We start from the raw sequence: 442,059 nt of genomic DNA, 5'->3' as shown, positions 1-442,059 counted from the left end.
CTCGTTGGCGGCGGAACCCACGCGAAGCCCGGCGAAATTTCGCTTGCCCACAATGGCGTGCTCTTCCTCGACGAATTGCCGGAGTTCCAGCCGCAGGTTCTCGACAGTCTGCGCCAGCCGCTCGAAACTGGCGAGGTCGCCATCGCGCGCGCCAATCATCGGGCGGTTTATCCCGCGCGTTTCCAGCTTGTCGCGGCGATGAACCCCTGCCGTTGCGGCCACGCGCTCGATCCCGGCTTCGCCTGCCGCCGGCAGCCCAATGAACGGTGCGTGGCGCAATATCAGGCGCGTCTGTCCGGGCCGCTGCTCGACCGTTTCGATCTCCAGATCGAGGCGCCCGCTGTCAGCGCCGCCGATCTTGTCCTGCCGCCGCCGGCCGAAGGCTCGCGCGAGGTTGCAGCGCGCGTCGCCCGCGCCCGCGCCTTGCAGCGGGAGCGTTACGAGGCGTTGGGACTGCCGGGCGTCCTCGCCAACGCCGCTGCGCCTGCGTCGGTCATCGAGCGGGTGGCGCAGCTCGACGGCCCGGGGACTGCGCTGATCCGGGACGCGTCGGATCGTTTCGCCCTGAGCGCGCGCGGCTTCCATCGCGTGTTGAAACTCGCCCGCACCATCGCCGATCTCGATGGCGCCGAACGGATTGCGCGCGCGCATCTTGCCGAGGCGCTCTCCTATCGTGCGGGTCTGGCGGCGCGGCGGGTCGCGGCATGAGCGCTGTGGAGCTTCTGGCGATCATCGCCGCTTTGGCGCTGTTCGGGGGCGCGGTTTTCGTCGCCTTGCGCAGGAGCCAGCGCGGCGCGCGCGAGGCGGAGCTCGAAAAGCTGCGGGATGAAATCTGGGAGCTGCGCGCCGCGGCGGCCGAGCGCGACAAGGCCGAGGCCGCGAGTCTGGCCAAATCCCGCTTTCTTGCGACCGTCAGTCACGAAATTCGCACGCCCCTCAATGGGGTGATGGGGCTCGCGCAGCTTCTTGCGATGACGCGGCTCGACGCGGAGCAGGCGAGCTACGTCGAGGCGATCGGCGATTCCAGCCGGTCGCTTGCTCAGCTCATCGACGACATCCTCGACTTCTCCAAGATCGAAGCCGGCAAATTGGACTTGCGCCGCGAGACCTTTGCATTGGCGCCGCTCGTCGAGGGCGTCGTCGAGCTGCTGGCGCCGCGCGCTTTCGCCAAAGGGTTGGAGATCGCAAGCGTTGTCGAGCAGGATGCGCCGCGAATGATCGCGGGCGATCCCTCGCGGCTGCGGCAGGTTCTGGTCAATCTTATCGGCAACGCCATCAACTTCACCGCGCGCGGCGGCGTCGGCGTGCGGGTTGCGCGTGACGGCGCCTTATTGCGAATCGACGTGCGCGATACGGGGCCGGGAGTTCCCGAGTCCGCGCGCGAGGCGATCTTCGAGGAATTCGAGCAGGGCGACGCCTCCGCGACGCGCCGCCAGGGCGGGACGGGATTGGGGCTCGCCATTTCTCGTCGTCTCGTAAGCCTGATGGGCGGCGCGCTGTCGCTCGCGCAGACGTCGAGCGATGGGTCGACCTTCGCCTTCACGCTGCCGGTCTCTACAAGCGCTCCGGAAACATCGTCGAAGCCGCTTGCCGGTCTGCGGGTCCTGATCGTCGACGACAGCTCGTTCGAGGCGCCGTTTCTCGCCGAGAGCCTGACGTCGGCGGGCGGCATTGCCGAGGTTGCCGCAAATCTGCAGGCGGGGCTGACACTTATCTCAACGGCTGCGCCATATGAGGCGATCATCGTCGATTGCGCGCTGGGATCGGAGGATGTCGCGCAACTTGCGGCGGCGGCGCGCGCGGCAGGCGTCCGGCGCCGCTTTCTCCTCTTCTCGCCCTTGGAGCGGCGGGCCTTCGGCGAAGCGGCGCTACGCGATTTCGACGGCTGGCTCGTCAAGCCGGTGCGCAGCGCCTCTCTCGTCGCGCGGCTGTCCAAAGAGCGGGCCGATGCGCCAGCGCCTGCCGCCGCGCAGCCGATCCGCGCGCTCGAGGGCGCGAGGGCGCTCATTGCCGAGGACAATGACGTCAACGCCCTGATTCTCTCGCGGCATCTCGCGAAGCTCGGCGCGGCGGCGACCCGCGCCCATAATGGCGCCGAGGCGGTCGCGCTTGTGACGGCGGCGATCGAAGCAGGTTCGGCTGGCCGCTATGACGTCGTCATTATGGATCTCTTCATGCCCGAACTCGACGGGCGCGAAGCGACGCGGCGAATCCGTGAGGCCGAAGCGCGCGCCCGGGCGCCGCGCACGCCGATCCTCGCCTTGACGGCGAGCGCGCAGGCGGAGGACGAGCGCGCGGCTCGCGCCGCCGGAGTCGACGGCTTTCTTACCAAACCGGTCGATTTCGCCGTGCTCGCCGCAACGATCGAGGAGCTGCGGCTTACGCCATGCGGCGTCGAACGCCGCGGCGGGTAGACCGGTGGAGACGCGCCCCGCTCACGCGCCTTACGGCGCCGCCGCTCCAAAACGCCCCGCGCGATAATCCGCGATCGCTTGCTCGATCTCCGCCCGCGTGTTCATCACGAAAGGCCCCTCCTGCACGACCGGCTCGTGGATCGGTTCGCCGCTGAGCAGCAGGAGTTTCGTATCCGCTTGCGCGGAGAAGATGACGTCGCCGCCCGCGCGCTCGAAGATGATCGTCTCTCCGGCGCGCACATGCGCCTGGCCATCGACGACAACCGGCCCGTCGAGCGCGACGACGACAAGATTATGCCCCTCGGGCAAGGAAAAGGCGGCGGTCCCGCCTTCCTTGATGCGGACGTCCCAAATGTTCATCGGCGTCGCCGTGCGCGCGGGCCCGGTCGCGCCCTGAAGCTCCCCGGCGATGACGCGCGCGACGCCGGCGCCCTTGTGCAGCGCCACATTCGGAATATCGCCGGCGGATAGCGCCTGGTAACGCGGGGCCGTCATCTTCAGGCGCGCCGGAAGATTGACCCATAGCTGAACGATTTCGAAGCGCCCGCCTGTCCGGGCGAAATCATCGGAATGATATTCCTCATGCAGGACGCCCGCGCCGGCTGTCATCCACTGCACGTCGCCAGGCCCGATAAGCCCGCCCGCGCCGGTCGAGTCGCGATGCGCGACTGCGCCGTCATAGACGATCGTCACCGTCTCGAAGCCGCGATGCGGATGCAGGCCGACGCCGAGACGCCGCTTGGTCGGCTCAAAATGAACGGGACCGGCGTAATCCAGCAGGAGGAAAGGGCTCACCAGCGCCTCGCGCCGTTGATGCGAGAAAAGCGTGCGCACCGCAAAGCCGTCGCCCACCCAATGCATGGTTTCGGGTGCGGCAAGGACGCCGATGATCTTGCGCATAACGGACCTCCCTGCCGACTCGTCCGGCAAATTCCTTTCCAACTTATGTTGGGGCTCGCGCGCGTAATTCAAACAAGCGGGCTCGGCGCGCGCCGCCCGCTTGACGCCGCCGCCTCGAGCGCCAACAAGGCAATCGCATTCTGTGTTGGAAGGAATTGTAGATGGCCTGGATCGTCCTCTTGATCGGAAGCCTTTGCGAGGTGGGCTGGCTCGTCGGCATGAAATACGCCGACGGCTTCACGCGCCTGTGGCCGACGGTGATCATGCTGTTTTTCATGGTCGCGAGCGTTGGCTGTTTGGGCGTCGCGATAAAGACGATACCGGCGGGGACAGCCTATGCCGTGTGGACCGGCGGCAGCATCGCGGCCGTGGCGGTCGTCGGCGTGTTTTTCTTAGGGGAGCCCGCCACCCCGATGCGCCTGGCCTCCTTCGCCTTGATCGTCATCGGCATGGTCGGGCTCAGATTGAGCGGCGTGAACTAAAAATAGCTCTCCAGCGTTCCACGCCGGCGCACGTCGAGCGTCGCGCAATGGTAGGCCCCGCCGAACGCCGCATAATGCAGGAAGGGGACGGGGATCGGCTCGAAGCCCCACTTCTCGACCTGTCGCATCATATTGACGTGATGCGGATCGACGATCATGCGCTTCTCGTCGATCATCAGAATATTCATGCTCAGCCATTTGCCGCACATGGAGGTGATGGCGAGAATGCGGTCGTCGATCGGCGTCGGGTCCGGCGCGACGAGTATGTCCCATTTCTTGAGAATGTCCGGCAGCTCGTCGGGGTGAATATATTCCGGATTGATGAGGAGCTTGCCGGGGCCGAGCGGCAAGATGGTCGTGTCGATATGCATCGGGTTGGGGCAGCGGCTCTTGATCTCGTGGATGCGATAGCCCTCGCCCAAATGCCGGCGCAGCCAGTCGACGCCCATTTTGTTCGTCACATTGGAGCGCGTGACGAAAATATCCCGCCCGCAGCGGAAGAAATCGGCGGCGTCGAACACCGGCTCGAATTCGGTGAGAATATAGCGGATCGGCTCGCCCTTTTTCGGCAATTCGAAATTCGGATCGAACAGCGCGTCGGTGAGTTGCGGCTTCGGGGCCGACGTCCAACGCGCGCCGCGGCGGAAATAGTCCTTGAGGATGGGGCGGTAAGAGTGCGTTTCGAAATAACGGCAGGGCCAGGCCATGGGCGTTTCGAGAATCTCGTCGCCAATGACCAGCATCGAATCGCGCGGGCAGGAATTGCAGAAGCCGCGCGAGGACCAATAGGGCGTCGAGAATTTGGCGTGGTGATCGAAGGGCTCGGGGCGCGTGATGGTGACGCCGAGCGATTCCAGCACCTTGATGAAATTATCGAGCTCCTCCTGGGCGGGCTCGACCATGAATTTGGGAAAGCGGAGGCCCGCCGCCAGGGACTGGGCGCGCGCCGCCATGCCGGGGATGTTGCAAGTGACGACCGGGTGGTTGGAGGGGATGGTCGACCCTTCTAGGCGTCCGACGATGATTTCCTCCAGCGGGTCCCATTCATTGTGGGAACTCACAGGGCAGGCGGCGGCGGACGATTCGGACGAAGGCGCGTGAAAGTTCATGCTGAAAATCCCGGTGTTTCCTCGCTATTATTTTTGGCCGACGCGGGAGAGACGGCCATCGCTCAATATGTCGCAGGAACGGCTCCGGTCCAACGCTCTTGCAAGTCCGGCTGGTTTCGCTTTATAAGCCGCGCTTCCGAACCGCCCGGCCAGTGATGGGCTGCCGTGGCGGTTCTTTCGCTCGCGCGAAGCGCGTTGGCTCAGCCGGCGCGAAAAACAACAGGGCCAAGGCCCAGGAGAGCAAAATGCCCAAGCTGAAGACGAAATCCGGCGCCAAGAAGCGCTTCAAGGTCACCGGGACCGGCAAGGTGGTCTATGCCCAGCAGGGCAAGCGCCACGGCATGATCAAGCGCACGAATAAGCAGATCAGAAATCTGCGCGGGACGAATGTTCTGTTCAAGACCGACGGCGACAACGTCAAGAAATACTTCCTGCCGAACGCCTAATCGTCCCCTATACACGCAGAATTCTGAAGGAGTTTCGTCATGGCTCGCGTCAAACGGGGCGTTACGTCCCACGCCAAGCACAAGAAAACGCTGAAGGCCGCCAAGGGCTTCTACGGCCGCCGCAAGAATACGATCCGCACCGCCAAGGCGGCCGTCGATCGCTCGATGCAATACGCCACGCGCGACCGCAAGGCCAAGAAGCGCACCTTCCGCGCCCTGTGGATCCAGCGCCTCAACGCCGCCGTGCGTGAGCATGGCCTGACCTATTCGCGCTTCATCGACGGCCTCGCCAAGGCTGGCGTGATCGTCGACCGCAAGGTTCTGTCGCAGCTCGCCATCGAGAAGCCCGAGGCTTTCGCGGCCATCGTGGCGCAGGCCAAGGCGGCGCTGCCGCAGGCTGCCTAACCTTCTGATCATACAAGATTTATTGAAGCGCTCGCCGTTCGACGGCGGGCGCTTTTTTGATTTATTCCAAATTTACCTGGATCAATCCGGCTTCTTCGGGTGTTGCTCCTCCCTGGAAAGGAGAACAGGAGTCACACTCATGAAAGGCAAGCAGAAAGACGGAGTCGCGGCGACTTTGGCCAAATTGGTGGACGCCGTGCGCGGCGCCTTCGCCGGCCCGGCGGCGCCCGTATTGCGGCCGATCCCCGTTCGGCGGCCGGTTGCTCCCCAACGCCATGACTAGCGCGTTGGACAAGACACTCCCGCCTGCGTCGGCGAGTCCTATCTTTTGCTACAGCAGCGAAAGACTCAGATAGAGGCCAAATGCCGGCGCAGGCGCTTTTGAGATCGACGAAATTCCTCGGAGAGGCGGTGAGGGAGACGCCGAGACTGGCGGTCGATCTCGCCGCGCGGTTGCAGGATCATCGGCGGATTGCCGATATGCCTTATGGCGAGGGTCCGCGCCGACGGCTCGACGTCTATCTTCCGGCGAGCCTCGCGGCGCCCCGCGCTATCATCCTTTATCTCTACGGCGGGAGCTGGTCCTCGGGCGCCAAGGAGATTTACCGCTTTCTCGGCGCGTCGCTGGCCGCGCGGGGCTATCTTGCCGTCGTCCCCGACTATAGCGTCTATCCGGCCGCCCGCTTTCCGGCGTTTGTCGAGGACGCCGCCGAGGCGCTTTGCTGGATCCATAACCATGCGGCGCGCTTCGGCGCCGACCGAAGGCGGCTCTTTGTCATGGGCCATTCGGCGGGAGCGCATATCGCCTCCATGCTCGCATTCGAAAAACGCTGGCTTGCCGCCGTCGGCCTCGATAGCCGCGCCGACCTTGCCGGCGTGATCGGCCTTGCCGGTCCCTATCATTTCGAGATCGACACGGATTTGCTCCGCGGCGTCTTCGGCCCGCCGGAGAACAAGGGACGGACCCAGCCCATGGCCTATGTGACGCGCGACGCGCCGCCGCTGCTGCTGGCGACGGGAGAGGTCGACAAGACCGTCTTGCCGCGCAACACGCATGATCTCGCGGCCGCTGTGCGGGCGGCGGGCGGCGAGGTCGAGACGAGATTCTATCCGCGGCTGGGGCATCGCGAGATCATCGGCGCCTTTTCTCCGATCTTTTCCTTCCTGGCGCCCGTCGCCGCCGACGTAACGGCCTTCATCTCGACTAAAACCGCGCGCGCCGCTAACACTGGGCGAAGCGGCGGAAGCGAGCGGGGCCCGCATGAGCCAGTCATATGATGTCATCGTCATCGGCGGCGGACCGGGCGGCTATGTCGCCGCCATACGCGCGGCGCAGCTCGGGCTGAAGACGGCGGTCGTCGAGCGCGAGCATCTCGGCGGCATCTGCCTCAATTGGGGCTGCATCCCGACCAAGGCGCTGCTGCGTTCGGCCGAGGTCTACCGGCTGGCGCAGGAGGGCGCGCGCTATGGCGTGACGGTCACGGAACCGGGCTTCGATGCGGCCCGTATCGTGGCGCGTTCGCGCGAGGCGGCGGGGCGGCTCAACGCCGGCGTCGGCTTTCTGCTGAAGAAAAACAAGGTCGACGTCATTTGGGGCGAGGCGCGGCTCGGGTCCAAGGGCGAAGTGCAGGTCGGCGCGCCGACGAAGCCGGCCGTGACGCCGCAGCTCCCGGCGCCGAAGACGCCTCTGGGGGAGGGCGCCTATCAGGCCAAGCATATCATCGTCGCGACCGGGGCGCGTCCGCGCGTCCTTCCGGGGCTGGAGCCCGACGGGCGGCTGGTATGGACTTACTTCGACGCGCTGAAGCCCGAACGGTTCCCGAAGTCGTTGCTCGTCGTCGGCGCTGGCGCCATCGGCGTTGAATTTGCCTCCTTTTATCGGACCTTCGGCGTCGAGGTGACGCTGGTCGAGGCGCTGCCGCAAATTCTCGCCGCGGAAGACGCCGAGATCGCCGCTTTCGCGCGCAAGAGCTTCGAGAAGCAAGGGATTGTCATAGAGACGGCGACAACTGTCGTTGGTCTGGAGAAGAAGGCCGAGAGCGTCGTCGTCACGCTGAAGGGCGCCGACGGCGGGACACGCACGCTGGAGGTCGAGCGCGCGCTCTCGGCGGCGGGCGTGGTCGCCAATGTCGAAAACCTCGGGCTCGAGGCGCTGGGCGTCGCGCTGGAGCGCGGCGTCATCAAGACGGACGGGCTCGGGCGCACCAATGTTCCGGGCGTCTACGCCATCGGCGACGTCGCGGGTGGGCCGATGCTGGCGCATAAGGCGGAGCACGAGGGCGTCTTATGCGTCGAGGCGATTGCGGGGCTGCCGGCGCATCCGCTGGATAAATCGCTTGTTCCGGGCTGCACCTATTGCCATCCGCAGGTGGCGTCGGTCGGCCTCACCGAGGAGAAGGCGAAGGCTGCGGGCTATGAGGTCCGGATCGGACGCTTCCCCTATCTCGGCAATGGCAAGGCCATCGCGCTCGGCGAGCCCGAAGGTCTCGTGAAGACGATCTTCGACGCCAAGACCGGCCGCTTGCTCGGCGCGCATCTCGTGGGCGCCGAGGCGACGGAGCTGATTCAGGGCTTTGTCATCGCCATGAATCTGGAGACGACGGAAGAAGAGCTGATCCAGACGATCTTCCCGCATCCGACGCTCTCCGAGACGATGCATGAGAGCGTGCTGAACGCTTTTGGGCGGGCGATTCATATTTGACCCCCTCCCCAACCCTCCTAAAGGAGCCACGCACCTTGGGGGCCGTCATGGCCGGGCTTGTCCCGGCCACCCACGCCGAGGTGCACAGCCGGACAAGACGCGTTACCACTGGATAAAGCCCCAGTAGCGCTCGCCTCTCATGGCGCCAGCAATTCGACTGGCATCGCGACAAGCGAGTGGAGCGAAATCATGCTCGCCGCACCCATAAATTGTAGTGTTTTATAACCACCTTCTTTAGACAGAACCTCTATTTGAAGGGCATCCAAGCACCCACCTTGGTTCCTCATCGCCCATATAAAGACGATAACCCCAAAATAATTTTGAAGCCCAGTCGTCGTTTTCTCGATCTGACCGTCGTCTTGAGGGAAAATATTGCCTTTCTTCCAATACAAAGAGTCATCGTCATGATTTATAGCAATCGAAACAGATGAATCTTGGAGTTCTAGGAGGACACCGTCAGCGCTTGGTGAATCGACCGCGCCGTATAAGCGTATGCCGGAGATCTCCTGATGAGCCAGTTGCCTTATATCTAAGTCGCTATCGCGGTTCCTTTCAAATCGCTCGCTGTTCATCGAGACTCAACTCCGTCCGCATATCTCTGTAAGATAAATACTCACCATTGATGTCATAATGTCGAATCTACACATTAGTGGAATCGGACGGTAAAGTGTTGTTCCGCTAAACACTCTCGGTCACTCTATTGAATAGAGTTGAGAGGATGCGCATGTGTGCATGCATGGCCATGGTAGACGCATTTTCTTGGATTACGCCGAGCAGACACTCAATTCACGGCAAATTACCGCTATCGATCCTGCGTACGAGCAGCTCAATAAAACTAGAAACAATTCACCATGCATTTTCCTTCGTTTTTCTGCTATCTTGATGACGTCTTTAGGATCATATCGTGCAGAAAAAAGTATATTCCAGGCGCTATCCGGTATGTCAAAAGCATCAGGGGCATCGCCTATTTTCCAGGCAAAAAGGTCGGAAACAATAGACTCGTTACATATATCCGAAAAGTTGTAGTCATAAACCTCGTTCATGACCACGGAAACGAAAGTTCCCGATTCGCTTCTTAGCTTAAGACCAAAGGCGCCATCGTCACCGACGGAAAGTGCTACCAATAAACTATCGTGGATTCCTTTATGAAGCACTCGACCGTCGGCATCAAATGCTAGCATCAAATTGCCTCCGTCTTTCTATCTGGACCATCGCATTGAAGAGAAAATTGGATGCATTTCCATGGATTACAAGCCGGGGAACTTGAGAGTCAGCGTTACCCCCCAGGAGGAACGTTTGGTCCCCTTGGTCCCGGCCATGACGAGGGTCGCGCCATGGAGATGTGTGCATAAGCTGACCTACTCTCTCCCGCGAGGCGCTATCGGATTCACACATCGCAGAGGGTCAGCGCGGCTCCGAACTTTATTCGTCGAAAGTCGTCGAGGCCCTGGCGCATTACTTTGGGGCCGGGCTTTCCGTAATAGGCGGTCCAGCCGCCGAGCCTGGCGACGACCCAGGCGGCGAAGGCGAGGCTGCCTTTGCGGTGGGGGTTCTTCTGGCGGGCCGTCGCGCCCTCGAGCTTCGCCGAGACGGCCTCGAGCAGCGCTTCGTCCTCGGGTTCGAAAGCGTCCGTCAGCAACTGGTCGGTCGCGCCGTCGCGCGCCTTGACCAGTTGCATGACCGTCACCGCGGCGACCGCCGTCGCCGCCACCAGCTTGATCATCACTTTCGGATCGCAGATGTCGGCCTGCTCGATCTCGAAGCCCGCCGTCTTCAGCGTGCGGAAGAATTCCTCGATGGTCCAGCGCATTCGATAGAGGTCGATCACCCGGCGCGCCTCGGCCAGGCTCGTCGCCGCATGGGTCGTGAGAAGCCGCCAATGAATGGGCGCGACGCCCTCCGCGGCCCCGACCTCGCGCACGTCGACCAAAGTCACGCCGACCGCGTCCGGCAAGTCGCGCGCGCCGTGGCGCGGCTTGCGCAAAGTGACCGGCGAGACGCGGACCACGAGCTCCGCCTTGCGCGCCTTGCGTCCCGGAGCCGCCGGGATCTCGGCGACGAAGCGGCCCGCCTCGGCCAATCCGTCGGCGAAGGGGAACAAAAGCTCGATCGCATCCTCGCCGTCTGCGGCGATCGTCCGGTTCTGGCAGGCGCGCACAATCAGCTCGACGCCGCCCGGACGCTGCGCGAGATGCGCGTAGATGTCGCTCTCCCGATCCGAGACGACAGTGATCCGCTTCGCCGCCGCGAAATCCTCGCGCGCATGCGCCGCCACATCGAGCCAGCGCTGCGATTCCTTGTCCGCGAGCGCGCGCGAGCGCCGCGCCGCGACCTTGGCCCCCGTGTCGCGGTTCCAGACCTCGGCATGAGCGAGGCCGAGCAGCGCGCCCGTGCCGGCGTCGAGCGCCAGGGCCGCGTGCAGCAAAAGGCCGCGCGTCCCGCCGCCCTTGCCGACCGGCCCATAGCCGTTCGCCTGCGCGCGCTTGCCGCCGAGCGCCAGCTCGCTGGTGTCCTGCGCCACCACTATGTCGCGACCCGCCGCCCGCGCCGCTGTGAGCCCGGCGGCGTGCCGCGCCATCTCCTCGGCGGTCACCGCAGGATTGCGCAGGAAGCGCGTGAGCCGCACCTCCTGCGCCCGCCGCCCGCCGGCGATCCGACGGATGCGCGCGCACGGCCGCGCGACGAGGCCCCGATGCAACGAGACCCCCCTTTTTCCAGGCGGCGGTCGCCGAACCGCCCCAGTCCATACGAAATCGCCATGCCCCACCCCGCGAATCAATACGCGACCCACGGAATCAAACAGACCCCACCGAGGCAATCACGATGTGTGCATTCGATAGCCCGCGAGGCGGGGGAGGGACAGGGAGGGGGCGTTTCAGAGATAAACGCTCTTGCAAGCAGGCGCGCGCGACTGTTTTTATTGTGAAGGCGAAGCGGGAAAGGGAAGACATATGGCCAGCGATCGCGCTCCCGAGTCCAGCGAAGCGATGCGGCGCATGCGCGGCTTCGCGCATCCCGTCGGGCATTTTCTCTCGGAGAGCTTTCACTTCCTGGGGCTTTTCGCCATTGGCGGCGCCACGGTCTGGGCGGCGGCGAAGGCCTTTATCGAAATGACCGGGAAGGGCCACGCCTCGATCGAGGATCTCCTTCTGCTCTTCATCTACCTCGAGATCGGGTCGATGGTGGGAATTTATTTCAAGACAAATCATATGCCGGTGCGTTTTCTGCTTTACGTCGGCATTACTGCGCTCACGCGCCATATGATCGGCTATGTCCAGAAGGATGCGCCGCCGGACTTTGGCATTTTGATCCTCGCCGGCGGCACGTTGATCCTGGCGCTCGCGGTCTTCATCATCCGCTATGCGTCGTTCCACTACCCCTCTTCGGAGGCGAGCGAGCCGGGACGCGAGACGGCGTAGAGGGGGCCTTACGCCCCCTTCTCCGCCGGCAGATTCAGCCTGATGTGCAGCTCGCGGAGCTGCTTCATCGTCGCTTCGCCCGGCGCGCCCATCAGCAAATCCTCGGCGCGCTGGTTCAACGGGAAGAGCGTCACCTCGCGCAGATTTTCTTCCTCGGCGAGCAGCATCACGATGCGATCGACGCCCGGCGCAATGCCGCCATGGGGCGGGGCCCCATATTGGAAGGCGCGATACATGCCGCCGAATTTCTCGAGCAGCACATCCTCGCCATAGCCGGCGATCTCGAAGGCCTTCTTCATGATCTCGGGGCGATGGTTTCGGATGGCGCCCGAGGAGAGCTCCACGCCGTTGCAGACGATGTCGTATTGATAGGCGAGGATGTCGAGCGGGTCCTTCGTCTCCAGCGCCTCCATGCCGCCTTGCGGCATGGAGAAGGGATTGTGCGAGAAGTCGATCTTCTTGTCCTCGTCGTTCCACTCGTACATCGGGAAGTCGACGATCCAGCAGAATTCGAAGACGTCGGCCTTCGACAGGCCCAACTCATTGCCGATGCGCAGACGCGCCGCGCCGGCGAGCTTCGCCGCCGGGGTCTCTTCGCCCGCCGAGAAGAAGACGGCGTCGCCCGCCTTCACGCCGGCCTTGGCGGCGATAACCGCCTGCACGTCGGCGGGGATGAATTTCGCGATCGGACCCTTGCCGGTCAGCGCGCCGTTTTCTTCCTCGAAGATGATGTAGCCCAGCCCCGGCGCGCCTTCGCCGCGCGCCCAGTCGTTGAGCTTATCGAAGAAGCTGCGCGGCTGGCTCGCGGCGCCGGGCGCCGGAATGGCGCGCACCGTCTTGCCTCGGAAAGCCTTGAAGCTGACGTTCTCGCCTTCGAACTCGGCCGAGAGATCGACGATGACGAGCGGATTGCGCAGGTCCGGCTTGTCCGAGCCGTATTTCAGCATGGCTTCGCGGAAGGGGATGCGCGGGAATTTCTGCGTGACCGGCTTGCCCTTCGAGAATTCCTCGAAGACGCCGCGCAGCACCGGCTCCATCGCCTCGAACACGTCTTCCTGGGTGACGAAGCTCATCTCTACGTCGAGCTGGTAGAATTCGCCGGGCGAGCGGTCGGCGCGCGCGTCCTCGTCGCGGAAGCAGGGCGCGATCTGGAAATAGCGATCGAAGCCAGCGACCATGAGGAGCTGCTTGAACTGCTGCGGCGCCTGCGGCAGCGCATAGAACTTGCCGGGATGCAGGCGCGAGGGCACCAAAAAGTCGCGCGCGCCCTCGGGCGAGGAGGCGGTGAGAATCGGCGTCTGGAACTCGAAGAAATTGCCGGCCTTCATGCGCGAGCGGATCGAGTCGATGATGCGCCCACGCAGCATGATGTTGGCGTGGAGCTTCTCGCGGCGCAGGTCGAGGAAGCGATATTTGAGGCGGATGTCTTCCGGATAATTCTGATCGCCGAAGACCGGGAGCGGCAGCTCGCCCGCGGGGCCGAGCACCTCGATCTCAGTCACATAGATCTCGACGTGGCCCGTCGGCATGTCGGGGTTCTCGGTGCCGGCCGGGCGCTTGCGCACCTCGCCGTCGAGCCTCACGACCCATTCCGAGCGCAGCTTTTCAGCCTGCGCGAAGGCAGGCGAATCGGGGTCGACCACGCATTGGGTGAGGCCGTAATGGTCGCGCAGGTCGATGAACAGCACGCCGCCATGGTCGCGGATGCGGTGGCACCAGCCGGAGAGGCGGATTTTCTGACCCGCGAGCGCTTCGGTGGGCTCTCCGCAGGTATGCGAACGGTAGCGATGCATGGGCCGCTTTCGGTTGGAAATGTAAAGGATGCCGGAAAGGCCCGGCGATTGCGCGCCAAGAAGCGCAATGGGATTGTCCCTGTCAAGCCGGGGAGGGAGGGGTTCTGGCTCGGATGTCGGGCGCCGAACTGTCCCCTCCCCAACCCTCCCCGGTTTTGCGTCGCAAAGCGGGAGAAGGAGGAACCATGATGCCCAGCCGCTACACCGAAGACGAACTCATCGCCCGCGTCTTCGCCCCCATCGCCGGGCCGGCGGCCTTGGGGTTGAAGGACGACGCCGCGCTCATTGAGCCTTCGCCCGAGGCCACCGTCGCCACCGTCGATATGCTCGTCGCGGGGGTGCATTTCTTTCCCGACGATCCGCCGGGCGCCATCGCCCGCAAGGCGCTGCGGGTCAATCTTTCAGATCTGGCCGCCAAGGGCGCCGCCCCGATCGGTTTTCTCCTCTCGCTTGCCCTGCCGACCGACTGGACGAATGATTGGCTCTCGGCCTTCGCGGCGGGCCTTGCGGAAGACGCCGCAACCTACGCCGCGCCGCTCATCGGCGGCGACACGACGGCGACCCCGGGCCCGTTGACGATTTCGATCACCGCGCTCGGCCGCACGGCGCGTTTCGCGCCGCGCACCGGCGCCAGGGCCGGCGACGCCATCTATGTGTCCGGGACGATCGGCGACGCCGCGCTCGGCCTCGCGCTGCGCCGCGATGCAAAACTAGCGGCGCGACTTTCGCCTCTTGCCCGCGCGTATCTCCTCGACCGCTATCTGCTTCCGCGTCCGCGTCTCGATCTCGTTTCGCTGCTGCGCGACCACGCCAGCGCTGCAATGGACGTCTCGGATGGGCTCGCCGGCGATCTCGCCAAGCTTTGCGCGGCCTCGGGCGTGGGCGCGGTGGTGGAGGCGCCGATGGTCCCGCTGTCGGACGCCGCGCGCGAGGCGATTGCGCTTGCGCCAAGCCTTTTCGAGACCGCGCTGACGGGCGGCGACGACTACGAGATTCTCTTCACGGCCGGCCCCGGTTTCGCTCCGCCAGACGCGGTGACGCGAATTGGAGAAATCCTCGCCGGCCCGGCCGCGCCACAGTTCCGCAGCGCAGCAAAAAAGCCGCTGATTTTCAAGAAATTATCCTTCAGCCACTTTTGAGGGCGCCCGGTGGCGCCATTGCCGGAAGCCCCGGAGTCTGGCACAAATCGCCCCCGGAAAACTTTCGCGCGCCCGGACGATTCCAGCGGCCGGGACGCGTTTCCTTTTTCCATTTGCGCGACAGCCCTTTGTGGCGCGAACCGCTCGACCGCTGGTCGAAGAAAGAAAAGGCGAACCCAAATGGTCCTTTTTCTCACCATCGTCTTCGGACTTATGTCCATCGCATATGGCGTAAAAACTTCCCAAGAGTTGATCGCGGCCGATCCCGGCTCGCAGCGCATGCAGGAAATCTCCGGCGCCGTGGCGGAGGGCGCGCAGGCCTATCTCAACCGCCAATATAAGACCATCGGTTACGTCGGCGCCGTGATCTTCGTGCTGCTCGTCATTCTTCTGGGCTGGTCCGTGGGCTTCGGCTTCGCGATCGGGGCGGCGCTCTCCGGCGCGGCCGGCTATATCGGCATGAATGTCTCGGTGCGCGCCAATGTCCGCACCGCGCAGGCGGCGACTAAGTCGCTCGCCGGGGGCCTCGACATCGCCTTCAAGGCGGGCGCCGTCACCGGCCTGTTGGTTGCGGGCCTCGCGCTGCTCGGCGTCGCGATCTATTTCGCCATCCTCACCTGGTTCGTCGGCTATTCGGTCTCCGACCGCGCGGTTGTCGACGCGCTTGTCGCGCTGGGCTTCGGCGCCTCGCTCATCTCGATCTTCGCGCGCCTTGGCGGCGGCATCTTCACCAAGGGCGCCGATGTGGGCGCCGATCTCGTCGGCAAGGTCGAAGCGGGCATTCCCGAAGATGATCCACGCAACCCGGCCACCATCGCTGACAACGTCGGCGACAATGTCGGCGACTGCGCGGGCATGGCGGCCGATCTCTTCGAGACCTATGCGGTCACCGTCGTCGCGACCATGGTTCTGGCCTCGATCTTCTTTGCCGGCCAGGAAGGCCTCTATGGCGCGGTGATCTACCCGCTCGCCATCGGCGGCCTCTCCATCCTCACCTCCATCGCTGGCACTTATTTCGTGAAGCTCGGCCAGGACGACACGGAATGGGGCAAGTTCGCCGCCCCTTACTTCGCGAAGATCGGCCTCAAGGACGACTCGATCATGGACGCCCTCTACAAGGGCCTCATTGCGACGGGCGTTCTTTCCATCGTGGGCCTGTTCATCGCGACGCTCTTCACCGTGGGCCTCGGCGAGGTCGGCAAGGTCAACGGCCAGTCGGTCTATGGCGTGGGCCTGTTCTTCTGCGGCATTGTCGGCCTGATCGTGACGGGCGCGATCGTCTATATCACCGAATATTACACCGGCACGGGCAAACGCCCGGTGGTGTCGATCGCGCAGGCCTCGGTGACGGGCCATGGCACCAACGTCATCCAGGGTCTCGCCGTGTCGCTCGAGGCGACCGCCGGGCCGGCGCTGGTGATCGTGCTCGGCATCATCCTGACCTATAATTTCGGCGGCCTCTATGGCACGGCGATCGCGGTGACCACCATGCTCGGCCTCGCCGGCATGATCGTCGCGCTCGACGCCTTCGGTCCCGTGACCGACAACGCCGGCGGCATCGCCGAAATGTCGGGCCTGCCGAAGGAGGTGCGTCAATCCACCGACGCGCTCGACGCCGTTGGCAACACCACCAAGGCCGTGACCAAGGGCTACGCCATCGGCTCGGCCGGCCTTGGCGCGCTGGTGCTGTTCGCCGCCTATACGAACGACATCAAGCATTTCGCCGCGACGGGCGTGTCCTTCTTCAAGGGAATGGAGAATATCGACTTCAGCCTCTCCAACCCCTTCGTGGTCGCGGGCCTGATCTTCGGCGGCCTGATTCCCTACCTCTTCGGCGGCATCGCCATGACGGCGGTGGGCCGCGCGGCTGGCTCGGTCGTGGAGGAAGTGCGCCGTCAGTTCAAGGAGAAGCCCGGCATTATGGACGGCTCGGCGCGCCCGGATTACGGCCGCGCGGTCGACATGCTGACCCAGGCGGCGATCCAGGAGATGATCGTGCCGTCGCTCCTGCCGGTCGCGGCGCCGGTGGTGATGTTCATCCTCGTGCTGATCCTCGGCGGCGGCAAGGCCAATGCGCTGGCGGCGGTCGGCGCGCTGCTCCTGGGCGTCATCGTCAATGGCGTCTTCGTCGCCATCTCGATGACTTCGGGCGGCGGCGCCTGGGACAACGCCAAGAAGTCCTTCGAGGATGGCTTCATCGACAAGGACGGCGTGAAGCACCTCAAGGGCTCCGAGGCGCATAAGGCCTCGGTGACGGGCGACACCGTCGGCGACCCCTATAAGGACACGGCCGGCCCCGCCGTGAACCCGGCGATCAAGATCACCAATATCGTCGCGCTGCTGCTGCTCGCCATATTGGCGCACTGGGGCTGAGCGGGCGCAATCAGATGTGATAGGAAGGGCGGGGGAGACCCCGCCCTCAGTTTGTTGACAAACCTCGGAGGCGGCCTCGTCCTTCGAGACGCGAGCGTTGTTCGCTCCTCAGGATGAGGCCTAAGTGTTTGACGAAGTTGCAGAAGCTCCTCATGCTGAGGAGCCTGCGCAGCAGGCGTCTCGAAGCAGGAGGGGCGTCATTGCCACTTTGTCAGCAGTCTGAGGGCGGGGGAGACCCCGCCCTTTTCTTTTGAGACTATGAAGGATCACTCCGTGCTGACGCTCGTCATCGGCAATAAGCGCTATTCGACCTGGTCGCTGCGGCCGTGGATTTTGCTCAAGGAATTTGGCATCCCCTTCGAGGAGATCGTCATCCCGCTGTATCGGGAGGACTCCAAAAGCGCTCTGCTGACGCATTCTCCCGCCGGCAAGGTTCCGATCCTTCACGACGGCGAGACAAGCGTTTGGGATTCGCTGGCGATCATCGAATATGTCGCCGAACTTTACCCCGATCTTGCGATCTGGCCGCGCGAACGGGAAACGCGCGCTCATGCGCGGGCGCTCGCCTGCGAGATGCACTCGGGTTTCGCCGCATTGCGCAGCGAATGCAGCATGAATTTCGGCCGCGCGCCGCGCCCGATGTCGCTGACGGAGACGGCCCGCGCCGACGCCGCCCGCATCGACGCAGCGTGGCGCGACGCATTGGCGCGATACGGCGGGCCGTTTCTGTTCGGACAATTCAGCGCCGCCGACGCCATGTTCGCGCCGGTCGTCCAGCGGTTCGACGCCTATATGATTCCCGTGTCGAAGGAATCGCAGCGTTATATGGATGCGATCGAATCCCTGGCGTCCTGGAAGGAGTGGAGCGTGTCGGCGAAGAGCGAGGAATGGCGGCTGCCTCAATATGAGCGCGACTGACGGCCTCGCCGCCGCCAGTTTGTTGGCAAATCTCCGAGGCGGCCTCGTCCTTCGAGACGCGAGCTTCGCTCGCTCCTCAGGATGAGGCCGAAGTGTTTGACGAAGTTGCAGAAGCTCCTCACGCTGAGGAGCCTGCCTAGCAGGCGTCTCGAAGCGCGAGGGGCGTTATCGGCCACTTTATCAGCAGTCTGACGGCCTCGCGGCTGTCTTGCTTTCAGGGCTCTGACCCACTCCAAAAAGGATAGGTTTCCAGTTCCAGTGCACGAGGAGATTTCACATCAGGTGGCGTTGAAGCGGCAAAAGAGCCTGCGCGCGGTCCTCTCCGGCGCGCTCCTTGCCGCCGCCGTCGCGCTCTCCGCCTGCCTCCCGACCAATATTTCCGCCTTGGGGCCGAATATGATCCGGCTCGATTTCCGGGGCGCCGATACGCTCTCGGATGAGACGGCCCTCAAGGAAGCATTGGCGCGCGCCGCCAAGGAGACGCTCGCGCGCGGCTACACGCTTTTCCGCTTCACGGACTGGGCCGCCGGACCGCCGCAAACCATCACGCCGGGCCAGCCCGCCACGGCCAATTTCGCGGTGACCGTCGTCATGTTTCGCGAGGGCGAGCAGGGCGCGAACCCGTTTTTCGACGCGCGCCAGATCGTGAAGGTTCAGTAGCGTTATCGGGGACTGCCAATCCGCGCGGCTTTGAGGCATTATCCCGCCGTCTCTCCACTGCGCTTCGGTCGCTGACGCGGGCTGATATGACCCATCCTTTCTTCTCGCTGCATACGCATGGTTTCATCCGCGCCGCCGTCGCCTGTCCCTCCGGTCGCGTCGCCGATCCGGCCTTCAATGTCGCCCGCACGATCGAGATGGCGCGCGACGCAGATGAACGCGGGGCTTCGCTCGTGCTTTTCCCCGAGCTTGGCCTCTCCGCCTATGCGATCGACGATCTTTTGCAACAGGAGGCGCTGCTCGCCGCCGTCGAGGCTGCCCTTGGCGTGCTGATAGACGCCTCCCGCGCGCTGCAGCCCGTCATCGTCGTTGGCGCGCCGCTGCGCTATCGAGGCCGCCTGTATAATTGCGCGGTCGCCATCTTGCGTGGGCGCGTGCTGGCGGTGACGCCCAAGATCTATCTGCCGAACTACCGCGAGTTTTACGAGAAGCGTCACTTCGCTTCGGGCGCCTTCATCGCCGGCGAGGAGATAACGCTTGCCGGGCAGGTCGCGCCTTTTGGCTCCGACGTGCTGCTCGAAGCCTCCGATTTCGACGGCCTCGTGATCCATCTGGAAGTCTGCGAAGATGTCTGGGTTCCGATCCCGCCGTCGTCGCGCGCGGCGCTTGCCGGGGCGACGGTGCTGCTCAATCTCTCCGCCTCCAACGCCATTGTCGGCAAGTCGGATTACCGGCAGACATTGTGCGCCGCGCATTCCGCGCGCTGCCTTGCCGCCTATCTTTATTCCGCGGCGGGGCAGGGCGAATCCACGACCGATCTCGCCTGGGACGGCGAGGCATTGATCTTTGAGAAAGGCGATCTCCTCGCCAAGGCGCCGCGTTTCTCCGACGAACCGCAGATGGTCGTCGCCGACATCGATCTCGGACGGCTTCTCGCCGAGCGCGCGCGGCAGGGGACCTTCGGCGATTGCGCCGATGTGGAGGCGGGCGCGACGCAATATCATCGCGTGGAATTCGAGCTGGCGGCGCCGCGCGACATGGACCTCGGCCTCCTGCGCGACGTGCCGCGTTTCCCCTTCGTGCCGAATGACGAGGCGAGGCTGGCCGAGCTTTGCTTCGAGGCCTTCAACATACAATCGCACGGGCTCGAGCAACGCCTGCGCGCCGCGCGCATCGAGAAGGTCGTCATCGGCGTCTCGGGCGGTCTCGACTCGACGCAGGCTCTGCTCGTGGCGGTGACGGCGATGGAGCGTCTCGGACTGCCGCGCGCGAATATCCTCGCCTATACGCTGCCCGCTTTCGCGACGACGGATCGCACCAAGAACAACGCCTGGCGGCTGATGCGCGCCTTGGGAGTCACGGCGCAGGAGATCGACGTCTCAGCGGCCTGCAAGCAGATGTTGGAAGACATCGGCCATCCGGCGGCGCGCGGCGCGCCCGTTTACGACGCGACCTATGAGAATGTGCAAGCGGGGGCGCGAACGTCGCTCCTCTTCCGGCTCGCCAATCTTCACGACGCCATCGTCATCGGCACGGGCGATCTCTCTGAGCTTGCGCTCGGCTGGTGCACCTATGGCGTGGGCGATCAGATGTCGCATTACAACGTCAACGCATCCGTGCCCAAGACGCTGATCCAGCATCTCATCCGCTGGTGCGCGCGCGACGCGCGTTTCGGGGTGGAGACGGTGTCGGTGCTGACCGACATCCTCGCGACCGAGATTTCACCCGAGCTGATCCCAGGCGAGGAAGCGCAGCGCACCGAGGCCTTCGTCGGGCCCTATGCGCTGCAGGATTTCAACCTCTATTACACGACGCGCTATGGCTTCGATCCGGCGAAGACGGCTTTTCTTTCCTGGCATGCCTGGCGCGACGCGCGCGCCGGCCAATGGCCGTCGGTGATCGCGGATGAGGACCGCGTCGCCTACGACCTCCCAGAGATCAAGCATTGGCTCGCGGTCTTTTTGCGCCGCTTCTTCGCGACGAGCCAGTTCAAGCGCACGGCCGTGCCTAATGGGCCAAAGGTCAGCTCCGGCGGATCGCTCTCGCCGCGCGGCGACTGGCGGGCGCCGAGCGATTCCTCGCCCGACGCCTGGCTCGCCGCGCTTTCGTCGATTCCTTAAAAAAGGGCCGGCTAACGCCGGTCCAGTTGGGAGCACCGAAGAGAATAACGGCCGCGTCAGGCTCGTCGGACGAAGCTGATGACGGCGGAGATGACGAAGAGAACCAGCGCCACCCAGAATAGAATCCTTGCGCCTTCCATCGCCGTGCCCGCGACGCCGCCGAAACCGAAGAAGGCGGCGATGATGGCGACGACGAGAAACAAGATCGCATAGTGCAGCAGGCTGCCCATGTTGGCCTCCGTAGGAAATTTCACTCGGAGGCAGAACGCACGCTTGCGAGCGCTGTTCCAGCGCAAGCGCGGCAGAGGGCGCTGCGAGAACGTCGTACAAGCCTAGAATTTATGAGGTGAGCTTGGGCGGTGAGGCGCTAGGACATTGGGTAACGCGCGGCGTGATCCCATCCCTCCCCTTTACGGGGAGGGTGGCCCCGCGCAAGCGGGGTCGGGTGGGGTTAAGCCCGACCACTACCGTTGCGGCGCGAGCCCCACCCGGCGGCCTTTGGCCGCCGACCTCCCCGTAAAGGGGAGGTATGGGGCTCGTCACGCCGAGTTGCCATTCAACTATTGCCCGGCGTCGCCTCGCATCGTCGCTTTTCCCATCGCCGCGTCTACGTAATAGAGGGAGGGACGGAGGCGGCGTCGTGGGCCAGGAAATCAAGGCGGCGGGCTTTACGGAAGCGGACAAGGCGCGCTTTGCCGCCCGGGTGGCGGAAGAGACCGCAATCGCCCGCGCGCTTTTTGACTCGGGCCGTTTTTCGGCGGCCGGCCATATGCTCGGCTTCGAGATCGAGATTTGGATACTCGATCACAATTACTTCCCTGCCTCGATCAATCAGCAGCTCCTCGAAGCGCTCGACAATCCGCTCGTCGTGCCGGAGCTGTCGCGCTTCAATCTCGAACTCAACTGCGATCCGCTTTCCCTCGAAGGCGACGCGCTGGGGCGCGCCTTTGATGCGCTGACCAGCGTCTGGGCGCAGTGCAACAGTGTGGCCCACCGCCTCGACGCCAACCTTGTCACGATCGGCACGCTTCCGACGATCCGCGACGAGGATTTGACGCTCGCCAATATGTCGCCGCTCAATCGCTTTTACGCCCTGAACAGCGAAGTGCTGCGATCACGCGGCGGCCGGCCTCTGCGCGTCGATATATTGGGCCGCGAGCACCTCGTGTCGGAGCACAGCGACGTGATGCTGGAGGCGGCGACGACCTCCTTTCAGGTGCATCTCAAGGCGCCGGCCGATCTCGCGCATCTTTATTACAACGCCTCCATCGCCGCCTCGGGGCCGATCCTCGCCGCCTGCGGCAATGCGCCTTTCCTCTTCGGCAAGACGCTCTGGGAAGAGACGCGCATTCCGCTCTTCGAGCAGTCGGTGGTTGCGCCGGGGCCGGCGCGCGTCTGCATGGGGTCGGGCTTCGCCGCGCGCTCGCTGATGGAAATTTTCGAAGAGAACGCGCGAGACTATGAAGCGCTGCTGCCCGTCGCCTTTGAGGAAGCCCCGGAGGCGCTGCGTCACCTTCGCCTGCACAATGGCGTAATCTGGCGCTGGAACCGGCCGCTCATCGGCTTCGACGAAGACGGCGCGCCGCATTTGCGCGTCGAGAATCGCATTCTGCCGGCGGGACCGAGCTTTGTCGATATGATGGCGAACGCTGCGCTCTTTCTCGGCCTTGCGCGCGCGATTGCCCTCGCCGGCGAGACCGGAACGGGCGGGTTGTCCTTCGAGGACGCGAAGCAGAATTTTTACACGGCGGCGCGTCTGGGGCTCGACGCCGTGCTTTACTGGCCGGGGCAGGGGGAGATCGGCGCGGACCGGTTGCTGCTCGAACGGCTTCTTCCTGCGGCGCGCGCGGGTCTTGCCGATCTTGGCGTCGATGATCCGCGCGGCTTCCTCGATGTGATAGAAGCGCGTGTGCGCTCCCGCCAAACCGGCGCGGCCTGGCAGCGTCAGGCGCTCGAAGCCCGCGGCGGCGATCTTTTCGCGCTCATGGCCGCCTATTGCGAAGGGCAGCGCAGCGGCGCGCCCGTACATGAATGGGACTTGTGAGAATGGATGCAATCGACGCGCCCTGCGCCGTGATGGACAGACTGCCGGCGGGATTTCTCGACTGCCCGCCGGAAAAGCTCATCGACATATTGCCCGGGCCGACGCTCTTCGACTTCCCGGGCCACGACCCGCGTCCCTTATTCGTCTCGACGCTGCTGCATGGCAATGAATATAGCGGCCTTGCCGCCATGCAGTCCGTGCTGCGCCGGCACATTGAACGGGGCCTGCCGCGTTCGCTTTTGTTTTTCGTCGGCAATATTCGCGCCGCCGCGGCCAATGTGCGGACGCTTCCCGACCAGCTCGATTATAATCGCGTCTGGCCCGGCACGCTTTATCCGGACGATCCGCAGGCGCTTCAGGCGCGCTGGATTTACGACTATGCGGCGCGGCGCGGCATTTTCGCCAGCATAGACATTCACAACAACACGGGCTTCAATCCGCACTACGCCTGCATCAAAAAGCTCGATCCGCGATTCATCGCATTGGCGCGTCTTTTCTCGCGCATCGTCGTGCACTCGCAGCGACCGGTGGGGACGCATGCGGCGGCCTTCGCGGATCTCTGTCCGGCGATGACGGTCGAATGCGGTAAGGCTGGCGCGGGCTCGGCCACGCAACATGCGATCGAGCTTGTCGAGGCGGCGCTGTCCATATCGCATCTGCCCGACCACCCGCCCACGCCGCACGACGTCGATCTGCTGCGCACCTATGCGATCGTTAAGCCCCCGAAGGGAACGAGCTTCTCCTTCGACGGGACGCCGGCGGACTTCATGTTCCGCGCGGACATCGACCACTTAAATTTCAGCGAGTTGGCGCCCGGCGCTTCTTTCGGCAAGGCGCGCGCGGGGGTGAAGCTGGATATTTTGCCGGGCGAAGGCGAGGAGACGGCGCCGGGCGAATATTTCGATTACGCGGATGGCGAGATCAGGCTGTCGCGTCCGGCGATCCCGGCGATGCTGACGGTCGATCCGCGCGCGGTGGAGCTGGATTGTCTGTGTTATTTGATGCATCGGATCGGGATGGATGGGGAGCGGGTTTGAGCGCGCCCTCATCCGACCCCTGCTGACGCAGGGGCCACCTTCTCCCGCAGGCGGGAGAAGGGAGAGCCGTCCCGGTTTTGGATCACAAATCTTTCAGCGCGATTCCTTCTCCCGTTTACGGGAGAAGGTGGCCCTCGCGTCAGCGAGGGTCGGATGAGGGCCTACCCAAGCGCAAACGCCGCAACAATCGGCGCATGCAGCGATCCCAGGACCGGCTCCGGCGCAAACACCTCGTCCTGCAGCCCCTCATTGAGAATGCGCGTCTCCCGCCACGCAGCAGCTAGCGTCGGCGACGCAAGAATATGGTCGATCAGCTTCGGCCTTCCCGCGTGCAGCACCGTATAGCGCCGCGCAGCCTCGACACGCTCCTCCAACGGCGCAAGCGCGCGCGCGCCTTGCTGCAGCTCATTGTCGCCGCCGCGCAACAACCGGGTCGGCGCGTCATATTCGTCGGCGTTGACATCGCCGCAAATGGCGATGTGGGCCTCGGGCTCGGCGTCGAAAAGCGTCTCGACGAAGAGCCGCGCCTCCAGCGCCTGGCCCTCGCGCTTTTGCGCGGCGACAAACTGCCCTTCGATTTGCGATTTGCTGGAGCCTTCGCCGCGCGCGGTCGGGACCGGCGCGGGCCGCGGCGCGCGCAAATGCAAATCGATCACATGCAGAACGGCGCCGGTCGGCAAGTCGATCGCGGCGTAAAGCAGCGGCCGGTCCCATTCGATGACGATCGGCGCCGGCTCGACGTCGCCCTCGCGCGGCGGCGGCCATGACCAGCGCGCGACGATGTTGTGGTGAATCTGGCGCGTCGCCCGGATGGGCCAGCGGCTGAGAATCGCCAGGTTATGCACGTCCGCCGGCGCGCTTGTTCCCGGCCGCACGCTCGTCGCGCGGAAATAGTCCCGGTAAGGCGTGTCCGCCAGCAGCCGGTCCAGCGCAAGATATTCGCGGGCGCTATGCTTATGCGGCTTTTGCGCGCCGACTTCCTGAAGGCAAAGAACATCGGCGTCGAGCGCCGCCAGCGCGGGCAGCAGCGCCGCGCGGCGCCGCGCGAAAGCGGCCTCGTGGGCCGCCGACCAGTCGAGATTCTCCAGATTGAAGGTCGCGAGCCGCAAATCCATTATCGAATTCTCGCTTGTCTCGCCGTTTCATGCCCGGCCTGTTCGGCCAAGTTGACGCTCGCCCGAATTCTCTCCAGCGCAAGCCAAGATAGCGCGCGTTGCCCCTCGACGGCGGGCTATTTCGGCGTCTACTATTCAAACATTCCTTGTCACAACGGAGCTTAAATCCTTGTCGGTTTTTGATGGAATCCCTTTTTTCGCCGGTCTCGATCCCTCACGCGGCGAGACCTTCGGGCGGCAATGCATACGTAAGCGCTTTTCCGAGAGTGAGCTGGTTCTCGACTTCGACGACCCCTCGACGGACGTCTACTTCATCGTGAGCGGCGACGTGCGCGTCCTCATCCGCACGGCCGCGGGCAAGGAGATGATTCTCGGCGATTTCGGGCCCGGCAACTTCTTCGGGGAGATGGCGGCAATCGACGGCGCCAAGCGCTCGGCCAATGTCACGGCGCTGACCAACGCCGAGCTTTTGCTCGTGCCGCCGACGGCCTTTCGCGAGATCGTCCTGCATTCGCCGGAGATCGCGGAGCGGCTTATGCGGCTTCTCACCTCGCGCGTGCGCGAGCTCAATGTGCGCCTCTTCGAGCGCTCGGTGCTCGATCTGCGCCATCGCCTCTATGCGGAGCTGCTGCGCATGGCGTCGCCACGCAAGGGGCACGACGGCCAATCCATCGTCTCGCCGCCGCCCTTCCAGCACGATCTCGCCGCCCGCATCGGCTGCCGCCGCGAGCAGGTCAGCCGCGAGCTCGGCGCCATGACGGAGGAGGGGCTCGCCGAGAAAGTCCGCGGCGGCCTCGTCCTGCTGCGTCCGAACGTGCTCGAAAAGCGCGTGCGCGACGCAATGAACGCCGCCGAATGAGCCATGTGCGGCGGCGCACAGCGTTAAATCCGGGTCTCTCTCACATTCGGGGAGCGGTAGAGAGGACGAGGAAACGCCGATGACTCCCCGGTTGACGCCGATCGAACGCTGCGTGGACGTCGCGGGCTTGGCGCCGCATGAGATTGTGCTCGGCGTCAGCCCCAGCAAAAAGCACGAGCGGATGCTCGCGCATTATCGCCGCTCCAGGCGTTCGAGCGCCGTCGCGCGGGTGAAGATCGTCGCCGACCTGCGCGCCGCGGTCAGCCGGGGCGCGGCGGCGGATGCAGCGGATTTGCTGCTCGTGCTGCGACGGCTCCTCGCCGTGAAACCCGCGCGCCGGGCCGTTCGGCGCCCGGCGCCGGCGACGCGGCGTCGATGCAACCCGCCCAGGAATCGAGCGAGCTGGGCCACGCCGAGCGCGTGTATAGGAGGCGGCGCGTCCGAGATGGCTGCGCTACCCGCTGTGCTTCATCTGCAACACTGCCAGACTGTTTCTCTTCTCCTTTCGGAGAAAACGCGGGGCGAAACGAGCCGATCGAGCTGAAAATAACCTTTTAACAAAATGTTACTTCGAGTCGGGGCGGATAATCTCAATGTTTTCGGGCGCTTGCCGCAAGGCGGCGTTTGAGTCAGCTTCGACGCCGCTGGAAAAGGCTCGTCCATCCGGGGGGTAGGCGTTTGTTTTTTAAAAGTAGATACGTATCCGAGAAGCTTTTGGGCGGCCTTTGCGCCCTCGTCGCGCTTTGCGCATCCGCTTCGGCGCAGGACGTTCGAGCCGAGCGCGACCGTCTCGCAAGCCACATCCAGGCGCGTCCCGAGGATTACGAAGCGACCTATCGCTTCGTGATTTTGGCGACGGAGCTGCGCGATTACGAGGCCGCTATCGGCGCGCTCGAGCGGGTTCTCATGTTCAATCCGAACCTGACGCGCGCCCGCAAGGAGCTGGGTTTCCTCTACGCGCGCCTCGGCGCGTGGGAGGTGGCGGCCGGGCATTTGCGCGCCGCCAAGGCCGCCGGGGATCTCGATCCGGTTCAAAGCGCGCAGATCGACGCGCAGCTTCCCGACATCGAGAAGCATATGCAGTCGAGCCGCCTGTCGGTGCGCATCCATACGGGTTTGCGCGCCCAGTCGAACGCCAATTATTTCCCCGCTGGCAATCTCTTCCAGATCGGCGGAATCGCGCTCGCGTCGGCGGGGCCGCGCAAGGGCGACATGAACGCCTTCCAGCTCGTGCTCGCCGCGCATGACTGGGAATTTGGCGGCCAGCGCGGCGACCAGCTCGAGACGCGCGTCACGGCCTATGCGACCGAACAGTTCAGCCTGCCGCAATATAGCGTGGCGCTCTTCGCCGCCGCGATCGGGCCGCGCTTCTTCGTGCCGCAGACGCTGGTCAGCAATTTGTCGGTGCGGCCCTATTTGACCGGCGCCGTCTCCATGCTCGGCTCCAACAATTACCTCAACGCCGGCGGGGCGGGCGCAAGCATCCGGGCGGACCTCGGCCCCGATTTTTGGTTGGAGCCCGGCGCCGAATGGCGCGGCCTGTGGGTCGATCCCATCCGAGGCGTTTTCGGGCCGTCGCCCTATCGGACGCTGTCGACGCTGGCCACGGGCGACGTGGTTACGGGTTATCTGAGCGGCTCCTATCGCCTGCTCGATACCGTGCGGCTCGACGGCCGCGTCGCTTATTCGCGCGCCACGGCGGGCTATGCCGCGCAAAGCTCGGATCAGGTCGACGTGCAAGCGATGTTGCGGCTCGAAGTGGAGCCGCCCCATCCGATGATCGCGCGCCGCTGGACGATCGCCCCCTATGCGCGCTTCACCAATCTGGCGTTCGATACAGCGAACCTTCTCGTGAACCCTTTCGTCGCGCGCCACGACTCCGCCTGGAACTATGGGCTGATGCTGGACGCGCCGATCACCGAGACCTTCGGTTTTGCCGGCAATCTCGAATTCATGCGCAATGATTCCAATTTGCCGAATTTCAAGACGCAGAATGTCTCCGTCTCCTTCGGTCCGACGGCGAAATTCTAAGGGAGCCGCGCTATGAGGAATGTTTCTGTTCTTGCGCTTGCGACCATCGGCCTCTTCGCCTGCTTCCCCGCCAGCGCGGAGAAAGTGGGCAATATCGGCGCCGTCAATGTCGCCGCGCATGGCACGCCGCCCGGCGCGGCGAAACATCCGCTCTCCGTCGGCCTCGGCGTCGAGAAGCGCGAGCGGATAGAGACCGCCAGCGAAGGCAGCGCGCAGATCGTTTTCAACGACACCTCGACGATGACTGTTGGCCGCAGCAGCTCGGTCATCATCGACGATTTCGTTTACAACGGCGCGAGTGGCAGCCAGGGCGTCAGTCTCGCCAAGGGCGTGATGCGTTTTGTGGGCGGAGGCGTCAGTCATGAATCCGGCGCCACATTCAAAACGCCGACAGCGTCGATCGGCCTTCGCGGCGGGTCGATCATGGTGCGCCTCGGCGGCGAATGCGAGGCGCTCGTCTATCATCAGAACGGCGTGACCGAGGTTGTGGGGGCTCAGGGGGACTCTCAGATTCTCAACCGTCCGGGCTTCGGCGTATGCGCCCGGAGCGGCGGCGTCTCGGAGCCTTTCCGCGTGCCGCCTGAAATCGTCGCCGCCATGAACGCGCAATTGGCGAGCCTCAACGGCCAGTCCGGCGGCGCCAGGAAGAAGCCGCGCGAGGAGGAGGCCGAGCTTCTGCTCGGGCACGATCGCGCGCCTTCCGTCGAGCCGCCGCCCGGCCTCGATGCATTGGGGCCTGTTTGGGCCGGAAACGCCCTCGTTCAGAGCAGCGCCAACGTCGAAAACCAGCCGTTCCCGCCGCCGGCCCCGCCGCCGCCTGAGCACTGCCGAGGCGAGCTCTGCGGCCGCCCGCGCCTTTGATGGTTGTGACGGCTGGGCCAGGCGTCTGGCCCGGCCGTTTAAAGAGATGCTCACACGCAAGCAGGCATTTCTCGCTGCATCGCTCGTCGCCGGCGCGCTTCTCCTGCCATGGGGCGCGCTGCAGCCGCGGGCGCTCGACGACATGCGTAATGTCGTCTTCGACAATTTTCAGCGCGCCGCGCCGCGCGTCTATGATCCCGAGACGCCCGTGCGGGTGGTGGGCGTCGACGAGGAGAGCCTGAAAGCTTACGGCCAGTGGCCCTGGCCGCGAACGCGGCTCGCCGAATTGGTCGAGCGGCTGCGCGCGCTGGGGGCCGGCGCCATCGCCTTCGACTTCATCTTTTCCGAGCCCGACCGCGCCAGCCCGCATATGCTCGTCGATGCGCTCGAGGACGCCAGGCTGCGGGCGGACGTCTCGAAGCTCCTCGCCAAGGCGCCCGACGGCGACATCGCCTTCGCAAATGCGTTGAAGGGCGCGCCAGTCGTGCTCGGCGCGACGCTCGCACCGACGGGAGCGAACGATTTTTCCGCCAAAGCCGGTTTCGTGACGGCGGGCGACGATCCGGCGCCTTTCCTTTACGCCTTCCCGGCGATCGTTGCGCCGCTGCCGGGCCTCGCCGCCAATGCGCAGGGCCTCGGCGCAACGAACTGGCTGCCGGACCGCGATCTGGTCGTGCGCCGGGTGCCCTTGCTGTCTCGCCTCGGCGCGGCGCTCGCGCCGTCTCTCGCGCTCGAAGCCTTGCGCGTTGCGCAGGGCGAGCCGAGCATCGTCATCCGATCCTCCAACGCCAGCGGCCAGACAGCTTTTGGCGCGCAGACGGGCGTCAATGCGGTGAAGGTCGGCGCCTTTCAGATTGCGACCGGCCCCAACGCCGAGGTGCGTCCGCGTTACAGCCACAGCGCGCCGGCCCGCGACATCTCGGCCAAGGCGGTGCTGCAAAATCAGGTTGCGCGGGGCGAGATCGAGGGACGCATCGTTTTCGTCGGAGCCCTCGCCGTGGGGCTCGGCGACGTGCGGGCGACGCCGCTGGACCCCGTGACGCCCGGGGTCGACGTGCATGCGCAGATCGTCGAGTCGCTCGCGAGCGGCGCGCTTCTGTCGCGACCCGACTGGGCGCCGGGGCTGGAGTATGTCGTCGCCATCGTCGCCTTTGCGCTGACCATGCCGCTGCTCTTCGCCGCGCCGCAGCTTTTGTCGGCGGCTTTCGCTTTTGCTGCGATCGGCGCGTTCTTCGGCGGCTCTTTCTATCTTTTCGAAAAGCAGGGCCTTCTGCTCGATCCAGCCTATCCGAGCCTCGTTGTCATCGGCGCTTATGTCGTCGGCGCGGTGACGCTGTGGCGCACGGAAATTCTCGCGCGTCGACAGGTCCGGCGCGCCTTTGGCAAATTCGTCGCGCCCGCAGTCGTCGACCGCATCGCCGAACATCCGGAGCGTCTCGTTCTCGGCGGCGAGACGCGTGAATTGACCGTGCTTTTCTCGGACCTGCGCAACTTTTCCGGAATTTCGGAAGGCATGAGCGCGCGCGAGCTCACGCAATTCATGAACGACTATCTGACGCCCATGACCGACGCCATTCTCGAATGCGAAGGCACGGTCGATAAATATATGGGCGACGCCATCCTCGCCTTCTGGAATGCGCCGCTCGACGTCACGGATCATCCGCGCAAAGCCGTCGAGGCGGCGCTGCGCATGCGGGCCGAAATGGCGCGGTTCAACGCGCAACGGGCGCAAGCGGCGCAGGCGGCCGGGCGTTTGCATGTCGAGGCGGCGATGGGCCTGGGGCTCAACATCGGCCCTTGCAGCGTCGGGAATATGGGCTCGATACGGCGCTTCGATTATTCGATCCTGGGCGACAATGTGAATCTCGCCTCGCGGTTAGAGGGCGCGAGCAAGGCTTTCTCGACCGACATCATCGCCTCTGGCGTCGTCCGGGAGGCGGTTCCCGATATGGCCTGGCTCGATCTCGGGCGCATCGTCGTCGCCGGGCGGAGCGAGCCGACGCAGGTCTTCGCGCTGGCGGGGGACGCTGATGTCGCGAAAACGGATGCGTATGTGCGCTGGCGCACAACGCATGACGCCATGCGCGCCCATTATGAAGCGGGCCGATTCGACGCCGCCGCCGAGTGCGCGGCCGAGCTGGCCCTGAAGGCTCCCGGCGCCTGGCCTGCGCTCTATCTGGCGATGGGAAAACGATATTCAGCGCTCGCTCAGCAGGGCTTGCATGAAGGTTGGTCTTCGGTATGGAATCTCCTGAGCAAGTGATCGCCGCCTCTCCTGCGCCACGCGCGTCTCAACCCTCCGCACCGAAAGATCGCCGCCAGCGCATGACAGAAACAATCGTCGAAAAATACTGGTCGCTTATCGCGGCGCGGCATGATGCGCAGGCTTTCTCGACGATCGACCTCGCCTATAACGAGCCGCAGCGCGCCTATCACGCATGGGGACATATCGTCGATCTGCTCACCAAGCTCGATGCGCTGGCGCATCTGGCGACGCGCGTCGACCTCGTGGCGGCGGCGATCTTCTGGCACGATTCCGTCTATCTCACGCGCGACGGCGACGGACGCCCGCGCACCGACCCGGAGAATGTGCGCGCGAGCGCGGTGCTGTTCGAATTTCATTCTCGCTTCGACGAGGTCGAAGGGCAGGCGATTCACGACCTCATCATGGCGACGGCGCAGCATATGAAGGCGAAGGCCGCGACTGAACATTACCCGGGATTTTCGCGCGACCTCGATTTTTTCCTCGATCTCGACCTCTCGTCGCTCGCCGCGCCCTGGCCGTTGTTCGAGAGCAATCTCGACGATATTCACTTCGAATATGGCTGGGTTCCCGAGCGCGCCTTTTATCTCGGCCGCATGCAGATGCTCGAAAGCTTTCTTGCTTCTGGCGAGGGGCTGTACCGCCTGCCGGAGACGCGCGCTTTGTGGCTCGCGCAGGCGCGCGCAAATCTGCTGCGCGCAGAAGTGGCGCTACGAGACAGGCTGGCGGGGCCCGCCTCTGCGTGAGGGGCTGGGACGACGAGTATTAGTCCCTTTCGAGGCTGTAACGATCTGACGTTGTGAGCCCTGATGCCTCCCCTTTACGGGGAGGTCGGCGGCCAAAGGCCGCCGTGTGGGGTTCACGCAGCGCCATCATTGCGAGGAGGCGGAGCCGACGAAGCAATCCAGGGCCGCATCGCTGCCCTGGATTGCTTCGCTTCGCTCGCAATGACGGTCTGAGTAAAACCAGCGCTTTTGCTGCTCTGGATTCCCGGTCGGGCTTTCAGCCCACCGGGAATGACAAGCCCCCAAGCGAGCGGTTCAAACGGCAATAATATTACTTGATGATCAGACGCCCATCCACCACAGGCGCAATCGTCCCCGCCTTCTCGATCGCCTCCATCACCACCGTCGACAGCAGCGGCGCCTCGTCTTCGGTGACGAGCGGCTTGCCATGCGTAAAGGCCTCATAGCCGTCCTTGCCGGCGGCGAGATAGTCGTTGGTCGCGACCTTATAGAGGCGCGCGTCGTCGAGCGGCGCGCCGCCGATGTCGACCGTGGCAATGCGCGATCCGGGGACAGCGTCGCGCCGTGCGACGATGCGTGCGCCCGACAGTTGCGGGAATCGGCCCGCGTCCTTGCCGAGCTTCCAGAGGCCGCTTTCGAGGGCCGCGCGCAGATCGGCGCCGCGCAGTTCCAGCGTGATGAGCTTATTGTTGAAGGGAAGCGCCGCCACGACCATTTTGCGCGCGAGCTTCGTTCCGGGCGAAACGACCGTATCGCTGCGAATACCGCCGCCATTGATCAGCGCGACGTCCGCGCCGGTCTTGGCGCGCATGGCGTCGGCGATGAAATCGCCGATCGCCGTCTCCTGGCTGCGCACGGACGATTTGCGCGCATCGAGCTCGGTCTGCGTGGCGCCGATGATCTGATCGAGATCTTTGTCCATGCTCGCGCGATATTCGGCGACGCGGGCGGCGACGGTCGGGTCCGGCGTGGCGTCGGCGGTGTCGATGATGCGGAACTTCGGCGTCCAGCGCACCTTGCGAGCGCCGGCGTCGGACGCCGAGATGGTCAGATCGACCGCGACGATTTGCGCGCCGTCGGCCTGCGTTTCGGCAATCGCCGCGCGGCCGTCATAAGCGACAAAGAGATTATGGTCGTGGCCGGAGAGCACAATGTCGATCGCGCCCGTCTTGGCGAGGCGCAAATCGTCCCGCCACTCAGAATGAGTGACGACGACGACAAGATCGGCGCCTTGATCGCGCAGCCGCTGCGCCTGTTGCTGCGCGGCGTCTATGGCCGGCGAGATTTGCAGCGAGCCGGTGTTGGAGCGCTTGGCGGATTCATCTTCTGTCAGTCCGAAGACGCCGATTTTGACGCCGTCGATGTCGAAGATTCTGCTATCCGCGAAGCCGGGCAGGGGCTTGCCGGCGGCGTCGCGCAGATTGGCGGCGAGACGCACAGCCTGCAATTCCGACATGCGCTTGCGGAACACGTCCTCGCCGAAATCGAATTCGTGATTGCCCGGGGTGAAGACGTCGATCTTCGTGCGATTGATGAGATCGATGATATGCGCGCCCTTGTCGAGGCTCGACATCAGCGAGGGCGAGATGGTGTCGCCGGCAAGCGCGACGAGGACGTTCTTGGTCTTCGCGCGCTCGGCGCTAACAACGCCGGCGACGCGCGCAAAGCCGCCGCGCCCGTTCGTCTCCGCCATTTCGTAAATGTCGCTGAAAACGAGGAGCGTGGCGTTGATCGTGCGTTCGGCGGCTTGCGCCGGACAGGCGGCGAGGAAAAGGGCAAAGGGGAGAGCGTGACGAATCTTCATGCCCCGCATGTTTGCGCGCTTCCAATGACACGGGCAATACGCGCCTGATACCATTTCCGATTGATAGCTCGCGAAAGGCTCGATCGGGAATCCAGAGCCGCAAGAGCGCTGGTTTCGCTCAGGGCCGTCATTGCGAGCGAAGCGAAGCAATCCAGGGCAGCGATGCGACGCTGGATTGCTTCGTCGGCTCCGCCTCCTCGCAATGACGGCGGTAAATCCGATCGCACGAGCGTCGGGATCAACACCGAACCAATCAAGCGGAACCCGTATGAGAACGATAAAAAAGAAACGGCGCCCGTGGGCGCCGCTCCGTCTTTTGCTTGGGGACAGATCAGCAATCGTCAGTAATTGTAAGCGCGTTCGCCGTGATCCGTGATGTCCAGGCCCTCGCGCTCCTGATCGGGCGCCGGACGCAGGCCGACCACGAGGTCGACGACCTTGTAGAGGATCGCAGAGCCAATGCCCGAGAAGAGCAGCGTCGCGACGACCGCCGTGCCCTGCGCCTTCATCTGGGCCACCATGTCATACGTGCCGGCGTAGCTCTCGAGATTGGTGTAGTCGGTGATGCCGACGCCGCCGAAGTCGGGGTTGACCAGCAGGCCGGTCGCCAGAGCGCCGGTGATGCCGCCGATGCAGTGGACGCCGAAGACGTCGAGCGCGTCGTCATAGCCGACCTTCTTCTTGATCACATCGACGAAGAAGAGGCAGATCGGGGAGACGGCGAGGCCGAGCACGATCGAGCCCATCGGGCCGGCGAAGCCGGAGGCCGGCGTCACCGCGACGAGGCCGGCGACCGCGCCGGTGATGAGGCCGAGCAGCGAGGGCTTGCCCTTGATCAGCCATTCCACGATCATCCACGACAGCGCCGCGGCGGCGGTCGCAACCATGGTGTTGACGAAAGCGAGCGCCGTCGTGCCATTGGCTTCGAGGTTGGAGCCGGCGTTGAAGCCGAACCAGCCGACCCACAGCAGCGAGGCGCCGACCATCGACAGCGTCAGCGAATGCGGCGCGAGCGCTTCCTTGCCATAGCCGATGCGCTTGCCCACGATGATGGCGCCGACGAGGCCCGCGATGCCCGCGTTGATATGGACGACCGTGCCGCCCGCAAAGTCCAGCGCGCCCTTGCCGGCGAGCCAGCCCACATTGCCGGCGATCTCGTCGATCTTCGCCTGAGCGGCCGCCTTGGCGGCTTCGTCCGGCGCGGCGGCGAGCTGCGTCGCGGCGTCGACCAGAGCGTTCGGATCGGCGACGCCCCACACCCAATGCGCGACCGGGAAGTAGATGAAGGTGACCCACAGCGCCGTGAAGAGCAGCACCGCCGAGAACTTCATGCGCTCGGCGAAGGCGCCGATGATGAGGGCCGGGGTGATCATGGCGAAGGTCATCTGGAAGACGAAGAAGGCGAATTCCGGAATGACATGGCCGGGGGTGAAGGTCGGCGCATTGGCGGCGCCGGTCACGCCCTTCAGGAAGAGCTTGTTGAAGCCGCCGACATAATGGTTGAGCGATCCGCCGTCGCCGAAGGCGAAGGAATAGCCATAGACCGCCCAGATCACGCCGACGAGCGACACGATCGCGAAGGTCTGCGAGAGCACGGCCGCCATGTTCTTCGTGCGCACGAGGCCGCCGTAGAACAAAGCGAGGCCCGGGATCGACATCATCAGCACGAGCAGCGAGGAGGTCAGCATCCAGGCGGTGTCGCCGGGGTTGGGCGTGGGATCATTGCCCGCGAAGGCCGATCCCGCCATCGCAACGAGCGCCGCTCCCGCGAGGGTCGAAGCCGCGAACGCGCTCCGAGACGAAGGAAGTTTCATGTAGAAAAGCTCCTGGTTTTCGGGAGGATGGCGATCAGAGCGCGTCGGCGTCGGACTCGCCGGTGCGGATGCGGATGGCGCGTTCGAGCGGGCTGACGAAGATTTTGCCGTCGCCGATCTGGCCGGTGCGCGCCGTGGAGGTGATCGCGTCGACGACCTTTTCGACGAGGTTTGCGGGGACGGCGACCTCGACCTTGAGCTTCGGCAAGAAACTGATGGCGTATTCGGCCCCGCGATAGATTTCCGTGTGCCCCTTCTGCCGTCCATAGCCCTTGACTTCCGTCACGGTGAGGCCGTGCACGCCGATATTCGTCAGCGCGTCCCGGACCTCATCGAGCTTGAACGGCTTGATGATCGCTGTCACGATTTTCATCTGCCAATCCTGTTTGTTATCGACCCCTTGGACGGGCGCCGCTCACTCTAAGCGGAACGCCGCAGCGGCGCGGTCGTTTGGAGAGAGCGCTGGCGCGCCCGCCGCCATTGCTATCAAAAGCCGTGCCAGCGAGCGCCATCCTTGAAATCACGGGGGGTTGTACGAAATAGGCGCGACTCTCACCTGGGCCGCGACGCCGGCCTCGATCGCTTGCGCCAACGGAAAAGCTTGGAGTTTGCGGGAACTGCGGGCGAAGAGCCGGATAGAAGGGCAAATGCGACAGGCGCCCGAGAAATAAGCAGGCGCCTAAATATTGGTGCGCAGGCGGATGAGGCCTTCCTGTGCCGCGGATGCGAGCAGCCGGCCGTCGCGCGCATAAATGCGGCCGAAGGTCAGGCCGCGCGCATGCGAGGCCGCAGGGCTCTCCTGGACATAGAGCAGCCAGTCGTCGACGCGCGGCGGCTCGTGAAACCACAGCGCATGATCGAGGCTCGCGACCTGGATCTTCGGATCGAAAATATTGCGGCCGTGCACGACGAGCGCCGTGTTGAGCAGCGTCATATCCGAGAGATAGGCGAGGACTGCCGTGTGGATCGCCTCGTCGTCGGGAAGCGGGCTTTGCACCCGGAACCAGATCTTTTGGCCGGCGGCGTTGGGCGCAACGAGCGTTTCCGGAGCGACGATGCGCATGTCGAGCGCACAGGCGCGCGCCATCCAATTCGCCGCCGGTTGCGGCAGAAAGGCGCGGAATCGGTCGACGAGATCGTGGATGGGCTCCAGGCTCTCGGGGGCCGGCGTCTGCGGCATGGCGAGCGCGTGTGAAAACCCTTCCTCGCGGCGCTGATAGGAGGCGGCGAGCGAAAAAATCGGGCGCCCGCGCTGCGTCGCGACGCAGCGGCGCGTGGCGAAGCTCTTGCCGTCGCGGATGCGCTCCACGAAAAAGTCGATGGGAATCTGCGGATCGCCCGCCAGGATAAAATAGGCGTGCAGCGAATGCACCGGGCGGTCAGGCTCGACGGTTCGCGTCGCGGCGACGAGCGACTGCGCCACGACCTGTCCGCCATAGAGGTGTCTGCCCGCGGAGGCCGGACTATGCCCCCGAAAGCGGTCTTCTCCTAGCGTCTCCAGATCGAGGAGCGTGACGATTTCGCGGGCGGGCGCGTCATCCATCGCGGATGCGCCGCCTCAGTCGATCGGCCGCGCCTCCTCCGGCAGCATGATCGGTATGCCGTCGCGGATCGGATAGGCGAGTCGCGCCGAGCGGGAAATCAGCTCCTGGCGCGTGCGGTCATATTCGAGCGTCGTCTTCGTCAGCGGGCAGACGAGAATCTCCAAAAGGCGCGGATCGACTTTCGTCGCCTCGGGCGCGCTGGTTTCCTGGCTCTCGGCGCCGGCCTCGATATTCTCGCTCATCTCGCGTTTTCCCGTGTTCGAGCGACTGCGCTCAGTGCCATTGTTGTCCTTCGCCGTCGCCAAGCGCCATGTCGAGCTTCGCGAGGGTGACGAGCGTTTCCGCCCGGGTCTTGAGGTCGATGGCCTCGATGAGCGCCTGTTTCTCATTGGCGCCGAACGGGGACATCATCGCCAGCGCGTTGACCAGCGTTTCGGTGGGCGCGGCGTCTATGCTCGCCCAGTCGATCTCAAGTTTCGAATAATCGGCGAAATTACGCAACATCCCCACCATGGCCTCGCGATCCACGGCGCTTTCGCCGGCCCCGGGCAGAAGATCGGCCTCGAAGCCGTCATAGCTCACGTGGAATTGGCGGTAGGGGGTCGTGGACGGCAGCTCGTCGCCGAGACGAAAGCGCGAGATGCCGGAGAGGGTGACGAGATAGCGCCCATCCCCCGTCTCGGAGAAACGGGTCAGACGTCCGGCGCAGCCGACCTGGAAAAGGCGCGGCGTCACGGTGGCGCCGTCGCCTCCCGGGAGAGGCTGGATCATGCCGATCAGACGATTGCTCGCGATCGCCGCGTCCACCATGGCCACATAACGCGGCTCGAAAATATTGAGCGGCAGCTCTCCACGCGGCAGCAACACAGCGCCCGTCAACGGAAAAACAGGAAGGCTTCCCGGCAGTTGGGCGATGTCCGAGTAGGGGCTGTTGATGCTCATGGCGGATGCGCGGCGGATTTGGGTTACCGCCTCTCCTATTTAAGAATAAAGCAGGGTCGAGAGTCGGCGGCGCGCGGCGACGGCCGCTTTGTCCATCGGTCCCCAGGCTTCGAAGAACTGGACGAGCTGCTTCCTGGCCCCATCGTCGTTCCAACTACGGTCGCGCCGGATGATTTCAAGAAGCGCATTGGCCGCTTCTTCGCGCCGGTCTTTGGCGTTGAGCGCGAGAGCGAGGTCGAAATAGGCCTGAAGATCGTTGGGATCGAAGTTGATGCGGCTCTTGAGGTCGTCGGTCTCGCCCAGATCCTGCGCGGCGACCGCGTTTTCGATCGCGGCGGCGGCGGCGGCGACGTCCGAATCCTTACGGGCGGATTCCGGCAAACGCTCCAACACTGCGCGCGCCTCGTCCAACTGCCCGGCGGCAACATAAAGCCGCGCCAGCAAAGCGAAGGCCTTCGGATTGACAGGCTCCTGGCTGGTGAGCTCGGAGAGCAGCGCGTGGGCCGAGGCGACGTCGCCCGCCTCGATCAGCTCCTGAACGGCTTCCATCGCGTCCGCCGCGTCCTCGATCGGCCCCACCAGCCGCTCGAGGAACCCCTTGATCTGGCTTTCAGGCAGGGCGCCGGCGAAGCCGTCCACCGGGCGACCGCGCTGGAAGGCGACGACGGCGGGGATCGACTTGATGCCGAGCTGATCGGCGATTTCGAATTCGGCGTCGATGTTCATTTTGACGAGCTGGACCTTGCCGCCCGTCGCGGCGACGAGCCGCTCGAGGACGGGCGCGAGCTGCTTGCAAGGGCCGCACCAGGGCGCCCAAAAATCCACGAGAACGACCTTGCGCAAGGAAGCTTCGAGGACGTCCATGCGAAAACGCGCCACCGTCGTCTCGATCGGCCCCGTCGCTTCCGCCGCCTTGTTTGCGAACTCCACCATGCGCCGCTCCCCTCTCGCTCTTCTTATTCCGCCTGTCTGACGAAGGTCAGATAGACCGGACGGCGTCCCGCCGCCATCGCTTTCGCCTCATATTTGGTTTGCGTCCAGCCCTCCCAAGGCGCCCGCCAATCCTGCGCCGTTTCCGCCAGCCAGCGGAAAGCGTCGCAGACGCGCAGACGCGCCAGCGTCCAGGCCGCGTAATCGTCGATGTCGGTCGCAAAGCGCAGCTCGGCCCCCGGTTGCATGACGCGGGCCAGCCGGGCGAGATTCTCGGGCGAGACGAAGCGGCGCTTGCGATGGCGGCGTTTCGGCCAGGGGTCGGGATAGAAGAGATAGACTCGGGAAAGGCTCGCGTCGGGCAACCGGTCGAGCACTTCGGCGGCGTCGCCCCGATAGAGGCGGACATTGGTCAAGCCGCGCGCCTCTATGCCGGCGAGCAGCTTCGCCATGCCGTTGATGAAAGGCTCGCAGCCGAAGAAATCCACCTCGGGTTCGCGCGCGGCGGCCTCGATGAGATGCTCGCCGCCGCCGAAGCCGATTTCGAGCCGGGTGCCACGGCCGGGCCGCAGGGGCAGGGGGGCGGAAAGATCGAGCGCGAGCTTTGGCAGGAGGTCGGCGATGAGCTCCGATTGATGCTGGCGCAGGGCCTTGCCCTTGGAGCGGCCGTAAAGGCGACGGTGTGGCGGGTTTTCGGTCATTGCGCCGAGATAGCCGTGGCGGGCTTGGAATGGAAGAGCCCGGAAGAAGGCGCGAGAGCTGGGGCCGCTAGGATCTATCGAAAAAGAGCGGCGGAGCCGCGTCTATTTTGCGAACTTCATCGCGGCGAAAAGGAACCCTGCGAGCGCGATCTGCGTGACGATGAGCCATCTGACGATGTCGACCTTGAGATCGGCGATCGCTTCTTTGAGATCGCTTTTTGTCACGAGCTGAGAAGCGTCTATCTCGCGTAACGCTTCGACCACGCCTGTGGCTTGCTCCTCGGTGAAGCCGCGTTTTCGCAAAAGCTGCGCGACAGCCAGAGTGTCGATCGTGAAGGCGCTCATAGACAAAGAATAGGTCCAAGGCTCAAAGCAAGCAATTCTTCTCCGATGGAGAAAGGGCCTCTCGCCGATGCGAAAGGCCCCTCGTTTCCGGTCAGGCGAAATGCGACTTCAGCGCATCCACGAGGTCCGTCTTCTCCCAGGAGAAGCCGCCGTCGGTCTCCGGCGCGCGGCCGAAATGGCCGTAGGAGGAGGTGCGGGCGTAGATCGGACGGTTGAGCTGGAGATGCTCGCGAATGCCGCGCGGGGTCAGGCGCATGATCTGCGGCAGAACCGCCTCCAGCTTGTCCTCCGCGACATTGCCCGTGCCATGCAGGTCGACATAGATCGACAGCGGCTCGGCGACGCCGATGGCGTAGGCGAGCTGCAGCGTGCAGCGGTCGGCAAGGCCGGCTGCGACGATGTTCTTGGCGAGATAGCGCGCGGCGTAAGCGGCCGAACGGTCGACCTTGGTCGGATCCTTGCCCGAGAAGGCGCCGCCGCCGTGCGGGGCCGCGCCGCCGTAGGTGTCCACGATGATCTTGCGGCCGGTGAGGCCGGCGTCGCCATCCGGGCCGCCGATGAAGAACTTGCCGGTCGGATTGACGTGCCAGACGGTGTTGTCGGTGATCCAGCCCTGAGGCAGCGCATCGCGGATATAGGGCTCGGCCAAAGCGCGAACGTCGGCGGGCGAGAGGCTCTCGTCGACATGCTGATGCGAAAGCACGATCTGCGTCGCCTCGACCGGTTTGCCGTCGACATAGCGCACGGTCACCTGGCTCTTGGCGTCGGGGCCGAGGCCCTTCTCCTTGCCGCTGTGACGCGCATGCGCCAGCTTCTCGAGGATCTTGTGCGAATAATAGAGCGGAGCAGGCATCAGATCGGGCGTCTCGCGCACGGCGTAGCCGAACATGATGCCCTGGTCGCCCGCGCCTTCGTCCTTATTGCCGCTGGCGTCGACGCCCTGGGCGATGTCGACGGATTGCTCGTGCAGCAGGACCTCGACCTTCGCGGTGTTCCAATGAAAACCGTGCTGTTCGTAGCCGATCGTGCGGATGGCGTTGCGGGCGATTTCGATGATCCGATCGAAGGGAATATGCGGGCCGCGCACTTCGCCGGCGATCACGACGCGGTTCGTGGTGGCGAGCGTCTCGGCGGCGACGCGAATGGCGTAAGGGTCGATGCCCGCCTTGGGGCCTTCCCGAAAAAATTCATCGACGATTTCGTCGGAGATGCGGTCACAGACTTTGTCCGGGTGGCCTTCGGAAACGGACTCGCTGGTGAAAAGATAATTCTTCCGGGTCACTTCAGAATCTCCCAATGGCCGCCAGCGCCCGATCCCTCGACGCGAAATGATCCGACGGTCTGGCCTTGGTCTGCCAGTCTGCGTTCGTTAGGTCAAGCCAAGTAAGCGGAAATCGTTCGATATAGAGAACTCGCCGGGCGCTCAGCCTTCGTCCGCGCTATTGCTATCGGCGAGCGTCGCCACAAGATCGAGCACCCGCTTGCGGATTTTGGGATCCTTGATTCGGGCGAAAGCCCGATTGAGGTGCAGCCCCTCGGCGGTGGACAGGAAGTCGACGACATATTGGGAGGAGGATTCGGCGAAACCGCCATTCCCCTCGGCTGCCCCGAGTGTGGGCGCGCCTTCGAAAAAAAACGACGGGGGAACATTGAGAGTTTTGGAAATTTGTTGTAACCGGCTTGCGCCGATACGATTTAATCCCTTCTCGTATTTTTGGACCTGCTGAAAGGTTAGGCCCAAGGCTTCGCCCAGCTTTTCCTGACTCATCTTCATCAGGATCCGTTGCATGCGCACCCGGCTGCCGACGTGACGGTCGATGGGATCTGGCGTCTTCTTCACTTCAACGACCTCCTGCCGCGTTTTAGCCGAACGGCGATCAATTGCAAACAGGCGATCGATTGGGTGCCGAATCCGAACAAATAATTCATTTTCTGACGCGTTTTCGTCAGTCCTTCCCGCGCGCCAAGTGCAACATCCGGGCGGACGAATATTTGTAGGCAAACTATTCTAAATGACAACAGGGGAGCAAAAACGCCCTTTTAACGCCGCCAGCGTCCGGTCATAGCGGCGGCCAGCACGAGCGCCCATAGTAACGGGAAGGCGATTGTCCCATGCCGCGCAAACAACGGCTCGGCTATCGCCTTCGGCAGACCTCCGTCAATCAGCCCTTCTTCGCCCAGCGGGAGCGAATCGACTGTCCGGCCGTATGGGTCGACGATCGCCGAAATGCCGGTGTTGGCGACGCGAACCAGAGGAAGCCCTTCCTCTATGGCGCGCAGGCGGGCTTGGGCGAAATGTTGATAAGGCCCGGGCGTCTTGCCGAACCAGCCGTCATTGGTGACGTTGAGAAGCAATTGCGGGCGTTTGCCCTCCTTGTCTCTGGCCGTCGCCTCGCCGGGGAAGACCGCCTCGTAGCAGACAAGCGGCGCCATCGTCGGCAGGCCAGGGGCTGCGAGCGTGCGTGGGCCCTGTCCCTGGTCCCATGTGCCGGGAACCAGATGCGAGACGCCGAGCGGCCGCAGCAATGCTTCGAGCGGCAAATATTCGCCAAAGGGGACGAGATGCATCTTGTCGTAGAAAGCGAGTATCCGGCCGCCCTGCAAGACCTCGATGGAATTGAAAATCTTCCCGCGTTTGCCGCCGCCGTCGCTCTCGATGCGCGCCGCGCCCGTGATCAGCACCTTGCCCTGCAGGGCGTGGGCGATGGCCGAGAGCGCCTGCGGCTCGCGCGATAGAATGTAGGGGAAGGCCGACTCGGGCCAGATGAGATGGGTGACGTCGGAAACGCCCGTGCGCTCGGGGCCGGTCGCGCGGTCGGAAAGCGCGAGATAATGTCTCAGGATGTCCTGTCCGTTCTCGGGGCGGAATTTGGCGTCCTGCGGCAGATTGGGCTGCATGAGCCGCAGCTTGACGCCCTCGACATATTCCGTCTCGCTCCTTGCGAGCCTTAACGCGCCATAGGCCGAGAGTCCGAAAAGCAGGAGGGCGGCCGACCAGGCGGCGGCGTTGGAGAGAAAGCGCTCGCCGGGGCGCCGGTCGACGATGGTGGCCGGCGCCGCGAAGATCACAATCGCGACAAGGTCGAGACCGTTGAGCCCGACGAGCGCGGCCGCCTGTCCGATCGGTCCGGCCTGCGCGAGCGCCATGCCGACGTCGTTCCAGGGAAAGCCCGTCAGAATATGGCCGCGCAGCCACTCCGAAGCGCTCAGCCCTGCGGCCAGCGCGAAAATCCTCAGGCTTCCCGACGACCATAAGAGACGCGATAGCGCGAAACCGAAAGCCGGGAAGAAGGCGAGCGCCGCCGGCAAGCCGATGACGGCAAGCGGGATCGCCCAGGCGAATTGGTCGGCCTCGACCAGCATGGCCGCGCCGAGCCACCAGAGGCTCGCGAGGAAATAGCCGAAGCCGAGCCACCATCCCGCCGCCGCGGCGGTCCGGATCGGGGCGAAGCCGAAGCGCCCGCCTTGCGCGGCGGCGCCGTCGATCAGCCACACGGCCGTCGTCAGCGGAATCGCCATGGCGGGCGCAAAATCGAAGGGCGGCAGAGCCAGCGCGCCGGCGGCGCCCGCGACGAAGGCGATCGCCCGTCGGGTCCAGCCGTCGGCGAGAATGATACGCTGCGGGAGAGACGACAACCCAGCCCGAGCGCTCATCAAATCAGCAATTTGCGCCATCGGTTTGGAGTCTCCCGCGAATCGGCGGTTCGACTCTAGCGGCTTTCGAGGCAAGGCAAAGGCCGAGACGCCGGGCGATTGATTTTATTGGCTATCGCCAGAAACGGACCGCGCGCCTTCAGGCGCGCTCTGTTACTGCGCGCCTGAAGGCGCACGGTCCCTCTGTTCTTATGGATGGCGCGCGCGCACCCGGAGCTTTCCGACTCTCCGCGGGTAAGCCTCCACAATCTCGAATTCGTGACTCTCGACCGGGGTCGCGATGACCTCGCCGCGCATGGGCACGCGCCCCGCGAGCCAGGCGACCAGTCCACCGATGGTCGTCACTTCCGCGGGCGTGTCCTCCAGGCGGAAGTCGACTCCGAGGCGATCGGTGACCTCGTCGAGATCGGCGCGCGCGTCGACGAGGAAATCGCCATTGTCGAGCTCCTCGATTTCCGGCGGCTCGGCGACGTCGTGTTCATCCTCGATGTCGCCGACGATCATTTCCATAATGTCTTCGATGGTGACGAGACCGTCGGTTCCGCCATATTCGTCGATGACCAGCGCGAGATGGGTGTGCGAGGCCTGCATGCGAACGAGCAGATCGAGCGCCGGCATGGAGCGAGGCACAAACAGCACGGGCTTGAGCAGATTGGCCTGAGACAGCGGCGTGTCGAAGTCGACCTTGGGTGTCGCCGCGCTATCGGCGCTTGCGTGTTTCTCGGCGCAAACCGCAAAGTAATTCACGAAGTCGCGGATGTGGATCATGCCGCGTGGATCGTCGAGCGTCTCGATATAAACAGGCAGGCGCGAATGGCCCGCGTCGCGGAAAATATGCAGCGCCTCGCGCAGCGTCGAATCCTGCGAGATGGCGACAATGTCGGCGCGCGGGATCATGGCGTCCTCGACGCGCAGATCGTGCAGGCCCAGCACATTTTTCAGCAGCGCGCGCTCGTGCGGCGTGACGTCGCCGGCGGTCTCCTCCAGCGCGTCCTCGATGTCCTCGCGCACGGAGGCGGGCGCGAGGCCCAGCAATCCGCGCAGGCGGTCCAGGAGCGTGAAGCGCGGCTCGTGCCGGCGACTTAAAGGCTCCTCGCCATTTTCAGATCGTGTCGACATGACCTTCGTTCAGTTCGCCCGCTTCATCCTCTTCGCCGGCCGCCTCGCCGGCGTAGGGGTCGCGCAAGCCCAACCGCGACGCGATCCGTCTTTCGAGGCTCTCCATTTCGTCGGCCTCGGCGGCAGTCTCGTGATCATAACCGATCAGATGCAGAAATCCATGGATGACCATATGGGCCGTATGTTCACGCAATGTTTTTTCCTGCTCCTCGGCCTCCCGCGCCACGGTTTCGAAGGCGATCACAATGTCGCCGAGGAGCGGACGTGCGGAGAGGGGCCCCGGCGTCGGGAAGGAGAGCACGTTGGTCGGCTTGTCCTTGCCGCGCCACTCGGCGTTGAGCTCATGGATCTCAGCATCGTCGCAGAATGTGACGCTGATTTCACAGCCCTCGACCAGCCGCGCGCCGCTCTCGGAGAGGCTCGCCTCGACGCAGTCGCGGGTGAGCGTCTCGATATCGTCGAAGCCCTCCCATGCGTCGGCGGAGACGTTGACGTCGATCTCTATATTCATAGGTCTCGCGGCTTGTTCTTGGCGCGGGCGGCGCGGTCATAGGCGCCGACAATCTGGCGCACGAGATCGTGGCGCACCACGTCGCCTTCGGAGAAGCGCACGCGGCCGACGCTGTCGATATCGGAGAGCAGCGAAATCGCCTCCGACAATCCGGAGACCTGGCCGGGCGGCAGGTCGGTCTGCGACGGATCGCCCGTCACGATCATGCGCGAGCCCTCGCCGAGGCGGGTGAGGAACATTTTCATCTGCATGGAGGTCGCGTTCTGCGCCTCGTCGAGGAGGATGCAGGCGCGCGCCAGCGTGCGGCCGCGCATGAAGGCGAGCGGCGCCACCTCGATGATGCCGGTCTGCATGCCGCGCTCGACCATGCGCGAATCCATGAAGTCGTGCAGCGCGTCGTAGATCGGGCGCAGATAAGGATCGACCTTCTCGCGCATGTCGCCGGGGAGGAACCCCAGCCGCTCGCCGGCTTCGACCGCCGGCCGCGAGAGGATGAGCCGCTCGACCGCGCCTTGCTCCATGAGCTGCACGGCGTGGCCGACCGCGAGCCAGGTTTTGCCGGTGCCCGCCGGGCCTTCGCCGAAGACCAGCTCGTAGCGCTTCATGGCGCGCAAATATTGGTCCTGCGCCGCGTTGCGGGCGCGCACCAGACCGCGTTTGCGGGTTATGAGCTGCTCGAAAGCGCCGCGCGCCGGCTCCGCGTCAGGGAAGAGGTTGCGCTGGCGCGCCGTTTCTTCGATCGCGCCGTCGACGTCGCCGAGCGCAATGGTCTGTCCCTTGGCGATGCGCTCGTAGAGCGCCTCGAGGACGCGTCGCCCATGTTCGCAGGCCTCGGCCTTGCCCTTGAGCGTGACGTGATTGCCATTGGCGAAAGAGGCGATCTTCAGCCGGCGCTCGATCTTGGCGAGATTCTGGTCGTAATGGCCGAAGACGAGAGAAGCATATTTATTGTTTTCGAAGGCCAGCGTGATTTCCGCATCGGGCTCGGCCGGTTCGTCCCGGCGAAGCCGCACATCGCCAATCGTTGTCAAGCCTTCGCCTCCTCGCCCTCGCTTATAAGCCTGCCCGCCAGCGAATTGGAGCCCGCCGCGACGATCGCGACTCGAGCCACTTCGCCGATCATGTCAGCGGGGCCGTTGACATGCACAGCTTGCATATAGGGACTTTTGCCACCGATTTGACCCTCGTGGCGGCCGGGTTTTTCGAACAAGACGTCGATCGTTTTGCCGACCGTCGCAGCGTTGAAAGCCTGGCGCTGTTCTTCCAGCAGCGCCTGAAGCGCGGCGAGACGCGCGCGCTTGACCTCTTCGTCGATTTGGTCCGCGCGCTCCGCGCCGGGCGTGCCGGGGCGGGGGGAGTATTTGAACGAGAAGCTCGATGCGAAGCCGGCTTCCCGCACGAGCGCCATGGTGGCCTCGAAATCTTCGTCCGTCTCGCCAGGGAAGCCCACGATGAAATCGGACGACATCGCCACATCCGGCCGCGCCTTGCGCAGTCGGGCGATGATGTCGAGATAGCCGGCAACCGTATGCTTGCGGTTCATGGCTTTGAGCACGCGGTCCGAGCCGGACTGCACGGGCAGATGGACAAAGGGCATGAGCTTTGGAATCGCCTCATGCGCGTCAATCAAATCCTGCGCCATGTCGACAGGATGACTGGTGGTGTAGCGCAGGCGCTTTATCCCCGGCATTTCTGCAAGGCGCCCCAGTAGGCTGGCGAGGCTCCACTCCGCGCCCTTTTCATCCACGCCGCAATAGGCGTTGACGTTCTGCCCGATGAGCGTGATCTCGCGCACCCCGGCGTCGACGAGGCGTCTGGTCTCGGCGACGATGTCGGCCACGGGCCGGGAGACTTCCGCGCCGCGCGTGTAGGGAACCACGCAGAAGGAACAGAATTTGTCGCAACCCTCCTGCACCGTGACGAAGGTGGAGACGCCGCGGGCGCGGATTTGCGCGCGGCTCGGCTGGGGCAGGGCGTCGAATTTATCTTCGACGGCGAATTCGGTGTCGGTGAGGCGTTGGCCGCCCTTTGCCTGTTTCAACAGATCGGGTAGGCGGTGGTAGCTCTGCGGGCCGACGACGAGATCGACCGCGCGCTGGCGCCTCAAGACCTCCTCGCCTTCGGCCTGCGCCACGCAGCCAGCGACGACGATCTTCATCTCGCGGCCGGAGGCCTCGCGTTCGCGCTTTTCGAGGGCGAGCTTGCCGAGCTCGGAGTAGATTTTCTCGGCCGCTTTCTCGCGGATATGGCAGGTATTGAGGATGACGAGATCGGCTTCGGCTTCGTCCGCGGTCTCGGCATAGCCCTCGCGGCCCAGCAAATCCGCCATGCGCGTCGCGTCATAGACGTTCATCTGGCAGCCGTAGGACTTGACCAGAACCTTGCCGCCCTCCGAAGGCGCCGACTCGGGCGCGGGCGACGGTAGCTCGGACGCGTTCTGAACCCGGGTGGAAATCTTGTCTGCTCCTTTGAGAGAGATCGTGCGACTCTCGGCTAGCCCCATTATAGGCGTTTTTCCAGGGCGCGCCGACTCGAATTATTTGGTCCGGCTCGAGAGGCGACGTCTCACTCTTCGCCTGCAAACATGCCCTCGATCTCCGAGGCGCCCATAGTATCGAAGTCGTCGGGGACTGAAATTCTCCCGGCGAGAAAACCAAGCCGCCGATCCTTTTTCTTCTCGGGCGCGCCGAGCGCGGTCACTTTGACCATCGGCTTTCCGGCCTTGGCGATGACGAAGGGCTCTCCTTTCGCGGCTTCCGCGACAAGGCGCGAAAGCTGTTTTTTGGCCTCTTGGATGTCGACAATACGCATGGGGGTCGAGCCTAGCCGGCTTGGTTGAGTTAGACTACGTCGGGCAATCAAGGTGAGCCATCTGGCGTTATTAGCCCCCATACCTCCCCTTTACGGGGAGGTCGGCGGCCGAAGGCCGCCGGGTGGGGTCCGCGCCGCTACGACAGTCGTTGGGGCTTTACCCCACCCGACGCCGCCATAGCCCGTCCTTTAAGACGGGCGTCTTAAAAGACGCCCTATGGCGGAGCCACCCTCCCCGTAAAGGGGAGGGATAAGCTCACCCCCGGCGCCCTCTTACATCTCCAGTCTCAAATTCACCGCCGCGCGCTTTGTCCCGTCGGCGCGCTGGTAATAGTTCTGTCGCCGTCCGATCTCCTTGAAGCCGAAGCGATAATAGAGCTTCACCGCCGCCTCGTTGTCGTCCGCGACTTCGAGAAACACCAGCCGCGCGCCGCCGCGCTCCAGGTTTTCAAGATGCCGATCGAGAATCATGCGGCCGAGCCCGACGCCGCGCCGCGCCGGGTCGACGGCGAAGGTCAGCACTTCGGCGTCCGGCGGCAGCAGGCGCGACAGGATGAAGCCGCCGAGCCTGCTTCTGGCGCCCTCGGTCACGGCGCCGTCGGCGATGATGTTGGGGTCGGTGAGATAGCTCTCGAAGTCGATCTTGGACCAGCCGAAGGCGAAGGAGGCGCCGTGGAGGACCTCGCATTCTTCCGCACGTTCGGCGCCGATGGGCCGAACGACAAAGGTCGGCTTGGCGAAAAAAGAAGCGATCAGGCTCATGGGTGGATTCTAGGCCTGCGCGGGCGCGGAGGCGAGCTTTTCGGAGGGAGTGATTGTTTGTGCGCTGCTTTCGGGCGCGGTCCCGGCGAGGGCGGTGGGCGGCGCGGCGTCGGCCTCGGCCGGCGCAGCCTCGGTCGTCTGCGCGGCCCCCGGCGGTTTGCCGGCGATCGTTACATCCGGCTCCTTGAGATAGAGCGGCTTGGCGGGCGCCGTCTCCGGCTTGGCGGCGAGGCCCAACCGAGCGACGAATTCGATGTCGGGCGCCGCCTGTTCGCTCACGATCTTCACGGCCATGCCGCACGAGCGGGCTTCCTTGGCGAGAAGCTCAGCGCCGGAGCCGATGAGAAGCAGCGGCCCGTCGCCCAGCGCCCGAAGCGCCTCATGCGCGCCGGCGCGGCGGGGCGTCAGCAAAGGGCGGCCGTCCGGGCCGAAGGCCGCGACAAACACCTTGCCGTGACGCGCGTCGATCGCCGCCGCGACCACGCTGTCGGCGGCGTCCAGAATAAGCGGCGCGGCCAGCGCCGCCAGCGTCGAGACGCCAACGACCTCGGCCTTGCAGGCGAGCGCAATGGCCTGGCCGGCGGCAAGACCGATCCGAATGCCGGTGAAGGAGCCGGGCCCCACGGCGATGGCGACGCGGTCGATGGTCGAGAAGCCGCCGTCAACCTTGCTCATGACCCGCTCGATGAGCGGCATGATCGCCTCCGCGTGACCGCGCTCCATGGCGATGGTCTCGGAAGCGATGGGCTGCTCCGCGTCGTGGTCGAGCACGCAGGCCGATACGGCGGGCAGGGCGGTGTCGATCGCAAGGATTCGCATGCGGGGAGCATATGACCCTTTGGGGCGCTCGATCAACAAAGGGCGAAGCTCCAATGTCACAGATTTTGAGAGGCGGCGGCTCGCCAACCTGGAGACGACATCATATGTGATATGATAGTGAGACGCCATGCGTCTTGTGCTGGACACCAATGTCGTGGTCGCTGCGCTGAGAAGCCCTCGCGGCGCCTCGGCGGAGCTGCTCCGGCTGGCGCGGGCGGGAGAGATTCGGTTGCTGGCGTCCGTTGCGCTGGTTGTCGAATATGAATCTGTCTGTCAGCGGAGCGAACACAAAAAGGCGGCGCAGCTCTCCACACGGGAGGTCCGCCAGTTTTTGAACGCGGTCGTCGAGTTGGTCGAGCCCGTCGATATCTGGTTCTTATGGCGGCCGCAGTTACGGGATCCAGGCGATGAGTTGGTTCTCGAGGCCGCCGTGAACGGTCGCGCCGCGGGGATCGCGACATTCAATAAGAAGGACTTCTCGCCCGCGTCTGATCGCTTTTGCGTCAACGTATTGACGCCGGGTGAATGGCTTGTGAGGCTAAGGCCATGAAGACAAAAGTGTCCGCCTATGCGCTCCGGCTTCCCGCTTCTTTGAAGGCGGAGGCCGAGAGGCTCGCAGCCGAAGACGGGGCGAGCCTCAATCAGTTCGTTTCCACAGCAGTGGCCGAAAAGGTTTCGGCCTTGCGGACCGCGCGATACTTCGCGGACCGCAAAGGCCGGGCGGATTGGGCCGCATTCGACAGGCTCATGTCGCGCGATACGGGAGAATCGCCTCGCGCAGGAGACGAGATCCCCGTGGAATACGCGCGCTCGAAGAAGAAGCCTTAAGCCGGCTCCACCGCCTTCACCTGCGGCACGAAATGGCGCAGCAGGTTTTCGATGCCGTTTCGCAGCGTCGCGGTCGAGGAGGGGCAGCCGGAGCAGGCGCCTTTCATGCCGAGATAGACGACGCCGTCGCGAAAGCCGCGGAAGACGATGTCGCCGCCGTCGCCGGCCACCGCCGGGCGCACGCGGGTCTCGATCAGCTCCTTGATGGTCGCGACCGTCTCGGCGTCGGCCGGATCGTAGAATTCGCCGCCATGGTCGGCCACTGTCGAGCCGCCGTCGGTGAAGAGCGGCGCGCCGGAAGCGAAATGCTCCATGATCGTGCCGAGGATCGCGGGCTTCAGATGCGCCCAGTCGGTCTCGTTCTTGGTCACGGAGACGAAGTCGCCGCCGTACATCACCGCCTCGACGCCGTCGATGGCGAGCAGCGCATGGGCCAGCGGGGCGTTGGCGGCGGCCTCGCGCGAGCGAAACTCCATCGCGCCCTGGCCGAGGACATTCTGGCCGGGGAGGAACTTCAGCGTGGCGGGGTTCGGGGTGGCTTCGGTCTGGATGAACATTGAGGGCCTCCTGCACCCGGTTCAAGGCCGGGGCTCTGGCGCGGGCTTTAGCACAGTTCGGGCTTGGCGCGATACGCTCGGCTTTTACGTGGGGTTTCAGTCCGCTGGCCGGGAGTCCCCGCGCCGCGCGCGCCAGCGATTGAGGGCGACGACCGACCACACGCCCTCGACGAGACCGAACGGCCAGGCGCCCTGCAGGAAGCCATAAATCGAGCCGAGCGCGCAGGAGGCGGAAAAGCCCAGCACGAACCAGTGACTGCGCTCCTCCAGCGCGTAAGTGAGCAGCATGGCGCTCACCGCGAAAAGGCCGAACAGGCTCAGAGCGTCCATAGGCCTCCTTTGGTCATGCGCCGCTCGCGCTTTGGCCAAGCATATTGCGTCCGGCCCATAAATCCACCACTCTGCAAACATGGACGAAGACGCCCTTCTCGCCGGGAACGCCTCCTATTACCGCGCTTTCGCCGCCCGCGACCTTCCCGCCATGGAGGCGATCTGGGCGGAAGAGGGGGTGAGCTGCGTGCATCCCGGCTGGCCGGCGCTCATCGGCCGGACGCCGGTCATCGCCTCCTATCGCGATATTTTCAGAAATCCCACGCAGGACGCCGTGGCCGCGCGCGATGAGAAGGTCTTGATCGAGGGCGTCGACGGTAGGGTGTTCTGCATCGAGGAAGTCGGCGGCGGATTGCTGCTCGCGACCAACTGGTTTCGCTCGGTCGAGGGAAAATGGCGGCTCCTGCATCATCAGGCGAGCCCGCTTGCCGTGGCGCCGACCGCGCCGTCGCGAGGGCCGAAGCCCTCGTTTCACTGATACCGTTTCCGGTTGAACAGCCCAGATCGGGGCCGCCTCGCCGTCATTGCGAGGAGCAAAGCGACGAAGCAATCCAGAGCCACGCGATGGACTTCGCTTCGCTCGCAATGACGGCGAGGCGGGGCCGGGGGCGGATCAGGTCTTTTCCCCCTCTGTCTCTTCGACCTTCTTCCGCCGCCACACCTTCTTCGGGTCGCGTCGCGGGCCTTCGACCAGCCGCACCACCAGGCCCCAGAGCGTGCGCACGTCCTGCTGGGTGAGGCCCATGCGGTGGAACATATTGCGCAGGTTTCGCGACATCACCGGCTTCTTGTCCAGGGGGCGGAAGAAGCCGCGCTTGTCGAGCTCCTCTTCGAGGAAGTCGAAAAACGCCAGCGTCATCTCGCGCGTCGCCGGCGGCGAGCGCTCCTCCTGCTCATAGGGCAAAGCGTCGCCATGGGCGGCGCGGAACCATTCGTAGCCGACGAGCAGCACGGATTGCGCGAGATTGAGCGAGGCGTAGGCGGGATTGACCGGGAAGGTCAGTATGGCGTCGGCAAGCGCCACATCGTCATTGTCGAGGCCGGTGCGCTCGGGGCCGAAGAGCATGCCATGTTTCTCTCCGCCCGCGACGCGCGCGGCCGTGTCGGCGAGCGCCTTGGCGGGGGGGAGCACCGGCTTCATCTGCCCGCGTCCGCGCGCAGTGGCGGCATAGACGAAATTGAGGTCGGCGATCGCCTCGCGCGTCGAGTCGTAGAGCTTGGCGCTTTCGAGCAGGTGGGTGGCGCCGGCGGCGGCGGCGTAGGCGCCCTTGCGGTAGGCGCCGGTGCGCGGCCAGCCCTCGCGGGGCGACACCAGGCGCAGATCCGAGAGGCCGAAATTGGCCATGGCGCGGGCGCACATGCCAATGTTCACGGCAAGCTGCGGGCGTACCAATATGATGGCTGGCCCGCCCGTGAGCGCCTGCTTGGTGTGATCCGTTCCCGCTCCGACCAACTTTTAGCTTCCTCTTGCAGAGAGATCGCTAATTAGGCTGAAGCGGCGCGCGGGGAAAGGGGGCCGCGGCTTTTCCGCAAACCAGGTCGCTTCCGCTAATTCGTCAGCCGCAGCTTGGACGCCGCCAGCGCCTTGTTGAAGAGCTGTTGCATGCCCTTTTGGATGTCGCCGGGAGTGGACGCCGTGAAGAAATAGTCGGGCGTCGCGCATTCCTGGAGATTGGGCGCAATATCGCTCGCGAAGGGGCCGATGAGCTTGTCATATTGCTCGGTTCCGACGAAAGGCACATAGGTCGTATAGACCACGGCGACGATGGCGTTCTTCTGTTTCAGCGCCGTGCAAGCGCCGCGCGGAAAAGCGCCGGTGTTCGCCTTGGTCATGTATTTTGGCCACCAGGAGAGCGGCTTTCCATATGGCGCGGACATTCCCTGCCAACCCGTATAAATGCCGTCGTCCACGCCATCGGTCACGATGAAGATAATCTCCTGGGGCGTTGTCGCCTTTTGTCCGTTCCCATTTCCGGAAACTTTGGTGTTGATCCATTTGATGGCGTCGCTTGTCTGCGTGCCGTCGTCGCTCGTGGGCAAATCGAGCGCCTTGACGGCCGAGGCGACTTTGTTGAGGTCCGTCGTCAGATCGACGAGCGTTGTGACCTGATGGTTGAAGGCGTGGGCGGCCATCTGGATATGGGTGCGGGCGTTGGACGCGGTCACCGTCTTGGCCGTGGCGATCAGAGCCGTGGTCGCGTCCCGCAATTCATCGATGCGGAAGCGAATGCCCTGCGCCTTGGGCTTGTCGTAATAGGTCGAAGACGAGCCATTTGTGTGACAGCCGAAAGCGCAGCCTGTCAGGTCCTCCATTCGGGAAATGTCGTCCGCAGTGGCGCCGATGCCCATCGACATGGAGCGGTCGAGCAGAAGGCGAATGTTGAGATAGATCTGGCTTCCGAGCGAAATATTCGAGGTGACGGTTCGGCCCACAGGGATCGACGAGAAGCCGATGAGCCCGGTCATGGCGGCGGGCGATTGCGCCGAATAGGTCACTGTCGCCGACCAGGAGCCGTCATTATTGGTCAGCGCGACGCTGCTGGACTGACTGGAGCGCGCGAAGGCCGTATCCGCGGCAAGGAAGTTGAGGCCGGCGCCCTCGCCGAGCTTCTTGATGTTGTCCGGCGTGCAAGGGCCGGTCGTGGAGCTCTTTGCGAGGCAATCGGCTTCCTGGAGCGCCGCCGCCCTCACGGCTGCGAGCGCGGCCGTATCCGCGAGCCGGGTAAAGCGCGTCCGCATCGTCGCGGCGCGGGTGTAGTCGATCGTCGCGCCGACGATCATGACGAGGGGAATCAGAGACAGGGCGAAGAGAATGGCGATCGAGCCGCGCTCGTCCGCCTGAAATCCGGCGCTCGTCCAAGGGAAACCTTTGTTTTTCACGCCTTCCAACTCCGCCGAATAAAAACTACGGGCAAAGTGAAAGGGAGACGTTGAGCTTTCCTTTACAGAATAGGCGTGTGGCGCAGTTGATGCTTGTCGGATGTGGTGCAAAGTCGGCGAAAAGGGAAGGATTTTCAAGGTATTGGAGGCTGGAGACGCCTCGGCGCGTCTCTTTCAGCCATAGTTTACAGCCTATTCCTGAAAATCCACACATCCCAGGCGCCGCTTTCCCTGGCGTCGAGCCGGGGATATAAGGCGCGCGCAGCTTGAGGATCGATCAAACATGCAGAAGATCAAGGTGGCCAATCCTGTCGTCGAGCTCGACGGCGACGAAATGACTCGCATTATTTGGGCCTTTATCAAGGACAAGCTGATCCGGCCCTATCTCGACATCGACCTTCTCTATTACGATCTCTCGATCCAAAGTCGCGACGCCACCAACGATCAGATCACGATCGACGCCGCCAACGCCATCAAGCAGCATGGCGTCGGCGTGAAATGCGCGACAATCACGCCCGACGAAGCGCGCGTGAAAGAATTCGGCCTCAAGGAAATGTGGAAATCGCCGAATGGCACGATCCGCAACATCCTCGGCGGCGTCATCTTCCGCGAGCCGATCATCTGCAACAACGTGCCGCGGCTTGTGCCGCATTGGACGCAGCCGATCGTCGTCGGCCGTCATGCCTTCGGCGATCAATATCGCGCCACGGATTTCAAAGTGCCGGGCAAGGGCCGTCTCACCATCAAATTCGAGGGCGAGGACGGGCAGGTCATCGAGAAGGAAGTCTTCAAATACCCGGGCGCCGGCGTCGCCTTGTCGATGTACAATCTCGACGAGTCGATCCTCGAATTCGCCCGCGCGACCTTCAACTACGGCCTCCAGCGCAAATTCCCGGTCTATCTCTCGACCAAGAACACGATCCTCAAGGCCTATGACGGCCGCTTCAAGGACATTTTCCAGGACGTCTATGAGAGCGAGTTCAAGTCGCAATTCGAGACGCTGGGGCTTTGGTACGAGCATCGCCTGATCGACGACATGGTGGCTTCGGCGCTCAAATGGGCGGGCGGCTATATTTGGGCCTGCAAGAACTACGATGGCGACGTGCAGTCCGACATTGTCGCGCAGGGTTTCGGCTCGCTCGGCCTCATGACCAGCGTGCTGATGTCGCCCGACGGCAAGACGGTCGAGGCCGAAGCCGCTCATGGCACGGTGACGCGCCATTACCGCGAGCATCAGAAGGGCCACGAGACCTCGACGAATTCCATCGCCTCGATTTTCGCCTGGACGCGCGGCCTCGCTCACCGCGCCAAGCTCGACGGCAATGAGGAGCTCGCGCGCTTTTCGCAAACGCTCGAGGAGGTTTGCGTGAAGACGGTCGAAGCCGGCTTCATGACGAAGGATCTGGCGCTCCTCGTCGGCCATCATCAAAGCTGGCTGTCGACGACGGGATTCCTCGACAAGGTGGACGAAAATCTCCGCAAGGCGATGGAATAACTTCTCATCGTCGCCGCGGCGCGTCTCGCCGCAATCCGGCGACGCATGAATATAAGTGAGATTGTAAGTGTCACGCGCCGCGTCTATATAGGCGCGCCAATGGTCCAACGAGGGGATTCTCGGCCATGTCGGTGGAGCTGGACGAAGCCTATAAACCTTCCGACGACGAGCCTTTCATGTGCGATCGGCAGCGCGAATATTTTCGTCGCAAGCTGCTGGCGTGGAAAGAAGACATTCTCCAGGAAAGCCGCGAGACATTGGCGGCGCTTCAAAACGAGAATGAAAACCATCCCGACCTCGCCGATCGCGCCTCATCCGAGACCGATCGCGCGATCGAGCTGCGCGCCCGCGACCGGCAGAGAAAGCTCATCGCCAAGATCGACGCGGCGCTCGGGCGTCTCGACGACGGCACATATGGCTATTGCGAGGAGACGGGCGATCCGATCTCCTTGAAGCGGCTCGATGCGCGGCCGATCGCGACGCTCTCCATCGAGGCGCAGGAGCGCCACGAAAGGCGCGAAAAGGTCTATCGGGACGACTGACGCCATTTCCGTTTGAACAGCTCGCATTGAAGGTTGTCATTCCCGGCGGGCTGAAAAGCCCGACCGGGAATCCAGAGCCAAAATCGCAGTAGCTGCCCTGGATTCCCGATCACTCGCTGCGCGAGCGTCGGGAATGACACTGAACCAATCAAGCGGATCACCAACAATTAGAAAGGGCGTCGCCGGTTGGCGACGCCCTTCTTTTTTATTCCTTCTCGGGCCGGCCGAGCAGGCGGGCCATTTCGGCTTCCAGCGACTCCAGCGGATCGACCTCTGCGGGCGCCGGCGGGGCTGGCGGGGGCGCCGATGGTCGCGCCGGGCCCGGCGGCGGCGCTGGCGGAGGAGCCGGAGGCCGGGCCTGGGCCGGCGCCGGCGGGGCGGCTGGCGGTTCGGCGACTGGAGCCGGCGCAGCAGGGGGCTGCGGAGGCGCCGGCGGGGCGGCTGGTTTCGGGCCGGGCGGCGGAGCCTCGGTTTTCGGCTGGATCAGCCGCTGGGTGCGCGCCAGGAAGGGCGGCGTCGCAGGTCGCGACGGGGCGCCAGGGCGTGGCGGCGGCGCCGGCGGCGGCGCAGCAGGACGGGGCGGCGGCGGGGCGGCCGTCGGTCCGGCGGGCGGCGGCGCGGGAGCGGGCTCCGGCGCTGTGGGCTTCGAGGGGGCGGGCGCGAACAGGTCCGGCGGCAGGTTGAGCGGCCCTGGAACGGCAGGTTTGGGAACGGGCCCCGGCGCGGGCTCGGCGGGAGGGCCGGGCGGCCAGGCGGTCGCCGGCGCCGCGCCGCGCGCCTCGGCAGGCGCACGAACGGGCGCTTCGGCGCGTGCGAACGATCCCTCGACGAGGAGGTCGTTCGGCCCGCCGATCAGCAGCAAATGTTCGATGTTATCGCGACGGACGATGACGAGCTGACGCTCACGATCGAGGTCGAAGACGTCGACAACATCCAGGCGACGCGGTCCTTTTTTCGCTGCATCCGAGCGAATCTTTCGTCCAAACAGTAGACGGAAGATATAAAGAACCAGAAGCGCGGCGATGAGGAACGCCACGATTGCTCCGAGAACCGGTAGCAGTTGTGAGAATCTGTCTTGCATGAACCGCAGGTCTCTCTTCGAACGCGCTGAACCTTGCCAAATTATCAGCTTTTCTGGCAAGCGGGCCCAAAAGGTTAATCAATGGTTAACGCTTATGGGGCGGAAACCGAAATTGCCCGGCGCGCGGTTGCTATCTTGCGCGTGCGCAGCCATTCTTGCACACGAATCTGAAAGAGTTCTCAAACTTAGCAATTTTGCCGGCGTCGCTTCGATGCGCGGCTCATTAACCATATTCTGGCATGCAGACCGAATCGTCCGCGAGCAGGCTTCGCGGGCGCGATGGGCGGGGCGTAGGGGATGAGCGAGAGGGCAGCGTCGTCTGCATTTGACCGAAGCGAGCGACCGGGAAGCGCCGGGCTCGTGCTGACGTTCGCCATCGCGATTCTGACGGTTTCGGTCGGCTATTTCCTCGCGCCGACCGCCATGGCGCCGCGGCTCGTCATGCTGGCCCTCGCGCTCTTCGGCGTCGCCGGCGTGTTCTCGCTTTTCGCCTATGCCGTCGGGCTCATACAATTTTCGTCCCGCATTCCGCGCAACGACGTCACCAAGCTCATTGCCGACACGACCACCGAAGGCCTGGTCGTCACTAAGGGCGATATGCAGATTGTCTACGCCAATGAAGCTTACATGGAGCTCTGCGGCGCCCGCGACCCCTCCGGCCTGCAAGCCGTCGAACGGCTCTTTTCGGGCCCTCCGGAAGTCTCCGAAGCAATCTATCGGCTGGCGCAGGCCGCGCGCTCGGGAAGAGCCCATGTCGAAGATCTGCGCTTGTCGCCGCCGCTCACCGGCGCCGGCGCGGTCGGCTGGTATCGCATCAAGGTGCGGCCCTTGCCGGAGGCCGGCCAGCGCGCGACGCTGTGGGGCGTCGCCGACGTCACGAGCGAGCGGCAGCGGCAGGAGGGCGTGTTTCAGGAGCTCCAGCACGCCATCGACTTTCTCGACCATGCGCCGGCAGGCTTTTTCTCGTCCACGCCCGACGGCGCCGTTTCTTATATGAATAAGACGCTCGCCGGCTGGCTCGGCTACGATCTCACCCAGGTGGGCTCGGGGGGCGCAAGTCTCGCCGCCATCGTCGCCAATAATGGCGCGGCGTTGCTGGCCGCCGTCTCCGGCTCGCCGGGAGAGGTCCGCACGGAGCAGATCGACCTCGATCTGCGCTGCAAGAACGGCCGCTCCTTGCCGGTGCGGCTCCTCCACCAGGTGGCTTTCGGCCAGGACGGCGTCGCCGGCGCCTCGCGGACGCTCGTCCTCAACCGCACCGCCGGTGAGAAACCGGAAGAAGGGCTGCGCGCCGCCGAGGTGCGTTTCGCGCGCTTCTTCAATTCGACGCCCATGGCCATTGCGACGCTCGACGCGCAGGGCCGCGTGCTCGACTCCAACGCCGCCTTCGCCAAGCTGCTCCCCAAGGCGGCGCTTCACGGCAAGGAGGGCTGGTCGCTGCTCGCGGGCCTCTCGGAGAGCGACGCGCAGGCTTTGCGCAAGGCGATCGAGGAGGCGGTCGAAGGCAAGAGCGACGTCAAGCCGGTCAATGTGTCCTTCGAGGAAGGGGCGGGACCGCGCTCGGCCCGCTTCTTCGCGTCTGCGGCGGAGGATTCCGGCCAGAAGGGCGCGACCCTCTATGCGCTCGACACCACCGAGCAGCGTAAGCTGCAGGAGGAATTCGCCCAGTCGCAGAAGATGAACGCCGTCGGCCAGCTCGCCGGCGGCATCGCCCATGACTTCAACAATATGCTGACGGCGATCATCGGCTATTCCGATCTTCTGCTCTCGAACCACCGGCCAACCGACCCAGCGTTCCGCGACATCCGCCAGATCAAGGAGACCGCGAATCGCGCGGCCGGCCTGACCCGCCAGCTCCTCGCCTTCTCGCGTCGCCAAACGCTGCGGCCGCAAGTCCTTCAGCTCGGCGACGCTCTTTCCGAGCTGCAAAATCTGCTGCGCCGGATCGTCGGCGAGAAGAACGAGCTCGATCTGCGGCAGGGGCGCGATCTGTGGTTCGTGAAGGCCGATCTCACGCAATTCGAGCAGGTCATCATCAATCTCGTCGTCAACGCGCGCGACGCCATGGCGGACACGGGCGGCCGCGTGCAGATCCGCACGCGCAACGTCACAAAGGACGACTGCGCCGGCTTCAACGAGATTCATCTCGTTCCGGCGGATTATGTGCTGGTCGAGGTCGAAGATTCCGGCAGCGGCATTCCGCCTGAGGTGATGGAGAAGATTTTCGAGCCCTTCTTCACCACCAAAGAGGTCGGCAAAGGCACAGGCCTCGGTCTCTCGACCGTCTTCGGCATCGTCAAACAGTCCGGCGGCTTCATCTTCGCGCAGAGCGAAGTCGGCAAGGGCACGGTCTTCCGCATCTTCATGCCGCGCTTCATCCCCGAAGAGAAGGAAGCGCCGAAGCCGGAGGCCGAGGCGCCGAAAGCCGCGGCCGATTATACGGGGCAGGGCGTCATCCTCCTCGTCGAGGACGAGGACGCGGTGCGCTCCATCGGCGCGCGCTCGCTCAAGTCGCGCGGTTTCACGGTGCTGGAGGCTTCCACCGGCCTCGAAGCGCTGGAGGTTGTCGAGGAGGTCGGCGGCAAGATCGACCTCATCGTCTCGGACGTGGTCATGCCCGAGATGGACGGGCCGGCCATGTTCGCCGAATTGCGCAAGCGCGGCGTCACGGCCAAGGTAATTTTCGTGTCGGGCTACGCTGAGGAGGCTTTCGCGAAGAATTTGCCCGAAGGCGATTTTGGTTTCCTGCCCAAACCATTCTCGATCAAGCAGCTCATCGAGACGGTGAAATCGCATATGGCGGCGCAGAGCGGGTAGCCACCGCCGTCATTGCGAGGAGCAAAGCGACGAAGCAATCCAGAGCCGCGTCACGGCCCTGGATTGCTTCGCTTCGCTCGCAATGACGGCGCTTACATTCATTTTATTGGCCTGTAGTCATGACAAAGATCGATTTTAAAAAAGCTTCTCCAGCGCTTTATCGCGCCCCGACAAATCGCTTCGCGCTCGTCGAGGTTCCGGCGATGCATTTCGTCATGGTCGACGGCGCCGGCGATCCCAATACCGCGCCGGCCTACAAGCAGGCGGTCGAATGGCTCTTCTCTGTGAGCTACGCGATGAAATTCGCCGCGAAGGCGTCGCTCGGCAATGACTATGTCGTGCCGCCGCTCGAAGGCTTGTGGGAGGCGGATGATCCGGCTGATTTTGTCACGCGCCGCAAGGACCGCTGGCGCTGGACGATGATGATCCGGGCGCCGGATTTCCTGGACGACGCCATGTTTGGCGCCGCGGTTGAAAGGTCAAAAAAGAAGCTCGGGACGCCTCCTGATAGCCTGCGCATGGAAATCTACGACGAAGGTCCGTCGCTCCAAATATTGCACATCGGCGCCTATGACCACGAAGGACCGGCGCTCGCGCGGCTGCATCACGAGGAAATGCCGTCGCGGGGGTATGTCTTCGCTGGCAGGCATCACGAAATCTATCTGAGCGATCCGCGCAAGCCCGAGCCCGCGAAATTGAGGACCATTCTCCGGCAGCCTGTCAGGCGCGGCGCATAGGGGGCGCTGGACCGCGAGCCTTTAGGCTCGCTCGAAGGATGCGAGCCTAAAGGCTCGCGCAGGGTGCTGACAAAGTGGCGATGACGCCCCTCGTGCTTCGAGACGCCTGCTACGCAGGCTCCTCAGCATGAGGAGCTTCTGAAACCTCATCAAACACTTAGGCCTCACCCTGAGGAGCGAGCGACGATCGCGTCTCGAAGGGCGAGGCGCCTCGGAGGTTTGTCAACAATCTGAGCGAGCCTGAAGGCTCGCGGTCCAAGGGGCTTGCTACAACGTCGGCGCCACCACGCGGACCCGGCGCTTCACGCCATCGGGACCGACGACGTCGCGGAAAACCTCCGGCCCGCCGGTCGTCACGCTTCCCTCAGCGCCGCGCAGGCCGGCGTTGGCCGCGGCGGGCGTGGGCGGCAGGGAAAGCGCTGGCTTCTTCGCGCGCGGATCGCCGGGCAGAATCGGGCGCGATAATTGCTCCGCCTGTTCGGCCGTGACCATCTGGTCTTTCTTGTTGCGCTCGGCGAGGATGCGTTCGGCCTCGGCCAGCGCTTCAGTCCAACTCTGCCCCTTGGGCTTGCAGCCGCAGGAGGCGTCGTAGCTCTTCTCGAATTTGTGCGCGTTCGGGAGATCCCCATAGGCCTCGCCGTCGATCGAAATCGCCGATTCGAGCCCCTTCGATTGCGATTGCGTGTAGAGCTTGGCCTCCGTTCCCGGACACATCGACTTGCAGAGCGTGTTGAGATCGTCGAGCTGCCCGCTTCTGGCCGAATAGGTGATCGGGAAGAAACCGCCGTCGCACGTCCGCACGCAGATCGCCATGGGGCCGCCCTGCGGGCGTCCATCGACGAATTGACCGTCTCCTTCGTAATCCGGGTCGAGCGTCTGATAGCCTGGATCGTCGGGCGCCTCCCGATAACCTGGCGCCGGCTCTGGCTGCCGGACCCCGAAAAGCTCCTCGAAGAAGCTCTTGGGCTCGGGCTCGCGCGCCGACGCGCGCTGGTTGCGGCAATCGACCTCATAGCGCGCCATGAGCGCCTGTCTTTGGCTGTCGTCGGCGGCCCCCTGCTCATAGGCGGCGATGCTGCCCTGCAAGGAGCTTAGCCGCGCGCTGATCGGCGCGCATTGCGCCGGCGGCGGGTTGCCGAAGAACAGGAATTGCTCGCGGTCGCAGCCCATGGCCCGGCCTTTGGCGGCGAGGCGGCCATATTCGCCCCGCTGCTTGGCTGCGGCGGCGCGGTAGCGCGCGGCCATGCCCTCGGCGCCCGCCTTGGCGATCTGGCCGCGTAGATCTGTGCAATAGGCGCTTTCGGCCCGCGCGCTCCCGCCAGGAAGGAAGACGAGGGCGCAGAGCGCCAACGCCAGGAATATGCGGGTCGTCGTCGGCCCCAAGGTCGGCCTCATCTCGTGCTCCGGCTGCCGGCCCGGCGCGACTACGGTCATCAAGCGCCCAAGCTCAAGAATCGCTGGGCGGCTCGAGCATATCCGCTTTTTCGCGCCGCCGATCAATCTTACGGGGCGTTCCCCCGTTGGTCGAAGGATCTTTCGTCCTTCGCGCCGCCGCCTGTGGCGGCTCTTTCAGGATGCGTGCGTCCGACATCCGATCGCCTTGGATTCTCTCCTGTATCATGTCGGCAGCAAGGCGATTACGAGGCCCGCGCCGCGCCATTTTTTTGCACGGGCGCAGCCTCCGGCACTTCCCATGCGCCAAGTCCTCGCCCATATCCGGCGCGACGGCATTGGAGACCGGCTTATGAAGACGAACCGTTTTGGCGCGATATTCTCGATTGCTTTCGCAGCCGCGCTCGGCGCGAGCGCGGCCTGCGCGCAGGAAGGGCCGGACCTGATCTTCCGCAAGTCGACCGACTTCAAGCTGCTGACGCCCAACGACAAGCTCGCGACCTATGTCGTCGACGATCCGCTCATCGACGGCGTCGCCTGCGCTTTTACGGCGCATGAAAAGGGCGGCGTCGCCGGCATGTTCGGCGTGGCTGAGCAGACCTCGGAGGTTTCGCTCGCCTGCAGCCAATTCGGGCCGATCAAGCTGCGCGCCGGCAAGGAGAACGAGAAATTCACGCAAGGCGATCTCGCCATCAGCGAGCGGCGGTCGCTGTTCTTCAAGCAGATGCACATCGCGCGCGGCTGCGACACGCGGCGCAACGTGCTCGTCTACATGGTCTATTCGGACAAGCTGGTCGAGGGCTCGCCGGAGAATTCGACGTCGACCGTGGCCATCCAGCCCTGGGGCGGGGGCGAGCCCGCCAAATGCGCGAATTGGGTGAGATAGGGTTTATTCCGAGCAGGAGACCACCGCCGCGCCCGGCTTGACCGGCTCGCGCGGCGCGTCGGCTCCGATAGAGGCCGTGATGTCCTCGGCGCGGCCATAGGCCTTCGCCGGACCATGGCCGTGAGATTCACACCAGGCGTCGGCCACGATTTTTCCGCACTCGGATTTCTGGGTGAGGCAATCCAGCACGCCATAGCCGTCGTCATCGACGACAATATAGGAGGCCGGAGCCGCCTGGGCGCTAGAGAAATAAGCCGCCGAGACGAGAAGCCCCGCGACGAGGCGCGGCAGAAAAGACTTTTCGTATTTCGACGAGAGTTTGAACATGCCAGCGCCCGCTCCAGGGCCGCCAAAGACATCGGGCGGCGTATGGTTAAAACTATCGGAACGCGGTTAATCATGCGTTAAGGCGCCACGATCCTGCCGCAAATGCAGCGGGAGCGCGGCAGGGGTTTTGCGCGAGCCCGGAGCGGCGTGACGCGCTCTTGCGCGCTGCGAAAGCGCGCTTGACGCGGCGGCGGTTTCGGGCGCATGGTCGCCGCCATGACGCTTCCCATGCCGCTCTCCTGCCGAATTTGTGGCCGGATCATTATCAGCTAGCAACCCAGGCTGGCCGGAGCCGTCACGTCCTCGAACTGACATGAAACGCGCCGGCTCAAGCTGGCGACAGAGGTTTTCATGTCGACGCCCGCGCTCAAAATCTACAATACGCTGACGCGAACGAAGGAGGCTTTCGAGCCCATCGATCGCAACAATGTGCGCATGTATGTCTGCGGGCCGACGGTCTATGATTACGCCCATATCGGCAATGCAAGGCCGCTGATCGTCTTCGACGTGCTCTACCGCCTGCTGCGGCATCTCTACGGCGAGAGCCATGTCAAATACGTCCGCAACATCACCGACGTCGACGACAAGATCAACGCGCGCGCGGCGCAGCGCGGCATTACGATCCGCGAGCTGACCGAAGAGACCAACAAGGTCTTTCAGGAAGACGTGCGGGCGTTGGGCTGCCTCGAGCCCGACGTGCAGCCGCGCGCGACGGAACATATCGCGCAGATGATCGCGATCATCGAACGGCTGATCGCATCCGGCCACGCCTATGCGGCCGATGGACATGTGCTGTTCGACGTGCCGTCGATGCCGGCCTATGGGCGCCTGTCACGCCGCTCGCTCGATGAAATGCTCGCCGGCGCGCGCGTGGACGTCGCGCCCTATAAGCGCGGCGACATGGATTTCGTGCTGTGGAAGCCCTCGAAAGAGGGCGAGCCGGGCTGGGAGTCGCCATGGGGCAGGGGGCGCCCGGGCTGGCATATCGAGTGCTCGGCGATGTCCTGGAAACATCTCGGCGAGACCTTCGACATCCACGGCGGCGGCATCGATCTCGTCTTCCCGCATCACGAGAACGAGATCGCGCAATCATGTTGCGCTTTTGGGCAAGACGTGATGGCGAATTACTGGATGCATAATGGGTTCCTGCAGGTCGAGGGCGAGAAGATGTCCAAGAGCCTGGGGAATTTTATCACAATCCGGGAGTTGCTACGAAGCTACCACGGAAACGTAGTGCGCTTGACAATGTTGAAGACCCATTATCGTCAGCCGATCGACTGGACGCGCACGGAAATGGAGGCGTCAGAGCGCGAATTGGCCGCCTGGACTCATGCGATCGAGTATCAGGGGATCAATCCTAATCTTGTTAGTGGGCTTGGCGAACTTACAGACGAAGCGTGTATCGTAGCACTTTCTGACGATCTGAATACACCCGAAACTGTTACGAGGTTGCGTGAACTCGGGAAAGCGGCCGAACAACATCATTCTGCAGCAATGAAACTATTTGCAACCCTCAATTTTATGGGATTCCGGGATCTCCACAAAAGCGGTTTCTATACGAGAGCGTTAGCGTCTTATTCTGACTTCGTAGCCACGAACGAGGGCTACTTCGATATGATTTTATTCCGTAATTTGACGGCCAATAACGTCATTGCCGAGCTTTCAGGGCTAACCTCAAAACTCAAGTCGCAAGGAGTTACGTTGACAGTGGACCAGACGGGGCGCCCCGAGGTCGTTTCGTTTTCATCCGAAAAGTCACGCATTGAATCTCTGATCGCCTCCCGCCTCGCCGCCCGCGCCGCCAAGAACTGGGCCGAGTCCGATCGCATCCGCGACGAGCTCGCGGCGATGGGCATTGCGCTCAAGGACAATAAGGACGGTACGACGAGTTGGGAGGTGAAGCGGTGAGCGGACTCCCCCCCACCCGGCCCGCTGCGCGGGCCACCCTCCCCGTAAAGGGGAGGGATTGGAGCCCCGAGTCTTGGGTTCCTTCTGAAGCGCTGATGCAGTCGCAAGCCAGCGTCGTTATTGGCGGCGCCGATGCAGTCCCATCCCTCCCCTTTACGGGGAGGGTGGCGCGCGAAGCGCGACGGGTGGGGCCCGACCCCGACGGCCGGGTTGGCTGAACCATGTCCGTCGCCCGCGCCCGCGCTCTGCGCAAGACCATGACGCCGCAGGAGGTGAAGCTCTGGGTGCAGCTACGCAAGCTGCGGCCTGAGGGCTTCCACTTCCGCCGTCAGGCGCCGCTCGACGGCTATGTGCTCGACTTCGTCTGCTTCAAATACAAAATGATCATCGAAGTGGATGGCTCTCAGCATGGCGAGGACGTGGGGTTGCGCAACGATACAAGGCGTGACGCGCATTTTGCCTCGCAGGGCTTTCGCACGCTGCGGTTTTGGAATCCCGAGGTGGATTCCAATCTGCATGGAGTCGTCGAGACGATTTTGGCGCGGGCGCGTGAGCCTATGCCGGAGGCGCCGTGATCCTCCCCCCCACCCGGCCCGCTTCGCGCGCCACCCTCCCCGCGAGGGGGAGGGATTGGAGGCCTACGATTTGCGCTCTTTCTGACGCGTCGGGGCGATCGCCAGCCGGCGGCATGAGCGGCGCTGCCGCCGCAATCCCATCCCTCCCCTTTACGGGGAGGGTGGCCCGCGCAGCGGGCCGGGTGGGGTCCGAGGGCGCCCCTCCCACCGAAACGCCAACGCAATGTCTGGCGCGTAGCGTGATCCACGGCCGGGCTACAATGCGCCGTCCCGCGCGAGGCAACAGGAGCAACGCCATGTCCAACAACGACTGGAAAAACACGCTGCCGTTCAAGCGCCATTGGGCGGTTTACCTCCTCTTCAAAATCCTCGTTCTCGCCGGCGCCGCCTTCGCCGCCTGGCAGATCTTGCGCAGCTTCGAGGTCGTGTAATGGCGCAGCCCGGTCTTCGGCCATATCTCGCAAGCGACGCGGCGGCGCTCGCCGCGCTCTTTCGCGCGAGCATTGAGGCGCTCGCGGCTGAGGATTACGACGCGGATCAGCGCGAGGCCTGGGCCTCGGCGGCGGATGACGAAGCCGCTTTCGCCGCCCGACTCGCCGGCGCCCTCACCATTGTCGCGCTGGCCGACGGCGAGATCGCGGGCTTCGCCTCGCTCAAGGACAATAAGCTCCTCGACATGCTCTATGTGCGCCCGGATTTCGCGGGGCAGGGCGTGGGCGCCGCGCTTGCGGACGCGATCGAGAAGCTCGCCGGCGCGCGGGGGACCAAGACGCTCACCGTCGAAGCCTCCGATACGGCGCGCGATTTCTTTGCCGCGCGCGGATACGTCGCGCAGAGCCGCAATACGGTGACGATCGCCGGCGAATGGCTCGGCAACACCACCATGACCAAGCAACTGGCGGCCCCGCCGGCCGCTGGGGGAACGCATTGATGACCAGGGAACGCGTGACGCTTTACGACACCACGCTGCGCGACGGCGCGCAGACGACGGGGGTCGATTTCTCGCTCGACGACAAGCGGCAGATCGCCGCCATGCTCGACGATCTCGGGATCGACTATGTCGAAGGCGGCTATCCGGGAGCCAACCCGCTCGACACGGAATTCTTCGCGCAGCGGCCGAAGCTGCGGGCGCGCTTCTGCGCCTTCGGCATGACGCGCCGGCAAGGCCGTTCGGTGGAGAACGATCCGGGCGTCGCGGCGCTCTTGGGCAGCTCGGCGGACACAGTGACCTTCGTCGCCAAAAGCTGGGACTATCAGGTCAAGGTCGCCTTACGCTCCACGGAAGAGGACAATCTCGCCGCGATTACGCAGTCCGTAAAAGCGGCCGGCGCGCGGGAGAAGGAAGCGGCCGTCGATTGCGAGCATTTCTTCGACGGCTTCAAGGATAATCCGCAATATGCGCTCGCCTGCGCCGTGGCCGCTTACGAGGCCGGCGCGCGCTGGGTGGTGCTGTGCGACACCAATGGCGGCACGCTGCCGCATGAGGTCGAGCGCATCATCGCGGAGGTCGCCAAGGTCATTCCGGGCGATCATATCGGCGTGCATTGCCACGACGACACGGGGCAAGCGGTGGCGAACTCATTGGCCGCCCTGCGCGCCGGCGCGCGGCAGATTCAAGGCACGCTCAACGGGCTCGGCGAGCGCTGCGGCAACGCCAATCTCACGACTATCATCCCGACGCTGCTGCTCAAGGATGAATACGCCGCGCGCTTCGAGATAAGCGTCACGCGCGAGAAGCTGTCACATCTCACGCGCATCAGCCATGCGCTCGACGAGCTGCTCAATCGCGCCCCGAATCGCCACGCGCCATATGTGGGCGCCAGCGCCTTTGCGACCAAGGCCGGCATTCACGCCTCCGCCGTGCTGACCGATCCACGCACCTATGAGCATGTGGCGCCGGAAACCGTCGGCAATCAGCGCCGCGTGCTGGTCTCCGACCAGGCCGGACGGTCCAATATCATTTCCGAGCTGACGCGCCTCGGCGTGACGCTGGACAAGGATGATCCGCGCCTGACGCGCCTGCTCGACGAGGTGAAGGAGAAAGAGTCGCAGGGCTACGCCTATGAGGGCGCCGACGCCTCCTTCTTCCTGCTCGCCAAGCGCGTGCTCGGCGACGCCCCGCATTATTTCGACATCGAGCGCTATAGCGTCGCGGTGGACCGCCGCTTCGCGCGCAATGGCTTTGAGGACAAGGGCGCCGAGGCGATCGTCAAGATCAATGTTCACGGCGAGACGCGCATCTCGGCGGCTGAGGGCAACGGCCCGGTCAATGCGCTCGACGTCGCGCTGCGAAAGGATCTCGGCGCCTATCAGAAATTCGTCGACGACGTCCGGCTTGTCGATTACCGCGTGCGCGTCTTCCAGGGCGGCACGGACGCGGTGACGCGCGTGCTGGTGGAATGCGCGGACGGGGAGGGGAATCGTTGGTCGACGGTGGGCGTCTCGGCCAATGTGATAGACGCCTCTTTCGAAGCGATTGTCGACGCGATCAACTACAAGCTGCTGGTGTCGGGCGCGCGGTGACGCGCTGGCGCGCCATGCGCCGAGAGTGGGGCGGACAGGGCGGAAAAAGCTTTCCGCCCCGTTCGAGCGTGCGTCAGTGGCGTGTTTCGCTGATCGCCAATTTGGCGAGTTCGTCCTTGATTTGCAGCTTCTTGCGTTTCAGCTCGATGATTTTGGCTTTGTCGGCATTGCGGTGAAGCTGCTCTCTCTCGATTTCCTTCTTGAGCGCCTCGTGGCGACGTTGGAGTTCGACGATATGGCCTTGTAAGGACATGCGAAACCTCCTTTGTGACTTTCCCCTCGCGAGGGGCGCACGGCCAAGCATGCCACATTGGGCGAGGCCCGCAAGATAAGAATTGTTGCGGCGTCATAAATCTTTCGTCCCCGCGACATCTGGCCTCAATAAATTATTAACGGCCGCTCCCGCCAAGCCGCCGCCGGGCGGATTTTGCGCTGTCGCGGGACCAGGAAATTTTTCTGCACAAAGGCGCTTGCGCGTCGCCGCGTCCGCCACTATACACACGCCACCCGAGCCGCCGCCATGGCGGAACCCCGGAAGGGGGCGCGTAGCTCAGCGGGAGAGCACTACGTTGACATCGTAGGGGTCACAGGTTCAATCCCTGTCGCGCCCACCATTCAAATCCAAGTAATGCTGCAATGCCGCTGACCGAGCGGGGACTTTCGAATTCACGGCGATGCGGCCCTGCTACAGCCGCCGCGTCTCCACATGAAACTCGATTTTCATCGCGCCGCCGCTGTCGAAGCGAAGCGAGCCGTCGATCGTCTGCCCGAGCTTCAACGACGATTTCAGATCGAGCAGCATGAGATGGTAACCGCGCGTTTGAAAGTCGATCGACGTTCCGGCGGGAATTTCCACGCCCTCAGAGACAGGCCGCATTTTCATGATCCCGTCTGCAACGCCCGTTTCATGCAGCTCGGTATGGTCCGATACGGCAATATCAACGCCGATGATTCTGACCGTCTCCGTCCCTCGATTACGAACCGTCATATAGCAGGCGCCCGTGGTGACGCCCTTTGGAGACGCCGCACACCACGGATGCTCGATCTCGATGTCGAGAGGGACAGTCGCGCCCGCGGCGGCCCCGAGCGCGCCGAGACCGCAACAAAGAATGCTTCCTGCAACAGGCGCAACGATGGAGTAGCGTCGTCTCGAGGGGGCATTGCTCGTCGTGTTCATGGCCGACCGCTGGGCAACATCGGCGCCAAAACGCGCGCCAGCCGCCTCGCGTTCGGAACCGGCGATATTCGTTGGGATCGCGGGGCGCTCGCTGAGTGCATGCAGTAAAATGCGGGTCGCGGTTATGAATAGTGTTGATACATATGCGGCCGCCTCAGTCCAATTCACGAACAGTGAACTATTCGTCGGGCGCGTCGGCATCTTTCTGCAGCGAAAGCGACGACTCCAAAGCGGAGAGAAACTGTTCATTTATTGAACGCGACGTCCTGTCGCAGGATTATTTGCGCAACGACGATTGACGCAACAGCTCCACGATTCCTATCGTCAAGCTGGTTTTTCCGTTCGCGGTTCTCGGTATCGATGTAGGCGCTTCGACGCTTTGCCGTCTCGCCTTCTTTCGTATGTTCCGAGCGCGGGCTTTCGACCCATTTCAACGCATTGGTGAATGTTCGTGCTCATTCGACCGCGCTCGACCGTCCTGATCGATCCGGCAACCGACGCCAGCGAGATTCTCGCCGAAGCGTCGACAAGACGGCGTGAGATGAGAAGGACGGCCTGCAAGCGCGTTCTGGCGCTCGCGCTCGCTTACGCCGCGTTCGAGAGCCTGTCCGCTATCCTCGCCATCAGGCCGGATGCAAAGATCATCGGCGTTTTTTCCATACTCGGCCTCTCCTGGGCCTGCTCGTCGCTGTTTGCGAAGCGGCGCTTCACGGAGCGGGTGACCATCGAGCGAAACATCGTCTGCGTTTCGCACTATGTCGACGATGAACTCGTCGGTCGGCGCAGAGTGAAGGCGATCGGAGTCGTTCGGCACGTCGACGACGCCGGCGACTGCCAGCGTGTCGAGGTCGAAGGCGTTGCGCGACGACTCGAAATCGCGCGCGATGTCTTGCCGGCCGAACGCGAAGCGATCGCCGAGCGGCTGGCGGCTGCGCTGCGCGAGGCCGGCGTCGAGGCGCCGGTGCGAACCGTCCGCAAAACGCCGTTCTGCGCGGCGTCGGCGGCGTCCGCCGCGCCATCAGGGCGCGGAGCCGAAGACGCGCCGGCGAAACGAAAACAGAGCCCCTGGATCGCCTGCGCCGCCGCATCGGCGTTGATGGTTCTTCCAATGCTGCAGGCGACGCCGCGGCCCCGCGACGCGATCGCGGCGCCGGGCAAGACCGCGCCGGCGTTTCGTCTGACGTCCTCCAAGGGCGAAACAGTCGATGATCGCACGATGCTCGGACGCCCCTACGCCATATTCTTCGGTTTCACGAAATGTCCTGAAGCCTGCCCAACAACGCTGCTCGAGCTGACGACGGTCGTGAAAGAGGCGGGGACGGATACGTCCGATTTCGAAATTCTCTTCGTCAGCCTCGACGCCGAACGAGACACGCCCGACGTCCTCTCGGATTTTGTCGGGTCCTTCGGCGGGCGCGTTACTGGATTGAGGGGATCGACGGACGAAGTTGCGCGAGCGGCGCAGGCGTTTCGAGTCTACCACCGCAAGGTTCCTCTCAAAGGCGGCGGCTATACCATCGACCACACGACGCTCGTCTATCTTGTCGACCATCGCGGCCAGCTCGTCGATACGCTCTCCTTCATGGAGCAAGCCGATATCGCCTCCAAGAGGTTGAAAGCCTTCCTCCTCGAGGCGGCCGCGCATGGCGCCGGTCGAAGCGGGCGACGCAAGTCGCGCATACACGCCCGGGCAGGCGCGGCGGTGAAGCCAGCGCGCCGCTCTCGCTGGACGCCAGCGCGACAACCTGCCGCATTGCATGCGACAAGCGGTCGCTGGACCCTGTATCGCTGCTACAGCGCGTCTCGATCCGACACGCGGGGTGAGTGATCTTGAAAGCGTCAGGCCGGTCATATCGGAGCGTCGAACGAGCGGCCATGGCCCGTGCGGTCGTCGCCCGCGCGGCCGTGAGCGCGGCGGTCGCGATACTCTTGCTGTTGCAAGCGGCGTCGATCGGCTTCGCCGCTGGCGCGACCGCCAATGGCGCCGCGGGCCTGCTGTTCGGAACAATCTGCCAAAACGCCGACGCGGCGAATAGGGACTCCTCCGGGCCGATCGAGCAGCAACATGTCGGTCCCTGCTGCGTTCTGCATTGCAGCTCTTTCATAGAGGCCGACGCGGGCCGCGCTCCCGTCGAAATCCTGCCTCTGGAAAGTGTTTCCGCTTCTCCGGCGTGCGACCACCAGATCGACGCCGTCATCGTCGCGCCAGAGCTGCGCGCCCTCTGTCCTCGCGCGCCCCCGCCGCGCGGCGTCTGATCCCCTCAACAGTCATCTTCAACTGACGGGCGGCTTTGTTCGATTGAACAGGCAACCCAAGGGATTCATTCGCACGCGCCGATCGTCGATCGTGCGCGGGACAAGAGGAATTTGATCATGAGCATCTCGACCTATCGCGCCGTGAGCATTGGCGCGCTCGCCGGCGTCGCCGCTTTTCTCGCGGAGGGACCTGCCGCCCACTATGGCGCGCAGCTCTTTCCCATCCTGATCGGCTGGGCCGGCTACTACCACTTCGGCGGAAAGATCGAGGGCGTGAAGAAAGCGCTTCTTCATCTTCTGGCGGGCGTCGTTCTCGCGGGCGTCGCCCTCGCTCTTATCTCGCGCCTCCCCTATGGCGCGACTCTGGGCGCTCCGGCGTGGACGGCGATCGCCGTGGCGATCACGCTGGCCATCCTCGTCTTCGCGTCGCGACTGTCGGCGCTGAGCGACTTCGCCGTCGCGATCCTCGGCTATGCGACGCTTTTCTCGCTCGTGGGCGTCTCGGACCGCGGCGAGCGCATCATCGCGCTGTCGCAGGACAATCCGCTCGCCATCGCTGTTCTGTCGCTCCTGGCGGGCGTGATATTCGCGCTCTTGTCGGATTATCTGACGGAAGCGCTGCAAAGATATGTCCCGCTTCGCGGACGCCGGCCGCAATCGGCCACGAGCGCCTGATCCACGGACCGACGCCTCTCACTCGACCAGAAGCGCTCGCCATTTCTGAAAGAAATGGCGAGCGAAAGCCGTCACCGCGCGGCATGCCCCCGCGCGCCACGACGACATTCATCATCGGGAGGATCGCCGTTGAGCGACTTCATAGTGAGACAGCCCTGCCTCGAACGCGAGGGGACTTTCGCCGGCGCGCTGTGTTCCGCCGAAGCGACAGGCCTCTATGGGGTGGACCGCCCGGGCGTCGCCTGGGATTGGATGAAGCAGACGGGACAAGCCCCTTGCGGCGTCGACTGGGTGCGGCCGCTGGTGGCGGACGCCTGGATGCGCTGCGTCGAAGACCACGCGCTGCCGACCGGCTTGGATTTTCCGCCGCGCCAACGCCAAAGCGACGGCTTCGTCCCCGAGATCGACGCGACGTCCCGCGCCGCCAGCGGCGCCGTTGCGTCGCATCTCTCGGCGATGATCTACGACCTCGGCTCGTTGCTCGACGACGCGGACGTCACGCTCCTGCTGGCCGACGCGGCCGGCCGCGTGATCCATCTGCTCGACTCCGGTCGCCGGATTTGGGCGGGCGGCATGCAGATGGCGCGCATCGGCGCGGATTGGCGTGAAGCGAGTCTCGGCGCCAATGGCGTGGGGACGGCGGCGCTGCTGCGCGAGCCTGTCGCTTTTGCTGGCAAGGAGCATTTCAACGCCGCGCTGCATCGCTGCGCGACGGCCGGATGTCCCATTTCCGGGCCGGACGGCGGAATCGTCGCGATCGTCGGCGTGATCTGTGATCGCCCCGACGCCGCCAGATTGCTGCTCGGGTTCTTGAAGGTCGCGCGCCGCCTCCTCGAAGCTTCGCTTTTCGAACGCATGTCTTGCGACGGCTTTTTGCTGCGGCTGCGTTGCGGCGACGAGGCCGGTGGCGGCCCGTTGAGCGCCGGGCGCTTGTTCATCGCCCAAAACGGCCGCGTGTGCGGCGCCGATCGAGACGCGCTGGACATTCTCGGCGCGGGCGACGGGGTGGCGATATTGGGGAAAGATGCGGCGGCGACGATCGGCGTCGATCTGCCGGCGCTGAACGCCGCCAGCGACGCCGCGGACATCGTTACGCTCGTCGCGCGCGCCGGCGGACGCTCTGTCGCGGCGGAAGTCCATCGCACGGCGAAACGCAGGAGCGCGCCGACGGTTTCGTCGGGCGCCTCGCCCGCCGGCGAGGGCGCGCCCCGCCATCCTGCGAACGCCTTCGACGGCGCGTGGAGCGATAGCGTGCTCGACTCGGCGCTGCGCAAAGCGACGGGACTGCAGGAGCGCAATATTTCCATCCTGATCACGGGGGAATCTGGCGTCGGAAAGGATCACCTCGTACGGCGGCTGCACGCATCCGGACCTCGCAAGGATCGCCCGCTCGTTGCGATCAACTGCGCGGCTATCCCCCGCGAGCTCATCGAAAGCGAGTTGTTCGGCTATGAGGGCGGCAGCTTCACCGGCGCGCGCTCGAAGGGCAAAGCGGGGAAATTCGTCGAAGCGGACAAGGGCATTCTGTTCCTCGATGAAATCGGCGACATGGCGCTCGATCTGCAAGCGACGCTGCTGCGCGTGCTCGATTCGAGCGAGGTCACGCCGATCGGCTCGAGCAAGCCCATTCGCGTCGACGTGCGCGTCGTCGCTGCGACCAATCGCAGCCTTCAGGAGATGGTGCAAAAAGGCGCGTTCCGCCGTGACCTCTATTACCGATTGAACGGCGTGCAGCTTCGATTGCCGTCGCTACGCGAGCGTCCGGATCGATTGCGACTGCTCGCGCATCTGTTCCGGCTGGAGCAGGAGGCGCTCGGCGTCACAGAGACGATGTGTTTCGAAGACGAAGTGTGGCGCATTTTCGACCGACACCCCTGGCCCGGAAACATCCGCGAGGCGCGCAACGTGCTGAGATCGTCGATCGCCGTCGCGAGAGGAAAACTCATCGCGATCGACGATCTCCCCGTCGATTTCCTGCAGGAGCTGAACGCCGATTGCCCCGGCGCCGCCGAGGCGTGCCAGAGCGCCTCACGAGACGCGCAATGTGCGCAACAGGGCGATGAAACCTCCTTCGATCTCGCGGACTGGGAGGCGAGGGCGGTGCGCTTCGCGCTTGCGTCGAGCAACGGCAACATCGCCAAGGCGGCCCGCAATCTCGGCATCACCCGCGCGACGCTCTACCACAAAATGGCGCGCTTCGGCCTGCGTAGCGACAAGCGGATCGTTTCGAAGAGGTGACGCATGGACCCCGACGACCGCGCGTTTCTGGAAGAGATGGCGCGCACGCTCGACGCATCGATGCGCGAGCTCGAGCAAGAGGCAGAACGTCTGACGGCGGTCATCGGCGATGATCGCGTCGCCGAGCTCGCGGCCTATCTGCGCAAGGAGTTCGAGCCCGTCGATCTCGAAGAGATGCGGCGCGGTCTCGATTATGACGACCGACGGCTGTTGTCGATCTGGATACGCCTCGAACGAAATCGCAGCCATCGCGTCGCGGCTGGACGTCGAACGATGATCCTCGAGGCCGGGCGCGACGACATCGACATCACATCTTTCGACAAGTCGAAAAAGAAGTGAGGAAACGTCGCGCCGTCACTTCCGGCGCGCGACAATTGGAGAAAAAATCGTGGCGAGACATATTGGTTTTGGCGATCCCGTACGCATGAAATTGCTCGACGGCGTAAATACTCTTGCGGACGCGGTGGGCGTCACGCTCGGCCCGCGCGGCCGTAACGTCGTCATCGAGCATCGAGCCGCGGGCCTGCCGCCGGTCGCGACGAAGGACGGCGTGACGGTCGCGCAGGCGATCGAATTATCAGGCAGGACGGAGAGCGTCGGCGTGTCGCTCGTGCGGCAGATGGCGACGACGGTGGCGAAAGAGGCGGGCGACGGCACGACCACCTCCGTCGTGCTGACGCGGCGCATCGCCGTCGAGACGCGAAAGGCGCTCGCCGCCGGATTCAATCCGCGTGATCTCGCGATCGGCATGGAGCGCGCCGCGCGCGCCGTCGACTCAGAGCTCACGCGACGCGCACGGCCCTGCGTCGACGTGCGGTCGCTCGCACATGTCGCGACGCTCGCGGCGGCGGGCGAGGAATCGATCGGCGCGATCGTCGCCGAGGCGCTCGGGCAGGCCGGCGAAGGCGGACTCGTGGACGTCGAGTTGGGGAGCGCGCTCCAAGACGAGATCGAGGCGGTCGAAGGCATGCGATGGGCGCAGGGTTATCGCTCGCCCTATTTCATGACCGACAGCACGCGCAAGCTCGCCGAGCTCGAAGACGCTTATGTCCTCGTCTATGATCGCGTGATAAATGATTTCGCCGAACTCCTGCCAGCGCTCGAGTTGGTGCGCCGGCGCAAGGGCAGCCTGCTCGTCGTCGCGGAAAACATTGCCGAAGAGGCGCTCCCGGGCCTGCTGCTCAATCATATTCGCAAGAACCTCTGCTCCATCGCGGTCAAAGGTCCGGGCTACGGCGACAATCGTTACGAATATCTGCTCGATCTTGCCGCTTTGACGGGCGGGCGAGCGATCATGGAGGCGTTCGGCGAAGAACTCTCCAGCGTCACGATGGAGCATCTGGGCCGCGCGCGGCGTGTCGTTGTCAGCGAGGACGAAACAGTCGTGATCGGCGCCGGAGGAGACCCGGCTTTGATTGCCGACCGTCTCGCCTCCGCGCGACGGCAAGCGGACCGGATTACCGGCGGCGACGCATCCAAAGGCTCGCCTAGCGGGAAGCGACACGACCTGGAGAATTTACACGCCAGAATCCAGGCGCTCACCGGCAAGGTCGTCACGATCAAAGCCGGCGGCTTCTCTGATATTCTCATCAAGGAGCGGATGCAGCGGATCGAGAATGCGTTGAACTCGGCGCGCGCGGCGCGCGACGAAGGCGTCGTCGCTGGGGGTGGCGTCGCGCTGTATCGCGCCCGCGCGGCGCTCGCCAATCTTCAAGGCGACACTCTCGATGAGAGCCACGGCATCGCCATCATACGCGAAGCGCTCGACGAGCCCATACGCCGTATCGCCGGCAACGCCGGCGTCGACGTCAATGAATTGCTGTTCGAACTCAAACGAACCGATGACGACTTCTGGGGAATGGACATGCGCAGCGGCGCCTATGGCGACCTTTATGCTGCGGGCGTGATCGATCCTGCGCGCGTCTCACGTCTCGCGCTCCGCAACGCCATCGCAACGGCGTCATCCTTGATGACAGTCGAATGCGCGGTCACGCATGTCTCCCCAAGTGATCCGACGTTCGGCTTCGATCCGCATCTCGCGGCGCAGACGAGAGAAGATCCGCGGTCCTGACATCCACAGTCGCAAAAGCGCAGGTTTTGCTTTTGGATCCGATCCAATCGAGCGGATCCTCGTGTCTCAGGTAAGCGGCGCGCCTGGCTCCTCCGCAATGTTTGTTGCGGGGCTGCAGCCATGCGCGCCGCTTTTTTTGCGCATTCATTTGACGACGATAGAGCCTCGACGAAATGCGTCCGCAGATCGTGCGTATGGTTCCTTTACACATGTATCGCTGATCATCTTTCTGCATCGACGCCGTCGCTCATGAAACATTTCGACCTCATCTCGAATCCTTTGCAATAGCTTCGATTCATGAATCTCGCGACGAGTGGCATGCGCCTTGCCAAACAAGTCAGGTCGCCGCTTGCAGAAGAAACGCAGCGGTGACGTCGAAAGGTTTCCTTATTCGAAATTTGTAAGCGAGGCGCCCGAGCCGAAATTGCGGGGCGTCACGAAAAGCAAAGCCCACGAAGCTGGAAACGATAAGTCAGGTAGGAGGAACAAGCATGGCGATCAGTCTCGCAACCAAGGCGGCGACCGACGCTCTGAAAGTCAACCGCGCTCCGGTCGGCGTCGAGCCGCAGGAGGTGCACAAGTGGCTGCAGAGCTTCAATTGGGACTTCAAAGAAAACCGCACCAAATACGCCACCAAATATCATATGGCGAACCAGACCAAGGAGCAGTTCAAGGTCATCGCCAAGGAATACGCCCGCATGGAGGCGGCCAAGGACGAGCGCCAGTTCGGCACTCTGCTTGACGGCCTTACGCGTCTCGGCGCCGGCAACAAAGTGCATCCGCGCTGGGGCGAGACCATGAAAGTGATCTCGAACTTCCTCGAGGTCGGCGAGTATAACGCCATCGCCGCTTCGGCCATGCTGTGGGACTCCGCCACCGCCGCCGAGCAGAAGAACGGCTATCTCGCTCAGGTGCTCGACGAAATTCGTCACACGCATCAGTGCGCTTTCATCAATCACTATTATTCCAAGCACTATCACGATCCCGCCGGCCACAATGACGCCCGTCGCACTCGTGCGATCGGCCCGCTGTGGAAGGGCATGAAGCGCGTCTTCGCCGACGGCTTCATCTCCGGCGACGCCGTGGAGTGCTCGGTCAATCTACAGTTGGTCGGCGAAGCCTGCTTCACCAATCCGCTGATTGTCGCCGTCACCGAATGGGCTTCGGCCAATGGCGACGAGATCACGCCGACCGTGTTCCTGTCGGTGGAGACCGACGAGCTGCGCCATATGGCGAATGGCTATCAGACGGTGGTGTCGATCGCCAATGATCCGGCGGCGGCGAAGTTCCTCAACACCGATCTGAACAACGCCTTCTGGACGCAGCAGAAATATTTCACGCCGGCCCTCGGCTATCTGTTCGAGTATGGCTCCAAGTTCAAGGTCGAGCCGTGGGTGAAGACCTGGAACCGCTGGGTCTACGAGGATTGGGGTGGAATCTGGATCGGTCGTCTCGGCAAATATGGCGTGGAGAGCCCCCGCTCGCTGCGCGACGCCAAGACGGACGCCTATTGGGCCCATCACGATCTCGCCCTCGCGGCCTATGCGCTGTGGCCGCTCGGCTTCGCGCGTCTGGCTCTGCCGGACGAGGAGGACCAGGAGTGGTTCGAGGCGAACTATCCGGGTTGGGCCGATCATTACGGCAAGATCTACAACGAGTGGAAGAAGCTCGGCTACGAGGATCCCAAGAGCGGATTCATCCCCTACGCCTGGCTGCTGCAGAACGGTCACGATGTTTACATCGACCGCGTCTCGCAGGTGCCGTTCATCCCGTCTCTCGCCAAGGGCTCCGGCTCGCTGCGCGTGCACGAGTTCAACGGCAAGAAGCATTCGCTCACGGATGAGTGGGGTGAGCGCATGTGGCTGTCGGAGCCGGAGCGCTACGAGTGCCACAATCTCTTCGAGCAATATGAGGGACGCGAATTGTCCGAGGTGATCGCCGAGGGCCATGGCGTTCGCTCCGACGGCAAGACGCTGATCGCCCAGCCTCACGTGCGCGGCGACAACCTCTGGACGCTCGAGGACATCAAGCGCGCGGGCTGCGTCTTCCCCGATCCGCTCGCGAAATTCAACTGATCTCCGGTCGGCGGCGCAGGCTGTCGAAAGAACAAGAATTCCCGGCGCGTCTCGCACGCGCCGGGATCTTGGCGGGCGATGTGCGCCCGCCCACTGTGAAGCACGAACAAATCCTTAGTGGAGGACATCTAAAATGTCACAGCCTCAAAGCTCTCAAGTTACGAAGCGAGGTCTCACTGATCCGGAACGCGCTGCGATCATCGCCGCGGCTGTTCCGGATCACGCGCTGGATACGCAGCGCAAATATCATTATTTCATCCAGCCGCGCTGGAAGCGCCTGTCGGAATATGAGCAACTGTCCTGCTACGCGCAGCCCAACCCCGACTGGATCGCCGGCGGCCTCGATTGGGGCGATTGGACTCAGAAATTCCACGGCGGCCGTCCGTCCTGGGGCAATGAGAGCACCGAGCTGCGCACGACCGACTGGTATCGCCATCGCGATCCGGCCCGTCGCTGGCACGCGCCTTATGTGAAGGACAAATCGGAAGAGGCGCGCTACACGCAGCGCTTTCTCGCCGCCTATTCTTCCGAGGGCTCGATCCGCACCATCGACGCCTATTGGCGCGATGAAATCCTCAACAAATATTATGGCGCGCTGCTGTACAACGAATATGGCCTGTTCAACGCCCATTCGTCGGTCGGCCGCGACTGTCTGTCGGACACGATTCGTCAGTCGGCGACCTTCGCCGGTCTCGACAAGGTCGACAATGCGCAGATGATCCAGATGGAGCGTTTGTTCATCGCCAAGCTCGTGCCGGGCTTCGACGCGTCGACCGACGTTCCGAAGAAGATCTGGACCACCGATCCGATCTACGCCGGCGCGCGCAGCGCGGTGGAAGAGATCTGGCAGGGCATTCAGGATTGGAACGAGATCCTCTGGGCGGGTCACGCCGTCTATGACGCGACCTTCGGCCAGTTCGCCCGCCGCGAGTTCTTCCAGCGTCTGGCGACGGTCTATGGCGACACGCTCACGCCCTTCTTCACGGCGCAATCGCAGACCTATTTCCAGACCACGCGCGGCGCGATCGAAGATCTCTTCGTCTACTGCCTCGCCAATGACCCCGAATTCGGCGCGCACAACCGCACCTTCCTCAACGCCTGGACCGAGCATTATCTCGCGCGTTCGGTCAATGCGCTGAAGGATTTCGTCGGCATCTACGCCAAGGTCGAGAAAGTCGCGGGCGCGACCGATCGCGCTGGCGTCTCGGAAGCGCTCCAGCGCGTTTTCGGCGATTGGAAGGTCGATTACGCCGACAAGATCGGGTTCAAGATCGACGTCGACCAGAAGGTCGACGCCGTTCTCTCCGGCTACAAGAATTGAGAAGGACGCTCATATGTCTAGCGCACATAACGCTTATAACGCCGGCATCATGCAGAAAACCGGCAAGGCCTTCGCGGATGAATTTTTCGCCGAGGAGAACCAAGTCGTCCACGAGTCCAACGCGGTCGTTCTCGTTCTGATGAAGAGCGACGAAATCGACGCGATTATCGAGGACATCGTGCTCAAGGGCGGCAAAGCGAAGAATCCGTCGATCGTCGTCGAGGACAAGGCGGGCTTCTGGTGGATCAAGGCCGATGGCGCGATCGAGATCGACGCCGCCGAAGCCTCCGACCTGCTCGGCAAGCCGTTCTCGGTCTACGACCTTCTCGTGAATGTGTCGTCGACCGTCGGTCGCGCCTATACGCTCGGCACGAAATTCACCATCACCTCGGAACTCATGGGCCTCGATCGCGCCCTGACCGACATCTGATCGGTCCGACGACAAGGAATGCCACAATGGCGAAAAGAGAACCGATCCACGACAATTCCACTCGCGCAGAGTGGGAAGGCAAGATCAAAAAGCTGAACAGCGTAGACCAGGCGACGAAGTTCATTCAGGACTTCCGCGTCAGTTACAGCTCGCCGTTCCGCAAGAGCTACGACCTCGATGTCGATTATCAATATATCGAACGCAAGATCGAGGAGCGTTTGTCGGTGCTCAAGACCGAGAAGCTCCCTGTAGCGGATCTCATCACCAAGGCGACGACCGGAGAGGACGCCGCCGCGGTGGAGGCCGCATGGATCGCCAAGATGCAAGCGGCCAAGAGCAAATATGAGGCGGAGCGCATTCACATCGAGTTCCGCCAGCTCTACAAGCCGCCGGTTCTGCCAGTGAATGTGTTCCTACGCACCGATGCGGCGCTCGGCACCATTCTGATGGAGCTGCGCAACACGGATTATTACGCAACGCCGCTCGAGGGCTTGCGCAAGGAGCGCGGCGTCAAGGTCCTGCATCTGCAGGCGTGACGACTTTATCCGCTTCGTAAAGATAGAGCGTTCGGGCGGTCGTCCGCCCGAACGCCCCCTCTAGAGAGGAGGAAACGCCATGACGCTTTCGGCGGAACATGCGACGGCCGAGCAAGGGATTCTGATTCACGCGGATTCACGCTACGCCGCCTATACGATGGACCTCGATTATATGTGGCGCTGGGAAATCCTGCGCGATGGCGAGTTTATCCAGGAAGGATGCTCGCTGTCGCAGGATTCGGCGCGCGAGGCGGTCGCTCATGTGTTGAGCTACTTCCGACGGCAGGACGATGCCGCCGCAACGCCCGGCGACAACAGCATAGAGATCAGACGGCTATTGCGCGCGATCGGCACGCCGGAGCCGATCAACGACAAAAACGACACGACGAAAAACGAACTGGCGCAGCCAGAGTAGCATAGGGCGGGAGACGTATGTATCAGATCGTCATTGAGACAGAGGATGGAGAAACCTGTTCATTCGAATGCGGACCGAGCGAGGACGTCATCTCTGCGGGCCTTCGTCAGAGCGTGATTCTTCTCGCGTCCTGCCGGGCCGGCGGCTGCGCGACCTGCAAGGCCGATTGCACGGACGGCGATTACGAGCTCATCGACGTCAAGGTCCAGGCGCTGCCGCCGGACGAGGAGGAGGACGGGAAGGTTCTGCTGTGCCGCACCTTTCCGCGCAGCGATCTCCACATCGTTGTGCCTTACACCTATGATCGCATCTCCTTCCAGGCGATCCAGACGAATTGGCTTGCCGAGATCGCCGAGTGCGACAGGGTGTCGTCGAATGTCGTGCGGCTGGTTCTGCAGCCGCTGACGGCCGATGGCGCGGCGCCCATTTCGCTGAACTTCCTGCCGGGACAATTCGTCGACATCGAAATTCCCGGCACACATACGCGCCGCTCTTATTCGATGGCCTCGGTCGCCGAGGACGGTCGCCTGGAGTTTTTCATTCGTCTGCTGCCGGATGGCGCCTTCTCCAACTATCTGCGCTCGCAGGCGCACGTCGGCCAACGCGTCGCGCTGCGGGGGCCGGCGGGCTCCTTCTCGCTGCACAAGAGCGAGCGGCCGCGCTTTTTCGTCGCCGGCGGAACCGGATTATCGCCGGTCCTGTCGATGATCCGGCAGTTGCACAAGGAAAGCGATCCACAGCCCGCGACTTTGTTCTTCGGCGTGACCAATTATGAAGAGCTTTTCTATGTCGATGAGCTCAAGGCGCTGCAGCATTCGATGCCGAGCCTCGACGTGCAGATTGCTGTCGTGAATGTTTCCGAGGGCAATGGCGTCGCCAAGGGCACGGTGATCGATTTGCTGCAGGACGAGCTCGGCAGGCGCGCGGAGAAACCGGACATCTATCTCTGCGGCCCGCCGGGAATGATCGATGCGGCGTTCGCGGCCGCTTCTTCGGCCGGCGTTCCCAAGGAGCAAGTGTATCTCGAGAAATTCCTGGCGAGCGGCTGATCGGCTCTCTCGGCAAAGAATTCCTGTCCGGCTGGCGCTTGCCGGGCAGGGCTCCCCAACTACTGCCCGGGCTACGTCCTGGGCAGGCTTTTTATTCTGAGCTTCCACGTTCTTTCGCCGCCAACCCATTTACAGCCGACGGACGGGCGTCACGCATGGATGCAACGCCTTCGGCTGGGCATCTTTAATTTCCCTTCCGGCCATATTCCCCGCTACAGCCTTGCACGTAAGCCGTGTCTTTGGCTGTGTCGCTATCTGCCTAGCTAGCCAATCCATCTCGTGCGGCGGCAGGCGAAGGCGTCATTTAGCTTCCCCGTTCATCCGGCCGCCTTCAAGCTGAGCCACTCCGGCAGGCTTATCCGTTGACAACGCTAGAGGCCGACCTAGCTAGCCATCTCACCGCTATGGCGGCCTTTGTCGATGTCCGGATCGACCTCGAACATGCAGCTCGAAACGCAGACCCAGAATGACCGAGCCGTCCTCATCGTGAAGGAGGAGCGTCTGGACGCGCACAATTCGAGCGAGCTCAAGGAACGCATTTTAAGGACTCTCGAAGAAGGCGGGCGCCGCCTGGTGGTCGATCTGGCGGACGTGAAATTCATCGACAGCTCCGGACTAGGCGCATTGCTGTCCGGCTACAAAAACGCAAGTCAGCGCTCTGGGACATTCGTGCTCTCTGGCCTACAGCCCCGCGTGCGCTCGATGTTCGAGCTGACGCGGCTCAACCGCGTCTTTGAGATCTACCCGCGCCTGCAGGAGGCGATCAGCAGCCAAGGCGTCAGCTAGCGATGCAGGCATGTCCAAGACAAGCATGAGCGTCGACATCGTCGTGCCGAACCAGACCCGCTATCTGCGTGTGATCGGCAATATCGCCGAGCAGATCGCAAAAGAGCTCGAGACGGATGCGGTCGACCAGGACATGCTCGCCTATCACCTCAATCTCGTTCTCACCGAAGCCGTCGCCAATGCGATGGAATATGCCGATGAGAGGCGCGCGGATCATACCGTGAAAATCTGTCTTTCGATCGAGGAGAACGATCTGCGTATCCGGGTTTACGACCATGGTCAGGGTTTCGACATCAGCGCCGTGCCGATGCCGGATATCGATGAACTCCAGGAACGGGGGCGGGGCATATTCCTCATTCGCAATCTGATGGACTCGGTCACCTATCAGAAGAGCGAAAGCGGGAATGTTCTCGAAATGCACAAGAGCTTGAAGTAACGCGCGCCGGCGGCAGCGGGAGAGAAAGAGAAAGCGCTCGCCATGGACGGGGACATTCACCTCCGCAACATTGTGGAAGGAGCGGCGCAGACATCACGCCGCGCGGTGAACGGCGCCGCCGCGGAGTTTCCCGCAGATTATCGCGATCTCGTCGCGCCCCGGCAGCGCATGCGCGATCTGTTGAAGCTCGGCGAGGTCTTCGACCCGCGCCGCCACGCGATCGATCTTCGCCGGCTTCGCGACGGGCGTGAGTATGATCTGCGAATCTACGGCGCACAGCCGCGCCCGCTCGACGATCTTATTCCGATCTTGCACAATCTCGGCCTTTCCGCCGTCGATCAGATCCTCTTTCCCGTGACGCTTTCGGGAGACAGGCGCTTCATTCGCAGTTTCCGCGTGAGGCCGGTGGACGCCGGGAAGGTTCAGCAATCACGGGCGCAGCTTCTTGCGGCGTTGAACGCATTGCTATCAGGGGAGGCGGAGGACGATCCTCTCAACAAGCTTGTCCTGCTCGCGGGGTTGAGCGCGAAGGAGATTGGCGTCCTGCGCGCGTACTGCTGCTATTATCTGCAACTTGGCGTGCGCGTGGACCGCTCGCGTTTGTATGAGGCGCTCATCGGCGGAGTCGAGGTCACGCGCCTGCTTTTCTCCTATTTCGAGACCAGGTTTTGTCCCGATCATGCAGGCCAAGGCTCGCTCGACGCGCTCGCCGAGGTCAGGCAACGTCTGATCGCCGCCTTCGACGAAATCTCCAATCTCACGGACGATCGCATTTTTCGCGATCTCTTCAACCTCATCGATGCGACGCTGCGCACGAATTTCTATCTGAACGACGAGGGCCAACCGAAAGCGCTGGCGCTCAAGATCAACAGCCTCGGCGTGATCGGCGCGCCGCCTCCCAAGCCGATGTTCGAAATCTTCGTCCACGCGCGCGCGATGACGGGCATACATCTGCGCGGCGCCAAGGTCGCGCGAGGCGGCATACGCTGGTCGGACCGCGCACACGATTTGCGAAGCGAGATTCTAGATCTCATGCAGACGCAGATGATCAAGAACGCCTTGATCGTTCCGCAGGGCGCCAAGGGCGGTTTCGTTTTGAAAACCCCGAGTTCCGACCCGTCCGGACGCGAAGCGGCGGGGAAGTCCGCCTATCGCGCATTTATCGGCGCGCTGCTGGAATTGACGGATAATCTCGATCCCGAGAAGCCTGGGCCAGCAGAGCGCATCTGCTACGACGAACCTGATCCCTATCTTGTCGTCGCGGCCGACAAGGGCACAGGCGCTTGGTCGGATATTGCCAATGAGATGTCACAGGCGCGCGGATTCTGGCTCGACGACGCCTTCGCCACCGGCGGATCGAACGGCTACAGCCACAAGCGCCTCGGCATAACCTCGCGGGGCGCCTGGGTCTGCGTGCGGCGTCATTTTCGCGAGATCGGTCGAAACATCGACGACCAGGGATTTTCCGTCGTCGGCGTCGGTTCGATGGATGGCGACGTCTTCGGGAACGGGATGTTGGAGGCGCACACCATCAGGCTGTTGGGGGCGTTCAGCGGCGAACATATCTTCATCGACCCCAACCCCGATCCGCTGATCTCTTACGATGAACGCCGGCGGCTTTTCGAGAAGCCGCGATCCTCCTGGGCGGATTACGACCCGGCCAAGATTTCGCGCGGCGGCGGCGTCTATCGCCGCGACGCCAAGGACATCGAGCTGAGCCCCGAGGCGCGGTCGTGGCTGCAAGCCAGAAACCGCTTGGTCGACGGCGAGGGGCTGATCCGTCTCCTGCTGGCGGCGCCTGTGGATTTGCTTTGGATGGGCGGCGTCGGCTCCTATGTGAAGGCGAGCGCGGAGACGGACGAAAGCGTTGGCGATCGCGCCAATGACGGCGCGCGGATCGACGCCGCTCAGCTCCGCGCCAAAGTCGTCGGCGAAGGCGCCAATCTTGGTTTCACCCAAAGAGCGCGCGTCGAATATGCTTTGAATGGCGGCCGGATCAATACGGACGCCGTCGACAACTCGGCGGGCGTCGATCTGTCGGATCACGAGGTGAATCTGAAGATTTTGTTGCGTGGCGCGCGTGGGGCGCAATTCGCTGCATCGAGCGAGATTCATCGTCTTTTGGAGAGCTTGACCGACGAAGTCTGCGCCGCGGTCCTGGACGACAATTACAATCAGAGCCTTTGCATCTCTCTCGAGCGGGAACGCGCCCGCGCCGATCTCGAACCATATATGGACGTCGCCGACCGGCTCGAGGCGGCGGCGCAGCTCGATCGTGAAAATAACGCTTTTCCAAGTCGGCGGGAGCTTTTGGCGCGCGCGGAAGGGGGGCTGACGCGGCCGGAGCTGAGCATCCTCATGGCCGAGTCGAAATTGGCGTTGAAGCGGGCGCTTCTCGACGCGCCGGGATTTCTCGATTCCAAATGGAGCGAGACGTTTCTCGCCGCCTATTTCCCATCGTCGCTGCGATCGGAAGACGCTTCCAGGATCGACGCGCATCCGCTTGCGCGCGAGATTGCCGCGACTGTCATCTGCAACAGGATCATCGATCAGGCCGGCGCGAGATTTCTTCTTTTCGGAGACCCGCTCGCGCCGACTCTGCTGACCGACGCCGTCGGCCTCTATCTTGCCTTCGACGAGATACTCGGAGGCGAGCGTTGGCGTAGCGCGGTCCGGAGCCTGGACGGCAGAATGAGCGCCGGGCGGCAATATGAATATCTGCTGCAACTCGAAGACGCTTTGGCCTATTTGTGCCGCTGGGCGCTGCAGGGCGGCCGCCGGCTCCAGCCGCAGACGCGCGAGGTCGCCGAATGGCGCGCCTATCTCGAAAAATATCTCGCCTATTTTTCGCAAAGCGCGGAAGCGTCGATCCTCGACGCCAATGCGCCGGAGGCGTCTCGCGAGATGTTCCTCAACAGGCTGAGGGATTTTCCGTTTCTCGTGGCGCTTGCCGAGCAGGGCGGCAAGGACATCGCGGTGGCGGCGCGGTTTTTCGACGAGGTTGGAGGAAGCCTCGGCGTGCGCCAGATCGCTGCATTGGCCGGCGAGCTTACGGCGCGCGACGCGTGGGAGGGGAAGCTGCAGACGGCGGTCGAGGAACGACTGCGCGCCGCGACCGCGCGCATTGCAGGGGTCGCCTTGAGGGCTGGCGTCGAGGAGCCCGCCGCCATTTTCCGGCTCGCCGATCTCGCGCCGAAGCTGACGGAACTGCGCAAGCTACGCGCCGAGATCGTCGAAAGCGCGCCGAATACCGTTGCGCCCTTTGCGCTCTTTGCCTCCGAGCTCGACGCCTTGGTCGAAGCCTGTAATTCCGCCCGGCGCGCGGCGTGATGCGAGGAGGACGAGCCCGTGGAAGAAGAGCCGCTCACGCATCTGCTTCTTGAAGCCAGCAACGAGGCTGCGTGCTTGCTGGACTCGTCCGGTCTCGTGCTGGCGTTGAACAGCCGCGCCCGGCAACTCATCGGATACAAGGAAAGCGAGCTGGTCGGACGCCCATTCCCGGGCAGGCCGAAGATTGCGATGGCGGGGGCCAAAGACGGGCCGCTTTCATGGTTGATGGCGCCCGCCCGGCAGTGGATCGACGTGCGGATCAAGCGGAAGGACGAAAAGGAGATCGACGCGAGTTGCGAGGTTTATCGGCTCGGAACGAAAGGTCTCGCTGGGCTACTACTGAAACTGAAGGCCGAAGAAACCTCGACGGCGGCGCTCGAGGATATGAAAATCAAGCTCGATGCGATCTTCGGAGGAATGGCCGACGGCCTGGTCGTCATCGACGAGTTCGGAAAGATCCTGTTCTTCAGCGCAGGCGCCGAGAAGCTCTTTGGCTATCGCGCCGAAGAAGTAATGGGCGCAAATGTGAAATTGCTGATGCCGTCACCCTACAAGGAGGAGCACGACAGTTATCTTGCCGCCTATCGCGACACTGGAATACGCAAGATCATCGGAATCGGACGCGATGTTTCGGGACGGCGCAGGGACGGCGCGATTTTCCCGATGTATCTTTCCATCGGCGAAATATGGCTTGAGGGTCGTCGCTACTTCGTCGGCGTCACCCATGATCTGACGAAGACGAAACGCGCCGAAAGCCGCCTGTGGATGCTGACGGCGGCCATCGAGCAAAGTCCTGTCGCGGTGATGATCTCCGATAGAAACGGCCTCATCGAATATGTGAACGACTATTTCACGAAGCTGACCGGATACAGCGAAGCGGAGGTCATCGGCCAAAACCCTCGAATCCTTCATTCCCCGCACACGCCGAGAGACCAGCATCTGCGCTTGTGGCGCACGATCGAAAGCGGCGCGGAGTGGCGCGGGGAAATCCAGGACCGGCGAAAAGACGGCGCGCTTTATTGGGCCTATGAGATCATCGCGCCCTTGCGCGACGAGGATGGGCAGGTCAGGCACTATCTCGCCATTCAGCAGGACGTCACCGAGCAAAGGCGCGACAAAGAGGCGCTGGCGGAAAGCGAGGAGCGCTTTCGCAAGGTCGCCGAGATGGTCGGCGAGTGGCTTTGGGAGCAGGATGCAGAGGGCCGCTACACTTATAGCAGCGACGCCGTAAGGGAAATTCTCGGGCTCGAGCCTTCCGATCTATTGGGTAAGAGTTATCTCAGCATTCTCCAGCCCGAAGGCGACGGTTCGCCGCTTGCTGGTAAACTGCCGACTCCCAAACCATTCCGTCGCATCGTCAATTGCTACTTGCGCGGCGATGGGCGGCGGGTTTTCACCGAGTCCAGCGGCGCCCCGATATTCGACGAGAACGGACGTTTGGCGAAGTGGCGCGGCGTCGATCGTGATATTACCGAGCGAAAGGAATATGAGGACGCCTTGCGCGTGCGTAATCGCGCGATGGAGGCGGTGCATGTCGGCATTGTGATTTGCGACGCGCGCGCGCGCGGAAATCCGAATATCTACGTCAATCCCGCGCTCGCCCAAATGACCGGCTATTCGCAAGAGGAGCTGCTGCGGGGCGGCATGCATATACTGCAGGGGCCGGGGACCGATCCGGCGGCTGTCGCCAAGATTCGGCATGCCCTGCAAACGGGCGAGGGCTGCGAAGTCACCTTGCAAAACTACCGCAAGAATGGCGAAGCCTTCTGGAACGAATTGCTTATTTCTCCCGTCCCTGACGAAACGGGGACGATCACGCATTACATCGGCATTCAGACCGACGTCACCGAAAAGCGGCGCGCCGAGGAAAGCCGCCGCGACCTCGAGATCGCCAAGCAGATTCAATTGTCGCTGCTGCCCGACAAGCCGTTACGCTTGCCGCATGCCGAGATCGCGGGCGTGTGTTTGCCGGCGACCCATGTCGGCGGGGATTATTTCGATTATTTCGAGAATGGCGAGAATCTGGATTTCGTCGTCGCCGACGTGTCGGGTCATAGCGTCGGCGCCGCGCTGATCATGACGGAAGTCAGAAGCATGGTCCGCGCTCAATCCCGGCCAGCGGCGGCCGCCCATCCCGCTCAAATGCTGCGCGAGCTCAACGAGCTGCTCTACGAGGATCTCGATCGGTCGGAACTGTTCATCACCATGTTTTTCTGCCGATATGAATCCGCCACGGGACGGCTGACATATGCAAATGCAGGCCATAACCCCGGGCTGCTGTTGCGATCGGGACGCCAAGACTGCATGGAGCTCGATAGCGACGGGCTCGTGCTGGGCGCCATGCGCGTGGTCGATTTCCAGGAACGCAGCGTGCTTTTATCGCAGGGCGACAAGCTTCTCTTTTACACCGATGGCGTCGTCGAAGCCCAGGACGCCTCCGGCGCATTCTTCGGGCTGGAGCGCCTGTGCCGGCGCTTTGCCGCCAATCGAGAATTTGCGCCCGAGGTCATCGTCCGGAAACTTTTGCGCGAGGTGCGGGATTTTTGCGCGCCGGCGATGATGGGCGACGATGCGGCTTTGGTTGTTTTGGAAGTGAGCTAGCGCGGGGAAGGCGACGGGCCTCTCGCTCCATCTCTCTTTCTTGGAGAAAAGCCTGAATGGCCGCGGCGATCGGCAACCCCTTCGGGCGACGCAAGATCGGCCTTGCGCTGAGCAGCGGCGTCGCGAGGGGATGGGCGCATATCGGCGCAATCAACGCGCTGACGAAGCTCGGCGTTCCGTTCGACATCGTCGCTGGATCATCCGCAGGCGCATTGGTCGGCGCCTGCTATCTCGCCAAGGAATTAGATGAGCTGGAGCGGTGGGCTTTGTCGCTCACCAAGCGACGGATTCTCGGCTACATCGACTTGCATTTCGGGCGCGGAAGCCTGCTCAGCGGCAATCGGATCATCGACGAGGTAAGCCGGCTGCTGGGCGCGCGCCGGGTCGAAGATTTGCAAAACCCGTTCGTCGCTGTCGCGACGGATCTGACGACCGGCCACGAGATTTGGCTTCAACATGGGGGGCTCGTCGAGGCCGTCCGGGCTTCCATAGCGCTTCCCGGCCTTCTGCCGCCGATCGAATCGGGCAATCGCGTTCTGGCGGACGGCGCGCTCGTCGACCCTTTGCCGGTCGCGCCCTGCCGCGCCTTGGGAGCGGACCTTGTGATCGCGATCAACCTCAACACCGACGTCATCGGGAAGATGCGGCGTAGCGAAACGTCGCCGCGCACGTCTATCGGCTTCGATCCGCTGGTGCTCGGCGTCCATGACGTTGCGTCGGCGCGCCAGGCGAGCGCGACCCGCGCCTTCGTCCAGCAGCGAGGCGATCTCCCGAGCCTCTTCGGCGTGTTGACCACTTCGCTCGGCATTATGCAGGACCGGCTGACGCGGTCTCGCCTCGCCGGCGATCCGCCCGACGTGCACATCACGCCGCGCGTGGGACACATCGGATTGCTCGAGTTCGAGCGCGCCAAGGAGGCGATCTGGGAGGGCGAGCAATCGGTCGAGCGCAAGCGCGGGGAGGTGATAGATTTGCTGCGCGCAGCCGGAATTGATTTCCCCGTTTGAGGTCTTAGCGGTTCTGCCCCTCGCGCTTCATTTGTCCGACTCGCGTTGCAATATCCACAAACGACAGGCTCGGCTCCTCGGAGGTCGCATGAATGGCTTGCCGCAGGAAGCGCGCCGGGAAACAGATCGCTTCGACGTTGGAGCCGCGCATGTCTTCCGACCTGTTTGGATCCTCGCTCAACGCCGCCTCGACTTTGGCGAGCAGCCCGTCGATTTCCTCTCGCTTGAAAACGCCTTTCTCGCACAATGCGCCGAGAAGGGCTGCGAGGATGACATAAATGCCTTCGAGCTGGAGATTGGCGGTATTCATGGCGCACCTCTGCCTGGAAACATCGGCCCCTACGCCTGGTTGCGTCTGGCGCGCGTCATAAAGCCTGCGCGTTTCGAGCCCTCTGCGGCGTAGGCGCCGAAGGGTCATGTAGGGCGGCGCCGGGTCAGAACCGAGTGGGCTAAGGTAGCGCGGGAACTCTGAGCAAGGGGCCCCGCCGCCGATCGGGCGGCGGGGCGCTTCGTTGAGGTCTCTGCTCAGCACACCCATTTCCAAAGGAGTTCAGAGTCGCTCCACTGCCAACAGACGCCGGGATTGAGAGGACGCCCTGGCGCGCTCCAATCGCGGTGCTGGTAGCGCCAGTGGCCGCCGTAAGACTGGATGTTGCCGTCAGAAGGAAAGGGTCCGGCGCTCTGCGCATGGGCCGAGCCCGCGGCCGTCAGAAGCGCGGCGATCGTCAGAAGCGTGAGTTTCCGCATTGCTGCCTCCCGCAGTGAGGGAGGAACATTTAGGGCGCTTTGTCGGCGCCTCAACTCTTCAAAGGAATCACCGCGGTGGCAGGAGTGCGCCTGGTCGCCAGTCCACTTTAGGTTCGGTTGGGCGTCATGGCTGCTGTGGGGAACCGATTCCGGGCCAGCCAGGAACATGGTTTGTCATTTGCTGCGGGTCACAACTCCACCGAGCCGCCGGTGTTGAGAGGAGGAACCCCGCCCACTTCTTCGTAATATGCGAGAAGCTGCTTCGCGAGCATTCCGCTCAGCAAGCCCTCCATATTGCTCAGGTCGATCCGTCCCTCTTTGTAAGCGTCATCTGCAGCATCAAGCGCCGCAAAGTAGCCGCTCCGGTCAGCCTGGATCTGGTCGGGAATCGTCGGCTTACCAGGCAGAACAGCGCCTGATTTGGCGAGCAGGACCAGATAAGAGGCTATGCGAGATGTTCTCCCATTGCCATCGGCAAAAGGGTGAATCCAGTTTAGGCGCCACATGACGTAGGCCGCCAAGTGAAGCGCGCTTGCCGTGTTCCAAGCGCCATTCACGTAGTCGCATAGATCTTCCACTAACTCCGGGACTAAATGAGCGTCCGGCGGAACGTGTCGGCTTTTTCTGATTTCGACTGGACCGGGGCGGAAGTTTCCTGCGTACATGCTGATATTGCGCAGCGCCTCGCGGTGTAACGCGAGAATTGTGGAGGGTCGAAGCCGAAACGCACAGCGGTCTATCGCTTCTTGAGCAAGGGCAATGCCAGCGTCGTACTGGCGGAAGCCGTTCCTAACTTCCGCTTCTGCCCTTTCCTTTGGGTCTTTAATTAGCTCCGGGTCTTGCGCGAGGCTATCCCGGCGAGCATCAGCCTCGTTGGTCATGGCGCTCCTGTGCGACGACCACTGCTTGCTGCTCGACCATCTCGCGAGTGATAAGCTCGTTCTCAAAAGCGGTGTTGCCGTAAACGAACGACTTGCGCTGTTCCTCGCGGTGTTCCGAGGAGGGCGCCGCCCGTTTTGCAGCCTCTATCAGAATCTCTAGATCGCGCGGCATAGCTTCTCTCCTCTGGCCCTGGGAGCCTTATTTGTTATCTTTGAAGCTGGTTTACAGCTGGTGTGCGTCGAGTGGAAATCATCGTGCCTATCGCTGACCTTTTTATGCCCCCCAAATATGGCTCAGGAAAAGCGAACAACAAAGCTTCAAACCCTGCGTCATCTCGACCATTCGGCCGCCCGGCAAAGCGGTCACAGCATCGGCGCACGGGATGCTGAGGCGAGGGGCTAGTGCAGGGGCGGAAGCAGCCGTGTTAGGAATGGCGTTATGAGGGCGCATGACCATGCGAGCGAACGCTCGCTAAATCAGTTGGTTCAGCAGTGTGATTGGCTCCCCGAGTAGGACTCGAACCTACGACCTAGCGATTAACAGTCGCGTGCTCTACCAGCTGAGCTATCGGGGAACGACGTGGTGGAGGGCGTATACAAGGCCCCGTCGGGTTTGCCAAGCCCTTTCGCGCAGCCTGTTGATAACTCCCTCAGACCTGGGCTTCCGCAGCCGCGGTCTCGCTGAATTCTGCGAGCGCTCTCGCGACGTCCTCGCGGCCCGGCAGGCCGGCTTCATTGCCGAGGTGCTGGACCTTATGCGCCGAAGCCGCGCGCGCGAATTCGAAATGCGCGCGCCAGCCCGCCTCGGGCCGTTCGAGAAAAGAGGCGCAATAGGCGCCGTGGAAGACGTCGCCGGCCCCCGAGGTGTCGATGACCCGCTCGGAGGGCACGTGCAGAGAGGGCAAATGCTGCGCAACGCCGTCCTCGCCACACCAGAAGGTGCCTTTCTCGCCCACCGTGACGGCGGCGATTCGGCAGCCCTTGGATTTCAGCCAGGCGAGCATCTCCGATTCGGAGAAGGACATCTGCTTGCAGAGCTGCTTCGAGACAACGGCGACGTCGACAAAGTCGATCAGCTCCTCGAGGCGGGGACGCATTGCGCCGCCGTCGAGCGAGACCAGCACGCCGCGCTCGCGCGCCGCCTTGGCGTAATGGATGGCGGCGTCGGCCATATGGCCGTCGAGATGCAGCACCCGCGCGCTCGAAATGTCGAGGCGCAGGAAGGGCTGCAGATAGTGATCGTCGCGCGCGCGCAGAATGGCGCGCTTGCCGTCGTTGGGCAGCACGAAGGAGAGCGAGGAGCGCGCCACCTTGCGCGGATGCAGGCGGATTCCATAAGCGTCGGCCATTTCCGCAAACATATGGCCTAGCCAGTCGCGCGCCTGCGTCGTCAGCAAATGCACGTCGTGACCGAGCTTGGCGCAGGCGAAGCCCGCGGTGACGGCGTTGCCGCCGAAGCTCACGGCATAGTCGCGGGCGACCATCTTCTCGTCGCCCGCCGGCATTTCGTCGGTGAGCATGGTGACGTCGATATAGGCGTGGCCGAGGAAAAGCGCTTCCAAGAATCAGGCTCCGCAATGGTGGGGCGGCTTGTCACCGTCGCCGGTTTCGATGGCGCCCGAGTGTCACTGGACCGCGCGCCTTCAGGCTCGCACTTTTCTAAGCGAGCCTGAAGGCTCGCGGTCCTTTAAAGCGCGAAGCTCGTGCCGCAGCCGCAGGAGGAGACGGCGTTCGGGTTTTCGATTCGGAACGACTGTCCCATCAGATCGTCCACGAAGTCGACCTTCGCCCCGGTAAGAAAGCCCAGCGACGCTGGATCGATCGCCACGCGGGCGCCGTCCTGCTCCAAAAGCGCGTCGTCGGCGGCGGGCGCGGGGTCCACGACGAATTTATATTGGAAACCCGAGCAGCCGCCGCCCTCGACGGCGACGCGGAAGACCGCGCCCGGGGCTTCATTGGCGAGAATCGCCGCAATACGCTTCGCCGCCTGTTCTGTGAGCGCCACGTCGCGCGACAGGGTCGCTGTCATGCCTCTCCCCTTTGGATTCTTGCTTATGCCGTCGATTGCGGGCTATGGCGGCAACATAGGTCCGAACTTCCGGCCTTTCAATGACTGGAGCCCGACCGTGGCGCTGCGCCAGCCCCTCGCGCCTTATGCCTGCGACGCCACAAATTCGCGTGGGCGCCTCTATGCCGTCGCGCCATCGCCGACGCGCAGCGAGTTTCAGCGCGACCGCGACCGCATCATCCATTCCACCGCCTTCCGGCGCCTCGCGCATAAGACTCAGGTTTTCGTGCCACTCGACGGCGACCATTTCCGCACGCGGCTGACCCATACGATCGAAGTGGGGCAGATCGCCCGCGCGATCGCTCGGGCGCTCAGGGTCGACGAGGACCTCGCCGAGGCGGTGGCGCTGGCGCATGATCTCGGCCACACGCCCTTCGGCCATGCCGGGGAGGAGGCGCTCGAAGCCTGCATGAAGCCCTATGGAGGCTTCGACCACAACTCTCAGGCGCTGCGCGTCGTGACGCTGCTGGAGCGCCGCTACGCCGATTACGACGGGCTCGATCTCACCTGGGAGGCGCTCGAGGGCATTGTGAAGCACAATGGGCCGCTTGCGGGGCCCAAGGCGTTGAGACCCCCGTCGCGCTATATTTGCGAATTCGACGCTAGCTGTCCGCTGGAGCTCGCCTCCTTCGCGGGCGTGGAGGCGCAGGCGGCGGCGCTCGCCGACGACATCGCCTATATCGGCCACGACATGGACGACGGCCTACGCGCCAATCTCTTCACGCTGGAGGACATTGCAGGAGCCGTGTCCTTCGTCGCCGGATTGCTGGAGGAAATCGCGCGCAAGCATCCCGGCCTCGAACGCGGCCGCGTCATCCATGAGCTGGTGCGCCGGGTGATCACGCGCTTCGTCGAGGATGCGATCGGGACGGCGCAGGCGCGTCTCGAGCAGCATTCTCCTCGCTCGGCCGAAGAGGTCCGCGGGGCAGGGGAGGCGATGGTCGCGCTCTCCGCCGATATGCGCGAGGCCGAGCGCGACATCAAGCGCTTCCTCTTCGCCAATATGTATCGGCACGAGCGGGTGATGGGCGTCTGGACCCGCGCCGAGGACGCGATCTCGCGCCTTTTCCCGGCGTTTTTCGAGCAGCCGTCGCTCATGCCGGCCGAATGGGCGACGCTGGCGGCGGCGCGCGACGGCGCCGCGAGAGCGGTGGTGGTGGCGGATTACATCGCCGGGATGACCGACAGATATGCGCTGGGCGAGGTAAAACGGCTTTTCGGGTAAACTATTGCAGGTGAAATACGCTTGCGCTACGCAGGGTTAGGCGCTCGAAGGCAATTAGCCAAAGGGGGCGTGCGTCGCCGCACATTTTCTTCCCCTGGTGTCGGGGATGCTTTTCGAGGGCTGATTTTTCAGGAGGGACTTAATGATGGCTCTGAATTTCGAAAACCATTTGCCGCTGGGAGCGCTCGACATCGTTACCACGGGGCAGACGAGCGTATGGGGCTGCCTCACATTCACCGTCGAAGCGCGTAACGTGAAGTTCATCGACGCGGTCGATCCCAACAACCCGCCCGACCCGAAGAATCCGAACGCGTGGTGCTATATTCGGAGCGGCTCGCCGCAGGAGCGGGCGGCGACGCTGGAAAATTATCTTGGGCCCGTGATCAACGTCCAGCGCGGCCAGCCGCTGAAGACGATCTGGATCAATAAGCTGCCCTCCATGGGCGCGGCGAAAGCAGGCGAAGCGCGCCCGCTCGCCATGCCGCCGATCAATCCTGCCGATATGGAGATGGGCAAGGACATTCCCCAGTTCCGCTCCATGAATTACGCGCTCGGCGTCGTCACCCATCTGCATGGCGGCAAAGTATTGCCGACCTCGGACGGCTGGCCGCTGCATCCGGCGAGCTATGAAGGCAATCCCTTCCACATGCCCTCGCACCGGACCTATTTCTATCCCAATGACCAGCGGGCCACGATGCTGTGGTTCCACGACCATTCGATGGATAATACGGCGCAGCAGGTTCACGCTGGCCTCGCCGGCCTTTATTTCATCCGCGACCATTCCGACGCCGAGATTTTCCATCTGATCGGCGGCGAAGCGCAGGAAATCCCGCTCGTCATCCAGGACCGCTGCTTCGGGTCGAAGGGCCAAGATGGCCTCGAAGTGGATTCCACGCGCATCGACTATAAGAAGGGCGTGCCCCTCCTTAAGACCTTGGACCGCACCGCCCGGCCGGAGTTTCTCGGCGACACTATTTTCGTGAATGGGCGGCCGTGGCCGCATGTTCACGCCGATCGGAAGGTTTATCGGCTGCGCGTGCTCAATGGCTCGAACGCCCGCACTTATGCGCTCACCTTGGCCGATCCCGCAGGAACGGACAACGGCAAGGTTTGGTACGGGGAGCGGCTGACGGCGATCGGCAACGAGGCGGGCTTGCTCGGCAAAAGCGTCACGCTGCAGGACAAGCAATATCTGCTGCTGGCGCCGGGCGAACGTCTCGACCTTTTGGTCGATTTCACGAAGGTGAAGCCCGAGGTCAACGCGCTTATCCTCGTCAATTTGGCGCTCGCGGGGTACAAGCCCGGCGCCCCGGACGACGAACCGATTTTCCAGTTCGATGGAAACTCGGTGATGCTGCCGGACAGCAACAAGGCGCTCGCCGCCATTGGCGCCGCCAATCAACCTAATCCGGACCCTTTTCTCCCGCTCGCCAATTTGCTCCAGTTCCGCTTCGCTGCGGCCGGGCACGTCCACGGCGGCGGGGGCCACAGCGAGCCCTCGGCGCTCGACGTCTGCACATTGGACAAAATTCTGCGCCGCCACGCTGATGACGAGAGCTTCCATTGGGTCCCGGGCGCATCGCCAGAGCTCGCGCCGAGCCCGGCAAATGCGCCGATTGCTCACAATCGTTTCGTCGTCCTGATGAACGATACGCGCAAGCTGGCGCAAAATGGCGAAAACTCACCTTACACGGGCGACACGCCGTGGCGCGATACGCAAATCTGGGAGCTTCGCCCGGCGACCGCGCCGTCAGGCGATCCTACCGTTTTCCCCGTGCCTTTCGACGCGAAGCTCAACGATCCGACGCAACAAGGCGCGCCGGCTGCGGCCGTGTCCTATCAGGTGGCGCGGGCCTTCTTCTTCGAGCCGGAGGAGCCGATGCCGCCGCACGCGCCCACCCATAAGGATCAGCTCTGGGGGCTTGCGACGCAGAACAGCAATCCGGCGGGATTTCCCCCGATCTACCGCTACCCCCACCTCTATCGGACCAATCCGTCGAAGGGCCGTCAGGTGATCCAGCCGGTGGAAGGGACCTATGAGCGGTGGTATGTCGCCAATATCGGCAATGATCCAACGAACCTCGCCGGGGGCGCGCCGGATATGCACCCCTTCCATCTGCATCTGGTGAATTTCGTGGTCACCCGGCGTTGGGCGCTGAACAGCGCGAACCAATTCGTGGAGACGACGGGCAACCGCCCGCTCGATTTCGACAAGGTCGCGCGCCACGACACCGTGCGCATCCCGTCGAATGAGCTTGTGGAGCTGCTGGTGCATTTCCCGAAGGGTTACACCGGCCACTACCCCTATCACTGCCACCTCGTCGAGCACGAGGACATGGGGATGATGCTGCATTTCGACGTCCAGGCCCGGCAAGGCGCCTGAGGGGCCGGTCCGCCGGAGATGCATTCGCGCGCTGGGTCTGCTAGACCCGCGCGCGAAATCCTTCGACCCGGACCGCCATGAACATTTTCGACATCTTCCACGCCCGCATCGCTTCGATCCTCGACCGGCTCCAGGCAGATGGCCGCCTGCCGACGCTCGATCACGCGCGCTTCGTCGTCGAGCCGCCGAAGGATGCGGCGCTGGGCGATCTCGCCTGCAACGCCGCCATGGTCTTCGCCAAGGAGGCCAAGCCCAGTTTCGCCAATCCGCGCGAGTTGGCCGTGGCGATCTGTTACGCTTTGGCCGAATCCGAGGGAGTCGCGACGGCCGAGGTGGCCGGGCCGGGCTTCATCAACATCCGTCTCAAGCCTGAAATCTTCTCGCAGGTGCTGCGCGCCGCCTTGAGCGATCCCGAAAATTTCGGCCGCGTCGAGAAGGGCCGGGCAGGGGCGCTGCAGGGCAAAGTCAACGTCGAGTATGTCTCCGCCAACCCCACTGGCCCGATGCATGTCGGCCATGGCCGCGGCGCGGTCTTCGGCGATGCGCTCGCTAATCTCCTGGCATTCTCCGGCTGTGAGGTAACGCGCGAATATTACATAAATGACGCCGGCGCCCAGGTCGATGTGCTCGCCCGCTCCGCCTTCATGCGCTACCGCGAGGCGCTGGGCGAAACCATCACGATCCCAGAGGGGCTTTACCCCGGCGACTATCTCGTGCCTGTGGGCCAGGCGCTGGCCAAGGCGCATGGCAAGGCGCTTTTGGACAAGTCCGAGCGCGAATGGCTGCCGATCGTCAAGAACGCGGCCATTGACGCCATGATGGACATGATCCGCGACGATCTCGCCGCGCTCAACATCCGCCATGAGGTCTTCTTCTCCGAGCGCACGCTGCACGACAGCTCGAACGGCCCGTCGAAGATCGACGCGGCGATCGAGTGGCTGCGTGAGAAGGGGCTGGTCTATGAGGGCCGCCTGCCGCCGCCCAAGGGGCAGCTTCCCGACGATTGGGAGGATCGCGAGCAGACCCTCTTCCGTTCGACGGACTTCGGCGATGACGTCGATCGCGCGCTTAAAAAATCGGACGGCTCGCCGACCTATTTCGCCGCCGACATTGCCTATCACAAGGACAAGATCGACCGCGGCTTCGATACGCTGGTCGACGTCTGGGGCGCCGATCACGGCGGCTATGTGAAGCGCATGGGCGCCGCCGTCGCCGCGCTCTCTGACAGGAAGGCAACGCTCGACGTGAAGCTTTGCCAGCTCGTCAAGCTGATGCGCAACGGCGAGCCGGTGAAGATGTCGAAGCGCGCCGGCGATTTCGTCACTCTGCGCGAGGTGGTCGATGAAGTCGGCTTGGACGCCGTGCGCTTCATGATGCTCTATCGCAAGAATGACGCGCCGCTCGACTTCGACCTCGCCAAGGTCATCGAGCAATCGAAGGACAATGCCGTCTTCTATGTGCAATACGCCCATGCGCGGGCCAAATCGGCGGTGCGCCAGGCGCTCGCGGCCTTCCCGGATCTCGACGTCTCTTTGTCCGCGCTGGCGGGGGCGAAGCTCGAGCTTCTCACGGATGAAGGCGAATTGCAGCTTGCCCGCGTGATCGCCCAATATCCGCGCGCGATAGAGGCGGCGGCCGCCGCCCATGAGCCGCACCGGGTGGCGTTTTACCTCTATGAGATCGCCAGCGTGTTCCATGCGCATTGGAACCGCGGCAAAGATCAGCCACAATTACGCTTTGTTAATGCCAAGGAGAGAGATTTAACGAGCGCCCGGGTCGCGTTGGTTTTATCCTTAACAATCGTCCTGGGGTCGGGCTTGAGGCTTCTCGGCGTGAGCGCCCCCGACGAAATGCGTTGACGCGCGACCTTCGGCCTTAGCCCGCGCGACGCCTGACGATAAGCTCCGCGAGTGGGAAGAGGATCGAGGTAGATCATGCGTGAATCGTCCGTTAGAGGCCCAGCGATCGACCTCTCGGAATTCGAGCGGCGCATGCGGGCGGCGGAGACGCCGCAGGTCGCCCCGCCGAAGACCAACCCTCTGAGCGAGCTCGCCCGGCTGATGCAGGGCGAGACGGCGCAGGCCGACGCCCTCAACAAGATCCTGCCCGATCCGCGCGCGGCGCGCGCCGCTCCCCCGCCGCCGCCGCAACAGCCGCAGTGGGACGCGCCGCTACGCGGCTCCCTGGACGCCGCGCCGCCGGTGCAGCCCGAGCCGCGCCATTACGAAGAGGCGCATCCGCATTACGCGCAGCACCAGGGCCATGAACATCAGGGCCATGAAACTCAGGGCCATGAACATCAGGGCTATGAGCAGCATCAGAGCTATGACGCGCACGCCTATGCCCATGGCCAGCAGGCTGACCAGCATTACGACGCGGCCTATCACGGCGGGGCCGAGGGCGGCTGGCCGGATGACGCGGAATATCTCGACTATGGGGCCGAGGAGTCGCCCGAGACGGCGCGCGGCGGCGTCGGCAAATATCTGCGTCCCTGGCATGCGGTCGCGGCGATCTCCGTCATCGCCGTCGCCAGCATTGGCTGGGGCTTCCTGCATCGCGGCGGAGTTGGCGGCTCCAAGGAGATCGCCGTCATCAACGCGCCGGAAGGCCCGGTGAAGGTGAAGCCCTCGGCCGAGACGGAGCAGGAGACCGCGAGCGACAACGGGGCGGCTGTGCTCGACCGCAAGGATTCGACGCCCGTCAAGCAGGTCGTGACGCATCAGGAGCAGGCGATCGACCCGACGGTCGCCCCGAAAGCGGTGACGTTAGGCAACGGTCCCGTCGACGCGCCGCATGAGCCGGCGCTCGGCTCGCAGCCCCATAAGGTGAAGACCGTCACCGTGCGCCCCGACGGCAGCCGTGTCGATGAGGCCAGCGTGCCGCCGGCCGTCGCCAAGAGCGCCAATCCCGTCGTCGTGCCGCTGGACCCGTTCCAGGCGAAGGGCGCGACGCCGAAGCCCGAGACCAAGACCGCGACGACGCCGGCTCCGAAGCCCAAGCCGGCCCCCAAGCCGGCCCCCAAGGTCGCCGCTGTGGAGCCCCCAGCCGACGCCGGGGAGACCGCCGCCGCCGCGCCCGCGACGACGAGCGGCGGCTACGCCGTGCAGTTCGGCGCCGCCAATACGGAGGAGGAGGCCCGCACGCTTCTCAAGACCGTTTCGGCCAAGTATGGCGTGCGGCCGACGTTCAAACCCGCCAAGGTCGGCGACAAGACGGTCTATCGCGTCCGCGTCGCCGGCGTGAGCAAGGAGTCCGCCAACGCCATCTGCAACAAGGTCAAGGCGTCGGGCGGCAACTGCTTCGTCGCGGGGAACTGACAAACCGTCATGGCCGGGCTTGTCCCGGCCATCCACGCCTTGCCGAATCGCGTGGATGCCCGCGACAAGCGCGGGCATGACGTGCGGTTGTGATTCCGGAACTTTCCCATGCGCGCTTTCATCTGCGGCCTCAAAGGCCTCTCCCTCGACGCCGATGAGCGCGCCTTTCTGCGTGACGCCAGCCCCTGGGGCGTCATCCTCTTTCGCCGCAACGTCGAGAGCCGCGAGCAGGTCGCGCGCCTGACGGCGGAACTGCGTGACGCGCTCGGCCGTCACGCGCCGGTGCTGGTCGATCAGGAAGGCGGCCGGGTGCAGCGACTCAATGCGCCGAACTGGCGCGCCTATCCGAGCGCCGCGCGCTTCGAGCAAGCCGGCGCCGACGCCCTGCAGGCCGAGCGGCTTGCCTGGCTCGGGGCGCGGTTGATGGCGCATGATTTGCGCGAAGTCGGCATCGACGTCGACTGCTTGCCGGTGCTGGACGTTCCAGCCGAAAGCTCTCACGCCATCATCAGCGACCGCGCCTACAGCCGCGACCCTGCGCGCGCCGCGAAGCTCGGCCGCGCCGCCGCCGAGGGGCTGATGGCGGGCGGCGTCGCGCCGGTAATGAAACATATCCCAGGCCACGGCCGCGCCAAGGCCGATAGCCATTTGGAACTGCCGATGGTCGAGGCGAGCCGCGCCGAGCTGGAGGCGGTGGACTTTGAGCCCTTCAAGGCCAACGCCGACCTGCCCATGGCGATGAGCGCCCATGTGGTCTACACGGCGATCGACCCGAGCGCGCCGGGCACCCAGTCGAAGATCGTGGTGAGCGACATCATTCGCGGCCTGATCGGCTTCGACGGCCTGCTGATGACCGACGATCTCTCCATGAAGGCGCTGACAGGAAATTTCCGCGAACGCGCCGAGCGCGCCAATGCCGCGGGGTGCGACATGGTTCTGCATTGTAATGGCGACCTTGCCGAGGCTCTCCCGGTGGCCGAAGGCGCGTCGGCGTTGGCGGGCAGGGCGCTGGAGCGGGCGGAGAAGGCGCTTGCGTGCGTGCGTGCGGTCGAGGCCTTCGACGTCGCCGCTGGCGTCGCTGAGTTTGAAGCGGCGACAGGGGCGGGGGCGCGAGTCTAAAGGCGGCTTCGGCTAGCTTCCCATTCAGCCGCGGCCTGCACAAACAAACGCCCCGACCATCGATGTCACGGTCGGGGCGTTTTTGTCTCATGCCTATTATCGCGAGCCTAGTGACACTTGCCCGTCCAGTGGCGGATGCCTTTGGTGACTTCTGCCGGGGAATAGGAAACGAAGCAGTCGGGCCGAGCATTCGTCTGAGGCGCGCCGGTCATGAGATCGTCGGAGGTCTCCGCAGCGCGCGCATAGAAATCCTGAGGATGCGCGCGTTTGTGCTTCTCGGCCGCGAGCGCTCCCGAGGCCAGGCTGGCTCCCACTAACAGCAGGGTCAAAAAAAGCCGATTACGGATCATGGATATTTCCCCCTTAAGTCGATGCATTCTTGCATCTTGTGCCTATTAACAAGGCAAATAATCGTCCATAGATTAGGCATTATGACGACTATCTAGTCATATGGACTACATTTCAATCACCTGTTCACAAAGAGCCACGCGGGACGATTTTCGTTGGTCCACTCCCGGTGGAAGGGAGGAAGGAAGGCCGGTGAAAGCGTGTTTTCTTTTGATAAGTTATTGAATATATTTATAGTAATCTGTGTTCTCGATTGGCCTGCTCGAGAAGCTGCACGCGTGGCTTAGACCTTTAGAGCGTCACACAGGGAGCGATGGGCGGCAGCGCAGGCGTCTTCGCTCGCGCCTGATTCGCGGGGCTCACGCTCGTTCGGCGAGACGGCCAGGGCGTGGAGCCGATTCGACGAGTGGCGCGGGCGGCCCGGCCGCGCTATCCTCGCTTCATGTCCGCCGCCGCCGTTCCGAAAGAGCGCATGAGCGCCGAAGAATTCATCGCCTGGTCGCAGACTCAGGCGGGGCGCTACGAACTCGCCGGCGGCGAGGTTTTCGCCCAGGCGTCGGAGCGCGTCGCGCATGCGAAGATCAAAGGCCGGGTCTATATGGCCCTGCACAACGCCCTCCGCGCCAAGGGCCTGCCTTGCCATTCTTTGCCCGACGGCATGGCCATCCGTATTGCCGCCGATACGGTCTTCGAGCTCGATGCGCAGGTCTATTGCGGGCCGGAGCTGCCGCCCGATACGATCGTCGTCGAAAACCCCATCATCGTGGTCGAGGTTCTGTCGCCGTCGACCGGGAAGAACGATTCTCTTGGCAAGCTCGCGGCCTATTTCCGGCTGCCGAGCGTCGCGCATTACTTGATTGTCTCGCCGGATGCGCGGCTCATCTTCCACCACGCGCGCGGGGAGGGGGAGACGATCCTGACGCGGATCATCCGCGAGGGCTCTGTCACGCTCGACCCGCCGGGGCTGGAAATCGCGCTTACGGACATCTACGGGGAGTAGCGCCTGTTTGCGCCCCGTCTAGTCGTCACGGAACTTCGCTGGCGTCGCTGCGAAAGAGCCGGCGGCGCGTGCGCCGCCGGCGGCCGGGATCAGCGGCCGATCTTGTAGAACTCGTAGACCTGGTTCAAGCCGTGCTGCTGGGTAAAGAAGCCGCGCGCGTGCTCGAGGCTTCCTTCCATGCCGACCATCTCGCCCTTGGCGGGGCTGCCGTTGGAAATGACGACGCCGGTCGGTTCATTGTCATCCTTGCCGACGGGCGCGGCCAGCGTGTCGGCGCCCAAAGCGACGAAGCGCGCCGCCCGGCCGGTGCGCACATTATACGCCCAGATCGAGTCGTATTTTTGCAGTTGGTCATGCAGCTTGTCGCCCCGGTCTTCGGCCGCGAGCAACTGTTCGCGGTTGGCGAAGAAGATATTGTCGAAGGCGGCATGATCCTGGTCGCCGAGAACGAAGACAGAGACGCTGCCATCTCCGCTGGCGCGAGCGCCGTGATGCTCCTCGTGCACTTCGTGCTCCACGTGCTCTTCGTTCTCGCGGAGGTCGACACGGATGATGGCGCCCCAGGCGCCGCGGGCCGCAAGCTGCGGGACCTGACCCGTGGGGGCGTCGGTGTCGCCGGTCGCGGTGAAGTAGAACGTGCGGAAATGCGAGTCGGGCAGCCAGGTCATGTTTTCCGGACGCTTGAACGGCGTCGCGCCCGCGGCTTTCGCCGCTTCGGTGGCGCTGAACGGCGTCGTGTCATCCTTGTGCGACTCGTGGATGGTCACCCACTTGAACGGCAAACGCAGGCCCGGCGTGTAGAGCTGCTTTTGCGCCGGCGAGATGATGTCGCCGATCACGTCGTTCGCATGGAAGGTGACCGGCGCGCCATCGACATAAACCTGGAGCGACTGCAGTTTGCCGCCGTCCTGCAGGCGCTTCGGGTTGTTCGGCACGAAGCGGTAGACGAAGGAGTTGGGCTGACGCGCCGACTTCAGCGGCACATTCGCCACCCCGTCGACAGTGGCGGTCGTGCCGGAAGGCGCGGTTTTTCCGCCGATGTCCTCAACCAGATAGATGTTGCCCTTGCCGTCGGGATGAATACCCTCGAAGCCGCCCGTGCCGATGAACGCCTCGAGAGAGACGCGCTGCGCCGGCCAGTCGAGGCTGACCTCGTGGACATTGCCCGTGCCGTTGAGCGTGGCGGAATTGTCGTTCTCTTCCGCAAAGAGCAGCTTCTGGGTGAAGGGGTTGTAGCTCGAGCCGTCGATGCGGTTGAGGCCCGTTTTGCCGCTCGCCGAATCGACGGGGGTCAGCAGGGTGATGCGGTGCGCCGGGTCGGCAACGTCGAGGTTGATGCGGGTGATATAGGCCATATCCCCGCCGTTCTCATGGCCCTGATAAAGGAAGCGGCGGCCATAATCATAGCCTTGCGTCGGGCCGCCGGGATTTCTGGGCAGCACGAGATAGGTGTGGATGTCCGGCACCGTATCGGCGCCCGTCGCCAGCTTGCCGAAGGTGGTGATGTCTCCGCTCGGATTTTCCACCAGGTCGGGCGTCGACGCGAGCAGGCGGAGGCTGAAATTGTCGCTCACCAGCGTCGCCTGCGGATTGCCGGTCGGAGACACGGCGTTGGGAACGCTGAAGGTGATCGGCCCGACGCCCTTCGGGGAATCGGCCAGCGCCGTTGTCGCCGCGGCGAGCGCCGCGAGGGCGACCGTGTATTTGAGCTTGAGATACATCGACTGATTTCCCCATCCGTTGAAACGCTTGCGCGGAACCAAGCTCGGCTGCGCAATCGGCGGGACATATCGCAGCGCCGCTTGAAACATTTGAGACAGGAATGTGTCGGGCCGTTCCCGCCAGGCGGGCGGTCATTTCATGTGGATGGCGGTTCCGGACAACGCGCCGCGCTTGCGGGCGCGCCGTGAAGTTGCCAATCTCCGGCCTGAAAGTCGCGAAACTGTCGCATAGCTGGAAAGTCGATTGGCCCAGGATCTCTCATTCGATCTGTCCGATGAACCGCGCGCGGAAGGCGAGGCCTTTCTCGTCGACGTCGACGGATTCGAGGGGCCGCTCGATCTGCTGCTGGAGCTTGCCCGGCGCCAGAAGGTCGACCTCGCCCGCATCTCCATTCTGGCGCTCGCCGAGCAATATCTCGCCTTCATCGAGGCGGCGCGGCGGGTGCGGCTGGAGCTGGCGGCCGATTATCTGGTCATGGCCGCTTGGCTCGCCTTCTTGAAGTCGCGCCTGCTGCTTCCCGAGCCCCCCAAGAACAGCGACGAGCCCTCGGCGGCGGAGCTTGCCGCCGCGCTCGCCGAACGCCTCAAGCGGCTGGAGCTGATCCGGCTCGCCGCCGACAAGCTGACCCAGCGGGGGCGGCTCGGACGCGACATGTTCCTGCGCGGCGGGCCGGAGGGGCTGGAGACCATCTCGCAGCCGAATTATCGGGCGAGCCTCTTCGATCTCCTATCCGCCTACGCCCGCCAGCGGCAGAAGACCGCCGCCGTCCATGTGGTGCTGAAACAGCGCACGGTCTGGTCGCTCGCCGAGGCGCGCGAGGCGCTGGAGCGGCTCGCCGGCGTCTCCGCGGAATGGACCGTGCTGGACGATTATCTGCTGCAATATTGCGCCGACCTGCAGACAGCGCGCACCGTCCGCGCCTCGTCCTTTTCGGCGTCGCTCGAAATGGTCCGCGAAGGGCTGTTCGACATCCGGCAGGACCGGCCCTTCGCGCCGCTCTGGCTGCGCCGCCGCGCGCCGCAGCCATTATTGGACCGCGAGCCTTCGGGCTCGCTCTAGTCCTGCGAGCCAGAAAGCTCGCTTTGATTCTGCGAGCCTGAAGGCTCGCGGTCCAGCATTTGGAGGAGCGCATTGGCGCAGCCCGCGGAAAAAATCGAACTCTTCGACGTCAACAGCGACGAGGCGCTGGCCCGCCACGAGGTCGCCTTGCGCGAGGCGGAGCGCATCGTCGAAGCGATGCTGTTCGCCTCGGCCGAGCCGCTGGATGAAAGAGAGATGGCGCGGCGTATCGACGACAAGGTCGAGTTCGCCCAGGTGCTGGAGCGGCTGCGCAACCATTACGCCAATCGCGGCGTGAACCTCACCCGCGTCGGCAAAAGGTGGTTCTTCCGCACGGCGGGGGATTTGAACTGGATTCTCGCCCGCGAGCAGGTGGAGGAAAAGAAGCTCTCCCGCGCCGCGCTCGAGACGCTCGCCATCATCGCCTATCACCAGCCGGCGACCCGCGCCGAGATCGAGGAGATTCGCGGCGTCGCCATCTCAAAGGGCACGCTCGACACGCTGATGGAAACCGGCTGGGTCCGCCTGCGCGGCCGCCGCAAGGCGCCGGGGCGCCCAATCACCTATGGCACGACCGACGCTTTCCTGATGCATTTCGGCCTGGAGCAGATCAGCGATCTGCCGGGCCTCGACGAGCTCAAGGCGGCGGGCCTCTTCGACGGCCGTCTCCCAAAGGGCTTCGGCGTGCCGCAGCCCTCCGACGACTCGGCGCTGCGCGACGACGAGGAGCCGCTGGAGGACGACGCGCCACAGGCGCTGGAGATGGACTTTCCCGAGGAGCCGGAGCCGATCGACGCGCCGGACGCGCTCACCGACGATTGACGCCGTTCTGCCCTCATTGCGAGCTAAGCGCCCGTTAAAAACCTATCATTTCGCTAGCCTGTCGCCTTGTTTTTGAGCCGCGGGCCGCATAGGTTCCCGTGAGTTTGGTCGGCGATCCCGGCCTGTTTCCCACTGGAGGTTTCCGCCATGGGCGGTTTCTCGATCTGGCACTGGATCATCGTCGGCGGCGTGGCGTTCATTTTGTTCGGCGGAAAATTCAAAATTTCCGACGTGATGGGCGATGTCGCCAAGGGCATCAAAGCCTTCAAGAAGGGCATGGCCGAGGATGAGACCGCCGAGGCGGCGAAGCCGGTGGGCGAACGCGTCGAGCCACGGGCCATCGAGGCGAATAAGTCAGCGAGCGGCGATAAGGTTTGATGGCGTAGGGGCGGTAAGCCCCCTCCCCAACCCTCCCCCGCTTCGCGGGAGAGGGGGGCAGACTGCGGCTTGAATCCGCGATGCTGATCGCGAGCGTCCCCTCTCCCGCGGAGCGGGGGAGGGACAGGGAGGGGGCGCCTCCCATACTCTTCTCGGACTGGAAATGTTCGATCTCGATCCCGGAAAGCTCCTCGTCATCGGCATTGTCGCGCTCATCGCGATTCCGTCGAAGGATTTGCCGCGCGTGCTGCGCACTTTGGGCCAGGCGACGGGCCGCATGCGGCGCATGGCCAATGAGTTTCAGGACCAGTTCATGGCGGCCATGCGCGAGGCCGAGCTCGACGATCTGAAAAAGCAGATCGAGGAGACGAACAGCGCCATCATGGCCGGCGCGAATCTCAACAGCGCCTTCGATCCGATGGCCGAGGCGCGCAAGCAGATCGTGAGCGCAATCGAGGACGGCGACAAAAAGCCCCCGCCGGAACGCCCGCTTGAGGAGCGGCAAAGCGACGTCTCGACGGAGGGGCGGCCTCCCACGGACGCAGCTCCTCAGGACGAGGTCAACGGCGACGTCGAGGCCGGCGCTGCGCAAAAGGCGGATAAATGACCGAGGCCGACGAAGCTGAAATCGAGGCCAGCAAGGCGCCGCTGATCGAACATCTGATGGAATTGCGCGAGCGGCTTATCAAGGCGCTGCTCGCCTTTCTGGCGATGTTCTTCCTGGCCTTCTTCTTCGCCAAGGACATCTACAACATTCTCGTCATCCCCTACACGCAAGTGGCGGGGCCCGAGGCGCGGCTGATCTACACGGCGCCGCAGGAATATTTCTTCACCCAGATCAAGGTCGCGCTCTTTATGGCGGCCTTCCTGTCCTGCCCGATCGTGCTCTCGCAGCTTTACGCCTTCGTTGCGCCCGGGCTCTACCGGAACGAACGCGCGGCCTTCCGGCCCTATCTTTTCGCGACCCCCGTCTTCTTCGCCGTCGGCGCGCTGGTCGTCTATTTTCTCGTGATGCCCAATCTGCTGCGCTTCTTCATCGGCATGCAGCAGGCGAACGAGCCGGGCAAGGCGCAGATCGAACTGCTGCCGCGCGTCTCGGAATATCTCTCGCTCATCATGACGCTGGTGCTCGCTTTCGGCGTCGTCTTCCAGATGCCGGTGATTCTCACGCTTCTGGGGCAGGTGGGCATCGTCTCTTCCGACTTCCTGAAAGAGAAGCGCCGCTACGCCATCGTCATCGTCTTCGTGATCGCCGCGGTTCTAACGCCGCCGGACGTCTTCTCCCAGCTTGCGCTCGCGGTGCCGGGGATGCTGCTTTACGAGGCGTCGATCTATTCGGTTCGCATGGTCGAGAAGAAGCGGGCGGAGCAGGAAGCGGCGGCGCAGGAATAGCGGCAGCGCGCCGCTTGACCGCATTACGCGCCTGCGGGAGAAGGCCCCAAGTTTTTCCAGCGTCATGGCCGGGCTTGTCCCGGCCATCCACGCCGAGACGTCGCGGCCTTGCTGGGAGCACTGCCGCAGCGGCGCGGCGTGGATGCCCGGCACAAGGCCGGGCATGACGCGGTTACATTCTCATCTGACGCCAAACGCCCGGTAGCCCGACATGTATGACATCAAATGGATTCGCGAGAACGCTGAAGTCTTCGATAAAGGCCGCGCGCGGCGCGGGCTTGCGCCCATGTCGGCCGAGCTTTTCGCTCTCGACGACGCGCGCCGCTCGGCCATCGCCGAATTGCAGAAGGCGCAGGAGCGCCGCAATGCGGCGTCGAAGGAAATCGGCGCCGCGATGAAGGCGGGCGACAGCGCCAAGGCGGAAGCGCTCAAGGCGGAAGTCGCGCAGATCAAGGACAATTGGCCGACGCTGGAGCAGGCGGAGCGCGACGCAATCGCGGCGCTCGATAATGCGCTGTCGAGCATCCCCAACACGCCGCTCGAGTCCGTGCCCGAGGGCAAGGACGAGAATGAGAATGTCGAAGTCTTCCGTTGGGGGACGCCGCGCACGTTCGACTTCACGGCCAAGGAGCACTTCGAGATCGGCGAAGGTCTCGGCTTCATGGATTTCGAGACGGCCGCCAAGCTGTCGGGCGCTCGGTTTGTTGTGAACAAAGGTCCGCTGGCGCGCCTGGAGCGCGCGCTCGCGCAATTCATGCTCGATCTGCACACGGGCGAGCATGGCTATATGGAGGTGAACCCGCCGCTGCTGGTGCGCGACGACGCCATGTTCGGCACGGCGCAATTGCCGAAGTTCCGAGAGGATCAGTTCTCCGTGACCGCCGGTCGGCAGTCGTCCGATGAGCAGACGTCCGAATATTGGCTCATCCCCACCGCCGAAGTCCCGCTCACCAACCTCGTCCGCGAATCCATCCTCGACGAGGCGCAACTCCCGATCCGCATGACCGCCGGCACCTATTGCTTCCGCGCCGAGGCGGGCGCTGCCGGCAAGGATACGCGCGGCATGATCCGCCAGCACCAGTTCTACAAGGTGGAGCTCGTCTCGATCACCGCGCCCGAGCAATCGCTCGAAGAACACGAGCGCATGACCGGTTGCGCCGAGAAAGTGCTGCAGGCGTTGGAATTACCCTATCGCAAGGTCGTGCTCTGCACGGGCGATATGGGCTTTGCGTCGCAGAAGACCTACGACCTCGAAGTCTGGCTGCCGGGGCAGGGGAAATATCGCGAGATTTCCTCCTGCTCGGTCTGCGGCGATTTCCAAGCGCGGCGCATGAACGCGCGCTCGCGCGGGTCGGACGGCAAGCCGCGCTTCGTGCATACGCTCAACGGCTCGGGCGTCGCGGTCGGGCGCGCCATGGTGGCGGTGCTGGAGAATTATCAGGAGGCCGACGGCTCGGTGACGGTTCCGGCGGCGTTGCGGCCCTATATGGGCGGCCTCACGCGCATTGCGCGAAGCGTGTAAGCGACAGCGACGGCGCCAATACCTCCCCTTTACGGGGAGGTCGGCGGCCAAAGGCCGCCGGGTGGGGCTCGCGCCGTTACGACTCGGGTTGGGGCGGACCCCACCCGACCCCGCTTGCGCGGGGCCACCCTCCCCGTAAAGGGGAGGGATTCGCTCACGATCAGCGCAGAACGCTGACGCCGGCGTCGACGATTTGCCCGGCGGCCATCACCGGCGCGGAGACGATGGCGACGCCCAGCTCCGCCGGGCCGCCATCCTGATAGCCGGCGACGCCGCCGCGCGGGCCGTATACCGTCCCGTCGAGGACGCGCGGCATGTAGATGAAGCCGGCGTGCGGGCCGTGACTCACGGCGCACCAGCTATGGTTGCACTGGTCGATGTTGACGACGTCGCCGGCGGCGAGCGTCATCAGATGCGGGCCATTGGGGTGCGCGTGAAGCATGAAGTTTCCGCCGAGCATGGCCTCGAAGGCTGAAGCGCCCGAAACCGAGCCGACGAGAGCGACAGCAGCGATCAGTGAATAGCAAAGCGTACGCATGATTGCCTCCCCACTTAAGATGCAGGCAAGCAAAAATATGGCGCGCCGAAGCGGGAGGGCTATTCCCGAGGCCGCGTTTTTCTCGGGCTTCGCTAAAAACGGGTCAAAAGTCTGCGAAGGATTCGACGAAGCCATCCGGGGGAGAAAAAGCTCCTCCGGATTGCTTCGCTCACTGCTTCAATAGCCGGCGACGACCGGCGGTTGCATCGGCGCCGCCTGCCCATATACATCCGGCCCGCCCGCGCCGAAGATGTCGCCAGCGGCTTCGAACGGGGCGCCCAACAAGCCGAACGGGCCGGCGTCGGCATAGCCGGCCGAACCGTAATAGCCGGGCGCGCCCGCGCTGGCGGTCAGAAGCGGCGATGGGACGAAGCCCACGGCCGGGCCATATTGAACGCGGCACCAGGCGCGGCAGGGGCCGGCCTGGACCGCCGCTCCGGCGGGTATAGTGGCGACGATGGCGCTGCGCATGCCGGGGCGGGCGCGTAAGGCGGTGTCCGCCGACACAATGGCGGGGACGGCGGCCGCCGAGGCTGCCGAAGCGGCGAGCCCCATGGCGACAAACAGAGGCGTAAGTTTCGAACGCATGGCGCACTCCCTGCGCTTTACCCAGACCCCCGAACCATGTAGGGCGTGCGTGGGCGCGAGCCGTCGAATTGCGCTCAAAAACATCCCCCACTTCCTCACGGTCACGCCCGAGCGATGCGAATTCTCATCACCAATGACGACGGCGTTCACGCGCCCGGCCTCGAAGTTGCGGAAAAGATCGCGCGGGCGATCTCCGACGATATTTTCATCGTTGCGCCGGAAACCGAGCAGTCGGGCGTCGCCCATTCGCTCTCGCTCAATGATCCTTTGCGGTTGCGCGAAATCTCGCCGCGTCATTTCGCGCTGAAGGGCACGCCGACCGATTGCGTCATCATGGCCGTTCGCAAGCTGATGCTCGATAACCCGCCCGATCTCGTGATCTCCGGCGTCAACAGCGGACAGAACCTCGCCGAGGATGTGACGTACTCGGGCACGATCGCGGGCGCGATGGAGGCGACAATTCTCGGGATTCCGGCGATCGCGCTTTCGCAGTGCTATGATTTCTTCGCCGGCCGGCGCACGATCCATTGGGAATGCGCCGAGACCCACGGCGCGGCGATCGTGCGCAAGCTGCTGGCGACGGGCATCCCCGGCAATGTGCTGATGAACGTCAACTTCCCGGCTTGCGCCCCCGGCGCGGTCGCGGGCGTCGCCGTCACCATGCAGGGCCGGCGCAGCAATGATCTCATGCGCATCGAGGACCGTCAGGACGGGCGCGGCAATCCCTATCATTGGATTTCCTTCCAGCGCGGCAGCTTCACGCCGGGGCAGGGAACCGATCTGCTGGCGGTCGACGAAAACAGAATTTCCGTGACGCCGCTTCAGCTCGATCTCACCGACCATCCGACAGTGACGCGACTCGCGCGCGCTTTCGAGGAAGGCCCGAAGGCGACCATATGAGCGAGCCCGCCGCCAAGGCTGCCGTCGAGGAGCGCGCGGCCTTGCTCCTCGCCGTGCGTCGGGCGGGGGTGCGGGATATTTCGGTCATGCGCGCCATCGAGACCGTCCCGCGCGAGGCTTTCGCGCCTTACAAGTTCCGCGATCTCGCCAATCGCAATCTGGCGCTGCCGCTCGGCTGCGGGCAAACCATGTCGCGCCCCGCCGATGTCGGCCGGCGCATCGAGGCGTTGCGCATCGGCAAGGGGCATCGCGTGCTGGAGGTCGGGACCGGCTCCGGCTATGGGACCGCGATCCTCGCGCGCCTCGCCTGGGAGGTGGTGTCGCTGGAGCGTTTCGAGACGCTCGCCATCGAAGCCGCGCCGCGGCTCGCCGCCTTGGAGATCGCGAACGCCGCTGTGCTGCATGCGGACGGCCTCGCACCGGAGGCGACGCTCGGCGAATTCGACCGCATCCTCGTTGAAGCCGCGCTCGACGCGCCGCCCACCGCGTTGATCTCCATGCTGTCGCCGGGCGGCACGCTCGTTTACGCGCGCCGCGAGCCGCAAGCGGGCGAGAAGCGCGCCCGTCAACGATTGATTAAGGTTGATCGCACGGAAAGCGGCGAGCCGCACGAGACCGATCTCGGGCCCCACAGCCTCGGCCCGGCGGCCAGCGGCCTTGCAAAAGCCTTGTGAATTGAGACTTTGCTTATGATGAAGATTTTCATGAACCCGCTCATCGGAGATTCATCTTAAACGCCTCCTTAACCGACATACGCATACAACTAACGCGTTGTTGGTGCGTGCGAGTGGGTCGGCGTCATGGCTAAAGAGCGTCAAATTTCCAATTCGCGGGCCGCGCTGCGGCTCATGATGGCCGTCGGGGCGGCCGCTCTGATGTCGGGTTGCTCCGACGCCACGCGTTTTTCCGACCCCTTCTCCGATCCTTTCAGCGGCTCGGGCGCCGCCGCCCAGCGTAGCGCGTCGGTCCGCGGCGTCGACCGGTCGCCGACCGGCGCGATCGCCAATCCGGCGCCCGCCCGCGTCGAATCGCGCCCGCTGGCGCCGCCGACCGCCGCGCCGGCTCCCAGCGCCGCCGCTGCTGCGCCCCGCACGCCAATCGCCGCCGCCGCGCCAACCTCGGCCGGCCCCGCCGCCGCCCATTGGACCGCCGACGGCGGCACGCCCGTCACTGTCGCGCCGGGCGAGAGCGCGGCCATGCTGGCCACCCGCTACGGCGTCCCGCCGGATGCGCTGCTGCATGCCAATGGCTATAGCACCGCCGCGCAGGTGCAGCCGGGCTCTCGTCTGATCATCCCGGTCTATCGCGCCGGCGCGGTCGCCCGTTCTGCGGCGCCCGCAGCGGCGCCTGCGCCGGCCCCTGCGCCCGCAAAGGTCGCCGCCGCCGAGCCGAAGCCCGATCCGAAAGCCGAGGCCGCCGCCGCCCGCGCGGAGCAGCGCAAGGCGGAAGCCGCCGCCAAGGCCGCCCGCGAGGAGCAGGCGAAAGCCGAGCGCGCCGCCAAGGTCGCCCGCGAGGAAGAGGCCAAGGCCAGAAAGGCCGAAGCCGCCGCCCATGAGCAGGACGCCAAGCGTCTGAAGAAGGCCGAGGCCGATAAGGCTGCGGAGACGGCGCGCCTCGCCAAGATCGAGGCCGAGAAGGCGGCCGCCGATAAGGCGGCCGAGGCCAAGAAGCTCGCCGAGGCGAAGAAGCTCGAAGCCAAGAAGCTGGCGGAGGCCAAGGCCGCCGACGCCAAAGTTGCGGCCGAGAAGGCCAAGCTCGCCAAGGCCGAGGCTTTGAAGTCCAAGGCCGACGCCTCGAAGTCCAAGGCCGACGCCCTGGCCAAGGCCGAGGCCGCGAAGGCGGCGGCGGAGGCGAAGCTCGCGAAGCTCGAGGCGGACAAGGCGGCCAAGGCCGAGCGTCTCGCCAAGGCGACCGCCGAGCCGGCGGCCGAAAAACAGGCCAAGGTCGCGAGCGCCGAGACCGCTCCCGCCGCCCGGCAGGTCGATCGGGGAACGCCGACCGCCTCCATCCCGGCGGCCGAGGAGACAACCAAGGTCTCAGCGACGGAAAGCGATCGTCCGGAGTTCCGCTGGCCGGCGCGCGGCCGCATCATTCAGGGCTTCTCGTCCGGCGGCAATGACGGGATCAACATCGCGGTGCCGGAGGGCACCCCGGTGAAGGCCGCCGAAGGCGGGCAGGTGGCTTACGCCGGCAGCGAGCTGAAGGGCTATGGCAATCTGGTGCTGATCCGTCACCCCAACGGCTTCGTGACCGCCTACGCCCACAATGGCGAACTCGACGTCAAGCGCGGCGACACGGTGAAGCGCGGCCAGACCATCGCCCGCTCCGGGCAGTCCGGCAATGTCGGCTCCCCGCAGCTCCACTTCGAGCTGCGCAAGGGCTCGACGCCGGTCGATCCGACGAATTACCTCGCGGGTCTCTGACAAGCGGAAAGAATTCTCCGGCGTCCGCGAGACACTGGCGGCGGAGATAGCGAGGCGGCGGGTCCCAAGAAAGGCCCGCCGCCTGTATTCGTTTCTATATCGATAATTCAGCCAGCCCGTACGCCGCCCGCGCCTGCAGGCATTTATCGTCCCCGGGCTCGACCGATCGGCAAGGGGAGGGGCGCGCGTCATAGACGGCGCAGCGCGTCTCCCCGCCGATCTCGCCGCTCAGCGCCGCGCAGCGCGGATGTCGGCAATTCGTCCCGATCATATGGGCCATGGTCGCGTTGAGCGGCGCGTAGACCGCCTCCGGCAATCCGCGCTCGGGCGCCTCCGCCCAATAGAAGGACACCCGAAAATTGGCGCAGCAGGCGCCGCAGGCTGTGCAGGGATTGGTTCGTTCCATGAGCGGCAGGTGGGGCGGGGCTATCCTTTTGCGAACGAATCCCAATTACCGTAAGGCCCCCTCCCTGTCCCTCCCCCGCATAGGGCGTCTGCAAGACGCCCGTCTCTCGACGGGCTATGGCGGGAGAGGGGACGCTCACGAGCAGCACTCTCGATGAAGGCTACAATCTAACTCCCTCTCCCGCTTGCGGGGGAGGGTTGGGGAGGGGGTAAATGCAGGGCACGTCAGGCGGCGCTTGCGGCTTTCTCGGATCGAATCCCTTGCGCTTCAAGCCCACAGTCCTCTCGCGCGGCAAACCATCTCTCGAACTCAGCGGCCGGCATCGGCCGCGCGAAGAGAAACCCCTGCATCATGTCGCAACCGGCGAGGCGCAGGAAGGCGGCTTGTTCGTCGGTCTCTATGCCTTCGGCGATCGTCGCGTGACCCAGCGCATGGGCCATATTGATCGTCGCGCGGACGATCGCCTGCGCCTTGGGATCGAAGCTCACCGCCTCGGTGAGCGAGCGGTCGATTTTCAGGAAATTGACCGGAAGTTTCGCGAGCTGCGAGAGGTTCGAAAAACCGACGCCGAAATCGTCGACGGAAATCCTCAAGCCGGCGTCGCGCAGGGCGGCGACGCGCGCCGCGGCGGCGTCGAAATCGGTCATCACCATGGTCTCGGTGATTTCGATCTCGATCAGGCTGGGATCGACGCCGTGCTGTGTCAGCAGCGCGATGAGATTTGGCGCGAAAAGCGGGTCGTCGAATTGCGCCGGAGAGACATTGACCGCGATCGGAATTTGCTTCCCTTGATCCACCCATGCCCGGCATTGCCGCAGCGCCAGAGTCAGAACGGCGGCGCCGAGCTCCGGCATCAGTCCGGCGTGCTCGGCGATCGGGATGAATTTGCCGGGCGGCACCATGCCACGAATTGGATGGCTCCAGCGCAGCAGGGCCTCGACGCCCGAAAGCGAGAGGCCCGCCGACTCGACTTTCGGCTGGAAATGCAGGGACAAGGCGTCCGAGTGAATGGCTTTGCGAAGCTCGTATTCGAGCTCGTTTCGCTCGACCGCGGTCGCGCGCAGCCCCGGCTCGAAAAGAACGAAATTATTCTTGCCCCTTTGCTTTGCGGCGTACATCGCAATATCGGCGAGGCGGAGAAGCTCATGCGGGTTCGTCGCATCCTGCGGCGCCCGGGCGACGCCCACGCTGGCCCCGACCTGAATCCTCTGTCCCTTGATCTCGAAAGGCTCCTCGAGCGAGGCCACGATCGCCCGCGCGATCTCCTCGATCCGAGACGGTTCGTTCACCTCTGGAACGAGCGCGACAAATTCGTCTCCGGCGAAACGCGCAAAAACGATGTCCTCGGGGCAGGCGTCGCAAAGCTCTCCAAAGGCCGTCGTGCAGGTGGCGAGCTCCTCGAAGCGCCGTTGGAACGCCTCGGCGGCGACGCGCCGGCTGACCGCCTTCAAGAGCGCGTCGCCGATCTGATGGCCGAAGGCGTCATTGATCGACTTGAAGCCGTCGAGGTCGATGAAGAACAGGGCACCAAAGCAGTCACCCGGCGCGTCGCTCCGCTTCGCCCCGAGGGACAAGACGTGGTTGATGGCGGCGCGGTTGGGCAAGCCGGTGACGGCGTCGCTATGCGCCAGCGCATTCATCCGCCGGATATTGGCGTTGAGGCGCTCGACCATCTTGTGGAAGCTCTTGGCCAGGCCCCCCACCTCGCAGGCGCATTCGACGTCTATCGGGCTGTTGACGTCGCCGGCCGCGATAGCGTCGGCGCTCTTGCGAAGCGCGACAATGGATCCGGCCAGCCGATGCGCCGCCGCATAGGTGACCATCGCGGGCAAAGCGGCGGTGAAAAGAACGGCCAAGCCTATGATCCGCCAATCCGGCCCCCCCTCCATGGCGTAGAGCAGGAGATAGGTCAGGCCCAAGGCGCAGGCGCCCGAGAGGGTCATGCTCATCAGACAGAAACGGACCGGAATGCTGTTCAACCCCCGTCCGAAGGCGGCGTCTCTGTCCTGGTCGATCATGCGGCTTTCGGTTGTTACGCGCCCGGCTGAGGGCGCTCGAGGTTGCGTTTGCAGCTTCGACGCCTTGCGTATCACCTAAGTTAAACTGGGAGTTGTGTTTTTAGAAAAGCTCTGTGGACGGTATGCGCTTTATTGAGCGCGGCCTCGGGCGTTAACCTTCGCTGAAGCACGTTTCGGTTTCTGGCAAAGCGCGCTAAGGCAGATGGCAGGGACGCGCTTGGCGGGAAGCGCCCGCGGAACCGCAACTCGTAAAGGAGCCTCGATCTGTGAAATATCGTCTTGCCTGCCTGTTCGTTTTCGCCGTCACGCCCGCGCTCGCCGTCGATCCCACCGGCATCCCTGAATGCGACGCCTTGCTGAAGCGTTACGAGGCTTGCTCGTCGCAGCTCTCGCGCAAGCAGGTGCATGCCGCGCAGAAGGAGCTGCTCGACGGCGCCCTGGGGATGCGGGCGGTCGCCAATGATCCGGCGAAGCGCGCCGATCTCGCGCGCTATTGCACGGATACGTTCGAGCAGATGAAGAAGGCGAGCGACATCAAGGACTGCATGTCGAAGCCCTAAGGCTTCGTCCGCCGCCCGACGCTCTGGCCGCCAGCGCCTTCCCGGCGACGCAACGATCGAGATAGGCGCTTGCGCGCATTTCGGCGAGGCGGGAGACGGCGCGCTGAAATTCGCGCGCCTCGTTCCCATGCGGGGCGTCGTAAAGCAGCTCGGGCGCGGCGGCGGCGGAGATCGCCAGCAGCACATGCGCCTCGTAGAGCACGTCGACCAGCGTGATGAGGCGTCGCGCCTCGTTGCGTTGCTCCGGCGCGAGAATGGGCGCGTCATCCAGAAGGATGGCGTCGAAGCGCCGCGCGATTTCCATATAGTCCGAGGCCGCGAGCGGCCGTCCGCAAAGATCCGCAAAGCTCAGCCTGGCGACGCGCCCCGCCGTCTGCGGAATGAAAATCGTGCGCCGTTTCACTTCTAAGGTCGCCGGGGCGCCGCGCCGCACACCGGCAAGGGCGAGAAAAAGCGCGTCCATGGCGGCGTGGGCGCTGTCGTCGACTGGCGCGAAATACACCTCCCCGGTGCAGTCGTGCCGCGCCCGATAGTCGATCGGCGCGGCTAGGCGCAGCACGTCCATGCGCGATTGCAGGAGCGCGATGAAGGGCAGGAACAAGTCGCGGTTGCGCCCGCCGTCATAGAGGCGCGACGGCTCGACATTGGAGGTCGCGACGACCACGACGCCTTGCGCAAAGAGCGTCACGAAGAGCCGCGCGAGAATCGTGGCGTCGGCGATGTCGGTCACTGCGAATTCGTCGAAGCACAGCAGCCGCGTCTCGGCGGCGATCTCCTGTGCGACGAGCGTCACCGGATCGGCGACGCCGCTCGCCGCGTCGCGGCGAAGCCGGTGCAGCCGATCATGCACGTCGAACATGAAGCCATGGAAATGGACCCGGCGCTTCTTCTCGACCGGCGCCATGTCGCAGAAGAGATCCATCAACATGGTTTTGCCGCGCCCGACCGGCCCCCAAAGATAGAGGCCGCGCGGCTGCTCTTCCGGTTTGAGCAGGCGCCAGGCGCGCGCGAGCGGCCCGGCCGGCTTCTTTCTGGGTTTGGCCAGCGTGTCGATCAGCGCCTGCAGCCGCTTCACCGCCTCGCGCTGCGAAACATCGGGATGAAGCCCGCGCTCGACGACGAGCGCGTCATAGCGTTCGACCAGGGGACGTTTCATCAGGCGCGCCGCATCCGGCCGCTGGCGGCCTCGAAAGCGCCGGGACGCAATTCGCAATAGAGCACGCGGTCCGGGTCGACGGGACCGGGCATGACGAACTTGCCGCGCGGCGCGCGCGCGAAGCCGACCCGGGAATAGTAATCGAGATCGCCGACGAGCAGCACAAGCCCATGGCCCGCGGCGCGCGCGGCGTCGAGGGAGTGCTTCATCAGCTTCTCCCCGACGCCCTGCGAGCGGAACGCCGGTTCGACGGTGAGCGGGCCCAAGAGAAGGGCGGGGGTCTCGCCGACGAGAATATGCGTCATGCGATTGGCGCCGACGAGCAGCGTGCCGACGCGCGCGACAAAGGAGAGCGACAGATCGGGCGCGACGCCTTCGCGCAGGCGATAGGCCGTGCGGGCGTAGCGGCCAGGGCCGAAGGCGCGCTCGTCGAGTTTCTCGATCTGCGCCTCATCGGCGGCCGTCATGGGGAAGAATTGGATGACAAGGTCGATCATGAGCCGGAGCGAGGCCATAGCACGCGGCGCGCGCCGGAGGCAAAACCGCCGCTAGAGACTATGCAACAATTGCCGCACGAAAGGGGCGCGTTTGAAGGCGGCGAGGTCGATCTTCATGTCTTCCCCATCCTTCGGCTTGCCGCCAACGGCCTTTCGCGCGTCGCCGAGCACACCGGCGCGATATTCGTCGAGCGAGAGCGCGCCGGATTTGCTTTTGTTCCAACGCTTGAAGATCTTGTATTTCGCAAGGTCGTAGGCGTCCGAGCGGCCCTCCTCTGCAGCGAGGTCGGCGAGGCCGAAGCTGAAGCGCATCCAGGCGTCGCGGGAGATGGCGCCCGTATGCTTCATGTCCATCTCGGCGAAGGTCTTGTCGATGAAGTGGTTGGCCTCGGTCGTCGTGATGACGCCGTCGCGGTTCTCGTCGAATGTCTGGAACATCGCATCGAGCATATGCACGGCGTCGCTTTGCGCGCGGGCGGGCAGGGGGCTGATCGCGACGAGGAGGGTGAGCGCGGTAAGAAAGCGGTTCATCTATAATCCCGAAAAGACGACAGCAGGCCCCAATTCTGGGCATGCGCGCAATTATGAGGGCCTCGGCATGCTACAATCAGCCTGCCTGCTGTTTGCGGTAGTCGGTGGTGAGCATTCCGGCGAAGCCCCAATTGTCCTCGTCGATTTCGTCGATAACGATGTGAATGTGCTCCGGCCGCTTGTGCAGAACGTCGACGAGCAGTTGGTTGATGCCTGCGACGAGAGCAGCTTTTTTCTCACGGGTCACTTCGGGGCCTCGGGTGATTTTGACGTTCACATAGGGCACTGCCGAACTCCTTGGATTTGGCGGCGACTGCGCCGTCGCCGGTCAAATCACCAATAGGGCGAGACCGGCTCTCCCGCCACGACTTCGGCGATCCGCGCCCGGGTGGCGGGCGTCGCGTCCGGGGGCAGGGCGCCGAGCGGGAAAAAACCGGCCTCCGCGATTTCGTGGTTTGGCGCGCGCGGGCCGTCGAAATGGAAGTGCCGCACCACGTAAAGCGCCACATGATCGCGGGCCGAGACGCGGCGGTTGAGGTAAACGCCATGCAGCGCCGGCGCGCCCAGAATATGCACGCCGCCCTCTTCCTCCAGCTCGCGGGTCAGCGCCTGCAGCATGGTCTCGCCGCTCTCGACGCCGCCGCCCGGCAGATAGAAGCCCGGAACATAGGTGTGGCGCACGAGCAGCACGCGATCGTCGGCGTCGATGACGAGGCCGCGCACGCCGAGCGTCATGGGCCGTTGGAACAGTGCGCCAAAGGTGATGATCCGCGAGACGAGCCGCGCTTGAAACGTCGGCTGCGGCGACGCCTCGACCGGCGCAGTTTTCGTGGGCGGCTGGTGTCTCATGTTTCGACTATGGCAAATGGCGCGGGAAGGCTCTAGGACTATTCTTGTTGACGGTGCGGACCGCGAGCCTTCAGGCTCGCTCTTAAAAATGCGCGCCTGAAGGCGCGCGGTCCCAAAGGCGCCCGACACCGTCTCTCCGAATAAAGGTCGCGAATAAAGGTTGAATGTGAGCTTCCTACTCGCCCATCTCTCCGACGCCCATATCGGGCCGATCCCGCGCCCCAATCTTGCCGAGCTCCTCGGGAAACGCGTCACCGGCTATGTGAACTGGCTCTATAAGCGCGCCGGCCAACACGATATGGGCGTGCTCGCGCGGCTGGTTGCGGATATGCGCGCGCAGTCGCCCGACCATGTGCTGATGACGGGCGACATTGTGAACATCGGCCTGCCGGCCGAGATCGCGCTCGCCAAGGACTGGCTCGCCACGCTCGGCGGCGCCGCAGAGGTGAGCTTCACGCCCGGCAATCATGACGCCTATATGCCCGATGTGACGAAGCTCGTGCACGAGGTCTTCGAACCTTGGACCACCAGCGAATTGCCGGCGCCGGGCTTTCCCTATTTGCGCCGCCGCGCCGGCGTGGCGCTGATCGGGCTCGATTCCGGCGTGCCGACCGCGCCATTCGTCGCCTCGGGGCGGCTCGGCGAGAAACAGCTCGCCGCGCTCGGCGCGCTTCTGGACGAGACGCGGTCGGAGGGCCTCACCCGCGTCGTATTCCTGCATCATCCGCCCCATGTCGGCGGCGCGCGCCTGCTGCGCGGGCTCGATGACGCGGCGGCGTTCGAGGCGGTGATCGCCAAGCATGGCGCAGAGCTCGTCCTGCACGGCCATAACCACAAGCCGAGCGTTGCTTATATTGCGAACCCCGATGGCCGGACGCCGGTCGTCGGCGTCGCCTCCGCCTCGGCCCGGCCGGGCGGCCATTATCCGGCGGCGGCCTATAATCTCTACGCCATAGAGCGGGCGGGCGACGCCTTGCGCATCAAGCTGCGCCGCCGCGAATTGAACGAAGCGGGGGAAGTCGTCGAGGCGGGCGCCGAGGAGCTGGTTCAGCCGGCGACATAGGTTTTGTAGGCCCAGACGGCGATGACCGCGAGAAGGCCGAAGAAGGCCGCGGAGCCAAGAAACTCGACCAGATAGAGGAAGAGACGGAAAGCCTTGCCGTCGAGGGCGCCGACTTTCTCTTTCTCTTGCTCTTTCACGGCAGCCGGCGGTCCGCTGCGCAGCGCGCGGGCGGCGCCGCCGCTGGCGTAATCGACCGCCAGCGCTTTTTCGCGCTCGATCAGCCGATGGGCGATGTAATCGGTCACCGCGTCGACAGCTTCGTCGATGTCGGCGGTCTCGCGCAGCGTGATGCGGCCGTGGCGCGTGTCCTGTAGAAAACGATAGGTCCGCCGGTCGCGGTCCATCTCGACGAAGCCGATCTGGTCGATGAACAGGCGCGGGCGCTCTCCGGGCGCGACGGCGATGTCGAAAATATCGCAGTCGGGCGGGACTTGCGCCAGCACGGGGGCGAGCGCGTCGCAGAGGAGTTCGAGCCGCGCTGCTTCGGCGGCGCGAAGATCGGCGAGGGCGGCCGAATGCTCTGCATTTTCTATGCGCGCGCGGCGCAGGGCGGCTGCGAGACTGGCCATGCGCTGTTCGAGCGGCGCCTGGGCCTGCTTATCCGCGTCGCCAGCCTTTCCGACGCCGCTTTCGCCGCCGACGATGGACGAAATCCGTTCGGCGGGGGCGGGCGCGGGCTTTTTGAGGGCTGTGGGGCGGCCGTTGTCGGGTCTTGCAGGCAAAGGATCTTCCATGTCGCTCACTCGCTTCGCCCTCGGCCGGCGTGTGCAACTTAAGAGTTCTTTTACTATAGCGGCTTGGGCGGGAGTTGCGAAGCGCCGCAAGGGCGTAGCTGAGGCGGGGAGTCGACTTTTCCCCCATGCTCCGGCTAGGGAATCGTCAGGCTGCCGGTGATTCCGGCAATTAACCAGCAAACGCGGCGAAATACGCGCGGAGGACCCCCATGGCGAACGCCCATGGCGAATCGGAAACTGGCGTGGCTCTGGTCGAGCGGGTTCTTTTCGGACTCGTCTTCGCCGCCGTTGCGGCGCTGGAGGCTTCCGGCGGGCCGACGCATCTGCTGATCGCCGGCTTTTTTGCCGCCGCTGCTCTCTATCTCCTGCGCCCGGCGAGCGACACGAACCGTCAGGCGGCCAATTTCGCGATCGATTTCATCGCCGTGGGCGTTTTCGCGGCGCTCTGCGACCGTTCCGGCGTGCTTTGGCGGGCGCCCGAGACGCTGGAGCAGCTCTTCCGCTTCTCGCCTGTGGGCGCCGGCGTCGCGACGGTCGCTTACATTGGCGGCGCGGTTGCGCTGACGGCGCGCTCGCGCATGCGGCTGCGCGGCGCGCTGTTTCTTCTGCCCTTCCTGTTCAGCCTGTTCATCGCCTTTGGCGCGCCGCCCATGACGCAAATCGGCGCGGCTTTGTTCCTGGGCCTCGACGTTCCTGAGCCGGTGGCGAAAATCGCGGCGCGGACCCTGGCGCTATTTCTCCTCAACGAGGCCGTTGTCATCGGCGTGCCGCTGGCGCTGGGCCGTTTCCTGCCGCGGCAATGGCGCCCGCATGGCATTCTCTTCGCTTCCGCCTTCATCGCGTCGCTGACGCCCTTCATGGCGACGGCGGTTTCCCAATTCGTCACCCCTTATGTGCCGGCCCCGATCGCCGCCATTGCAGCGGCCGTCGCCGAGGGGCTGGCGCAGGCCGGTCTCTGGGGCGAGACCTATCTCGTCACCCAGGCGATCGCCGGCCTGCTGCGGGCGACGCCGTCGCTCTCCGTCGTCGTCTATCAGGATTGGAAGACCGGAGCGGAGAAGGGCGCGGTCTACGGTTTCACCTTCATGGGCTTGCTGTTGATCGCCGGGCTCGTCGTCTCTTTCCCGCCGGCGGCGGCCGCCATCGCCTATTCCGGCCCCTTCGGCGGCGCCATCATCGGCGCGGCGCTTTATCCGCTCGCGCGCACGATCGTGGAGAGCACGGATTCGACGCCGCCCTTTTTCGGGCGCCTGCAAGAGGCCTATCGGCGTCGGGCGAATTTCGCGCGAGGGGCCGTCGCGGGCGCAGCCGTGGCGATCGGACTGATGATCGATCTCCCCTCGCAGAGCGGAAGCAACCGGTTCCTCTTCGGCGCCGCCGCCGGCGTTCTTATTTATGCCGGCGTCGACCTGGCGTTCGACCTCGCCGCGCTCATGCGCGATCGCCGCCAGCATTTCAGAAGCTGGCGCGTCTATATGCTGGCCGCGCTGCTCGGCGCATCGGTCGCGGGCGCCATTGCCTGGTATTTCGACGCGGACCAGCTCGGCACGGTCGTGCGGAAGTTCTTCGATTATGTTTCGCTCGACTACGCCGCCGATGGGCGGCCGCTGAACGCCTATATTGTCCGGCCGCTGTTCTCGAAATGGGGCGCGACCAATCTCGGCGTCGTCGACGGCGGCGTGCGGCTTCTCTACGACGAGTCGCTTTCCGGCGTCATTCAGTGGGTTTTCGCGGCTCCGCTCTTCTCGATCAATCTCTTCTTCCTGACCGCGCTGGTGAGGCGCAGCCTCCAGCCGCTCAAGCAGCTCGCGAGCTGGGAAGGTCTCGACATGCTGGTCGAGAACGCCGTGCGCGTGCTGCGCTGGGGCCTATGGATGGCGCCGGTCATCTACTCCTTCCTGAAGGCCACGCCCGATCCGACCTGGTACAATCAGGACGGCCTTGTCCGCACCGGCGTCGCGACCTGGATGAGCTACGTCCTGCCGGACAATGAGTTCCGCTCCTGGAGCCTCGACATTTTCACGGCGCTCCTCGCCTATGACGTCATCCGCGTGCTGATCTGGTTCGATCACATGGGCCTGCGCGTCGCGACGCTCGTGAACCTCTCCTTCGTCGGCGGCGACGCTTTGGACGAGCGGGCGGCGCGTTTCGTCGGCAAGCAGCAGGTGAGCCGCGCCATTCCCGAAGGCATCCGGCGCTTTGGCACCTGGGCGCCGCTGTTGTTGCCGTTCTACATTCCGCGCGGCGCCGAATGGGACAAAGCCTGGAGCGCCGCCGAGCAGATGGCCGGCTCGCGTCCGCCGTCCTACACCTATCTCGTGGGCGGCTATCTCGCCTATGCGGGCTTCATTGCTCTGGGGCTGGTGCTCTTCCTGCTCGGGCGGCTGGCGCAGGCGCAGAAGATACCGCTCGAGGGGATCACCGGCGCCGGCGGCGCGCCCGGCTCGCGGCCCTTGAAGCTCACCAACGGCCTGATGACCAGCGAATGGTTCCAGGACGGGCAGGGCGCGATCCGCATCGAGGGCGTCGCGCGCGGCGGCCCGGCGATCGATCTCACCCGGCGCCCCGACGATCACGCCCATCCGCGCGGGCGGTTCCTGTTCCTGCGCGAGGACGGCGGCGAACTCTGGTCGGTGGGCGAGGCGCCGACGCGCTGCCCGGGCGCCTGCGCGCAACTGACCGACGCGGGCGAAAACTGCCTCTTCTTCATCGCCGAGCAGAATGGCTTCGCCGTCGAGGCGCGCGTCTCGCTCGCCCCCGACGAGGCGGTGGAGATCCAGCATATCAAGGTCGTCAATCTCGAGCAGCGGCCCCGCAAGCTCACGCTCGCCTCGCTACGCGAATGGGTGCTGAACGAGACCGCGGTCGAGCTGCGCGACGCGGCCTATAACGCCATCCATGTCGGCACGTGGTACGTGCAGTCGCTGAACGCCATTTTCGCGCAGAACCGCCTGCTGAAGGGCGGCGCGCGGCGTCAGGCCGACCGCCGTCTCTCGCCTGAGATCGGCTTCCACGCCATCGCCGCCGGTCCGGACACGAAGATGACGATCCTCGGCTATGAGGACGTCAAATCGCGCTTTTACGGCATGGGCCCCACCAACGCGCCGGACAGCCTCAATGGCCTGGGGGAAGCGCCGCGCAGCCCCGAGGACGAAGGGCTTCTCTATGGTTTCGAGCCCTGCGCGAGCCTGCGCGTCGAGATCGACATCGCGCCTGCCGGCACGGCCGAGCTTATCGTCGTCGACGGCTGGGCGAAGGACATGGGCCGCGCGACGGCCTCGGTCACGCGCCACCTCGGCCTTGCGCCGATTGCGCCCGACGTTCTGGATAAGGCGCTGACGCGCCGCCGCGCGCTCGTCATGCCGCCGACGCCGGCGCAGCATCGCTACGCCTTCTCGGAAGACGGCCGCAGCCTCACGCTTGCGCCCGGCACGCCGCGTCCCTTCGCCCATGTCATCGCCAACGCCGTGGGCCAGGGCTGCGTGCTGACGAACGACGGCGACATCTTCTCCTTCTCCAGCAACTCGCGGCTCAACAGCTTCACGCCCTTCCGCATGGGCGAAGGCCGCGCGGCGCCGCCCGGACAGACGATCTATGTCTATGATCTCGCCCGGACGGACCCGCACAGCCCGACCTTCGTGCCGCTACGCCAGCGCGACGCGCGCTATGAGGTGACATTCGCGCCGGGCTCGGCGGTTTTCCGCTCCGAGCGCGACAATCTCGAGCTGGAGATGACGGTCTTCGTCAGCCCTACGGAGCCGATCGAATTCCGCCTGCTCAAAATCCGCAACAAGGCGGATCACGAGCGGCTGCTGCAGATCGTGCCGGCGATGGAGGTCATTCTCGCCGAGATTCCCAACGAGAGCCTCGGGGTCGTGGAATCCGTCATCGACGACGACGTGCGCTCGATCTACTTCCGCAATCCTCAGAATAATTTCGTCAAGGGCTGGGCCTTCGTCACGACCTCGATCCCGGCGGAATTCGCCGAGACGTCACGCCGCCGCTTCCTCGGCCACGAGAGCCGCAATCCCTATCTTCCCTACATGGTCGAGCACGGCCATCCCGACGCCGGCGCGCCCGAGCATGAGCGCAAGGTGGCGGCTTTCTCCGGCTCGATCGACGTGGCGGCGGGCGGGGAGGCGACCGTCGTCGTCGCGCTCGGCCAGACGACCACGCTGGACGAGGCGAAGCGTCTCGCCTCTCTCGCCCACGATCCGGTTTACGCGCAGGCGCAGCTCGCGGCGAGCGACGCGGCCTGGAACGCACAGCTCTCGGTGCTGCGCATCAAGACCAACCGCCCGGACGTCGATCGTCTCGTCAACGACTGGCTGCCCTATCAGCTTTTGGCCTCGCGCCTGTGGGGCCGCACCGGACCGGCGCAACGTTCCGGCGCAACGGGCTATCGCGATCAGCTCCAGGACGTGATTCCGCTCGTGCATCTCGCGCCCGAGCGCGCCCGCGCGCAGATCTTGCTGCACGCCAGGCATCAGTATCTCGAAGGCGACGCCTGCAAATGGTGGCATCGCGCCCCCAATGGCGGAACGGGCCTCGCCGACCGCACCCATTCCTCCGATCCGCATCTTTGGCTGCCCTATGTCATGATCCGCTATGTGAAGGGCACGGGCGATGCGGCGATCCTCGACGCGGTGGAGAGCTTCCTCGAAGCCAATCCGGTGCCGATGGATCAGGAGGGCGAAGCGACCGTCCCGCTCAACTCGCGCGACAAGGACACGCTGCTGGGCCATTGCGCCCGCGCCATCGACTACACGCTCGACCGTTTCGGCGCCCATGGCCTGCCGCTCGTCGGCTCGGGCGATTGGGACGACGGCATGCATCTCGTCGGCGCGCAGGGGCGCGGCGAGAGCGTGTGGCTCGGCTTCTTCCTGCATGGCATCTTGGTCGATATCGCGCCGTTATTCGAGGCGAAGGGCGACGGCGCCCGCGCGGCGCGCTATCTCGCGCGCGCCGAGAAGCTGCGCGCAGCCTTGGCGGAATGCTGGCGCGGCGATCGCTATGTGCGCGACTTCGCCGACGACGGCCGCGAGCTTTCTCCGATGAGCGCCATGACCGCCCATTGGCCGACGCTCACCCATGCCGTGGATGCGGCGCGCGGCCGCGAGGCGATCGAGAAGGCGCTCGCCGTACTCGGCCGCTCGAACCGCATCCTGCTCGTCACGCCGCCCTTCGACGAACATTCCGACCCCCATCCCGGCCGCAGCGCCGAATATCCGCCGGGCGTGCGCGAGAATGGTGGGCAATATTCGCATGGCGTCTCGTGGTTCGTCGACGCGCTGGCCAAGCTCGGCGGAGAGGCGAAAACCGCCGGCGACGAGAAAGCCGCGCAGGAACTCTTCGCCCTGGCGTTCGAGAGCTGGATCGCCATCTCGCCGATCTCCAAGCTGCGCACGCCGGCGGAGGCGGATATTTACGGCTTGCCGCCGCATCAGCAGCCGGCCGACGTCTATGAGGGCGAGGGATATGCGGGCCGCGGCGGATGGAGCTGGTACACGGGAGCGGCGGCGCGCATGATTTCCGCCGCCTACGCCATGCTCGGCGTGGAATTCGAGAATGGCGAGCTGCGCCTGCGCGCCGACGCCTTCGATCGCAAGGGCGGGCTGCAGTTGGAAGAGGTCTTCTACAAAGGCAAAGCGTTTACGAAAGAGAACAATCGAGGGGTATAAGTAGAACGGCCCAGCCCGTTTAAATTCCAATTGTCACGCGCGCAGCGTTTACTGTAGCGTCAATGTCAACAGGCGTCGTTTGGGCGCCTGTATTGGCGTGCTCTCATGCGTGCGTCGGCGTTATTTTTTATTTTTATTTATCTACTTAGCCCTGCTACCGCACGGGCGGGCGCTTGGCTTTACCCGGAAGGTCACGGGCAGCTTATCCTCACAACCGCCTTCGCCGACGCGCGAGGCGCCTTCGACGCCAGCGGCCGGCTGGCGCAAACGCCCTCCTATCGAAAATTCGAAGACCGCTTCTACCTCGAACATGGCGTGACCGATTGGCTGACCTTCGTCGCCGAGGGAAGCGCGATGAGCTTTCACGGCGGCGGCGAGTCGGCGCGGCTCACGCAACTCGAAGCGCTGATCGCGCAAGCGAAGGGCGGCTTGCCGCTCATTCTGCCGGCGGAAAAGGGCATAAAATTTCAGGGGCTCGGCCTCGGCGCCGCGGGCGTGCGCCTGCAGCTTTACGCTGACGCCGACCATGTGGTTTCGGCCGAAACGAGTCTGCGCGCGGCGTCGAGCGCGGCGCGTTGCTTCCTCGATATGCGCGGTTCGACGCAATTCGACGCGCGCCTCCTGATGGGGCGCTCTGTGAGCCTGTTCGGCTTCACGGGCTTTCTCGATGCGCAGATCGGCTATCGGACGCGCGGCCAGAATGGCGATGAAATCCGCCTGGATCTCACCGCGGGGCTTCGGCCGACCGACCGCCTCATGGTGATGGCGCAAAGCTTCTCGGCGCTCGCGCCGCGCGGGGGAATAGCGACCCTCGTCGCGGCGCAGAAATTCCAGTTGAGCGCGGTCTATGACCTTACCTCCGCGTTCTCCCTGCAACTGGGAGCCGTCAGCGCGCTCGGCGGCGTGAATTCCCCGGCGGAGCGCGGTTTGATCGGCGCGGTTTGGTGGCGTTATTGAGGGATTAGCTGGACGCGGGTCGAAAACAGGGAAGGCGAAGACCGCGCAATCTCGTAATTGATGTACTGTCACCGATATTCGTAATTCCTGTCACCGTAATTCCGCGGAATCAAAGGCCACGAGGCCGATCAACCAATTTTCGGTCGGGCTCTAAGAAACCGGCCCGAGCGCTCCGGCTATGCGGGTCCATTTCAATGCGCGCCGAAACAGGGCTGGGTAATTACAGTTGGAGAGCAAAGCGATATGGTCTGCTGGATTCATTTTGGCGGCTTGATTTCTATGCCAAAGCATCGCCTACCCTTTGGCAGGACTGAGGTGACCGTATTCTTAAATGGGCTACCGGGCGGGAGAGACAGCCATGTGCTTTAGATCTTCTATTACATCGATCCTTCTTTGGGCATGGCTGACGCCGACAACACTCGCTGCCGATCGCGATCCGGTTGAATGCAAAGAGGGAAAGGACAAGAATCAAATAATCGACGCATGCACGCGTCTGATTAGGAAGGGGGACGATCTTGAGAGCGCTTATTTCCACCGCGGATTAGCCTACTCCCGAAGTCACTATGACCGCGCCATCGCGGACGTTACGGAGGCGATCCGGATCAATCCAGCAAACGGGCCTCTATATTCGGCTCGAGGTAACGTCTACAAGTGGAAGGGCGACTACGCCCGCGCCATTGCCGATTTCAGCGAGGCTATTAGGGTAGCCCCCGAAGAAGCTAAAGACGGTAGCTACCAAAACCCACGAGAGGCTTTACACTTCTTGCTTGGTTATAATCTATATGAAAGGGGTATTGTTTATTTCGCCGACGCCCAACTCGACCGAGCGATAGGCGACTTCACCGCCGCGCTCAGACACAGAATGCGCCCATTTCTTGAAGCGATGGTTTTTGAGGCTCGCAGCAAAACATATTCGGCAAAGGGCGAGGTTCACAATGCCATTGCAGACCACACCGAAGCGATGCGACTAGATCCAAGGGTGGCAACGAAAGATGTGTTCCGAATAAGGCCTCCTGGGGACCAGTAGTTCTCAATAATTCCCTTGATACACGATCTTACAAATCTGAAACCGTATCCATCCTGCGCTTGAGCTTCGGATGAAGTTGGGATGGTGCTTGACAATCCCGCGCGGGCGGGGCTTGCCCCAGCGCCGGCGGACTGGCCGCACGCCAGCGTGCGCGCGCGTCTTGCGGGGCGCGACGACGCGCTTGTCAGCGTCGCGCCGACGCTGGAACAGGTCGGCCGTTTCGCCGAGCTTCTAGTCTAATCGGCCTCGGCGATGGCCGAAACGGGTTCGACCTTCACATGGGCGACGCCGGCCGAGCGGAACCCCAGCGCGTCTGCGGCCGTCGCGGAGACGTCGATCACGCGGCCGCCTCTAAAGGGTCCGCGGTCGTTGATGGTGACGACGACGGATCGATTGTTCACCAGATTGGTGACCCGCACCCTCGATCCAAAGGGCAATGTGCGGTGGGCCGCCGTATAGGCGCCGACATGACCGCCACTCGCGGTGCGTCCGCCGAGTTTGTAATAGGAAGCCTTACCGACCCAATCTGCTTGGGCGCCGCCGGGAAACGCAACCAGCGCGACGGCTCCAATCAATATTTTCCTCAATAGCAGTCTCCTCCTCGCACATGCGTGCTCGCGGCGGTTTGCGCCGGCGATCATCGCGCCAGCGTGGCTGCTGTCAGTAGAGAGGCGTTTAGGCAAAATAAAGGTAGGAACAAGACGCACTAGAGATAGGAACGTCTAGAAGTGTGGTGATTCACTATAAATTGTGCGGCGCAAACAACGCGCGGACAGTCTCTCATAATAGAAATAAAATAGTCGGTTATACGATCCATATCAGATATTGCGGAGCATGCGTCGTTGCATAATAGCAACACGGCGAAAAAATCATCCGGGCGCTAGCCTGGCGGCAGGGCAGGCGCGTGTTGCTTGATTTGCCTATTGGCGGCCGCATCTAGCGGCTTCTGGCGGCGTTGCGGCAGAAGACGCGCGCCCACGCTTTTTTCGCCGCGCGCCGCCTTTCGGCAAGGAGGCGGAGATGGTTACCCGGAAATTCTACGCCGCTCTGGCAGGCGCGGCGTTGGCGGCCGCTCTGTTCGCGCAGACCGGAGCGGCCGACGCACAAATGCGCGTAGGCGGCGGCGGCGGCGGCGCGCCGGCCGGCGGCGGCTTCGCCCATGGCGGGGTCGGCGGCCTCGGCGGCGGCGGCCTTGGCGGCGGCGGGCTCGGGGGCGGCGGCCTCGGCGCAGGCATGGGCGGCGGGGCATTTGCTCACGGACCGGTTGGAGGGCTCGGCGGGGGCGGATTTGGCCACGGCGGATTCGCGGGCGGCGGAATGGCGCGCCCCTTCGGCGGATTTGGGGGCGGCGGCCTCGGCGCAGGCATGGGCGGCGGGGCATTTGCTCACGGACCGGTTGGAGGGCTCGGCGGGGGCGGATTTGGCCACGGCGGATTCGCGGGCGGCGGAATGGCGCGCCCCTTCGGCGGATTTGGGGGCGGCGGCGCGATGTTCGGACCGGGACGCCTTGGCGGGGCCCCTGTCGCGGGCGTTTTCGGCGGCGGTCACCGCTGGGGCGCGTTCGGCGGCGGTTGGGCCGGGCGCCCATACGGCATGTGGGGCGGGCGCCACCTCGGCTGGGGCGGGCGTAACCTCGCCTGGGGCGGGCATTGGGCGCGCCCATGGGGTGGCTTCGGCTACCGTCGCGCGGCGCTTGGCTGGGGAGGCTGGGGCTGGCGGCGGCCTTGGTGGCGCCACCGGGGTTATTATGCGGGCGGCTGGCCGCTGTATGGCGCAGGCCTCCTTGGCGCCGGTTGGGGGTGGGGCGGCTATGGCTGGCCCTATTGGGACGATTATGGAAGCTGCTGGCGGCCCCGAGTCATTCGCACTTACTGGGGTTGGCGGCGCCGCTGGGTGAATGTCTGCAGCACCTGGGGTTATCCCTCCGGGGGCTATCCCTCCTGGGGCTATGGCGGCTGGGGCGGGCCCGGGGTCTTGAGCGTCGGCTGGGGACCAGGCTGGCTCTGGTGATGAAACATCCCTCCCTCGCCGATGCGCGGGGGAGGGTTTTTTTCAGGCGGCGGCCGAGCGGGCATGAACGTCGTGCCCGCCGTTTTTCTGCATGACGTCGATGGCGATCTTCTCCTTCGCCTCGTCCCAGGCGCGCGCCCAGAGCAGCATGCCGCCATGGGCCATCTGCGCCTTCACCCAGGTCGCCTCCGCTGAGCCCAGGAGCTGGGCGAGAGTCGCGCCGATGATGCCGCCGCCCCCGCCGAGCGCCAGCGCCGCCGCGATCGCCGCGCCCAGCGTTCCGCCTGCGGCCAGCGCCATGCCGGCGCCGCCGACCGCGCCGATATAAAAGAGCGCGCCGATCAGGCCCGCCTTGGCCTCGTTGCGGGCCTCCGGGTCGATATAAGCGCCGTGCGGCGCCGCCGCGCTGCCGCCGAGCTTTTCCGCCGAAAGGCTAGAGTCGCCGAGCGCTTCGCGCACGACAGCCTGCGGCGCCAGAACGCTGATCGTCGCCTGGTCGAAGCCATCGACGAGGAGATCGTCGATCGCCGATTGCATCTGGTCGAGATTGTCGAACACGCCGACGACCTCGCGCAGCTCGCCACGTTGCTCGGGCGTAAGAGCTTTTTGCGTTTCCATTCCGGTGCTCCCCGAGCGCGGCGCGACGAAGCCGCCTGAACCAACCGCGCTCTCGCTTTGTTAAAGGGAGCGGAAGGGGCACGGCGGCAAGGTTCGGGCGGGGGATTTTGGGGTGGGTGCGAAAGGGGCGCATGCACGTTTCCACGTGAGCCTCAAACCTCTCCGCGTCATGCCCGCGCTTGTCGCGGGCATCCACGCCGCGCCGCTGTGCGCGCCTTGGAGCGTTTGTGCAGCCCCTCGGCGTGGATGGCCGGGACTGAGCCCGGCCATGACGGTTAATGGGCTGTCGCGCTGCTTCTCCCCGACCATGAAACAGCACGCGGGGCTTGAGCGGCATAGCCTTGGCGATATCATCGCAAGATGCGCGGCGGCTGGGTTTACATCGTGACCAATCGACCAAACGGGACGCTTTATCTGGGCGCGACGAGCAATCTTGCGCGCCGGGGTTGGGAGCACCGAGAAGGCGTCATCGATGGCTTTACCAAGCGGTACGGCCTGAAGCGGCTGGTTTGGTACGAGCCGTTCGAGGACATTCGCACGGCTATTCAGCGCGAGAAGACAATGAAACACTGGCCGCGCGCCTGGAAGGTGCGGCTTATTCTGGACATGAACCCAGAGTGGCGTGATTTGTACGAAGACTTGGCGAACTGAGTGTGTGAGCGGCAACTTCTCGGCCGTCATGCCCGCGCTTGTCGCGGGCATCCACGCCGCGCCTGTGCGCGCCTTGTTGCGTTTGCGGAGCCTCTCGGCGTGGATGGCCGGGACGAGCCCGGCCATGACGGCTGAGAGGGCTCTTGAAGCCTTTGAAAAGAGCCTACCCAACGTCATGCCCGCGCTTGTCGCGGGCATCCACGCCGCGCCGCTGTGCGGGCCTTGGAGCGTTTGTGCAGCCTCTCGGCGTGGATGGCCGGCACAAGGCCGGCCATGACGGTTGAGAGGTTACGCACGCACACACGCACGCGTTCAGCTGCGGTCAGCTACACCCCGTCGTACTTCCGCACGTCTCGCACTTCAAGCACGTCCCATTGCGCACCAGTGTAAAATTCGCGCACTCCGGGCAGGCTTCGCCGACATAGCCCTTCATCCGCGCTTCGGCGCGTTTCTCCGCCATGCCTTGCACCGATTTCGTCGGCTCCGTCCAGCCGAGCTGCGAGAGCGGCTCGCTGGTTTCCTCGCGCGTTACTTCCGGCGTTTCGCGTAGCGCCACGGCGCCGCCGTGGACCACCATCAGCTTGTCGGTCTTGGAGCGCAACAGGCCGCGCGAGACGATGGCGCTCGTCTCGGTCGCCTTGCCTTCGTGCTCGCCCTTGCCCAGCACGTCGTGGCCGATGTCGTCGGGCGAGACATGGGCGAGATCGCTGCGGCCGAGATAAGACACGGCAAGCTCGCGGAACACATAGTCGAGGATCGACGTCGCGTTCTTGATCGCGTCATTGCCCTGCACCGGGCCCGCGGGCTCGAAGCGGGTGAAGGTGAAGGCGTCGACATATTCTTCGAGCGGCACGCCATATTGCAGGCCGAGCGAGATGGCGATGGCGAAGTTATTCATCAAGCTGCGGAAGGCCGCGCCTTCCTTGTGCATGTCGATGAAGATTTCGCCCAGACGCCCATCGGCATATTCGCCGGTGCGCAGATAGACCTTGTGGCCGCCGACCGCGGCCTTTTGCGTATAGCCCTTGCGGCGATCGGGCAGCTTCTCGCGCTCGCGCACCAACTGGTGAATGACGCGCTCGACGATGCGCTCGGCGACATTGGCGGCGCGCGCCGGCATGTTTTGCGCGATGAGCTCCTCGACCTTGTCGTCTTCTTCGTCCTCGCCCTGGATGAGCTGGGCCGACAAGGGCTGCGAGAGCTTGGAGCCGTCGCGATACAGCGCATTGGCTTTGAGGCCGAGGCGCCAGGAGAGCAAATAAGCCTGCTCGCAATCCTCGATCGTCGCGTCATTCGGCATGTTGATGGTTTTGGAGATCGCGCCCGAGATGAAGGGCTGCGCCGCCGCCATCATGCGGATATGCGAGTCGACCGAAAGATAGCGCTTGCCCGTGCGGCCGCAGGGATTGGCGCAATCGAAGACGGCGTAGTGCTCGCCCTTCAGGAAGGGCGCGCCCTCCAATGTCATGGCGCCGCAGGCGTGAATATTCGCCGCTTCGATCTCTTGGCGAGAGAAGCCGAGATGCGTCAGCAGATCGAAGTTCTTGTCCTCGAGCTGCTCAGGGGTCACCTTCAGCACGCCGGTGAGGAAGTCGGGCCCGAGCGTCCATTTGTTGAAGACGAATTTGATGTCGAAGGCGCTCGGCAGGGCGGCGTCGATCGCCGCGATCTTCTCGTCGGTGAAGCCGCGCGCGCGCAGCGACGCCGTGTTGATCGCCGGTGCATTGGCGAGCGAGGCGTGGCCGACGGCATAGGCCTCGATCTCGGCGATCTCGCTTTCGCGATAGCCGAGCGCGCGCAGGCCTTCCGGCACGGCGCGGTTGACGATCTTGAGATAGCCGCCGCCGGCGAGCTTCTTGAATTTCACCAGCGCGAAGTCGGGTTCGATGCCGGTCGTGTCGCAATCCATCACGAGGCCGATCGTGCCCGTGGGCGCGACGACGCTGACTTGCGCATTGCGATAGCCATAGAGTTCGCCCTGCGCGAGCGCCTTGTCCCAGGCGGCCGCCGCATGTTCGGCGAGCCGCGCGTCGGCGCAGGCGGCGATGTCGAGCGGCACGGGATTGACGGAGAGGCCCTCATAGCCCGCGCGCTCGCCACACGCGGCGCGGCGATGATTGCGGATGACGCGCAGCATCGCCTCGCGGTTTTCCATGAAGCGCACGAAGGGGCCACGCTCCTTCGCCATTTCGGCGGAGGTGGCGTAGCAGACGCCGGTCATGATCGCCGAAAGCGCGCCGGTGATCGCGCGGCCGGCCTCGCTGTCGTAGGCGACGCCGGAGGACATCAGCAGGCCGCCGATATTGGCGAAGCCGAGGCCCAGCGTGCGATATTCGTAGGAAAGCTGCGCGATCTCCTTGGACGGAAACTGCGCCATCAGCACAGAGATTTCGAGCACCACGGTCCACAGGCGCACCGCGTGCTCGTAAGATTCGACGTCGATGCGCTTGGTCGTCGGATCGCGGAACTGCAACAGGTTCAGCGAGGCGAGGTTACAGGCCGTGTCGTCGAGGAACATATATTCCGAGCACGGATTGGAGGCGCGGATGTCGCCGCCGGCCGGGCAGGTGTGCCAGTCGTTGATCGTGGTGTGGAACTGAATGCCCGGATCGGCCGACGCCCAGGCGGCGTAGCCGATCTTCTCCCACAGATCGCGGGCGCGCAGCGTCTTCGCCACCTTGCCGTCGAGGCGCTTGATGAGTGACCACTCGCCGTCGTTCTCGACCGCGTGCAGGAACTCATCCGTCACCCGCACGGAGTTGTTGGAGTTCTGGCCGGAGACGGTCAGATAGGCCTCGCTGTCCCAATCCGTGTCATAGGTGTCGAAGGAAATATCCTTGTAGCCCTGCTTGGCGAATTGGATGACGCGCTTGATGTAATTGTCCGCCACGTCGTTCTTGCGCGCGAGCTTGATCTCGCGCTTCAACGCCGGGTTCTTCTCCGGATTGAAGCAATCGTCGCCCGAGCCTTCGCAATTCACGCAGGCGCGCAGAATGGCTTTGAGATGCTTCTTGACGATCTTGGAGCCGGTGACGAGCGAGGCGACCTTCTCCTCCTCCTTCACCTTCCAATCGACGAAGGCCTCGATGTCGGGATGGTCGACATCGACGACGACCATCTTTGCCGCGCGGCGCGTGGTGCCGCCCGACTTGATGGCGCCCGCCGCGCGGTCGCCGATCTTGAGGAAGGACATCAGGCCGGAGGAGGAGCCGCCGCCCGAAAGCTTTTCCTTCTCGCCGCGCAGCTTGGAGAAATTCGTGCCCGTGCCGGAGCCATATTTGAACAGGCGCGCCTCGCGCACCCAAAGATCCATGATGCCGCCGTCGTTGACGAGATCGTCCTCGATCGACTGGATGAAGCAGGCGTGCGGCTGCGGATGCTCATAGGCGGATTTCGACTTCACCATCTTGCCATTGGCGAAGTCGACGTAGAAATGCCCCTGGCTCGGCCCGTCGATGCCATAGGCCCAGTGCAGGCCGGTGTTGAACCATTGCGGCGAATTAGGCGCCGCCATCTGCATGGCGAGCATGTAGCGCAGCTCGTCCATGAACGCCTGGGCGTCTTCCTCGGCGTCGAAATAGCCGCCCTTCCAGCCCCAATAGGCCCAGGCGCCCGCGAGCCGGTCGAAGACCTGCTTGGCGGAGATTTCGGAGACGTAGCGCTGATCCTTGGGGAGCGCGGCGAGGGCTTCCGTGTCGGCGACGCAGCGCCACAGGAAGGAGGGGATGGAGGTCTCCTCGATCTTCTTCAAGCGCGCGGGAACGCCCGCCTTGCGGAAATATTTCTGCGCGAGCACGTCCGAGGCGACCTGGCTCCATTGGGCCGGGACCTCGATGCCGTCGAGCGAAAACACCACGGACCCGTCGGGATTGCGGATCTCGCTCTTGGCCGTGCGGAACTCGATAGACGCGTAAGGAGACTCGCCCGCCGTGGTGTAACGCCGCTCGATTTTCATGCCCTTCAATCTCCTTCAGGCGCGAGGCCGCGCTCGCGCGCAGCCGTTCGCCGGCCCGCGACGTAAATGTCCGCCAATACGAACTCAGAGGCGCGCCGTCGCCCGCGGTCGAATCGGCCCGCGAGGTTGGAACGCCGGATACGAGGATTACGCTCAAGCTTAATGACGACATCCGGCGGGAGCCGGACACAGCCAGACGTTGGGAGGAACGCTTGCCGTGGCGCCATGATCTTGTGTCTCCACACTGCGCGAGTCTGAAGATGTCGTCAAGATATTGTGGCAGATATTAACAGGGAGACAACATGTGGAGAAATTTGTGAATTCTGGGGATAAATCCAGAGGCAAGGCCTCAAAAACGGGCTTTACCCCGTCGTTGCGAGCGAAGCGAAGCAATCCAGGGCCGGGACGACTGCTCTGGTTTGCTTCGTCGCTTTGCTCCTCGCAATGACGGGAGCGACTGAGCTTACAGGCTATTTACAACGCTCCGCAGGCGCGGACTTCAGCAGAAAAGCGTGGTTCTCGGCGTTGGCGGGGCTGAGGTAGAGGTAGCTTCCGCGCGCCTCGGGGCCCGGAAGCTCCAACCGCTCGCGGATCGTCAGCATTAGTCCTTCCGGCTTTTGCTCCAAAACAAAAGAGCCCGAGTCGTTGAACGAGACCCGGCAGGCGCGCACGCCGTCTTCCTTGCTCTTGCACCGCTCCGCTTCCTGCGCGGAGAGCGCGGCGTTGCAGACGAGGCCGGTCCGCTCCCAAAAACAGGCGCCGATCGTGCTGAAGGCGGTCTTGCCCGACCACATCGCGAGCATGGCGTCGGCGCGGATGCGCTGCTTTTCGCCGGGCGTCTCGGGGACGGACGTCTTGGCGACCGAGAGGGCGATCTTGCGCACGATCTGCCCGCGATGGGCCGCGAGCCAGGCCGCGTCGTAGACGCGTTCGTAGCAGCCCGCGAGCGGGACGATCTCCTCCGCGCAGGCCGGCGCCGCGAGCGCGATCGACGCCGTCAGGAGAAGCGCCTGCCGCCCAAAAATCATGCTTTGCCTCCGGAAGTTCGCGCGCGAAACTAGAGCCTGGCGGGGCTTGTGTCACCGGTCGGCGCGTCACAAAAGCTTTGTGGAATCGTGATGAAAAAATTTCCGTAATCGCGGGGGAATTATCGCGGATGTGGACCAGCCACGCGGATATTGGGCGGACGATCGCCGCTCTGACAAATCTTCAGCCGCCGTCGCCGCAGAAAAAGACCATTGTTGAAACGCTTGGCCGCATGGGCTCGCTCGAGGCGCGGCTCGCGTGTCGCAAGGGCGAGATCCGCAAGGCGCAGCGCCTGCGGTATGACGTCTTCTACAAGGAAGGCGGCGCGATCCCGGACGCCAAGACCGCCTTTACCCGTCGCGACGCCGACAAGTTTGACAAATATTGCGACCATCTGATCGTCATCGACCATGCGTGGACGAATAAGCGGGGCAAGGTGAAGCCGAAGATCGTCGGCGCCTATCGTCTGCTGCGTGGCGATATGGCTCAGAAGGCCGGCGGCTTTTACTCGGCCGGTGAATATGACATTGCGCCCTTGCTCGCGCGCCACGCCGGCAAGCGGATTCTCGAGCTCGGGCGCTCTTGCGTGCTGGAGTCGCATCGCAGCAAGCGCACGATCGAGCTGCTCTGGCGCGGCCTGCTGGCTTACATCCGCGCCCATCAGATCGACGTGATGATCGGCTGCGCCAGCTTTCCGGGCGTGAGCCCGCTCGCCCACGCCCAGGCGCTGAGCTATCTCGCCCATTACGCTGGCGCGCAGGGCGAGTGGCGGGTGAAGGCGAAGACCGATCTTTATGTGCCCATGGCCATGGCGCCGAAGGACAGCCTCGACGCCAAGGCGGCGCGCGAGGCGCTCTCGCCGCTCATCAAGGGCTATCTACGCCTCGGCGCGCGCTTCGGCGACGGCGCGGTGGTGGATTTGAAGTTCAACACGACGGATGTCTTCGTGGTGATGCCGGTCGCGGAGATCGGCGCGCGCTACATCGAATATTTCAGCGGCGTCGAGCGCCGCGCCGCTTAATCCTCTCGGCCAGCGGCCGCCCGTCATTGCGAGGAGCGTAAGCGACGAAGCAATCCAGAGCCACGACTCGGCTCTGGATTGCTTCGTCGCTTACGCTCCTCGCAATGACGGCGGTGGCCGGAGATTAGACTAGCGCCCTTACCCTCGCATCTCCTGCAACATTTCCCGCACCTGCGCTTCTGCCTCCGTCGCCAGCGCTTTGCGATCCTTGCCCTCGAAGGCGATAGCCTCGCCAAAGGCGATGCGGCAATGGACGCCGCCGCGTTTCATGAGGCTCCACAGATGCGGCAGGAAGGTCATGTCGCCATACCAGCCGACATCGACCGGCCGCGCCCCGTCCGTGTAAAGGATGGCCGCCGGCGCAACGGCCGCCGCGCCGTCATACCCCTGAATGGCGTCGAAATGCGCCGGCTTGAACGGCAGAACGTCGCCGCCCGCGCTCGACGTGCCTTCCGGAAAGACGACGAGATCGCGGTTCTCCCGCAACACCCCGCAGAGCGCGGCGTTGACCAACGGAATGTCCTTGCGCGAGCCGCGCGGCACGAAAACCGTGCCCTGCAGCCGCGCCAGAAAGCCGAGAACCGGCCAGCCCGCCACTTCGCTCTTGGCCAGAAAGACCAGCGGATAAAGGCTCGCGAGCGCGATGATGTCGGTCCAGGAGACATGGTTCGAGACCACGAAGCGTGGGCGCGAGGCGGGCAGGGCGCCCGCGGGCGCAACCTTGATGCCGATCACGCCGCACATCAGCCGGCAGAAGCCGGTTTGGATCGAGTGCTGGACCGCCCAGCCGCGCCGCCGCGCGATGGTTTGGATCGGAACGAGAAAGACGAAGGCGGCCGCCATGGCGGCGGCGAAGGCGAAAGCGCGGATATAGGGCATCGCCGCGCTGATCGCGCGGGCGTGAGACAGGCGTGTGACAAGGAGCAGGACGAATTCACCCGTAGCTGTCTCAGGAACGGGACGGATGCCCCCGCCGAGCGCCAGCGTCTTGCTGCGCCGCCCTTGACGTCGCCGCTTGCGGCGCCCTTATGTGCTCAGCCGCCGCGCTGGCGGTGGAGGAAGGTTCCCCAGGAGAAATTCCCATGTCCTTTGTGATTGCGCGCCGCGCTGTCGTCGTTGCGGCCCTCTCGCTCGTTTCCGCCGGGCTGGCGACGGCCCCCGCCTTCGCGCATGGCCCTTCGCGCCAGAAAGTGGTCGAGAAGATCGAGATCAATGCGCCGGCCGACAAGGTCTGGGCCATCGTCGGCAATTTCCAGGACATGAGCTGGCTGCCCCCGGTCGCCAAGACCGAAGGCACGGGCGGCAATGACGTCGGCGCCAAGCGCAAGCTGACGCTCAAGGACGGCGGCGTGATCGAGGAGTCGGTCACGAAATACGACGCGGCCGGCAAGTCGATCGCCTATAAGATCGACAATGTCGACGTGAAGGTTCTGCCGGTGAACAACTATTCCTCGACGATCACCGTCAAGGACGCGGGCGGCAAGACGGAAGTCGAATGGAAGGGCGCCTTCTATCGCGGCTTCATGAACAACGACCCGCCGCCGGAGCTCTCCGACGAAGCGGCGATCAAGGCCGTCACGGGCGTCTACACCGCCGGCCTCGCCGGGCTGAAGGCCAAGGCCGAAGGCAAGTAACCGGTAACCCAGCGCGAGAGGGGCGCCGGGAGGATTGTAAAATGTCCAACCTGTCCCGCCGCGCCGCGCTTCTCGCGCTGGCGGCGTTTGCGTCGCTGGCGTCGGCGGCCGTCGCCGGCGCCGAGCCCCCCACGCCGGGGCCCAATTCCTGGGCCGCGCATGGCGCGGCCCCACTCAAATCGGTCGAGACCATCGTCATCGACGCACCGCCCGAAAAGGTTTGGGCGGTGGTGGCCGATTTCGCCCATTATGACTGGCTCCCCGGCGTGAAAAGCGTCGAGGCCAGCGGCGGCAATGAGCCGGAGAAGGCCAAGCGAAAGCTCCTTATGGCCGATGGCGGCGCGGTGGAGGAAACGCTCGTGCGATGGGAGGCCGAGCGTATGACGATCGCCTGGCATCGCGACCATGACGATGTGAAGCGCCTGCCGGCCATCAATTACATGACGCATGTGACGGTGAAGCCCGCGGGCGAAGGCAAGTCGCTCGCCGAATGGAAGGGCCGCTTCTATCGCGGCCATCCGTTCAACGACCCGCCGCTGGGCCTCGACGACGACACAGCGCTCGTCGCCGTCACGGCGCTGCACCGCGCCAATCTCGCGGCTCTGAAGGCGCGGGTGGAGGGGAGATGATTTCTCGGATCGCGAGCCTTCAGGCTCGCTTTTGCAAATGCGCGCCTGAAGGCGCGCGGTCCAAAGCTTTTGCGATTTTGCTCGCGCTCGTCTGTTTCCCTGCCCAAGCCGACGAAGCATTTATCACATCACAAGGGGCCGATGTGCTCGATATTATCGACGTCGCAACCATGACGCCGCTCGCGCGCCTTCCCATCGGCGGCAAGCCGGCGGGGATTGCGGTCAGCCGCGATGGCGCGCGCGCCTATGTGACGAGCCCGGAAGGCAAGTTTCTCACGATCATCGACGCCAAAGCGCATAAGGTCGAACGACGCATCGCGATCGCAGGCGGGCCGCTCGGCGTCGCCGCCGCCCCGGATGGCAAGCGCGTCTATGTCGCCGACCTCTATGGCCGCCGGCTCGTCGAGATCGACCCGGAGCAGGGCGAGCTGCGCGCTGTCGGCGTCGGGGCGATGGCTTCGGGGGTCGCCGTGACGCCCGACGGCAAGACCATCATCGTCGCAGATCGCGACGACAACGCAGTCTCCTTCATCGACGCGGAAAGCTTCACGCGCGTCGCAACGCTGGCGGTCGGCAAGCATCCATTCGGCGTGACGATCGACGCCGCAGGCGCCCGCGCCTATACGGCCAATGTCGAATCGGACGATGTCAGCGTGATCGACATCGCCGCCCGCAAGGTCGTCGGGACGCTGAAGACGCAAAGCCGGCCCTATACGGCGGCGCTGGCGAGCGGGCGGATTTTTGTCGCCAACCAGCACGCCGATAGCGTGAGCGTCTTCAACGCGGCGACATTCGCGCCTTTGGGCGTCGTGAAAGTCGGCGAATATCCCGAAGGAATTGCCGCGGGCGGCGATGGTTCGCGGGTGTACGTGACGAGCTGGTTTTCAAACGAACTCTGGTCCATCGACGCCAAAACCCTGAAAGTCGAGGGCAAGGTCGAGACGGGGGACGGACCGAGGGCTTTTGGGGCGTTCGTCAAGACGATGGAGTGAACTTTGGAAATTCATTTCCCTTTGGAATTTATTGTTGAAGGCGCGCCGGTTTCCCTACAGACGAAAAGAGCGGCTTCTAAGCGTGATTGGCAGGACAGGGTGCGGGCGGCAAGCCGCTTCGCCTTACCCTCCGATTACTTCGCGAGCGACGACCGGATCGCCGTCACGCTCTATTATTTCCCCGACAGCGCCATGGACGGCGACATAGACAATATCGTCAAGCCGATCCTGGACGCGCTGAGCCAGCAGGTTTACCTTGACGATGGACAAGTTGAGCGGGTCGTCGTGCAGAAATTCGAACCTGACGGCATATTCCGTTTCGCCGCGCCGAGCTCCACGCTGGAAAAAGCTCTCACGCAGACGAAGCCGCTTCTCTATGTAAAGCTTTCCGATGATCCGTTCGAGGAACTGGCATGAGAGAGCCCGAGCATTCGAGACGGCTCATTATCGACCAGCTTGCGCCCCGGCTGGAGGCGGAGGGTTATTCGGTCGTCTATGAACCGCCCCGGCAACTGCTGCCTCCGTTCATGGGGAGCTACGTGCCCGACGCAATCGCGCTAGGGCAGGACAAAAAAATCGCAATCGAGGTCATTGTCGAAGGCCAGTCAAGTGAGGCCAAGGAGCGCGATTTGCGGCGGCTCTTCAGAGATGCGCGCGACTGGGAGCTCAATGTCTATTTCGTGCGGCCGGGCGAAGCAGAAGAGCTTTCTCCGGTCTCCCTCCACGCGATCGAGGACGCCATAGAATCGCTCGAGAGCTTGGCGCAGGCAGGCGCTCTGGCGGCGGCCTTGATAATGGGCTGGGGGATTTTCGAGGCGTTGGCGAGGTATCTGGCGCCCGATAAATACCGGAAGCCGCAAACGCCGGCGCGGCTGGTCGAATCTCTCGCGAACAGCGGCTATGTCACGCCCTCGGAAGCGGATTTCCTCCGTGAGGCAGGCCGGCTTCGCAATAGCTTGGCGCACGGCGATTTGGAGCGGGGCGTCAAGGAAGGCGATGTTCGGCGGCTTATCGCCGTGCTGCGTGAGCTGCGCACCTTGGCCGTCGATGGGGTGCACTGAATAAGCTTGGCCCGGCGCCCCTAGACACCGCCGCGTCGCAACGCCATAAGGAGCGCAATGACGCCGACTGGCCGGCGCAAGGCGCGCCGCAAAGAAGAGGCCGAACGCATTATGTCCATCTTCACCCGTTTCTTCACCTGGTGGGATCGCGCGACCCTCAACACGAGCCTGTGGACCGCGCTCTATGGCGAACGCGTGGGGACGGATGAGTTCGGCAATGTCTATTACCGCCGCCGCGGCGGAAAGAAGGACAAGGCGCTGGGCATCGAGCGCCGCTGGGTGATCTTCAACGGCTATTGCGAAGGCTCCGCGATTCCGCAGGGCTGGCACGGCTGGCTGCATCACACGGTCGATACGCCGCCCACCAAGGAAAACTACGCCCGCAAGGAGTGGGAGTTGCCGCATCAGCCGAATTTGACCGGCACGCCGCTCGCCTACCGTCCGCCGGGATCGCAGCTTTCGACCGGCGAGCGCACGCCGAGCGGCGGCGACTATGTCGCCTGGCGGCCGGAGGGCTGATTCCCCTTCCGTCCACGGAAACGCCTTTCTTGCCTGTTTATGTCGGTCCAGCGTTTTCCTCTGGCCGCTGCGCGCGGCGCGGTGACATGATGATCTCATCCCTTCGTTACGGCTTGGCGCTCGGCGCCTTCACGGCCGCGCTCTTTGGCGTGGCCGCCGCCGAGCCCATCCGCCATCCCACCGCCATCTTCGCCGGTCTCGACAAGACGACCGGCCGCATCATCAATTTCGACGTGGCGATCGACGAGACCGTCCAATTCGGTTCGCTGAATGTGACGCCGCGCGTCTGCAATACGCGGCCGCAGACCGAAGCGCCGCAGACGACGAGCTTCGTCGAGGTCGATGAGGTCGCGAGCCGGCTGGAGCGGCAGGCAAAGGCCGAGTTGAAGGACGCGCGCGCGGACGCCAAGCCCGAGACGCGGCAGGAGGCCAAGCGCATCTTCTCCGGCTGGATGTTCGCGGCGAGCCCCGGCCTCCATGGCGTGGAGCATCCAGTCTACGACGTCTGGCTCGTCGATTGTAAGGGCGGCAAGGAGAACGCGCCTGCGCCGGTCGCCGCCGAGGAGCCGTCCGTAGACGGCGCCGCCGCGCCTGCACCGGAAACGGGCCGCAAGAAGCGCTCACGCAAGGTGGAGCCCAAGGCTCCGGCGCCGGTGGAGAACGCGCCGATCGGCCCGTCTGATTCGGTTCCGCCGCAGCCGGCCATGGACGGCGCCCCCGCGCCCGACGCCGGCGCGGCCGAAGCCCCGGCGCAGCCTCAGCCACAGAAGAAAAAGAAGAGGCGGTCGTCGCCCGCCGTGACGCCTGTGGAGCCGCAGCCGGGCGGGCTTCTGCCGTTCTGATCAATCCTCGAGCGCGGCGAGCGCCTGTTGGCCGGAGACCTTCTCCTCCGGCTTCCAGACGTGGAAGTTCGCCACGACGCAGAGCGCCTCTTCCAGCGCGCGATGATAGGAGTCCCGCGAGATCTCGATCGCGCCCAGCGAGGCGAGATGCGTGGTCATGAATTGCGTGTCGAGCAATTGAAAGCCGCCGGCGCGCAGCCGCGCCACGAGATGGGCAAGCGCCACTTTGGAAGCGTCGCGCTCACGATGGAACATGCTCTCGCCGAAAAAGGCGCCGCGTAACGCCACGCCATAGAGACCGCCGACGAGCTGACCGTCGCGCCAGCATTCCACCGTATGGGCGAAGCCCATGTCGAAAAGCTGGCGATAGAGGCGGCGGATTTCGTCGTTGATCCAGGTCTTCTCGCGATCCGGCGCGGGTGCGGCGCAAGCTTCGATCACAGCGTCGAAGTCGCGGTCGACGACGACCTCGAAACGATCCGAGCGCACGGTCTTGGCGAGCGAGCGCGAGACGACGAAGGTCTCCAGCGGAAAGATCGCGCGCTTTTCGGGGTCGACCCAGAAGAGCTGGTCGTCCTCGGCGCTCTCCGCCATGGGAAAGAGACCGATGGAATAGGCGCGCAGCAAAAGCTGCGGCGTGATGGCGTAGGAGGCGCCGGGTTTCGACATAGGTAAAAGGATAGCGCCTTATCTGGAAAAATGCAGCGGTCGCTATTCGGCAAACTTTATCAGGCCGTCGCCGCGGACGCCACTTATGCGGAGACGGCGGGTGGGGGGAGAGTTCGGTCCTTCCGGCGGTCTCCGTCATTGCGAGGAGCGCAGCGACGAAGCAATCCAGAGCCGCGATGACGCTCTGGATTGCTTCGCTCCGCTCGCAATGACGGACTTCCCTTCGCTTACTCGGGCGTCCGCAACTCGATGAGGATAATCAAACCTCCGGCTCGATCCCGCCTGTCGCCAGGAAATGCTCGAGCCAATGGATGTCGTAGATCCCGTTCTGCACGTCGGCGTTGCGCACCAACGTGCGGAACAGCGGCAGCGTCGTGTCGATGCCGTCGACGATGAATTCGTCGAGCGAGCGGCGCAGGCGCATGAGCGCCTCTGTGCGGTTGCGGCCGTGGACGATCAGCTTGCCGATCAGCGAGTCGTAGTTGGGCGGGATCGAATAGCCCTGATAAACAGCCGAATCGACCCGCACGCCGACGCCGCCCGGCGGATGGTAGTAGGCGATGCGGCCCGGCGAGGGGCGGAAGGTCAACGGATGTTCGGCGTTCACGCGGCACTCGATCGCATGGCCATAGAACTGCACGTCTTCTTGTTTCATCGAGAGCGGCGAGCCGGCCGCAACCCTGATCTGTTCGCAGACAAGATCGACTCCCGTAATCGATTCGGTGACAGGGTGCTCGACCTGAATGCGCGTGTTCATCTCGATGAAATAGAACTCGCCATTCTCGTAAAGGAACTCGACCGTGCCCGCGCCGGCATATTGCAATTCGCGCATGGCCTTGGCGCAGACTTCGCCGATCTCGCGGCGCTGCGTGTCGTTGAGCGCGGGGGAGGGGGTTTCCTCGAACACCTTCTGGTGACGGCGCTGCAAAGAGCAGTCGCGCTCGCCCAGATGAATGGCCTGGCCCTTGCCGTCACCGAAAACCTGGATTTCGATATGGCGCGGCTTTTCGAGATATTTCTCGATGTAGACCGTGTCGTCGCCAAAGGCGGCCTTGGCTTCCGTGCGCGCCGTCGCCATGGCGACGCCGAGGTCATGCGCGTCGCGCGCGACCTTCATGCCGCGTCCGCCGCCGCCGGAAGCCGCTTTCACCAGCACGGGGAAGCCGATCTTCTGCGCGACCTTCAGCGCCTCCTTCTCGGAGAGCACGGGACCATCCGAGCCCGGCACGCAGGGAATGCCGAGGCGCTTGGCGGTGGCCTTCGCCTCGATCTTGTCGCCCATCAGCCGGATATGTTCGGACTTGGGGCCGATGAAGGTGATGTTGTGCTCTTCGAGGATTTCGGCGAAGCGGGCGTTCTCGGAGAGAAAGCCATAGCCCGGATGCACGGCGTCGGCGCCGGTGATCTCGCAGGCCGACAGCAGCGCCGGGATGTTGAGATAGGAATCGCGCGCCGCCGGCGGGCCGATGCAGACGGATTCGTCGGCGAGCTTCACATGCATGGCGTCGGCGTCGGCGGTCGAATGCACCGCCACGGTGGCGACGCCGAGCTCCTTCGCCGCGCGCAAGACGCGCAGCGCGATTTCGCCGCGATTGGCGATGAGGATTTTGTCGAACATCCGCGCGCCTTATTCGATCACGAGGAGAGGTTCGCCATATTCGACCGGCTGGCCGTCCTCGACGATGATCGCGGTGACGACGCCCGATTTCGGCGCGACGATGTCGTTGAAGGTCTTCATCGCTTCGATCAGCAGCAGCTTGTCGCCGGCCGAAACGCGCGAGCCGATCTCGATGAAGGGCTTGGCGTCGGGGTTGGGGCGCAGATAGGCTGTGCCGACCATCGGCGATTTGACCGCGCCAGGATGTTCGGCGAGGGATTCCTCGGTCGGCGGCGCAGCGGGCGCTGGCGCTGCGATGGGGGCGGGCGCAGCGACAGGCGCGGGCGCATAAGCCGTCTGCGCCGGGGCGGCGATGGTGACGGTCGCGGGCGCGGCGAGCGGGGCCGGCGTGCGGGCGGCGCGAATGCGCAGATCGCCCTTCTCGACCTCGAACTCGGTGAGATCGCTCTGCGCGACGAGCTCTGCGATGGTGCGCAGCAGCGCAGGGTCGATCAAAGGCGCGGGCGCGACGGCGGCGCGAGGCGCGGCCGTACGGGTCGGGGCGGGCGTGCGAACGGGGGCGGCGGCGGCCGAGGAGCGGCGGCCGCGCGTGGTCTTGGTGGGCTGTGCTTTGCGCGCCATGGTTTTTCCCAGGTCTTTCTCAGATGTTTTGGAGAATGGCCTCGAGGGCCAGCAAATATGAAAGCGGGCCGAAGCCCGCGATGACTCCCCGCGCCGCCGGGGAAATATAGGAGTGATGGCGGAAGCTCTCCCGCGCATGCACATTGGAAAGATGGACTTCGATGACGGACGCCTGCGCGCCTTTGATCGCGTCGTAAAGCGCGATCGAGGTATGGGTCAGGGCGCCGGCGTTGAGGATGACCGGCGCGCCCGCGGCGCCCGCCTCCTGAATCCAAGTGACGAGATCGCCCTCGAAATTCGATTGCTTGAAGACGAGCGAGACGCCCTTCGCGCTGCAGCGTTCGTCGAGCTGGGCGCGGATGTCGTCCAAGGTCGCCGATCCGTAGATCCCGGGTTCGCGCTTGCCGAGAAGGTTGAGATTTGGACCGTTGAGCACGTGTACGGCTGACATTGCCTTCCCGAACGATCGATTTTCTTCAAAGAGCGAAGCGCGTCTCTCTTAGCCGCATTGGCCCCGCAAAGGAAGCCCGGCAGGAAAGGGCGCACCGGACCGCGCGCCTTCAGGCGCTCTTTAATGCGAGCCCGAAGGCGCGCGGTCCGGTCAATGCGAGCCTGAAGGCTCGCGGTCCTCGCGTCCTCAGCAGGTCGCCTTGCCGCATTTGCGTATGTTGTCGACCTTCGCCTTGAGCTGCGCAAAGGGCAGGCCGCCCACGACGGCCTCCTTGCCGATGACCCATGACGGCGTGCCGTCGAATTTGAGCTGTTCGGCGAGAGCGGCGACTTCTTTCAGCGCGGCCTGCGTCTCGGCGCTGTCGGCGTCTTTCTCGAGCCGGTCGATATCCGCGCCGACTTCCTTCGCCGCCGCGATGGCCTGCTGCTTGCCGATGTGACCGCGCGTCGAGAGCAGCTTCTTGTGGAATTCCCAGAATTTCGCGGGCGAGAGCTGCATGCGGGCGGCGGTCGCGATATGCGCGACATCGACCGAGTCCGCCCCAAGAATCGGGAAATCCTTGAGAACGACGCGCAGCTTCGGATCGGTTTCGATGAGCTTCGCGACCGAGGCGAGCGATTGCTTGCAGTAGCCGCAGTTGTAGTCGAAGAATTCGACCAGCGTGACGTCGCCGTCCGGATTGCCGACGACGGCCTGATTTGCCGAATGGACGATCTTCTCGCCGTGTTCCACGACGGCTTTCTCGCGCGACGCCAGCTCCGCCGCTTCCTCGCGTTTCTTGAGCGCCTCGATCGCCTCGCGGATCACTTCCGGATTCGAAACGAGATAGTCGTGGATGATTTTCTGGATGCCGGCCTTTTGCTGGTCGGAAAAGGCGTCGGCCGCCCGCGACGGCGTCGCGCCGGCGAAAATGACCCCTGCAAGGGCGCCGGCGACGGCAAGAACGCGCCAGGACGCAGCGAGGGACGGGGAAAGGCGCATCGATTTCTCCTTCATGCGCGGGGCGATAAAGCGCCTTCCGCAATTCGGGGCGTGTTCTGGAGTGAGGCCGCTTTTAACAGACGGCCTCGCCCCTGTCATTCAGGGGGCCGAGGCCGTCGTTTGATCAGCGCATGTAGCTTCCGCCGTAGCCGCTCGAATAGGAGCTGCCCGACGTGGCGTTGCGCACGCCGTCGTTCACGAGCACCGAGCCGAGGCCGTAATTGAAGCGCGCCTCGCCCAGCGTGCGGAACTGCAGGGACACCATGACGGCCTGGTTGCGCGCCGGCAGGCCGGTGTTCGCCTGCGGCTGATAGATTTGGGAGTAATTGATCGACAGCGTCGTGCATTCGTCGTGATAGCCGACGCCCGCGCCCAGCGCCGCGACCGAGAAGAGCGGCGCCGTGCCGTTGAGATTGGCGCCCGTATAGGCGGTGTACAGATACGGGTTTTGAGTGAGATTATTGTAGAGATAACGGCTCATGTCGAAAGTGACGGTGCCGTTCAGGAAATAATTCTTGGTGATATCGTAGCGGCCAGTGGCCGAAAGACCCTGCCGGCGGACGTCGAAGCCGATCGCCGGCTGGGACGCGTAATTGGCGTATTGCAACTGCAGGGACAGCGGATCGAAGTTGAATGTCGCGAACAGATCGATGCGCTTCGCGATCAGGCTTTCCTTGTCGAAGCGACCCTTCGCGACAAAGCTCATGAAGGAGGCGGGCGCAAAGGCGAAACGGCCGACGATGTCGGACGTGCGCCTGTTGAGTCCCGAGTTCAGGCCGACATTGGCGGCGTCGGCGGTGGCGTAGCCATTGGCGCCGGCGAGCTGCGTCGACTGGCCGACCATGGCGTTGACGAAGCCGCCATTGCCGAGTGTCAGAGTGGCCTGCCCGCCGTAGTTCAGGCGCGTGCCGGTCTCGAAGCGGTCGTAGCCCGAGAATTTGTTCCATTCGAACAAGGTCGAGTCGTCGAAGACGAGGCTCTGCGCGTCCATATTGACGAGCGAGGGAATCGACGTCTGGTTCGGGCGCGCGACAATTTGTGCGATGGGCTCGACGACAAAATTGCCGATGGGGCTGCGCGCGAGGATGGGATAGCGCCATTCGGCGCCGAAGCCCGGCGTCGCCTGACCGCGAAAGCGCTGATCCAGGCCGTCCAGAAACAGGCCCTGATTGGCGTTGGGGATCGGTTGCCAGGAACTATTGTAGATCGGGTAGAGGCCCTGCCGGTCGTAATCGAGGTAGCTGCCGGTGAAACGCGCGAAGGCGAAGGCCGTCCAGACCCCGCCGACGGGGTCGATGACCTTGCGTTTCCAGTCGCCCATGACCGTGGCGTGCTGGTAGGCGCCGCCGATGCCGCGCAACAGGCACGTGCTGCGCTGTGGAACGACGTCGCGATTGTAGGACTGACAGACGTTGTAAAGGCCGTAGATCCTGTCCAGCGTGCGCGGGTTGATCGACTCGTAATTGGCGACGTCCGCCGAGGTGCTCGTGAAATTGGCGTCGATTTCGATCTGGCCGCCGACGCCGGCGGTCTTGGCCGGATCGACGTCGAAGACACGATTATAGTCGATCACCGGATGCACGAGCGGCTGCTGGGCCTGCACGTCGCTGGGCGAGAGACCCTGGAAGTAATAGCCGCGCATGTCGAAATAGCTGCGCGGACCCTGGCCGTTCAGATAGATCGTCGAGGACGATTCGCGGAAGTAATAGTTCTGCAGGAGATAGTTGAACTGCTTGTAGTCCTGCAGAAAATAGCGATCCGAGAGCGCCGTTATGTCCCAGCCGGCGCGCCAGCGATCGTTGAGCCAGAAGTCGCCCTGAGTCTGGAGCGCGCCGCGCCATTCCCGATTGCGGGCGCCATAGGGAGCGATGGCGAAGGCGCTCGGATCGCCGACATGCGTGCCTTCGGCGCGGATCGAGAATCCGCCGTTCTCGAAGCGCTTTCGGAACTCGCCCGTCAGGAAGGGCCCTTGGCGGGAGAAGATGGTGGGCGTGATGGTGAGGTCGGAGTCGGGCGAAATCGCCCAGAAATAGGGAACCCCGACGCCCGCGCCGAGCTGTGAGCGATAGGTGAAGACGGGCGTCAGCAAGCCGGACTTGCGCTTCACCGTCGGATCGGCGGAGGACCAGAAGGGCACATAGGCGATCGGCGTTCCGAGGAACTCGAAGGTCGCGTCCTCGTAATAGATCGTCTTCTCGGCGTTGTCGTGGATGATCCGCTTGGCCTTCAATTGCCAGGTGCGCGGCTTCGACGGGTCGTCCTTGCAGGCCTCGCAGGCCGTATAGGCGCCCATGTCGAAGGTCGTGACGCCATCCGTGCGTTCGGCGCGCGGCGCGCTGAAATGGGTGTCGTCGGCCGTGTCGACCTGGAGGCTCTCGATGAAGCCGGCCTTGAAGTCGTCGGTCAGGTCGAAGCGCTCTGCGCGGGCGATCGTGCCATTGGTCTCGGTGAGCTTGGCGTGGCCCTCCGCATAGACCCGTGACGTGTTGCGGTCATAGACCACGCGGTCCGCCTCGAGCAGGCGGCCCTTATAGAGAAGCTGCACCTGGCCACGCGCCGTGACGGTGTTGGCTTTCTCGTTATAAATCATCTCCTTGGCCTCGACGACCATGCGCGCGCCGGCGCCTTCCGGCGCGGCCGAGGCAGGCAAAGCAAAGACCGCCGCGCCGCCCGTTAAGGCGGCGACGCTGGAGAGGAGAGCCGAGAGGCGGCGAAGGCGGCGAGACATCAGCCGTCCTCCGAATAGAGCAAAGTAAGCGTGCCCAACATGCTCCCGACGAGTGCAGGCGACCATGCGGCGACGAGTGGAGAGATCATCCCGGCGCCCCCGAGGTCGGAGAAGATTTTAGTGGCGATGTAAAGCACGAAGCCAGCCACAACGCCACCGGAAAGCGTCTTGGCCACGCCGCCGAACCGAAAGAACCTTAACGAAAAGCTCGCGGCGACCAGGACCATGGCGACGAGAAGCAGGGGGCGCGCCAGAAGGGTCTGGAACTGCAGCTTATATTCTGTCGCGTCGAGTCCAGCCTCGGTCGTGCGGGCCGTCATTTCCGGCAGATCCCAAAAGGGCGTGCCCTGCGCCGGCGTCGTGGCGGCGGCGGCTTGCTCGGGAGTGATGTCGGTCGCGAGCATATAAGAATCGACCTGGCGGGCGGGTTCGCCGGGCGCGCTGACCGTCGCCCCTTGCAGCACCCACACGCCCGGCTCGAGATGCGCCTTGCCGGCCTCCACGCGCTCGACGAAGCCGCCGTCGGCAGAATAGATATTGACGCTCACGCCCTCGAGATCGACGCCGCTGTTGGCCGTCAGATTTGCGTGAATGACGGCAAGGCCGTCGACGCCATGCTGACGCAGCCACACGCCGCGATCGACGCGAACGCTCCCCTCCCGCCCGAACAGCTCGAGCTCCATCTGATCCGAGCGCTGTTTCATTTTGGCGGAGAGCGGGTTGTAGATCGTCACCGAGACGATCCCGATGAGCAGCGCGGCGAGCGCCGGCGCGGCGACGAATTGCCAGACCGACATGCCGGCGGCGCGCGCCACGATCAGCTCAAGCTTGCGGGTCAGGTCGACGAAGGTCGCCATGGAGCCGAAGAGAACGGCGAAGGGGAGAATCATCTCCGCCGCGGCCGGCACCTTCATGACCGTCATCAGCGCGATCATTCCCGCGCCGGCCGCCGGATTGTCGCTGGCGCGGCGCAGCGTCTCGACGAAGACGACGACGAACATAAGGCAGAAGATGGCGAAAAAAATCGCCAGGATGGCGCGCGTGAAGCGCATGCCGAAATAGCGGGTGATGGTCACGCCGATCATGACCGCGCTCCGGCGCGGCGGAGCGAGGCATAGGCCGGGGCGCGGCATCGCGTCATCGTCGCCATCGGCCTCGGTTCGCTCCTTCTCAAGTGACTCAAAACGCAGCGTTAAACGCTCATTAACGATCGCTAGACGCTCCCGCGCGTCCAGGCAAGCGCCGCTCCGGATACGGTCGAGGTTCAGACTAATTCATTTCTCGAGCGTTGCTTTTGCGCAACGTCGGCATTTTCTGGCCCGATCGCGGCGATTTGGGGGCGCGACCCGGCGAGGCTATTTGACCGGGGCCCTTGGCCGCGATATTGCGCGACCAATGTTTTCTTCAGCGCGGCCAATTCTAGCGCCGCGCGACCCTCCAGCGAGGCGGCAATGTCTCTCAATGCGAAATTCGAGGTCCTTTCCTTCGATGAGGCGGAGGCCGCTCTGCGCGCGCCCGAGGACGCCGCCCGCCCGCGAACCCTCGTCGTTTTCGCCGGAAACGAGCTTGCGATGTCGGAGCGCGTCAAGGCGCTGTTGAAGGAGGCGCAGGCGCAGATCGAGCGGGCTGCGGGCGCGACGAAGTTCAAGGGCAAGGCCGGTTCGGCGCTGGAGATCCTCGCGCCTGTCGGCGTGGCGGCGAGCCGGCTCCTTGTTATCGGCGTGGGGGCCGGCAATTCGGACGATTCCGACAAGCCCGCCAAATTCGAGGACTATCTGTCGCTCGGCGGCCAGACGGCTGGGAAGCTGGCTGTGGGCGCGGCGGCCGTGGTCCTGTTCGACCTGCCGGAAGCGCCGTCCGAGCCAGCCGCTGCGGCGGCGCAATTCGCGCTCGGCGGCTGGCTGCGCGCCTATAAATTCGATCAATACAAGACGAAGAAGAAAGACGAGGACAAGGACGGTCCGATCGAGATCCAGCTCGGCGTCGCCGACGCGGAGAGCGCGAAAGCGCATGTGCTCGAGGCTACGCACACCGCCGAGGCGGTGGTTCTGGCCCGCACGCTGGTCAATGAGCCCGCCAATGTGTTGTCGCCGGCCGAATTCGCCCGCCGCGCCTCGGAGCTGATGAAGCTCGGCGTCGAGGTCGAAATCCTCGACGAGAAGGCCATGGCGGAGCTCGGCATGCGGGCGCTGCTCGGCGTCGGGCAGGGCTCCGAGAATGAGAGCCGCCTTGTCGTGCTGCGCTGGAACGGCGGCGCGGCCGGCGCCGCGCCCGTCGCCTTCGTCGGCAAGGGCGTCGTCTTCGACACCGGCGGCATTTCGATCAAGCCCGCCGCCTCCATGGAGGATATGAAGGGCGACATGGCCGGCGCGGCGGCCGTCACCGGCGCGCTCTACGCCATCGCCGCGCGCAAGGCGAAGGCCAATGTCGTCGGCGTGCTCGGCCTCGTCGAGAACATGCCCGACGGCAAGGCGCAGCGGCCCGGCGACATTGTCAAATCCATGTCCGGCCAGACCATCGAGGTCATCAATACCGATGCGGAAGGCCGCCTGGTGCTCGCCGACGCGCTCACTTATGTGATCGAGAAGCACAAGCCGGCCGCGGTCGTCGATCTGGCGACGCTGACCGGCGCAATTCTCGTGGCGCTGGGCCAGGAATATGCAGGCCTGTTCTCGAACAACGACGACCTCTCCGAGCGCCTTACCAAGGCGGGCACGGCGACGGGGGAGAAGCTGTGGCGCTTCCCGATGGGTCCGTACTACGACAAGCTCATCGACTCGAAATTCGCCGATATGAAAAACACCGGCGGGCGTCACGGCGGCTCCATCACGGCGGCGCAGTTCCTCCATCGTTTCGTCGGCAAGACGCCCTGGGCGCATCTCGACATCGCCGGCACGGGCATGGGCTCGCCTTCGAGCGACGTGAACCAGAGCTGGGGTTCCGGCTTCGGCGTGCGGCTGCTCGATCGGCTGGTGAAGGATCATTACGAGGGGTAAGAACCGGACCGCGAGCCTTCAGGCTCGCTCGGAATGCGCCCGCGGTCCGGCCGGCCGCGCCCAAGCACATGATTTTTATTTGAAAACCTTTGGCTCCGTCCCACCTATCGGCCCTGAGGGAATGCGCGCATTCCCGGTCGATCGGCGCATCCGTTGGATGCGGCAGAGCGAAAGGAACATGAAATGCAACGCAGCATTGCCGGCCAGAACGTGAACGCCGACACGCTGGCCAAGATCATCGGCGGCATCTTCCTCATCGTGGGCATTCTGGGATTCTTTCCCAATCCGCTCGTGTCCTGGCGCGGCCTTTTCGACGTCAACACCGTCCACAATGTCGTCCATCTGGTGAGCGGCGGCATTCTGCTGGCGGCGCCCTCGTACAACTCTTCCGGCATGGCGCTGCGCGTCATCGGCATCGTCTACGGCATCATTACAGTCATCGGCTTCATCTCCACCGACGCGCTGAGCTGGATGGCCGTCAACGGGCCGGACAACTGGCTGCATCTCGCGATCTCGGCGCTGATGATCTGGGGCGGCTACATGCTGCCGTCGGAGGGAGCCGACCGCGTGACCACCGCTCATATGTGAGCGTTTCGGCGCAATCACGTCGCGCCGCGGCTTGGCTGCGGCGCGCCATCGGTCTGGAGTCGAGAACATGACGGCGGCGCTGCCGAACGATGTGAAGACCGCGATATTGGAGGCGATGCGGGAGAACGCGGTCGATGTGTCGCGCATCCGCGTCGACGTCCATGGCGACGAGGTCGTGGTGAAGGGCGCCGTGAACACGCAGGAGGAAAAGCAGGCGGCGGAAGAGGCGATCGAGCGCCTCTCGCGCCGCGCCAAGATGCGCTGTGAACTCGACGTCGCTCTGATTTACGAGGGGGAGGAGGACACGGTTTACGAAGCGGGCGTCGAATCTTTCCCCGCTAGCGATCCGCCCTCCTGGACCCCAGGCTCCGGGCGGGCGTGATCGCTCAGAGGCGTCTCAGGACCACGACTTCGCCGGCCACTGGGGCGCCGGCCTCCAGCCTTAGCGTCGTCGCGACGCGGGTGAGCGTTTCGAAACGCGTTCCTGCGACGGCGGCGACATAATCCGGCGCATGCGCAAACCGGCCGCAGGGGCGCAGGCGGTAGTCCGCGCCTTCGCCGGTTTCGAAGCTCGCGACGAAGAGACCGCCCGGCGTCAGACGCTGCGCCGTTTGTTCGAAGAGGGCCGACAAATCGCCGAAATAGACGAGGACGTCGAGCGCCGTGACGAGGTCGAAACGCGCGTCATCCGCCGCGAGAAAGGCGATGGCTTCGCTCTCGACAAGCCGGTGATAGAGACCGCGTTCCTCAGCTTTTTCCAGCATGCCGGCAGAGATGTCGACGCCGGTGAGTTCGTCCCCGAGCCGCGCCAGGAAGGGCGCCGCAAGCCCGGTCCCGCAGCCGAGGTCCAAGACTTTACCGAAGCGCCGCCCGGTTTCGGACAGGAGCTTCTCGCAGGTGGCGGGGAGACTGTAGCCCAGCACGTCGATGAGCTGCGTCTCGAAATTGGGGGCGAATTTATCGAAGCAGGCGGTCAGATAGGCGTCGGGCGCGCGCGCATGGGCCGTCCCCTGGAGCGCGTCGAGATGATAGCGGATGACGCGATCTTCCGGCGCGAGATCGAGCAGCGCCTCGGCCAGCCGGATGGCGCCGGGCTCGTGACCGAAGCCGCAGAGCATCTGAAAGGCGTCGCGCAAGACAGTTTCGACGTCTTCCGCATGGTCGCCTGCGGCCGTTTCATAGACTCTTAACGCCGCGTCGACCGGTTCGTCGATCGCCGCGGCGACGAGCGCAACGCGCGCGTATTTGCGCTGGATCCCGGCCTCTAGGGGAAATCCGGCGGCGGCTTTTTGGAACGACTCGCGCGCCTGCGAGAATTGCCCGAGCATGCGCTGCGCCTCGCCGAGACAGGCATAGATCGCCGGCCCGGTGGCGGCTTGGTCCGATGCGACGGCGGAGAGCAGGCGTTCGGCGCTCTCGAAGCGACGCAGCTCGAAATGGAGCAGCCCCAGGCCCGTCACGGCGCCCGGCAGATTCGGCGCAATGTCGAGCGCGGCGAGAAAGGCCTGTTCCGCGACATTCATGTCGCCGAGCGCGTGAGCGGCGTTGGCGAGCATCAACCAGGTTTGCGGATGGGCGGGGTCGATCCTCAGAGACGTCGAGAGGTAATGGACGGCCTCCGCCGGCCGGCCGGTCGCGTAGAGCAGGCTGCCAAAGTCGCTCAGAATGCGCGCATCGGCCGGCGCGAGACGCGCCGCGCTTTCGAGGAGTTCGGTCGCTTCGACGAGCGCGCCCGCCGCCCATAGGGTGAGACCCTGGCGCCTGAGGTTCGCGGCCTCCCATGCGGCGGGATCGATCGGGCTCGCGGCCGGAAGACCGGCGTTCTGGACGTTCGTTGCAGGCGCGGCGGGGCGTTCGAAAGCCATCTCGATCAATCCCTCTTCAGGAAAAACTGAGGAGGAAGATTGCGCGCCGGTCTGGCGCGGGGCTGGCCATCCGCTCGGCTCTTGCGCGCGGCCGCCGAAACGGCCATCAAAGGTCCCGCCGCCGGTCGCGAGGGGCCAATGGTCGATATCTCCTTCTACCACCACCAGACCCGCAAGATCGAAGACACGCTGCCGACCCTACTGGAGCGCTCGCTGGCGCGCGGCTGGCGCGTCGTCGTGCAGGCGACGAGCGACGCGCGGGTGAATGCGCTGGATCAGCGGCTTTGGGCCTATCGGCCCGAGAGTTTTTTGCCGCATGGGACGAAGCGGGACGCCTCGCCCGAGACGCAGCCGATCTACCTCACCTGCGGCGACGATAATCCCAACAACGCCGACGTGCGCTTCTTCGTCGAAGGCGCGCATATCGCGCCGATTCTGACGGGCGACGCGGCACCGACCGAGCGCGCCGTGCTGCTCTTCGACGGCGAAAACCCGGACGAGCTCGCCAATGCGCGCGCCCAATGGAAAGAGTTGCGCGACGCCGGGCAAACGCTCGTCTATCAGCAACAGGACGACAGCGGCCGCTGGGTGGAGAAGGCGCGCGAACCAAAGGCAAAAGCATGAGAGACGCTGAATTCGGCGACAGACGCGCGCGCGCCAGAGAACGGCTCGACGCCATCGATCCCCACATGCGCGAGGGCGGCGCCGAGGCCGATCCGCAGCGCAAGCGTTGGTTCGAGGCGGTCTATGAGCTTGCCGCCGACGATCCGGCGGGCGTGCCCTGGGCCAATCTCATCCCGCATCCCTTGCTGACGCAATGGCTGGAGCGGCGTTCGCTCGAGGGGCTGCGCGCGCTCGACGCCGGCTGCGGGCTCGGCGACAATGCCGAGGCGCTCGCCGCAGCGGGGGCGAAGGTCACGGCTTTCGATCTCGTGCCGCGCGCCGTGGAATGGGCGCAGCGCCGCTTTCCGCAAAGCGCGGTTCGCTACCGAGCCGCAGATCTCTTTGACGCGCCGGCTGAATGGCGCGGCGCTTTCGATCTCGTCCACGAGCTCTACACATTGCAGGCGCTGCCGGCGGCGCTCTTGCCGCAGGCCGCGCGGGCGCTCGCGTCCTTTGTCGCGCCGGGCGGCAAGTTGCTTGTGATCGCCCGCGCGCGCGACGAAGGGCAGCAGAGTGCGCGCCCGCCATGGCCGCTGACGCAAGCGCAGATCGAGGCGCTCGCGGTCGACGGGCTGCGTCTTGTCTCGCTGGAGGATGTTCCCGCCACTGACAGCCTTGTGCGGCATTGGCGCGCTGAATTCGCCAAGGAGGAGCCCGCGAAGTGAGCGCGCCGCTCCTCTCGGTCGAGGGCGTATCGAAGCGATACGGGGCCGTCGTTGCGCTGGATGAAATCACGCTCGACGTCGGCGCCGGCGAATTCTTCGCGCTGCTCGGCCCGTCGGGCTGCGGCAAGACCACGCTGATGCGCTGCATCGCCGGCTTCGAGGCGCCCGACGCCGGCCGTCTGACGCTGCGCGGCGAAAATCTTGCCGGCGTGCCGCCCTATCGGCGGCCCGTGAATATGATGTTCCAATCCTACGCGCTGTTTCCGCATCTCGATGTCTTCGAGAACATCGCCTTTGGCCTGCGTCGCAAGGGCGAGCGTGAAGAGGCGATCCGCGCGCGGGTCGGCGAGCTTTTGGAGATGACGCAGCTCACGCCCTTCGGTGCGCGGCGGATCAACGAGCTTTCGGGCGGCCAGCGCCAGCGCGTCGCGCTCGCCCGCGCGCTCGCGCCGCGTCCGGCGCTGCTGCTTCTCGACGAGCCGCTCGGCGCGCTCGATCGCAAACTGCGCGAGGAGACGCAGTTTCAGCTCAAGGAAATCCAGCGCAAAACTCAGACGAGCTTCGTCATCGTGACGCACGACCAGGATGAGGCGCTGGCGATCGCCGACCGCATCGCCGTGATGCGCGCCGGCAGGCTGGAGCAGATCGCGTCGCCAATCGACATTTACGAGAAGCCTGCGACGCGTTTCGTCGCGGGCTTTGTGGGCGAGACCAATTTCATCGAGGGCGTTGTGGCGCGGGACGGCGGCGCGGCCTTCGTGACCTCCTTCGCGCGGCTGCCGCGCGCCGAATGCGCGCTTTCCGAAGGCGCGCGCGCGACGCTCTCGATCAGGCCGGAACGCATCGAGATTTCGCGGGAAGGGCAGGGCATAGCCGGCCGCGTCGAGGATTATGTCTTTCGCGGCGAATATACGCTGCTGCGCGTCCGGGTGGCGCCCGACGCCGTGCTGCGCGTCGGCGCCTATGACGGGCGTTTCGCCATTGGCGACGAGGTGAGGCTGACGATCGCGGCCGAGGCGGGCGTTCTGTTTGCGGAGGCGGCATGAGCGTCGGGAATGACACGCGCCTCGCTCCCCAAAATGGGCGCCGTCATTGCGAGGAGCGTAAGCGACGAAGCAATCTAGAGCCACATCGCTGCTCTGGATTGCTTCGCTTCGCTCGCAATGACGGCGAGACGTACGGGCGGCCTTCGTGAAATCGCGCCGCCTCTCCATCGGCCAGCGGGTCACGCTCGCGATTCCCTATCTCTGGATCGCCGCCTTCTTCCTTGCGCCGATGCTGCTCATTGCGAAAATCTCGCTCTCGAACTCGGTGCTGGCGCGCCCGCCCTATGAGCCGCGCTTTCTGCCGTCCGATACGCTCGGCGACATCTGGGCAAAAATCCAGACGCTCACATTCGCCAATTATCGCGCGCTCGTCGGCGACAGCCTATATTTCGACGCCTATGTCTCGTCGCTTCTCATCGCCGGCGTCTCGACGCTGGCGACGCTGCTCGTCGCCTATCCCTTCGCGCTCGCCATGGCGCGCAGCCCGCGCAAGTGGCGCCCGTTCCTCATCGGCATGGCGGCCGCGCCGTTCTGGACGAGCTTTCTCATCCGGGTCTACGCCTGGATCGCGCTCTTGCGCGACGAGGGCCTCATCAACAATGCGCTGATGGCGCTCGGGCTCATCCCCGCGCCGCTCGAAATGTTCGCGACCACCGGCGCGGTCGTGGTCGGCATCGTCTATTCCTATCTGCCCTTCATGCTGCTCCCCATCTACGCCGCGCTCGAAGGTCAGGATGCGAGCCTGCGCGAGGCGGCGGAAGATCTCGGCGCTTCGCCTTGGCAGGTCTTCCTGCGCATCACTTTGCCGCTCTCGCGTGACGGCGTGATCGCCGGCGCCTTGCTGGTTTTCATTCCGGCGGTCGGCGAATTCGTCATCCCCGAGCTGCTCGGCGGCTCCGATACGCTGATGATCGGCCGCACGCTGTGGAACGACTTCTTCGCCAACCACGATTGGCCCGCAGCCTCGGCAGCGGCAATCGCACTGGTGAGCATCCTTCTCGCGCCCTTGCTTTTGTGGGAGCGCGCGCGGTTGCGCGAAGAGGAGCGGCGCGGATGAGCAACATCTTTCGCGTCGCCGTTCTGACTGCCGGCTTCATCTTCCTCTACGCGCCCATCGCCATTCTCGCGGCGATGAGCTTCAACGCCTCGCGCCTCGTCTCCGTCTGGGGCGGCTTCTCGACCAAATGGTATGCGGCGCTGCTGGAAAACGAGCCGCTCATCGAATCGACGAAGATCAGCCTCGCCGCAGCCGTCCTCTCCGCAGCCATTGCGACCTTTCTCGGCCTGCTGGCGGCGGTGTCGCTCGCGCGTTTCGGGGCCTTCCGCTCGCGCATGCTGTTCTTTGGCGCGGTGCATGCGCCGCTCGTTCTGCCCGAGGTGGTGCTGGGGCTTGCCTTGCTGTCGTGTTTCGTGGCGCTCGGAATCGGACGCGGCTTTGCGACGCTGGTCATCGGCCATGTCACGCTGACCATGTGCTTCACGACCGTGGCGCTGCTCTCGGCGCTGCGTAGCTGCGACCTCGCATTGGAAGAGGCGGCGATGGACCTCGGCGCGACGCCGCTTCAGGCTTTTGCTCTGGTCGCGCTCCCGCAAATCGCGCCGGCCTTGATGAGCGCCTTTCTGCTCGCCTTCACCTTATCGCTTGATGACCTCGTGATCGCGAGCTTCGCAACCGGGCCGGGCGCGACGACGCTGCCGATGCGTATTTTCTCCCAGGTCAGGCTCGGCGTCTCGCCGCAGATCAACGCCATTTCGACTTTGCTTCTCGGCATGGTCGCCCTTGCGCTCGGCGGCTCCGCGCTTGTCATGCAGGCGGGCAAGCGCCGGGGATTGTGAAAGCCCTGTAACGCGCCACATAGGGCTCATGGCCTCTCGTTGGTTTGCGTCCCTGCCCAATCTCATCACCATTGGCAGGCTGGTCCTCACGCCGGCCATCATCGGCTTTGTGATCGACGAGAAATGGGGCATGGCCTTCGCGCTCTTCGTGGTCGCTGGCGTCTCCGACGCGCTCGACGGCTGGCTGGCGAAGACCTTCCATCTCCAGTCCGATCTCGGCGCCGTTCTCGATCCGCTGGCCGACAAGACGCTCATCATCTCCATCTATGTGTCGCTTGCGGTTGGCGGTAATCTGCCGGCGTGGCTCGCCATTCTCATCGTTTCGCGCGACGCGCTGATTCTGGGCGGCGTCCTCGTGGCCTGGTTTCTTGCTCGCCCCTTCAAGATCAAGCCGCATTTCTCCTCGAAAATAACGACCGCCGTCCAAATCGTGCTTGCCGCCGTGATATTGGCGGGCCAAGCTTTTGGCGTCCGGATAGGGGCGCTGGAAGACGCGCTGATCGCGAGCGTCGCTGCATTGACCATTGCTTCCGCCAGCGTCTATCTGTGGCTCTGGGTCCAGCATATGAGGCCTTGAGAATGGCGAAGCAGACGCGGCCGGCGGCCCCTCGCGCGCAAGGCGCGCGCGCGCCCCGGAATTTGTCCTCGGCGGCAACCGCCGTCGAGGCCCCACCGACGGAGCCCGTGCAGCTTGTCGCCGTGAAATGGGCGGGCTTGAGCCTCGAACGCCAGCTCGGCCTGTGGGCGGCGACGCTTCTCGTCTTGTCCGGCGTTCTCTATGTGCTGAGCCCCGTGCTTGCGCCCTTCGTGGCGGGCACGGCGCTCGGCTATCTGTTCGATCCGATCGCCGATCGCCTGCAGCGGCTGGGGTGCTCGCGCCTGGGCGCCGCGTTGTTGCTGCTCGCAATCTTCATCGCCTTTGTGGTGACGGCGCTTGTGGTGCTGCTGCCGATTTTCACCCATCAGCTCACCGGCTTGCTTGCGGCGCTGCCCGGCTATCTGCAAACGCTGCACGGCCTCGCCACCGATTGGGGCGGACGTTTCTCCAACGAATATCTGAAGGAGTTCCTGGAGAAATACGGGCTCGCAGGCACGAGCGTCAGTCTCGACGTCGAGAAATATTTCAACGATCTCGCCGGCCAGAGCGCCGCCTATGCCGCCGATTTTCTCAAATCGCTGCTGTGGCGCGGCTACGCGCTCATCAACGTGATTTCGCTCGTGGTCATCACGCCGGTCGTCGCCTTCTACATGCTGCTCGACTGGGACAATATGGTGAAGATCATCGACGATCTCGTCCCGCCGCGGCATCGCGAGGATGTGCGGATGCTGGCGCGCGACATCGACCGCGCGCTCGCGGGCTTCGTGCGCGGGCAGTCGCTCGTCTGCGTCTTTCTGGGCCTTTGGTACGCCCTGGGCCTCTCGCTGATCGGGCTGAATTTCGGCTTTCTGATCGGCGTCATCGCGGGCTTTCTGAGCTTTGTCCCTTACGTGGGCACGCTGACGGCGCTCGTTTTCTCCATCATCATCGGCGTCGTGCAGGCCTGGCCGCAGATCGATCTGCCGCTGGAGGCCATTGTCGTCGTTTCCATCGGCCTGGTCCTGGACGGCTATGTGTTGTCGCCACGGCTTGTCGGCGCCTCGGTCGGATTGCATCCGGTGTGGATCATGTTCGCGTTGCTGGCGTTCGGCGCGCTCTTCGGCTTCACGGGCCTTATCGTCGCGGTGCCGACCGCGGCGGCGATCGGCGCGCTGATGCGCTTCCTCGCGCGCCGCTATCGCGCCAGCGCGCTCTACCGCGATTCCGCCTACGCGCAGGACCGGGCGTAAAGACCCATGGGCGACGGGGGACCGGCGCAACTGCCTCTGGAGCTTCCGCTCGCGCCGCGCCTCGGGCGCGAAGACTTCCTTGCTGCGCCGTCGAATGAGGCGGCGCTCGCCATGGTCGAGCGCTGGCCCGATTGGCCGGATCGCATTCTGACGCTCATCGGGCCTCCCGGCAGCGGCAAGAGCCACCTCCTTGCGATTTGGGCCGAGCGCGCCTCGGCGTTGCGCGCGCAAGGCGGGGCGCTGCCCTCTCTGGAGGCGCTCGTCGCCGCCGCCCCGCAGGCGATCGCCATCGACGAGATCGACCGCATCACCGACGAGACGGCGCTTTTTCATTTGCTGAATTTCGCCGTGGAGCACCGGGTTTTCGTGCTGATGGCGGCGCGGCGCGCGCCGACGGCCGCCGAGGTGCGGCTGCCGGATCTCCTGTCGCGGCTGCGCCGTGCGCCGATGGCGCAGATCGGCGCGCCGGACGACGATCTGATGCGCGCGGTGCTGGAAAAGCTGTTCCGCGACCGCCAGCTTCTCGTCGAGCCGCCAGCGTTGGCCTACGCCGCGCTTCGTCTCGAACGCTCGCTCGATTCGGCCCGCGCCTTCGTCGCCGCGCTGGATCGCGAAGCGCTGGCCCAGCGCCGGCCTGTCACACGCGCGCTTGCTGCTCAGGTTATGGAGGCATTCGCAGCGTCCGCCAATGGGGATGAGTGAGCGGTCGATCGCCAAGAAGCGCGCCTGAAGGCGCGCGGTCCAGGGGGACGCATCTCGGACCGCGCGCCTTCAGGCGCGCAGGCGGCGACGAGCGCAGTCCTTCCCCATGCGGCGCTTTCGCCCTGCCGCCGGCGGCGCGATTGTGGCATAAGACAGAAAAGATCAGGAAAGCGGCATGACAGCCAATATGCGAGAGACGAGCGAGCGGGCCTCCACGGCCATCGAGGCCGCGACCATCGAGGTGATGGACAGGGCCGACGAGATTCTGGAACGCCCGGAAGAACTCGCCCTCTCGCCGCGACGCTTCATCAATCGCGAGCTGTCCTGGCTGGAATTCAACCGCCGCGTTCTGGAAGAAGCCTCCAACAAGAGTCATCCGCTGCTCGAGCAGGTGCGCTTCCTGTCCATCTCCGCAAATAATCTCGACGAATTCTTCATGGTCCGCGTCGCGGGTCTGCGCAGCCAGATTCGCTCCGGCCTTACCGCCGTCTCGCAGGACGGGCTGAGCCCTTCCGAGCAGCTCGCCAAGATCAACGAGCGCGCGGTGCTGCTGACGAATGAGCAACTGCGGCGCTGGCGCGAGCTGCGTCGCGAGATCGAGGAAGTCGGCATCGTCATCGTCGAGCCCGCCGACGTTTCCAAAGCCGACCGTGAATGGCTGGAAGACTATTTCCTCAGCCGCATCTTCCCCGTGCTGACCCCGCTCGCCGTCGATCCGGCGCATCCTTTCCCCTTCATTCCCAATCTCGGCTTCACTCTGGCGCTGGAGCTGGTGCGGCCGGGCGACCGCAAGACATTGCAGGCGCTGGTGCGTCTGCCGCCGAAGATCGAGCGATTCGTGCGCCTGCCCAACCAGGGCGGCGCGCGTGCGCGTTTCATGCAGCTCGAAGCGCTGATCGGGATGAACGCGCAACGGCTCTTCCCGGGCTATCTGCCGCGCGGGCAGGGGCTCTTCCGCGTCATTCGTGACAGCGACCTCGAAGTCGAGGAAGAGGCGGAGGATCTGGTCCTCTTCTTCGAGACCGCGCTGAAGCGCCGGCGCAGAGGTTCGGTGATTCGTCTCGAAGTCGCCGCCGACATGCCCGAGTCGCTGCGCGCCCTCGTCGCCGACGAGCTGGACGTGCAGGAGGGCGAGACCTTCGAGATCGACGGCATGCTGGCGCTGAACGATCTCTCCGAGCTTGTCGCGCTCGACAGGCCGGATTTGAAGTTCAAGCCCTATAATCCGCGCTTTCCGGAGCGGGTGCGCGACAATGGCGGGGATTGCTTCCTCGCCATCAAGCAGAAGGACCTCGCGGTCCATCATCCCTATGAGTCCTTCGACGTCGTCATCCAATTTCTGCAGCAGGCGGCGCGCGACCCTAACGTCATCGCCATCAAGCAGACGCTCTACCGCACCTCGAACAACAGCCCGATCGTGCGCGCGCTTGCCGAGGCGGCGGAGGCCGGCAAGTCCGTCACGGCGCTGGTCGAATTGAAGGCGCGCTTCGACGAGGAAGCCAATATCCGTTGGGCGCGCGATCTGGAGCGCGCCGGCGCGCAAGTGGTCTTCGGCTTCATCGAGCTGAAGACGCATGGCAAGCTGTCGATGGTTGTGCGGCGCGAGGGCGCCGGGCTTGCCACTTACTGCCATATCGGCACGGGCAATTATCATCCGGTGACGGCCCGCATTTATACGGACATCTCGGTCTTCACCGCCGATCCGGTGATCGGCCGCGACGTCTCGCGCATCTTCAATTACATCACCGGCTATGCGGAGCCCGCCGGCCTAGAGCGCATGGCGGTCTCGCCGATCTCGCTCAAAAAGCGCCTGCTCGAACATATCGAGCAGGAGGTCGAGTTCGTGAAAGCTGGAAAGTCCGGCGCGATCTGGCTGAAATGCAACGCTCTCGTCGATCCCGAGATCATCGACGCGCTCTATATGGCCTCCAAGGCCGGCGTCTCGATCGATTGCGTGGTGCGCGGCATCTGCTGCCTGCGGCCGGGCGTTCCGGGCCTGTCGGAGAACATCCGCGTGAAATCGATCGTCGGGCGCTTTCTCGAACATGCGCGCGTCTACGCTTTCGGCGGCGGCCATCCGTTGCCGCACCCGCGCGCGCATGTCTATATCTCCTCGGCCGATCTCATGCCGCGCAATCTCGACCGCCGCGTCGAGGTTCTCTTGCCCATCACCAATCCCACGGTGCATCAGCAATTGCTCGATCAGATCATGCTCGCCAATCTCATGGACAATGAGCAAAGCTACCGCGTTCTCCCCGACGGCTCTTCGCAGCGCATCTGCCCGGGGGAGGGCGAGGAGCACTTCAATGCGCATCAATATTTCATGACCCATCCGAGTCTTTCGGGCCGCGGCAAATCGCTCAAAGATTGGCGCCCGCGTTCGCTTCTGAAGCGCAAGCAAGATGTTTAAGGGCATTCTTCGGCCGCAGCGCATCGCGCAGCCGGCGCCAAGCTCGACGCGGCCTGTCGCCATCGTCGATATCGGCTCCAACTCCGTTCGTCTCGTGTCCTATCAGGGGCTCGCGCGCGCGCCGACGCCGATCTTCAACGAAAAGGCCATGTGTGGCCTCGGCAAGGGCGTCGTCACCACCGGACGGCTGCCGGAGGAGGGCGTGGAGAAAGCGCTGAAGGCGTTGCGCCGCTATCGCGCGCTTTGCGAGACGATGGGTGTGCTGGACATAGAGGTCATCGCCACGGCGGCGGCCCGCGACGCCGAGAACGGCCCGGCCTTCATCGCCGCGGCGCGCGATGTGATCGGCCGCGAAATCTCGCTGCTGTCGGGCAAGCGCGAGGCCGAGCTGTCGGCGCTCGGCGTCGTGTCGTCGGTGCATGAGCCGGACGGCGTTGTCGGCGATCTCGGCGGCGGCTCGCTGGAGCTGATCGACGTGACGGGCGACCAGCTCGGCAAGGGTGTCACTCTGCCGCTCGGCGGCCTCGCTCTGATGGACGCCTCCCGCCGCAATCCGCGCGATGCGACGCGGATCGCCCGCAAGGCGATCGCCGAGGCGAAGCCTCTGGAGCATCTCAAGGGCCGCGCCTTCTATGCGGTCGGCGGCACCTGGCGCTCGCTCGCCAAGCTCCATATGCGCCAGCGAAACTATCCGCTGGGCGTCATGCACAATTATCGCATCCAGACCAGCGAGGCGTCGGATTTCGCCGCGCTGGTCGAGCATGTCGACAGCACGGCGATCGAGGACATCAACATCGTCTCCGCTGCGCGCCGGCCGCTTCTCGCCTATGGCGCGATCGTGCTCGACGAAATCATTCGCCGCGCCAAGCCGCGCGAGATCGTCATCTCGGCGGCGGGCGTGCGTGAGGGCATGCTGTTCGAGCGGCTCTCCGAGGCCGAGCGCAAGATCGATCCGCTGATTTCGGCTTCCCGCGAGCTGGAGACGCTGTTTGCGCGCGCGCCGGGCTATGGCGACGAGCTGATCGTCTGGACCGATGCGCTGATGGCCTCGAGCGACATAGACGAAACGCCGGAGGAGAAGCGCCTGCGCCACGCCGCCTGCCTTCTCTCCGACATCGCTTGGCGCGCCCATCCAGAATATCGCGCGCAGCGCGCCATGAACATCGTCACGCACGGCCCCTTCGTGTCCGTCGATCATCCGGGCCGCGCCTATCTCTCGCTTGCGATCGTGATGCGCCATGAGGGAACGGAGGCAGGGGAGGGCATCGGCGCCGTGCGCAGCCTGCTGACGACCCGTCTCTTCGTGCGCGCCCGCGTGCTCGGCGCGGCGATGCGGGCGGCCTATCTGCTCTCGGCCTCGATGCCGGGCGTCCTGCCGCGCACGAAGATTCTCATTCGCAAGGATGCGCTCGTTCTGACGCTTCCGCGCGACTTCGCCGATCTTACAAGCGACCGAGTGCTCAGCCGGCTGAAGACGCTTGGCCGGCTTGCCGGAGTTGATGCGCAGATCGAGATCGAGGCTTAGCCTCAAGTTACCAAACCTCCGAGGCGGCCTCGTCCTTCGAGACGCGAGCTTCGCTCGCTCCTCAGGATGAGGCCTAAGTGTTTTGCGCGAATTCAGAAGCCCCTCATGCTGAGGAGGCTGCGCAGCAGCCGTCTCGAAGCACGAGGGGCGTCAACGCCACCTTGTCATCGGTTCGCTGTCATTCCCGACGCTCGCGCAGCGAGCGATCGGGAATCCAGAGCAGAACCGGCGCTTTTGCGGCTCTGGATTCCCGGTCGGGCTTTCAGCCCGCCGGGAATGACATTCCCCAATGCGAGCTGTTCAAGCGGAAATCGCGTCAGCATCGCCAAGCGTTGTTCCGCGCATCGCTCTCGGCGGAACCAAGGCTCGCCCCAGCCGTTCCGGAAGCTGCGTACGCCCGTGCGAGGCTGCGCCGCTGGAATGGGGAGAGCGCCGCATGAGAGCCCTCGTTTGGCACGGCAAGGAAGACATTCGCTGCGACAGCGTCTCCGACCCCGAGATCGAGGACCCGCGCGACGCGATCGTCAAAGTGACGAGCTGCGCCATATGCGGCTCCGACCTTCACCTCTTCCACAATTTCATCCCGGCGATGCTCCCAGGCGACATCATGGGGCACGAGATGATGGGCGAAGTGGTCGAGGTCGGCTCGGGCATGAACGGCAGCCTCAAGAAAGGCGATCGCATCGTCGTGCCTTTCACCATCATTTGCGGCGAATGCGAGCAGTGTAAGCGGGGCAATTATTCGGTCTGCGAGACGACGAACCGTAACAAGCAGCTCGCCGATAAGGTCTACGGCCACGCCACGGCGGGCTTGTTCGGCTACACGCATCTGACCGGCGGCTATCCAGGCGGGCAGGCGGAATATGTGCGCGTGCCTTATGCCGACAAAACGCACATCAAGGCGCCGGAAGGGCTCAGCGACGAGCAGGTTCTTTTCCTCGGCGACATTCTCCCCACCGGCTGGCAGGCCGCCGTTCAATGCGACATCGAGCCGACCGATACGGTTGCGATCTGGGGCTGCGGTCCGGTCGGGCAGATGGCGATCCGCAGCGCTATTCTGCTGGGCGCAAAGCAGGTTGTCGCCATCGACTATTTGCCGGAGCGTCTGGAGATGGCGGAGGCCGGCGGCGCGGTCACGATCAACTTCGAGGACGAGAGCGTCATCGAGCGCCTGCAGGAACTCACCGACGGCAAGGGCCCTGAAAAATGCATCGACGCCGTCGGTCTCGAAAGCCATGTCGGCTGGTCGCAGCCCGACACGCTGGTCGATCGCGCCAAGCAAATGGTTGGGCTCGAAAACGACCGCCCGCATGTGCTCCGGGAGATGATCTATGTCTGCCGGCCGGCGGGGATAATCTCGATTCCCGGCGTCTATAGCGGTCTGATCGACAAGATTCCGATGGGCCTCGCGATGAACAAGGGCCTCACCATCCGCACCGGTCAGACCCATGTGAACCGCTGGACCGACGATCTCTTGCGCCGCATCGAGGAAGGTCAGATCGATCCGTCCTTCGTCGTCACCCACACCGCCTCGCTCGATGAGGGGCCCGACATGTACAAGCTGTTCCGCAACAAGCAGGACAGTTGCATCAAAGTCGTTTTGAGGCCCTGAGAGGGGAGGCGGTTATGACCTTCGTCGCAAATCTCTCGAACATCATGCGGTCCAAGGGCGATCCAAGGGTTCTCAGCACCGGCCCGAGTTCACTCTCGGGGTCGGACCGTCTTGCGCGTGCGCTCGGCTGGTTCAGCATCGGCCTTGGAGTGGCCGAGCTGTTGGCGCCTCGGATCTTGACGCGGATGATGGGCTTGCGGGGCAAGGAGACGCTGCTGCGCGCCTACGGCGCACGCGAGATCGGCGCGGGGATGATGTCCTTATCCGCGGACAAGGGCGCGGGCCTGCAAAGCCGGGTCGCGGGAGACGTCCTCGACATAGCAACCTTGATGGCGCTCAAGCCGCGTAGCTCGAAGCAAGGCAATCTGGGCCTCGCCATGTCCGCGGTCTTGGGCGTCACCCTATTGGATATCGTCGGGGCGATGTGGGTGAAGAGCAACGAGAGCCGAAGCCGCGGCGCACAGCGCTCTTACCGCGATCGCAGCGGCTACCCGCAAGGCGTCGCGAAATCCCGCGGCGCCGCGCGTGATTTCCTGAAACCGCCGGAGACGCGCGCCGCCCCGACGGTCGACGCGGCGCCTCGTGCGGGCGCTCGGCCGTGGTGAAGGCGTCTAACCCGCCGGCGTGAAGGCGTCCGACCGTATCGCTTTCATGCTCGCGCCCGCCATGAAGAGGTCGCGCTTGAGCCGCTTCACGAGGTTCTCGCCGCCGCACAGGAAGAAGGCCGTATGCGCCGCGCGCGAGGCTTCGGCCGCGAGCGCCAGCGCCGCCACGTCGCCGCCCGTGTCCAAGGTCGCGGGGATGTAAGCGAAATCACGGGCGCGCGCGAACGCCTGGAGTTCGTCCGTCAAATAGAGCCCCTTGCTGTCCCGGGCGCCATGGTAAAGCCGGATCGGCCCGCGATGGCCTTGCCGCAGCGCATCGCGCAGCACGCCATAAAGCGGCGCGAGGCCCGTCCCCGCGCCGATGAGCGTCAAAGGCTGATCCGCGGCGACGCCCTCGTAAAAGCACGTCCCGCGCGGGCCGGCGATATGGAGCCTATCGCCCGCGCGAAGATCGGCGGAAAGACGCCGGCTCATGCGGCCGTTCGGATGCAGGCGGACATGCATTTCGAGGAACGGGTCTTCCTCCGGGCAACTCGCGAGCGAGTAATGACGGCTGAGGCCAGGCTCGGCGATCAGCTCCAGAAATTGCCCGGGCCGGTAGGCGAAATTCGCCGTCTCGATCCGGAGCCGCACGACGTCTTCCGAGAGCGGCTCGATCGCGCGGATCGTCGCCTCTTGCGGCGCGCCGGCGTCGTCCGGCGGGACGATCTTCAACGGAGCGGTCGGGCGGCAGATGCAGGGCAGGAAGAAGCCCAGCGCCTTTTGCGCCTCTGTCAGGCCCCGTTGCGATTCTTCCGGCGGCGCGCCCTTGATCGCGCGCAGCATGCAGCATTGGCACTGGCCGGCGCGGCAGGAATGCGGCGTCTCGACGCCGGCCCGAAGCAGCGCCTCGAGGACAGTCTCGCCCGGCGACAAAGTCACCGGGCGATCCTGGAATGAAAGAGACGGGGCGCCCGTCACCGGCAGAGCACGTCGTCGCGTACGGAATTGGCGATAGCGGCGACCTCCCTAACTTCCTTTTCGGGAACGCCGAGCGTGCGCAGCGTGCTGTCCAGATTCTCGATCACGGCGTCGACATGGGAATCGTTGAGGCCCTTGGCGACGAGGCGCTTGTGGGCGTTGCGCATGTCGAGGCCGGTGTAGCTATTGGGGCCGCCGAAGGCCATTGTCAGAAAGGACTTCTGCTTGGCGATCTGATTTTCCATATCCACGCCGTCGAAAAAGCGCGCGATGCGCCCATCGGCGAGAACCTTGCGATAGAAGAGTTCGACAGCGGCGTTGACGGCTGCTTCGCCGCCGAGACGTTCATAGAGGCTGGACATCGGGCTTCCCTCCCTAAAGAAGTATTTTTGATGCTTCTTTTTGTAGACGGGATCCACGAACCTTGCAATGGGACCACAGATGCGGTTGACAACGCACAGCGACCTTTCATTCAAGACGCTGATTTTTCTAGCAGTTGCTGGTGAGGATGGCGCCACGATCGCGCAAATTGCGTCCGCTTTCGGCGCCTCGGAGCACCATCTTCGTAAGGTGGCGCTGGAGCTCGTTCGCTTAAATCTGGTGACGGCGACTCGCGGCCGAAGCGGCGGGCTGCGCCTCGCCGCTTCGCCGGCCGAACTCACGATCGGGGGGCTGTTGCGCCAGTTCGAGAGCGATTTCGCCGATGCGCACTGTCTCGGCGCGGCGCAGAATGGCTGCGTCATTTTCGGTCTCTGCGGCCTGCAGCGCGTCTTCAACGAATCCCTGGGCGCGCTGTTTTCCGTGCTCGACCGCTATACTCTGGAGGATGTCGTGAAATCCTCCCCGGGCGTCGCGGCCAAGCTCGGAATCGAGGCCGCGCCGCCGCCAGTGTGAGTGTGGCGGATCAGCGCTCAGCCGAGAGCGCGACCCGATCGACGCGGATGACGTTCATTGCCTCGGCGCCGTAGAGGCAGGTGAAGCGCGAGGATTTGCCGTCGGCGTCATCCACATAGGCGGCGCGGCCCGGCTCCACGGTGAGCTGCACGCGGGTCGGCGCGCCGCCCTTGGTCTCCATCTCTCGGTCCGCAATCATCATGGTCAGACGGCAGGCGCCATTGGCCGGCTGGAAATAGCTCACGACATGGGCGCCGCCGGCGTCCAGACTGGCCGCCATCAGCGGCTTCATCTTGGTCTCCGACCAGGCGTCCGCCGCCGACACGGGCGTCGCAGCCGCCAGGGCCAGAACGCCGCCGAGCGTCAGTGCGATATTCCGTGTTTTCATGATCTATTCCTTTCTTCTATGAACCAGAGCAGCGAAGGGCTAGGCTCGACCTCTCCAAAACGCGGACGACAATGTGTCAAACCCGCTGTCTCCTTCGCTGAGGCAAAGGTATCACTGCGCCGCAGCATTTCAATACCGCAATGCAATAAAAATCGCATATTGCTTTGTTCTATAATGTGATGGCAAAGTGGCGACAATCGCGCGGCTTTCGGGTCCAGCGCCTCCCGCTAGGCAAATCCCGATTATGCTCAAGAAATGCAAAAGCCCCGTAGAGACAAGCATGTGTGGGTCTTTATGATAGAAAAATTCTATTGATCTGCCTAGAAATTGCCCTGCCGAAACCGCCTCATTCGACGCTCCCGGCCCCTGAAAGGCCGTCGTTTTTCCAGACGCGCATCCGCTGCGCCCCATTGTCGCAGGAAAAGGAGAGGCTGGACTCGGGGTCGGATTGGAGCCGCGCGACGCCGCCGCCGCCCACTGTCATCTCGACATGGGAGACGTTTGCCTGCTGCAGATCCCCCGCGCCGACGACGGTCAGGACCAAGGCGCACTGATTTCCGCGATCGATGAAATAGCCGGCGATATGCGTGCCGCCGACGTCGAGGTTGAGCGCCTGGCCAGGGGATAAGGTCAGAGCGGCAAGCGCTTCCGCCCTGGCGAGCGTGGCGGAAGCGGCCAGCCCGACGCCGGCGAGCGCCATAATGCGAAGGTTTCCCTGCTTCACGGCGCTTCCCTCCAGTGCTGGCGACAGAGCGCACGGCCCAAACGCGACCAAGCGCGGCGCGCGCCGAAAGCGCACGGCCGGCTTCGCTCAGACGCCGAGAGGCTTGCCCCCGGCGCGCAATGGCTAGTTAGGGCGAGAGGCTGGGATGTCAGCCCGAGGCGGAAGCTTCTTCGCGCGTTTCGGCCGAGGCTTCCGCCTGCGCGGGGGCTTCGCCGGCGTCCTGCCAATCGAAGGTGACGACCCTGCCGTTCTCGATGGCGAGCGCGAGTCGGCCGCTTTTCAGCTCCAGCGCCTTTTCGCCGAAAATGGCCCGCCGCCAGCCCTTCAGCGCCTGCACGTCGGCGCGGTCGTCAGCGGCGATCGCCTCGAGGTCTTCGACCGTGGCGATCATTTTGGCGGCGACGCCGGTCTGCTCCGTCACCTGGCGCAGCAGAACCTTCAGCAGCTCGACCGTCGCGCCGTTCGAGCCGCGCCGCTCGCGCTCGATGCGCGGAACGCTCGCAGGATCGCGGGCGAGGCCGCGTTCGACGGCGGCGACGATGTCGGCGCCGGCGCGCGAACGCTCCATCCCCTTGGGGAAGGAGCGCAGATTGGCGAGCGCCTCGGGGCTGCGTGGGGCCGATTGCGCGATCTCGATCAGCATGTCGTCCTTGAGGACGCGCGAGCGCGGCACGTCGCGGCTCTGCGCCTCGGACTCGCGCCAGGCGGCGAGCTCCATCAGCACGGCGAGATCGCGCGGCTTGCGGGCGCGGTGACGCAGACGCTCCCAGGCGTTCTCGGGATGCTGCTCATAGGTCGCGGGCGAGGTGAGCGTCTGCATCTCGTCGGCGAGCCAGTCGAGCCGGTTCGAGCGTTCGAGCCGGGCCCGCAGCGAGAGGTAGATGTCGCGCAGATGGGTGACGTCGGCGATCGCATATTCGATCTGCGCGGCCGAGAGCGGCCGGCGCGACCAATCGGTGAAGCGCGAGGATTTGTCGAGATTGGCCCGGGTGATCGCCTTGACCAGCTCGAGGTAGGAGGCCTGCTCGCCAAAGCCGCAAACCATGGCGGCGACCTGGGTGTCGAACAGCGGCGCCGGAATGAGGCGCGCGAGCCGCCAGATAATCTCGAGGTCCTGCCGCGCGGCATGGAACACTTTGACGACCTCGGGGTTCGCCATCAACTCGAAGAAGGGCGAGAGGTCGACGCTGTCGGCAAGCGCGTCGATGGCGACGGCCTCCTCGGGCGAAGCGATTTGGATGACGCAGACTTTCGGCCAGAAGGTCGTCTCGCGCAGAAACTCTGTGTCGACAGTCACGAAGGGGTGACGCGAAAAGCGGTCGCAGACGGCTGCGAGTTCGTCGGTAGTGGTTAGAAGGCTCATCGAGCGCCAGTTTACTCAGTTTCGCTGGAAGGAAGAAGCATTTTCGCGGTTTATGCGCGTTCGACGATCACAGCCGTGCCATAGGCGAGGACCTCGGTCACGCCGTCCATGATTTCATTGGCGTCGTAGCGCATCCCAACGATGGCGTTGGCGCCCGCGTCGGCCGCATGCGCGCACATATGGTCGAAGGCCTCCTGCCGGGTTGCTTCCGCCAGATTCACATAGACGGAAAGCTTGCCGCCGAAAATAGTCTGGATGCCCCCGAAGAAATTTCCGACCACCGAACGCGAGCGCACGGTGACGCCGCGGACGAGCCCGAGATGCCGGACGATGCGATAGCCTGCGATGTCATTGGTCGTCGAAACGATCATTACTCCTCCGGCGGCAAAATTCGATTCGAAATCGTCGCTAGCCTAGCCGCCCGCGCGATTAGCGCAAACAGCCGAGATTTGCTGGTTGCAGAAGGCCACCAGTGCGGTAGGATTAAGCACACTCTAGACCGACGGAGCCAATCCGGGACATGTTTTCTTATTCTTTCAGCGCCGCGCGCGCCGCGGCGGCCTTCGCGCTTGCCGCCGGCCTTCTGACAGGCTCCCAAGCGTTTGCGGCTCCGCCCGCGCTAAATCCGGGCTGGAAGCTCTGTAAGTCGACCAATCCCGACGAGCGCATCGCGGGCTGCACGCAGGTCATCGCCGAGATCGCCAAGGAACCGAAGAAAAATCAGCTTGCCGCCTATGTGAACCGCGCCGGCGCCTATCAGGCGAAGGGCGATTATGCCCATGCGATCGAAGACTATGGCAAGGCGCTGGAGGTCGAGGCTTCCGCCGTCGTCCTGTTTGCGCGCGGCGCCGCAGAGCACGCAAAGGGCGACCTCGACGCGGCCATCGCCGATTATGGCAAAGCCATCGAGAAGGACAAGAAAAACGCCGCCGCCTTCTTGGCCCGCGCGTCGGCCTGGCGCGTGAAAGGGGAGGTGGATAAGGCGCTTGCCGACATCGAAGAAGCGCTCAAGCTCGACAAAAAATCCCCGGCCCCGCTCGCGGCGCGCGCCAATTACTATCATGCCAAGGGCGACCACGACCACGCGATCGCCGATTATTCCGAGGCGCTGAAACGCGATCCCAAGCTCGTCGCCGCTCTGATCGGGCGCGGCGGCTGCTATTACGCGAAGGCCGAATACGACAAGGCGCTCGCCGATTTCGACGCGGCTGTGAAAGCCGACGCCAAGAACGCCATCGCGCTCCTCGACCGCGCCAACGCCTGGCGCGCCAAAAAGGATTTCGAGCGCGCCAAGGCGGACTATGAGGCTGCGCTGGCGGTGAAGCCGGACCTCGCCGCGGCGAAGAAGGGCGCGGACGATATGGGGAAAATCATCGCCAAAAAGGCCACCGGCGCCGCGCCGACCGACGCCGCGCCGGCGGGCGCGGAGCATGAGCATAACTGACGATCGGGTCTCGCGATTTTTGGCAGGCCCCCCCCTGTCCCTCCCCCGCTTCGCGCTATCGGATTCACACATCGTAGAAGGTCAGCGCGGCTCCGAACTTTATTCGTCGAAAGTCGTCGAGGCCCTGGCGCATTACTTTGGGGCCGGGCTTTCCGTAATAGGCGGTCCAGCCGCCGAGCCTGGCGACGACCCAGGCGGCGAAGGCGAGGCTGCCTTTGCGGTGGGGGTTCTTCTGGCGGGCCGTCGCGCCCTCGAGCTTCGCCGAGACGGCCTCGAGCAGCGCTTCGTCCTCGGGCTCGAAAGCGTCCGTCAGCAACTGGTCGGTCGCGCCGTCGCGCGCCTTGACCAGTTGCATGACCGTCACCGCGGCGACCGCCGTCGCCGCCACCAGCTTGATCATCACTTTCGGATCGCAGATGTCGGCCTGCTCGATCTCGAAGCCCGCCGTCTTCAGCGTGCGGAAGAATTCCTCGATGGTCCAGCGCATTCGATAGAGGTCGATCACCCGGCGCGCCTCGGCCAGGCTCGTCGCCGCATGGGTCGTGAGAAGCCGCCAATGAATGGGCGCGACGCCCTCCGCGGCCCCGACCTCGCGCACGTCGACCAAAGTCACGCCGACCGCGTCCGGCAAGTCGCGCGCGCCGTGGCGCGGCTTGCGCAAAGTGACCGGCGAGACGCGGACCGCGAGCGCCGCCTTGCGCGCCTTGCGTCCCGGAGCCGCCGGGATCTCGGCGACGAAGCGGCCCGCCTCGGCCAATCCGTCGGCGAAGGGGAACAAAAGCTCGATCGCATCCTCGCCGTCTGCGGCGATCGTCCGGTTCTGGCAGGCGCGCACAATCAGCTCCACGCCGCCCGGACGCTGCGCGAGATGCGCGTAGATGTCGCTCTCCCGATCCGAGACGACAGTGATCCGCTTCGCCGCCGCGAAATCCTCGCGCGCATGCGCCGCCACATCGAGCCAGCGCTGCGATTCCTTGTCCGCGAGCGCGCGCGAGCGCCGCGCCGCGACCTTGGCCCCCGTGTCGCGGTTCCAGACCTCGGCATGAGCGAGGCCGAGCAGCGCGCCCGTGCCGGCGTCGAGCGCCAGGGCCGCGTGCAGCAAAAGGCCGCGCGTCCCGCCGCCCTTGCCGACCGGCCCATAGCCGTTCGCCTGCGCGCGCTTGCCGCCGAGCGCCAGCTCGCTGGTGTCCTGCGCCACCACTATGTCGCGACCCGCCGCCCGCGCCGCTGTGAGCCCGGCGGCGTGCCGCGCCATCTCCTCGGCTGTCACTGCAGGATTGCGCAGGAAGCGCGCGAGCCGCACCTCCTGCGCCCGCCGCCCGCCGGCGATCCGACGGATGCGCGCGCACGGCCGCGCGACGAGGCCCCGATGCAACGAGACCCCCCTTTTTCCAGGCGGCGGTCGCCGAACCGCCCCAGTCCATACGAAATCGCCATGCCCCACCCCGCGAATCAATACGCGACCCACGGAATCAAACAGACCCCACCGAGGCAATCACGATGTGTGCATTCGATAGCCCGCTTCGCGGGAGAGGGGACGCTCACGATCGACATTGCTGATGAAGGCCGCCATCTGCTCCCTCTCCCGCGAAGCGGGGGAGGGTTGGGGAGGGGGCCCTTAGGTCGTCCCCGATCTAGGGACGGGCCTACAGCCCCTGCGCCGCCGCCAGCACCGCCTCGGCGTGGCCCGGCACTTTCACCTTGCGCCAGATTTTCGCGATCTTGCCATCCGCGCCGATGAGGAAGGTCGAGCGTTCGACGCCCATATATTTCCGGCCGTACATGCTCTTCTCGACCCAGACGCCATAGGCGGAGAGCGTCTCCTTGGTCTCGTCGGCCGCGAGCGGGAAGGCGAGCTCATATTTGGTTCGGAATTTGTCGTGGCTTTTGGCCGAGTCTGGCGACATCCCGACAATAACCGCGCCGGCCTTGGCGAATTTGTCGCGCAGCGCATTGAACTCGATCGCCTCCTTGGTGCAGCCGGAGGTGTCGTCCTTGGGATAGAAGTAGAGAACGATCTTCTTGCCCGACAGCGCCGCGAGCGACAGCGTCTCGCCGCCAGCGCCGGGCAGCGTGAAGACGGGCGCCGAATCGCCTTCTTTCAGTTGCATAAGAGAGGCCGCTGGAGCCGGGGCCGTCTTCGGCGCCGGCGCCTCCTTGGCGGGCTTTGCAGCCGTCGCTTTGGCGGTTGTGGCCTTCTCCGCCGGCTTTTTCTCTGTGGATTTAGCCGCCGCAGGTTTCGTCGTCGACGCTTTCGTCGCCATTGCGCCTTCCTTTCGTCGCAAGCGCATTTAGAATCCGGTTGGACAATGCAGAGACGGCGCCGGTCGGGCAAGTGCGCATCTCGAGGGGACGCGCCATTTTTCGGCGCGTCGAAATGACAGGGCGAAGCGAGGGTATTTGAGCGACCAGACAGGGCGCGAGCATCGCGGCGATCGGCCGGCCGTCCCACGGCGGCCGCCGAAACGGCGCCGGCGCGTGCGCGTCCCGCGGGCGGTTCGGACCGGGGCCTCCTGCGGGCTCGGCGGATTGGCGCTCGTCTGTCTCGCCATCGGCGCCTTCTTCCTGGCGCTGTCGCATGGGCCGATCGACTTTGGCTGGCTCGCGCCGCGCATCGTCGCCGCGCTGGACGAACGCTTCGCGGGGCAGTTCGCCTTCCAGCTCGCGGGCGTCTCCCTGGCCAACTCGGACCATGGTCCGACCCTGACCGTCGACGGGCTCGTCGTAAAATCAGGCGACCGGGCCATTCTCGCGGCGCCGCGCGCCGAGCTCTCCCTCGATTGGCCGTCGATCTTGCTCGGCCGTCTCCAGCCCCGCCGCTTGGAGGCGCTCGACCTCGACGTGCGTCTTTCCGTCCAGGCGGACGGCGCCATCGCGGTTTCGGCAGGCGGAGACCCCGTGGCGACGGCCAGGGTCGCTCCACCGCCTGGGGTCCCGCAAAGCCCCAATGATTCACCGCTCCAGCCAAATCCGGACGCGCCGGCGCCGGTCGAACGCGTGGCCCTGCTGAAATCCGCCGCCGGCGCCCTGCGCGCCCTGATGGATCTCGCGATAAGCCCGGACAGCCCGATCGGCGGCTTCGACAAGCTCGGCGTGCTGCATGGGCGGCTGACCATCGACGACCGCACCATCGACCGCACGATCCAATACAAGGATGTTTCGCTGAGCCTCGCAAAGGCTCAGGGCAGCATGCGGTTCAGCCTGGCCGCGACGGGACCGTCACAGCGCTGGAGCGTGACGGCGGCGGCGAAAGGCGCGCCGGGTCGCAACCGCGCCCTCGTGGCCAAGCTGCGCAACATCACGATCGACGAAATCTCTTTGGTGGCGGGCGCCCGCAATCTTCATTTCGACACGGACTCGCCCCTCGGCGTCGATCTGAGCTTCTCGCTCTCGCCCGACGGCATCGTGCTCGAAGCGACCGGCGGCCTGGAGATCGGCAAGGGCTTCTTCCGTTTAGAGGAGCCCGACTATGAGCCGGTCATGGTCCAGCGCATTGCGGCCCAGGCCCGCTGGAGCCGACGCGAGCGCAAGCTCGTCGTCGCGCCCTTCGAACTCAAGGCCGGCGGTTTCGATCTGGCCCTTGCCGGATCGGCCGAGGCGCCGGCGGAGCTTCCTCCCGGCGCCGATCCGGGGGCCGACGCCTGGCTGATCAACGCCAAACTGGTGAAGCCCTCTCAAATCGCGCCGGATCGCGCCGGGGAGAAAAGCGTCCTTATAGAGGAGGCCGCGCTCCAGGCGCGCCTGATGCACGGCCAGGGGCGCTTGCTGCTCGACCGCTTGGCTGTCTCCGGCCCGGACTTGCACGCGTCCGCGAGCGTTGCGGCGACCTATCGCGGGGCGCCGCGCGTGATCTACACGCTCGACGTCGACGACGTCGAGGCGCGCGCCCTCATGCGGCTTTGGCCGACCCATGTCGCGGCGCCCGTGCGCGCGTGGTTTATCGACCACATTCCTGTCGGCGTGGTGAAACATGCGCATGCCACCGGCGACTTCGACGACGACGCGATTACCGCCATGCGCTACGAGCGTCCGCCGCCGGAGAAGTCCCTTGAGATCGTCGGCGACGTCGCGAATTGCACATTGATCGACGTCTTGCCAGGCTTGGCGCCGATGACCGGCGTCGCCGGGAAGCTCCGCGTCACCGGCCGGACCTCCGCCTTCGATGCGACATCCGGCATGATGGAGACCGCTCCGGGACATCGCCTCACTCTCTCCGAGGGGCGTTTCTCCGTCGCCGATAATGCGCTGCTGCCGACTCCCGCCGTGCTCGATCTCAAGGTTGCGGGCAACATCGAAGCCGCCGCCGATATTCTCTCCATGCCCATCGTCGCGGCGCATGCGACCGTTCCCGTCGACGGCGCAACGCTCAAAGGGCAGATCGACGGCCGCGTCAGGGTCGATTTCGAAATCGGCGACACGGCGCGCGGGGACCGCACTACCTTTGGCGTCGACGCGAACACGACCAATCTCGTCGTCGAGAAACTCATCGGCAAGGAGCGGCTCGAGGGCGCGGCCTTACATGTGCTCTCCGATCGCAGCGGCCTGCGCGTCAATGGGACGGGGCGGCTCTATGGCGCGCCGGCGACGCTCGAACTCAGGCGCGGCTTCGGCGAAAAGGGGCCGGCGCAAGCGCAATTGACCCTGACCTTCGACGACGCCGCGCGGCAACGGGCGGGCTATGCCGTCGCGGGGGTGAGCGGGCCGGTCTCGGCGATCGTGAAAACGCAGCTTCCTGTCGCCGACGACCTCAACGCCCATGTCGAACTCGACCTGACGCGCGCCAGCTTCGACAATCCCATTCCCGGCGTCGCGAAGCCGGTCGGCAAGGCCGCCAAAGCCACCTTTCTCGCGGTGAAGCGCGGCGAGTCCATTGCGCTCGATCAGTTCAGCTTCGACGCCAACCCCATGCAGGCGCAGGGCGTGATCGAACTCGCCAAAGAAGGCGGCTTCCGCAGCGCCCGGCTCGCTCCGGTGCGGCTCTCCACCGGCGACGACATGAAAGTCGATGTCTCGCGCGGCGGGGAGGCGACGAAGATTGTCGTGCGCGGCGCGAATTTCGACGCGCGGCCGATGCTCGCCTCGCTCATTCGCTCGGGGAGCGGCGGCGCCGACAAGCCCTCCGGAAGCCAGCGGAACGCCGGCGACGACGTCAGCGTCGACGTCAAACTGCCGATCGTCACCGGCCACGGGAAGCAAATTCTGTCGGGCGTCGTCTTCGAATATGAATCGCGTGGCGGGCGCCCGCGCACCGTGGCGCTCACGGGCAATTTCGGCCGCGAGGACCTTGCCGTCGCGATGACGCGCGGTCAAAACGGCGCGCAGGAGCTCGACATTTCGACGAATGACGCGGGCTCCTTCCTGGCCTTCCTCGATCTCTACCGCAAGATGGAGAACGGCGTCCTGAACGCCAATGTCGCGCTCGGCCAGAACCGCGCCGACGGCGCCATCCGCATCCGTGATTTCTTCGTCAAAGGCGAGCCGACGATGCGTCAGCTCATGGCGCAGGGCGGGACGGCGCGCGCCGACGACCGCGGCAATCTGCGCTTCGATCCGGATCTTGTGCGCGTTGGCCGGCTGCAATCCAATTTCACATGGAGCGGCGGGCGCCTGTCGGTGCGCGAGGGGGTGATGTCCGGCCCCGAGATCGGCCTCACCTTCGACGGCTTCATCGACTTCCCGCGCGACCGGCTCGACCTTTCCGGCTCTTACGTGCCGGCCTATGCGCTGAACAGCCTGCTCTCCAATATTCCGGTGCTCAATCTCGTCATCACCGGCGGGCAGAACGAGGGGATTTTTGCGCTGAACTACCGCGTGGCGGGGGCGCTTTCAGCGCCTGTCGTCAGCGTCAATCCGCTGTCGGCGATCGCGCCCGGCCTGATGCGCAAGATCATGGGCGTGCTGGATGGAACGGCGCGGATGCCGGAGACGCGGTAAGCCGGGAACATCCAAAAGGCTTGGCGAGTCTCTCATATGAGATCCGCCTGCTGGGTTCAGTGTCATTCCCGACGCTCGCGCAGCGAGCGATCGGGAATCCAGAGCAAAACCAGCGCTATAGGGGTTCTGGATTCCCGGTCGGGCCTTCGGCCCGCCGGGAAGGACAGGCGCCAATGCGAGCTGTTCAAACGGAAATGGTGTGGAGGAGGAGTCCCACCAAGCCCTGGTTTGTTACTGGAACATCGTCGAATCGAGCTCCACATTGATCGAACCGACGACGCGCGAGTCACACCAGTCGGAATAGCCCTGGCCCCAGACTGCGGCGGCGAAATTGCCGGCGGGATTGGCGACGTTGGTGAAGCAGCCGCGGCGCGTCAGCGTATTGTCGTGATAGCGAACGTCCAGAGTGATCGCCTTCCATTTATAGGAGGCGCCGATGTTCCAGGTGTTGTAGCTCGACAGCTTGAAGCCTTGGATGCCTTTGACGCCCGGCTGAATATAGCTCGGCCCATAGGTGGGATCGCCCATGCCGAGAAAATAATGGCCGAAGGCCCCCGAGATCGACGCGCCCGTGCCGGGCAGGCTGAGCTTGGCGTTGCCGCCCGAATAGAGCGCATGGGCGTTGTAATTCGCCCAGCTCGGATCGTAGCCGATCTCCGCGCCGATGGTCAGATAGTCGTTCAGCGCCCAACTGGGCTTCGCGTAAATCTCCACGAAGCTCTGGTCGAAGGGCGTCGTCGGCATGCCGCCGGGCGTCCAATAGGTGAGGACCGGCGACAGGCCGCCGAGGAAATATTGCTGCTGATTGCCCGGGCGGCCGTGATAGACGGCGCCGAAATCGAGCGTCAGCGGCCCCCAGTTCGGGCGCACGCCGCCATAAATGTCGAGCTGCGCGGCCGGCGACGTCGGCAGCGTGACGTTCAGCACGTCGCCGCCAAGATAGAACCAGCCCTTGCCGATCTCGCCATAGGCCATCGCGCCGGGGCGGTGGTTGGTGATCGAAATGCCGCGCCAGATATTCTCCGACATGAAGGTGACGCCGGCTTTATATTGGAAAGGGCCGCCCAGAACGTCGAAATTGGGTTGCGGAAGCGCGAGAAGCGGGGAGGGGGAGAGGCTTGGCGCGGCCTCGGGGGCGGGCGCAGGGGCGCGGACCGCGCGGGCCATCGCTTCCGGCGCGGCGACGATCGCCGCTACGCCCACAACATAAATCCACTTTTTCATTAGATAACTCCCGAATCGGTTTCCCGTCGCGGGAGAGAGTTAGCGGCAGCTCTGCCGTTGGATAATGGCGAAAGTCATGCCCGCACCGTTTTAGTCGGGATTCCATTCCCGACGCTCGCATGAGCGGGCAATCGGGAATCCAGAGTAAAACGCGCGCTTTTGCGGCTCTGGAATCCCGATCGGACCTTCGGGCCCTCGGGAATGACAAGCGTCAATGCGTGCTAGTCGCGCAAGTTTACTTAGTCGCGGGTCAGCAGCACGTGCTTCTTCTTGCCGAGCGAAAGTTTCGCCACGCCGTCCTTCTCGAAATCCTTCTGCGAGAGCGTCGCGCGCTCGTCGGTCACGACGGCGTCATTCAAACGCAGGCCGCCGCCTTTGATCTGCCGGCGCGCTTCGCCGGTCGACGCGACGAGGCCGGCCTTTACGAAGGCGGAGAGGACGCCGAGCCCGGCGGCGATCTCCTCAGCCGAGACGGGAACCTTCGGGAGCGACAAAGCCAGCGCGCCCTCTTCAAAGGTCGCGCGCGCGGTTTCCGCCGCTTGTTCGGCGGCCTCGCGGCCGTGAACCAGCGCGGTCGCCTCCGTGGCGAGGGTTTTCTTGGCCTCGTTGATCTCGGCGCCGGCGAGCGACGCCAGCCGGGCGACCTCGTCCATTGGCAGGAAGGTGAAAAGCCTCAGGAAGCGGGCGACGTCGGCGTCCTCGGTATTGCGCCAAAACTGCCAGTAATCGTAGGGCGACAGCATGTCGGCGTTGAGCCACACGGCGCCCGCCGCCGTCTTGCCCATTTTGGCGCCGGAAGCGGTCGTGAGCAGCGGCGAGGTCAACGCGTAAAGCTGCGGCGTTCCCATGCGGCGGCCGAGGTCGAGGCCCGTGACGATATTGCCCCATTGGTCCGAGCCGCCCATCTGCAGCAGCGCGCCATAGCGGCGGTTGATCTCGACGAAATCATAGGCCTGCAAGCACATGTAATTGAATTCGATGAAGGACAGCTCGTGCTCGCGCTCGAGCCGCAGCTTCACCGAGTCCATCGTGAGCATGCGATTGACGGAGAAATGCCGGCCGACGTCGCGCAGGAAGTCGATGTAATTGAGCCCGGCGAGCCAGTCGGCGTTATCGAGCATCGAGGCGTCGGTCGGCCCCTCGCCGAAGGTCAGGAAGCGCTCAAAAACGCGCCTGATCGAGGCCTTGTTTGCGTCGATCTGCTCGATCGTCAAAAGCTTGCGGCTTTCGTCCTTGCCCGAAGGATCGCCGACGCGCGTGGTGCCGCCGCCCATGAGCGGCAAGGGCTTGCCGCCGGTGCGCTGGAGCCAGGCGAGCAGCATGATCGGCAGAAGCGAGCCGACATGAAGCGAAGAGGCCGTGCAGTCGAAGCCGATATAGGCCGCCAGTCCGCCGGCAGCCGCCTTCTCGTCCAGCCCCTCGAAGTCGGAGCACTGATGCACGAAGCCGCGCTCAAGAAGAACGCGCAGAAAGTCGGATTTGGGGGAGAATGCGTCGGCCATAGGGCAGGGTGATAGGGGCTGGGGCGCAGACGCGCAAGACGGGTCCTGTGGGTGGGCGGCAAATAGGCACAAGCAGAGACTTCCGCCTCGGTCGGCGAGTGTGTAAAAATGAAAGGAGAGCTTAGCTATAAGAGGAGAAAAATAATTTGAGACTGGAGCCCCGACTTTCGAATTTTCTCGACGGCGGCCGCTGGCTCTTCGCCTTTGTCGTCTTGATCGGGCACGAAACGCCGCTCTTCAATCGTTTTAGCGGTATGATGATTACGCCTCAGAGCGCGACCAATTACATTTGGTGGTTTGTCAGCCACTTTCAGTTCGCGCATTTTGCGGTCATCGGCTTTTTTGTCATTTCGGGTTTTCTCGTTGGCGGCAACGCTTTGACCGCGATCTTGCAAGAGAAATCCTTTTTGAAAAGCTATCTCATCAATCGTGTGACGCGCATTTACGTCGTCTTGATCCCGGCTTTATTGGTAACCTTCACTTTCGACACGCTCGGCCGCGCGCTGTTCCGCAAGTCTTTCTACGAGAACAAGCTCTTCGATGGGCATTTCGGCCTGAACCTGATTCCTCCTAATCTCTTGAACGTGCAGGAGATCTATTCGCCCTTTTATGGCACGAGCGCCCCTTTGTGGTCGCTGGCCTGCGAATTTTGGAGCTATATTGTTTTCCCGCTGCTGCTTTTGCCCCTGCATCGCGGGCTGAGCTGGCGGGCGAAAGCCGCGGCTTTCACGGCGGGGGTCGCCCTATTCGCGGCGCTTTGCGCGCCCCAGACGCTGTTCGCTTTCTATTTCCTGATCTGGGTCATGGGCGCCGTCGCCCGCGTCACGACGCGTCCTCTCATTGGAAACTACAAGCTGGCGCTGGCGATTCTCATCGTATCGGTCGTGGTTACGCGTCTGACGGTGAGGGGCCCGGCGTTGGAGGCGGTCCCTCAGCTTCAACAATTCGTCGATGTGCTCAACGCCTTCCTCTTCGCCAATGTGATCGTCGCCCTGCGTTTCGACCGATCTCCATTCCAGGAGGGCCGCGCGGCGGAGATCAATCGCAAGCTCGCGGATTTTTCCTATTCTCTCTATGCGGTTCACAATCCCGTCGTCTTCCTCGGCGCTGGCGCAATCCGTGGTTTCGCTGGCGAGGAATGGATGCCCCACGACTGCCCGGGGTCGCTGCAAATCCTCTCCTTTGCCTGCCTGACCGGGCTCGCCGTGGCCTTTGCATATGGCTTCTCGCGATTGACGGAAGCGCGGACGGAGGATGCGCGTCGCGCCTTGCGCGCGCTGGTCGACCGGGTGAGCGCGACGCACGGGCAAAGGATGGCGGACAAGATGGCGGTTCGGGAGACCGTGCTTTAGGCGTTGAGCGGCGCGTCCCAATAGCCTTCTTCGCGGGCGATGCGGGCATATTGGGCGCGCACCAGCGCCGGATTATAGATGCGCTCCAGGCGGCGCACCGCAAAATGGCCGCGCGCCAGCGTCTGAAAATGCTCGGTGAAGGCGAGATTGATCGCTGCGCCGCTGACCGCGCCGATGATCGGCACCGCCTGGGCGGCGACTTTCTGCGAGACGACGACGCCGAAACGCGCCGAGAGCTGTCCGACCAGCCGCACCAGCGCGGGCGCGGCCTCCTGCGAGACCCCGCGCGTCGCCACATATCGCGCCGCGTCGCTGACGGACTTGGCGAGCAGGCCGCGGACGGCGAGATAACCGCCTTCGAGCATATTGTCGCCGGCATGGCCGCCCAGCGCGAAGACCTCGAGACAGGCGAGCCCCGTCTCAGGGTTGCGCAGACTTTCACCGTGACTACGCGCGATGTCGGCGATGGAGCGCAGCATGATGGTGGTCGAAAGAGGCAGCTCCACAGGGAGGCTCGCCAGGCCGACCGCGCCGCCGACGCCGCCTGTGAGCGCAGCGAGGCGGCGGTGAAACCGCGTGGTGTCGCCTTGCGGCGCGCCTTCGAGGCTCGACAGCGCCACTCGCAAGGCGGTCGTCAGCGCCTTCTGCGCGGCCAAACCAGCCATTTCCTGAAGCTGCGGGGGCAGGGGACGGCTGACGAGCCCCATGCGCCGGCCGGCAAGGCGCGCGACGCGTCCGGCAAAGCTCTGGCGCTCCAGTGCGGCGACGGCCGCGCGCAACGCCTCGATGTCGGCGCTCGAAAGCTGTGATTCATACAAAACAGGGAGTTGCGCGCTCATCGCTCCGTCTCCGCCGCCGCGTCCAAGCGCCGCATAACAGGCCGCGTTGGCTTACCTCAAGATCGCCCGCCCGATCGCCGTTTGCAAGGGGCTGCAATCAAAGGGATTACTCGCGCGATCGTCGCTGCGTGCGACGCCGCACATTCGAAATGGCGCCGTTCTCGTTACCACTGTAGCGATCCAGCCGGTTGTCATATACTGCGCCTTATGCGTAGCATTCTGCTGAAGTTTGCGATCGCGGTAAGAGCTTTAACGGCTCGAAGAGAAAAAGAGGAGGAGTTCTATGTCTATCCGTTTCAAACTGAGCCACGCGCTCGGCGGCGCCGCGATTTTGGCGCTTCTGGCTCCGGCAGCCGCTATCGCCGACGGCCGCGTTGGCACGCTTCAGTGCAGGCTGCTGGGCAACGATCTGAGCGTCATCGTCGAAAACCAGCAGATCGACTGCGCCTATAGCGACGACGAGGAAGGCGCCCTCCCGGTCCATTACGTCGGCACGCTGACCAAGGTCGGCCCGAACATCACCATCAACGGCCAGGGCGAGCTCGCCTGGGGCGTGATCGCGGCCACCGGCAAGGTCGGCCCCGGCGCGCTTGCCGGCAATTACGTCGGCCCGGGCGTTTCCGCCAAGATCGGCGTCGGCGGCGGCGGCGCGGTCCTCGTCGGCGGCTCGGACAACACCTTCTCGCTGCAGCCCTTCCAGATCGAAGCGGGCGCGGGTCTTGGCTGGAACGCGGGCGTCGAGAGCCTCACGCTCGCCTATGTCGCGGCGCCGGCGCCCGTGTTCCATAGGCACCACCACGGTCATCACCACCATCACCACCATCACCATCATCATCACCACCATCACTGATGGCCAAGCGCGGGGGTGACCCCGCGCTTTTCACGCCGGCGGGCGGAAGTCCATCAGCCGGTCGGTGGGAAAGTCATAGAGCCTCCCGGTCTCGCGCCAGTCGGGTGCCAGCAGCGGGAGGCATTTTTTTGCAAAATCCTCGGGCGCCGGCAGCGTCATGGGGTCTTCGCCCGGCATGGCCTGGGCGCGCATGCGGGTGCGTAACGGGCCCGGATTGGCGATCATCACCGTGACGCCGTCATTCTTCACCTCCGCCGCGTAGGTGCGCGCCATGGCGTCGAGAGCGGCTTTAGAGACGGCGTAGGGCCCCCAGAAGGGCTTCGCCTTGTGCGCCGCGCCCGAGGTGACGAAAAGAACGCGTCCGGCGCCAGACGCCCGCAGCAGCGGATCGAGCGAACGGATGAGCCGCCAATTGGCCGTGACATTCACCGCCACGACGCGGTTCCAATCCTTGACGTCCACATGGGCGAGCGGCGACAGGGGGCCGAGCACACCGGCGTTGCCGACGAAGATGTCGAGCTTGCCCCAGCGCTCGAACAGCGCTGCGCCGAGACGGTCGAGCGCGTCGAAATCCGTGACGTCGCAGGGAACGAGCGTCGCTTGCCCGCCGAGCGCCCGGATGTCGTCGTCGAGTTCCTCCAGTGCGCCCTGCGTGCGGGCGAGCGCCACAATATGCGCGCCCTGGCGCGCGAGTTCGAGAGAGATGGCGCGGCCGACGCCGCGGGAGGCGCCGGTGACGAGAGCGATGATGGGGGAGGCTTCCAACTGATAATCCGGTTAGGGGAAGATGTCGGCGATCTCGATGGAGAGACCGGGTGGGATCAGCGCTATGGCGCCTTCCTTGACGAAGGCGACGGCGATCCGATCGCCGTCGCGGGAATAATGCAGGACGAGACGCCTTTTGGAGTCGACCACCAAATAATGCGCAATGGTCGGGACGCGAAAATAGTCCGAAAGCTTTGCGTTGGTGTCGAGACTTCGCGAGGAAGGCGAGATCACCTCGACAACGACAACCGGCGAAGTTGCGAGAAGTGAATCGGGCGCGACGGCGTCGCCGCAGTTCACCAGGGCGTCGGGCTCATAGACAGTGTAATCGTCGACCGCCACGCCGAGGCTATCGATAAAAGCCTCGCAGTTTGCGCCTGTGCGTTCGACGGCGTCGGCGAGCGCGCGCCAGATCCGCGCCTTGATCCGGCTGTGCTCCGCGCGCTCCGGCGCCATAGCGATGATCTCGCCGTGGACCAGCTCGCAGCGCTTGCGCTCCGTCTCCTGCGCCCATTGGAGAAATTCGGCCGCCGTCATCGGCTTTTTTGCGGGTGCGGCCATGAGTTTGCCTCTGTCGATAAAAAGGCCTCAGCTCGCCTCCGCCAGCAGCGAGAGCTGCGCGCGGTTCTCCTCCACGAGGTCCGTCAGAGACGTCGGATAGTCGCCCGTGAAGCAATGGTCGGTAAATTGGGGATGCGTCTTGTCGCGGCCGTCGAAGCCCATCGCGCGATAGATGCCATCGACCGAAAGGAAAGATAGCGAATCGCAGCCTATATAGGCGCGCATCTCCTCCAGCGAATGCGTCGCGGCGAGGAGCTTTTCCTTCTGCGGCGTGTCGATGCCGTAATAGTCCGGATGGGTGATGGGCGGCGAGGAGATGAGGAAATGCACCTCGGTGGCGCCCGCGTCGCGCATCATCTGCACGATCTTCACCGAGGTCGTGCCGCGCACGATCGAGTCGTCGATGAGGATGACGCGCTTGCCCTCGACCACGCAGCGATTGGCGCTGTGCTTCATGCGCACGCCGACCTCGCGCACCGATTGCGTGGGCTGGATGAAGGTGCGGCCGACGTAATGGTTGCGGATGATGCCCAGCTCGAAAGGAATGCCCGACTCGCGCGAGTAGCCGATCGCCGCCGGGACGCCCGAATCCGGCACCGGCACCACGACATCGGCCGCGATGTTCTGCTCGCGCGCCAGCTCGCGGCCCATGGCCTTGCGGACCTCATAGACCGGACGGCCCTGAACGAGAGAGTCCGGCCGTGCGAAGTAAATGAATTCGAAGATACAGGGCCGCGCCGCCCGGGCGGGGAAGGGTTCGATGCTCTCGATCCCCGACTCCGAGATGATGACGATTTCGCCATTCTTGACGTCGCGCACGAAGCGCGCGCCGATGATGTCGAGCGCGCAGGTTTCCGAGGCCAGGATATATTTGCCGTCCAGCTCGCCGATGACGAGGGGGCGGATGCCGAGCGGGTCGCGCGCGCCGATGAGCTTCTTGTTCGTCAGGGCGACGAGCGAATAGGCGCCTTCGATGGCGCGCAGCGCCTCGATGAAGCGGTCGATAAGCTGCGGCTTGCGGCTGCGCGCCACAAGGTGGAGGATGACCTCCGTGTCGGAGGTCGACTGAAAGATCGAGCCTTCCTTGATGAGGTCGCGGCGCAGCGCCTGCGCATTGGTGAGATTGCCGTTATGCGCGACGGCGAAGCCGCCGGTGTTCAGCTCGGCGAAAAGCGGCTGAACATTGCGTAAAATGGTTTCGCCGGTCGTCGCATAACGGACATGGCCGATCGCGGCGGAGCCGGGGAGGCGCTTGATCGTGCTTTCCTTGGAGAAGTGATCGCCGACAAGCCCGAGGCGCCGCTCGGCGTGGAAACGGCCGCCCGCATCATAGGTGACGATGCCGGCGGCCTCTTGGCCGCGATGCTGAAGCGCGTGAAGGCCGAGAGCGGTGATGGCCGCGGCGTCCTCGAAATCGAAGACGCCGAAAACGCCGCAATATTCGCGCAGACGATCGCCGTCGAGATCGTCGGTGGTTTCGATCGGGCCGGCAATGGATTGGCTGTCTGTCATTGCGCTGTCTCCCCTATCGAAGCGCGGTGCTGCGCTCTAGCATCATCTTTGCCAATCGGCGCGGACGCCGGCAAGTTTTTCGGCCCTTTGCGCGTCATCCTCTTACTGCTTCTCGCCCGACGGCAGCGCCTTCTCGAGCTCGGATTCGGCGGGCGGGGTCTCTTCGACAGGCGCGCCGCCCTTCTTGGCTTTGATCTTGGCGACGATGCTGTCCATGTCGTCGGGAAGCCATTCGCGCAGCTTCTCGCCGCCCGCCTGTAGCAGCGGCTTGGCGCGGGCGCTGCGGACCCATTCCGGCTGATTGGGGTCGGGCACCAGCCAGCCGTAGAAAAGGAAGGCGACAACCGCGAGAAGCATGCCGCGGACGGCGCCGAAGACGAAGCCCAGCGAACGGTCGAGCGCGCCGATCTTGGAGTCTAGGATCACGTCGGAAAGCTTCACGGTGAAAATCGACACCAGCACCAGCGCCACGAAGAAAACGGCCGCGACCGACGCGGCGAGCGCGAGCTCGTCCTTGGCGAGGTAAGGTTTTATATAGGGCAGCGCCATGGGGTGCAGATAGTAAGCCGCGAAGGCCGCCGCCACCCATGAGAGGATCGCCAGCACTTCGCGGGTGAATCCGCGCAGCAAGGCGAGCATGCCGGACACCAGAACGATAATAATAACTGCTAGATCAAGGTACGACGGCATCGAAGTCCTCTTCGTTTCGCCCTGACGCTCGGAAATCCCAACGCTTCGCCGGCGCGCTAAGAACGCCCGTCACGCCATTCGCTTTCGCAAGCGCGCTCTGCTGATCGAAGGCGGCTGGGTCGATGGCCGCGGGAACGTACGACGGCTTGCTTCTAGCGCAACTCAGCCGTCGGCGGGAAGTAGAAAGCTTAAATTTCAGTCTACCGCGCTCGCGGCGCGGTCTGCGCGATCGCGGCGACGAGCTGGGCGACGTCGGCGCAGGGCCGCAGTATCAGTCCGGCGCGCCGCTCGTCGTCATTGATCTGCTGGCTTTGCGCCAGCACCGCTTGGTGAAAGCCCAGCTTGGCGGCCTCGCGCAGCCGCATCCCGGCGTGGATGACGGGCCTGATGGCGCCGGACAGGCCGATTTCTCCGAAGAACGCCTGATCGGCGGGGAGGACGGCGCCCGTCAGTGAGGATACGAGCGCCGCCGCGGCGGCGAGATCGCCCGCCGGCTCGTCGGCGCGCAGGCCGCCAGCGACATTGAGATAAACATCGTGCATCCCGAGCTTCAAACCGCCATGCGCCTCCAGCACGGCGAGGATCATCGACAGGCGATTCTGGTCGAAACCCACGACGGCGCGCCGCGGCGTGCCCAGCGAGGTCGGCGCGACGAGCGCCTGGATTTCGATCAGCATGGGGCGCTGGCCTTCCATGCCGGCGAAGACCGCCGCGCCCGGCGCGGTGGCGTCGCGCCCCGCTAGAAAGATCGCCGAGGGGTTGGCCACCTCGGCGAGCCCGAGCCCCGTCATTTCGAAGACGCCGATTTCGCCGGTCGCGCCGAAACGGTTTTTCGAGGCCCGCAACATGCGAAAGTGATGCGCCGCATCGCCCTCGAACGACAGCACTGCATCGACCATGTGTTCGACGACGCGCGGTCCGGCGACCTGACCGTCCTTGGTGACGTGGCCGACAAGGATGATCGTCGAGCCGCTGGTCTTGGCGTGGCGGAGCAGGGCCTGCGCGCTCGCCCGCACTTGCGTGACCGTGCCGGGGGCGGAGGGCGCGACCTCCGTGTGCATGGTCTGGATCGAATCAATGACGATCAGCGCTGCGCGTTTGCCCGTCGCGCAGGTGGCGAGAATATCCTCGACCTGCGTGGCCGAGGCGAGTTCGACCGGCGCGTCGGCAAGGCTGAGGCGGGCCGCGCGCAGCCGCACTTGCGCCACGGCCTCTTCGCCGGAAATGTAAATGACCCGCTCCCCGCGCCGCGCGAGCGCCGCGCAGGCCTGGATGAGCAGGGTCGATTTGCCGATGCCGGGCTCGCCCCCGAGCAGCAGGACCGAGCCCGGCACGAATCCGCCGCCCGTCACCCGGTCGAATTCGTCGATCCCGGTGACGATGCGCTCTGCCGGCCGATCCGACCCGGCGAGCCCTTCGAGCTCGATCGCGCGCCCGCGCGTTACGCGCAGCGCCGTCGGACCCGGATCGCTTTCCTCGGCGATAGAGTTCCATTCGCCGCAAGATTCGCAGCGTCCCTGCCAGCGCGCGGCGACGGCGCCGCAGTTTTGGCAGACGAAGAAAGAACGGGACTTGGCCATAGGCGCTTGGCGCATGCGCCGGGAAGTCTTGTCAAGAGGCGCTTGCGCCTTCGCCGTCGCGAGGCGTCATACGAGATCCGCTTGATTGGTTCGCTGTCATTCCCGACGCTCGCGCAGCGAGCGATCGGGAAACCAGAGCCAAACCAGCGCTTTTGTGGCTCTGGATTCCCGGTCGGGCTTTCAACCCGCCGGGAACGACAAGTTCCCATGCGAGCTATTCAACCGGAAATGGTATCAGACCGTTCTCTCGTTCGGGGGGCTTTTCCCATTCGGCTTCGGGGCTTGGCCATTCTTGCCGGGCAAGGCCGCCGGCTCCTCCAAACCATTGTTGATGCGCGCGCGCAGCACGTTGGAGGGCTTGAAGGTCACGACCAGCCGCGCCGTAATTTTCGCCGACTCTCCCGTCTTGGGATTGCGGCCCTGCCGCTCCCGCTTGGCGCGAACGAGAAAAGCGCCGAAGGACGACAGTTTGACGTCTTCCCGCGAGACGATGCTTTCGAAAATCTCGTCGAGCACCATTTCGACATATTTGGAGGCTTCACTGCGGCCTAGACCAGTATGCTGATGAACTGCCTCGGCGAGATCCGCGCGCGTCGTCGTTCTGATCGATTGGTCGCCGTAGACAAAAGCGCTAGCGCCATCGCCGTTCGGCAAGAGGATTTGCTCCTGGGACATTTGGAACCTTGTAATTCTTCGTTGCAAAAATATTGGAGGCGGAGATAGTTTGCGCGGATAGTTGCTTTTACTGCAATCGGTCGGAGCGCAATCAGCAAATACCGCCAAAGAACCATTAGCCGTCGCCGAAGCCCGGCTCGCTCATCCGTTGTCGGAATTATTCAGAATTGCTGCAAAAAATCAAGCGCAAGTTGCAGCGCCCGAGCGTGAATCGGGCGCATTTCGGGGCCGAAAACAATTGCGTTGTCGTTTCGCCGACTTACCAGCGGATCAAAGCCGATCCCCAGGTGAATCCGCCGCCGACGGCCTCCAGCATGACGAGATCGCCCTGCTTGATGCGGCCATCCGCCGCCGCGACCGAAAGGGCGAGGGGAATGCTGGCGGCCGAGGTGTTGCCGTGCAGATGGACGGTGGCGACGATCTTTTCGGGCGCGATGCCGAGCTTTTGCGCCGACATGTCGATGATCCGCCGGTTGGCCTGATGCGGCACGAACCAATCGAGCTCCGCGGCCGAGAGGCCCGTCGCGGCGAAAGCGTCGACGACGACGTCGGTCACCTTGCCGACGGCGAATTTGAAGACTTCCTGACCGGACATGCGGAGATGGCCGACCGTCTGCGTGGCGGAAGGACCGCCGTCGACATAGAGCTTCGTCCGATGCCGGCCGTCGGAGCGCAAATGCGTCGTCAGCACGCCGCGCTCGCTCAAGGCGCCGCTGGAGGGCCGGGCCTCCAGCACCATCGCGCCAGCGCCGTCGCCGAAGAGGACGCAGGTCGTTCGGTCTTCCCAGTTGAGGATGCGAGAGAATGTCTCCGCGCCGATGACGAGGGCGCGCTTGTGCGAGCCCGAGCGCAGGAATTTATCGGCGGTCGAGAGCGCGAAAACGAAGCCTGAGCAAACCGCCTGAAGATCGAAGGCGACGCCATGGGCGACGCCGAGGGCCGCCTGAATTTGCGTCGCGGTCGAGGGGAAGGTCCAGTCGGGAGTGGAGGTGCCGACGATGATCAGGTCGATGTCGTCGGGGGTGAGGCCGGCGTTTGCGAGCGCCGCGCGCGCCGCCTTCTCGCCGAGCATCGAGGTGGTTTCACCCTCGGCGGCGATGTGGCGTTCCTTGATGCCCGTGCGCTGGAAAATCCACTCGTCGCTGGTGTCGACGATCTTGGCGAGGTCGTCATTGGTCAGCGTCTTGGCGGGCAGATAGGAGCCCACGCCGAGAACGACGGAGCGGAGCAGGGGATGTGACGTCACTGAGCGGTTTCCTGCGACGGGCTGGCCGGATCGGCGGCGCCGCTTTCGAATTGGTGGGCGATCGCGACCGTGTCGCGAATGCGGTTCATGAGATCGTTCTTGGCCATTTCGTAGCCGATCTCGATCGCGCGGGCGAAGCCCACAGAGTCCGTTCCGCCGTGGCTCTTGATGACGATGCCTTCGAGGCCGAGAAACACGCCGCCGTTGACGGCGCGCGTGTCCATCTTGCCCTTGAGCTCGGCGAAGGCGCCGCGGGCGAAGAGATAGCCGATTTTGGCGAAGAGCGAGCCGCTCATGGCGGCTTTGAGATAGGCCGCGATCTGCTTCGCCGTGCCTTCGGCGGTCTTGAGCGTGATATTGCCCGTGAAGCCTTCCGTCACGACGACGTCCACGGCGCCCATGCCGATGCCGTCGCCCTCGACGAAGCCCGCATATTCGAGGCCAGGAAGGTCGGATTCGCGCAGGATGGCGGCGGCGGCCTTGACCTCCTCGACGCCCTTGATCTCCTCGGTGCCGACATTGAGCAGGCCGACGGTCGGCCGCTCCAGGCCGAGGATGATGCGCGCCATCGCCGAGCCCATGATGGCGAGATCGACGAGGTGGCTGGCGTTGGCGCCAATCGAGGCGCCGACGTCGAGTACGATGGACTGGCCGCGTAGCGTCGGCCACAGGCAGGCGAGGGCCGGCCGGTCGACGCGGGCCATGGTGCGTAGACAGATTTTCGACATGGCCATCAGCGCGCCGGTGTTGCCGGCGGAGATTGCGGCGTCGGCCTCGCCCTTCTTGACCGCTTCGATCGCCATCCACATCGAGGAGACGCGCCGCCCATAGCGCAAAGCCTGGCTCGGCTTGTCATCCATGCGGATGTTGACGCTCGAATGGCGGATCTCGGCGCGCTCGGCGAGGCGCGGATGGTTCGCGAGCTCGGCACGGATCGCCGTCTCGTCGCCAAAGAGCAGAAACTGGCTGCCGGGCATGCGTTCGAGGGCGAGGGCGCAGCCGGGGATCGTCACCGACGGGCCGAAATCGCCGCCCATCGCGTCGACCGCGATCCGAACTTTCTCCGCCATTGCTTCCAGTTTCCCTCGCATGCCGGCGATGCGCCGGCGCGCCCGCGGACCGCAGGCGTATGAGCAGCTCGCGGGCGCGAGACTGTGACCGGCGACGCCATCTGGCCGAACCGACGATTCCGCCATGGCTCCGCGTTCTGCGCGGGTGATTGCCATTTGCTGCGCGGCCGCGCAAGTGCCACGTCGCGGCGCTTGCTTGACCGGGGCTACGCGTCCAGAGGTTTCAAGCGCGCCTGAAGGCGCGCGGTCCGGGCGCCGCAGAGGACCGCGGGCCTTCAGGCCCGCGGCATACTACTTCCCCGCGGGTCGCAACTTCGCGAAAGGCGAAACCACGCCGCCTTCCTCCTCCGCCTCGGGAGCGGGCTCCACAAATTCGGCGCCGGGCTTACGCGGATAGGGATCGAGCGTCAAAGTGAGGAACTCCGAGACCACCGCCCCGAGATCGACCGCGCCGCCGAGCAGCGGGTCGGGCGGATCATCGTCGAGCATGTTCTGCTCGATCGCCTCCGGCTCGGGCTCGTGGCGGCGCGAGCGGGGCTTGGGGGCCTCCTTTGGCGGCGCGAAGCGCAGCTCGATGGGCTCGACAACCTCGGAGTCGAATTCATCGAGCGTGACGACGCAGGTCTGGCGCACATGAGCGCGCAGCTCGCCGGTTACCTCCAGCCCGTCGCCGCGCCAGCGCCGTGCGCGGAGCGCCGCTTCCAGCGAAAGAACGGCGGGCAGGCCGTTCATCTGCGCCAGCGCCGCGCGCTCGGCGTCCGTGGCGGCGATTTTTATCTCGAGACCTTCCGGCGGAACTTCGGTCAGGGTCAGCGGGCGCGAGAATGGCGGCTTCTCGCCGAGGGCCATATTATGTTCGTCAATCATTTTGCCCTCTCTTCTCTCTTTCAGGCGCATTCATGGCTTTTAGATACGTTGGCCGCCTCATTGGCGCCAGTTCTCTGATCTATCCGGCCACGATCGTCTTGCTTTCGCGCCAATCGAAGGCTAGGCAAGCCGAATTGCGATGCAGGATACCGGCGCGCGTCGCGTCGCCGGCGGGAAAGTAGCTTGGAGATCGATATGGCGGGGCTGGGCTTGCGCGGTTTTTCGAGGGGCTGTTTCGGTTCGTCGGCCGTGAGAATGTTGGCGGCCTTTGGCGTCGCGGCTTCGCTCTCCGGCTGCCTGGGCTATGACGGCGTCATCAATCGCGGCGCGGTGATCGACTCGCGCAAGGCCATGCAGGTGAAGCCGGGCATGGCGGCGCCCCAGGTCATGCAATTGCTCGGCACGCCCTCCACGACGTCCACGATCGGCGGCGACGCCTGGTATTACGTCAGCCAGCGACTCGAGCGCTCCATGGCCTTCATGCCGCAAAACATCACGGATCAGCATGTGCTCGCCGTCTATTTCGACAAATCGAGGAAAGTGACCCGCATTGCGGACTATGGGATGGAAGACGGCAAGCCCGTCGATTTCCTGGCGCGCACGACCCCTGTCGCCGGCCCGGATTATCACCTGATCCAGGCGCTGCTCTCGAAGGTGCCGTTCTAACAAGGAAGCGCCTGCCGGTTTGATGGCGCAAATAAGGCCGCACGCGCGTTGTCGCACCTAAAGCGTCCGGAACACACGGGTTTTTGCTGAATTTTCTCGGGCCCGCCGCCGCGCCGAATATGGCGCGGGGGTGGCGCGCGCCGTCGCTCTTTCGCCGTTCCTTCTGCGTAACTTCTTGTTAAGGCCGCTGTTGCGGCGCAGGGAGTCGACGAGAAGAATGACGGAGTATTCGCAGCCCGCATTGGGGTCCGCGCCCGGCATGAGTTTGGGCGACCGCTGGGCGTCGATCCTTGAAGGCCGCGCTTTCCCGATCATTCTTCGCACGGCTTGTGTCGGCGTCGTCCTTTCGACGCTTGCGGCGCTGAGCTTCTCGGTCAAGCGCGTGGCGGCGCCCCGCTATGAGCGCGTCGCCCGCGCCGCCAAGCCGCACGCGCCCCCGACGCCTTTCATGCAATTGACGCGGGGTGACGACGAGGCCGCGCTCGACAGCGACTTCTCGCTCGAGCAGGCGGCGCTGACCTGGGCGCATCGCCTCGGCGCGGAGGGCGAGGCCGCCTCCGACGCGCCCGGCGTGATGCGCTTCGGTTCGGTGAGGGTTCATAAATCGATCGTCGAGCGCGTCGTGAAGGCCGCGAACCAGACCGAGATGGACCCGGCGCTGCTCATGGCGATCGCCGACAAGGAATCCGCCTTCTCGACCACCGCCAAGGCGCGCACCTCCTCGGCGAGCGGGCTCTTTCAATTCGTCGAGAAGACCTGGCTTCAGGCGGTCAAGAATTTCGGTCATCTCTACGGCCGCGAGGAGGAGGCGAACGCCATCGCCGACGGCGCAGACGCCATCGGGCGCGTCGCGCCGCAGCAACGCGCCAAAATCCTCGGCCTGCGCAACGATCCCTATCTCTCGGCGGCGCTGGCGGCGCAGATGCTGAAGAAGGACGGCTCCAAGATCGCCGAGAAGATCGGTCGCCAGCTCACCCCAGGCGAGACCTATCTCATCCACTTCCTCGGGCCGGAGGACACCGAGCGCTTCATGCAGGCGCTGATCGAGAAGCCGACAATGTCGGCCGCCGCTTTGCTGCCCAAGCCCGCCCGCGCCAACAGGCCGATCTTCTACGCCCAGCAGGGCCGCAAGCTCAAAGCCAAATCGGTGAGCGAGGTGCACGAGGCCTTCGAGACCATGATGGGCACGCGCACCAGCCGCTACGAGGATGTGGCGCAGAAGCTGCCGGCGGGCGTGACGGCCTATACGGAATGAACATGATGCGCGCCTGAAGGCGCGCGGTCCGGACGCCGCCATGGACCGCGGGCCTTCAGGCCCGCTTGCCGCCGCCGATCATCAGATCGAGACTCTGCACCGCCGCGCCTGACGCGCGCTTGCCGAGATTGTCGAAACGCGCAACCAGCACGGCGTGGCGCCGCGCCTCATTGGCGAAGACGAAAACCTCCATGTCGTCCGTGCCATTAGGGAGTGATGCCCGTGCGCGCCTGAAGGCGCGCGGTCCGGACGCCGCTATGGACCGCGGGCCTTCAGGCCCGCTTGCCGCCGCCGATCATCAGATCGAGATTCTGCACCGCGGTGCCCGACGCGCGCCCTTGCCGAGATTGTCGAGACGCGCCACCAGCACGGCGTGGCGCCGCGCCTCATTGGCGAAGACGAAAACCTCCATGTCGTCCGTGCCATTAGGGAGTGATGCCCGTGCGCGCCTGAAGGCGCGCGGTCCGGACGCCGCCATGGACCGCGGGCCTTCAGGCCCGCTTACGACCGCCGATCATCAGATCGAGATTTTGCACCGCCGCGCCTGACGCGCCCTTGCCGAGATTGTCGAGACGCGCAACCAGCACGGCGTGGCGCCGCGGCTCATTGGCGAAGACGAAAACCTCCATGTCATCCGTGCCGTTGAGCGCGAGCGCGTCGAGGCGCCCTCCCGCCGGCGCCGGCATGACGCGCACATGCGGCGCGCCCTCATAGTGTCGCTGATAGGCGGCCTCGAAATCCGCGGCTCTAGGCTTGCCCGGCAAAGCGTCGAGCGGGAGCGGGATCGACACCAGCATGCCCTGGCGGAAATTGCCGACCGACGGCACGAACAGCGGGCGCACGGAGAGCTTCGCATAGGCCATGATCTCGGGCAGATGCTTATGCTCGAGAGAAAGCCCGTAAAGCTCGAAGGCCGGAGCCTCGCCCTTCTCGTAAGATTCGATCATCTGCCGTCCGCCACCCGAATAGCCGGAGACTGCGTTGATCGTAAGTTGCTGGTCGGGCTGAATCAGGCCGGCGTCGACGAGCGGGCGCAGCAGCGCGATGGAGCCAGTGGCGTAGCAGCCGACATTGGCGACGCGCGCCGCTTTGGCGATCGCCTCTGGCTGGCCGGCGCAGAGCTCCGGAAAGCCATAGACCCAGCCCGGCGCGACGCGATGCGCGGTCGAGGCGTCGAGCAGGCGCGGGGCCTTGTCGCCGAGCGCATCGCAGAGCGCGACGGTCTCCTTGGCGGCGTCGTCGGGCAGGCAGAGAATGGCGATGTCGACGGCGGCGAGGATGGCGCGCTTGGCCTCGACATCCTTGCGTTTTTCGGCCGGAATCGCGACGATTTCGATGTCGGCGCGGCCGGCGAGCCGCTCGCGGATTTCGAGCCCCGTGGTGCCGGCGTCGCCGTCGATGAATATTCTGGTGGTCATTGGCCGATGTATCCCGCGGAGAAGCGCGCGTTTATGCGCGGCTTGGATGATGGCTGCGTGACGCCTTGTCAACAAGCGCGCGGGCGCCAGGGCGCATCAGGAGTGTATCCACGTGAAGAAGCGGCTCCTTCTCGTCGCACATACGCCTTCCGCCAATTTGCAGCGTATGCGCGACGCGATTGTCGAGCGCGAACGCGCCGGAGATCGAGACCGTCGAGACGCGCCTTCTAAGCCCCTTCGAGGCGCAACCCGAAGACGTGCTGGCGGCCCAGGCGGTCGTTCTCCTGACGCCTGAGAATCTGGGTTACATGAGCGGCGCCCTCAAGGATTTCTTCGACCGCTGCTACTATCCGTGCCTCGACCATTCGCAAGGGCTTCCCTACGCCTTGTGCATCCGCGCTGGCAGCGACGGGACGGGCGCGCGGCGGGGCGTCGAGACGATCGTCAGGGGGCTGAGATGGCGGGCGATCCAGCCGCCGCTGATCTGCCGCGGCGATTGGCGCGAGGATTTTGTCCAGCAATGTCGGGAGTTGGGCGCGCTGGCCGCGGCGGGATTGGACGCCGGGGTGTTTTGAGCCGCCTGCGCGAAAACTTTGGTTCGCAACCCCCGATACGACAAACCCCCGGCTTTCGCTGGCGCGAAAGGCCGAGGGTTGCGTCAAGAGAACCCGGCCGCGAGGTCGGATTCTTGTCGGCCGGAAAGCCGTATCAGTATTTCGCGAGGACCGGAGCCGACCCGCCGAAAAGGTTGAAGTGATAGTTCACGCCCGCGCGAACCGTGTGGAAGCGGGTGTGATTGTTGACGTTGTTCAGCCCGAAGCCGGGGTTGAAGAACTGGTTCTGGTTGTTGCCGCTGATATCCGTGTAGAGATATTCGGCCTTGGCCGACCAGTTGGGCAGGAACAGCCACTCGACGCCGCCGCCGGCGGTCCAGCCGGTCTGCACGACGCTGTTCTGGTTCCACCAGAAGTTACGCTGCACGTCGCCGTAAGCGAAGCCGCCCGTGCCATAGACCAGCAGGGTGGGCGTAAAGAGCCAGCCCAGACGGCCGCGAACCGTGCCGAACCAGTTGATGCGGGCCGTGGCGTTGAGGCCGCCCCAGCCGCCCCAGGGACCGAAGCCGCCCCAAAGCCAGGGGTTGTTGTTGTTGCCGCCCGAGCCGATGCTCGTGCCCTGGAAGTCGGTCTCGATGCCGACGAGGAAGCTCTGGCCGAACTGATAATTATAGCCAATCTGGCCGCCGCCGACGACGCCGCCGGTGTTGTTGCCGCCATTATTCCAGCCCCAGCCCCAGACATTGGAGGAGGTGTGGTCCTGCCAACCGCCGCCGAGGTTCAAACCGGCGTAGAAACCCGTCCACAACGGCGGCGGGGGCGGCGGCGGGACATAAACGGGGGCTTCCTTGCGGGAGGGAAGATCCGCGGCCAGCGCCGACCCGAGCGCGAGGAGTGAGGCCGTCGCAATTAAGAATATTCTTTTCATTTTATTGCCCTTTCTCTGAATTTGAGGAGGCGGTCCGCTTGGGGGCCGAACACTCATGCATCCGTTTCTTAGCCCAGAATTGGTTTGAATGGTGTTTCCAGGTGAGGGACTCGGTCAGTTATTGTATTGATGTGGCATATTTGATACAGATAGCCTGTGGCTTTGCTATTCGTTTTAAAGCATTACTAAGTAACAATCCGTATTGCGACCGTGACCTTTGGTTTAAACAATCGCAAGCTTTGCTGCTAAAGCATTACGAATGCACAGAATCACGCTCGCGCGGCGGCCTCTGGAAATGTACACGAAGCCGGCTGTCTTCCCGGCCATCCGCGCAGGCTTCCGGGCCGCTGGCGCCGCAGGCTCGAGCCTATTTTCTCGCCGGGCGCTTTTACTGGTTCTGCTTCTTTTTATACCATTTCGGTTTGAATAGCTCGCGTCGGGCGCTTGTCATTCCCGACGGGCCGAAGGCTCCAGAGCCGCAAAAGCGCTGGTTTTGGCCAGAACCCGTCATTGCGAGCGAAGCGAAGCAATCCAGGGCAGCGATGCGGCCCTGGGTTGCTTCGTCGGCTCCGCCTCCTCGCAATGACGGCGGTGATTTCCTGTGCGTCGAAGCTGCGCGAGCGTCGGGAATGGCGCCTAACAGCGGACCTCGTATTATCCCTAGGAAGTCGCTGCACAGCCCTATCGTTGAAAGGAGATCAACGCGCGTTCATGCGGGCTCCCACGCCTGCTTGGACGCAAGCTTTTCCGCCTGTGCGGCGGCGCGCCGCCGTGCTGGGCGATTTTCCAAGCCGCTCCAATAAGCCTCGAACTCCGGGCGCTTGTCGATCACGCCAACGCGCATTCCAAAGCCGATCATCGAACCAACGTAAGCGTCCGCGGCGGTGAAAGCGTCGCCGGCAATATAACGACGACCCGCCAAAGCCCTTGCCAGTGTTTCGATCACGGCGTCGTAAGAGCCATAGCCAAAGCGCGCCCGCATGTCCGGCGCTGGATCCCAGCCGGCTGCGTGATTGCTCATCGCCGGCTCCACGCAGCCAGCCGCGAAAAACAGCCAGCGATAGTAGTCGCCGCGCGCCTCAGGCGCCGGCGCGAGCCTGGCTTGCGGGAAGGCGTCGGCGAGATAGGCGCAGATTGCGGCGGTTTCCGTCACCACCATATCCCCGTGCCGGATAGCCGGGACTTTGCCCATCGGATTGATGGCCAGATACTCCGGCGCTTTCATCGTTGTTCCGTATTCCTTCACGTCGATCGAATAAGGCGCGCCGATCTCCTCCAACACCCAATGAACGACCATGCCGCGCGATTGCGGATGGGTGTAGAAAACAAGCTCCTTCGTCATGGCTGATCCCTTCGCCTGTGCTGAGACGCGGCGACCATAAGCAAGCACACTGTCAGCTTCTGTCAGCATATTTTGCCGCCACTCCTTCAACAGCGTTTGACGCCGTCGCGGTGGGCGTTCCTCTAAAATCCGCGCGGATTCGATCCGGTCGGAGCGGAAATGACGGAATGCTCCCCGCAACTCGCACCAGCCGGCGAGAACGCGGGCCGACTCGAAAAAGCCGAGCGCCACTGGCCACACGATCCGCTCTGTACGCAGACCTTTCTCGTCGCGATAGGACAGGGCGAGTTTGCGCTCTTCGCGTAACGCCCGCCGTAGCGCCGCTAATTCGACATGCTGCGGTCGTTCCCTTCCCGAGCCGACGATAAGCGCGTCGTCGTCCAATCGACCTTTTAGGTCTCGAGGCAGAACGGCCGAGATTTTAGCTATGGCGTTGCGCGCCGCGTCGGAAAGCGAATCGTCGGTGCGGCGCGCCACCCATTTTGCGCCGAGCGCCAGCGCTTCGATCTCTTCATGTGAGAACATGAGCGGGGGCAGAAGGAAACCGTGCCGGAGCACATATCCGACGCCTGGCTCGCCTTCGATTTCAGCCCCTAGCGCCTGCAAGGCGGCGATGTCACGATAGAGCGTTCGCAGGGAGACGCCCGCCTCACGCGCGAGTTCCGCCCCGCTCACGGGCCCGCGGCGGCGGCGCAGCATCTGCAAGAGTTCGAATAATCGATGCGTGCGAGACATGACGGCAGGATATCATCGTCTCTGGTCAGGTCTTGGCAGTTTGATCCACTCGCTCGAGCTGGCAAACTGAATCGCGATTTTCCAAAACAGCTCGCTCGTCGGATCGCTGCTTGCGCAGCGAAATGCGGGCTTATCGTTTCTCTACTTCTTCGGCAGCAGGATCACATGTTCCTGCTCCTCGCCGTCATTGCGCGCCACGATGGCGATGGCCGGCTCGGTCTTGCTGAGATTGGTCGGCTGATGCGGCACGTCGGCGGGGATGTAGATGAAATCGCCGGCGACATTCACGACGCTCTTTTCGAGATGCTCGCCGTATTTGGTTTCGACCGTCCCTTGCAGCAGATAGATCGCCGACTCATAGCCCTTGTGGACATGCGCCTGCGCCGAGGCGCCCGGCGGAATGACCACTTTGAGCAAAGACAGCCCCTTGGCGCCGGCGTTTTTCCCGGAAATCCCAGGGAAGAAGGGCAGGGCCTGTTTCGAGGTCGAGGCCTCCCCCACGCGGACAGTGACGACATCCTTGCCGTCCTTGGCGCCGATGATTTGTGGATCGCCGGCGAGGGCCGGGGCGGCTATGGCGACGAAGGCGAGCATGACGATCGAAAGGCGCATGGGCTGAGCTCTGGACAGATTGATTGAGTTGGAACGCGACGGCGACCCATCTCGCCGAGAAAAAGGCGATGCGCCGCCAGTCTTTGATTTTATTGTAACCGAGGGAGTTCTTACGGTTTTTCGATGGCGCAACGCAAGGCTCTGTCCCCGCAGGTCATTCATGGTCGGCCGGGCGCCGCTGCCGGCTCGAGTGCGCCGAGCTGTTCCAGCGCCATATTCAGGGGCGCCGCGGACATTCTGATCAGGCCACGATTGGGCGTGTCGAGGTCGAGGGTCAATAGGATAGCCATGGCCATGCACAGCGCCACCACCGTCATTGTGCCGATCGCCGTAGCGTTGGACGGCGCCACGACTCCATAGCTGACGAAAACGCCGCAAAGCCAGAAGATCAGAATGGCCAGAAACGGCCATTGTATCCGCCCATCCGAGCCGGAATATTTCAACCAGCGATACGCGCCGAGGTCATTCGCCAGGCCGAGCGCCGTCGAGCGAAGCCATGTCTCACGCTCATTTTGCGGCGAGAGCTGCAAAAGTTTCAACTGGAGTTTGTTGACGCCGATTCCCTTCCGCGTCTTCTCCGTATTGAACCCTTCCGCCGCGGCGATGTCGATCCGCTCGACGCCGCGTTTCACCAGATCACGCAGCATTTGCCTGCTCTCATTGGCGGCTGCGCCATATTTCGCAAGGGTGGAATCGAGCGCGATGATCTTGGACGCGCTGTCTTCCACCTCATTGCTGCGCTGCTCGAACGACGTGGTCGCGGAAGCGATGATCAGACCGAGCGTCAGCGACGCGAGCGCCACCAGCATGCGGCGAGCCTCCTTGATGAGGTCCCGATTGCGGTCCGTCATCTGCGTGTCGGGCAGATTATGCGCGAGCCACAGGCCGCCGAGCGAGGAGGCCATGAAAGCGAAGAAGGACAGAACGCTGACGAACAAAGGGTTCATCAGTTACTCCAATTTGACCGCGGGCAGACCGCCTGCATGCCGGGAGCTGGCACTTTATCCGTTCACCGTGCGCCGAGGTAGAGCTTGCTGTGGCGTCATCTCGGCGCTTGAAGCGCCCGAGGGTTAGGGGTTCTGCGCGCGCTCGACGGGCTGTCGAGCGCCTGCTGAACCGCCTCGTGGCCCGGTCCGGTTGTACAGCTCGCGTTCGGGCTTTGTCATCCCCAGCGGGCGATGACGCCCCATGTGCTTCGAGACGCCTGCTGCGCAGGCTCCTCAGCATGAGGGGCTTCTTCATCTGCGTAAAACACTTAGGCCTCATCCTGAGGAGCGAGCGAAGCTCGCGTCTCGAAGGACGAGGCCGCCTCGGTGGTTTGCCAAAAAACTGAAGCCGGGCAGAGCCCGGCTTCGTCGCCTCGGTGTATCGAGGAAGGCGCCGCGGCGTCTGTCGCTTTAGCGCTTCGAGAACTGGAAGCTGCGGCGAGCCTTGCGCTTGCCGTATTTCTTGCGCTCGACCACGCGGGAGTCGCGGGTGAGGAAGCCTTCTCTCTTGAGCGCCGAACGCAGTTCGGGCTCATAATGGGTCAGCGCCTTGGCGAGGCCGTGGCGCACCGCGCCGGCCTGGCCGGAGAGGCCGCCGCCGGCGACCGACACCATGACGTCATACTGGTCGACGCGCTTGGCGACGCCGAGCGGCTGCTGCAGGATCATGCGCAGCACCGGACGCGCGAAATAGACTTCGATGTCGCGGCCGTTGACCGTGATCTTGCCGGAGCCCGGCTTGATCCACACGCGGGCGACGGCGTTCTTGCGCTTGCCGGTGGCGTAGGCGCGGCCATATTTGTCGAGCTTCTGCTCGTATTTCGGCGCTTCGACCGCGGCGGCGACGGCCGCCTGATTGAGGTCGGCGAGCGAGGAAAGGGTGGTCTCGGCCATAATCAGGCGCTCCGGCTATTCTTGGCGTTCAAGGCGGCGACGTCGAGCGTCACGGGGCTCTGCGCCTCGTGCGGATGCGTGGCGCCCTTGTAGACGCGCAGGTTTCCGAGCTGCTGACGGCCGAGCGGGCCACGCGGCAGCATGCGCTGCACGGCCTTCTCCAGGACGCGCTCCGGGAAGCGGCCTTCGAGAAGGAACTTGGCCGAGCGCTCCTTGATGCCGCCCGGGAAGCCCGTGTGATAGTGATAGACCTTCTGGTCGCGCTTGCGGCCGGTCAGCACCACCTTGTCGGCGTTGATGACAATGATGTTGTCGCCATCGTCCATATGGGGGGTGAAGGTGGCCTTGTGCTTGCCGCGCAGGCGCAGCGCGATGAGCGAAGCGAGGCGGCCGACGACGAGCCCGGAGGCGTCGATCAGCACCCATTTCTTTTCGATGTCGGCGGGCTTCGCCGAATAGGTCTTGCCAAACATGGGATGCGAGTTCCGTCTGAACGAACTGTTCGGATGCGGGTGGATAGGGGATGCGGGGGCGGGGGTCAAGGGAAATTGTGCGGGTTGTGCCATCTATGTGGCCCAGAAAACAAGGGATAGCGCTATGATGGTATCATGCTACCCCATCGCTGGGTGGCGGTCCTGCGAAAATCAACTCTCAAAAATAGGGAGAAAGCCGCCACGACGGTGGACCAAGGGCTGCAATTTACGCCTGCTCGGATCGAGGAGGTCTTTGGCTCGCTCCACTACTCTTGCGCCGCCAAGACGATTGAGGAAATGGACGCAGCCGTTCTCGTGGAAGCGAAACGCCAACATACGGCGGATAAGTCCGCCGGAGAGACGCCTTCGCCTTAATCCGCTCCACGCGTCCAATAACCTGGAATTGAAGACCCTCCCTCCGGCTTCCCGAAGAGAGGGCCATTTTTACATTCGCCGGCCCGTTACTGGTGATGCAGCGCCTCGCCATGCAGCGCGATGTCCAGCCCCTCGCGCTCGTCGTCGCTGGTCACGCGCAGGCTCGTGAAGAGCGACACGATCTTCAGCGAGATCAGCGTCCCGATCACGCACCAGCCGATCGTCACGCCGACGCCGATCGCCTGCACCACGAATTGATGCGCATCGCCTTCCAGCAACCCGGCGACGCCCGGATCGCTGTCGGAGGCCGTGATCGCGCGCGTCGCGAAGACGCCGGCCATCAGCGTGCCCATGATGCCGCCGACGCCATGGACGCCGAAGACGTCGAGCGAGTCGTCATAGTTGAATTTGTGCTTGGCGACCGTGCAGAACCAATAGCAGACGCCGCCAGCGATCAGACCGATGACCACGCCGTGCCACGGCAGCACATAGCCCGAGGCGGGGGTGATGGTGCCGAGCCCGGCGACCGCGCCGGAGATGACGCCGAGCACGGAGGGCTTGCCGCGTTCGAGCCATTCGAGCCCGCTCCACACCAGCGCGCCCGAGCAGGCGGCCAGATGCGTAGCGACGATGGCGAAGACGGCGCGCGAATTGGCGCCGAGCGCCGAGCCGCCGTTGAAGCCGAACCAGCCGACCCAAAGCAGCCCGGTGCCGACCACGGCGAGCGAGACGTCGAAGGGCGAGAGGTTCTCGCGCCCAAAGCCGACGCGATTGCCCATCACCAGCGCGCAGACGAGGCCCGCGACGCCGGCGTTGATATGCACCACCGTGCCGCCCGCGAAATCCAGGAGGCCCATCTTCTGCAGGAAGCCGCCGCCCCACACCCAATGCGCCGACGGCACATAGACGATGAAGAGCCAGACCACGCTGAAGACGATGAAGGCGGAAAACTTCATGCGCTCGGCGACCGAGCCGCCGACCAGCGCGCAGGTGATGACCGCGAAGGTCATCTGATAGGCCATGAAGAGGATTTCAGGGATGGTCTTGGCGAGCGGGCTCACCGTGTCGATCCCGACGCCCGAGAGCAGGACGCGCGCCGTATCGCCGATCACCGGGCCGTCGCCGGAGAAGACGAGGCTGTAGGCGATCGCGATCCACAGCAGCGAGACGACCGCCGTGGCGACGAGGCTCTGCGCCATTGTCGCCAGCACGTTCTTCTTGCGCACCATGCCGCTGTAGAAAAGCGCGAGCCCGGGCAGCGTCATCATCAGCACGAGCGCGGTCGCGACGATCATGAAGGACGTGTCGGCCCCGTCGATCTTGGGGGCGTCCTGCGCGAGGGCAGGGCTGGCGATGAGGGCGCCCGCAAGCGCCGAGAACAGTTTCTTCATTGGGGAGCTTTCAGCTTCTTGGTTGATTTTTGAGCGTTTCTTCGGGCGCCGCCGTCATTGCGAGGAGCGAAGCGACGAAGCAATTCAGGGCCGGGATGACGCTCTGGATTGCTTCGCTGCGCTCGCAATGACGGCCGGCTGTTACAGGCGGCGTCCTACAGCGCCTCCTGGTCCCTCTCGCCGGTGCGGATCCGGATCGCGCTTTCGAGCGGCGTGATGAAAATCTTGCCGTCGCCGATATGGCCGGTGCAGGCGGCCTTGCGGATCGCCGCGACGACGCCCTCGACGCGGTCGTCGGTCGTGGCGATTTCGATTTGCAGCTTCGGGAGGAAGGAGACGATATATTCCGCGCCGCGGTAGATTTCGGCGTGGCCCTTCTGGCGCCCATAGCCCTTGACCTCGGTCGTCGTCATGCCGTGGACGTCGACGGCCAGAAGAGCGTCGCGCACGTCATCGAGCTTGAAGGGTTTGATGATGGCGGTGATGATCTTCATTCGAGCATTTTGCTTTCATTGCCAGCAGGATGGCCGTTTTGTCAGCAATGCTTGTGCCAGCCTGCGCAATATCTATACGAAGCGACGCCTATCAGGGCGTCGGCCTGCTCGATTGATCGCCACGCGGGCGCCTTGCGCTTAAAAATTCCACAAATTGTTCAAGAAAACGGCTGCGCTTCACCGCTCTGTCGCCCTTTGCGTCCCCGTATCGTTCAGCATAGGTTCAGCGGAAGACGCTGAATAATAAGAAGATGCTTCGGCTTGGCGACTCCAGGGGAGATTGTGCATGCTTGGAATTCGAGCGCTCTTGGCTGCGGCGGCCGCGCTGCTGGCGCTTGCCGCCGGATCGGGCGCCTTGGCCGCCGAACGGCGGCTGGCGCTTGTCATCGGCGAGTCGGCCTATCCGGCAAAGCCGCTGCCGACGGCGGCAAATGACGCCGGGCTCGTCGCGCAGACCTTGCAGGCGGCGGGCTTCGACGTCACAGGCGCGCGCGATCTCGACGAGGCGGCGCTGAAACAGGCGTTCCGGGATTTCCTGGACAAGGCCGCCGCCGCCGGGCCGGACGCCGTCGCCTTCGTCTATTTCTCGGGATATGGCCTGCAGCTCGAAGGCGAGAATTACCTCGTGCCGGTCGACGCCGCTTTGGCGCGCGACGTCGACATCCCCATGCGCACCCTGCGCGTCTCCGACTATTTGAAGCCGCTGTCGGCATCCGGGGCGAAGCTCGCCGTCGTCGCGCTCGACGCCGCGCGCGCCAATCCCTTCCAACTGTCCGGCCAGCCGCTCGCCGGCGGCCTTGCGCTTTATGAGCCGGGGGGCAGGGCGCTGCTCGCCTATAACGCCGCGCCGGGGACAATCGCGCCGGGAGAGACCGGCGACTATGGCGCCTACGCACATGCGCTCGCGGAAATGATCCGCGACGGCGGCCGGCCGCTGATGGACGTCTTTGAATACACGCGCCTGCGCGTTTCGGATGTCACCAAAGGCGCGCAAATCCCGTGGAATTCCCAGCGCGTTGACACGGATTTCCTGTTCTTCCAGCGTGAGGCCAATGCGCCTTTGCGCAGCGAGGATGTGGCGCGGCTGGCCAAGCCGATCAGCGCGCTGGGGCCGGAAGCGGGTTTCTCGGCGGCGATCCGCCGCGATACGCTGCAGGGATACCAGGACTATGTGGCGACCTATCCTGCGGCGCCCTACGCCAAGCGGGCGCGGGCCATTCTCGCGGCGCGGCGCGAGGCCCTGACCTGGCGCCGGTCGCGCGTCGTCGATACGCCCAACGCCTATTGGACCTATCTGCGCCGTTATCCCAAGGGCCCGCATGCCTGGGACGCGCGCCGTCGCCTTGCGGAGCTGCGCTACGAACTCGAGCCGCCGCCGCGTTTCGCGATGATCGACTATGATTATCCGCCGCCGCCGCCCGACGAGATCATCTATGTCGAGCAGCCGGTCGTCTTCTTCGACGATCCGATGTGGGGCTTCGCGCCGCCGCCGCCTCCGCCGGTCTATCTGCTGCCGCCGCCGCCGCCGGATTTCGTGGTCCTGCCGCCGCCCGTCGTCATCGCGGAGCCCTATGCGCTGCCGGCGCCGCAATATGTGCCGATCCCGGTCTGGCAGCGGGCGCCGGATTACATCGCCCCGCCGCCGGATAATTTTATCTACGCCAATGCTCACAACTCCGTGGTCGTGGACCCGCAGGCCAATAATGTCATCGTGCGCAAGCCGGGCGGCGGCGTCATCTCGACGGAGACGCTCACCGCCGCCGGGGTAGGGGCGGCCGCAGTCGCCGTCGGCGCGGCGCTGCCGAACTTCATCGCCAAGCGCAACGCGGCCCAACCCGCCGGCGCGCCCCAGCCGCCCATCGGCGCGCCGGGGGCTATTCCAACAGCGCCGGCGCCGGTCGCTCCTGCCTATGTGACACCGACGCCACAGGCGCCGGGAGGGACGGCAGGCGTTCCTGCTGGCGCTGCCCCGGCGGCTCCGATCGGCGCCGCTCCGCTGGCGCCGGCCCCGGCGGCTGTCGCGCCAAATGCGCTGCCGCCTGCCGGGTCGGGAGCGCCTAACCCAAACGCGCCCGTCCGCGCGCCGCACGGAATCGGCGCGCCCGCGACCTTGCCGGCGGGCCCCGCCGGAGCGACGTCGCCGGGCTCCCAGCCGTTGAAGGATCATGCTCTGCCGCTTCCGCCGGCCGCAGGCGGCGCGGCCCACGATCCCAACGGCGCGCCGCAGGTCGGCAAGCCGGGCGCCCCGCTCACGCCGCCGCCGGCGGCCGAGGGCGCGCTCAAAAATCAGGTGCTTCCCACGCCGGCTGGCGCTGGCGCCGCTGGTCTGGGCGCCTCAGAAAAGGCGGCGCCTCTTCCGACTCCGGGCGCGCATACGCCCGCCGCGGCGGGGATGCCGAGTCAAGCCTTGCCCGCGCGCCGCAACGCGGCGCCTGGCGCGGCGCATCAGCCGGAGCAGCTTCCGTCCGGCCGCGAGCCGATCGGCGGCGCTGGCGGACGCCATGCGCCCTCGCCGCCCGTTGGGTCGGGCGGACTTCCCCCGCTTGGCGGCGAACCAGCGGGACCAGTTGGCGACAAGCCGGCGCGCGGGACGCCCGCGATGGGTCCGGCGCGCGGGCTCGATCCTTCCGGTGCGATGGCGCCCCATGGGCCGGGACCGAAAAACCTCGCGCCCGGGCAGCCGCATCCGCCGGCGCCGCAAGGCGTCCTCGGTGGCCCGACTGCGGCGCCGCATCGGGCGATCGAGCCTGCACATGAGCCGATGATGCGCGGTCCGGCGGGCGGACAGCCCCATATGGCGCCCTCGCCGATGCGGGAGCCTCCGGGCGGTTTGCGGGAGACAGCGCCGCGCGGCGCGGTTCCGCCGATGCGGGCCGCTCCGAATGACGCCATGCCCCCGCGGCCGGAAGGCGCGGCGCCGCATGTTCGCGCCGCGCCGCCGCCCGGCTATGGCATGCCACCGCAGACGCATCAAATTGCGCCGCCCGCGATGCATGCGCCGCCGCCCGCGCCCTCGCCGGCGCCGCCCGCCGCCTTCATGCGGCAACCGCCCGCGCCGCCGCCTCAGGCCGCGCCGCCGGCGACGCGCCCGGCCGCAGCCCCGCCACACCCCCAGCCGAATAAAGAAGGCCCGGGTCCGCATGGCACCGGAGGAGGTTTTGGAGGACCGCCGCCCGGATTTGGCGGAATGCATTAGCCAATAAAGACTTCGCCAAAAACTTGAGCCCGGCCGCAACGCCGGGCTTTTTCGATGCTGTCGGCATTCGCGAGAGGACTCTAATTCTCGTTGTTTACATTCAAACTGGAGAGTAGAGTTAACAGCAATATTCTCTTTCTTTCTTTTGCAACCCCGCGTTTTGCATCATGCACAGCGACGATTTCTTCGATCTCATCGATCGGCTGGCTCAGGCCGATCGCATTGAAACAGCCTCGAAAATTATGGAGCGTTTCCTGCATGAGCGGGGGCTTCATAATGGCGCTTACGCAGCCTTGAACATGCCGACGCCTGGAGGCGCGCGGCCGCTCCTTGCGGTCACCTATTCCGGCGAATGGCAGAAGCATTACGCCCAGAGCGGCTACGTCGATCTCGACCCGATCGTTCGCGCTGGACTGGGCGGCTTTCTGCCCATCGACTGGGCGGAGATCGACCGCAGCGACCCGGTCATCCGAAAATTTTTCGGCGAGGCGCAGGAATTGGACGTGGGCCTGAATGGCCTCTCTATTCCGATGCGTGGCCGCGCGGGAGAATTTGCGCTCTTTACCGTCACGAGCAATGAGACCGGCGCGGCGTGGCGGTCGCTGAAGCAGGAATTGCTGCGCGATCTCGTCATGCTGGCGTTCAACTTCCATGCAGCCGCGCTGCGCTCATGCGCGCCCGGGCCGGAAGCCCCTATTCATTTGCCGCAGCGCGAAGCCGCCTGTCTGCGTTGGAAGGCGCTCGGCAAGACGGATGACGAGATCGCCCGCATTCTCGGCATCAGCTCGCATACGGTCCGTTTCCACCTCGAATCTGCGCGCGCCCGGCTCAATACCGCCAACACGACGCATACGGTGGCGAAGGCGCTCGCGCTCGGACTGATCAGCATGTCCTACGAGCCGAACCATCTGCTCGCGAAGAAGCGTAATCGACCGGATAACGGCGGACCTCCCATTTTTGGGAGGTGATTAGATAGTTAAGTTCAAGTCAGCTTTCGCCTGCAGAAACGCAAGCGGGGTTGGGAAATGATCAAGATCATACCCGGAGAGTGGCGCGGACGTTTCCCGCGTCTTATCGATGAAATGCATAAGCTGCGGCGCGGCGTCTTTTACGAACGTCTCAAATGGCAGGTGACGGTCATCAACCGTTGGGAAATAGACGGCTATGACGCGCTCGATCCGCTCTATGTCCTGTCCCTGGACGAAAATGAGCGCGTCATCGGCGGGCTGAGGCTCTTGCCCACCACCGGCTTCAACATGCTCAACGACACCTTCCCGCAACTGCTGCCGGAGGGCGCGCGGATTCAAAGTCCGCTCATTTGGGAGTCCAGCCGTTTCGCCGTGCGGATGACCGGAGACATTGGGATCGACTCGCGGATCATCAGCCGCGCCACCGCCGAGCTTGGCATGGCGCTCAACGAAATCGGCAAGGCGGCGGCGCTCACGCATGTCGTCACTGTTTACGACCGCGTCATGCATCGCATGCTGATGCGCGTCGGCTGCGCCGGCGAGCCGCTGGGCCCTCCGCAAATGATCGGCGGCGTGGAGACCTATGCGGTCCTCTACGAGGTCGGGCCCGGTTGGGATCCGCATGTGGGGCGCCTGGCGGGCGGCAGCGTCACGCTCGAACCTGAGGACAGGGCGGCCGTGCTGGCGCGGCGGGGTTCGGCCTTTTCCTCACAGGCGAAAGGAATTTCCGGCGGCGAAGGAGGCCAAGCATGTTTCAGGATGTAACGCTCAAAAGATCGGCGCAACGCGACTCGAAGCTGGAGGACGCCTGTCGGCGTCCGCTCGGCCCAAACGCGCAGGGCTTCTATCCCTGCGCCCTGCTCGACGCGTTGGATGAGCGCGCGCTTCTGATTGCGCTGCTCGATCGGCGGCGACGTTATGAGAAGGGCCGCAACTGGCTGAGAAATTTGCGCAGGGACGTGGACGCTTTGGCGCAAAGCTCGAGAGACCCGGGCGGTCGGCGGCGAAGCACATCGCGGAGGGCAGGGCGCGCAACGCCAGCGGCGCCGAGGGAGCGTCCGCGGCGTCGGGATCCGTGAGATCATCGACGCGCGTCCGCCGATGGACGCGCGTCTCCGTATCAGTTGACGTAAGCGGTAATCGCGAAGGTAACGGCCGCGGCGGCGGCAAGGATCGAGACGATGGCGGCGAACGAGTTCATGGCGCTTCCCTCTGCCTTTTGCTTTGCCTTTGACGGTTTTTTGTTTTTGGATTCCATCAAGGGCGCGACGAAATAACGCGCCCCTTTCCCGAAAGGCGCAAGCGGGAAAAGTTGTTGCGATGCACGCCAAAAGAGTATTCGAGCGCCGTTCCGAGCGGCAGCGTCGCGGGCCGAGCGTCAACGAAATGAACGCTGAACGACGCACGCCGCGGCGCAACGACGATCCCCAGTGGGGACTGACGCAGATCAAGCGGCTGCCCAAAGCTTTGTTTTGAATAAGGTGCAAAACAGGGGTTTTGAGGCTGCCTACAAATTAGGCTGGCTAGTGACGGTCCCGAAATATGCCTAAGAAATAATCGGCGCCCTCATAATCTTTCCCGCGCGCGGGGATAATTCCACGGGTCTTCGGGACTTGGCCCTGAAATTGCGTTGTTGGGCTCGAGAACACGCTCGGGGGGCTGCCTCAATGACCTGACCTGCACTGCAGCAATTGAATCTTAGGCGAATTATGGATCTGATTTGGCTAATTCGCCATCCTGACCTAGGATGAGGGCAACCACATATCCAGGCAGGCGAGGGCTATGCCCTCTGCCGCAGGGCTAATAATCGGACGAAGCGCCCCCCAGATACAGCGGGTCTCGTCCCAGGAGGTGCAAATGAAGGCGAATTGGAAGAAATATTTGCCTTGGGTCGTCTTCGTCGCCGTCGCAGGCATTCTGTTTGCCATGTTCCAGCAGCAGCAGACCCGCACGCCGGCGCGTGAGATCACGTTCAGCGAGCTGCTCGTGCAGATCGACGAGGGCCGCGTTCATGACGTCGTCATCTCGGGCAATGAAATCTCCGGCCATTTCAGCGACAATCGCAGCTTCACGACCTATGCGCCGAATGATCCGTCGCTGGTGCAGAAGCTCGAAGCCAAGAAGGTGCAGATCAGCGCCAAGCCGGCGGGCGACAATCCGAGCTGGCTGTCGACGCTGCTCGTGAATGGTCTGCCGCTGCTGCTCTTCATCGGCGTGTGGATCTATATGGCGCGTCAGATGCAGGGCGGGGCTGGCGGTCGGGCCATGGGCTTCGGCAAATCCAAGGCCAAGCTCCTCACCGAGTCTCAGGGCCGCGTCACCTTCGAGGACGTCGCCGGCGTCGACGAGGCCAAGGAAGATTTGCAGGAAATCGTCGAATTCCTGCGCGATCCGGGCAAGTTCCAGCGGCTCGGCGGACGCATCCCGCGCGGCGTGCTGCTCGTCGGCCCGCCCGGCACGGGTAAGACGCTGCTCGCCCGCGCCATCGCCGGCGAGGCGGGCGTGCCCTTCTTCTCGATCTCGGGCTCCGACTTCGTCGAAATGTTCGTCGGCGTCGGCGCGAGCCGCGTGCGCGACATGTTCGAGCAGGCGAAGAAAAACGCGCCCTGCATCATCTTCGTCGACGAAATCGACGCGGTCGGCCGCCATCGCGGCGCCGGCCTTGGCGGCGGCAATGACGAGCGCGAGCAGACCTTGAACCAGTTGCTCGTCGAGATGGACGGCTTCGAGGCCAATGAGGGCATCATCCTCATCGCGGCGACCAACCGCCCTGACGTGCTCGACCCGGCGCTGATGCGTCCCGGCCGCTTCGACCGCCAGATTCAGGTGCCGAACCCGGACTTCATCGGCCGCGAGAAGATCCTCAAGGTCCACGCCCGCAAGGTGCCGCTGGCGCCGGACGTCGACCTCAAGGTCGTGGCGCGCGGCACGCCGGGATTCTCGGGCGCCGATCTCATGAACCTCGTCAACGAGGCGGCGCTGCTTGCGGCGCGGCGCTCGAAGCGCATCGTCACGAACCAGGAGTTCGAGGACGCGCGCGACAAGATCATGATGGGCGCCGAGCGCCGCACGCTCTCCATGACCGAGGAGGAGAAGAAGCTCACGGCCTATCACGAGGGCGGCCATGCGCTGGTGCAGCTCACGGTTCCCGGCGCGATGCCGATCCACAAGGCCACGATCATTCCGCGCGGCCGTGCGCTCGGCATGGTCCAGGGCCTGCCGGAACGCGACCAGGTCTCGCAGACCTTCGAGCAGCTCACGGCGATGCTGGCCATCGCCATGGGCGGCCGCGTGGCCGAGGAGCTGGTGTTCGGCCACGACAAGGTGACCTCGGGCGCGGCCTCGGACATTCAGCAGTGCACGCGGGTGGCGCGCGCCATGATCACGCAGCTCGGCTTCTCGGATAAGCTCGGCACGGTGGCTTACGCCGAGCCGCAGCAGGAGCAGTTCCTGGGCTATTCGCTCGGGCGCCAGCAGAGCCTGTCGGAGCAGACGCAGCAGACGATCGACGCGGAAGTGCGGCGTCTGGTGCAGGAGGCCTATGACAAGGCGACGCAGATCATGACCGAGAAGCGCGCGCAGCTCGACATGCTGGCCAATGGCCTCTTGGAGTTCGAGACGCTGACGGGCGAGGAGATGAAGGGTCTGCTCACCGGCAAGCGCCCGGTGCGCGAGGACACGAGCGCCCCGACGCCGCAGCCCCCGCGCGGCTCGGCCGTGCCGACGACCGGGCAGAAGCCCGAGCCGGATGTCGATGGCGGGGTCGCGCCGCAGCCGGTCTGATCGGCGTCGACTTGAACGATGAAGGGCCCGGCCATGCGCCGGGCCCAGTCTTTTAACAAACCTCCGAGGCGGCCTCGTCCTTCGAGACGCGAGCTATGCTCGCTCCTCAGGATGAGGTCTAAGTGTTTGAGGCAGATGCAGAAGCTCCTCATGCTGAGGAGCCTGCGCAGCAGGCGTCTCGAAGCGCGAGGGGCATCATCGCCACTTTCTCAACAGTCTGAGCCCGGCCACGCGCCGGCCCTTTTCTTTTGCGCCGACGGATAGCCGTTTTTTCCTTTGCGTCGGCGACAAAGTCGCTGTCGAAACGGCTTGTGACGCGCAAGCTGCGTCAGCTTCGGGGGCGAGCCCCTCGAGAGCGATTCAAGGAGAAATCTTATGAGTTCGACGACAAGCACCGCAGCCGGCGCGGCTGCCGAAACATCCGTAGTCGATCTGCGCGGCATGTGGATCGGCCTTGCGGTTCTGAATGTTTTCTATCTGATCGTCCGCATTTACGAGCAGGTCTTCGGCTGGCGCGCCGGTCTCGACTCGTTCGCTCCGGAATTCCAGACCTACTGGATGTCGATCCTCTGGACCGAAATCCCGCTGGAGCTCGTCTCCGGTCTGGCGCTCGCCGGCTTCCTGTGGAAGACCCGCGACCGTAACGTCGACGCCGTGGCCCCGCGCGAAGAGATGCGCCGCCTCGTCGTCCTCGTTCAGTGGCTGGTCGTTTACGGCATCGCCATCTACTGGGGCGCCTCGTTCTTCACCGAGCAGGACGGCACCTGGCACATGACGGTTATCCGTGACACGGACTTCACGCCGTCGCACATCATCGAGTTCTACATGAGCTACCCGATCTATTCGGTGATCGCGGTCGGCGCGTTCTTCTATGCGAAGACCCGCATTCCGTATTTTGCTCATGGCTACTCGCTGGCGTTCCTGATCGTCGCCATCGGCCCGTTCATGATCATCCCGAACGTCGGCCTGAACGAGTGGGGCCACACCTTCTGGTTCATGGAAGAGCTGTTCGTTGCGCCGCTGCACTGGGGCTTCGTGTTCTTCGGCTGGATGGCGCTCGGCGTGTTCGGCGTCGTGCTGCAGATCCTCGGCCGCATCCATGCGCTGATCGGCAAGGAAGGCGTCGCCCTCCTCACCGAGTAAAATGTGACGACCCGCTCGCGCCCGGAAAGGGCGCGGGCGGAAGCACAAGGGAGGCAAGCCCAATGATGTTCAATCTGCTGATGTTGGCGTCGCTGCTGTCGCCTTTGGCCTTTTGGCTCGCCGCGCCGCGCCGGGTTCCCGCGCCAGCTACGCGCCGCGCCGCAAGGTAAAAGATTCCTCTGCGCGTAAGCTCAGCTTTGGCCGGTTGTGGCCGAGCTATGGCTTTGTTTGTCCCGGGCTCCCGGCCTGCATTGTAATTTAACGGTGCTCGACTAGATCGGGAACGGGCGCGCCGTCGAAGGCCGCCGCCCTATCGGGAGAGTTCTCATGAATGATCTGCTCGTCATTGCTTTCTCCTCGGAGCAAAAGGCCGAGGAAGTGAGGCAGAAGCTATTTCAGATGCAGAAGGAATATTTGATCGAGATGGGCGACGCGGTCGTCGCCGTTAAGGACGCTGAAGGCCACATCAAGCTCAATCAGCTCTTCAATACGACGGCGATCGGCGGCGTTTCCGGCATGTTCTGGGGCGCGCTCATCGGCTTGATCTTCATGATGCCCTTGGCCGGCGCTGCGCTCGGCGCGGCCTCCGGCGCCGTTTCCGGCGCGCTCACCGATTTTGGAATCGACGACAAATTCATGAAGGACATCGCGGAAGCGATTCCGCCGGGCGGCGCGGCGCTCTTCGTCCTCGTGCGCAAGATGACCTCGGACAAGGTGCTGGAAGGCCTCAAGGGCGTCGGCGGCACAGTGCTGCGCACCTCTTTCGAAAAATCCATGGACGAGGCAATTCGCGCCACGCTCGCGGCGCAGACCTCGAAAATCTGAGGCGCCTGTCATTCCCGGTGGGCCAAAGGCCCGACCGGGAAGCCAGGGCAACCCCTCTTGCCGTCATTGCGAGCGGAGCGAAGCAAATCCAAAGCAGTTACAGCGGCTCTGGATTGCTTCGTCGCTGCGCTCCTCGCAATGACGGGGCGGGCTATGCGCCGCCTGCGGCGAAGACGGTGTCAGCTACGCGGCTTCCTTCGCCGCGCGCCGATGCGCGTGCATCGTGAACCACAGGCTGGCGCCGACGAAGACGACTCCGATCAGAGCGACCATGATGAAAAGCGAGCCGCGTTGGATGAGCGCCATCCCCGGCACGAAAAGCGCGAGGATCAGGCCGACGACGCAAATCTGCCAGGCCTCGGCGTGAACGCCGGCGACGAAGGTTGCGAGCGCCAGGATCACCATCAGATTGAGGCCGGTGGCGTTGACGTCGACCAGCGCGCGCATGGCCGGCGAATAAATCAGCGCCATCGCCGCGAGGAAGGCGGCCCAGTGCAGGATTTGCGTCCAGACCAGCTTGACTCGCTCGTGCTTGGTCTCCGCATGTCGCCAGCCGATATAAATGCAGATGCCGCAATAGACCGGCGTGAGCAGCTCCCAATACCAGGCGACGGACTGGCCGGTAAAAGTGACGAGACCGACGCCGATCACCGCCATGGCCAGCATGACGATATAGGGCAGGTCGATCTTCAGTACGTCGACGAACAGCACTTCCGGCGGCTGCGTCTTGATCTCCTCGATTCCTTCCTCGAGCGCCGTTACCCAGGTCTGCTCTTGCACGTTCTCCTGCGGCTCTCCCGCATGAGGCCCGGCTGCGTGGCCGCCTGCCGATTCTGGGCTCTTGGACATCTGAAGTTCCTTATCGAGAAGCGCTTTCCGTGAATGCGCGGGGCGCGGGGAGGATAGTGCGGGCGCATAATCTCGGCAACCGCCGCGCGTCCGTCTCCTCAGGGCGCCCGGCGAGCGCACAACGTCGCCGGAACGCGTGCTTGCGCTTTGGGCCGATCACGCTGTACCCAGCCGGTTTGTAGATTGGTGAACAGGAGTTGCAAGGTGCAAAGCAAGCTTGTCGAGCGGCTGCAGACGCTCGCCGACGCGCTCGAGGAGGCCGTCGACCACATCGAAATGCTCGAGGCGGTGCTGAGCATGCTGGAGAAAACTCACCCGGAGGCGGTCGACAAGGCGCGCGCCGCTGTGGCCGCGGCGAAGAAAGATCAGCGCTTGTGAACGGCGCCTTCACTTTCTGGCCGGTTTTCTCATCCTATGATCTCACGGCGAATCGACAGCCAGGGAAGGCGCAATGAGGAAATATGTTCTCGCCGGGATTTTCGCGGCGACGATGATCGCCCCGGCCGCGGCCAAAGGCGGGATGCAGACCTGGATTCTCGTCTGCGCGAAAAGCCTCGCGCAAAGCGAGTGCAATCTGACGACGGCCAGCCGCTGGTATCACCTTCCGTCGCCGCAGCCTGGGGGAAGCAGCCCCGCGATCAAGGCGGCGCGCGCCAAGGTCGGCCAAGACCTCGAGGCGGGCTTCTATGTCGCGCAGGAGCAGTTTCCGGCCGGCGTGTCGATGGGCGAGCGGGGCAAAGTGTTCAAGGCTTGCGATGCGGAGCCCGCCAGTCCGGCCGACGCTCAGGAAGCGGAATGGGCGCGGCGCGGCGCGTGCCTGCGGTAGTTCGACCGGCGCTGAGAGCATCACGAAGATGCGCTCCTGCCCTTGCCCCGAATGATCGACGATCTAGCTAGGCGGCAGGGTTCACGAACGCTGCACAAAGACTTCAATCGAGTTTCGCGCGTCGCGACCCCAAGGAGGCCGTTATGCGTGGCTCGATCAAAACTTGTACCCTCGCGGCAGCTTGCGTCGTCGCCGGAGTCGCTCAACCCGCGCCCCAGGCTCAGGCGGGCGTCATGAGCATCCCCAGGGCGGAGATCATCGGGACGTCTTCGTCGCTGGAGCAGGTCCATTACCGCCGTTGGCGTCACCACCATTATCATCATCATTACTGGCGGCACAGACATTACCGCTATTACCGCCATTACGGCTATTACCCCTGGTACAACCCAGCCGGCGCTGTCGCGGGCGCGGCGGTGGGATTGGCGACGGCGCCGTTTTGGGCGTTGGGCGGCTGGGGCTATCCCTACTACTGAGAACGACGTCGTCACGACGCGCGTGAGCCCAGGGCCTTTGCAGGCCCTGGTGACTGCATAGCGAACCACGTCATTTGTTCGAGTGTTGGCGCGAAGCGCTTGTCAGCCATTGCCGCGCGCGTGGGTGCGGCTCAGCTACCTGTCTTCCACGATTTCGGCGCGTGGTTCGTCTGCGCCATCCACCCGCCGTTTGGTTGTGGACGCCTTCCGTATTTATGCGCTTCATGCCGGCCGTAGAGACATCCGGCGACTGCGCCCAGAACGCCATGGTGGCCGGCATAGTGCCCCACAACGCCACCGACCAGAGCGCCTTTGATGCAGCCCTTGGCGTAGGCCGGCTGCTGCGGCAGCCAAGCAAATAAAGAGACGGATAGTAGAATGGCGGTTTTCCTCATGGTGAAGGCTTCCTGTCATCAGGGAACAGTTGCCCCACGCCTCTGTTCCGGCCTGAGCCTGCTGGCGACGGCGTCCATGGCGCGACCTCGCGATCCGCCGGTTTGCGACGCGCGTGCCCAGAGAGGGGTGCGAGCGGCTTAAAGCGAGCCGACGGACTCAACCTCGGACGAGAGGGAATGTCGCGGCTCGCACCATCAGCGTGGCCGTCACGGATATTGTCAGAACCGTCATATAGGATACCGCGAGCGCGTAATCCGTCAGTTCAGTTGTCAGGGCCTCGACCATGTGATTACCCGTGTGATTACCCGGCTGCAGGCGCTTCAGGACGCCGGGCATGTCAGGAGGTCATACCCAGCTTTCAGGGCGCTAACTTCCATCGGCTGGACAGGGTTCCCTGCTGCTTTGGGCCATCGTCTTGCCTGGCCGCATGGCGTCGACACGCGAGGGGCGTCGGAGGCGGAGGCGCCCCTGCGCTGTCACACTAAATATTGGACAACAAAGCTGAATCCGGCGCACACTTGCGCCGGGTTGCGCGAATAGAGCATGGAGCGTCGATGCCTCACACAATCTTCCGGCCGGGCCAGGCTGGACCGGTCCCGGATCATCGAGGGGCGCGGCAGAATACGGGAGAAACATCGCACGCCGCTTCAACAGCCGAGCTGAGCGCGCCTGACATGATGGCCGCCTGCGTCGACGCCATGCCGGGTGCGATCGCGTCCTTCCGCTTCAGCCCGGATGGAACGGGGTGCTTTCCCTATGGGTCGGCGAATTTCGAGGACATCTTCGGCTTTTCTCCCGAGGAGAGCAAAGCGGATCTCGCGACGATGCGCGCGCGTATCCATCCCGACGACGTGGCGCGCATAGACGCAGCGATCGCAGCGTCAGCCGAGCATTTGACGAAATATCACGAGGAATATCGCTTCCTGCACCCTGTCAGGGGCGCGATATGGATCGAAGTCCACTCCATGCCGAACCGCGAGCCGGACGGCTCGATCATTTGGCATGGCTATGTCTGCGACATCACGGCGAGAAAACGCGCCGAGGAAGAGCTTCGCCTCAGCGAAGCGCGGCATCGCGCCTTCTTCGACGCCAATCTGATCGGCGTCTGCTACGCCAACGCCAGGGACGCCACGATCGTCGAGGCGAATGATCGGTATCTCCAAATGCTCGGCTACACGCGCGAGGATTTGAACGCGGGCCGCATCAATTGGCGAGATCTCACGCCGCCCGAGTATCGCGTTATGAACGACGCGGCGATCGTGGAGTTGATCGAGACGGGAAAGAACGAGCGGCCAACCGAAAAGGAATATTTCCGCAAGGACGGGAGCCGCCTGCCGGTCCTCGTCGCACGGGCCCTTCTTGATCGACACACGCTCGATGGCGTGGCGTTTATTTTGGACATCTCCGAGCTGAAGGAGAAAGAGGCCAGATTGCGGGAGGCGCATCGGGGGCAGCTTGCCATGATGCGCTCCATGGCTTTGGGCATTGCTCACGAAATCAACCAACCGCTCGCCGCGACGGTGGCCTATCTGCGCGTGCTGCCGCGATTGCTCGAGCTCGCGCCTGAGAAGCGGCCGGCGAGCGTGTTGGACACAGTGAACAACACTGTCGCTCAAGTGATGCGGGCGGGGGAGATCGTCTCGCGCTTGCGGTCTTTCATCGCGCATGGCGAGCCCGACAAGGTGCGGGCGAATATGCACGGACTGATCCTCGAAGCGATGGAGACGATCCTGTCCGTCGCCAAAGAGAAGAAGATCGCCGTCACGCTCGACCTCTGCGCCGCGTCAGATGAGGTGCTCGCCGACAGGGTCCAGATCGTGCAGGTCTTGATCAATCTCATGCGCAACGCGAAAGAGGCGATGGAGCCGGTCTCCGAGCGGCGGCTCGTGATTTCGACGCGCTCGACCGACGCCGACATCAGGGTGGACATCGCCGACACGGGCGTCGGGCTGACCGAAAAAAGGCGCAGCGACTTGTTCGTGCCCTTCGCCACGACCAAGCCGAGCGGCATGGGCGTGGGGCTGTCGATCTCCCGCGAAATCATCGAGGCGCATCACGGACGCATCTGGGCCGAGGCGAACCCCGAAGGCCGCGGCGCGATCTTCAGCTTCACGCTCCCCTTGGTTGCGGACGAAGCCGAAAAATTGAACGGGGAGATCGACGCTGGCGGCGTTTGCGCGCGCGGCTGACGCTTTCTGGCCAGGGCTTGGCGGCGCGAGACGTCGCGGCGGCCCAGCGCGTCGCGTGCTGGGCCATAAAGCTAAGCTTTTCAAACAGTTTCCCTTACTTTAGCGATCAGGATTGCGAAAGTTTGCCCGGAGCGGACGGTTGAACCAGGATGCGGAGAAGCGCGTCGCACAGCGCGCCTTGGATTACGGCATTGCGATTTTGGCGGTAGGGCTCGCGGCGGCGGTGCGCGTAAAGCTCAGCGATCAGCTTCAGTCTCAGCCAATGGCGCCTTTCTTTCTTGCCGTCCTCTTCGCCGCAGCGGCTTCCGAGGCGGGCCCCGCGTTGCTCGCAACTGCGCTGTCGGCGGCGATCGTCGCATTTTTTTTCATGGAGCCGGTCGGCTCCTTCATGATCGCGCTCCCGGGCGATCACTTGCGCCTGGCGATTTTCATTGTGATCGGGCTCGGCATCGTGGCGTTGACACAGGCCAAGACCAGAGCGCGCAAGAGGGAGGTCGCGGCTCAAATTCAGCTCGCGCAGGCGCAGGCCGATGAAATCGCCCAAGCGGCGCGGCGGGAAGGCGCCACATTGCTCGGCGGGATTCTCGACTCTTTGCCGCACCAGATTGCGGTGATCGACCAGGCGGGCGTGATTTTGGCTGTCAACGAACCCTGGAAGCGCTTCGCCCGCGAGAATGGTTTTACGCCAAGCGCAACCTTCCTGGGCATGAATTATCTGGAAGCTATCCGCGGCGCTGCGGCGGCGGGGGACCGCTTCGCCAGCAAAGCTTTCGAGGGGCTTCGGGCGCTGCTCGCGGGTGAGCGGCGCGCGTTTACGATGGAATATCCCTGCCAGACGCCGGAAGGGGTGTTGTGGTTCGTCATGAACGCCGCGCGCGCCGATGGCGGAGGCGCCGCCGCCGCCGTCGTCAGCCACACCGACATCACCGAGCGCAAACGCGCCGAGGAGGGATTGCGCGAGAGCGAGGAACGGTTTGCGAGCTTCATGCGGCACCTGCCGGGGCTTGCATGGATCAAAGACCACGAGGGGCGCTACACTTACGCCAATTGCGCCGCCTTTCGCGTCTTTCCGGTCCCGCGCGAGCAGGTCTACGGCAAGACGGACGAGGAGATTTTCGACGCCGACGCAGCGCGCCAATTTCGCTGCCATGACGGAGAAGCGCGCGAGAGCAAATCCGGCATTACGGCGATTGAGACGCTGAAGGAGACCGACGGCGTCGTCCATCACTTTCTCGTCAGCAAATTCGCTATCGCTGATTCCGAAGGCGCCGCCAAAGGCACCGGCGGCGTCGCGATCGACGTCACCGAACGCGAAGAAGCGGAGAAGCGTCTGCGTGAGGCGACCGAAAAGCTGCGCGAAGCCGACGCTTACAAGGACGAGTTTCTGGCGACGCTCGCGCATGAGCTGCGCAATCCGCTCGCGCCGATCCGCAACGCCGTGCATGTTTTGCGTCATGATGCGCTTTCCACTTCGAGCAAGAGAGATCGGGACGCGGCTCTGTTGTCGATGGTCGAACGGCAGGTGACGCATCTTGTGCGCCTCGTCGACGATTTGCTGGAAGTCTCGCGAGTCACCCGCGGCAAAATCGATCTGCGGAAACAGCGCGTCGATCTGGCCGACATTCTGCGGCAGGCAATCGACATGTCGAAGCCGATGATCGACGCCGGCGGCCATGTCTTCGAAGCCGACATTCCGGACGCGCCGCTCATTGTCGAAGGCGATTGTGTGCGCCTCACGCAGGTCTTCGCCAATCTTCTCAACAACGCCGCCAAATATACCGAGCATGGCGGCTGGATCAGCCTTGCGGCCGAGCGGTTGGGCGCCGAGGCGCGCATCGTCGTCAAGGACAATGGCGTGGGCATTCCGGCTGAAATGCTGCCGCGCGTTTTCGATCTCTTCACGCAGATCGACCGGACCTTGGGACGCGCGCAGGGCGGCCTCGGCATTGGTCTGGCGCTCGTCAAGCATCTGATACTGCTTCACGGCGGCTCGATCGAGGCGCAGAGCGAGGGGCTCGGGCAGGGCAGCGCCTTCATCGTGCGCCTGCCCGCGCTGTCAGCGCCCGCCGCAGAAGCGCGCGAGCAAGGGGCGGCTTTCGACACGATGCGCACGAGTCTGCGCATTCTCGTCATCGACGACGATCGCGACGTCGCCGACAGCCAGAAGGCGTTGCTTGAAATATCCGGCGCGAGCGTGCGCGTCGCTTACAGCGGCGCTGCGGGAGTCGCGGCCTTGTCCCTGTTCAAACCGGATTTGGTCCTGCTCGATCTCGGTATGCCCGAGATGGATGGCTACGAGACGGCGCAACGCATCCGCGCGCTGCCGGAGGGACGCAGCGTCAAGCTCGTCGCGCTGACCGGATGGGGGCGCGAGCAGGTCTTTCAACGCGCGCGCGCCGCGGGATTCGATTTGCAGATTACCAAGCCGGCCAGCCTGGAGGCGCTCGGGGAGGCGCTCGAAGAGACGGCGTGTCTCGCTCAGCGCTGAAGCGTCTCTTGCATCGGGCGCCGCGCATTCAGGGCCGTGTGCGCGTCAATCCAGATTCTGGTCGGGATCGGCGAGCCAATAGAGGGCGCAGAAACCCGCCGTGATCAGCCCGACGCCGAGCAGGGAGACGCTCAGACCTTCGTGGGGCGTATAGAAGCTCATGATTGCTGAGATGAGGCCGGCAATCGCCACGATCAACGGCTTCGGACTGCGCTCATCCATGTCGGAATCCGCTTCATGCAAAAAAGAGACGGCCGGTCAGGATGAGGGGTAATAGGCGCCTTATCAAGTCGTGAGAAATACGTAGAGGCAGCCCCGAGGTGTTGGAAACTTTCACCAGACTCGCAGGCCGCGCTCTATGCATTCCGACGACGACGCAGACCGCGGGGCGGGCTCAGCACAAGTATGCGCCTAGTTCTGAGCCAGGAATTCATCCGAGGCTTTGAACTCTTCGAGTGTCCACGAGTTTCGGGATCGGGACGGCGAGGAATTTGCTGGCCTCGCGATAAAACGGAAGGCACCAGTCGATTTCATCGGCTGCGGCACCGGCACATTTGCGAATAAGCATATCGTTATGTGCGAATGTTCAAAAAATTTCGTGGGCTGATAGTCGTTTAGCAATCGACTAAGCAGGCTGCCAACCGTATTCTTGTGCCTTCGGCAATAAAAAATGCCGCCAGCGATTCGCTGGCGGCACCTGAGACTGAGCTTGAGCCCGTCTCCTCCCTAGCAAGAGGGCCTTAAGCCGAAAATGTAGGGCGGCGCTAGAGCTTTTTGGTCGCATCTTACGGTAGAACGCGGCCCGCGCCCATGCCAGGGAAAATAACGCAATTTGCGCTGGTAGCTTTGGAGCCTTTGGCCGGAGAGAGGGAAACCCTCCTCGATGCATAGCATCGAATGACCGCTCTCCCATTGGAAGGTCGCCAGCACATAGGCCAGCTCCTCCTCGATCATCGCCGGCCAATGCGCGTCGCGAGAATCCAGGGCCTGATTGATCCCCTCGACTTGCGGCGGCCCCTCGAAATTAGCGCAGCGCACCGAGGCGAAGACGACGGCGCGATCGAGGGCCCCGGGCCGGGAGGGGAGCGGCCGGGAAAGGGCGGGAGCCGGTGAAAGCGGCTGCAAGTCAGGGATTTGCGACATCGTCTCTGGCAAGTCGCGCAACAGCGCAGGCTAGAGCGGGTTCGTCATTTTCCGATTCAAGAGAGGATTCCCGAATCGGCGAAAGGCTGATTCCTTACGTCATGTGCATGACGGAGGGGGGAGATGGCTCGAGCCTACAGCCAGGATTTGCGTGACCGAGTGATCGACGCCGCGTTGAAGGGGCTTTCGGCGCGTCAGGCGGCGGCGCGTTTCGGGGTCGGTGATGCGACCGCGATCGTCTGGGTTCGCCGCGCGCGCCAGGGCGGCGAGCGCGGCGCACGCAAGCAGGGACAGCCGAAACGCTGCAAGCTCGACCCGCACCGCGATTTCCTGCTGGCGCTGATCGAGGCGACGCCGGACCTGACCATCAGCGAACTGCTGGAACGGCTGCTCGCCGAACGCGGGATCAAGGCAAGCCGAGCGACGCTGTGGGGCTTTCTCGACCGCTGCGGTCTAACCTACAAAAAAAGACCGCCCATGCGAGCGAGCAGGACCGGCAGGATGTGAAGGAGCGGCGCGAAACCTGGTTCGACAACCAGCTCGATCTCGATCTCGAAAAGCTCGTCTTTATCGACGAGACCTGGACCACGACCAATATGGCGCGCAAGAACGGGCGCGCGCCGAAAGGCGGCGGCTGCGCGCCAGCGTTCCACATGGGCATTGGAAGACGACGACATTCGTCGCCGGCCTGCGCCTGACTGGAATGACGGCGCCGATGGTTCTCGACGGCCCGATCAATGGTCAATGGTTCCAGGCTTATGTCGATCAGGTTCTCGTTCCGACGCTCTCGCCGGGCGATATTGTCGTGATGGACAATCTGGGGAGCCACAAGGGCGCCGGCGTGCGCAAGGCCATCGAGGCGGCCGGCGCGACGCTGCTCTATCTTCCGCCCTACAGTCCCGACTTCAATCCGATCGAGAAGGCCTTTTCCAAGCTCAAAGCTCTGCTCCGCAAAGCCGCCGAGCGGACCGTCGACGCCCTATGGAACAGGATCGGCGCATTGCTGAAGGAGTTCTCCCCCACGGAATGCGCAAATTTCTTCGCCGCCGCTGGATATGAGCGGGTTTAAGACGAATCCGCTCTAGCGTAGCATGCCTGCGACCAAGGCGCGTCAATTGAGGTTGGCCGCCCGTCGCCGAAGTGTGGACATTGCCGGGCCGGCCCTCGCTTCACGGGCCTCTTGATATGGCGTAAGAACGCCGCCGGCAGCGGGCAGAAGGCCCTCTGTAGATTTGCTTATTGAGCCTCATGCTTGTACTATTTTGGAGTTATGCATGGACAGTTATCGAGACTCGTATCGTCTAAATAGGCGCCGCGCATTTTTTGCTGGAGGGGTTTTAGCGCTACTTGCGAGTAGCGAAGGAAAATCCCTTCCTTTCAACACAAAAGTTGGGAAAGCCAACGATATAATGCCTGCTGCCGTCAATAACCCGGTCAGGCGTATGGTCGATGCTTCGACATTTCCAAGCATCCAAGCCGCAGTCAATTCAACCAATGGCGCGCCAGCGTGCATTTATATACCGGCCGGCTGGTATACGATCACGAGCCCAATCGTCTTTCCCGCTGGCGGATTTGAATTACAAGGCGACGGTCCAGAAGCCTCTATTATTCAATGTCTTGATCCAGCTCAGGACGGCGTTGTTGTTGGCGATGGCCAATCCACATGGCATGGCTTTGAGCTTCACGGGATCGGGTTTTACAACGGTCCGGGGCAAGTAAAAACCGGCGGAGCTTTTGTTCGGCTCAACAATGTGCAGACTGTCAATATCTCAAGATTTGCGATGAGCGGACCCTATTATGGGCTTCGCCTGACTGACTGCACACTTGTAGATGTCGCGCAATTTGATATCCGATCTCCGGTCCGGGCGGCCGGCGTGGGCATCCAGATCGACGGTGTCGCCGATTCAAACGACATCCACATTACCTCCGGCATCGTGCGGGGAGATCCAACCAATCCTTGTCGAGCTGCAATTCAAATCACAAACGGCGTCGCAGTCTGGTTGAATGATATCGACGGTTACGAATGCGGTATCGGACTGATCCTTGCCGCGACTGGGGCGCCGACACCTGCGATGGGCGATCGCGCCAATATAGAGATGATATGGTCACGCGGCTGTTCTTGGGACACGAGCGCGAGCCATGGCATGTTGATCTATGCCGCAGCGGGCGGATCAGTTCGCCGTATCCGCTCGACAGATGACTGGTTTTGCTCCAATGGTGGCTCCGGCGTCGCCGTTGCCGGCGATGGAACGATAATCGGCCTTCGTTTCCATAACGCAGAGTCTTGCGTTAATCTGATGAATGGCTTCGATTTTCAAACGGGCAGCGGAATTAGACTTCGCAGCCCCGTTGTCGCCCAGAACAGTTTAGCGCAGCCCGGAATTTACCACGGCGTCAAATTCTGGCCTAATATCAGCAATTTCGCAGTAACTAGCGGCGTCATTGGGCCGGACGACGCTTTTCCCGGGAGAACCCAGGGATGGGGCGTTTACATCGCCCCAGGAACTTCCGACCGCTTTTTTGTGACTGGCAACGAACTATCAGGAAATTTGATTGGCCCTGTATGGAATGGCGGTAGTGGCCAAAACTTCTTTATAGGACAAAATCTCGTCTGAGCCATCTGAAACCGTATAAACGAGATCGCCGCTGCGTGAAAGACTTCAGCCGTAGCGGTGGATTCTCCTCAATTGGCGTTGCTCAGGGCAAGTCCCCAAGCCGTTAATGTGACCGTGCTGCTAGTGTTGTTATTTAAGCGATAAACTCCCCCAGCGCATTGCTGAAGGAGTTCTTCCCCGCTGAATGCGCAAATTTCTTCGCCGCCGCTGGACATGAGCCGGTTTAAGACGAATCCGCTCTAGGGCCTGTTGGGATTTGGGATTCCCTCCGAAGCTTGGCTGTGATTCAAGCTATGGATGGAGCGATTCGTATTGACTGACGCCCAGTGGACGAAGATGGAGCCGCTTCGTCTTGGCAAGCGCGGCGATCCCGGCCGCAGCGGCGAGAACAACCGGCTGTTCGTGGAGGCGGTCCTTTGGATCGCCCGCACGGGCAGCCCTTGGCGCGATCTTCCCAAGCATTTCGGCAACTGGAGCACCGTGTATACGCGCTTTCGCGATTGGGTGAAGGCGGATGTTTGGAAACGGATGTTCGACGCGGCGTCGGACGAGCCGGACATGGAATTCGCCATGATCGACGCCACCATCGTCAAAGTCCACCGTCACGGACAGGGCGCAAAAGGGGGACTTCGAGCCAGGCCATTGGCAAATCCAAAGGCGGCATGACCACCAAAATCCTCGCTCTGACGGACGCGCTCGGCAATCTCGTGCGCTTCACGCTCATGCCGGGGCAGCGCCATGACACAGTCGGCGTTGCGCCGCTCATCGAGGGTTTGTCCTTCGATGCTTTGATCGCCGACAAGGCTTTCGATAGCAACGCCATCATCGCCGATCTCGACGCGCGCGGCGCAAAGGCGGTCATCTCCCAGCATCCGCGCAGATCGATGCCGCTCGCGATTGATGAGGAGATGTATAAATGGCGGCATCTGATCGAGAATTTTTTCGGCAAGCTCAAAGAGTTCAAGCGCATCGCCTTGCGCGCCGACAAGACCGATCAAAGCTACGCAGCAATGATCCATATCGCTGCCGCTGTCATTCAAACTCGATGAATCCCAACAAGCCCTAATGCGATCAGCTCGGCTTCCGCCGCTCCGTCGAAAATCCGAGGACGCGCGGAGTTCGGATTGTATTTGCGGGTCAGCACCGCCTCGAACCCCTCTTCTAGCAATTGCCGCCGCGTTCGCTCGACATTGGCGATGCTGGTGTCTAGAGCCTCGGCGACCCGGCTATCGCTCCAGCCTTCGCCCGCTTCCACGGGAGGGGTGGTGTGATGGAGGCGGGCATGATCAGGCCTTTTGAGGCTCTCGACTACAGCCCCAATATGCGCCTGAGGTCGTTCGAGAAATTCATGCGGGAGCGATTGGCGGGCGTAGCTGTCACCCATCCGCTCGATGCGCACATGTTGCTTGACGGCCGTCCCAACCGCTTCACTGACGCCGCTCAAACTCAAGAGTTCAGGTCGATCCTTACACAAGCAGTTGGAGCTGCTGTGATACCGACATTCGGGGAATGGTGCCGGCGGAGAGGATCGAACTCCCGACCTTCGGTTTACAAAACCGCTGCACTACCGCTGTGCTACGCCGGCCCCGGCGGACACCGTTTCCGGTGCCTATTCGGTACTCCAATTACAAATCAGTTGCTCTACCAGCTGAGCTAAACCGGCGTTCCCTGCCGCATTTAATCCCCCAACCCCGCCGTAAGGTCAATCCCGCGCCGCGTCGCGCAGGCGTAAATGCGCGACGCTCAGGGCGGCAGCGCAGGCGTTGGAGACGTTGAGGCTCTTGATGGGGCCGGGAAGATCGAGCCTGGCGATGAGGTCGCAGCGCTCGCGCGTGAGGCGGCGCAGGCCTTTGCCCTCGGCGCCGAGCACTAGCGCCAAAGGTTTCGAAAGCGGGATGGTTTCGATGGGCTCGGCGCCTTCCGAATCGAGGCCGACGACGCTGTAGCCCCGCTCCCGCAGTTGGTCCAAGGCGCGCGCGAGATTGACCACCGAGACGATCGTCACGTGCTCCAAAGCGCCGGAGGCGGCCTTGGCCAGCACGCCGGTGAATTCCGGGCTATGACGCTCAGTGACGATCAGCGCGTCGACGCCAAAGGCGCAAGCCGTGCGCAGGATGGCGCCGACATTATGCGGATCCGTGATCTGGTCGAGGGCCAGCACCACGCCGCTGGTCGAGACGATATCGGAGATGTCGGCCTCCGGTAGCGGCCGGGCCTCTAGCAACAATCCCTGATGGACGGCCTCTTCGCCAAGATGACGGGAGAGGTCGCGCGCGTCCACGAGGCGCGGCTCCAGGCCCGCCGCTTTGGCGAGATCGGCGATCCGGGGCAGGGCGGTCTCGGTTGCGTAAAGAGCGAGCAGCTTGCGGCGCCCGCCTTTGAGCGCCTCGCGCACGGCATGGGCGCCGTAAAGCGTGACGACGTCCGGCGAGGCCGCGCGGAACGGGCCGCGTTGCGGCTCGGGCCGCGGGCGCGGGGCCGGCCGTTCGCCTCTCGGGCGCTCGTCCTTCGGCCGCTCTCCTCTTGCGCGCTCCCTTGGTTCACCTCTTGCGCGCTCCTTTGGCGGCGGGCGGCGGCTCATCGCAGCGCCGCCGTTTTCACCCACCATTCGGGATGTTGCGTCCGAATGGCGCGGGCGGCTCTGGCGGCTGCATTGGGCGTCGAAAAGATCGCAAAGCATGTGGCGCCCGAGCCGGACATGCGCGCGAGCTTGCAGCCGCGAGCGGCGCGCAGCACGGCCAGCGTATCGACAATGACCGGCGCCTGAAGGCAGGCCGGGTCTTCGAGATCGTTGCGACCTCTCGACAGCAAAGCGAGCAGCTCCAAAGCAGGGGCCCCGTCGCCGACAATCGGGTGGGCGGCAGCCTCGACGCGCTCGCCGGGCTGAAGGCCGAGGCGCGCGAAGACCGGGCGCGTCTCCACCGGCACGCCTGGATTGACCAGCACGGCCGGCAGCAGCGGCAGGCGCAGCAGCGGACCAAGCGATTCGCCGGCTCCGCGCATCATCCGGGCCTGGCCGGCAAGGCAGACCGGCACGTCCGAGCCCGTGACGCAGGCGGCGTCGTAAAGCCGCGGATCGTCGGCTGCGAGCCCATTGGCGCGGGCCAGAAGCCGCAGCGCCGCCGCGGCATCGGAGGAGCCGCCGCCGATTCCTGCCGCGACAGGGAGGCGCTTCTCCAAATGGAAAGCGCCGAGGGTAAGCCCTTCGACGCGCTCGGCGAGATTGCGCGCGGCGCGCAGCACAAGATTATCGGCGCCCGCGCCGGCAGCCGGGGCCGTGGGGCCGGAAACGTCGAGCGAGAGGGCGCCGCCGGGAGAAAAAGACAGCGTATCGCCCGCGCCGCTAAACACGACGAGGCTTTCGAGTTCGTGGTAGCCGTCATCTCTGCGGCCCAGAATATGAAGTGTGAGATTGATCTTCGCGGGGGCGCGCGTCACCAGCATCGTACCCCGACCTCCGCTTTAGGGTTATCGCGGAGCTTCTTTGGAGCGGGCGAAGGGATTCGAACCCTCGACCCCAACCTTGGCAAGGTTGTGCTCTACCCCTGAGCTACACCCGCATCCGTCGCTTCGGTTTCGCGCGTCGCGTCGCCGTCGCAGGGGTCTTATGCAACAAACGATCTGGCTTTGCAACAGGCGGCGTCATGAAAATTACAAGCCTGTGGATGGCTGGAGAAAGTCTTTTGTTTTCAGTTTGATATCCGCTCACTGGTCGCCGCCACGCCGTAAAATCAGAGCCACCAGGCGCCAAAGATGATCGTCGCGACAGTCAGAGGCGCGCCGATCTTGAAATAGGTCCAAAAGCCGATCTCGACGCCTTGCGTGCGGGCCCTTTGCGCGACGATCAGATTGGCGACAGAGCCGAGCAAGGTGAAATTGCCCGCAAGGGTCGAGGCCATGGCGACAATCAGCCAGGACCTTTCCGGATCGCCTGCGCCGGCGATGAAGGGCTTCAGGACAAGGACCGCCGGGACGTTGCTCACGATATTCGAGAGACCGGCGGTGATCGCCGAAAGGACGAATGGCGCGCCAAGGTCGAAACGCCCGACCGCGGCCACCACCTCGGGCGTCACCACGGTCTTCTCCAAGCCGGCGACGACGATGAAGAGACCGACGAACATGAGCAGCAATGGCCAGTCGATCTCCTGGTAGACCTTATCCGCCTTGACCTTGCGCGTGAGCAGCAGGATCGCGCCGCCGACGATCGCGACCTTGGCGACGGGCTGCCCGGCAAAGAACAGAACCATCATGACGACCGTCACCACGACAGATTTGGCAATCAAAGCTCCGTGGTAGCGCGTCGGCGGCGATGGCAAGCTCGGCAGGCGCTCGCGCGTCAGAAATTCGCGCCGATAGGCCAGCGTGAGGAACAACACGCACAGCAGCAGCCCGAAGAGCGCCACTGGCCACAAGGCGCCGGCGAAAGTCCCGTAGGGAATGTGCGAGAACGCGCCGATCATCATGTTCTGCGGATTGCCGGTGATCATCGCTGCGCTGCCAATGTTGGAAGCCAGAGGGATCGCCAGAACGTAAGGGACGGGATCGCGTTTCAGCCGCTTCACAAGCTCCACGACGAGCGGCGTCATGACGAGGCAGATCGTGTCATTGACCAGGAAGGCCGAGAAGGAGCCGGAGACCAGGACGATCGCGATCAGCAGCAGCAGCGGATGGCCGGCGCGCGCCACCCCCCAGTCGCTGACCAGCCGGAAGAAGCCCGAGAGGCGGAGATTGGCGACGACGATCATCATGCCGAGGAGCAGCGTGATCGTGTCGAAGTCGACGGCGCGATAGGCCTCCTCTAGCGGCAGGACGCCTAAACCCACCATGAGGCTGGCCCCGACCAGAGCCGCGCCGGCGCGGTCGAGCCGCAGGCCGGGAAATCTGCCGATGGCGATGACGAGGTAAGTGCCGAGAAAGACGAGAACCGCGAGGATGGTCTTGCCATTGGCCCAGGTGATCGACGCGACGGCGCCGGCGTTTTCCTCTCCCGCCAATGATCGCAGGGTCCATTGGCCGATCTTGCCGATGATTCCGACCGCCACGGCGTAAAGCAGCGCTCCGAGGGCGACGAGCGACACGGCCAGAAGCGCTGTCGCGAGCCCGTTTTTTTGGCTCGTCGACGGTTGATCCATTTCCTCGGCTTGTCGGGGCCGAGTCTTCGTCTTCCGTATCAATCCCAACACCGCTTCAAATCTCGAATTTCCAGATTCGCCGTCTGGCCGCATGCAACGCTGCGTTGCGGCCATCATAACGGCAAGACGCTAAGTTCTCGCCTTACGCCGCAATCGGGTAGGACGCAGACCTTAGTCGCTTTGGCTCGACGCCTAGCTGACAGCGCTCAGTCGAGCTGTGGATGTTGGTTGGCGAGAAATCAGGGCGGAACTGGCGTCGGGACGGGTCGGGGGCGTCGCGGCGCGAATGGTCGGAGTGGCGGGATTCGAACCCACGACCCCTTGTCCCCCAGACAAGTGCGCTAACCGGGCTGCGCTACACTCCGACTGGCCGCCCTTATAGAGAGGCGGCGGCCGGGTTGCAACGGGATATGATATTTTGCCCCTGGGAAGATCGATCGACCGCACGGGCCTATATTTTCCGGGCTGTTCAGCGCCGGGTCAGATTGAGCAGCCGCTTGCATTCCTCGATCTGCGCGAGCGCTTTGCGCAAATTTTGCGCCTGTTCTTGGTCTTCACGGCGGGTGACGAGTACCGGAGCATGGAAGACTGGGCGCGGCGCCGGCGCGGTGAAGGCGTCGGTAAACGGGGAGCCCGGGGGAAGAATTTCAATGATCGCCTCGGAGCCATGCGCTTCGACAGAGGCCGCCTCGGGCAGGGCGCTCGCCGTCGCTGCTGAAGGCTCCGGCTCCGGGAGGTCGAGCGTCTCCTGAATCGTGACCGGCGGCGAGGCTGGCGCCATCTCCGGCGGCGCAGGTTCGGCGCGGGCGGCGGCAGGCTCCCGAGCTGGCGGCGCGGGCGCCGGCGATTCGCCGTTCTGGCGGCGGCGCGCGTCGGCGAGAACGCCCTCGACGCCTTGCTCGGCGAGAATGCGCTGAACGCCCTTGATCGTATAGCCTTCGCGATACAGCAAATGCCGGATCGCTTCGACGAGCTCGATATCGCGCGGGCGGTAGAATCGCCGTCCGCCGGCGCGCTTCACCGGGTCGATCTCCTTGAAGCGCGTTTCCCAGAAGCGCAGCACGTGTTGGGGGAGGTCGAGATATTCCGCGACCTCGCCGATTGTCCGCAGCGAGGCCATCTCTTCCCGTGTCAACGCGCCTCTGCCGGCCACCTTTGCTCCCCCGATCGAAAGAGCGTTCATTCTTACACTCGATGCGCGCCCTATCAGCCTAAAATCCGGCGCTTCGCGGGCGCCGCGCGCTGCTAGGTGTGGACAAGCGTCTTCGGCATCCCTTAAGTGCCGAGGCAGAGGAACCCTTGAGGCGAGCGACATGGAAGATTGGCTTCTCTTTCCGCATCCCGTGCCCGAGGTGAGGCATCGCGCGACAGAGGAAAACGCCGTCGCGGTGCGCAACTGGCTCTGGATCGTCGCGGGCCTCGTCTTTCTGATGGTCATCGTCGGCGGCGCGACGCGCTTGACCGAATCGGGCCTCTCCATCGTCGAGTGGAAGCCGGTGACCGGCGCCATTCCGCCGCTGACCCAGCAGGAATGGATTGCGGCGTTCGAGGACTACAAGAAGATCCCGCAATACCGGGAACTCTTCCCGGATATGGACCTCGCCGGGTTCCAGTACATCTACGCCTGGGAATGGGCGCATCGCTTGCTCGGGCGCCTCATCGGCGTGGTCTTCGTGGTTCCGCTGATCTGGTTCTGGGTGAAGGGCGCGCTTCCATCCTCGGTGAAGCCGAAGCTCATCGGCATACTCGCTTTGGGCGCGCTGCAGGGCGGCGTCGGCTGGTGGATGGTCTCATCCGGCCTCGTGCATCGCACGGAAGTGGCGCAGGAGCGGCTCGCCATTCACCTCGTCATCGCGGCGTTCATCTTCTCCGCCTGCCTCTGGGTCGCCGGCGGGCTCGGACGGCGCAGGCCGTCGAGCGCGCATGACCGTCCGGGGCGCCTGCGCGGGCTGGCTTTCGTTATTCTCGCGCTGGTCTTCGTGCAGCTCTTTATGGGCGGCATTGTCGCGGGGCTGCGCGCGGGGCTCGTGGAAAACACATGGCCGCTCATTGCCGGCGCCTTCATTCCGCCGGCCGATGTTCTCTTCCCCAAAGACCCCTGGTGGGCGAATATTTTCGAGACGCCGCTCACGGCGCAATTCTTCCACCGCATGATCGCTTATCTGATCTTCATCCTCGCGGCGCTGCATCTCGGCGACGCGCTGATGAACGCCGGCGGCAGAGCGCGCAGCGGCGCGGTCATCGTTTTCGGCCATGTCGTGGGACAGATTGCGCTCGGCGTTGCGACGCTGCTGCTCGTCGAGCCGCCTTATGCGGGAACGCCGCATCTCCTTGTTGCGCTGGCGCATCAGGCGGTGGGCCTGGGCGTGCTTGCTGTGGCGACGTTGCAGGCGCGTAGACTGGCGAATGATCTGGAGATTGTCTGACGGAGCAAAGCGCCTTGGAGAACGTCCTCTCTCTTCCCGGCCCTGATTTTCTCAACGTCTACGGCGTGGTGGTCATTCTGACGCTTGCCGCCGCCTGGCTTGTCATCCGCTTTGCCGATCGGACGGGCGATCATCCGCCGCCCGTGCCGCAGAGCCCCGACGCAGTGGAAGTCGCCTTTCTGCAGGGCGGGGTGAATCAGGTCATCCGCACCCTCTGCTATGATCTCGTGCAGCATGGCTATGCGGCGCTGGCGAAAGACGACCGCGTCGTCCCGACCGGCAAGACGCCGGAGCCCGGCGCGCTCAATCCTTTGCAGACGCGGGTTATGCAAATGATCCAGGCGAGCCCAAAGGCGCATGAGCTGTTCAGCAACCGCGCGGCGCGCAAGGAGCTGCTCCAATTGCTGGACCCTGTGCACGCGAGGCTTGCGGCGCAAGGGCTCGTGAAGCCCGAGTCCGTGAAGGCCTGGCGCACGCGCGCGCAACTCTTCGGCACGCTCACGCTTCTCGGTTTCGCCGGCGCCAAAATCTATGTGGCGCTGAGCACGGGGCACACGAACGTCTCCTATCTCATCTTCCTCAGCATCGCTTCGGTCGCCGCGCTTTTCGCGCTGGCTTATGTGACGACGCGCAGCCATGCGAGCCGGCGCGGACGCGCTTATCTCGAGGCGATGGAGCTTGCGTATCGACCTCGGCTCGATGCGGCGCTGCTCGCTGTCGGCGCGCCGACGCAGACAAAAGCTTTCGAGGGCGCGTCGCTCTTTCTCCTCGGGCTCTACGGCTTCTCGGCGCTGAGGGGCACGGCGGACGCCGCCTTCGCGCGGCATTTCAAGCGCGCCTCCAGCGAGAGCGGCGGCAGTTGCGGCTCGAGCTGCAGCGGCTCCTGCGGAAATGGCGATGGTGGCAGTGGGTGTGGCGGCTGTGGCGGCGGCGGGGATTAAGGCGCCGGCGCTCGGCTCGGGGCTCGGCTATCGCCCGCCGTTTCGCGCCGATCTCTTCGCCAATCGCTCGCGCGTCGATTTCCTGGAAATCATCGCCGATCATAATTTCGACGCGCCCAAAGAGAAGCTCGCGGAGCTCGATCTGTTGCGCGCGCATTTCCCCATTGTCGCGCATGGGCTCGATCTTTCGATCGGCAGCGCGGAAGGGATCGATAGCGCCTATCTCGAAAAATTCGCGCGACTGATCGAGCGCATCGATCCGCCCTGGTGGAGCGAGCATCTGTGCTTCACCCGCGCCGGCGGGGTCGACATCGGCCATCTCGCCGCTTTGCCCTATACGCAAGAGGCGATCGACGTCGTCGCGCGCAATGTCGACACTGTGCGCAAGCGCATACGCGCGCCGCTCCTGCTCGAAAACATCACGACCGTCGTGCGCGTTCCGGGCGCGGAGATGGACGAGCCCGAGTTCCTCACCCGCACGCTCGACGCGACCGGTTGCGGCTGGCTCTGCGATGTCGCCAATCTCTACACCAACGCCGTCAATCAGCAGGTCGACATCGACGCGACATTCGAGCGCTGGCCCTGGGAGCGGCTCGTGCAGATTCATTACGCGGGCGGGCGCTGGCGGGATGGAGTCTTGATCGATAGCCACGACTCGGCGACGAGCGAAGCCGTTTGGGCGCTGTACGACCGCATCGTCGCGCGTGCGCCGGTGAAGGGCGTCATTTTGGAGCGCGACGAGCGATTGCCGATCTTCGCCGAGTTGCTCGACGAGGTCGCGCGCGCCCGTGCGACGATGCGGGACTGCGGACGATGGCCCTAAAGGAGACGCAAGCGCTGCTTGCGCGCATCTTCACCGACGCCGAGGCGCGCCGCGAATTTTTCGAAGAGCCTCGCCGCGTGGCGCGCGCGCGTGGTCTAAGCGAGGCCGAAGCGGAGGCGATGGCGGCGCTCGACAGGCGCGAGGTCGAGGCCTTTGCGCGCAGCCTCCTCGGCAAGCGTGCGCTGGATGCGCGCAAAACCTTGCCGCTGACGGCGAAGGCCCTTGGAAAAGAGTTCGACCGGCTGCTTTTCGAGGCGATCGACGGCCCGCCGCAGCCGCAGCGCCACCGCGCGGACGCCGCTGCGCTGACGAGGCTTCTGGCGTCGCGGCCGATGGACCCGCCATGGATCGGCGATCTGGCGCGCTATGAGATGGGCTTCGTCGCCGCGGCGCGGCTCGGCGCCTTTTTTCTCATGCGGCGCTTTGCCTATCCCATAGACGAAATCGCGCGCCAGCTTTTGACTGGCGCGCGCATCGATGTCTCTTCCCGCCGGCGCGTCGGGCTTTGGCTGCGGGCGCCGCGCGGCAGATTGTTCTTTCGTCTCTTTTAAGCGCCGCGCCGGAAAGCGTGCTCGGCGTGGCGACGCTCGGCGACGACGTCGATCATGCGCTCGGCGCCGCGATCGCGCGCTTCCTGGCTCTGCGCCTTGGCGAGTTCGTCATTGGCGTCCTTGAGCTGCGCTTCCGCCTCCGCAAGCTGGCCGCGCAATTCATTGATCGAGGCCATGATATTGTCGCGGCGACCACGCGCGGCGCGCGCATAGGTCGGATAGGCGAAGTGGCTGGGGTCGGAGATGTTTGCGCGCTGCTCTTCGGTCGAGATCTCGCGGTCGAGTTCATTCGACATGCGCGTGAACTCTGAAATCATTGTGTTGAGCTGAAGGACGCGCCGGCGCTTCTCTTCAGCTTGAAAGCGTTTCAGGCGGACAAGTGTATCCCGCGATTTCATTCCTCGAACTCCGTTGACGCGACGCTCATGCAAAACAAATCGTTAACTCCGCGAGACAATTTAACTATGCACGCTGTAGGTTGCTCCTTGGTTACCGGGTTCGAAGAATCCGAGGGGTATCCAGCGCGGATGTCGAGAGCCGCCCTATGTTCCGCCCGGGGGGCGATAAGGGAGGCGGAGCCTATGCGGTCTGTTGTTCTTGCCTTTGGCGCGTTCTGCGCCTTCGGGGTTTACGGCGCCGCTGCACAGACGAGCGGCTTGCGTTTCGCAGACGAGCTGGAGTGGAAGCCGGCGCCCGCCGATCTTCCCCGTGGCGCAGACGTTGCTGTGCTCTTCGGCGATCCGCAGGAGTCTGGGCCTTTCGTCATGCGCCTGCGCGCGCCGGCGGGCTATCAGGTGCCCGCGCATAAGCATTCGGATATGGAAACCGCGACGGTGATCTCCGGCACGCTGCGGTTCGGCGAAGGCCCGCGTCTCGACCCACGCGCGGAGAAATTCCTGCACGCAGGAGATTTTATCGTTGCGACCCCGGGCATGGGGCATTGGTTCACGGTCAATGAGGACGCGGTGGTGCAGGTGTCGGGCACGGGACCGTGGAAGATCGAATATCTCGATCCGCGCGACGATCCTCGGGAGAAAGGCGCGATGCGCGACTGAGCCAAGGCAGCCGCTTTTGGCGGCTGCCAATCATATCATTTCCGGTTGAATAGCTCACATGGGGACGTGTCATTCCCGGCGGGCTGAAAGCCCGACCGGGAATCCAGAGCCCAAAAGCGCCGGTTTTGCTCTGGATTCCCGATCGCTCGCTAGCGAGCGTCGGGAATGACACGCGTCGCAGGCTCGCTATTCCGCGCTCTGGTTTAAGAGTTCTGCGGCGCGCCACCGACACGCCGGTAGATGAAGTCCGGCGGCGGCGCGTGCGACTCGGTTTCGGCGTAAGCCGCAAAACGGGCGTGTTCCGGCGAGAGATGACAGGCGGGATCGGTCGCCGTGGGATCGCCGGTGACGGCGAAAGCCTGGCACCGGCAGCCGCCGAGGTCGATCTCGCGGCGATCGCAGGATGTGCACGGCTCCTTCATCCAGTCCGTCCCGCGGTAGGCGTTGAAGGCCGCGCCATTCAGCCAGATATCGGCGAGCTTGCGCTCGCGAACGTCGTCGAAAGAAAGGCCCGGCAGCGTCTGCGCGGCGTGGCAGGGCAGAGCCTTGCCGGAAGGCGTCACCGCCAGGATCGAACGGCCCCAGCCGCCCGTGCATTGCTTCGGGCGCGTCGCGTAATGGTCGTGGATGACGAAGTCGAAGTTGAGCACGCCCTGCAGGCGCTTCTTTGCGTCCTCGACGACGCCAACCGTCTCCATGAAGGTCTCGCGCGTTGGGATTAGCGCCGCGCGATTGAGCTGCGCCCAGGCGTAGTATTGGATATGCGCGATTTCGATGCGCTGCGCGTCGACCTCGACGGCGAAGTCGATGATCTGCGGCAGATGCGCGATGTTCTGCCGGTGCATGGGCGCATTGATCGTGAGCCCCATGCCAAGCTCGCGCACCCAGCGCGCGACGTCGCGCTTCTTCGGCACGCCGCCTACAAAGGCCGAGATGCGATCGGCGCTTTCGGGCACGATGTCCTGGATCGAGACCTGCACATGATCGAGCCCGATCTCGGCCAGCCGCGCCAGCCGCTCACGCGTGATCAGCACGGCGGAGGTGACGAGATTGGTGTAGAGGCCGGCCTCGACCGCATAGGCCAAAATTTCTTCGAGGTCGCGCCGCGCCGTGGGCTCGCCGCCGGAGAGATGCAATTGCAGCGCGCCGATCGACGCCGCCTGACGGAAGGTCTCGCCCCATTGCTCGGCCGTCATTTCGACATTCGAGCGCTCCAGCTCCAGCGGATTGGAGCAATAGGGGCATTGCAGCGGGCAGCGATGCGTCAGCTCGGCGAGAAGGCCAGCCGGTCCGCCTGCGAAGGGCGCGATGGTGGAGGCAAAATCCGAGAGCTTCGGTGGCGCGAAAGGATCGACGCCGTCGCGCAGCAGGCGCTTGTCGGCGAGGCCTTGAAGCAGGTTCGTCACGTCCCGCGTGATGACGTCGAGCGGGGCCGCGTATTGCTGCGCGAGGCTGGCGCAAAGATCGGCGAGGCGCGTCTTGCCGTCGATGGCTTTGAGCACAATGAGGCCGATCGGGTCGAGCTCATAGGCGCGTTCGGGCGCGAGGATGACGGTGCGGGCGCGAGGGCGGTCGTCGTGCAGCCGCGAATAGCGCGTGAAGCCGGGGCGGGAGTCCGGGCCGATGATGTAGCGTGTGGTCATTTGTTACCCGGTTACGTCGGGGCGGCTTCGCCCCCTCCCTGTCCCTCCCCCGCCATAGGGCGTCCGCTGGACGCCCGTCTTTCGACGGGCTGTGGCGGGAGAGGGGACGCTCACGATCAGCGTACTCGACGAAGGCCACCGCCAGCTCCCTCTCCCGCGTAGCGGGGGAGGGTTGGGGAGGGGGTTACTCCCCCGGCTGCCACGCCCCCGGTGGGATCAACCCCGGCGTCACATAGGCGTGATGCAGCGCGTCGAGCTGCGCCCACAGCACATTGCATTTGAACCGCACGGCGCCGACGCAGGCTTCCTGCTCTGCGCGGGCTTTTGCATTATCGAGCACATAGCCCAGCGCAAATTCCGAGTCGCGCGGCGCCTGCGACAGACGGCGCTTGAAATAGGCCATCACATGATCGTCGACGAAGTCGTAATTCTCCAGCATCCCCACGATGCGTTCGCGATGGATGGAGGGCGCGAAAAGCTCGGTCAGCGACGACGCCACCGCCACGACGAGCGGCTGCTCCACGACGAAGCGCACATAGGCTTCCACCGCGAATTTCGTCGCGGGCAGGGCGCCGCGGCGCGAGGTCACATAATCGCGCGTAAAGCCCAGCGCGTCGGTGAGCACCAGCCAGCGCTCGATGCCGCCGGCTTCTTCGCCGAGCCCGTCGTGGTCGTGGATGCGGTGAATCCACTCGCGGCGCAGCTCGCGATCATGGACGCGGCTCATGAAGGCGGCGTCCTTGCGCGGCACGGCCTCCTGATAGCAATAGCGGTTCAAGGCCCAGGCGGCGACCTGAGCTTTTTGCAGCTTGCCGCCGTGCAGAAGCTTATGGAACTCGTGCTTGTCGTGATAGCGCTCGACCCCGACATTGCGGATCGCGGCCTCGAAATCGGTCCTGGACAGCGGCGCGGCGTCGCGCCAATCGGTAGCGATCTCGTTCAAAGCGTCACCTCCATGCCGTCCGCGCCGACCTCCCAGCCTGCCGCCTGCACGGCGGCGCGCTGTGTCGAGTTTGCGTCGAGGACCGGATTCGAATTGTTGATGTGCACGTAGATTTTGCGCGCGACGTCGAGCGGCGCGAAGCAGGCGATCGAGCCGTCCTCGCCGCTCATGTTGACATGACCCATGCGCGAGCCGGTCTTGCCCATGAGACCTTGCTCGATCATCTCGTTCTCATGGAACAGCGTGCCGTCGAAGAAGACGAGCGCGGCGCCGCGCAGACGGTTGGCGAGCGATGCGTCGATCTTGGCGCAGCCAGGGATGTAGAAGAAAGATTTGCCCGTCTTCGTCTCGATGACTTCGAGGCCCAGCGTATCGCCCGCCGAGGTGCCGAAATTCGGCGCGTTCTGGTCTTCGAGATAGAGCGCGATCTTGCCCGGCACGGAAAAGGCGCGGACCGAGAGGCCGAGATCGACGCCGGCTCCTGTGAGCGGGGTCGCCTCATCCATATGCAATTCATTGCGCGGCACGAGCTGCGCCTGCAGGATCGTGAAGATCGGATTGGCGGCAAGCGCCTGCAAAACGCGGTCCGCCGCATAGACGCTGAAGGGCTGCGCTTCGCGCAGGTTCAACAAGCCGGCGACGTGATCAACATCGCCATTGGTGAGCGCCACGGCTTTGATCGGACTCGCGCGAACGGGATCGCCTTCGGCCGGCGCAAGCGCTGGCGCCGCGGCAATCTGCTCACGCAGATCGGGCGAGGCGTTAAGCAAAACCCAATTGGCGCCGTCGGCGCTTACGGCGAGCGACGATTGCGTGCGCGGCGTAAAGCCCGGCGCGCGAGCGCGCACCGCGCGGCAATTGGCGCAATTGCAGTTCCACTGCGGGAAACCGCCGCCGGCGCCCGAGCCCAGGATTCTGATCCGCATCGCGTCTACAGCGCTTCTTAAAGAGCGCCGTTCTCCCTAGTGGTATTCTTTTTGGGGCCGCACTATGCACCCTCGGCGCGGCCGCGCAAGTGCGGCATATGTTCGCCTTTGTTTAACCTATCTTCGCAACTTTGCCTCATGACCGAGGGCCGGCTCGCCCCGCTTTCGTCGCTTTCTCGCGTAAGAAGGAAAGCGCCGGGCCAAGGCTTCGCATCGCACCACCTCATTTACGGGAAACTTTCCCGGCTGCGCCGGATCGAACCACTTTGCGCATCACGCTTCCGCTCTCGACCCTCCTCGCCGCGACGCTGCTCTCCGGCTGCGTCTCCGACGGCATGCGCGCTGTCGATGGCCATTGGACCAATGCCGTCTCGATGGTCTCGGGCCCGCAGGGCGAGCCCAATCGCATCCCGCTCTTTGTCGCTTCGACAAGGCGCGGGGAGGGCGCGACCGACGACGGGCGTGCGCACTTCTCTCTCACCGCCATTGGCGTGCCGCAAAACCATCGCCCCGGCGCGGTGGAGCGGCCGAGCTTCGGCGGCGCGGACAAGAGCCGCCATTTCACCGTGCTCTCCAAGCGTAACATGGACGAGGAGGAGTTCTACGGCGAGCTTGCCGCCCATGTGTCGGGCCGCATCGGCGTCTCACGCGACATTCTGCTCTATGTGCACGGCTTCAACACCAGCCATGACGAGGCGCGGTTCCGCCTTGCCCAAGTCGTGGCCGATGGCGGCTTTTCCGGCGTCCCGACGCTTTTCTCCTGGAATTCACGTGGCGGGCTCTTCAACTACGAGTCCGACAAGGAAGCCGCGACCGTCTCGCGCGACGCGCTCGAGAAGGTGGTGCTCTCGCTCGCCAGGACGCCTGGGGTAGGGCGCATTCACATCCTCGCCCATTCCATGGGCTCCTGGCTCACCATGGAGACGCTGCGCGGTATCGCGCTTTCCGGCCATCCCGATCTCGACGGCAAGCTCGGCGAGGTGATGCTCGCCAACCCGGACATTGACCTCAATGTCTTCCGCCAGCAGGTCGCCCGGCTCGACCCGCATCGCGTCTCGATTTTCGTCGCCAATAACGACCGCGCCTTGTCGCTTTCTTCGCGCATCGCCGGCGACCGGCCGAGGCTCGGGGCCATGGACCCGTCGAAGCCGCAGGATAAGGCCGAGATCGACCGGCTCGGCGTGGCCGTGCATGATATTTCGTCCTTCTCGACGGACTTCATCGGCCACGGCGCCTTCGCCGAGGCGCCGGATGTGGTGCGAAAGATCGGAGCGCATATCGCCGCGCCGCGCGCTCAGGACTCGGACAAGCAGGCGATCCCGGATTTCAGGGGCGAGGATACGGGAACGACGTCCGTTCCGCAGACCCCGCCGCCTCCGGGGGCCGTCCAGAAAGTCGAGACATCGCCGCTGCCGCCGGTTGCGGGGCGGTGACGGCCAGGGCTCCGAATTCGGGTTAACGAGCGGATGTGTTCTACCGTCATGGCCGCGCTTGTCGCGGCCATCCACGCCGCGCCGACGCGGCGAGCTGAGAACATGAGCGGAATAAACGCCGCTTCTTCTTCCTGCGTGCCGTAACGTCCCGGCGTGGATGCCCGCGACAAGCGCGGGCATGACGCGGCTGCGTAGGCTTTGTTAACCTGGATTCGGAGCCCTGCGCTGACGGCGGGAAAGGTTGCCTAACGCGCCCCCGCGGCCTATTGGGAAATTCAACTTCTCGCCGCGAAACGCCAAGGCGCCGGAAAAGCCATGTCCAATGTCACGCTGATCGACAATTACGACAGCTTCACCTTCAATCTGGTCCATTATTTCGGCCAGCTTGGGGCGAATGTCACGGTGCATCGCAACGACGCGGTTTCGGTCGCGGAGGTGCTGGCCGCCGCGCCCGACGCCATTGTGCTCTCGCCCGGCCCCTGCACGCCGCATGAGGCGGGCATCTGCATGGACCTGATCAGAGCCGCCGCCGAGACCGTGCCGATCTTCGGCGTGTGCCTCGGCCATCAATCGATCGGCGAGGTTTTCGGCGGCGAAGTGATCCGCGCCCCGCTGCCGATCCACGGCAAAATGGCGACGATCCTGCACCACGGCGACGCGGTGTTTCGCGGCATCGACGGGCCGTTTCAGGCGACGCGCTATCATTCGCTCGTCGTCAAACGCGAGACTCTGCCGTCGTGCCTGCGCGTTACCGCCGAGACGCCGGATGGGCTGATCATGGCGCTGTCGCACAATACGCTGCCGACCCATGGCGTGCAGTTCCACCCCGAGAGCATCACCTCGCAACACGGCCATAAGATTTTGCAGAATTTCTTGGACATCGCCGCCGAGTGGAATGTGGCGCAGCGTGGTCGGGCGAAGGTGGCATAAGGGCTCCTACCCCAACCCTCCCCCGCTTCGCGGGAGTGGGGGCAGGCCCTAGCCTTCATCGACAATGCCGATCGCGAGCGTCCCCTCTCCCGCTTGCGGGGGAGGGACAGGGAGGGGGAAAGCCCCTCGGGCAAACCCTCGATGCAAGACTTCAAACCCTATATCGCCGCCATCGCCGAGGGCGAGCCGCTCGCCCGCGAGGAGGCGCGCGCCGCTTTCTCTCTCATTTTCGAAGGCGCCGCGACCCCGGCGCAGCTCGGGGCCTTTCTCATGGGCCTGCGCATGCGCGGTGAGACCGTGGAGGAGATCATCGGCGCGGCGGAGGCGATGCGGGCCGCCATGACCCCGGTCGAGGCGCCGCCCGGCGCGATCGACATTGTCGGGACTGGCGGCGACGGCGCCGGCACTTTCAACATTTCGACGCTCGCCGCCATTATCGCCGCCGCCTGCGGCGCGGTGGTCGCCAAGCATGGCGGCAAGGCGTCTTCCTCGCGCTCTGGCGCTTCAGACGTGCTCGGCGAGCTTTCGGTGAAGGTCGGCATCCCGCCCGCCGCCGCGGCCGCTTGCCTGCGCAACGCAGGCATCTGTTTCATGGCCGCGCCGACGCATCACCCGGCGCTGCGCCATGCGGGCCCGGTGCGGGCGGAGCTTGGCGTGCGCACCATTTTCAATCTGCTCGGGCCGCTGTGCAACCCGGCCCGGGTCGAGCGCCAGGCGCTCGGCGTCTATTCGAAGGATTGGCTCGAGCCTCTGGCGCGCGTGCTGCGGGAGATGGGCTCGCGGCGGGTCTGGCTGCTCCATGGCAGCGACGGCCTCGACGAGGCGACAACCACAGGCGTCACCCATGTGGTGGCGCTGGAGGACGGGGCCATCCGCGCCTTCGACATCACGCCAGAGGACGCTGGCCTGCCGCGCGCCAAGACGCAGGAGCTCGTGGGCGGCGATCCCGCCCATAACGCCAAGGCGCTCCGGGCGGTGCTCGCCGGCGCGCGGAACGCCTATCGCGACATCGCCGTGCTGAACGCGGCCGTCGCCCTGGTGGTCGCCGAGCGCGCCGCCGACATTCGCGAAGGCGCGGCGCTGGCGGCGAAGGCGCTCGATTCCGGCGCGGCGGCGGAAAAGCTCGAAGCGCTGGTCAAGCACTCCAACGCGTAAACGCGCGTTTTAGCCGGGCAAGCGCCATATCCGGCAGGGGGCTCCGGCCGGCAAAGGGGCGTCGCCCGGCTCGCGGATGAGCAGCGCCTGCGACTGCGCCAGTTCCGTCAGCAGCGAGGAATCCTGCATCGGCTGCGGCGTGGCGACAAGGCGCCCCTCGGCGTCGCGCGATAGCCGCGCGCGCATATAGTCCCGCCGCCCTTTGTTGGCGGGCAGGTTCGCGCCGGCGATGGCGGCTTCCGTTTGATCGGCGCCGGCCCTGAGATCACCCTGCAGCGCGCGGATCAAGGGCGCCAGAAACACCAAAGCGCAGACGATCGAGGCCACCGGATTGCCCGGCAGGCCGAGAATATGCGCGTCTCCCAGACGGCCGGAGATGAGCGGCTTGCCCGGGCGCATGGCGATCTTCCAGAAATCCAGCGTCATGCCCTGGCGGGCCAGCGCCGGGCGCAGAAGATCGTGATCGCCAACCGAGGCGCCGCCTAACGTCACGAGAATATCGGCCTTGGCTTCGCGGGCGAGGCCGATGCCGCGTTCGAGATCGGCGAGATCGTCGCGGAAGAGACCCAGATCGATCACCTCAGCGCCTGCGCCTTCGGCGATCGCGCCAACGGCAAAACTATTGCACGCGATGATCTGCGCGGGACCGGGCTCGGCGCCGGGCGGCACAAGCTCGTCGCCGGAGGCCAGCAGCGCGACGCGCGGCCGCCGCGCGACCGGGAGGGCGGCGTGATTCATGGCGGCGGCGAGCGCCAGTTCCGCGGGACCGAGACGGGTTCCGGCGAAGAGCCCGGCGGCGCCCGCGCGGAAGTCCAGACCCGCCACGCGGATGTGATGGCCCGGCGCAGCGCCCGCTTTGGCGCGGATGGCGCCCTCAGCAACGTCGGCGTCTTCCTGCAAGAGGATGGCGTCGGCGCCGGCCGGCACGGGCGCGCCCGTGAAGATGCGGACGGTCTCGCCGGGGCTCAAAGCAGCGGCATAGCCATGCCCGGCGGCGCTTTCGCCGACGAGCTTCAACGGCCCTGCGGCGAGGTCGGCGCTGCGCAGCGCATAGCCATCCATCGCCGAGACATCGACCGGCGGCTGGGTGCGCTTGGCGACGAGGTCGCGCGCGAGCGTGCGGCCGCGCGCGGCGGCGAGCGGCGTCTCTTCCTCCCCGAGAAGGGCTGCGCCAGAGAGAACGCGCGCGAGAGCGTCGTCGACGGAGAGGAGCTTGTTATCGGCCATAGGATTCTCTTTTGCTCGACGATGCGCTGCTGTCTGCCGTCATTGCGAGGAGCGAAGCGACGAAGCAATCCAGAGCCCCATTACGGCTCTGGATTGCTTCGCTTCGCTCGCAATGACGGGCCTTGCGTGAATGCTGGGCGTGAACTCATCCCTCCCCTTTACGGGGAGGGTGGCCCCGCGAAAGCGGGGTCGGGTGGGGTAAAGCCCCACCACTGCCGTTGCGGCGTGAGCCCCACCCGGCGGCCTTCGCCCGCCGACCTCCCCGTAAAGGGGAGGTATTTGGGGCTCAAGACGCCCGACAGTCATTCCCGCCGCCAATCGCCGCTCTTGCCGCCCTCTTTTGAAACAAGCTCAACACCCTCGATGCGCATGGCGCGATCGACGGCCTTCAGCATGTCGTAAATTGTGAGGCAGGCGACAGAGACCGCGGTCAGCGCCTCCATCTCGACGCCCGTCTTGCCGGTGACGCCGGCCTCGACCGCGACGCGCAGGCCGGGAAGAGACTCGTCCGGCGTGATCTCCACGGAGACGCTCGACAGGGGCAGGGGGTGGCAGAGCGGAATAAGCTCGCTCGCCTTTTTTGCCGCCATAATGCCGGCGATGCGCGCGACGCCGAAGACATCGCCCTTCTTGGCCTGCCCCGCAACAGCGAGCGCCAATGTCTCCGGCGCCATGACCACGCGCCCGCGCGCCCGCGCGAGGCGTTTCGTGTCCGCCTTGGCGGAGACGTCGACCATATGGGCGTCGCCGGTCGCGGAAAGATGGGTGAGCTTGGTCATGCGTCCGAGAAGGGTTGGCTTAGCCGTTCAGCAACTTCCGCGCCGCCGCCTCCACATTGTCCTGCCGCATCAGGCTTTCGCCGACGAGGAAGGTAAAGATGCGCGACGTTTCGAGACGCAGGCAGTCGTCGTGCGTCTCGATGCCGCTCTCGGCGACGATGATCTTGTCGTGTGGGATTTTCTCGGCGAGGCGCTCGCTGGTTTCGAGCGACACCGAGAAATCATGGAGATTGCGGTTGTTGATGCCGATCAACCGGGTCTCCAGCGCGAGCGCGCGATCGAGCTCGCGCTCATCGTGCACCTCGACCAGAACATCCATGCGCAGATCATGGGCGGCGGTGTTGAGGGCCTTCGCCTCTTCGTCGCTCACGGCCGCCATGATGATGAGGATGCAGTCCGCGCCATAGGCGCGGGCCTCGAACACCTGATAGGGATCGTAAAGGAAATCCTTGCGGATCGCCGGCAGATGCGCCGCCTTGCGCGCGGCCTCGAGATCCTCGAGCTTGCCCTGGAACGACGGCCCGTCGGTGAGCACGGACATGCAAGCGGCGCCGGCCTTTTCATAGGCCCTGGCGAGTTTCGGCGGATCGAAGTCGGCGCGGATGAGGCCCTTCGAAGGGGACGCCTTCTTTATTTCGGCGATGAGGGCGATGCGGCGTTCGTTCAGCTTTGTCTCGATCGCATGCACGAAGCCGCGCGGCGGATCATGGTCGCGCACATTGCGCTCCAGCGTCGCGAGCGGCATGCGCACCTTGGCCTCGGAGATTTCGGTGCGCTTATAGGCTTCAATGCGGTCGAGAATATCAGTCATGTCTTTTGCCCAAAGCGGGAGGCGCCGCGCCCCGCCGTTGATTCAATAACTGAATAGCGGATTGGAACGCGCAAGCCTATCCCACAAGAGGTCGCGTGGGTGGGCCGAGGGCGAATTATGGTCAACGGGTTTCGGATCGGACAGTCACGTGATCGCTGGGCGTCAGCGAATCCCTCCCCTTTACGGGGAGGGTGGCGCGCGAAGCGCGACGGGTGGGGTAAAGCCCCATCACTGTCGTTGCGGCGTGAGCCCCACCCGACGGCCTTTGGCCGCCGACCTCCCCGTAAAGGGGAGGTATTTGGGGGCTAACTACACGCGTCGCTATTATACCGATCCCGCGAAACCGGACGCCGCCCGTGACTTTGGCGGCGCAACATGCCAAAGAGGCCCCGTCGCGTCTCTGCTCAGGAATCGCGCTGCGGGAGCCCTAAATGTCCGTCATCGACTCCGTTCGCAAGGTCCTCGTTCCCATCCATCCAGAGGGCTATGTCTTCATCGCGGGCTTTGCCGTCGCGGCTTTCGTGCTCGACTGGATTTCCCCGACGCTCGGCTGGATCGGCTTCATCGCCACCGCCTGGTGCGTCTATTTCTTTCGCGATCCGCCGCGGGTCACGCCGCTGCGCGAGGGGATTGTCGTGTCGCCGGCCGACGGCGTCGTCTGCTCCATCGGCTTCTTTCTGCCGCCGCCGGAGCTTGGCATGGGCGCCGAGCCTTTGCAGCGCATCTCGGTGTTCATGAGCGTCTTCGATTGCCATGTGAACCGCATGCCGGTCACGGGCCGCATCGCCAAGATCGCCTACAAGCCCGGCATCTTCGTCAACGCCGATCTCGACAAGGCGAGCGAGGATAATGAGCGTAACGGCCTGATCATCGAGACGCCGCGCGGCCGCTTCGGCGTCGTGCAGATCGCCGGCCTCGTCGCGCGCCGCATCGTCTGCTTCGTCAAGGAAGGCGAAAATCTCGGCGTCGGCGACCGTTTCGGCCTTATTCGTTTTGGCTCGCGCGTCGATGTCTATATGCCGTCATCGGCCCGCGCCATGGTGGCGGTCGGCACGCGGACCGTCGCCGGCGAGACCGTGCTCGCCGACATGACGGCGCAGGCGCCGGCGCTGACCTTCAAGACCGGCTGAGGCAGGAAAATATGAGCGACGATCCTCAGAACCTCGAGCTTTCGCCACTCGAGCTGCGCCGCCTGCGCTTTCGCAGGATCCCGATCCGGGTGGTGCTGCCCAATCTCGTGACGCTGCTCGCGCTCTGCATGGGCCTCACCGCGATCCGCTATGCGATCGAGGAGGACTTCGTGAAGGCCGTGACGGCCGTCATGGCGGCGGCGGTGCTCGACGGTCTCGACGGCCGACTGGCGCGCGCGCTCAAGGGCACGTCGCGCTTCGGCGCAGAGCTCGATTCGCTCGCGGATTTCGTGGATTTCGGCGTCGCGCCGGGGCTGCTGCTCTATCTGTGGAGCCTGCACGAGATCAAAGGGCTCGGCTGGTTTGCGGTTCTCGCTTTCGCCATCGCCGGGGCGCTGCGACTCGCGCGCTTCAATGTGATGATCGACGACCCGGCCAAGCCGGCTTGGCACGCGGAGTTCTTCGTCGGCATGCCGGCTCCCGCCGGCGCGGTCACCGTGCTGCTGCCGCTCTATCTGCATTTCTCGGCGTTGGAGCTCCCGGCGTCCAAGGCGCTCGTTCCCTTCTACATCCTCTATGTGCTGGCCATCGCCTTCCTGATGGCGAGCCGCATTCCGCATTTCTCCGGCAAGCGCATGGGCCGAATTCCCCGCGACCTCGTCATTCCGGTGCTCTTCGGCGTGGGCGTGACGGCGCTGCTCCTGGCGATCTATCCGATGGAGCTGCTCGCCGTGGTCAGCGTCGCGTTTCTGGCCGCCATCCCGTTCAGCGTGAAGCGCTTCAATGCGCTGGCGAAAGCGGAGGCGGAGAAGGCGGAGGGGCAGGGGTAAAACAGGGCCGGAATTGCAGTTCAACAAACCCTACTGAAGCCGCGTCATGCCCGCGCTTGTCGCGGGCATCCACGCCGGGACAATTACGACATGCGGGGAGAAGAAGCGGCGTGGTTCCGCTCATGGGTTCTGAGCTTTTCGGCGTCGGCCCGGCGTGGATGGCCGCGACAAGCGCGGCCATGACGGGGAGCGCTGAGGGGTAAAAGCTGAACATTGCTTTTTTTGATAAAGTGGGTTGACGCCCCTCGTGCTTCGAGACGCCTGCTGCGCAGGCTCCTCAGCATGAGGGGCTTCTGCTTCTGCGCCAAACACTTAGGCATCATCCTGAGGAGCGTGCGAAGCTCGCGTCTCGAAGGAGGAGGCCGCCTCGGAGGCTTTATACTATTTCCGGTTGAATAGCTCGCGTGGGGACTTGTCATTCCCGACGGGCCAAAGGTCCGATCGGGAATCCAGAGCCACAAGAGCGCTGGTTTTACTCGGAGCCCGTCATTGCGAGCGAAGCGAAGCAATCTAGGGCAGCGATGCGGCCCTGGATTGCTTCGTCGGCTCCGCCTCCTCGCAATGACGGAGGTGATTCCTGTGTGTCCAAACGGCGCGAGCGTCGGGGATGGCGCCGAACCAATCGAGCGGATCTCGTATGACTGCTTTTACTGAGGCTGCAACCCGCGCCGTCCGAAGCGCCAATCCGGCCGCGCGTCTCGGATCATCATAATTTCGGCGATCGATTGGCGGGTGAGGAGGCCGACGAGCCTCCCCTCACGGTCGATGACGCCCACCGGGTCGCCGGCGTTGAGCTTGGGAATGGCGGCGTCGACCATTTGGTCCGATCCGATGGTCTCCACTTCCTTCCGGGCGAAAGGCGCGACCGGCGCGCCGGGATCGGAGGCCCGAAGGGCTTCGACGATCTCCCCGCGCGACAGCAGGCCGACAAGCCGCCCGGCCTGATCCACCATCGGAAAATCATCCTGTGAGGTGGCGAGGAGCACTTCGATCGCTTCGCCCACCGTCGTCCCGCGCCCGATGGCGGCGATCCGCGTCTCCATGGCGTCGACGGCCGGCAATCCGCGCGCCGCCTCCGTGAGGGACATCATCTGCGCCTCCCCCGCCGCCGCCATATAGACGAAAATGGCGATGAAGATCAGCATGGGATGGCCGAAAAGCCCGGCAAAGCCCAGGAAAAAGGCGAAGCCCTGGCCGATCTGAGCGGCGATGCGGGTCGCCTGTCCCTGGCCGAGCCACATGGCGAGCGCCGCGCGCAGCACCCGCCCGCCGTCCATGGGAAAGGCCGGGATCAGATTGAAAATCGCGAGAAAGATATTGGTCGCCGCCAACCGTTCCAGAACGCCGATATTCGGGTCGCTGATATGGGCCGCCTGGCCGAGATTGAAGGCCCCGGAGATCGCAAAGAGTATTGCGGCGATGACGACATTGACGAAGGGGCCGGCGATCGCGACCAGAAGCTCCTGATACGGCCGCTTCGGCATGGATTCCATATCCGCCACGCCGCCGATGGGCAGCAGCGTCACTTCATGCGAGACAACGCCGAACTTCCGGGCGGTGAGAATATGCCCGAATTCGTGCAGCACCACGCAAAGAAAGATGGCGGAGATGAACAGCACGCTTTCGCCGGCCGCATGCGCGCCGCCGCGCTGATAAGCGGCGATCCCGATCCACGCCAGGAAAAGCAGCAGGGTAACGTGAACGCGCACAGCCGTTCCCTTGAACGTGCCGAGCGTAATCGACCAGCGCATATCAACGCCCCCGAAGCGTAAACGATCCGCTGAAACATAGGGCGCGCCGGGGCTTTTCGCCAGAGCAGGCCAGAGCTTTGCCCCCCAGGAAGCCAAAAGCGCCGGCGAAGCCCTGAGCGGGCCGCGCCGGCGAAGTCGACGATGGAAGGATGAGCAGAAAAATCAGAGGCGATAGCGAATCTGGTCGGTCCAGAAGCGCTCCAGCCGGGTCAGCGACTGGTTGAGGTTGCGGAACTCGTCGACCGAGACGCCGCCAATGTGTTCGATGGTCGTGGCGTGCTTGTCGTAGAGCTGCGCAACGATGTCGTGAACTTCCTTGCCCTTGGGCGTGAGGCTGATGCGCACCGAACGGCGGTCGAGGCGCGAGCGCGCGTGATGCAGATAGCCCATCTCGACGAGCTTCTTGACGTTGTAGGAGACGTTGGAGCCGAGATAATAGCCGCGCGTGCGCAGCTCGCTGGCGGTCAGCTCCTTGTCGCCGATATTGTAGAGCAGCAGGGCCTGAACGGAGTTGACGTCGCCGCGGTCGCGGCGGTCGAATTCGTCCTTGATCACGTCGAGAAGGCGACGGTGAAGACGTTCGACGAGCGTGAGCGCCTCGAGATATACCGGGCGGACCTCGCCGATGCGTTCCGCGCGGGTCGGCTGGGGTGCTGACTTCGTTGCGACGTTCATCTTCTCCTCCATCGTTCGATAGCATGTTGATCTTTGATGCACTCAAATTAGACCGATACGAATGAACTTGAGTTTAAATAACAGACTGAATCCCTTGTTTACCGACTAAAGGCGGCTTTCGGTGAACAGGGGCTAAATTCTAACAGTCGATTTAAGCTGAATCTGTCTTAAACATTTCGTGGATTGTATAAAGTTTTATGGAGAATCTTAACGTAGAGCGGCCGGTATTCGACGAAAACCCCTCGCGTGCTTGATAGAGACGGTCGGCGAGATTAACTTTCCCATATTGGCGGCGCGCCATGCGGCCGGGAGGACCGACCGCTCTCATGCCATGAGGGAGCCTCATGATGCGCTACGATCTTGCGGTCTTCATCGGCCGTTTCGAGCCATGTCACCTCGGACATCTTACGATTTTGCAGCGCGCGCTCGCGCTCTCCAGCCGCGTCGTCGCGCTTGTCGGCTCGGCGGAAGCGCCGCGCACGGCAAAGAACCCCTGGAGCTTCACGGAGCGCGTCGTCATGATCGAGGCGGCGCTGGGCGCCGACGCCGCCCGTGTGACGGCTTTGCCTTTGCGTGACCATCTCTACAATGAAAACGCTTGGCTTGCGGAAGCGCAGGCGCAAGTGGCGCGCGTCGCTGGCGACGCCAAATCCATCGCGCTTTTCGGCTCCAGCAAAGACGCCTCGAGCTATTATCTGAAAGCGTTCCCGCAGTGGGAGCTGGTCGAGGCCTCGTCTGTCCCGCTGCTGTCCGCGACCGAGCTGCGGCGTCAGCTCTTCTCGCAAGAGCCCGGCGCGCTGCGCCTGATCGAAGCCAATGTGCCGGGGGCGGTTTTCGAGATTATCGACGCCTTTCGCAAGACGGACGCCTATCGGCAAACGCTCGATGAATTTCGCCATGTGGAGAGCTATCGCGCCGCCTGGGCAGATGCGCCTTATCCGCCTGTCTTCGTGACCGTGGATTCGGTCGTCGCCCATTCCGGCCATGTGCTGCTCATCAAGCGCAAGGCGCAGCCGGGGCGGGGACTATGGGCCTTGCCGGGCGGCTTTGTAAATCAGGACGAAACGCTGCGCGACGCCGCTATTCGCGAGCTGCGCGAAGAGACGCGCTTGAAAATTCCAGCGCCCGTGCTGCGCGGCAGCCTGCGCGGGCAGAGGGTTTTCGATCATCCCGACCGCTCGCTGCGCGGTCGGACGATCACGCACGCCTTCTACTTCGATTTTCCTTTCGGGGAGCTGCCGAGCGTGCGCGGCGCAGACGACGCGGCGCGGGCGCGCTGGGTTCCCGTCTCGGAGCTTCAGCACATGCGCGCATGCCTGTTCGAGGATCATTTTTTCATCCTCGAACATTTTCTCGGAGCAGTTTGGTAGGGCGTCCCCTTCGACTCCGGTCGTCAATGCGAGGAGCGAAGCGACGAAGCAATCCAGCACGCGTGTTGCGGCTCTGGATTGCTTCGCCTTCGGCTCGCAATGACGTTTATTTTGCGCGGTCCGGAGCGCGATTTACCGGAGCCTTGCCGATCATCACGTGAATGAGCGCGTCCCGCCGTACTGGTGGTTCATTGCCTAAGGCGTCGTTTTCGTTGGCGGTTCGGCCTTGGCGGCTAACGGGCGCCGCAGCCCCGCGCCAGAAACAGGCTGCGCGGAAAGCGCCTCAGCTTTCTTGCGCAGGTTTTTCCCCGGCGGCGGCGCGCGCTTGCGCGTTGCGCCGGCGCCGCTCGCGCAGGCGCTGCGCCTCGACGTCACGGCCAGCCTCGAAGGTCAGCGCGAAATACATCAGAATGAGGATGGCGTTGACGCCGATCAGCCAATAACCGCCGATGAAAAAGCCCGGCGTGCTCAGCGTCATGAAGATCTGCGCGCTGGCGATGAGAAGCCAGAGCACGCCGCCCCAAGGCGTCGCGAGCCACAGACCGACGCCCGCAACGAGATCGAGCACCGCAAAGAAGACGATCGAGAGGGCGGCGTTCAGCGGCATGGCGTCGAAGATCGACTGCTGCGCCGTCAGCACGATGCGCCAATGCATCAGCCCCTGCAGCAGCCAGAAGAGCGCCACGATGCGCATGAAGCGCGACAGTAGCATGCCCCATTTCGCCGCTTCGCCCGCAGGGCCGGGATCGCCGACGCGGATCGGCCGGTAAGGATCGTCGCCGTCGTCGTAAATGGTGGGGTCGGCCATCAACGGTCCTTAACGGCTGAGTGGGCCTTTAGAAAGAGGCCCGCTCGCTTGTCTTTCTATTGGCCGCGGCGCGCACGGGAAGCGAAGCGCACGGCCTCCTCCGCGGCGCGGAACAGCGCCTTCGCCTTGTTCACGCATTCGCGGTTTTCATATTCCGGCTCGCTGTCGTAGACGACGCCCGCGCCGGCCTGCACATGCATCTTGCCGTCCTTGACGATCGCCGTGCGCAGCACGATGCAGGTGTCCATCTGCCCGCCCGAGCCGAAATAGCCGATGCAGCCGCCGTAGATGCCGCGCTTGTCGGTCTCCAGCTCGTCGATGATCTCCATCGCGCGCACCTTGGGCGCGCCGGAGACCGTGCCGGCCGGAAAGCCAGCCGCCAGCGCGTCGATGCAATCGAAGCGCGCGTCATCCAGCTCGCCTTCGACATTCGAGACGATATGCATCACGTGGCTGTAGCGCTCGATCGTGAAACTGTCGGTCACGCGCACAGTGCCGGTCTTGGCGACGCGGCCGACGTCATTGCGGCCGAGATCGAGCAGCATGAGATGCTCGGCGCGCTCTTTCTCGTCGGCGAGAAGCTCCGCGGCAAGGCGCTCGTCCTCGACCTTGGTCTCGGCCCGCCAGCGCGTGCCGGCGATGGGACGGATCGTCACCTTGCCGTCCGCGACGCGCACCAGAATCTCGGGGCTCGAGCAGACGATCTGAAAATCGCCGAAGTCGAGGAAGCACAGGAACGGCGCCGGATTGACGCGGCGCAAGGCGCGATAGAGCGCGAAGGCGGGCAGGGCAAAAGGCGCCGTGAAGCGCTGCGACAGCACGACCTGAAAGATGTCGCCGGCGCGGATATATTCCTTGGCGCGCTCCACCATTTCGAGAAAGCGCGACTTGGGCGTATTGGAGATGGACTCCTGCGCCAAAAGCTGCGGATCGCAGCCGGCGTCGCGATGATCGAGCGGCGCCTCCAGCGTCGCGACGACCTTGTCGAGACGCGCCAGCGCCGCTTCATAGGCCGCCTTCGCCGTGACGCCTGCGCGCGGGCGCACGGGCGTGACGATGGAGATTTCATCCTTCACCGTATCGAAGACGACCATCACCGTCGGGCGCAGCAGCAGCGCGTCGGGGACGCCGATCTTGTCTTCCTTGGCGGGCGCCAGACGCTCCATCTGACGCACCATGTCATAGCCGAGATAGCCGAAGACGCCAGCCGCCATGGGCGGAAGCTGCATCGCCGCGGGAATCGCGGATTCGGCGATGAGCTGGCGCAGCGCCACGAGCGGGGGCGCGTCGCAGGGAACGAAAGCGTTCTTATCGCCGAGCGCGTTGCGGTTGATCTCGGCCTTGTCGCCCACAGCCCGGAAGATCACATCCGGGTCGATGCCGATCATCGAATAGCGGCCCCGCGCCGCGCCGCCTTCCACCGATTCCAGCAGAAAGGCCGCGCCGTCGCGCGCACCCGACAGCTTCAGATAGGCGGAGACGGGCGTCTCCAGATCGCCGACAAGGCGCGTGACGACGAGCCTCGGTCGGCCCGCGTCGTAATCGGCGGCGAAGGCCTCGACGTCCGGCTCGAATGTAGCGCCGGTCATTCTTTTTCGGCGCCCGTCGCCATCTGCAGGGCTTTTTCGTTGATCTCGACGTTGAGCGCCTTTTCGAGGCCGCCGACATATTGCTCGAGCAGGTCGTTCTGCAGCGCGGGCTTGAGCTGCTCGGCGATCGTCTTCGATTCGATCGAGTTCGGATCGAAGGGCGGCGTCTGCGCGTCCTTGACGACGAAGATCAGCCGGCCGCCGTCGACGGAGACCGAGCCGGCGCCACCCGGCGCGACCTCGAAGAACTGCACGATCGTATTGGTGTTGAAGTCCGGGCGCTGGGCGCGCTTCACATCGGTCGCGCGCTGTACGTCGAGGTTCAGCTCCTTGGCGACGGCGTCGATCGGCTGGCCGCCCTTGATCTTGGCGACGACGTCCTCGGCCTTGGCGGTGAGCGCCTTCTGGGCGCTCTCGGCGCGCATGGCTTCGGCGACGGCGCTCTTCACTTCGTCGAAGGTCTTCTGGCGGGCGGGCTCGATTGCATTGATCTCGAACCAGACATAGCCGCCGTCACGCGTCCCGACCGTTTCGTTGTCGACGCCGACGTCGGAGGCGAAGGCGGCCTTGAGCAGATCGGCGCCCGCCGGGGCGTCGACCGATTTGCCGTCCTTGCCATTGCCGGCGTCGTCCACGGCGTCGATCGTGCGGGTCTTCAGGCCGACGGCGGCGGCGGCTTCGGCGAGCGTTTTGCCGGAGGCGCGCTGATCCTCCACCGCCTCGTGCAGACGGCGCACTTCCGGCGCGGCCTTCTGCTGGGCGACCTCGGCCTTGAGCTGGTCCGCAACCTGTTCATAGGTCTTGGTGACGACGGCCGGCGAAATCTTCTTCACGACCGAGACGACCGTGCCGAAAGCGGTGGTCACAGGTTCGGCTACGCCAGGCTGGGGCAGGGCGAAGACGGCCGCGCCCACCTTGGAGTCGCCAAAGTCGCGCTGCTCGACGAAGCCGAGGTCCACGTCCTTGGGATTACGCTTGAGTTCGACCGCGAGGGCGTCGACGTCCATGCCGCCTTTGAGCTTGGCGAGCGCCTCCTCGGCTTCCTTCTCGGTTTTGAAGACGAGCTGACGGACCTCGCGCTTCTCCGGCGCGCCGAAGCGCTTGGTTTTCACGTCGTCATAGAGCTTGCGGGCGTCCGCATCGGCAATATCGGCGGGTTTGGCGACGGTCGCCGGGCTCACTTCCAGCGTCGTGACCTTGCGATATTCCTTGGCGCGGAAGCTCTGCTCGCGATCGTCGAAATATTTCTTCAGCTCTTCGTCGCTGGGCGCCTTCGCCTCGCCGGCGACGGAGACCGGCAGGATGACATAATCGACCGAGCGCGCCTCGTTGCGGAAGCGATGGATCGCCTCGATCATCAGCCGCGGCGGCTCGACGCCGTTGATGACGAGGTCGGTGAGCGTCTTGCGCAGATAGGCGCCCTTCTGGTCGGCGACGAAGCTGCGCTCCGTATAGCCATTGTCGCGGGCGATCGCCTTGAATTTCTCGGCGTCGAATTTGCCGTTGGTCTGGAAGGCTTTCTCATTGGCGATCAGGCGCTGGACGGTGTCGTCGCTGGCGGCGAGGCCAAGGTTGCGGGCCTTCTGGTCGAGTGCGACGTCGGTGACGAGGCGTTCGAGGACCTGGAGGTCCATGCCCGCCTTATGCGCCTCCTCGGCGGTGACGGCGCGGCGCATGCGCTGCTGGATGCGGCGCAGATCGTTCTGGAAGGCGGTGCGGAACTGGTCCACCGTGACCTCGCCCGAGCCCACCTTGGCGAGGCGCTGGGAGGTCATGCCGCGAAAGACGTCGCCGACGCCCCAGATCGCGAAACTGATGACGATAACGCCCATCACAACCGCCATGATGGCGCGGCCGATCCAGTTCTGCGAAGCGACGCGCAGGCCCTCGAGCATATTCCGGTTCCCCGTTCGTGTTTTCGGGAGCTTTCTGCTCCCATTTTGGCGCGGACTATAGGGAGGGGCGCGGGCCGTGGCAATGACAAGCGCGAACGACACGCGCCCCGGCGCTCATACATGCAGCGTTAAGGTTCCGCACAGGACAATTGGAGATGGCTCCCGTGAGCCGCAGTCGCCCGAGGTTCTCCGGGCGGCCCTTTCGCCCGACCTTTTGGAACCGACCTGGAACTCAAAATGAAAAAGACATTCGCCCTCGTCGCCGTCGTTGCTGTCGCTGCGCCGCTTGCGGGCTGCTACACGCCCGAGAGCCGGGCGGTGGGCGGCGGCGCCATCGGGGCGCTGGCCGGCGCCGGAATCGGCGGGTTGGCCGGCGGCGGCCGTGGCGCGCTTGCCGGCTCCCTGATCGGCGGCGCGACTGGCGCCGCCGCCGGGGCCTTGACCGCGCCGCCGCCGCCCCCGCCGCCGCCCGAATACTATTATGACGCCCCGCCGCCAGCTTATGGCGGCTACCGCCGTTCGAGAGGCTACTATTATCAGTCGCCCGACTGCGGGCCCTACGGCTGCTGATGGAATCGAGGACGGAGGGCGGAGTGGCTCCCAAATTCTACTGCAACACGCCGTCGGCGCGGCTGCGCGTCGTTCTGCGCAATGCGCTTGGCGTGATCCTGATCGCAGGGGTCGTGAGAGCGGCTTTGGCGATCGGCGCGGCGCTCCAATAGCGCGCTTTCCGCTCGCAGCAGACGCCGTTCCCCTGCGACGGCGTCTGCGCCCCATCCTTGCGCGCCTTTTGGCGCCGCGTCGCCCAAGTCTCGCCCGATAAAGAGCGCGATTCGCGCGCTTCAAGGCCCTCACGCAAATTTTTTCTCTGAAACTTCGTTCAAAAACAGCGGCCTACTTGCCGGCAGGCAAGCGCTCGCGTAACGGTTGAGACGCTGAAGCTGACGGGGCCGAATTCGCCCGGGCAACGGCTCCGGGGCGAGCGCTTGGCCCACGGAGCTCGACGAAAAATGTGCGGCGATTAACGCAACGCCCAAGCGCCTCAAAAGGAACAGCTATGCTGCGATCTTTCGGTCTTGCAGGAATGATGACGCTCGTACTCTTTTCTGTCCCCGCAAAGGCTTTCGATGTGGTGGATCACGATTATGGCGGACGCGTGGAGCCCTATGTGGCGCGCGTTCAGGAAGCGCAGGCGCGCGGGGAGCCGGTGCGCATCGGGGCGGTCGAATGCGATTCGTCCTGCACGCTTTATCTTGCCGCCAAGCGTTCCTGCGTGTCGCCGGGCGCTGTCTTCGGTTTCCATGCGCCATGGGTGGGCGGGCCGACCAGCGGCGTCGTCGATCCGCAGATGACGGCGGTTTTCGCCTCCGCCTATAAGCCGCCGCTGCGGCGCATCTTCCTCAATCACGTGCGCAATTCGCGCGGCGCGGTGCCGGGTCCGCTGCTGAAGATCAGCGGCGCGCAACTCGCCAGCCTCGGCTATCGTCTCTGCGCCGAATAAGCGGCAGCGAGGGCTAATCGGCCGGCGCGACCTGGGTCTCGCGTATCGCGCCGCGCTCGTACCAGCCCTTGCTGCGGTTTACGATGGAGCAGACGCTGAGCATCACCGGCACTTCGATCAGCACGCCGACGACAGTCGCAAGCGCGGCGCCGGAGTCGAAACCAAAGAGGCTGATCGCCGCCGCGACGGCGAGCTCGAAGAAATTGCTGGCCCCGATGAGCGCCGAGGGGCCGGCGACGCAATGCGCTTCTCCGAAAAGACGATTGAGCGCATAGGCGAGCGCGGAATTGAAATAGACCTGGATCAGGATCGGAACCGCGAGCAAGCCGATGATCGCCGGCTGACGGATGATCTGTTCGCCCTGAAAGCCGAACAGCAGGATCAGCGTCGCCAGCAGCGCGACGAGCGACAGCGGGCCGATCTTGGCGAGCGCCTGGGAAAGGCGCGTGTCGCCGCCAGAGGCGATGAGGCGGTTGCGTGCGATCTGCGCGGCGATCACCGGGACGACGATGTATAGAACCACCGACAGGAACAGCGTGTCCCACGGCACGGTGATCGACGAGAGCCCGAGCAGGAGCCCGACGATCGGCGCGAAGGCGACGATCATGATGGCGTCGTTGAGGGCAACCTGACTCAGCGTGAAATGCGGCTCGCCCTTGGTGAGGCTCGACCAGACGAAGACCATGGCGGTGCAGGGCGCCGCCGCGAGCAGGATGAGCCCGGCGATATAGGAGTCGATCTGCTCGGCGGGCAGGTAGGGCCGGAAGAGATGGCCGATGAAGAACCAGCCGAGCAGCGCCATGGAGAAAGGCTTCACCGCCCAATTGACGAACAGCGTTACGCCAATGCCGCGCCAATGGCGCCCCACTTCTTTCAGCGCAGCAAAGTCGATCTTCATCAGCATCGGCACGATCATCAGCCAGATCAGCGCCGCAACAGGCAGATTGACCTTGGCGATTTCGAAGGCGCCGAGCGCGTGGAAAAAGCCCGGCAGGAAATGGCCCAGCCCGACGCCCGCGACGATGCAGAGGGCGACCCAAAGCGTCAGATAGCGTTCGAAGATCGTCACGGCGTTTGCTCCGCTTCCCGATGAGTTGCGCCCTCGGTCTCGCCGATTTCGCGCAGGCGCGCGCCGACCGCCAGGCGATCGAGACGATGCAGCGGGATCGCGCAGAATTGCTCGATGCGGTTCTTGAGGTAGCGAAAGGCGAGCGCGAAAGCGCGCTGCTTTTCTATGTCCGAGCCGTCCGCAGTTGCGGGGTCTTCGATGCCCCAATGCGCGGTCATCGGCTGGCCGGGCCAGAGCGGGCAGGCTTCGCCCGCGGCGTTGTCGCAGACGGTAAAGACGAAATCCATTCGCGGCGCGCCGGGGGCGGCGAATTCGTCCCAGTTCTTGGAGCGAAAGCCGTCATGCGGAAAGCCCATCTTTTCCAGCGTCAGCAGGGCGTAGGGGTTTACTTCGCCCTTCGGATGGCTGCCGGCGGAAAATGCCTTGAATCGGCCGGCGCCGAGCTGACGCAGTATGCTCTCGGCCATGATCGAGCGGGCGCTGTTGCCCGTGCACAGGAACAATACGTTGTAGATCTTCTCTGTCATTGTCCGGAGTCACATTTCGAGAGGGAGAGTATTTGAGCCGGCGCGCATCCGGCTCCGCCGCAGCAGTCCTCGACGAGGAAGCGAAGGAGCGCGTTCAGTTGCGAAAGATCGGCGCGGTAGACGACGCTGCGTCCGTTACGGGCGCTGGTGACCAGCTTTGCGTGGGAGAGGACGTTGAGATGGGCCGAGAGCGTATTTTGCGGCACGCCGAGGAGGCGGGCGAGCTCGCCGGCCGGGAGGCCCTTGGGCTCGGCGCGGATAAGGGCCCGAAAAGCCTCGAGCCGCGTCTGCTGCGAGAGCGCGGCAAGGCAGGCGAGGGCGGTTTCTATTTCCATGATTCTGGATATATCGATTTATTGTGACAAGTCGATGGCGCCGCCACATGCGCCATATTGCGAGTCTGTCAGCTTCTGTTACGTAACATTTCCACGCTCGAAGGATTCTCCTGCATGGATCGTTGCCCGCTCGTCGCCGGAAACTGGAAAATGAACGGGCTCATCGCCTCGCTTGCGGAAATCGCGGCGATGGGGACGGCTTATGATCTCGCGCTGAAGAAAAAGGTCGAGCTGATCATTTGTCCGCCTGCGACGCTGATCGGGCTGGCGCTCGACGTCGCCATGCTCAACGGGATCGGGCTCGGCGGGCAGGATTGCCACGCCGCCGAAAGCGGGGCCCATACCGGCGATATTTCCGCCGAAATGCTCAAGGACGCGGGCGCCACCTATGTCATCCTCGGGCATAGCGAACGCCGGGCCGATCACGGCGAGACCGACAATATCGTGCGGGTGAAGGCCGCGGCAGCGCTGCGCGCCGGGTTGAAACCCATCATTTGCGTCGGCGAGACGCGCCACGAGCGGGAGGCCGGGGAAGCGCTGTCCGTCGTGGGCCGGCAGATCGAGGCGTCACTTCCCGATGACGCGCCGGGAACGATCGTCGTCGCCTATGAGCCGGTCTGGGCGATCGGCACGGGGCTCACCCCGACGCTTGAGGATGTCGCGCAAATGCACGCCTTCGCGCGGGAGCGGATCGAGGCGCGGCTCGGCGGCGGCAAGAGCGAGGATGTGCGCATTCTATACGGCGGCTCGGTGAAGCCCGCGAATGCGCGGGAGCTGATGGGCGTGCCGAATGTCGACGGCGCGCTGGTTGGCGGGGCGAGCCTGACGGCGCGGGATTTTATGGCGATCGCCGAGGCGTATCGGTAACGGCTAAATAATCGCCACCAAGCCATGAGCCTTGACAAGCGACAGCAGCTTGAGGGACGGGCCGCTCGGCTTTTTCTCGCCGCGCTCCCATTCGCTGACGAGCTTCGGCCGGACGTTCAACGCCCGCGCAAAAATCCCTTGGCTGACGCCCTCACGTTCGCGCAGGGCAAGGATTTCCTTCCCGCTCATCGGCTCCACCGGGGTGAGGCACGCGACGTCGAATTCGCGCATCGTTCTCGCGTCCAAAAGGCCGATTCTGTGAAGGCCGCTCGCCGTCTCGTGCAGGGCCTCGGCCATGTCGCTGCGGAACCTATTCTTTGCCTGTTTTGCGATTTCCGACGTCAATGAGTTCTCCTTCGGCTAACGCTCTTTCCAAGTCTTCGTCTGGGATCGAAAGGAATCGCTTGGAAAGTTTCTTGAGTAACGCCAAATCATCAGCCGCGATGTTGTCTCGAACGTTCTTGGCAAAGCCGTAAAGGAAAATGCTCCTCGTTCCGCTATGGTACGCGACGATTGTCCGATACCCGCCCGATTTGCCGCCGCCGTCCCGCGCCACTCGCTGTTTGATGAGGCCTCCCCCGAGCTCGGCGTCTATGGCGCCTTTCTCCGCTCGGGCGATCGCCTCGCGCAACTGTTGGTCCGGAATGCTCTCCTTCCGTGCAAAGCGCGCGAACCATCTGGTCGCAAAGATTTTCAAAAAAGCTCCTCGAAATATGTTTCAATATATGCCCCACAGGGGCATAGAGCAAGCATTGGCCCTTGCCGCGCCAGAACCCGCGCTGCGCCAGGCTTGCCGCGTCGCGGCGCCGCCGGTATAAGCGCGGCGCTTACCCTTTCAGCACTCCAACAACGAGGCGATGCGCTCTCATGGCGATCGAACGCACCTTTTCCATTCTCAAGCCCGACGCGACCAAGCGCAACCTCACCGGCGCCATCAATGCCCTGATCGAGGGCGCGGGCCTGCGCATCGTCGCGCAGAAGCGCATCCGCATGACCCGCGAGCAGGCCGAGACCTTCTATGCGGTGCATAAGGAGCGTCCCTTCTTCGGCGAGCTCGTCGATTTCATGATCTCCGAGCCGGTCGTCGTGCAGGTGCTCGAGGGCGAGAACGCCATCGCCCGCTATCGCGAAGTGATGGGCGCCACCAATCCGGCCAACGCCGCGCCGGGCACCATCCGCAAGGAGCATGCGCTGTCGGTCGGCGAGAACTCGGTGCACGGCTCCGACGCGCCGGAGACGGCCGCCGTCGAGATCGCCCAGTTCTTCTCCGGCAATGAGATCGTCGGCTAAGATTTCCGCTCTGGATTCCCGATTGCGCTCCGCGCGTCGGGAATGACAGCGGAGCCCCGTCATTGCGAGCGAAGCGAAGCAATCCAGAGCAGCGACTGCGGCCCTGGATTGCTTCGTCGCTTTGCTCCTCGCAATGACGGGCGGCTATACTTATTCCCAATTAGGTTTCGGCGCGACAAGGGCCTCCCGGCTTTCCGCCATCGCGCCCAACACGCGATTGCCCTCGATCCGGACGGAGCCCGACGCGACGAGCCGCAACGCCAAAGGATAAATGACATGCTCCTGCGCCAGCACGCGCGCGCCGAGCGTGTCGGGCGTGTCGCCGTCGAGCACTGGCACGGCGGCCTGGGCGACGATCGGGCCCTCGTCCATCTCCGGCACGACGAAATGCACCGTGCAGCCGTGAATCTTCACGCCGTCAGCGAGCGCGCGCTCATGCGTGTGCAGGCCGCGGTAGGACGGCAGCAAAGCAGGGTGGATGTTGAGCATCCGTCCTGTCCATTGGCCGATGAACCAGGGCGTGAAGAGCCGCATGAAGCCGGCGAGGCAGATGAAGTCGATGCGGTAGGTTTCGAGAACGAGTTGTAGCGAGCGCTCGAACTCCTCTCGGCCTGCGTAGATCTTATGGTCGACCGCTGCGACGGCGATGCCGGCGGCCTTGGCTTTTGCGAGGCCGGGAGCGTCGGGGCGGTTGGAGAGGACGAGGGCGATCTCGGCCGGGAAATCCGGTGCGCGCGCGGCGGCGATCAGCGCGTCCATATTGGAGCCGCGGCCGGAAATGAGAATGGCGGTGCGCAGGCGGGTCATAGTCTCCGACCTTGGTAGTTTAAGTTCCTTCTCCCGCTTGCGGGAGAAGGTGTCGCCGCGAAGCGGTGACGGATGAGGGCGGGCCCTCACCCGACCCTCGCTAACGCGAGGGCCACCCTCTCCCGCACGCGGGAGAGGGGATACTCACGATCAGCGCTCCGGATGAAGGCCGCGTTCTACTCGCCCTCCCGCGCGAGCGGGGGAGGGGGCCTTATAGCCCGAGCTGACCCTTCATCACGACCCGCGAATCGCCCTCGGCGTCGATCGCCGCGCCGATCCGCACGGGCTTTTCGCCGACATCGCGCAAGATCGTCTCGACCTCATCCGCCCCTTCCTTCGCGGCGAAGATCACCATGCCGATCCCGCAGTTGAAGGTGCGCAGCATTTCAGATTCCGCCACATCGCCCGTCTTGGCCAGCCATTTGAACACGCGCGGAACGTCGAAGGCGCTCAGATCCAACGATACGCCGAGCCCCTTGGGCAGCACGCGCGGCAAATTGTCCGGGAAGCCGCCGCCGGTGATATGGGCGAGCGCGCGAATGTGGTTCGTGCGCTTCAGCGCGGCCAGCAGCGGTTTCACATAAATACGCGTCGGCTCGAGCAGGGCGCGCGCGAGCGTCATTTCAGGGGCGAAGGGCGCGGTCGCGTTCCAGGAGAGGCCCGTGTCCTTGACGATGCGGCGCACGAGCGAAAAGCCGTTGGAATGCACGCCTGACGAGGGCAGGCCGAAGGCGACGTCGCCAACGTGGACCTCGTGCGGCAGCAGACGCCGGCGGTCGACGGCGCCGACGGCGAAGCCGGCGAGATCATAGTCGCTGCGCGAATAGAGGCCGGGCATTTCCGCCGTCTCGCCGCCGAGCAGCGCGCAGCCTGCTTTGACGCAGCCGTCGGAGATCCCCTTCACAACGGAGGCGCCGACCGCCGGGTCGAGCTTGCCGGTGGCGTAATAGTCGAGAAAGAACAGCGGCTCGGCGCCCTGGACAATGAGGTCGTTGACGCACATGGCGACGAGGTCGATGCCGATCGTGCCATGCAGGCCGGATTCGATGGCGATCTTGACCTTGGTGCCCACCCCGTCATTGGCCGCGACAAGCAGCGGGTCGGCATAGCCTGCCGCCTTGAGGTCGAAGACGCCGCCAAAGCCGCCGATCTCGCCGTCGGCGCCGGAGCGCCGCGTCGCGCGCACGGCCGGCCGGATCATATCGACGAGTCGGTTTCCCGCATCGATGTCGACGCCCGCATCGGAATAGGTGAGCCCTTTGGCTTTCTGTTGCATGGCCTTGTCCCGTCGGGCCTCCCGCCCAATTGCGGTATGGGCAATGCGCCCCCGGCTGTCAAATGAGCCGCCATCAGGCTTTCAACTGCACCAGCACAAAGATGTTGCCGTAAATGTCGCGGAATTGCGCGTAAATCGAATCGGCTTCCTCCGTTGGGCGTAAGACGAATTGGACGCCTTTGGCGGCCAGACGGTCGCTCTCGGCGTGGAGGTCCGACGTATAGATCACCGCGAGAGGTTGCCCGCCGGTTTGATTGCCGACGCGCGCCTTTTGCTCGGCTGTCGTGGCTTTCAGCAGCCACAGGCCGATGGACGGCTCGGCGGCAAAACCCAGGTGAACGAAGCGTAGCTCGCCCGCCGGTATGTCGGCGATGATCCGCATTCCGAGAACGCTAAGATAGAATTGGATTGCTTCATCGTAATCCGGCACGAGGACGACAAGACGGCCGAGCGAGTTCATTTGAAGCGCCTCATGATCGTTTCTCTTTCATGCATCCGCGCGCGCCTTACTGGCGTTGGAATCGAAGCCTGAGCGAGATTCATATACGATCCTCCAAACGGGCGCCGCCTGAGGCGGGCGTGCGCCCGCGCATCGCGCTTTCTGTGCCGCAATCTTATGAATTCGGGTCGATGGAAGGAGCCAGACCATGAAGCCACGCTCGATCATCGACGAAATTGCCGCCGCGCGGGACGCCGGCGTCATCGACGCCGCCACATTCGAAACACTCGCGGCGTTTTTCGCGGCGCGAATTGCCGCGCCCGCGCCGGCCTCCCAGCCGCCGCGCTACGACTTCGTGCATGTGCTCTGGTATGCCGGCGCGCTGATCGTGCTGTCGGCCATGGGGCTCTTTTCGACGACCGCTTTCGGCCTTTGGGGCGAGAAGGCGCTGCTGACGACGGCGCTCATTTATGCGGGGGGCTTTCTTTACGCCGGCGCCTATCTGTGGCGGCGCGATCTGCGCACCCCCGGCGGGCTGCTCGTCACCTGCGCGGTCGGCATGGCGCCGCTCGCCATTTTCGCGCTGCAATCGCTCTGGGGCCACAGCCCCGTCGACGCGCCCGGCGGCTATCGCGATTTCTATATCTGGATCAAATCGAGCTGGCTGCCGATGGAGGTCGGGACCATTGTTTCGGCGCTCGCGGCGATGGCTTTCTTTCCCTTCCCCTTCCTCACCATGGTCATCGCCTTCTGCCTGTGGTTCATGTCCATGGATTTGACGCCCTGGCTCATGGGAACTGAGACCTTCGATTGGGAACAGCGCGCGTCGGTGAGCATGTATTTCGGCCTCGCCGTCATCGCCGTGGCCTGGCTGATCGATCTCAAGCGCTGGCGAAATGGCGATTTCGCCTTTTGGCTGCATCTCGGCGGCCTTCTGGCTTTCTGGGGCGGCCTGACGGCGCAGCACGCTGGCGACGAATTCGGCAAGGCGATTTATTGCGCCGTCAACGCGGGCCTCGTATTTCTCTCCCTCTTCATGATGCGGCGCGTCTATGCGGTCTTCGGAGCCATTGGCGTGACGATGTATCTTGGCTATTTGGCCAGCGAGGTCTTCAAGAATTCGATCTTTTTCCCCTTTGCCCTGTCGGGGATCGGCGTGCTGCTCATCGCCTTCGGCCTCTTCTTCCACAAATATGGCGCGGCGATCGGGGCGGCTTTGGGCGACTTGCTGCCCGAGCATCTTTCCGGTCTGCGGCCGGCCCATGCGCGGGGGAGGGCCCGTTAGCAGGTCCGGGGGGCGCAGCGGCGTTCACTCGTGGGCGGGCAGGGCTCCGATCCAGGTGAACAAACCTTACGCCGCCACCGTCATGCCCGCGCTTGTCGCGGGCATCCACGCCGGGACATGACGACACGCGGGGAGAAGAAGCGGCGTTGCTCCCGCTCATGTTCGCAGCTTTCTGCGTCGGCCTGGCGTGGATGGCCGCGACAAGCGCGGCCATGACGCGGGAACGCGTCCGCTCGTAAACCTGAATTCGGAGCCCTGGCGTGGGCGGGTTGAATCATTGCGCTTTTGCTCATGGCGGCGTATATGTGCCCTCATTCCCATCATGGACGGTCGAGCCTAATGGGTCGCCAGCGCAGGAGAAGCGCGGCGCCGGACGCTCCCGCCATGTCCCGACCCAAGGAGATTCTTCGAGATGAGCAACGCCCCCTTGATGCCGAAGGCGACGGCAGTCTGGCTCGTCGAAAACACCTCGCTGACCTTCGATCAGGTCGCCGAATTCTGTAAGCTTCACCCGCTGGAAGTGAAGGGCATCGCCGACGGCGAAGTCGCAGCGGGCATTCGCGGCCACGATCCCATCACCTCGGGCCAGCTCACGCGCGACGAGATCGCGCGCGGCGAGCGCGACAACAAGCATCACCTCAGACTGTCTGTATCGAAGGTCGTCGTGCCGGAGGTCAAGAAGGCGCGTGGTCCGCGCTATACGCCGCTGTCGCGCCGTCAGGACCGCCCCAACGCCATTCTCTGGCTCGTGCGCAACCATCCGGAGCTCAAGGATGCGCAAATCATGCGCCTCGTCGGCACCACCAAGGCGACGCTGAAGGCGATCCGCGAGCGCACGCACTGGAATTCAGCCTCGCTCACCCCGATGGACCCGGTCACGCTCGGCCTTTGCTCGCAGATCGATCTCGACTTCGAGGTCAATCGCGCCGCCAAGGACAGGCCCGCCGTCGTCGAGGACCAGGGCCAGACTCTCGTGCCCGCCGCCGTGACGACCAGCGTGCGCGAGCCGGTGACCACCGAGGATGTGTTCGGCAAGCCCGCCGCGCGTCCGGTGGAGGAAGAGGAAGATAATTTCGACGCCGATCGCGTCTTCGGCAAGCTCAAGGACCTCGATTTCGGCGAGTGACCGGTCACGCCGAGACCGGCGAGCGCAATTGATTTGCCTGGCGGGCGCACCTATCCTCATGGGGCAGGCGCGCCCGCTGTGCGTTTGTCGGAACGCGACAGGCCGAATGGACCGCGAGCCTTCAGGCTCGCATCACAAGGCGAGCCTGAAGGCTCGCGGTCCTTCCGGCTGGCGGTCTTGAAGGCGGAAACGCATGGACGAAAAGGTTCGCCGCCTTCTCCAGAACTTGCATACTGCGTGGCCGGCCTTCGCGGCCCCGTTTCGGAGTCCGTCATGACTGCATCCGCCTATGACCGCGATCTCGACCGCAATCCGGCGAATTACCAGCCGCTAACGCCGCTGACGTTTCTCGCGCGCGCGGCGGCGGTCTTCCCCCACCGCGTTGCGATCATTCACGGCGACTTGCGGCGCAGCTATCGTGACTTTTATTCGCGCAGCCGGCGCCTCGCGAGCGCGCTGGCCAAAGCCGGGCTCGGACGCAACGACACGGTTTCCGTCATGCTCGGCAATACGCCGGCGATGCTCGAATGCCACTATGGCGCGCCGATGATGGGCGCCGTCCTCAATACGCTGAACACGAGGCTCGACGCCTCGGTCCTCGCCTTCACCCTCGATCACGCCGAAGCCAAGGCGCTGATCGTCGATCGCGAATATTCGGGCCTGATCCGCGAGGCGCTGGCGCTCTGCAAATCCAAGCCTCTCATCATCGATTACGACGATCCCGAATATACGGGGCCGGGCGAGCGGCTGGGCTCGATCGACTATGAGGATTTCGTGCTCTCCGGCGACCCCGACTTCGCCTGGGCGCCGCCGCAGGACGAATGGGACGCAATCTCGCTCAATTACACCTCGGGGACGACGGGCGATCCCAAGGGCGTCGTCTACCACCATCGCGGCGCCTATCTGCTGGCGCTCGGCAACATCCTCACCGGCGATATGGGCAGGCATCCGGTCTATCTGTGGACCTTGCCGATGTTCCACTGCAACGGCTGGTGCTTCCCCTGGTCGATCTCGGTCGCAGCCGGCACGCATGTCTGCCTGCGGCAGGTGCGGGCGGGACATATGTATGAGCTCATGGCCGAGCATCGCGTCACGCATCTCTGCGGCGCGCCGATCGTCATGTCGACGCTGCTCAACGCCAAAGAGTCGGAAAAGAAGCCGCTGAAGGAGACGGTGCGATTCTTCACCGCCGCCGCGCCGCCGCCTCAGGCCGTGCTCGCGGCCATGAAGGAAGCCGGTTTCGAGGTGACGCATCTCTATGGATTGACCGAGACCTATGGGCCGGCCGCCGTCAATGAATGGCAGGAGAGCTGGGACGCGCTCGACGACAAGGAGCAGGCGCATATGAAGGCGCGCCAGGGCGTGCGCTATGTCGTCCTGGACGATCTCGACGTGATCGACCCCGAGACCATGCAACCCGTGCCCCGCGACGGCGCGACAATGGGCGAGGTGATGTTTCGCGGCAATGTCGTGATGAAGGGCTATCTCAAGAACGCTTCGGCGACCGAGAAATCCTTCCATGGCGGCTGGTTTCACACTGGCGATCTCGGCGTGATCCATCACGACGGCTATATCCAGCTCAAGGACCGCTCCAAGGACATCATCATCTCGGGCGGCGAGAATATTTCGTCGATCGAGGTCGAGGACGTTCTTTTCAAACATCCGAAAGTGGCCGCCGCCGCGGTGGTCGCCGCGCCCGACGACAAATGGGGCGAGACGCCTTGCGCCTTCATCGAGCTGAAGGACGGCGAACTCGCGTCGACGGACGAAATCATCGCCTGGTCGCGCAAGCATCTGGCGCATTTCAAATGCCCGCGCCACGTGGTCTTCGGCGCGTTGCCGAAGACCTCGACAGGCAAGGTCCAGAAATATGTTTTGCGCGCGAAGGCGCGGGAGATGTGGCCGGGCGGGGCGACGGCGGCGACGCTCTGAGCAGGGCGTCCGAGAGCCGGTTTCGGCTGCCTAGTTTCTTGACAAACCTCAGAGGCGGCCTCGTCCTTCGAGACGCGAGCTTCGCGCGCTCCTCAGGCGCCATTCCCGACGCTCGCGCCGTGTGGACACTCAGGAAATCACCGCCGTCATTGCGAGGAGGCGGAGCCGACGAAGCAATCCAGGGCCGCATCGCCGCCCTGGATTGCTTCGCTTCGCTCGCAATGACGGGCGCTGGGCAAAACCAGCGCTCTTGTGGCTCTGCGGGCTTTCAGCCCGCCGGGAATAACGCGCGCCCGATGCGAGCTATTCAAACGGAAATGGCATAAGTGTTCGACGAAGTTGCAGAAGCTCCTCATGCTGAGGAGCCTGCGCAGCAGGCGTCTCGAAGCACGAGAGGCGTCATCGCCACTTTCTCAGCAAGCTGAAGTAGCCGTTTGCGGCGGCCTTTCGAAAAGAACAATCAACAAAAAACGCAGCCAGCATTCGTCTCCCGAATGCTGGCTGTCGACGTTTTGGCGCTGCGCTGGCGGCCAGACCAGCGCCGCGTCGAAGGCGTCGGTTAGAAGAACAGGCCGAGGCAGCCGCCCGCGAGCGCGCCCACAACGCCAGCCGCGATGGTGTTCGGCAGGCCGCCGAGCGCCGCAGCCGCGAGGCCGCCGAGAATCACGGCGCCGACGCCAGCGAAGATGTAAGTGTTGGTGGTGATCTCGAGTTCTTTGTCAGCCATAACCTTCACTCCTCTTTCGTTCCCATTGCGCGCCAAGTCTTTTTGTTTTTGTGGCGCGTGGCCCCCCGGTTGTTTGGCGGGCGCGTCATTTCGACGCAGGGAAAAGGTAGCACAAGTTTCGGGCCTGTCCAGCGTTGGATGCATCAAATTGCGACATCCTGTCGCAGGACATATATATCTGAAAAGAAATCGAAAAGACATTCTTTTCCAAGGATTTGTCTCAGGCTTGGCCGTAAAATATTTTTGCTGCGTCGCAGCGATTCGAGGCGTAGGAGCAGGCTGCGCGGCATTTTCGGCTTGGCCGGCGCAGGAGAGGGTCACGTTTATGACCGGAATCGAAGATGCGGCTCCCCTTCCGCCTCCCGCGGGCGAATCGAAGCGCCGTTTCGGCGCGACGCTCGCGCCCTTGCGGCCGCTGCTGCCCTATGCGCTGCGCTACAAGCAAACGATCGCCTTCGCTTTCGCCGCTCTGCTTCTGGCCTCGGGCGCGACGCTGACGCTGCCGGCGGCGGTGCGCGGCATGATCGATCACGGCTTCTCGGCCGATAGCGCGGGAACGGTGAACGCCTATTTCGGCGCCATGATCGCCGTCGCCGCGACGCTCGCGCTCGCTTCCGCCACGCGCTATTATTTCGTGATGACGCTCGGTGAGCGCGTGGTCGCCGATCTGCGCGCCGATCTCTTCAAGCATCTCGCGACGCTCGACGCTTCCTTTTACGACACGGCGAAAACCGGCGAGCTGCTCTCGCGCCTCACCGCCGATACGACGCAGCTCAAATCGGCCTTCGGCTCCTCGGCCTCCATCGCGCTGCGCAACATCTTCATGTTCATCGGCGCGGTCGTGATGATGTTTGCGACGAGCCCGAAACTCGCGGGGCTTGCGCTTGCGGCGATCCCCATCATCGTCCTGCCGCTCATCGCGTCGGGTCGCGGCGTGCGCCGTCGCTCGAAGCATGCACAGGATACGCTGGCCCATGCGGCGGCTTACGCCGGCGAGAATTTGGCGGCCGTCCGCGCCATGCAGGCCAATGGCGCGCAGGCCTCCACCGTGGCGCGTTTCAAGCGCGCCGTGGAGGCCGCCTATGACGCCGCGCAGGCGGCGACGCTGCTGCGCGCCTTCATGACGGCGGGCGTGATTCTCATTGTGTTCACGAGCGTTGTCGCGGTGCTTTGGCTCGGCGCGCAGGATGTGCTCTCTGGGCGGATGACATCGGGCCTGCTGTCGCAATTTGTGCTCTATGCCGTGCTCGGCGCGAGTTCGCTCGGCGAGCTTTCGTCCGTCTGGGGCGAGGTGAGCGCGGCGGCTGGCGCCGCCTCGCGCATCGCTGAGATTCTGGCTGTGAAGCCGAAGATTATCGCGCCCCCGCATCCCACTCCGGCGCCCTCCCGCTGGCAGGGGCGCATCGCCTTCAACCATGTGAGCTTCGCTTATCCGACGGCGCCCGACCGTTCCGCGCTGCACGATTTGTCGCTGACCATCGCGCCCGGCGAGCGGGTGGCGCTGGTCGGCCCCTCCGGCGCGGGAAAATCCACGCTTTTTGCCCTGCTTCTGCGCTTCTACGACGTCGACGCGGGCGTGATTTCACTCGACGGCGTCGATCTGCGCGACCTCGATCCGCTCGATTTGCGCGCGGCGATGGCGCTGGCTCCGCAAGACCCGGTGATCTTCGGGCTGTCGGTCGCGGAGAATATCGCTTACGGCCGCGAGGGCGCTGCCCGCGAGGCGATCGTGGCCGCGGCGAAGCGCGCCCAGGCGCATGAGTTCATCGAGGCGCTGCCGCAGGGCTACGACACGCTTCTGGGCGAACGCGGCGTGACGCTTTCCGGCGGCCAGCGGCAAAGATTGGCCATCGCCCGCGCCATTCTGGCGGACGCGCCGGTGCTGCTACTCGATGAAGCCACCTCCGCACTCGACGCCGAGAATGAAGCCGCCGTGCAGGAGGCGCTGCACGACGTGATGGCCGGGCGGACCAGCATCGTCATCGCGCATCGTCTGGCGACCGTGCTGGAAGCCGACCGCATCGTGGTTCTGGACCAGGGCCGCATCGTGGAGGAGGGGACCCACGCAACCCTCACGGCCGCCGGCGGGCTTTATGCGCGGCTGGCGAAGCTGCAGTTCGATACGGAGCGCGCCCATACTGCGGACGCCCTTCTGTGACGACCGTCGTCAGTAAGGAAAACGCCGAGCATTATCATTGGGGCGCGGACTGCGACGGCTGGCGCCTCGTCGATCGCGCCGAGCTGAGCGTCATCCACGAGCGCATGCCGTGCGGGAGCGCCGAGACCCGGCACTTCCACCAGAAGGCGCGCCAGTTCTTCTTTGTTCTGAGCGCGGAACTCTCGATCGAGGTCGCAGGGACTGTCTGCGTGGTCGCGGCTGGCCAGGGCCTCGAGATCGCCCCGGGCGCGCCGCATCGCGTCGTCAACGCCGGCGCCGATGTCGCAGAATTTCTGGTCGTTTCCCAGCCAACTACGCGCGGCGACAGAACCGAAAGCTGAAAGCGCGGGCGGGAGGCTTTGGACTCGATCCCGAGCCGGTCCTATATTCCGCTCATGGCGCAGGCGAGCAAAGATTTGGAGAAGGCGGCGGAGCGGCGCGCGAGCGCGGCCTATGAGGCCGATGTCGTCGCATGGGCGCGGGAGCAGGCGCGCCTCTTGCGCGCAGGTCGATTCGACCTTCTCGACGCCCAACATATCGCTGACGAGATCGAGGACGTGGGCAAAAGCGAGCAGCGGGAGCTGGCCATCCGGATGGCGGTTCTCTTGGCCCATTTGCTGAAATGGCGCTTTCAGCCGGAGCGCCGCACCCGGAGCTGGGAGCTGACGATAAAGGATCAGCGCGCCGCGATAGAGCGCCGGCTCAGGCGCACGCCGAGCTTGAAGGAATCGCTTCGAGACCCAGACTGGCAGGCGGACGCTTGGTCCGACGCCCTTTCGCTCGCCGAGAAGCAAACCAGTTTGGAGCGCGCTCAATTCCCATCGACCTGCTCATGGCCGATGGCCGAGGTGCTTTCCGAGGGTTGGCTGCCCGAGTGAATGGTCTGGTGTCGCGGCGGCGCCATTTGCCTTTGCAAGGATAAATGCTATGAGCACCCGCCAACCCTCTCAGGCGGCGCGCTCGTTTACGCCGCCCCATCGCAGCCCATGAAGGAGTTGGCCCATGGCCCGTCTGCCCATCACGTTGACCGAAGCGCTTACTTTCGACGACGTGTTGCTGCGGCCCGGTCACTCCCGCGTGATGCCCTCGACCGTCGACATCACGACGCGCCTCACCCGCGAGATCACGCTCAACCTGCCGATCGTTTCCGCCGCCATGGATACGGTGACAGAGGCACGGCTCGCCATCGCCATGGCCCAGGCCGGCGGCATCGGCGTCATCCACCAAAATCTCACGCCTTCCGATCAGGCCGCCGAAGTGCGCAAGGTCAAGCGCTATGAGAGCGGCATGGTGGTCGATCCGATCACCATCTTCCCCGATGCGACGCTCGCCGACGCGCTGTATTTGATGGCGCAAAACGGTATTTCCGGCATTCCGGTCGTCGAGCGCGGCGCGACAAGCGGGAAGGGCAAGCTCGTCGGCATTCTCACGAACCGCGACGTGCGCTTCGCGCAGGACAAGCGCCAGCCGATCGCCGAGCTGATGACCAAGAAGCTCGTCACCGTGCGCGAGGGCGTGGACCAGGCCGAGGCGCAGCGTCTTCTTCACGAGCACCGCATTGAGAAGTTGCTGGTCGTCGACGCCGATTATCACTGCGTCGGCCTGGTGACCGTGAAGGACATCGAAAAGGCGACGCAACACCCGAACGCCTGCAAGGATCCGGAAGGGCGCCTGCGCGTCGCCGCCGCCTCGACGGTCGGCGATTACGGCTATGAGCGCGCGCTGCAGCTCATCGACGCCGGCGCGGATTGCATCGTCATCGACACTGCGCATGGCCATTCGCAGGCCGTCATCGATCAGGTGGCGCGCGTCAAGCGCGAGAACAACAAGGTCCAGATCATCGCCGGCAACATCGCCACCGCCGAGGCCGCCAAGGCGTTGATCGACGCGGGCGCCGACGCCATCAAGGTCGGCATCGGGCCGGGTTCGATCTGCACCACGCGCATCGTCGCGGGCGTGGGCGTGCCGCAGCTCACGGCGATCATGGAGGCGTCGGAGGAAGCCCGCAAAGCCGACGTGCCGGTGATCGGCGACGGCGGCGTGAAATATTCGGGCGATCTCGCCAAGGCGGTCGCCGCGGGCGCCGAGGTGGTGATGATGGGCTCGCTCTTCGCGGGCACGGAGGAATCGCCCGGCGAGGTGTTCCTGTATCAGGGCCGCTCCTTCAAGTCCTACCGCGGCATGGGCTCGGTCGGCGCCATGGTGGCGGGCTCGGCCACGCGCTATTTCCAGGGCGATGTGAAGGATCAGCTCAAGCTCGTGCCCGAAGGCATTGAAGGGCAGGTGCCTTACCGCGGCCCGATCGCGCCGATCCTCTACCAGCTCGCTGGGGGGTTGCGGTCCGCCATGGGCTATGTCGGCGCGCCGACGATCCGTGAATTCCAGGAGAAGGCGCAATTCGTGCGCATCACCAATGCGGGCCTGCGCGAAAGCCATGTCCACGACGTCTCCATCACCCGCGAGAGCCCGAACTACCCCACGGGGGTGTGACGCCACCTCCGTGTGAACAGCTCGCATTGGGGTTTGTCATTCCCGACGGGCCGAAGGCCCGATCGGGAATCCAGAGCCGCAATAGCGCTGATCCGGCTCTGGATTCCCGATCACTCGCGACGCGAGCGTCGAGAATGACAGCGAGCCAATCAAGCGGGTCTAGTATCAAAGGTTGCGGGCGAACGACGCCTCAGAACGGCAACGGGGCGAGATCGGGGGGCGTCCAGTCGCGGCGCGCGGCGACGCTGAATAAGGTCTCGCGGCTCCAATAATCGAGCAGCCACTCCGGGCGCCGCAGCGGCGAGGCCATCAGCGCGTCGAGGACGCAATGCAGGCTGGCCGTTTCGGGATAACCGGCCAGATGCGCCGATGCGGCGGGCATCGACGCAAGCGTAATCGTGTGGTGATAGCCGCCTGTATCCGTGTTGGGAGTGTTGGTCGCCTCGTTATAGGCGCTGATCAAACCTTTGATCGCGGGCGCCGTCGTCAAATCGCGCCTGTAACGTAAAAGCCAGACGGCGGCGGCGAAATGCGCTGCATGCGTCCAGTCGGTTTTCGGCAATGTCCGATCAATCACGCCCAAGGCGATGCGTTCTATTGCGGCGTCGCTCGCGAAGCTGGTCATTTTCTTCTTCCTTGAAAAAAATCAAAAATGGCACGTCGATTGCTGAACTGATTTCCAACAAGGCAATCAGGGGGCGGCGCCCCCATTTGTCGGAGATCGCACATGCTCCCGCAAGTCATTCTCGTCGATGGCGTTCCCAGATGCGTGATTCGCCCGACCGACCAGAAAAGCCTCGACCGATTCGTGCGCAACGGCAAGAAATGGCTACAGGGAGGCAATCCCGAAGCCAAATGCACCTATCGCCCTGCCGATGCGGTCGAGAACGCCATTTGGAAGGACGCCTTCGCGCTGCATAAGGCCGGGGGCGCCGACGAGGAGAGCTTCTTCGGCATTCCATTGACGTCGCCCGCCGCGCCGGAGCCGCCTCAATAAGGCTTCCGCCTTTTGCCGTTTCTTTGTCATACGGCCACAGTCACGCATCTGCTTTAACCTGCGGCGTATCAATCAGCGAGGGCTTCCGCCGTCTTAGGGGTTGTGCTAGCCGAAGACGCGAGCTTCGCGCGCTCTCGCGCAGCGAGGCTGCCCAGCTTTTCAAAGACAAAGCTGCAAGGGGAGGGAATCATATGTCCGCACTTCGGTTCGCCGTGACCGGCGCGATGCTGCTATTTCCCGTATTGGCTCACGCCGGCGACCTGCGCGCCGACGCCAATGCGGTCTTCAAGCCGATCGACGCCGCGAGCGTGAATTCGGTCGTCAAGAACAACGCCATCACCCCGGCCAAGATCGAACTCGGCCACAAGCTGTTCTTCGATCCCCGCCTGTCGAAGAGCCAGATCATAAGCTGCAATAGCTGCCATAATCTCGGCACGGGCGGCGTCGACGCCGGCCCGACCTCGATCGGCCATGGCTGGGCCAAGGGCCCGCGCCGCGCCCCGAGCGTGCTGAACGCGGTTTTCAACGTCGCCCAATTCTGGGACGGCCGCGCCGTCGACCTCAAGACGCAGGCCAAGGGCCCGGTTCAGGCCGACGTCGAGATGAACAATACGCCCGCCGCCGTCGAAGCCACGCTGAAGAGCATGCCGGCCTATGTCGCCGAGTTCAAGGCGGCCTTCCCCAACGACGCGAACCCGGTCAGCTTCGACAATATGGCCAACGCCATCGAGGCTTTCGAGGCCACGCTGACGACGCCGAACGCCAAATTCGACAAGTTCCTGGCCGGCGACGCCAACGCCCTCAACGACACCGAGAAGAAGGGCCTGCGCCTGTTCATCGACAAGGGCTGCAGCGGCTGCCACAGCGGCGTGAACGTCGGCGGCAACGGCTACTTCCCCTTTGGCGTCGCCGAGAAGCCCGACGCGGCCATTCTGCCCGTCGCCGACCGCGGCCGCGCCAAGGTCACGAACAGCGACGCCGACGCCTTCGCCTTCCGCTCGGCTCCGCTGCGCAACGTCGCCCTGCGCGCGCCTTACTTCCACAGCGGCGCCGTCTGGACGCTGGAGGAAGCCGTCGACGTCATGGCGAAGACCCAGCTCGGTGCGGCTTTGTCGCCGGATGAGAACGCCGCCATCGTGGCGTTCCTCAATGCGCTGACCGGCGATCAGCCGAAGGTCGCCTATCCGCTCCTGCCGGCGCGCACCAAGGACACGCCGCGCCCGCAATAAGGCCATTGCAAAGCAAAGTTCGCCTCGTGCGATCGACGAGCCCCTGGCGAAAGCCAGGGGTTTTTTGTTCGAGACGTCGGGCGGGCCAGCCCGTCGATATGTCGGGTCTATTCATCCATTCGCGGCGGGCGCCGCCGGCCTGAATTATTTCTTGGTCGCGGCTTGGAGTCGCAATCCTGTTGGCGGGGCGCTTGCATGTCGCGCCTGAATTTGGACGCGAATTGGCCGCAAACGCGGCGACGTGCGTCTAAACTAGTGAAAATCATACACTTAAGCGTCACCCTGCCGCTACGGATAATTACCTATGACTACCGAACAGGGTAGTCATTTCCCCATCCACTGGGGTTGTTTGGACTATTCGATAGACAGTCGAATGCTATCCTGATGGGTATTGTCATTATGTTGGTGAGAGGGAATGGTTGGGCCACGCTAAACGGGGTCTGTTGGCTTGGCTCGGGAGGGCCAGTTTGGGTCTCTGTTTAGGCGGCGACGTCGGTGTTCGTCCGATAACAACAAGGCGGCCCTATTGGATGTTCGAGCTTCTCGGGAGAATTTCTCTCTTGGGTTCGGGGTCCGAGAGCTGCGGCAAGAAAGGGCGGGACGGTCCTGGGCTCCGTTAACAGCGGGTCCGGCCTCACGTTAATCAAACGAGGACGAAGCGGCTCCGTTCCGGGAGGCGGAGCTTTTTTACCGGTCACGCGCATCCCTGGGAGCACATAGGAGGAGTTAAATATGAGCTCGACGACTAGCACGGCTGCCGGCGCAGCCGCTGAAGTAGAGTCCGTAGTCGATCTGCGCGGCATGTGGATCGGCCTTGCGGTTCTGAATGTTTTCTATCTGATCGTCCGCATTTACGAGCAGGTCTTCGGCTGGCGCGCCGGCCTCGACTCGTTCGCTCCGGAATTCCAGACCTACTGGATGTCGATCCTTTGGACCGAAATCCCGCTGGAGCTCGTCTCCGGTCTGGCGCTCGCCGGCTTCCTGTGGAAGACCCGCGACCGTAACGTCGACGCCGTGGCCCCGCGCGAAGAGATGCGCCGCCTGGTGGTCCTCGTTCAGTGGCTGGTCGTTTACGGCATCGCCATCTACTGGGGCGCCTCGTTCTTCACCGAGCAGGACGGCACCTGGCACATGACGGTTATCCGTGACACGGACTTCACGCCGTCGCACATCATCGAGTTCTACATGAGCTACCCGATCTATTCGGTGATCGCGGTCGGCGCGTTCTTCTATGCGAAGACCCGCATTCCGTATTTTGCTCATGGCTACTCGCTGGCGTTCCTGATCGTCGCCATCGGCCCGTTCATGATCATCCCGAACGTCGGCCTGAACGAGTGGGGCCACACCTTCTGGTTCATGGAAGAGCTGTTCGTTGCGCCGCTGCACTGGGGCTTCGTGTTCTTCGGCTGGATGGCGCTCGGCGTGTTCGGCGTCGTGCTGCAGATCCTCGGCCGCATCCATGCGCTGATCGGCAAGGAAGGCGTCGCCCTCCTCACCGAGTAAAATGTGACGACCCGCTCGCGCCCTTTAAGGGCGCGGGCGGAAGGTTCGGGGTGGGGCTTTTCTTTAGACAAGAGACTGAGCGTTTTCTGGCCGCCATTGGCGACTGGGGTGGTTCTTCTCGCGTCGCGGTCAGGGGTTTTCCTGGCTGAAAAGGCAAGACTTCGCTCAGGCGGCGCGCAAGCGCGGCCCAAAGGAAATGCCGGGCGGGGCCCTAGAGGCGATCGTCCGGGCGCGGTCCGGAGGCGCGACGCTTCCGGTCAGCGGCAAAAAGAAACTCGGGGCCTCAAGGCGCTCGAGAAACACCAAGGAGAAGAGTGATGTCACAATCGAAAAGCGGGGGGCGGTCGGTCCGTTCAACTCCGTCGCCGAGGCGGCGGGTTGCGTCGCGACGACGGACTGGATGCTTCTGGTTCTGCTGTTCTTTGCGGTCCTGGGCGGCTATCACGTCCACTTCATGCTGACGGCCGGCGACTGGGACTTCTGGGTCGACTGGAAGGATCGTCGTATGTGGCCGACGGTTATTCCGATCCTCGGCGTGACCTTCTGCGCGGCGTCGCAGGCTTTCTGGTGGGTTAACTTCCGTCTTCCGTTCGGCGCCGTTTTCGCGGTTCTGGGCCTGATGATCGGCGAGTGGATCAACCGCTACGTCAACTTCTGGGGCTGGACCTACTTCCCGATCAGCCTCGTGTTCCCGTCTGCTCTGATCGTTCCGGCGATCTGGCTCGACGTGATCCTGCTCCTGTCGGGTTCCTATGTGATCACCGCGGTTGTCGGCTCGCTGGGCTGGGGTCTGCTGTTCTATCCGAACAACTGGCCGGCGATCGCCGCCTTCCACCAGGCGACCGAGCAGCATGGTCAGCTGATGACGCTGGCCGATCTCATCGGTCTGCACTTCGTCCGCACCTCGATGCCGGAATACATCCGCATGGTCGAGCGCGGCACGCTGCGCACCTTCGGTAAGGACGTTGTGCCGGTTGCGGCGTTCTTCTCGGGCTTCGTCTCGATGATGGTGTACTTCCTGTGGTGGTTCATGGGTCGCTGGTATTCCACGACCAAGCGGATCGAGCAGATCTAATCACCCAAAAAGACGCGGCGGAAATTTGGTTGGATCATCGGTTTGGCCTGATCTGTCGCGGATGAATAAATCGGCTGGCGCGCGAGGCGCCGGCCGGAAGAAGAACCTGGGAGGTTTGTTCATGAAAAAGCTAGTCAAGCTCGCCGCCTTCGGCGCGGCGGCTGCTGTGGCGGCGACGCTCGGAGCGGTCGCTCCGGCCTCGGCGCACGGCGAGAAGTCCCAGCAGGCGTTCCTTCGCATGCGCACGCTGAACTGGTATGACGTTCAGTGGTCGAAGACGACGGTCAACGTCAACGAGGACATGGTCCTGTCCGGCAAGGTTCACGTCTTCTCGGCGTGGCCGCAGGCGGTCGCCAATCCGAAGGTGTCGTTCCTGAACGCCGGCGAGCCGGGTCCGGTTCTGGTCCGCACGGCTCAGTTCATCGGCGAGCAGTTCGCTCCTCGTTCGGTGTCTCTGGAGATCGGCAAGGACTACGCCTTCTCGATCAACCTGCGCGGTCGTCGCGCCGGCCGTTGGCACGTTCATGCTCAGATCAACGTCGAAGGCGGCGGCCCGATCATCGGACCCGGCCAGTGGATCGAGATCAAGGGCGACATGAAGGACTTCACCGATCCGGTGACGCTCCTCGACGGCTCGACGGTCGACCTCGAGAACTACGGCATCAGCCGCGTTTACGCGTGGCATCTGCCGTGGCTGGCGGTTGGCGCCGCGTGGATCCTGTTCTGGTTCATCCGGAAGGGCATCATCGCCTCTTACCTGCGTGTTGCTGAAGGCCGTCCTGACGACGTCATCGGCGATGACGACCGCCGCATCGGCGCGATCGTTCTCGCTCTGACGATCCTCGCGACGATCGTCGGCTACGCCGTGACGAACTCGACCTTCCCGCGCACGATCCCGCTTCAGGCCGGCTTGCAGAAGCCGCTGACGCCGATCGAGACGGAAGGCACCGTGGGCGTGGGCAAGGAGCAGGTGTCGACCGAGCTGAACGGCGGCGTCTACAAGGTTCCGGGCCGCGAGCTGACGATCAACGTGAAGGTCAAGAATGGCACGTCGCAGCCGGTTCGCCTCGGCGAATATACGGCGGCTGGCCTGCGCTTCCTGAACCCGACCGTGTTCACGCAGAAGCCTGACTTCCCGGATTACCTGCTTGCTGACCGCGGTCTGTCGAACGACGACGTGATTGCGCCGGGCGAGTCGAAGGAAATCGTGGTGAAGATCCAGGACGCGCGTTGGGACATCGAGCGTCTCTCCGACCTCGCCTACGACACGGACAGCCAGGTCGGCGGTCTGCTGTTCTTCTTCACGCCGGACGGCAAGCGCTTTGCGGCTGAAATCGGCGGCCCGGTCATTCCGAAGTTCGTCGCCGGCGACATGCCCTAAGCGAAACTCGGTAGCCTGAACTAATGCGCCGGCCGGACGAAAGTCCGGCCGGTCGCGTTTTGGGGGGACGCTTGGGATGGCGCTCGCGCACGCGTTTGCGCCTTCGTTCTCAATTTTTGCTCAAAATCAATTCCTGCGTCCTTTCGACGCAAACGACACTCGGGTTTTTCGCTCGCGCCTGCGCATATTTTCGATGCAATCTAGCAATGGAGCAGGCGTCGTTTTGCCAAAGACGGCATTGCAGGCGCGGCGCGCGAGGCGTTAAGTATCGTCGCGACAATTAGCGCAGCTATCGCTGGAGCATGTGTTAATCGGCGCATGTGTTACTTGGCTAAATGAAACGACTGTGGGTTCGTGATCGACCGTGCAAAGCGGCGCACGGCAAAATCAAAAGAGGCGCGGTAAAAGCGCCTCGATAAGAAATCGAGGGAAGAAATGATGAATTGGCGCAGCCTTGCAGCCGCCTTCTTTGGCTTGGCGCTCTCGCTCAGTTTCGCGCCGCAGACGCGCGCGGAAGGCGGCGCGGGCCCAGAGGCCATGTCCATGGGCAATATGTGCATGGTCATGTTCGGCTATGACATGATCCACATCACCGCCTTCCAGCCGGATAAATCGCGCAGCGAATATTGCGATGAGATTCCCGCCACCGGCCGCACGATCATGGTCTTCGATCTCGAGACGCCGGCCTTCCGCGACCTTCCCCTCGAGCTACGCATCATTCGCGATCCGGTGACGCCGATCACCAAGGACACGGATCTCGAGGCGCTGACGGTGCTGCATCTTCCCGCGAAGAAATATACGAAGGGCACGTTCAGCCTCGAGCATAATTTCGATGCCAACGGCCATTACATCGGTCTCGTGACGCTCACGCGCGATAATGGCGAGCAGCAGACCGAGCAGTTCAGATTCAGGGTCGGCGAGACCTTGTGGGCGTGGGTGCCGCAGATTGCGGGCACGATCCTCATCGCGGGGATGGTCTTCGTCTATTGGAAGCACACCCATCCGTCCTCGAAGAAAAAGGCCACGGAGACGGTCGCGTCTTGAACGGAGGCGCTGTCGATCGCATCTCATAAAATAACTGCGAAAAAGGGCGGAAAAGCCCGGGAGGAAATCTCATGAAGGGACTGTTTATTTTCTCGCGGCGCGCCGCCATTTTCGCCGCCGCTTCGATGATCGCCGCAGGCGTCGTCGCGCCAGCGCGCGCGCATTCCTTCCTCGTCGAGGCGAACCCCTCCTCGAAGGACCACGTCGCGACGGCGCCCAAGACTGTCAAGCTGCGTTTCGGCGGCGGCGTCGAGCCGAAATATTCCAAGCTCAGCATCGAGGACGCCAGCGGAAAGGTGCTCGGCGAGGGCGCCAATGGCGTGCCCGACAAGCCGCGCGAACTGTCGATGGACGCGCCGGAGCTCGCGGCCGGAAAATATGTCGTGCGCTACCGCGTGCTGTCGACCGACGGCCACATCGTCGAAGGAAGCTACGAGTTCACGGTCGATCCGAAGTAAGCGCTTCTCCTCTCGAGGCGCTCAATGTCGGGCGCGCCGTCGGCTGACCAGCGCCGGCGGCCCTACGACCGGCCGCACAAGCGGCGTCCCTGAACGAAACGCGGAAGAGCCAAGGGGCGAGACCCGTCGATGTATCTTTCTCTGGCATTCATACGCTTTCTCGAGAGCGTCCCATCGGCGCTCGCGGTCGGTCTGCTGCTTCTGCCGCGGCTCATCGATGAGGATGGCGGACGCTTCAAGCCCTGGGTCGCCGCGGCGGCGGTTTTTCGCGCGCTGCTGGGTTTTGCGCTTCTCTATCTGACCGCCCGTGCGATTATCCCGGCCGAGCGGCCGATCGACGCCGCCGTTCTGCAGGAGTTCGCCTTCGGGACCAGCGTCGGCAAGGCCTGGGTCGGCACGCAGCTTCTCGCCTTTGTTTTTGCGGGAATGACGATCGCGCGCTTGTTCCGCGCGTCCGATCTCCTCGACCGCGCGACGCTTTGGACCGGCGTCGGCGTGCTCGCCGTCGTTTCGGTCACGGGCCACGCCATCGACGACGGCTTGCCGCTCTGGACGCAGTTCAGCTTCCTCCTGCACACGGCGGCGGGACTCACCTGGCTCGGCGGGCTCTTCGGCCTGATCTGGTGGATGTTCACGGCGCATCAGAAGCCGCCTCACCTTGCCGCCAAACTCGCGGAACGCTGGTCGAGGATCGCAAAGGTTGCGATTGCGCTCGTCGCCGTCACCGGCGTCGCCATGGCCTATGAGAATGTCGGCAGCGTGCCGAACATGCTCGCCACCCCCTACGGCCGCCTATTGACGCTGAAGCTCACTCTGCTCGCCGCCGTGCTGCTCTGCGCGCTCGCCATCGTGCGCTATATGCGCGCGCGCCCCATTGACGAATTCGACGTCGCCTGGGTCGGCAAGATCGGGAGCCTCGAGGCGGTTTTCGGCGTGGGCCTGCTGGCGATCGCCGGCTATATCGCCGTCATCACGCCGGCCTCGCACGAAACCGATCTTTATTGGCCGCTGCCGTTCCGTCTGTCTTACATCGCGACATGGGGGCAGAAGCCGGTCTTTCCGTCTGCGATCTGGTGGTGGGCCATCGGCTCGGGCGTTTTTGCGATTGCCGCCGCGCTCATCTGGTGGACGCCGGCGACCCGCGAGAAGCGGCTCTACGCCACGCCGGCGGCGACGATCGCCGCTCTGTTCTGCCTGGCGGTGTCCTTCTCCACCGAGGCCTATATCGACACCTACAACGATCCCACGCAGGATTTCACCGCCGAATCGGTTGCGCGCGCCATGTCGACCTTTCAGGAGAACTGCGTCGGCTGCCACGGTCCGATTGGCGAGGGCAACGGCCCCATGGCGAAGGATCTGAAGAACAAGGATGGCCTGCCGATCCAGCCGGCGGATCTCACCGCGCCGCATGTCGGCACGCATACGATCGGCGATATTTTCCACTGGCTGACGTTTGGCGGGCAGAGCGGCGTCATGCCGAGCTTCGCCCATGTGCTCGACGTCGATGATCGTTGGGATATGATCAACTATCTGTTGATGCTTTCCAGCACGAACCAGTCGCGCTTCATCGGGCCGCAGGCCATGGTCCAATGGCTGATCGCGCCGGATTTCGCGCTGATCGATCCGCAGGAGGAGGTGACGAGCCTCTTCAAGCTACGGGGTAAGCCGACGCTTTTGTCCTTCGCGCGCTGCACGGCGGGCGCCGACGGCGAAAAGGAGCTGGAGGCAAGTCTGTTGACTGCGGCAGGCGCGGCGAAATCGGCGGGCGTGAATCACGTCACCGTCTATAGCGGCGATTGCCCGGCGGCGGCGAAGGGTCGCGAGGCGCTTCACCCGGCGGCGGCGGAGAAAGCCTATTCGATCATCAACCGCTATCCGAACGTACCTTATACGAACGAAATTTCGCAGGCGCATTTCCTCATCGATCGCTCGGGCTATGTGCGCGCGCGATTCAAGCAGTTCGGCGAGGGCGACGGAAACACGACGCAATTCGCCGCGCAGGCCGCGATGATGGCCAATGAGCCGCTGATCGAGATCAACCTGCACTCGCATTGAGGCGCAGGCGAGCTTTCGAGCCGGCAATCGAGCCGGCCGTTGAAAGGGAGAGAGACATGATCATCAAGCGGCGTGATCTTTTGGCGACAGGCGGCTCTTTGCTCGCCGGCGCCTTTCTTGGAGTCTTTGCCCCGGCCCGTTCGGCCAAAGCGCATGAATATGACGTCGGCAAGCTCAAGGTCGAGCACCCGTGGCTGCGCGCCCCGGCCGACGGCGAGAAGAACGCGACTTTCTACGCTTTCATTCACAATAGCGGCGACACGCCCGACAAGCTCGTCGGCGTGAAGGTTGAGAAGTTCGAGAAGGCGGTTATCCACGGCGACCCCAAGCATCTCGAGCTTGAGACGCCCGTGGTTCTCCCGCCCAAGTCGAAGACGACGCTCGCGCCGGGCGGCGTTTACGTGGCGCTGCTCGGCGCCAAGAAGCATTTGGAGGTCGGCTGGGGCCTCGAAATGACGCTGGTCTTCGAGAAGGCGGGCGAGGTCGTGATCGACGCCGCCATCGACGCGCCCGACGCCCAGCATGCGCATGACGCCGAGGCCATGGAGCGCTGGGAAAAGGCGCACAATAAGGACACGTCCGGGCCAAAGGATGCTGGCCACGACCATCACGGGCACGAGCATCATCACGACATGGATAAGTCGGATAAATCGCACTGACAGCGTGCTGCCGGGGAGGGCGAACAAACGCCCTTTCTCCGCCGCAGCGGCGGAACGCCCTAAAACAAACAACGCGCGCCCGGCGGCGCGCGTTTTACGTCGACAGTCTTGAACGCTCAGCGATCGACGCTGACGAGACGGCCGGAGAATCCGGGATTGTCGGCGATCGGCGCGTGGCCGTGAGTTGTGTTCAGCGGCAGCGCGAAGCCCAGCACGAAAGCGGCCGTGGCCATCGCTGCGACGAGCAGGATGGAGATGCGGAACTGTCGGCGAGCCGACTCGCGATCGAAGTGACGCGTGAACGCTGGTTCAATCTGATCGTCGAATTTATCAACGAGCGACATGATTGTTACTTCCCCTGGGTGATCGCCCTCGCATTCCCCTTCCGCCTGGGCTCTCCCTCTGCGCCGCGGCGGCGACGGCGCAAAGTCATCCTGCTTGCGCCCTCCGGATAGAAACGAGCACAAGCCCGAAAAGTTGCATGGGGCTGTGGACAATTTCACAATTTTTTTAAATCGGGGTCCGAACCGGGTTGATGAGGCGGAAATCACTCATGATTCGGGTTCGGTTCCAGGTTCTGCGCCTCCGTTTCGGGGCCGGTCCGGGCCGTCACGGCAAAGAGCAGCACGAGAACCGCGACGCCGATCGGAAGCCCGAGCGCCATGGCGGCCGGCCGCGCGACGAGCGGGGCGACATAAGCGAGCGCGAGCGCCGTTTTTTCATAGGGGTGGAAGCCTTCGTCGATCCCTCGCGAGACCAGTAGAGCCATCGCCGGGGCGAGCGCCATCAGGTCGTAGTCCAGTAGGTAGGGCGTGGTGAGCAGCATTGTTTCTATCGTGGCGGCGCCTTTGACCCTCTCGTCGGCGTGTGAGCGGAGAACCCATATGAGGCAGGCGAGCGCGCAGAAGCTCGCCGATCCCTGCCAGAAATAGGCGGTCGAAATGTCGCCGCCGAGCAACCGAACAGCGGCGAAGACGCTCTGGATTTTCTCGAAGCCGGGGCCGCCTTCCTCGACAACCTTGCGGGTGAAGCCGAGGCTTTCGAAAAAGGCGCGCCAGCTTGTTGCGCCGAAAGCCGCCAGGCTCATCGCGCTCATGGCGGCGAAAGTCGCAGCGGCGCTGGCGAGCGCGCGCCAGTGGCGGCCAATGAGGAGCGCAAGCGGAAGGGCGAGGGCGAATTGCGGCTTATAGGCGAGAAGGGCGAAAAGCGCGCCGGCGACAAGCGGGCGCCGGTCGAGGAGCAGGAAGCCGCCGCCGAGTAACGCCGCGGTGAGGAAGCCGTTCTGGCCATGTCCGAGATTGACGATAACGGCGGGAAAGGCGAGGGCCGCAATCAACGCGTTGCGCCGGGCGACGCCGGATTTGCCAAGTATCCCGACAATGGGAAGGAGATAGAGCGCGAGCGTTCCGGCCTGCCAGAGCGCGAGCGCCGGCAGATAGGGCAAAGTCGCGAAAAACGCGGCGAGCGCCAGGAAATAGGGCGGATAATGCCAGCCGAAGATCCCCGTCTCGGGGCCGAATTCTTTGCGCTGCGCCTCGGCGTGGCGCGTTATGTCGAACGGCGCCTCGGGATGGCCCGCGAGAACTTCCTGGCCCGCGACCCAAACCTGGCTGAAATCAGAACCGAGCGGGAGATTGTTCGGCCCAATGCGGTCTTGGGAGGTCGCGATGGCTCCGACAATAGCGACCAGGAAAAGGGCGAGGAAGATAAGCGGGTAGACGCGCAGCCGCTCTGCAGTCAGCCAGTCCCCGCTTCTGATTGTCCCCAGCATTCGCCACTCCCCGCCGACCGGCGAGACCATAGCGGGCGCCGGTTAATGCGACGGAATCGCCCAGGGTGAGCGACGATCGCGGATTTTCATTGCCCGCCGCGGCCCCGCTAATTATGGTGCGATGCACACTCCCCCTACAGGACAGACGGAAATGACCTTTCTCGCCCACGCTCTCTCGCGCGTTAAGCCCTCCGCCACGATCGCCGTGACGCAGAAGGCGCGCGATTTGAAAGCGCAGGGCAGGGAGGTGATCAGCCTTTCGGTCGGCGAGCCGGATTTCGACACGCCCGAGCACATCCGCAACGCCGGCAAGGCGGCGATCGACCGCGGCGAGACCCGCTATACGCCGGTGCTCGGCATTCCGCAGTTGCGCGAGGCCGTGGCCCGCAAGTTCAAGCGCGAGAACGGGCTCGACTACAAGGCCTCGGACACGATCGTCGCGACCGGCGGCAAGCACATTCTGTTCAACGCCTTTCTGGCGACCATCAACCCCGGCGACGAGGTGATCATCACCGCGCCCTATTGGGTGAGCTATCCGGAGATGGTCGCGATCTGCGGCGGCAAGAGCGTCTTCGTCGACACCAAGATGGAGGACGGCTTCAAGCTGCAGCCGGAGGCGCTGGAAGCCGCCATCACGCACAAGACCAAGTGGCTGGTGCTGAACTCGCCGTCGAACCCGTCGGGCGCCGCTTACAGCTATGACGAGATGAAGAAGGTGACCGACGTGCTCTTGCGCCACCCGCAGGTGCATGTGCTCACCGACGACATCTACGAGCATCTCGTCTATGGCGACTTCAAATTCGTCACCCCGGCGCAGGTCGAGCCCAATCTGATCGAGCGCACGCTGACGATGAACGGCGTCTCCAAGGCCTACGCCATGACCGGCTGGCGCATCGGCTACGCCGCTGGACCGAGCAAGCTCATCAAGGCGATGGATCTTCTGCAAGGCCAGCAGACCTCGGGCGCGTGCTCGATCGCGCAATGGGCGGCGGTCGAGGCGCTCGACGGGCCGCAGGAGCATCTCGCGACCTTCCGCAAGGCGTTCCAGGAGCGGCGCGATCTCGTTGTCTCCATGCTCAATCAGGCGAAATATCTGAAGTGCCCGACGCCGGAAGGAGCCTTCTATGTCTTCCCGTCCTGCGCCGAGGCGATCGGCCGCAAGACGCCGGCGGGCAAGGTGATCGAGACCGACGAGGATTTCGTCACCGAGCTGCTGGAAGCCGAAGGCGTCGCCGTGGTGCATGGCTCGGCATTCGGCACGGGGCCGAATTTCCGCATTTCCTACGCGGCGTCGGCCCTGACGCTGGAGACGGCCTGCGAGAAGATCCAGTCCTTCTGCGCGAGCCTGAAGTAAGGTCGCGGATGTCGTTCCCGACGGGCCGAAGGCCCGATCGGGAATACTGCCCGAAAGCCGTGACATTGCTCTGGATTCCCGATCGCCCGCTTGCGCGGGCGTCGGGAATGACCACGCGGTTTTATTTTCGATTGGTTGAAAGACAGTCTCGCCGGCTTGCGTTCGCAAGCCACCCTAACTTTACGCTTTCGTTCGTAGCGCTCTAATATGAAGAAAAGCGCGGGCCTGTGAGCCTGCGCCTCAGGGGAGCGCCAAGATGACCCTTCTTTTCCTCGTTGCGCTCGCTCTTGTGAGCGGGCTCATCGCTTATATTTCCTTGCGACCGAATACGTTCAAAATCGTCCGCTCCGCGGTCGTGAATGCGCCGCCGGAGGCGATTTATCAGCGCATCAATGATCTGCACGCCTGGGAGGCCTGGTCGCCCTGGGCCAGGCTCGATCCCGCCGCAACCAACACATTCGACGGCTCGCCGCTCGGGCCCGGCGCCAGCATGAGCTGGTCTGGCAATAAAAAGGTCGGCGCGGGGAAAATGACGATAAAGGAAAGCAGCCAGAACGAGCGCATTCGGCTCAAGCTGGAATTCACCCGGCCGATGTCCGCGACCAATGAGGTGCAATTCGATCTCAAGCCGATCGGCGAGGCGAAGACCGAGGTCACTTGGGCGATGTCCGGCCACAATGAATTCATTGGCAAGGCCATGCATGTCTTCACGAACATGGACAAGATGGTCGGGGGACAGTTCGAGCAGGGCCTCGCCAATTTGAAGTCGCTCGTCGAGGCGTGACGGCGCCATTTGCATCTCAGGAGAAGAGCCTATGAAAAAACTGCTTATCGCTGGACTTGGCGCCATGACTTTCGCTGCGACTCTGGCTGTCATGCCGCAAGAGGCGAGCGCCGCGGCCTGCGCGGTGGGGCGCTATCATGCCGGTTGCGTCGGCTATCGCGGAGCGGCCGTCGTGCATCGCGCTCCGGCGCGCGTCTGCCGCACCGTCTGGACCGGCCGCGTGCGCCGCACGGTCTGCTACTGATACTGGTAAAGAATTAGGCGCGCGGCAGGTCTTCCGCCGCGCGCAAGAGGTCAACCGCGCCTTACTTGGCGGCGTCGAGCATTTCCTCGGCATGCTCCCAGTTCACGAGATGCTCGAGGAAGGTCTTGAGATAGTCGGCGCGGCGGTTGCGGTAGTCGATGTAGTAGGAATGTTCCCACACGTCGGCGACGAGCAGCGGCTGCGCGCCGTGCACCAGCGGGCTCTCGGCGTTCGGGGTCTTGCGGATCGCAGCCTTGCCGTCCTTGAGCTCCAGCCACACCCAGCCCGAGCCGAACTGCGCCAGGCCTTCCTTCTGGAAGTCTTCCTTGAACTTGTCGACCGAGCCGAAGGAATCGACAATCAGCTTCTCGATCTTGCCCGGAATCGCGCCGCCGCCATTGGGCTTCATCCACTTCCAGTAGTGGTGGTGGTTGTAGTGCTGGGCGGCGTTGTTGAAGATCGGCGTGTTCTTGCCGAAGGAAGCGACAACCACTTCCTCGAGCGACTTGCCCTCGAACTCTGTGCCCTTGATCAAATTATTGAGGTTGGTGACATAGGTCGCATGGTGCTTGTCGTGATGATACTCGAACGACTCACGCGACAAATAAGGCTGCAGGGCGTCGTAAGCGTAGGGGAGATCTTCAAGCGTGAAGGACATCAATGCTCTCCTGAACAGGAATAGGGCTCGAGGGCCCCGCGGTTAACTAGACCCGGCGCCGCCGTGCGGCAACAAGCAATAAGGATTCCGTATAGAAGGCGCGTGACACGCAAAAACGGCCCGGCGGGGGCCGGGCCGTCAGCGATTGCGCGGGGAACGGGATCAGGCGGGCTGGCTGGCCGCTTCCTCCTTGTATTTCTTGGACTTTGCTCGCAGGGCCACCACCATGACGGCGACGAGCGACACGAAGCCGACGCCGTAAAGGATGTATTCGATCAATCCCCAGAACGTATAGAGCCCCACCGAGAAGGGGAATTGCGACACGAACTCATTGCCGAGATCGTCGCGCACTGTGACGATTGCGACATAGTGGCCGGCATCCTTGAAATTATGTTCGAAGGTCATGATGCCGTTGCGATAGATTTTCGGCTCGAGCTTGAAGACGGTCGTCGCCGCTGCATTGCTCGCTTCCGTCGCATTGCCTTCGGTTTTGACGATGCGCACGCCCATCGCCATGTCGCGCAGCTCGTCCGAGACGGCTTCGAGCGCGATCACGGTTGGACCGGTCTTGGCGACCGCCTCGCAAAACTCCTCTTCCTCGCCCGTGCGCTGATAGGCGATGAAATGCATGTTGCTGGGGCCGATCTTGAACACGCATTCATCCTGTTCGAGCTTCACGCCGCCATGCGCTAGCGCGCCTGTCGATGCAAAGCCCAAAGCTCCGATAAGAGCCAAAGCGGCGGCCCAAATCCGGCGCTTCGATAACCCCCTCATGTCCGTCTCCTAATCAGGTTGAGAACCGGCCGCTTGGTTCGACAGCGCCTGCGCCGTCGCCCGCCGCTCTCACGGCCAATACAAGAGCTTTGTGCTGGGCGCTGCTTTTACCATGCGTCATCAGGACGCATGCTTGTCAATACATGTAACTATATGAAATACAATAATTTACAAGGTCGACAATGAAGCGCGCTTCCTGTCCGGACGATCAACATATTGAACTGTAATGCGTTAATGACCATATTAGTAGAAAAACCGTCTTCCCTCTGGCTCTGGGCACGAACGGCTTTCATAAGTATAGAAAGTATAGATTCGCGCGCGCCTTCCCGGCGACTTGCGCGCGGCCTCTCGGTATGTGCTAGAAGGGCGGCGACGACGATGGGAGCCGCATGAAGCGCAATCTTTCCGGATGGGGCGTGACAGCCGCTGGCCTGCTGCTCGCGGGCGGCGGGGCCTATGGAATGTCGGCCGGCTGGGACATGATCATGGTGGAGCGCGGCTGGAGCCTGTTTATCGCCGGCGCGGTCGCCTTGTCGGGCGGCGTGGTGACCACGGCGCTCGGTCGGGTCGTCGCCCATCTCGCCCGCCTCGGCGCGGTGACGGACGCCGCCGCGCAACCGGCCGCGCCCAAGCCAGTTGAGGATGCGCCAGTTGAGGATGCGGCTCCTGTAGAGGCGGTTCAGGCGGAGATGTGGGCGAGCCCCGCTCCGGCGAAGCCCGAGCCTCCCAAGGCGAACGGCGTCACCGCCGAGCCGCCGCGGCCGGACTTCTCGTCCCTCTTGAGACCGCCGGCCGAAGAGCCGACGGAGGTCGACCGCTATACGGCGGGCGACTCGACCTATGTCATGATGTCCGACGGTTCGGTCGAGGTGCGCGGTCCCGAAGGCGCGCAGCGCTATCCCTCGCTTGCCGCCTTGAGGGCCGAGGCCGAGTCGCGACAGCGCTAACCTGCCTCGCTGTATGCGGCCATTGGCCGCCTCACGGCGCCTCGCCAGCGTCGCTATCCTGCCGCGATAACAACGACAAAATCGTCGGCGGGGAGGCATATGCCAGGGACGGATTCTCTTTTAGACGCTGTTCGGCGGATCGAGCCCATCATTCGCGAAAATGCTGCGGCGGCCGAGCGTGATCGCCGATTGTCGCCGCAAGCGGCCGCGGCGATGCGCGAGGCGGGCCTTTACCGACTCTGGCGGCCCAAGGCGCTCGGCGGGCTGGAAGTCGATCCGATGACGGGTTTCCGCGTCATCGAGGAACTCGGCCGCATCGACAGCGCCGCAGGTTGGAATTTGCAGGTTTCGATCGCCCATGACCTTTTCGGGCCATGGTTCCCCGACGACGCCGCTCGCGAAATCTTTGGAGGCGACGCCATCGTCGTCGGCGGTCAGCAGCCGGCGCGTCGGGCGGTTCACGTGGCGGGCGGCTATCTTCTTTCGGGCAGCACGCCTTTCGTCAGCGGCGCGCATCAGGCGACCGCTTATCTGGGCTATGCCAACATCGTTGAGGATGGCGATCTGCGCCGCAACGCCGACGGCGCGCCGGAAACGCTTTTGGTCGCCTGCTCGGCGAAAGATGCGACGATCGTTGACAACTGGAACGTCTTCGGCATGCGGGGGACCGGCAGTCATGATGTCGACGTGCATGACGCATTCGTCCCCGCCAATTGGGCCGTTCCTTGGGAGCCGCTGCGCAAACCGGGCAGCGCCTATGAAGGGCCGCTCTATCGCCTGACAGTCTGGCCGGCGATCGCCGCGCTGACGCCGCCAGCGCTCGGCATCGCCCGGGCGGCCATCGACGAGGCGATCGCGCTCATCACGAAAAAGACCCCTGCCTTCGGCGCGAAGAAGCTGGAGGACAACGGCGTCGTGCAGTCCCAACTGGCGCGCGCCGAAGCGCGACTCGGCGCCGGTCGCGCCTTCTTCTATCAGGCTTTTGAAGAGGCCTATGATGAAGCGGTCGCCGGTCGGCCAATCGATACGAAGTTAAAGGGAAAACTGCAGCTCGCCATCACCCACGCCATGCTCGAAGCCGTAGCGGCGGTGGACATTGTGCATGAGATTATCGGCGCCTCCGGCATACGCGAGGAGTTCCGTTTCGCGCAGCATTTTCGGGATGTCCACGTCATCGCGCAGCACGGCTTCATCAACGCCGCGAAATTGCAGCCGGTTGGGCAGATCATGCTGGGTCTTGCGCCCGACTGGCCATTTTTTGCGTTTTGACGTTTGAACCGCTCGCATTGGGGAATGTCATTCCCGGCGGGCTGAAAGCCCGACCGGGAATCCAGAGCCACAAAAGCGCTGGTTTGGCGCTGGATTCCCGATCGCTCGCTCAAGCGAGCGTCGGGAATGACACCGGCCCAACAAGCGGATCTCGACAGTCTATCAACTTTTGCGGAATGCGCTCTAAGTCCGCTTGCCCCACATCAGAAACAGCGCGGCATCGCCGGGCAGGCCCTCGGGAAAATCGACGATCTGCGCGGCAATTTTGAAGCCGCGCGGCTGCAGCTCGTTGCGCCAGCGCTTGAAGACATCCGCCGGCTCGCCGCGCAGCGTTTCCGGCCAGTGCGAGTCGGGCGCGTTGATCGCGCGCCCGCCATCGAGGCAGAGCTGGGCCGGAAATCGGATGAGCATATGCTCCGTCAGGCCGGAGGCGGCGGCGCGGCGGGCCTGAGAAACCATCTCGCGCCATTGCCCTTCGGTGAGGCGCTGGGCGGCAAGGTCCTTGATGCGCTGCTCGCGCAATTCCAACATGGCGCGGTGGCGGTCCTCGCGCTCCTTATCGAGCTGGCGCTCATGCGCGGCGACGAGATCGCGAAACTCCTCGGCCGTTGCGATGTCGCAGGCTTCGGGCTCGCGTCGCGTTTCTGAAAGGATGGATTTGGGCTGGCTGAGAACGTCCTGTTGCGGGTGTTTGCGCTCAGAGAGCGCGTGCAGCACTTCGCGGCGCAAGAGCACGCCGATGATTTTGTGGCCGTCGACCACCGGCGCGCGTTTGAGATGATGTTCCTGCATCACTTTCGCGATGTCGGAAAGCTTGGCGCCGCTGGGGACGGAGATCGCGGGCGCCGTCATCACCTCGCGCAGCGCCCGGCCATTCGAGCGGAAGGGCGCGTTACGCCGGTTTTGCAGCAAGAACGCCGGAATGGGCCCGAGACCGGCGTCGGGGAGAGGGCGCGCCTTTTCGAGATTGCTGCGCGTAACGATCCCGATCGGCGCCAACTGCTCGTCGACGACGGGCACAACGCCGACCTCGCATTCCGAAAGAAGCTTCGCGACGTAATCGAGGTCGGCATCCGCCGTGACAAAAGGAAAATGCCGCGTCATCAACTCGCGCGCAATCATCTGGCCTCCCGTCGCTGCGCCGTTACTCCGACAACTCTATCGTCACCGGCACATGATCGGACGGACGCTCCCAGCCGCGCGCCTCGGTGAGCACTTCGAGCTTGCCGAGTGCGCCGCCGAGCGCCTCGCTCACCAGAATATGGTCGAGGCGCCTGCCGCGGTTGGAGGCCGCCCAATCCGCCGCACGATAGCTCCACCATGTGTAAAGTTTTTCTTCCGCCGGCACGAAATGGCGCATGGCGTCGACCCAATTGCCAGCGCAGACGACATTGGTGAGCTTCTCGACTTCGATCGGCGTGTGGCTGACGACTTTCAGCAGCGCCTTGTGGCTCCAGACGTCATGCTCCAGCGGCGCGATATTGAGATCGCCGACGAGCACGACGCGGCCCTTCGCGGCGCCGTTTTCGCCCCATTCTTTCATCTCGTCGAGAAATCCGAGCTTATGCGCGAATTTCGGATTGATCTCGACGTCGGGCTCGTCGCCCCCCGCAGGCACATAGAAATTATGCAGCGTGATCGGCCCGCCCGCGCCCTCGACCTCGACGGCGATATGACGCGCGTCGCCCTTCCCGCAGAAGTCGCGCTTTTCGATGAGCCGCAGCGGCTTTTTCGAAACGACGGCGACGCCGTGATAGCCCTTCTGTCCATTGATGGCGGCGTGCCTATAGCCGAGCGCCGTGAAATCCTTCATGGGGAATTCCGCGTCCCGGCATTTTGTTTCCTGCAGGCAGAGAACGTCGGGCGCCTTGTCCTTCAAGAGTTGCGCAACGAGCGGCATGCGCAGCCGCACCGAATTAATGTTCCACGTTGTAATCTTCAATTTATTGAGCCTTGGTCTTGTCGCCACTGAACAGGAAAGGCGCGACGTCCTTGACGCCGGGCTGTTTCTCGGTGACGAAGGGAGTAGGGCGGCACACCGCCATGGCCGAGAGGCCGACGCGCGCCGTGAGCAGACCGTTGAGCACGCCTTCGCCGAGCTTTGCGGAAAGACGCGCGGCGACGCCATAGCCCAACACCTGCTGCAACAGCGTATCGCCGACGGCGACCGTGCCGGTAATGGCAAGATGCGCGCCAACGGAGCGCGCGAGCTTGAAGAAACCGAGAAGCCCGGGGCGGCCGCCATAGATTTCGGCGATGCGTCGCATCAGCATAATGGCCTGGCCGGCGACGAAAATAACATCGAGGATGGCGCGCGGACTGATGGCCGTCACGACAGAAACACGCTTGGCGGCGGCGGCGATCTCACGACGCGCAATTTCGTCGAGCGGCGCAACGAGACTGCGTTCGGCGAGATCGACGAGGTCTTTGCCATCGATGATCTGCTTCACGTAATCGGCGACGAGGGCGCGCGGGCGGGCGAGCTCGGCGCGGCTCTCGTAAAGCTTGCAAAGGTCCAGCACGCGCGTGCGCGCGGCGGCGACGTCGTCGGCGGTGCGCGCGGCGGCGAGGTCGGCGTGCAGTTTGGCGACGTGGTTTTGCAGCAGGATGGCGCGGATTTCACGCGCGACGAAGAGAAGCGCCGTCAGGGCGGCGGCCGACGCCAGCGCAAGGCCGATGGTCCCGAGAATGGGCGAACGGGCGAAAAGATCTTCGACGAAGTTCCAGATCCAGACGCTGAGCGCCAGCGTGATCAGACCGGTGAGAGCCGACAGGAAAACGCCGCCCGAGGAGAACACATAGCGATCGAGGAAGCCCTTGGCGCGGGCGGCCTCGACCGCCTCCTCGCCGCCCTGCGCGACATCGGCAAGCTCGGCGGCTTGCGCGAAAATATCGGCCTCCTCCTCTACCTGCGGCGCGGGCTTGGAGGTCACGGTCTCGTCGCCATTGAGGCGGAAGGCGCGCGGGCGGGGTCTGCGCTCTGAATCGGTCATGTGTTCGGTCCGGGCTTCGACCCCTCCCTTTAACGCTTCCGGCGGCAAAACGGGAGCGGGATGATGACGAGACACGCGAGTCGATTTTTTCGCGCGCGAGAACTATCCTCTTTGGCGGAAACCGGAGCTGGCAAAATGTCCAAACGGCCACAAACGCGGACAATCGATCTAAGCTTGGAAGAGGCGCGTTTCATTGACGCAAAAGTCGCCTCCGGGGCTTATGCGTCGGCGAGCGACGTGGTTTGCGACGCGCTAGAGGCTTTGGCAGAGCGCGACGCCCGGCTCGAAGAGTGGCTAACCCGAGACGTAGCTTCGGTTTACGACCAAATGAAGTCCCAGCCTCAGACTGCTATCCCCGCAGAGGAGGTTTTCGCGGGCTTGCGGGCCCGGCGCCGGGCCTCCTCGTGAAGCGTCGCAAGGTCGTCTTTTCGCCCCAGGCGCGGGACGACTTGCAAAGGCTTTATGATTACATCCGTTTTGCCGCCGGAGCCGAAACCGCGAATTCTTATATCGGTCGCCTCGAAGCTTATGTGCTGGGATTTGAGACAGCATCGGAACGAGGTCAGCGGAGAGACGATGTGAGGCCTGGATTGAGAACTGTCGGGTTCGAGCGACGGCTGACAATCGCTTTTTCCATCGACGCCGAAAACGTCACAATCCTGCGTCTTTTCTACGCCGGGCGGGATTGGGAAAGCGCCTTCTAGGGGCTTCCTCAGGTTGCGGCCCGGGCGCGGCTCCGTTAGCATCTGCGGCGCCTCCGCCCGCGCTTCTCGAGAACAGGTTTCAGCGTTTCCGATGTCCTTCCTGCCCGACGCGTTTGCGCTCATTCTCGGTTACCTCCTCGGCTCCATCCCCTTCGGCTTGCTGCTCACGCGCCTCGCTGGCACCACCGACATTCGCGGCATTGGGTCGGGCAATATCGGCGCGACCAATGTCCTGCGCACCGGCCGCAAAGACCTCGCGGCGGCGACGCTCGTTCTCGATGCGATCAAAGGAACGGCCGCCGTGCTCATCGGCGCCCATCTCTCGCCCGAAGGCGCCATAATCGCGGGCTTCGCGGCCTTTGTCGGACATATCGCGCCGGTCTGGCTGCAGTTCAAAGGCGGCAAGGGCGTCGCGACATTCCTCGGGTGCCTTTTCGGCCTGCATTGGCCGGTGGGGCTCGCCTTTTGCGCCATATGGCTCTCGGTCGCGGCGATCACCCGCTATTCGTCGCTTTCGGCGCTTGTCGCCAGCGCCGCGGCGCCGCTGCTCTTGCTGTTCCTCGGCCATGGCGGCGAAGCCCTCGTCGTCGGCGCCATGGCGGCTTTGCTCTGGCGCAAACACGCGGAGAACATCGCCCGCCTGCGCGCCGGCACGGAAAGCCGCATCGGCCAAAAAGCATGAGCGGGGCGCGGCTCAGCGACGAGCAGCTCGTCGACTGGCTGCGCCTCATCCGCAGCGACAATATCGGGCCGCGCACCTTCCTGGCGCTGGTCAACCGCTTCGGCGGCGCCGGCGCGGCGTTGGAGGCCTTGCCGGCGCTCGCCGCCAAGTCGCTGCGTGGGCGCGTGATCCGCATTGCGCCACGCGACGACATCCTGCGCGAGATGGACGCCGCGGCAAGAATGGGCGTGCGTTTCATCCCGATCTGCGACCCCGACTATCCGCCGCTTTTGCGCGAAATCCCGGACGCGCCGCCGGTCCTTTCCATCCGCGGCGCCGCCGAGACCACGCAGCGCGACGGGGTAGCGCTGGTTGGTTCGCGCAATGCGTCGACGGCCGGCCTCGCCTTTGCAGAGAGGCTGGCCCGTGGCCTGGGACGGGAGGGCTATGTGATCGTCTCCGGCCTCGCGCGGGGGATCGACGCGGCGGCGCATCGCGCGAGCCTCGAGACCGCCACGATCGCCGTGCTCGCGGGCGGGCAGGCCCGCCCTTATCCGTCCGAACATGAAAAGCTCGTCGCCCAGATCGCCGAGCGCGGACTCCTTGTTTCGGAAATGCCGATCGAATGGGAGCCGCGCGGCCGGGATTTTCCACGCCGCAACCGCATTATTTCCGGGCTGAGCCGCGCGACGGTCGTGGTCGAGGCGGCGCGGCGCTCGGGGTCGCTGATCACGGCGCGTTTCGCTAATGAGCAGGGCCGGGAAATCTTCGCGGTTCCCGGCTCGCCGCTCGATCCGCGCGCGGAGGGAACGAATGATCTGCTGCGCCAGGGTGCGACACTGTGCGCCCGGCCGGAAGACGTTATAGACGCTTTGGCGGCGGGCGGCGGCGGATCGGCAGGGTCGCTTTTCGACATGGCCGGCGGAGCCGATCAGGGGCCGTTCTTCGAAGAATTCGAGGCCTTGTTCGAGCAGGAGCAAATTGCGTTCGACGAGCTGGCGGCCAACCAACCGGATTTCCAGCCGACTGTTGACACAAGCGAGCATCTGCCGGAGGCGAATTATACTGCGCTCACCGACCCACGGGAGCGCGTCATGTCGCTTCTCGGACCGGCGCCAGTGGCGATCGACGACCTCATTCGGACCGCCGGCCTATCGGCGCGCGACGTGCAGGGCGCGCTGGTCGAACTCGATCTCGAAGGCCGCCTGGAGCGGCATGGCGCGAATTGCGTCGCGCTCGTCGACAACCGAAAGTAGGAGCTACTCTTCTGGCTCGACCGCGCGCTCGCGCTCGCCAATCTCGCGCGAATGCGTCTCGGCTTCGACGCGGGCGAGGTTCAGGAAATAGGCGACCATCGGCATTTCGGATCGTCCGGCCAATTGCGAAAGCTCGGAGGCCATGTCGGCGATATAGCTCGCCAATGCGGCCGCGTCTTCCTCGGCGCGCCGCTCGGGCGTTTCGGCTTCGCCCGCCTTTTTCCCTGCATGGGATGCGGGCGGGATAGGCGCAGTAGAACGAGCCATTCAGTTTGCCTCCCGCCGACGCAGCGCCTCTGCGAAGGTAATTAAAACTCGACCTTGACGTGTCTTTTTCTTAAAGCGCAGCCTATGGATGTCAAGTTTCAGTTTTCGCGGAAGAGTTGCATACATACAATCGGGGTCGCGTCTTGAATAAACTCTAGCGCTCGACCTTTCGCCTGCAATAGCGCCGCGAGCGTAAACATTCAGTCGAGGCGCGACAGCCGGTCGAGCGCCCCTTGCAGAATATAGGCCGCCGCCATGCGATCGACGACCTCGGCTCTCTTGGCCCGGGAGGCGTCCTGGGCGATAAGCTCGCGGGTGACGGCGGCGGTGGAGAGGCGCTCGTCCCAGAAGGCAAAGGGCAGGGACGTCAGCTTACGCAGATTTCTCATGAAAGCGCGGGTCGCCTGGGCGCGCGGACCCTCCGTGCCGTCCATATTGAGGGGCAGGCCGAAGATCAGCGCCTGGACGTCGAAATCGGCGGCGCGTTTCAGGAGCGCGTCCGCGTCGGTCGAAAATTTCACCCGCCGGATGGTGTCGAGCGGCGAGGCGAGGCGGCGCTCGACGTCGGAGAGCGCAAGGCCGATGGTTTTGGTCCCGAGATCGAGGCCCATCAGCCGGCCTTTTGGGGGCAGGGCGCCTCCCAGCTCTTCGATCGTCGCGATCTTATTGCTCATGCTCTCCGCGCTACCATGCCGCCGGCTCAGGATAAACTCCCGCTCCTCTCTTTATCCACCCGCATTGCGCCCCTGCGCCCCAAGCGCTATAGCGCCGTAACAGGTTCATCCCGGCGGAGCTCTCAAATGTCTGTCGATTCCGCGGTGGTTCGCCGCATCGCCCATCTTTCGCGCATCGCCGTCGACGAGAACGAGGTCGAGCGCCTGCGCGGCGAGATCAACGCCATTCTCCATTTCGTCGAGACGCTGAGCGAAGTGGATGTCGAAGGCGTCGAGCCGATTGCGTCGGTTCTGCCGATGCAAATGAAAAAGCGCGTCGACGTGGTCACGGACGGCGGCATCGCGGACGACGTGCTCGTCAATGCGCCGGCCAAGGAAGATCACTACTTCGTCGTGCCCAAGGTGATCGAGTAAGATCGTCGCCCCGGCCGAAACGTCCCGCTCCTTATATATAAAGAGACTCGATGTCCGATCTCATCCATCTCACTCTCGCCGACGCGCGCGATGCGCTGAAGTCGAAGAAAATCTCGGCCGTCGAACTGACCAAGGCGCATCTTTCCGCCATGGAGAGCGCGCGGCTTCTCAACTGCTTCATCACCGAGACGCCCGATCTCGCGATGAAGCAGGCGCAGGCGAGCGACGCGCGGCTTGCCGGCGGCCAAGCAGGCCCGCTGGAGGGCGTGCCCCTCGGCATAAAAGATCTCTACTGCTCGAAGGGCGTGCGCACGACGGCGGCGAGCCGCATCCTCGACGATTTCACGCCGACTTATGAGTCGACGGTCTCGGCCAATCTGCTGCGCGACGGCGCCGTGACGCTGGGCAAGCTCAATCTCGACGAATTCGCCATGGGCTCGTCCAATGAGACGAGCGCTTTCGGTCCGGTGATATCGCCGTGGAAACGCAAGGGCGATCCCGACGCCAAGATCGTTCCCGGCGGTTCTTCGGGCGGCTCTTCCGCGGCTGTCGCGGCGCGTTTGTGCCTGGGCGCCACGGCGACCGACACGGGCGGCTCGATCCGCCAGCCGGCCGCGTTCACCGGCACCGTCGGCATCAAGCCGACCTATGGCCGTTGCTCGCGCTGGGGCATCGTCGCCTTCGCGTCGTCGCTCGATCAGGCGGGGCCGATCACGCGCACGGTTCGCGATGCGGCGATCATGCTGCGCTCCATGGCGGGGCACGATCCGAAAGACACGACGAGCGTCGACGCGCCTGTGCCGGATTACGAAGCTGCGATCGGCGCCTCGGTGAAGGGCCGCCGCATCGGCGTGCCGAAGGAATATCGCCTCGACGGCATCTCGGCCGAGATCGCCGCCTTTTGGGACCAGGGCGTCCAATGGCTGAAGGACGCGGGCGCCGAGATTGTCGAAATCTCGCTGCCGCACACGAAATATGCGCTCCCGACCTATTACATCATCGCGCCGGCGGAAGCCTCGTCGAACCTCGCGCGCTACGACGGCGTGCGCTACGGGCTGCGCGAGCAGGGCCGCGACATCATCGACATGTACGAGAAGACGCGCGCCAAGGGTTTCGGCGCCGAGGTGCGCAGGCGCATCATGATCGGCACCTATGTGCTGTCGGCGGGCTATTACGACGCTTATTATGTGCGCGCGCAGAAGGTGCGCAGCCTCATCAAGCGCGATTTCGACCAGGCTTTCGCGGCGGGAGTGGACGCCGTTCTGACGCCGGCGACGCCATCTACCGCCTTTGCGCAAGGCGAGCAGGGCTCGACCGACCCGGTCGAAATGTATCTCAACGACGTCTTCACGGTCACGGTGAACATGGCGGGACTGCCGGGCATCGCCGTGCCGGGCGGGCTCGCGGCCAACGGCCTGCCGCTTGGCCTGCAGCTCATCGGCCGCCCGTTCGACGAGGAGACGCTGTTCTCGCTCGCGCATGCGCTCGAGCAGGCGGCGCCGAAATTCGACTTCCCCGAACCGTGGTGGCGCTAATGAACAAGGCCGCCGCGGAGCCAAACATCGACGCGATGCGGGACGAAATGTCCGACGTGCGCCGCGTCATCGACGCGCTCGACGATGAGCTCGTCGCGCTGCTCGCCAAGCGCCAGCGCCAGATCGAGCGCGCCGCGAAAGTAAAGCCGGCGCTCGGCGTTCCGGCGCGCGTGCCGGACCGTGTGGACGAAGTGCTGGCGCGCGTGCTCGGCGCCGCACGGCGCGAGGGGCTCTCGGTCGAGGTCGCCATGAATCTATGGACGGCGATCATCGAGTGGTCGATTTCCTATGAGGAGCGGCTGATGGGGGATCGGGCGCCGAAGGGGGAGTGAGCCCCTGCGACTGACGCCCGGCGTTGCAGAGAGGTCGCCTGCTCGTTATCTTCATTTCGGATAACCGGAGGCGCGCTCCATGTCGGACATCCTTCTGCATGACGTCTCAGACGATCTGAGACGAAAGCTCGAAGAAAGAGCGCGCGCCCACAGGCGCACTCTCGCCGACGAGGCTGAACGGCTTTTGGAGAGCGCTCTGGCGGAGGCAGAATCTTCAGAAGCGGAGCCCCGGCAGCGGCTCGGCGCACTCTTGGCTGGGTTGTTTCCCGTCAAATATCGCGGCGACGATTTTGTGTCTCTCCGCGACCCAACGGAGCGGCCGCCACCGTTTGTCGAATGATCCTGCTCGACACCAATATTGTCTCGGAGTTCATCAGGCCCACGCCGAACGCGCGCGTCGAGGCGTGGCTGGACTCCCGCCCCCTTGAACATTTCTTCCTTTGCACCCCCGTTTTGGCCGAGCTGCGTTACGGCGCGGCTTTATTGGCGGCAGGAAGGAGAAAAAAGGCCTTCGAAGAAAGCTTCGATCGCCTCGAACAGGAGATATTCCGAGGTCGGATCCTCGTTTTTGATCTACCCTCGGCCCATAGATATGGCGTGTTTCGCGCTGATCGGCAAAGGCGCGGGCGCTCATTTGCAGTGGTCGATATTATGATAGCCGCAATCGCCTCCGCTCACACAATGACGCTCGCGACTCGCAATACCAGCGATTTCGACGGCCTCGACGTCGCTTTGGTCGATCCCTTCACCGCCTGATTGCGCGTCTCTAGCGCGCTTTCTCATCGCTCGAACGGAATCATGCGAGCGATGAGAAAGCTCGGCAGATTCAAAAAGCGGAGCGCATTCTTTTCCAAAAGTCTGTCAACTTTTGCGGAATGCGCTCTAGCCCTCCGTCGCAGGCGGCTCCTCCTTCCCTTGGCGCGGCGTCCGCTTGATCCGCACGAAGCCATTCTTGATCGACCATCTCAGGAGCCGCCGTGACAGCCTGTCCGCCGCGCGCCAATGCGGGGCCAAGATCGCCAGCCCCACCGGCGCCATCCAGAGGCCAAAGAATGGCAGCGGCGACAGCAATGTGCCGCCGATGATGAGGCCTGCGCCGACCGGCACGGCAATATGAGGCGGCGCGTCGCGAAAGCGGGCGATCAGGCCGTTTTTGCGGTTCGCAGGCTGCTCGTTGTCCTTCGCCATGCGCCAGTCTCCCATGTGCGCCTTCTCGCCCGTTCCGCTCGCGCGCGCCGTGGTCTATATGAAAGGCCAAAGGTCTAGTGAGGAAAATATGGCGACACAGGCGGCTCCTTCGAAGCTCATTAAAGGCGCGACCGGCGACTGGGAAGTGATCATCGGCATGTCCTTCCCTTGGCGCGGCGTCCGCTTGATCCGCACGAAGCCATTCTTGATCGACCATCTCAGGAGCCGCCGTGACAGCCTGTCCGCCGCGCGCCAATGCGGGGCCAAGATCGCCAGCCCCACCGGCGCCATCCAGAGGCCAAAGAATGGCAGCGGCGACAGCAATGTGCCGCCGATGATGAGGCCTGCGCCGACCGGCACGGCAATATGAGGCGGCGCGTCGCGAAAGCGGGCGATCAGGCCGTTTTTGCGGTTCGCAGGCTGCTCGTTGTCCTTCGCCATGCGCCAGTCTCCCATGTGCGCCTTCTCGCCCGTTCCGCTCGCGCGCGCCGTGGTCTATATGAAAGGCCAAAGGTCTAGTGAGGAAAATATGGCGACACAGGCGGCTCCTTCGAAGCTCATTAAAGGCGCGACCGGCGACTGGGAAGTGATCATCGGCATGGAAATCCATGCGCAGGTGACGAGCAATGCCAAGCTCTTCTCGGGCGCCTCTGCGGAATATGGCGGCGCGCCCAACGACCACGTCTCCCTGGTCGACGCGGCCATGCCGGGCATGCTGCCCGTCATCAACGAGGAATGCGTCAAGCAGGCGGTCCGCACCGGGCTCGGCCTCGAGGCGCAGATCAATCATCGCTCCGTCTTCGACCGCAAGAATTACTTCTATCCTGATCTCCCGCAGGGCTATCAGATCTCGCAGTTCAAGCATCCGATCGTCGGCGAGGGACAGGTCATTGTCGACGTGTCGCCGACCGAGCGCATCACCGTCGGCATCGAGCGCCTGCACCTCGAGCAGGACGCCGGCAAGTCGCTGCATGATCTCTCGCCCAGCGAAAGCCACGTCGATCTCAACCGCAGCGGCGTCGCCTTGATGGAGATCGTGTCGAAGCCGGACCTGCGTTCGGCCGAAGAAGCGCGCGCCTATGTGACCAAGCTGCGCGCGCTGCTGCGTTACATCGGCTCTTGCGACGGCAATATGGAGCAGGGGTCGCTGCGCGCCGACGTCAATGTGTCGGTGCGCCGTCCCGGCGATCCGCTCGGCACGCGCTGCGAGATCAAAAACGTCAACTCCATTCGCTTCATCGGTCAGGCGATCGAGGTCGAGGCGCGCCGCCAGATCGGCATTCTCGAAGATGGCGGCAAGATCGATCAGGAGACGCGTCTCTTCGATCCCGGCAAGGGCGAGACGCGCTCCATGCGCTCCAAGGAAGAAGCGCACGATTATCGCTATTTCCCCGACCCCGATTTGCTGCCGCTCGAATTCGACCAGGCTTTTGTCGATGCGCTGAAGGCGGAGCTGCCCGAGTTGCCGGACGCCAAGCGTGCGCGCTTCATCGAGCAGTATGGCTTGCCACCTTACGACGCCGGCGTGCTGGTGATGGAGAAGGCCAGCGCCGACTTCTTCGAGGAGACGGCGAAGGGTCGCGACGCCAAGCTCGCGGCCAATTGGGTCATCAACGAGCTCTTCGGCCGGCTCAACAAGGAAGGCCTCGACGTCACGCGTTCGCCCGTGTCGGCGCAGGCGCTCGGCGCCATCGTCGATTTGATTTCGAGCAATGTCATCTCGGGCAAGATCGCCAAGGACCTCTTCGAGATCGTCTGGACCGAAGGCGGCGATCCGAGCGAGATCGTCGAGACGCGCGGCATGAAGCAGGTGACCGACACGGGCGCCATCGAAGCCGCGATCGACGCCGTCATCGCCGCGAACCCCGATAAGGTCGAACAGGCGAAGGCGAAGCCAACCATGCTCGGTTGGTTCGTCGGACAGGTGATGAAACAGACCGGCGGCAAGGCGAATCCGCAAGCCGTGAACGATCTGCTGAAACAGAAATTGGGCATCTGAGCGACGCCCTTTTCGATCTGAATCGAATCACAATCGGCTTCGGCTTGCGCGATTTTTCATTTAGCGCACTGCCGAAGCCGATATTTTTTTGCTGTTGGGCGGCCTTCGCACAATTTTTTTTTTCGTTGTGTCGTTCAAGCGACAATGCATCTGAGAACGCGACTCAGCCGTTGGCGAACGCGCCGAGTTCTGCGCTCCAAATCATTCGCCGCAGATCGCGTGCGATCCGCTGCGTCGATGTATTTCAGGAGCCGCTCGAGCGTTGCGCGCTGCCTTGACAAAACGCATCTCGACGCAAGCGACTGCGAAGAAAAACAAATAATTGAAATACATTAGCGTCTCGCTTTGTCGTCTTGGTTCGCCGTTGGATCGCTTGTCGCCTGCGTGCTGTGAAGCGCGAAAACGCGCGCGAATTTCGAATGCGCCGACGTCGGCGAAAGCATTCAGATTGCGTTTCGATAAGACATCGGAAGCGCTCATCTTCATTGTCGATCATCCAATGCGGCGATGCGAAAGGCGTTGTAACGCTTACTTGTCCGGTGGCGCCACTTGAACCAGCAATTAACCACGTTACGCTAATTGCGCGTATTGTCGGTCGACCATAATTCCGGCAATTCGGATCAAGGGGACTTATTATGGCGAGAGCTACAACGAAGCGTAAGCCGGCCAAGAAGGCAGCGGCGAAGAAGGGTGCGCGCAAGGCCGCCACCAAGAAGGCGACAACCAAAAAACGCGCGACGAAGAAGACGGCCGCGAAGAAGGGCGCCCGCAAGACCGCCGTGAAGAAGACTGCTCGCAAGGCTGTCCGCAAGGTAGCGACGAAGAAGCGCGCCGCGACCAAGAAGGTGGCGACGAAAAAGCGCGCGACCAAGAAATCGACTGTCAAGAAGTCGACGGTCAAGAAGGCGGCCGCCAAGAAGCGCGCTCCCCGCAAGGTGAAGATCGCTCCGCCGGAAACGCCGACCGAAGGCGCCGCCTAAAGGCGTGTTCGTCATGCGCGATCGGAAGAGGGTCGCGCGTCACGAATGCGTTTTTTGCGCAAGATCGCAATCGCCCGGGCGCGCGTTTTATCGCGCGGCCCGGGCGAAGTTGTTTTTGCGGCCAGCTTTCGGCGCTCAGCGCGTCAGACATTCTGTCGCGAAATCGCGCCACAGCGGCTGAGCGGCGCGCGACGCGCGCTTGTGCTTTTCCCATTCCTCGGCGCAGATGCGCATGCGTTCGCGCGCGGCGCGCGGCAGCATGGGCGGCGGCGTCGACGTATCGACCGGCGGCAGCGGCGCCAATACGGCGCCCGCATCGGCGGGCGGCGCCGCCGGCGGTTGCTTCACGACGCCTTGGGGCGTCGTGGGCGTCGACGGTTTCGCTGTTCCCGGTTTCGTCGCCGGCGACTTCTGGATGGCAGTCGCAGGCGCCTTGGGCTTCGCCGCCTGACTCTTCGGCTGACGGGGCGCAGCAGGCTGCGTGGGCTGCGTCTGCTGCGCAAATGCCGGCGCGGCTGCAAGGAGGCTGGCGCCGAGAATGGCGCAACGAAAAATGGCGGCGGGACTGGTGGAGAGCGTTGGCCGGAGGCGTTTCACGGCGATCATTGCATGTTCCAATGCGCGCAAGGCTCATGCGCCATATCTGTCTATAGCGGAGTCGAATGGCGCCGTCCCGCGTGATAAGGCGTCCGCGACAAGAGGAGGCGTGAATGACGGACAGGGAGATTTCTTCGACGCGGCTGCCGCTGGTTCAGCGACCCCGGCGCAATCGCAAAAGCGATTGGTCGCGCCGCCTCGTGCGCGAGACCACGCTCGACGCCTCCGATCTCATCTGGCCGATTTTCGTGATCGAAGGCGAGGGCCGGCGAGAACCCGTTTCTTCCATGCCCGGCGTTTTTCGGCAGTCGATCGATCTTGCCGCGCAGGCCGTCGCAGAGGCCGCCGCGCTCGGCGTGCCGGCGGTGGCGCTTTTTCCCAACACCGATCCGAGGCTGCGCGACGAGACGGCGAGCGTCGCGCTCGATCCGAATAATCTTGTTTGCCGGGCCTGTCGCGCCATCAAGGAAACGGCGCCCGACATCGGCGTCATCACCGACGTCGCGCTCGATCCTTATACGAGTCACGGCCACGACGGGCTTCTCTCCGGCGACGAAATCCTCAACGACGAGACCGTCGCCGTGCTCGCGGCGCAAGCCGTGACGCAAGCGCGCGCCGGGGCGGACATCATCGCGCCTTCCGACATGATGGACGGGCGCGTCGGCGCCATCCGCTCGGCGCTCGACGCCGAAGGCTTTCAGAACGTGCAGATCATGAGCTACGCCGCGAAATATGCCTCGGCGTTCTACGGACCGTTCCGCGACGCGATCGGCACCAACAAGACGTTGCGCGGCGACAAGCGCGCCTATCAGATGGACCCGGCCAATACCGACGAAGCGTTGCGCGAGGTGGCGCTCGACCTGGAGCAGGGCGCCGATATGGTGATGGTAAAGCCAGGCATGCCTTATCTCGACATCGTGCATCGCATCGCGGAGACCTTTCACACGCCGACCTTCGCGTATCAGGTCTCCGGCGAATATGCGATGATCATGGCCGCCGGCCAAAACGGCTGGCTCGACGAGGAGCGCGCGATGATGGAGAGCCTGCTCGCTTTCAAGCGCGCGGGCGCGGCTGGCGTGCTCACCTATTTCGCGCCGCGCGCGGCAGAGCTTTTGCGGGACGCGAAATGAGGATCAGGCGGCGCGATCGCGCAGATCGCGCACGCGGTCGTGGTTTTCCCGCACGCCGCGATATTGCCGATCGATGATCGCGTGCACGCGCGGCGGAAGCGGCTTGGCGACGGCGATCTCATACGCAGATTTGGCGACGTCTTCGCCGCGCTCGACCTCTTCCAGTATGGCTTTGTCACTCCGCGCGGTGACGAAGGATTTGAGATTGGTCCAGAGTCGATGCAGCGCGCCCGTGATGGAGCTCGACTGCGCCGGCGTGCCACCGAGCTGCGCGATCTCCGACTCGAGCTCGCGCGCGCCGGTCGCGCAGCGTTGGGCCGCGCTCTGGAAGACGGTTTTGAGCTGAGGGTCGCGCGCTTGCTCGGCCGCGGTGAGAAAGCCTTTCTCCCCGTCGCGGCTGATCTCGACGAGATTGTTGAGCGTCTGAATGACTTCTTTGTTTTCCATCGCGCGCCTCCTGCCGTTGGGTCTCGCGTGCGACGGAAACAAGAGGCGAGAGGCTTTGTTCCGGCGATCAGCGCGCCGCGCGCCGAGAGCCCCGATCGTCTCGCGCCAATCTCTGCATTCGCGCGCGCCACTCCTCTGGCGAAGCCAATCAGCGTCTCGGGAGCCGCGCGCAGGCCAGGGCAGGGCGAGAACGGGGCGCCGTCGGGAAACCAGAGCGGTCCCGTCTGGTCGTCCGGGCGTTTCGACGCCGAACGGGGTTGCCAAAGCCTGCCGCGCGTGGTTTGCCTGTTCGCCAAAGACGGCGCTTGATAGCCGTCATGCGCCAACCTCTCCGGTTCAGCCCCGACGATGATGAGACGCCTGCTGCTCCCCGTTGTTGCAATGGGCCTGGCCCAGACGGCGCCGGCGCGCGCCGATTTTCGCCTGTGCAACAACACGAATGTCAGGGTGAGCGTCGCAATTGCCTATACGGACGGGAAAAACTGGCTTTCGGAAGGCTGGTGGAACCTGAGGCCCACCATCTGCGAGACGCTGCTGCGCGGGCCACTCGCCGCGCAATTTTACTATGTCTATGCGATGGACGAGCGCGGCGGCGAGTGGAAGGGCAAGGCCTTCATGTGCACCCGCGACCGCGAATTCCGAATCGACGGACGCGAGGATTGCTTCGCACGAGGTTTCGAGCGGACGGGTTTCTTCGAGATCGACACCGGACGAGACGCCAAAAGCTGGACGGTGCAGCTCACCGATCCAAACGCCGCGCCGTCCGCCCAATGACATAGAGCCGCGCTATAGCGGACACGACAAAAGGATTCAGGAACGAAAATGAGAAGGCTCAGGCGGACCAAGATCATCGCGACGCTCGGACCGGCGACGGTCGACAAGGCGGTCATCGCCGGTCTCGTGCGCGCGGGCGCCGACGTATTCCGCATCAATATGAGCCACACCGACCATGCGGCTCTCGCCAATTACGTCCGCGTCATCCGCGAGATCGAGGCGGAGATGTCGCAGGCGATCGGCATTCTGGTCGATCTCCAGGGCCCGAAGCTGCGCATCGGCGCCTTCGAGGAGGGCTCCGTCCATCTGCGCAAGGGCGACGTCTTCATCCTCGACTCCGACCCCACCCCCGGCGACGTCACGCGCGTGCGGCTGCCGCATCCTGAAATCCTCGCGGCGCTCAAAGTGGGCGACACCGTGCTGATCGACGACGGCCGCGTGCGGATGCATGTGGTCGAGGCTGCGCCGGACCGCGCCCACGCCGTTGTCGACGTCGCCGGCCGGCTCTCCAACCGCAAGGGCGTGAGCCTGCCCGATACCGAAATCCCGATCACCTCGATGACCACCAAGGACCGCGCCGATCTTGACGCGGCGCTGGAGCAGGGCATCGATTGGGTCGCCATCTCCTTCGTCCAGCGGGCCGAGGACGTGGTCGAGGTGAAGCGGATCACCAAGGGACGCGCCCTGGTGATGGCCAAGATCGAGAAGCCGCAGGCCATTCACCGTCTCGACGAGGTGATCGAGGTCTCCGACGCGCTGATGGTGGCGCGCGGCGATCTTGGCGTCGAAGTGCCGCTCGAACGCGTGCCCGGCCTGCAAAAGCGCATCAATCGATCGGCGCGCCGGCTCGGCAAGCCGGTCGTCATCGCGACTCAGATGCTGGAGTCGATGATCCTTTCGCCGCTGCCGACCCGCGCCGAGGTCTCGGACGTGGCGACGGCCGTCTTCGAGGGCGCCGACGCCGTGATGCTTTCGGCGGAGAGCGCCGCCGGCCAATATCCGCAGGACGCCGTCGCAACCATGAGCCGCATCGCGGAAGAGGTCGAGACGGATGCGGTGTTCCGCTCGATCATCAACGCTCAGCGCGGCGAGCTGGCCAATCCGACCTATGCCGACGCCATTGCCGTGGCGGCGCGCGACGTCGCGCAGACGCTGCACTCGAAGGCGATATGCGCCTGGACGTCGTCGGGCACGACAGCCCTGCGCATCGCCCGCGAACGCCCGCAGTCGCCGATCCTGGCCTTGACGCCGAAGCGCGACACCGCGCGGCGGCTGGCGCTGGTCTGGGGCGTTCACGCGCTCGAGACGCGCGACGCCACGGACATCGAGGATATGGTGAAGCGCGCCTGCGAATATTCCAAGGGCGAGGGTTTCGGCGAGGACGGCGACCGCGTCATCATCGTCGCCGGCATGCCTTTCGGCTCTCCTGGCGCGACGAACATGATCCGCATCGCGCATCTGGGCGAAGAGGCGGCGATCCCCGACGAGGACGCTCCCTGATCGGATGCTACGGCATCATATAACTTCATGTCGCCGCGCTCGTCATGGCCGGGCTTGTCCCGGCCATCCACGCCGCGCAATGACAGCAAATGCTGGGCTTACGTCGAGCGCTGCGAAGCCCCGCCTGATTTATCAATAGCGAGCTGCGCCCGTCGGCGTGGGTGGCCGGGACAAGCCCGGCCATGACGGCCCCAGAGATGTGTGACTCGCTTAGGATCGGATGAAAGGGCCGTGGTCGCGGGCCTATTCCGCGGCCCGCCACTCCATCATGATCGTTTTGCGGCCCGAGAGCGTGTTGGCGCCACGGCCGATCTCGGCGAAGCCGCGGCGCTCGTAGAAACGGATCGCGCGCATATTGTCCGCATTGACGTCGAGACGTATGACGCCCTGCGACAGCGCGCGGGCGGCCGCCATCAGCGCGTCCGCATAGCCGTCGCCCTGATAGGCGGGACCAACGCAAATCTGGTCGAGCCAGCCGGTTTCGGGGTCGATCACGACAAATCCCGCAAGCCGCTCCCCGCTCCCGTCGAAAATGCAGAGGGTGGCGGCGCCCTTCGCCTCCAGCGCTGCGATTTGCTGCGTCAGCCAATCCCGGCGGGCGTCGAAATCGATCTCCGGATAGGCCGCCCGCCAGGAGGCGACCCAAAGATCGAGCATCTCAGCCAGATCGGCGTCCTCGCGACGGCGCAGGCGCGTCGCGGGCGGCGCGCAGGCCGCCGCGTCCGGGCCCGGGCTGGCGCTCAAGCCTTCCTCATCACGTCGAGAAGCTGGCGGTGGATCGCCTCGTTGCCGACGCAGATTTCTCCCTTGGTCAGCATGTCGGACCCGCCCGAGAGGTCGCTCACGAAGCCGCCAGCCTCGCGCACGAGCACAATGCCCGCCGCGACATCCCAGGAATTGATGCCGCGCTCCCAATAGCCGTCGAAACGGCCGCAGGCGACATTGGCGAGATCCATGGCGGCGGCGCCCATGCGGCGGATATTGCCGATCTTGGCCATGCCGGCCGCAAGCTCCTTCTTGAAGGATTCATGGTCGCGCGCACGGGCGAGGGGCGGGATTCCGCAGGCGACCATCGACTCCGCCAAAGACCGGCGCGCGGCGACGCGCATGCGCCGATTGTTGAAATAGGCGCCCTGGCCCTTTTCGGCGACAAACATCTCGTCCGTCGCGGGATTATAGACCAGCCCGGCGACGAGCTGCCCGTCGCGCTCCAGCGCCACCGAGACGGCGAAGACGGGGACGCCGTGCAGGAAGTTCGACGTGCCGTCGAGCGGATCGATGTGCCAGGTGTGGCTCTTGTCCGAGCCTTCGACCGTCCCGCCTTCCTCCATGATGAAGCCATAGCCGGGGCGGGCCTTGGACAGCTCCTCGAAAAGGGTCTTCTCCGCCCGCTTGTCAGCGGCGGAAACGAAGTCCCCCGGTCCCTTCACCGACACCTGGAGATTTTCGACTTCGCCGAAATCTCGCTTCAGGCCGCGGCCGGCCTTGATGGCGGCGGCGGTCATCACATTCATCAAAGCGGAGCGAATCATCGGAAGAAGCCTCGGGGCGCGCAGGGGGGAGCCACGACATGCCTTTCGCTGGTCCATACGTCAAGCATTTGCGAGGGATTAGCATGGGGGCTGGCAGGGTCTTAACCGTGTGTTAAGCATTTTGGTCAAATTCTTTACATAATCGCGTTTGAACGGAGCATCGCCGATGGCGAACATGGACGTCGATTTCGGAATGGCGCGTCACGATCGGCCTCAGGCCATGATTGCGCTCTATCGTTCCGCGCTCCGTAGCCAGCCCCCGGCTTTTCGCCAGCCGAAAGCGACGCCGAAATATACGCGTATCGACGCCGGCCAATTTCTCCGAACGGTCGTTCTTCTCGCCCTCTGCTTTGGCGCTTTGCAGCTCCCGCGCGCCGAAAAGGCGCAGCACGAAAAGCTCGACGCCACCGCGTTTTTCATGCGCTAGCGCGTTCTCCGTTCGCAATCATGCGAGCGATGAGGACGTGCGCGGATTTATAAAAGCTGGAGCGCATTCTCTCCCAAAAGTCTATCAATTGTTGTGGAGAGAATGGGCGTTACTCATTGCAAGTGATTGATTTATCGAAGGCCCTCTCGCGTCGAACGAGCTTTGCCTATGGTGAATCCGGCGTAGCGCCGGGGCGCTTTTTATCGCCGTGGAATAGGTGTCACTGTTAAGGTTAAAAAACGCTTAAGCAAGCGCGTCTCTGTCAATTGAGCTAAGGTCCCATATATCGAATTTCGCCGGGGCTCGAAGACCGGCATGGGCGTGAGCGTATCATGGGTCGTGTAAGTGACAGCCGGGGTGAGCAGAATCAGCCCGTATCCTTCGTCGAAAAGCTCGCGGGCTCCGAAGCTTTCGGCATGATGTTCAGAGAAGGCATGGGTCTCGTGGAAGAGGCGGCGGCCTATCTCGACGGCGCGGGCCGCGACGAAGCGAAAGAGCTGCCGCGCACAGAAGCGCTGGCCTATGCCGCCGAAAGCATGCGGCTGACGACCCGTTTGATGCAGATCGCCTCCTGGCTCCTCTTGCAGCGCGCGGTGAACCAAGGCGAACTCACCCGCAGCCAGGCGGCAAGCGACCGGCATCGCGTCAAGCTGCACCAGCAGGAGCTGGCGTCGGCGCCGGATGTCTTCCAGCGCCTCCCGCAGCGTCTGCGCGACCTCGCGCTGCATTCGCTGCGCCTGCAGGCCCGGATCATCCACCTCGATCAGTTGATTTACGCCGGCCCCGAGGCTGCGCCCGCCAATGCGACGCCCGCGCCGAGCCCGGTCCAGGAGCAACTGGCCAAGCTGCGCGACGCTTTCGCCCAATAGAGAAGCCGGCTTCCTCTCGGCCGCCAGGTCGACGTGGGGTCGACGCCCCTCGCGCTTCGAGACGGCTGCTGCGCAGCCTCCTCAGCATGAGGGGCTTCTGCATCTAGGCCAAACACTTAGGCCTCATCCTGAGGCGCGAGCGAAGCTCGCGTCTCGAAGGACGAGGCCGACTCGGTAGGTTTGTCGAAATTCCGGCGGCGGGACGGAAGTCCCGCCGTTTCCTATTTCTGGTGCTGAAACGAGAAACGCCGGAGCGGCAGGGCGCTCCGGCGTTTGATCTGTCTAAAGAGACGCAGGCAGAAGCTTACTTCTTGCCGAAGCTCAGGCCGCCGAAGCGCGAGTTGAAGCGGGAGAGACGGCCGCCGCGGTCGAGGAGCTGGGCCGAGCCGCCGGTCCAGGCCGGATGGGTCTTGGGATCGATGTCGAGGTTCATCGTGTCCCCTTCCTTGCCCCAGGTCGAGCGCGTCAGATATTCGCTGCCGTCGGTCATCACCACCTTGATGGTGTGATAGTCGGGGTGGATTTCGTTTTTCATCGAACGCGTCCTTCCTGCGATTTGAAACGGTCACGACCCCGAGACGCCTGTCGGCGCGGGGCGGCCGGTCGAAGCTGACGATTTGGTGCGCTCATAGCGCAATGCTTGGTCGTCGGCAAGGTTTCCGGGCAAAAAAGCGGCGGCTCAACCTAGCTCCCGCCTTGCATGAGCATGTCGGGGTCGCTCAGGCTCTCGCCAATCGCTTCGTCGACATATTTAAAGAGGGCGAGATCGTCGGCGAGAAGGTCGTTCACGATGCCGATCTTTGCGAGAGATTCGGCCAAAGTCTTCACGCTCTGGAAAAAGACGGGCTCTTCGTCCCCGAAAATGTTCGCCCCGGCGGCGGCTGTCACGAGATCCTTGAAAAGCGGGAAGCGCTCGCGCGTGCCGACGACGTCGAAGTCCGCCAGGGCGTCGAGCGCTCGGGAAACATTGGCGTTCTTGGGCATTTCATCGACGTCGCAGCCAAAGACTTTGGTCATCGGGCTCATGAGCTCGCGGCGTTGTTGCTCGGTCGTGCCACGAAACGCGCTGGTCAGGGCCTTCTGATCGTTGAAGGGCAGGTTGGCGGCGAATTCGAGGAGGGACTTCACGCCGGTCGTATAGCCCGCGAAGGAGGAGTCGGCGCTTCCCTCCTTGACGAGGAAGTTCAGGAAATAAAGCCGCTCCGCCAGCTCCTCATGCGGCTCGCGCAAAAGGGCCATCCGCAGATAGCCCTTTTCTTTCAGAAGGTCGTTGTAGCGCAGCAGCAGGGATCGACCCGAGATGAAAATGGACTTGCAGAAAGGGTTGGCGATGAGCGCGATGGTCGTTTCGAGACCGTTGCGCTCGGAGTTGAAGTAGCTGAGGCTGAATCGATTGTTGATTTCCTGCAGGATGCGGCGCTGGGGAATAAGCGTGCAGTCGAACAGGAATATTTTGCGCTCGACGTGGTCCGGCTGAAATCGCCGGTAGATCGGCAGATGGTTGTCGCCTTCGATGATCTCGACCTCGGGCAGATGCGCGAGGTCGGGCACGATATCCGGGCCGATGGAGAAGCCGCATTGACCCGTCGAATGGAGGCCGAAGTCGCGAATGTCGGCTCTGAGCAGATTTGCCGAGATCTCGATGTCGTCGCGTCCGGGGATCGAAATAATGAATTTCGGTATCTCCGACGGATTATCCGGCGCGAGCCAACCTACGATCTGATCACCGGTGTCGGCGTCAATAATAAAATGCATATTTGGGGCGTTCTGGCTGGCTATCAGGAAGCGTTGTCGGCGGCATCCGGGAGAAGATCGCGACGATTCCCGGCCAATCCCTGGTTTCGATGTCCTCTATCCGAGAAGCCCTTCTGACTCAAGTCTGGCGGGCCTCGACGCTTCACCATAAAGAGTGCGTCGGACATGGCCAGCGCACGGAGGCTAGACCTTGCGAATCATGATTCTCGGCGGCTCCAATTCCAGTCCGAAGCACGGCTGGGCGGCGGAGCTGGCGAAGATTGCGCCCGAGCATGTTTTCGACAACAAGTTCCTCGGGGCGGTCGGCTCGCTTTTCGGGCTCCTGCGCCTGCTCAAAATGGCGCGGGACGGCGATCCGAGGCCTGACGCGATCATTTTCGAATATACGCTGAACGACACTGTTTGGCTGGCGGGCGAGAGCCTCGATCCCCGGATCATCGCCGATACGCTCACCGACGTCCTGACCTTCTGCGCGCGCGAACGGATCGCGGTTTTGTTCCTTTGCCTTTGTCTGCGGCCGCACGAAGGGCAGGGCGAGGCCGAAGGATCGTTGTTCCTCGATAATATCTACAGGACTGCGGCGGAAAAGCGGGGCGCAGCCTGCCTCTTTCTCTCCGACATACTCGGCCATATCGATGCGAGTCAGTTTGTCGACCACAAGCATCTCGACGCCGCTTCTTTCGGCCGCGTTGCGCAAGCGGTCGCCGAGCGTCTGCGTGAGCCGATCCCGACGCCGCGGGGAGCGGCGCTCAACATGCGCTTTTGCTACGCCGATGCGACGCAGGCGTCGATTTCGGGGCCGGTCTCCCGCCTGCAACGCAGCGCAACCGTGTTCGAGGGGGCATTCGTTGAGATCGCCCGGGGCGGCGGATGCCAATGGAATATTCGCGGCCGCCTCGTCGCCGCTCTTCTGCGCTCGACCGAACAAAGCGGCTGCTATGCGATTAGGGCGGGAGATCGAATGATCCGCAAAAACGCCCAATCGCTCGCGCGCGAGGCTGTGGAGAATCTGATTATTCTCCATTACGTCGCGCAAGCGCTTCCAGCGGGCGAAAGCGTCGTGTTCGACATGCCGGAATCGGAAGCGGCGTTGATGGGGCTTCCCGGCGATCTCACCTTGATGGAGGGGCCCGCGCATGTTCCTTTCGAGGAGCAGACGCTGGAGATCGCCGGAATCATGGTCTACCGGCCGCCATCTTTGTCGCGCCGGGTCTATGAAGCTCTTTTCGCGAGATGACGGCCGAGGAGTCCGCGCGTCAGGCGGCGAGCATCCGCTGAACCTCGGTCACGAGGTCGCGCAGATGGAAGGGCTTGGAGAGAATCTTCGCCTGCCGGGGGGCTTGATTGTCGGGGTTCAGCGCGACGGCGGCGAAGCCGGTGATGAACATGACCTTTATGTCGGGGTCGAGTTCCGTCGCGCGGCGGGCGAGCTCGATCCCGTCCATTTCCGGCATGACGATGTCGGTCAGCAGCAGCTCGAAAGGCTCGACCCGGAGCTGGTCATAGGCGGAGAGCCCATTATCGAAGGAGGTCACCGAAAAACCCGCCTGCTGTAGCGCCTTCACCAGGAAGCGACGCATGTCGTTGTCGTCTTCGGCGAGCAGGATCTTCGCCGTCGGGCTCTCGTTCATCTCAGTCCTCTCGAGGGGGTTTTTTCCATATGAACCCCAGCCTGTAAATATCGGGTGAAAACCCGGCCGCGTGAGGGTAACTTAGAAGGCTGGACGATAGAACCTTTCAAAGCTTGCGGCGCGCCATGGCGGCGCGCCAGGCGGGTCGGAGCGGGCCGGGACGATTCGATGGATGGCCGAAACTTAGCACAAGGGGACGAGGGCGCGCGCGAAGAGTCGCCTCTCGACCCCGAGCTGTCGCCGCCTTTCCAGGTGATCGAGCCGGACGAACTCCTGTCGCCGCTCGTTTTCTCCTCTCCCCATTCCGGGCGGGTCTATCCTCAGCGCTTCCTCGACGCCGCAAGACTCGACGCCCTCTCCTTGCGCCGTTCTGAAGACGCCTATGTCGACGAATTATTCCAGTCGGCGCGGTCGGTCGGGGCTCCGATGCTGCGCGCGCTGTTTCCGCGCGCCTATCTCGATCTCAACCGCGAGCCCTATGAACTCGACCCGAAGCTGTTCGAGGGGCCTTTGCCGCAATTCGCCAACACGCGCTCGCTCAGGGTCGCGGCGGGACTCGGCACCGTTCCGCGGGTGGCGGCCGACGCCCGGGAAATCTACGCTGGCCGCATATCGCTCGACGAAGGCCTGCGGCGGATCGAGGCGCTCTATAAACCCTATCACGCGGAGCTGCGCGCGCTGGTGGAGCGCGCCGCCCGCCGCTTCGGCGTCGCCATCGTCGTCGATTGCCACTCCATGCCATCCTCCGGCGCGCGCGGCGCGTCGCCGCTCGCCGGCGCGGAAAAGAAGCGGGTCGATTTCGTCATCGGCGATCGTTATGGCGCGAGCGTTGCGCCGAGCGTCGTCGACGGCGTCGAGGCGCGGCTTTGCGCGCGGGGCTACAATGTCCAACGCAACCGCCCCTATGCCGGCGGTTTCATCACCGAGCATTTCGGCCGCCCGCGCGCCGGCTGGCACGCGCTGCAGATCGAAGTCTCGCGCGGGCTTTACATGAATGAAGCGACCCTGGAAAAGAACGACCGCTTTGCGGCGGTCGCCGCCGATCTTGCAGAGGTCGTCGCCGGGCTTGCTCAAGATGTCGAACTCGGCGAATCCTTTGGCGGCCCGCGCAGGATGGCCGCAGAATAAACGCGGCCCTTCATCGCTGGAGCATCTATGACAGTCGTCGATTTCGAAAAATTCGTAGAGGAGCTCGCCGATGTTTCCGGCGAGGCCGTCATGCCGTTCTTTCGCACGGCGATAGCCGCGGACGATAAGGCGCATGGCGGGGCGTTCGATCCGGTGACGGAGGCGGATCGCGCCGCCGAGATCGCGATGCGGCGGCTGATCGAGCGGACCTTTCCGAGCCACGGAATCATCGGCGAAGAATTCGGCTCGAGGAATCAGGACGCCGAATATGTCTGGGTGCTCGATCCGATCGACGGAACGAAGAGCTTCATCTCCGGCTTTCCGACATGGGGCACGCTCATCGGCCTCTCGCATCGCGGGCGCCCCTGCTATGGCCTGATGCATCAGCCCTTCACGCGCGAGCGTTTCCATGGCGACGGCGAGGCCGCCTTCTGGCGGGGGCCGTCCCGCCATGGCAAGGCTGCGGAGGAGCGGCGCAAGCTTGTCGTGCGCCCGTGCCCCACGCTCGCCCAGGCGACGTTGATGACAACCTCGCCGCTGCTCATCGAGCCGGCGCTGCGCGATAAATTCCACCGCGTGGAATCGCAAGTGCGCCTCTCGCGCTATGGCGGCGATTGCTACGCCTATTGCGCGCTCGCCGCCGGCCATGTCGACCTCGTGATCGAAGCGGGCCTCAATTCTTATGACATTGTCGCGCTGATCCCTATCGTCGAAGGGGCGGGGGGCGTCGTCACGACATGGGACGGCGGCGATCCGGCCAAAGGCGGCGCGATTGTGGCCGCGGGAGACAAGGCGCTGCACGAGGCGGCGATGAGGTTGCTTGGTCAGTAGGCGCGCGCTTTGGAGGCGCCTCACATCGTAAGCGTTGTCGACGCGGCGCGGGACATCACAAAAATCAAACGAGTTCCGCTCGATTGGTTCGGCGCCATCCCCGCCGCGCGCGCCGTTTGGACCCCCATGGAATCACCGCCGTCATTGCGAGGAGGCGGAGCCGACGAAGCAGTCCAGGGCCGCATCGCTGCCCTGGATTGCTTCGCTTCGCTCGCAATGACGGGTTCTGCGCAAAACCAGCGCTGTTGTGGCTCTGGATTCCCGGTCGGGCTTTCAGCCCGCCGGGAATGACACGCGTCCGATGCGAGCTGTTCGAACGCAAATGGTGTCAGATGGCTCCCGACCCCGGAATAAACGCATCGAACGCCCGCCAGAACTGCCCGCGCAACTCATCGCGCTCCATCAAAATCTCATGCTTGGCGCCTGCGATGGTGAGCAGCGCGCCCGTGTCGAGATTTTGCGTGAAACGCTCCATGGCGGCGTTCGACACGATCTTCTCTCGGCCGGCTTCGAAAATCAGCGTCGGCGTGCGAATGGCGCGCGCGAATTCCGGCGCCTCGAAACGCTTCATCAGGCGGAAGGCGGCGTTGACCCAGCCGATCGTCGGATCGCCGATGACGAGCTGCGGCGCCGCCGCGATAATGCGCGCATTGCGGGCGAAGCGGACTGGATCGGTCGTGAGCTTGTTTCCCTCGAAGGCTAATTCGAGATAGTTGCGCCCGCCGCCGAAAGGGATGAACTGGCCGCCGAGGCCCAGCATATCGAGCGTATCGGCGAGCCATCGCGCGCCGCGCGGGAAAGCCAGATTGGCGAGGTCGACCATTGGCGCGATGAGCGCCATGCGCTCGAAAGGCGGGCGGGAGGAATGCGCCAGATCGAGCATGATGGCGCCGCCCATCGAATGGGCGAGCGCGAACCAGGGCTGCGGCCGGGGTCTCAGCACTTGCGCGACAAAGACGTCGAGGTCGCGCTGATACTGCGAGAAATCATCGACATGGCCTTTGCGCGGATCGGCAAGTTCGCGTTCCGAGCCCGCCTGTCCGCGCCAATCCAGCGCGACGACGTCGAATCCGCGCTTGCGCAGATTCTCTATCGTCTCGAAATATTTCTCGATGAACTCATTGTGCCCCTGGAAAACGGCGACCGTGCCGCGCGCCGTCGTCGGGCAGGGGAAGATCGCGGCGCGCAGGCGTCTGCCATCATAGGCCTTCAACTGCTGAACGATGGCGCCGTCGGGAATGGGATTATCTGACGTCGCGACCAGCTCGAGCATGTGTCCTCCGTGGCGATGGCGGCCCGAATCCAACCGCGCGACCATAGTGCATTTTCGCGCGGCGCCGGAACAGGCGGAAAGCTGTCACATCGAGCAGAGCGCCGCGAGCCGGTCAGGCTCCGCAAAGTTCATCTTGCCTGTCACAATGGCGGAGACGGCGCCGGAGGCGTCGAGGAAATAATGCAGCGGCGTCGCCACGCCGCCCCCCTTGGTCTCGCCATAGAAGGCGCGCGCGGCCTTCGCCTTGGCGAGGTCGGTTTTGCTTAAATCGCCGACGCGGTAGATTTGCCAGGGCAGGCCGTAGCTCTTGAACTTCGCGAGGTCCTTGGGGAAGTCTTTTGCGATCGCCGAAACGACGACGATGTTCCAGCGTTGCGGACAGGCTTTGGCAATTGCCTTGTAGCCGGAGACCTCCCCGAGGCAATTGGGACAACAATAGGCCCAAAGGGAAACAAGCGTCGGTTTGCCATTCGCCATGAGCGCGCGCAGATCGAGCGGGGCGCCTTTTTCGTCGACGAGCGCGACCTCCCGCAAGGAGGCTTTCATCTCCGCCTCTGTCACCGAGCGTTCGACCTGCATGCCAAGGAGCTCCGCGCGGGCAAAAGTGGCGGCGCAGCCAAAAATAAGAAGGAACGCAATCCGGAATATCATTGGCCGCTTCCGTAACGAAAGGGCGACGCTTTCGCGCCGCTCAGATTGCCGACAAAGTGGCGGTGACGCCCCTCGTGCTTCGAGACGCCTGCTGCGCAGGCTCCTCACAGCATGAGGAGCTTCTGCAACTTCGCCAAACACTTAGGCCTCATCCTGAGGAGCGAGCGACGCTCGCGTCTCGAAGGACGAGGCCGCCTCGGAGGTTTGTCAACGAACTGAGCAACGCTTTTGCGTCGCAGCAGCCGTAGCATGAGGGGCTTCTGTATCTGCGTCAAACGCTGAGGTTTGGGGATCGCGCCTCAAGCCGCTTCGTAGCCGCGCCAACAAAATCGGGGCGGCGCTTTCGCGCCGCCCCTGCTCTCAGAACTTCACCGTCATCCCGGCCACGAAATTGCGGCCCATGCCGGGCACGGGCCCGTAATTGCCCGGGTTGTTCGTGACCTTGGCCAAAGTGAAATAGCTTCCGCCGAGCGGCGAAAAATATTTCTGGTCGAAGACATTCTCTAACCCGAGGTCGAAACGCACATTGCCCCACTCATAGGCAGTGCGCAGATTGAGCAGAGCATAGCCGCCGGTCTTCAGCTCATTGCGCGCAACGGAGACATGCGTCTTGCTGTCGACGAGTTGCAGCTCGACGACGTTCGACCAGCCGCCGAGTCGATGCTCGATGGCGCCGCGCGCGTTGAGCGGCATGATGTGATAGAGGCCGTCGCCCTTGCGTGCATTCCTTGCCAGCATATAGCAATTGAAGCCCGAGAGGCCGCAGGCCGTGTAATCGGGCATTTCAAAGTCACGGCCGAAGACGTAGTTGATATTTCCGGACGCGAAGAACTGCCCATATTCCGGCGTCTCCCACAATTTCACGCGGCCCGAGATGTCGAAACCATAAATCTGGGCCTTGTGATTGCGGAATTGCAGGACCGGGAAGACGAGACCCGCAGGGCCGGTCGTGTTGCCGTAGCGCTCGGCGGTGATGAAGTTCTCGATATAGGTGTAATAGGGATTGGCGCGCGCTTCCCAATTGCCTCTCGGGTCCTTCCATTCGGCGGTGACGCCGAACGTATGAGCGACCTCGGGCTTGAGGTCCATATTGCCGGTATAGCCGTTGAGGTCGCCGAACCAATTGTTCATGGTGGTCCCCATCGCCACCGGCCAGGCATAGCGTTCATAGAGGCTCGGCGAGCGCGTCTTGCGCGAATAGCCCACCTCGTAGGCGCTCACTTCGTCGCGCTGGTAGCGCGCCTTCGCCACCATGTCGAAGTTCACATCCGTGCGCGAACGGTTGCGGCTGTTGAAAATGCCGGCCGTGATGGCGTCCGGGTTATTCATATACATGGGCATGCCCATCATCATGCCCATCGGAATTCTCGCGCGCGGGTCGTAGGGCGAGACATTGCCCGTATCCATCCACACGACGTCGTTTCGCACGCCCAGCAGGGTGGACCATTGCGGCGTCCAATTGGCTTCCCATTCCGCGAAATGACCGACGCGATTGCGATCGCCGTTGTTGATGTTCCAGAAGGTGAAGGGGCCCATCATCATCGAACGGTAGATGGGCTCCCACCAATCGTTCAGCCGGAAGCCGTGATATTCGCTGCCGAGCCTCAGAAGGTCGCGGCCGGAAAGTTGCGTGAAGGGGATTTCCGTCTTGATCGAATAGCCGAAATCCTTGCCGATGGTGTTCATCGGCATGTTCGACGGCTGCTTGTCCTGCAGGAAGCCCATCGTATGCGAGACATAGTGATAGAAGGCGCGCGCGTCGACCGTGCCCCAATCATAGGCGCCCTGATATTTGGCGTCCGCCGTATAGGCGCGGTTGCCGGTCATATCCATGCGCTGATTGGGGAAGCCCTGATAGGGAATATTCTCTATGGCGCCGCGCAACGAGAACAGGTGCCCGTTGTTCTGATAGGCCGCCGTGACCGAATGCTGCTCGGAGATGAAGTTGGTCGACAGCACCTTCCTGCCGTCGCCGCCCTGATGATAATCCGTCGCGCGCGACCAGGCGCCGTTGTAGAGCACGCTCCAATTCTCGTTGGCGACATTCGCCGTGCCCGAGACGGTGATGCCATTGTTGTTGGTGCGGAAGAAGGCCGAGATGGCGCCGGTGGCGAGGATTTCGTTCTGGGCGCCGAAGCGCAGGCCTTGGCCGCGGAAGGGCAAAAAGGGCGGATAAAGCGAGCCGAGCAGGAACGGACCCGTGGGCTCCACGACCGCCGGGGCGGCGGCGGCGCTTGGCGCGAAGGCGGGCTGCCGCGGCGTCACGAGAATGGAGCCGCCGATCGAATCGCCGCCCTTGCTCACCGGCATGACGCCGGAGTGCACTTCAATATTCTGGACGTTATTCGGATCGATATAAGAGAGCGGCGGATTCATATGGTTGGCGCAGGCCGAGGTCGCCTCGACGCCGCCAACGAGGATCTTCAGCCGATCGTCGGCCATGCCGTGAATGACCGGCAATCGGGAGACACCGCCCGCCTCGTACCAATTCACGCCCGGCGCATTTTGGAGGAGCTGCGCTGTGTCGGCGGCCGCCGGCAGCTCATTGGCGATCTCGCGCGGTCCGATGACGGTCGCGTCTTGCAGCTTGTCGGGCTGGGCGACAACCGTGTTGGGCCGCGGCGCGGCGGTGGCGGCGCCGCGACTGGCCGCGCCAACCGTAATTGCGGGTAGGGGCGTTTGCGCTTGGGCGTAGCCGAACAAGGCAAGAGCGATCGCGCCGGCGGATGCGCCGCGCGCCAAGACAAGACGTGACATGGGACAAATTTCTCCTGATCCGCCGAACGACGGCGGTTAGACTGGATTCGCGTTGGCTGGTTCCGTCAGGAGAAAAGCGGCGGCGCGCGCGCGGGATGGGCTGCTCGCCGCCGCGCGTGAGGCGTCGCAACGCCGCTGGGCAAGAAGAAGACGAGCCGGCTCGTAATGGCGGGCGCGACTTGAACGGACGGGCGCGCGTCGATCGCTGAAAAGACGCAGGCCAGACACGCGCTGCAATCATGGTCAGCGCTTGTCCCCGGCAGATGCGGCGCGCCCGCGCCCAGCGCGACGCCGGGACGCTGGCACTCCGCAGCGGCCATTGCCGAGCCGTGCCCGGAGCCGCCGCGCATCCACTGCGGGGAGCCAGCCTGCACGACAAGGAACAGCGTCATCGCCAGCGCGAGCGCGTGACGCGCCCAGCCGGCAATGACGACGCCGCTCCTATTCGCGCGGGAAATGTGGCCTCGAATCCGCATGTCGCGGATTTATGCTAAGGCGTTCGTGGCTTAGCTAGCGACTTAGGTCATATAAGAGTCGTATTTGCTTCAACTGTGTCTTTTCGGCAACCCTATTTTCGGCCAGCAACAAAAAGCCGGCCCTTGAACTCCCTCGAGCCGCTTCCCAAATCGAATTCAGCGCGGGCCGCACTGGACGCGCGAATAGGCGCGGCGCGATACGCAGCGCGCCGCATGTCGCTTCATACGGAGGATATGTCATGCGTCACTTCGATCTTTCGCCCCTCTATCGCCAGACCGTGGGCTTCGATCGTCTCTTCAATCTTCTCGACCAGGGCGGCGGCGTCGACGGCGCGTCGACCTATCCGCCTTATAATATCGAGCGCACCGGCGAGAACGCCTACCGCGTCACGCTGGCGGTCGCCGGCTTCTCCCGCGAGGAGCTGACGATCGAGACCAAGGAAAATACGCTGTCGATCAAAGGCTCCAAGGATCAGACTCCGCCCGCCCAGGGTCGTGAGATGCTGCATCAAGGGATCGCCGCCCGCGCATTCGAGCGACGGTTCCAGCTCGCCGACCATGTGGTCGTGACGGGCGCGAGCCTGGTCAACGGCCTGCTGCATGTCGATTTGGTGCGGGAAATCCCCGAGACGCAGAAACCGCGTCGCATCGAGATCGGCGGCGGCGCTCCGACCGCCAAGGTTGTCGAATCCAAGGCTGCGTAAGCCCGTTCGTCGATCGGTCCTACAGAGGCGCCCGCTCGGGCGCCTCTTTTATTTTGCCGGGGCGCGATACTCTTACGGCGTTTTCTGTGGCGTCTTGGCGCTGGGCGCCGCATGAGCCGTGGCGGTCGTCGGCGCCGATGGGGTGACGGCGGCGGCGCCTTCGGTCGCCTTCGGCGGGACGATGGCGCGATGCGAGGCGGCGGTCGAGCGCGCGGCGACAGCGCGCGGCGCCGGCGCCTTTGCCGCTGCGGTCGGAGATTTGGCGGGGTCGGCGAGCGACCCCGGCTGCGGTGGCTTGACGGCCTCCGCCTTGGTTTCGAGCGGCTTTTGCGCCGGAGCCGGTTTTGCTGGGGCAGGAGCCGCCTCAGGCGGCGTGGCCGCAGCCGGTTTTTGCGCCTCCGCCGGCTTCGGGGCCTCCTTGGCGGCCTCCGGCGCCTTGGGCGGCTCCGTCGGTTTGGCCGGTTCGGCGGGCTTCGAGATTTCGGCCGGCTTCGCCCATTCGATCGGCTTTTGAGCTTCGGCGGGCTTCGCGTTTGGAGTCGGTTGTGCGACGGCCGGGGCGTTGGGGGCAGGCGCGGGACGCGCCGCGCCGCTGGCAGGCCGCTGCGTCTGTTGGGCGGCGGGCGCCTCCGGGGCGGGCTGCGGCACGTGCAGGATACGCCCATTCCCGCGCCCTTCGTCGACCGGCGCGCGGTTTTTGCCGATCTCCTTGACGACCGGGTGGGAGCCGCCAAGCTGTGGAACGAATCCGTTATCGTCCGGGCGAGGACGCTCGGCGGCTGGCGGCGGGCCAAGCCGCACGGCGTGGAGGATCGCGCCCTCGAACGGGTCGATGAAAAAGCGCGTCTCGCCCTCGCGGCGGCTGACGCCCGTGGCGACGATCTGATCGCCGCGCCGGCCGAGCGGGCCTACGAGCTGGAAACCCTCGCGGGCGAGGATGCGCGCCACGGCACCGCGCGAGGCGAAGCGCGGCTCTCCGAAATCCTCGTCGTCCGGCGGCGGCTGATAGCTCCAGCTATAGGCGAAAGGGCGGAAGAAGAACTGCGCCGTCGCGGCGTCGGCGCCGATCCCGAAGGCCAGCGCGAGCCCAAGCGCAAGAGGGGTTCCCCATTTCGGCCAGGTAGAAGACATGCACACTTTTCCTTAAACCGTCGCCCCCTCACGCTTACCATCTTCTCCGGGATTGCGGCGAGCCTTGGACGCGCAACATTAATTGCCGGTAAGAACGGCGTCTCGGCGGGCAGTTGCTTGTCACCGGAGCATAAATCTGGCAAAAATCATGGGCGTCGATATGTCAGTGCTGCTGACCTTTCGGCGCCGTCGCCCTTCGATAGTCGCCCTTTTCCAACGCGCTGCGGTCAAAGCCGTCGGCGCTGGCCGAACGACCGACGATCGAGACGGTTTGGCGCGCCTCTTGCCTGAGGCGCGGCGGCCTGGCTTGAAGGGAAGGCGCAAGAAAGCGCGCGCAAGCAGGCGCTGGAGAGGGCGCAAGCGCGCTTCTATCCACCGCGAACTTGCTCTATGCAGTTTTGGAAAAACGAATGTGACGAGGCGCCGGCCGCAGAAACACGCCGCGCCGCGTCGGGGAGACGCCGCCATGACGAAGGTCGTTGATAACGCCGTGCAAGAGGCCCTGGGCCAAGAGATCGCCATCGGGCGCGATCCGGCCCTGCCGGCCGCGCAGGGGCTTTACGATCCGTCGAAAGAGCACGATGCTTGCGGCGTCGGCTTCGTCGCCAATATGCACAATGAGCGGTCGCACGCCATCGTCGAGATGGGCCTGCAGATCCTTCTCAACCTCGACCACCGCGGCGCGGTGGGCGCCGACCCCAAGCTCGGCGACGGCTGCGGCATTCTCGTCCAGATCCCGCACGAGTTCTTCAAGGCGGAATGCGCCAAGCTCGGCTTCCAGCTTCCGGCCGCCGGCGAATACGCCATCGGCCAGTTCTTCATGCCGCGCGATCCGGAAATGCGCGCCAAGGCGCGCGAGATTCTCGATGCGCAGATGAAGGACGAGGGCGTCGTCGTGCTCGGCTGGCGCGATCTGCCGGTCGATTCGAGCGATCTCGGCGAAGCGGTGAAGGCTGTCGAGCCGCATCATATGCAGCTCTTCGTCGGCCGCGGTCCCGACGTGAAGGACGAAGCGGATTTCGAGCGGCGCGTCTATCTCGCGCGCAAGTCGTCTTCCAACGAGATTTACAAGCTCGAGAACGGCCGCGAATTCTATTCGGTCTCGGTCTCGACGCGCACCATCGTCTATAAGGGCATGGTGCTGGTCTCGCAGCTCGGCGAATATTTCCGCGACCTCAAGGACCCGCGTTTCGTCTCGGCGATCGCTCTGGTGCATCAGCGCTTCGCGACCAACACTTTCCCGTCCTGGCGCCTCGCGCATCCTTACCGCTTCGTCGCGCATAACGGCGAGATCAACACGCTGCGCGGCAACCTCAACTGGATGGCGGCGCGTCAGGCGTCGGTGTCCTCGCCGCTCTTCGGCGATAACATCACCAAGCTCTGGCCGATCTCCTATGAGGGCCAGTCCGACACCGCCTGCTTCGACAACGCGCTCGAATTCCTGGTGCGCGGCGGCTATTCGCTGGCGCATGCAGTGATGATGCTGATCCCCGAGGCCTGGGCCGGCAATCCGCTGATGGACGACGACCGCCGCGCCTTCTACGAGCATCACGCGTCGCTCATGGAGCCGTGGGACGGCCCCGCCGCCATGGCCTTCACCGATGGACGCCAGATCGGCGCGACGCTCGACCGCAACGGCCTGCGTCCGGCGCGCTATCTCGTCACCGACGACGGCCTCGTGGTGATGGCGTCCGAAATGGGCGTGCTGCCGATTCCGGAAGAGAAGATCGTCACCAAATGGCGCCTGCAGCCGGGCAAGATGCTGCTCGTCGATCTGGAGCAAGGCCGCATCATCTCCGACGACGAGATCAAAAAGGAACTCGCGCTCTCGCATCCCTACAAGGAATGGCTGGCGCGCACGCAGATTCAGCTCGAGGAGCTCCGGCCCGTCGAGGCGCGTCCGGCGCGCGCCGACGTCACGCTGCTCGATCGCCAGCAGGCCTTCGGCTACACCGAGGAAGACCTTTACACGCTGATGTTCCCCATGGCCGTCACCGGCCAGGAGGCCATCGGCTCCATGGGCACGGACACGCCGGTGTCGCCGCTCTCCGACAAGGAGAAGCTGCTCTACACCTATTTCAAGCAGAACTTCGCGCAGGTGACCAATCCGCCGATCGACCCGATCCGCGAAGAGCTGGTCATGAGCCTCGTCTCCTTCATCGGCCCGCGTCCGAACATTCTCGACCACGAGGGTTCGGCCAATAAGAAGCGGCTCGAAGTGCGCCAGCCGATCCTCACCAATGAGGATTTGGAAAAGATCCGCTGGATCGGCATGGTGGAGGACAGCTTCGACACCAAGACGCTGGAAATTTCCTATGATTCCAGCAAGGGCGCGGCGGGTATGGGCAGCGCCATACAGCGTCTGTGCCAGCGCGCGGAAGAAGCCGTTTCCGGCCGTTACAACATCATCATCCTCTCCGACCGCATGGCTGGGCCGGACCGCATTCCGATTCCGGCGCTGCTCGCGACGGCGGCGGTGCATCATCATCTGATCCGCAAGGGCCTGCGCACCTCGGTCGGCCTCGTGGTCGAGACCGGCGAAGCGCGCGAAGTGCATCACTTCGCCTGCCTCGCGGGTTACGGCGCCGAGGCGATCAATCCCTATCTCGCCTTCGACACGCTGGAGGCCTCGGCGGGCGAATTCCCGGCGGACGTCGACGCGGATACGGCGATCAAGCGCTACATCAAGGCGGTCGGCAAGGGCCTGCTGAAGGTCATGTCCAAGATGGGCATTTCGACCTATCAGTCCTACTGCGGCGCGCAGATCTTCGACGCCGTGGGCCTTGCGCAGAGCTTCGTCGACGAGTTCTTCACCGGCACGACGACGCGCGTCGAGGGCGTTGGCCTCGACGAGATCGCCAAGGAGACGGTGCGTCGCCATCGCCTCGCTTTCGGCGACGCGCCGGTCTATCGCGACGCGCTGGACGTTGGCGGCGATTACGCCTTCCGCACGCGCGGCGAAGCGCATAGCTGGACGCCCCAGACCATCTCGCTGCTCCAGCACGCTGTGCGCGGCAATGCGCAGGAGCAGTATCGCGCCTTCGCCAAGGCGTTGAACGAGCAGGACGAGAAGCTGCTCAATCTGCGCGGCCTGTTCCGCATCAAGAGCGCCGACGAAGACGGCCGCAAGCCGGTTCCGCTCAATGAGGTGGAGCCCGCTTCCGAGATCGTGAAGCGATTCGCGACCGGCGCCATGTCCTTCGGCTCGATCTCGCGCGAGGCGCACACCACGCTCGCCATCGCCATGAACCGCATCGGCGGCAAGTCGAACACGGGCGAGGGCGGCGAGGAGCCGGATCGCTTCAAGCCCATGCCGAACGGCGACACCATGCGCTCCGCGATCAAGCAGGTCGCGTCCGGCCGCTTCGGCGTGACGACGGAATATCTCGTCAACGCCGATATGATCCAGATCAAGATGGCGCAGGGCGCGAAGCCCGGCGAAGGCGGCCAGTTGCCCGGCGACAAGGTCGATGCGGTGATCGCCAAGGTGCGCCACTCGACGCCGGGCGTCGGCCTCATCTCGCCGCCGCCGCACCACGACATCTATTCCATCGAAGATTTGGCGCAGCTGATCTTCGATCTGAAGAATGTGAATCCGAAGGCCGGCGTCTCGGTGAAGCTCGTCTCCGAAGTTGGCGTCGGCACGGTTGCGGCGGGCGTCTCAAAGGGCCGCGCCGACCATGTGACGATCTCCGGCTATGACGGCGGCACGGGCGCTTCGCCGCTCACCTCCATCAAGCATGCGGGTTCGCCCTGGGAGATCGGCCTCGCCGAGACGCATCAGACGCTGGTGCTGAACGGCCTGCGTTCGCGCATCGCCGTGCAGGTCGACGGCGGTCTGCGTACGGGCCGCGACGTCATCATCGGCGCGCTGCTCGGCGCGGACGAGTTCGGCTTCTCGACGGCGCCGCTCATCGCTGCGGGCTGCATCATGATGCGCAAGTGCCATCTCAACACTTGCCCCGTCGGCGTCGCGACGCAGGACCCGGTGCTGCGCAAGCGCTTCGCCGGCCAGCCGGAGCATGTCATCAACTACTTCTTCTTTGTCGCCGAAGAAGCGCGCGAGCTGATGGCGCAGATGGGCTATCGCAGCTTCGACGAGCTCGTCGGCCAGATGCAGATGCTCGACAAGACCAAGGCTCTCGCTCATTGGAAGGCGCAGGGCCTCGACTTCTCGAAGCTCTTCTACAAGCCTGAGGGCGAGGGCGCGGCGATCCGCCATTCGCAGTCTCAGGACCACGGCCTCGACAAGGTTCTCGACAACAAGCTCATCGCGGAGGCGCGGCCGGCGCTCGACCGCGGCGCGAAAGTGTCGATCGAGACCTCGATCAAGAACGTCGACCGCACCACGGGCGCCATGCTCTCGGGCGAGGTCGCGCGTATCTATGGTCACACGGGCCTGCCGGAGGACACGATCAACATCCGCGCCGTCGGCACGGCCGGGCAGAGCTTCGGCGCCTTCCTCGCGCGCGGCGTGACGCTGCAGCTCGAAGGCGAAGCGAACGACTATGTCGGCAAGGGCCTCTCGGGCGGCAAGCTGATCGTCTATCCGTCGCGTGACGCCAAGAAGATCGATCCCTCGAACTCGATCATCGTCGGCAATACGGTGCTCTACGGCGCAATCGCGGGCGAGTGCTATTTCCGCGGCGTCGCGGGCGAGCGCTTCGCGGTGCGCAACTCCGGCGCCGTCGCGGTGGTCGAGGGCGCGGGCGACCATGGCTGCGAATATATGACCGGCGGCGTCGTGGTCGTGCTCGGCCAGACGGGGCGTAACTTCGCGGCCGGCATGTCCGGCGGCATCGCCTATGTCCTCGACGAGGACGGGAGCTTCGCGAGCCGCTGCAACCTCGCGATGGTCGATCTCGAGCCCGTGAGCGCCGAAGAGACGCTCATGACCGAGAATTACCATCAGACCGGCGATCTCGAGACGCATGGCAAGGTCGATGTGATGTCGGATATGACGCGCTTCGACGCCGAGCGCCTGCGCCAGCTCATCGAGCGGCACCTGCGCTACACGGGCTCGACCCGCGCGCGGCAGATTCTCGACGATTGGGAGAACTATCGCGGCAAGTTCCGCAAGGTGATGCCAATCGAATACCGCCGCGCGCTGACGGAGATGGCCAAGAAGGCGCAGCCGGGGCGGCTCAAGGCGGCAGGCGAGTAACAGGACGGGGGGCTTGCCCCCCGAGCCTAAAATCAGACAAACGGGTTCTCGATTTTTAGTTGATCGAGGATCTGCCCATTATGCAGGTCCTCCGTATAGAGCGTCCGGCAGCCCGCTAATTTAGCTGCCGCCACGATCATGGCGTCATAGATTGCAAAATTGTAGCGCTCGGCAAGAGCGACGCCGGTCTGGTGCGTTTCAAGGGTAAGGGGAACGATGTCGAGCGTCGCTCGAAACGATTCTAAACTCGCCTTCACATTCTGCCACGAAGCATTGTGTTTGCGCCGAGAAACGGCGGCGAACTCGTTCAGAACCTGAATGCTGACGACGCCGCCGAGCGCTATCAACTCCTCTGAGATATCCGCTTTGGCGCCGGGGCTCGTGACCGCATATAGAAGGACATTCGTATCGAAGAAGCTTCTATTGCTCTTCGTCATATGCGTCTTCGCGTTTGAACCTGTAATCGGCCGGGATCATCCCGCGAAGGTTCCGGAGAGCAGCGATCGCCTCGGCGCGAGCGCGGGCTTTTTCGTCGATCATCGACTCGACGGTGATTGATACCTCGTCGCCTTCCTTCAGGCCCTTCTCCCGCACGAGGTCGGCGGGCAGGCGCACGGCAAGGCTATTTCCCCATCGTGAGACGCGCATTGGGTTCTCCGGATATACGCTTTCCAAAATGTATATCTCCGCGTGTGTCTTGCATAGCATCAAATTAGCGCGGCTTACTCGCTTGACGGGGCCGAAGCGAAAGCGTTTAGAACTCCTCACGAAATCACGCAGTGGGCTGAGCAGACGGCGGACTGGCGGAATTCGAGCTTGATCCGGCTGCTCTCAACCAGCCGGAGCCCGATGCGAAAGGTGGGATGCGATATGGGCAAGGTCACGGGCTTTCTCGAAATCGACCGGCAGGACCGCAAATATAAGCCGGCGGCCGATCGCATTCGTCACTATGACGAGTTCGTGATCCCGCTTTCCGAAGAGGCGACCAAAAGCCAGGCCGCGCGCTGCATGGATTGCGGCATCCCGTTCTGCCACAATGGCTGCCCGGTCAACAATCAAATCCCCGACTGGAACGACCTCGTCTATCACGGCGAGTGGAAGCGCGCGCTCGCCAATCTTCACTCCACCAATAACTTCCCCGAGTTCACCGGCCGCATCTGCCCCGCGCCCTGCGAGGCCTCCTGCACGCTGAACCTTCAGGACCAGCCCGTCACCATCAAGACGATCGAATGCGCGATCGTCGACCGCGGCTTCGAGCAGGGCTGGGTTGTCCCAGAGCCGCCGAAGCGCAAGACGGGACGGCGCGTCGCCGTCGTCGGCTCGGGCCCCGCGGGTCTCGCCGCTGCGCAGCAGCTCGCACGCGCCGGCCATGACGTCCATCTCTACGAGAAGAACGCCAAGGCCGGCGGTCTGCTGCGCTACGGCATTCCAGACTTCAAGATGGAAAAGCACCTCATCGACCGCCGCGTCGCGCAGATGGAGGCCGAGGGCGTCGTTTTCCATTACGGGGTCAATGTCGGCGTCGATATGAATGTCCGCGACCTCGTCGCCAGCCATGACGCGGTGATTCTCGCTGGCGGCGCCGAGCAGCCGCGCGAGCTGCCGATCCCCGGGCGCGAGCTGCGCGGCGTGCATGTCGCCATGGATTTCCTGGCTCAGCAGAACCGCCGCGTCGCTGGCGAGCCGCTCACGACCAACGAGCCAATCTTCGCGACCGGCAAGCATGTCGTCGTCATCGGCGGCGGCGATACGGGCTCGGACTGCATCGGCACCTCGGTGCGCCATGGCGCGCTGTCGGTGACGCAGCTCGAAATCATGCCCAAGCCGCCGGAGAAGGAAAATAAGCTCCTGACCTGGCCGGACTGGCCGCTCAAGATGCGCACCTCCTCCTCGCATGAGGAGGGCTCGGCGCGCGAGTTCTCCGTGCTGACCAAGGAGTTCATCGGCGAGGGCGGCGCGGTCGAGGGGCTGCGCTGCGTGCGGGTCGACGGCAAGATGCAGGAGATTCCCGACAGCGCCTTCACGATCAAGGCTGATCTGGTGCTGCTCGCCATGGGCTTCGTCTCGCCGATCAAGGAAGGGCTCCTCGAACAAAGCGGCGTCGATCTCGACGCGCGCGGCAATGTGGCGGCGGATACGCGCGCCTATAAGACATCGCGCGAAAAAGTATTCACGTGCGGGGACATGCGGCGCGGTCAATCGCTCGTGGTGTGGGCCATTCGCGAGGGGCGCCAATGCGCCCATGCGGTCGACCTGCATTTGATGGGCGAAACAAATCTGCCAAGGTGAGAAAAAATGGTCAGCGAAAAATTGAACCTTTGGTACTGCGACACATTCGTCACCCAGCCGTGGCAGTTCTTCTTTCTGGTCCTGCCGCTGGCGGGCGCCTTTCTCTATGGTCGTGATCAGAAGAAAATCGCCTGGATTTTGATCGCGGCCTGGGTCGTCATTCAAATCACCTTGTCGGGGCTGACCAATTTCGTCTTCGACTGCAATATGGAATAAGCGTCCAGCCAGACGACAGTCAAAAAAAGCCCCGGATTTCCGGGGCTTTTGTTGTTTCGGAGGAGAAATAACTCATACCATTTCCGGTTGAATAGCTCGCGTGGGGACTTGTCACTCCCGACGGGCCGAAGGCCCGATCGGGAATCCAGAGCCACAAAAGCGCTGGTTTTGCCCAGAGCCCGTCATTGCGAGCGAAGCGAAGCAATCCAGGGCAGCGATGCGGCTCTGGATTGCTTCGTCGGCTCCGCCTCCTCGCAATGACGGCGGTGAGTCCCTGTGTGTCCAAACGGCGCGAGCGTCGAGAATGACGCCGACCCAATCAAGCGGATCTCGTATCACAGCACCACGACATTCGTCCCGATCTTCACGCGGCTGAAAAGGTCGGTGACGTCGTCATTGGTCATACGGATGCAGCCGGAAGAGACGGCCTGTCCGATGGTCCAGGGCTCGTTCGAGCCGTGGATGCGGAACATCGTGTCCTTGGCGCCCGAGTAGAGATACATGGCGCGCGCGCCGAGGGGGTTCTCTTCGCCGCCGGCCATGTGGCGCGGCAGATCGGGACGGCGCTTCAGCATTTCCTTCGGCGGCGTCCAGCCAGGCCAGGTTTCCTTACGGCCGACGCGGACGCGCCCCTTCCAGGTAAATCCTTCACGGCCCACGCCGATCCCGTAGCGCACCGCTTGTCCATCGGCGAGCGACAGATAGAGGTAGCGGTTTTCCGTATCGACGGTGATCGTGCCGGGGCGTTCCTTCGTCGGGTCGGAGACCATCTCGCGCGTTACGGTGGGATAGTCCCGCTGCACGCGCATGTCGTCCGGCTGCTCGTAGGAGGCCTGTTGGCGGCCGTAAGAGGCGTCCTCATTTCCAGCCGCGGTGGGACTCGGTTCTTCGAAAAGCGCCAGGAAACTACGGTCTTGCGCCGAGGCTTCTGTTGAGAAGGCGCCGGCAGTCAGCATGAAGGCCGCGGCGGCGAGAGGCCGGAAATCGAAAAGATGCATTTGAATAGCTCCCCAGACTTATCTGGGCAGGAAAATGCCGGAGCCTGGCAAAGCGTTCCATATGCCTGCGCACATTGGCCGATAGGGTAAAATTTCCTTCAAAATATCAAAATCGCAATCCAGCGTCAGGGCGCGGCGGGTTTCCACGAATAATCGTCCGCTCGATTGGGACGCGGCGATTGATCGCCTCCCTCGATGAACACATGCCGCGCGAGCGCCTGCGCGTCGGCGCCGGCGGGCGCCGGGGCAGAGGCAGGCGCGCGTCGCGCCAGTTCCGGCGCCCCGGCCGGGTTCGGCGCGCCAGTCAAAGTCTGGACAGGTCCGATGGCGGGGCGCTCGGGAAGCGCCGGGGCCTCGCTCGAGAGAGGCTTTTCCGGCGAACGGAAAATGAGCGGGGCGGAGGGGGCGGCCGCCGACGCGGGCGGCTGCGCTTTTGCCGCCGGCGCGTCAGGAGCGGCTTCCAGTTCCGGCTGCTTGCGCTCGTCGTAAAGCTTCTTGATTTCAGTGGCGACGAAATGCGCGACGCTGAGCGCGCCGGCCTCGGTGAAATGCACGCCGTCCGCCGTGCGCAGCTTGACGATCTGCCCGTTGATGTCGGGGCCGAAGGCGTTGAACCGGCCGCGCTCGTCAGCGAGCGCTTCCCAAAGATCGACGTACATCCCGTCGTTCTTGGCGACCTCCTCACGGAAGAGATCGTTGAGCTTTCCCATGTCGGCGGAAAAACTCTCGTTCTTCATCATCGGCAGGCCGACCCAGACCACCGGAATTTTCTTTTCCCGGAACGGCGCCATCACGGCGTTGATGCGGGCGGCGTAGGTCTCGCGCCAATGCGCAGAGAAGGGCTCGTCGCTCTGCGCGCCCTCGCGTAGCGACTGCCTGTCATTCGAGCCGATCATCATCACGGCGACGTCGATCTTCTGCGTCCCGTTGGCGATGTCTTTCGCCGCCTTCGGCCAGTCGTAGAAATCGCTGCGCACGAGGCCCGAGCTTTCCTTGCCTTTGCGCAATATTCCAATCTCGGGCTTGTCGGCGAAGGTCTCCTCCAGCCCATTGGCGAGCAATATGCCCAGCGTATCGCCCATCACGGCGACGAAATAAGTCGCCGCGACCTCGGGCGTCTCGCGCTTTGCCGCTTCGCCCGCGCCCGGCGACGGCTCGCTGCGCTTCACGGCGCGTTTCGGCGTGGAGCGCGCCGCCTCGCCGCCGCGCCAATAGGTCGGCGGCCGGTTTTCCTGGTGCGGCATGATCCGGCGCACGCGCGGCTCGTCGGCGGGGCGCTGAACCGGCGCGCGCTTGAATCCGAACAGGCCGCCGAAGAAATCGGAAAAGGGGTCCTGCGCCAGGGAGGCTTCCGGGCTTGCAAGGAGCGCGGCGAGGGCGATCGCAGCGAGCGCCAGCGCGCGGCGCAACGTGACGGCATGATCGTTCCGGTGCTCGGCCATGTGGAAAGTATAAAGGGCTTTTTCGCAGCTTCGCAAATAGCCGCTTGACGCGCGGGCGCGCATTCGCCCCAATTCGCCCGACTCGACCAAGGGGATTCCCATGACAGGCTCTGTTTTTCGCCGCGTTGTTTTTCACCTGGCGTTATTTTGCCTCGTCGGCGCTACCTCGGCCTTTGCCGCGCCGCGCGAGCACGACCAGCCGGCGGAGTTTCGCGTGCCGCCTTACTCGGGGATTTTGCCTCTGTGCTCGGACCCGCTCGTGCTGACGGAAATCACCTCGAGCTTTGGCAGCCGGGAGGCCGAATATTGGAATTCCGGCCTCGTGATCGAGGGCTATGAAAGCGCCTCCGAATTTGGCTATCGCACCGATGGGCTGAGCTATATTCCGCGCCGCTACTGCCGCGCCGAAGCCTATTTCAACGACGGCAAGCGCCGCCGCGTTGTCTACAACATCGGCGAGGATCTGGGCTTCATCGGCATCGGTTCGGGCGTCACCTGGTGCGTCGAGGGGCTTGACCGCAACCACGCCTTCAGTCCGAATTGCCGCGCGGCCGGACCTTGAGCCCGACCGCTCAACAAAGCGGCTCCGAGGTTTTCCGATGACCAGCATTTTTTTGACTGCCGCGCGCGCGGCGGCGTTTTGCGTTGCTTTCCTCTTTCTGGCGCCCGCGAGCGCCAAGGACGACGATTGTATCCTCGATCATTGCGCGGATCGGCTTCCGCCAAAGCCGCAAGAGGCAACGCCCGCGCCTGCTCCTGAAGCGAAGCGCGACGCCGGTTTCCGGGGCGGCGCGCCCTCAAAGGATTTCGATTTCTACGTGCTCGCCTTGAGCTGGTCGCCCGGCTTTTGCGACAGCGTCGGCGGCTCGCATGATCAATGCGAGCCGGGGAAGGGGCTGGGCTTCGTCGTGCATGGGCTGTGGCCGCAATATGAGCATGGCTTCCCCAGCGATTGCGACGGTCCGCGCACGCCATCGCGCATCGCTCTGCAGCGCGCCGACGGGCTCTTCCCCGACGAGCGCCTCGCGCGCTACGAATGGCGCAAGCATGGAACCTGCAGCGGCAAGAGCCCGAGCGACTATTTCGGCGACGTGGCCCGCGCGAGAGAGGCGGTGACGATTCCCGCGGCTTTCGTGAGGCCCAAAAGCGATCAGACCTTCACGCCCATCGACGTCGAGCGCGCCTTCTACGACGCCAATCCGCGGCTGCGGCCGGGCATGATGGCGGTCTCCTGCCGTCGCAACGTCTTCGAGGAAGTGCGCATCTGCTTATCGAAGGATCTGCGCGAATTCCGGGCCTGTCCCGAGGTCGTGCAGCACGGGTGCCGCCAGCGAGAGATTTCGGTGCCGGCGCCTTTGTGAATGTCATTCCCGCGAAAGCGGGAATCCAGGGCAGACATAACGAGCGCGTGGATTGACGCGCGCGCCCGCGTCGGCGCTTGCGGCTCGGCGGCAACCGGCCGATAGAACGGCATGAACTATCGCCACGGTTTTCACGCCGGCAACTTCGCCGACGTCTTCAAGCATGCGCTGCTTACGCGCCTGCTCGCCTATCTCTTGCGCAAGGACGCGCCTTTCCGCGTCATCGACACCCATGCCGGGGAGGGCGCCTATGACCTCGCCGCCGACGAGGCCGAGCGCACGCTGGAGTGGCGCGGCGGCGTCGGGCGCCTTGCCGATCTCTCCGGCGCGGACGAAGAGACGCGCGCGCTTCTCGCGCCCTATCTCGATTGCGTGGGCGTCTTAGACGCGGAGGGGCGGCCGGGGCTCTATCCCGGCTCGCCGCTCATCGCCGCGCGGATGATGCGCGAGCACGACCGCGCCATTTTTTGCGAGTTGCGCCCCGACGCCTTCGAGGCGCTGCGCTATCGCTTCGGACGCGACGCGCGGGTGAAGACGATCCATATCGACGGCTACACCGGGCTCAGCGCCTATGTGCCGCCCAAGGAGAAGCGCGGCCTCGTGCTGATCGATCCGCCATTCGAGCGGACGGATGAATTCGACGCGATGTTCTCAGCCTTTCTGCGCGCCTATCGCAAGTGGCCGAATGGCGTTTATGCGCTCTGGCATCCGTCGAAGGACGCCATCGCCGAGCGCGCATTTCTGGGTCGCTTCGCGCGCGAAGGCGTGAAACGCGCGTTGCGTCTGTCGCTCGCGGTTGCGCGCGGGGGCGAAGGTTTGCGGCGGACGGGATTGGTTGTCGTCAATCCGCCTTTCGTCTTCGAAGAGGAGGCGCGAAAAATTCTTGCATTCCTTGCGCCGAAACTGGCCCAGGGCGAAGGCGCGGGCTTCGAGATCGATCGCTTGACGGGGGAGTGACGTCGTTTCCGATTGAAAGCTCGCATTGCGGGAGGGTCATTCCCGGCGGGCTGAAAGCCCGACCGGGAATCCAGAGCCACAAGAGCGCTAGTTTCGCTCTGGATTCCCGATCGCTCGCTGCGCGAGCGTCGGGAATGACAACGAACCGCGATTTGAGGGCTGAGGTGAATCATTCGCCGGAACGAGCGCGCCTAATTGCGGGACAAGATGTCGCGCCCAATACATAAGATGAAACGAATTCTCATCTCGATTGTTTACCTGTCGTTGCGAGAGTGTCTCTCGCGAACGGGTCAATCCATCATTAGCGCGACCTGTCATCGTTATACTCGGATGCATTATTGTGGAGGCATTTCGTATGTATTCCATGAGCATTCACAAGCGTGGCCCAGTCGAAAAGATCGCCCGTTTTTTTATGTGCGCACTCTTCTTCGCGAGTCTCGCCACTCCAGCTAACGCCGGATTCTTTGAAGAGCTTTTCGGCCTGGGCGGCGCCGATGAGGCGCGCAGCGCGCCGCGGCCGCAAGCGCGCGTCCAGCACAGCGCCACGCGACGTCATTCTTTCACTTTGCGTTTCGACAATTCTCCAAAAAAGAATGCGCGAGAGCGCGCTCACGCGATGGAAACCGCCGAAGGCTCCGATTCGACGGGAGCCAGGCTGTCAAAACCCTTATTTTGCGGGGCGGAGCCGCTTCAGCCCGCCGCGGCGGATAAATCCCTTCTGCGCTTGCACGACGCAACCTTGCGGGCGGGCGATAGCGTCGTGACGCCAACGGGGATCGTGATATTCCGAGGCCGCGTCGGCTGCCCGCACAGGGATGAGGATTTTATCGCGCTCGCTGATTCGCGCCTCCCACGGCAAAAACGCGACGCGCTTCTCAGCCTCGAGCGTACATTGCCTTCACTCCAGCCGGAGGACGGCGCCAAAGCGGAAAAGCTTACCGAGCTAAAAGTAGCCGGGGAGGGCCATCCCTGACTTCCTTGCGCAGGGGCGCGCGGTCAGGATAAGGAACGCGCCGACGTTCAGAAAAACGGCGGTGGTCCGCAAATGATGATCCTTCGTTACTCCCCCGCCTCGCCCTATGCGCGCAAAATTCGCATTGTCGCCGATCTGGTCGGACTTGCCGGCCAGATCGACGTCGTTTCGGCCAGCACGACCGATCCGGACGACACATTGCGCAGCCAAAATCCACTGGGCAAAATTCCGACGCTTATTCTGGCCGACGGAACGGCGCTCTACGACAGCCGCGTGATTGCCGAATATCTCGACCATCTGAGCGGCGGAAAAGTCATTCCATCCGAGCCGCAGCGCCGTTTCGAGGCGCTGCGCCTGCAGGCGCTCGGAGACGGGATCAACGACGCCGCGCTGCTGATGCGCTACGAAACGGCCATGCGCCGCCCCGAGCTGCGCGATCAGGAGGCGATCGACCTCCAGCAGGGCAAGATCGACCGCGCGCTTGCCGTGCTTGAAGCCGCGCCGCCGGTCGGCGACATCACGATCGGCCAGATCGCGGTCGCCTGCGCGCTCGGTTATCTCGATCTGCGTTTTGAAGGCGCATGGCGGGCCAAATATCCCAAGCTCGTCGCCTGGCTTGTGGATTTCTCGGCGCGCGCGCCGGCGTTCGAGGCGACGAAGGCGTAAATTCTAAAAACGCCGGAGCGAGCGATCGCTCCGGCAAATTGTTGAGGAGAGCGCGTCAGGCCTTCTTCCCGGCGATCTCCGCCGGCGGCGCCCAGACGATAGCGCTCGCGGCGCTTGGCCCGCTCACGCCGGGTATGCGCAGGCGCTGGCCAGGATAGATCTTGTCGGGGTCCTTCAGCATCGGCTTGTTGGCCTCGAAAATCTCTTTGTAACGTGCGCCGTCGCCATAATTCTCCGCGGCGATCTTCCAGAGCGTATCGCCTTGCTTCACAACATAAAGCCCCGAGGGGGATTCCGGGTCGGCGTCGGGAGCGATGAGATTGTTCTCGACCTGCGCCACGCCCTTGGTGTTGCCGACCGCCAGGACGATTTTCTCGAGCGTGGCGCGTGAATCGACTGCGCCATTCAGCGTCACCTTGCCGCCGTCAACCTCGATGTCGACGCCAGATACGTCGAAGCCGTGGGCTTCCAATTCCTTCGTCAACGCCTCGGCCGACGCGGCCGAGGTTTCCGTCGCGCCCGCCGGAGCGGGGGCCGCTTTGCTCTTGCCGGTAAGAAAATCCAATAAGCCCATGATCAAATGCCTCCCTGAGAGACGACGCTCTTCGCGACGCCCCTTTATCTAGGAGGCGCCCCGCCGCTGGGACAGGGCCATTCGTCACAGGGCTGCGTGTCCGCTTATGCTTCGCCCGTCGCGGAGCTTCGGCCGCGCCCGGCCGCCTTTTTCTCCGCCCGCGCTTTGTCCCTGGCGATCGCCTTCGCCCGGTTCTCCGCGACGCGGGGCGCGAGGCTCGGATCGGCCGCGACGGCCTCGGCAATCAGCCGGTCGGAAGCCGTCTCGATGTCGCTTTGCAGCTTCTCGAAAAATTCGCGCGTCGGCAGACCCGGCGGGATGGGCGGCAGGAACTCGATCACCACTGTGCCCGGATAGATCAGGAATGAGCGCCGGGGCCAGAACAGGCCGGCGTTGAGCGCCACGGGCAGCACCGGCACTTTGGCGGCGGCGTAGAGATGGGCGACGCCGATCTTATACGCCGGCGGCGCGCCAGCCGGGCGGCGCGTGCCTTCCGGAAAGATGAAGAGCTGGCGTCCCTGTGCAAAGAGCGTCTTCGACTTCTCGATGAGCTGCGGCAGCAGCTTGCCGCCCTTGGCGCGGTCGATGGCGATCTGCTCCGCGGCGAGCAGATACCAGCCGAAGAAAGGCAGCCAGACCAGCTCATGTTTGAGGATGTAGCTGAAGTCCGGGAATTGGGTCGGCAGGACGAAAGTGTCCCAGATCGACTGATGCTTCGAGGCGACGATCACCGCGCCTTTGGGCTTGTTTTCGAGACCGCGGAACTCGACCTTCGTGCCGCAAATCTTGTCGAGCAGCCACAAAGACACGCGGCCCCAGGTGCGTCCGAGTTCCTGCGAGACCTGCCGGCCCATGAAAAGGCCCGGCAGCCAGATCAGCATCAGCGCGACCATGGCCAGGAAGAAGAGAATCTGGAAGACGAGCGAACGCAGAAAGATCATGGGGCGGCGCTTCCTTGCGGCAGACCCGCGCCTTTTACGCCAGCGGCGCCCGGCTTAACAAGCCGCCGGAAAATGGACCGCGCGCCTTCAGGCGCGCATTCTACCAGCGAGCCTGAAGGCGCGCGCCGTTTGTTGGCAAACCTCCGAGGCGGCCTCGTCCTTCGAGACGCGAGCTTCGCTCGCTCCTCAGGATGAGGCCTAAGTGTTTGGCCTAGAAGCAGAAGTCCCTCATGCTGAGGAGGTTGCGCAGCAGCCGTCTCGAAGCACGAGGGGCGTCATCGCCACTTTGTCAAACAGTCTGAGCGAGCCTGAAGGCTCGCGGTCCTACGGCGACGCCGGCTCCCCTCGCAGCGCGGTCATATCGGGGCCGGTCTCGTTCTGGCGCAGGGTGATGCGCGCGAGGGCGCCGAGATATTTGAGATATTCGCCGCCCACGAGCCTGATGACGCCAACGTCGCTCGCCCAGCCGGCGACGTTTACATGATCGCTCACAACCGGGAAGGGGTGCAGCGTCACCTCCGGCAGCGCGGCCGAGAGCTCGGCGAGGGCGCGCGGCATATGGTAATTCGAGGTCACGACGATGAGCGAATGGGAGATATTGCGCGTCTGCGCCCACTCGCGCGTTTCCCGAGCGTTGCCGATCGTGTCTTGCGCCTGATAGCCAAGATCGACGCAGCAATCGAACAGCCTGTGTGAGACGGGCAGCAATCTCGCCAGAACCGAGCTGCGGGTCGCCCGATTGACGCCGGTGATGAGCATGCGGTTCGCCTGGCCGCGCGCCAGAAGCTCGGCCGCCTCCTGCACGCGGTCGGACCCTCCGGTGAAGACGACGATCCCCTCCGCCCTGACCGTCAGGCGCGGCTCGTTGCGCGCCAGCGAGAGCGCGAACCAGACATATCCCGCGACAAAAAGCAGAAATCCGAACGCAAGGCCGCCGAGTGCGACGAGGCCGACGGCGCGCCCGATATTGGCCTGTCCCGTGCCTGCCTGACGCGCTGGCCCCGCCACCCTGCCTCCCTCCCGCCGGTTTCGTCGACCGCGCATCGAGGCGCGGTTTCTGGACAGATATATGGTCATAAGGCGGCGTACCGGATGATCGCCGTCATCCCAGCCGCCTCAAGTAACGGAACACGATCGCCTGGGACAGAAAGCCGGTGAGAAGCGCAATGCCGCCCGCGAGCAAAAGGATCGTGACAACGCCGTCGACGCCGATGGAGAAGTCCCCGAACATCGCCTCCATTTGTTCCCCGCCCGCCGTCGCGCGCCAATGATGCGTCAAGGCGCGCGCCAGAAAGAGAAAGCCGATCGCTGCGCCGCCGCCGATCAGCGCGCCGCGGAACCCCAAGGCGAGAAAGCGGCGCTGGAACTCGCGCGCGATAAAAGTGTCGGCCGCGCCGACGATATGCAGCACTTCGACGATCTCGCGGTTGGTGGCGACGGCTGCGCGCGTCGCTGATGCAACAGCGATGCCCATGGCGCCGAGGATGAGGACGAAAATCATCGTCGAGACGGCGACGGCCGCGCGCGCCATATCTCCGAGACGTTCGAGAAACAGGCGGTGATCGTCGAGCACGGCGTTGGGGACAGCCTCGGTCAGCTCCGCGCGTAGAACCAAGAGATCGGGCCGCTGCTTGGGATCGAGCTTCACCACGATCATGCGCGGCGTGGGAAGCTCGGAAAGGTCGAGGCCCTCGCCGAGCCAGGGCGACAGCAGCGATTCCGACTCGGCTTTCGTATAGACCTGCGCCTCGCGCACGCCGGGGGTTTTTCGCAAAAGTTCGGCCGCCGTCGCGAGATCGGCGTCGATGTCGCGACCCGGCGTGGGCCGTACCTGGACGCTGGCTTCGCTCGACGCCTCGGCGCGCCATTCGACGCTCGCCTGAGAGACGAGCAGCGCCGCGCCGGCGGCGAGGGCCGCGAGGAAGGTCATGATCGCAATGACGATGACGAGCGAGCGGCCCGCGACAGAATCGGTCGGCACGAGCGGCGAGCGGAAGGCGGCGGCGTCCTCCTCGGCGGCGGGCGCCGGCGGGCGCAGGACGCCGGCGCGCGCGAGGAGATCGGCGACGAAAGGCGGCAGCTCCATTCGCCTCACTCGAAAATATGCAGACGGCCGTCCGCGAGCACGAGGCGCCGCGCGGCTTCATATTGGTCCATCAGGCTCAGATCATGCGTCGCGATCACCACCGCCGTCCCGGATTTATGCAGCTCCACAAAGAGCCTCAAAATGCGGCGGGCGAGAGTCGGATCGACGTTTCCGGTCGGCTCGTCGGCGAGCAGGAGCTTTGGCTGCGAGATCAGCGCCCGCGCGATGGAGGCGCGCTGCTTCTCGCCGCCCGAGAGCACGGTGGGCAGGCTATGCTTGCGCTCGCCGAGGCCGACCCATTTCAGGAGCTCGATGACCTCCGAGCGATAGCTTGCCTCCTCGCGCCCCAGAACGCGTAGCGGCAGCGCCACATTCTCATAGACGGTCAAATGGTCGAGAAGGCGGAAGTCCTGGAAGACGACGCCGATCCGCCGGCGGGCGTCGGCGATCTCATCCGTCTCGAGCGTCGCCGCGTCCCGGCCGAAAATATTGATAAGACCGCGCGTCGGCTTCAGCGCCATGATGATGAGCCGCATCAGCGTCGTCTTGCCGGCGCCCGATGGGCCGGTAAGGAACTGGAAGGACCGCGGCGCGATCTGGAAGGTGAGGTCGCGTAGGGTTTCCGGGCCGACGCCATAGCGCAAGCCGACATTCTCGAAGCTCAGCACCGGTTTGCCGCTCCAGGCGATCGAGCCGCGTCAAAAGCGGCGGTTGGGTTGCTGGGAATCAGCGTCGAAGGATAGCAGTTCACGCGCTCTTAACCATAACAGCGCCTAATGGACGCAGGGCCATCGGGTGAATGGCGCGCTGGTATCGTTAGCCCAGATACCTCCCCTTTACGGGGAGGCCGCCGGGTGGGGCTCGCGCCGCAACGGTAGCGGTGGGGCTTTGCCCCATCCGACCCCGCTTACGCGGGGCCACCCTCCCCGTAAAGGGGAGGGATCGGCTGACGTCCGGCATTCATCCGGTTGCCCTGCCGGTGGCGACGGCTCGCCGATCAGCGTTGCGACAGCGGGAACCTGAAATGAGCTTTACTCGAGAGGACATCCACCGGAGCAGCGCGCGGCGGGAAATCGCGGCCGAAGCCTCGAGCGAGTTCCCGCACGCTCCAAGCTATGAGGAGATGTGGGGCAGGCCCTCGCGTCCCGTCGCCCATCAGGCGCGGCAGGTCAAGCGGGACCGCGCGCCAATCGTGGCCGCCATCATCGCGATCATCATGGGCGCCACGGCGATGATCGCCATGCGGGAGCGGATCGTCCGCATCGCCCCGCCACTCGCGTCGAGCTATCGCGCGCTCGGCATGCCGGTCAATCTCGCGGGGTTGGAGCTGCGCGAGGTGCGCTCGCGCATCGTGATGGACGGCGCGCGCCGGGTGCTCGTTACCGAAGGCGAGATCGTCAATATCCGCCGCGAGCGCAACGCCGTTCCCGCCATCTCGCTCGCCGTGCGGGGGGCGAATGGCCTCGATCGCTACCGCTGGACGACTTCGGCGCCGAAGTCGCGGCTGGACGCCGGCGAGAAGATCGCGTTCCGCGCCCGCCTTGCGTCGCCGCCGGAAGACGGCGCCGAGGTGCTGGTCCGCTTCGCCAAGCTGGAGGCGCAGAAGGGTCGAGCGTCAGACTAAAGCCGGCGATCGCTTCACGCGCGCGCGCAGGGCGCGGATTTTGATCCCCATAAGGTGCAGCGCGCCCGCGAGCGCCGCGCCATAGACGATCCCCCCCGCCGCTCCCAAAACGACCAGCGCCGCGAGATTGGCCTGAGAGCCGAAATGCGCCCCGAAGGCCAGCGCGGGCGCCCGGCCGAAAGCCGCGACCATCGCCAGCAGCGCGCAGCCGACGACGGTCGCCGCCAGGGTCTTGGCGAAAGCGCGGTCGAAGTCGACAAATCCTCGCTCGATGGCGATCGCCAGGAGCGCGCCGAGATTGACCCAGACCTGGACCGAGGTCGCCGTCGCGAGCCCGACGGCGCCGAGCGGCTGGAAGAGCACAACTTTGAGCGCGACATTCACGGCGAGCGCCGCGAGCGCGATCTTCATCGGCGTCGCCGTGTCGCCGCGCGACTGAAAGCTCGCCTTTGCAGACGCGATCAGCACCAGCGCCATCAGCCCGCCGCCGTAAGCGGCGAGCACGTCGCCGGCGGCAATGGCGTCGGCGGCGGTAAATCTGCCGCGCATAAAAAGCCCGGCGACGATGAGCTCCGGGATTGTCACGAAGGCGATGAAGAAGGGCGCGGCGAGCGCGATGGTCAGCGCCATTGTGCGGCTCTGCGCTTGATGCGCGCCGTCGACGTCGCCGGCGGCGATGCGGCGGCTCATCTCGGGGAGCAGCACCGTGCCTGCCGCAATCCCGATGACGCCGATGGGAAGCTGATACAGCCGCTCGGCATAGGAGATCGCCGATACGCCGCCATCCGCGAGCATGGAGGAGAGAATCGTATCGGCGAAGACGGCGATCTGCGGGCTGGCCGAGCCGATCACAGCCGGGCCAAGATTGATGAAAAACTCGCGCACGCGCGGCCAATGCGGCTTACGCAGGCCACGCAACACGCCGATGCGCCGCGCCCCCCACATGAGGAGGCCCAATTCCAGCGCGCCGGAGATGGTGACGCCCCAGCTCGCCGCATAGCCGGCGTTCGGAAAGAGAAAGGCGACGGCGAGCGCCGCTATCACCGTGAGATTCATGAGGTTTGGCGCAAAGGCCGGCAGCGCGAAACGGCCATGGGCGTTGAGCGTGCCCATGTGCAGCGCGAAGAGCGTCATGAAGAGGAGGTAGGGAAAGGTGATGCGCGTCAGGCTCACGGCCAGCGCGAATTTCTCCGGCCGATCGCCGAGCCCCGGCGCCAGCAGCCCGACGAATTGCGGCGCAAAAAGCCAGACGAGCGCAAGCAACACGATCTGCGAGACGAGGAGCAGCGTATAGACCTCGCCCGCGAATTCCTCGGCCGGTTCGGGGCCGTCCTGTTCCAGCGCCTTGGCGTAGCAGGGGATATAAGCGGCGTTGAAAGCGCCCTCGCCGAAGATGCTGCGGAAGCTGTTGGGCAGGCGCTGGGCAATGAAGAAAGCGTCGGAGACGACGCCCGCGCCCATAATCGCCGATTGCATCGCGAGCGACAGAAAGCCCGTGAGCCGCGAGAGCAGGGTGAAGCCGCCGACCGAGAGAAGATTGCGAATCATTGCCTGCCTTTTAACAGGATCATTCTCGAAATCAGCGTCTCTTCCGCTGCCGGTGGCGCGCCGCGTGGAGAATCTCTAATTTCAGGATCTGGCGTTTCTCGGGCGCGCCGCGTCGACTGGATTAGCAATATGAGATCAAGCCTGCTCCTTGCCATACCTTTGCTTGCAATGACCGTTCTTCCCGCTGCGGCGCTACGCTGCGGCTCGGAGCTTGTCGTCGAGGGGCAGTCCAAATTCGAGGTGCTGCAGCGCTGCGGCGCGCCGGCCTATACGGATGAACATACAGAATATCGGGCCGGCCGGACGAACCCGACCATACCGAGGCCGCTCGACTCGCTCGAGCAAACCTATCCCCTTCCCGTGGCGCGCGAAGTGCGGATCGAGCAATGGGTCTATAATTTCGGCCCGACCCGGCTCATGCCGACGCTCACCTTCGAGAACGGCCGTCTTATCAAGATCGAGACGCTCGGCTACGGGAGATAGCCGCGCGCCGCCTCAGACGTGGCTGGGGGTGACGCGGTTGCGGCCCGAGGATTTCGACGCATAGAGGCAGGAGTCGGCGCGTTTGATGAGTTCGTCGGGCGTATCATTGGCGCGCGACTGGGCGACGCCGAACGACGCCGTTATTTTCTGGGTCTGCGGCTTGCCGGCGATCTTCCAATTATTGCCATAGAGCCATCGCCGCATTTTCTCGGCGACCGCGACGGCGGCCTCGATGTTGGCGTGGGGAAGGATGACCGCGAATTCCTCGCCGCCGAAACGGGCGACGGTGTCTTCCGCGCGCACATGCTTCTGCATCTGATCGGCGAACATCTTCAGCACCTCGTCGCCCGCAAGGTGCCCATGCTCGTCATTTATGCTCTTGAAGTGATCGAGATCGGCCAGGATCAAGCTGATCGATGTTGCGCGCCGGTTGGCGTCCGCCAGGACATTGGCGAGCTTGGCGTCGAAATATCGCCGGTTAAAGGCCGACGTCAGAGTGTCCTTCTGAGTCTCGGCCTGCTTTTCCGCCAGCTCGAAGCGAAGCTTGCTGATCTGATCGCGCGAGTTGCGCAGGCTTGCCTGATAGGCCTCGGTCTCCTTCAACATCTTCTGGTTTTCGGAGATGAGGAATTCGATGGCGGATCTCAGGCGTTCCGGGCTGCTCGCTTTCGCGAGCTCGGCGCTGCCTCTGAGCACGGAATCCGCAAATTTCTGATTGCGTTCCGCATAGCCCTGGAGGAGATCGATGATGGCGCCGATCCCCTCGTCGAGCTGGCCCCGCATGATCGCGAGCTTGGCCGGCGTGATTTTCGAGGCGCTCGATTTTTCCGTCACCAGTATCGTCCCGCCGATCATCGTCAGCGCGATCAGGGCGAGATTCCGGGTCAAGGCGAAAGGCTCGTGAACGACCTTGATGATCCTGCCGTCGGCTGTGGTTTCGGTCGTCCAGGACTGGACCGCCCACGACCAAAGGCTCGAAATGTCCGACGCGCCTTGCGCTTGCGCCTTCACCGTCATTCCAGCGAAGAACGCCGCGCAGAAAATGAGCGCGAAAATCGAAAGTAAGGGGGCGATGGACCGTAGGGATTTCACGGGGCTTCCAATTCGCTCGACAACCAAAAGAAAGAAGAAGGCCGACGCATGGGGATCCGACCCGACACGCCGGCGTCCGCTTCCCGACTGCAGGAAGGAATCGGGAAGCATCGGCGAGGATGGATCGGTAGCCTTGCTGGAAGCTGACGCTCCATTTCAAGGCCATCCCCAAAACGGGGATTTATCGCGCTCTTGTTAAGCAAGCGCTAATGAGTTGGGCAATGCTGATAATAGCCGCCCGTGAGCTTGGTCACGCGCCCGGCGGCGTCGGCGCTCCACCGCAGGTTGCCACTGCGTCGGCATTTGTCGTTCAACCCCGCGCCGCGAGCGTAAGTCGCGACGCGCTCCGGCGCGGCGGCGCGGGTGAAGCCCTGCGCGGCCAGGGCATCCAGAAGGTCCGACTCGGCGAAGCCCGCGGGAAAGGCCCGATCGAGGCGGGCGAGGAAGATTTCTTGATCCGCTTCGGTTTTCGAATCCGGCAGATTTTCGAGAAGCGGGGGCAAGGGCGCTTCGGCCCCGAACCAGACGAGGCGTAGCCCGAAAGCGAACGCCAGGAAAAGCAGGGCCGAGAAACCGAGAATAATTCCCAGCCGAGAGCCGGCGGGGCGTGCAGTGGTCGTCATGATCGGATCAAAATACCACTGTTCTACCCTGAGAGCGACTGTCCTTCCGGCTAGCCGACCGAGCGCCGCTCCGGGGTAAGGAAGGGGAAACCAAACCGGCAAACATGTGAAATCCAATCGGTTTATCCGCGCGAAACACAATACGGGCGCGTTTTCGCAATAGTCTTGGACCGCTGATCAGGCATTATGGCCAAGCTTACGTCGGCTCGAGGCACAATCAGGCCGGGGCGCGGCGGTGGGCGGCGCGAGAGCAGGAGGAGCCACGCAAATCCCAGGGCGGATGCCCGGTCTGGGAAAAATTACGGATCAGACAGATGCGTTGTTCGACGTCTCGTAGTTTCCATTGCAGATATGTCGCAGGAGCTGAAATATGTCCGACGTTAGCCTCGAGCCGCAATTTCAGGAAGACTCTGTAATCTATATCAGCGACATGAGCGCCGAGCTCGCCGACATGGCGATACGGTCCCAGTTGCCGACGGTCGCCCATCTTCTTCAACTGGCCAGAATCGAAGCCCTATCCGTGCTCGACAGAATTCCTGGCCCGAACGGCGCCGATCAATCCAGCGGCGACAAAGCCGCCGCTTGAGCCGCGAGACGCAGTTGCGTGGGTGAAGGCGCGGCGCGCCTTCCTCATTCTTTGGCGCGTCCCGATTGCTTGTTTGCTTCCACCCGCTCCGCCACGAGATAAAGCGGCCGTCCTTTCACCTCGTTGAAGATGCGCGCGACATATTCGCCGAGCACGCCGAGCGAGATGAGCTGGACGCCCGAGAAGAAGGCGATCGAGACGACGAGCGTCGGAAAGCCGGGCGTATCGACGCCGAACAGCATGGTCCGCACCCAATAATAGCCGGCGAGGCCCAGCGCGAAGATCGAGATCGCGAGCCCCACATAGGTCCAGACCTTGAGCGGGATCGAGGAAAAGGACATCAGCCCGTCCAGAGCGAAGCTGACGAGACGGGTGAAGTTGAATTTCGATACGCCGCTCGCCCGCGCGTCGACCTCGAAAGGCACGCCGATCGATTTGAAGCCGATCCAGGCGTAGAGGCCTTTATTGAAACGGGCGCGTTCGCGCATGGAGAGCAAGGCGTCGACCGCCTGCCGATCGAGCAGACGAAAGTCGCCGGCGCCGGGCGGTAGCGAGACGTCGCCGAATTTTGCCAGCAGCCGGTAGAAAACCTCCGTGAAGATGGTGCGCATCTTCGGGTCGCTCGCCCGGTCCGTGCGTTGGCCATAGACGTTTTTATAGCCCTCGCGCCATTTCTCGACGAATTGGATGATGACCTCGGGCGGATGCTGCAGGTCGGAATCCATGATGACGGCGGCGCGGCCGCGCGCATCGTCGAGACCCGCCGCAATCGCGACCTCCTTGCCGAAATTGCGCGAGAAGGAGAGGGCGCGAAAACGCGGCTCCTGCGCGCACAGGGCGCGCAATTCTTCCATGCTGGCGTCATGCGAGCCGTCGTCGACGAAGATCGCTTCGAAGCTCACGCCCGCCTGCGCCAGCGCATGCGTAAGCCGCGCCGCAAGCGGGCGCAAATTGGCGCGCTCGTTGAAGACAGGGATGACGACCGATATATCAGGGGTCTCGATGGTGTCGCTCATGACGCAGGCTTCAAGCAGAAATTCGTGGCGCGGCATAGATGGGAGGCGGGATGGCCAAGGCAAATGAGCGGATCGTCGCGCTTTGCGCGGATGATTATGGCCTCTGCCAAGGGGTTTCGGTCGGCATTTTGAAAGCGCTCGACGCCGGGAGGTTGACGGCCGTCTCGGCGCTGGTGAACGGATCGCATTGGCCGGCGATGGGCCGCGATCTGCTGCGCCATTGCGAAAACGCCGACGTCGGCCTGCATTTCAACCTCACGCTCGGCCGCCCGCTCTCGCCCATGCCGAAGCTTGCGCCGACCGGGGCGTTTCCCGCGGTCCGGCAGGTCATTGGCCTCGCTATGGGCGGCAAGCTCCCCATGGAGGAGATTCGCGCCGAAATAGAGCGCCAGCTCGACCGTTTCGAGGCGGTGATGGAGCGCCGGCCCGATTTCGTCGACGGGCATCAACATATCCACGGGCTGCCGGGGATTCGCGAAGCGCTGCTCGACGCCATGGCGGCGCGCAAGCTCGCCGGCCGCGCCTGGGTGCGCGACGCCGCCGATGGGCCGCACCGCATCGCGTTGCGCCGCGCCCATATCGGCAAGGCGCTCGCTGTGCGCGCCCTGACCTCGGGCCTGCGCCGCGCCGCCAAATGGCGCGGCTTTGCGGTGAACGACGGTTTTTCCGGCTTTTCCGATTTCGATCCGGGGAAGGATTACGCCAAGGCCTTCGAGACCTTTCTGCGCGCGCCAGGGCGGCGTCACCTCATCATGTGCCACCCGGGCCATGTGGACGACGAGCTGAAGGCGCTCGACCCGGTGACGATCACGCGGGAGCAGGAGCTGGCGTTTCTGTTGTCGCCGCGCATGCCGGAGATGCTGGAGAGGCGGGGGCTGAAACTCGGGCGGCTGAGCGCGGCGTTGAGGTGATCGAACGGACCGCGCGCCTTCAGGCGCGCATTTTTTTGAGCGCGCCTGAAGGCGCGCGGTCCAGCGGTCAGGCTATTTCTATGTCGAGCCCGAGATCGAGCACTTTCGCCGAATGCGTCAGCGCGCCGACCGAGATGAGATCGACGCCGGTCTCGGCAATCTCGGCGACGGTGTCGAGCGTGACGCCGCCCGAGGCTTCGCAGATCATTCGGCCGCCGACCATTTCAACGGCTCGGCGCAGATCGTCGGGTGTCATATTATCGAGCAGCACGGCGTCGGCGCCCTCGGCGAGGACGTCTTTTAGCTGAGCGAGCGTGTCCACCTCGATCTCGATCTTTACGAGATGGCCGACGAAGCGCTTCGCCGCGCGCAGGGCGGGGACCACGCCGCCGGCGACCGCGATGTGATTGTCCTTGATGAGCACGGCGTCGTCGAGGCCGAAGCGGTGATTGGCGCCGCCGCCGCAGCGCACAGCGTATTTCTCGAAGGCGCGCAGCAGCGGCGTCGTTTTGCGCGTGTCGCAGACCTTGGCTTTCGTATGGGCGATGCGGGCGGCATATTGGGCCGTGAGCGAGGCGACGCCGGAGAGCCGGCCCAGATAATTCAGCGCGACGCGCTCGGCGGAGAGAATGGCGCGCGCCGGCCCGTCGATGCGTGCGACGATGGCGCGGGGGACCACATTGGCGCCGTCCTCGAGCCACGCCTCGAAGCCGATATTTTGATCCATCCGCCGGAAGGCCGCGCGCGCCAAGGGCAGGCCGGCGATGACGCCCGTCTCCCGCGCGGCGATGACGGCGCGGGCCGTGGCGCGCGCGGGGATCGTGGCCTGCGTCGTTATATCGCCGGCGCGGCCGAGATCTTCCGCCAGAGCGGCGGATATGGCGTCATCGATGAGAAGTGGTGACAGGTTGAAGCTCATGCGCCGTCTCCGATGAGCCACTCTGCTTGCCGCATCCCTCCCTCCCCCTTGCGGGGAGGGGCAGGGGTGGGGGTCGACAATCTCGGGCATGAATGCGGCCGGGCCCCACCCGACCCGGCTTCGCCGGGCCACCCTCCCCGCGAGGGGGAGGGATGGGGATCACGGGCGAGATTGTCCTTGGCGCGGTTGCGAAGGGCGTCTCGCGCTCGCGCATCTAAGTTACGTATCGCCGGCGCCCGCAGCATCCCTCCCTCCCCCTTGCGGGGAGGGGCAGGGGTGGGGGTCGACAATCTTGGGCGTGACTGGGTTCGGGCCCCACCCGGCCCCGCTGCGCGAGGCCACCCTCCCCGCAAGGGGGAGGGATGGGGATCGCGGGCGAGATTGTTCTCGGCGCGGTTGCGAAGGGCGTCTCTCGCTCGCGCATCTAAGTTACGTATCGCCGGCGCCCGCAGCATCGCTCCCTCCCCCTTGCGGGGAGGGGTAGGGGTGGGGGTCGACAATCTCGGGCGTGAATGCGGCCGGGCCCCACCCGACCCGGCTTCGCCGGGCCACCCTCGCGAGGGGGAGGGATGGGGATCGCGACGCAGATTAGCGCGCGCCGTCACGTCCCCACCTCATCGGCAATCCGTAAAGCCTCGGCGAGCGTCATCTGCGAGCGCCGAGCGTAGGCGGGGTCCGGCTGTGGATAATCCGAGCGGAACTGCGCGCCGCGACTCTCGCGCCGCATCAGCGCCGAGGCGGAGATCATCAGCGCTGTGGTCAGCATATTCGAGACCTCGATGTCCCGCGCCCGGCTCGATAGCCGGCGGATCGCTTTGATCGCGCCGGAGAGCCCGGCCACGTCGCGGATGACGCCCACATTGGCGGACATGAGGTCGCGCAATTCCTCGATGATCGCAAAATCGCTTTCGCGCGCGGAAGCCTCGGCGCGCTCCGCGGCGACGCGCGAATCGATGTCCTGCAAAGGCGTCGCGCCGATGTCGGCCGCCACGCGCGCGCCGAAGACGACGGCCTCCAGGAGAGAATTGGAGGCGAGACGGTTCGCGCCATGCACGCCTGTCGAGGCGACTTCGCCGATCGCCCAGAGGCCGGAGACGCTGGTGCGGCCGCGCGCGTCGGTCCACACGCCGCCCATGTGGTAATGGGCCGCGGGCGCGATCGGGATGGGTTCGCGCACCGGGTCGATTCCCGCCGCCTTGCAGCTCGCGTAAACGGTCGGGAAACGAGCGGGGAATTCGGCGCCGACAGCGGCGCGGGCGTCGAGGAAGGCGCTGCGTCCCGCCTTGACGCTGGCGAAGACGCTGCGGGCGACGATGTCGCGCGGGCCCAGCTCTCCCGCCGGGTCGACGTCGAGCAGGAAGCGCCGCCCGTCCCGGTCGACGATGATGGCGCCTTCGCCGCGCAGCGCTTCGGTCGCGAGCGGGGCCGGGTCGGCGTTTATATCGATCGCGGTGGGGTGGAACTGCACGAATTCCGCGTCCGCGACGATGGCGCCGGCGCGCGCCGCCATGGCGAGGCCGACGCCGCGCGACTCCACGGGATTGGTGGTGAGCCGGTAGAGATGGCCGACGCCGCCGGTCGCGAGCACCAGCGCGGAGCAGGGGATGTCGCAGATGCGCCCCGACGCATGGCGCGCGCGCACGCCGACGACGCGACGGTCGCGGGTGATGATCTCCTGCGCGGAATAGCCGTCGACGACTGTGACCGAGGGGGTCTCGGCGATTTGCCTTTCCAGCGTCTCCATGATGGCGCGGCCGGCCCCGTCGCCCATGACGCGCACGACGCGGCGGCAGGAATGCGCGGCCTCGCGAGAGGGCGAGAAAGCGCCGCCACCCTTGCGATCGAAGGGCGCGCCCATGGCGGCGAGATCCTCGACGCGCGCGCGCGCCTCCTGCGCCATGCCGAGCGCCATTTCGGCGTCGACGATGCCGGCGCCCGCCGCAACCGTATCCTCGGCGTGTTGTTCGGGCGTGTCGCCGTCCTCGACCGCCGCCGCAATGCCGCCCTGCGCCCAATAGGAGGAGCCGCTCGAGCCGAGCGGCGTCGGCGCCAGAATGGCCACGGGATGCGGCGCGAGCTTCAGCGCGCAGAAAACCCCGGCGAGGCCGCCGCCGACGATGACGATGGGAGGAAGCTGTTTCGGCATAGGCTAATCGAGTGAGACGGCGGCGAGCCGTTCGAGCGCGGCGGCTTCGCGCGCCACGGCGGCGGCGGCGAGCGCACGGGCGCGCTCGGGCAGGGGTAAAGCAAGAGCTGCAGCATGGCCCTTGGGGGACATCTTGCAAAGGGTCTTGCCGAGAATATCGACGATCTTGTCGTCGGAGTAGCCGTCGTATTTGGCGAGGAACTCCTCGAAGTAATGTTCGAGGAAGACGACCGCCGCGACATTCTCAAGGGCCTGCGATTCCGGGTCTTTTTTCAATTGTTCCTTGCGGATCAGCGCGCCGACATGGGCGATCGCCGCTTCGTCGTAGCCGGCGGCGCGCATGATCCTGCCGGCGCGTTCGGCGTGATGGGCGCGGCACGTGCGTCGCCAGTCGTTGTAGCCCTTGCGCCCTTCGGGGTAATCGCCGCGCGCAATCTCCCAGCGGCGCAGATGCTGCGCGCGGGCGGCGATTTTCAAAAGGTCCGAGGCCTCGGGGTAGAGCGCGGCGAGACGCGCGCTCATGCGCTCCGCATACACCGTCTCGACGGCGCGGCCGTCGACTTTGCAGGGGTCTTCGGCGTTGGCGGCGTCGATGGCGGCGAGAACCGCGTCGAGAGAGGGCATGTGGTCTTCCCGTTGCGCCCCCTCCCCAACCCTCCCCCGCAAGCGGGAGAGGGAGCAGGTTGGGGCCTTCATCGACAGCGCCGATCGCGAGCGTCCCCTCTCCCACTTGCGGGGGAGGGACAGGGAGGGGCTTCACCCCAGGTCGATCATCCGTTGCACGCTTTGCCGCGCGCGGGCGGCCACGGCCGGATCTACCAAGACCTCCTCGCGGATGTCGAGCAGCGCGTCGAGAATCTTCGGCAGCGTGATCCGTTTCATATGCGGGCAGAAATTGCAGGGCCGCACGAATTGCGTGCCCGTCGTCTCCGCCGCGATATTATCCGCCATCGAGCATTCGGTGACGAGCAGCACGCGCGCCGGTTTTTTCGTGCGCACATAATCGATCATCGCCGCCGTGGAGCCAGAGAAGTCAGAGACCTCCACGACCTCGCGCGGGCACTCGGGATGGGCGATGACCTTGAGGCCCGGATGATCGGCCTTGAAGCCGAGGATTTCTTCGGCCGTGAAAAGCTCGTGCACTTCGCAGGCGCCGTTCCAGGCGATGATCTTCACCTTCGTCTGCGCGGCGACGTTCTGCGCCAGGAAACGGTCGGGAACCATGATGACGCGGTCGACGCCGAGGCTCTCCACCACCTTCACGGCGTTGGAGGAGGTGCAGCAGGTGTCGACCTCGGCCTTCACCTCGGCAGAGGTATTCACATAGGCGACCACCGGCACGCCCGGATATTTGCGCCGCAGCGCGCGAATGTCGGCGGCCGTGATCGAGGCGGCGAGCGAGCAGCCGGCTTCGGCGTCGGGGATCAGCACGGTCTTTTCGGGGTTCAGGATCTTCGACGTCTCGGCCATGAAATAGACGCCGCCCTGAACAATGACCTCGGCGTCGGATTTCGCCGCAAGCTTCGCGAGCTGCAGGCTGTCGCCGATATAGTCCGAGACGCAGTGGTAGATTTCCGGCGTCTGGTAATTATGAGCCAGAATCACCGCATTGCGCGTCTTCTTGATGTCATTGATCGCCTTTACGTAAGGCGCGTGAAACGGCCATTCGATCGCCGGAATCACCTTGGAGACGCGCTCATAGAGATGCGCCGTCGCCGCCTCGACCTCCGGGGTCCATTCCAGATTGGGGCGGGGAAGGATCGGAAAGCGGCCGTCGGGCCCCAGGCCCAGCGCGCGCGGACGGATCGTCGGCGCGGGCGCGAGGTCTCTCGTCAGTTCGGCGGTTTGGGACGTCATGGCTCGCTTGCCCCTCACAGTAGTCGACGTCTACGCGGCCTATATACTCAAAGTGAGTATAAGGTGGCCCTACAAAAACTCCGCGGCGAACCCCGCCCGGAGCGCTCATTCGCCAGAGCTTAATGATACTTGTCCGCACCCGCAACCCTAGCAATCCGACACATGTTCTCGCGGCGAGCATAAGTCAAGGCCAGACCCCGGAAAAGGAAACATTAACTCCTTTTCAGGCGCGCGCCCGGCACAGCTTTAACAATTGTCAACGTCTGCGGCGGAACATCCGATCGGATTCTCTCCCGGCATGACGCCGAGGGAAAAATGGGCCGCGGGATGGCATGATGTTTTTATCCGCATTTTCTGGCGCGCTGTCGCGCCTGCGCGCTTACTTTTTCGATTCCGACAGATCATGCCTCGCGCGTCTACGCCATTTTCTCGAGGGCGACCCGCTGGCTTTCGAGGCTTGTCCGCTCTCGCCTTCCGTTCGGGGGCGTTTCCGCGCCGAGCAACTCACCGATCTCGAACGGGGGACGCCGGTCATTTTGCTCGTTTCCTGTTTCAGCGCGCTGACCTTTTTGCTGCTGATGTGGGAAACCCCCGTCGCCGGGCAGGTCGAAGTCTGGACAGCGCTGGTATTTTGCCTTGCGGGAATCGTTTACGCCCGGCGGGTGAGCGCGCCGCAGCGTCACCGCAGCGCCGTTTCCGCGAATGGCGTGTGGCGGGCCACGGCGAATGCGTTTCTGCATGGCGCGCTATGGGGCGTTTTTCCGGCCTTTTTCTTCGCCGACTCGCCGCTGCCGCAGCAACTTGTCATCGTCGGATTTGTCTTGTCGACCTTGTTCGGCGGCGGTTTTGCGCTGTGTATGATCCCCGGCGCCTTGCTGGCCCATGTCGCGCCGATCTGGGCGGGCTTCGCCGTCGCGCTCTTGAGCAAGCACGATCCTGTGTTCGACGTTGTCGGCTTCGCCACGACGCTCTACAGCCTGGTGATGATCAACGGCGCGTTCAAACGCGCGGAGGCGGCGGCGCAGCGTTGCGCGGCCGAGGCGGCGGCGCAGGAAGGCGCCCTTCGCGACGAGCTGACCCTTTTGCCCAACCGGGTCGCTTTTCGTGAGGAGCTGGCGCGGTCCTTCGCGCGTTTGGCGCGCAAGGACGAACGCTTCGCGCTGATGTGCCTCGATCTCGACGGCTTCAAAAACGTCAACGACTCGATGGGACATGAGGCGGGCGACCTCGTTCTTGTCGAAGCCGCGCGTCGGTTGAAGGCGTCCACGCGCGAAAACGATCTTGTCGCGCGCCTCGGCGGCGACGAGTTCGCGCTCATTGCGGTCGATATTCGCAACGTCGAAGACGCGGTGACCATCGCGCGACGCATCCTGGCCAGCTTTCGCGCGCCATTCGAGGTCGAGGGACGCAGCCTGCAAATCTCCACCAGCATCGGCGTCGCCATCGCGCCGAGCGACGGCGTCGATCCGGAAAGCATCATGCGTAGCGCCGACAGCGCAATGTATGCGACGAAGCAGGCGGGCCGTTGCGGATATACGCTGTTTCGCGACCGATTCGGCTTCATCGCCGAGCGAAACACGCTCGGCGCCGAGCTCGACCGCGCCTTCGCCGAGCACGAGCTCTTCATGGTCTATCAGCCCTTCGTCGATTCGCAGAGCTGCGAAACAACGGGCTTCGAAGCGCTCTTGCGCTGGCGCCATCCGGTGCGCGGCGTGCTCAGCGCCGCGGAGATCGTGCCGCTCTTCGAGCGTGAAGGCCAGATCGAGCGGGTCGGCTCCTGGGCGCTGCGGGAAGCGACCGCCGCGGCGCAAGAATGGCCGTCGCATCTCAGGCTCGCGGTCAATGTTTCCGCGCTGCAATTGCGCAAACATGATTTCGAGGAGATTGTCCGCGAGGCGCTGAATAAGAGCGGCCTCGAGCCGGGCAGGCTGGAGCTCGAGCTCACCGAAACGGCGATGATCCTCGACGGCGAAAAAGCCTACGACATGCTCGCCAACCTGCGCCAGCTCGGCGTGAAGACGGCGCTCGATGATCTTGGAACAGGCTATTCCTCCCTGGCCAATCTCGTGGGCCTGCCGCTCGACAGGCTGAAAATCGACCGCTCTTTCGTGGCCAATCTGGAAACCAATCCGATGTGCGCCTCGGTGGTGAAGCTGACGATCGAGCTGGCGCGCTCCCTCTCGCTTTCGGTCACCGCCGAGGGCGTCGAAACCGCGCGTCAACTGAAAATGCTGAGCGAATTCGGCTGCCGCGAGGTTCAAGGCTATCTGTTCAGCGCGCCGCGCCCGGTGCGGCAGATCGGCGACCTATTCGGCGGCTTTCCGATCGTCGAAGAGGCGCGAGCGCCGACGTCCCAGCACGAGCCCGGACGCCTCGCTGCGGCGGGGTGAGCGCGCGGATATTTCGAGGGGTCGCGGCGGCGGTCAAACCCCGCTATAGACATGGCCATGCAGCCAGATGTCCCAACCGTTTTCCCGCGCCGCCATCTCCTTGGCATCGAAGGCCTGTCGAGGCCGACGATCGAAATGCTTCTCGATATGGCCGAGCAGGCGGTCGAAGTGTCGCGGCAGGTCGAGAAGAAGCGGTCGATCCTGCGCGGGCGCACGCAGATCAATCTCTTCTACGAAGCCTCGACGCGCACGCAGGCCTCCTTCGAGATCGCCGGCAAGCGCCTCGGCGCGGATGTGATGAACATGTCGGTGGCGCGCTCGTCGGAATCCAAAGGCGAGACGCTGCTCGATACGGCGATGACCCTCAACGCCATGCGCCCGGACATCATCGTGGTGCGGCATGCGCAGGCCGGCGCGGCGCATCTTCTGGCGCGAAAGGTCGACTGCTCGGTCGTCAACGCCGGCGACGGCGCGCACGAACACCCCACTCAGGCGCTGCTCGACGCGCTGACCATTCGCCGCAACAAGGGGCGCATCGAGGGGCTCATTGTCGCGATCTGCGGCGATATTCTCCATTCGCGCGTGGCGCGCTCGAATATTCTGCTGCTGTCGGCGCTCGGGGCGCGGCTCCGGGTGGTGGGGCCGTCAACGCTGGCCCCCGATAGCCTCTCTCGCCTCGGTGTCGAGGTCCATCACGACATGCGCAGCGGGCTGGACGGCGCGGACATCGTGATGATGCTGCGGCTGCAGCGCGAGCGCATGGCCGGCGCGCTCACGCCAAGCGCCCGGGAATATTATCATTTCTTCGGTCTCGACGAGGAAAAGCTCGCTTTTGCCGCGCCCGACGCGCTGGTCATGCACCCGGGCCCGATGAACCGGGGCGTCGAGATCGACTCCGCCGTCGCGGACAGCGGCCGCTCCTTGATCCGCGAGCAGGTCGAAATGGGCGTCGCCGTCCGAATGGCCGTTCTGGAGGCCCTCGCGCAGCACCTGCCCAATGTGTAAGATCGGCGGAAAAGAACCAAGAAGGGGCGAGAAATGCTCAAATTGATCCGCTTCATCGGATTAGTGTCTCAGTCGATCATGATCCAGTTCGCTCATGTGTTCGGCTTCGTCGCCTTCGCGGCGGCAGCGGCGATCGGCTATTTTCGGTTGCCGTCGTGGTCGGTGCCGATTCTCGCCGTCGTCTGCGGCGTCGTTTCAGACAAATTGCTCGATCAGGAGTCTGTCACCGGGCTTTTGGAGAAGGCGCATTCCGCCAATCAGCGCGGCGGCTTTCTGATCGTCGTGTATTTCGTAATCTGCGCGGTCGGCTATATCGTCGGCGCCTATGGGCGCCATTATCAGCGCAAGCGCGTCACGGCGGCGGCCGCGAAGGAGTGACCTTCTCCCAGCCGTCATTGCGAGCGAAGCGAAGCAATCCAGGGCCGCAACGCGGCTCTGGATTGCTTCGTCGCTTACGCTCCTTGCAATGACAGCGAGATTTGCGTCGCCTGTCGCGCTCAATTGTGAGCAATCGCCGTCAGCGATCCGCTGATGTTGACGCCGTTCCGGATGAAGCTGTTGTCGCCATAAGTGGAGGCGAAACCGCCTGAGACTTTGACGCCGGTCGGGTTTCCAACGGCAGTCGATTTCGTGAGATAGATGAAGCCGTTATTCGTGACCGAAAGACCGGTGGTCGCGTTCGCGGTCGCGTCGACCTGGTCGATTTCGACATAGGCGAGGCTCGTCGCGAGCACGCCGACCCCGTTGGCGTTCGCCTTCACCCGCGTCAGCGTTCCTGTCGGCTGCACATAGTTCATGTTCTGCGCGTTTGCGATATTGCCCTGCACGAGAACGCCAGTCCCGTTGTCGCGCACGAGCGTCTCGGCGACAGCGAAGAGGCCAGGGCCCGCCTGCGGGACGATGGCGAGGCCATTGCCCTTGAACCCCATGACCGTGCAATCCTGGATGGCGATGTTGCCGAAGCCCGTGGCGTTGACGCCATTGGTGGCGGTTCCACCCCCGTCGATGACGAGACCCTTGATGAGAATCGACGCCGTTGTCGGGGCTTGGACGGCGATTGCGTCGCCGGAGGAGACCGACACGCTGGCGTCGCCGACATTCGCATTGACGATCGACAGCGCATTCTTGATCACGACCGGCCCATAGGCGCCCGGATCGCGCACCAGAATCGCGCCGCCCACGGCCACGATGGCGTCGTGCATATATTGGAAGGTCTTACAGGGGCTCGTAAGGGCGCCGCAGCTCGCGCTGTCGGCGCCGAACTGCGCCGACGCCCAGGCGCGCGGGAGCGCGCCCGAGGCATGAGAAATGTTCGGGGCGAGACTCCCCGTAGCGAGGATCGCCGCAAAGAAAGCTGAAGATGATTTGCGCATAACCAACTCCTGACCGCGCAATTCCACTGCGCAATTCGCAATGGTAGCCAGGCGTCCGGAGAGTTCCGTGCGCCCGCTCACTTGGCGAACGCGAATGAAGGAGATGGTGGAGAGGGATCGCTCGAGTTTAGTCCGTCATTGCGAGCGGAGCGAAGCAATCCAGGGCTGTGATAGCTGTTCTGGATTGCTTCGTCGCTACGCTCTTCGCAATGACGGCGAGGCAGCCATGTTCGCTTACAGCCCCTCGAACAGCGCCGTGGAAAGATAGCGCTCGGCGAAGGAGGGGATGATCAGGACGATATTCTTGCCCTCGGCCTCCGGACGGCCGGCGATTTCCAGCGCCGCGGCCACGGCCGCGCCCGAGGAAATGCCCACCGGAATGCCCTCCACGCGCGCGAGCAGGCGCGCAGTGTCGAAGGCGGTCTGATTGCCGATGGTGACGATCTCGTCGATGACGCCGCGATCGAGGATCGGCGGCACAAAGCCGGCGCCGATGCCCTGAATCTTGTGCGGTCCCGGCGGGCGGCCGGAGAGCACCGCCGAATCTTCTGGCTCCACCGCCACCACGCGCAACGCCGGATTATGCTGCTTCAGCACCTGGCCGACGCCGGTGATCGTGCCGCCGGTGCCCACGCCCGAGACAAAATAATCGACGTGGCCCTGGGTGTCGTTCCAGATCTCCTGCGCCGTGGTGACGCGGTGAATCTCGGGGTTGGCGGGGTTTTCGAACTGCTGCGGAATAACGGCGCCGGGCGTTTCGGCGGCGAGCTCCGACGCCTTGGCGAGCGCGCCCTTCATCCCTTGGGCGGCAGGCGTCAGCACCAGCTCGGCGCCGAGCAATGCGAGCATCTTGCGCCGCTCGATCGACATCGATTCCGGCATGACGAGGATGAGCCGGTAGCCGCGCGCCGCCGCGACGAAGGCGAGCGCAATGCCCGTATTGCCGGAGGTCGGCTCAATGAGCACGGATTGGCCGGGCGTGATCTTGCCGCTCTTTTCCAGCGCGTCGATCATGGCGACGCCGATACGGTCCTTGACGCTGGCGATCGGATTGAAGAATTCGAGCTTGGCCAGAAGGTTGCCCTTCACGCCTTTTTCTTTCGCCAGTCGGTCGAGCCGTACGAGCGGCGTGTCGCCGATCGTCTGGGTGATGGAGTCGTAAATGCGGCCGCGGCCCGGCTTTGCGGGCGGCGTGAACGGCGTGTCTTTCGACATGTCTTGCTCCGGAACGAGTTTCAGATCGACAGCTTGGCCCCCACCGCCGCCATCATTGTCGCAAGCGCGGGCCTCAAATAGTGGTCGGGAACGCGAGCGGCCAGATGACTTCCCAGCCAGATGCCGGGCAGCGAGCCCACAAGCAGGGAGAACAGCAACAGCCAGTCGACGCCGCCCATCAGCCAATGCCCGAAGCCGGCGACCAGCGTCAATGGCACCGCGTGAGCAATATCGGAGCCAACGAGGCGCACCGTCGGCATGCGTGGGTAAAGGGCGAGCAGAACCGTCATGCCGACGGCGCCGGCGCCCACCGAGGAGACCGAGACCAGCACGCCGATGAACGCGCCGAGCACGATTGTCAGAAAGCGTGCGCGGCTGTCGGTCAGATTGTCGGTGTGGCGCGCAATGTAATTGAGGATCCAGCCGCGGAAGAGAATCGCCACGGCGGTCAGCAACAGGGCGACGCCGAGCGCCGATGTGATGAGGCCGTTCGCCGCATGGCCGGCCGTCTTGCCGAGCCAGGAGAGCAGGAGGAGCGACGCGATCGTCGTCGGAACAGAGCCACAGGCGAGCCGCCGCGTGATGCGCCAATCGACCGTATCGTTACGCGCATGGACGATCGTGCCGCCGCTCTTGGTGACGGCGGCGTAGAGTAGGTCCGTCCCCACCGCCGTCGTCGGCGCAATGCCGAAAAGCAGCACGAGGATCGGCGTCATCAAGGATCCGCCGCCGACGCCAGTGAGCCCGACGAGCGAGCCGACGACGAATCCTGACAGCGAATACAGAGGGTTGAAGGCATGGAGCGCATCGGCGACCGAGACCATTGGGATGGGCTCCTTTCTATTTCACATCCACATCCCGTGCAAATACGGGAGCCACTATCTTCTAATGTATATTGTCGGAAAAGTTTGTCGCGTCAAATGTCTACTGTTCTAGTTGAAAGCTAGAGTGACTGGAGGGAGGCCGTCAAGCTCTTATATGAAAGGCGTCGAATATGTGATTTAGTCGCGCCGCCGAGCGGGAGAATAGGGTAAGCCTCCCGACGCGGCGGGGGCCGCGCCTGGCGCGAAATCTGTGGTAAGCTGTCGAATGCTCACGAAAAAAGCAAAATACGGACTGAAGGCGATGTCCTATCTCGCTGGGATTGAGCCGGGCCAGACGGCCCTTGTCGCGGATATTGCCGCCAGCAATCAAATCCCCAAGAAATTTTTGGACGCCATCCTCAGCGAATTGCGCAACGCGGGCTTTGTCCATTCCAAGAAGGGGAAGGGCGGCGGCTATATGCTCGCCCGCCTGCCGGAGCAGATCGCCGTCGGCGACCTCGTGCGCGTTCTCGACGGGCCGCTCGCGCCGATTCAATGCGCCAGCAAGCGGCTTTATCGCAAATGCGACGACTGTCCGGACGAGTGTCGCTGCCCCGTCCGCCTGGTCATGCTCAAAGCGCGCGACGCCATCGCTCAGGTGCTCGACAACACCTCGCTCGCTCAAATGCGCGCGCTCGGAGAGGCGGGTTTGGCGCCGGCCGAAGGCAAAGCGGCGAAATCCGCGCCGGCTGCGGCCATGGACATGGCGTGAGGCTGAACCTATAAAGCCCGCGCCGGCTTTTCGCGCCGGGCGATCTTGCGAAATTAGAGGCCGGCCTGACGCCGGGAATTGAATGTCGGAAGCAGCGGTGGCGACGGTTCGTCGGGATGCGGAGCAGGGACAAGCGGCGGCTGCGTTGCGCCGCACGATGGTCGAGCGTCAGCTTCGTCCCTTCGATGTCACGGACGTGCCGCTCCTCGCGCGCTTCATCGAGATTCCCAGAGAGCTCTTCCTGCCTGCGAGCCAGGCGCCGCTGGCCTATTCGGACCTCGCCATCACGGTGAACGGCGCTGGCGGAAACAAGCGCACGCTGTTGCCGCCGCTCGTTCTCGCCCGCCTCCTGCAAGGGGGCGAACCCCGCCCGGGCGAGAGGGCGCTCGACATCGGCGGCGCCGGCTATTCGGCGGCGCTTCTTGCCGGCCTTGTCGGCGAGGTGGTCGCGCTCGAATCCGATCCGGAGCTCGCCGCGCGCGCCAAGGATGGCCTGTCGGCGCTCGGCGCCGCCAATGCGCGCATCGTGACGGGTCCGCATCAGCAGGGCTTCGCCGCCGCTGCGCCTTATGACGTCATCTTTGTCCATGGCGCGGTCGAGGCGGGTCTCGACACGCTCTTCGCCCAGTTGACGCCGAACGGCCGCCTTCTTGCGATCGTGACGCCGGAGACGGGCGCCGGGCAGCATGTTGTGCGGTTCGAGCGCCAGGACGGCCAGCTCGCCGGACGAATCTCATTGCTCAGCGCGAATGCGCCGGTTCTCGAGGGTTTTGCGAAAGCGCCGTCTTTCGTCTTCTGACGCGTCTACATTCAGCTTTTTCGCGTACCTTGCGTTCCTTGTGCCGCGTCTTGTGGAGAATCGCCTGCTGGGCAGGGCGTTCTCGCTGTCGTGCTTCTGGCGGAAGCCGGATTGTGATGAGGAGCGTTCGGTATGGATGTGGCGTCTAAACGGTCGCTGGGGCAGGGCCTTGCGACTGTTGCGCAGAGCGCCCTCATCGCGGCGGCGCTGATTTCGGCTTCGATCAGCGACGCACAGGCCGAATCGCTTCTCTCGGCGCTCGCGCGGGCTTACGCCGGAAATCCAGATCTCAATCAGAGCCGCGCGAATGTGCGCGTGCGCGACGAGGAGACGCCCAAGGCCGCCGCCGGCATGCGGCCCAAAGCGAACATCCAGGCCTCTGCCGGCCCCCAATACGGTAATCTGCGCATTCCCGGCGGGCGAAATACGACGACCGGCCAGCGGCAATATTTCGGCGACGAATTCGTCGGCTGGCCGCGCGGCGCCACGCTCAACATCACGCAGAATGTCTTCGACGGCGGACGCACAGCGAACTCAATGCGCCAGGCCGAGTCCGGCGTCTTCGCCGCGCGCGCCACGATGCGTCTCACCGAGCAGGCGATCCTGCAAAACGGCGCCACCGCTTATATGAACGTGCTGCGCGACACGGCGGTCGTCAATCTGCGCAAGAACAACATCTCCGTTCTCGAACAGCAGCTCAAGCAGACCCGCGACCGATTCGATGTCGGCGAGGTGACACGCACCGACGTAGCGCAGGCCGAAGCCTCGCTCGCCCAGGCGCGCTCCGATCTCTATGCCGCGCAAGCGCAGCTCAAGACGAGCATCGCCAACTATCATCAGCTCATCGGCAATGACCCGAGCCATCTCGAACCCGGCCGTTCGCTGGAGCCGCTCCTTCCCAAATCGCTGAACGAGGCCATCGCCATCGCGCTCGCTGAGCACCCGGGCGTCGTTTCGGCGCTGCATCAGGTCGATGCGGCGGAGCTCGCCGTGAAGGTCGCGGAGAGCGCGCTGTCGCCGACCCTGTCGGTCAATGCGCAGGTCTCGAACCAATATGATTCATTTCTGGGCTTTCCGGGATCGCGGCAGTTTTCGGCGGCGGCGACCGGCCAGTTGAACGTGCCGCTCTATCAGGGCGGCGCCGAATACGCCTCGATCCGCCAGGCCAAGGAGCAGCTCGGGCAGGCGCGCTTGAACGCCGACCTGCAACGCGACAGCGTGCGCGCCAGCGTGGTGTCGAGCTACGGATTGCTCGAGACGGCGAAGGCCTCCATCATCTCCCAGCAGGCGGCTGTGAAGGCGGCGGAGACGGCGCTTTCCGGCGTGCGCGAAGAGGCGAAGGTCGGTCAGCGCACGACGCTGGACGTGCTCAACGCCCAGCAGGCGTTGCTCAATGCGCGCGTGGGGCTGGTGATTTCGCAGCGTGATCGCGTGGTGGCGTCTTACGCCGCGCTCGGCTCCATTGGCCGTTTGTCGGCGCAGGAGATCAATCTCGACGTGGCGCTTTACGACCCTGGCGTCCATTACGAACAAGTCAAATTGAAGTGGATCGGAACGGACACGCCAGACGGGCGATGATCTGACATGGTGACAGCGTGACCCGAAAGGTGTGGAATTCGGTAACGCCGTGTTGATTCGGAGGCGGGCGAGGGTCACTGATTAATCGACCTTTGCGTCGTAAGACAAAACGCTAACCATTTCGAGAAAGCACTCCATGAGCGCAGCGAACGCTTCCGCCCCGTCGCCCTCAATCCATGAAGAGATGCGCGCGCACGAGCCGTCGATGGAGGAAATTCTCGCTTCCATCCGCCGCATCATCGCCGACGACGACACGCTTCCGGGCGCGCGGCGCGAGCGTGACGAGCGCCGCCGCCGCGACGCCGAGCGCGCCATCGCAGAGCAATCCGCCGCTCTCGTCCCGGAGGCTGTTGCGCCGGAAGCCGCCCTGCAGCCGGCGCCTGCCGCCGAAGAAGAGCCGCATCTCGCTTCCGCGGCCAAGATCAGATCGCTGCCGCTGCGTCTGAACCGCGCGCCGGAACCCGTCCAACTGGTCGAGGAGACGGACGCGCAAGAAGAAGTCGATTATCTCGAGGAGCCGGAGCTTTCCGAGCCGGTGGATTTCGCCCCCGAAGCCCCGACGGACGACGTCGACGACGACAGCGCCGACATCGTCGAATATGAAGCCGAAGACGCGCCGTTGGTCTCGGCCGAGGCCGCCTCCTCGGTCGCTTCGCAATTCCAGACGCTCGCGGCGAGCATGATCCTCAACGACAGCGGCCTCCTTCAGAAATACGCGCAGGAGATGCTGCGCCCGATGCTCAAACAATGGCTCGACGACAATCTTCCGGTCATCGTCGAGCGGCTGGTGCGCGCCGAGATCGAGCGCGTGGCGAGAGGCGGGCGCCGATAAAGCAGGCCCGGCTTTGACGGCCCGTTAACGATAACGATAGGAGTCGGCGCTAGCGTTTTGCTCATGCACCGACTCCGCCTGTTTCTTCGCTCGCTGATCTTGCCCGTCACGCTGTTTTGCACGGCCGGCGCGGTTGCGAGCTATTTTGTCTGGCATGGCGTCCACGGCCAGCGCGGTCTCAAGACCGGCGAAGAATATGAGCAGAAGCTCGCGCAGCTCCGCCTCGAACGCGACATGCTGAAGCTGCAGCGCATGCAATGGGAAGCCAGAATCGCGCTCATCAAGGGAGAGAATATCGACGCGGATATTCTCGACGAGGAAACGCGCAAGAGCCTCGGACGCGTGCACAAGAACGAGGTGGTGATATTGCTCCCGGAAGGCGAGACGCCGTAATCCGCTCATACCGCTTCCGTTTGAACAGCTCGCATCGGGCAATCCAGGGCGGCGATGCGGCCCTGGATTGCTTCGTCGGCTCCGCCTCCTCGCAATGACGGTGGCGACCGAACGGCGCGAGCGTCGGGAATGACGCTGGACCAATCAAGCGGATCTCATATCACCTGAGCGAATATCGTCCCGCGGGTCGCGGCGGGCCCTCGCTTTCGACCAATCCGCGCCCGACCAAATCCTCCAAATGCGCGAAGACATTCATGGCCGCGGCGCCGTGGAGTCGCTTGTCGACGCCCTCATAAAGGCGCGCGACCATCTGGGGGATGGTGTCGTCGCCCTCGGCCAGGCGTTGCAGGATCGCCGCCTCGCGGGCGTGGCGGTGGTGGACGAGGGCGCGCAGATAGCGGGCGGGATCGCGCACGGGCTCGCCATGGCCCGGCCAGAAAATGCGATCGTCGCGCAGCCGCAGATTTTCGAGCGATTCCATGTAGTCGGCCATGGAGCCGTCCGGCGGCGCCACCACCGTGGTCGACCACCCCATGATATGGTCGCCGGTGAAAAGCGCTTTCTCTTCCAGCAGGGCGAAGCAGAGGTGGTTGGCCGTATGGCCGGGCGTCTCCAATGTTTCGATCGTGGCGCCGAGAAGATTGAGGCGGTCGCCTTCTCTGAGAATGACATCGGGCGCATAGGCCGCGTCATGTGAGGCGTCGAGGCCGGGGCCGACAATGGCGATGTTCGGCGAGGGGGCATAGGGCGCGCAGCCGGCGATCGTCGCGCCAGTCGCTTCCTTCAAGGCGCGGGCCGCCGGCGAATGGTCGCGATGCGTGTGGGTGACGAGAATATATTTCAGCCGCTCTCCCTCGATCGCGGCGCGCAGCGCGGCGAGGTGGCGCGGATCGGCGGGACCGGGGTCGATAATGGCGACCTCGCCGCGCCCGACGATATAGCTGCAGGTTCCCTTATAGGTGAAGGGCCCGCCGTTCGGCGCGACGATGCGGCGCAGCAGCGGAGAGACGCGCTCGGCGGTATGTTGGACTGGCGCGTTCATCATCTTTCTCCCTGTACCGGGGTGAAAGATAGAAGTTTCGCGCCAGTCTTTCAAAAGGCGGATGCGAGCCGCCCGGCTCACATCGGGAAGAGGGCGCCTTCGCGCTGCAGCAGGCTTTCCATCATATAGCCCACCGTGCCGTTGTAATTGACCTGGCACCAGTTCGCCTGCCAGCCCGCATAGCAGGCGCCCTTATTGACTCTCGAACCGCCCGGCACCGCGCCGATAACCTTATATTTCATGCCCGGGCCCTTATAGAGATTGGCGAGCTCCGAGGTGACGACCGGCGCGATCTCGACATTATTGCCGGACGGCGCGAGCACGCCCGCCGCGATATAGCCGCTGATTTGCCCGAAGGAGACCTTGCACCAGTCGCGCTTCCAGCCGCCCCCGCATTGCAGGACCTGGACATCGGCGCCGGCCGGGATGGTGGCGATGACGGGCCATTTCGGGCTCGGGCCCGAGCGCACATTGACGGGGCTCGTGACGGGCGCGGCCGAGGCGGCGCTCGCCAGGAGCGGCAAAAAGATCGCAGTAAGAGCGAGGCTTTTGTTGAGTCGCATTCGAATACTCCCTTCGAAAAATCTGTTTTGGTTTCGGCCAAGCAGCCGAGTGATAATGCTTTTAATATGAAAAGGTTTCGCTTGCGTTTCAGTGGAAGTTGCGAGCTTTAGGCATCGCCTCGCCTTTCGAGACGCGCATCGCCTCCAGGAGGCGCAGATCGGCGGAGAGGTCGTCGACGCGCTGCGCGACGACATGGATGACGCCCGATTCCTTTTGCAGCCGCCCGGTGACGGCGACATAGCGGGCGCCGATGATCTCGGCGCGCTGGCGCTCCAGAAGCTTCGGCCAGACGATGATATTGGCTTGGCCCGTCTCATCCTCGATGGTCATGAAGACAACGCCCTTGGCCGTGCCCGGCCGCTGCCGCAGCAGCACCAGGCCCCCGACCGTGACCCGCCGCCCGTCGCCGTCGGGGAAGCGCGAGAGCGCCTCGCAGGGCAGGGCGCCGCGCGCCTCCAGCCGGGAGCGCAGGAAAGCCACGGGATGGCCTTTGAGCGAGAGGGAGAGGAAACGATAATCCTCGACGATCTCCTCTCCCGGCGGCATGGGCGGCAGATGGGCGTCGGGCTCCAGCGGCGTGAAAGAGAGCGCGCGCAGAAGCGGCAGATCGTCCTTGTCGCCGACGCGATTGAGCCCCGCCGCCGCCCAGAGCGCGTCGCGGCGCGAGAGACCGAGAGAGGCAAAGGCGTCGGCTTCGGCGAGGCGTTGGATCGCCGCCGGCGAGAGCTCCGCGCGCAGCCAGACGTCGCGAACGGAATCGTAGCCCTTGCCACGCCGCGCGACGAGACGGCGCATGTCTTCCTCCGCGACGCCCCTGATCTGGCGGAAGCCGAGGCGGATGGCGCGGTCGCCGATAATGTCGCCTTCCATATCGGCGTGGCGGGGGTGGAGAGACTTGGGGGAATGACGGACGCTGGGCGTGAGTTCATCCCTCCCCTTTACGGGGAGGGTGGCGCAGCGAAGCTGCGACGGGTGGGGTAAGGCCCCATCAGCGTCGTTGCGGCTCGAGCCCCACCCGGCGGCCTGCGGCCGTCGACCTCCCCGTAAAGGGGAGGTATTGGTCGCCATGCTCCCCGGATCCTCATTTGTCCCTTGGGATTCACCCGCCTCCAACGTCGCATCCCAATCCGACGCATTAATATCCACCTCGCGCACCTCGACCCCATGCTCCTTGGCGTCGCGCACGATCTGCGCGGGGGCGTAGAAGCCCATGGGCTGCGAATTCAGCAAAGCGCAGGCGAAGACGTCCGGGTAGCGGCATTTGAGCCAGGCCGAGGCGTAAACGAGCAGCGCGAAGGAAGCCGCATGGCTTTCCGGAAAACCGTAAGTGCCGAAGCCCTCGATCTGGCTGAAACAGCGCTCGGCAAACTCCCGCGCATAGCCCTTCTGCGTCATGCCGGAGATCATTTTGTCGCGGAAGCCGCCGATGAGGCCGGCGCGTTTGAAGGTCGCCATGGCGCGTCGAAGCTGATCGGCCTCCGAGGGCGTGAAGCCGGCCGCGACAATGGCGATGCGCATGGCCTGTTCCTGAAACAGCGGCACGCCATGGGTTTTGCCGAGCACCTGCTCGAGTTCCTTGGAAGGATAGGAGACCGCCTCCTTGCCCATGCGGCGGCGCAGATAGGGGTGCACCATGTCGCCCTGAATCGGGCCGGGGCGCACGATCGCGACCTCGATGACGAGGTCATAGAAGCAAGCGGGCCTGAGCCGCGGCAGCATGGACATTTGCGCGCGGCTTTCGATCTGGAAGACGCCCACCGTATCGGCGCGCGAGATCATGGCGTAGACGCGCGCATCTTCAGCGGGGATCGACGAGAGGCGATGCGCGATCCCGTAATGCTTCGCGAGAAGATCGAGCCCCTTGCGCAAGCAGGTGAGCATGCCGAGCGCCAGCACGTCGATCTTGAGCAGGCCCAGCGCGTCGAGATCGTCCTTGTCCCATTCGATCGTGCTGCGGCCCTCCATGGCGGCGGGCGCGACGGGGACGACTTCATCGAGCCGGTCGCGCGTGATGACGAAGCCGCCGGAATGTTGCGTCAGATGACGCGGAAAGCCTTCGATCTCCTCGGCGAGCGCCAGCGCCTTGGCGAAGCGCGGCTCGGATGCGTCGAGGCCGAGTTTCGTAATATCCTCTCCGCGCTTACCGCGCTCGCTGCCGCGCCCGAAGGCCGCCGACGACAGGCGGCCGACGAGATCATTCGACAGGCCGAAAGCCTTGCCGATCTCGCGAATGGCGCTCTTGCCGCGATAGGTGGTGACGGCGGCGGCGAGCCCCGCGCGCTCGCGGCCGAAGCGGCTGTAGATATATTGGATCACTTCCTCGCGCCGTCCGTGCTCGAAATCGACGTCGATGTCGGGCGGCTCGTTGCGCGCGGCGGAAACGAAGCGCTCGAAGAGCAGGTCGTGCTTCGTTGGATCGACTTCCGTGACGCCGAGACAAAAGCAGATCACGGAATTGGCCGCCGAACCGCGCCCCTGCGCGAGAATTCCCTGCGCGCGCGCGAAGCGCATGATGTCGTGCACGGTGAGGAAATAGGCGGCGTATTTCAACTCGGCGACGAGCCTCAACTCGCGTTCGAGCAATGCCGAGACATGATCGGGAACGCCTTGCGGATAGCGCGCCTTTGCGCCGTCGCGCGAGAGCGCTTCGAGCGCTTCCTGCTCGCTTGCAAAGCCCTCGCGCAATTCGCTGGGATATTCGTAAGCCAGATCGGTGAGGCGGAAGTCGAGCCTTTGCAGAAAGCGCGCGCTTTCGTCGACGGCGCCTGGCGCGTCAATGAAGAGCCGCGCCATTTCGGCGGCGCTTTTCAAATGCCGCTCTCCGTTGGCGACGAGGAGAAAACCAGCTTCGTCGAGCGTCGTCTTTTCGCGAATACAGGTCAGCGCGTCGGCGAGCGGGCGGCGTTCAACGACATGCATATGCGCATCATTCACCGCGACGAGCGGCAGGCCGAGCTTTTGCGCAAGCTCGATGCGGCCGAGAAGACGCGCGCGCGGGCGCGGGCCGAACAGGGCGGTCGCCGCCAGCCAGACGCGGCCCCGCGCCGCCTCCAACAGGGCGGGGGGCGGCGCGCCATTCTCCATGAGGATGAAGTGCTGGTCTTCGGCGAAGTCGAGAAGATCGGCGAGGAAAAGCGCACAGTCGCCCTTCTCGGTTCGCATATTGCCGCGCGTCAGCAGCCGGCACAGGCGCCCATAGGCGGCGCGGTCCTTGGGGTAGCAGAGAATATCCGGCGTCTCGTCGCGAAAGATGAGACGCGCGCCGACCGCAAGGCGAAAATCCCCAACGCTTTCCTGATGCGCGCGCAGATAGGAGAAGGCGCGCACCACGCCCGCGAGCGAGTTGCGGTCGGCGACGCCAATGCCGCAATGCCCGAGCGCCAGCGCCGTCGCCGCCATCTCTTCCGGATGCGACGCGCCGCGCAGGAAGGAGAAATTGGTGGTGGTCGCAAGCTCTGCGTAACGGGGCGGCGGCATGGCGCGGACGGAGGTTTTTGTTCTCCTAATGTTCTAGGCATTTTCTCCCGGCGTCAAGTGGCAGGACCGCGAGCCTTCAGGCTCGCATTTCCTCGAGCGAGCCTGAAGGCTCGCGGTCCATCGCCCGACAAAAAAGGCCCCGCCGCGGGAGCGAGGCCTCAAGTAGGCGATTACGCGCAGAAAACGATAAGTTATTTTTCGAGCAACACGCGCTCAAATGCTTACGCCTGAAAACGCCCTCCGACTGTTTTCAATCGAAGACCGAGCCAAGTCCCACGCCGACGACGCCGACCATGACGGCGATCGGGAGGACGGCGTAAGCGCCGAGCAGGATGGCGCCGATTGCGCCGCCAATTACGGCGCCGACCAGGCCGCCGGCAATCTTGCCCGTGTAGCTTTCTTTCTTTTCCGCCGAACCGGCGCCGGCGTTCCGCGTCGTCTCATTCGCCATGACATTCCCCCGATTGTTGGAATGGCGCGATTTCCGGGTGCCCAGAAAGCGCGCGATCGCACCGCATCGCCAGATTGCTAGCGGCGTCATGTGAGAGAGCCATGAGAGTTTTGTGGAGCTGCGATGATCGTTCGATGAATTGAACGTCACCTACTGGTCGCCGAAATTTCGCAGGGGCGCGTAAGCCGCGCGCGGTTCAGGCTGCTTCCGACAAGCTTAGCAAAACGGCCGGCGCTGGGCGCCGGCCGAAAATATTTTTAGCCGATTACTGCTGCGGCGCGGGCGCCTCGGCCGGCGTGTCGGCGGGAGCCGCTTTGGGCTTGGCCTTCGGCTTGGGCTTGGGCTTCGGCTTGGGTTTCGGCTTCGCCTCGGCTTTAGGAGCGGCTTCCGGCGCGGGCGCTTCGGCGGCGGCCGGCTCGCTGAGAAGCGGCGCGGCGGCAGGCGCGGGGGTAAAGGTCTCGGCAGCGGCGGGAGCGGGCTGCGGCTCCTGCGGCGCGGGCGCCTCGACGGCCGCCGGCGTCTCGGCGGGGGCGGACTCGGCCGCGGGGGCGGTCGAAACGTCCGGCTCCTTCGGCGCTTCCTCCGCCGCGGCGGGCTCCGCGGGGGCCGTTCCAGCAGGCGCCTCTTCGGTCTTCGGCGCCGTCAATTTCTCGATCGCCGCCCTCAGAGAGGCGACGCCCTCGCTCGGCGCCGCATAGACGCCGAGGCCGAAGCCGATCGCGCCTGCGACGAGAGCCGTCACAATGGTCGATAAAACACGCGCCATTCGATGCGTTCCTCCCAAAAAATCGCTGTGCTCATGCTGCCGTGTCAAGCAGCCTCACAGATACGTGTATTGGAGGATCGTAGCAATTCTGAGACTTTGTTTGTGGACGCCAAGCGGTTTCAGGCCCTTGCCGCCGCCAGCCGACGAGTGGCCTTTCACCCTGGATTTTCATGGCTTTCGTCGAACGCGGGCGCCGTGCCCGGCGGGCGGCGCCGTTGGCGTCTCAAACGCCCTGCGCGCTTTTTCCGATCGGCCAAAAGCGCCTCCGGGCGCGAATCGGCCCCTTTTTGACGCCGTGGCGGCCATGCGCGACACTCGCTCGTTCATCGCCGCTAGAGCGCATTCCGCAAAAGTTGGTAGACTCTTGCGAAAAGAATGCGCTCCAGCTTTTGAATCTGGGCGTTAGGGAGGAATGACGAGATGAGGAAAGGATACGCCGGCCTGTCAATGGCCGTTGGTGCGACGATCTTTATCGGACTGGGCGCCGCGCAGGCGCAGAACGCCGCACAGCTCGTCGCCATGGAGAGCAAATTCGCCGCCGCCGATAAGGACGGCGACGGCAAGCTCACCGCTGAAGAGGCCAAGGCCGGCATGCCGCGCGTTTCGGCAAATTTCGAGAAGATCGACAAGGGTCGCAAAGGCTTCGTGACCGTCGAGGACATCAAGGACGCGATGGCGGTCATGATGGGCAAGTAGACGCATGGGCAAATAGACGCGCGGCGATCGGCGCGCCGTCACTTTATTCGCGGAAATACGCCGGCCCCGTTGCGCGCTGCTTCGGGGCCTGTTTGCGGAACTTCCCAGGGCAAGGCCGATGGCGCCCTCGCGCTCGTCGCAAGACCGGGGTATCGAATCCCACAGCATTCGATCGAGCATGATTGCTGCGCCACTTCCAGGCGTTTGCTATGGCTCGACGCTACGCCATCACCCGCTTTGTAGGCAATCGGCTAGCTTTCGCCAGCGGCGCTGCTGGCGGACCTGCGCATCGCGCCAAGCGATATTCGTATCAGCGCACACTATCGATTGCAGATAAAGCGCCTGCTCGCCGCTGTGTCGAAGCAACTCAGCCGACGCTTGATGCCAAATCTGTCCTACTTTGATGCGCCGCCTTCAGACAGTAGCGTTAGGCGATGCGCTCGACCCTCGCGCCTTTTTTTGTCTCGGTGATCTCGAAGCGCATTTTATTGCGAGAGCCGTACATTTTGGCCGCGTTGCGCACGCGCTCGAATGGAACGCCGAGATAAATGAACGCATCGCCGCGGCGATACTCGTTGAAGCCGTAAAGATAAGACGACCGCTTGTTTGTCACTCTAGCCACTCGTTTCTCCTCTTCCTGTGTAAGCTCGAACCGGAAGACGCCCCGGCGTCTCGCCCCGCTCCGGCGCTTCCAAGCCAAATATCGGCCATGCAGCCAAAGATAAGTATCCGATTGGTTATTAAAAGATGCTCAAGAGCGGGCAGTCGATTCTCCGCCCGTCCGACTGTCACCGCGTTCGGTTCTGACCAGTTTTTTGACTTTTGCTTCTTGGTTCTTTTTGCCTTTTGGGCGTCGCGTCATTGCGCGCCTTGCCCTCAGAGGAACCGCTCAATCTCTCGACACGAATATTGTCGCCGCCAGGGCGGCGCATGTTCGCGGCGAATTGCGCCGCGGCGCGCGACGAGATTTCGACTTTCGTCTCATGGTCGAAAATACGAATGACGCCAATATCCTGCCTTGCAACGTCGCCTTTCCGGCAGAGCATCGGCAACAGCCATTTCGGATCGGCGTTCTTCTTGCGGCCGATATCGAGGCGGAACCACACGCCGGGTTCGGACAGGCTGACGGAAGGCGGGCGTTTGCGCGCCTCTTCACACATTTGAGTGGCGGAGAGACGCGGCTTGCGTGTGTCGCGGCGGGCAGGCTCCTCCCCGGGATCCACGACTTCCTCGATCGACGGAAGACGCGAGCGGTAGAGCCGGGCCAGCGCTGCGCCGATCTGCTCCGGCGTTCGTTCCGCCAGAAGCAATGCCGCTACGCGAAAGTCGTCTTCCGTTGGAGTTTCCGTCAGAAGCGGATCCTTCAGCATCCGGTCCTGGTCCAAATCCAGGATTTGCTGGGCGGTTGGCGGCCCGCTCCAATGCGCTCCCACGCCCGCGTCCGCCAGTAGCCGCTCGGCGCGCCGGCGCCGCGCGGCGGGGATGAGCAGGGCGCTGACGCCCTTGCGGCCGGCGCGGCCGGTGCGCCCGCTGCGATGTTGCAGGGCTTCGACGTCGTGCGGAAGGTCTGCGTGGATCACCAAATCCAGATTCGGCAGGTCGATGCCGCGCGCCGCCACATCCGTGGCGACACAGACGCGCGCCCGCCCGTCGCGTAGCGCCTGCATCGAGTGGTTTCGCTCGTGCTGGCTGAGTTCGCCCGACAAGAGCGCCGCTGAAAACCCGCGCTCGAGCAAGGTTGCGTGTAAATGCCTGACCGACTCGCGCGTGTTGCAAAAGACGATCGCGGTCGGCGCCTCAAAGTAGCGCAAGAGATTGACGGTCACGAGTTCCGTCTCGTGGGGCGCCACGCGGATCGCCCTGTATTCGATGTCGGAGTGGCCGCGCGAACCGCCGGCGACGTCGATCCGCTGCGCGTCGCGCTGATAGCGCCGGGCGAGGGCGGCAATGCCTTTCGGCATGGTGGCCGAGAACATCAAGGTGCGTCGCTCGACAGGCGACGCTTCCAGTATGAACTCGAGGTCCTCGCGAAATCCGAGGTCGAGCATTTCATCGGCTTCGTCGAGTACGACCGCCTTGAGCATCGACGCATTCAATCCGCCGCGCTCGATGTGATCGCGCAGACGTCCCGGCGTCCCGACGACGATATGGGCGCCCTCCGACAGCTTGCGTCTTTCGAGGCGCGCATCCATGCCGCCGACGCAAGCGACGATGCGCGCGGCCGCGTATTTATAAAGCCAGCCCAATTCGCGCTCGACCTGAAGCGCAAGCTCGCGGGTCGGCGCGACAATCAGCGCGATGGGCGCGCGCGCGTCGGCGATCTGCCCGGTGTCGCCGAGAATCGTCGGCGCGATGGCCAGTCCATAAGCGACCGTCTTGCCCGAGCCGGTCTGCGCCGAAACGAGCATATCGCCGGCGCGCGCCTGTGCCAGGACCGCGGCCTGAACGGGCGTGGCCGCTGTGTAGTTGCGCTCTTCGAGCGCACGGGCGAGCGCGGGGCTCGCGTCGAAGAAAGTCATTGCGTGAGGGGCCTGGAAAGTTGAGTGTCTCGCCGACAGGGCGCTTCTGTCGTGCGCGGATAGGGGCGAATCACCGTCAGTCTGCGGTGACAAGAGCGTCAGGGGCGCGGAAAACCAGGAAATTGCGGCGCAGCCGCATGCTGGTCAAGGCCATTTTAGGCTTTGCCCTGTTGGAGCACGCTTTAATCTTTCGCGCAACCGCCGTCTTTGCACGCTCAGGGCTCCGATCCAGATTAACAAACCCTACACAAGCCGCGTCATGCCCGCGCTTGTCGCGGGCATCCACGCCAGGACATGACGACACGCGGGGAGAAGAAGCGGCGTTGCTCCCGCTCATGTTCGCAGCTTTCTGCGTCGGCGCGGCGTGGATGGCCGCGACAAGCGCGGCCATGACGGGGTTCGCCGCCATTCCTGATCGCTCGCGGGCGAGCGATCGAATCCAGAGCAAACCAGCGCTTTTGTGGCTCTGGTTTCCCGGTCGGGCTGCCCGCCCGGAATGGAAGTTGTATGAAAATGCGGTCATAGGCGCCGATTGGCCCAAAATGAGCGGGCACCGGGAAAACGCCGCCAATTATCCCGGTTAGACGCTGTTAGACTGGCGCTCGCCGGCGCAGTACCATACAGGAGAGGGGACAGGGTCGTTCGGCGGTCGAACGTGAAGTCCCCACCCTGAGATCTTCCCGATATCCGAGTTCTCGCAGCTTTCGCTTCGATGCCGGAGCATCGGGGCGCGTCATGTGGCGTCTCAGTAAGGGGGGCCGTCCCTCACTTTCAGATCGGAGAACTCGTGCAGGTTCTGGTTCGCGACAACAATGTCGATCAAGCGCTTCGTGTGCTCAAGAAGAAGTTGCAGCGCGAAGGCGTGTTTCGGGAAATGAAGCTGCGCCGCGCTTACGAAAAGCCTTCGGAGAAGCGCGCGAGAGAGAAGGCGGAAGCCGTTCGCCGCTCCCGCAAGCTTGCCCGCAAGCAGGCGCAGCGCGAGGGGCTCCTGCCGGCGCCCAAGAGCAAGGCCCGCCCCACGAAGCCGCGTCCGGCGGCGCCTGCGCCCGCAGCCCAGGCCAATTGACGCTCACGCCGGCCACGGTCGTGGCCGGCTGCTAGCGCGCTTTCCGCTCGCATGGAAACATGCGAGCGATGAGAAAGCGCGCTAATTGCTCCAAAGGAGAGCCCAGCCATGGCTCGTAAACCGGCTTCGAAGAGCGAATTCGTCCTATTCGATGTGATCTATGAAGACGGCAGCCAGCGCTCCAATCGCCGCGTTCCGAAGGAAATTCTCGGCGGGCTCGACGGCGACGCGCCCGCGCGCGCAGCCCTCGAAGCGCAGGATCGGGAGATCGCCGAGCGCTCGGGGCAGCCGATGGCGGCGATCAAGACAGTGCGGCGCTCGTCCTGACCCGTTTCTCAGGTTCAATTCGCTTTGGTAAGCGGCTTCCCAGCTTGGATCTGATTCCAGATGGTCCAGCGGAATAGCTCGGCCCCGGATTCGTCAATCGCGCGAACCGCTTCGGGCCATTCCCAGATATTGGGGCTTGCGCGTCTGTCAGGAAGCTCCTCCTGCGCCCATGCAACGAACGCCAGTTCATCGGCGAATGGCGGCATGGAGACGCTCCCCACCAGGCGCCCAACGCCACCGCCAATCGCTAATTTGTAAAACTGGATACGGGCCATTTCTCGCCTGCGCTTTCCCGACAAGCATGCGAGGGGAAATCGGTGGGCGCTAGCCGTAATCAACCCTGCCTAAATTCAAATTGCCGTCTGCGGCGCCGTCACTGAAGGCGACGCTGACGCAGGGCTCCGAATTCGGATTATCCCGACGTCATGGCCGCGCTTGTCGCGGCCATCCACGCCGCGCACGCGGAAAAGCCTAAAAAGATGAGCGGAACAACGCCGTTTCTTTTCCTCGCGTGTCGCAATGTCCTGGCGTGGATGCCCGCGACAAGCGCGGGCATGACGTGGCTGATGGACGCTGGCCAAAGGCAGGCGGACGCTCGCCCGGCGATTGAGCGACATTGTCACGGACGCGAAGACGCCCTGGGCCCAAACAGATCACGAAGAGGGCCGCCATGAATTACAGACTTGCGATCATCGTCCTGGGCGTCGCGATGTTTATCGTCGCGATGATCCCTTATGCCTACAAGCCGAGGTGCGCGACGCCCGACTGCCCGCCGGAGCCTCCATATTTTGGTGAGCGCGGCAGCCGCTAAGGCAGACAGCCGCAGAGGTTAGTCACCGCGTTTAATCGCGATACCGGCGCTCACCAGAAGCAGAAGACCGGCGAAGACCCGCACCGAAAGCAGTGGCGCGTCGCTCCTCGTCGCCAAGCCCTGAATGACGCTCCCGGCGCCGAAGAGCCCGCAAAAGAGCAGGAAACCCCGGCGTTCTCGCTCGTCCGGGCGCCAGTCGCGAGACAGGGCGCGGCGCATGCAAATTCCGCCGACGCAAATCATGATGAGTGCGATGATAAGAGCGCTCACGCCGGTCCTCGCCATTCCTGGTGAACTAGACGCCTGCCTGGCAGAGCAGTGGTCTTTTGGAACTTGGATCGCGTAGCCGGCGAGGTGGGAGGCGAGGGCGATTGTCGCGCGATCGTCATTGCGAGGAGCGAAGCGACGCGGCAATCCAGGGCAGGGACGGGGCTCTGGATTGCTTCGCCGCGCTCGCAACGACGCGTTCGCGCGCAATTCCCCGCCGCCTTGAGGCGGTTCTTTCTTTGCCTATGATTTCGTTGGGGTCTTTTGGTGGAGCTGGGGGGATTCGAACCCCCGACCTCTGCAGTGCGATTGCAGCGCTCTCCCATCTGAGCTACAGCCCCGCTCCGAGGCGGGTGGATAAAGGTCGCGCCTTTCTCTGTCAATCGCCGATCGACGCCGAACGTCATTTTTCGCACATAAGCTTGCGGCGTCGCAAAAGGTTGCCGCGCGGGGGCGGGGAGGCTAGGAAGGCGCCGAGCCCATCATTTGCGGGACGAAGGCATGTCTTACGCGGTTGCGAATCTGCTTCTCACCATCATCGACCTCTATTGGTGGGTGTTGATCATCTCTGTCATCCTGTCCTGGCTTGCCGCCTTCGACGTGATCAATATGCGCTCCCAGGCCGCGCAGACGATCTGGCGCGCGATCGACGCCCTCACCGAGCCGGCGTTGCGGCCGATCCGCTCCATCGTGCCGGCGTTCGGCGGCCTCGACATCTCGCCGCTGATTCTGCTGCTCGCCCTGCAATTCCTGCGCGACATTATTTCCCGCACCCTGGTCTATGGCTGATCCGCCCTGGACGGTTGAGCCCGACGGCGTCACGCTCTGGCTGCGACTGACGCCCAAGGGCGGGCGCGACGCCATAGATGGCGTCGAGACGCTGTCGGATGGCAAAAGCGTGCTCAAGGCGCGGGTGCGCGCCGCGCCCGAGGACGGGCGCGCCAACGCCGCGCTGATCGAGCTGATCGCCAAGGCGCTGTCGGCGCCCAAAAAAGCGGTGACGATTCGCTCCGGCGAAACGAGCCGCGTGAAGAAGCTTTTTGTCGCGGGCGACCCCGCGCGCTACCTCGATGCGCTGGCGAAGCTGGCGCCAACAAACGGCTAGAGAGATGAGCAAGTCGAAAATCAACGTCGGCAATTTCTTCGAGGACTTCAAGATCGGCCAGGTGTTGCGCCATGCCGCGCCGCGCACTGTCACAGTCGGCGAGGTCGCGCTCTATACGGCGCTCTATCTGCCGCGTTTCGCCGTGCAGTCGTCCAAGGCCTTCGCCCAGGCGATCGGCTTTCAGGAAGCGCCGATCGACGACATGCTGGTGTTTCATCTGGTGCTCGGCAAGACGGTGCCCGACGTTTCGCTGAACGCCCTCGCCAATCTCGGCTATGCCGACTTCAAATTCCTCGCGCCGGTCTATCCGGGCGACACGCTCGACGCGACCTCCGAGGTCATCGGCCTCAAGGAGAATTCCAATAAGGAAACCGGCGTCGTCTATGTGCGCACGACCGGCAAGAATCAGCGCGGCGAAACGGTGCTCTCCTACGCCCGCTGGGTGATGGTGAAGAAGCGCGACAAGGATGCGCCCGTTGGCCCGACCGTCGTGCCCGACCTCCCCAAGGCCGTTACGCCGTCCGAGCTCGGCAAGGCCGTCCCGCAGCTTAATGTCGCGGCTTACGACAAGGCGCTCGCCGGCTCGCCCTTCTTCTGGGGCGACTATGAGGTGGGCGAGAAGATCGACCATATCGACGGCATGACCGTCGAGGAGGCCGAGCATATGCTCGCCACGCGCCTCTACCAGAACAACTCCAAGGTGCACTTCAACCAATATTACGAATCGCAGGGCCGCTTCGGGAAGCGCATCATCTATGGCGGCCATGTGATCTCCATGGCGCGCGCGCTGTCCTTCAACGGGCTGGAGAATGTCTTCCACGTCTCGGCGGTGAACGGCGGCAAGCATGTCAATCCGCTCTTCGCCGGCGGCACCATCTTCGCGTGGAGCGAGGTGCTGGATAAGGCGGAGATTCCCGGCCGCGCCGACATTGGCGCGCTGCGCCTGCGTCTCGTCGCGACCAAGGACAAGCCCTGCGCCGAGTTCCCGCTCGTCGCCGCCGACGGCAAGCCGGATCCGGCGGTGCTGCTCGACCTCGATTACTGGGCCGTGTTGCCGCGGTAAGCCGTTGCGGGCCTAACCGTCATTGCGAGAAGCGAAGCGACGAAGCAATCCAGAGCCCAATCGCGGCCCTGGATTGCTTCGCTGCGCTCGCAATGACGAGTTGCAAGGTCGCTTCGTCTTCCCAACCCCGCCAAGCTAGGAACAACGCCCGAGCCCGTCTGTTGTAGGGGCACGTGACACTAGTCTCACGTGCCTAGAGCCTCGAAGAGCGTGAAGTCATGAAACGGGCGCGCGACATCGCACGCTCGCGGCTCGCGCTTGCGACGACGGAGTAACAGACATGTTCAAAGCGATTATGTTCGCGGCTGCGCTGGCGACGGCGGGGGCCGGCGCCGCCTATGCACAGGCGACGGGCGGCACGACCGGCGGCACGACCATGGGGCCGGGCGCCGGATCGAGCACGCGCGGACCGAATGCGTCCATGGGGACGACAGGCGCCCCGGCGCAATTGATGACGACGTTGCCGCAGCACGCCTCGGCGGTCTCCAATTGGTACGATCAGAACGTCTACGACCAGCAGGATAACAAGCTCGGCGAGATCAAGGACATGCTCCTCGATCGCGAGGGCAAGGTGCAGGCGGTGATCGTGTCGGTCGGCGGCTTCCTCGGCATGGGCGAGAAGGACGTCGCCGTTTCGTTCGACGCAGTGACGCCGACGCAGCGCGAGAACAAGTTCTGGCTCGCAATGAACGTCAACAAGGATCAGCTCCGCTCGGCCCCGGGCTTCCGCTACGATCGGTCGAAACAGACGTGGACGGTCGCGGAACGCTGACTGCGACAGACGCTGCGCTGTGATATTGGGCCTCGCTCTTTGGCGGGGCCTTTTTACTGATCCGCTTCGATCAGGCGGCGAGCAGTCGTAAGCGGTAGAAACAGGCTGTCAGGTTTGTTGGCGAAGGGCTTGAAGAGATATTTTCGGTAGAATGCAGCCGCCGCATCATCAATGGCGTCGACGATAATCGCATGCGCGCCAATGGGTGAAGCGCAAATTCTCGCGAAGGCGTCAAAGAGGAGCAAGCCGCCTACGCCCTCTCCAGCATAGGCTTTATCTCGCGCAAGCCAGCCGATCAGCACAGCGGGCACGGTCGGATAGCGGGGGAGCTTGCCAGCGAGATCGGGCGGAACCTCGAGCAGCGGGACGCCGCTTGATGAAAGGGTATAAAATCCTACGATCTTCTCATCGGACCTTTCGACGAGAACGTAGCAGGCCGCATAGTTGCGCCTTACGTCCTGTCCGAGGCCGTTTGCAAAATACCGGTCAATCCTGGCGTTGCCGCTCGAGAAGCCTCTGCGATCTCGGGCGCCGAGCGCCGTCGAATAGAAGCGGGTCACCGCATTTCGACATTTTTGGCGTGCGCCCGCTTGGCCTTTGCCAAGGCTGCGTTCGGCTCCGGCGGGTTTATTAAGGCGTGCGCGAAGGCGAGTTGGTCCTGCGCGGAAAGCCGAATAATTTCCTCTTCCTCAATTGCCTTACGCGCGGCCTCATGCGCGGCCGATACGACGAAATCGGTTAGCGTCCGGCCTCGCAGCTCCGCGGCGCGCTTCAATGTCGCGTAGACGCTTGCCGGGAGGCGGGCTTCAAGGCGGGCGGTGTCGTTCTTGGGCATGGTGTGGAGAATACGGCAGACTGCCGTATTCTCCAAGGCTAATTTACATCGGCTCCGGCAGCTTGTCCTCGTCCGCGAGATTGGAGAAGCGGGTCACCTCGGCCTCGAAGGCCAGCGCCACCGTGCCCGTGGGGCCGTGGCGCTGCTTGCCGATGATCGCCTCGGCGCGGCCATAGGCGCGCTCCATCTCGGCTTGCCATTGGATATGCTCTTCCGTGCCTTCGCGCGGCTCGCGGTTCTTCAGATAATATTCCTCGCGATAGACGAAGAGCACGACGTCGGCGTCCTGCTCGATCGAGCCGGATTCGCGCAGATCCGAGAGCTGCGGACGCTTGTCGTCGCGCGACTCGACCTGACGCGAGAGCTGCGAGAGCGCGATCACTGGCGCGTTCAGTTCCTTGGCGAGCGCCTTCAAGCCCGTGGTGATTTCGGTGAGTTCCTGCACGCGATTGTCGCCGCGCGATTTCGAGCCGGAGAGGAGCTGCAAATAGTCGACGACGAGCAGATCGAGTCCCTTTTGGCGTTTCAGCCGCCGGGCGCGGGCGACAAGCTGCGCGATGGAAATGCCGCCGCTCTGATCGATGTAAAAGGGAATGCTCTGCATCTCGCGTGAGGCGTCGACGATGCGGCGGAAGTCTTCTTCGTTCAGATCGCCGCGACGGATTTTGTAGCTGGCGACGCCGGACTGTTCGGCGATGACGCGGGTGGCCAATTGCTCGGCCGACATTTCGAGCGAGAAGAAGCCGACAATTCCCCCATTGATGGTCTTATGAGAGCCGTCCGGCTCCGTCTCATATTGATAGGCTTTGGCGATGTTGAACGCGATGTTTGTCGCCAGCGCCGTCTTGCCCATGCCGGGGCGGCCGGCGACGATGATGAGGTCGGACTTTTGCAGGCCGCCCATTTTCTCGTCGAGATCGGCAAGGCCGGTGGAAACGCCGGAAAGGTGGCCGTCGCGCATATAGGCGCTCGACGCCATGTCGATCGCGATGGTGAGCGCGTCGGAGAAACGCTGGAAGCCGCCCTCATATCGACCTGTCTCGGCGATCGAATAAAGCTTGCGCTCGGCTTCTTCGATCTGGGCGCGTGGGCTCGCGTCCACGGGCGAGTCAAAGGCGGTGTTGACGATGCTTTCGCCAATGCTGATGAGGTCGCGCCGCGTCGCGAGGTCGTGGACGATGCGGCCGTAATCCTCGGCGTTGATGATGGTCGTCGCTTCCGCCGCGAGGCGCGCGAGATAGGCCTGGATCGTGACGCCCGCCGGCAGCTCGATGTCGGCGAGAAAGGTTTTCAGGGTGACGACGGTCGCGAGCTTGCCGGCGCGGATGAGCTGGCCCGTCGTCTCATAGATTCGGCGGTGCAGCTCCTCGGAGAAATGCTCGGGCTTGAGAAAATCCGAGACGCGGTCGAAGGCGTCGTTATTGACGAGAATCGCGCCGAGCAGCGCCTGTTCGGCCTCGATATTGTGGGGCGGCGTGCGATAGGCGGGCGTCTCGGGCTGCGCGACCTGAAAGGCGCGGCGGCCCGCCAATTGTTCGATCGGCGGCATAGAAGCTCGTTTATTGCGAATGAAATTCCGGGGCTTTCAAACACGCGACGCGGAAGCCGGCCGGTTCGAGTGTGACCTTCGCATGAACGAGGTAAGGGCGCCAGACTTGACTCTTAAGCGAAGGTTTAGCGGCGCCAGTTGCGAGTCTTTTCCACAGAGCAGAAAAGAATCAGGCTGCGGGGAAGCGCTAGGGCTTGCAGCCCACGCGAATCACTTCGCGCTCGCAATGACGGGTTCGGCGGACAACGAAAAAAGCCCGGCGATCTTGCGAGCGCCGGGCCGAAAACCAAAAAGCGGGAGAGCTTCTTACAGCTCCACGTCGCCGGCTTCCGCCAGCGCCGCGCCGATCTCGAGGCCGAGATCGTCCATGGAGGTCTCTTCGCGCGCCGTGGCCGATTCACCGCGCGCCTGGCGCTCGGCTTCTTCTTCCGAACGGGCGACGTTGAGCGTGATCTTGACGTCGACTTCCGGGTGCAGATGCACCGGCACGCTGTGCAGGCCCAGCGCCTTGATCGGATGGGTCAGCACGATCTGGTTGCGGTTGAGCGAGAAGCCGCCGGCCGTCGCGGCCTCGGCGACGTCGCGCGTGGCGACCGAGCCATAGAGATGGCCGCTCTCGCCCGCCTGGCGGATGATCACGAAGGTCTGGCCGTCGAGCTTCTCGGCGACGGCCTCGGCTTCCTTCTTGGCCTCGAGATTGCGGGCCTCGATCTGAGCGCGCTGGGTCTCGAAATGGCCCTTATTGCCTTCCGTGGCGCGCAGCGCCTTGCCGCGCGCAAGGAGGAAATTGCGGGCGTAGCCGTCGCGCACGCGGACCGTGTCGCCCATCTGGCCGAGCTTGGCCACGCGTTCGAGCAGAATGACTTCCATTTTCTTCTTCTCCGAGAGTTGGCGCCTTTGTCAGGAAAATCCGGCTTCTGTCAATCGCTTTTCGCCGGATTTTGAGGCGCCGCGGCCGTCTTGCGGTCGCGATAGTTGAAGATTGTGTCGGCGCCGCCGAGCACTGTGAGCGGCACGATCGGCCATCCGAGGAAGCCGAGCATGAAATAGAGAATCGCGAGGACCAATGCGCTGGACTTGGAGCCGCGCACGAAAATGTGAACGACAGCAAGGCCCTGCAGCATCAGCAGCATGCCCATGGTGGCGGCCAGAACCAGGCCGATCGCTCCCGATGGGCCAGGGAAAAACGTCAGCGCGAGGCCGGTCAGGAACAGCCCGCCCACGCTGCGGGGAAGACGGAACTCCATGGCGATGTCGGGCCACGGACGCGTCAGAAGCGCCGAGGCACGGGCGATTGTCGCGCCGAGCCAGATGTTGGCGACATGCACGAAGAGCCCGTAACCCGCTAGAAAGGCCGGCACGGCGAGGGCGACCTGGCCTGAAAGCTCGGTCGGGTTCAAGGATTCCGGCAGTTGCTGGTCGCGCCGCATATTGTCGAGCAGGATGAAGGCGCGGGCGCGGATCGGGTTCAGAGCCTCGTCCAGCGAGCCATTGCTGATGGAGGCGACGACGAGCCAAAGGATGACGGCGAAGGCGATCGCGCCGCCGGCGGCGAGACAGGCCCAGCTCGAAAAATTCGCCCGGATCAGATCGCGGCCGCCGCGCGGCGCGCCCGACGCCGCATAGGCGGCGAGCCAGGCCGGGCCGGCGACCAGCAAGCCATAGCCCATGCCCACGATAGGGTGGGGGTAGATCGAGAGGATCAGCGTCGCGAGGATCGCCGAGGTCGCGCCGTGGATGATTCCGAAGCCAAAGGCCACGATGAGGATCGGCAGCGGCGCGAGATGGGCGAAGATCAGCCCGCCGACGCCGCCGCGCGTGACGACGAGCGCGATCGTCGCGGCGGCGAGGCCAGCGAGGATCGAAACGCCGATATTCTGCAGCGAAAACACGCTCTTGTCTGGCACGGGCGTCAGCTTCCGGGTCGAAGTCCGCGGCCCGCCCGCGGGATACGGCGCGGTCAAGCCAAAAAGCGCCGATACGGCCTCTCGGCCGGCGGCGCATCGCGTGCTTTTAGTCCGGCGCGGGCGGAAGGGCAAGGGCGAGCGTCGCGGTCGCCTTTTAGAAAAATTCAAAACTGGAAACGAACAACGGCTCAGCCCAGACGTTTGAATCACACGGGCCGCGATAGGTGGCGGCCTTGCAGGAGGAAGGCTCATGATGCTGCCGCAGACGGTCGCCCTTGCCGCGCTCGCCTTGGCTGCAACGCAGGTTTCAGCTCTGGCTCACGCTTATCTGATCGACTCGGTTCCGGCGAAGAAGCAGGAGGTGATGCATCCGTTGTCGCGGATCAAGCTGGCCTTCTCGGCAACGGCCGACGCGCATTTCTCGGTCGTGAAGCTCACCGACGACAAGGGCGCCGTGATCGCCGAGACGACGCAGCAAACAGCCTCGCGAGAGATGACCCTTCCAGCGCCGGCGCTGAAGCCGGGGCCCTATCAAATTCGTTACCGGGTGCTATCGACCGACGGCGATATTGTGGAAGGAAAGGTAGATTTCGTGGTGCGCGCCGCGGCGGACCCGGCGCGGGATTTCCAGGATGAGCGGCCGCAAAGTTGAGGCGGCTGGCCGGCTCCTCGCCGCGCGCCCTGTCCTATGATAGGTTACGCGCGAGGAGCCGTCGCTCAATGCCGTCGACCATCACCAAAGCCGCCGAGGGATATTACCGCCGCGCCTTCACGGTCGACGAGATTATCGCCATGCAGGACGCCGGCATCATTTCCGAAGACGAGAATTTCGAGCTGATCGAGGGGGAAATTGTCCCCATGGGGCCGAAGTATTCTGCGCATGAGCTGATCAAGTCCGAGCTCGGCATGGCGCTTTCCAAATCTTGTCCGGACACACTGAGGATCGGCTTCGAAAGCTCCTTCTTCTTGTCTGCGAGCACTTTCGTCGAACCGGACATCGCGGTCTATTCCAAGAGACTCCGGACCCAGGACGTTCGCGGCCCCGATATTCTGCTCGCCATCGAAGTCGCCGCCTCCAGCCTCGCCTATGATCTCAACTTGAAGGCCAAACTCTACGCGCGCCATGGCGTGCGCGAATATTGGGTCATCGACGCCAATGAGCGCGTGGCCTTCGTCCATCTTGGCCCGAGCGAAACGGGCTGGGGCAGCGTGACGCGCAAGGGGCCGGAAGAGGCGCTCCGCAGCGCCGCCGTCCCGGCTTTCACCTTTCGGCTCGTCGACGCCTGAGGCTCACAACTCCCGCAGCTCCGGTCCCGGACGACGCGACAGAACGCGCCAGGTGCCCGCAAGGCCGAGCGCGATCGTGACCGCGAGCGCCGCCGCGGTTGTCGCCACCACGGCGCCCACCGGGAAAACGAAGTCGATCTTCATCAGCATGGTCGTCATGGCGAAGGCCGCGGCCGCGCCCGCCAGGAGCGCAATCAGCGAGGCGACGAGCCCGACGAGGCCGAATTCCAGCGCATAGGTCGTCGCAAGCCATCCGCGCGTTGCGCCCAGAGTTTTCAGCACCACGGCGTCATGCAGCCGCGCCCGCTGACCGCTCGCCACGGCGCTGGCGAGGGCGAGAATAGCCGTGACGATGGCGAGCCCGGCCGCTGCGCGAGCGGCGAGCGCCAATTGCCCGGCGATTTTATCGACGGCCTGCAAAGCGTCCTTCACGCGCACTGAGGCGATCATCGGGAAACGCTTCGCCGCCTCGCGCGCGAGACGCGCATCCATCGCGTCGCGCGCGGCGACGCTCGGCGCGCCATAGGAGATGGTGAAAAGTTCCATGTAGGGCGCAGCGGCAAATGTATTCGGTGAAAACACCATCACGAAATTGATGCCGAAGCTTCGCCAGTCGACCTTGCGGAGGCTGGTAATCTTCGCGACTGTCTCGCGGCCCAGCACATTCACCTTGATCTCGTCGCCGAGCGAAAGCCCCAGCCCCTCTGCGACCCGCTCCTCGAGCGAGACCAGCGGCGGGCCATTGTAATCCGCTGGCCACCATTCGCCTGCGGCGAGGCGAGAATTTGCCGGCACGTCGGTCGAGAAGGTCACGCCGCGGTCGCCGTCGAGCGCCCATTTGGCGTCGTCCGCCACGGTAATTTTCTCGACGGGAACGCCCTTCATCTCGATGATGCGGCCGCGCATCATCGGTACATGTTCGATCTTGGCGCCGGGCGCCTGCTCGGCCAGAAAGGCGGCGAAGGCGGGCGCATCAGTTTTCGGGGCGTCGATGAAATAGAAGTTGGGGATTTCCCCAGCGTCGGCGCGCGCCAGCTCATTGTGGATCGAGCCTTCGACGAGAGCGAGGGCGACGAGCAAGGTCTGGGTCAGGCCGATCGAGACGACGAGCGCCGGCGTGAGGCTCTTTGGCCGCCAGATATTGGCAAGGGCGAAACGCACACGCGCATCGCGCGGACGGGGCAGGGCGCGGGCCGCGCGCATGGTAAGCCAGGCGGCGCCGCGTAAGGCGCCGAAGGCGAGGGCGGCGGCCCCGACATAAGCGAGCCCCAGCTTGAGATCGGAAGAGGAGAGGACGATCAGCGCGGCCAGCAACGCCGCAGCCGCCCAGGCGCCAGCGCGGTAGCGGGTGAGCTTTATGCTGCGCGTGTCGTCGCGCAGCAGCGCCGCGACCGGGACTTCATGCGCGCGTCCCAGCGGAACGAGCGCGAAGATCAGCGTCACGAGCAGCCCATAAAGCGCGCCGAAAGACGCGCCGCGCAGATCGAGAGACGCCGATACGGGCAGCTCGGCAAGCTGCTTCAATGTCTCCGCCGCGGCGACAGGGATAACGGCGCCCACGGCGAGGCCGAGCAGGATCGCGAAAACCGCCGCGGCCAGGACCTGCGCAAGCGCAATGACGAAGACATGCGAGCCCGTTGCGCCCAGCGCCTTCAGCACGGCGAATTGCATGCGCTTGCGCTCGACGAAGCCCTGCACGGCGTTGGCGACGCCGGCGCCGCCCGCGACCAGCGCCGTCAGCGCGACCAGCGTCAGCAATTGGGTGAAGCGATCGAGGTTGCGTGAGAATTGCGGGGAGACCGCGTCGCGCGTGCGCAGATCCCAACCGGCCTGCGGGAAAGCAGCGTCGGCGGATTTGGCGAAGGCTTTCACCCCCTCGTCGCTGGCGTTTCCGCTGAGCGTAATCCGCGTGGCGTTGCGCACCACAGAGCCCGGCGACACGAGCCCCGCCGCGACAAGCGCTTTGCGCGTCATCATCACGCGCGGGCCGAAGCCGACGCCGCCAGCGAGCTTGTCGGGCTCGCTCATGAGCAGCGCGCGCAATCTCATCCGACTATTGCCGATCAAGAGCGTATCGCCGAGCTTCACGTCGAGCCGCGCCAGCAGGATCGGATCGACGGCGATTCCGTCGACGCCGTCTTTCTCCGCCAGCGCCTCGGCGAGTGGGACGGCGGGATCGAGCGCGACCGCGCCGAAGGCGGGATAGGTCGCGGGATCGACGGCTTTGATTTCGATCATCGCCGCCTCGCCGTCGTCGCGCCGGGCCATGGCGCGCATCAACGAGATTTCCGAGAGGCGTCCGCGCGCCTGGAAAAACGCCCGCTGTTCGGGAGTCAGCGCCCGCGCGGTAACGCTGAAGGAGGCGTCGCCGCCGAGAATGGTGCGGCCCTCGCGAGCGAGGCCCTGAGAGAGCGAACGCGACAGGCCCGAGACGCCCGAGATCGCGGCGACGCCGATGACGATGCAGGCGATGAAGATCGAAAAGCCGCGCGGATCGCCGAGGAGATCCCGCAGCGCGAAGCGCAGGCCGAAGGGGAGGGAGCGAAAGCGCGCGCCGGCCATTAGTTTTCGTCCGTCTCGATGCGCCCCGAGCGCAGTCGCACGCGCCGTCCGCAGCGCGCGGCGAGGGTGGCGTCATGGGTGACGAGCACCAGCGTCGCGCCCCGGCGCTTCTGCTGGGCGAAGATGAGGTCGATCACGGAAGCGCCGGTCTCAGAGTCCAGATTGCCGGTCGGCTCGTCGGCCGCCAAAATCAGCGGGTCGGGGGCGAGCGCGCGGGCAAGCGCGACACGCTGCTGCTCGCCGCCGGAAAGCTGGGTCGGGTAGTGGGACAGGCGATGGCCGAGCCCGACGGCGGCGAGCTCCGCCTCGGCGACGGCGAAGGCGTCGGGCTTGCCCGCAAGCTCCAGCGGCACAGCGACGTTCTCGAGCGCCGTCATGGTCGGAATGAGCTGGAAAGACTGGAAGACGACCCCTATCTTTTGACCACGGAAGCGCGCCAGCGCGTCTTCCGAGAGGGCGCCCAGGTCGGCTCCGTCGATTCTGACGGCGCCGGAGTCGGGCCGCTCCAGCCCGGCGAGGGTCATGAGCAGCGTGGATTTTCCCGACCCGGAGGGGCCCAGAAGACTCACAGTTTCGCCATGGGCTATGTTCAAGCTGACGCCCTTGAGGACATGGACCCGCGCGGCGCCTTCGCCCAGCGTGAGATGGACGTCTGCGAGTTCGATAACTGGTTGCACGGAGAGACGATCCTTGAACGACGCGCCGCTTCAGACGCATTTTGCTTCGCCCTTATATCGCCTCTTCGGGGGCTGGCTCCAAATCTTGAGCGTTTCCATGGCCTTGTTTTCGGGGGGCGCCGAGGCGGCGCAAAAGCGGGTTCTGGCCTTCGGCGACAGCCTGACCGCCGGCTTCGGGCTCCCTGCCGGGGATTCGCTGCCCGCGCAGTTGAAAAAGCGTCTTCAGGCCGACGGCTACGACGTGGACGTCATTAATGCCGGCGTTTCCGGCGACACGACCGCCACAGGCCTCGCGCGCCTCGACTATACGCTCGCCGCCGGTCCCGTGGACGTCGCAATCTTGGAGCTTGGCGCCAATGACATGCTGCGCGGCGCGTCCCCCCAGGAAGCCCGGGCCAATCTTTCGAAGATCATCGAAAGTTTTCAGTCGAAAGGCGCCACTGTCATTTTGGCGGCCATGGTCTCGAGCAACAATTGGGGGCAAGCTTACCGACAGGAATTCGATTCGATCTATCCCGACCTCGCCGCCAAATATGGAGTGACGATGGTTCCGTTTTTCATGGAAGGGATCTGGGGCGAGCCCAAGCTGCTGCTCGGCGACGGCTTGCATCCCAACCCGGCGGGCGTCGCCAAGGTCGTGACGAAAATAGCCCCTTATGTCGAAAAGGTTCTCGCGTCCCCGGACGCGAAGGCGCAGTCGCGCGCGCAATAGCGCGGGATGTTCACAGCATCGAGGAGGAGCGCATGCCTAGACTCTTTACGGCCCTGGAAGTTCCTCCCCACATCGCTGACAGTCTGGCGCGGCTGCGCGGGGGCGTCTCCGGCGCGCGCTGGATCGACGTCGAGAACTACCACATCACGCTACGCTTCCTCGGCGACGTCGACGACCGCTTCGCCCATGATGTGGCCAATGCGCTGTCCTTCATCCGCCGGCCGGAGGTCGAGGTGACGATCGATCAGCTCGTCTCTTTCGGCGGCGGTAAGCCGCGCGCCATCGTGGCGCGCGTGCGGCCGGACCCGGCGGTGTTGGAGATGCAGGCCGAGCAGGAGAGGCTGATGCGCCGCCTCGGCGCGCCGCCGGAGCCGCGCAAGTTTTCGCCGCATGTGACGCTGGCGCGGCTGCGCGGGTCGAACGCCGCCTCCGTTGCGGCCTATCTCGGCGCGCGCGGCTATTTCCCACCACTGCGGTTCACGGCTGAGCGCTTCGTGCTCTACTCGTCGCGCGATTCGGTGGGCGGCGGACCTTACGTCGTCGAAGCGGAATATCCGCTTTATGAGGCGCGACCGGCGCTGACGGGGGCGGGAGGGTTATAGGCAAGCAGATAGAGAAACGGGCGTTCCGGGCGGATCGGTTCCTGGAACGCCCTTTTGCGCGCGCTTATTGCACCATGCGCGCGGTCGAGCCCGTGTTGCCTGTGATATTCGCCGAGTCGGGTGAGATCCACGCGGGGACCCAGGTCATCGCGACAATGACGAAGGCGACAAATCCGGCGATGTAGATCAGGACTTTTCCGACTTCGCCGGTATGGACGTTAACAGCCATGTTTCCCTCCCTTTAGTTGATTGTTTGCGAATTCCGCCTGTCGACGAGGGAGCGACGGCCGGCTCCCAAGGCCTCGCGGGAGGCCGGCCGTCGCTCGCCAACAAGGCAACAGGGGGAACGCCGTCTCGTTGACGCCAGCAGGTTGAGCGAGAAAACGTCCAAGCAAAAGGACCACAGACGCGCAAACAGATGGGCAATTTATTTGGATCTATCAGATTTATACTGGCTGGATTCAAGACGAGAACTGGTCTTACGAAAGTGGAGGGATTTGGCTGGTCCTTGCGCCGGCCGCGGCGCCGCTGGACATTCATTCGCCTCTGCGCATTCCCAACCCCGGCAAAATGCCCTAATCAGGCGCCATGTCGCCTCATCAGCCGTCGCCGCGGCCCTCCGCGCCGCTCCTTTTCGTCAACGCCCGCTTGATCGACCCCGCCAGGGGGAGCGAGACGCGCGGCGGGCTGCTCGCCGTGGATGGCCGCATCGCCGATCTTGGGCCGGCGTTGACCGCGCAAAACGCCCCCGACGGCGCCCGAGTGATTGACTGCGCGGGCGATGTGCTCGCCCCCGGCCTCATCGACATGCAGGCCTTCGTCGGCGAGCCCGGCGCCGAGCACCGCGAAACCATCGCCAGCGCCACGCTCTCCGCCGCCGCCGGCGGCGTGACAACGCTTGTCGCCACAAGCGCCACTTTTCCCGCCGTCGACGATCCGGCGGTGGTCGATTTCGTCCTGCGCCGCGCGCGCGACACGGGGCGCGTTCGCGTGCTGCCCATGGCGGCGCTCACCAAGGGTCGCGAGGGCAAGGAGATCGCTGAGCTGGGCCTGCTGCAGCAGGCGGGCGCCGTGGCCTTTTTCGATGGCGCGCGCTCGGTCAAAAACGCCCTCGTCATGCGTCGCGCCATGAGCTATGCGCGCGACTTCGGCGCGCTGGTGGTGCATTTCCCCCAGGACCCGGACCTTGCCGGCGGCGTGATGAACGAGGGCGATTTCGCTCTGCGCCTCGGCCTTGCGGGCGTGCCGCGCGAAGCTGAGGCGCTCATGCTCGATCGCGATCTGCGGCTCGTCGCGCTCACCGGCGCGCGCTATCACGCCGCTATCGTCACGACGACGCTGTCGCTCGACGCGCTGCGCGCCGCCAAGGCGGCGGGGCTTCCCGTCACCTGCGGCGTGACGATCAACCACCTCACGCTCAATGAAAACGACATTGGCGATTATCGAACCTTCCTGAAGCTGCGCCCGCCGCTGCGTCTCGAGGACGAACGCAAAGCGCTGGTCGCCGCGCTCGCCGAGGGGCTGATCGACGTCGTCGTCTCCGACCACGATCCGCAGGACGTCGAGATGAAGCGCCTGCCGTTCGCGGAAGCCGAGTTCGGCGCCATCGGCACGCAAACCATGCTCCCGGCCGGCTTGAGGCTCGTCCATTCCGGCGATATTTCGCTTCCCAAGCTCCTTGCCGCCATGTCGTCGCGCCCTGCGGAAATCCTTGGATTGGAGCAGGGTCGTCTGCAAAAGGGCGCGCCGGCCGATCTCATCCGCTTCGACCCGGACGAGCCCTTCGTCGTCGATCCGGAAAAGCTCCATTCGCGCTGCCGCAACACGCCCTTCGACGGCGCCTTGTTGCAGGGCGCGCCAAAGACCACTGTGGTCGCTGGTGAGATCGTCTACGAGCGCGCCTCATGAGTCGCACCGCCCTCTATTCCGGCACTTTCGATCCGCTGACCAACGGTCATCTGGACATTCTCCGCCAGGGCGTCGCGCTTTTCGACAAGGTCGTCGTCGCCATCGGCGTGCATCCGGGCAAGGCGCCTTGGCTCACTTTCGAAGAGCGGGCCGAAACGATCCGGACGGTCGCCGCCTTGGAGCGTTTCGGCGAGAAGGTTGCGGTCGCAAGCTTCGACGGCCTCGTGGTCGAGGCCGCCAAAGAGCAGGGCGCATGCGCGATCCTGCGCGGATTGCGCGACGGCTCGGATTTCGACTATGAAATGCAAATGGCGGGGATGAACGGGACGCTCGCGCCCGGCATTCGCACGGTTTTCCTGCCGGCCTCGCCAGGGCTCCGCCACATCAGCGGCACCCTCGTGCGCCAGATCGCGGCGCTCGGCGGCGACGTGTCGGCCTTCGCGCCGGCCGCTTCCGTCGAGGCCCTGAAACGCGCCATCACAAGGCGCGAAAAAACCAAGGCCTAAAGGGAGGCTTTTTCCATGAAACTTACCCGCCGCCTGCTGCTCGCTACCGTGGCTTTTTCGGCCGCGCTGGGAACCGCTTCGATCGTCCGCGCGGAAGACGAGCTTCTTTACCTCGACACCAAGGACGGACGCGTCACCATCAAGCTGCGCCCTGATTTGGCGCCCAAGCACGTCGAGCGCATCAAGCGCCTCGCCAAGGAACACTTCTATGACGGGATCGTCTTTCACCGCGTGATCGACGGCTTCATGGCTCAGGCCGGCGACCCCGAGGGCACGGGCATGGGCAGCTCCCGCTATCCCGATCTCAAGGCCGAGTTCAGCGATCTGCCGTTCAAGCGCGGCACGGTCGCCATGGCCCGCCAGCCCGGCGACAAGGACTCCGCCAATTCGCAATTCTTCATCTGCTACGCCGACGCGCCGCAGCTCCAGGGCAAATATACGATCTGGGGCGAGGTGATCTCGGGCATGGACGTCGTCGACAAGATCAAAAAGGGCGACAAATCCAACAATGGCATGGTCGTTGCCCCGGACAAGATCGTGAAGATGCGCGCCGCGGGCGACGAAAGCTAATCAAGGTGAAAAGCCCTCTTGCTGAGGAGCCGCCGTAGGCGGCGTTTCGAAGCAGGAGGGCGTTTACGCAACGGCTCCCTCGCCCTTCGAGACGCGGCTCCGCCGCTCCTCAGGGTGAGGGAGCCTTTCTCTAAGGAAAACGAGAATGACTGAAGCCGCCGACACCATGACGCTGGAGACCACCAAGGGCCCGGTCGTCATCAAACTCCGCCCCGATCTCGCGCCCAAGCATGTCGAGCGCATCAAGAAGCTCGTTTCCGAGGGCTTCTATGACGGGATCGTCTTCCATCGCGTGATCGAGGGCTTCATGGCCCAGACCGGCTGCCCGCGCGGCACCGGCACGGGCGGTTCGCAATATCCGAACCTCGAAGCCGAGTTCAATGACGCGCCGCATGTGCGCGGAACCTGCTCCATGGCGCGCGCGTCGCACCCCGATACGGCCAATTCGCAGTTCTTCATCTGCTTCACCGACGCCCGCTTCCTCGATCGCCAATATACGGTGTGGGGCGAGGTGATCTCCGGCATGGAGAATGTCGACAAGATCAAGCGCGGCGAGCCGGTGAAGGATCCCGACAAGATCATCAAGGCGACGCTGGGCGGCTGAGTTCCACACAGTCCGCTGACAAAGGCGGCCTCGTCCTTCGGGACGCGAGCGTCGCTCGCTCCTCAGGATGAGGCCGAAGTATTTTGGCGCAGATGCAGAAGCCCCTCATGCTGAGGAGCCTGCGCAGCAGGCGTCTCGAAGCGCGAGGGGCGTCAACCGGGCTCTTAGCAGCGAAAGAGCCCCCGGCGGTCTTCGACCACCGACCTCCCGGCAAGCGGAGGATGGCGCGCGCCTCGCCTGCCGCCCGTTTGATCGAGCAACAAACATGCGCGTCGATCTCTTCGACTTCGAACTTCCGCAAGACCGCATCGCGCTGCGCCCCGTCGAGCCGCGCGATGGCGCACGCATGCTCGTCGTTCCGCCCTCAGGCTCTTTAGAAGACCGGATCGTGCGCGACCTTCTCTCCTATTTGCGGCCCGGCGACGCTCTCGTCATCAACGACACGCGCGTCATTCACGCGCGGCTTTCCGGAAAGCGCATTCGCGGGGAATTGAGTGCGGGCGTCGAGGCGACGCTGATCGAGCGGCGCGACGCATCACGCTGGCGCGCGCTCATGCGCCCGGCAAAGAAGCTCGTCGTCGGCGACGAAATCCGCTTCTCTCGTCATTGCGCGCGAAGCGAAGCAATAGAGAGCGCCATCCCGGCTCTGGATTGCGTCGTCGCTGACGCTCCTCGCAATGATGAGGCTGCGTCCCTTGAGGCGCACGTCGAGGCGAAGGGCGCGGAAGGCGAGATCACTCTGAGTTTCGCCCTCTCTGGCCCCGCTCTCGACGCAGCAATCGAAGCCTTCGGCGAAATGCCTTTGCCGCCTTACATCGCCGGCAAGCGGGCGGCGGATGAGCGCGACGAGACGGACTATCAAACGGTTTTCGCGCGCGAGGCGGGCGCCGTCGCCGCGCCGACGGCGGGGCTGCATTTCACGCCGGCGCTTCTTTCAAAGATAGAAGCGATGGGCGTGACGCTGCACCGGGTTACGCTCCATGTCGGAGCCGGCACCTTTTTGCCTGTGAAGGCGGATGACACCGACGCGCATAAGATGCACGAGGAATTCGCCCGCATCGACGCGGCGACCGCCGACGCGTTGAACGCTGCGCGCAGCAGGGGCGGCCGCATCATCGCTGTTGGCACGACGGCTTTGCGCACGCTTGAAAGCGCCGCAGGCGCGGAGGGACAAATCCTCCCTTACGCCGCGCGTACAAGCATCTTCATCACGCCAGGCTATAAATTCCGCGCGACGGATATGCTGCTCACCAATTTTCATTTGCCGCGCTCGACGCTCTTCATGCTGGTCTGCGCCTTTTGCGGCGTCGATCGTATGAAAGCCGCCTATGTGCATGCCATTGCCAACGGCTATCGCTTCTATTCTTACGGCGACGCCAGCCTTCTCTATCGCGCCGACCGATGAGCGAGGCGCGCGACTTGAGGCTGATTGCGCAATGGCGGGACGATCCCACCGAGGCGCGAATGACCGTCGATCTGCGGGTCGAAGATTTACGCGTCGCGTCAGCATGGGATGTCTTCGGCGCCTTTGATCTCGACGGAGCCGCGCCGCTCCCCTTCATCCTGCGACGCGACGGCCGCATCGACTTTGGTAAAAGCATCGACTCGTGGCGCACCGATTTACGGAAGACGGAAATAAGAGTGGGCGCAATCTTCTCGGTGTGGTTCAACGAGATGGATTACGGACAGTATAAAATCGTCAAGCTCGCCGAACTCGGCGCCAAGGAACGAAAATGAGCGATGACTTCTCCTTCGCCGTGCAGGCGACAGACGGCGCGGCGCGCAAGGGTGAGATTTTTACGCCGCGCGGAACAATCCGCACGCCCGCCTTTATGCCTGTCGGAACGGCGGCGACGGTGAAAGCCATGTTTCCGCAGGACGTGCGCGCGACCGGCGCGGATATTCTGCTCGGCAATGTCTATCATCTGATGCTGCGGCCCGGCGCGGAGCGGGTCGCCAAGCTCGGCGGTCTGCACGAATTCATGCGATGGCCTTATCCGATCCTGACGGATTCGGGCGGCTTTCAAGTCATGTCGCTCGCCAAGCTGCGCAAGCTCGATGAAAGCGGCGTCACTTTCCAATCGCATATCGACGGTTCACGCCACCATCTATCGCCCGAGCGCTCGATGGAAATCCAGCAATTGCTGGGCTCGGACATTCAGATGCAATTCGACGAATGCGTTCGTCTGCCATGCTCCGACGAAGAGGCGGAACGCGCGATGCGCCTGTCGCTGCGCTGGGCCGAGCGCTCTCGCAAAGCTTTTCGCGAGCAGCCGGGCAGGGCGATCTTCGGCATCGTTCAAGGCGGCGCAAACAAAGCTTTGCGCGTCGAAAGCGCCCGGGCGCTCGCCGATATGGATTTCCACGGCTTGGCGGTCGGCGGCCTGGCGGTCGGAGAGCCGCAAGAGGTCATGCTCGACATGCTGGAGACGACCGTTCCGCATCTCCCGGCCGGAAAGCCCCGTTACCTCATGGGCGTCGGCACGCCGGACGACATTATGCAGGCGGTCGCGCGCGGGATCGACATGTTCGATTGCGTGATGCCCACGCGCGCCGGCCGCCATGGCCTCGCTTATACGCGCTTCGGAAAAATCAACATCAAGAACTCCCGCCATGCGGAAGACACGCGCCCGCTCGATCCCGACTCCTCGTGCCCCGCCGCGCGCGATTACTCGCGCGCCTATCTGCACCATCTCGTAAAGGCTGGGGAAATCTTGGGAATGATGCTGCTGACCCAGGCCAATGTGGCATATTATCAGCAGTTGATGGTCGGATTGCGCGCCGCGATCGTCGAGGGCCGGCTTTCCGATTTCATTGCCGAGACCCGCGCGCAATGGGCCGAGGGCGAGGGGTCGCATCTCGCACCCTAGAGCGCATTCGAATCTACGCGCTTTATGGAGCGCGTAATAATTGAGGAGGGAGCGAGTGGAGCCTATCGCGGGCACTTACTACGAGGCGCTCACCCGCCTCCTTCTGACCGGCGGCTTCCGAGCGCACGCCGACCGCTCGGCGCCCAAGGCCCAGTCCAGCGCCGCCGTCCCTCCCGCGCCAGCGCGCAAAGCGCCGACCATTGCGGCTGCGCCGCGCCGCGTCGCCAAGGATGCCGCGCCGAGCGCTTCGCTTCGCCGCACGAATCGACAGCTCAGTTTCGAGCTCTCCTCTGTGGAGGAGGAAATAACTCACCCGGGCCGCATTCTCGCGCAACATCTCTTCGACCTCGGATTGACGGCGTCCGATCTTGCCAGAGACATCGGCGTGCCGGTCAATCGCGTGACAGCCATTCTCAACGGCCAGCGCGGCGTCACCGCCGACACGGCGCTGCGCTTTGGTCATTGGTTTGGAGTCGATCCGGAACAATGGCTGGATTTGCAGTTGCAATATGAGCTAGCCCTTGCGCGCGCCGAGCTTGGCGCCGAGATCAAGGGGCGCCCCCGGCTTGCCGATCGCATCGCGTAAATCCGCGCGCCCGGCGGCGGAGAGCGATTTCCTCACGGCGCTGCGCGCATTCGACGCTTTCGGCGCGCCCACGCAGGTGGTGGAAGAGTACGGTATTACGTATTACGTAAACGAGTATTGGGCGGCCGCGCAGCGCTCGGCGCATTCGCTCCACGAGATCAGCTACCGCGCCTGCTTCAAGCCGCAGCTTCCGGCTTTTTTCATCGAGCGGCTGACAAAACCCGGCGACGTGGTTTGCGATCCTTTCATGGGGCGCGGCACGACGCCGCTTCAAGCGGCTTTGCTGGGCCGCCGCGCGGTCGGTTCCGACGCTAATCCGCTCTCCCTGATGTTGACGCGCCCGCGACTGCGCCCGCCCGTGATCGAGGATGTGGTTGCGCGCCTTGCCGAGGCGCCGCTGGACGCCGGCCAGATCGAGCGAGACGATCTTCTTGCCTTCTACCATCCGGAGACGTTGCGGCAGATCTGCGCCTTGCGCGCCTGGCTCATCGCGCGCCTGCCGCCGGAGGTCGCGCCTGATCCGGTCGATGACTGGATCAGAATGGTCGCGCTCAACCGCCTGACGGGCCACTCGCCGGGCTTTTTTTCCGTCTACACCATGCCTCCTAATCAGGCTGTGAGCGTGAAGGCGCAGTTGAAGATCAACGAACGCCGTGCGCAAAGGCCGCCCATGCGCGACGTCGCCGCCTTGATTTCGAGAAAGTCGCGGTCGCTTCTGGCCGATGGCGCTCCGCCGCCCGGACCTGCGGCAATTCTCGCCGTGACCGACGCGGCGAAGCTTGCACATTTGCAGGACGCTTGCGTCGATCTGGTCGTGACGTCGCCGCCCTTTCTCAATGTCGTCGATTACCGGGGGGACAATTGGCTGCGCAATTGGTTCGCCGGCGTCGAAGCGGATCAAATCGCTTTGTCGCAATTGCGCAGCCTCGAGGCCTGGACGCGCATGACGCGCGCCGTTTTCGAAGAGCTCGCGCGCGTCGTCAGGCCTGGCGGCCATGTCGCCTATGAAGTCGGCGAGGTACGTGGCGGCGCGGTGCTGCTCGAGCGTCTCGTTTGGGAAGCCATGGAAGGCCTGCCTTTCGAAAGGCTGTGCGTTATGGTCAATCGCCAGCGTTTCACCAAGACCAGCAATTGCTGGGGCGTCGCCAACAACAGCAAAGGCGTCAACAGCAACCGCATCGTTGTGGCCCGGCGCATTTAGCGCCGTATATCCTCCCCGCTTGATCGATACGAGATCCGCTCGATTGGTTCGGCGCGATCCCCGACGCTCGCGCCATTTGGACACACAGGGTATCACCGCCGTCATTGCGAGAAGGCGAAGCCGACGAAGCAATCCAGGGCCGCATCGCCGCCCTGGATTGCTTCGCTTCGCTCGCAATGACGGGCGCTGGTTTTGCTCTGGATACCCGATCGCTCGCTTAAGCGAGCGTCGGGAATGGCGCCGGTCCAATTAATCGAATCTCGTATTAATCACTCATTAATCCTAGCAACCTCCGAGACGCTTTTTTAAAGACAAGATTCACGCGCGAAGCCTAGCAAGATGAGAACAGCCCGAGCGCGGCCCGGGCTGCTCTTGCCTGATAGGAAATCAAACATGCAGGGCGACCCACTTTCGAGCGATTTGGACGAGCTCTTCGCGTCGACGCTCGCGTCGTCACACGAATTTCGCTCCTGGTTCCTCAGCCGAACTAAATTTGCGCGGCTTTGGCCCCTCGTTCGGTTGCTTCAGGCGGAGCAGCAGGAGGCTCAGGGGCCGGACCCCTGGTGGCGCAACTGGCGTTCGGAATCCACCGGGCGCGTCTCCACCAAAATGCTTTTCATCTTCGAAGTGGAGCAGACAAAGCTGCGCTTTGCGCTGCACGCCGAAAGAGCGATGCGCGCGGAGGAGCTGGCGGCTTTCGAAAGGGGCTCGCACCGCGCTGTGGCGAAGGCGATGATGAACCAGGAGTGCTTCCAGAATTACATGGATTTCGAGACGGTGCTGCTCGCGCCACAGGCGCTCATCGTCGGCGACGCCCGCACGCTGAATTTCGACCGTCGCATTCCTTTCGAGACGGTTGCAGGCTTTCTCCCCGGATTCGGTCAGCTCGGTCAGGCGGCTGCGTAGTTTTACCCTGCGCGTAAAAGCTTGATCGCTTCATCCCGCTCGAAAAGATAGAGCAGGGCGCGTAGCGCCTCGCCGCGTTCGCTCGTCAGTTCTGGGTCGCGTCTCAGAATGATCTCGGCGTCGTCTCGCGCAATGGCGAGGAGGCGAGCGTGGGCGGTGAGATCGGCGAGACGAAAGCCTGGCAGGCCGGCCTGCCGCGTGCCGAGCAATTCACCTTCGCCACGGAGCCGTAAATCTTCTTCCGCGATACGGAATCCGTCTTCCGTCTGACGTAAAACCATCAGGCGCGCCTTTGCAGCTTCGCTCAGCGGGCCCTTGTAGAGCAGAAGGCAGCTCGATTTGCCCGAACCGCGGCCGACTCGCCCGCGGAGCTGATGCAATTGCGCAAGGCCGAAGCGCTCGGCGTGTTCGATCACCATGATCGTCGCTTCGGGCACGTCGACACCGACCTCCACCACTGTCGTGGCGACGAGCAGGCGCGTGTCGCCGCGCTGGAAAGCCTCCATGGCCACGTCTTTTTCAGGCCCTTTCATTTGTCCGTGGAGGAGACCGACGGCGTCGCCGAAATAATGACGCAGATCGGCGGCGCGGGCTTCGACGGCGGCGAGATCGAGGTCTTCATTCTCCTCCACAAGCGGGCATACCCAATAGGCGCGGGCGCCTTCGGCCAGCGCGCGCTGAAGGCCTGCGACGACTTCGCCGATGCGGGACGCGGGCAGAGCGCGGGTGGAGATCGGCGTGCGGCCCGGCGGCTTTTCGTCGAGGGCCGAGGAGTCCATGTCGCCGAACGCCGTGAGCGCCAGCGTGCGCGGAATGGGCGTCGCGGTCATCACCAGCACATCGACCGCCGCGCCCTTGGCGCCGAGCGCAAGCCTCTGCTGCACGCCGAACCGATGCTGCTCGTCGACGACGGCAAGGCCGAGATCGTGGAAGGCGAGATCGCTCTGCACCAGCGCGTGCGTGCCGACAACGACGTCGATCTCGCCGCCCGCAATGGCGGCATGGGCCGCGGCGCGTTCGCTCTGCTTCAAGCGTCCGGTGAGAAGCTTCACGCGCACGCCCACAGGCTCCATGAGCGGCGCAAGGCGTTCGTAATGCTGGCGCGCCAGGATTTCGGTCGGCGCCATCAAGGCCGCCTGTCGCCCACATTCGACGACGCTCGCCATGGCGAGGGCCGCGACAACCGTCTTGCCGGAGCCGACGTCGCCCTGGACAAGCCGCAGCATGCGCATCTCGGAAGCGAGGTCGGCGCGAATATCGGCGAGCGCGCGTTGCTGCGCGCCGGTGAGGCGGAAGGGAAGGGCGGCCTCGATTGCGTGCGAGATGCGCCCGTCGCCTTTGTTCTCCCGGCCCGGCAGACGGCGCATTTTCGCGCGCATGAGCCGCAACGCGAGCTGGCTTGCGAGCAATTCGTCGAGCGCCAGGCGCTGGCGCGCCGGATGCTGCGGCGACAAAGCCGTGGGGCTGTCCGGACGATGCGCCGTGCGCAGGGCGTCGGCGAAGGCAGGGAGCTTATTGGCGGCGAGCACGGTTGGCTCCTGCCATTCGGGCAGCGCAGGAAGGCGCGCCAACGCCTCTTCCGTCGCCCTCGTAACAAAGCGCGCCTGCAACCCTTCGGTCAGTCCATAAACCGCTTCATAGGGCGGCAATTTGGCGAGGCCGGCCTCGTCGAGCACGCGGTCTGGGTGCACCATCTGGCGGCGGCCGTCGTAAAGCTCGATGCGGCCCGAGATCCAGCGCGTTGCTCCCAGCGGCAGGCTGCGTTCGATCCAGTCGGCGTTGGCCAGAAAGAAGACGAGCTCCACATCGCCCGTGTCGTCCTCGACGAGCACTCGATACGGCTGCTTGGCGTAGCGCCCCTGCGGCCGGCGATGCGCGACGACGCGCGCCTGGATGACCACCATGGTCTCCAGAGGCGCCTCGGCGATGGTCGGGCGCTGGCTGCGGTCGATGATGTTCGTGGGCAGATGGAACAGAATATCGACAAGGCGCGCCTGCTGGCCGGGTCTGGCCAACAGACGATCGAAAAGCGGCGCGGTCTTCGGACCGACGCCGGGAAGGGCTGCAATGCGGCCAAAGAGCGGAGCGAGGATATCGGGGCGCATGGGGCGGGCAGTTTATCCACCGGCGGCCATTTGTCATGTTGCCGCCGTCATCGGCATGTTTTAACTTTCGTATTAACGACGTTTGTTAATACGAGAGTTCGAACGTGACTGAGAAAAATGGCGAAGCCTTCGGCGCTCTCAAGGTCATCCGTATCGGCAATTCCCTCGGCGTGGTGCTGCCGCGCGAGATCGTCGCCGATCTCGCGGTCGAAAAAGGCGACCGGCTGTATCTGACGCGCTCGCCCGAGGGCTATCGAATCACGAAGAGCGATCCGGATTTCGAACGCCGCGCAGCGCTGGCGCGGCGCATCATCAGCCAGCGTCACAATGCGCTGCGCCAGCTCGCAAAATGAGCGCCTGGCGCTTTCTCGACCGCAATATTGCGCTGGCGATTCACGAGGAGGCGCTTGCGGCGCATGGCGGCGCCGTCGGCGTTATCAGTGAAGCCGCGCTGACGAACGCAATCATGCGCCCGAAAGACACTGCGCGAAAGGAGGCGGGGTGCGACGCCGCGCGCCTTGCAGCGGCCAACGCCGCCGGTTTCATCCGCTGCCATCCTTTCGTCGACGGCAAAAAGCGCGTCGCGCTCGTGGCGATGGAGCTATTTCTTGTGGATAATGGCTTTGAGCTGACGGCGAGCGACGAGGAATGTTTCGTTCTGGTCTCGCAATTCGCCAATCGCGAGATCGACGAAATGACTTTGGCGGCCTGGATTCGGGAGAATTGTCGGGCGCAGAATGGGGAGGCGTGATCGGCGAAACACGGAAGCGGCAATGCCGGCGGCCCCTCGGTCAGGCGCATGACGCCATCGGAGGTCAAAGCTCCGAATTCGGGTTAACGAGCAGGGGCGTTCCGGCATCATAGCCGCGCTTGTCGCGGCCATTCATGCCTTACCGACGCGAAAAGCTCGAGAATATGAGCGGGAGCAACGCCGCTTCTACTCCCCGCGCGTGGCAATGTCCTCGCGTGGATGCTCGCGACAAGCGTGGGCATGACGCGGCGACATCGGGTTTGTTAACCTGGATTTCCGAGCCCTGATAGGAGAGCCAAAGGGCTCGCCATTCGAAAGTTGCTCCCGTAATCTGCGGTCGTTATCTGACCACCCAACTCCCTTTTCGGAAAGAAGATAGATGAGACGCTTGTTCATATTCGTTCTGATTGGTTTCCTGCTCCCTGCGGCAGCCCTTGCGCGCGCAAGGCATGCTGGCCATGGGGCCGCAGCGTCTAGCGGCGCCAGTGAGCAGCAAACGACGTGCCTTTGGAGCATCGCAGAGTCGATCCGAGATCATACGCCGCGGGCGACAGGACTTGGGCCTGGAACTGCTCAAGTGGAATTTCGCGTAAATCCCGGCGGAAGCATTACGGTCGTCGCCGCTTCCGGCTCAACGCCTGTGCATACGTCCGTCGCGCAACTCATCATTGCGTCGTCTCGCGGGCCAGAAAGCTGTGGCGCCGCTTCGGTTGGACAGAGTTTTTCATTTCACTGACCACCCAGTGGCTAGGCGCTTTTCCGCTCGCATGGAATCATGCGCGCGATGAGAAATCGCGCAGTTTCAAAAAGCTGGAGCGCAATCCTTCCGCAAAAATGTATCAACTTTTGCGGGATGCGCTCTCGGCGGCGACGGCAAAGAGCGCGTCGGTTTATTTCACCTCCTCGTCGTGGGCCCGCGCTTCTCCGGCGTTTTTAAACGCGTAATGCCACCATTCGCGCGGATAATGCTCGAAGCCGTGGCGTTTCATCAGCGCGACCAGCGCGTCGCGATGCGCGCGGGCGTCTCCGGCGACTTTGGATTTCGTCCAGGAGCGCGGATCGAAGAAATCGAAGGGCGTGCCGAAATTCCAGCCGACGACGCCGAGATCGACGGCGAGGCCGGTCGAATGGGTGGATTGCGCGGCGATATAGCCTTGCGCAAAAAGCTGGCTTTTGTCGAGATTCGGATAATAGGCGGGCTTGGTTTGCTGGTCGGCGTTGCGCGACCAGTCGACGAATGAGGCGACGGCGCGCATGGGCCGGTAGCAGTCATAGACGACGAGAGAAAAGCCCTGGGCCTTCGCGTCGGCCTGCGCGGCGGCAAGCGCCCTGGCGGCCTCGGCGCGCAGCCAGCATTGCGGTGCGCGATAGCCGGGAACGGGATGGCCGGTGAAATTATCCGACCCCGCATAGCGCATGTCCTGCGCAATGTCTGGCGCAACCTCCGCGAGGGGCGCGAAGCCGGGCGGCGGCTCGGCGCGGGCGGTCGTGGCGGCGAGGGCGAGGAGGCAGGCGAAAGGGGCGGTCTTGTTCATCGGAAGCTCTCATGCGCCCGCGCAAAGGCGCGCGGGGCGATCATAGCCGATTGCGCAGATCGAGGAGGCCCGAGACTGATACGAGTTCCGCTTGATTGGTTCGGCGCCATTCCCGTTTGAACAGCGCGCATCGCGCGCGTGTCCAGAGCCACAAGAGCGCTTGCTTTGCCCAGAGCCCGTCATTGCGAGCGAAGCGAAGCAATCCAGGGCGGGCGATGCGGCCCTGGATTGCTTCGTCGGCTCCGCCTCCTCGCAATGACGGCGGTGATTCCCTGTGTGCGGCTCGGCTGGGGCTATCGGGAGTTCATCAGTTGCTATTGAAGGCCCGTCGTTGCGAGGACCGTCAGCGACGAAGCAACCTAGAGCCGGGATGGGGCTCTGGATTGCTTCGCTTCGCTCGCAATGACGTTTGGCAGAGGTCGTGGGTGGTTTAAGCCTTCGGCTTGTCCGCGCCGCCATGCGCGGCCGACCACGCGATGGGATCGGCGATGAAGGCCTCGATCTCTTTCAGCGTATGCTCGGGGAAATAGCCGTGCTCCCGCGCTACCGCCAGCACGTCGCGCCAGGTGGCGAGATAATGCAGCTCGACGCCGAGCTTGCCCATATCGTCCCGGGCGCCGGCGAAGATGTCGTAGAAGAAAAACACGAACACATGCTCGCAGCGCTGCCCGGCGTCGCGCAGCGCCTGCACGAAATCCTTCTTGGAGCCGCCGTCGGTGGCGAGATCCTCGACCAGCAGAGCGCGGCCGTTCTCGTGAAGATCGCCCTCGATGCGGGCGTTGCGGCCGAAGCCCTTGGGCTTCTTGCGGACATATTGCATCGGCAGCATCAGGCTGTCGGACACCCAGGCGGCGAAGGGAATGCCCGCCGTCTCGCCGCCCGCCACCACGTCGAGGGATTCATAGCCGATGTCGCGCTCGATCGTGCGCGCGGCGAATTCCGTCAGGCGGCGGCGCAGGCGCGGGAAGCTGATGACCTTGCGCATGTCGATATAGACCGGCGACGCCCATCCTGCCGTGGTGATGAAAGGCTTCTCGACATTGACGAGCACGGCCTGCACCTCGATGAGCGCCTTGGCGGTTTCCTGGGCGTAGAATTGACGGTCGTTGGACATGGCGCGGCTAGGTCTCCTTGGTGTTTCGCTGAGCGTCAGGCGTAGAGCAATCATGGGGTGGGGCGCATGGCCCGCATGCACACACACATCTTCACGTCGCCGCCCTCGTCATGGCCGGGCTTGTCCCGGCCATCCACGCCATGCAGCGATAGCTGATGCGGGGCATTCATCGTCATCGGAATGTTTGCGTCGGTGCGAGCATCCCAAGCTCTACATTAACTTTATCCATAGCGAATAACGCGTCCTGTTCGGCTGCGCCCCTCGGCGTGGGTGGCCGGGACAAGCCCGGCCATGACGGCCCCGAGATGTGTGACTCCTTCGGCCCGTAAAGGGGAGAGGGGGGCCCGGCCATTTTCCTGGCGCCCCGCCTATAGCCTATTTCGCGTCCGGCCGCTCGGCCGTCTGGCCGAAAAGAATCTCGCGCTCCAGCGCGGAGAAATCCGGGCCTTTGCGCTCATAGGGCGCGCCGGCTGCATAGGCGCGGACGACCGCCGGCCGGGTCTTGATCGATTCGAACCAGCGCTTGAGATGGGGGAAGTCGTCCAGATCCTGGCCCTGGTCGGCGTGCGGCACGATCCAGGGATAGCAGGCGATGTCCGCGATCGAATAGTCGCCGGCGACATAGGGCGATTTGGCGAGCTCGCGATCCAGCACGCCATAGAGGCGGTTGGTCTCGTTGCGGTAGCGCTCGATGGCGTAGGGGATACGCGCCGGCGCATATTTGGCGAAGTGGTGGTTTTGCCCCGCCATCGGGCCGAGCCCGCCAACCTGCCAGAACAGCCATTGCAGGGCGCGCATGCGTTCGCGCAGGTCCGTAGGAAGCAGCCGGCCGGTCTTCTCGGCGAGATAGAGAAGGATCGCTCCGGACTCGAACAGCGTGACCTCGGGCCCGCCGTCGGCAGGCGTCCGGTCGATGATCGCCGGCATGCGGTTGTTGGGCGAAATGGCCAGAAACTCTGGCTTGAACTGATCGCCTTTGCCGATGTCCACCGGCTTGATGCGATAGGCCAGACCCGTCTCCTCCAGGAAGATCGTGATCTTATGGCCGTTCGGGGTAGGCCAGTAATAGAGGTCGATCATAGGAGACTCCTTGCCGCATCCACCTTTTATTTCCTTTTCGAGCGCTAGCCTGTCGTGAATTTCCACGGGCTCAAGCACTGCGATGACCAAAATTCTTACAGAATGGCGCCCCGATCAGATGACGGCGTTCGGCCGAAAACCGATGCTGTTGCGGCACAGGCTGGCGGACCACCCGCTGTTCTCCGACGCGGCGCTGGAGCGTCTGATCGAAGCGACGCCCCGCGAGCGATTCCACGTAAATACCATAGCCCGCGAGGAAACCGACCCACGCAAATGGCGTGAGGGCGACATGTCCGGGCTCTCCGGACGCGAGGTGATGGCGGCGGTGGCGCGGGGAAATATCTGGGTTCACCTTCAGCGCGTGCACGAAGCCTTTGAAACCTACGACGATTTTCTGGGAGACCTGTTCGCCGACATCGAGGGCCATGTGCCCGGCTTTCGCAGCTACAAGCGCTCGATGAGCGTGCTGATTTCGTCCCCGAACATGAATGTCGCCCTGCACGCCGACGTTCCCGGCCAGAGTCTTTGGCAGGTGAGGGGCAAGAAGCGCGTCTGGGTCTATCCGCCGCGCGCGCCCTATCTGCCGCAAAACAAGATCGAGAATATCGTCCTTGGGCGCGCGGCCGACACGGACCTTCCCTATGACCCGGCATATGAGGCGGGCGCCGAAACTTTCGAACTTCTGCCGGGCGACTGGACGACGTGGCCCCGTAACGCCCCGCACCGCGTTCGCAACGCCGATTGCGTCAATGTCTCGTTCACGACGGAGCATTGGACGAATGAGCTGCGCGACGGCTATGTCGTCGATTACGCCAACGCTCTGTTGAGGCCGCTCCTTGGCGGCCGCGATCTTTCTCGCGCGACGACCGGCCCGGATTTTTGGGGCAAGCTTGCTTTGACGGCCGCGCATAAGGGCTGGCGCAAACTTGCCGGCCGCACAGTTGCGCCTCTGACGATCGACTTCCGGGTCGATCCTGCGGCTGAGATGGGCTTTCGCGACGTCGCGCCGTATCAGGTGATGAAATGAGCGCATCGGCCGCCTCGTCCTATCGCCTGGAGCGCGTCGAGACGCTCGAGGCCATCGACGCGCTCGCCGCCGAATGGGCGGAGCTGGAAAACGCTACGCCCGAGGCCACGGGCTTCCAAAGCTTCATCTGGTGCCGCAACTGGCTCGCCGTCGCTGGAGCAAGCATCCGGCCCCGCATCCTCTGCCTGCGCGAGAGCGGGCGGCTCGTGATGTTGCTGCCGCTGCAGATCGAAACGCGCTTCGGCGTTTCCATCGCGCGTTGGATGGGCGAACCCATGACTCAATATGGCGATGCGCTGGCGCGCGCCGAGGCGGGACGGATGCATTGGCGCAAGCTCGCGGAAGCGGAGATGATGCGCTGGCGCGACGTCGATCTCTTCGCTCTGACGCGGCTGCGCACTGGCGCCGTCATGGCAGATGGAACGCGGGCCGGCGAATCTTTTTCGGCGCCCTATGTCGATTTGCGTCTCGCAACGGCGCGACGACATAAGAGCATCGAGCGTCGCGTGAAGCGCCTCGAAGCCAATGGGCCGCTCGCGCTCGCTCAGGCCGAGACGCCCGCGAAGCGCGAGAGTCTCGCGCGCCACGCGCTTGCGCTCAAGCGCGGCTGGCTCGCCGCCAGGGGCGCCTATAGCGCCGGTCTCTCCAATCCATTTGCGGAGGATTTCATCGCGGCGCTGGCGCGAGACGGCTTCCTGCAAGTCAACGCGCTGCGCGTGGGCGGCGAGATTTGCGCGATGGATTTGGGATTTATTGGCGGCGGCGCCTACCGTTCCTTCCTCGGTTGTTTCGATGAGCGCTTTGCGGAAGGATCGCCGGGCCAGGCGCTGACGAGCCGCCTCGTCGCGCGTTGCGCGCAAGAGGGGCTCGTCGCCTATGACATGTTGCTGCCCGCCGACGCCTATAAGCTTGGCTGGGCCACCGGCGAGATGGAAATCGGGGCGCGTTTCGTCGCGCGGACATTGAGCGGCGCCCTGGCGGCCTTCGCGCTCGCCCGGCTGCGTCCTTTCGTCAAACGCGTGCTTCGCGCCGCCGGGCCGTCGTTCGCCCGCGTAAAAGGCGCGTTCTCCTTCGGGCGCCAGGGCGCTAGATTGTCTGTGTCGAGGCCAAAGGAGACAACGACATGATCGTCAGGCTGGCGAAGATCGCGATCGCCTTTTCGGCTGGCGTCCTGATCCTTCTCGTTGCTTTCGACAATCTCTTGGACTACGGCCCGAATTTCGAGGTCGTGCAGCACATCCTTTCGATGGATATGATCCCGGCGAGCCCTCTCAAATGGCGCGCGATCTCGAGTCCGGCGCTGCATCACATCTGCTATCTTCTCATTATCGCGACCGAATTTGTTTCCGCCGGGCTCACGCTCTGGGGCGCGTGGATTCTCTGGAAAGCGCGGGCAGGGCGGGCGGCGGCTTTCAACAACGCCAAAAGCCTGGCGCTTGCCGGCCTTTGCGTCGGTTTCCTGCTCTATTTCTTCGGTTTCATGGCGATCGGCGAATGGTTCCAGATGTGGCGCGCCGGCGTCTACAACATGCATGAGCCGGCGTTTCGTTTCATCGGCAGCATTGGGGTTGCGATGATCTTCCTTGCGCTGGCCGATATGGAATTGAGCTAGAGGCGCGCTAACTTCCTTCCGCTTGGCGCGTGGAAGCTGATGAGCGAAGAGAAAACGGCCTTTGTCCTGGCGGGCGGCGGCAGCCTCGGCTGCATCCAGGTCGGCATGCTGAGAGCGCTGCTGGCCGCAGGTGTCCATCCGGACTTCGTCGTCGGCTCGTCGGTCGGCGCCCTGAACGCCTGTTACTTTGCCGCCTATCCGGATGCGGAGGGCGTCGAGTCGCTTGCCAAAATCTGGGCGTCGGTGCGGCGCAGAGACATCTTCCCTTTCACACTCGCGACGGCCTTGTCGGTCATCAAGCGGCGCGACTCGCTGATCGATCCTTCTCCTCTGCGACGACTTGTCGAGAAGGCTTTGCCGTACAGCCTCTTGGAGGAGGCCAAGCTGCCCGTGTGCCTCGTGGCGACCGACATGCAAGGGGTCGCGGTTCCCTTGTCGCGCGGCAAGGCCGTCGAAGCCATCATGGCGAGCGCGGCCGTCCCGGGCGTCTATCCGACCGTCGACATCGACGGCGCGCCTTTGATGGACGGCGCAGTCGCCGCCAATACGCCGGTCCGCGCCGCCGCGTCGCTTGGCGCGACAAAGATATTTATCCTGCCGACCGGCTACGCCTGCGATCTGCAAGGCCCGCCGTCGGGCGCCGTCGCGCGTGCGCTCCACGCCATCACGCTGCTGATTGCCTGGCAGTTGAGCCGCGACATCGAACGTCTGTCGGAGACCGTGGAGCTGCATATGGCGCCCGCGCTCTGCCCGCTCGACGTCTCTCCTTACGATTTCTCGCAGTCGGAACGGCTGATGACGCGCGCGACTCTCTCGACGCAAAAATGGATCGAAGGCGGCGGTCTCACTTTGCGCGCGGCCTCGTCGCAGCTCGCGCCGCATCACCACCGGCATTAGCGCGCTGGAAGCGTGCTAGCGATGCTTCAGTCGGTTCGCTTACGACATATTCTCAATTCTGCTAATCTCAAAACATGTCTAAGAGCAAACGGGATTCGATTGCCTTCCAGAATGCTGCAGAATTGAGCGAGTGGTTGATGGGCCATCATCAGTGCAGCAGTGAGGTTTGGGTGCAAATCTTCAAGAAGGGGGCCGGCAAGCAGTCGGTGACGTGGACAGACTGCGTGATCGAAGCAATTCGCTTTGGCTGGATCGATGGACAGAAGCTGCCGCTGGATGAGGCGTCGTTTCTGCAACGCCTAACGCCTCGAAAACAGAAATCAAACTGGTCCGCCAAGAACCGCGAACATGCGACGCGGCTCATCGCAGAGGGGCGGATGACGCCTGCGGGCCTCGCTCATGTCGAGGCTGCAAAGGCTGATGGTCGGTGGGACAGCGGCTACGAAGGATCAGCCTCCATGACCATCCCGCAAGACTTTCTGGATGCTCTGGAGGTGATGCCGGCCGCCAAGGCCCTCTACCAGACGCTGGATCGCAAGAATCTCTATTCGATCTACTATAGGCTTCACACGGCCAAGCGCCCTGAGACGCGCGCCAAGAGGTTGTCGCAAATCCTTGCCCAGCTTGATCGCGGCGAGCGCTTTCACTGAAGCGGAGCCGATCAGGTCCAAAACGCGATGGCGGCTGCGAGCGCGCGCCTGAGGGGAAGAAGTTGGCGGTGAACTTGTCGAAGCGGGTAGCTACGCGGCGGAATTCTCCGCTGCTCTTGGGGCGCTGATATGGTTGGCTCGAGTGCGGAGGTTATCATGCGCTTTCTTGCGTCCTTGGCTGTCTGTCTCGTGTCGGCGGCGCTTCCTCTTTTGGCGGCCTCCAGCGCCGACGCCGGCTTTCGCGGGCGCGTCCCGCGCGCGCATGGTCCGACTGTCCTCGGCCCCTGGCTCGAGGAGGGTTGGGATCGGGAGGATTGGTCGCGCGCGCCTGCCGTTCGGGATTGGGGGCTTTCGGCGCCTTGGGATGTCGATCCCGTCGCCGGCTATCCGATGAGCGCGGCGGAGTATCCGTGGGGCTATACGACGCCCTTCGCGCGCGTCGGGCGCCGGTGCGTCGCGAGCGAGATCAACGCCAGCCCCGGCGGCGACCTCGTGCGTTATCAGCGGGTCCGCCCCTCGCATTATTGCAGGTGAGGGGAGAGCTGCGCTTTTGGCGCCTTTCGGACATGAGCGAGCAACATTGGAGTCATGAGCGCGACAAGGCGGCAGCTTAAGAATGGACCGCGCGCCTTCAGGCGCGCATTCGCGGCGGCGAGCCTGAAGGCTCGCGGTCCAAGGGCTCGACGCCGCGCACCCCCAAGTGTCCACGGCAGCGGCGCCGAGCCTGGGCCCCCGGCGCGAAGCGTGCTTGTTTCGCGGCGGGGGTCGCTCCCGTATCTTGCCGCGCACGGCAAGGCGTTTGCTAGGGAGCCATTCGTTCGTGCGCATTCCGGCCGCAAGGAAGCATGCGGGCGGAAAGCAAGGGCCCCGCTCCGATGAAACCCCAATCCCAGCCTCCAAATTCGGCAGATTTCATCCAGACTGATCCTGGGCTGGGCGTTCTGCGCATGGCGACGCTCTTTGCGGAATCGCAGACCGATCCCGACGACGAAGCGCTGAGCCTCATGTCCGCTCAGGTAGAGGCGGGGGCTCTGGCCGGCGTGGAGGCGTCCCACATATGGCCGGAGCTGGTTCGCGGGATGATGTGCCAATCCCCTTCCAGAATGATCGGGGCTTTGCGCGAGTGCGGCGCGCTTTATCAGATACTTCCTGAGGTGGCCGCAATTTTCGGCGTTCCGCAACTGTCGGACGAGCCGGCGCAGGTCGATCTCGGCGAGCATATGTTGCAGGCGCTCGACGAGGCGGCCCTCAGGAATGCGTCCTTGCCGGTGCGTTTCGCTCTACTGCTGATGAATATCGGCAAGTCCGATTCCCCGCGTGAGCATCTTCCGGTCCATTACAAGCATGTCGAACGCGGACGCCCACGCATCGAGGCGCTCTGTGCGCGCTTCGAAGCGCCTGAGGACTGCAAGGAGCTGGCGCTTGTGGCGCTGGCCGAATGCGAACGCGTGCATCGCGTCTCGAAAATGCGCGCCGGGCCCGTCGCGGCGATGCTCGAACGCCTCGGGGCCTTTGATGCGCCGGAGCGGTTCCGCCAGCTCATGACGGTGTGCGCTTGCGACTTTTGCGCCCATCCGGGCCGCTCGGGCCAAGTCTATCAGAAATCGGCCTTGCTCGACATTGCGTTCGAAGCCTGCACTGACGCCGACCACGCCGCTGAAGACCAAACAATGGCGCGCGCCGAGGCGATTGCGCGGGCGTTTCGTTCTTTACGTTGGTCCGACGCTTAAAGCGGCGCGCCCGGCGGCGTCGACGCGCCGGGGCCGAGCGAGCGCTGCATGATCACCGAGTCTGTCCAGCGGCCATATTTGAAGCCGACCGACGAGAGATAGCCCGCCTGCACGAAGCCGCAGGCCTTGTGGAGCCTCAGCGAGGCTTCGTTCGCCGCGTCGATATAACCGATAAGCTGGCGGTAGCCCGCCGCCGCGCAAGCGTCGATCAGCGCCGGTAGCAAAAGGCGGCCGACGCCGCGATGCAAATGGCTCGGGTCGACATAGATCGAGTGCTTGACGACATAGCGATAGGCCGGCCGCTTCCGAAACGGCACGGCATAGGCGTAACCGATCACGGCGCCGTCGAGCTCCGCGACGAGATGGGGCAGGCGATGCTTGCCCATATTCTTCCGACGCCGCTTGAGGTCGTCTTTCTGCGGCGTGTCGTAGAGCGGCGCCTCGGACGGATCGAGCCCCTTGCGGATGTGATGCAGATAGATCGCCAGCATGGCGTCGACGTCGTCGTCGCGCGAGGGCCTTACGACGATCGCCGAACGCTCGGCCTCTGCAATCGCGGTTCTCTCCGACTCCAGTGTCATACCATTTCCGTTTGCATAGCTCGCATTGGCGCGTGTCATTCCCGATCGCTCGCTCAAGCGAGCGTCGGGAATAACACTGAACCCATCAAGCCGATCCCGTATTATTCGCTCACGACATAGGTGTAGAGACGCAGCCTGCCTTGTGCGTCGATTTCCTTATAGAGCCCCTGAATTTCGTAGTCGAAGCCGGGGAATTGATTGGCGCTGCGCTCGAACATTTTCAGATAGTTCAACATGGGCCGCGCTTTGTCGCCGAGGCGCTCGCCGGGAACGATGGTGGCGATGCCCGGCGGGTAGATGACCCAGAGCGTCGTCGCGACCCGCCCCTCGATTTCATCGAGCGTCAGATAATCGACGTTGTTGCGCACGAGATGCAGATAGGCCTCGCGCGGCGTCATCGCCATGTCGGGCAGATGCTCGCGCGCAAATTGCGCGCGCTGCAAAGCGCTGACGCCCGCTTCCTTGAAGAAGCGATGCATATCGCCGCAGAGATCGCGCAGCCGCGCGCCCTTGTAGCGGCCCGGCCGCCGCGCGACGAATTCCGGAATGACGTCCTGCAAAATCGCATTGTCGTCGTGCAGCCGCTTGAATGCGACGAGCGCGGAAACGAGCGTGCCGGCCTTGCTCGACTCGACGCCCGGCGTCAGCAGGAAGAGGAGCGAGTTGAGATCGTTCTTCTCCGGCACGATGCGGTTCTCGCGCAAATATTGCGCGACGATCGGGGCCGGGACGCCATGATCCTCATAGGCGCCCGTGCTGCGATCGAATCCTGGCGTGAGCAAGGTAAGCTTGCAGGGATCGGTGATCGCAAAGCCCGGCGCCATGTCCTGGAAACCATGCCAGCCCGCGCCCGGCGCAAGCTCCCAAAAGGCGGCGTTGCGCGAGAGCTGTTCGGTGGAGACCATTTCCCAGCCGACTTGATGCGCGCCGGTTTCGCGCGCGGCGTCGGGAATGGAAACCTTGTCGGGAACGAAGGGATCGAAGAACCAGCGCCGCGCCGGGTCTTTCTCCTTGTCCTCGAATTCACGGCGCACGGCGCGCAGCTTCTTGCGCAACTCGACGCCGAGACGAACGGTGTCGTCCCACAGAACTTCGCCGGAGCGGCCTTTCATCATCTGCGCGCCGACATCGAGCGAGGCGAACAGCGGATAGAAGGGCGAGGTCGAGGCGTGCTGCATGAAGCCTTCGTTGAAGCGCTTGTGCTCGACGCGGCGCCTCTGGCCCTTGATATGCCGATCGCGCACATGAATCTGCGACGCCTGCGAGAAGCTCGCGAGCTGCTTATGCGTGGATTGGGTGGCGACGACGCCGGGAGAAGCCTCGTTGAGATTTTTGAGCCCCATGGCGAAGCGCCGCTCGTAAAGCGGGTGGAATTTCATGAAGCCCGCCCAGGCCTCGTCGAAGAGGATGTAGTCGCACAAATGGCCGATCTTCTTCACGATCCATTCGGCGTCATAGATTGTGCCGTCATAGGTGCATTGTTCGATCACCGCGACGCGGAAGGGCCGCTCCTTGCGCCAGGCGTCCTTGTCCTTGACGAGCGGATTATCGCGAATGCGCGCGCGCAGCGTCTCTTCGTCGAAGGCTTTGTGGTCGATGGGGCCGATCAGGCCGAAGGCGTTGCGCGTGGTGGGGAGAAAGATCGGCACGCCGCCGCTCAAGAGCAACGCGCCATGATGCGCGGCCTTGTGATTGTTGCGGTCGAAGAGCACGAGATCGCCTTCGGCCACGAGATTGGTGAGGACGACCTTGTTCGATGTGGACGTGCCGTTGAGCACGAAATAGGTCTTCTCCGCCCCGAAGATTTCGGCCGCCGCCTTCTGCGCCTTGAGCGCCGGGCCTTCGTGGGTGAGGAGGTCTCCGAGCTCGACGACGGAATTGTCCAGATCGTCGCGGAACACGGCTTCGCCGAGATGCTCCATGAAGATGCGGCCGATCGGGCTGCGGCTGTAGAAAATGCCGCCATTATGGCCGGGGCAGGTCCAGAGCTGATTGCCTTCTTCCGCGTAATCGACAATGGCGCCGAAGAAAGGCGTTTTCAGCGTGTCGGCATATTGCTTGAGCCGCGAGACGAGGTTCTTGGCGATGAACTCCGGCGTCTCCTCCGCCAGGAACACATAGCCGTCGATGAAGTCGAGCACCTCGACGGGAATATCCTCGAAACGCTTGCGGCGGATGAGCAGGACGATCGGCATATCGAGGCCGCGCTTACGCATCAGATCGATGAGCGAGGCGGTCTTGCCCTCTATCCCCCTCTTGCCCCAGTCGACGACAAGGCATCCGATCGCGGCGTCCGTCTGCACGACGATCTCGGCGTCCTCCAATCGCCGCGCCCGGACGACCTGAAAGCCCATGCGCTCGATGGCCGCGATGATCTGATTGACGCGCAGGCCTTCGAGGTCGTCTGCCTCGAAATTGGGCGCGGAGAAGAGGAAGGTGAAGCGCTGGGAAAAGTCCATCCAATGCCGTCCATTCGGAAAGCGCGCGTTAAGCTGAGCCGCGCTGTCGACGGTTCGCAGACACTTCTTGCGTGACGCAATCGTGACAGTGCGCGCCGTTAGCTTGTCAGACGGGAAGACGCTAGGCCAACATGCGTTAATTATCGGGGAAGGCGAGATCTGCCGCGCTTTCGTAAAACGCCGACTGTCCTATAACATTTGCGACAGCGTCGGACGGTGCGGGCGACGAACGGCAGTATTTGCGCTCGTCACGAGCGCGTCATGGTCGCGCTTAAATTGGAACGCCTTGGTTTCCGACCGGGAGAAGCTTCATGAAGCCGTGGGGATTTGCGTTAGGCGTGGCGGCCGGCGCCGCAGCGGCGCTCCTGTTCGATCGAGAGGGAAACCGCGTGCGGCCCGTCGCCAAGGCCGCCCTGAAGGCCGCCGTCCTGGCCTTGCACGAAGCGCGTGTGCAGGGCGCGCATTTGATGGAAACGGCCGAGGATCTCTTCGCTGAGGCGAAGGCGGAGGCGGCTTCCGACATATTTGCCGCCACGATGGCGCAGGCCCGCAAGTCGGCCGGCCCGAAGCCCGAGGAAGGCGGGGCCGCCGCCGAAACGACGCCGCAGCCGACCTCGGAAGGGGCGTGAGCATGGGCGCCGGCCTGCCAATCGCCGAAATCGCGCACGCCATGCCGGGCCGGGCCCGTCTGCGGTTCCCGGACCGCCTTGGCGACTCGGACTTTTTTGCCTCTGTCTCCAGCGGTCTGTCCGCGCTGCCGGGCGTCTACAAGGTGGCGGCGCGGCCCTTCACCGGCAGCGTGCTCATCGAGCACGGCGACGCGCTCGAGAAGGTCAGCGAGGCGGCGCTGGAAGCGGGGCTTTTCGCAATCGGCAAGGCGCGATCCGCGACGAAGACGGACAAGCCGGTCGAGTTCGATCCGAAGGCGCTCGTCGCATTGGCGCTGGTCGGGCTCGCGCTCTGGCAGGTGACGCGGGAAAAGTTCTTTCCGCCTGCCTTTACGCTGCTGTGGTACGCCGGCCATCTCGCCGGCGTCTGGCGGTCGCCCGAGAGCGGCGACGACGCCATGATCTAGCCGCGCAGGGCCTCGACCAAATCAATCGCCTCCCAAGGGAGCGCGAGATCGTCGCGTCCGAAATGCCCATAGGTTGCAAGCGGCAGATAGAAGCCGGAGGCGCCGGCGGCCTTCGGCCGGCTTCGGAGTGAAAAACGCTTCACGATGGCGGCGGGGCGGAAATCGATGATCGCGGCGAGACGTTTAGTGATCGCCTCGTCGCTGAACTTGCCGGTATTGAAGGTCTCGACGCTCAGGCTCAGCGGCTCCGCCTGGCCGATGGCATAGGCCAAATGGACTTCGCAACGCTCGGCCAATCCGGCGGCGACGATGTTCTTGGCGGCGTAGCGCGCGGCATAGGCGCCGGCGCGCTCAATGCGCGAGGGGTCTTTGCCCGAAAGCGCCGAACCGCTCATGCGCGCGATCTCCCCATAGGAATCGATCCCGTTCTTGCGCCCGGTCAATCCCGCGTGGCGCCCGGGACCGCCGATGTCGAGGGGCTCGCCTGCATTGATGATGACCTGCGTCCCGCCATCCGGCCTGACGTCATTGCCCGCCAAGGCGTCGAGCGCCAAAGTGCGCAGATGATCCTGCGCGTCCGGCGCGGCCGAGTCGTCGAGCGCGACGGTCAGCGACAGACTGTGGATACGCACTGGGCGTCCGTCCCGATACTGCACGGAGACCTGCGTTTTCGCGTCAGGCGACAAGGCGTGAAAGCCTCCGCGGCGCGCCGTATCCAAAGCCTTCGCCATTTTATGCGCGTAGCTGATCGGCGCCGGCATCAGCTCGCTCGTGTCCCGGCAGGCATAGCCGAAAACATTCGCCTGTTCATGCGCCACCCTGCGCGCGACTGCCTCCGGCGCGTCTCCCGGCGACTCGGCCTCGCGGGTGGAAAGCGGAAGCTCGGTCAAGCTCGTCAGGATCGAGCAGTTGCGCGCGTCGAACCCGTTCGAGACATAGCCGGCGTCCATGATGATCTTGCGCGCGAGCGAGGGCAGATCGACCCGGGCGTCGGCCGCATATCGCGCCGCGAGAAACAGGACGCCAGTGGCGAGAGCGCATTCCACCACGGCCCGCGCGGTTTCGTCCTCTCTCAGCAAGGCGTCGACCGCCGCGTCGCTGATCTGGTCGCAGAGCTTGTCGGGATGGCCGGGCGTGACCGACTGGGATGTGAAGATCATGTCAGCCGACATGGCTTTCTCCCTCGTGGCGGGCGGCGGCGCGCTCGACCAGATAGCCCAGAAAATCATTGGCGAGCGCGCTGCTGATGGCGATGGCGCCGATACGCAGAATGTCGCCCGGGCCGAGCGGCGCAAGCCCGAGAAGCCGCCGCGTCGGCGGCAGAAACTGCGCCGCGCATTGAGCGAGCAGGGACACGCCGACGCCGCCATAGAGCCGGAGGTTGGGCTGGCGGCGAATTTCCGCCGAAAGGCCGCGGGTCTCGGACCGGCAAGCGATTGCATGCAGCAATTGGGCGAAGGTCAGCCCGTGGAAAGTGATCGTGCTCGCGCGCGCATGCCCATTGGAGCCGCCGGCGCTGTAATAGCCGAGAAGCGCGGCTGCCCCGATGACGGCGCCTTCGCGCAGGACGCGGCGGAAGTCGTTCGCGCCCATGATCGGCGCGCCGGGATCATGCGGCGGCTGGTCGAGAACCTCGGCCTCCGGCGGCTCGAGGCCGAGCGCGAGCGCGGGGAGGGCGTCCGTCGCCAGATTGAGCCAGAGCAATTGCATCGGCGTCAACGGCTCCCTGGCGTCGACCAGCGCCGCGCCGAGCATCGCGATGGTTTCGGAAGCGTTGGTCGAGACGAGATAGCGCAGCACTTTGCGAATATTGGCGTAGGTCGCGCGGCCGAGCCTTATCGCCTCGACGATGCCGTCCATATCGTCGGTCGCGAGAACAATGTCGGCGACTTGGCGCGCGACGTCGGCGCCTTCGCCGCCCATGGCGATGCCGACATCCGCCGCGCGAAGCGCCGGCCCGTCGTTCACCCCGTCTCCCGTCATCGCGACAATGCGGCCACCGGACTGCAGCGCCTGGACGATGTTGAGCTTGTCGACGGGACTGACGCGCGCGAAGACATGTGGCTGCGTGGCCAGCGCTTCGAGAAGCTCGGGCGGCATATTGGCGATCTGTCCGGCTTCGAGAACGCGCAGCTCGCCGCCGTCATTGAGATCGAGATTGCGCGCGATGGCGAAGGCGGTGGCGCTCTGGTCGCCCGTGATCATGACCGTGCGCACGCCGGCGCGGTGCAATTGCTTCAGCGCGGGTCGCACGCTGGCGCGGATCGGGTTCGCGATGCCGGCGAGGCCGAGCCAGACGAGATCGCGCTCGTCGCGCGGATCGCCGCCGTCCTCACGATAGGCGACGCCGAGGACGCGCAGCGCGTCGCCGGCCATGCGTTCATTGGCCTTCAGCGCCGCCGCGCGGGCGTCGTCGTCCAATGGAGCGACGCCGTCGCTGCTGCGTCGCCACGCGCAGCGCGCCAGCACTTCCGCGGGATCGCCCTTCACGCACAGCAGACGCGCGCCATCGCGGGTCTCGTGCAGCGTGCTGATGCGCTTGCGGCCTTCGCCGCGCGCGGCGCTCGTCATGGCCGTCGTCGATTGCCGAAGATCGACCGGATCGGCGCCGAGTGCGACGCCGGCGGCCAGCAAGGCGATCTCGGTCGGCGTGCCGTCGAATGTCACGCCGTCGCCGGTGCGGATTGCGACCGCGTCGCTGCAGAGGGTCGCCACTTCGAAGAGCCGGCGCGCCAGCTCCCGCAGGGCGCCGTCGGTTTCTTCGCCGTCTTTGAGCAAACGGTCGCCCTGCAAGTCGAGCATTGCGCCGTCGAGATGGAGCGCCTCGACCGCCATGCGGTTCTGCGTGAGCGTTCCCGTCTTATCGAGGCCGACGACCTCGACGGCGCCCAGCGTCTCGACCGCGTCGATCTTGCGCACCAGCACTTTGCGCTTGCGCATGTCCTGCACGCCGATCGCCAGAGTCGTCGTGGCGACGGCGGGGAGTCCCTCCGGAATGGCGGCGACCGCGAGCGAGATCGCGCTGCGCAGCGTGCGCACGAGCGGATGGCCGTGGTAAGCGCCGAGCGCAAAAACGCTCGCGCAGATCAGACCATTGATGATCACCAGCTCGCGTCCGACTTCGCCGAGCTCGCGCTGGATCGGGGTTTCAGGCGGCCGCGCGGCGCCGATCAGCTCTTGCACGCGGCCGATTTCCGTGCGCGCGCCGATGGCGGTGACGATCGCGGCGCCGGAGCCGCCCGTCACCGCCGTGCCGCGAAAGACCATGTTGCGGCGATCGGATACCAGGGTTTTCACCGGCAGCAACGCCAGCGCGTCCTTTGCGGCCGGATGCGCCTCGCCGGTGAGCGGCGCCTCGTTGACGCTCAGGTCGTCGCTCTCGATCAGGCGCGCATCCGCCGGCACGGAAGCGCCGCGCTCGATCACGAGAATGTCGCCGACCGTCAAAGCGGCGGGATCGATCGATTGCCTGACGCCGTCGCGGATGACAGTCGCCAGTTGCCGCTTCTCGGCAATCATGCCGAGGACGGTGCGGTCGGCTTCGCGCTCCGTGACCGTGGCGATGCTTGCGTTCACCACGACGACGGCTGCGATCATGACGGCGTCGGCGATCCCGCCGGTTGCAAGCGACAATGCCGCCGAGACGGCGAGCAAGGCGACCGGCAGGCTGGCCATCTGCTCGGCGAAGATCGCCGCGGCGGAGCGACGCTCTGCGGGGCGCAGCTCGTTGCGACCCCATTTGGCGATTCGCGCCGCCGCTTCCTCGGCGCTCAGCCCGGCGGCGGGCAGCGTCGCCAGCCGCGCCACGAGCGCCGCGAGGGGTTCCGCGTGGCAGGCGTCTGCCTCCTCGGAAAGTCTTTTCGGCGATGCAGCCGCCGTTGCTCCGGGGGGAGGGGCGTAAGCTTCCGCCTCCTGAGCCGCCGCGTCGAGCGCGCGTGAAAGCGATTGCGCCGTCGCCGGCGGATGAAAGGCGATCAGCGCCGATCCCGTCAGCCCGTTGGTCTTGACGCTCCCGACGCCCGGAACCCGTCGCAGCGCCTTTTCGATTTGCAGCCTCTGCTCGTCCCGCCCGAGGAGGGTCGGATGCCGAAGCCGAACGCGGCCAGGAACGGCCTCGTGCGCGATCCATGCGCCCATGGCCGCGTCGGCGTCGACGGAGAGGTCAAGCTTCGACAGGAGCATCCGCGTAACCAGGCTCGTATCGTCGGTGTTTGCTTATTCCGCGTAGATGACAAATAGGCGCCGCGTGCGCCTGCGCCGCAGGCGACAGCGCCGACGCATTTCTCGCGAGGCCTATTTAGCGCGTGGAGCGACCGGGCCGTTTATACGGAGCGCGACGCGCCTTCGATCGATTCCTCGGTGGTGCGAAATCGCCCGGCGGATCAAAATGACCGGCTCGCGCTTTCTCAAAAATGATGCGACAATTAGGCGCGTCTTTGGGCTAGGATGCTGGGCACATGTTCATTCGAGAGGAAATCTCTTACGCAATTATGCTCTCCGTTCTCGTTGCGGCGTTCATAATCGCCCTGCAACTTGTTTCCGGTTGAGCGATGCTTTTTGCGCGTCTCTGTTTGGCGGGTGACCTCCCGTGCGCCATAGCGATGCAGAGCGGCCCGGAGATTCTTTCCACAAACACATCTGAGCTTGGCTTCTCGACAAGCCTTCGCCCAAGGGGGCGAAGTGATTATTCGCGCGTCGAGCCACACCCCGCCCGGAATGGCTAGCCGGTCCGCGGTTGGCGCCTCAGACTTCGCGAGGATTTCTTGCCTCGAAAGCCGTGAAGGCCCGCTCGATCAGGCCCTGGTCGCGGCAGACAGTGCGCCAGGGGGCGATGTGCGGCGCTTGCAGATGGCGCGCCAGCGACTCCGCGTCGGGCCATTTTTCCGACAATCGGATCAGGCCCGGCTCGAAAATATCTTCGGCCGGTGGGCTTGAAGATGTCGGCGCAGGTTTCGAGCGTTCGCATCAAAGCGGCGCCGGATCAGCCCCATGAGGTAGTCGTGATGGGCTTCGATGCGGCCGGAGCGCCGGTCGCCTCCCAAGGGCATTTCTCCCGTCGCCTCGAAATGCTTGACCCAGCGCACTGCGCTGGCGATGCTCACCCCGAAACGCTTGGCCGCGGCGTTGCGCGACAGCCCGCCCGATACCACTGCCTCCACCACTCGTTTGCGAAGATCGCAGGAAAGCGCCATGCCCGCCGCCTTATCTTTGTGGAAATGAAAAAAAGAATGCAAAATTCGGCCGACGACAACTTCTTCTGCGCACTTCAATAAATAAGGGAAAAGATAATGGGACCTATTGAGTTGCTTATTTCGGCCTCTGAAGAACTGAGGCTCGTAGATGTAGGAGCGCGGTGGGGGGTGCACAAGCGATGGGATGCAATTTTAGCGCATTCAAAAGTGCTCTGCTTTGAGCCAGACATACAAGAGTGCAAAAACCTTCAAGCAAGTTCTCCAAATAATATTTACTACCAACCAATAGCGCTAAGTGATCATTGGGGAGAGTTAGATATTTTTATTACTGAGCAGCCTGCTTGCAGTTCGGCTTACCCTCCAGTAAGTTCGTTATATCAATTGTTCCCCTCCTTAAAAGATATAACTCCGCGTTCGGTAGCTCGCGTCTCTTGTCGGCCATTAGATGATATAGTCAGTGATTTGCAATGGGATAGGATTGATTGCATTAAATTAGATATCCAAGGATACGAGCTTAATGCGCTTAAGGGTGCGAATAACGCATTGGAAAACTGCTCCATTGTAGACATAGAAGTTGAATTTAATACTCTCTACGAAGGACAGCCGTTGTTTTTTGAGGTTGATGGATACTTACGTAAACATGGTTTTGTACTTTGGAAATTGGAAAATTTATCACACTACGCCCCAGAGATTGTTCCTGCAGCGGAAAGTTCATTTTTCATCTCTGCTGAACCATACAGTCCATTCTTTGGGAAAATTCCTGCCGGACAACTATTTTGGGCGCAGGCCCAATACGTTAGGGCATCATATCCGCCTTCACGTATTGACCCGTTGTTCAGACCACAAGCTATACGAGCAGCACTGTTGGCCGGTTGCTATGGTTTCTGGGACTTATCTCTAGAGGTTCTAAAAAAGTCCGGAGACATAGAATTGGTGTCCGAGTTGCGCAAGACACTAGGCATGTCGACGCCATAGCTTCGTTATCTTTGATACTGCTAAAAGCAAAATTAGAGCGGGCTCCGATCAAGGCGGCTCATATCCGCATGCGCCGAAGTAGTTTGCGTATTCGGTGGGCCTGAAGATGTTGGCGCAGGTTTCGAGCGTTCGCATCAAAGCGGCGATGGTTCGCTCGGCGATTTTTCGCAAATGCGCCTTCAACTTTGAAAAAGCCTTCTCGATCGGGTTCATGTCGGGGCTGTAGGGCGGGAGATAGCGCAGCTCGGCGCCCGCCGCTTCGATCAACTCCCCGACGCGCGGCGCCTTGTGGGCGGGCAGATTGTCCATGACGACGATGTCGCCTTGCGAGAGCGTCGGAACGAGGCAGTTTTCCACCCATTCCTCGAACAGAGCGGCGTTGATCGGACGGTCGTAGGTCTTCGTACTTTGTCCGTGGACTCTATATCGGTAAACTGTAGGTCTCAGGGCCCATGCCCCCTCCCTTTGACAGGAGCGCATAAATTTATTGCCCAGCCGTCTCAGACGCCATCACTGACGGGGCGTCTCTCAAGTCCGCTCTGCTGTCCGTCAGCCCAGCGCCGTCCTACACTACAGCGAAGCTACATTTTCGTGAGGACGCTGACCTGCGCGAGCAGTATCGATCCGCCTGCAAGATCTGGCCGATCGGCTTGCCGAAGAAATCCTCAGCCTTGCTGACGCGGTGATGCCCGATTATTTAGAGGGCAAAGAGCGAGGAGCATGGGTCCAGCAGCAGCGCCTGCGCGTGGATACGAGGAAGTGGTTGGCTGCTAAAGCTCTACCCAAAGATGTATGGCGAGCGTCTGGACGTAAACACGACCAAGACGCGGATCAGCATCACAGCAGCGCTGGTAGTGGCCGAGCAGAGAGTGATAGCAGGGCAGTTACTTGATCAAAGTGTGGGACTGACTGAGGGATCTAATCACGATATATTTGCACAAATAATTGTTAATTATTTAGACACTTGGTGCCCCTGGCCGGAGTCGAACCAGCACTCCTTGCGGAACTCGATTTTGAGTCGAGCGCGTCTACCAATTCCGCCACAGGGGCCCGTCGCGGCCGGTTGTGAATCGACCCAGCGAGCGGCGCGGATATTAGCGAGGCGCCGCGCTGCGTCAACCCGGCGCTCTCCTTCTTTGGTCAAAGTTTTCGTGCTAAGCGCTGCCGGCAGGCGTTAGACGGCCTTGGGCCCGACCTCACGAGGCAAAATGAAAAAGCTTTACGACTGGACAATGTCGCTGGCCGCCAGCAAGCACGCGCCCTTTGCGCTGGGGGCGATCGCCTTTGCGGAAAGCTCTTTCTTCCCGGTGCCGCCGGACGTGATCCTCGTGCCGATGACGCTCGCCGAGCCCAAAAAGGCCTGGTATTTCGCCTTGCTCTGCACCATCGCCTCGGTCGCGGGCGGGGCGCTCGGCTATGCTTTCGGCGCGCTCTTCTACGACACCATCGGCCTGTGGCTCATCAATCTCTACGGCTACACCGAGAAGATGGAGAGCCTGCGCGCCTTTTACGCCCAGTGGGGGGCCATCTTCATTCTGGTGAAGGGCTTGACGCCCATTCCTTACAAGCTGGTGACGATCGTCTCGGGGCTGCTCGCCTATAATTTCCCGCTCTTCATCGGATTGTCGCTCATCACCCGCGGCGCGCGCTTCTTCATTCTCGCGGCGGCGATCAACCATTTTGGCGACGCCATACGCGCGAAGCTCGAGAGCCATTTCGGCCTCTTCGTTAGCGTGATGGCGGCGATCGTCGTCGGCGGCTTCGCTCTTGCGGCGAAGATGTTTTGATCTTTCTCGATCGCGCCCCGAGCCCCTCACCTGACCTCTCCCCGCAAGCGGGGAGAGGAACTAGAACGGCGCCGGCGCGGCTCCTCTCCCCGCGCGCGGGGAGAGGCTGGGTGAGGGGCCGGGGGATTGTCCCGAATGAACCTCGATAGAAGACAGGCTCTGGCCGCAGTCATTTTCGCCGCCTCCGTCGCAACCATCGGCGGCGCGTGGCTTTACGAATCCCTCGGCTATCTGCCCTGCGAGCTCTGCTACAAGGAGCGCATTCCCTATTACGCGGCCTTTGCGCTGGCGCCGCTGGCGGGCTTCGCCGCGCGGGCGGGCAGGGCGGGGCTTGCGCGCGGCGCTTTTCTGCTGCTCGCCTTGCTCTTTGCCGGCGACGCCGCGCTTTCTGTCTATCACTCCGGCGTCGAGTGGAAGATTTTCGCCGGCCCTTCGGACTGCTCCGGCGCGGTCGACCGGGCGGGCTCCATGGCGGATTTCATGAAGCAGCTTCAGACCGTGAAGGTCGTGCGCTGCGACGAGCCCTCGCTCTACGTGCTGGGGCTGACGCTGGCGAATTGGAATGTGCTGATCACGGCGGCGCTGGCGGGAGCGGCTGCCCTTGCCGCATGGCCGAAACGCACTCCCGTGATCAGCGTGTGACTTTAGTTCCAGCCTTCTAGCAGCCTTCGCCTTACACCGGCCTCGATAGCGGTCCGAACCGGAAGGCGTTCCCATGAAAAAACTGACATTCCTGCAAATCGTCGCGGCGGCAGGCCTGTGGCTATCCGCCAGCGTCCCCGCTCAAGCGGCGGGCCTCGATGATGGGCAGATTTTAGGGATCTACATTCAGGTCAACAGCTTCGACATCGAATCCGCGCTGCTCGCGCGCGCTCAGGGGACGTCGGCCGCGCTTCGCAAGCTCGCCTCTCACGTTGCCGCGGACCATATAGGCGTGCGCGAAGCCGCTTATGACCTCGCCCGGAAATGCGGGGTTACGCCGACGACGCCAGCAGGGCGCGTCGCGGCGGCGAGCGACCATGCGGCGGCGATGCAGAGCCTCGCGGCGCTGCAAGGCGCTGAATTCGACAAGGCCTATTTGCGCCATGAAGAGGCCTTTCACGCAGGCGCCATCGACGCGGCAAAAAAGCTGCTCGAGCCGGCGGCGAGCTGCGGGGAGTTGCGCGCCCATTTGCACGAAATTTTGCCGGCCTTCGAGGGGCATCTTTCGCAAACGCGCGCGATGGCGCGTGAAGTTGGCTCTCGCTAAACGAGAAATTGCATAGAGCCGAACGGGACCGGCAATCATGCGTGAAAGAAGGTCATTCGCCGCTGTGTCGACGCGCGAGTCCGAAGCCGACTATGATCGGCGGATGACTTTTCCTTCCCTTCGGCTCTTTCCATCGCTCGGCGAATTATCCGCCGAAGGACGCAAGCTCTTGGGCGCGTCGGTGCGCCATATCTCCTGTGCTGGCGGCGCACAGCTTGTCGCCCGCGGCGATATGGTGGCGGGCGCCTATCTGGTCGAGCGCGGCGCGCTAAGAATCTATTACGTCAACGCCGAAGGCCGGGAGGGGACGCTATATTGGGTGGACCCCGGCCAATCCTGCATATTGGCGATCAGTTGCGTGTTCTCGCGCCATCCCTATCCGGCCTGGGTGGAGAGTGAAGGGGAGACGGAAATCAGCATCGTCCCCGGAGACGTCTATCGCCGCCTCTTGACGCTCGAACCGGCCGTTCAAGCATTTACATTCGACGCTCTCTCCAGCCGCATTGTCGAGCTGATGGCGCTGATGGAAGAGACGGCGTCGCAGGGTGTGGAAGCCCGCGTCGCCGCCTTCCTCCTGCGTCGTTCGAAAGGCGAAGCCAATGTCGAGGTGACTCAAGAGCAGGTCGCGCGTCATCTTTCGACCTCGAGAGAGGTTGTGTCGCGGGTTCTGCGGGGGCTGGCCGCGCGCGGATTGGTCGAGACGATGCAGGGCCGTATAACGCTCCTCGATCTCGATGGTTTGCAGAGTTTAACGAGCTGATCCGGGGCCGCGGTTCATCCGATGATTCGCGCGCTGCGCGGCCAGCTCCTGTCGTTCTTCGCCGCGCTGACGATGGCCTCTGCGATCTTCCCGCCGCCGATGGACGAGGGCTCGATCGAACCGGCGTAATCCGTGGGCGCGCTGCAGATGAGACGCAGGTCGAGGATGGTCAGCCCATGCTCGACGCCGATGCGGATGATCGCGTCGTTGAAAGGCGTCAGCGCGATCTCGGCGATGCGCTGAAACGCCGGCTCGGGAAAATTGCCGGAATAGACGGTGCAGATCGTCGTGTGGCGGTCGATCTGCAGGCAAGGGCGCAGCATGTCGCGATAGGCGGCCTCGAAACGGCGCGCCGCGGCGCCGATCAACTCGATGGCCTCGGCGCTGGTGGTCACCGGCGCGCCCAGAATATCGGCCTGCTGCAAGACGTCATTGCCGCCGATGCTCAGAATGAGGCGGTCGGCGTCGGCCGGAAGCTGCGCGAGCTGCGCGGCCACATCGGCCATCGTCGCGCCGTCGACGGCGGCGAGCGTCGCGCGCCACCCGATAGGGATGCGCTTCCTCACTTGAGAAATCACTGCCGGCGCGCCGGCCGTATAGGCGCCGTTATCGAAGATCGAGTCGCCGAGAAGAACAAGATGCGACATGCGACCCGCCGCCGTGGTTACTCCGCCGCCTCCTGCGCCGCCAGCCGCGCCCTTGCGCGCAGCTTCTCCGTCTCGCTCTTCAACTGGCCGCAGGCGGCGAGAATGTCGCGGCCGCGCGGCGTGCGCACGGGGCTGGCGTAGCCCGCATTGAAGACGATGTCCGAGAAGCGCTCGATCGTCTCCCAATCCGAGCACTCATATGGCGCGCCGGGCCAGGGATTGAAGGGTATGAGATTGATCTTGGCCGGAACGCCCTTCAAGAGCCGCACCAGCTCGCGCGCTTCCGAAGGGCTGTCGTTGACGCCCTTCAGCATCACATATTCGAAAGTGATGCGCCTGGCGTTGCTGACGCCGGGATAGTCGCGGCAGGCCTGCAGCAGCTCCTTGATGGGGTATTTCTTGTTGATCGGCACGAGCACATTGCGCAGATCGTCGCGCACGGCGTGCAGCGATATGGCCAGCGCCGGGCCGCAATCGGCCCCGAGCCGCTCGATCTGCGGCACGACGCCCGAGGTCGAGACGGTGATGCGGCGCTTGCTGAGCGAGAGCCCGTCGCCATCCGCCATCACATCGATCGCGGCCATGACATTGTCGATATTGTAGAGCGGCTCGCCCATGCCCATGAAGACGATGTTGGAGACCGCACGCACGCCTTCGCCCATGGGAACGAGGCCGTCTGTCGGGCGCTCGCGGTCGGGGAAATCGCCGAGCCGCTGGCGCGCGACGAGAAGCTGGCCGACGATCTCCGCGGTCGTGAGATTGCGCACGAGCTTTTGCGTGCCGGTGTGGCAGAAGCTGCAATTGAGCGTGCAGCCGACTTGGGAGGAAACGCAAAGCGTGCCCCGGTCGCTCTCGGGGATATAGACGCACTCGACTTCCGCGCCCTTGTCGAGCGCGTCGACGGGCTGCATCCGCAGCAGCCATTTGCGCGTGCCGTCGACCGAAATCTGCTCCTCGACGATCTGCGGCAGGCGCAGCTCGAAGGCGGCGTCGAGCGTCTGGCGCAGGGTCTTGGAGACGTTCAGCATCTCGCCGAACTCCCGCGCCCCGCGGAAATAGACCCAGTGCCAGATCTGCGAGACGCGCATGCGGATTTCGCGCTCGGGCAGGCCCAGCGCGCGCAGGGCGTCGCCGATTTCAGCGCGCGTCATGCCGGCAAGCGAGGGCTTTTCGGCGGCGATGGTCTGTGAGAAAGTCATATTCTACCTTTGGCTGGCCCGGCTTGTCGGGTTCGGGCGGCCGGCATTTCAAGTTCGAAGCTTTCAGATGCGCTTTTTTGGGCGATTTATCCAGAGAAAGAAAAGGCCGCCACTCTGTCTCCCCGAAAAATCCTGATTGCGACATTCGGGTCGCTCGGCGATCTGCATCCCTTCGTGGCGCTTGCGCACGCCCTGGCGCGCGAGGGCTTCGCGCCCGTCATCGCGACCAGCGCCGCCTATGCCGACTATATTCAGGGCGAGGGGATCGCGTTCGCGCCCATCCGGCCCGACGCCGACGATCTCACCGCGCGGCTCGGCATGGATATGGGCGAGATCGCCCGTAAAATGTCGGAGGACGACAAGTTCCTGTTCGACTCGCTGATTTTCCCGCATCTTCGGGAGAGCTACGAGGATCTCCTCCTGGCGAGCGAGGGCGCCGTCGCGGTTGTCTCGCACAGCCTCGCCTTCGCCGCGCGGATTGCGGCGGAGCGGCACGGCCTGCCGCTCGTCACGGCGCTGCTCTCGCCGATGATGCTCTATTCGGCTTATGATCCGCCGCTCGGCTCGCGCATGCCGCTGCGCAGCGCCCCGGCCTGGCCGATCGAGATCGTCTATAACCGCTTCCTGCTCTGGTCGCTCTCCCACGCCATCGCGCTTTGGGCCGAGCCCTTGCGTCGGCTGCGTCGGGACGTCGGGCTCGACCCTCGTTATGGGCTGGACCTGCTGCTCGGCGTGAAATCCAGCGACGCGGTCGTCGGCCTGTTCAGCCCGCTGCTAGCGCCGCCGCAGCCGGATCACGGGCGGCGGACCTTGATTGCCGGGCACACCTTCCACGATCGCTATCTCGAAGGCGGGCGGCTGTCGCCGGCGCTCGCCGCCTTTCTCGACGCTGGCGAAGCGCCGATCGTTTTCACGCTCGGCAGCTTCGTCGTTCGGGCGCGCTGCGACTTCTACCGCGATTGCATCGACGCCGCCCGCCGGCTTGGGCGGCGCGCCGTGCTGCTCGCGCATGAGGACGACGTCGCGGAGCTTGCCGGCGATCTGGACGCGGATATTCACGTCTCCTCCTATGCGCCGCATTCGCTGGTCTTCCCGCGGGCGCGCGCGGTCGTCCACCATGGCGGCATCGGCACGACAGGGCAGGCGCTGCGCGCCGGACGGCCGCAGTTGGTGACGCCATTTCTCGGCGACCAGTTCGACAATGCCGAGCGGCTGCAAAGGCTCGGCGTCGCCCGCGTGCTGGACGGCAAGACGGCGACGGCGCAGGCATTGTATGAAGAGCTCGCGGCCTTCGATGCGGGCTATGAGGCTCGGGCCTCCGCCATGGCCGAGGAGGCTGGGCGCGAGGATGGGGCGGCGCTGGCGGCGCTGCGGATCGCAGCGCTTATCGCCCAGCGCGCGCTGGCGCAGGAGGAGGCATTGGCATGAGAAAACGCGTCGCTTTTTTTGTGGCTTTTTACCTCGGCCTCGGCGCGGCGAGCCTGCAAGCCCTGGCGGATGAGGCGCATCGGATGAAACCCGGCGAGACGTTCAGCGTCTCCAACAAAGAAAATCCCTCGACCGGATATATTTGGCGCATCGATTCGAGCGCCAGCGCGGGGCTCGATCTTCTCGCGATTTCCAATAACGGCCACAAGGCCGGAAAGAGCCTGCCCGGCGCGCCGGGAACGCATAGCTGGACAATTCGCGCGCTCAAGCCGGGAACGGCGACGATCCAGTTTGTCTACCAGCGGCCCTGGGAGCAGGCCCCGGCCGAGACCCGGCGGATGGTTTTGGAGATTGCGCCCTAGCAAAAGCTGGAGCGCATTCTTGCTCAGCCGCGACGGGGCAATGGAAACGCGCCGTCGTCGTAAAGTGGGCGGATCTCGCGCCCGAAATAATGCACGTCGTTCACTTCCAGCGAGCAGCCGCTGAGGGTCTGGGGCGAGAGTTCTTCGACGGCGAAACGGATCGCCTCCGCCGCCACCGTGAATTTCCGGTAGACCAAGGATTTCTGCTTTCGCTGCGTGTTCTTCGCGTAATAGAGCGAGGCTTCCGACGCATAATCCGCTGCATCCATTTCCGCCTCCAAAGCAGTTGCTCTAGGATAAGCTTAAGGCATGTCCCGCTGAAGAGACGCTTCGACAACGACGCGCTCCTGGCCATCCCTTTCTGATCGGACGCGGTACTGCAGTCCCTGTCCGCCATCCGGAAGATGGCGCGTCACGCGGAATAGGCTACGCTCCGACGACGCGCCGATCCGGTGGGAGACAAGCGCCCCTACATCGAACTTGTGGGTCGCAGCGGCCGTTGCTTTAGCGCTTCGAAAGCGTTCGCGCGCGCCGATGCCGATATAGTCGCTCATGTTCGCGCTCTCGGTGGTTTGTGGTTATTTCTTCTTGCTGAGGTCACGGGATTTCAACTTCTCGACCGTGGCCCATGGCGAGTCGCTCGCCGGGAGAGGCGCGCTGGCGGATTTGTCTTTTTTCGGCTTTTTCGCTTCGCGATTGCCGCGGCGTTGCTCTTTGGACATGTCCATTACGCCTTGGTGTTGGAGAGCGCGATTTTACTGGGAGAGCGGCGAACCCAGTCGCCGCCCTCCGAACCCCTCACCAATGGACCGCCGGTACATCCGCGGTCGGCCTAAAGGCGTGAGATAGCTCAGCACTGGAGCTGAAGCTGGTCAGCGGAAAACTTGCCGCTGCGCTTATCGACGAAAAGCTCGTAGCCGACCTTCTGCCCCTCGACGAGCGAGGGGAGGCCGGCGCGCTCGATCGCGGTCACGTGAACGAACACGTCGGGACCGCCGGCGTCAGGCTGGATAAAGCCGAAACCCTTGTTCGCATTGAACCACTTGACGACGCCAACTTGCATGAGATGTCCTTTCCAGGAGCAGTTGCGCGGGGCGAAGGTTCGCCGCCGCAGTTAATCAAAGTTCTGGAGAGGAGGTCACAAGCCGACTTGCCAGGGGCAAGAGAGAAAGTACGAACGTCCGGCCGAAACCCGATGGTATCAACATAATCCTATCTTCTGGAATTACAATTGTTGTCTTCGAGAAATATTTTGGTGAGGTAATATCTTCGTTCAAAATTTCCTTCTCGGCGCCTGTTCAGCTAAGCTTCAGCGCTGCGCCCCGGGAAGATTTTCGCTGCGATCATGCCAGCCGCCATTCTTGCGCGGAATTACGCGCCTGATACGAGATCCGCTTGATTGGTTCGGTGTTGATCATGCCGCTCGCAAAACGAGCGATCGGAATTACCGCCGTCATTGCGAGGAGGCGGAGCCGACGAAGCAATCCAGCGCCGCATCGCCGCCCTGGATTGCTTCGCTTCGCTCGCAATGACGGGCCTGAGCAAAACCGGCTCTGGGTTCCCGGTCGGGCTTTCAGCCTTTCAAACGAAAATGGTATCACGTTGCGAAGTTAGAGGTTCTCGCGCACATGCCTGTTTTGATGTTCTGGCGCCCTTTCACTCCCTAAAGCCGGAAGCAATCGCCCGCCGCGCTGACGGTCAGGATTACTCGAGCACGCGATCCATGATCGCCTCGAACGCCGTTTGTGGCAGGAGCCTTTTCGCGAGCAACACGGCGCGCTGGTAGGCGGGACCAATGAAGTAATATCCCTTGGGATTACGGCTCTCTAATATCTCCTGGACCAGCGCGGCGACGGGCTCGGGCGTGGTCATGTTCTTCATGAACTTATCTGCGTTTTTCATGAAGCGGCTGAACCGCTCGGCATAGGCGCCGTCTTGCATCGAGTCCGAAACGACGACGTTTTCGGACATTCCCGTCCGGAAAAAACCCGGCGAAATATTCGTGACCCGTACGCCGAATGGCGCAAGTTCGCGTCGTAGACTTTCGGTCACGCCTTGCACGGCATATTTCGACGCGGCGTAATGACCGCCAAACTGCGTGCCGATCGAGCCGGCGAAGGAGCCTATATTGATAATAGAGCCCTTCCGCGCCCGCAGGGCGGGCAGCGCCGCCCGACACACTCTCAGCGTGCCGAAATAATTGATCTCCATGATCTCGCGACCTTCGGCCATCGGAACGTCCTCGACCGAACCGCGTAAATTGACAGCCGCATTATTGACGATGGCGTCGATGCGGCCGCATGTGGCCAATATATGCGCGACGCCTCTCTCGACCGCCTCGTCATCCGCGATGTCCATTCGCAACACGTCATAACGCTCAGCGGCGGGCGCAGAGCGCGACGCCCCGAACACGCGCCAGCCCGCGCCGGCGAGACGCTCGGCGCAACATTTTCCGATCCCGGAGGAAGCGCCAGTAACCAATACGACTCTGGAGTCTTGGGTCGTGGAAGTCATAGAGAAGAAATCTTTCCGTAGTAGCGTTCGGGAAGAACGCCAAGATGAAGTCTGATACAACGGATAAGCGAGTATTCTTACCGCGAGCGGTGCAATAATGGAGCTTTGTGTCGAGATCGCGGCTATGTCTTGATCGCGATGTCGGTTTCACAGCATGGAATGCAGTGCCTTGATATCGTACTACTATCCAAACATCATAATGTTTCCTGGAATTCTGGAGATAGATTCCTTAGACATGAGATGATAAAGGTCCAAAATCAGCAGTTTGTCGCAGCCCGTAAAAAATATTCTTTCCTCGGAAAAGACGAAGATGATCGTCGCGGGACTCATTTCCCAAGCGAAAGCTGCTTAGCGGCGTTCACTCCCGCCGCCCCGCCTTCATCGCATCTTCCAGCCGCATGGTCGCCGAGCCGGGCTTGGCCGGCTTCTGCTGGCTCTCGTGGGGCGCCCAGCCGGAAATCCACACGATCTCGAAGCTCGCGCGCACGCGCCCGTCCGGGTCCGAGAAGCGCTCGGCGTAGATCTGCGCGGCGCGCGCCAGCACGTCGCGGCGTAGTGGGCGCCCGGCGCGCTTGACGAGCACATTGGCCGCGCCCATGGCGCGCAAATCCGCCATCAGCCCCAAGACCGAGTCGTAGCGCAGCGTGAAGCTGTCGATGTCGGAGACGGGGAGGGCGAAGCCGGCGCGCTGCAATAGCCCGCCCATGTCGCGCACGTCCACAAAGGGCGAGACGCGCGGGCTTGCGCCGCCGGTCAGCTCCTCCTCGGCCTGGGCCAGCGCTACGCGCAGCTCCACGAGGCTCGCGCCGCCGGGCAGGCAAGCCAGAAACAGCCCATCCGGCGCGAGGATGCGGCGCACCTGGGCGAAGACGCCCGGCAAATCGTTCACCCATTGCAGGGCCATCCCGGAGACGACGAGGTCGAATGAGGCCGGCGCGAATGGCAGGGCCTCTTCGTCCGCGATGACGGCGCCGCCGAGCCGGCTCGCCCGCAACGGCGCGGCGCGGCCGCTGGCGACGATCGCTTGGGAAAAATGCTCGGCGGGCGCCCCCAAATCCAATGAACGCGGGAAGGCGCGTTTAACGGTTAGAAGCCGGTCGAGAAGGTCGTCGGCCGCCCGAGCCAGCAGGAAGTCAGGGGCGCCCTTGGCGAGCGCCCGTCGCAGCCGCGCATGCAGCAGCGCGCGATCAAAAATTTTCGGCGGAGAGCTCTGTTTTTCCATCGTGTTTTCCTAACGCCCCGCCGCCACGAAGGGGCAAGTGCGCGCCCACACGGATTTTGGCGCAGAGAGGGCTAAATAAAGGCGAAGACCGCTGTTGCATGAGCGCAACATGCAGAAAACCTTAAGGTTAAGCCCTAACCGCAAGAGGCGGAACGCTTAGACAAGGCCATAGCTGAAGCTAAAATGCAAAGCATCCGAATCTTCCGTGTCGAGCGGCCAGTCAAAGGTGAGTCCCATGCGTAGCTCGTCCCTCAAAGCCGTATTTTTCGGCGCCGCTGCGGCGCTCGGTTTCGCCATCTTGCCGCAGGCCGCTTCGGCGCGCGACACCGTCGCCTTCGCGCCCGGCGTCGAGCCAGGCACGATCGTCATCAGCGCCAGCCAGCGCAGGCTGTTTTATGTGGTGAGCCCCGGCGTCGCCATCCGCTATCCGGTCGCCGTGCCCAAGCGCGGCAAGGAATGGGCGGGCTACGCCGCCGTCGACGGCAAATATTACGAGCCGGACTGGTCGCCGCCGGCGGTCGTCCGAGCCGACCACCCCGAGCTCCCGAACCTCATCCCCGGCGGCTCGCCCCGCAATCCGATGGGCGTGGCCGCGCTGACGCTCGACCGCGGCGAGGTCGCGATCCATGGCACGACGGCGAAAATGCGCGCCTCTGTCGGCACCGCGGCATCCTACGGCTGCATCCGCATGCTGAACGAGGATGTCGTCGATCTCTATTCCCGGGTCAGCGTCGGATCGCCTGTCATCATGCAGCCTTGATCCTATCCACAGGCCCGGCGCGCGGCAAAGTTGCAAAAACATTAGATAATTCAGGCGCGGAAAGTAACGGCCGGAGTTCTCCAAGGTTTTTTCTGGGGGCTCCGGCGTCTATCTGTGGAATAGGGCGTCGCGGCCATAGACGACGGAAGCCGAATCCCGCAGTCTGCGCACCAAGTTGACGCGCCAATGGCGATCGTCATGCGTTTGCGGATAGGTGGAGTATAGTGGCTCAGGCAGGTGATTCGTCTGGAGACGCCCCTGTTACTCGACGCTTCGTGATGCGTCACATTATGTTGCTGTTGGTCGCCGCGTCCTGCTGACACTCCGATGAAGGTTGGCTATGCTGATCGCTACAGAAAAAGAAATCGAACGCGCCGAACATCCAGTGGATGTCGTGGAGCAATTGGCCGCCACGAATGATTGGTCGTTCGATCGCGAAGACGATGACGAGATTTGCATTTCTGTCTCGGGCGCCTGGACCGAATATCACGTCGCCTTCACCTGGCTTCCGCATCTCGAAACGCTGCATGTGAGCTGCGCCTTCGACCTCAAGGCGCCGGAGCGGCGCCGCCGCGAAGTGATGGCGCTCGTCAACGCCATCAATGAGCAGATGTGGATCGGCCATTTCGATTTCTGGCCGCAAGAGAACGTCGCCATGCATCGCCATGGCCTGATCCTCTCCGGGGGCGCGCAGCCTTCCGCCCCGCAATGCGCGGCGCTGCTCGACAATGCGCTCTCATCCTGCGAGCGTTATTATCAGGCATTCCAATTCGTCCTCTGGGCGGGCAAATCCGCCAAGGAAGCGCTGGAGGCCGCCAATTTCGAGACGAAGGGCGAGGCGTGAACCGGGCGCTCGAGGGTAAGACCGTCGCGCTGATCGGGGCGGGCAATATGGGGCTCGCCATGCTCGAGGGCTGGGCGGCCGAGGGGCTTGCCGGCGATCGCGTCGTGGTGGTCGATCCAAACCCTTCCGAGCGCCTGCAGGCGCTTTGCGCGGCGAAAGGCTATTTGCTCGGCGACGGCGCAGCGGTCGGCGGCGCGCGCGACGCGGTGATCCTCGCCATCAAGCCGCAGATGCTGGAGGCCGGGACGTCGGCGGCTGCGCCTTTCGTGGGGCCTCAGTCGGTCGTCGTTTCGATTCTCGCGGGCAAGCGCATCGCCGACATCGCTGGGCGCCTGCCCGCCGCCAAAGCCATCGTGCGGGCCATGCCCAATACGCCGGCCGCCATAGGGCGCGGTGTGACGGGCGCTTTTGCGAGCCCCGAGACGAGCGAGGCGCAGCGCGCCCTCTCGCATGCGCTGCTCGCCGCCGCGGGCCAGGTCGAATGGGTCGAAAACGAGCCGCTGATCGACGCGGTGACGGCTGTCTCGGGCTCCGGCCCGGCCTATGTGTTCTATCTGGTGGAATGTCTGGCCGCCGCAGGCGTCGAGG

At 64.1% G+C, this 442,059-nt stretch carries 443 protein-coding genes, 7 tRNA genes and 2 pseudogenes (2 of these 452 running past the window's edge); 240 read left to right on the top strand and 212 right to left on the bottom strand.

Annotated features, from left to right (window positions below; translation table 11 throughout):
- Both QNA11_RS07335 and QNA11_RS07330 read left to right on the top strand, forming a co-directional pair.
- Positions 1–708 carry the 3' portion of a YifB family Mg chelatase-like AAA ATPase gene (locus tag QNA11_RS07335; RefSeq protein ID WP_202073685.1) on the top strand. It extends 831 nt beyond the left edge of the window, so 708 of the gene's 1,539 nt are visible here — the last part of the coding sequence; its start codon lies off the left edge, out of view; its stop codon occupies positions 706–708.
- Positions 705–2,414 carry an ATP-binding protein gene (locus tag QNA11_RS07330; RefSeq protein WP_283482508.1) on the top strand — a complete coding sequence of 570 codons (1,710 nt, stop codon included), beginning with the start codon at positions 705–707 and terminating at the stop codon, positions 2,412–2,414. The genes QNA11_RS07335 and QNA11_RS07330 overlap by 4 nt, the downstream gene beginning before the upstream one ends.
- A 30-nt stretch (positions 2,415–2,444) precedes the next feature.
- On the opposite strand, the gene QNA11_RS07325 is transcribed toward QNA11_RS07330, so the two are convergent.
- The gene (locus QNA11_RS07325; RefSeq protein WP_283482507.1) at positions 2,445–3,314 is read right to left on the bottom strand and encodes a pirin family protein; all 870 of its coding nucleotides are present in this window, start codon (positions 3,312–3,314) and stop codon (positions 2,445–2,447) included.
- A 161-nt stretch (positions 3,315–3,475) separates the two neighbouring features.
- Between QNA11_RS07325 and QNA11_RS07320 the strand changes: the two genes are divergently transcribed.
- Positions 3,476–3,796, top strand: a complete 321-nt coding sequence (locus tag QNA11_RS07320; protein WP_283482506.1) for a DMT family transporter — start codon at positions 3,476–3,478, stop codon at positions 3,794–3,796.
- On the opposite strand, the gene QNA11_RS07315 is transcribed toward QNA11_RS07320, so the two are convergent.
- The gene (locus QNA11_RS07315) at positions 3,793–4,905 is read right to left on the bottom strand and encodes an amidinotransferase (protein ID WP_283482505.1); all 1,113 of its coding nucleotides are present in this window, start codon (positions 4,903–4,905) and stop codon (positions 3,793–3,795) included. The two genes, QNA11_RS07320 and QNA11_RS07315, sit on opposite strands and share 4 nt — an antisense overlap.
- Before the next feature lie 245 nt (positions 4,906–5,150).
- Here QNA11_RS07315 and rpmI point away from each other — a divergent pair, with 245 nt between their 5' ends.
- The 5 genes from rpmI to lpdA all read left to right on the top strand — a co-directional run bounded on the left by rpmI (position 5,151) and on the right by lpdA (position 8,457).
- Positions 5,151–5,351, top strand: coding sequence for a 50S ribosomal protein L35 (rpmI, locus tag QNA11_RS07310; protein ID WP_165047728.1), 201 nt, complete (start codon positions 5,151–5,153; stop codon positions 5,349–5,351).
- A gap of 39 nt (positions 5,352–5,390) precedes the next feature.
- A complete protein-coding gene (gene rplT, locus QNA11_RS07305; RefSeq protein ID WP_202073690.1) occupies positions 5,391–5,756 on the top strand; it encodes a 50S ribosomal protein L20 in 366 nt (121 codons plus the stop codon).
- A gap of 139 nt (positions 5,757–5,895) precedes the next feature.
- On the top strand, positions 5,896–6,039 hold the full coding sequence (locus QNA11_RS07300) for a hypothetical protein (RefSeq protein WP_283482504.1): 144 nt from the start codon (positions 5,896–5,898) through the stop codon (positions 6,037–6,039).
- An 80-nt stretch (positions 6,040–6,119) separates the two neighbouring features.
- On the top strand, positions 6,120–7,034 hold the full coding sequence (locus tag QNA11_RS07295) for an alpha/beta hydrolase (RefSeq protein ID WP_283482503.1): 915 nt from the start codon (positions 6,120–6,122) through the stop codon (positions 7,032–7,034).
- The gene (lpdA, locus tag QNA11_RS07290; protein WP_283482502.1) at positions 7,018–8,457 is read left to right on the top strand and encodes a dihydrolipoyl dehydrogenase; all 1,440 of its coding nucleotides are present in this window, start codon (positions 7,018–7,020) and stop codon (positions 8,455–8,457) included. Before QNA11_RS07295 ends, lpdA begins: the two co-directional genes overlap by 17 nt.
- 137 nt (positions 8,458–8,594) lie before the next feature.
- Here lpdA and QNA11_RS07285 read toward each other — a convergent pair whose 3' ends face one another.
- From QNA11_RS07285 to QNA11_RS07275, 3 genes are all read right to left on the bottom strand, one after another.
- Complete coding sequence (locus QNA11_RS07285) at positions 8,595–9,029, bottom strand: DUF6334 family protein (protein WP_283482501.1); 435 nt, start codon at positions 9,027–9,029, stop codon at positions 8,595–8,597.
- Positions 9,030–9,221: 192 nt separating this feature from the next.
- Complete coding sequence (locus QNA11_RS07280; RefSeq protein ID WP_283482500.1) at positions 9,222–9,638, bottom strand: hypothetical protein; 417 nt, start codon at positions 9,636–9,638, stop codon at positions 9,222–9,224.
- 206 nt (positions 9,639–9,844) lie between these two features.
- Entirely contained in the window at positions 9,845–11,155 is a 1,311-nt protein-coding gene (locus tag QNA11_RS07275; protein WP_283482499.1) for an IS4 family transposase, read from the bottom strand.
- A gap of 253 nt (positions 11,156–11,408) precedes the next feature.
- Between QNA11_RS07275 and QNA11_RS07270 the strand changes: the two genes are divergently transcribed.
- The gene (locus QNA11_RS07270; protein WP_283482498.1) at positions 11,409–11,876 is read left to right on the top strand and encodes a phosphate-starvation-inducible protein PsiE; all 468 of its coding nucleotides are present in this window, start codon (positions 11,409–11,411) and stop codon (positions 11,874–11,876) included.
- 8 nt (positions 11,877–11,884) lie between these two features.
- Here the strand turns inward: QNA11_RS07270 and aspS are convergent, their stop codons facing one another.
- On the bottom strand, positions 11,885–13,669 hold the full coding sequence (aspS, locus tag QNA11_RS07265) for an aspartate--tRNA ligase (RefSeq protein WP_283482497.1): 1,785 nt from the start codon (positions 13,667–13,669) through the stop codon (positions 11,885–11,887).
- Positions 13,670–13,857: 188 nt separating this feature from the next.
- Here aspS and thiL point away from each other — a divergent pair, with 188 nt between their 5' ends.
- From thiL to QNA11_RS07240, 5 genes are all read left to right on the top strand, one after another.
- Positions 13,858–14,808: a thiamine-phosphate kinase gene (gene thiL, locus QNA11_RS07260; protein ID WP_283484172.1), complete on the top strand. Its 951-nt coding sequence runs from the start codon at positions 13,858–13,860 to the stop codon at positions 14,806–14,808.
- A gap of 180 nt (positions 14,809–14,988) precedes the next feature.
- Positions 14,989–17,181, top strand: a complete 2,193-nt coding sequence (locus tag QNA11_RS07255) for a sodium-translocating pyrophosphatase (RefSeq protein WP_283482496.1) — start codon at positions 14,989–14,991, stop codon at positions 17,179–17,181.
- A 273-nt stretch (positions 17,182–17,454) separates the two neighbouring features.
- Positions 17,455–18,099 carry a glutathione S-transferase family protein gene (locus tag QNA11_RS07250; RefSeq protein WP_283482495.1) on the top strand — a complete coding sequence of 215 codons (645 nt, stop codon included), beginning with the start codon at positions 17,455–17,457 and terminating at the stop codon, positions 18,097–18,099.
- Between the two features lie 258 nt (positions 18,100–18,357).
- Positions 18,358–18,759, top strand: a complete 402-nt coding sequence (locus QNA11_RS07245) for a hypothetical protein (protein WP_283482494.1) — start codon at positions 18,358–18,360, stop codon at positions 18,757–18,759.
- Positions 18,760–18,845: 86 nt separating this feature from the next.
- A complete protein-coding gene (locus QNA11_RS07240; RefSeq protein ID WP_283482493.1) occupies positions 18,846–20,879 on the top strand; it encodes an NAD(+) synthase in 2,034 nt (677 codons plus the stop codon).
- Between the two features lie 56 nt (positions 20,880–20,935).
- On the opposite strand, the gene QNA11_RS07235 is transcribed toward QNA11_RS07240, so the two are convergent.
- Entirely contained in the window at positions 20,936–21,109 is a 174-nt protein-coding gene (locus tag QNA11_RS07235; RefSeq protein WP_165048148.1) for a DUF1328 domain-containing protein, read from the bottom strand.
- A gap of 410 nt (positions 21,110–21,519) precedes the next feature.
- Here QNA11_RS07235 and QNA11_RS07230 point away from each other — a divergent pair, with 410 nt between their 5' ends.
- Both QNA11_RS07230 and QNA11_RS07225 read left to right on the top strand, forming a co-directional pair.
- Positions 21,520–22,923 (top strand): glutamate--cysteine ligase family protein, encoded by a 1,404-nt coding sequence (locus tag QNA11_RS07230; protein WP_283482492.1) that lies wholly within the window; start codon positions 21,520–21,522, stop codon positions 22,921–22,923.
- A gap of 2 nt (positions 22,924–22,925) precedes the next feature.
- Positions 22,926–23,960, top strand: a complete 1,035-nt coding sequence (locus QNA11_RS07225) for a M14 family metallopeptidase (protein ID WP_283482491.1) — start codon at positions 22,926–22,928, stop codon at positions 23,958–23,960.
- 161 nt (positions 23,961–24,121) lie between these two features.
- On the opposite strand, the gene QNA11_RS07220 is transcribed toward QNA11_RS07225, so the two are convergent.
- The gene (locus tag QNA11_RS07220; RefSeq protein ID WP_283482490.1) at positions 24,122–25,075 is read right to left on the bottom strand and encodes an endonuclease/exonuclease/phosphatase family protein; all 954 of its coding nucleotides are present in this window, start codon (positions 25,073–25,075) and stop codon (positions 24,122–24,124) included.
- Positions 25,076–25,244: 169 nt separating this feature from the next.
- On the opposite strand from QNA11_RS07220, the gene QNA11_RS07215 reads away from it, so the two are divergent.
- From QNA11_RS07215 to QNA11_RS07190, 6 genes are all read left to right on the top strand, one after another.
- Positions 25,245–25,934 carry a Crp/Fnr family transcriptional regulator gene (locus tag QNA11_RS07215; protein ID WP_283482489.1) on the top strand — a complete coding sequence of 230 codons (690 nt, stop codon included), beginning with the start codon at positions 25,245–25,247 and terminating at the stop codon, positions 25,932–25,934.
- Positions 25,935–26,013: 79 nt separating this feature from the next.
- A complete protein-coding gene (locus tag QNA11_RS07210) occupies positions 26,014–26,478 on the top strand; it encodes a hypothetical protein (protein WP_283482488.1) in 465 nt (154 codons plus the stop codon).
- Positions 26,479–26,648: 170 nt separating this feature from the next.
- Positions 26,649–27,965: a tetratricopeptide repeat protein gene (locus tag QNA11_RS07205; protein ID WP_283482487.1), complete on the top strand. Its 1,317-nt coding sequence runs from the start codon at positions 26,649–26,651 to the stop codon at positions 27,963–27,965.
- 12 nt (positions 27,966–27,977) lie between these two features.
- Positions 27,978–28,826, top strand: a complete 849-nt coding sequence (locus QNA11_RS07200; protein WP_283482486.1) for a FecR family protein — start codon at positions 27,978–27,980, stop codon at positions 28,824–28,826.
- Positions 28,827–28,872: 46 nt separating this feature from the next.
- Positions 28,873–31,089 (top strand): CHASE2 domain-containing protein, encoded by a 2,217-nt coding sequence (locus tag QNA11_RS07195; RefSeq protein ID WP_283482485.1) that lies wholly within the window; start codon positions 28,873–28,875, stop codon positions 31,087–31,089.
- 62 nt (positions 31,090–31,151) lie between these two features.
- Positions 31,152–31,835, top strand: a complete 684-nt coding sequence (locus tag QNA11_RS07190; RefSeq protein WP_281931613.1) for an HD domain-containing protein — start codon at positions 31,152–31,154, stop codon at positions 31,833–31,835.
- 310 nt (positions 31,836–32,145) lie between these two features.
- On the opposite strand, the gene QNA11_RS07185 is transcribed toward QNA11_RS07190, so the two are convergent.
- The 19 genes from QNA11_RS07185 to tsaB all read right to left on the bottom strand — a co-directional run bounded on the left by QNA11_RS07185 (position 32,146) and on the right by tsaB (position 49,591).
- The gene (locus QNA11_RS07185; protein WP_283482484.1) at positions 32,146–33,639 is read right to left on the bottom strand and encodes a bifunctional metallophosphatase/5'-nucleotidase; all 1,494 of its coding nucleotides are present in this window, start codon (positions 33,637–33,639) and stop codon (positions 32,146–32,148) included.
- A gap of 341 nt (positions 33,640–33,980) precedes the next feature.
- Complete coding sequence (locus QNA11_RS07180) at positions 33,981–35,453, bottom strand: ammonium transporter (protein ID WP_283482483.1); 1,473 nt, start codon at positions 35,451–35,453, stop codon at positions 33,981–33,983.
- 34 nt (positions 35,454–35,487) lie between these two features.
- The gene (locus tag QNA11_RS07175) at positions 35,488–35,826 is read right to left on the bottom strand and encodes a P-II family nitrogen regulator (RefSeq protein WP_202072672.1); all 339 of its coding nucleotides are present in this window, start codon (positions 35,824–35,826) and stop codon (positions 35,488–35,490) included.
- 306 nt (positions 35,827–36,132) lie between these two features.
- A complete protein-coding gene (locus QNA11_RS07170) occupies positions 36,133–36,996 on the bottom strand; it encodes an acyl-CoA thioesterase (RefSeq protein ID WP_283482482.1) in 864 nt (287 codons plus the stop codon).
- Between the two features lie 15 nt (positions 36,997–37,011).
- The gene (locus QNA11_RS07165) at positions 37,012–37,239 is read right to left on the bottom strand and encodes a Trm112 family protein (protein WP_202072674.1); all 228 of its coding nucleotides are present in this window, start codon (positions 37,237–37,239) and stop codon (positions 37,012–37,014) included.
- A 31-nt stretch (positions 37,240–37,270) separates the two neighbouring features.
- Positions 37,271–37,939, bottom strand: coding sequence for an LON peptidase substrate-binding domain-containing protein (locus QNA11_RS07160; protein WP_202072675.1), 669 nt, complete (start codon positions 37,937–37,939; stop codon positions 37,271–37,273).
- A gap of 39 nt (positions 37,940–37,978) precedes the next feature.
- Positions 37,979–38,872, bottom strand: coding sequence for a thioredoxin (gene trxA / locus QNA11_RS07155; protein ID WP_283482481.1), 894 nt, complete (start codon positions 38,870–38,872; stop codon positions 37,979–37,981).
- A gap of 23 nt (positions 38,873–38,895) precedes the next feature.
- Complete coding sequence (trmB, locus tag QNA11_RS07150; protein WP_283482480.1) at positions 38,896–39,570, bottom strand: tRNA (guanosine(46)-N7)-methyltransferase TrmB; 675 nt, start codon at positions 39,568–39,570, stop codon at positions 38,896–38,898.
- Positions 39,571–39,672: 102 nt separating this feature from the next.
- Entirely contained in the window at positions 39,673–39,915 is a 243-nt protein-coding gene (locus QNA11_RS07145; RefSeq protein ID WP_202072844.1) for a CCDC90 family protein, read from the bottom strand.
- A gap of 91 nt (positions 39,916–40,006) precedes the next feature.
- On the bottom strand, positions 40,007–41,197 hold the full coding sequence (gene metK, locus QNA11_RS07140; RefSeq protein ID WP_283482479.1) for a methionine adenosyltransferase: 1,191 nt from the start codon (positions 41,195–41,197) through the stop codon (positions 40,007–40,009).
- A gap of 141 nt (positions 41,198–41,338) precedes the next feature.
- Positions 41,339–41,755: a helix-turn-helix domain-containing protein gene (locus tag QNA11_RS07135; RefSeq protein ID WP_202072679.1), complete on the bottom strand. Its 417-nt coding sequence runs from the start codon at positions 41,753–41,755 to the stop codon at positions 41,339–41,341.
- Positions 41,756–41,955: 200 nt separating this feature from the next.
- The gene (gene lnt / locus QNA11_RS07130) at positions 41,956–43,590 is read right to left on the bottom strand and encodes an apolipoprotein N-acyltransferase (protein ID WP_283482478.1); all 1,635 of its coding nucleotides are present in this window, start codon (positions 43,588–43,590) and stop codon (positions 41,956–41,958) included.
- 168 nt (positions 43,591–43,758) lie between these two features.
- Positions 43,759–44,688: a hemolysin family protein gene (locus tag QNA11_RS07125; RefSeq protein WP_283482477.1), complete on the bottom strand. Its 930-nt coding sequence runs from the start codon at positions 44,686–44,688 to the stop codon at positions 43,759–43,761.
- The gene (gene ybeY, locus QNA11_RS07120; protein WP_283482476.1) at positions 44,672–45,199 is read right to left on the bottom strand and encodes an rRNA maturation RNase YbeY; all 528 of its coding nucleotides are present in this window, start codon (positions 45,197–45,199) and stop codon (positions 44,672–44,674) included. Before ybeY ends, QNA11_RS07125 begins: the two co-directional genes overlap by 17 nt.
- The gene (locus QNA11_RS07115; RefSeq protein ID WP_283482475.1) at positions 45,196–46,230 is read right to left on the bottom strand and encodes a PhoH family protein; all 1,035 of its coding nucleotides are present in this window, start codon (positions 46,228–46,230) and stop codon (positions 45,196–45,198) included. Before QNA11_RS07115 ends, ybeY begins: the two co-directional genes overlap by 4 nt.
- Positions 46,227–47,702, bottom strand: coding sequence for a tRNA (N6-isopentenyl adenosine(37)-C2)-methylthiotransferase MiaB (gene miaB, locus QNA11_RS07110; RefSeq protein ID WP_283482474.1), 1,476 nt, complete (start codon positions 47,700–47,702; stop codon positions 46,227–46,229). Before miaB ends, QNA11_RS07115 begins: the two co-directional genes overlap by 4 nt.
- 62 nt (positions 47,703–47,764) lie before the next feature.
- On the bottom strand, positions 47,765–48,010 hold the full coding sequence (locus QNA11_RS07105) for a type II toxin-antitoxin system Phd/YefM family antitoxin (protein WP_202072685.1): 246 nt from the start codon (positions 48,008–48,010) through the stop codon (positions 47,765–47,767).
- A gap of 273 nt (positions 48,011–48,283) precedes the next feature.
- Positions 48,284–48,772: a GNAT family N-acetyltransferase gene (locus QNA11_RS07100; protein ID WP_283482473.1), complete on the bottom strand. Its 489-nt coding sequence runs from the start codon at positions 48,770–48,772 to the stop codon at positions 48,284–48,286.
- Between the two features lie 9 nt (positions 48,773–48,781).
- Positions 48,782–49,591 carry a tRNA (adenosine(37)-N6)-threonylcarbamoyltransferase complex dimerization subunit type 1 TsaB gene (gene tsaB / locus QNA11_RS07095; RefSeq protein WP_283482472.1) on the bottom strand — a complete coding sequence of 270 codons (810 nt, stop codon included), beginning with the start codon at positions 49,589–49,591 and terminating at the stop codon, positions 48,782–48,784.
- Between the two features lie 127 nt (positions 49,592–49,718).
- On the opposite strand from tsaB, the gene QNA11_RS07090 reads away from it, so the two are divergent.
- Positions 49,719–50,141, top strand: a complete 423-nt coding sequence (locus QNA11_RS07090) for a putative toxin-antitoxin system toxin component, PIN family (protein WP_283482471.1) — start codon at positions 49,719–49,721, stop codon at positions 50,139–50,141.
- Positions 50,138–50,419 (top strand): YlcI/YnfO family protein, encoded by a 282-nt coding sequence (locus QNA11_RS07085; protein WP_283482470.1) that lies wholly within the window; start codon positions 50,138–50,140, stop codon positions 50,417–50,419. The genes QNA11_RS07090 and QNA11_RS07085 overlap by 4 nt, the downstream gene beginning before the upstream one ends.
- Here QNA11_RS07085 and QNA11_RS07080 read toward each other — a convergent pair.
- Positions 50,416–50,976 (bottom strand): NifU family protein, encoded by a 561-nt coding sequence (locus QNA11_RS07080; RefSeq protein ID WP_281931640.1) that lies wholly within the window; start codon positions 50,974–50,976, stop codon positions 50,416–50,418. The two genes, QNA11_RS07085 and QNA11_RS07080, sit on opposite strands and share 4 nt — an antisense overlap.
- A gap of 96 nt (positions 50,977–51,072) precedes the next feature.
- Entirely contained in the window at positions 51,073–51,306 is a 234-nt protein-coding gene (locus QNA11_RS07075; protein ID WP_283482469.1) for a hypothetical protein, read from the bottom strand.
- Between the two features lie 79 nt (positions 51,307–51,385).
- Between QNA11_RS07075 and QNA11_RS07070 the strand changes: the two genes are divergently transcribed.
- Entirely contained in the window at positions 51,386–51,784 is a 399-nt protein-coding gene (locus tag QNA11_RS07070) for a nuclear transport factor 2 family protein (RefSeq protein ID WP_283482468.1), read from the top strand.
- A 135-nt stretch (positions 51,785–51,919) separates the two neighbouring features.
- Here the strand turns inward: QNA11_RS07070 and QNA11_RS07065 are convergent, their stop codons facing one another.
- Together QNA11_RS07065 and QNA11_RS07060 are read right to left on the bottom strand one after the other, a co-directional pair.
- A complete protein-coding gene (locus tag QNA11_RS07065; RefSeq protein WP_283482467.1) occupies positions 51,920–52,759 on the bottom strand; it encodes an RNA methyltransferase in 840 nt (279 codons plus the stop codon).
- Between the two features lie 95 nt (positions 52,760–52,854).
- On the bottom strand, positions 52,855–54,186 hold the full coding sequence (locus tag QNA11_RS07060; RefSeq protein ID WP_283482466.1) for a pilus assembly protein: 1,332 nt from the start codon (positions 54,184–54,186) through the stop codon (positions 52,855–52,857).
- 283 nt (positions 54,187–54,469) lie between these two features.
- On the opposite strand from QNA11_RS07060, the gene QNA11_RS07055 reads away from it, so the two are divergent.
- Both QNA11_RS07055 and dksA read left to right on the top strand, forming a co-directional pair.
- Entirely contained in the window at positions 54,470–55,681 is a 1,212-nt protein-coding gene (locus tag QNA11_RS07055) for an NADP-dependent isocitrate dehydrogenase (RefSeq protein ID WP_281931648.1), read from the top strand.
- A 125-nt stretch (positions 55,682–55,806) separates the two neighbouring features.
- Positions 55,807–56,223: an RNA polymerase-binding protein DksA gene (dksA, locus tag QNA11_RS07050; RefSeq protein ID WP_202072695.1), complete on the top strand. Its 417-nt coding sequence runs from the start codon at positions 55,807–55,809 to the stop codon at positions 56,221–56,223.
- Positions 56,224–56,428: 205 nt separating this feature from the next.
- On the opposite strand, the gene QNA11_RS07045 is transcribed toward dksA, so the two are convergent.
- Positions 56,429–57,304, bottom strand: a complete 876-nt coding sequence (locus QNA11_RS07045) for a hypothetical protein (RefSeq protein ID WP_283482465.1) — start codon at positions 57,302–57,304, stop codon at positions 56,429–56,431.
- A gap of 297 nt (positions 57,305–57,601) precedes the next feature.
- On the opposite strand from QNA11_RS07045, the gene cckA reads away from it, so the two are divergent.
- Together cckA and QNA11_RS07035 are read left to right on the top strand one after the other, a co-directional pair.
- Complete coding sequence (gene cckA / locus QNA11_RS07040; protein ID WP_283482464.1) at positions 57,602–60,121, top strand: cell cycle histidine kinase CckA; 2,520 nt, start codon at positions 57,602–57,604, stop codon at positions 60,119–60,121.
- Positions 60,122–60,240: 119 nt separating this feature from the next.
- The gene (locus QNA11_RS07035; protein WP_283482463.1) at positions 60,241–60,858 is read left to right on the top strand and encodes a GyrI-like domain-containing protein; all 618 of its coding nucleotides are present in this window, start codon (positions 60,241–60,243) and stop codon (positions 60,856–60,858) included.
- Positions 60,859–61,125: 267 nt separating this feature from the next.
- On the opposite strand, the gene QNA11_RS07030 is transcribed toward QNA11_RS07035, so the two are convergent.
- Positions 61,126–62,253 (bottom strand): DUF2865 domain-containing protein, encoded by a 1,128-nt coding sequence (locus QNA11_RS07030; RefSeq protein WP_283482462.1) that lies wholly within the window; start codon positions 62,251–62,253, stop codon positions 61,126–61,128.
- A 349-nt stretch (positions 62,254–62,602) separates the two neighbouring features.
- On the opposite strand from QNA11_RS07030, the gene QNA11_RS07025 reads away from it, so the two are divergent.
- Entirely contained in the window at positions 62,603–63,136 is a 534-nt protein-coding gene (locus QNA11_RS07025; RefSeq protein WP_283482461.1) for a CreA family protein, read from the top strand.
- A 3-nt stretch (positions 63,137–63,139) separates the two neighbouring features.
- On the opposite strand, the gene QNA11_RS07020 is transcribed toward QNA11_RS07025, so the two are convergent.
- The gene (locus QNA11_RS07020; protein ID WP_283482460.1) at positions 63,140–63,463 is read right to left on the bottom strand and encodes a hypothetical protein; all 324 of its coding nucleotides are present in this window, start codon (positions 63,461–63,463) and stop codon (positions 63,140–63,142) included.
- A 351-nt stretch (positions 63,464–63,814) separates the two neighbouring features.
- Between QNA11_RS07020 and cysS the strand changes: the two genes are divergently transcribed.
- From cysS to cimA, 5 genes are all read left to right on the top strand, one after another.
- On the top strand, positions 63,815–65,371 hold the full coding sequence (cysS, locus tag QNA11_RS07015) for a cysteine--tRNA ligase (RefSeq protein ID WP_283482459.1): 1,557 nt from the start codon (positions 63,815–63,817) through the stop codon (positions 65,369–65,371).
- A 221-nt stretch (positions 65,372–65,592) separates the two neighbouring features.
- On the top strand, positions 65,593–65,946 hold the full coding sequence (locus QNA11_RS07010) for an endonuclease domain-containing protein (protein WP_283482458.1): 354 nt from the start codon (positions 65,593–65,595) through the stop codon (positions 65,944–65,946).
- A 296-nt stretch (positions 65,947–66,242) separates the two neighbouring features.
- Positions 66,243–66,377 carry a hypothetical protein gene (locus QNA11_RS07005; RefSeq protein ID WP_281931657.1) on the top strand — a complete coding sequence of 45 codons (135 nt, stop codon included), beginning with the start codon at positions 66,243–66,245 and terminating at the stop codon, positions 66,375–66,377.
- Positions 66,377–66,877 (top strand): GNAT family N-acetyltransferase, encoded by a 501-nt coding sequence (locus QNA11_RS07000; protein ID WP_283482457.1) that lies wholly within the window; start codon positions 66,377–66,379, stop codon positions 66,875–66,877. Before QNA11_RS07005 ends, QNA11_RS07000 begins: the two co-directional genes overlap by 1 nt.
- Entirely contained in the window at positions 66,877–68,469 is a 1,593-nt protein-coding gene (gene cimA, locus QNA11_RS06995; RefSeq protein WP_283482456.1) for a citramalate synthase, read from the top strand. Before QNA11_RS07000 ends, cimA begins: the two co-directional genes overlap by 1 nt.
- A 73-nt stretch (positions 68,470–68,542) precedes the next feature.
- Here cimA and QNA11_RS06990 read toward each other — a convergent pair whose 3' ends face one another.
- Positions 68,543–68,722 (bottom strand): YdcH family protein, encoded by a 180-nt coding sequence (locus QNA11_RS06990; protein ID WP_202072706.1) that lies wholly within the window; start codon positions 68,720–68,722, stop codon positions 68,543–68,545.
- Between the two features lie 286 nt (positions 68,723–69,008).
- On the opposite strand from QNA11_RS06990, the gene QNA11_RS06985 reads away from it, so the two are divergent.
- A tRNA-Val gene (locus QNA11_RS06985) sits at positions 69,009–69,083 on the top strand.
- A gap of 71 nt (positions 69,084–69,154) precedes the next feature.
- Here the strand turns inward: QNA11_RS06985 and QNA11_RS06980 are convergent.
- Positions 69,155–69,646, bottom strand: a complete 492-nt coding sequence (locus QNA11_RS06980; RefSeq protein WP_283482455.1) for a copper chaperone PCu(A)C — start codon at positions 69,644–69,646, stop codon at positions 69,155–69,157.
- 445 nt (positions 69,647–70,091) lie between these two features.
- Between QNA11_RS06980 and QNA11_RS06975 the strand changes: the two genes are divergently transcribed.
- From QNA11_RS06975 to QNA11_RS06895, 17 genes are all read left to right on the top strand, one after another.
- On the top strand, positions 70,092–71,474 hold the full coding sequence (locus QNA11_RS06975) for an SCO family protein (protein ID WP_283482454.1): 1,383 nt from the start codon (positions 70,092–70,094) through the stop codon (positions 71,472–71,474).
- Positions 71,475–71,521: 47 nt separating this feature from the next.
- The gene (locus tag QNA11_RS06970) at positions 71,522–71,902 is read left to right on the top strand and encodes a hypothetical protein (RefSeq protein ID WP_283482453.1); all 381 of its coding nucleotides are present in this window, start codon (positions 71,522–71,524) and stop codon (positions 71,900–71,902) included.
- Positions 71,903–72,019: 117 nt separating this feature from the next.
- Complete coding sequence (locus tag QNA11_RS06965; RefSeq protein ID WP_283482452.1) at positions 72,020–72,577, top strand: DUF1097 domain-containing protein; 558 nt, start codon at positions 72,020–72,022, stop codon at positions 72,575–72,577.
- Positions 72,578–72,706: 129 nt separating this feature from the next.
- Positions 72,707–74,815, top strand: a complete 2,109-nt coding sequence (locus QNA11_RS06960) for a sigma-54-dependent Fis family transcriptional regulator (RefSeq protein ID WP_283482451.1) — start codon at positions 72,707–72,709, stop codon at positions 74,813–74,815.
- Between the two features lie 3 nt (positions 74,816–74,818).
- Positions 74,819–75,154 (top strand): hypothetical protein, encoded by a 336-nt coding sequence (locus QNA11_RS06955; protein WP_283482450.1) that lies wholly within the window; start codon positions 74,819–74,821, stop codon positions 75,152–75,154.
- A gap of 49 nt (positions 75,155–75,203) precedes the next feature.
- Positions 75,204–76,886 carry an Hsp60 family chaperonin gene (locus QNA11_RS06950; protein ID WP_283482449.1) on the top strand — a complete coding sequence of 561 codons (1,683 nt, stop codon included), beginning with the start codon at positions 75,204–75,206 and terminating at the stop codon, positions 76,884–76,886.
- A gap of 491 nt (positions 76,887–77,377) precedes the next feature.
- On the top strand, positions 77,378–78,961 hold the full coding sequence (gene mmoX, locus QNA11_RS06945; RefSeq protein WP_202072714.1) for an aromatic/alkene monooxygenase hydroxylase subunit alpha: 1,584 nt from the start codon (positions 77,378–77,380) through the stop codon (positions 78,959–78,961).
- A 133-nt stretch (positions 78,962–79,094) separates the two neighbouring features.
- Positions 79,095–80,282: an aromatic/alkene monooxygenase hydroxylase subunit beta gene (mmoY, locus tag QNA11_RS06940; RefSeq protein WP_283482448.1), complete on the top strand. Its 1,188-nt coding sequence runs from the start codon at positions 79,095–79,097 to the stop codon at positions 80,280–80,282.
- Positions 80,283–80,295: 13 nt separating this feature from the next.
- The gene (gene mmoB, locus QNA11_RS06935) at positions 80,296–80,712 is read left to right on the top strand and encodes a methane monooxygenase regulator MmoB (protein ID WP_202072716.1); all 417 of its coding nucleotides are present in this window, start codon (positions 80,296–80,298) and stop codon (positions 80,710–80,712) included.
- Positions 80,713–80,738: 26 nt separating this feature from the next.
- Positions 80,739–81,248, top strand: a complete 510-nt coding sequence (gene mmoZ, locus QNA11_RS06930) for an aromatic/alkene monooxygenase hydroxylase subunit gamma (RefSeq protein WP_202072717.1) — start codon at positions 80,739–80,741, stop codon at positions 81,246–81,248.
- A 79-nt stretch (positions 81,249–81,327) separates the two neighbouring features.
- The gene (gene mmoD, locus QNA11_RS06925; protein ID WP_283482447.1) at positions 81,328–81,663 is read left to right on the top strand and encodes a soluble methane monooxygenase-binding protein MmoD; all 336 of its coding nucleotides are present in this window, start codon (positions 81,328–81,330) and stop codon (positions 81,661–81,663) included.
- 17 nt (positions 81,664–81,680) lie between these two features.
- Complete coding sequence (gene mmoC, locus QNA11_RS06920) at positions 81,681–82,712, top strand: aromatic/alkene monooxygenase hydroxylase FAD-binding subunit MmoC (protein ID WP_283482446.1); 1,032 nt, start codon at positions 81,681–81,683, stop codon at positions 82,710–82,712.
- A gap of 420 nt (positions 82,713–83,132) precedes the next feature.
- Complete coding sequence (locus QNA11_RS06915; protein ID WP_246744822.1) at positions 83,133–83,498, top strand: STAS domain-containing protein; 366 nt, start codon at positions 83,133–83,135, stop codon at positions 83,496–83,498.
- Positions 83,499–83,508: 10 nt separating this feature from the next.
- Entirely contained in the window at positions 83,509–83,934 is a 426-nt protein-coding gene (locus QNA11_RS06910) for an ATP-binding protein (protein ID WP_202072720.1), read from the top strand.
- A 42-nt stretch (positions 83,935–83,976) separates the two neighbouring features.
- Entirely contained in the window at positions 83,977–87,264 is a 3,288-nt protein-coding gene (locus QNA11_RS06905; protein WP_283482445.1) for an NAD-glutamate dehydrogenase domain-containing protein, read from the top strand.
- An 18-nt stretch (positions 87,265–87,282) separates the two neighbouring features.
- Complete coding sequence (locus QNA11_RS06900) at positions 87,283–89,865, top strand: PAS domain S-box protein (protein ID WP_283482444.1); 2,583 nt, start codon at positions 87,283–87,285, stop codon at positions 89,863–89,865.
- A 56-nt stretch (positions 89,866–89,921) separates the two neighbouring features.
- Positions 89,922–90,872: a patatin-like phospholipase family protein gene (locus QNA11_RS06895; protein WP_283482443.1), complete on the top strand. Its 951-nt coding sequence runs from the start codon at positions 89,922–89,924 to the stop codon at positions 90,870–90,872.
- A gap of 4 nt (positions 90,873–90,876) precedes the next feature.
- Here QNA11_RS06895 and QNA11_RS06890 read toward each other — a convergent pair whose 3' ends face one another.
- From QNA11_RS06890 to QNA11_RS06860, 7 genes are all read right to left on the bottom strand, one after another.
- Positions 90,877–91,182 (bottom strand): hypothetical protein, encoded by a 306-nt coding sequence (locus QNA11_RS06890; protein ID WP_202072724.1) that lies wholly within the window; start codon positions 91,180–91,182, stop codon positions 90,877–90,879.
- A gap of 215 nt (positions 91,183–91,397) precedes the next feature.
- A complete protein-coding gene (locus tag QNA11_RS06885) occupies positions 91,398–91,619 on the bottom strand; it encodes a hypothetical protein (protein WP_281931693.1) in 222 nt (73 codons plus the stop codon).
- Between the two features lie 188 nt (positions 91,620–91,807).
- Positions 91,808–92,500 (bottom strand): Fic family protein, encoded by a 693-nt coding sequence (locus tag QNA11_RS06880; RefSeq protein ID WP_202072726.1) that lies wholly within the window; start codon positions 92,498–92,500, stop codon positions 91,808–91,810.
- On the bottom strand, positions 92,484–92,672 hold the full coding sequence (locus tag QNA11_RS06875; protein WP_283482442.1) for a hypothetical protein: 189 nt from the start codon (positions 92,670–92,672) through the stop codon (positions 92,484–92,486). The genes QNA11_RS06880 and QNA11_RS06875 overlap by 17 nt, the downstream gene beginning before the upstream one ends.
- A gap of 327 nt (positions 92,673–92,999) precedes the next feature.
- Positions 93,000–93,075 (bottom strand) — tRNA-Asn (locus tag QNA11_RS06870).
- Positions 93,076–93,150: 75 nt separating this feature from the next.
- Positions 93,151–94,062, bottom strand: coding sequence for a PfkB family carbohydrate kinase (locus QNA11_RS06865; RefSeq protein ID WP_283482441.1), 912 nt, complete (start codon positions 94,060–94,062; stop codon positions 93,151–93,153).
- Between the two features lie 125 nt (positions 94,063–94,187).
- Positions 94,188–94,529 carry a HesB/IscA family protein gene (locus QNA11_RS06860; RefSeq protein WP_202072729.1) on the bottom strand — a complete coding sequence of 114 codons (342 nt, stop codon included), beginning with the start codon at positions 94,527–94,529 and terminating at the stop codon, positions 94,188–94,190.
- Positions 94,530–94,554: 25 nt separating this feature from the next.
- On the opposite strand from QNA11_RS06860, the gene QNA11_RS06855 reads away from it, so the two are divergent.
- The 5 genes from QNA11_RS06855 (at position 94,555) to nagZ (ending at position 102,612) form a co-directional block, all read left to right on the top strand.
- Entirely contained in the window at positions 94,555–95,793 is a 1,239-nt protein-coding gene (locus QNA11_RS06855; RefSeq protein ID WP_283482440.1) for a deoxyguanosinetriphosphate triphosphohydrolase, read from the top strand.
- Between the two features lie 142 nt (positions 95,794–95,935).
- Positions 95,936–98,176, top strand: a complete 2,241-nt coding sequence (locus tag QNA11_RS06850; RefSeq protein ID WP_283482439.1) for a multicopper oxidase family protein — start codon at positions 95,936–95,938, stop codon at positions 98,174–98,176.
- A gap of 77 nt (positions 98,177–98,253) precedes the next feature.
- Entirely contained in the window at positions 98,254–100,035 is a 1,782-nt protein-coding gene (gene argS / locus QNA11_RS06845; RefSeq protein ID WP_283482438.1) for an arginine--tRNA ligase, read from the top strand.
- A 75-nt stretch (positions 100,036–100,110) separates the two neighbouring features.
- Positions 100,111–101,493: an SPOR domain-containing protein gene (locus QNA11_RS06840; RefSeq protein ID WP_283482437.1), complete on the top strand. Its 1,383-nt coding sequence runs from the start codon at positions 100,111–100,113 to the stop codon at positions 101,491–101,493.
- Between the two features lie 108 nt (positions 101,494–101,601).
- Positions 101,602–102,612 carry a beta-N-acetylhexosaminidase gene (gene nagZ, locus QNA11_RS06835; RefSeq protein ID WP_283482436.1) on the top strand — a complete coding sequence of 337 codons (1,011 nt, stop codon included), beginning with the start codon at positions 101,602–101,604 and terminating at the stop codon, positions 102,610–102,612.
- 107 nt (positions 102,613–102,719) lie between these two features.
- Here nagZ and QNA11_RS06830 read toward each other — a convergent pair whose 3' ends face one another.
- Positions 102,720–102,962: a hypothetical protein gene (locus tag QNA11_RS06830; RefSeq protein WP_283482435.1), complete on the bottom strand. Its 243-nt coding sequence runs from the start codon at positions 102,960–102,962 to the stop codon at positions 102,720–102,722.
- A gap of 470 nt (positions 102,963–103,432) precedes the next feature.
- On the opposite strand from QNA11_RS06830, the gene QNA11_RS06825 reads away from it, so the two are divergent.
- Positions 103,433–103,960: a Uma2 family endonuclease gene (locus tag QNA11_RS06825; RefSeq protein WP_283482434.1), complete on the top strand. Its 528-nt coding sequence runs from the start codon at positions 103,433–103,435 to the stop codon at positions 103,958–103,960.
- Positions 103,961–104,049: 89 nt separating this feature from the next.
- Here the strand turns inward: QNA11_RS06825 and QNA11_RS06820 are convergent, their stop codons facing one another.
- Positions 104,050–105,681, bottom strand: a complete 1,632-nt coding sequence (locus QNA11_RS06820) for an alkaline phosphatase PhoX (protein ID WP_283482433.1) — start codon at positions 105,679–105,681, stop codon at positions 104,050–104,052.
- 244 nt (positions 105,682–105,925) lie between these two features.
- Between QNA11_RS06820 and QNA11_RS06815 the strand changes: the two genes are divergently transcribed.
- From QNA11_RS06815 to serS, 6 genes are all read left to right on the top strand, one after another.
- Entirely contained in the window at positions 105,926–106,741 is an 816-nt protein-coding gene (locus QNA11_RS06815; RefSeq protein ID WP_283482432.1) for a segregation and condensation protein A, read from the top strand.
- A gap of 72 nt (positions 106,742–106,813) precedes the next feature.
- Positions 106,814–107,563 carry an SMC-Scp complex subunit ScpB gene (gene scpB / locus QNA11_RS06810; RefSeq protein ID WP_283482431.1) on the top strand — a complete coding sequence of 250 codons (750 nt, stop codon included), beginning with the start codon at positions 106,814–106,816 and terminating at the stop codon, positions 107,561–107,563.
- 147 nt (positions 107,564–107,710) lie between these two features.
- Positions 107,711–107,941 (top strand): twin-arginine translocase TatA/TatE family subunit, encoded by a 231-nt coding sequence (locus QNA11_RS06805; protein ID WP_202072740.1) that lies wholly within the window; start codon positions 107,711–107,713, stop codon positions 107,939–107,941.
- Positions 107,942–108,104: 163 nt separating this feature from the next.
- Entirely contained in the window at positions 108,105–108,548 is a 444-nt protein-coding gene (locus QNA11_RS06800) for a Sec-independent protein translocase subunit TatA/TatB (RefSeq protein ID WP_283482430.1), read from the top strand.
- Positions 108,545–109,333 carry a twin-arginine translocase subunit TatC gene (tatC, locus tag QNA11_RS06795; RefSeq protein WP_283482429.1) on the top strand — a complete coding sequence of 263 codons (789 nt, stop codon included), beginning with the start codon at positions 108,545–108,547 and terminating at the stop codon, positions 109,331–109,333. Before QNA11_RS06800 ends, tatC begins: the two co-directional genes overlap by 4 nt.
- Positions 109,334–109,544: 211 nt before the next feature.
- Positions 109,545–110,855 carry a serine--tRNA ligase gene (gene serS / locus QNA11_RS06790; protein WP_283482427.1) on the top strand — a complete coding sequence of 437 codons (1,311 nt, stop codon included), beginning with the start codon at positions 109,545–109,547 and terminating at the stop codon, positions 110,853–110,855.
- A gap of 160 nt (positions 110,856–111,015) precedes the next feature.
- Here the strand turns inward: serS and QNA11_RS06785 are convergent, their stop codons facing one another.
- Together QNA11_RS06785 and QNA11_RS06780 are read right to left on the bottom strand one after the other, a co-directional pair.
- Positions 111,016–111,393: an SH3 domain-containing protein gene (locus QNA11_RS06785; RefSeq protein WP_283482426.1), complete on the bottom strand. Its 378-nt coding sequence runs from the start codon at positions 111,391–111,393 to the stop codon at positions 111,016–111,018.
- 177 nt (positions 111,394–111,570) lie between these two features.
- On the bottom strand, positions 111,571–111,981 hold the full coding sequence (locus QNA11_RS06780; RefSeq protein ID WP_283482425.1) for an SH3 domain-containing protein: 411 nt from the start codon (positions 111,979–111,981) through the stop codon (positions 111,571–111,573).
- Positions 111,982–112,095: 114 nt separating this feature from the next.
- Between QNA11_RS06780 and surE the strand changes: the two genes are divergently transcribed.
- From surE to QNA11_RS06765, 3 genes are all read left to right on the top strand, one after another.
- The gene (gene surE, locus QNA11_RS06775) at positions 112,096–112,881 is read left to right on the top strand and encodes a 5'/3'-nucleotidase SurE (RefSeq protein WP_283482424.1); all 786 of its coding nucleotides are present in this window, start codon (positions 112,096–112,098) and stop codon (positions 112,879–112,881) included.
- Positions 112,878–113,555 (top strand): protein-L-isoaspartate O-methyltransferase family protein, encoded by a 678-nt coding sequence (locus QNA11_RS06770; RefSeq protein ID WP_283482423.1) that lies wholly within the window; start codon positions 112,878–112,880, stop codon positions 113,553–113,555. Before surE ends, QNA11_RS06770 begins: the two co-directional genes overlap by 4 nt.
- A gap of 126 nt (positions 113,556–113,681) precedes the next feature.
- Positions 113,682–115,304 (top strand): peptidoglycan DD-metalloendopeptidase family protein, encoded by a 1,623-nt coding sequence (locus QNA11_RS06765; RefSeq protein WP_283482422.1) that lies wholly within the window; start codon positions 113,682–113,684, stop codon positions 115,302–115,304.
- A gap of 94 nt (positions 115,305–115,398) precedes the next feature.
- Here the strand turns inward: QNA11_RS06765 and QNA11_RS06760 are convergent, their stop codons facing one another.
- Positions 115,399–115,710 carry a YkgJ family cysteine cluster protein gene (locus QNA11_RS06760; RefSeq protein ID WP_283482421.1) on the bottom strand — a complete coding sequence of 104 codons (312 nt, stop codon included), beginning with the start codon at positions 115,708–115,710 and terminating at the stop codon, positions 115,399–115,401.
- A gap of 224 nt (positions 115,711–115,934) precedes the next feature.
- Positions 115,935–117,728: a putative bifunctional diguanylate cyclase/phosphodiesterase gene (locus QNA11_RS06755; protein WP_283482420.1), complete on the bottom strand. Its 1,794-nt coding sequence runs from the start codon at positions 117,726–117,728 to the stop codon at positions 115,935–115,937.
- A 266-nt stretch (positions 117,729–117,994) separates the two neighbouring features.
- Between QNA11_RS06755 and QNA11_RS06750 the strand changes: the two genes are divergently transcribed.
- Entirely contained in the window at positions 117,995–118,288 is a 294-nt protein-coding gene (locus QNA11_RS06750; protein ID WP_283482419.1) for a hypothetical protein, read from the top strand.
- Here the strand turns inward: QNA11_RS06750 and zapE are convergent.
- The 5 genes from zapE to QNA11_RS06725 all read right to left on the bottom strand — a co-directional run bounded on the left by zapE (position 118,263) and on the right by QNA11_RS06725 (position 121,321).
- Positions 118,263–119,444, bottom strand: a complete 1,182-nt coding sequence (gene zapE / locus QNA11_RS06745; RefSeq protein ID WP_283482418.1) for a cell division protein ZapE — start codon at positions 119,442–119,444, stop codon at positions 118,263–118,265. The genes QNA11_RS06750 and zapE overlap by 26 nt on opposite strands.
- Positions 119,444–119,941 carry a GNAT family N-acetyltransferase gene (locus QNA11_RS06740; RefSeq protein ID WP_283482417.1) on the bottom strand — a complete coding sequence of 166 codons (498 nt, stop codon included), beginning with the start codon at positions 119,939–119,941 and terminating at the stop codon, positions 119,444–119,446. Before QNA11_RS06740 ends, zapE begins: the two co-directional genes overlap by 1 nt.
- Before the next feature lie 51 nt (positions 119,942–119,992).
- The gene (locus QNA11_RS06735) at positions 119,993–120,472 is read right to left on the bottom strand and encodes an EF-hand domain-containing protein (protein WP_283482416.1); all 480 of its coding nucleotides are present in this window, start codon (positions 120,470–120,472) and stop codon (positions 119,993–119,995) included.
- Positions 120,473–120,548: 76 nt separating this feature from the next.
- Positions 120,549–120,758: a tautomerase family protein gene (locus QNA11_RS06730; protein ID WP_283482415.1), complete on the bottom strand. Its 210-nt coding sequence runs from the start codon at positions 120,756–120,758 to the stop codon at positions 120,549–120,551.
- Positions 120,759–120,805: 47 nt separating this feature from the next.
- Complete coding sequence (locus QNA11_RS06725; protein WP_202072754.1) at positions 120,806–121,321, bottom strand: NUDIX domain-containing protein; 516 nt, start codon at positions 121,319–121,321, stop codon at positions 120,806–120,808.
- Positions 121,322–121,487: 166 nt separating this feature from the next.
- On the opposite strand from QNA11_RS06725, the gene QNA11_RS06720 reads away from it, so the two are divergent.
- Positions 121,488–122,384: a metallophosphoesterase family protein gene (locus tag QNA11_RS06720; protein ID WP_283482414.1), complete on the top strand. Its 897-nt coding sequence runs from the start codon at positions 121,488–121,490 to the stop codon at positions 122,382–122,384.
- Here QNA11_RS06720 and QNA11_RS06715 read toward each other — a convergent pair.
- The gene (locus QNA11_RS06715) at positions 122,369–123,118 is read right to left on the bottom strand and encodes a hypothetical protein (protein WP_283484171.1); all 750 of its coding nucleotides are present in this window, start codon (positions 123,116–123,118) and stop codon (positions 122,369–122,371) included. The genes QNA11_RS06720 and QNA11_RS06715 overlap by 16 nt on opposite strands.
- Positions 123,119–123,327: 209 nt before the next feature.
- Here QNA11_RS06715 and QNA11_RS06710 point away from each other — a divergent pair, with 209 nt between their 5' ends.
- The 4 genes from QNA11_RS06710 to QNA11_RS06695 all read left to right on the top strand — a co-directional run bounded on the left by QNA11_RS06710 (position 123,328) and on the right by QNA11_RS06695 (position 131,023).
- A complete protein-coding gene (locus tag QNA11_RS06710) occupies positions 123,328–128,799 on the top strand; it encodes a GH36-type glycosyl hydrolase domain-containing protein (RefSeq protein ID WP_283482413.1) in 5,472 nt (1,823 codons plus the stop codon).
- Positions 128,800–128,904: 105 nt separating this feature from the next.
- Entirely contained in the window at positions 128,905–129,756 is an 852-nt protein-coding gene (locus tag QNA11_RS06705; protein WP_283482412.1) for a hypothetical protein, read from the top strand.
- 358 nt (positions 129,757–130,114) lie between these two features.
- On the top strand, positions 130,115–130,783 hold the full coding sequence (locus QNA11_RS06700; protein ID WP_283482411.1) for a tetratricopeptide repeat protein: 669 nt from the start codon (positions 130,115–130,117) through the stop codon (positions 130,781–130,783).
- 81 nt (positions 130,784–130,864) lie between these two features.
- The gene (locus tag QNA11_RS06695) at positions 130,865–131,023 is read left to right on the top strand and encodes a hypothetical protein (protein WP_283482410.1); all 159 of its coding nucleotides are present in this window, start codon (positions 130,865–130,867) and stop codon (positions 131,021–131,023) included.
- Here QNA11_RS06695 and QNA11_RS06690 read toward each other — a convergent pair.
- Positions 131,020–131,370, bottom strand: coding sequence for a septal ring lytic transglycosylase RlpA family protein (locus QNA11_RS06690; protein ID WP_283482409.1), 351 nt, complete (start codon positions 131,368–131,370; stop codon positions 131,020–131,022). The two genes, QNA11_RS06695 and QNA11_RS06690, sit on opposite strands and share 4 nt — an antisense overlap.
- A 433-nt stretch (positions 131,371–131,803) precedes the next feature.
- On the opposite strand from QNA11_RS06690, the gene QNA11_RS06685 reads away from it, so the two are divergent.
- Positions 131,804–132,793 carry a hypothetical protein gene (locus QNA11_RS06685; protein WP_283482408.1) on the top strand — a complete coding sequence of 330 codons (990 nt, stop codon included), beginning with the start codon at positions 131,804–131,806 and terminating at the stop codon, positions 132,791–132,793.
- Positions 132,794–132,835: 42 nt separating this feature from the next.
- Here QNA11_RS06685 and QNA11_RS06680 read toward each other — a convergent pair whose 3' ends face one another.
- Positions 132,836–133,411: a hypothetical protein gene (locus tag QNA11_RS06680; protein ID WP_202072760.1), complete on the bottom strand. Its 576-nt coding sequence runs from the start codon at positions 133,409–133,411 to the stop codon at positions 132,836–132,838.
- A 360-nt stretch (positions 133,412–133,771) separates the two neighbouring features.
- Between QNA11_RS06680 and QNA11_RS06675 the strand changes: the two genes are divergently transcribed.
- On the top strand, positions 133,772–134,062 hold the full coding sequence (locus QNA11_RS06675; RefSeq protein WP_283482407.1) for a GIY-YIG nuclease family protein: 291 nt from the start codon (positions 133,772–133,774) through the stop codon (positions 134,060–134,062).
- A gap of 322 nt (positions 134,063–134,384) precedes the next feature.
- Here the strand turns inward: QNA11_RS06675 and QNA11_RS06670 are convergent, their stop codons facing one another.
- Both QNA11_RS06670 and QNA11_RS06665 read right to left on the bottom strand, forming a co-directional pair.
- The gene (locus tag QNA11_RS06670) at positions 134,385–138,017 is read right to left on the bottom strand and encodes a vitamin B12-dependent ribonucleotide reductase (protein ID WP_283482406.1); all 3,633 of its coding nucleotides are present in this window, start codon (positions 138,015–138,017) and stop codon (positions 134,385–134,387) included.
- Between the two features lie 470 nt (positions 138,018–138,487).
- Positions 138,488–139,045: a hypothetical protein gene (locus tag QNA11_RS06665; RefSeq protein WP_283482405.1), complete on the bottom strand. Its 558-nt coding sequence runs from the start codon at positions 139,043–139,045 to the stop codon at positions 138,488–138,490.
- A gap of 128 nt (positions 139,046–139,173) precedes the next feature.
- Between QNA11_RS06665 and olsB the strand changes: the two genes are divergently transcribed.
- On the top strand, positions 139,174–140,064 hold the full coding sequence (gene olsB / locus QNA11_RS06660; RefSeq protein ID WP_281931745.1) for a l-ornithine N(alpha)-acyltransferase: 891 nt from the start codon (positions 139,174–139,176) through the stop codon (positions 140,062–140,064).
- A gap of 138 nt (positions 140,065–140,202) precedes the next feature.
- Here olsB and QNA11_RS06655 read toward each other — a convergent pair whose 3' ends face one another.
- Positions 140,203–140,943 (bottom strand): lysophospholipid acyltransferase family protein, encoded by a 741-nt coding sequence (locus QNA11_RS06655; RefSeq protein WP_283482404.1) that lies wholly within the window; start codon positions 140,941–140,943, stop codon positions 140,203–140,205.
- Between the two features lie 203 nt (positions 140,944–141,146).
- Here QNA11_RS06655 and QNA11_RS06650 point away from each other — a divergent pair, with 203 nt between their 5' ends.
- The 7 genes from QNA11_RS06650 (at position 141,147) to QNA11_RS06620 (ending at position 145,741) form a co-directional block, all read left to right on the top strand.
- Complete coding sequence (locus tag QNA11_RS06650; RefSeq protein WP_283482403.1) at positions 141,147–141,698, top strand: SRPBCC family protein; 552 nt, start codon at positions 141,147–141,149, stop codon at positions 141,696–141,698.
- 41 nt (positions 141,699–141,739) lie between these two features.
- Positions 141,740–142,327, top strand: coding sequence for an SRPBCC family protein (locus tag QNA11_RS06645; protein WP_283482402.1), 588 nt, complete (start codon positions 141,740–141,742; stop codon positions 142,325–142,327).
- Positions 142,324–143,319, top strand: coding sequence for a YVTN family beta-propeller repeat protein (locus QNA11_RS06640; protein WP_349362183.1), 996 nt, complete (start codon positions 142,324–142,326; stop codon positions 143,317–143,319). Before QNA11_RS06645 ends, QNA11_RS06640 begins: the two co-directional genes overlap by 4 nt.
- A 21-nt stretch (positions 143,320–143,340) precedes the next feature.
- Positions 143,341–143,736, top strand: coding sequence for a RusA family crossover junction endodeoxyribonuclease (locus tag QNA11_RS06635; protein WP_283482400.1), 396 nt, complete (start codon positions 143,341–143,343; stop codon positions 143,734–143,736).
- Positions 143,733–144,380: a hypothetical protein gene (locus tag QNA11_RS06630; protein ID WP_283482399.1), complete on the top strand. Its 648-nt coding sequence runs from the start codon at positions 143,733–143,735 to the stop codon at positions 144,378–144,380. The genes QNA11_RS06635 and QNA11_RS06630 overlap by 4 nt, the downstream gene beginning before the upstream one ends.
- A 111-nt stretch (positions 144,381–144,491) precedes the next feature.
- Complete coding sequence (locus QNA11_RS06625; RefSeq protein WP_283484170.1) at positions 144,492–144,899, top strand: NADH:ubiquinone oxidoreductase subunit NDUFA12; 408 nt, start codon at positions 144,492–144,494, stop codon at positions 144,897–144,899.
- 89 nt (positions 144,900–144,988) lie between these two features.
- Positions 144,989–145,741, top strand: coding sequence for a DUF2155 domain-containing protein (locus QNA11_RS06620; protein WP_283484169.1), 753 nt, complete (start codon positions 144,989–144,991; stop codon positions 145,739–145,741).
- Here QNA11_RS06620 and aat read toward each other — a convergent pair whose 3' ends face one another.
- The 7 genes from aat to lptG form a co-directional block, all read right to left on the bottom strand.
- Complete coding sequence (gene aat, locus QNA11_RS06615) at positions 145,742–146,410, bottom strand: leucyl/phenylalanyl-tRNA--protein transferase (RefSeq protein ID WP_283482398.1); 669 nt, start codon at positions 146,408–146,410, stop codon at positions 145,742–145,744. It lies immediately after the preceding gene.
- A gap of 259 nt (positions 146,411–146,669) precedes the next feature.
- The gene (accC, locus tag QNA11_RS06610) at positions 146,670–148,028 is read right to left on the bottom strand and encodes an acetyl-CoA carboxylase biotin carboxylase subunit (protein WP_202072770.1); all 1,359 of its coding nucleotides are present in this window, start codon (positions 148,026–148,028) and stop codon (positions 146,670–146,672) included.
- 9 nt (positions 148,029–148,037) lie between these two features.
- On the bottom strand, positions 148,038–148,649 hold the full coding sequence (gene accB, locus QNA11_RS06605; protein ID WP_283482397.1) for an acetyl-CoA carboxylase biotin carboxyl carrier protein: 612 nt from the start codon (positions 148,647–148,649) through the stop codon (positions 148,038–148,040).
- Positions 148,650–148,668: 19 nt separating this feature from the next.
- Positions 148,669–149,100: a type II 3-dehydroquinate dehydratase gene (aroQ, locus tag QNA11_RS06600; protein WP_165055434.1), complete on the bottom strand. Its 432-nt coding sequence runs from the start codon at positions 149,098–149,100 to the stop codon at positions 148,669–148,671.
- Between the two features lie 186 nt (positions 149,101–149,286).
- Positions 149,287–150,081 (bottom strand): DsbA family protein, encoded by a 795-nt coding sequence (locus QNA11_RS06595; RefSeq protein ID WP_283482396.1) that lies wholly within the window; start codon positions 150,079–150,081, stop codon positions 149,287–149,289.
- 124 nt (positions 150,082–150,205) lie between these two features.
- Complete coding sequence (locus tag QNA11_RS06590) at positions 150,206–152,809, bottom strand: LPS-assembly protein LptD (RefSeq protein WP_283482395.1); 2,604 nt, start codon at positions 152,807–152,809, stop codon at positions 150,206–150,208.
- The gene (gene lptG, locus QNA11_RS06585; protein ID WP_283482394.1) at positions 152,809–153,894 is read right to left on the bottom strand and encodes an LPS export ABC transporter permease LptG; all 1,086 of its coding nucleotides are present in this window, start codon (positions 153,892–153,894) and stop codon (positions 152,809–152,811) included. The genes QNA11_RS06590 and lptG overlap by 1 nt, the downstream gene beginning before the upstream one ends.
- A 366-nt stretch (positions 153,895–154,260) precedes the next feature.
- On the opposite strand from lptG, the gene QNA11_RS06580 reads away from it, so the two are divergent.
- From QNA11_RS06580 to QNA11_RS06570, 3 genes are all read left to right on the top strand, one after another.
- The gene (locus tag QNA11_RS06580) at positions 154,261–155,805 is read left to right on the top strand and encodes a leucyl aminopeptidase (RefSeq protein ID WP_283482393.1); all 1,545 of its coding nucleotides are present in this window, start codon (positions 154,261–154,263) and stop codon (positions 155,803–155,805) included.
- Between the two features lie 183 nt (positions 155,806–155,988).
- On the top strand, positions 155,989–156,393 hold the full coding sequence (locus QNA11_RS06575) for a DUF4383 domain-containing protein (RefSeq protein ID WP_281931769.1): 405 nt from the start codon (positions 155,989–155,991) through the stop codon (positions 156,391–156,393).
- Positions 156,394–156,460: 67 nt separating this feature from the next.
- Positions 156,461–156,775 carry a BON domain-containing protein gene (locus QNA11_RS06570; protein ID WP_281931770.1) on the top strand — a complete coding sequence of 105 codons (315 nt, stop codon included), beginning with the start codon at positions 156,461–156,463 and terminating at the stop codon, positions 156,773–156,775.
- 4 nt (positions 156,776–156,779) lie between these two features.
- On the opposite strand, the gene QNA11_RS06565 is transcribed toward QNA11_RS06570, so the two are convergent.
- Positions 156,780–158,258 carry a methyltransferase gene (locus QNA11_RS06565; RefSeq protein ID WP_283482392.1) on the bottom strand — a complete coding sequence of 493 codons (1,479 nt, stop codon included), beginning with the start codon at positions 158,256–158,258 and terminating at the stop codon, positions 156,780–156,782.
- Positions 158,259–158,396: 138 nt separating this feature from the next.
- On the opposite strand from QNA11_RS06565, the gene QNA11_RS06560 reads away from it, so the two are divergent.
- The 12 genes from QNA11_RS06560 to QNA11_RS06505 all read left to right on the top strand — a co-directional run bounded on the left by QNA11_RS06560 (position 158,397) and on the right by QNA11_RS06505 (position 171,149).
- Positions 158,397–158,882 carry a DNA polymerase III subunit chi gene (locus tag QNA11_RS06560; protein WP_283482391.1) on the top strand — a complete coding sequence of 162 codons (486 nt, stop codon included), beginning with the start codon at positions 158,397–158,399 and terminating at the stop codon, positions 158,880–158,882.
- Complete coding sequence (locus QNA11_RS06555; RefSeq protein ID WP_283482390.1) at positions 158,879–159,586, top strand: class I SAM-dependent methyltransferase; 708 nt, start codon at positions 158,879–158,881, stop codon at positions 159,584–159,586. Before QNA11_RS06560 ends, QNA11_RS06555 begins: the two co-directional genes overlap by 4 nt.
- On the top strand, positions 159,583–160,632 hold the full coding sequence (locus tag QNA11_RS06550; RefSeq protein ID WP_283482389.1) for an ABC transporter ATP-binding protein: 1,050 nt from the start codon (positions 159,583–159,585) through the stop codon (positions 160,630–160,632). The genes QNA11_RS06555 and QNA11_RS06550 overlap by 4 nt, the downstream gene beginning before the upstream one ends.
- A 145-nt stretch (positions 160,633–160,777) precedes the next feature.
- Positions 160,778–161,689: an ABC transporter permease gene (locus tag QNA11_RS06545; protein ID WP_283482388.1), complete on the top strand. Its 912-nt coding sequence runs from the start codon at positions 160,778–160,780 to the stop codon at positions 161,687–161,689.
- On the top strand, positions 161,686–162,468 hold the full coding sequence (locus QNA11_RS06540; protein WP_283482387.1) for an ABC transporter permease: 783 nt from the start codon (positions 161,686–161,688) through the stop codon (positions 162,466–162,468). The genes QNA11_RS06545 and QNA11_RS06540 overlap by 4 nt, the downstream gene beginning before the upstream one ends.
- Before the next feature lie 28 nt (positions 162,469–162,496).
- Positions 162,497–163,045, top strand: coding sequence for a CDP-alcohol phosphatidyltransferase family protein (locus QNA11_RS06535; RefSeq protein WP_283482386.1), 549 nt, complete (start codon positions 162,497–162,499; stop codon positions 163,043–163,045).
- A gap of 2 nt (positions 163,046–163,047) precedes the next feature.
- A complete protein-coding gene (locus QNA11_RS06530; RefSeq protein ID WP_281931782.1) occupies positions 163,048–164,295 on the top strand; it encodes an AI-2E family transporter in 1,248 nt (415 codons plus the stop codon).
- A gap of 6 nt (positions 164,296–164,301) precedes the next feature.
- On the top strand, positions 164,302–164,997 hold the full coding sequence (locus QNA11_RS06525) for a P-loop NTPase family protein (RefSeq protein WP_283482385.1): 696 nt from the start codon (positions 164,302–164,304) through the stop codon (positions 164,995–164,997).
- 175 nt (positions 164,998–165,172) lie between these two features.
- A complete protein-coding gene (locus QNA11_RS06520) occupies positions 165,173–167,407 on the top strand; it encodes an RNA degradosome polyphosphate kinase (RefSeq protein WP_202072787.1) in 2,235 nt (744 codons plus the stop codon).
- Positions 167,400–168,932: an exopolyphosphatase gene (gene ppx / locus QNA11_RS06515; protein ID WP_283482384.1), complete on the top strand. Its 1,533-nt coding sequence runs from the start codon at positions 167,400–167,402 to the stop codon at positions 168,930–168,932. Before QNA11_RS06520 ends, ppx begins: the two co-directional genes overlap by 8 nt.
- Positions 168,933–169,368: 436 nt before the next feature.
- A complete protein-coding gene (locus QNA11_RS06510; RefSeq protein WP_283482383.1) occupies positions 169,369–170,544 on the top strand; it encodes a zinc-dependent alcohol dehydrogenase in 1,176 nt (391 codons plus the stop codon).
- Between the two features lie 14 nt (positions 170,545–170,558).
- Entirely contained in the window at positions 170,559–171,149 is a 591-nt protein-coding gene (locus QNA11_RS06505; protein ID WP_283482382.1) for a hypothetical protein, read from the top strand.
- A 6-nt stretch (positions 171,150–171,155) separates the two neighbouring features.
- Here QNA11_RS06505 and QNA11_RS06500 read toward each other — a convergent pair whose 3' ends face one another.
- The gene (locus tag QNA11_RS06500) at positions 171,156–172,109 is read right to left on the bottom strand and encodes a 2Fe-2S iron-sulfur cluster-binding protein (RefSeq protein WP_283482381.1); all 954 of its coding nucleotides are present in this window, start codon (positions 172,107–172,109) and stop codon (positions 171,156–171,158) included.
- On the bottom strand, positions 172,106–172,471 hold the full coding sequence (locus QNA11_RS06495; RefSeq protein WP_202072792.1) for a group I truncated hemoglobin: 366 nt from the start codon (positions 172,469–172,471) through the stop codon (positions 172,106–172,108). The genes QNA11_RS06500 and QNA11_RS06495 overlap by 4 nt, the downstream gene beginning before the upstream one ends.
- 67 nt (positions 172,472–172,538) lie before the next feature.
- On the opposite strand from QNA11_RS06495, the gene QNA11_RS06490 reads away from it, so the two are divergent.
- Positions 172,539–173,003 carry an RrF2 family transcriptional regulator gene (locus tag QNA11_RS06490; protein WP_283482380.1) on the top strand — a complete coding sequence of 155 codons (465 nt, stop codon included), beginning with the start codon at positions 172,539–172,541 and terminating at the stop codon, positions 173,001–173,003.
- A 10-nt stretch (positions 173,004–173,013) separates the two neighbouring features.
- Here the strand turns inward: QNA11_RS06490 and QNA11_RS06485 are convergent, their stop codons facing one another.
- From QNA11_RS06485 to QNA11_RS06470, 4 genes are all read right to left on the bottom strand, one after another.
- Positions 173,014–173,391 (bottom strand): hypothetical protein, encoded by a 378-nt coding sequence (locus QNA11_RS06485; protein ID WP_283482379.1) that lies wholly within the window; start codon positions 173,389–173,391, stop codon positions 173,014–173,016.
- A gap of 346 nt (positions 173,392–173,737) precedes the next feature.
- The gene (locus QNA11_RS06480) at positions 173,738–174,115 is read right to left on the bottom strand and encodes a hypothetical protein (RefSeq protein WP_283482378.1); all 378 of its coding nucleotides are present in this window, start codon (positions 174,113–174,115) and stop codon (positions 173,738–173,740) included.
- Between the two features lie 148 nt (positions 174,116–174,263).
- Complete coding sequence (rnd, locus tag QNA11_RS06475; RefSeq protein ID WP_202072795.1) at positions 174,264–175,478, bottom strand: ribonuclease D; 1,215 nt, start codon at positions 175,476–175,478, stop codon at positions 174,264–174,266.
- Between the two features lie 50 nt (positions 175,479–175,528).
- Entirely contained in the window at positions 175,529–175,849 is a 321-nt protein-coding gene (locus QNA11_RS06470) for a YbjQ family protein (RefSeq protein WP_202072796.1), read from the bottom strand.
- Between the two features lie 149 nt (positions 175,850–175,998).
- Here QNA11_RS06470 and QNA11_RS06465 point away from each other — a divergent pair, with 149 nt between their 5' ends.
- A complete protein-coding gene (locus QNA11_RS06465) occupies positions 175,999–176,922 on the top strand; it encodes a tetratricopeptide repeat protein (protein WP_283482377.1) in 924 nt (307 codons plus the stop codon).
- Positions 176,923–176,986: 64 nt separating this feature from the next.
- Here QNA11_RS06465 and QNA11_RS06460 read toward each other — a convergent pair whose 3' ends face one another.
- Together QNA11_RS06460 and QNA11_RS06455 are read right to left on the bottom strand one after the other, a co-directional pair.
- Positions 176,987–178,297 carry an IS4 family transposase gene (locus QNA11_RS06460; protein WP_283482376.1) on the bottom strand — a complete coding sequence of 437 codons (1,311 nt, stop codon included), beginning with the start codon at positions 178,295–178,297 and terminating at the stop codon, positions 176,987–176,989.
- A 271-nt stretch (positions 178,298–178,568) separates the two neighbouring features.
- Positions 178,569–179,033, bottom strand: coding sequence for a peroxiredoxin (locus QNA11_RS06455; protein ID WP_283484168.1), 465 nt, complete (start codon positions 179,031–179,033; stop codon positions 178,569–178,571).
- 289 nt (positions 179,034–179,322) lie between these two features.
- Here QNA11_RS06455 and QNA11_RS06450 point away from each other — a divergent pair, with 289 nt between their 5' ends.
- Positions 179,323–182,856, top strand: coding sequence for an AsmA-like C-terminal region-containing protein (locus QNA11_RS06450; RefSeq protein WP_283482375.1), 3,534 nt, complete (start codon positions 179,323–179,325; stop codon positions 182,854–182,856).
- Positions 182,857–183,087: 231 nt separating this feature from the next.
- Here QNA11_RS06450 and QNA11_RS06445 read toward each other — a convergent pair whose 3' ends face one another.
- Both QNA11_RS06445 and tyrS read right to left on the bottom strand, forming a co-directional pair.
- Complete coding sequence (locus QNA11_RS06445; RefSeq protein WP_283482374.1) at positions 183,088–184,080, bottom strand: TorF family putative porin; 993 nt, start codon at positions 184,078–184,080, stop codon at positions 183,088–183,090.
- 239 nt (positions 184,081–184,319) lie between these two features.
- Entirely contained in the window at positions 184,320–185,582 is a 1,263-nt protein-coding gene (gene tyrS / locus QNA11_RS06440) for a tyrosine--tRNA ligase (protein ID WP_283482373.1), read from the bottom strand.
- A gap of 146 nt (positions 185,583–185,728) precedes the next feature.
- Here tyrS and QNA11_RS06435 point away from each other — a divergent pair, with 146 nt between their 5' ends.
- Positions 185,729–186,934 carry an acyltransferase family protein gene (locus QNA11_RS06435; RefSeq protein ID WP_283482372.1) on the top strand — a complete coding sequence of 402 codons (1,206 nt, stop codon included), beginning with the start codon at positions 185,729–185,731 and terminating at the stop codon, positions 186,932–186,934.
- On the opposite strand, the gene QNA11_RS06430 is transcribed toward QNA11_RS06435, so the two are convergent.
- Positions 186,931–187,773 carry an EcsC family protein gene (locus QNA11_RS06430; protein ID WP_283482371.1) on the bottom strand — a complete coding sequence of 281 codons (843 nt, stop codon included), beginning with the start codon at positions 187,771–187,773 and terminating at the stop codon, positions 186,931–186,933. The genes QNA11_RS06435 and QNA11_RS06430 overlap by 4 nt on opposite strands.
- A 283-nt stretch (positions 187,774–188,056) precedes the next feature.
- On the opposite strand from QNA11_RS06430, the gene QNA11_RS06425 reads away from it, so the two are divergent.
- Entirely contained in the window at positions 188,057–188,623 is a 567-nt protein-coding gene (locus QNA11_RS06425; protein WP_283482370.1) for a DUF992 domain-containing protein, read from the top strand.
- Positions 188,624–188,653: 30 nt separating this feature from the next.
- On the opposite strand, the gene QNA11_RS06420 is transcribed toward QNA11_RS06425, so the two are convergent.
- The 9 genes from QNA11_RS06420 to QNA11_RS06380 all read right to left on the bottom strand — a co-directional run bounded on the left by QNA11_RS06420 (position 188,654) and on the right by QNA11_RS06380 (position 197,589).
- A complete protein-coding gene (locus tag QNA11_RS06420) occupies positions 188,654–189,388 on the bottom strand; it encodes an SDR family NAD(P)-dependent oxidoreductase (protein ID WP_283482369.1) in 735 nt (244 codons plus the stop codon).
- Between the two features lie 12 nt (positions 189,389–189,400).
- Positions 189,401–189,949, bottom strand: a complete 549-nt coding sequence (locus tag QNA11_RS06415) for a Uma2 family endonuclease (RefSeq protein ID WP_283482368.1) — start codon at positions 189,947–189,949, stop codon at positions 189,401–189,403.
- Between the two features lie 27 nt (positions 189,950–189,976).
- On the bottom strand, positions 189,977–191,461 hold the full coding sequence (purF, locus tag QNA11_RS06410; protein WP_281931803.1) for an amidophosphoribosyltransferase: 1,485 nt from the start codon (positions 191,459–191,461) through the stop codon (positions 189,977–189,979).
- A gap of 102 nt (positions 191,462–191,563) precedes the next feature.
- Positions 191,564–192,151 carry a CvpA family protein gene (locus QNA11_RS06405; RefSeq protein WP_283482367.1) on the bottom strand — a complete coding sequence of 196 codons (588 nt, stop codon included), beginning with the start codon at positions 192,149–192,151 and terminating at the stop codon, positions 191,564–191,566.
- 200 nt (positions 192,152–192,351) lie between these two features.
- Complete coding sequence (gene radA / locus QNA11_RS06400) at positions 192,352–193,731, bottom strand: DNA repair protein RadA (protein ID WP_283482366.1); 1,380 nt, start codon at positions 193,729–193,731, stop codon at positions 192,352–192,354.
- Between the two features lie 234 nt (positions 193,732–193,965).
- Positions 193,966–194,406, bottom strand: coding sequence for an integration host factor subunit alpha (locus tag QNA11_RS06395; protein ID WP_413661901.1), 441 nt, complete (start codon positions 194,404–194,406; stop codon positions 193,966–193,968).
- A gap of 259 nt (positions 194,407–194,665) precedes the next feature.
- Entirely contained in the window at positions 194,666–195,652 is a 987-nt protein-coding gene (locus QNA11_RS06390; protein ID WP_202072810.1) for a beta-ketoacyl-ACP synthase III, read from the bottom strand.
- On the bottom strand, positions 195,649–196,722 hold the full coding sequence (gene plsX / locus QNA11_RS06385) for a phosphate acyltransferase PlsX (protein WP_202072811.1): 1,074 nt from the start codon (positions 196,720–196,722) through the stop codon (positions 195,649–195,651). Before plsX ends, QNA11_RS06390 begins: the two co-directional genes overlap by 4 nt.
- A 291-nt stretch (positions 196,723–197,013) precedes the next feature.
- Complete coding sequence (locus QNA11_RS06380; protein WP_283482365.1) at positions 197,014–197,589, bottom strand: YceD family protein; 576 nt, start codon at positions 197,587–197,589, stop codon at positions 197,014–197,016.
- Between the two features lie 195 nt (positions 197,590–197,784).
- Here QNA11_RS06380 and QNA11_RS06375 point away from each other — a divergent pair, with 195 nt between their 5' ends.
- Positions 197,785–198,255, top strand: coding sequence for an outer membrane protein assembly factor BamE (locus QNA11_RS06375; protein ID WP_283482364.1), 471 nt, complete (start codon positions 197,785–197,787; stop codon positions 198,253–198,255).
- Positions 198,256–198,472: 217 nt separating this feature from the next.
- Positions 198,473–199,510 carry a transglycosylase SLT domain-containing protein gene (locus QNA11_RS06370; RefSeq protein ID WP_283482363.1) on the top strand — a complete coding sequence of 346 codons (1,038 nt, stop codon included), beginning with the start codon at positions 198,473–198,475 and terminating at the stop codon, positions 199,508–199,510.
- Between the two features lie 55 nt (positions 199,511–199,565).
- Here the strand turns inward: QNA11_RS06370 and QNA11_RS06365 are convergent.
- Positions 199,566–199,718 (bottom strand): annotated as a pseudogene (locus QNA11_RS06365) (N-acetyl-gamma-glutamyl-phosphate reductase); the annotation flags it as partial.
- Positions 199,719–200,001: 283 nt separating this feature from the next.
- On the bottom strand, positions 200,002–200,928 hold the full coding sequence (gene argC, locus QNA11_RS06355) for an N-acetyl-gamma-glutamyl-phosphate reductase (RefSeq protein ID WP_283482362.1): 927 nt from the start codon (positions 200,926–200,928) through the stop codon (positions 200,002–200,004).
- A 179-nt stretch (positions 200,929–201,107) separates the two neighbouring features.
- Between argC and QNA11_RS06350 the strand changes: the two genes are divergently transcribed.
- Positions 201,108–201,503, top strand: a complete 396-nt coding sequence (locus QNA11_RS06350; RefSeq protein WP_283482361.1) for a flavodoxin family protein — start codon at positions 201,108–201,110, stop codon at positions 201,501–201,503.
- A gap of 133 nt (positions 201,504–201,636) precedes the next feature.
- Here QNA11_RS06350 and QNA11_RS06345 read toward each other — a convergent pair whose 3' ends face one another.
- The 8 genes from QNA11_RS06345 to QNA11_RS06310 form a co-directional block, all read right to left on the bottom strand.
- Positions 201,637–202,410, bottom strand: coding sequence for an outer membrane protein (locus QNA11_RS06345; protein WP_202072816.1), 774 nt, complete (start codon positions 202,408–202,410; stop codon positions 201,637–201,639).
- A 709-nt stretch (positions 202,411–203,119) separates the two neighbouring features.
- Positions 203,120–204,487 (bottom strand): HTH domain-containing protein, encoded by a 1,368-nt coding sequence (locus tag QNA11_RS06340; protein WP_283482360.1) that lies wholly within the window; start codon positions 204,485–204,487, stop codon positions 203,120–203,122.
- Between the two features lie 141 nt (positions 204,488–204,628).
- The gene (locus QNA11_RS06335) at positions 204,629–205,099 is read right to left on the bottom strand and encodes a cupin domain-containing protein (protein ID WP_283482359.1); all 471 of its coding nucleotides are present in this window, start codon (positions 205,097–205,099) and stop codon (positions 204,629–204,631) included.
- Positions 205,100–205,257: 158 nt separating this feature from the next.
- Positions 205,258–206,046, bottom strand: coding sequence for a bestrophin-like domain (locus QNA11_RS06330; RefSeq protein ID WP_283482358.1), 789 nt, complete (start codon positions 206,044–206,046; stop codon positions 205,258–205,260).
- 450 nt (positions 206,047–206,496) lie between these two features.
- On the bottom strand, positions 206,497–206,979 hold the full coding sequence (gene rpsI, locus QNA11_RS06325; RefSeq protein ID WP_283482357.1) for a 30S ribosomal protein S9: 483 nt from the start codon (positions 206,977–206,979) through the stop codon (positions 206,497–206,499).
- Positions 206,980–206,981: 2 nt separating this feature from the next.
- Positions 206,982–207,452, bottom strand: coding sequence for a 50S ribosomal protein L13 (gene rplM, locus QNA11_RS06320; RefSeq protein ID WP_281931818.1), 471 nt, complete (start codon positions 207,450–207,452; stop codon positions 206,982–206,984).
- Between the two features lie 461 nt (positions 207,453–207,913).
- The gene (locus QNA11_RS06315) at positions 207,914–209,218 is read right to left on the bottom strand and encodes an ammonium transporter (RefSeq protein ID WP_283482356.1); all 1,305 of its coding nucleotides are present in this window, start codon (positions 209,216–209,218) and stop codon (positions 207,914–207,916) included.
- A 155-nt stretch (positions 209,219–209,373) separates the two neighbouring features.
- Positions 209,374–209,712 carry a P-II family nitrogen regulator gene (locus QNA11_RS06310; protein ID WP_283482355.1) on the bottom strand — a complete coding sequence of 113 codons (339 nt, stop codon included), beginning with the start codon at positions 209,710–209,712 and terminating at the stop codon, positions 209,374–209,376.
- A gap of 286 nt (positions 209,713–209,998) precedes the next feature.
- Here QNA11_RS06310 and QNA11_RS06305 point away from each other — a divergent pair, with 286 nt between their 5' ends.
- The 3 genes from QNA11_RS06305 to QNA11_RS06295 all read left to right on the top strand — a co-directional run bounded on the left by QNA11_RS06305 (position 209,999) and on the right by QNA11_RS06295 (position 214,641).
- Entirely contained in the window at positions 209,999–212,908 is a 2,910-nt protein-coding gene (locus QNA11_RS06305) for a caspase family protein (RefSeq protein WP_283482354.1), read from the top strand.
- Positions 212,909–213,075: 167 nt separating this feature from the next.
- Positions 213,076–213,876 carry a helix-turn-helix transcriptional regulator gene (locus QNA11_RS06300; protein ID WP_283482353.1) on the top strand — a complete coding sequence of 267 codons (801 nt, stop codon included), beginning with the start codon at positions 213,076–213,078 and terminating at the stop codon, positions 213,874–213,876.
- A gap of 57 nt (positions 213,877–213,933) precedes the next feature.
- Complete coding sequence (locus tag QNA11_RS06295; protein WP_283482352.1) at positions 213,934–214,641, top strand: acyl-homoserine-lactone synthase; 708 nt, start codon at positions 213,934–213,936, stop codon at positions 214,639–214,641.
- Between the two features lie 355 nt (positions 214,642–214,996).
- On the opposite strand, the gene QNA11_RS06290 is transcribed toward QNA11_RS06295, so the two are convergent.
- Positions 214,997–215,134 carry a hypothetical protein gene (locus QNA11_RS06290; protein ID WP_283482351.1) on the bottom strand — a complete coding sequence of 46 codons (138 nt, stop codon included), beginning with the start codon at positions 215,132–215,134 and terminating at the stop codon, positions 214,997–214,999.
- A 599-nt stretch (positions 215,135–215,733) separates the two neighbouring features.
- Between QNA11_RS06290 and ftsH the strand changes: the two genes are divergently transcribed.
- The 3 genes from ftsH to QNA11_RS06275 all read left to right on the top strand — a co-directional run bounded on the left by ftsH (position 215,734) and on the right by QNA11_RS06275 (position 219,627).
- The gene (gene ftsH, locus QNA11_RS06285; RefSeq protein WP_202072829.1) at positions 215,734–217,659 is read left to right on the top strand and encodes an ATP-dependent zinc metalloprotease FtsH; all 1,926 of its coding nucleotides are present in this window, start codon (positions 215,734–215,736) and stop codon (positions 217,657–217,659) included.
- A gap of 375 nt (positions 217,660–218,034) precedes the next feature.
- Entirely contained in the window at positions 218,035–218,802 is a 768-nt protein-coding gene (gene amoC / locus QNA11_RS06280) for a bacterial ammonia monooxygenase, subunit AmoC (RefSeq protein WP_281931830.1), read from the top strand.
- 327 nt (positions 218,803–219,129) lie between these two features.
- Positions 219,130–219,627, top strand: coding sequence for a DUF1269 domain-containing protein (locus QNA11_RS06275; protein WP_283482350.1), 498 nt, complete (start codon positions 219,130–219,132; stop codon positions 219,625–219,627).
- Between the two features lie 183 nt (positions 219,628–219,810).
- Here QNA11_RS06275 and QNA11_RS06270 read toward each other — a convergent pair whose 3' ends face one another.
- Positions 219,811–220,476, bottom strand: a complete 666-nt coding sequence (locus QNA11_RS06270; protein WP_281931833.1) for a TgpA N-terminal domain-containing protein — start codon at positions 220,474–220,476, stop codon at positions 219,811–219,813.
- 204 nt (positions 220,477–220,680) lie between these two features.
- On the opposite strand from QNA11_RS06270, the gene QNA11_RS06265 reads away from it, so the two are divergent.
- The 3 genes from QNA11_RS06265 (at position 220,681) to QNA11_RS06255 (ending at position 221,775) form a co-directional block, all read left to right on the top strand.
- A complete protein-coding gene (locus QNA11_RS06265) occupies positions 220,681–220,854 on the top strand; it encodes a hypothetical protein (protein ID WP_281931835.1) in 174 nt (57 codons plus the stop codon).
- A gap of 73 nt (positions 220,855–220,927) precedes the next feature.
- Positions 220,928–221,302: a hypothetical protein gene (locus tag QNA11_RS06260; protein ID WP_283482349.1), complete on the top strand. Its 375-nt coding sequence runs from the start codon at positions 220,928–220,930 to the stop codon at positions 221,300–221,302.
- A 233-nt stretch (positions 221,303–221,535) separates the two neighbouring features.
- On the top strand, positions 221,536–221,775 hold the full coding sequence (locus tag QNA11_RS06255; protein ID WP_283482348.1) for a hypothetical protein: 240 nt from the start codon (positions 221,536–221,538) through the stop codon (positions 221,773–221,775).
- A gap of 131 nt (positions 221,776–221,906) precedes the next feature.
- Here QNA11_RS06255 and QNA11_RS06250 read toward each other — a convergent pair whose 3' ends face one another.
- On the bottom strand, positions 221,907–222,170 hold the full coding sequence (locus QNA11_RS06250; RefSeq protein ID WP_246744994.1) for a hypothetical protein: 264 nt from the start codon (positions 222,168–222,170) through the stop codon (positions 221,907–221,909).
- 675 nt (positions 222,171–222,845) lie between these two features.
- Here QNA11_RS06250 and QNA11_RS06245 point away from each other — a divergent pair.
- Together QNA11_RS06245 and QNA11_RS06240 are read left to right on the top strand one after the other, a co-directional pair.
- Positions 222,846–224,360 (top strand): PAS domain-containing sensor histidine kinase, encoded by a 1,515-nt coding sequence (locus QNA11_RS06245; RefSeq protein ID WP_283482347.1) that lies wholly within the window; start codon positions 222,846–222,848, stop codon positions 224,358–224,360.
- A gap of 139 nt (positions 224,361–224,499) precedes the next feature.
- Complete coding sequence (locus QNA11_RS06240) at positions 224,500–226,848, top strand: PAS domain-containing protein (RefSeq protein WP_283482346.1); 2,349 nt, start codon at positions 224,500–224,502, stop codon at positions 226,846–226,848.
- A 45-nt stretch (positions 226,849–226,893) separates the two neighbouring features.
- On the opposite strand, the gene QNA11_RS06235 is transcribed toward QNA11_RS06240, so the two are convergent.
- On the bottom strand, positions 226,894–227,070 hold the full coding sequence (locus tag QNA11_RS06235) for a hypothetical protein (protein ID WP_202074225.1): 177 nt from the start codon (positions 227,068–227,070) through the stop codon (positions 226,894–226,896).
- Positions 227,071–228,114: 1,044 nt separating this feature from the next.
- On the opposite strand from QNA11_RS06235, the pseudogene QNA11_RS06230 reads away from it, so the two are divergent.
- The 3 genes and pseudogenes from QNA11_RS06230 to QNA11_RS06220 all read left to right on the top strand — a co-directional run bounded on the left by QNA11_RS06230 (position 228,115) and on the right by QNA11_RS06220 (position 231,655).
- Positions 228,115–229,060 (top strand): annotated as a pseudogene (locus QNA11_RS06230) (IS630 family transposase).
- Positions 229,061–229,265: 205 nt separating this feature from the next.
- On the top strand, positions 229,266–230,606 hold the full coding sequence (locus QNA11_RS06225) for a glycosyl hydrolase family 28-related protein (RefSeq protein WP_283482345.1): 1,341 nt from the start codon (positions 229,266–229,268) through the stop codon (positions 230,604–230,606).
- Between the two features lie 297 nt (positions 230,607–230,903).
- A protein-coding gene (locus QNA11_RS06220; RefSeq protein ID WP_283482344.1) for an IS5 family transposase occupies positions 230,904–231,655 on the top strand; the annotation gives its coding sequence in 2 pieces (ribosomal slippage) (positions 230,904–231,234 and positions 231,234–231,655; 753 coding nt in all).
- Here the strand turns inward: QNA11_RS06220 and QNA11_RS06215 are convergent.
- The 8 genes from QNA11_RS06215 to QNA11_RS06180 all read right to left on the bottom strand — a co-directional run bounded on the left by QNA11_RS06215 (position 231,643) and on the right by QNA11_RS06180 (position 236,858).
- Positions 231,643–232,056, bottom strand: coding sequence for a hypothetical protein (locus QNA11_RS06215; RefSeq protein WP_283482343.1), 414 nt, complete (start codon positions 232,054–232,056; stop codon positions 231,643–231,645). The two genes, QNA11_RS06220 and QNA11_RS06215, sit on opposite strands and share 13 nt — an antisense overlap.
- Positions 232,057–232,116: 60 nt before the next feature.
- Positions 232,117–232,191, bottom strand: a tRNA-Thr gene (locus tag QNA11_RS06210).
- A 117-nt stretch (positions 232,192–232,308) separates the two neighbouring features.
- On the bottom strand, positions 232,309–233,187 hold the full coding sequence (gene rlmB, locus QNA11_RS06205) for a 23S rRNA (guanosine(2251)-2'-O)-methyltransferase RlmB (RefSeq protein WP_283482342.1): 879 nt from the start codon (positions 233,185–233,187) through the stop codon (positions 232,309–232,311).
- Positions 233,184–234,050, bottom strand: a complete 867-nt coding sequence (locus tag QNA11_RS06200) for a 4-(cytidine 5'-diphospho)-2-C-methyl-D-erythritol kinase (RefSeq protein ID WP_283482341.1) — start codon at positions 234,048–234,050, stop codon at positions 233,184–233,186. The genes rlmB and QNA11_RS06200 overlap by 4 nt, the downstream gene beginning before the upstream one ends.
- Positions 234,051–234,091: 41 nt before the next feature.
- Positions 234,092–234,166, bottom strand: a tRNA-Gly gene (locus QNA11_RS06195).
- Between the two features lie 171 nt (positions 234,167–234,337).
- Positions 234,338–235,738: an anion transporter gene (locus QNA11_RS06190; protein WP_283482340.1), complete on the bottom strand. Its 1,401-nt coding sequence runs from the start codon at positions 235,736–235,738 to the stop codon at positions 234,338–234,340.
- A 287-nt stretch (positions 235,739–236,025) separates the two neighbouring features.
- A tRNA-Pro gene (locus tag QNA11_RS06185) sits at positions 236,026–236,103 on the bottom strand.
- A gap of 104 nt (positions 236,104–236,207) precedes the next feature.
- Positions 236,208–236,858, bottom strand: a complete 651-nt coding sequence (locus QNA11_RS06180) for a MerR family transcriptional regulator (protein ID WP_502867556.1) — start codon at positions 236,856–236,858, stop codon at positions 236,208–236,210.
- A 193-nt stretch (positions 236,859–237,051) separates the two neighbouring features.
- Between QNA11_RS06180 and QNA11_RS06175 the strand changes: the two genes are divergently transcribed.
- From QNA11_RS06175 to QNA11_RS06160, 4 genes are read left to right on the top strand one after another with little or no spacing between them, the layout of a single operon-like run.
- Positions 237,052–238,164, top strand: a complete 1,113-nt coding sequence (locus QNA11_RS06175) for a COX15/CtaA family protein (RefSeq protein ID WP_283482338.1) — start codon at positions 237,052–237,054, stop codon at positions 238,162–238,164.
- A 14-nt stretch (positions 238,165–238,178) separates the two neighbouring features.
- Positions 238,179–239,105: a TIGR04222 domain-containing membrane protein gene (locus QNA11_RS06170; protein ID WP_283482337.1), complete on the top strand. Its 927-nt coding sequence runs from the start codon at positions 238,179–238,181 to the stop codon at positions 239,103–239,105.
- A complete protein-coding gene (locus QNA11_RS06165) occupies positions 239,062–239,928 on the top strand; it encodes an MbnB/TglH/ChrH family RiPP precursor modification enzyme (protein WP_283482336.1) in 867 nt (288 codons plus the stop codon). The genes QNA11_RS06170 and QNA11_RS06165 overlap by 44 nt, the downstream gene beginning before the upstream one ends.
- Positions 239,919–240,479, top strand: a complete 561-nt coding sequence (locus QNA11_RS06160) for an SCO6045 C-terminal-like domain-containing protein (protein ID WP_283482335.1) — start codon at positions 239,919–239,921, stop codon at positions 240,477–240,479. Before QNA11_RS06165 ends, QNA11_RS06160 begins: the two co-directional genes overlap by 10 nt.
- Here QNA11_RS06160 and QNA11_RS06155 read toward each other — a convergent pair.
- On the bottom strand, positions 240,476–240,877 hold the full coding sequence (locus tag QNA11_RS06155; protein WP_281931856.1) for a flagellar export protein FliJ: 402 nt from the start codon (positions 240,875–240,877) through the stop codon (positions 240,476–240,478). The genes QNA11_RS06160 and QNA11_RS06155 overlap by 4 nt on opposite strands.
- A 183-nt stretch (positions 240,878–241,060) precedes the next feature.
- Here QNA11_RS06155 and QNA11_RS06150 point away from each other — a divergent pair, with 183 nt between their 5' ends.
- Entirely contained in the window at positions 241,061–241,534 is a 474-nt protein-coding gene (locus tag QNA11_RS06150) for a cupin domain-containing protein (protein ID WP_283482334.1), read from the top strand.
- A gap of 203 nt (positions 241,535–241,737) precedes the next feature.
- On the opposite strand, the gene pqqE is transcribed toward QNA11_RS06150, so the two are convergent.
- The 3 genes from pqqE to pqqB all read right to left on the bottom strand — a co-directional run bounded on the left by pqqE (position 241,738) and on the right by pqqB (position 245,046).
- Positions 241,738–243,177 (bottom strand): pyrroloquinoline quinone biosynthesis protein PqqE, encoded by a 1,440-nt coding sequence (gene pqqE / locus QNA11_RS06145; RefSeq protein ID WP_283482333.1) that lies wholly within the window; start codon positions 243,175–243,177, stop codon positions 241,738–241,740.
- Between the two features lie 184 nt (positions 243,178–243,361).
- Positions 243,362–244,120 (bottom strand): pyrroloquinoline-quinone synthase PqqC, encoded by a 759-nt coding sequence (gene pqqC / locus QNA11_RS06140; protein ID WP_283482332.1) that lies wholly within the window; start codon positions 244,118–244,120, stop codon positions 243,362–243,364.
- Positions 244,117–245,046, bottom strand: a complete 930-nt coding sequence (pqqB, locus tag QNA11_RS06135; RefSeq protein WP_283482331.1) for a pyrroloquinoline quinone biosynthesis protein PqqB — start codon at positions 245,044–245,046, stop codon at positions 244,117–244,119. The genes pqqC and pqqB overlap by 4 nt, the downstream gene beginning before the upstream one ends.
- A gap of 266 nt (positions 245,047–245,312) precedes the next feature.
- Between pqqB and QNA11_RS06130 the strand changes: the two genes are divergently transcribed.
- The 3 genes from QNA11_RS06130 (at position 245,313) to trpD (ending at position 248,564) form a co-directional block, all read left to right on the top strand.
- Positions 245,313–246,479, top strand: a complete 1,167-nt coding sequence (locus QNA11_RS06130; protein WP_283482330.1) for an alpha/beta hydrolase — start codon at positions 245,313–245,315, stop codon at positions 246,477–246,479.
- Positions 246,480–246,794: 315 nt separating this feature from the next.
- Positions 246,795–247,409, top strand: a complete 615-nt coding sequence (locus QNA11_RS06125; protein WP_283482329.1) for an anthranilate synthase component II — start codon at positions 246,795–246,797, stop codon at positions 247,407–247,409.
- Positions 247,410–247,550: 141 nt separating this feature from the next.
- Positions 247,551–248,564 carry an anthranilate phosphoribosyltransferase gene (gene trpD / locus QNA11_RS06120; RefSeq protein WP_283482328.1) on the top strand — a complete coding sequence of 338 codons (1,014 nt, stop codon included), beginning with the start codon at positions 247,551–247,553 and terminating at the stop codon, positions 248,562–248,564.
- Between the two features lie 9 nt (positions 248,565–248,573).
- Here trpD and QNA11_RS06115 read toward each other — a convergent pair whose 3' ends face one another.
- The 3 genes from QNA11_RS06115 to trpC form a co-directional block, all read right to left on the bottom strand.
- A complete protein-coding gene (locus QNA11_RS06115) occupies positions 248,574–249,791 on the bottom strand; it encodes a molybdopterin molybdotransferase MoeA (RefSeq protein ID WP_283482327.1) in 1,218 nt (405 codons plus the stop codon).
- 302 nt (positions 249,792–250,093) lie between these two features.
- Positions 250,094–250,570, bottom strand: coding sequence for a cyclic pyranopterin monophosphate synthase MoaC (gene moaC / locus QNA11_RS06110; protein ID WP_283482326.1), 477 nt, complete (start codon positions 250,568–250,570; stop codon positions 250,094–250,096).
- Positions 250,571–250,589: 19 nt separating this feature from the next.
- On the bottom strand, positions 250,590–251,381 hold the full coding sequence (gene trpC / locus QNA11_RS06105; protein WP_283482325.1) for an indole-3-glycerol phosphate synthase TrpC: 792 nt from the start codon (positions 251,379–251,381) through the stop codon (positions 250,590–250,592).
- 431 nt (positions 251,382–251,812) lie between these two features.
- On the opposite strand from trpC, the gene QNA11_RS06100 reads away from it, so the two are divergent.
- Entirely contained in the window at positions 251,813–252,511 is a 699-nt protein-coding gene (locus tag QNA11_RS06100) for a phosphatidylserine decarboxylase (RefSeq protein ID WP_283482324.1), read from the top strand.
- A gap of 11 nt (positions 252,512–252,522) precedes the next feature.
- Positions 252,523–253,341, top strand: coding sequence for a CDP-diacylglycerol--serine O-phosphatidyltransferase (gene pssA, locus QNA11_RS06095; protein ID WP_283482323.1), 819 nt, complete (start codon positions 252,523–252,525; stop codon positions 253,339–253,341).
- 647 nt (positions 253,342–253,988) lie between these two features.
- Here pssA and QNA11_RS06090 read toward each other — a convergent pair.
- The gene (locus tag QNA11_RS06090) at positions 253,989–255,092 is read right to left on the bottom strand and encodes a site-2 protease family protein (protein ID WP_283482322.1); all 1,104 of its coding nucleotides are present in this window, start codon (positions 255,090–255,092) and stop codon (positions 253,989–253,991) included.
- A gap of 162 nt (positions 255,093–255,254) precedes the next feature.
- Positions 255,255–255,767, bottom strand: a complete 513-nt coding sequence (gene ldtR / locus QNA11_RS06085; RefSeq protein WP_202074246.1) for a transcriptional regulator LdtR — start codon at positions 255,765–255,767, stop codon at positions 255,255–255,257.
- A 344-nt stretch (positions 255,768–256,111) separates the two neighbouring features.
- On the opposite strand from ldtR, the gene QNA11_RS06080 reads away from it, so the two are divergent.
- Complete coding sequence (locus tag QNA11_RS06080; RefSeq protein ID WP_283482321.1) at positions 256,112–257,137, top strand: bifunctional nicotinamide-nucleotide adenylyltransferase/Nudix hydroxylase; 1,026 nt, start codon at positions 256,112–256,114, stop codon at positions 257,135–257,137.
- A gap of 283 nt (positions 257,138–257,420) precedes the next feature.
- Here QNA11_RS06080 and QNA11_RS06075 read toward each other — a convergent pair whose 3' ends face one another.
- From QNA11_RS06075 to QNA11_RS06065, 3 genes are read right to left on the bottom strand one after another with little or no spacing between them, the layout of a single operon-like run.
- Complete coding sequence (locus QNA11_RS06075) at positions 257,421–257,945, bottom strand: DUF6163 family protein (protein ID WP_283482320.1); 525 nt, start codon at positions 257,943–257,945, stop codon at positions 257,421–257,423.
- A gap of 56 nt (positions 257,946–258,001) precedes the next feature.
- Entirely contained in the window at positions 258,002–259,534 is a 1,533-nt protein-coding gene (gene trpE / locus QNA11_RS06070; protein WP_283482319.1) for an anthranilate synthase component I, read from the bottom strand.
- Entirely contained in the window at positions 259,531–261,429 is a 1,899-nt protein-coding gene (locus tag QNA11_RS06065) for a SurA N-terminal domain-containing protein (RefSeq protein ID WP_283482318.1), read from the bottom strand. The genes trpE and QNA11_RS06065 overlap by 4 nt, the downstream gene beginning before the upstream one ends.
- A gap of 237 nt (positions 261,430–261,666) precedes the next feature.
- Here QNA11_RS06065 and QNA11_RS06060 point away from each other — a divergent pair, with 237 nt between their 5' ends.
- From QNA11_RS06060 to QNA11_RS06050, 3 genes are all read left to right on the top strand, one after another.
- Positions 261,667–261,999 carry a YMGG-like glycine zipper-containing protein gene (locus QNA11_RS06060; protein ID WP_246744995.1) on the top strand — a complete coding sequence of 111 codons (333 nt, stop codon included), beginning with the start codon at positions 261,667–261,669 and terminating at the stop codon, positions 261,997–261,999.
- A 23-nt stretch (positions 262,000–262,022) separates the two neighbouring features.
- Positions 262,023–262,151, top strand: coding sequence for a hypothetical protein (locus QNA11_RS06055; RefSeq protein ID WP_255537342.1), 129 nt, complete (start codon positions 262,023–262,025; stop codon positions 262,149–262,151).
- Positions 262,152–262,486: 335 nt separating this feature from the next.
- On the top strand, positions 262,487–262,930 hold the full coding sequence (locus QNA11_RS06050; RefSeq protein ID WP_246729853.1) for a hypothetical protein: 444 nt from the start codon (positions 262,487–262,489) through the stop codon (positions 262,928–262,930).
- A gap of 13 nt (positions 262,931–262,943) precedes the next feature.
- Here QNA11_RS06050 and arsB read toward each other — a convergent pair whose 3' ends face one another.
- Genes arsB through QNA11_RS06035 form a run of 3 tightly spaced genes read right to left on the bottom strand, consistent with a single transcriptional unit; the run spans position 262,944 to position 264,861 of the window.
- On the bottom strand, positions 262,944–263,999 hold the full coding sequence (gene arsB / locus QNA11_RS06045; protein ID WP_283482317.1) for an ACR3 family arsenite efflux transporter: 1,056 nt from the start codon (positions 263,997–263,999) through the stop codon (positions 262,944–262,946).
- Complete coding sequence (locus QNA11_RS06040) at positions 263,996–264,526, bottom strand: arsenate reductase ArsC (RefSeq protein WP_283482316.1); 531 nt, start codon at positions 264,524–264,526, stop codon at positions 263,996–263,998. Before QNA11_RS06040 ends, arsB begins: the two co-directional genes overlap by 4 nt.
- Positions 264,523–264,861: an ArsR/SmtB family transcription factor gene (locus QNA11_RS06035; protein ID WP_283482315.1), complete on the bottom strand. Its 339-nt coding sequence runs from the start codon at positions 264,859–264,861 to the stop codon at positions 264,523–264,525. Before QNA11_RS06035 ends, QNA11_RS06040 begins: the two co-directional genes overlap by 4 nt.
- Before the next feature lie 114 nt (positions 264,862–264,975).
- Between QNA11_RS06035 and tpiA the strand changes: the two genes are divergently transcribed.
- On the top strand, positions 264,976–265,728 hold the full coding sequence (gene tpiA, locus QNA11_RS06030; protein ID WP_283482314.1) for a triose-phosphate isomerase: 753 nt from the start codon (positions 264,976–264,978) through the stop codon (positions 265,726–265,728).
- A gap of 3 nt (positions 265,729–265,731) precedes the next feature.
- Here tpiA and QNA11_RS06025 read toward each other — a convergent pair whose 3' ends face one another.
- Positions 265,732–265,959 (bottom strand): helix-turn-helix domain-containing protein, encoded by a 228-nt coding sequence (locus QNA11_RS06025; RefSeq protein WP_370568588.1) that lies wholly within the window; start codon positions 265,957–265,959, stop codon positions 265,732–265,734.
- Positions 265,960–266,038: 79 nt separating this feature from the next.
- A complete protein-coding gene (locus QNA11_RS06020) occupies positions 266,039–266,425 on the bottom strand; it encodes a type II toxin-antitoxin system RelE/ParE family toxin (RefSeq protein WP_283482313.1) in 387 nt (128 codons plus the stop codon).
- A gap of 170 nt (positions 266,426–266,595) precedes the next feature.
- On the opposite strand from QNA11_RS06020, the gene ndk reads away from it, so the two are divergent.
- On the top strand, positions 266,596–267,018 hold the full coding sequence (gene ndk / locus QNA11_RS06015) for a nucleoside-diphosphate kinase (protein WP_283482312.1): 423 nt from the start codon (positions 266,596–266,598) through the stop codon (positions 267,016–267,018).
- A 150-nt stretch (positions 267,019–267,168) separates the two neighbouring features.
- Here the strand turns inward: ndk and purN are convergent, their stop codons facing one another.
- From purN to QNA11_RS06000, 3 genes are all read right to left on the bottom strand, one after another.
- Positions 267,169–267,825, bottom strand: a complete 657-nt coding sequence (purN, locus tag QNA11_RS06010; RefSeq protein WP_283482311.1) for a phosphoribosylglycinamide formyltransferase — start codon at positions 267,823–267,825, stop codon at positions 267,169–267,171.
- Between the two features lie 211 nt (positions 267,826–268,036).
- Entirely contained in the window at positions 268,037–269,101 is a 1,065-nt protein-coding gene (gene purM, locus QNA11_RS06005) for a phosphoribosylformylglycinamidine cyclo-ligase (protein WP_283482310.1), read from the bottom strand.
- A 73-nt stretch (positions 269,102–269,174) separates the two neighbouring features.
- A complete protein-coding gene (locus QNA11_RS06000; RefSeq protein ID WP_283482309.1) occupies positions 269,175–269,561 on the bottom strand; it encodes a VOC family protein in 387 nt (128 codons plus the stop codon).
- Between the two features lie 187 nt (positions 269,562–269,748).
- Here QNA11_RS06000 and QNA11_RS05995 point away from each other — a divergent pair, with 187 nt between their 5' ends.
- The 3 genes from QNA11_RS05995 (at position 269,749) to QNA11_RS05985 (ending at position 273,883) form a co-directional block, all read left to right on the top strand.
- A complete protein-coding gene (locus tag QNA11_RS05995) occupies positions 269,749–270,825 on the top strand; it encodes a hypothetical protein (RefSeq protein WP_283482308.1) in 1,077 nt (358 codons plus the stop codon).
- Positions 270,826–271,237: 412 nt separating this feature from the next.
- Positions 271,238–271,951: a DUF1013 domain-containing protein gene (locus tag QNA11_RS05990; protein WP_283482307.1), complete on the top strand. Its 714-nt coding sequence runs from the start codon at positions 271,238–271,240 to the stop codon at positions 271,949–271,951.
- A gap of 273 nt (positions 271,952–272,224) precedes the next feature.
- Positions 272,225–273,883 carry an acyl-CoA synthetase gene (locus tag QNA11_RS05985; protein ID WP_283482306.1) on the top strand — a complete coding sequence of 553 codons (1,659 nt, stop codon included), beginning with the start codon at positions 272,225–272,227 and terminating at the stop codon, positions 273,881–273,883.
- 559 nt (positions 273,884–274,442) lie between these two features.
- Here the strand turns inward: QNA11_RS05985 and QNA11_RS05980 are convergent.
- Entirely contained in the window at positions 274,443–274,610 is a 168-nt protein-coding gene (locus QNA11_RS05980) for a hypothetical protein (protein WP_165055642.1), read from the bottom strand.
- Between the two features lie 325 nt (positions 274,611–274,935).
- On the opposite strand from QNA11_RS05980, the gene QNA11_RS05975 reads away from it, so the two are divergent.
- The 4 genes from QNA11_RS05975 (at position 274,936) to guaB (ending at position 279,258) form a co-directional block, all read left to right on the top strand.
- Positions 274,936–276,768, top strand: a complete 1,833-nt coding sequence (locus QNA11_RS05975; protein ID WP_283482305.1) for an ABC transporter transmembrane domain-containing protein — start codon at positions 274,936–274,938, stop codon at positions 276,766–276,768.
- Complete coding sequence (locus tag QNA11_RS05970; protein ID WP_283482304.1) at positions 276,765–277,109, top strand: cupin domain-containing protein; 345 nt, start codon at positions 276,765–276,767, stop codon at positions 277,107–277,109. The genes QNA11_RS05975 and QNA11_RS05970 overlap by 4 nt, the downstream gene beginning before the upstream one ends.
- An 18-nt stretch (positions 277,110–277,127) precedes the next feature.
- Entirely contained in the window at positions 277,128–277,646 is a 519-nt protein-coding gene (locus QNA11_RS05965; protein WP_283482303.1) for a DUF29 domain-containing protein, read from the top strand.
- 124 nt (positions 277,647–277,770) lie between these two features.
- Positions 277,771–279,258 carry an IMP dehydrogenase gene (gene guaB / locus QNA11_RS05960; RefSeq protein WP_283482302.1) on the top strand — a complete coding sequence of 496 codons (1,488 nt, stop codon included), beginning with the start codon at positions 277,771–277,773 and terminating at the stop codon, positions 279,256–279,258.
- A 190-nt stretch (positions 279,259–279,448) separates the two neighbouring features.
- Here guaB and QNA11_RS05955 read toward each other — a convergent pair whose 3' ends face one another.
- Positions 279,449–279,883: a hypothetical protein gene (locus QNA11_RS05955; protein ID WP_283482301.1), complete on the bottom strand. Its 435-nt coding sequence runs from the start codon at positions 279,881–279,883 to the stop codon at positions 279,449–279,451.
- A gap of 102 nt (positions 279,884–279,985) precedes the next feature.
- On the opposite strand from QNA11_RS05955, the gene QNA11_RS05950 reads away from it, so the two are divergent.
- The 9 genes from QNA11_RS05950 to QNA11_RS05910 all read left to right on the top strand — a co-directional run bounded on the left by QNA11_RS05950 (position 279,986) and on the right by QNA11_RS05910 (position 289,659).
- Complete coding sequence (locus QNA11_RS05950; protein WP_202074268.1) at positions 279,986–280,255, top strand: hypothetical protein; 270 nt, start codon at positions 279,986–279,988, stop codon at positions 280,253–280,255.
- Between the two features lie 191 nt (positions 280,256–280,446).
- Positions 280,447–281,484, top strand: coding sequence for a cytochrome-c peroxidase (locus QNA11_RS05945; protein WP_283482300.1), 1,038 nt, complete (start codon positions 280,447–280,449; stop codon positions 281,482–281,484).
- Positions 281,485–282,216: 732 nt separating this feature from the next.
- Positions 282,217–282,987 carry a bacterial ammonia monooxygenase, subunit AmoC gene (amoC, locus tag QNA11_RS05940; protein WP_281927381.1) on the top strand — a complete coding sequence of 257 codons (771 nt, stop codon included), beginning with the start codon at positions 282,217–282,219 and terminating at the stop codon, positions 282,985–282,987.
- A gap of 196 nt (positions 282,988–283,183) precedes the next feature.
- Positions 283,184–284,062: a bacterial ammonia monooxygenase, subunit AmoA gene (gene amoA / locus QNA11_RS05935; protein ID WP_502867520.1), complete on the top strand. Its 879-nt coding sequence runs from the start codon at positions 283,184–283,186 to the stop codon at positions 284,060–284,062.
- Between the two features lie 121 nt (positions 284,063–284,183).
- Positions 284,184–285,443, top strand: a complete 1,260-nt coding sequence (gene amoB, locus QNA11_RS05930; RefSeq protein WP_202074342.1) for a bacterial ammonia monooxygenase, subunit AmoB — start codon at positions 284,184–284,186, stop codon at positions 285,441–285,443.
- Between the two features lie 435 nt (positions 285,444–285,878).
- Positions 285,879–286,487, top strand: coding sequence for a hypothetical protein (locus tag QNA11_RS05925; protein ID WP_202071545.1), 609 nt, complete (start codon positions 285,879–285,881; stop codon positions 286,485–286,487).
- A gap of 71 nt (positions 286,488–286,558) precedes the next feature.
- The gene (locus QNA11_RS05920; RefSeq protein WP_202071546.1) at positions 286,559–286,945 is read left to right on the top strand and encodes a copper resistance CopC family protein; all 387 of its coding nucleotides are present in this window, start codon (positions 286,559–286,561) and stop codon (positions 286,943–286,945) included.
- Positions 286,946–287,074: 129 nt separating this feature from the next.
- The gene (locus QNA11_RS05915; protein WP_283482299.1) at positions 287,075–289,000 is read left to right on the top strand and encodes a CopD family protein; all 1,926 of its coding nucleotides are present in this window, start codon (positions 287,075–287,077) and stop codon (positions 288,998–289,000) included.
- Between the two features lie 56 nt (positions 289,001–289,056).
- A complete protein-coding gene (locus QNA11_RS05910) occupies positions 289,057–289,659 on the top strand; it encodes a copper chaperone PCu(A)C (RefSeq protein WP_202071548.1) in 603 nt (200 codons plus the stop codon).
- 116 nt (positions 289,660–289,775) lie between these two features.
- Here the strand turns inward: QNA11_RS05910 and QNA11_RS05905 are convergent, their stop codons facing one another.
- Together QNA11_RS05905 and QNA11_RS05900 are read right to left on the bottom strand one after the other, a co-directional pair.
- Positions 289,776–290,003, bottom strand: a complete 228-nt coding sequence (locus tag QNA11_RS05905; RefSeq protein WP_202071549.1) for a hypothetical protein — start codon at positions 290,001–290,003, stop codon at positions 289,776–289,778.
- Between the two features lie 203 nt (positions 290,004–290,206).
- Positions 290,207–291,430, bottom strand: coding sequence for a glycosyltransferase family 87 protein (locus QNA11_RS05900; RefSeq protein ID WP_283482298.1), 1,224 nt, complete (start codon positions 291,428–291,430; stop codon positions 290,207–290,209).
- A 151-nt stretch (positions 291,431–291,581) separates the two neighbouring features.
- Here QNA11_RS05900 and QNA11_RS05895 point away from each other — a divergent pair, with 151 nt between their 5' ends.
- The 3 genes from QNA11_RS05895 to QNA11_RS05885 all read left to right on the top strand — a co-directional run bounded on the left by QNA11_RS05895 (position 291,582) and on the right by QNA11_RS05885 (position 293,812).
- Positions 291,582–292,784, top strand: a complete 1,203-nt coding sequence (locus QNA11_RS05895; protein WP_202071551.1) for a pyridoxal phosphate-dependent aminotransferase — start codon at positions 291,582–291,584, stop codon at positions 292,782–292,784.
- Positions 292,785–293,040: 256 nt separating this feature from the next.
- Positions 293,041–293,568 (top strand): SRPBCC family protein, encoded by a 528-nt coding sequence (locus tag QNA11_RS05890; protein ID WP_281927393.1) that lies wholly within the window; start codon positions 293,041–293,043, stop codon positions 293,566–293,568.
- A gap of 31 nt (positions 293,569–293,599) precedes the next feature.
- Positions 293,600–293,812, top strand: coding sequence for a hypothetical protein (locus QNA11_RS05885; protein WP_202071553.1), 213 nt, complete (start codon positions 293,600–293,602; stop codon positions 293,810–293,812).
- A 61-nt stretch (positions 293,813–293,873) separates the two neighbouring features.
- Here QNA11_RS05885 and QNA11_RS05880 read toward each other — a convergent pair whose 3' ends face one another.
- Both QNA11_RS05880 and QNA11_RS05875 read right to left on the bottom strand, forming a co-directional pair.
- Positions 293,874–294,470, bottom strand: a complete 597-nt coding sequence (locus QNA11_RS05880; protein WP_202071554.1) for a superoxide dismutase — start codon at positions 294,468–294,470, stop codon at positions 293,874–293,876.
- Positions 294,471–294,632: 162 nt separating this feature from the next.
- The gene (locus QNA11_RS05875) at positions 294,633–295,244 is read right to left on the bottom strand and encodes a hypothetical protein (protein WP_283482297.1); all 612 of its coding nucleotides are present in this window, start codon (positions 295,242–295,244) and stop codon (positions 294,633–294,635) included.
- Positions 295,245–295,633: 389 nt separating this feature from the next.
- Between QNA11_RS05875 and QNA11_RS05870 the strand changes: the two genes are divergently transcribed.
- A complete protein-coding gene (locus QNA11_RS05870) occupies positions 295,634–296,191 on the top strand; it encodes a hypothetical protein (protein WP_283482296.1) in 558 nt (185 codons plus the stop codon).
- A gap of 99 nt (positions 296,192–296,290) precedes the next feature.
- Positions 296,291–297,460, top strand: a complete 1,170-nt coding sequence (locus QNA11_RS05865; protein ID WP_283482295.1) for an acyl-CoA dehydrogenase family protein — start codon at positions 296,291–296,293, stop codon at positions 297,458–297,460.
- Between the two features lie 183 nt (positions 297,461–297,643).
- On the opposite strand, the gene QNA11_RS05860 is transcribed toward QNA11_RS05865, so the two are convergent.
- The 3 genes from QNA11_RS05860 to QNA11_RS05850 are packed head-to-tail and all read right to left on the bottom strand — an operon-like array spanning position 297,644 to position 300,453.
- Complete coding sequence (locus QNA11_RS05860) at positions 297,644–298,582, bottom strand: CBS domain-containing protein (RefSeq protein WP_283482294.1); 939 nt, start codon at positions 298,580–298,582, stop codon at positions 297,644–297,646.
- 22 nt (positions 298,583–298,604) lie between these two features.
- Positions 298,605–299,402, bottom strand: a complete 798-nt coding sequence (gene xth, locus QNA11_RS05855) for an exodeoxyribonuclease III (RefSeq protein ID WP_283482293.1) — start codon at positions 299,400–299,402, stop codon at positions 298,605–298,607.
- Between the two features lies 1 nt (position 299,403).
- On the bottom strand, positions 299,404–300,453 hold the full coding sequence (locus tag QNA11_RS05850; protein ID WP_283482292.1) for a YcjF family protein: 1,050 nt from the start codon (positions 300,451–300,453) through the stop codon (positions 299,404–299,406).
- A 60-nt stretch (positions 300,454–300,513) separates the two neighbouring features.
- Here QNA11_RS05850 and QNA11_RS05845 point away from each other — a divergent pair, with 60 nt between their 5' ends.
- From QNA11_RS05845 to dprA, 4 genes are all read left to right on the top strand, one after another.
- Complete coding sequence (locus QNA11_RS05845) at positions 300,514–300,861, top strand: ribbon-helix-helix domain-containing protein (RefSeq protein ID WP_349362182.1); 348 nt, start codon at positions 300,514–300,516, stop codon at positions 300,859–300,861.
- Positions 300,744–301,157, top strand: coding sequence for a type II toxin-antitoxin system RelE/ParE family toxin (locus QNA11_RS05840; RefSeq protein ID WP_349362181.1), 414 nt, complete (start codon positions 300,744–300,746; stop codon positions 301,155–301,157). The genes QNA11_RS05845 and QNA11_RS05840 overlap by 118 nt, the downstream gene beginning before the upstream one ends.
- A 91-nt stretch (positions 301,158–301,248) precedes the next feature.
- Positions 301,249–301,839: a glycerol-3-phosphate 1-O-acyltransferase PlsY gene (gene plsY, locus QNA11_RS05835; RefSeq protein WP_202071561.1), complete on the top strand. Its 591-nt coding sequence runs from the start codon at positions 301,249–301,251 to the stop codon at positions 301,837–301,839.
- Positions 301,836–303,074 carry a DNA-processing protein DprA gene (gene dprA / locus QNA11_RS05830; protein WP_283482289.1) on the top strand — a complete coding sequence of 413 codons (1,239 nt, stop codon included), beginning with the start codon at positions 301,836–301,838 and terminating at the stop codon, positions 303,072–303,074. The genes plsY and dprA overlap by 4 nt, the downstream gene beginning before the upstream one ends.
- A gap of 3 nt (positions 303,075–303,077) precedes the next feature.
- On the opposite strand, the gene QNA11_RS05825 is transcribed toward dprA, so the two are convergent.
- Both QNA11_RS05825 and ruvX read right to left on the bottom strand, forming a co-directional pair.
- Entirely contained in the window at positions 303,078–303,341 is a 264-nt protein-coding gene (locus tag QNA11_RS05825) for a hypothetical protein (RefSeq protein WP_210340578.1), read from the bottom strand.
- 200 nt (positions 303,342–303,541) lie between these two features.
- Positions 303,542–304,015, bottom strand: coding sequence for a Holliday junction resolvase RuvX (ruvX, locus tag QNA11_RS05820; protein ID WP_202071563.1), 474 nt, complete (start codon positions 304,013–304,015; stop codon positions 303,542–303,544).
- 126 nt (positions 304,016–304,141) lie between these two features.
- Between ruvX and gatC the strand changes: the two genes are divergently transcribed.
- The 4 genes from gatC to QNA11_RS05800 all read left to right on the top strand — a co-directional run bounded on the left by gatC (position 304,142) and on the right by QNA11_RS05800 (position 307,052).
- A complete protein-coding gene (gene gatC, locus QNA11_RS05815; protein ID WP_202071564.1) occupies positions 304,142–304,429 on the top strand; it encodes an Asp-tRNA(Asn)/Glu-tRNA(Gln) amidotransferase subunit GatC in 288 nt (95 codons plus the stop codon).
- Positions 304,430–304,479: 50 nt separating this feature from the next.
- On the top strand, positions 304,480–305,964 hold the full coding sequence (gene gatA, locus QNA11_RS05810; protein WP_283482288.1) for an Asp-tRNA(Asn)/Glu-tRNA(Gln) amidotransferase subunit GatA: 1,485 nt from the start codon (positions 304,480–304,482) through the stop codon (positions 305,962–305,964).
- Positions 305,964–306,296, top strand: coding sequence for a chorismate mutase (locus tag QNA11_RS05805; RefSeq protein WP_202071566.1), 333 nt, complete (start codon positions 305,964–305,966; stop codon positions 306,294–306,296). The genes gatA and QNA11_RS05805 overlap by 1 nt, the downstream gene beginning before the upstream one ends.
- A 336-nt stretch (positions 306,297–306,632) precedes the next feature.
- On the top strand, positions 306,633–307,052 hold the full coding sequence (locus tag QNA11_RS05800) for a type II toxin-antitoxin system VapC family toxin (RefSeq protein WP_283482287.1): 420 nt from the start codon (positions 306,633–306,635) through the stop codon (positions 307,050–307,052).
- A gap of 126 nt (positions 307,053–307,178) precedes the next feature.
- Here QNA11_RS05800 and QNA11_RS05795 read toward each other — a convergent pair whose 3' ends face one another.
- The gene (locus tag QNA11_RS05795; RefSeq protein WP_202071568.1) at positions 307,179–307,484 is read right to left on the bottom strand and encodes a hypothetical protein; all 306 of its coding nucleotides are present in this window, start codon (positions 307,482–307,484) and stop codon (positions 307,179–307,181) included.
- A gap of 54 nt (positions 307,485–307,538) precedes the next feature.
- A complete protein-coding gene (locus QNA11_RS05790) occupies positions 307,539–307,925 on the bottom strand; it encodes a hypothetical protein (RefSeq protein ID WP_283482286.1) in 387 nt (128 codons plus the stop codon).
- A gap of 88 nt (positions 307,926–308,013) precedes the next feature.
- On the opposite strand from QNA11_RS05790, the gene gatB reads away from it, so the two are divergent.
- Both gatB and QNA11_RS05780 read left to right on the top strand, forming a co-directional pair.
- Positions 308,014–309,483 carry an Asp-tRNA(Asn)/Glu-tRNA(Gln) amidotransferase subunit GatB gene (gene gatB / locus QNA11_RS05785; protein ID WP_283482285.1) on the top strand — a complete coding sequence of 490 codons (1,470 nt, stop codon included), beginning with the start codon at positions 308,014–308,016 and terminating at the stop codon, positions 309,481–309,483.
- A 635-nt stretch (positions 309,484–310,118) separates the two neighbouring features.
- On the top strand, positions 310,119–310,463 hold the full coding sequence (locus QNA11_RS05780) for a hypothetical protein (protein ID WP_202071569.1): 345 nt from the start codon (positions 310,119–310,121) through the stop codon (positions 310,461–310,463).
- A 135-nt stretch (positions 310,464–310,598) separates the two neighbouring features.
- On the opposite strand, the gene QNA11_RS05775 is transcribed toward QNA11_RS05780, so the two are convergent.
- Positions 310,599–311,069 carry a hypothetical protein gene (locus QNA11_RS05775; RefSeq protein WP_283482284.1) on the bottom strand — a complete coding sequence of 157 codons (471 nt, stop codon included), beginning with the start codon at positions 311,067–311,069 and terminating at the stop codon, positions 310,599–310,601.
- 104 nt (positions 311,070–311,173) lie between these two features.
- Here QNA11_RS05775 and hemB point away from each other — a divergent pair, with 104 nt between their 5' ends.
- Positions 311,174–312,190, top strand: coding sequence for a porphobilinogen synthase (gene hemB / locus QNA11_RS05770; RefSeq protein ID WP_283482283.1), 1,017 nt, complete (start codon positions 311,174–311,176; stop codon positions 312,188–312,190).
- Positions 312,191–312,193: 3 nt separating this feature from the next.
- On the opposite strand, the gene QNA11_RS05765 is transcribed toward hemB, so the two are convergent.
- The gene (locus tag QNA11_RS05765) at positions 312,194–312,637 is read right to left on the bottom strand and encodes a PA2169 family four-helix-bundle protein (RefSeq protein WP_202071572.1); all 444 of its coding nucleotides are present in this window, start codon (positions 312,635–312,637) and stop codon (positions 312,194–312,196) included.
- A gap of 348 nt (positions 312,638–312,985) precedes the next feature.
- Here QNA11_RS05765 and QNA11_RS05760 point away from each other — a divergent pair, with 348 nt between their 5' ends.
- On the top strand, positions 312,986–313,411 hold the full coding sequence (locus QNA11_RS05760; protein WP_202071573.1) for a DUF1036 domain-containing protein: 426 nt from the start codon (positions 312,986–312,988) through the stop codon (positions 313,409–313,411).
- A gap of 48 nt (positions 313,412–313,459) precedes the next feature.
- Complete coding sequence (pyk, locus tag QNA11_RS05755) at positions 313,460–314,911, top strand: pyruvate kinase (RefSeq protein WP_202071574.1); 1,452 nt, start codon at positions 313,460–313,462, stop codon at positions 314,909–314,911.
- A 243-nt stretch (positions 314,912–315,154) separates the two neighbouring features.
- On the opposite strand, the gene QNA11_RS05750 is transcribed toward pyk, so the two are convergent.
- Both QNA11_RS05750 and QNA11_RS05745 read right to left on the bottom strand, forming a co-directional pair.
- A complete protein-coding gene (locus QNA11_RS05750) occupies positions 315,155–315,655 on the bottom strand; it encodes a GNAT family N-acetyltransferase (RefSeq protein ID WP_283482282.1) in 501 nt (166 codons plus the stop codon).
- Positions 315,652–316,443: an inositol monophosphatase family protein gene (locus tag QNA11_RS05745; protein ID WP_202071575.1), complete on the bottom strand. Its 792-nt coding sequence runs from the start codon at positions 316,441–316,443 to the stop codon at positions 315,652–315,654. The genes QNA11_RS05750 and QNA11_RS05745 overlap by 4 nt, the downstream gene beginning before the upstream one ends.
- A gap of 166 nt (positions 316,444–316,609) precedes the next feature.
- Here QNA11_RS05745 and QNA11_RS05740 point away from each other — a divergent pair, with 166 nt between their 5' ends.
- Positions 316,610–316,870: a hypothetical protein gene (locus tag QNA11_RS05740; RefSeq protein ID WP_202071576.1), complete on the top strand. Its 261-nt coding sequence runs from the start codon at positions 316,610–316,612 to the stop codon at positions 316,868–316,870.
- A 332-nt stretch (positions 316,871–317,202) separates the two neighbouring features.
- The gene (gene rcdA, locus QNA11_RS05735) at positions 317,203–317,739 is read left to right on the top strand and encodes a protease adaptor protein RcdA (RefSeq protein WP_202071577.1); all 537 of its coding nucleotides are present in this window, start codon (positions 317,203–317,205) and stop codon (positions 317,737–317,739) included.
- Between the two features lie 304 nt (positions 317,740–318,043).
- Here the strand turns inward: rcdA and rpmE are convergent, their stop codons facing one another.
- Both rpmE and QNA11_RS05725 read right to left on the bottom strand, forming a co-directional pair.
- The gene (gene rpmE / locus QNA11_RS05730) at positions 318,044–318,274 is read right to left on the bottom strand and encodes a 50S ribosomal protein L31 (RefSeq protein ID WP_202071578.1); all 231 of its coding nucleotides are present in this window, start codon (positions 318,272–318,274) and stop codon (positions 318,044–318,046) included.
- Positions 318,275–318,423: 149 nt separating this feature from the next.
- Entirely contained in the window at positions 318,424–319,494 is a 1,071-nt protein-coding gene (locus tag QNA11_RS05725; protein WP_202071579.1) for a hypothetical protein, read from the bottom strand.
- A 190-nt stretch (positions 319,495–319,684) separates the two neighbouring features.
- On the opposite strand from QNA11_RS05725, the gene QNA11_RS05720 reads away from it, so the two are divergent.
- On the top strand, positions 319,685–320,731 hold the full coding sequence (locus QNA11_RS05720; protein WP_283482281.1) for an SGNH/GDSL hydrolase family protein: 1,047 nt from the start codon (positions 319,685–319,687) through the stop codon (positions 320,729–320,731).
- 19 nt (positions 320,732–320,750) lie between these two features.
- Here the strand turns inward: QNA11_RS05720 and cpdR are convergent, their stop codons facing one another.
- Positions 320,751–321,125 (bottom strand): cell cycle two-component system response regulator CpdR, encoded by a 375-nt coding sequence (cpdR, locus tag QNA11_RS05715; protein ID WP_281927429.1) that lies wholly within the window; start codon positions 321,123–321,125, stop codon positions 320,751–320,753.
- Between the two features lie 168 nt (positions 321,126–321,293).
- Here cpdR and QNA11_RS05710 point away from each other — a divergent pair, with 168 nt between their 5' ends.
- A complete protein-coding gene (locus tag QNA11_RS05710; protein WP_283482280.1) occupies positions 321,294–322,253 on the top strand; it encodes an N-formylglutamate amidohydrolase in 960 nt (319 codons plus the stop codon).
- A 27-nt stretch (positions 322,254–322,280) separates the two neighbouring features.
- Positions 322,281–323,084, top strand: coding sequence for a histidinol-phosphatase (gene hisN / locus QNA11_RS05705; protein WP_283482279.1), 804 nt, complete (start codon positions 322,281–322,283; stop codon positions 323,082–323,084).
- Between the two features lie 328 nt (positions 323,085–323,412).
- Here hisN and QNA11_RS05700 read toward each other — a convergent pair whose 3' ends face one another.
- The 4 genes from QNA11_RS05700 to QNA11_RS05685 form a co-directional block, all read right to left on the bottom strand.
- Positions 323,413–324,357, bottom strand: a complete 945-nt coding sequence (locus QNA11_RS05700; protein ID WP_283482278.1) for an alpha/beta fold hydrolase — start codon at positions 324,355–324,357, stop codon at positions 323,413–323,415.
- 84 nt (positions 324,358–324,441) lie between these two features.
- Positions 324,442–325,008 (bottom strand): TlpA family protein disulfide reductase, encoded by a 567-nt coding sequence (locus QNA11_RS05695; RefSeq protein WP_283482277.1) that lies wholly within the window; start codon positions 325,006–325,008, stop codon positions 324,442–324,444.
- Positions 325,009–325,368: 360 nt separating this feature from the next.
- A complete protein-coding gene (locus tag QNA11_RS05690) occupies positions 325,369–327,765 on the bottom strand; it encodes a TonB-dependent receptor (protein WP_283482276.1) in 2,397 nt (798 codons plus the stop codon).
- Between the two features lie 65 nt (positions 327,766–327,830).
- Positions 327,831–328,241 (bottom strand): hypothetical protein, encoded by a 411-nt coding sequence (locus QNA11_RS05685; protein WP_202071588.1) that lies wholly within the window; start codon positions 328,239–328,241, stop codon positions 327,831–327,833.
- 239 nt (positions 328,242–328,480) lie between these two features.
- Here QNA11_RS05685 and QNA11_RS05680 point away from each other — a divergent pair, with 239 nt between their 5' ends.
- Entirely contained in the window at positions 328,481–328,945 is a 465-nt protein-coding gene (locus tag QNA11_RS05680; protein WP_283482275.1) for an Hsp20 family protein, read from the top strand.
- 72 nt (positions 328,946–329,017) lie between these two features.
- Here the strand turns inward: QNA11_RS05680 and QNA11_RS05675 are convergent, their stop codons facing one another.
- On the bottom strand, positions 329,018–330,076 hold the full coding sequence (locus QNA11_RS05675) for a hypothetical protein (RefSeq protein ID WP_283482274.1): 1,059 nt from the start codon (positions 330,074–330,076) through the stop codon (positions 329,018–329,020).
- 466 nt (positions 330,077–330,542) lie between these two features.
- On the opposite strand from QNA11_RS05675, the gene gltB reads away from it, so the two are divergent.
- Positions 330,543–335,240 carry a glutamate synthase large subunit gene (gltB, locus tag QNA11_RS05670; protein WP_283482273.1) on the top strand — a complete coding sequence of 1,566 codons (4,698 nt, stop codon included), beginning with the start codon at positions 330,543–330,545 and terminating at the stop codon, positions 335,238–335,240.
- 32 nt (positions 335,241–335,272) lie between these two features.
- Here the strand turns inward: gltB and QNA11_RS05665 are convergent, their stop codons facing one another.
- Both QNA11_RS05665 and QNA11_RS05660 read right to left on the bottom strand, forming a co-directional pair.
- On the bottom strand, positions 335,273–335,677 hold the full coding sequence (locus QNA11_RS05665; protein WP_283482272.1) for a PIN domain-containing protein: 405 nt from the start codon (positions 335,675–335,677) through the stop codon (positions 335,273–335,275).
- Entirely contained in the window at positions 335,661–335,888 is a 228-nt protein-coding gene (locus QNA11_RS05660; protein ID WP_283482271.1) for an AbrB/MazE/SpoVT family DNA-binding domain-containing protein, read from the bottom strand. The genes QNA11_RS05665 and QNA11_RS05660 overlap by 17 nt, the downstream gene beginning before the upstream one ends.
- Before the next feature lie 222 nt (positions 335,889–336,110).
- Between QNA11_RS05660 and QNA11_RS05655 the strand changes: the two genes are divergently transcribed.
- Entirely contained in the window at positions 336,111–337,529 is a 1,419-nt protein-coding gene (locus QNA11_RS05655; protein ID WP_283482270.1) for a glutamate synthase subunit beta, read from the top strand.
- 6 nt (positions 337,530–337,535) lie between these two features.
- Positions 337,536–337,745, top strand: coding sequence for a hypothetical protein (locus QNA11_RS05650; protein ID WP_202071595.1), 210 nt, complete (start codon positions 337,536–337,538; stop codon positions 337,743–337,745).
- Between the two features lie 335 nt (positions 337,746–338,080).
- Here the strand turns inward: QNA11_RS05650 and QNA11_RS05645 are convergent, their stop codons facing one another.
- Both QNA11_RS05645 and QNA11_RS05640 read right to left on the bottom strand, forming a co-directional pair.
- Positions 338,081–338,743: a L,D-transpeptidase gene (locus tag QNA11_RS05645; protein WP_283482269.1), complete on the bottom strand. Its 663-nt coding sequence runs from the start codon at positions 338,741–338,743 to the stop codon at positions 338,081–338,083.
- A gap of 125 nt (positions 338,744–338,868) precedes the next feature.
- On the bottom strand, positions 338,869–340,287 hold the full coding sequence (locus QNA11_RS05640) for an SGNH/GDSL hydrolase family protein (protein WP_283482268.1): 1,419 nt from the start codon (positions 340,285–340,287) through the stop codon (positions 338,869–338,871).
- On the opposite strand from QNA11_RS05640, the gene QNA11_RS05635 reads away from it, so the two are divergent.
- From QNA11_RS05635 to QNA11_RS05615, 5 genes are all read left to right on the top strand, one after another.
- The gene (locus QNA11_RS05635; protein ID WP_202071597.1) at positions 340,286–340,747 is read left to right on the top strand and encodes a hypothetical protein; all 462 of its coding nucleotides are present in this window, start codon (positions 340,286–340,288) and stop codon (positions 340,745–340,747) included. The two genes, QNA11_RS05640 and QNA11_RS05635, sit on opposite strands and share 2 nt — an antisense overlap.
- A 37-nt stretch (positions 340,748–340,784) precedes the next feature.
- On the top strand, positions 340,785–341,546 hold the full coding sequence (locus QNA11_RS05630; protein WP_283482267.1) for a ribonuclease T2 family protein: 762 nt from the start codon (positions 340,785–340,787) through the stop codon (positions 341,544–341,546).
- 111 nt (positions 341,547–341,657) lie between these two features.
- Entirely contained in the window at positions 341,658–342,503 is an 846-nt protein-coding gene (locus tag QNA11_RS05625; RefSeq protein WP_283482266.1) for a 23S rRNA (adenine(2030)-N(6))-methyltransferase RlmJ, read from the top strand.
- A 250-nt stretch (positions 342,504–342,753) separates the two neighbouring features.
- Positions 342,754–343,476 (top strand): hypothetical protein, encoded by a 723-nt coding sequence (locus QNA11_RS05620; RefSeq protein WP_283482265.1) that lies wholly within the window; start codon positions 342,754–342,756, stop codon positions 343,474–343,476.
- A gap of 72 nt (positions 343,477–343,548) precedes the next feature.
- A complete protein-coding gene (locus QNA11_RS05615) occupies positions 343,549–344,142 on the top strand; it encodes a glutathione S-transferase (protein ID WP_283482264.1) in 594 nt (197 codons plus the stop codon).
- A 55-nt stretch (positions 344,143–344,197) separates the two neighbouring features.
- Here QNA11_RS05615 and lysM read toward each other — a convergent pair whose 3' ends face one another.
- From lysM to ftsE, 5 genes are all read right to left on the bottom strand, one after another.
- Positions 344,198–344,716 carry a peptidoglycan-binding protein LysM gene (gene lysM, locus QNA11_RS05610; protein WP_283482263.1) on the bottom strand — a complete coding sequence of 173 codons (519 nt, stop codon included), beginning with the start codon at positions 344,714–344,716 and terminating at the stop codon, positions 344,198–344,200.
- A 104-nt stretch (positions 344,717–344,820) separates the two neighbouring features.
- The gene (locus tag QNA11_RS05605; RefSeq protein ID WP_283482262.1) at positions 344,821–345,657 is read right to left on the bottom strand and encodes a lysophospholipid acyltransferase family protein; all 837 of its coding nucleotides are present in this window, start codon (positions 345,655–345,657) and stop codon (positions 344,821–344,823) included.
- A gap of 324 nt (positions 345,658–345,981) precedes the next feature.
- On the bottom strand, positions 345,982–346,665 hold the full coding sequence (locus QNA11_RS05600) for a YdcF family protein (protein ID WP_281927462.1): 684 nt from the start codon (positions 346,663–346,665) through the stop codon (positions 345,982–345,984).
- A 94-nt stretch (positions 346,666–346,759) separates the two neighbouring features.
- Positions 346,760–347,743, bottom strand: a complete 984-nt coding sequence (locus QNA11_RS05595) for a cell division protein FtsX (protein ID WP_281927463.1) — start codon at positions 347,741–347,743, stop codon at positions 346,760–346,762.
- Positions 347,744–347,748: 5 nt separating this feature from the next.
- Entirely contained in the window at positions 347,749–348,411 is a 663-nt protein-coding gene (gene ftsE / locus QNA11_RS05590) for a cell division ATP-binding protein FtsE (protein ID WP_202071607.1), read from the bottom strand.
- 356 nt (positions 348,412–348,767) lie between these two features.
- On the opposite strand from ftsE, the gene QNA11_RS05585 reads away from it, so the two are divergent.
- The gene (locus QNA11_RS05585) at positions 348,768–349,367 is read left to right on the top strand and encodes a hypothetical protein (RefSeq protein WP_283482261.1); all 600 of its coding nucleotides are present in this window, start codon (positions 348,768–348,770) and stop codon (positions 349,365–349,367) included.
- On the opposite strand, the gene murJ is transcribed toward QNA11_RS05585, so the two are convergent.
- A complete protein-coding gene (gene murJ / locus QNA11_RS05580) occupies positions 349,359–350,915 on the bottom strand; it encodes a murein biosynthesis integral membrane protein MurJ (RefSeq protein WP_283482260.1) in 1,557 nt (518 codons plus the stop codon). The two genes, QNA11_RS05585 and murJ, sit on opposite strands and share 9 nt — an antisense overlap.
- Positions 350,916–351,044: 129 nt before the next feature.
- Here murJ and QNA11_RS05575 point away from each other — a divergent pair, with 129 nt between their 5' ends.
- A complete protein-coding gene (locus tag QNA11_RS05575) occupies positions 351,045–351,398 on the top strand; it encodes a DUF2845 domain-containing protein (protein ID WP_283482259.1) in 354 nt (117 codons plus the stop codon).
- Positions 351,399–351,410: 12 nt separating this feature from the next.
- Here the strand turns inward: QNA11_RS05575 and QNA11_RS05570 are convergent, their stop codons facing one another.
- Together QNA11_RS05570 and QNA11_RS05565 are read right to left on the bottom strand one after the other, a co-directional pair.
- Positions 351,411–352,490, bottom strand: coding sequence for a sensor domain-containing diguanylate cyclase (locus tag QNA11_RS05570; protein WP_283482258.1), 1,080 nt, complete (start codon positions 352,488–352,490; stop codon positions 351,411–351,413).
- A gap of 206 nt (positions 352,491–352,696) precedes the next feature.
- Complete coding sequence (locus QNA11_RS05565) at positions 352,697–353,113, bottom strand: hypothetical protein (protein WP_283482257.1); 417 nt, start codon at positions 353,111–353,113, stop codon at positions 352,697–352,699.
- 370 nt (positions 353,114–353,483) lie between these two features.
- Between QNA11_RS05565 and QNA11_RS05560 the strand changes: the two genes are divergently transcribed.
- Positions 353,484–353,699 (top strand): hypothetical protein, encoded by a 216-nt coding sequence (locus QNA11_RS05560; protein ID WP_202071613.1) that lies wholly within the window; start codon positions 353,484–353,486, stop codon positions 353,697–353,699.
- 44 nt (positions 353,700–353,743) lie between these two features.
- Here the strand turns inward: QNA11_RS05560 and QNA11_RS05555 are convergent, their stop codons facing one another.
- The gene (locus tag QNA11_RS05555) at positions 353,744–354,715 is read right to left on the bottom strand and encodes a glycosyltransferase family 2 protein (protein WP_283482256.1); all 972 of its coding nucleotides are present in this window, start codon (positions 354,713–354,715) and stop codon (positions 353,744–353,746) included.
- 50 nt (positions 354,716–354,765) lie between these two features.
- Between QNA11_RS05555 and QNA11_RS05550 the strand changes: the two genes are divergently transcribed.
- Positions 354,766–355,626, top strand: coding sequence for a ChbG/HpnK family deacetylase (locus QNA11_RS05550; protein ID WP_283482255.1), 861 nt, complete (start codon positions 354,766–354,768; stop codon positions 355,624–355,626).
- A 67-nt stretch (positions 355,627–355,693) separates the two neighbouring features.
- On the opposite strand, the gene nadC is transcribed toward QNA11_RS05550, so the two are convergent.
- The 4 genes from nadC to nadA form a co-directional block, all read right to left on the bottom strand.
- A complete protein-coding gene (gene nadC, locus QNA11_RS05545) occupies positions 355,694–356,545 on the bottom strand; it encodes a carboxylating nicotinate-nucleotide diphosphorylase (RefSeq protein WP_283482254.1) in 852 nt (283 codons plus the stop codon).
- Positions 356,546–357,146: 601 nt separating this feature from the next.
- Complete coding sequence (locus tag QNA11_RS05540) at positions 357,147–358,691, bottom strand: L-aspartate oxidase (protein WP_283482253.1); 1,545 nt, start codon at positions 358,689–358,691, stop codon at positions 357,147–357,149.
- A gap of 3 nt (positions 358,692–358,694) precedes the next feature.
- Positions 358,695–359,315, bottom strand: coding sequence for a DUF4202 domain-containing protein (locus QNA11_RS05535; RefSeq protein ID WP_283482252.1), 621 nt, complete (start codon positions 359,313–359,315; stop codon positions 358,695–358,697).
- Positions 359,316–359,447: 132 nt separating this feature from the next.
- A complete protein-coding gene (nadA, locus tag QNA11_RS05530; protein WP_283482251.1) occupies positions 359,448–360,548 on the bottom strand; it encodes a quinolinate synthase NadA in 1,101 nt (366 codons plus the stop codon).
- A gap of 332 nt (positions 360,549–360,880) precedes the next feature.
- Here nadA and QNA11_RS05525 point away from each other — a divergent pair, with 332 nt between their 5' ends.
- The 3 genes from QNA11_RS05525 to QNA11_RS05515 are packed head-to-tail and all read left to right on the top strand — an operon-like array spanning position 360,881 to position 364,321.
- Complete coding sequence (locus QNA11_RS05525; protein WP_283482250.1) at positions 360,881–362,938, top strand: putative bifunctional diguanylate cyclase/phosphodiesterase; 2,058 nt, start codon at positions 360,881–360,883, stop codon at positions 362,936–362,938.
- Positions 362,939–362,995: 57 nt separating this feature from the next.
- Positions 362,996–363,943 carry an aspartate carbamoyltransferase catalytic subunit gene (locus QNA11_RS05520; RefSeq protein ID WP_281927483.1) on the top strand — a complete coding sequence of 316 codons (948 nt, stop codon included), beginning with the start codon at positions 362,996–362,998 and terminating at the stop codon, positions 363,941–363,943.
- A 33-nt stretch (positions 363,944–363,976) separates the two neighbouring features.
- The gene (locus QNA11_RS05515; protein ID WP_202071622.1) at positions 363,977–364,321 is read left to right on the top strand and encodes a hypothetical protein; all 345 of its coding nucleotides are present in this window, start codon (positions 363,977–363,979) and stop codon (positions 364,319–364,321) included.
- 119 nt (positions 364,322–364,440) lie between these two features.
- Here the strand turns inward: QNA11_RS05515 and QNA11_RS05510 are convergent, their stop codons facing one another.
- The 3 genes from QNA11_RS05510 to QNA11_RS05500 form a co-directional block, all read right to left on the bottom strand.
- Positions 364,441–365,316, bottom strand: coding sequence for a hypothetical protein (locus QNA11_RS05510; RefSeq protein ID WP_283482249.1), 876 nt, complete (start codon positions 365,314–365,316; stop codon positions 364,441–364,443).
- A gap of 234 nt (positions 365,317–365,550) precedes the next feature.
- Positions 365,551–366,531: a cysteine synthase A gene (gene cysK / locus QNA11_RS05505; RefSeq protein WP_202071624.1), complete on the bottom strand. Its 981-nt coding sequence runs from the start codon at positions 366,529–366,531 to the stop codon at positions 365,551–365,553.
- Between the two features lie 20 nt (positions 366,532–366,551).
- Complete coding sequence (locus tag QNA11_RS05500) at positions 366,552–367,355, bottom strand: sulfite exporter TauE/SafE family protein (RefSeq protein ID WP_202071625.1); 804 nt, start codon at positions 367,353–367,355, stop codon at positions 366,552–366,554.
- A 265-nt stretch (positions 367,356–367,620) separates the two neighbouring features.
- On the opposite strand from QNA11_RS05500, the gene QNA11_RS05495 reads away from it, so the two are divergent.
- The 5 genes from QNA11_RS05495 (at position 367,621) to QNA11_RS05475 (ending at position 371,708) form a co-directional block, all read left to right on the top strand.
- Complete coding sequence (locus tag QNA11_RS05495; protein WP_202071626.1) at positions 367,621–368,106, top strand: RrF2 family transcriptional regulator; 486 nt, start codon at positions 367,621–367,623, stop codon at positions 368,104–368,106.
- 82 nt (positions 368,107–368,188) lie between these two features.
- On the top strand, positions 368,189–368,905 hold the full coding sequence (locus tag QNA11_RS05490) for a protein-L-isoaspartate O-methyltransferase family protein (RefSeq protein WP_283482248.1): 717 nt from the start codon (positions 368,189–368,191) through the stop codon (positions 368,903–368,905).
- A gap of 132 nt (positions 368,906–369,037) precedes the next feature.
- Positions 369,038–370,483, top strand: a complete 1,446-nt coding sequence (locus tag QNA11_RS05485; protein WP_283482247.1) for a TolC family outer membrane protein — start codon at positions 369,038–369,040, stop codon at positions 370,481–370,483.
- 136 nt (positions 370,484–370,619) lie between these two features.
- Positions 370,620–371,315, top strand: a complete 696-nt coding sequence (locus tag QNA11_RS05480; protein ID WP_283482246.1) for a PopZ family protein — start codon at positions 370,620–370,622, stop codon at positions 371,313–371,315.
- 63 nt (positions 371,316–371,378) lie between these two features.
- Positions 371,379–371,708, top strand: a complete 330-nt coding sequence (locus QNA11_RS05475; RefSeq protein ID WP_283482245.1) for a septum formation initiator family protein — start codon at positions 371,379–371,381, stop codon at positions 371,706–371,708.
- Between the two features lie 160 nt (positions 371,709–371,868).
- Here QNA11_RS05475 and QNA11_RS05470 read toward each other — a convergent pair whose 3' ends face one another.
- The 5 genes from QNA11_RS05470 to QNA11_RS05450 all read right to left on the bottom strand — a co-directional run bounded on the left by QNA11_RS05470 (position 371,869) and on the right by QNA11_RS05450 (position 378,008).
- Entirely contained in the window at positions 371,869–372,750 is an 882-nt protein-coding gene (locus tag QNA11_RS05470) for an MBL fold metallo-hydrolase (RefSeq protein ID WP_283482244.1), read from the bottom strand.
- Positions 372,751–372,827: 77 nt separating this feature from the next.
- Entirely contained in the window at positions 372,828–373,313 is a 486-nt protein-coding gene (locus tag QNA11_RS05465) for an SH3 domain-containing protein (RefSeq protein WP_202071632.1), read from the bottom strand.
- Between the two features lie 88 nt (positions 373,314–373,401).
- Positions 373,402–376,791, bottom strand: coding sequence for an error-prone DNA polymerase (locus QNA11_RS05460; protein WP_283482243.1), 3,390 nt, complete (start codon positions 376,789–376,791; stop codon positions 373,402–373,404).
- 250 nt (positions 376,792–377,041) lie between these two features.
- Positions 377,042–377,242 (bottom strand): hypothetical protein, encoded by a 201-nt coding sequence (locus QNA11_RS05455; RefSeq protein ID WP_281927502.1) that lies wholly within the window; start codon positions 377,240–377,242, stop codon positions 377,042–377,044.
- Positions 377,243–377,507: 265 nt separating this feature from the next.
- A complete protein-coding gene (locus QNA11_RS05450) occupies positions 377,508–378,008 on the bottom strand; it encodes a hypothetical protein (protein WP_283482242.1) in 501 nt (166 codons plus the stop codon).
- 420 nt (positions 378,009–378,428) lie between these two features.
- Between QNA11_RS05450 and QNA11_RS05445 the strand changes: the two genes are divergently transcribed.
- Positions 378,429–378,704 carry an EF-hand domain-containing protein gene (locus QNA11_RS05445; protein WP_283482241.1) on the top strand — a complete coding sequence of 92 codons (276 nt, stop codon included), beginning with the start codon at positions 378,429–378,431 and terminating at the stop codon, positions 378,702–378,704.
- 427 nt (positions 378,705–379,131) lie between these two features.
- Here the strand turns inward: QNA11_RS05445 and QNA11_RS05440 are convergent, their stop codons facing one another.
- From QNA11_RS05440 to QNA11_RS05430, 3 genes are all read right to left on the bottom strand, one after another.
- The gene (locus tag QNA11_RS05440) at positions 379,132–379,326 is read right to left on the bottom strand and encodes a hypothetical protein (protein WP_202071638.1); all 195 of its coding nucleotides are present in this window, start codon (positions 379,324–379,326) and stop codon (positions 379,132–379,134) included.
- Between the two features lie 166 nt (positions 379,327–379,492).
- A complete protein-coding gene (locus tag QNA11_RS05435) occupies positions 379,493–381,223 on the bottom strand; it encodes a DEAD/DEAH box helicase (protein ID WP_283482240.1) in 1,731 nt (576 codons plus the stop codon).
- Between the two features lie 76 nt (positions 381,224–381,299).
- On the bottom strand, positions 381,300–381,632 hold the full coding sequence (locus tag QNA11_RS05430) for a hypothetical protein (protein ID WP_283482239.1): 333 nt from the start codon (positions 381,630–381,632) through the stop codon (positions 381,300–381,302).
- Between the two features lie 378 nt (positions 381,633–382,010).
- Between QNA11_RS05430 and rpsU the strand changes: the two genes are divergently transcribed.
- The gene (gene rpsU, locus QNA11_RS05425) at positions 382,011–382,289 is read left to right on the top strand and encodes a 30S ribosomal protein S21 (protein WP_281927510.1); all 279 of its coding nucleotides are present in this window, start codon (positions 382,011–382,013) and stop codon (positions 382,287–382,289) included.
- Between the two features lie 108 nt (positions 382,290–382,397).
- The gene (locus QNA11_RS05420) at positions 382,398–382,616 is read left to right on the top strand and encodes a hypothetical protein (protein ID WP_202071641.1); all 219 of its coding nucleotides are present in this window, start codon (positions 382,398–382,400) and stop codon (positions 382,614–382,616) included.
- Between the two features lie 14 nt (positions 382,617–382,630).
- Here the strand turns inward: QNA11_RS05420 and QNA11_RS05415 are convergent, their stop codons facing one another.
- The 3 genes from QNA11_RS05415 to QNA11_RS05405 form a co-directional block, all read right to left on the bottom strand.
- Positions 382,631–382,891, bottom strand: a complete 261-nt coding sequence (locus QNA11_RS05415; RefSeq protein ID WP_202071642.1) for a hypothetical protein — start codon at positions 382,889–382,891, stop codon at positions 382,631–382,633.
- Positions 382,892–383,445: 554 nt separating this feature from the next.
- Positions 383,446–383,697: a hypothetical protein gene (locus QNA11_RS05410; RefSeq protein WP_283482238.1), complete on the bottom strand. Its 252-nt coding sequence runs from the start codon at positions 383,695–383,697 to the stop codon at positions 383,446–383,448.
- Positions 383,698–383,959: 262 nt separating this feature from the next.
- A tRNA-Ala gene (locus QNA11_RS05405) sits at positions 383,960–384,035 on the bottom strand.
- Between the two features lie 160 nt (positions 384,036–384,195).
- Between QNA11_RS05405 and QNA11_RS05400 the strand changes: the two genes are divergently transcribed.
- The 4 genes from QNA11_RS05400 to QNA11_RS05385 all read left to right on the top strand — a co-directional run bounded on the left by QNA11_RS05400 (position 384,196) and on the right by QNA11_RS05385 (position 386,634).
- On the top strand, positions 384,196–384,483 hold the full coding sequence (locus QNA11_RS05400) for a YggT family protein (protein WP_281927514.1): 288 nt from the start codon (positions 384,196–384,198) through the stop codon (positions 384,481–384,483).
- Positions 384,476–384,799, top strand: coding sequence for a DUF167 family protein (locus tag QNA11_RS05395; protein ID WP_283482237.1), 324 nt, complete (start codon positions 384,476–384,478; stop codon positions 384,797–384,799). The genes QNA11_RS05400 and QNA11_RS05395 overlap by 8 nt, the downstream gene beginning before the upstream one ends.
- Positions 384,800–384,803: 4 nt before the next feature.
- Complete coding sequence (locus tag QNA11_RS05390) at positions 384,804–385,862, top strand: MaoC family dehydratase (RefSeq protein WP_283482236.1); 1,059 nt, start codon at positions 384,804–384,806, stop codon at positions 385,860–385,862.
- 280 nt (positions 385,863–386,142) lie between these two features.
- On the top strand, positions 386,143–386,634 hold the full coding sequence (locus tag QNA11_RS05385; RefSeq protein ID WP_283482235.1) for a PRC-barrel domain-containing protein: 492 nt from the start codon (positions 386,143–386,145) through the stop codon (positions 386,632–386,634).
- 53 nt (positions 386,635–386,687) lie between these two features.
- On the opposite strand, the gene QNA11_RS05380 is transcribed toward QNA11_RS05385, so the two are convergent.
- From QNA11_RS05380 to QNA11_RS05360, 5 genes are all read right to left on the bottom strand, one after another.
- On the bottom strand, positions 386,688–387,194 hold the full coding sequence (locus tag QNA11_RS05380) for a GNAT family N-acetyltransferase (protein WP_283482234.1): 507 nt from the start codon (positions 387,192–387,194) through the stop codon (positions 386,688–386,690).
- Positions 387,191–387,469, bottom strand: coding sequence for a type II toxin-antitoxin system TacA family antitoxin (locus tag QNA11_RS05375; protein ID WP_283482233.1), 279 nt, complete (start codon positions 387,467–387,469; stop codon positions 387,191–387,193). The genes QNA11_RS05380 and QNA11_RS05375 overlap by 4 nt, the downstream gene beginning before the upstream one ends.
- A gap of 43 nt (positions 387,470–387,512) precedes the next feature.
- Positions 387,513–389,018: a replicative DNA helicase gene (locus tag QNA11_RS05370; RefSeq protein WP_283482232.1), complete on the bottom strand. Its 1,506-nt coding sequence runs from the start codon at positions 389,016–389,018 to the stop codon at positions 387,513–387,515.
- Positions 389,019–389,324: 306 nt separating this feature from the next.
- Positions 389,325–389,888: a 50S ribosomal protein L9 gene (gene rplI / locus QNA11_RS05365; protein ID WP_202071651.1), complete on the bottom strand. Its 564-nt coding sequence runs from the start codon at positions 389,886–389,888 to the stop codon at positions 389,325–389,327.
- A gap of 50 nt (positions 389,889–389,938) precedes the next feature.
- On the bottom strand, positions 389,939–390,925 hold the full coding sequence (locus tag QNA11_RS05360) for a DUF2232 domain-containing protein (RefSeq protein WP_283482231.1): 987 nt from the start codon (positions 390,923–390,925) through the stop codon (positions 389,939–389,941).
- A gap of 250 nt (positions 390,926–391,175) precedes the next feature.
- On the opposite strand from QNA11_RS05360, the gene QNA11_RS05355 reads away from it, so the two are divergent.
- Positions 391,176–391,577 carry a copper resistance CopC family protein gene (locus QNA11_RS05355; protein WP_202071653.1) on the top strand — a complete coding sequence of 134 codons (402 nt, stop codon included), beginning with the start codon at positions 391,176–391,178 and terminating at the stop codon, positions 391,575–391,577.
- Between the two features lie 68 nt (positions 391,578–391,645).
- A complete protein-coding gene (locus tag QNA11_RS05350) occupies positions 391,646–392,212 on the top strand; it encodes a Uma2 family endonuclease (RefSeq protein WP_283482230.1) in 567 nt (188 codons plus the stop codon).
- Positions 392,213–392,215: 3 nt separating this feature from the next.
- On the opposite strand, the gene QNA11_RS05345 is transcribed toward QNA11_RS05350, so the two are convergent.
- Positions 392,216–394,774 carry an ABC transporter permease gene (locus QNA11_RS05345; protein ID WP_283482229.1) on the bottom strand — a complete coding sequence of 853 codons (2,559 nt, stop codon included), beginning with the start codon at positions 394,772–394,774 and terminating at the stop codon, positions 392,216–392,218.
- Positions 394,774–395,451, bottom strand: coding sequence for an ABC transporter ATP-binding protein (locus QNA11_RS05340; RefSeq protein WP_283482228.1), 678 nt, complete (start codon positions 395,449–395,451; stop codon positions 394,774–394,776). The genes QNA11_RS05345 and QNA11_RS05340 overlap by 1 nt, the downstream gene beginning before the upstream one ends.
- Before the next feature lie 97 nt (positions 395,452–395,548).
- On the opposite strand from QNA11_RS05340, the gene QNA11_RS05335 reads away from it, so the two are divergent.
- Both QNA11_RS05335 and thpR read left to right on the top strand, forming a co-directional pair.
- The gene (locus QNA11_RS05335; RefSeq protein ID WP_283482227.1) at positions 395,549–396,163 is read left to right on the top strand and encodes an arylesterase; all 615 of its coding nucleotides are present in this window, start codon (positions 395,549–395,551) and stop codon (positions 396,161–396,163) included.
- Between the two features lie 32 nt (positions 396,164–396,195).
- Complete coding sequence (gene thpR, locus QNA11_RS05330; protein WP_283482226.1) at positions 396,196–396,765, top strand: RNA 2',3'-cyclic phosphodiesterase; 570 nt, start codon at positions 396,196–396,198, stop codon at positions 396,763–396,765.
- A gap of 64 nt (positions 396,766–396,829) precedes the next feature.
- Here thpR and QNA11_RS05325 read toward each other — a convergent pair whose 3' ends face one another.
- Positions 396,830–396,994: a hypothetical protein gene (locus QNA11_RS05325; RefSeq protein ID WP_202071659.1), complete on the bottom strand. Its 165-nt coding sequence runs from the start codon at positions 396,992–396,994 to the stop codon at positions 396,830–396,832.
- A gap of 359 nt (positions 396,995–397,353) precedes the next feature.
- Between QNA11_RS05325 and pyrC the strand changes: the two genes are divergently transcribed.
- The 10 genes from pyrC to QNA11_RS05275 all read left to right on the top strand — a co-directional run bounded on the left by pyrC (position 397,354) and on the right by QNA11_RS05275 (position 405,916).
- Positions 397,354–398,673: a dihydroorotase gene (gene pyrC / locus QNA11_RS05320; protein ID WP_283482225.1), complete on the top strand. Its 1,320-nt coding sequence runs from the start codon at positions 397,354–397,356 to the stop codon at positions 398,671–398,673.
- The gene (gene coaD, locus QNA11_RS05315; RefSeq protein ID WP_283482224.1) at positions 398,670–399,179 is read left to right on the top strand and encodes a pantetheine-phosphate adenylyltransferase; all 510 of its coding nucleotides are present in this window, start codon (positions 398,670–398,672) and stop codon (positions 399,177–399,179) included. The genes pyrC and coaD overlap by 4 nt, the downstream gene beginning before the upstream one ends.
- Before the next feature lie 15 nt (positions 399,180–399,194).
- Complete coding sequence (locus QNA11_RS05310; protein ID WP_202071662.1) at positions 399,195–399,749, top strand: peptidylprolyl isomerase; 555 nt, start codon at positions 399,195–399,197, stop codon at positions 399,747–399,749.
- Positions 399,750–399,894: 145 nt separating this feature from the next.
- Positions 399,895–400,353 (top strand): peptidylprolyl isomerase, encoded by a 459-nt coding sequence (locus tag QNA11_RS05305; protein ID WP_283482223.1) that lies wholly within the window; start codon positions 399,895–399,897, stop codon positions 400,351–400,353.
- 265 nt (positions 400,354–400,618) lie between these two features.
- Positions 400,619–401,758 (top strand): tRNA preQ1(34) S-adenosylmethionine ribosyltransferase-isomerase QueA, encoded by a 1,140-nt coding sequence (gene queA / locus QNA11_RS05300; protein ID WP_283482222.1) that lies wholly within the window; start codon positions 400,619–400,621, stop codon positions 401,756–401,758.
- On the top strand, positions 401,755–402,090 hold the full coding sequence (locus tag QNA11_RS05295; protein WP_283482221.1) for a hypothetical protein: 336 nt from the start codon (positions 401,755–401,757) through the stop codon (positions 402,088–402,090). The genes queA and QNA11_RS05295 overlap by 4 nt, the downstream gene beginning before the upstream one ends.
- A complete protein-coding gene (tgt, locus tag QNA11_RS05290) occupies positions 402,087–403,223 on the top strand; it encodes a tRNA guanosine(34) transglycosylase Tgt (protein WP_283482220.1) in 1,137 nt (378 codons plus the stop codon). The genes QNA11_RS05295 and tgt overlap by 4 nt, the downstream gene beginning before the upstream one ends.
- Positions 403,224–403,278: 55 nt before the next feature.
- On the top strand, positions 403,279–403,809 hold the full coding sequence (locus tag QNA11_RS20605; protein WP_349362180.1) for a HigA family addiction module antitoxin: 531 nt from the start codon (positions 403,279–403,281) through the stop codon (positions 403,807–403,809).
- Complete coding sequence (locus tag QNA11_RS05280) at positions 403,790–405,010, top strand: DNA methyltransferase (protein WP_283482219.1); 1,221 nt, start codon at positions 403,790–403,792, stop codon at positions 405,008–405,010. The genes QNA11_RS20605 and QNA11_RS05280 overlap by 20 nt, the downstream gene beginning before the upstream one ends.
- Before the next feature lie 393 nt (positions 405,011–405,403).
- A complete protein-coding gene (locus tag QNA11_RS05275) occupies positions 405,404–405,916 on the top strand; it encodes a hypothetical protein (RefSeq protein ID WP_283482218.1) in 513 nt (170 codons plus the stop codon).
- Positions 405,917–405,918: 2 nt separating this feature from the next.
- Here QNA11_RS05275 and recG read toward each other — a convergent pair whose 3' ends face one another.
- On the bottom strand, positions 405,919–408,021 hold the full coding sequence (gene recG, locus QNA11_RS05270; RefSeq protein WP_283482217.1) for an ATP-dependent DNA helicase RecG: 2,103 nt from the start codon (positions 408,019–408,021) through the stop codon (positions 405,919–405,921).
- Between the two features lie 104 nt (positions 408,022–408,125).
- On the opposite strand from recG, the gene QNA11_RS05265 reads away from it, so the two are divergent.
- Together QNA11_RS05265 and QNA11_RS05260 are read left to right on the top strand one after the other, a co-directional pair.
- Positions 408,126–408,374, top strand: coding sequence for an AbrB/MazE/SpoVT family DNA-binding domain-containing protein (locus QNA11_RS05265; protein WP_202071670.1), 249 nt, complete (start codon positions 408,126–408,128; stop codon positions 408,372–408,374).
- Positions 408,371–408,772 (top strand): type II toxin-antitoxin system death-on-curing family toxin, encoded by a 402-nt coding sequence (locus tag QNA11_RS05260; protein ID WP_283482216.1) that lies wholly within the window; start codon positions 408,371–408,373, stop codon positions 408,770–408,772. The genes QNA11_RS05265 and QNA11_RS05260 overlap by 4 nt, the downstream gene beginning before the upstream one ends.
- An 890-nt stretch (positions 408,773–409,662) precedes the next feature.
- Here the strand turns inward: QNA11_RS05260 and QNA11_RS05255 are convergent.
- From QNA11_RS05255 to QNA11_RS05245, 3 genes are all read right to left on the bottom strand, one after another.
- The gene (locus QNA11_RS05255) at positions 409,663–410,307 is read right to left on the bottom strand and encodes a M15 family metallopeptidase (protein ID WP_283482215.1); all 645 of its coding nucleotides are present in this window, start codon (positions 410,305–410,307) and stop codon (positions 409,663–409,665) included.
- Between the two features lie 430 nt (positions 410,308–410,737).
- Positions 410,738–411,421: an orotate phosphoribosyltransferase gene (locus QNA11_RS05250; protein WP_283482214.1), complete on the bottom strand. Its 684-nt coding sequence runs from the start codon at positions 411,419–411,421 to the stop codon at positions 410,738–410,740.
- A gap of 375 nt (positions 411,422–411,796) precedes the next feature.
- The gene (locus QNA11_RS05245; RefSeq protein ID WP_202071674.1) at positions 411,797–412,501 is read right to left on the bottom strand and encodes a glutathione S-transferase N-terminal domain-containing protein; all 705 of its coding nucleotides are present in this window, start codon (positions 412,499–412,501) and stop codon (positions 411,797–411,799) included.
- 82 nt (positions 412,502–412,583) lie between these two features.
- Between QNA11_RS05245 and QNA11_RS05240 the strand changes: the two genes are divergently transcribed.
- The 7 genes from QNA11_RS05240 to QNA11_RS05210 all read left to right on the top strand — a co-directional run bounded on the left by QNA11_RS05240 (position 412,584) and on the right by QNA11_RS05210 (position 418,417).
- Positions 412,584–413,528: a hypothetical protein gene (locus tag QNA11_RS05240; protein WP_283482213.1), complete on the top strand. Its 945-nt coding sequence runs from the start codon at positions 412,584–412,586 to the stop codon at positions 413,526–413,528.
- Positions 413,525–414,655, top strand: a complete 1,131-nt coding sequence (locus tag QNA11_RS05235) for a GNAT family N-acetyltransferase (RefSeq protein ID WP_283482212.1) — start codon at positions 413,525–413,527, stop codon at positions 414,653–414,655. Before QNA11_RS05240 ends, QNA11_RS05235 begins: the two co-directional genes overlap by 4 nt.
- On the top strand, positions 414,652–415,140 hold the full coding sequence (locus tag QNA11_RS05230; RefSeq protein WP_283482211.1) for a DUF2165 family protein: 489 nt from the start codon (positions 414,652–414,654) through the stop codon (positions 415,138–415,140). Before QNA11_RS05235 ends, QNA11_RS05230 begins: the two co-directional genes overlap by 4 nt.
- A gap of 39 nt (positions 415,141–415,179) precedes the next feature.
- Positions 415,180–416,037 carry a patatin-like phospholipase family protein gene (locus QNA11_RS05225; RefSeq protein WP_283482210.1) on the top strand — a complete coding sequence of 286 codons (858 nt, stop codon included), beginning with the start codon at positions 415,180–415,182 and terminating at the stop codon, positions 416,035–416,037.
- A gap of 74 nt (positions 416,038–416,111) precedes the next feature.
- On the top strand, positions 416,112–416,687 hold the full coding sequence (locus QNA11_RS05220; protein ID WP_330084838.1) for a YdeI/OmpD-associated family protein: 576 nt from the start codon (positions 416,112–416,114) through the stop codon (positions 416,685–416,687).
- Positions 416,688–416,843: 156 nt separating this feature from the next.
- Positions 416,844–417,221 (top strand): hypothetical protein, encoded by a 378-nt coding sequence (locus QNA11_RS05215; protein WP_283482209.1) that lies wholly within the window; start codon positions 416,844–416,846, stop codon positions 417,219–417,221.
- Between the two features lie 413 nt (positions 417,222–417,634).
- A complete protein-coding gene (locus tag QNA11_RS05210; RefSeq protein WP_283482208.1) occupies positions 417,635–418,417 on the top strand; it encodes a tRNA nucleotidyltransferase in 783 nt (260 codons plus the stop codon).
- Here the strand turns inward: QNA11_RS05210 and QNA11_RS05205 are convergent.
- Both QNA11_RS05205 and QNA11_RS05200 read right to left on the bottom strand, forming a co-directional pair.
- Entirely contained in the window at positions 418,414–418,998 is a 585-nt protein-coding gene (locus QNA11_RS05205; protein WP_283482207.1) for a GNAT family N-acetyltransferase, read from the bottom strand. The genes QNA11_RS05210 and QNA11_RS05205 overlap by 4 nt on opposite strands.
- A gap of 101 nt (positions 418,999–419,099) precedes the next feature.
- Positions 419,100–421,457, bottom strand: coding sequence for an Orn/Lys/Arg family decarboxylase (locus tag QNA11_RS05200; protein ID WP_283482206.1), 2,358 nt, complete (start codon positions 421,455–421,457; stop codon positions 419,100–419,102).
- Between the two features lie 311 nt (positions 421,458–421,768).
- On the opposite strand from QNA11_RS05200, the gene QNA11_RS05195 reads away from it, so the two are divergent.
- The gene (locus QNA11_RS05195) at positions 421,769–422,086 is read left to right on the top strand and encodes a DUF5132 domain-containing protein (RefSeq protein WP_202071684.1); all 318 of its coding nucleotides are present in this window, start codon (positions 421,769–421,771) and stop codon (positions 422,084–422,086) included.
- 2 nt (positions 422,087–422,088) lie between these two features.
- Positions 422,089–422,532 (top strand): hypothetical protein, encoded by a 444-nt coding sequence (locus tag QNA11_RS05190; protein ID WP_283484164.1) that lies wholly within the window; start codon positions 422,089–422,091, stop codon positions 422,530–422,532.
- Here the strand turns inward: QNA11_RS05190 and metK (QNA11_RS05185) are convergent.
- From metK (QNA11_RS05185) to QNA11_RS20730, 3 genes are all read right to left on the bottom strand, one after another.
- Entirely contained in the window at positions 422,529–423,704 is a 1,176-nt protein-coding gene (gene metK, locus QNA11_RS05185) for a methionine adenosyltransferase (protein WP_283482205.1), read from the bottom strand. The two genes, QNA11_RS05190 and metK (QNA11_RS05185), sit on opposite strands and share 4 nt — an antisense overlap.
- Positions 423,694–426,714 carry a cation-translocating P-type ATPase gene (locus QNA11_RS05180; RefSeq protein WP_283482204.1) on the bottom strand — a complete coding sequence of 1,007 codons (3,021 nt, stop codon included), beginning with the start codon at positions 426,712–426,714 and terminating at the stop codon, positions 423,694–423,696. Before QNA11_RS05180 ends, metK (QNA11_RS05185) begins: the two co-directional genes overlap by 11 nt.
- Before the next feature lie 713 nt (positions 426,715–427,427).
- On the bottom strand, positions 427,428–427,724 hold the full coding sequence (locus QNA11_RS20730; RefSeq protein WP_502867519.1) for a helix-turn-helix domain-containing protein: 297 nt from the start codon (positions 427,722–427,724) through the stop codon (positions 427,428–427,430).
- A 96-nt stretch (positions 427,725–427,820) separates the two neighbouring features.
- On the opposite strand from QNA11_RS20730, the gene QNA11_RS05170 reads away from it, so the two are divergent.
- Positions 427,821–428,699: an FkbM family methyltransferase gene (locus QNA11_RS05170; RefSeq protein WP_283482203.1), complete on the top strand. Its 879-nt coding sequence runs from the start codon at positions 427,821–427,823 to the stop codon at positions 428,697–428,699.
- 48 nt (positions 428,700–428,747) lie between these two features.
- On the opposite strand, the gene QNA11_RS05165 is transcribed toward QNA11_RS05170, so the two are convergent.
- Positions 428,748–429,179, bottom strand: coding sequence for a transposase (locus tag QNA11_RS05165; RefSeq protein ID WP_502867518.1), 432 nt, complete (start codon positions 429,177–429,179; stop codon positions 428,748–428,750).
- A gap of 142 nt (positions 429,180–429,321) precedes the next feature.
- On the opposite strand from QNA11_RS05165, the gene QNA11_RS20725 reads away from it, so the two are divergent.
- The gene (locus QNA11_RS20725; RefSeq protein ID WP_502867555.1) at positions 429,322–429,591 is read left to right on the top strand and encodes a terminase small subunit-like protein; all 270 of its coding nucleotides are present in this window, start codon (positions 429,322–429,324) and stop codon (positions 429,589–429,591) included.
- Between the two features lie 73 nt (positions 429,592–429,664).
- Here QNA11_RS20725 and QNA11_RS05160 read toward each other — a convergent pair.
- Positions 429,665–429,749 (bottom strand) — tRNA-Leu (locus QNA11_RS05160).
- A gap of 158 nt (positions 429,750–429,907) precedes the next feature.
- On the opposite strand from QNA11_RS05160, the gene QNA11_RS05155 reads away from it, so the two are divergent.
- The 4 genes from QNA11_RS05155 (at position 429,908) to QNA11_RS05140 (ending at position 432,495) form a co-directional block, all read left to right on the top strand.
- Complete coding sequence (locus QNA11_RS05155) at positions 429,908–430,486, top strand: YqaA family protein (RefSeq protein ID WP_202071689.1); 579 nt, start codon at positions 429,908–429,910, stop codon at positions 430,484–430,486.
- 135 nt (positions 430,487–430,621) lie between these two features.
- A complete protein-coding gene (locus QNA11_RS05150) occupies positions 430,622–431,128 on the top strand; it encodes a disulfide bond formation protein B (RefSeq protein WP_283482202.1) in 507 nt (168 codons plus the stop codon).
- Between the two features lie 73 nt (positions 431,129–431,201).
- The gene (locus QNA11_RS05145; RefSeq protein WP_283482201.1) at positions 431,202–431,735 is read left to right on the top strand and encodes a DUF4142 domain-containing protein; all 534 of its coding nucleotides are present in this window, start codon (positions 431,202–431,204) and stop codon (positions 431,733–431,735) included.
- Between the two features lie 37 nt (positions 431,736–431,772).
- Entirely contained in the window at positions 431,773–432,495 is a 723-nt protein-coding gene (locus QNA11_RS05140; protein ID WP_283482200.1) for a Crp/Fnr family transcriptional regulator, read from the top strand.
- A gap of 14 nt (positions 432,496–432,509) precedes the next feature.
- On the opposite strand, the gene QNA11_RS05135 is transcribed toward QNA11_RS05140, so the two are convergent.
- Positions 432,510–433,142, bottom strand: a complete 633-nt coding sequence (locus QNA11_RS05135) for an SGNH/GDSL hydrolase family protein (protein WP_283482199.1) — start codon at positions 433,140–433,142, stop codon at positions 432,510–432,512.
- Between the two features lie 17 nt (positions 433,143–433,159).
- Positions 433,160–434,341: a dual-specificity RNA methyltransferase RlmN gene (rlmN, locus tag QNA11_RS05130; protein ID WP_283482198.1), complete on the bottom strand. Its 1,182-nt coding sequence runs from the start codon at positions 434,339–434,341 to the stop codon at positions 433,160–433,162.
- 9 nt (positions 434,342–434,350) lie between these two features.
- Between rlmN and QNA11_RS05125 the strand changes: the two genes are divergently transcribed.
- Together QNA11_RS05125 and QNA11_RS05120 are read left to right on the top strand one after the other, a co-directional pair.
- Positions 434,351–435,769, top strand: coding sequence for a glycosyltransferase (locus QNA11_RS05125; protein WP_283482197.1), 1,419 nt, complete (start codon positions 434,351–434,353; stop codon positions 435,767–435,769).
- The gene (locus QNA11_RS05120; protein ID WP_283482196.1) at positions 435,766–436,131 is read left to right on the top strand and encodes a protease inhibitor I42 family protein; all 366 of its coding nucleotides are present in this window, start codon (positions 435,766–435,768) and stop codon (positions 436,129–436,131) included. Before QNA11_RS05125 ends, QNA11_RS05120 begins: the two co-directional genes overlap by 4 nt.
- 23 nt (positions 436,132–436,154) lie before the next feature.
- Here the strand turns inward: QNA11_RS05120 and QNA11_RS05115 are convergent, their stop codons facing one another.
- From QNA11_RS05115 to QNA11_RS05095, 5 genes are all read right to left on the bottom strand, one after another.
- Complete coding sequence (locus QNA11_RS05115; RefSeq protein WP_202071701.1) at positions 436,155–436,400, bottom strand: hypothetical protein; 246 nt, start codon at positions 436,398–436,400, stop codon at positions 436,155–436,157.
- 309 nt (positions 436,401–436,709) lie between these two features.
- Positions 436,710–436,853, bottom strand: coding sequence for a hypothetical protein (locus QNA11_RS05110; protein ID WP_283482195.1), 144 nt, complete (start codon positions 436,851–436,853; stop codon positions 436,710–436,712).
- 128 nt (positions 436,854–436,981) lie between these two features.
- Entirely contained in the window at positions 436,982–437,194 is a 213-nt protein-coding gene (locus tag QNA11_RS05105) for a cold-shock protein (protein WP_283482194.1), read from the bottom strand.
- Between the two features lie 641 nt (positions 437,195–437,835).
- Positions 437,836–438,645 (bottom strand): SDR family oxidoreductase, encoded by an 810-nt coding sequence (locus QNA11_RS05100; RefSeq protein WP_283482193.1) that lies wholly within the window; start codon positions 438,643–438,645, stop codon positions 437,836–437,838.
- A gap of 358 nt (positions 438,646–439,003) precedes the next feature.
- Positions 439,004–439,867, bottom strand: a complete 864-nt coding sequence (locus QNA11_RS05095; RefSeq protein WP_283482192.1) for a methyltransferase domain-containing protein — start codon at positions 439,865–439,867, stop codon at positions 439,004–439,006.
- A 235-nt stretch (positions 439,868–440,102) separates the two neighbouring features.
- Between QNA11_RS05095 and QNA11_RS05090 the strand changes: the two genes are divergently transcribed.
- The 3 genes from QNA11_RS05090 to proC form a co-directional block, all read left to right on the top strand.
- On the top strand, positions 440,103–440,627 hold the full coding sequence (locus QNA11_RS05090; protein WP_202071707.1) for a L,D-transpeptidase: 525 nt from the start codon (positions 440,103–440,105) through the stop codon (positions 440,625–440,627).
- 340 nt (positions 440,628–440,967) lie between these two features.
- Entirely contained in the window at positions 440,968–441,471 is a 504-nt protein-coding gene (locus QNA11_RS05085) for a type III secretion system chaperone family protein (protein WP_202071709.1), read from the top strand.
- Positions 441,468–442,059, top strand: the 5' portion of a protein-coding gene (gene proC / locus QNA11_RS05080; protein ID WP_283482191.1) for a pyrroline-5-carboxylate reductase. It continues 236 nt past the right edge of the window; only the first 592 of its 828 coding nucleotides appear in the window; its start codon is at positions 441,468–441,470; the stop codon falls past the right edge of the window. Before QNA11_RS05085 ends, proC begins: the two co-directional genes overlap by 4 nt.

The sequence above is a fragment of the Methylocystis sp. JR02 genome, from assembly GCF_030063565.1.
GTDB lineage: Bacteria > Pseudomonadota > Alphaproteobacteria > Rhizobiales > Beijerinckiaceae > Methylocystis > Methylocystis iwaonis.
Note: the sequence above shows the minus strand (reverse complement) of the source record. Positions and strands in the feature narration are given on the sequence as shown.

Excerpts from the sequence above, each read along its gene's own strand:
- QNA11_RS07330 (WP_283482508.1), top strand. The coding sequence starts at position 705 with ATGAGCGCTGTGGAGCTTCTGGCGATCATCGCCGCTTTGGCGCTGTTC.
- QNA11_RS07325 (WP_283482507.1), bottom strand. The coding sequence starts at position 3,314 with ATGCGCAAGATCATCGGCGTCCTTGCCGCACCCGAAACCATGCATTGG.
- QNA11_RS07320 (WP_283482506.1), top strand. The coding sequence starts at position 3,476 with ATGGCCTGGATCGTCCTCTTGATCGGAAGCCTTTGCGAGGTGGGCTGG.
- QNA11_RS07315 (WP_283482505.1), bottom strand. The coding sequence starts at position 4,905 with ATGAACTTTCACGCGCCTTCGTCCGAATCGTCCGCCGCCGCCTGCCCT.
- rpmI (WP_165047728.1), top strand. The coding sequence starts at position 5,151 with ATGCCCAAGCTGAAGACGAAATCCGGCGCCAAGAAGCGCTTCAAGGTC.
- rplT (WP_202073690.1), top strand. The coding sequence starts at position 5,391 with ATGGCTCGCGTCAAACGGGGCGTTACGTCCCACGCCAAGCACAAGAAA.
- QNA11_RS07300 (WP_283482504.1), top strand. The coding sequence starts at position 5,896 with ATGAAAGGCAAGCAGAAAGACGGAGTCGCGGCGACTTTGGCCAAATTG.
- QNA11_RS07295 (WP_283482503.1), top strand. The coding sequence starts at position 6,120 with ATGCCGGCGCAGGCGCTTTTGAGATCGACGAAATTCCTCGGAGAGGCG.
- lpdA (WP_283482502.1), top strand. The coding sequence starts at position 7,018 with ATGAGCCAGTCATATGATGTCATCGTCATCGGCGGCGGACCGGGCGGC.
- QNA11_RS07285 (WP_283482501.1), bottom strand. The coding sequence starts at position 9,029 with ATGAACAGCGAGCGATTTGAAAGGAACCGCGATAGCGACTTAGATATA.
- QNA11_RS07280 (WP_283482500.1), bottom strand. The coding sequence starts at position 9,638 with ATGCTAGCATTTGATGCCGACGGTCGAGTGCTTCATAAAGGAATCCAC.
- QNA11_RS07270 (WP_283482498.1), top strand. The coding sequence starts at position 11,409 with ATGGCCAGCGATCGCGCTCCCGAGTCCAGCGAAGCGATGCGGCGCATG.
- aspS (WP_283482497.1), bottom strand. The coding sequence starts at position 13,669 with ATGCATCGCTACCGTTCGCATACCTGCGGAGAGCCCACCGAAGCGCTC.
- thiL (WP_283484172.1), top strand. The coding sequence starts at position 13,858 with ATGCCCAGCCGCTACACCGAAGACGAACTCATCGCCCGCGTCTTCGCC.
- QNA11_RS07255 (WP_283482496.1), top strand. The coding sequence starts at position 14,989 with ATGGTCCTTTTTCTCACCATCGTCTTCGGACTTATGTCCATCGCATAT.
- QNA11_RS07240 (WP_283482493.1), top strand. The coding sequence starts at position 18,846 with ATGACCCATCCTTTCTTCTCGCTGCATACGCATGGTTTCATCCGCGCC.
- QNA11_RS07235 (WP_165048148.1), bottom strand. The coding sequence starts at position 21,109 with ATGGGCAGCCTGCTGCACTATGCGATCTTGTTTCTCGTCGTCGCCATC.
- QNA11_RS07225 (WP_283482491.1), top strand. The coding sequence starts at position 22,926 with ATGGATGCAATCGACGCGCCCTGCGCCGTGATGGACAGACTGCCGGCG.
- QNA11_RS07220 (WP_283482490.1), bottom strand. The coding sequence starts at position 25,075 with ATGGATTTGCGGCTCGCGACCTTCAATCTGGAGAATCTCGACTGGTCG.
- QNA11_RS07210 (WP_283482488.1), top strand. The coding sequence starts at position 26,014 with ATGACTCCCCGGTTGACGCCGATCGAACGCTGCGTGGACGTCGCGGGC.
- QNA11_RS07200 (WP_283482486.1), top strand. The coding sequence starts at position 27,978 with ATGAGGAATGTTTCTGTTCTTGCGCTTGCGACCATCGGCCTCTTCGCC.
- QNA11_RS07195 (WP_283482485.1), top strand. The coding sequence starts at position 28,873 with ATGCTCACACGCAAGCAGGCATTTCTCGCTGCATCGCTCGTCGCCGGC.
- QNA11_RS07190 (WP_281931613.1), top strand. The coding sequence starts at position 31,152 with ATGACAGAAACAATCGTCGAAAAATACTGGTCGCTTATCGCGGCGCGG.
- QNA11_RS07185 (WP_283482484.1), bottom strand. The coding sequence starts at position 33,639 with ATGAAGATTCGTCACGCTCTCCCCTTTGCCCTTTTCCTCGCCGCCTGT.
- QNA11_RS07180 (WP_283482483.1), bottom strand. The coding sequence starts at position 35,453 with ATGAAACTTCCTTCGTCTCGGAGCGCGTTCGCGGCTTCGACCCTCGCG.
- QNA11_RS07175 (WP_202072672.1), bottom strand. The coding sequence starts at position 35,826 with ATGAAAATCGTGACAGCGATCATCAAGCCGTTCAAGCTCGATGAGGTC.
- QNA11_RS07170 (WP_283482482.1), bottom strand. The coding sequence starts at position 36,996 with ATGGATGACGCGCCCGCCCGCGAAATCGTCACGCTCCTCGATCTGGAG.
- QNA11_RS07165 (WP_202072674.1), bottom strand. The coding sequence starts at position 37,239 with ATGAGCGAGAATATCGAGGCCGGCGCCGAGAGCCAGGAAACCAGCGCG.
- QNA11_RS07160 (WP_202072675.1), bottom strand. The coding sequence starts at position 37,939 with ATGAGCATCAACAGCCCCTACTCGGACATCGCCCAACTGCCGGGAAGC.
- trxA (WP_283482481.1), bottom strand. The coding sequence starts at position 38,872 with ATGGTGGAGTTCGCAAACAAGGCGGCGGAAGCGACGGGGCCGATCGAG.
- trmB (WP_283482480.1), bottom strand. The coding sequence starts at position 39,570 with ATGACCGAAAACCCGCCACACCGTCGCCTTTACGGCCGCTCCAAGGGC.
- QNA11_RS07145 (WP_202072844.1), bottom strand. The coding sequence starts at position 39,915 with ATGAGCGCCTTCACGATCGACACTCTGGCTGTCGCGCAGCTTTTGCGA.
- lnt (WP_283482478.1), bottom strand. The coding sequence starts at position 43,590 with ATGGCGCAAATTGCTGATTTGATGAGCGCTCGGGCTGGGTTGTCGTCT.
- QNA11_RS07125 (WP_283482477.1), bottom strand. The coding sequence starts at position 44,688 with ATGTCGACACGATCTGAAAATGGCGAGGAGCCTTTAAGTCGCCGGCAC.
- ybeY (WP_283482476.1), bottom strand. The coding sequence starts at position 45,199 with ATGAATATAGAGATCGACGTCAACGTCTCCGCCGACGCATGGGAGGGC.
- miaB (WP_283482474.1), bottom strand. The coding sequence starts at position 47,702 with ATGGGGCTAGCCGAGAGTCGCACGATCTCTCTCAAAGGAGCAGACAAG.
- QNA11_RS07105 (WP_202072685.1), bottom strand. The coding sequence starts at position 48,010 with ATGCGTATTGTCGACATCCAAGAGGCCAAAAAACAGCTTTCGCGCCTT.
- QNA11_RS07100 (WP_283482473.1), bottom strand. The coding sequence starts at position 48,772 with ATGAGCCTGATCGCTTCTTTTTTCGCCAAGCCGACCTTTGTCGTTCGG.
- tsaB (WP_283482472.1), bottom strand. The coding sequence starts at position 49,591 with ATGCGAATCCTTGCGATCGACACCGCCCTGCCCGCCGTATCGGCCTGC.
- QNA11_RS07090 (WP_283482471.1), top strand. The coding sequence starts at position 49,719 with ATGCGTCTTGTGCTGGACACCAATGTCGTGGTCGCTGCGCTGAGAAGC.
- QNA11_RS07085 (WP_283482470.1), top strand. The coding sequence starts at position 50,138 with ATGAAGACAAAAGTGTCCGCCTATGCGCTCCGGCTTCCCGCTTCTTTG.
- QNA11_RS07080 (WP_281931640.1), bottom strand. The coding sequence starts at position 50,976 with ATGTTCATCCAGACCGAAGCCACCCCGAACCCCGCCACGCTGAAGTTC.
- QNA11_RS07075 (WP_283482469.1), bottom strand. The coding sequence starts at position 51,306 with ATGGACGCTCTGAGCCTGTTCGGCCTTTTCGCGGTGAGCGCCATGCTG.
- QNA11_RS07070 (WP_283482468.1), top strand. The coding sequence starts at position 51,386 with ATGGACGAAGACGCCCTTCTCGCCGGGAACGCCTCCTATTACCGCGCT.
- QNA11_RS07055 (WP_281931648.1), top strand. The coding sequence starts at position 54,470 with ATGCAGAAGATCAAGGTGGCCAATCCTGTCGTCGAGCTCGACGGCGAC.
- dksA (WP_202072695.1), top strand. The coding sequence starts at position 55,807 with ATGTCGGTGGAGCTGGACGAAGCCTATAAACCTTCCGACGACGAGCCT.
- QNA11_RS07045 (WP_283482465.1), bottom strand. The coding sequence starts at position 57,304 with ATGCAAGACAGATTCTCACAACTGCTACCGGTTCTCGGAGCAATCGTG.
- cckA (WP_283482464.1), top strand. The coding sequence starts at position 57,602 with ATGAGCGAGAGGGCAGCGTCGTCTGCATTTGACCGAAGCGAGCGACCG.
- QNA11_RS07035 (WP_283482463.1), top strand. The coding sequence starts at position 60,241 with ATGACAAAGATCGATTTTAAAAAAGCTTCTCCAGCGCTTTATCGCGCC.
- QNA11_RS07030 (WP_283482462.1), bottom strand. The coding sequence starts at position 62,253 with ATGAGGCCGACCTTGGGGCCGACGACGACCCGCATATTCCTGGCGTTG.
- QNA11_RS07025 (WP_283482461.1), top strand. The coding sequence starts at position 62,603 with ATGAAGACGAACCGTTTTGGCGCGATATTCTCGATTGCTTTCGCAGCC.
- QNA11_RS07020 (WP_283482460.1), bottom strand. The coding sequence starts at position 63,463 with ATGTTCAAACTCTCGTCGAAATACGAAAAGTCTTTTCTGCCGCGCCTC.
- cysS (WP_283482459.1), top strand. The coding sequence starts at position 63,815 with ATGTCGACGCCCGCGCTCAAAATCTACAATACGCTGACGCGAACGAAG.
- QNA11_RS07010 (WP_283482458.1), top strand. The coding sequence starts at position 65,593 with ATGTCCGTCGCCCGCGCCCGCGCTCTGCGCAAGACCATGACGCCGCAG.
- QNA11_RS07005 (WP_281931657.1), top strand. The coding sequence starts at position 66,243 with ATGTCCAACAACGACTGGAAAAACACGCTGCCGTTCAAGCGCCATTGG.
- QNA11_RS07000 (WP_283482457.1), top strand. The coding sequence starts at position 66,377 with ATGGCGCAGCCCGGTCTTCGGCCATATCTCGCAAGCGACGCGGCGGCG.
- cimA (WP_283482456.1), top strand. The coding sequence starts at position 66,877 with ATGACCAGGGAACGCGTGACGCTTTACGACACCACGCTGCGCGACGGC.
- QNA11_RS06990 (WP_202072706.1), bottom strand. The coding sequence starts at position 68,722 with ATGTCCTTACAAGGCCATATCGTCGAACTCCAACGTCGCCACGAGGCG.
- QNA11_RS06980 (WP_283482455.1), bottom strand. The coding sequence starts at position 69,646 with ATGAACACGACGAGCAATGCCCCCTCGAGACGACGCTACTCCATCGTT.
- QNA11_RS06975 (WP_283482454.1), top strand. The coding sequence starts at position 70,092 with ATGTTCGTGCTCATTCGACCGCGCTCGACCGTCCTGATCGATCCGGCA.
- QNA11_RS06970 (WP_283482453.1), top strand. The coding sequence starts at position 71,522 with ATGGCCCGTGCGGTCGTCGCCCGCGCGGCCGTGAGCGCGGCGGTCGCG.
- QNA11_RS06965 (WP_283482452.1), top strand. The coding sequence starts at position 72,020 with ATGAGCATCTCGACCTATCGCGCCGTGAGCATTGGCGCGCTCGCCGGC.
- QNA11_RS06955 (WP_283482450.1), top strand. The coding sequence starts at position 74,819 with ATGGACCCCGACGACCGCGCGTTTCTGGAAGAGATGGCGCGCACGCTC.
- mmoX (WP_202072714.1), top strand. The coding sequence starts at position 77,378 with ATGGCGATCAGTCTCGCAACCAAGGCGGCGACCGACGCTCTGAAAGTC.
- mmoY (WP_283482448.1), top strand. The coding sequence starts at position 79,095 with ATGTCACAGCCTCAAAGCTCTCAAGTTACGAAGCGAGGTCTCACTGAT.
- mmoB (WP_202072716.1), top strand. The coding sequence starts at position 80,296 with ATGTCTAGCGCACATAACGCTTATAACGCCGGCATCATGCAGAAAACC.
- mmoZ (WP_202072717.1), top strand. The coding sequence starts at position 80,739 with ATGGCGAAAAGAGAACCGATCCACGACAATTCCACTCGCGCAGAGTGG.
- mmoD (WP_283482447.1), top strand. The coding sequence starts at position 81,328 with ATGACGCTTTCGGCGGAACATGCGACGGCCGAGCAAGGGATTCTGATT.
- mmoC (WP_283482446.1), top strand. The coding sequence starts at position 81,681 with ATGTATCAGATCGTCATTGAGACAGAGGATGGAGAAACCTGTTCATTC.
- QNA11_RS06915 (WP_246744822.1), top strand. The coding sequence starts at position 83,133 with ATGTCCGGATCGACCTCGAACATGCAGCTCGAAACGCAGACCCAGAAT.
- QNA11_RS06910 (WP_202072720.1), top strand. The coding sequence starts at position 83,509 with ATGTCCAAGACAAGCATGAGCGTCGACATCGTCGTGCCGAACCAGACC.
- QNA11_RS06905 (WP_283482445.1), top strand. The coding sequence starts at position 83,977 with ATGGACGGGGACATTCACCTCCGCAACATTGTGGAAGGAGCGGCGCAG.
- QNA11_RS06895 (WP_283482443.1), top strand. The coding sequence starts at position 89,922 with ATGGCCGCGGCGATCGGCAACCCCTTCGGGCGACGCAAGATCGGCCTT.
- QNA11_RS06890 (WP_202072724.1), bottom strand. The coding sequence starts at position 91,182 with ATGAATACCGCCAATCTCCAGCTCGAAGGCATTTATGTCATCCTCGCA.
- QNA11_RS06885 (WP_281931693.1), bottom strand. The coding sequence starts at position 91,619 with ATGCGGAAACTCACGCTTCTGACGATCGCCGCGCTTCTGACGGCCGCG.
- QNA11_RS06880 (WP_202072726.1), bottom strand. The coding sequence starts at position 92,500 with ATGACCAACGAGGCTGATGCTCGCCGGGATAGCCTCGCGCAAGACCCG.
- QNA11_RS06875 (WP_283482442.1), bottom strand. The coding sequence starts at position 92,672 with ATGCCGCGCGATCTAGAGATTCTGATAGAGGCTGCAAAACGGGCGGCG.
- QNA11_RS06860 (WP_202072729.1), bottom strand. The coding sequence starts at position 94,529 with ATGACAGCGACCCTGTCGCGCGACGTGGCGCTCACAGAACAGGCGGCG.
- QNA11_RS06855 (WP_283482440.1), top strand. The coding sequence starts at position 94,555 with ATGCCGTCGATTGCGGGCTATGGCGGCAACATAGGTCCGAACTTCCGG.
- QNA11_RS06850 (WP_283482439.1), top strand. The coding sequence starts at position 95,936 with ATGATGGCTCTGAATTTCGAAAACCATTTGCCGCTGGGAGCGCTCGAC.
- argS (WP_283482438.1), top strand. The coding sequence starts at position 98,254 with ATGAACATTTTCGACATCTTCCACGCCCGCATCGCTTCGATCCTCGAC.
- QNA11_RS06840 (WP_283482437.1), top strand. The coding sequence starts at position 100,111 with ATGCGTGAATCGTCCGTTAGAGGCCCAGCGATCGACCTCTCGGAATTC.
- nagZ (WP_283482436.1), top strand. The coding sequence starts at position 101,602 with ATGCGCGCTTTCATCTGCGGCCTCAAAGGCCTCTCCCTCGACGCCGAT.
- QNA11_RS06830 (WP_283482435.1), bottom strand. The coding sequence starts at position 102,962 with ATGATCCGTAATCGGCTTTTTTTGACCCTGCTGTTAGTGGGAGCCAGC.
- QNA11_RS06825 (WP_283482434.1), top strand. The coding sequence starts at position 103,433 with ATGAGCGCCGAAGAATTCATCGCCTGGTCGCAGACTCAGGCGGGGCGC.
- QNA11_RS06820 (WP_283482433.1), bottom strand. The coding sequence starts at position 105,681 with ATGTATCTCAAGCTCAAATACACGGTCGCCCTCGCGGCGCTCGCCGCG.
- QNA11_RS06805 (WP_202072740.1), top strand. The coding sequence starts at position 107,711 with ATGGGCGGTTTCTCGATCTGGCACTGGATCATCGTCGGCGGCGTGGCG.
- QNA11_RS06800 (WP_283482430.1), top strand. The coding sequence starts at position 108,105 with ATGTTCGATCTCGATCCCGGAAAGCTCCTCGTCATCGGCATTGTCGCG.
- tatC (WP_283482429.1), top strand. The coding sequence starts at position 108,545 with ATGACCGAGGCCGACGAAGCTGAAATCGAGGCCAGCAAGGCGCCGCTG.
- serS (WP_283482427.1), top strand. The coding sequence starts at position 109,545 with ATGTATGACATCAAATGGATTCGCGAGAACGCTGAAGTCTTCGATAAA.
- QNA11_RS06785 (WP_283482426.1), bottom strand. The coding sequence starts at position 111,393 with ATGCGTACGCTTTGCTATTCACTGATCGCTGCTGTCGCTCTCGTCGGC.
- QNA11_RS06780 (WP_283482425.1), bottom strand. The coding sequence starts at position 111,981 with ATGCGTTCGAAACTTACGCCTCTGTTTGTCGCCATGGGGCTCGCCGCT.
- surE (WP_283482424.1), top strand. The coding sequence starts at position 112,096 with ATGCGAATTCTCATCACCAATGACGACGGCGTTCACGCGCCCGGCCTC.
- QNA11_RS06770 (WP_283482423.1), top strand. The coding sequence starts at position 112,878 with ATGAGCGAGCCCGCCGCCAAGGCTGCCGTCGAGGAGCGCGCGGCCTTG.
- QNA11_RS06765 (WP_283482422.1), top strand. The coding sequence starts at position 113,682 with ATGGCTAAAGAGCGTCAAATTTCCAATTCGCGGGCCGCGCTGCGGCTC.
- QNA11_RS06760 (WP_283482421.1), bottom strand. The coding sequence starts at position 115,710 with ATGGAACGAACCAATCCCTGCACAGCCTGCGGCGCCTGCTGCGCCAAT.
- QNA11_RS06755 (WP_283482420.1), bottom strand. The coding sequence starts at position 117,728 with ATGATCGACCAGGACAGAGACGCCGCCTTCGGACGGGGGTTGAACAGC.
- zapE (WP_283482418.1), bottom strand. The coding sequence starts at position 119,444 with ATGAAACGTCCCCTGGTCGAACGCTATGACGCGCTCGTCGTCGAGCGC.
- QNA11_RS06740 (WP_283482417.1), bottom strand. The coding sequence starts at position 119,941 with ATGATCGACCTTGTCATCCAATTCTTCCCCATGACGGCCGCCGATGAG.
- QNA11_RS06735 (WP_283482416.1), bottom strand. The coding sequence starts at position 120,472 with ATGAACCGCTTTCTTACCGCGCTCACCCTCCTCGTCGCGATCAGCCCC.
- QNA11_RS06725 (WP_202072754.1), bottom strand. The coding sequence starts at position 121,321 with ATGAGACACCAGCCGCCCACGAAAACTGCGCCGGTCGAGGCGTCGCCG.
- QNA11_RS06715 (WP_283484171.1), bottom strand. The coding sequence starts at position 123,118 with ATGGAAGATCCTTTGCCTGCAAGACCCGACAACGGCCGCCCCACAGCC.
- QNA11_RS06710 (WP_283482413.1), top strand. The coding sequence starts at position 123,328 with ATGGCGAACGCCCATGGCGAATCGGAAACTGGCGTGGCTCTGGTCGAG.
- QNA11_RS06705 (WP_283482412.1), top strand. The coding sequence starts at position 128,905 with ATGCGTGCGTCGGCGTTATTTTTTATTTTTATTTATCTACTTAGCCCT.
- QNA11_RS06700 (WP_283482411.1), top strand. The coding sequence starts at position 130,115 with ATGTGCTTTAGATCTTCTATTACATCGATCCTTCTTTGGGCATGGCTG.
- QNA11_RS06695 (WP_283482410.1), top strand. The coding sequence starts at position 130,865 with ATGGTGCTTGACAATCCCGCGCGGGCGGGGCTTGCCCCAGCGCCGGCG.
- QNA11_RS06685 (WP_283482408.1), top strand. The coding sequence starts at position 131,804 with ATGGTTACCCGGAAATTCTACGCCGCTCTGGCAGGCGCGGCGTTGGCG.
- QNA11_RS06680 (WP_202072760.1), bottom strand. The coding sequence starts at position 133,411 with ATGGAAACGCAAAAAGCTCTTACGCCCGAGCAACGTGGCGAGCTGCGC.
- QNA11_RS06675 (WP_283482407.1), top strand. The coding sequence starts at position 133,772 with ATGCGCGGCGGCTGGGTTTACATCGTGACCAATCGACCAAACGGGACG.
- QNA11_RS06670 (WP_283482406.1), bottom strand. The coding sequence starts at position 138,017 with ATGAAAATCGAGCGGCGTTACACCACGGCGGGCGAGTCTCCTTACGCG.
- QNA11_RS06665 (WP_283482405.1), bottom strand. The coding sequence starts at position 139,045 with ATGATTTTTGGGCGGCAGGCGCTTCTCCTGACGGCGTCGATCGCGCTC.
- olsB (WP_281931745.1), top strand. The coding sequence starts at position 139,174 with ATGTGGACCAGCCACGCGGATATTGGGCGGACGATCGCCGCTCTGACA.
- QNA11_RS06655 (WP_283482404.1), bottom strand. The coding sequence starts at position 140,943 with ATGCCCTATATCCGCGCTTTCGCCTTCGCCGCCGCCATGGCGGCCGCC.
- QNA11_RS06650 (WP_283482403.1), top strand. The coding sequence starts at position 141,147 with ATGTCCTTTGTGATTGCGCGCCGCGCTGTCGTCGTTGCGGCCCTCTCG.
- QNA11_RS06645 (WP_283482402.1), top strand. The coding sequence starts at position 141,740 with ATGTCCAACCTGTCCCGCCGCGCCGCGCTTCTCGCGCTGGCGGCGTTT.
- QNA11_RS06640 (WP_349362183.1), top strand. The coding sequence starts at position 142,324 with ATGATTTCTCGGATCGCGAGCCTTCAGGCTCGCTTTTGCAAATGCGCG.
- QNA11_RS06630 (WP_283482399.1), top strand. The coding sequence starts at position 143,733 with ATGAGAGAGCCCGAGCATTCGAGACGGCTCATTATCGACCAGCTTGCG.
- QNA11_RS06625 (WP_283484170.1), top strand. The coding sequence starts at position 144,492 with ATGTCCATCTTCACCCGTTTCTTCACCTGGTGGGATCGCGCGACCCTC.
- QNA11_RS06620 (WP_283484169.1), top strand. The coding sequence starts at position 144,989 with ATGATCTCATCCCTTCGTTACGGCTTGGCGCTCGGCGCCTTCACGGCC.
- aat (WP_283482398.1), bottom strand. The coding sequence starts at position 146,410 with ATGTCGAAACCCGGCGCCTCCTACGCCATCACGCCGCAGCTTTTGCTG.
- accC (WP_202072770.1), bottom strand. The coding sequence starts at position 148,028 with ATGTTCGACAAAATCCTCATCGCCAATCGCGGCGAAATCGCGCTGCGC.
- accB (WP_283482397.1), bottom strand. The coding sequence starts at position 148,649 with ATGGCGCGCAAAGCACAGCCCACCAAGACCACGCGCGGCCGCCGCTCC.
- aroQ (WP_165055434.1), bottom strand. The coding sequence starts at position 149,100 with ATGTCAGCCGTACACGTGCTCAACGGTCCAAATCTCAACCTTCTCGGC.
- QNA11_RS06595 (WP_283482396.1), bottom strand. The coding sequence starts at position 150,081 with ATGCGCCTTTCCCCGTCCCTCGCTGCGTCCTGGCGCGTTCTTGCCGTC.
- QNA11_RS06590 (WP_283482395.1), bottom strand. The coding sequence starts at position 152,809 with ATGTCTCGCCGCCTTCGCCGCCTCTCGGCTCTCCTCTCCAGCGTCGCC.
- lptG (WP_283482394.1), bottom strand. The coding sequence starts at position 153,894 with ATGATCGGCGTGACCATCACCCGCTATTTCGGCATGCGCTTCACGCGC.
- QNA11_RS06580 (WP_283482393.1), top strand. The coding sequence starts at position 154,261 with ATGTCTCTCAATGCGAAATTCGAGGTCCTTTCCTTCGATGAGGCGGAG.
- QNA11_RS06575 (WP_281931769.1), top strand. The coding sequence starts at position 155,989 with ATGCAACGCAGCATTGCCGGCCAGAACGTGAACGCCGACACGCTGGCC.
- QNA11_RS06570 (WP_281931770.1), top strand. The coding sequence starts at position 156,461 with ATGACGGCGGCGCTGCCGAACGATGTGAAGACCGCGATATTGGAGGCG.
- QNA11_RS06565 (WP_283482392.1), bottom strand. The coding sequence starts at position 158,258 with ATGGCTTTCGAACGCCCCGCCGCGCCTGCAACGAACGTCCAGAACGCC.
- QNA11_RS06560 (WP_283482391.1), top strand. The coding sequence starts at position 158,397 with ATGGTCGATATCTCCTTCTACCACCACCAGACCCGCAAGATCGAAGAC.
- QNA11_RS06555 (WP_283482390.1), top strand. The coding sequence starts at position 158,879 with ATGAGAGACGCTGAATTCGGCGACAGACGCGCGCGCGCCAGAGAACGG.
- QNA11_RS06540 (WP_283482387.1), top strand. The coding sequence starts at position 161,686 with ATGAGCAACATCTTTCGCGTCGCCGTTCTGACTGCCGGCTTCATCTTC.
- QNA11_RS06535 (WP_283482386.1), top strand. The coding sequence starts at position 162,497 with ATGGCCTCTCGTTGGTTTGCGTCCCTGCCCAATCTCATCACCATTGGC.
- QNA11_RS06530 (WP_281931782.1), top strand. The coding sequence starts at position 163,048 with ATGGCGAAGCAGACGCGGCCGGCGGCCCCTCGCGCGCAAGGCGCGCGC.
- QNA11_RS06525 (WP_283482385.1), top strand. The coding sequence starts at position 164,302 with ATGGGCGACGGGGGACCGGCGCAACTGCCTCTGGAGCTTCCGCTCGCG.
- QNA11_RS06520 (WP_202072787.1), top strand. The coding sequence starts at position 165,173 with ATGACAGCCAATATGCGAGAGACGAGCGAGCGGGCCTCCACGGCCATC.
- ppx (WP_283482384.1), top strand. The coding sequence starts at position 167,400 with ATGTTTAAGGGCATTCTTCGGCCGCAGCGCATCGCGCAGCCGGCGCCA.
- QNA11_RS06510 (WP_283482383.1), top strand. The coding sequence starts at position 169,369 with ATGAGAGCCCTCGTTTGGCACGGCAAGGAAGACATTCGCTGCGACAGC.
- QNA11_RS06505 (WP_283482382.1), top strand. The coding sequence starts at position 170,559 with ATGACCTTCGTCGCAAATCTCTCGAACATCATGCGGTCCAAGGGCGAT.
- QNA11_RS06495 (WP_202072792.1), bottom strand. The coding sequence starts at position 172,471 with ATGTCCAGCCTCTATGAACGTCTCGGCGGCGAAGCAGCCGTCAACGCC.
- QNA11_RS06490 (WP_283482380.1), top strand. The coding sequence starts at position 172,539 with ATGGGACCACAGATGCGGTTGACAACGCACAGCGACCTTTCATTCAAG.
- QNA11_RS06485 (WP_283482379.1), bottom strand. The coding sequence starts at position 173,391 with ATGAAAACACGGAATATCGCACTGACGCTCGGCGGCGTTCTGGCCCTG.
- rnd (WP_202072795.1), bottom strand. The coding sequence starts at position 175,478 with ATGAGCCTTCTAACCACTACCGACGAACTCGCAGCCGTCTGCGACCGC.
- QNA11_RS06470 (WP_202072796.1), bottom strand. The coding sequence starts at position 175,849 with ATGATCGTTTCGACGACCAATGACATCGCAGGCTATCGCATCGTCCGG.
- QNA11_RS06465 (WP_283482377.1), top strand. The coding sequence starts at position 175,999 with ATGTTTTCTTATTCTTTCAGCGCCGCGCGCGCCGCGGCGGCCTTCGCG.
- QNA11_RS06455 (WP_283484168.1), bottom strand. The coding sequence starts at position 179,033 with ATGCAACTGAAAGAAGGCGATTCGGCGCCCGTCTTCACGCTGCCCGGC.
- QNA11_RS06445 (WP_283482374.1), bottom strand. The coding sequence starts at position 184,080 with ATGAAAAAGTGGATTTATGTTGTGGGCGTAGCGGCGATCGTCGCCGCG.
- tyrS (WP_283482373.1), bottom strand. The coding sequence starts at position 185,582 with ATGGCCGACGCATTCTCCCCCAAATCCGACTTTCTGCGCGTTCTTCTT.
- QNA11_RS06430 (WP_283482371.1), bottom strand. The coding sequence starts at position 187,773 with ATGAGCGCGCAACTCCCTGTTTTGTATGAATCACAGCTTTCGAGCGCC.
- QNA11_RS06425 (WP_283482370.1), top strand. The coding sequence starts at position 188,057 with ATGTCTATCCGTTTCAAACTGAGCCACGCGCTCGGCGGCGCCGCGATT.
- QNA11_RS06415 (WP_283482368.1), bottom strand. The coding sequence starts at position 189,949 with ATGGCCGCACCCGCAAAAAAGCCGATGACGGCGGCCGAATTTCTCCAA.
- purF (WP_281931803.1), bottom strand. The coding sequence starts at position 191,461 with ATGACAGACAGCCAATCCATTGCCGGCCCGATCGAAACCACCGACGAT.
- QNA11_RS06405 (WP_283482367.1), bottom strand. The coding sequence starts at position 192,151 with ATGCCGTCGTACCTTGATCTAGCAGTTATTATTATCGTTCTGGTGTCC.
- radA (WP_283482366.1), bottom strand. The coding sequence starts at position 193,731 with ATGGCCAAGTCCCGTTCTTTCTTCGTCTGCCAAAACTGCGGCGCCGTC.
- QNA11_RS06395 (WP_413661901.1), bottom strand. The coding sequence starts at position 194,406 with ATGTCCCAGGAGCAAATCCTCTTGCCGAACGGCGATGGCGCTAGCGCT.
- plsX (WP_202072811.1), bottom strand. The coding sequence starts at position 196,722 with ATGGCGGAGAAAGTTCGGATCGCGGTCGACGCGATGGGCGGCGATTTC.
- QNA11_RS06380 (WP_283482365.1), bottom strand. The coding sequence starts at position 197,589 with ATGATTGACGAACATAATATGGCCCTCGGCGAGAAGCCGCCATTCTCG.
- QNA11_RS06375 (WP_283482364.1), top strand. The coding sequence starts at position 197,785 with ATGGCGGGGCTGGGCTTGCGCGGTTTTTCGAGGGGCTGTTTCGGTTCG.
- QNA11_RS06370 (WP_283482363.1), top strand. The coding sequence starts at position 198,473 with ATGACGGAGTATTCGCAGCCCGCATTGGGGTCCGCGCCCGGCATGAGT.
- argC (WP_283482362.1), bottom strand. The coding sequence starts at position 200,928 with ATGACCACCAGAATATTCATCGACGGCGACGCCGGCACCACGGGGCTC.
- QNA11_RS06345 (WP_202072816.1), bottom strand. The coding sequence starts at position 202,410 with ATGAAAAGAATATTCTTAATTGCGACGGCCTCACTCCTCGCGCTCGGG.
- QNA11_RS06340 (WP_283482360.1), bottom strand. The coding sequence starts at position 204,487 with ATGTCTCGCACGCATCGATTATTCGAACTCTTGCAGATGCTGCGCCGC.
- QNA11_RS06335 (WP_283482359.1), bottom strand. The coding sequence starts at position 205,099 with ATGCGCCTTTCGATCGTCATGCTCGCCTTCGTCGCCATAGCCGCCCCG.
- QNA11_RS06330 (WP_283482358.1), bottom strand. The coding sequence starts at position 206,046 with ATGAACCCTTTGTTCGTCAGCGTTCTGTCCTTCTTCGCTTTCATGGCC.
- rpsI (WP_283482357.1), bottom strand. The coding sequence starts at position 206,979 with ATGGCCGAGACCACCCTTTCCTCGCTCGCCGACCTCAATCAGGCGGCC.
- rplM (WP_281931818.1), bottom strand. The coding sequence starts at position 207,452 with ATGTTTGGCAAGACCTATTCGGCGAAGCCCGCCGACATCGAAAAGAAA.
- QNA11_RS06315 (WP_283482356.1), bottom strand. The coding sequence starts at position 209,218 with ATGAAGAAACTGTTCTCGGCGCTTGCGGGCGCCCTCATCGCCAGCCCT.
- QNA11_RS06310 (WP_283482355.1), bottom strand. The coding sequence starts at position 209,712 with ATGAAGATCATCACCGCCATCATCAAACCCTTCAAGCTCGATGACGTG.
- QNA11_RS06305 (WP_283482354.1), top strand. The coding sequence starts at position 209,999 with ATGCTTGGAATTCGAGCGCTCTTGGCTGCGGCGGCCGCGCTGCTGGCG.
- QNA11_RS06300 (WP_283482353.1), top strand. The coding sequence starts at position 213,076 with ATGCACAGCGACGATTTCTTCGATCTCATCGATCGGCTGGCTCAGGCC.
- QNA11_RS06295 (WP_283482352.1), top strand. The coding sequence starts at position 213,934 with ATGATCAAGATCATACCCGGAGAGTGGCGCGGACGTTTCCCGCGTCTT.
- QNA11_RS06290 (WP_283482351.1), bottom strand. The coding sequence starts at position 215,134 with ATGGAATCCAAAAACAAAAAACCGTCAAAGGCAAAGCAAAAGGCAGAG.
- ftsH (WP_202072829.1), top strand. The coding sequence starts at position 215,734 with ATGAAGGCGAATTGGAAGAAATATTTGCCTTGGGTCGTCTTCGTCGCC.
- amoC (WP_281931830.1), top strand. The coding sequence starts at position 218,035 with ATGAGTTCGACGACAAGCACCGCAGCCGGCGCGGCTGCCGAAACATCC.
- QNA11_RS06275 (WP_283482350.1), top strand. The coding sequence starts at position 219,130 with ATGAATGATCTGCTCGTCATTGCTTTCTCCTCGGAGCAAAAGGCCGAG.
- QNA11_RS06270 (WP_281931833.1), bottom strand. The coding sequence starts at position 220,476 with ATGTCCAAGAGCCCAGAATCGGCAGGCGGCCACGCAGCCGGGCCTCAT.
- QNA11_RS06260 (WP_283482349.1), top strand. The coding sequence starts at position 220,928 with ATGAGGAAATATGTTCTCGCCGGGATTTTCGCGGCGACGATGATCGCC.
- QNA11_RS06255 (WP_283482348.1), top strand. The coding sequence starts at position 221,536 with ATGAGCATCCCCAGGGCGGAGATCATCGGGACGTCTTCGTCGCTGGAG.
- QNA11_RS06250 (WP_246744994.1), bottom strand. The coding sequence starts at position 222,170 with ATGAGGAAAACCGCCATTCTACTATCCGTCTCTTTATTTGCTTGGCTG.
- QNA11_RS06245 (WP_283482347.1), top strand. The coding sequence starts at position 222,846 with ATGATGGCCGCCTGCGTCGACGCCATGCCGGGTGCGATCGCGTCCTTC.
- QNA11_RS06235 (WP_202074225.1), bottom strand. The coding sequence starts at position 227,070 with ATGGATGAGCGCAGTCCGAAGCCGTTGATCGTGGCGATTGCCGGCCTC.
- QNA11_RS06225 (WP_283482345.1), top strand. The coding sequence starts at position 229,266 with ATGGACAGTTATCGAGACTCGTATCGTCTAAATAGGCGCCGCGCATTT.
- rlmB (WP_283482342.1), bottom strand. The coding sequence starts at position 233,187 with ATGAGCCGCCGCCCGCCGCCAAAGGAGCGCGCAAGAGGTGAACCAAGG.
- QNA11_RS06200 (WP_283482341.1), bottom strand. The coding sequence starts at position 234,050 with ATGCTGGTGACGCGCGCCCCCGCGAAGATCAATCTCACACTTCATATT.
- QNA11_RS06190 (WP_283482340.1), bottom strand. The coding sequence starts at position 235,738 with ATGGATCAACCGTCGACGAGCCAAAAAAACGGGCTCGCGACAGCGCTT.
- QNA11_RS06180 (WP_502867556.1), bottom strand. The coding sequence starts at position 236,858 with ATGGCCTCGCTGCGGACAATCGGCGAGGTCGCGGAATATCTCGACCTC.
- QNA11_RS06175 (WP_283482338.1), top strand. The coding sequence starts at position 237,052 with ATGGAAGATTGGCTTCTCTTTCCGCATCCCGTGCCCGAGGTGAGGCAT.
- QNA11_RS06165 (WP_283482336.1), top strand. The coding sequence starts at position 239,062 with ATGGTGGCAGTGGGTGTGGCGGCTGTGGCGGCGGCGGGGATTAAGGCG.
- QNA11_RS06160 (WP_283482335.1), top strand. The coding sequence starts at position 239,919 with ATGGCCCTAAAGGAGACGCAAGCGCTGCTTGCGCGCATCTTCACCGAC.
- QNA11_RS06155 (WP_281931856.1), bottom strand. The coding sequence starts at position 240,877 with ATGAAATCGCGGGATACACTTGTCCGCCTGAAACGCTTTCAAGCTGAA.
- QNA11_RS06150 (WP_283482334.1), top strand. The coding sequence starts at position 241,061 with ATGCGGTCTGTTGTTCTTGCCTTTGGCGCGTTCTGCGCCTTCGGGGTT.
- pqqE (WP_283482333.1), bottom strand. The coding sequence starts at position 243,177 with ATGACCACACGCTACATCATCGGCCCGGACTCCCGCCCCGGCTTCACG.
- pqqB (WP_283482331.1), bottom strand. The coding sequence starts at position 245,046 with ATGCGGATCAGAATCCTGGGCTCGGGCGCCGGCGGCGGTTTCCCGCAG.
- QNA11_RS06125 (WP_283482329.1), top strand. The coding sequence starts at position 246,795 with ATGTCCAATGTCACGCTGATCGACAATTACGACAGCTTCACCTTCAAT.
- trpD (WP_283482328.1), top strand. The coding sequence starts at position 247,551 with ATGCAAGACTTCAAACCCTATATCGCCGCCATCGCCGAGGGCGAGCCG.
- QNA11_RS06115 (WP_283482327.1), bottom strand. The coding sequence starts at position 249,791 with ATGGCCGATAACAAGCTCCTCTCCGTCGACGACGCTCTCGCGCGCGTT.
- moaC (WP_283482326.1), bottom strand. The coding sequence starts at position 250,570 with ATGACCAAGCTCACCCATCTTTCCGCGACCGGCGACGCCCATATGGTC.
- trpC (WP_283482325.1), bottom strand. The coding sequence starts at position 251,381 with ATGACTGATATTCTCGACCGCATTGAAGCCTATAAGCGCACCGAAATC.
- QNA11_RS06100 (WP_283482324.1), top strand. The coding sequence starts at position 251,813 with ATGTCCGTCATCGACTCCGTTCGCAAGGTCCTCGTTCCCATCCATCCA.
- pssA (WP_283482323.1), top strand. The coding sequence starts at position 252,523 with ATGAGCGACGATCCTCAGAACCTCGAGCTTTCGCCACTCGAGCTGCGC.
- QNA11_RS06090 (WP_283482322.1), bottom strand. The coding sequence starts at position 255,092 with ATGCGCTGGTCGATTACGCTCGGCACGTTCAAGGGAACGGCTGTGCGC.
- ldtR (WP_202074246.1), bottom strand. The coding sequence starts at position 255,767 with ATGAACGTCGCAACGAAGTCAGCACCCCAGCCGACCCGCGCGGAACGC.
- QNA11_RS06080 (WP_283482321.1), top strand. The coding sequence starts at position 256,112 with ATGATGCGCTACGATCTTGCGGTCTTCATCGGCCGTTTCGAGCCATGT.
- QNA11_RS06075 (WP_283482320.1), bottom strand. The coding sequence starts at position 257,945 with ATGGCCGACCCCACCATTTACGACGACGGCGACGATCCTTACCGGCCG.
- trpE (WP_283482319.1), bottom strand. The coding sequence starts at position 259,534 with ATGACCGGCGCTACATTCGAGCCGGACGTCGAGGCCTTCGCCGCCGAT.
- QNA11_RS06065 (WP_283482318.1), bottom strand. The coding sequence starts at position 261,429 with ATGCTCGAGGGCCTGCGCGTCGCTTCGCAGAACTGGATCGGCCGCGCC.
- QNA11_RS06060 (WP_246744995.1), top strand. The coding sequence starts at position 261,667 with ATGAAAAAGACATTCGCCCTCGTCGCCGTCGTTGCTGTCGCTGCGCCG.
- QNA11_RS06050 (WP_246729853.1), top strand. The coding sequence starts at position 262,487 with ATGCTGCGATCTTTCGGTCTTGCAGGAATGATGACGCTCGTACTCTTT.
- QNA11_RS06040 (WP_283482316.1), bottom strand. The coding sequence starts at position 264,526 with ATGACAGAGAAGATCTACAACGTATTGTTCCTGTGCACGGGCAACAGC.
- QNA11_RS06035 (WP_283482315.1), bottom strand. The coding sequence starts at position 264,861 with ATGGAAATAGAAACCGCCCTCGCCTGCCTTGCCGCGCTCTCGCAGCAG.
- tpiA (WP_283482314.1), top strand. The coding sequence starts at position 264,976 with ATGGATCGTTGCCCGCTCGTCGCCGGAAACTGGAAAATGAACGGGCTC.
- QNA11_RS06025 (WP_370568588.1), bottom strand. The coding sequence starts at position 265,959 with ATGCGCGAATTCGACGTCGCGTGCCTCACCCCGGTGGAGCCGATGAGC.
- ndk (WP_283482312.1), top strand. The coding sequence starts at position 266,596 with ATGGCGATCGAACGCACCTTTTCCATTCTCAAGCCCGACGCGACCAAG.
- purN (WP_283482311.1), bottom strand. The coding sequence starts at position 267,825 with ATGACCCGCCTGCGCACCGCCATTCTCATTTCCGGCCGCGGCTCCAAT.
- purM (WP_283482310.1), bottom strand. The coding sequence starts at position 269,101 with ATGCAACAGAAAGCCAAAGGGCTCACCTATTCCGATGCGGGCGTCGAC.
- QNA11_RS06000 (WP_283482309.1), bottom strand. The coding sequence starts at position 269,561 with ATGAACTCGCTCGGCCGTCTTGTCGTCCTCGTGCCGGATTACGATGAA.
- QNA11_RS05995 (WP_283482308.1), top strand. The coding sequence starts at position 269,749 with ATGAAGCCACGCTCGATCATCGACGAAATTGCCGCCGCGCGGGACGCC.
- QNA11_RS05990 (WP_283482307.1), top strand. The coding sequence starts at position 271,238 with ATGAGCAACGCCCCCTTGATGCCGAAGGCGACGGCAGTCTGGCTCGTC.
- QNA11_RS05985 (WP_283482306.1), top strand. The coding sequence starts at position 272,225 with ATGACTGCATCCGCCTATGACCGCGATCTCGACCGCAATCCGGCGAAT.
- QNA11_RS05980 (WP_165055642.1), bottom strand. The coding sequence starts at position 274,610 with ATGGCTGACAAAGAACTCGAGATCACCACCAACACTTACATCTTCGCT.
- QNA11_RS05975 (WP_283482305.1), top strand. The coding sequence starts at position 274,936 with ATGACCGGAATCGAAGATGCGGCTCCCCTTCCGCCTCCCGCGGGCGAA.
- guaB (WP_283482302.1), top strand. The coding sequence starts at position 277,771 with ATGGCCCGTCTGCCCATCACGTTGACCGAAGCGCTTACTTTCGACGAC.
- QNA11_RS05955 (WP_283482301.1), bottom strand. The coding sequence starts at position 279,883 with ATGACCAGCTTCGCGAGCGACGCCGCAATAGAACGCATCGCCTTGGGC.
- QNA11_RS05950 (WP_202074268.1), top strand. The coding sequence starts at position 279,986 with ATGCTCCCGCAAGTCATTCTCGTCGATGGCGTTCCCAGATGCGTGATT.
- QNA11_RS05945 (WP_283482300.1), top strand. The coding sequence starts at position 280,447 with ATGTCCGCACTTCGGTTCGCCGTGACCGGCGCGATGCTGCTATTTCCC.
- amoC (WP_281927381.1), top strand. The coding sequence starts at position 282,217 with ATGAGCTCGACGACTAGCACGGCTGCCGGCGCAGCCGCTGAAGTAGAG.
- amoA (WP_502867520.1), top strand. The coding sequence starts at position 283,184 with ATGCCGGGCGGGGCCCTAGAGGCGATCGTCCGGGCGCGGTCCGGAGGC.
- amoB (WP_202074342.1), top strand. The coding sequence starts at position 284,184 with ATGAAAAAGCTAGTCAAGCTCGCCGCCTTCGGCGCGGCGGCTGCTGTG.
- QNA11_RS05925 (WP_202071545.1), top strand. The coding sequence starts at position 285,879 with ATGATGAATTGGCGCAGCCTTGCAGCCGCCTTCTTTGGCTTGGCGCTC.
- QNA11_RS05920 (WP_202071546.1), top strand. The coding sequence starts at position 286,559 with ATGAAGGGACTGTTTATTTTCTCGCGGCGCGCCGCCATTTTCGCCGCC.
- QNA11_RS05915 (WP_283482299.1), top strand. The coding sequence starts at position 287,075 with ATGTATCTTTCTCTGGCATTCATACGCTTTCTCGAGAGCGTCCCATCG.
- QNA11_RS05910 (WP_202071548.1), top strand. The coding sequence starts at position 289,057 with ATGATCATCAAGCGGCGTGATCTTTTGGCGACAGGCGGCTCTTTGCTC.
- QNA11_RS05905 (WP_202071549.1), bottom strand. The coding sequence starts at position 290,003 with ATGTCGCTCGTTGATAAATTCGACGATCAGATTGAACCAGCGTTCACG.
- QNA11_RS05900 (WP_283482298.1), bottom strand. The coding sequence starts at position 291,430 with ATGCTGGGGACAATCAGAAGCGGGGACTGGCTGACTGCAGAGCGGCTG.
- QNA11_RS05895 (WP_202071551.1), top strand. The coding sequence starts at position 291,582 with ATGACCTTTCTCGCCCACGCTCTCTCGCGCGTTAAGCCCTCCGCCACG.
- QNA11_RS05890 (WP_281927393.1), top strand. The coding sequence starts at position 293,041 with ATGACCCTTCTTTTCCTCGTTGCGCTCGCTCTTGTGAGCGGGCTCATC.
- QNA11_RS05885 (WP_202071553.1), top strand. The coding sequence starts at position 293,600 with ATGAAAAAACTGCTTATCGCTGGACTTGGCGCCATGACTTTCGCTGCG.
- QNA11_RS05880 (WP_202071554.1), bottom strand. The coding sequence starts at position 294,470 with ATGTCCTTCACGCTTGAAGATCTCCCCTACGCTTACGACGCCCTGCAG.
- QNA11_RS05875 (WP_283482297.1), bottom strand. The coding sequence starts at position 295,244 with ATGAGGGGGTTATCGAAGCGCCGGATTTGGGCCGCCGCTTTGGCTCTT.
- QNA11_RS05870 (WP_283482296.1), top strand. The coding sequence starts at position 295,634 with ATGAAGCGCAATCTTTCCGGATGGGGCGTGACAGCCGCTGGCCTGCTG.
- QNA11_RS05865 (WP_283482295.1), top strand. The coding sequence starts at position 296,291 with ATGCCAGGGACGGATTCTCTTTTAGACGCTGTTCGGCGGATCGAGCCC.
- QNA11_RS05860 (WP_283482294.1), bottom strand. The coding sequence starts at position 298,582 with ATGATTGCGCGCGAGTTGATGACGCGGCATTTTCCTTTTGTCACGGCG.
- QNA11_RS05850 (WP_283482292.1), bottom strand. The coding sequence starts at position 300,453 with ATGACCGATTCAGAGCGCAGACCCCGCCCGCGCGCCTTCCGCCTCAAT.
- QNA11_RS05845 (WP_349362182.1), top strand. The coding sequence starts at position 300,514 with ATGATGACGAGACACGCGAGTCGATTTTTTCGCGCGCGAGAACTATCC.
- plsY (WP_202071561.1), top strand. The coding sequence starts at position 301,249 with ATGTCCTTCCTGCCCGACGCGTTTGCGCTCATTCTCGGTTACCTCCTC.
- dprA (WP_283482289.1), top strand. The coding sequence starts at position 301,836 with ATGAGCGGGGCGCGGCTCAGCGACGAGCAGCTCGTCGACTGGCTGCGC.
- QNA11_RS05825 (WP_210340578.1), bottom strand. The coding sequence starts at position 303,341 with ATGGCTCGTTCTACTGCGCCTATCCCGCCCGCATCCCATGCAGGGAAA.
- ruvX (WP_202071563.1), bottom strand. The coding sequence starts at position 304,015 with ATGAGCAATAAGATCGCGACGATCGAAGAGCTGGGAGGCGCCCTGCCC.
- gatC (WP_202071564.1), top strand. The coding sequence starts at position 304,142 with ATGTCTGTCGATTCCGCGGTGGTTCGCCGCATCGCCCATCTTTCGCGC.
- gatA (WP_283482288.1), top strand. The coding sequence starts at position 304,480 with ATGTCCGATCTCATCCATCTCACTCTCGCCGACGCGCGCGATGCGCTG.
- QNA11_RS05805 (WP_202071566.1), top strand. The coding sequence starts at position 305,964 with ATGAACAAGGCCGCCGCGGAGCCAAACATCGACGCGATGCGGGACGAA.
- QNA11_RS05800 (WP_283482287.1), top strand. The coding sequence starts at position 306,633 with ATGATCCTGCTCGACACCAATATTGTCTCGGAGTTCATCAGGCCCACG.
- QNA11_RS05795 (WP_202071568.1), bottom strand. The coding sequence starts at position 307,484 with ATGGCGAAGGACAACGAGCAGCCTGCGAACCGCAAAAACGGCCTGATC.
- QNA11_RS05790 (WP_283482286.1), bottom strand. The coding sequence starts at position 307,925 with ATGGCGAAGGACAACGAGCAGCCTGCGAACCGCAAAAACGGCCTGATC.
- gatB (WP_283482285.1), top strand. The coding sequence starts at position 308,014 with ATGGCGACACAGGCGGCTCCTTCGAAGCTCATTAAAGGCGCGACCGGC.
- QNA11_RS05780 (WP_202071569.1), top strand. The coding sequence starts at position 310,119 with ATGGCGAGAGCTACAACGAAGCGTAAGCCGGCCAAGAAGGCAGCGGCG.
- QNA11_RS05775 (WP_283482284.1), bottom strand. The coding sequence starts at position 311,069 with ATGATCGCCGTGAAACGCCTCCGGCCAACGCTCTCCACCAGTCCCGCC.
- hemB (WP_283482283.1), top strand. The coding sequence starts at position 311,174 with ATGACGGACAGGGAGATTTCTTCGACGCGGCTGCCGCTGGTTCAGCGA.
- QNA11_RS05765 (WP_202071572.1), bottom strand. The coding sequence starts at position 312,637 with ATGGAAAACAAAGAAGTCATTCAGACGCTCAACAATCTCGTCGAGATC.
- QNA11_RS05760 (WP_202071573.1), top strand. The coding sequence starts at position 312,986 with ATGATGAGACGCCTGCTGCTCCCCGTTGTTGCAATGGGCCTGGCCCAG.
- pyk (WP_202071574.1), top strand. The coding sequence starts at position 313,460 with ATGAGAAGGCTCAGGCGGACCAAGATCATCGCGACGCTCGGACCGGCG.
- QNA11_RS05745 (WP_202071575.1), bottom strand. The coding sequence starts at position 316,443 with ATGATTCGCTCCGCTTTGATGAATGTGATGACCGCCGCCGCCATCAAG.
- QNA11_RS05740 (WP_202071576.1), top strand. The coding sequence starts at position 316,610 with ATGGCGAACATGGACGTCGATTTCGGAATGGCGCGTCACGATCGGCCT.
- rcdA (WP_202071577.1), top strand. The coding sequence starts at position 317,203 with ATGGGTCGTGTAAGTGACAGCCGGGGTGAGCAGAATCAGCCCGTATCC.
- rpmE (WP_202071578.1), bottom strand. The coding sequence starts at position 318,274 with ATGAAAAACGAAATCCACCCCGACTATCACACCATCAAGGTGGTGATG.
- QNA11_RS05725 (WP_202071579.1), bottom strand. The coding sequence starts at position 319,494 with ATGCATTTTATTATTGACGCCGACACCGGTGATCAGATCGTAGGTTGG.
- cpdR (WP_281927429.1), bottom strand. The coding sequence starts at position 321,125 with ATGAACGAGAGCCCGACGGCGAAGATCCTGCTCGCCGAAGACGACAAC.
- QNA11_RS05710 (WP_283482280.1), top strand. The coding sequence starts at position 321,294 with ATGGATGGCCGAAACTTAGCACAAGGGGACGAGGGCGCGCGCGAAGAG.
- hisN (WP_283482279.1), top strand. The coding sequence starts at position 322,281 with ATGACAGTCGTCGATTTCGAAAAATTCGTAGAGGAGCTCGCCGATGTT.
- QNA11_RS05700 (WP_283482278.1), bottom strand. The coding sequence starts at position 324,357 with ATGCTCGAGCTGGTCGCGACGTCAGATAATCCCATTCCCGACGGCGCC.
- QNA11_RS05695 (WP_283482277.1), bottom strand. The coding sequence starts at position 325,008 with ATGATATTCCGGATTGCGTTCCTTCTTATTTTTGGCTGCGCCGCCACT.
- QNA11_RS05690 (WP_283482276.1), bottom strand. The coding sequence starts at position 327,765 with ATGTCACGTCTTGTCTTGGCGCGCGGCGCATCCGCCGGCGCGATCGCT.
- QNA11_RS05685 (WP_202071588.1), bottom strand. The coding sequence starts at position 328,241 with ATGCGGATTCGAGGCCACATTTCCCGCGCGAATAGGAGCGGCGTCGTC.
- QNA11_RS05680 (WP_283482275.1), top strand. The coding sequence starts at position 328,481 with ATGCGTCACTTCGATCTTTCGCCCCTCTATCGCCAGACCGTGGGCTTC.
- QNA11_RS05675 (WP_283482274.1), bottom strand. The coding sequence starts at position 330,076 with ATGTCTTCTACCTGGCCGAAATGGGGAACCCCTCTTGCGCTTGGGCTC.
- gltB (WP_283482273.1), top strand. The coding sequence starts at position 330,543 with ATGACGAAGGTCGTTGATAACGCCGTGCAAGAGGCCCTGGGCCAAGAG.
- QNA11_RS05665 (WP_283482272.1), bottom strand. The coding sequence starts at position 335,677 with ATGACGAAGAGCAATAGAAGCTTCTTCGATACGAATGTCCTTCTATAT.
- QNA11_RS05660 (WP_283482271.1), bottom strand. The coding sequence starts at position 335,888 with ATGCGCGTCTCACGATGGGGAAATAGCCTTGCCGTGCGCCTGCCCGCC.
- QNA11_RS05655 (WP_283482270.1), top strand. The coding sequence starts at position 336,111 with ATGGGCAAGGTCACGGGCTTTCTCGAAATCGACCGGCAGGACCGCAAA.
- QNA11_RS05650 (WP_202071595.1), top strand. The coding sequence starts at position 337,536 with ATGGTCAGCGAAAAATTGAACCTTTGGTACTGCGACACATTCGTCACC.
- QNA11_RS05645 (WP_283482269.1), bottom strand. The coding sequence starts at position 338,743 with ATGCATCTTTTCGATTTCCGGCCTCTCGCCGCCGCGGCCTTCATGCTG.
- QNA11_RS05635 (WP_202071597.1), top strand. The coding sequence starts at position 340,286 with ATGACAGGCTCTGTTTTTCGCCGCGTTGTTTTTCACCTGGCGTTATTT.
- QNA11_RS05640 (WP_283482268.1), bottom strand. The coding sequence starts at position 340,287 with ATGGGAATCCCCTTGGTCGAGTCGGGCGAATTGGGGCGAATGCGCGCC.
- QNA11_RS05630 (WP_283482267.1), top strand. The coding sequence starts at position 340,785 with ATGACCAGCATTTTTTTGACTGCCGCGCGCGCGGCGGCGTTTTGCGTT.
- QNA11_RS05625 (WP_283482266.1), top strand. The coding sequence starts at position 341,658 with ATGAACTATCGCCACGGTTTTCACGCCGGCAACTTCGCCGACGTCTTC.
- QNA11_RS05615 (WP_283482264.1), top strand. The coding sequence starts at position 343,549 with ATGATGATCCTTCGTTACTCCCCCGCCTCGCCCTATGCGCGCAAAATT.
- lysM (WP_283482263.1), bottom strand. The coding sequence starts at position 344,716 with ATGGGCTTATTGGATTTTCTTACCGGCAAGAGCAAAGCGGCCCCCGCT.
- QNA11_RS05605 (WP_283482262.1), bottom strand. The coding sequence starts at position 345,657 with ATGATCTTTCTGCGTTCGCTCGTCTTCCAGATTCTCTTCTTCCTGGCC.
- QNA11_RS05595 (WP_281927463.1), bottom strand. The coding sequence starts at position 347,743 with ATGGAGCTGCCGCCTTTCGTCGCCGATCTCCTCGCGCGCGCCGGCGTC.
- QNA11_RS05585 (WP_283482261.1), top strand. The coding sequence starts at position 348,768 with ATGAGCTTTACTCGAGAGGACATCCACCGGAGCAGCGCGCGGCGGGAA.
- murJ (WP_283482260.1), bottom strand. The coding sequence starts at position 350,915 with ATGATTCGCAATCTTCTCTCGGTCGGCGGCTTCACCCTGCTCTCGCGG.
- QNA11_RS05575 (WP_283482259.1), top strand. The coding sequence starts at position 351,045 with ATGAGATCAAGCCTGCTCCTTGCCATACCTTTGCTTGCAATGACCGTT.
- QNA11_RS05565 (WP_283482257.1), bottom strand. The coding sequence starts at position 353,113 with ATGACGACCACTGCACGCCCCGCCGGCTCTCGGCTGGGAATTATTCTC.
- QNA11_RS05560 (WP_202071613.1), top strand. The coding sequence starts at position 353,484 with ATGTCCGACGTTAGCCTCGAGCCGCAATTTCAGGAAGACTCTGTAATC.
- QNA11_RS05555 (WP_283482256.1), bottom strand. The coding sequence starts at position 354,715 with ATGAGCGACACCATCGAGACCCCTGATATATCGGTCGTCATCCCTGTC.
- QNA11_RS05550 (WP_283482255.1), top strand. The coding sequence starts at position 354,766 with ATGGCCAAGGCAAATGAGCGGATCGTCGCGCTTTGCGCGGATGATTAT.
- nadC (WP_283482254.1), bottom strand. The coding sequence starts at position 356,545 with ATGAGCTTCAACCTGTCACCACTTCTCATCGATGACGCCATATCCGCC.
- QNA11_RS05540 (WP_283482253.1), bottom strand. The coding sequence starts at position 358,691 with ATGCCGAAACAGCTTCCTCCCATCGTCATCGTCGGCGGCGGCCTCGCC.
- QNA11_RS05535 (WP_283482252.1), bottom strand. The coding sequence starts at position 359,315 with ATGCCCTCTCTCGACGCGGTTCTCGCCGCCATCGACGCCGCCAACGCC.
- nadA (WP_283482251.1), bottom strand. The coding sequence starts at position 360,548 with ATGACGTCCCAAACCGCCGAACTGACGAGAGACCTCGCGCCCGCGCCG.
- QNA11_RS05525 (WP_283482250.1), top strand. The coding sequence starts at position 360,881 with ATGATGTTTTTATCCGCATTTTCTGGCGCGCTGTCGCGCCTGCGCGCT.
- QNA11_RS05520 (WP_281927483.1), top strand. The coding sequence starts at position 362,996 with ATGCAGCCAGATGTCCCAACCGTTTTCCCGCGCCGCCATCTCCTTGGC.
- QNA11_RS05515 (WP_202071622.1), top strand. The coding sequence starts at position 363,977 with ATGCTCAAATTGATCCGCTTCATCGGATTAGTGTCTCAGTCGATCATG.
- QNA11_RS05510 (WP_283482249.1), bottom strand. The coding sequence starts at position 365,316 with ATGCGCAAATCATCTTCAGCTTTCTTTGCGGCGATCCTCGCTACGGGG.
- cysK (WP_202071624.1), bottom strand. The coding sequence starts at position 366,531 with ATGTCGAAAGACACGCCGTTCACGCCGCCCGCAAAGCCGGGCCGCGGC.
- QNA11_RS05500 (WP_202071625.1), bottom strand. The coding sequence starts at position 367,355 with ATGGTCTCGGTCGCCGATGCGCTCCATGCCTTCAACCCTCTGTATTCG.
- QNA11_RS05495 (WP_202071626.1), top strand. The coding sequence starts at position 367,621 with ATGCTCACGAAAAAAGCAAAATACGGACTGAAGGCGATGTCCTATCTC.
- QNA11_RS05490 (WP_283482248.1), top strand. The coding sequence starts at position 368,189 with ATGTCGGAAGCAGCGGTGGCGACGGTTCGTCGGGATGCGGAGCAGGGA.
- QNA11_RS05485 (WP_283482247.1), top strand. The coding sequence starts at position 369,038 with ATGGATGTGGCGTCTAAACGGTCGCTGGGGCAGGGCCTTGCGACTGTT.
- QNA11_RS05480 (WP_283482246.1), top strand. The coding sequence starts at position 370,620 with ATGAGCGCAGCGAACGCTTCCGCCCCGTCGCCCTCAATCCATGAAGAG.
- QNA11_RS05475 (WP_283482245.1), top strand. The coding sequence starts at position 371,379 with ATGCACCGACTCCGCCTGTTTCTTCGCTCGCTGATCTTGCCCGTCACG.
- QNA11_RS05470 (WP_283482244.1), bottom strand. The coding sequence starts at position 372,750 with ATGAACGCGCCAGTCCAACATACCGCCGAGCGCGTCTCTCCGCTGCTG.
- QNA11_RS05465 (WP_202071632.1), bottom strand. The coding sequence starts at position 373,313 with ATGCGACTCAACAAAAGCCTCGCTCTTACTGCGATCTTTTTGCCGCTC.
- QNA11_RS05460 (WP_283482243.1), bottom strand. The coding sequence starts at position 376,791 with ATGCCGCCGCCCCGTTACGCAGAGCTTGCGACCACCACCAATTTCTCC.
- QNA11_RS05455 (WP_281927502.1), bottom strand. The coding sequence starts at position 377,242 with ATGGCGAATGAGACGACGCGGAACGCCGGCGCCGGTTCGGCGGAAAAG.
- QNA11_RS05450 (WP_283482242.1), bottom strand. The coding sequence starts at position 378,008 with ATGGCGCGTGTTTTATCGACCATTGTGACGGCTCTCGTCGCAGGCGCG.
- QNA11_RS05445 (WP_283482241.1), top strand. The coding sequence starts at position 378,429 with ATGAGGAAAGGATACGCCGGCCTGTCAATGGCCGTTGGTGCGACGATC.
- QNA11_RS05435 (WP_283482240.1), bottom strand. The coding sequence starts at position 381,223 with ATGACTTTCTTCGACGCGAGCCCCGCGCTCGCCCGTGCGCTCGAAGAG.
- QNA11_RS05430 (WP_283482239.1), bottom strand. The coding sequence starts at position 381,632 with ATGGCGGCGAACCCCGTCATGGCCGCGCTTGTCGCGGCCATCCACGCC.
- QNA11_RS05420 (WP_202071641.1), top strand. The coding sequence starts at position 382,398 with ATGGCTCGTAAACCGGCTTCGAAGAGCGAATTCGTCCTATTCGATGTG.
- QNA11_RS05415 (WP_202071642.1), bottom strand. The coding sequence starts at position 382,891 with ATGGCCCGTATCCAGTTTTACAAATTAGCGATTGGCGGTGGCGTTGGG.
- QNA11_RS05400 (WP_281927514.1), top strand. The coding sequence starts at position 384,196 with ATGTCTTACGCGGTTGCGAATCTGCTTCTCACCATCATCGACCTCTAT.
- QNA11_RS05395 (WP_283482237.1), top strand. The coding sequence starts at position 384,476 with ATGGCTGATCCGCCCTGGACGGTTGAGCCCGACGGCGTCACGCTCTGG.
- QNA11_RS05390 (WP_283482236.1), top strand. The coding sequence starts at position 384,804 with ATGAGCAAGTCGAAAATCAACGTCGGCAATTTCTTCGAGGACTTCAAG.
- QNA11_RS05385 (WP_283482235.1), top strand. The coding sequence starts at position 386,143 with ATGTTCAAAGCGATTATGTTCGCGGCTGCGCTGGCGACGGCGGGGGCC.
- QNA11_RS05375 (WP_283482233.1), bottom strand. The coding sequence starts at position 387,469 with ATGCCCAAGAACGACACCGCCCGCCTTGAAGCCCGCCTCCCGGCAAGC.
- QNA11_RS05370 (WP_283482232.1), bottom strand. The coding sequence starts at position 389,018 with ATGCCGCCGATCGAACAATTGGCGGGCCGCCGCGCCTTTCAGGTCGCG.
- rplI (WP_202071651.1), bottom strand. The coding sequence starts at position 389,888 with ATGGAAGTCATTCTGCTCGAACGCGTGGCCAAGCTCGGCCAGATGGGC.
- QNA11_RS05355 (WP_202071653.1), top strand. The coding sequence starts at position 391,176 with ATGATGCTGCCGCAGACGGTCGCCCTTGCCGCGCTCGCCTTGGCTGCA.
- QNA11_RS05350 (WP_283482230.1), top strand. The coding sequence starts at position 391,646 with ATGCCGTCGACCATCACCAAAGCCGCCGAGGGATATTACCGCCGCGCC.
- QNA11_RS05345 (WP_283482229.1), bottom strand. The coding sequence starts at position 394,774 with ATGGCCGGCGCGCGCTTTCGCTCCCTCCCCTTCGGCCTGCGCTTCGCG.
- QNA11_RS05335 (WP_283482227.1), top strand. The coding sequence starts at position 395,549 with ATGGCCTTGTTTTCGGGGGGCGCCGAGGCGGCGCAAAAGCGGGTTCTG.
- thpR (WP_283482226.1), top strand. The coding sequence starts at position 396,196 with ATGCCTAGACTCTTTACGGCCCTGGAAGTTCCTCCCCACATCGCTGAC.
- QNA11_RS05325 (WP_202071659.1), bottom strand. The coding sequence starts at position 396,994 with ATGGCTGTTAACGTCCATACCGGCGAAGTCGGAAAAGTCCTGATCTAC.
- pyrC (WP_283482225.1), top strand. The coding sequence starts at position 397,354 with ATGTCGCCTCATCAGCCGTCGCCGCGGCCCTCCGCGCCGCTCCTTTTC.
- coaD (WP_283482224.1), top strand. The coding sequence starts at position 398,670 with ATGAGTCGCACCGCCCTCTATTCCGGCACTTTCGATCCGCTGACCAAC.
- QNA11_RS05310 (WP_202071662.1), top strand. The coding sequence starts at position 399,195 with ATGAAACTTACCCGCCGCCTGCTGCTCGCTACCGTGGCTTTTTCGGCC.
- QNA11_RS05305 (WP_283482223.1), top strand. The coding sequence starts at position 399,895 with ATGACTGAAGCCGCCGACACCATGACGCTGGAGACCACCAAGGGCCCG.
- queA (WP_283482222.1), top strand. The coding sequence starts at position 400,619 with ATGCGCGTCGATCTCTTCGACTTCGAACTTCCGCAAGACCGCATCGCG.
- QNA11_RS05295 (WP_283482221.1), top strand. The coding sequence starts at position 401,755 with ATGAGCGAGGCGCGCGACTTGAGGCTGATTGCGCAATGGCGGGACGAT.
- tgt (WP_283482220.1), top strand. The coding sequence starts at position 402,087 with ATGAGCGATGACTTCTCCTTCGCCGTGCAGGCGACAGACGGCGCGGCG.
- QNA11_RS05275 (WP_283482218.1), top strand. The coding sequence starts at position 405,404 with ATGCAGGGCGACCCACTTTCGAGCGATTTGGACGAGCTCTTCGCGTCG.
- recG (WP_283482217.1), bottom strand. The coding sequence starts at position 408,021 with ATGCGCCCCGATATCCTCGCTCCGCTCTTTGGCCGCATTGCAGCCCTT.
- QNA11_RS05260 (WP_283482216.1), top strand. The coding sequence starts at position 408,371 with ATGAGCGCCTGGCGCTTTCTCGACCGCAATATTGCGCTGGCGATTCAC.
- QNA11_RS05255 (WP_283482215.1), bottom strand. The coding sequence starts at position 410,307 with ATGAACAAGACCGCCCCTTTCGCCTGCCTCCTCGCCCTCGCCGCCACG.
- QNA11_RS05250 (WP_283482214.1), bottom strand. The coding sequence starts at position 411,421 with ATGTCCAACGACCGTCAATTCTACGCCCAGGAAACCGCCAAGGCGCTC.
- QNA11_RS05245 (WP_202071674.1), bottom strand. The coding sequence starts at position 412,501 with ATGATCGACCTCTATTACTGGCCTACCCCGAACGGCCATAAGATCACG.
- QNA11_RS05240 (WP_283482213.1), top strand. The coding sequence starts at position 412,584 with ATGACCAAAATTCTTACAGAATGGCGCCCCGATCAGATGACGGCGTTC.
- QNA11_RS05235 (WP_283482212.1), top strand. The coding sequence starts at position 413,525 with ATGAGCGCATCGGCCGCCTCGTCCTATCGCCTGGAGCGCGTCGAGACG.
- QNA11_RS05230 (WP_283482211.1), top strand. The coding sequence starts at position 414,652 with ATGATCGTCAGGCTGGCGAAGATCGCGATCGCCTTTTCGGCTGGCGTC.
- QNA11_RS05225 (WP_283482210.1), top strand. The coding sequence starts at position 415,180 with ATGAGCGAAGAGAAAACGGCCTTTGTCCTGGCGGGCGGCGGCAGCCTC.
- QNA11_RS05220 (WP_330084838.1), top strand. The coding sequence starts at position 416,112 with ATGTCTAAGAGCAAACGGGATTCGATTGCCTTCCAGAATGCTGCAGAA.
- QNA11_RS05215 (WP_283482209.1), top strand. The coding sequence starts at position 416,844 with ATGCGCTTTCTTGCGTCCTTGGCTGTCTGTCTCGTGTCGGCGGCGCTT.
- QNA11_RS05210 (WP_283482208.1), top strand. The coding sequence starts at position 417,635 with ATGGCGACGCTCTTTGCGGAATCGCAGACCGATCCCGACGACGAAGCG.
- QNA11_RS05205 (WP_283482207.1), bottom strand. The coding sequence starts at position 418,998 with ATGACACTGGAGTCGGAGAGAACCGCGATTGCAGAGGCCGAGCGTTCG.
- QNA11_RS05200 (WP_283482206.1), bottom strand. The coding sequence starts at position 421,457 with ATGGACTTTTCCCAGCGCTTCACCTTCCTCTTCTCCGCGCCCAATTTC.
- QNA11_RS05195 (WP_202071684.1), top strand. The coding sequence starts at position 421,769 with ATGAAGCCGTGGGGATTTGCGTTAGGCGTGGCGGCCGGCGCCGCAGCG.
- QNA11_RS05190 (WP_283484164.1), top strand. The coding sequence starts at position 422,089 with ATGGGCGCCGGCCTGCCAATCGCCGAAATCGCGCACGCCATGCCGGGC.
- metK (WP_283482205.1), bottom strand. The coding sequence starts at position 423,704 with ATGTCGGCTGACATGATCTTCACATCCCAGTCGGTCACGCCCGGCCAT.
- QNA11_RS05180 (WP_283482204.1), bottom strand. The coding sequence starts at position 426,714 with ATGCTCCTGTCGAAGCTTGACCTCTCCGTCGACGCCGACGCGGCCATG.
- QNA11_RS20730 (WP_502867519.1), bottom strand. The coding sequence starts at position 427,724 with ATGGCGCTTTCCTGCGATCTTCGCAAACGAGTGGTGGAGGCAGTGGTA.
- QNA11_RS05170 (WP_283482203.1), top strand. The coding sequence starts at position 427,821 with ATGGGACCTATTGAGTTGCTTATTTCGGCCTCTGAAGAACTGAGGCTC.
- QNA11_RS05165 (WP_502867518.1), bottom strand. The coding sequence starts at position 429,179 with ATGCGCTCCTGTCAAAGGGAGGGGGCATGGGCCCTGAGACCTACAGTT.
- QNA11_RS05155 (WP_202071689.1), top strand. The coding sequence starts at position 429,908 with ATGAAAAAGCTTTACGACTGGACAATGTCGCTGGCCGCCAGCAAGCAC.
- QNA11_RS05150 (WP_283482202.1), top strand. The coding sequence starts at position 430,622 with ATGAACCTCGATAGAAGACAGGCTCTGGCCGCAGTCATTTTCGCCGCC.
- QNA11_RS05145 (WP_283482201.1), top strand. The coding sequence starts at position 431,202 with ATGAAAAAACTGACATTCCTGCAAATCGTCGCGGCGGCAGGCCTGTGG.
- QNA11_RS05140 (WP_283482200.1), top strand. The coding sequence starts at position 431,773 with ATGCGTGAAAGAAGGTCATTCGCCGCTGTGTCGACGCGCGAGTCCGAA.
- QNA11_RS05135 (WP_283482199.1), bottom strand. The coding sequence starts at position 433,142 with ATGTCGCATCTTGTTCTTCTCGGCGACTCGATCTTCGATAACGGCGCC.
- rlmN (WP_283482198.1), bottom strand. The coding sequence starts at position 434,341 with ATGACTTTCTCACAGACCATCGCCGCCGAAAAGCCCTCGCTTGCCGGC.
- QNA11_RS05120 (WP_283482196.1), top strand. The coding sequence starts at position 435,766 with ATGAGAAAACGCGTCGCTTTTTTTGTGGCTTTTTACCTCGGCCTCGGC.
- QNA11_RS05115 (WP_202071701.1), bottom strand. The coding sequence starts at position 436,400 with ATGGATGCAGCGGATTATGCGTCGGAAGCCTCGCTCTATTACGCGAAG.
- QNA11_RS05110 (WP_283482195.1), bottom strand. The coding sequence starts at position 436,853 with ATGTCCAAAGAGCAACGCCGCGGCAATCGCGAAGCGAAAAAGCCGAAA.
- QNA11_RS05105 (WP_283482194.1), bottom strand. The coding sequence starts at position 437,194 with ATGCAAGTTGGCGTCGTCAAGTGGTTCAATGCGAACAAGGGTTTCGGC.
- QNA11_RS05100 (WP_283482193.1), bottom strand. The coding sequence starts at position 438,645 with ATGACTTCCACGACCCAAGACTCCAGAGTCGTATTGGTTACTGGCGCT.
- QNA11_RS05095 (WP_283482192.1), bottom strand. The coding sequence starts at position 439,867 with ATGGAAAAACAGAGCTCTCCGCCGAAAATTTTTGATCGCGCGCTGCTG.
- QNA11_RS05090 (WP_202071707.1), top strand. The coding sequence starts at position 440,103 with ATGCGTAGCTCGTCCCTCAAAGCCGTATTTTTCGGCGCCGCTGCGGCG.
- QNA11_RS05085 (WP_202071709.1), top strand. The coding sequence starts at position 440,968 with ATGCTGATCGCTACAGAAAAAGAAATCGAACGCGCCGAACATCCAGTG.